The following is a 454,816-nucleotide window of genomic DNA, read 5'->3' as shown; positions in this document are numbered from 1 at the left end:
GCCGGTGGCGACCACCGAGACGCGGATGACGCCTTCGAGTTCCTCGTCGAAGGTAGCGCCCAGGATGATGTTGGCGTCCTGGTCGACTTCCTCGCGGATACGGGTCGCCGCTTCGTCGACTTCGAACAGGGTCAGGTCGCGGCCGCCGGTGATCGAGATCAGCAGGCCCTTGGCGCCCTTCATCGAGGTCTCGTCGAGCAGCGGGTTGGCGATCGCGGCTTCGGCGGCGGCCATCGCACGGCCCTCGCCCGAAGCCTCGCCGGTGCCCATCATCGCCTTGCCCATCTCGCGCATCACCGAGCGCACGTCGGCGAAGTCGAGGTTGATCAGGCCTTCCTTGACCATCAGGTCGGTGATGCAGGCAACGCCGGAATAGAGCACCTGGTCGGCCATGGCGAAGGCATCGGCGAAGGTGGTCTTGTCATTGGCCAGCCGGAACAGGTTCTGGTTGGGGATGACGATCAGCGTATCGACGCATTTCTGCAGTTCCTCGATGCCCATGTCGGCCGTCTTCATGCGGCGCTGGCCCTCGAAGTGGAACGGCTTGGTGACGACGCCGACGGTGAGGATGCCCTTTTCGCGCGCGGCGCGGGCAACCACCGGAGCAGCACCGGTGCCGGTGCCGCCGCCCATGCCGGCGGTGACGAAGCACATATGGGTGTTGGTGAGGTGGTCGAGGATCTCGTCGATGCATTCTTCCGCCGCCGCGCGGCCGACTTCCGGCTGCGAGCCGGCGCCGAGGCCTTCGGTGACATGCGCGCCAAGCTGGATAAGCCGGTCGGCCTTCGACATGGTCAGCGCCTGCGCGTCGGTGTTGGCCACGACGAACTCGACACCGCGCAAGCCCGCGGTGATCATGTTGTTCACGGCATTGCCGCCGCCGCCGCCAACGCCAAACACGGTGATGCGCGGCTTAAGCTCGGTAATGTCCGGCTTCTGCAGATTGATGGTCATTGTCTCCGTCCTTTGCCTTTCACGCCGCTTCGCCGCCGCGGCCGCCTATGGGGCTGTCCCCGTCAATTAGAAACTGTCTCTCAACCACTGACTCATGCGATGCAGTTTTCCACCCGTTCCGGTCATCCTGAGACCGGAAATGCCTTTCGCCGGATGGCTCTCGAAACTCGCCATCTGCGGATAGATCAGAAGCCCGACGGCGGCCGAGAAGGCCGGCCCCTTCGCCGCTTCGGGCAGGCCCGCCACGCCGAGCGGACGGCCGATGCGCACATTGCGCCCCAGGATGCGGCGCGCCGCTTCCGGCAGGCCGGCCAACTGGCTGGCGCCGCCGGTGAGCACGACGCGCTTGCCGACCGCATTGCCGTAGCCGGATTTGTTCAGCCGGTCGCGCAGCAATTCAAGCGTCTCGTCGATGCGGGCGCGCACGATGCGCGTCATCACCGAACGCGGTATCTGCAGAGGCACGTCGCCGTCATCGCCGATCGGCTGGATCGAGACCAGATCGCGGTCGTCGGCGCTGCCCGGCAACGCCGAGCCATGCATCACCTTGAGCCGCTCGGCGGCATCAAGCGAGGTCGAGAGCCCCTTGGCCATGTCGAGCGTGACGTGGTTGCCGCCGATCGCGATGGCGTCGCCATGGACGAACTTGCCTTCCGAAAACACCGAGATCGTGGTCGTGCCGCCACCCATGTCGATGCAGGCAGCACCCAGCTCCAGCTCGTCATCGACGAGCGCCGCCAGCCCGCTGGCATAGGGCGTCGCCACCATGCGCTCGACCGACAGATGCGAGCGGTTGATGGAGAGTTCGAGGTTGCGCATTGGTGCCGCGTCCCCCGTCAGCACATGCATGTCGACGCCGAGCGCGTCGCCGACCATGCCGCGCGGATCGCGCACACCGCGTTCGGCATCCAGCGAGAAGCCGACAGGCAACGAATGGATAACCTCGCGCTCGGCCTTGAGCGCCTGTTTGGCGCCGGCGCCGAGCACCCGCTTGATGTCGGCCTCATCCGCCTCATGACCGCCGAGATTGATGGTCGCGGAGAAAGCTTCGCTCTTCAGCCGGCCGGCGGTCATGTTGACGATGAGCGAATCGACCGTCAGTCCCGCCATGCGTTCGGCGGCATCGACGGACAGCCGGATGGCATGCTCCGCCCGGTCGAGATCGACGACCACGCCCGACTTCACGCCTTGCGACTTCTGGTGGCCGATGCCGATCACCTGGATGCGGTGCGAGCGGCCGCGCAAGAGCTTGCCGTCATCGTTCGGCTTGAGCTTGGCCACCATGCAGCAGACCTTGTTCGAGCCGACGTCCAGCACCGTCAGGGTGCCGGACCGGCGCGACGAGGCATCGCCAGAACCGCCAAGCCAGCTCATATCTTCGTCTCCGGCTTGCGCTTGAGGGTTTTCGGCTTCTCGTTGAGGGCGGCCTCGCGCTGCGTCACCGCCTCGGGCGTCAGCTCCACGACCAGCCGGTCCGTGAGCCGCATGTCGACGGCGGCGATGTCGCGCGACAGCAGCCCCTTGTCATGGTCCATCTTGACCAGCTCGGCGAGCGCCTGGTCCTCGTCATCCTCGGGCAGCTTGACCGTGATGCCATTGTCCAGCTTCAGGTCCCAGCGCCGGTCGCCGACACGGATATAGCCTTTCACGCGGCTCGCGAGGTCGGGATATTTTTCGATCTTGGCCAGGAAATCAGGCGCCTTGGCCGGCGCGCCCTCGCCGATCAGCAGCGGCAGCAGCACCTGCTTGCCGCCGGAGAACGGCGCGATGACGGCACCATCCTTCTCGATGACCGAGAGATCATTGCCCTGCTGCCAGAGCGCGAAGGCCTCGCGTTCCTCGACGCGCACTTCCAGCGTATGCGGGTAGACCTTGCGCACCGCCGCCACCTCGATCCAGGGCAGGCCGGAAATGCGCTCGCGCGCGGCCTCCGCATCGAAGCCGATCAGCGACGTCCAGCCGTCGAGTTCGAGCCTGTCGAGAATGTCGATCTCGGATGTCTGGCGGTTACCAACCACCTTGACCTGATCGACGGCAAAGCCGGTGCGGGCAGTGATGCTCTGGATGATGCCATCGGCATGGCCACCGAGATAGGCACCATAGGCACCACTCGAAGCGAGCAGCACCGCCGACATCATCGCCGCGGAGAAACGCGGCGCCTCGAATTCACCATCGCCCAGGCGCGCCAGGATGCGCACCGGGCGGCGAAGCACGCGCGGCAGCACGAAATGGCCTGATGACAGCGACAAGCCGAACAGCGACGGCCCAGCCGCGCCCTTCTCCTTGCCTTGTCCCCATTTCAACGCAGACACGAAGCGTCCTCCACCATCCAACTCAACAATTCACCAAACGAATGCCCGGCATGGGCTGCGATTTCAGGCACCAAAGACGTCGGCGTCATGCCCGGCTGAGTGTTGACCTCGAGCCATACAACCTCGCCATTTTCGGAGTGACGATCGTCATAACGGAAGTCCGACCGGGAAACGCCCCGACAGCCGACAGCTTGGTGAGCCTTGAGCGCCAGTGTCTGTATTTTTTGGTAAATATTCGGTGAAACTTTTGCGGGGCATTCGTGTTTTGATCCGCCCGCGACATATTTTGAATCGTAATCGTAGAAGGAATGCCCCGTCGGAATGATCTCGCAGACGCCGAGCGCCACATCGCCCATGACGGCGCAGGTAAGTTCCCGCCCGTGGATATAGCGCTCGACCATGACGGTATCGCCATATTTCCACTCGGACGAGCCGACGACCTGCGGCGGATGAGACTGCCCTTCGGAGACGATAACGACACCGAAGCTCGAACCCTCGCTGACCGGCTTGATCACATAGGGCGGCTTCATCGGGTGTTTGTTCTGGATGGCGAAGCGATTGGCGACCTTCGATTCGGCGACGGGAACGCCGAGCGATTTAACAACCCTCTTCGCCTGCTCCTTGTTCATGGCGAGCGCCGAGGCGAGCACGCCGGAATGGGTATAGGGAATGCCGAGATATTCGAGGATGCCCTGGATGGTGCCATCCTCACCGAAGGGGCCATGCAACGCATTGAAGGCGACATCGGGCTTGAGCTCGGCAAGCACGGAGCCGACATCGCGCCCCACATCGACGCGGGTGACCTGATAGCCTTCCTTCTCCAGAGCATCGGCACAGGCCTTTCCGGAAGACAGGGACACGGGCCGCTCGGACGAAAAACCTCCCAGCAGGACGGCCACATGCTTGCTTTTCATTCCCCGTCATCCCCTCTCACGGCGGACCAAAAACCAAGATTTCCGCAACATTGAGTCCGAGTCTCCCGGCAGGATGTCCCCCCAGACGGAAAACGCGGATAACGCGTCGAACGACTCAAATCAGGAAACGCTTTCGAGCAGAGAATCAGAGAGTTGATTCACTGGCAAGTACTTATGATTCCGAGAGATTCACTTTCTGAGAAAATGGATGCGAAAACCGTGTCGCTGAGTCCCCAGAGCAACGGTTTGTGCGTTCTGCGGACGCGTTGAAGTTCATCCATCACGTGAACTTCAGCCGGCACTAAAGCAGCTGGCCCAAAAACTCCTGCACTGCATGTCCGGCACGGAAATTGCCGATGCGCTTGATCTCCCACTGCAACCGGATGCCGGAATGTTCGAGCACCCGCGCACGCACCGTCTCGCCGAGATATTCGAGGTCGTAACCGGTCGCCGTGCCGGTATTGATCATGAAGTTGCAGTGCATCGGCGACATCTGAGCGCCACCGATCATCAGGCCGCGGCAGCCCGCCTTGTCGATCTCCTTCCAGGCCGACGTGCCTTCCGGATTCTTGAAGGTCGAGCCCCCGGTCTTCTCGCGGATCGGCTGCACAGTCTCGCGATGGTTCTGCACCGCATCCATTGCCGCCCTGATCGTGGCCTTGTCTTCGGCGAAGCCCTCAAACAGGGCCGATGTGAAGATCAGCCCGGAAGGCGCCGCCGAATGGCGATAGGCATAGCCCATGTCGGCATTGCTCAGCGTCTGGACATTGCCCTTGCGGTCGAGCGCGCGCACCTCGACGACGCGCTCGCGCGTCTCGACGCCATTGGCGCCGGCATTCATCCTGAGCGCGCCGCCAATGGCGCCCGGAATGCCGTGATAGAAATGGAAGCCGCCAATGCCCGCTTCCAGTGCCAGGGCGGCCACGCGCTTGTCGGGCGTCGCCGCCCCGGCCTTGATCCTGATCGGTGAGACGACCTCTGCCTCGCCAAAGCCCTTGGCCGAAAGCCTGATGACGAAGCCCGGGATGCCGCCATCCCTGACCAGCAGGTTCGAGCCGATGCCAACGACGGTAAGAGGTATCTCTTCAGGAACCGCGCGCAGGAACGCGGCAAGGTCTTCTTCGTCCGCCGGCTGGAACAGCACTTCGGCCAGGCCACCGGCGCGGAACCAGGTGATCTTGTCCATCTCGGCATTCGGCGTGAGACGACCGCGCAGGCCGGCAAGCCGGTCGCCGAGTCTGTCGATCAGGACCTGGCCGTGCATCATGAGGCGGCAAGCTCCTTGGGCAAGGCATAGGCCCATTGGGTGATGTTGCCGGCGCCGAGGAAGACGACGAAGTCGCCGGGCTTGGCCAGGTCGCGAATGATTGGCGCGATCGCCGCCGGCCCCTCGATGTAGCGTGCATCGCGATGGCCAGCGGCACGGATGCGCGACACCAATTCGTCCGACGTGACACCGTCGATCGGGTCTTCGCCGGCAGCGTAGACTGGCGCCACCATCACCGTATCGGCGTCGTTGAAGCAGGCGGAGAACTCGTTGAACAGATCATGCAGCCGGGTGAAGCGGTGCGGCTGGGCAATGGCGATGACGCGGCCCTTGGTGGCGCTGCGCGCCGCCTTCAGCACCGCCGATATCTCGACCGGATGGTGGCCGTAGTCGTCGAACACATCGACGCCGTTCCACGAACCGGTATGGGTGAAGCGGCGCTTGACCCCGGCGAAGGACGACAGGCCCTTCTTGATCGCCTCGGCGGACAGGCCAAGCTCATGCGCGACGGCGATCGCCGCGGTGGCGTTCGAGACATTGTGGCGGCCGGGCATCGGCAGGCGCAGATCCGATATTGTCTTCTGGGCGCCGGTCTTGCGGTCGCGGATCACCACGTCGAACTCGGAGGTCGCGCCGGCCATGCGGTGGTTGGTAAAGCGCACATCGGCCTGCGCGTTTTCGCCATAGGTGATAACGCGGCGGTCCTCGATGCGGCCGACAAGCGCCTGGACTTCAGGGTGGTCGGTACACATCACGCCGAAACCGTAGAAAGGTACGTTCTCGACGAACTGGCGGAACGCCTCCCGCACATTGTCGAAACTGCCATAGTGGTCGAGATGCTCGGGATCGATGTTGGTGACCACGGCGATGTCGGCTGGCAGCTTGAGGAAGGTGCCGTCGCTCTCGTCGGCCTCGACCACCATCCACTCACCGTCGCCCATTCGGGCGTTGGTGCCATAGGCATTGATGATGCCGCCATTGATGACGGTCGGATCAAGCCCGCCGGCTTCGAGCAAGGTCGCCACCATCGAGGTCGTCGTCGTCTTGCCGTGCGTGCCGCCGATCGCCACCGCCTGGCGGAAGCGCATCAGCTCGGCCAGCATCTCGGCGCGGCGCACGATGGGAAGCAATTTTTCCCGCGCGGCCTTCAGCTCCGGATTGGATTTCTTGATCGCCGTCGAGACGACGATGACTTCGGCGTCGCCGAGATTCTCGGCCTTATGGCCGACGAAGCATTCGATGCCCTTGTCACGCAGCCGCTGCACATTGGCGCTGTCGGCCTGGTCGGACCCTTGCACCTTGTAGCCGAGATTGTGCAGCACCTCGGCAATGCCGCTCATGCCGATGCCGCCAATGCCGATGAAATGCACAAGGCCGATGGTCTGCGGCATCTTCATGCGTGCGTCCCCTTCTTGAAATCCGATACGCTTTTGCGGGACGCAATAGCCTCTGTGAGATCGGCGAGCAACCGTGCCGCGTCGGGCCTGCCGACCGATTTCGCGCCAGCGGCCATCGCCGCCAGCCGCTCGGGATTGTCCATCAGCCCGCCAATGAGGGCCGCGATGCGCTCGGGCGACAGCGTCGATTGCGGATGCACCTCGCCACCACCGGCGGCGGCAAGGGCAGCCGCGTTCGCCGCCTGATCGTGGTCGAGCGCATAGGGATAGGGCACCAGCAGCGCCGGCCGGCCGATGACGGCGATCTCCGAGACGGTCGAGGCGCCGGAGCGCGAGATCACCAGATGCGCTGCCGCCAGGCGCGCCGCCATGTCGGTGAAGAAGGGCGAGACCTCGACGGCGACGCCAAGGGCGGCATAGGCCGCCTTGACCCGCGCCACGTCGTCGGCGCGCGCCTGTTGGGTGATGGCAAGCCGCTTGCGCTGGGCATCCGAAAGCAGTGCGATCGCCCCCGGCATGGCATCGGAAAAGAACTGGGCGCCCTGGCTGCCGCCGAACACCAGCAGGCGGAAGGGCTGCTCTCCGGTCGACGCCACATAGGGAGTCTTGGCCGCCTCCAGCACAGCCGGCCTGACGGGATTGCCTGTCGTCACCGTCTTGGCACCAGCGGCGCTTGTGTCCTGCGGCAGGAAGCCGCCGGCGATGGCATCGACACGGCCGGCCAGCGCCCGGTTGGCGCGCCCCATCACCGCGTTCTGCTCGTGGATCAGCGTCGGCACCTTGCGCCGCGTTGCCGCATAGAGCGGCGGCAGGGTCGGGTAGCCGCCGAAGCCGATCACCGCGTCCGGCTTGATCCTGCCGATAATGGCGGAGGCCTGACGCACGCCGCGCCAGATTTTCCAGAAGGCACCGAGCACGGCAATGGGATTCTTCGAACCCATCGTCGCCGACTGGATCGGGTGGATGGCGGTGGCCGGAAAGTGGCCGGCAAACCGCTCGGCGCGTTCGTCGGTCGCCAACTGCACCGTCCAGCCGCGCTCGATCAGCTCATGCGCCAACGCCTCGGCCGGAAACAGATGTCCACCGGTTCCGCCCGCCGCGAGAAGGATGACACCCCTCGCCATGTCACTCCGCCGGCAGGGCGCGTTGCGGCAACGTAAAGCCCATCTGCTTGCGCTTTTCCGGCCGCTTGCGCGTCAGCGCCAGCACCATGCCCATCGAGATGGCGATGGCGATCTGCGAGGAGCCGCCATAGGAGATGAAGGGCAGCGTCATGCCCTTGGCCGGAACCAGCTGCAGGTTGACGCACATGTTGATAACGGCCTGCAGGCCGAACACGGTGACGAGGCCACCGACCGCATAGCGGGTGAAATCGTCATGCTCCTTCAGCGCCGTGTTAAGGCCGCGCAGCACGATGAAGGCAAAGATCGACATGATGAAGAAGCACATGATCAGCCCGAATTCCTCGCCCGCGACCGAGAAGACAAAGTCGGCATGGCTGTCTGGGATGACCCGCTTGACCGTACCCTCGCCCGGCCCGACGCCGAACCAGCCGCCATTGATCAGCGCGTCGCGTCCCATGTCGACCTGGAATGTGTCGCCTTCGCCGGTGAGGAACTTGTCGATGCGCAAGGCAACGTGCGGAAACACCGTGTAGGCGGCGAAGACACCGCCGACGCCGGCGGCACCCAGCACGATGATCCACAGCCAGGGCAGCCCCGCCATGAAGAACATGATGCCCCAGGTGCCGGTCGTCAGCATGGTCTGGCCAAGATCGGGCTGCGCCACCAGCAGTGACACGACCAGCACGAGGAGCAGCATGGCGAACAGATTGCCCGGAATGTCGGGCTGGCGCTTGTGCTCGGCGAACAGCCAGGCGCACATGATGACGAAGGCCGGCTTCAGGAATTCCGACGGCTGGATCGACAGGCCGGCGAGCGAGACCCAGCGCCGCGCCCCCTTCACCTCGACGCCGACATAGAGCACCGCCACCATCAGTACCAGCATCAGGCACAGCATGATCAGCGACATGCGCCGGATCTCCCTGGAATCGAGGAAGGAGACGGCCAGCATCACGCCGAGCGCCGGCACGGTGAAGATGATCTGCCTGGTGGCGAAGTGGAAACTGTCGAGGCCGATGCGTTCGGCCACCGCCGGGCTGGCGGCGAAGGACAAGACGATGCCGAGCCCCATCAGCGACAGGAACGCCGCCAGGAACCAACGATCGATCGTCCACCACCAGGTTGCGACGGGACTTTTATCGAGACGGCTCTGCATTATCGTGCCCCTCCGATGGGTTTGACGCCATCTATAGCGCTCGCAGCTTGCCTGAAGGCTTCGCCGCGAACTTCGAAATTCTTGAACTGGTCGAAACTGGCGCAGGCCGGCGACAGCAGCACCACCACCTCGCCGCTGTCGTCCCTGGCCGCATCATGCGCCGCATGCGCGACCGCGGCGGCCAGCGTGCCCGATATCTCGTAGGGCACAGCCTCGCCCAGCGTCGCCGAAAAGGCGGGCGCCGCCTCGCCGATCAGATAGGCCTTGGCGATGCGCGGGAAGAAGCCGCGCAGCGGCTCGATGCCGCCTTCCTTGGGCAGGCCGCCCGCGATCCAGTAGATACGAGGAAAGCTCGACAGCGCGGGAGCCGCCGCATCGGCGTTGGTCGCCTTGGAGTCGTTGACGAAGAGCACATGGTCCTTGCGGCCGACCTGCTCCATGCGGTGAGCGAGACCCGGGAAGCTTTCGAGCCCCGACTGGATCTCGCCAAGGTCCAGCCCGACTTTCAGACAAGCGGCGACGGCAGCCAGCGCGTTCTGCGCATTGTGCTGGCCGCGCAGCGAGCCGATGCCTTCGAGGAAGGCGACCTTGCTGTAGCGGCCATGCACGGCCTCCATCAGATTGGTGCCGTCGGCGAAATAGCCGTCGGTCAGCGGCAGGCGCTTGGAAATGCGGATAACCTGCCGCCCTGCCCGCTCCAGCCTTTCGGCGATCTGCGCGCACCAGGAATCGTCGATGCCGATGATCGCCGTCTCGCTGCCCGCCACCAGCCGTTCCTTGATCGAGGCGTAGTGCTGCATGGTGCCGTGGCGATCGAGATGGTCGGGCGTCAGGTTGAGCAGGATGCCTGCGGTCGGATTGATCGAGGGCGCAAGGTCGATCTGGTAGGACGAGCACTCGACGACATAGTGGCGGTCGGGCTTCGGCGGATCGAGCGTCATCACCGCGCGACCGATATTGCCGCCCATCTGGGTGTCGCGGCCGGAAGCCTTCAGAATATGCGCCGTAAGCGCCGTCGTCGTCGATTTGCCGTTGGTGCCGGTGATGGCGATGAAAGGCGCCGCTGGCGCGCTGAGCGTCCGCTCCCGGCAGAACAGTTCGATGTCGCCGATCACCTCGACGCCGGCGCCACGCGCGAGCTCCACCGTCCAGTGCGGCTTGGGATGGGTCAGCGGCACACCCGGCGACAGCACGAAGGCGGAGAATTTCGCCCAGTCGGCGCCACGCAGGTCGGCGGTTGCGATGCCGGTGGCTGCCGCCTTGGCGACGCTGTCGGGATTGTCGTCCCAGGCCAGCACCTGCGCGCCGCCCTCGATCAGCGCGCGCGCCGTCGCGATCCCCGAGCCGCCGAGCCCGAAGAGCGAAACCTGCTTGCCTGCGAAGGATGCGGCGGGGATCAAGGGGCGGTCCTATCTGAGCTTCAGGGTCGACAGGCCGACCAGCGCCAGGATCACGGCGATGATCCAGAAACGGATCACCACCTGGCTTTCGGTCCAGCCGAGCTTTTCGAAATGATGGTGGATCGGTGCCATCAGGAACACCCGCTTGCCGGTCATCTTGAAGTAGCCGACCTGGATGATAACCGACAGGATTTCCACGACAAACAATCCGCCGACGATGACCAGCACGATCTCGTGCTTGGTGGCGACCGCCACCGTGCCGATCAGGCCGCCCATGGCCAGCGAACCGGTGTCGCCCATGAAGATCGCCGCCGGCGGCGCGTTGAACCAGAGGAAGCCGAGGCCAGCGCCGATGACGGCGCCCAGCACGACCGCCAGTTCACCGGTGCCCGGAACAAAATGGATCTGCAGATATTCGGCGAACACCGCATTGCCCGAGAGATAGGCGATGACGCCGAAGGATGCCGCAGCGATCATGATCGGCACGATCGCCAGACCGTCGAGGCCATCGGTCAGGTTCACCGCATTGCCCGCGCCGACGATGACGAAGCAGGAGAACGGAATGAAGAACCAGCCGAGGTTGATGATGAATTCCTTGGCGAAGGGGAATGTCAGCGACGACGAGAACGGCGCCTGGCCGTTATGCATGATCACCCAGGCGGCGATGCCGGCGATGACGAATTCGAGCGCCAGCCGTGCCTTGCCGGAGAAGCCGAGATGCGACTGCTTGGTGACCTTCAGATAGTCGTCATAGAAGCCGATCGAGCCGAAACCCAGCGTCACCAGAAGCACCACCCAGACATAGATGCTCGACAGGTTCGCCCATAAAAGCGATGAGCCGATGATGCCCGACAGGATCATCAGGCCGCCCATCGTCGGCGTGCCGGCTTTCTTGAAATGCGTTTGCGGTCCGTCGGCGCGGATCGGCTGCCCCTTGCCCTGGCGCAGCCTCAGCGAATTGATGATCGTCGGCCCAAAGATGAAGACGATCAGCGCCGACGTGATCAGCGCCCCGCCGGTGCGGAAGGTGATGTAGCGGAAGACGTTGAAGACCGAGACCTTGTCCGCGAAATCGACCAGCAGTGTAAACATGCGCTTTCGTCCCCCGACTAGGTCAGTTTGCTGGTTGTCGTTTCAGCCGGGTACTTGCCCAGCAGCGCATCGACCAGTTTTGCAAAACCGATGCCCTTCGACGATTTGATCATCACCACGTCGCCCGGCCTCAGCGCGGCAATCAGCACCGGCTTCAGTTCCTCGACGCCGGCGCGGTATTCCGTCTTGATGTCGCCTGGCAGCGCTTCCGCCAGCGCCCGCATTTCCGGCCCGCCGAGAAAGACGGTCCGTGTGCCGGTGCCGACGATGAGATCGGCCAGTGCGGCGTGCAGCTTGGCCGAATGTTCGCCGAGTTCGAGCATGTCGCCGAGCACGGCGATGCGGCGGCCCTCGCCCGTCACCGGCGTTGCGTTGAGCAGCGCCATGGCAGCCGCCATCGAGGCCGGATTGGCGTTATAGCTCTCGTCGATCAGCGTGATCGGCCCACCGGGGTGACTCGAAGTCGAGCCACCGGGGTGACTCGAAGTCGAGCCACCGGGATGCCGCAGCACATGGCGTTTTCCGCGGCCGCGCTCGGCCGAGAGATCGGCCAGGGCCAGTGCTACCTTGTCGAGGTCGGCGCCCATCAGCTGCGCCGCGCCCAATACCGCCAGCACGTTCTGAACCATGTGCCGGCCGGGCGCACCGATGCGGGCGATCATGTCATGGCCGCCAATCCTGGCGGCGATGTCGGAGTGGTCGGCATGCAATTCGCATTTGGTGAGCTTGAAGGTCGAGCGCGCATTCTCGCCGAAGCCGTAGACATGCTCCACGCCGGCGGCATGCGCCATCTTGTCCAGAAGCTTGAAGCGCGCGTCGTCGCGATTGAGGACCGCGGCACCCTCGGGCTCCAGCCCTTGGAAAATCTCGGCCTTGGCCTTGGCGATCTCATCCAGATTGCGGAAGAAACCCAGATGGGCGGCCGCGATCATGGTGACGATGGCGACATGCGGCCGTACCATCTTCACCAGCGGCCGGATCTCGTCGGGATGGTTCATGCCGATCTCGAACACGGCATAGTCGCAATCGGCGGGCATGCGGGCCAGGGTCAGCGGCACGCCCCAATGGTTGTTGAAGGACTGCGCCGAGGCGTGCACCTTGCCGACCGCCGACAGCACATGGCGCAGCGCTTCCTTGGTGGTGGTCTTCCCGGCCGAACCGGTGACAGCGATGATTTTGGCCTGCGAGCGGTTCCGCGATGCGACGCCGAGCTTTTCCAGTGCGATCAGCACGTCCTCGACGACGATGATCGGCGCCGTCAGCCGGCCGAGCGACGGCAGCTTGCCTTCCGCCACCACCAGCACGCCGGCGCCGGCCTTGATGGCCGCGGTTGCGAAGTCGTGGCCGTCCATGGCCTCGCCCTTGATGGCGAAGAAAGCGTCACCCGGCTCCAGGCTGCGGCTGTCGATCGAAATGCCCGATATGCCTTCGGGCATGGGCCCGAGAGGCCTCCCGTCCATGGCGGCAACCAGCGCCTCGGAGGTCCACAACAAACTCATGCGGCACGCTCCCGCAAAGCGGCGCGGACTTCCTCATGATCTGAAAAATGCAGGGTTTCGGAGCCGATCGTCTGGCCTTCCTCATGGCCCTTGCCGGCCACGATCAGCGTGTCGCCGGCATGAAGCATGCCGACGGCCTCGTGGATCGCCTTGCGCCGGTCGCCAATTTCGATGGCGCCTGGAGCAGCGGCCATGATGGCGGCGCGGATCGTTTCGGGCACTTCGGAGCGCGGATTGTCGTCGGTGACGATGACGACATCGGCAAGCCGGGTCGCGATCTCGCCCATGATCGGTCTTTTTCCCCGGTCGCGGTCGCCGCCGCAGCCGAACACGACCATGACGCGGCCCGTCGTGAACGGGCGTACCGAGGCCAGCACATTTTCCAGCGCATCGGGCTTGTGGGCATAGTCGACATAGACCGGCGCGCCACCGGCGGTGGTCCCGACGAGATCGAGCCGGCCCGGCGCGCCCTTCAGTTTCTCCAGGGACATCAAGGCCTTGGCGACAGGCGTTCCCGTGGAGATGGCAAGCCCCGCTGAAACCAGCGCGTTCGAAATCTGGAAATCGCCGGCCAGCGGCAGGTCGATTTCGTAAAGCACGCCCTCGGCCTCCACTTCGGCGCGCTGGCGATGGCGTTCGTGCTCGACCCGCTTCAGCGTGAGGAAATCGCCATGGCGGCCAACCGTCAGCACGTCGAGCCCGGCGGCCCGCGCCGCCTGGATGGTCGGCGCCGACCATGGGTCGTCGGCGAAGATCACCGCCGGCGCGCCTTTCGGCAACAGCGTGTCGAACAGGCGCAGCTTGGCGCGGTGATAATCCTCGACCGTCGGATGGTAATCCATGTGGTCGCGGCCAAGATTGGTGAAGCCGCCGGCCGCCAGCTTCACGCCGTCAAGCCGGCGCTGGTCGAGCCCGTGGCTGGAAGCCTCCATCGAAGCGTGGGTGACGCCGGCATCGGCCAATTCCTTGAGCAACTGGTGCAGGGCGACCGGATCGGGCGTGGTCAGCGAGCCATATTCGTTGCGACCTGGCGCCACCACGCCGGTCGTGCCGATCGAAGCCGCGGCATAGCCTGCCTGCTCCCAGATCTGCCTGGTGAAGGCGGCGACCGAGGTCTTGCCGCTGGTGCCGGTCACCGCCACCATGGTTTGCGGCTGCCTGCCGAAATAGCGGGAAGCACTCAGCGCCAGCGCCAGGCGCGGATCATCGACCGCCAGCACCGGAACCGGCAGTCCGGTAACGGAACCGCCTTTGCTTGTCACGATCGCAAGCGCGCCACGCTGGGCCGCGTCGGCAGCGTAGGCCGCGCCGTCCGCCTTGGTGCCGGCGAGCGCAAAAAAGACGACGCCGGGCTTTACCTGCCGGGAATCGGACGAAATCCCGGTAACCTCCAGATCGGCGGAAGCTGTTCCTTCGACTGGCAGGACACCGGCTAGATCTCTGAGCTTCATCGAGTTCCGTTCACCGCAATAAAATAGCGCGCAGTCGCCGGCGCGCCCCAAGAATCACTCATAGGAAACCAACGTTGCACCATTTTCATGGCTGAAATCTGGTTTCACGCCAAGCATGGCCGCGGAACGCCTGATGATATTGCCGGCCATAACCCCCGCATTCGCCGCCGCGACGTCCGTCATGCCAGGCTTTTCAGGGTGCGGGGCGTCGGCAATCGTAAAGACGAGGTATTGCGGGTCGTCCATCGGGAAGGCGGCGACGAACGTATTGAAATTCAAGTCCTTCGAATAGCGGCCGTTGACGACCTTCTCGGCCGTTCCGGTCTTGCCGCCAACGCGGTAGCCGGGGACTCTGGCGTTTCTGGCCGAGCCCTTCTCGGCGTTGAGCGAATAGAGGTAGCGCATGCCCTCGACCGTCTTTTCGCTCACGACCCTCTTGGCGGTGGCCATCGCTTCCGCCTGCGTACGCACCAGGAAGGTCGGGTTCATCAGGAAGCCGCCATTCATCAGCGCAGCGCAGCCGACAGCAGCCTGCAGGGGCGTCGTCGATACGCCGTGGCCGAAGGCGATCGTGAACGAATTGACCTGTTTCCAGACCTTTGGTTCGGTCGGGCGGGCAACTTCCGGCAGTTCGGTCTGCATCCTCTCCAGAATGCCAAGGCGATGCAGGAATTCCCGGTGCCCCTCGATGCCCACCAGCTCGGCCTCCCGGGCCGACCCGATGTTGGACGAATAGAGGAACACTTCCGGCAACGACAGCACACGGTTCTTGCCGTGGAAATCGTGAATGGCCTGATGGCCGACCCGGATCGGATGCGAGGCATCGAAACGACTGTTCATCGTCGCCTTGCCGGAATCGAGCGCCATCGCCGAGGTGAAGCTCTTGAACGTCGAGCCCATCTCGTAGAGGCCGGCCGACATACGGTTCAGCCGGTCCTTCTCCTGTGCGTTGTAAGGATTGTTCGGATCAAAATCCGGCACCGAGGCCATGGCCACCACTTCGCCGGTCTTGACGTTGAGCACGACGGCGCCGGCGCCCAGGGCGCGATAGCGCTCCAGGCCGGCGGCGATCTCGTCGCGCACCACATGCTGGACGCGCAGATCGATCGAAAGCTTCACCGGCTTGAGATCCTTGGCCACCGCCAGGCCCGACGCCTGCAGGTCGCTCAGGCCCTGCTCGTCGATATATTTCTCCATGCCGGAGATGCCCTGGTTGTCGATGTTGGTCAGGCCGACAACGTAGGAGGAGGTCTCGCCGCTCGGATAGAAGCGGCGCTTCTCCGTGCGAAAGCCGAAACCGGGAATGCCGAGCTGCATGATATCGGCCTGCTGCTTGGGCGTCAGTTGCCGCTGCAGCCAGACGAATCCGGCGCCGCTCTTCAGCTTGTGGTAGGTCTGCTCGTAATCGATCTCGGGCAGCACGGTCGACAGTTTCTCGATCGCCTCGTCGGCATCGACGATGCGGCGCGGCTCCGCGAACAGCGACGCTGTCTTGATGTCGGTCGCCAGCACTTCGCCGTTGCGATCGACAATGTCGGGCCGCGAGGCGGTGACCCGGCTCTGCGGGCCGCCCGACAGATCTGGCGTCTGGAAGCCGAGATAGACCAGCCGACCTGAAATGGTCGAGAAGATGCCGAAGAACACCGCCATCGTCATGACGATGCGCGCCTTGCCCTTGCCGCCTGTCGCCTTGCGGGCGCCCTCGACGACGATCGATCCGTCCTCACCCGTCCTGGCGCGACGCCTCAGCAGTTTGCCGATCATTGGGCGATGCCTCCGGTCACGACGGGGTCCTTGTCGCCCGCGGGCGCCTTGTCGGAATTGTCGGCCATGCCCCCCTGGCGTCCGTTCAGGATGTCCTGGATATCCAGGGCCTTGGCCGGCAGATCGCCCAGGCCCACGATCTGGCGTGCGCTGACCGGCTCGAGTGCGAGCTGCGACTTGTAGAGTTCGGTGAGCTTCTGCAGCCGCGACGGCTGGGTGAGCAGGCTCCAGTCGGCCTTGAGCAGGTCGATCGTCTCCTCCTCATAGCGGATCTGGGTATGGATTTTCTGCACCGCCGCCAACTGATCCTCGGCCTCGCGCTTGGTCTTGTAGGTCAGGGCCGCCGCCGAAACCATGACGGCGATCAGGACAATGTCGCTGGTACGGAACACGTGCTTACCTCTCCCCCGGCAGGTTGATGCCGGGAAGTTTTGGAAGGCCGAAAATCGAAAAATCGCCGGCTCGCGCCGGCGCCTCGGTGCGGATCGCCGCGCGCAACCTGGCCGAACGGGCACGCGGATTGGCCGCGGTCTCGGCATCACCTGGCGTCACGCCACCGCCAGCCTTGCGGAAGGTCGCGGTACGCGCCTGCGCCTCGGGCAAATGACGTGAGCCGGTGGCGACGTCGGCCCGGTCGGCGATGAAACGCTTGACGATGCGGTCTTCCAGCGAATGGAACGTCACCACCACTAGGCGTCCGCCCGGCTTCAATGCGCGTTCGGCCGCGAACAGAGCCTTGGCCAATTCGCCAAGTTCGTCATTGACGTAGATGCGCAACGCCTGGAACACGCGGGTGGCTGGATGGATCTTGTCCTTCGGCGCGCGGCCGATATGCGTCTCGATGGCATCCGCCAGTTCCAGCGTGCGCTCGAACGGCCGCTTTTCACGGCGCGCCTCGATCATGCGGGCGATGCGGCCGGCGTGACGCTCCTCACCAAGGAAGCCGAAGATGCGGGCAAGGTCGCCCGGCTTGAAGCTGTTGACGACGTCGGCGGCGCTGAGGCCCGCCTGCGCCATGCGCATGTCGAGCGGCCCATCGGTGCGGAAGGAAAAGCCGCGCCCGGCCTGGTCGAGCTGCATGGAGGACACGCCAATGTCGAGCACGACGCCGTCGACACTTTCGACATGTTCGTCCAGCGTCGAGAACGGTGCCTGCACCAGTCTCAGCCTGCCGCCCGATTGCGCCTCGAGATCGCGTCCGGCCGCGATGGCGTCGGGATCGCGATCGATCGCCACGACGGAAGCCCCGGTCGCCAGAATGGCTTTTGTGTAGCCACCGGCGCCGAACGTGCCGTCGACGATGATGTCGCCCGCCGTCGGCGCCAGCGCCTCGAGCACTTCGCCAAGGAGGACCGGAATGTGGCGGACCGATCCGCCAACGGCGTGCCCACCTACAGCGTGAGGAAGGTCATCGCCGTGGCCCACCGTCATTCCGGTCGCTCCCCAGGCTTCGTCCCCTGCCGAAGCTGCAAAAGCCGGGCCCGCGCCTGCGCCCCATAGGCAGCAAGCCGCCCCGGCTCCCAGATCTGAAAGAAATTGCCGCGCCCGACAAAGGCCACCTCCGCCGAGATGCCGGTGTGCTCGCGGATGAAATCGGTCATCGTGATGCGGCCGTCCTGATCGAGTTTCAGGAAGGTCCCGTCGCCATGACAGAAGAAAGACATGTCGTCCGCCGTCTGCAGGAACGGATCTTCCTGCGCGATGCGCTGCTCGTAGCGGTCGAGCAGGTCGAGCCCGCCGACATCCATCGCCGGCAGGTCGAGGCAGCGCAGTGCGTAAAGTTCCGAATAGCCGCGTTTCTGCACGACGGCGCGGAAATGCGCAGGAACGGACACCCGCCCCTTCGCATCGATCCTGCTCACCGTGTTCGACAGAAACCGGTCCATTAAACGCTACAGCCGCTTGCGCCGCCGCACCCCTCTTCATCGTCTTGCACGCGCCGCCGCAGCGCGTTCCCTGCCCCACAGCCAGCTCTTCCACACGGGTAAAGGGCGGCAAACGCGCAGCCGCCGCGGCTGCCCGATTGGCGTACGCTTTACCCTGACGCGGAACGAAGGCTTTGATGTCAAAATGGGATATCATGGGGCACTATGGGCGTCAACGGGAATAGGCTTCACAAACACGCGCATCGCGGCCAATGAGAGCAGCCTTGACGGCACGTCTCGTCTTTATGGTCTATTAAGCCTAACGAACCGTTTAGAGCCCTCTGGCCCAAAAGACTTGGGCTTGCCGCGGATCACCCGCCCGCATAGCGTCGAACCGTCTTCCGCCCAAAAACAAGGATCGAGCTCATGTCCGAGACGGCAAAGTCACGCGCCGCCGAACTGTCCCATTTGCGCAGCCGCGATTTCGCCAACGGCGACCCGATCCCCTTGCCGCTGACCATGGCTTCGATCTTTCACACGCCGGGCGTCGAGACCGGCATCGATCAATATGGCCGCTACGACAACCCGACCTGGCGCGCCGTGGAACATGTGCTCGGCCATCTGGAAGATGCGCAATGCGTGAGTTTTCCCTCCGGAATGGCTGCCATTTCCGCGGTGTTTTTCGCGCTCCTGAAATCGGGCGATCGCGTGCTGCTGCCAGCGGACGGCTATCACGCCACGCGTGCGATGGCCGAACGCTTCCTGAAGCCGCTCGGCATAGTTTGCGACACCAGGCCGACGCCGACCTTCCTCGACGGCGGCTTCGCAGGCTATTCGCTGGTCTTCGTGGAGACACCGTCCAATCCGCGGCTGGACATTTGCGACATCTCGGCCGTCGCCAAGGCTGCCCACGAACAAAGCGGGGTCCTTGTCGTCGACAATACGACGATGACGCCGTTCGGCCAGCGTCCGCTTGACTTGGGTGCCGATATCGTCGTCTCCGCCGACACCAAGGCGGTCAACGGGCACTCGGACGTGCTGTTCGGCCACGTCGCCAGCCGCAACGCCGACATCGTCACCAAGGTGACGGACTGGCGCGCAATGGCCGGAGGCATTCCCGGACCGTTCGAAGCGTGGCTGGTGCATCGCGGCCTCGAAACACTCGAGGTGCGCTTCGACCGCATGTGTTCTTCAGCCGAAACGATCGCGCAACGGCTTAAGGAACACCGCGCGGTGCGTGGCGTGCGTTTTCCCGGTTTGAGCGGCGACCCCTCGCATAACCTTGCCCGCGCCCAGATGGAGCGCTTCGGCTTCCTCATTTCCTTCGAACTCGCCTCGGAGGAGAAGGCCGAGGATTTCATCAACAATTGCCCACTGATAGAGGCCGCGACCTCCTTCGGCGGCGTCCACACCTCGGCCGAGCGGCGTTTGAAGCGAGGCGATGCGGTGCCGCCAGGGTTCGTCCGCCTTTCGGTCGGCTGTGAGCCGGTGGAAGAGCTTTGGAAGGCCATCGAGACGTCACTGGACAGGATCAGCGGCTGACGGGCCGGTCACGCACCGAGGTCGTCGGCCTCGATGTTGCGATAGCCGTGCAGCACGCGGACGATTTCGATCGCCTCGCCGCGGACACGACAGGCGCGCCTGGGGCGCAACCTGCTGATCTCAAGGGATTTCTTTTCGAGGCGAAACTGCCAGCTGGCCTGTAAGCCGGGTTCTGTATGGCCCTCGGCCCTTGCGGGACGAGAACGTGGCGGCCATTCATCTTGGGCGCATGTTGCCATGCGCCTCACGCAACCTACCCGGACGGTGAGCCGGAAACAGCCCTCGAGGGTTTCCCCTCGCACCGCCCCTATTCGGTTTTGCTCCCGGTGGGGTTTACCGTGCCGCTCCTGTTGCCAGTCGCGCGGTGGGCTCTTACCCCACCCTTTCACCCTTACCCCGACAAAGTCGTGGCGGTTTGCTTTCTGTGGCACTTTCCCTGGGGTCACCCCCGCCGGCCATTAACCGGCACCGTGTCTCCATGGAGCCCGGACTTTCCTCACTCGCGGCCTTTCGGCGTTTGCGGGTGCGGCCGCCCAGCCAGCTGGCAAGGCGTATAAAGGGGTTCAGCCGGGAAAACGCAAATGAAAAAGCCGGCTTGTCCGCCGGCTCTCACACAACTTGCAATCAAAGCGCAGCCATCTGAACCTTGACCTTGCTGCAATAGGCGGCCGAGATGGGGTTCATCCGCGTCGCGGCATGGCCGGCATTGTATTTCAGGATCGTGCCGCAGGTCGTGCCGCCGCCAAGGTTCTGCGCCAAGGCGAGGTACTTCATGCCGTATCTGATGTTGGTGTCGGGATCGAACAGGCCTTTGGCCGAACCGTTATAGCCCATCATCCGCGCCGTCGCCGGCTTGATCTGCATCAGGCCGATCTCGCCGGCGCCGCCGACCATGTTCGGCCGGTAGTTGCTCTCGATCTTGATGACGGCGTGCGCCAGCGACACCGGAACGCCGTAGCTTGCCGCATAGCGAGCGACGATCGCGGAATACTGGCCGCCGCTGGCCACCGCCGCCGTCGACGCGGCGACATCCCTGAGGCCGATCGAGGCCGTTGTCGTCATGTCGATGGTCTTGCGGCCACGCTTCGTCTGCCTTTTGGACGTGGATTTCTGCGCTTTGGCCCAGCTGGCCTTTTCCACCTTGGCGGAAGCCTGCTTCGTCGTTGCCTTCGCACTCTTGCTGCTTTTGGCCGAAATGGGCTTGCCCTTGACGGTCGCCGTGACGGGCCCCTGATCGGCCCGTGGGCTCAACGGCGTGGCGTCAGCCGCACTGAAGGCAATAGTCATTACGCCGACAGCAAGAGCTGCCGTTACAACGGTCAATTTCTGCATGTGATCCTGTTCTGTCTGGACCGTTCGAAGATCTTCGCACGGCGCGGCTTGATTACTATCGGAACATCCGGGGGGAAAGACGTCCGACAAACTGTACGAATTGCCCTTTGAAGCCCGAATTGGCGCCAATGAAGGCGGGGCAAGTCACTTTGAGTGACAGTTTGTAACCTGATTCAGGATAAGATTACTTGGGCAGCGCCTTGACCTGAGGTCAGCGGCTTACGGAAGCAAGCAGTTTTTGCAGCGTGCGCATCGTCGAGCCGTCGGCCAGCCCGTCGACCAGGCGGGGTCGGAAATGCCGTTGGAAGGCCTCGACGACAATCCGTGTCTGGTGGTCGAAAACGCCCGATATCTCAACACCATAGCCATAGAGCGCCAGCATCGACTGCAATGCTTCGACATCGGCACCGTTGTCGCCGGGCTTCAGCGCGGCTCCGCGCCTGACGGGTGCGGCCGGTACGAGATGGCCGACACCGGCCTCGAACAGAGCAGCCCACGGGAACTTCTCGCCCGGATCGATCTTGCGACCCGGTGCCACATCGGAATGCGCCAGCACGCGCGTGGCGGGTATCGCATGCCGCCCGGCAATCCCCTTGCACAGGCCGATCACCGCATTGATCTGGCGCCGGCGGAAACCGGGATAGCCCAGCGAATGTCCAGGATTGACGATCTCGATGCCGACCGAGCAGGAATTGATGTCGGAGCGCCCGAACCAGGAGCTCTTGCCGGCGTGCCAGGCGCGATCGCTTTCCCTGACCATCTGCACGATGTGGCCGTTCTCATGGACGAGATAATGCGACGAGACTTCGCTTGCCGGATCGCACAGCCATGCCTCCGCCCCGGCCCCCGTCGCCATGCCGGTATAGTGCAGCACGATCATGTCGGGCTTCAGCATATCGCGCCTTAGCCCGAAATTCGGCGACACCCTGACCTCGGCGCTCGGCTCGTCGGGCAGGAAGCCGCTCATGCGTGCCGCAGGCCCCGCTCGATCATTTCATAGGCGGCGTTGATCGCGGCGACCCTGGTCGTCGCGATCTTGATGAATTCCTGCGGCAGGCCACGCGCGATCAGCCGGTCCGGATGATTGTCGGAAACCAGCTTGCGATACCGCTTCTTGACCTCCTCGAACGGCTTGCCGCGCTCGATGCCGAGCACAACATAGGGATCGCCGGCGCCAAGATTGACGTGGCGGGCCAGGATCGATTCATAATGTGCTTCGTCGATACGGAATATCTCGGCGATACGGTGCAGGAAGATGCCTTCGCGCTCATGCACCAGCCCATCGGCCTTGGCGATATGGAACAGGCCGTCGAGTATGTCTTCCAGCATGACGCAATTGGAATGTCCCGACCCGCACAGCTGTGCCATTCGCTCGGCATAGGTTTCGAAACCGGCCACGTCCTGCTGGGCGAGATCGAACAGACGCGCAACGTTGCGCGTCTCCTTGGGCGGCACTTCGAATATTTCCTGGAAGGCGCGCACCTCGTCCTGGGTAACGATGCCGTCAGCCTTGGCCATCTTGGCCGACAGCGCGATCATCGCCACCGAGAAGGCGACGCGGCGGCGCAGATCCGCATCCCCGGAGAATACTGTGCGCACAGCCTCGACGACGTCGGCAACGCCCGACGTCGCTGAAGACGATACCCGAGTGATAAACTCGCCGAGGCGATCCCAAATCGACATGGCCCGCTTCATAGAGCCAACCGGTCCCCGCTATCAAGCCAATAACGGCCTGTCCGGGTCCGTGACCGAGAGGCACCTTGTCGATCCCGCTGGCCCTTTTGCAAGAAAAGGCCGGCGAAACGCCGGCCCTTCCTCCCAAGACACTCTTGCTGCTTTACAAACTACTGCGCGGGCGCAGGAGCAGGCGTTGCCGGAGCCGGCTCGGCAGGCTTGGTCGAATTGTCAGCCGGGGCCGCGGGCTTCATCGGCTGCTCGGCAGCCGGCGGATTGGTGCTCTGCGTGGTGGTCTTGTCGGTGCCGCTGTCGCTGCAGGCCGCAACGCCCAGCAGGGCAAGGGCGGACACGGAAGCTAGAATGAGCTTTTTCATAATATCTCTCCTTCAATACACGCCCAAATTGCGGTGAGCGCTCGGAGAAACAATGCACCACGCGTCGATGAGTTTCGTAACGTTGCGTTTCTGCATGTAACATCAACGGGATGCGTTGCTGCCGGCGCGTTGGCGCATTAACAACGAAACCTGAAAACGAAAATGCCGGAGACTACAGCCATGGCCGCGAAATGGGATTTCTGGATCGATCGCGGCGGCACCTTCACCGATGTCATCGGCCGTGACCCGCAAGGGCGGCTGCATCCGCGCAAGCTGCTTTCGGAGAATCCTGAAGCGTATGCCGATGCCGCCATCCAGGGCATCCGCGACCTGCTCGGCCTTGAATCGGGCGCCACGATCCCATCCGGCCTGATCGACGATATCAAGATGGGCACCACGGTCGCCACCAACGCGCTTCTGGAGCGCAAGGGCGACCGCGTGCTCCTGCTCATCACCAAGGGGTTTCGCGATGCGCTCAGGATCGCCTACCAGGCGCGGCCCGATATTTTCGCCAAGGAAATCATCCTTCCCGAGCAGCTCTATGAGCGCGTCATCGAGATCAACGAACGCGTGCTGGCCGATGGCTGCGTCGAACGGCTGCTCGACATTGCCGCCTGCCGGCCGGCGATCGAGCAGGCGAAGGCCGACGGCATCGATGCCGTCGCAATCGTCTTCATGCATGCCTGGAAATACCCCGACCACGAGAAGGCGGTGGCAATGGTCTGCCGCAAGCTGGGTTTCAGCCAGGTCTCGGTCAGCCACGAGGTCTCGCCGCTGATCAAGCTGGTCGGCCGCGGCGACACCACCGTGGTCGACAGCTATCTCTCGCCCATCCTGTCGCGCTATGTGCAGAGGGTGGCCGGCGAGCTGGGGGCGGCGCCAGTCTCCCCACCTGAAGAAGGGAGCGACCAGTCCCCTCGCCTCATGTTCATGATGTCCTCGGGCGGCCTCACCGCCGCCGACATGTTCCAGGGCAAGGACGCACTGCTGTCGGGTCCGGCCGGCGGCGTCGTCGGCATGGTCGAGACGGCGAAGCTTGCCGGCTTCGACAAGGTCATCGGCTTCGACATGGGCGGCACCTCAACCGACGTCGCCCACTATGATGGCGAGTACGAGCGCGCTTTCGACACAGAAGTCGCCGGCGTGCGCGTGCGCGCCCCGATGATGCGCATCCACACCGTCGCTGCCGGCGGTGGTTCGATCCTGCATTACGAGGCCGGCCGTTTTCGCGCCGGACCGGACTCCGCGGGCGCCAACCCCGGCCCCGCCGCCTACCGGCGCGGCGGCCCGCTGGCCGTCACCGACGCCAATGTGATGCTCGGCAAGCTGCAACCCGATTTCTTCCCGGCGATCTTCGGTCCCGGCCAGGACCAGCCGCTCGACGTCGAAACCGTGCGCGCGAAATTCGCGGCTCTTGCCGCCGAGATTGGCGACGGTCGCTCACCGGAGGCGGTTGCCGAGGGCTTCGTCACCATCGCCGTCGAGAACATGGCCAACGCCATCAAGAAGATCTCCGTGCAGCGCGGCTACGACGTCACCGAATATCTGCTCAACTGCTTCGGCGGCGCCGGCGGCCAGCACGCATGCCTGGTCGCCGATGCGCTCGGCATGGAGGCTGTGCTGATCCATCCCTTCTCCGGCCTGCTTTCGGCCTATGGCATCGGCCTGGCGTCGGTCTTTGCCTCGCGCCAGCAGGCGTTGCTCAAGCCGCTTGCCGAAGAATCCAGAACGGAGATCGGCAGCCTCATCGCCATCTTGAAAAAGGCCGTCATCACCGAGCTTGCGGCGCAAGGGATCACCGAGGACAGGGTTGCGACCAGGCCCGTGCTGCACATCCGCTATGACGGCACCGACACGACACTGCCGGTGAATTTCGAAAGTGACTCGATTTTCCAGGCGAAGCGCGATTTCGAAATCGCCCACAAGGCGCAATTCGGCTTCGTCTATGACGACAAGCCGATGATCGTCGAGACGGTCGGCGTCGAGGGCAGCGAAATCGGCGAGGGCAGCGCCGAAGCCTATGCGCCCGCCGGACCTGCGAGGATTGAAGCTGGCGCTTCTGGAACGCGGCGCATCTACACCGAAGGCCGCTGGCATGAAGCCGGCATCCATCTTCGCGAAAACCTGCGCCCATCCAATCTGGTCGCAGGCCCCGCTCTCATCATCGAACCGAACCAGACCATCGTTGTCGAACCGGGCTGGCGGGCCGAAATCACCAACCTCAACCACGTCGTGATCCGCCGCACCGAAAGGAAGGCGCGGGCCGCCGCCCTCGGCACATCAGCCGACCCGGTGATGCTCGAAGTCTTCAACAACCTGTTCATGTCGATCGCCGAGCAGATGGGCGTGACACTGCAGAACACCGCCTATTCCGTCAACATCAAGGAAAGGCTGGATTTTTCCTGCGCCGTCTTCGACCACACCGGGGCGCTCGTCGCCAACGCGCCGCATATGCCGGTGCACCTCGGCTCGATGGACCGTTCGGTCGAAACCATCATCCGGCTGAACTCCGGCGACATCCACCCCGGCGACGTCTTTGCCCTGAACGCTCCCTATAATGGCGGCACGCATCTGCCTGACATCACGGTGGTGACACCCGTTTTCGACGATACCCAAAGGAATATCCTGTTCTGGACGGCATCGCGCGGCCATCACGCCGATATAGGCGGCACCGCGCCCGGCTCGATGACGCCGCTCGCCACCACGGTCGACGAGGAAGGCGTGCTGTTCGACAATTTCCGCATCGTCGACCGCGGCCGCTTCCGCGAGACGGAGCTGCAGACGCTGCTGACCGATCACCCCTACCCGGCCCGCAACCCGCACCAGAACATCGCCGACCTCAAGGCACAGATCGCCGCCAACGAGAAAGGCGTCGCCGAGTTGCGCAAGATGGTCGCGCATTTCGGCCTCGATGTCGTCGGGGCCTATATGGGGCACGTCCAGGACAACGCCGCCGAAAGCGTGCGCCGCGTGCTCGAGCGGCTGCCGGACACATCGGCCTATGAATATCCCACGGATACCGGCCAGGTGATCAAGGTGAAGATATCGGTCGACCGGCAAAAGCGCGAAGCGACGGTCGACTTCACGGGTACGTCACCTGTCATGAAGAACAATTTCAACGCGCCGGAGCCCGTCGCCCGCGCGGCGGTCCTCTACGCCTTCCGCGTCATGGTCGAGGACATGATCCCGATGAATGCCGGGTGTCTGCGGCCAATCAACATCGTCATTCCCGATGGCTGCATGCTGAAGCCTGCCTATCCTGCCGCTGTCGTCGCCGGCAATGTCGAGACCTCGCAGCATGTCACCAATGCGCTGTTCGGTGCCATGGGCGCCATGGCCAATGCGCAGGGCACGATGAACAACCTGACCTTCGGCAACAAGAAATACCAGTATTACGAGACGATCTGCTCCGGCTCCCCGGCTGGCCACATGAACTCCGGCCGCGGTTTTGCCGGCACCTCGGGCGTGCACACTCACATGACCAATTCGCGCCTTACCGATCCCGAAGTGCTGGAACTGCGCTTTCCCGTGGTGCTGGAGGATTTCCACATCCGCGAGGGCTCCGGAGGCAAGGGCAAATGGAGCGCCGGCGACGGCACCAAACGCACCATCCGCTTCCTCGAAAAGATGGAATGCGCGATCCTGTCCTCGCACCGCAACCGTCCGCCGCAGGGGCTGGACGGTGGCGGCGACGGCGAGGTCGGCTCGACCAAGGTTCGTCGCAAGGACGGGGCGATCGAGGTATTGAAGGCCTGCGACCAGACCGTGCTCGATGCCGGTGAGGCAGTTATCCTGACGACGCCGACACCGGGTGGATTTGGCCGCGCCTGAGAAGGCTTCGAGAATTCGCTGCGGCGAGTCAGGTGGCGTGGCTTTCGAGAACCGGAGCGGAGCGGACATTGGAGTCCATGAGCACCGGAAGCGAAGAGGGCCGCGTCAGATGGCCACCGCAGTGGAATTATCGACGCCTCCGACTGTCACCGGCCTGTCATGACCCTGCGGTACCCGCTTGCGCCAAAGCAAATGGGGAATCACTTTGTCATGACGGACGTCTCCTCGGATCTGGTTTTTCGCCGCGGCAAGGAAGTTGGAAAGGCCGTCTACCAGAACCGCCCGCTTTCCAAAGCCGGCATCTCGGAGCGGCTGTTTGCCCTTCTGTTTTCCGGCCTCGTCTATCCGCAGATCTGGGAAGACCCCGATGTCGACATGGAGGCCATGCAGCTCGGCCAGGGTCACCGCATCGTCACGATCGCTTCCGGCGGCTGCAACATCCTGGCCTACCTCACCCGCTCGCCGGCACGGATCGACGCCGTCGACCTCAACGCCGCGCACATCGCGCTGAACCGCATGAAGCTGGAGGCGGTGCGCCGCCTGCCCTCGCAGGGTGACCTGTTCCGCTTCTTCGGCGCCGCCGACACCAGCCACAATTCGCAAGCCTATGACCGTTTCATCGCGCCGCATCTCGACCCGGTGAGCCGCCACTATTGGGAGCGCCGCAATTGGCGCGGCGTCAGGCGCATCGGTGTTTTCGACCGCAATTTCTACCAGACCGGCCTGCTTGGCCTGTTCATCGCCATGGGTCACCGCACAGCCAAATTCTTCGGCGTCAACCCGGCCCGCATGATGGAAGCCAGGAACATCGGCGAACAGCGCCGCTTCTTCAACGAGGAGCTTGCGCCGGTCTTCGACAAGAAGCTCCTGAAATGGGCAACATCGCGCAAGGCTTCGCTCTTCGGCCTCGGCATTCCGCCGGCGCAGTATGATTCGCTGATCACCTCCGGCGACGGCACAATGGCCAGTGTGCTGAAGGCCCGGCTGGAAAAGCTCGCCTGCGACTTTCCGTTGGAAAACAATTACTTCGCCTGGCAGGCCTTTGCCCGCCGCTATCCGAATCCCGGCGAGGCCGCCCTGCCCGCCTATCTGGAAAAGCGGAACTACGACACCATCCGCGGCAATGTCGACCGCGTCGCCATCCACCATGCCAATCTGATCGAGTTCCTGGCCGGCAAGGACGCCGGCACCGTGGACCGTTTCATCCTGCTCGACGCGCAGGACTGGATGACCGATGACCAGCTCAATGCGCTGTGGTCGGAAATCAGCCGCACCGCCTCCGCCGGCGCCCGCGTCATCTTCCGCACCGCCGCCGAGCCCAGCCTGCTGCCGGGCCGCGTCTCGACCTCGCTGCTCGACCAGTGGGACTATCAGGACGAGGCGTCGCGCGAATTCTCGGCCCGCGACCGCTCGGCCATCTATGGCGGCTTCCACCTCTATGTGAAGCGCGCGGCATGAGCACGACGGAGCTGCCGGCCAGCCATGCCGAATTGATGGACGGCGTCTACCGCTGGCAGCGCCACATCTACGACCTGACCCGCAAATACTATCTGCTCGGCCGCGACCGGCTGATATCGGAGCTGGACGTGCCGGCAGGCGGCACCGTGCTGGAACTCGGCTGCGGCACCGGCCGCAACATCATCCTTGCCGCCCGTCGCTATCCCGATGCCCGCTTCTTCGGCCTCGATATCTCGGCCGAGATGCTGGAGACCGCCGGCAAGGCGATCGACCGAGAAGGCCTGACCGGCCGCGTCACATTGGCAAGGGGCGACGCCACCGATTTCGATGCGGGCTCCCTTTACGGCATCGAGCGCTTCGACCGCGTCTTCGTCTCCTATTCGCTGTCGATGATCCCGGGATGGGAAAAGACGGTGTCGGCAGCCCTTGCGGCGCTGGCCCCCGATGGCTCGCTGCATGTCGTCGATTTCGGCCAGCAGGAAGGCCTGCCGGGCTGGTTCCGGGCAATGCTGCGCGGCTGGCTGAAAAAATTCCACGTCACGCCGCGCTCAACCCTGCGTGAAGTCCTGGAATCGGAATCTCGGCGAACCGGCGCAACCTTCCGTTTCCGCACGCTTTATCGCGGTTACGCCTGGCTTGGCGTGATCGGGCCGCGCAACCTTGCCTCCCCCTCGATGGGGGAGGTCGCGCCGAAGGCGCGGTTGGGGGTGAAGCGCTAGGCACCCACCCCGGCGCTGCGCGCCGACCCTCCCCATCAAAGGGAGGGTAAAAGGAGCTAATGCAGCGCCTTCACCAGCGCACCCACCATTGCCTGCGGGCGGTAGCCGAGCTTGGCCGGGGTCAGCCCCAGCCGCACGATCACCAATTGCTCGGAGGGAATGATGGTGACCGTCTGGCCGTCATGCCCCTCCATCCAGTAGGTGTCCTTGGGCAGGCCGGCGGCGACACCGGCACCGGGGCTTTCCTCGTCGCCCGGCGCCTCGATCCACAACTGGCCCTTGCCGTAGACTTTCGAGGCCGGCGCCGGCTCGCGCATCCAGTCGACAAAGCCGGCCGGCAGGATTTGGTTGCCGTTCCAGACCCCGCCTTGCAGCAGGAACTGGCCGAAGCGGGCCCAGTCATGCCCCGTGGCGTAGAGATAGGATGAGCCGACGAACGTGCCCTGCTCGTCGGTTTCGAGCACGGCGCTGTGCATGCCGAGCGGCTCGAACAGCGCCGTGCGCGGCCATGTCAGCGCCTTGGCCTTGTCGCCGATCGCATCCTGCCACAGCCGCGACAGCATCACCGCGGTGCCGCTCGAATAGGAAAACACCTTGCCGACCTCGCCCACCAAGGGCTTGGATACGGCAAAGCCCGCCATGTCCGGCTCGAGATAAAGCATGCGCGTGACATCGGCGACGTCGCCATAGTCCTCGTTGAATTCAAGTCCGCTCGACATCGCCATCATGTCGGCAAGGCTGATCGCGGCGCGGCCATCCGCCTTCCACGGTGCGAACAGGCCCTTGTTGTCGACCGCCATCTTGCCGTCCTTGACCAGCGTACCGATGATGGCGGCGTTCACCGTCTTGGTCATCGACCAGCCAAGCAGTGGCGTCTTGGCGGAAAAACCGTCGCCATAGCGTTCGGCGATGACGCGGCCGTTCTTGACCACGACCACCGCGCGCATGCCGGTCCCGGTCAGCGCCGCGTCGTCCAGCAGCTTGCCGATCACCGGATCCTGCGAGGCCTCGACCCGCTCGCCCTCGGGCCACAGCGTGTCCTGGCTGGTCGCCGATGGTTCGACATGGACCGCCGTGCGCCGCGCCTTGCCGACATCGCCGTCGGGCACCGAGGCGCAGCCCAATCCATCACGGGAAACCGCCTCGCTCTTGCCGAGGAAGCCAAGCAGGCCGGCGGAAACCGTGCCCCGGTTCTTGTCGACCGAGACCCGCATCAGCCGCAGCAGCGGGTGTCCGGGCGCCTGCACGTCGACGGCAAGCACCTCGTTGGGATCGCGCCCGGCTATGAAGACATTGGAGCAGACGATCTTGGCCGAATAGCCGGAGCCGACGCGGATCAGTTCGGGTGGCGCGATGTAAAGCCAGGCAAACAGCGCGACGACCGCCAGCACGATCAGGCCAAGCAGCCATCTGACGATCCTGACGACGATCCGCATCCGCATCCTCCAGGGCTCTCGCCCGACCCTTATGTCATCGATTTGCCGCCATTGCTTCCGCAAATCGGGGTACTTGTCGAGCGCCGTCAACGGATTATCAACCATGATCGGCGATCACGGGGGATGCATGCCGCTCAAGACCGCATAGCGGTTTGAGACAACGACATGCATAGAAATGGATATGCTGGGCGATGCTGTGGGGCGATCGCCTGGAGGGGGCTCGACCAGTCGTCGGCCATCGGTTCACAGACCCATCAGCGACCGGCTGATTCCGGCTTGGAAGTTGCGATGCGCCGTCTTGCAGCCCTTTTCATGCTGACACTGCTTGGCGCCTGCTCGACCGTGGACGATCTGTCGCCGCAGTCGCCATCCGCTTCCAGCAGCCCGACGGTGGCCGTGCGCGCGCCGCGCTTCGAGGATTCCAAGCCGCATGAATGGGACAGTGGCGCCCCGTGGAACTATGCTGTTCACGGCACCGACGTCTCCAAATACCAGACCTCGGTCGACTGGCCGATCGCCAAGGCCAGCGGCATTTCCTTCGCCTTCATCAAGGCGACGGAGGGCGGCGACCGCTTCGATGAATATTTCAACGAGCACTGGGCGCGCACGAAGGCCGCCGGCGTTCCACGCGCGGCCTATCATTTCTTCTATTTCTGCACTCCGGCCGCCCAGCAGGCGCGCTGGTTCATCCAGAATGTTCCCGTCGACCGATCCGCCATGCCGCCTGTCCTCGACATGGAATGGAACCCGAAATCGCCGACCTGCAGGTTGCGCCCCGACCCGGCCACGGTGCGCGCGGAAATGACCACCTTCCTCGAAATCGTCGAGCGGCATTACGGCAAGAAGCCGATCATCTACACCTCGGTCGATTTCTTCGACGACAACGAGCTCTCGAGCTTCCGCGGTTACCCCTACTGGCTACGCTCGGTCGCCGGCCACCCGCGCGAGAAGTATGGCAGCCATCCGTTCACCTTCTGGCAGTACACCGGGACCGGCATCGTTCCGGGCATGACCGGCAAATCCGACATCAACGTCTTCAACGGCAGCGAGGCCGCCTGGAACAAGTGGCTGCGGCAGAACACCCGCTGATGTCTGGTTCAACGGCAGCACCCCCTTCGACCAAATCACTCCGGCAGAGTTTCCGTTGAACCGGGTTCAACGGCAGCGAATCTTTCCACCAAATCACTCCAGCAGGGTTCCCGTTGAACCGGATTCAACGCCTGCCGAGCCGCCTTGAACAAGCGACTGTGGCAGAAGAACCGTTGACACCGGGCCTGCCGCCTGCTTTTCGACACAGCCAGCGGCAAAGAGTGCAACCGCTGGTAATTCGGGGCGTTGGGCTTCCAGCCAATCACGACAATGCCCTTTTCGTTTCGGAAGGAAGCTGATGCGACTGCGTTCCCAAGCCCTCGCGGCGCTATTCCTGTGCGCCACGGCCTTGCCGGCGATGGCACAGGAATGCGGCGGCGACTTCGAAACCTGGAAACAGGGCGTGGCGGCGGAAGCCAAGGCGGCCGGTGTCGGCGCCGTCGGCCTCGATGCGCTGGAAGATGCCAATTTTGACGAGAGGGCATTGGCGCGCGACCGCGCCCAGGGCGTCTTCACCCAGACCTTCATCGAATTTTCCAACCGCATGATCTCCGCCTACCGGCTGAAGCAGGGTGCGGCGAACATGAAGAAATACGCCGACATCTTCGCGCGTGCCGACCAGCAGTTCGGCGTCCAGGCACCTGTCATCACCGCCTTCTGGGCGCTCGAAACCGATTTCGGCGCCGTGCAGGGCGATTTCCACACGTTGAGCGCGCTGGTGACGCTTTCGCATGATTGCCGCCGCCCGCAACTGTTCCGGCAACAGTTGGTGCCGCTTCTGGAGCTGATCGACCGCGGCGTGCTGCCGGCCGACGTCAAGGGCGCCTGGGCCGGCGAAATCGGCCAGACGCAGGTCCTGCCTTCGGACTATCTGGCCCGTGGTGTCGACGGCGACGGCGACGGCAAGATCGACCTGCGCGGTAGCGTGCCCGACGTGATCATGACCACCGCCAACAAGGTGCTTTCGCGCGGCTGGAAGCGTGACGAACCATGGATCCAGGAAGTGCGGGTGCCCGACGAGATGCCCTGGGACCAGACCGGGCGCACCAACAAATTGCCCCTGACACAGTGGGCGCAGTGGGGCGTCACCAATCCCGACGGCTCGCCGCTCGTCGACAAGGGCCTGAAGGCCGGCCTGGCCCTGCCCATGGGCCGCAAGGGGCCAGCCTTCCTGACCTATGACAATTTCGATGTCTATCTCGAATGGAACCAGTCCTTCACCTACGCGCTGACCGCGGCCAATCTCGCCGCGCGGCTTGCCGGCGCGCCGCCGCTTGATCCGCGCAACCCCGAACAAGGCCTCAACAACGAGCAGATGAGGGCGCTGCAGACCAAGCTCGAAGCCCGGGGCTACGACGTCGGCACGGTCGACGGCATTCTGGGCACCAACACGCGCGAAGCCATCCGCAAGGAACAGATGCGGCTTGGACTGCCTGTGGACGGCTGGCCGACGCCGGAGCTGTTGGGGAAATTGTAGGCAGTAGGCAGTAGAGCAGTAGGAAAACGAGCCCGAAAGCAGTGACTGCCGCCACCCCTCTCCCTTACCGCCTTACTGCCCTAATCCGCCATCGTCTCCAAACTCGCGAATCCTTGCGGCGCGTCGCCCTCGTCGAAGGGCGTCGTCACCTCGACGAAGGTATCGGGATAAAAGCCGTTGAAGCGTGTGCGCAGCGACAGCGAGTAGGCGCCGATATGGCCGATCTCGATCCAGTCGCCGGTATCGACGGTTTCCGGCAGCCAGAATGGCCTGGACAGGATGTCGACGGAATCGCAGGTCGCGCCGCAGACCTTGAACGGCACGATCTTGCCCTCATCGCCATTGCGGGTCCTGATCGCCGGATCAGGAATGAAGCGCGCCGGCAGCGTGATCTTGCCGGTCCAGGAATCCGACAGCGATGCCCAGATGCCGTCATTGATGTAGAGCCGCTTGCCTTTGCGCAACAGCACCCGCACGATCAGCGAAAGGCAGCGCGCCACGATCACCCTGCCCGGTTCGGCCACCAGCGGCATCTGGTCGAACTGGTACTCTTTCAGGTCGCCGGAAAGCCGCGACATGATCTGGCCGAGCGACGGCATCTCGATCTGCTTGCGGTTGGGATCATGGCCGTATTCGGCGGGAAAACCGCCGCCGACGTCGAGCCCGGCAAGATCGAAGGTCAGCCGGTTGCGCACCCAGTCGGCCGAAGCCAGCGCCCGCTCATAGGTGTCTGGATCCTCGATCTGGCTGCCGACATGGAAACACAGCCCCACCTTGTAGCCCGTACGGTTCAGCCGCTCAGCCAGTTCCACGGCATAGGCCGGGCCGGCGCCGAACTTCTTCGACAGCTCGTAGGCGGCATGCCCCTTGGTCTGCACCCGCACGAACACGCTGACCGAGCCCGGGTCGATGTCGAGTGCCCGCACCACCCGGGTCAGCTTTGTGATCTCGTCCTCGTGGTCGAGCGCGATGACGCGGATGGCGTATTTCTCCAGCGCCAGCTTGATGTCCGACTGCGCCTTGACCGGATGCATGTAGAGCATCTCGGCATCGGGCGAGACGGCGCGCACGGCCGCGAATTCGCCTGGTGAAGCGACGTCGAAGGCGGTCACGCCGGCCTCGACCAGCGTCTTCAGCACGATCTGCTCGCCATTGGTCTTGACCGCATAGGCGGTCTTGCCGGGGAACATGCCCATGAACTGCCTGGCATCGGCCTTCAGCACCTGCGGGCGGAAGCAATAGACGGGATCGTCCGGGCGAAGCGCCAGAGCCGCCTCGCGGGCATTCTCGAATCGCTGCATTGACGAATCCTCGACTTCAGCCTGCGCACAATTAATCCAAGCTAGCGGCTAATGAAAACAATTCTGTGTCTCGTGCACTTGACGCAGCGGCGCTAGTTTTTGGCAGCATCGTTTGCCGGCGATCAGGTTTCGGGTGGCCCTTGTCGCCGGAACGGATATGCCGTGTGTCCGACCGGCTGCATCCGGGCCTTCTGGGGGAGGACGATAGACATGGCAATAGCCGCGACATCAGCGCCGCGCGGACCGATGACGCTTGCCGACTGGGGGCAATTGCTGCTGCTCGGCGCGATCTGGGGTGGCTCGTTCTTCTTCGCCCGCATCGCGGTGGCCGAACTTCATCCGCTGGTGCTGGTGCTGTTTCGCGTCGCCATCGCCGCGATCGCGCTGCAGCTCTATCTCGGCCTGCGCGGTCCCTCGTTCCGCCTTGCCCTTCCGCATGCCGGCCTGTTCTTCCTGCTGGCCTTCACCAACAACGTCGTCCCCTTCTCGCTGATCTTCGCCGGCCAGACCGAGCTTGGCGCCGGCGTCGCCTCGGTGCTCAACGCAACCACGCCGTTCTGGACGCTGATCCTCGCCAACGCGATGACATCGGACGAAAAGCTCTCCTGGAACAAGCTGGCCGGCATCGCGCTCGGCGTTGCCGGCACCGCCGTGATGATCGGTCCCGGCCTGCTCGCCGGGCTTGGCGGCCCGGTCTGGGCGAAATTCGCGCTGATCGGCGCTTCGCTGTCCTATGGCATTGCGCTGATGGTCGCCCGCCGCTTCAAGGGCGTGCCCTCGCCGGTCATCGCCACCGGGCAGCTGACCGCCTCGACCATCATCATGATCCCCATTGTGCTCTTCACCTACGGTCCGGCCGGATTGTTCTCGGCCTCGCCGCCGGTCTGGGCTGCGGTGTTGGCACTGGCTCTCCTGTCCACCGCCTTTGCCTATATTCTCTATTTCAACCTCGTCGCCTCGGCCGGCGCCACCAACGCTTCGCTGGTCACGCTGATCGTTCCGGCCAGCGCCATGCTGCTCGGCTTTCTGTTCCTTGGCGAACGCCTGGAGTTGTTCGAGGTCGGCGGCGTGGTGCTGATCGGACTTGGTCTTCTCACCATCGACGGACGCGTCCTTGGAAGGCGGTAGGTTGAACGGCATTGGCGTGAAAATCGAAGTCGACTTTCGCTGATGTAGCGCTGCCATGACACGCCCGCGACACCATCCCGCCACAATTTATTCACAGGTCTGAAGCGGGTTTTTGCCGAGAAGTTTCAACGGCTAACGGCAAAACCGAGGTCGCAAATCTGGCAATCACGTCGCAATGCAGCACATTTTCCGCTTGCCTGTGGCACAAATGAACCTAGACTCTTAGGCATAGCTCTTTAAGAGGAGGCTATGTCATGGGACTTACGAGGCCAATCAACGCATTGATGATTTGTGCTGCGTTTGCTTTCATCGGCGCCCTCATTATGGGCGTCCTTCCCTGAACCCGCCAAAACGGGGAAGACCAGCACCAGATAGTCTAAGCAATTCGAAAGGCCGGGTTTTACCCGGCCTTTTGCTGTTCAGCCCTGCCTCACGCAGCAGCCGATCCGGCCACCTCCGCCTCGTGCGAGCGGATGCCGATCATGTGGCAGATGGCGAAGACGAGGTCGGCGCGGTTCATCGTGTAAAAGTGGAAATCGCCCACGCCGCGCTCGACCAGGTCCAGCACCTGTTCGGCGGCCACCGCCGATGCCACCAGCGCATGGGTCTGCGGGTCGTTCTGCAGCCCGTCGAAGCGCTCCGCCAGCCATGCCGGCACCAGCGCGCCGCAGCGTGCGGAGAAATTGGCGACCTGGGTGAAATTGTGCACCGGCAGGATGCCGGGCACGATCGGGATGTAGATGCCGGCGCGGCGCGCGCGCTCGACATAGCGCTCGTAGAGATCATTGTCGAAGAAGAACTGGGTGATCGCCCGCGTCGCGCCATTGTCGACCTTGCGCTTCAGCATGTCGATGTCAGTGGCGAAGTCAGGACTTTCCGGATGCTTCTCCGGATAGGCCGAGACCGAAATGTCGAAATCGCCGGCGTCCTTCAGCGCTCCGACCAGCTCTGCACCGTTGGCATAGCCGTCCGGGTGCGGACGGTAGGCGGTGCCCACGCCGGCGGCCGGGTCGCCGCGCAAGGCGACGAAGCGCTTCACGCCCATATCGGCGAATTCCTGGATCACGGCGTCGACCTGATGGCGGGCGGCGTCGACGCAGGTCATGTGCGCGGCCGGCGTGAGGCTCGTCTCGTTCAGGATACGGCTGATGGTGCGCGCCGTGCGCTCGCGCGTCGAGCCGCCGGCGCCATAGGTCACCGAGACGAATTTCGGCTTCAGCGGCTCCAGCCGCGTGACCGTGTCCCAGAGGCGCGCCTCCATCTCGTCGTTCTTGGGCGGGAAGAATTCGAAGGAAACCCGAACCTTGTCGCCAATGTCGGGGCGGCGGGAAAAGCGGAACTGGTTCATCAGGCGATTTCCCCTATCGAATTCACTTTGCTCTGCTGGCTGTCATTGGCGGGATCGGCGATCAGCAGGCGCCGGTCGCGGCCAAGCCACAGCTTGACGGTAAGCCTGGCCTCGTTGCCGCCGCGCGGCTCGAACTCCTGGGCATCCTCGAGATCGAGGCCCGCCTCGGCAAACCACTCGCCGATCTGCCGGTCGGAAAAGCCGAGCCTGACATGCGCATGCTCGTCACGCAGGAATTCCAGCGTGTGCGGCGCGAAATCGACGATGACCAGCCGGCCCGACGGGCGCAACAGCCGCGCGGCCTCGTGGATGGCGCGGGCGGGATCATCGAGATAGTGCAGCACCTGGTGGATGGTGACGAGATCGAAGGCGTCACGCTCCACCGGCGGCGAGAAGATATCGCCCTGCCGCACCTGCGCGTTGGAAACGCCGGCCTTGTCGAGATTGGCGCGCGCCACGGTCAGCATTTCGCGCGACATGTCGATGCCGACGCCGCGCCGGTAGAGCGGCGAGAAGATTTCCAGGAGCCGGCCGGTGCCGGTGCCGAGGTCCAGCATCGACTGGAACGGCCGCTTGCCGACCAGCTTCAGCATCGCGGCCTCGACCGCACGATCCGGCACATGCAGCGAGCGGATATGGTCCCAGCTTGCGGCATTCACGGAAAAATACTCCGCCGCCCGGTCCTGCCGCTTGCGCTTGACCGAGGCCAGGCGCTCGAGATCGCGCTCGACCTGCGGATCGGCACCGCGAATGCTGGAAACCAGCCCCATGACAAAGTCACGCGCGGAATCGGCATCCGACAGGCGGAAGAAAGCCCACGACCCCTCCTGGTAACGGCCGATCAGCCCGGCCTCCAGCAAGAGCTTCAGGTGCCGAGAGACGCGCGGCTGCGACTGGCCGAGAATTTCGGTAAGATCGGAAACGGTGAGGTCGCCGCGCGACAACAGTGCCAATATGCGCAGGCGGCTGGATTCGGCCGCCGCCTTCAGCGTATCCACCATGGTGTCGAGCGAGACATGCATCTGCGTATTCTCTTTTCAGCGCATCAGATTTGAAAAAGATATAAACATATGTTTATGTCGATTTTCAAAACCTTGCAAGCGCTATGTCGCTTCCGGACAAGAAAATGCCGCACGCGTGATTTCCCGGTGCATATCGCCCAAAAACGTGTAGCGGTTTTGGGACAATGACAGGCACCGACACAGAGATGGCAGAATGACCGCACCGCGTGAAATGTTCGAGGCGCGCCAAGGTGAGCAGAGGCTGGAACAGGATCCGGCCGCGATGCCCGCGGATGGCGGCGTCGTCTTCATCGGCCGCATCGCCTCGCCATGGACCACACGCGAGAGCTGCCCGAAGAACATGCGCACGGCCCGCGAGACCGGCCTGCCGGCGGTACTGACCATCGACGCGGCCTATCGCAGCGGCTTGCAGGGCCTGGGGCGCGCCAGCCACGTCGTCATCCTGTCCTGGCTGCATCACGCGCCGCGGAATCTGATTGTTCAGAAACCGCGCCATGCGGCTGAAGCAAAAGGCGTATTCGGCCTGCGCTCCCCTGCCCGGCCGAACCCGGTCGGCCTGCATGTGGCAAAACTTGTCGGGCTCGATATCGCCGCCGGGCGCATCGATATCGACGCCATCGATGCGCTTGACGGCACCCCGGTCATCGACATCAAGCCTTACTTCGCCTCGACCGACGCCGTGCCGGAGGCGACCATCGAAGGGCGCGAGGAGCGATGACGGCGCCGACCGGCCGCCGCCGGGCCATCGCCAAGGCACTGACAGCACTCCTGCCGCTGGCGCCTTACGCCGACATGGAGAAAATTCGTGCCGATGCCGGCTCGGTGCATATGAAAACCTTGCCGCCGACGATCGCGGTGTGGCTGGCGACGATCGCCCACATCCGCCACATGCACACCGATTACGAAAGGCTGCTGGCCGAGGGGTATGACCGCGACTCCGCACGTTTCTTCGTCATCGAGCAGACCAACATGGTGCTCACCCGCTGGCGGGCGACACGCCTGCTCGACGCCGACGACGAGGATGAATGAGACGGCAGGTCCGTTTATTTTCGCTTCAGCACGGCGACCGCATTGTAGGGCTGGCCGTCGGCCTGGCCGACCCAGGTCCAGGACAGGTTCCCCTTGAAAAACCGGACGGTGATGTCGCCGCCATCGATGCATTTGTCCTGGCCGTAAGTGATGCTTTCATGGAATTCGGCGGATGTCCCGTCCCGCGACGTCTGCGACAGCGATCCACCGCAGCCGAGTGACGGATAATCGATCGATGCGCCATCATCCCTGATCGTCATGGCGATCGACCAGTCGGCGCCGGCATCACCCGCCGGGCTCTGGTGACCACTGCCGACCCAGGTGCCGGCCAGCGTCTGCGCCGGCACATTCACCGCGCAAGGCAGGTTCTGGAAGATCGGCGTCAGTTCGCTGCCGGTCTTCTCGCAGCGATAGGTCTGGCCGTTCTGGCAGAGTTCGTCGCCTTGTTTCACGCACTGTGCGCTGGCTTCGCTCGCGGCGGCGAAAATCATCATGGTTGCGATGACGGTCCCAAGCCTGACCATATCCCCCTCCCATTTCCAAGCTGCCGGATCATAAGGCAACTCCAACCCGATGTATCGGCCAGATCGCCATGGAGGACGAACAGCGCCTGATGGCTGGCTCTATCGCTTCTGTCCGGCGCCGATAGCCTGCTGATCCGCCTTGTGCGAGAGGAGGCCGCGATGAACCGGACGAAGGCAACAGAGGATCCAGCGCACCTGCCCCTGGTTGGCGATCGCCATATCGACCCGCATTCCTATCCCGAAGGCATTGCCTTCCTCGATGGTCAGTACCTGCCGATGTCGCAAGCCAAGGTGTCCGTACTGGATTGGGGATTTCTGCACTCCGACGCCACCTACGATACGGTGCATGTCTGGGACGGCCGCTTCTTCCGGCTTGACCTGCATCTCGACCGCTTCTTCGGCGGGCTCGAAAAGCTGCGCATGGCGATCCCTTTCGACCGTGAAAGCGTGGCCGAGATCCTGCACAATTGCGTCGCGCTGTCGGGTCATCGCGCCGCCTATGTCGAGATGCTGTGCACCCGCGGCGCCTCGCCGACCTTCAGCCGCGATCCACGCCAGGCGATCAACCGCTTCATGGCGTTCGCGGTGCAATTCGGCTCGGTCGCCAATGCCGATCAGCTGCGGCGCGGCCTGCACGTCGCCATCAGCGACAAGGTGCGCATCCCGCCGGCTTCGATCGATCCTGCCATCAAGAACTACCACTGGCTCGACCTGGTGCGCGGCCTCTACGATGCCTATGACCGCGACGCCGAGACCGCGCTCATTCTCGACTTCAACGGCAATGTCGCCGAGGGCCCCGGCTTCAACGTCTTCCGCGTCAAGGATGGCAGACTGTCGACGCCGGCCATCGGCGTGCTGCCTGGCATCACCCGCCGCACCGTTTTCGATCTCTGTGGCGAGGAAGGGCTAACCGTGGAGGCCACCGATGTCAGCGTCGCCGCGCTCAAGGCGGCCGACGAGGTCTTCATCACCTCGACCGCCGGCGGCCTCATGCCGGTGACGCGGATCGATGGCGCGGCGATCGCCGATGGCAAGGTCGGGCCCGTCACCAGCCGGCTGATGACGCTCTATTGGCGAAAGCACGATCATCCGGCGTGGTCGAGCCCCGTGAAATATCCCTGATCCCCGGCCGCCCGGTTCAAAAAGATTTCCCCCTCGCCTCTGGAAAATCAGGGGACGGACTGTATATGCGCGAAAGCGGAGAAGCCTCCGCTTTCACCCAAAATCGCGCCCGCAGGGGCAAGGATCCCACATCATGACATCAAAGGTTTGGTTCATCACCGGATCGTCGAAGGGTTTTGGCCGCGTCTGGGCCGAGGCCGCATTGGCGCGTGGCGACCGCGTTGCCGCGACCGCCCGCGACGCCGGCACGCTCACCGATCTGGTCGAGAAGTACGGCGACAACATTGCCGCGATAAAGCTCGACGTCACCGACAAGAAAGCTGTCGACGCCGCCATCGCCGAGGCGCACAAGCGCTTCGGCCGGCTCGACGTGGTCATCAACAATGCCGGCTATGGCCATTTCGGCGCCATCGAGGAAGTCAGCGAGCAGGAAGCCCGCGACCAGATCGAAACCAATGTGTTCGGCGCGCTCTGGGTCACGCAGGCAGCCCTGCCGATCCTGCGGTCGCAGAGGTCCGGCCACATCATCCAGATCTCGTCGATCGGCGGCGTCAATGCCTTTGCCTCGCTCGGCCTCTACCATGCCTCGAAATGGGCGCTGGAAGCCTTCAGCCAGTCACTCAGCATCGAGGTCGCGGAGTTCGGCATCCATGTCACGCTGGTCGAGCCGGGCGGCTTCTCCACCGACTGGTCCGGCGCCTCCGCCAAGGTCTCCAAGCCGATCGAGGCCTATGCGCCTGCCCGCGCCAAGATGGCCGAGCGCCGCGCCAACTCGGTCGCCGGCGATCCCAAGGCGACCGGCCCGGCGATGCTGGCCATCGTCGACGCCGCCGAACCACCGCTGCGCGTGTTCTTCGGCGATGGCGGCCTGCCGATGATCCGCCAGGAATACGCCAACCGCCTCGCCACCTGGGACAAGTGGGACCACGTTTCCGTCATGGCGCAAGGCGCCAACAAGAACCACAAGGGCTGAGGCGCGTCCATGCTGCATCGCCCCCAAGCGGTGCGGTTGCCCCGGTATGATCCCGACAAACGTTTGCTCGCGCCTGTCGGGATCGGGCCGGTTCCGGCCGGAAGCGATCGGTCAGGTGCCGGTCAAGCCAGGAAGAAATACGTTGTACAATATAGCCGCGGGCGCTCGCCACTGATCGGGGGAATTGTAGTTTCCGGTCGTTATGGCGAGTACGAAATCGAGGCCGGGGAAGACAAACAACCTTTGTCCGCCATTTCCAAAGGCGGCGACAAAGCGCTCCCCATACGTCCCAGCTCTATCCGTTATGGCCTCTTCGCCCAGATACCAGAGACAGCCGTAGCGCATTCCCGGCCAGCCCATGTCGACCAATGCGGCGGGCTGGAAACTCTGCTCAAGCCAGGATTTCGGCACGATCGGGCGACCTTCCCACTGACCGTCCTGCAGGATCATCTGCCCGATGCGAGCCAGCGAACGCGGCGCCAGCCGCAGGCCCGACGCGGCCGACGCTTCGCCGTCCTGTCCGCGAATCCAGTCCATGGCGTTGATTCCGAGGGGATCAAACAGCGCGCCGCGAGCGAATTCAGGCAAGCTTTGGCCGGTGCCCCTCTCGATGATCTTTCCGAGCAGCGCAACGGCTCCGCCGCTGTAGGTCCACCTCTTTCCCGGTTCGGCAAGTATCGGGCGATCGAGGATGAAGCGGTAGCGATCCGGCGCCTGCTCCATGGCGATTTCGCTGTTCGCGGGATCGGTGTACGGCACGTTCTCGTTCCACTCCGTGCCAATCGTCATGGTCAAGGCATGGCGAATGGTCAGACGCTTGCGCTGTGGATCGCTGGCAAGATCGGGGTATTCGGGAAACTGCGCGACAACGGGTTCATCAAGTCCCGGCACCTGGCCGCCGGCGAGCGCGATGCCATAGAGCAGACCGACGATGCTTTTGGTGACCGACCTGACATCGTGCAGCGTGTCGGGCCCAAATGCCACGTTCCCGAGCGACTGCCCCCATCTCATGTCGTTCCCGTCCATGTAGCGCTCGAACACGATACGACCGCCCCGAAGGGCAACGACTCCATGGACGCCCGCCAGTTTGCCCATCTTCGCCAGTTCGTCGAAGCTCGCCGCGGGATCGGATTTGAATCCCGCCGTGTTTGGCGCGGCAATCTGCCAGTCGCCGTCCGCCATGGCCGGTGTCGTGCTAACCATTATTGTCGCTCCCACATATTTGAGGATTTCCCTGCGGCTTGTTCGGACAATCATTTGCAACCTGTGAAACTGCTATCCCGGTAGGCCGCCTGCGCCCTCTGAGGTCAAGCGAGGCCCTGCCCTTTTCCGCCGCTCACGCCCGGAAGAAGCTATGACCGATAAATCCACTGCTCCGGCACCCGTGCCGAAATCTCTTCGCCGGCCTTGATCGTTCCCGGCTTCTCGACCCAGGCGACCACGCCCCGCAGCCGCTTCGCCGCTTTCGGGAACAACAATGCGCCGGCTTCGATGTCGGCCATTCCTGCATTTTCGGCGATCGATCGCCCAGCGATGCGGCATGGTCCGTTCTGGGCATCGACCTTGAGGGTGACGCCGTCCTTGAAGAACAGCAGCGTGCCGGCCGGCAGCATCGACAGATGCGGCACGCCTTCGATCACCAGATTGGCGCCGATCCATTCCGGCTTGATCTCGGCTAGCCCCATCCGCTCGGCGACAATGGCCAGTTCATCCCCGGCCACGATCGACAGTTGCCGCTCGTTGCGCATTTCGGTGCCGCGCGGATACCAGGGTTCGCGTCCGCCCGAACGCCGCGTCGCGCCGGCATGGAAATCGCCCGATATGCCGTCGAAGCCCAGCCGCAATTCCGCCACCGGGCGTGTCTGGAAATGATCCGCCGGCGCGACATAAAGCGCGGCCGCACGGGCGGACAGCTTCTTTGCCGGGATGATTTCGACCGGCTTGTTGGCCTCGGGGAAGAGATCCAGCATGGCTTCATTCCTTGGATGATGCACCCTGGTTTTGCCCTTCGTCCGGCAATGCCGCAAGAGCGGTTTGGGCCAAAACGCGCAACTCTTCGACCGATGCGCCGTCGCGCGCCTGGATCGACATGCCGTTCATGACGCCTGCAATAAATTTGGCCAAGCTTTCGGGGCGGACGCCTTCCGGCAGATCACCCATCGCCCTGCCCTTGGCCAACCGCTCCGCGATCGCCGCCTCGCTCGCCTTGCGATAGGCCTTGAGTTCATCCGCAATGGCTTGCGCCTGCGGCGAGGCCGCCAGCGCGCCGCTGACGAAAAGGCATCCGCCCGGCTTGCCGGGCCTGGAATAGGCCTCCGCCGCCCCGATGAGCAACCGCCGGATCGCCTCGCGCGTCGGTACCGGCGCGCTCAGCGCCTCCAGCGCAAACCCTATCTCGGTCTCGTGGTAGCGTGTCAGCGCCTTGCGGAACAAGGTCTCCTTGTCGGTGAAGGCATTGTAGATCTGCGGCGGCGTCAGCCCCATCGCCTCGCGCAGCATGGCAAGCGACGTCGCCTCATAGCCATGCTCCCAGAACAGATGCATCGCCGCGTCCAGTGCCCGGTCGGGGTCAAACGCACGGGGACGACCGCCCCTGGCCTTTTCCAAATTATTCATAGTGATCGATACGAAACCTGTTGACTCAATTGTTTCGCATAACGTAACAATTGATACGAAACATGGCAAGCCGGAAGACGATCCGTCGGGCAAGGCCGTGCAACCCGAGGACAAGGAGAGCCCATATGCCAATCACCGTGACCGCGCCGGAAGGTGTATTGACCCCCGCCGGAGAGCGCGAAATCCTGCCGCGCCTCAGCGCCGCTCTCATCGAAGCCTCAGGTGCTGCCGGCAATTCGTTCTTCACCGCGATCGTCGGCGGCACGGTCCATGTCCTGCCGTCCCGCCACATCTATGCCGGCGGCGCCAACCGGCCCGTCGTCATGGTGGAGTTGAAATTGCCCAATATCGGCCTTGGCTCGGTTGAAGCCCGCAAGGCCTTCATCACCACCGCCGCCGGTATTGTCGCCGATCTCTGCGTCCCGGAGCACAAGCCCGAAAACACCTGGATCAACATTGTCAACGCGCCCGACGGCGGCTGGGGCATCGGCGACAGGCAATATACGGGCGATGCACTTGTCGCCGCCGTCGCCGCCGCAGCACACTGAACTGATGGGGAACGACAGGATGCGGCTCTCCCCTTCGCTGTTCTTCACCGCCAACTGCGAGCCGGCACTGGCCTTCTACGAAGAGTGCGGGCTCGGCCGGGCAACCATCCTGTTGCGCTGGGGCGACAACGGCATGCCGGTACGAACCGAAGCCATGCGCGGAAAGATCCTGCATGCGCGCTTCGAAGGTCCGGGTGTGCTGTTTCACGCTTCCGACAATGACGATGCGGAGCCGATGAAAGGCTCCGCCATGATGCTGGAATTCGACGATCTCGCCGCCATGCGGGAGCTTTTCCCACGCATCGCCGCCGGCGGCCGCATCGCCGTGCCCCTGGCCAGGCAATATTGGGGAAGCAGTTTCGGCATGCTGGTCGATGCCTACGGCGTGCAATGGATGTTCAGCTGTTCCAGCGAGTGAGGATAAGGATCACGATCTTCTTACCGGAAATGGAATTGGCACCGCATTGCCGCCGCGTCGGATCGCTTTCATGGTGCTCGAATGCATGTCGCCCCAAAAGGGGTCCCGGCTTCGGGAGAACGACATGCATAAAAAGCAAGGACCGGAGGTTCGGCATGCGACCGGTGACGGCAATCACGCTGCTCTGGCTGATTTGGGTGCTCACGTGGGTTGCGGCCGCGGCGTGGGCTGATCCGGCTCAAAAACGCGCCACCGTCGGAGCTGAGGTCCGCTATCGTGTCTTCTGGCTGGCCGGCACCGTCCTGCTGTTCGTTCCGGCGCACGGCTATGAAGGCAGGCTGAGATTGTGGACCCCAACCCTCACCGAGGCCTGGGCTTGCATTGCCCTGATCGCCATCGGGCTGATCTTCTCGTGGTGGGCGCGCATTCATCTGGGCAGGTTGTGGTCGGCCTCGGTCACTGCCAAGGCAGACCATCGCATCGTCGACACCGGCCCCTATGGGCTGGTCCGGCATCCGATCTATACGGGGCTGCTGTTGGCCGTGCTCGCCACAATGGCGGCGAAGGGCACGGTGTGGGGTATTGCCGGCGCCGCTCTGCTCATCATCGGCGTCGTCATGAAGGCGAAGCTCGAGGAACGCTTCCTGCGCGGCGAACTAGGCCCCGCCTATGACGATTACGCACGGCGGGTGCCGATGCTGGTGCCCTTCACACCGGCCTGACGGAAGCGCGGAAAAGCCTTCGTTTGCAGGCCGGCATCACCTGAATATCGGCGCGCGTCAAAGCATCCGGATGAGCGCGCCGCCGATCGAATACCCTGCGCCAAAGGCGCAGATCAAGCCGAAATCGCCGGGCTTCATGTCGGCATGGTTCTCCGACAGCGCCACGATGGCGCCGGCGCCCGCGGTGTTGCCCAGCCGCTCCAGCACCATCGGCGCACGGTCATGATCGACATCGTGGCCAAAGGAGAGCTTCAGGATCATGGCATTCATGCGCGCATTGGCCTGGTGCAGCCAGAAGCGCCGGACTGCCTGAGGGGTCAGCCCGTGCTCGGCCAGGAATTCGACAATGAACTTCTGGCCGGCGACGGTGACTTCCTTGAACACCTTGTTCCCGACCTGCTTGATCAGATTGCCTTCCAGGTTGATCATGTAGGGATCGTCCTGGGCGGTGCGCGTGTGATAGCCGAGATTGGTGCGGATGTTGTTCGACATCTGCGTCCAGATGCGTGTGTCCAACACCTCGAAGCGCCCCGGTCGTTTGTCGCCCTTGGCAAGTCCCTCCACCACCAGCGACACCGAGGCGTCGCCGAAGATGAAATGCGTCTGCCGGTCGCGGAAATTGAGATGGCCGGTGATGATTTCCGGCGTGGTCACCAGGATGCGCTTGTGCGCGCCCGAGCGCACCAGATTGACGGCCATGTGAAGAGCGGCGGCGGCGGACGAACAGCCAAGCCCCATGTCGAAGCCCGCGCCCCTTGTCCCCAGCGCTTCCTGCATTTCGATGGCGATCGCCGGATAGGGCCGCTGGTGGTGCGAAGCAGAGCAGATGATCAGGTCGATCTGCGACGGTTCAAGCCCGGCATGGTCGAGCGCCTTCCTGGCCGAGGCGATGCCGAATTCCGCTTCCAGCGACAGCGCATCGTCGGGCCGCGCTGGAATACGCGGCGTCATGCGGGTTGGATCGAGTATGCCTTCGCGCTCGATCACATGACGGGATTTCACACCCGAGGCATGAACGATGAAGTCGCTGTCGGATTTCTGCAGCAGCGCCTCGCCGGTGACCTGGCGGCGTGCGTTCTCGGTGTCGACCCAGCTGTTGAAGCTCTCGACCAGCTCTTCATTGGTGATGACAGCTTCAGGAATTTCAGCGCCGATGCCGCTGATGATGACGCGATGCATGTTCCAGTCCGTCCCATCCGCAGGCGTTGCGGCTTCATGTGGGCGCCGAAACGTCTCGGCGCAACACTTTTCTCATCCGGCCGGTTTACGCCGGCTTAAATCAAGGTTTCAGGCCGGCCTGACCCGCTTTCACCAGGCGCATAGCTTGGTGTCTGTCTGCGGGTTGTTCCAGCAGGCGCCGTCGTCGCGGCTGCGCACATATTGTCCCGGCAACGGCACGTTGCGGCGGCCGAGATTGACGTAGCCATAGGCAAAACCCGGCCCGTCGATCTCCAGCACATAGGTCGGATAGCCCGGCGCCGAGATGCGGAAGCTGCCCGCACCATCGATCGCGCGGTAGCTGCACGGAAAATACCCGTCATCCGTGGTGAAGCAGCGCGCCCGCTTGGCTTCGGCCGAAACCGAAAACGCCAGAAGTGCCGCCGCGCATACGCCACCGCCGTAAAGCAATCTTTTCAAAGTCATCATTCACCCCCTGCCATGCGGGCCATCGTCGTCCGCGCGATGAGTTGGGCACGGCGGTCAAACCGGGTCAAGCGGCCACATCAGGGCCCAAGCAAAGTGGATAATTCTTTCCTAGCCGGCCCTTTTTGCGACAATGAAAATTCGCGGAAAGCGCAGCAGCACCTTGCCGTTGGCCGTTCTGGGATAGGCCTTGGCGATCTTGGCCGTGTAGCTGTCGAGGAACAGCTTTCGCTCGTCCGCCTCCAGCGGATCGAGGAACGGCTTCAGCCCGGTCGCCTTGACCCACTCGACGATCGCCTCGGCATCGGCCAGCGGATGATTGTAGATGGTGTGCCAGATATCGAGCCGGTCGCTGAGCGGCGACAACAGGTCGTAGTAGAACGACACTGGCGGCAGCGGCGCGCGCGCCGCGCCCTTTATCTTTGCCGCAAACGGCATTTCGGCCGCGGTCTCGCGCATCAGCCGGTGCGAATCCTCGGCCATGTTGTCGGGCATCTGGATCGCCAGCGCACCGCCGGGCGCGAGGAAGCCCATCAGCCGCTGAAACACCGCAGGGTGCTCGGGCAGCCACTGGAACACCGCATTGGCAAAGATGACATTGACCGGCTCGGCCGGCTGCCATGTCGAAGCATCGGCGAGGTCGAAGCTGACATTGGGCAGGCGTGCCCTCGCCTTTTCGATCATGTCGGGAGAGGTGTCGAAACCGCTCACCTGAGCATCCGGCCAGCGCTCGACCAGGAGCTCGGTCGAATTGCCCGGTCCGCAGCCGATGTCGACGACCCGGCGCGGGAAATCAACCGGCACCTGTGCTGCGAGGTCGCGCGCGGGTCGCGTGCGCTCATCCTCGAATTTCAGATATTGGGCGGCGGACCAGTCAGCCATTTGAACTCCTCATATGGTTTGAGAATTCGCCGCCCCCCTTGGTCCCCTACCGCGTCAGCCGCTTGTGCGTCATGCGGTGAGGGGCCGCCGCTTCGGCGCCCAGGCGCCGCAGCTTGTCCTTCTCATATTCCTCGAAATTGCCTTCGAACCACTCGACATGCGCATCGCCTTCGAAGGCCAGCATGTGGGTCGCCATGCGGTCGAGGAACATGCGATCGTGGCTGATGATGACGGCGCAGCCGGCATAGGCTTCGAGCGCGTCTTCCAGCGCTCCCAGCGTTTCGGTGTCGAGGTCGTTGGTCGGTTCGTCGAGCAGCAGGACATTGCCGCCATTCTTCAGCATCTTGGCCAGATGCACGCGGTTGCGCTGGCCCCCGGAGAGGTTGCCGACCTTCTGCTGCTGGTCGCCGCCACGGAAATTGAAGGACGAGCAATAGGCGCGACTGTTGATCTCGTGCTTGCCGAGCTTGATGATTTCGGCGCCGCCGGAGATTTCTTCCCACACGGTCTTGTTCCCATCCAGTGCATCGCGGCTCTGGTCGACATAGCCCAGCTTGACCGTCTCGCCGATACGCACGGTGCCCGCATCCGGCTTCTCCTGGCCGGTGAAGATCTTGAACAGCGTCGTCTTGCCGGCGCCGTTCGGGCCGATGACGCCGACGATGCCGCCCGGCGGCAGCCGGAACGACAGGTTCTCGATCAGAAGCTCGTCGCCAAAGCCCTTGTTGAGGCCTTCGACCTCGATGACCACATTGCCGAGACGCTCGCTCGAGGGAATAACGATCTGCGTGTCGGTCGGCTTGCGGTTCTGCGACTGCTCGACCAGTTCCTCATAGGCCTTGATACGCGCCTTCGACTTGGTCTGGCGCGCCTTCGGGCTCGACTGGATCCATTCGCGCTCGCGCCAGATCGACTTCTGACGAGCGTCGTCCTCGCGGCCTTCCTGGATCAGGCGCTTGGCCTTGGCGTCGAGATATCTGGTGTAGTTGCCCTCGTAGGGAATGCCGCGGCCGCGGTCGAGTTCGAGGATCCAGCCGGTGACATTGTCGAGGAAGTATCGGTCGTGGGTGATGATCAGCACCGAGCCGGGATAGTCGCGCAGGTGCTTTTCGAGCCACGCCGTGGTCTCGGCGTCGAGATGGTTGGTCGGTTCGTCGAGCAGCAGCAGGTCGGGCTGTTCAAGAAGCAGCCGGCAGAGCGCCACGCGGCGACGCTCGCCGCCCGACAGGCTGGTGACTTCGGAATCAGGCGGCGGGCATTGCAGCGCGTCCATCGCCATCTCGACCTGCTGGTCGAGATCCCAAAGGTTGAGCCGGTCCATTTCGTCCTGGAGCTTGGCGGACTCGTCCGCCGTCTCGTCGGAATAGTTCATCATCAGCTCGTTGTAGCGCTCGATGATGGCGGTCTTCCTGCCGACGCCGTCCATGACGTTTTCGCGCACGGTCTTGGAGTTGTCGAGATGCGGCTCCTGCGCCAGGTAGCCGACGGTGGCGCCTTCGGCCAGCCATGCCTCGCCCTGGAACTCCTTGTCGAGCCCGGCCATGATGCGCAGGATCGTCGACTTACCCGAGCCGTTCGGCCCGAGAATGCCGATCTTGGCGTCCGGGTAGAAGGAAAGATGAACGTTATCGAGCACCTTCTTGGTGCCATAGGCCTTCGACAGGCCGGACATGTGATAGATGAACTGGCGTGCCACGCGCGCTTCCCTGAACTGACTGAATTGTCGATTTGAATGGAGGTTGGCCGCTATGTAGGCGATGCGGCGGCGAACGGCAATCGCTTTTGCCAGATCAAGCCGACCACACGGACAAGTGTGTGCCGCCTCCCTGAAGTTTTCCATCGGCAACGAAGCCGCTGAAAGCTCAGGTTAACCCTTCCGCGTCAAAACAGGATCGGGGTGGAATCGCTGGCTTACGGCGATTCCTGGAAAGAGAGCGGATCGACGGCATTGTTGAACAGTTTCCTGCTCCTTGCCGAAGCGATCGTCTACTTCAGCGTCATGGTGACGCTTTTTCGCTTCAGGAAGCGCATTGGTCTGGGCGTCTTCGTCTGCGCGCTCGGCGTCATGCACTTCCTTGAAACCTATCTCGCCAGCGTCTTTTATGTCGCCTTGCCATTCGGCATGGTTTCGCCGGGCTCGGCGGTGCTGTTTTCGGGCAAGCTGGTGATGCTCCTCCTGCTCTACATGAAGGAGGACGCGGCCACCGTACGCCAGCCGATCTACGGCCTGCTGCTCGGCAATGCGCTGATGATCGGGCTGGTGCTGCTCTTGCGCCTGCACGCCATTGCGCCGCTGCCTGACGGCCGTCTGCCCGACATCGGCTTCATCGACGAGATGGGCTGGCTGATGGTGTGGGGCACGACGCTGCTGTTCATCGACGCCATCCTGATCATCCTGATCTATGAAAAGCTTGGCCGGTACCTGCGCCAGGCGCAGTTCGCGCGCATCCTGATTTGCGTCGCCTGCGTGCTGACCTTCGACCAGGCGGGTTTCTTCACCGCGCTGCATTTCGTTGCCGGCGCGCCGATCGATGTCTTCTTCGGCGGATGGTTCGCCAAGATGGCCGCCGCCCTGGCGTTCAGCGGCATGCTCGTGGCTTACCTCAGATGGTTCGAGGAGCGCGACATTCCGCTGCCGCGCGGACTGACCGATATTTTCCAAACGCTGACATACCGCGAGCGCTACGAAGCACTGGTCGAGCATGTCGGCCGTGACGGCCTGACCGGCCTGCTGCATCGCGGCCGCTTCGACGCTGACGGGGAAGCCGCGGTCGAGATCAGCCTGCGCACGGCGAGGCCGCTCAGCCTGCTGATCATCGATGTCGACCATTTCAAGTCGATCAACGACCGTTTCGGCCATGCCGAGGGCGACAAGGTGCTGAAGGCGGTTGCGACCCTGCTTCGCGAGGTGGCCAGCGCCGAAGACCAGGTGTTCCGGATCGGCGGCGAGGAATTCGCCGTCCTGAGTTCGCGCCCGCATTCGGTCGCCAGGCTGTTTGGCGAAAGCATCCGCTACGCGGTCAAGGCATCGGCCGTCACCAGCCGCTTCGAGCTGACCGTCAGCGCCGGCGTTTCAACCGTCAGCGAAACGACCCGCTGCCTTGCCGATCTGTTCGCGCTCGCCGACCAACGCCTCTACAAGGCGAAGTCGACCGGGCGTGATCGCGTCGTCGGCGAGCCAGGCGGCCCTGAGGCCGAAATGGCGGTCGCTTGGACCAAGTCAGGGCAATTCTAGCGCCGGTCTGGGACTTTCTCTGGCGCCGAATGCTCGTCAGCGTCGAGACCGCCGTCAACGCGATCGCCAGCCATTTCAGCGCAGTGCTTAACGGGCAGTCGACGCCGTTCGGGCGCGTGCTTACTGGAACCCGATCGCGTCGACAGTGCCGGTTGGGCAACCGGCCTTGTTGGTCGGCACCGAGGCCAGCAGCAGATCCTTGAGCGAAGCGTTCGGGCCGATCGGGCCGGCAAGGCCAAGCGTCAGTTCGCCGATCAGCCGCCGGCCGCTCGTGGGATCGATGACGCAGGACACCCGCACGCGGTCCCCCGCCCCCGCGCCGAACGCGGTGTCGAAGGCGCCACGGATCTGGTCCGCCGTCAGTTTGCCGCCAATGTTCTTGACGAAGAGATCGCGCACCGGCGAGCCGTTGACCTCCCGCATCAGGCCGAGCGCATCCGCAAAATACTCCTGCTGGCTCTTGCCGTAGCAGGTGCCGTGCTTGATCCACTCATGCCGCTCCAGCTGGGAGGCCGTACCCGGCATCACCTGGTCGAGCTCCTTGCGGGTGCCGGCGTCCAGATTGACCGGCGGCAGGTCCTTCCAGTGAGCCGGATTGTCGTTGGCCTTGTCGTTGGCCCCCACCTGGCAATAGAAATTGCCGGCCGGCTGCGGCCACAGGCCGTGCAAGGTGAAATTGGTGGCATCGAATTCGTTCGGGTTCTGCGCCTTGCATTCGGTCTTGTTCGACTTGGTCTCGCAAAAAGCCGGCTGCCAGCTCAGCGCGAAGACATATTCGGGCTTGCCCGAGGCGGCGGACTTGCCTTGTCCGCCAGGTGCGGCCGGCACCGTCGCGGCACTGCTGCCCGACAGATGGCCGCAACTGACCTTCACCCAGCGGCGCTCCGGATCGGCGCCCGGCACCAGGATCAGATAATGTGTCGGCGCGTCCTTGTTGCCGGCCAGCAGCTGGTAGCTCTGTCCGGCATCGGTCGAGACATTGCCGGGATTCTTGCTGTTCTTGATGGCCTGCGTTGCGGGACAGGCAGCGTCGGCGACGAAAGTGCCGCTCATCTTGACGTCGGCATGCGCCGCGCCGGCCAGCGATATCGCCAGCATGGCCAATCCGAAAACAACACCAATGCGCATGAGAATCCCCGGCTGAAGAAAGTGGGCGACAGACTGAAGCTGTCTCCATGTCAGAATTGCGATGTTTTGCTGGCCGAACGCAAGAAACATCGTCGCGCAAAAGCAGTTGCTGTGGATTGACGCGAAACCGGCGCCGGCGCAAACAAAACCAACAACGATAAATGGGGAGAGAGCAGGCGGCCATGCCTTTCAGTCAACAACGCATGGTCCGCTCATCGACCGGCGCCGATCTCAATCTCCTCGTCAGGCATGCCGATGGCCGGGCACGTGCCGTCGTCCAGATCAATCATGGGCTTGCCGAACACGCCGCGCGCTATGCCGGTTTCGCCGACTTCCTGGCCGCGCGCGGCTTCCACGCCTATGTCCATGACCATCGCGGCCATGGCGCGACCAAGGCGCCCGACGCGCCGCTCGGCAAATTCGCCGACAAGGATGGCCCGGCCAAAGTGATCGCCGACGTCGATGCCATCCATGACCTGATCGCCAGCGAATGCCCTGATCTGCCGGTCATCCTTTTCGGTCATTCGATGGGCGCGTCGATAGCGCTGAACTACCTTTTGAGCCACTCGCCGCGTGTCCATGCCGCCGCGATCTGGAACGGCAATTTCTCGCAAGGGCGGCTTGGGCAGGTAGCGCTCGGCATCCTTGCCTGGGAACGGATGCGGCTGGGCTCCGACGTTCCATCGCGCCTGCTGCCGAAACTCACCTTCCAGGCCTGGGGCAAGGCGGTGCCCAACCACCGCACGCCGTTCGACTGGTTGTCACGCGACGAGGCGGAGGTGGCGAAATACATCGCCGATCCGCTGTGCGGCTGGGACGCCTCGGTGTCGATGTGGCACGATGTGGTCTCCATGGCGATGAACGGCGGCAAGGATGCAGGGTTCACGAGCGTGCGGCGCGACCTTCCGGTCGCCATCGTTGGCGGCGAGAAAGACCCCGCTTCGGACTACGGCAAGGGCATCACCCACCTTGCCAACCGCATGCTCAGGATGGGCTTTTCGAATCTCGTTTCAAAGGTTTACGCCGACACCCGCCACGAAAGCCTGAACGAGGTGAACCGCGACATCATCATGGACGATTTCGCCGCTTGGGCCGACGGTACCCTGAAGGCGTGACGGATTGGCCTATTGCAAGGGCCGTGACAGCCCTTGCCGGGCTTGGTAGAGCCTCTGCTTTCGCAGCAATCACGGTGATTGCGGCAATCATGGTGATTTATGGCTGAACCCCCGCTGAAAGGCGTCCGCGTCATCGAACTCGCCCGCATCCTGGCCGGCCCCTGGGCTGGACAGTTGCTTGCCGATCTCGGCGCCGATGTCATCAAGGTTGAAAGCCCTGACGGCGGCGATGACACCCGCAAATGGGGTCCGCCCTTCGTCATGAGCCATGACGGCGAGAACCTGTCGGCCGCCTATTACCATTCCTGCAATCGCGGCAAGCGCTCCATCGCCATCGACTTTTCGACGCCTGAGGGTGCGGAAACCATCCGCCGGCTGGTCGCCACATCGGATGTGCTGATCGAGAATTTCAAGCTCGGCGGGCTCAGGAAATACGGGCTCGACTATGACAGCCTGCGCCAGATCAACCCCCGCCTCGTCTATTGCTCGATCACCGGGTTCGGCCAGGACGGTCCGTATGCGCCACGCGCCGGCTACGACTTCATCATCCAGGCCATGGCCGGCATGATGTCGATCACCGGCGAGCCCGGCCGTGAGCCGCAAAAGGCCGGCGTCGCCATCTCGGACATCTTCACCGGTCTTTATTCGGTCGTCGCCATCCAGGCCGCGCTGCGGCACGCCGACCAGACCGGCCAAGGCCAGCACATCGATATGGCGCTGTTCGACACGCAGATCTCGGCGCTCGGAAATCAGAACCTCAACTATCTCGTCTCCGGCAAGTCGCCGGTGCAGATGGGCAATGCGCATATGAACATCGCGCCTTACGAGGTGGTGCCGGTCCGTGACGGCCACATCATCCTGGCGGTCGGCAATGACGGTCAGTTCCAAAAATTCTGCGCCGCCGTCGGGCTGGACGATCTGCCCGCCAATCCCGACTTCGCTACCAACCCCGCCCGGGTCGCCAACCGGGTCAAGCTGCGCGCGCGCATCATCGAGGCGCTGAGCATCCTTGATCGCGATCCGCTGCTGGCAAAGCTCGAAGCCGCAGGCGTGCCGGCGAGCCCGATCAACACGATCGGCCAGATGTTCGCCGACCCGCAGACGATCGCGCGCGGCATGCGGCTCGACCTCGACGACGGCCATGGCAACCGTCTGCCTTCCGTACGCGCGCCGATGGTGATGTCGGGCACACCGCTGCTCTATGAACGCCCTTCGCCGCGCCTAGGCGAACATACCGACGAAATCCTTGCTGAGCTGGAGAGATCAGGCAAATGAAGACCGGTGGACAACTGATCGTCGAAGCGCTGGAAGCCAACGGCACCGACCGCATCTTCTGCGTGCCGGGCGAATCCTATCTCGCGGTGCTCGACGCGCTGCACGACTCGGCGATCCGCACCATCGTCTGCCGCCAGGAAGGTGGCGCCGCGATGATGGCGGACTGCCAGGGCAGGCTGACCGGCAAGCCCGGCATCTGCTTCGTCACCCGCGGCCCCGGCGCGACCAATGCGTCCGCCGGTATCCACATCGCCATGCAGGATTCGGTTCCGCTCATCCTGTTCATCGGCCAGGTCGCCAGCCACGCCAAGGAGCGCGAGGCTTTCCAGGAGGTGGACTATGTCAGGTTCTTCGGCGACATCGCCAAATGGGTGGTCGAGATCGACGACGCCTCGCGCATCCCGGAATTCGTCACCCGCGCCTTCGCCGTGGCGACATCGGGGCGTCCCGGCCCGGTGGTCATCTCGTTGCCCGAGGACATGCTGACCAGCGTGGTCGAGGCGCCGGACGCACTTCCCCACACGCCGGTCGAGACCTATCCCGGCGAGGCCGAACTCGACGCGCTGGAGATGCTGCTCAACGGCGCCAAGCGCCCGTTCGTCATCCTCGGCGGCACGCGCTGGAATGAGGAATCCGTGGCGCACATGCGCGCCATATCCGAGACATGGTCGCTGCCGGTCGGCTGTTCTTTCCGACGCCAGATGCTGTTCGACCATCTGCACCCGAACTATGCAGGCGACGTCGGCATCGGCATCAATCCGAAACTGGCCAACGCCATCAAGCAGGCCGACCTCGTGCTGCTCATCGGCGGCCGCATGGGCGAAATGCCGTCTTCCGACTATACGCTGCTGAAAAGCCCCTACCCCGACCAGGCGCTGGTCCATGTTCACGCCGATGCCGGCGAACTCGGCCGCGTCTACCGGCCGACGCTGGCGATCAACGCATCGCCCTCGGCTTTCGTCGAGGCTTTCGTCAAGCGCAGACCGGCTGCGACACCAGGCTGGGAGGACGAGCCGGCGAAACTGCATGCCGCCTATCTCGACTGGTCGACACCACCGGAAACCGGCCCCGGCCCGGTCCAGATGGGGCCGATCATGAACTATCTGGAGAAGGTACTTCCCGACGACGCCATCCTAACCAACGGCGCCGGCAACTACGCCACCTGGGTGCATCGCTTCCACCGCTCCCGCCGCTTCGGCACGCAAGCCGCGCCGACATCGGGCTCGATGGGCTATGGCACCCCGGCCGCGGTCGCCGCCAAGGCGCTATTCCCAGAGCGTACCGTGGTCGCCTTTGCCGGCGACGGCTGCTTCCTGATGAACGGCCAGGAGTTCGCCACCGCCGTGCAGTATGACCTGCCGATCGTCGTCATCGTCGTCAACAACGGCATCTACGGCACAATACGCATGCACCAGGAGCGCGAATATCCCGGCCGTGTCGTCGCCACCGGCCTCAAGAACCCCGATTTCGCGTCGCTGGCCCGTGCCTATGGCGGCCATGGCGAGACGGTCGAGAGGACAGCGGATTTCGCGCCCGCCTTCGAGCGAGCCCGCGCCAGCGGCAAGCCGGCGATCGTCGAAATCAGGCTCGATCCGGAAGCAATCACGCCGACTCGCACGCTGACGCAGATCCGCGACAAGGCGTGATTCAAAAAGGGGCGATCGCCCGCCCCTTTTTCCGAAGCGCTTGCGCTACTTCGCTGCCTCGATCTGGCCGCGGATCTCGCCGTCCTTGTTGGCGGCGGTGTGGACGTTGACATAATAGTTGCCGGCCGCCAGGTCGGCGGCCTGTGCGTCCGTCAGCGTTGCGGATCCCTTGATCGGGCTCTTGAGCTTGCCTTTGAACGGGATGACGGGAGCGGCATTCGCACCCATCGCCGCCGGGCCGTGAATATGCGCTGCCGTCGCCGGTCCGCTGAGGCCGGAATATTTCACGTTCCAGCTGAGCTTCTTCTTGGTGGTGTCGAATGTGAGCGTGGCGGTGCCCTTGCCCTTGGTGGTGACGGGCGGGCTCTGTTGGCTGCCATCGAGCGTCGCCTTGTACTTCACCACCTCGGCCATGGCCGGGGACGCGAAGACGAAAGCGGTCGAAATGGCCAACGCCGAAAGTACCGGCAAGATGGAATGTGTGCGCATTAAGGACCTCCGTGGCTGTCGCATGCGTCGCGGCTCCCCGTCGCGCGCATGCCTCAACCGAAACGGCTGGGCGGCCCAATGTTTCCCTGCACACGGTTTTGTGACCGGGAAAGCAGCAAAGGGGCGATCGCTCACCCTTTCCAGCCACGAGAGAGCGCCGTCAGACCGCCGCCAGCGCCTGCGTCAGATCGGCGATCAGATCGTCTGGATGTTCGACGCCGATCGACAGCCTGACCGTGGTCTCGAGCACGCCGATGCGCTGGCGCACGTCGAAGGGAATGCCGGAGTGGGTCATCGCCGCCGGGTGGCTGGCGAGCGACTCCGTGCCGCCGAGGCTTACCGCCAGCTTGAAGATCTGCAGGGCATTGAGGAAGGCGAAAGCCGCCTTCTCACCGCCCTTGATGTCGAAGGAGAAGGTCGAGCCGGCGCCGCTGCATTGCGCCCTGTAAGTGCGGCCAGCCGGCGTATCCTCGCCCAGGAACGGCAGATAATGCACCTTTGCAACCTTGGCATGATCGCGCAGGAATTCGGCGACCAGGCGCGCATTGTCGTTGGCCCGCTCCATGCGGATCGACAGCGTCTCCAGCGAACGGCCGAGCATCCAGCAGGAATGCGGTCGAGCTGTGTGCCGATCGCCCCGCGCAGCGCCTTGATCGGCTTGGTGACCGCCTTGCTGCCCATGGCGGCGCCCGCGATCAGGTCGGAATGGCCGCCGACATATTTGGTCAGCGAATAGACCGAGACGTCGGCGCCGTGCTCGATCGGCCGCTGGAACACCGGGCCAAGCAGCGTGTTGTCGCAGACGATGATCGGCCTTGAGTCCTGCCTGGCGTCGATCTCGTCGGCGATCGTCCTGATCAGCGCAATGTCGATCAGGCTGTTGGTCGGGTTCGATGGCGTCTCGATCAGAATGACCGAAACACGCCCCTTCGCCACCGCGGCATCGGCCGCCGCGCGCACCGCTTTCTCGTCGACACCGTCGGCAAAGCCGACGGCGCCGATGCCAAACCCGGAAAGCGTGCGCGTCAACAGCGTCTCGGTGCCGCCATAGAGCGGCTGTGAATGCAGGATGACATCGCCCGGGCGGGCATAGGCGAGCAGCGTCGTGGCGATCGCCGACATGCCCGATGAAAACAGGATGCACGCATCCGTCCCCTCATAGATCGCCAGCCGATCCTCGACGATCTCGCTGTTGGGATGATTGAAGCGCGAATAGACCAGGCCGGACGCCGTGCCGCTCGGTGGCTCCTTGCGGCCGGACGTGTAATCGAAGAAGTCGCGTCCCTCCTCCGCCGATTTGAACACGAAGGTCGAGGTCAGGAACACCGGCGGCTTGACCGCGCCTTCCGAAAGCTGCGGGTCGAAGCCGTAGCTCAGCATCAGCGTCTCCGGATGGAGCTTGTGGTTGCCGATATGGGTTTTCGACGGGCGCGGCGCGGTCATGGCTTTTCCTGCTTTCGAGGGGTATTCCGTCGCAATTTATGCGATCCCGATCAGCCAGTCCTTGCTATTCTTGGGCTCGCATGACTGCATGTCGGCAACAAATTGCCGCGAGAGAGCGAAAGTGCAGCAGAAGATAGCCGACGACTTCGACCTCAGGATTCTCAGGGAATTGCGGGCGGATGCCCGCATCACCAACAACGAGCTTGCCGAGCGCATCGGCCTGTCGCCGTCGCCTTGCCTCAGGCGCGTGCGGCGGCTGGAGGAGACCGGCGTCATCAAGGGCTATACCACGCTGGTCGACCCCGCCGCCTTCGGCTGGAGCATGGTCGCCATCGCCACCATCCGGCTCAGCCGGCAGAACGAGGACGAGATCGTGATGTTCGAGGACGCGATCCGCGGCTGGGAAGAGGTGCTGGAGTGCCACCTCGTCACCGGTTCGCGCGACTATGTGCTGAAGGTGGTGACCGGCAGCCTCGAACAGTATGAGCGCTTCATCAAGGAAAAGATCGCAAGGCTTAAATGCGTCGCCTCGATCGAGACCAGCTTCGTCATGAACACCATAAAGGAACGGCGCCTCTGAGGCGCCGTTCCATCTTGTCGTTTGAGCATGATCTTTTCGGGATCACGCTCCCGTAGGCTTATTATTTGATCGCCTTATTTGATCGCCTTGTCGGTGATGGCGGTCGTGTAGGCGCCTTTCGGCTCCTTGGTGATGATCTTCTGGTCGAGCAGCGCCTTGGCGGTGCGTTCATAGGTCGCCGGGTCGAGCTTGCCGTCGGCGTTGTCGATCAGCTTGGCGACTTCGCTCATCATCCGCTTCTGGTGGTTCTCGTCCTGGCCGCCGCCGTCCATGACGATGCCGGCGGCTTCGTCATTGTTGTCGACGGCATATTTCCAGCCTTTCATCGAGGCGCGCACGAACCGCACCATCTTGTCCTCGAAGGCCGGGTCCTTGAGCTTGTCTTCCGAGGCATAGAGCCCGTCCTCGAGCAGGTCGTTGCCCATCGCCGAGTAGTTGAAGACAGTCAGCTGTTCCGGCTTGTAGCCGGCGTCGATCAACTGCCAGTACTCATTGTAGGTCATGACCGAGATGCAATCCGCCTGCTTCTGGATCAGCGGCTGCACGTCGAAGCTTTGCTTCAAGACCGTGACGCCATCCGGGCCGCCATCGGTCTTGAGGCCGAGCTTGTTCATCCAGGCGTAGAACGGATATTCGTTGCCGAAGAACCAGACACCGAGCGTGTGGCCCTTGAAGTCGGCTTCGGTCTTGATCGGACCGTCCTTCGGGCAGACCAGCTCCATGCCGGCCTTCTTGAACGGCTGGGCAATGTTGACCAGCGGCACGCCCTTTTCGCGCGCGGCCAGTGCCCCGCCCATCCAGTCGACGATGACGTCGGCACCGCCGCCGGCGATCACCTGCTCGGGCGCAATGTCCGGGCCGCCCGGCTTGATGTCGACGTCGAGACCCTCGGCCTCGTAGAAACCCTTGGCCTTGGCGACATAGTAGCCGGCAAACTGGGCCTGCGTGACCCATTTCAACTGCAACGTCACCTTGTCGGCGGCCATTGCCTGGAACGCGGCCAGCGACATCGCGCCGGCCAAAACGGGAATAATCAGTTTTTTCATTCTTTTACCCTCTGAAGTTAGTGCCCTTAAACCCACCGCCCCTATCCACCACGGACAGAGGGATGCCAAAACGTGACGGCTCTTTCGACAAGAGCGACCACGCCATAAAAGACCGAACCCGCAAGTGCTGCAACTGCGATTTCGGCCCAGACCATGTCGATGTTCATCCGCCCGACCTCGGTCGAGATGCGGAAGCCCATGCCGACCACGGGCGTGCCGAAGAACTCGGCGACGATGGCGCCGATCAGGGCCAGCGTCGAGTTGATCTTCAGCGCGTTGAAGATGAAGGGGGCCGCTGCCGGCAGCCTGAGCTTGACCAGTGTCGGCCAGTAGCCCGACGCATAGGTGCGCATCAGGTCGCGCTCCATATGGCCTGAGGCGGCCAGGCCGGCGACCGTGTTCACCAGCATCGGGAAGAAGGTCATGATGATGACGACAGCCGCCTTGGACTGCCAGTCGAAGCCGAACCACATGACCATGATTGGCGCCACGCCGATGATCGGCAGCGCCGAGACCATGTTGCCGATCGGCAGGAGTCCGCGCCGCAGGAACGGCACGCGATCGGCGAGGATCGCGGTGATGAAACCGGCGCCGCTGCCGACGACATAGCCGAAGAGCACCGCCTTGAAGATGGTCTGCCGGACATCGGCGCCGAGCACCGGCAGCGAGCTGGCGATGCGCGCGCCGATGGCGCTGGGCGGCGGCAACAGGATGAAGGGGATGCCGGCGCCCCGCGTCACCGCTTCCCAGATGATCAGGATCCAGGCGCCGAATATGGCGGGGATTATCAGGCGCAGCGCGTTGCGGGCCAATCCCCTCATCGGACGAAGGCTGGACAGCACCGCCACGCAGCGCCAGCCAAGCAACCAGGCGGCCGCGAGCAGCAGGAAATACGGCGCCAGTGCCGTGCCTTCGAACCCCGCGATGCCCGAGATCAGCAGCCAGGCAACGAGATGGGCGCCGACAAACAGCACGACGGCCTCCGCAAGCGACGGAATCCTGATCATCGAGATCAGTGCCGCCACGATCGCCAGGCCGAGCATCACGCCCTTCGTTCCAAGGTAGGGATAGTTGATGCTCGCTGTCGGGTCCGCAAGCGCTGCCGCTTCCGGCTTCGACATCGCGCCGAGGGCGACCGCGATCAGGCAGAGCAGGATCGCCAGCACCGCTTGCCAGGAGGGTTTCAGCCACTTCATGCCGGCCTCCCGCCCATGGCGCGGTCGACGAGGCGGCCGGCAATGCCGACCACCATGACCAGAAGTGCCGCCACGATGGAACCCGCGACCAGCGCCGACCAGATGTCGATGGACTGGCTGTAATAGGCGCCGGCGAGCAGCTTGGCGCCGATGCCGGCGACCGCACCGGTGGGCAGTTCGCCGACGATGGCGCCGACCAGGCTTGCCGCCACCGCCACCTTCATGGAGGTGAACAGGAACGGCACCGAGGCCGGGACACGCAATTTCCAGAAGGTCTGCGCACGGCTGGCATTGTAGGTATGCATCAGGTCGAGATGCATGATCTCGGGCGAGCGCAGCCCCTTCACCATGCCGACGGTCACCGGGAAGAACGACAGATAGGTCGAGATCATCGCCTTCGGGATCAGGCCGGTGATGCCGATCGCCGCCAGCACGACGATGATCATCGGCGCCACCGCCAGGATCGGAATGGTCTGCGAAGCGATGATCCACGGCATCAGGCTGCGGTCGAGCGTCGCCACATGCACGATGCCCACCGCGATGATGATGCCGAGCGCGGTGCCGAAGGCGAAGCCGAGCAGTGTCGACGACAGCGTCACCCAGGCATTGTAGACGAGGCTGCGGTTCGAATTGATGGGCCGCAGAAAAGTGTTCTCGAAGAAGTTCACCGCCACCTGATGCGGCGCCGGCAGCGTCGGCTTGGGCTGCGACAGCGTCTTGCCGATGAATTCGCTGAAGGTGGAGGTCGCGTTGGCGCGGCGGTCGAGGTCGCGCTGAAACGGCGTGTTGAGGATGACGGCGAAGACGTACCAGAGGATGACGACGCCCAACAGGATCGACGTCACGGGGACGAGCTTGTCGCGGAACGAGTCCATCTAGCGGGCCCCTTCTCCTCTCCCCACCGGGGAGAGCGTGGCCGGAGCGAAGCGAAGGGCGGGTGTCTTTCTCTTCGTCATCCTAGGGTCTACGCAGGCCGCTTCGCGCCTGCTCCGCCCTAGGATGAGGAAGGCGGGGGTGGCTGCTCGCTTGTCAGAGCGCTCAATCATCATAGCTGTGCCCTGCCCGCAGACCATCGCGCACGCGGGCCGCGATCGCCAGAAACTCCGGCGTCTCGCGGATGTCGAGCGGCCGCTCCTTCGGCAGTGTCGATTCGATGATGTCGCTGACACGCCCCGGGCGCGGTGACATGACCACGATGCGCGTCGAGAGGTAGACGGCTTCCGGAATGGAGTGAGTGACGAAGCAGATGGTCTTGTTGGTTCGCGCCCACAGTTGCAGCAATTGCTCATTGAGATGGTCGCGCACAATCTCGTCCAGCGCGCCGAATGGCTCGTCCATCAACAGCAGGTCGGCGTCGAAGGCGAGCGCACGCGCGATCGAGGCGCGCTGCTGCATGCCGCCGGAAAGCTGCCAGGGGTATTTTTTCTCGAAGCCCGAGAGGTTGACGAGGTCGAGCGTGCGCTTGATGCGCTCCGCCTGCTCCGCCCTGGAGAGGCCCATGATCTCCAGCGGCAGCGCGACATTGCGTTCGATCGTGCGCCACGGAAACAGCGCGGCGGCCTGGAAGACATAGCCATAGGCGCGCTTCTCGCGTGCCTGCTCCGCAGTCATGCCGTTGACCGAAATCGTCCCCGATGTCGGTTTCTCCAGGTCGGCGATGACGCGCAGCAGCGTGGTCTTGCCGCAACCCGACGGCCCGATAAAGGAGACGAATTCTCCCTTGCCGATGGTCAGGTCGACATTGGACAGTGCCTGGACCGGTCCGTCATTGGTCTGGAAGGTGAGGCCAAGTTTGCTTGCCGCGACGACGGCTGGCGAAATTCCGGTCATCGGCTGCCGCCTGCCTGTTCCCGCCCCTGCGGCGCCGTCCGGATTCCGATTGCTTTTATAGCGATGTTGTTTTCCACTCGCCCAGTCCCATTGGTCTTGTCCCACTCAAATCGACGCCCGGAGTTCCCCGATGTCGCCCAAACCCACTTGCCATCTTATCCGCCCTGAAAGCACTTATGAAGGCAAGCAGGGTTTGACCTATTTCGCCGGCATTGCCACGGAATCGGTCGGCTCCTCCGGCATCTGCATGCACGTTCTCACCATGCCGCCCGGCGCCCGCGCCAAGGCGCATCTGCACGAGAACCATGAGACGGCGATCTATGTCCTCTCCGGCGAGGTCCATACCTGGTATGGCGACCGGCTCGAGCACCACATCGTCGTCAAGGCCGGTGACCTCTTCTACATTCCTGCCGGCGTGCCGCATTTGCCGGCCAATCTGAGCAACGCCCCGTCTTCGGCCGTCATTGCCCGCACCGATCCCAACGAACAGGAAAGCGTCGTCCTGCTGCCGGAACTGGATGCGCTGGTCGCCTGAGGTCGACGCAAAGGCTCGTGCCGTCATTTGCACCGAGAGACTTCGCCCATGACGTTGCCGTCCTCGTCGGCGATCACCAATCTCTTGGCGTTCTTGGCGCTCTTCCTGATGGTGAACTGGCCGGGCGTCTCGCCCTCCTCGCCTTCCGCCTGGCAACTGGCCTTCACCGCCAGCGACCCGTCGGCCTGGACCTTCTTTTCGGTGAAGGTGCAAGCGCTGGCCACCGTGACGAACGCCTCGCTGGTCAGAAGCAGCATGTCCTCGGCATAGACCTGCTGGCCGTTCTTGTTGATGCAACCGGACTTGTTGCCATAAGGTTTGCTGAGGTCGATGCCGGCCGCTGACGCCTGACTGGCCGCCAGAACCACAAGAGCGCTGAAAAGAAGCCTCCCGCGCCGCACCTCAAACTCCCGTCGCCGGGATGCCTGTGCGTTCCACCTTGCGCGGCGCGGTGATTTCCTTCCACGTCGACAGCGCGCGGTTGACCGCGGCGTTCGGCTCGCGCCCGACGAACTGGCCATGGCCGGGCTTGGCCTTCACCTCGGTCTCCTCGATCGACAGTTCGCCGCGCGAGAAGACGAAGCGTGGCAGGCCGGTCACCTCGACGCCTTCGAAGACGTTATAGTCGATGACAGACTGCTGCTTCTTGGCTGCGATCGTCTTCTTGCGCTTCGGATCCCAGACGATGATGTCGGCGTCAGCACCTTCGACGATGGCGCCCTTCCTGGGATACATGTTGAGGATCTTGGCGATGTTGGTCGAGGTCACCGCGACGAACTCGTTCATCGTCAGCCGCCCGGTGTTGACGCCCTTGGTCCACAACACCGGCAAACGGTCCTCGAGGCCACCGGTGCCGTTCGGTATCTTGGTGAAATCGCCGACGCCGAAGCGCTTCTGCTTGGTGGTGAAGGCGCAATGGTCGGTCGCCACCACCTGCAGCGATCCCGCCTGCAAGCCGGCCCACAACGAATCCTGGTGCAGCCTGTTGCGGAAGGGTGGGCTCATCACGCGCCGCGCGGCATGATCCCAGTCCTTGTCGAAATACTCGCTCTCGTCCAGTGTCAGGTGCTGGATCAGCGGTTCGCCGAAAACGCGCATGCCTTTCTGGCGCGCCCGGCGGATGGCCTCATGGCTCTGCTCGCAGGAGACATGCACGACATAGAGCGGCACGCCGGCCATGTCGGCGATCATGATGGCGCGGTTGGTCGCCTCGCCCTCCACTTCCGGCGGGCGCGAATAGGCATGGCCCTCGGGTCCGTTGTTGCCGGCGGCGAGCAGCTTCTGCGACAGGGCGGCAACCACATCGCCATTCTCGGCATGCACCAGCGGCAGCGCGCCAAGGTCGGCGCAGCGCTGGAACGACGCATACATCTCGTCGTCATCCACCATCAGTGCGCCCTTGTAGGCCATGAAGTGCTTGAACGAGGTGATGCCCTTGTCGACGACGGTGGCCATTTCGTCGAACACCTGCTTGCCCCACCATGTGATCGCCATGTGGAAGGAATAGTCGCACGACGCCTTGGAGGTCTTGTTGTCCCACATCTGCAAGGCCTCCAACAGCGATTGCTGCGGCGCCGGCAGGCAGAAATCGACCACCATCGTGGTGCCGCCGGCAAGGGCCGCACGCGTGCCGGATTCGAAATCGTCGGCCGAATAGGTGCCCATGAACGGCATTTCGAGATGGGTATGAGGGTCGATGCCGCCCGGCATCACATAGCAGCCGGTGGCGTCGTACTCATGATCGCCATGCAGGTCCGAGCCGATGGCGACGATCTTGCCGTGGCTGAACAGCACGTCGGCCTTCCAGCTGCGGTCAGCGGTGACGACGGTGCCGTTCTTGATGACTTTGGTCATTTTCGTGTTCCCTTGTTCTTTTCGCGCTTCTTCGTGAGCAGCGTTTGGAATCTGGATGTCTAAAGCTCACTCCACGATGACAGCCGTCTCCACCACCGCGTGGAACAGCACGTCGGCGCCGGCCGAGGCCCATTCCTTGGTGATCTCCTCGGCCTCGTTGTGGCTCAGCCCATCGACGCAGGGGCACATCACCATTGCGGTCGGCGCGACGCGGTTGATCCAGCAGGCATCATGGCCGGCACCCGAGACGATGTTGCGGTGCGTGTAGCCAAGCCGTTCGGCGGCATCGCGGATGGCCTTCACGCAGCCGGCATCGAAAGTGACCGGATCGAAATGGCCGACCTGCTCGACCTTGTACTGGATATCCAGTGCCTCGCAGATCGTGTCGATGCCTTCGCGGATGCGGCCGTCCATGGCGTCCAGCACTTCCTTCTCCGGCGAGCGTATGTCGATGGTGAAGACGGTGCGGCCGGCGATGATGTTGCGCGAGTTGGGATAGGCCTCCATGTGGCCGACCGCGCCAACGGCGTCGGGCTGGTAGTCCATGGCGATCTCATGCACCAGTTCGATCACGCGAGCCATGCCGAGCCCGGCATTGCGGCGCTTGGGCATCGGCGTCGAGCCGGTATGGGCTTCCTTGCCGGTCAGCGTCACCTGCAGCCATTTCAGGCCCTGGCCATGGGTGACGACACCGATGTCTATGTCTTCGTCCTCGAGGATCGGGCCCTGCTCGATATGCAGTTCGAAGAAGGCGTGGATCTTGCGATCGCCGACCTTCTCGGTGCCCTTCCAGCCTATGCGCTCCAGCTCCTCGCCGAATTTCTTGCCGTTCTTGTCCGTGTGCTCATAGACATCGGCCTGATCGAGCACACCGGCGAACACGCCCGACGCCATCATCGCCGGCGCGAAGCGCGAGCCTTCCTCGTTGGTCCAGTTGGTGACGACGATCGGATGTTTCGTCTTGATGCCGAGATCGTTGAGTGAGCGCACGACTTCCAGCCCGCCAAGAACGCCGAGCACCCCGTCATATTTGCCGCCTGTCGGCTGCGTGTCGAGATGGCTGCCGACATAGACCGGGGCCAGGCTGGGGTCGGTGCCCTCGCGGCGGGCAAACATGGTGCCCATCTCGTCGACGCCCATTTCGAGCCCGGCGGCCTCGCACCAGCGCTTGAACAGATGCCGGCCCTCGCCATCCTCGTCTGTCACGGTCTGGCGATTGTTGCCGCCGGCAATGCCGGGGCCGATCTTCGCCATCTCCATCAGCGAATCCCACAAACGATCTGAATTGATTCGCAGATTCTCGCCGGGTGCGGCCATTCAAAATCCTTCCATTTCATGCTCTGGGCGGGTGGCGGTTCCCATCGCCACCCGCCCAGATAAAAGCAAGTCTAGTCTATCGACCGCAGCACTTCCCGCACATGGTCGATCAGTTCGTTGATCTGGCCCTTGGTGATGATCAGCGGCGGCGACAGCGCGATGATATCACCGGTGGTGCGAATCAGCGCGCCGCGTTCGAACGCCTTGACGAAGGCCGAGAAGGCGCGCTTGGTCGGGCTGCCGGCAATAGGCGCCAGTTCGATCGCGCCGATCAGGCCGATGTTCCTGATGTCGATGACATGCGGCTCGCCCTTCAGCGAGTGCAGCGCGTCTTCCCAATAGGGCGCCAGTTCCTCGCCGCGGGTAAGCAGACCTTCTTCCTTGTAGGTGTCGAGTGTGCCGAGTGCGGCCGCACAGGCGATCGGATTGCCCGAATAGGTGTAGCCGTGGAAGAACTCGATCATGTGCTCGGGACCGGTCATGAAGGCGTCGTGGATTTCCTTCTTCACGAACACCGCGCCCATCGGGATGACGCCGTTGGAGACGCCCTTGGCGGTGGTCATGATATCGGGAACCACGCCGAAATAGTCGGCCGCGAACGGTGCGCCGAGGCGGCCGAAACCGGTGATGACCTCGTCGAAGATCAACAGGATGCCATGCTTGGTGCAGATTTCGCGCAGCTTCTGCAGATAGCCCTTGGGCGGCAGGATGACGCCGGTGGAGCCGGCGACCGGCTCGACGATGACAGCGGCGATGGTCGAGGCGTCATGCAGCGCCACGATGCGTTCCAACTCGTTGGCGAGCTCCGCGCCATGTTCCGGTACGCCCTTGGAGAAGGCGTTCTTCTCCGGCAGATGCGTGTGCGGCATATGGTCGACGCCGCCGAGCAGCGTGCCGAACATCTTGCGGTTGGTGACGATGCCGCCGACCGAGATACCGCCGAAATTAACGCCATGATAGCCGCGCTCGCGGCCAATCAGGCGGGTGCGCGATCCCTCGCCCTTCACCCGGTGATAGGCAATCGCCATCTTCAGCGCGGTCTCGACCGATTCCGAACCGGAATTGGTGAAAAACACGTGGTCCATGCCCTTGGGCGCGATGTCGACCAGGCGGTTGGCCAGTTCGAACACGATGGGATGGCCCATCTGGAAGGCAGGCGCGTAATCGAGTTCGGCGGCCTGGTGCTGGATCGCCTCGGTGATCTTCGGCCGGCAGTGGCCGGCATTGACGCACCACAGGCCGGCGGTGCCGTCCAGCACCTTGCGGCCGTCGCTGGTCGTGTAATGCATGTCCTTGGCGGACACGAACATGCGTGGCGCCTGCTTGAACTGCCGGTTTGCCGTGAACGGCATCCAGAATGCACTGAGATCGTTCGGCGTGACTTTCAGCCGGTTGGACATGACCAAGACTTCCCCTTGTAACCTGTTTCGGTGCGTCCAACGCTTGGTCTTTGCGCCGTTTTCATGCTACGCAAATTTTTGACCGATTGGACAAACGTTAGCACCGCCCTGTCGGCGGTCAAGGGATTACTAGCGGAAATGCGGCTCCTGAAGTGCGTTCCACAGCCCGGGGAAAAACTGGTCCAGAGAATTGGTCCAGATGACCTTGAGCACGAGATTTGGCAATGCGAGGGTCCGCAAAGGTGAACACCAGCACGGAAGCCCCCCGCCGCACCCGCATCCAGCAGGAAAAGCGCGAAATCATCCTGGAGGCCGCACTCGAGGTGTTCTCCACCAACGGCTTCCGCGGCTCGACCATAGACCAGATCGCCGAAGCCGCCGGCATGTCGAAGCCGAACCTGCTCTATTACTTCCGCCGCAAGGAAGACATTCACGAGACTTTGATGCAGCGCCTGCTCGACACCTGGCTGGCGCCGTTGCGTGAGCTCGACGACATCGGCGATCCCATGACCGAGCTCAGGAGCTACATCCGGCGCAAGCTCGAAATGGCGCGCGATTTTCCGCGCGAGAGCCGGCTGTTCGCCAACGAGATCCTGCAAGGCGCGCCGCGCATCATGCCGCTGCTGGCCGGCGAGTTGAAGACGCTGGTCGACGAGAAGGCATCAGTCATCAAGGGCTGGATGCGTGCCGGCAAGATCGCCAAGACCGACCCCTGGCACCTGATCTTCTCGATCTGGGCGACGACGCAGCACTATGCCGATTTCGACGTCCAGGTCCGCGCGGTGCTGGGACCGAACCGAGGCGGCGACGGCCGCTTCGAGGACGCGGCGCGGTTTCTGGAGCAATTGTTTCTTGAGGGGCTGAGACCAAAGGGCTGACCCGGCCGCGATGGTTCAGGCGCTGCGTCGCTCGGCCGGAAGGTCGTCGAGCAGCTTGCGCAGCTTGGCGATCGAGTTCTGCTCGGCAAGCGGCGTGTAGACGATCAGCTTCATGTCCGAGCCGTCGTCGATCGACAGGCTCATATGCTCGAACACCATCGGGCCGGCTGTGGGGTGGCGCAGGTGCTTCAAGCCGGACAGGCGGTGCACGACGTCGCGCTGCGGCCACCATTCCCGGAACTCGGGACTTGAGCGCATCATCAGCGCGATCAGCCGCTCGAAATCCGGATCACCGACATACTTCGCGCTTTCGGCGCGGAACGCGGCGAGAGTGGCGCGGGCCACCTGCTCCCAGTCGACCAGCAGATGCCGCCGGTGCGGATCGGTGAAAACGCCATGGATGATGTTGCGGGCGTCCCCCTCCAACAGGCCGTAATCGCCGAAAATGGCAACAGCCGCGCCATTCCAGGCCAGCACGTCCCAGCGCGGGCCGACGACATAGGCGGGCTGCAGCACCAGGCTCTGCAGCATATGCAGCAAGGGCCCGTCGACCTTCGCCGGCACAATGCGCCGCCGCTCGGGCTGCTGGCGGCCGGCGAGCGTGAACAAATGCCGCTTCTCAGCCGGGTCCAGCCGCAGCGCCTCGCTGAGCGCCGTCAGCACTTCCACCGAAGGGCGCACGTCCCTGCCCTGCTCCAGCCAGGTGTACCAGGTGGTGCCGACACCGGCGATCATTGCCACCTCTTCGCGGCGCAGGCCCGGCGTTCGCCGCCTGAGGCCGGTCGCGATGCCGGTTGCCGAGGGCGTTAGCCTCTCGCGTCGCGAGCGCAGGAAAGCACCGAGTTCGCGCCGGCGGCTGTCTTCAGCGGAATGTGTGGGAGCATCCATGACGTTTATTATAGCAGTACTGATACCAGGATAAAGTTTGAACTGTTTGAGGCCTGCCGGATGCCCCATCTTCGGCTCGGAGCGACGAAATGGAGGCTCCGGACATGGACCTGAAAGACAAGACAATCCTCATCACCGGCTCGACCGATGGCGTCGGCCGCGTCGTGGCGCAAAGGCTGGGTGCCGCCGGCGCCCGCGTGCTGGTGCACGGCCGTGACGCGGCGCGCGGCAAGGCGGTAGTCGCCGAAATCGAGGCAGCCGGCGGCAAAGCCGAGTTCTTCGCCGCCGACCTCGGCTCGCTGGCCGAGGTTCGCCGCCTCGCCGAAACCATCCGCGCCAGGACGGACCGGCTCGACATCCTCATCAACAATGCCGGCATCGGTACGGCAGGCGCCAAGAGACTGGTCAGCGCCGACGGTTACGAACTGCGCTTCGCGGTCAACTATCTCGCCGGTTTCCTGCTGACCTCGGAACTGCTGCCGTTGCTGAAGGCGAGTGCGCCGGCGCGCATCGTCAATGTCGCTTCGGCCGGCCAGCAGGCAATCGACTTCGGCGATGTAATGTTGGCCGACGGCTATAGCGGCGTACGCGCCTACTGCCAGAGCAAGCTGGCGCAGATCCTGTTCACCGTCGATCTGGCGGAACAGCTGAAAGGCACCGGCGTCACCGTCAACGCGCTGCATCCGGCGAGCTACATGAACACCACCATGGTCCGGCAGGCGGGCGTGACGCCATGGAGTTCGGTCGAAACCGGCGCCGACGCGATCGTCAACCTCGCGACCTCGTCCGCGCTCGCAGGACGCAGCGGCCTCTATTTCGACGGCCTGCGCGAATCCCGCGCCGACGCCCAGGCCTACGACGCCAGGACAAGACAGCAATTGCGGAGCCTGAGCCTCGACCTTGTCGGCCCGGCCTACTCAAAATCGAAGGAACAAACTCATGACCAACAGAACCGAACACACAGTCATCATCGGCGGCTCGTCCGGCATCGGCCTGGCAACCGCGCGCAAGCTGATTGGACCCGGCATGAAGGTGACGATCACCGGGCGCAACCAGGACAAGCTCGCCGGCGCCTGGAAAAGCCTTGGCGGCGCTGCCGACAAGGCGGCCTTCGATGCTTCGAAGCCGGATGAAGTGCGTCAGTTCTTCGAGCGCCTCGGCCCGTTCGACCACCTCGTTCTGGCGGCGAGCGGCGGCAAAGGCCTCGGCCCGTTCGAGACCCTCGACCTTGCCGACATCGGCAGCGGCGTCGAGGAGAAGGTACGGCCGCAACTGTCCTGCCTGCAGGCAGCCCTGCCGACGCTCGGCAAGACCGGATCGGTCACCTTCATATCGGCGGTATCGGCTCAGGTCGCCATGCCGGGCATCGCCGGCATCGGCGCCATCAACGGCATGCTGTTGACCGTGGCGCCGATCCTGGCTGTCGAACTGAAGCCCTTGCGCGTCAACGTCGTGGCGCCTGGCGTTATCGACACGCCGTGGTGGGATTTTTTACCGGAAGAGCAGCGGCAGGCGGTCTTTGCCGAATATGCCGGCAAGACGCCCGTGGGGCGGGTTGGCCGTGCCGAGGATGTCGCCTCGGCGATAGCCTTCCTCGTCTCCAACGGTTTCATGACCGGCCAGGTTCTGACCTGCGACGGTGGTCTGCGGTTCGCGGCATGACCTCAGCCTTCAAACGGATTGAGCGATCAGAGTCAGGAAACCGCCCGTCAGCGCGACATTGCCGACGACGCCGTTGATGCGCGCCGCGCGGTCCGGGCCCTGATGGTCCCAGAAATTGTGGAATATCGGTGTCGCGACGACCAGGAACACCACCAGCACCGCACAGGCGATCGCGGTCCATGGCCCAGCTATCACCAGAACACCGGCAACGATCTGCAAGACGATGCCGGCCCATAGCGCCAGCCGCGCCCGCGGCACGCCGCGCGCGGCCATCAGCCCTGTCAGGAAAGCAGCGTTCTGGATGTTGCGCAGGCCGGCGAAGGCAAAAGCGCCGCCGAGCAACAGGCGGCCGAGAAACAACAAGGTCGAAGGCAAATCGACAGGCATCAAACGCTCCCTTTGAAACTGTTGGAGCGCCGCCGCCCCGGCGGCGCTCCCATAGCGCAAGAAAATCAGGCTGCCTTGGCGGCCGGCATCGGATGAATGGCGTGGAACGGGATGCAAAGCCGGTTCCAGGTGTTGATCATGCCGAGAGCAACCGACAGCTTGACCAGTTCCTCGTCCGAGAAATGCTCAAGCGTGCGGGCATAAAGTTCGTCAGAGACGCCATTGTCAGCAATCAGGGTCACCGCCTCGGTCCAGGCAAAGGCGGCGCGCTCGCGTTCGGAAAACAGCGGCGATTCCTTCCAGGCCGAGACGAGATAGAGCCGCTGCTCGGTTTCTCCGTCGCGCCTCGCCTCGCGGCTGTGCATCTCGACGCAGTAGGAGCAGCCATTGATCTGCGACGCCCTGAGCTTGATCAGGTGCAGCAGGCTCACCTCCAGCCCGCATTCGTCGACCGCCTTGTTGAGCGCCGACACCGCCTTCATGATCTCGGGCGCCTTGGCGAAGAATTGCATCCTCTGTTTCATCGTCTTCCTTTCACATATGCTTTGGGGGTTGAGGGATGGAACTGGATTTCTGCGGCCGCTGATGGCGTGCGACAAAGGCACAACTCGCGGCAAACGATCGGGGATCGCCCTCTGCCGCGTAGTCCGCCACGATGTCGGAGAGCTTTGTCTCGGCGAGCGCAGCCCGATAGGCGCGCTCGGCTTTCAGCATCGCGGCATTGATGCCGCAGGGTTTGACATAGGCCGAAGCGTCGAGCTTGACCGGGCCGTTGCGGCGGATCTCGCCGCAGCGAAAGGCCGGTTCACGTCCCTCGATGGCCAGCACGATGTCGAGCAGGGTGATGCTCTCCGCCGGCCGCGCCAGCCGGTAGCCGCCCGCCGGCCCTGATATCGATTCCAGGATGCGCGCCGCGCACAGCATGTTGAGATGCTTCAGCAGATAGCTCGGCGACAGGCCAAAGGATTCGGCAAGAGCGGCACCCGGCATGGTGCTGTTTCCGTCCACGCTGGCCAGCGTGGCCGCACAGTGGATGGCCGCTTCAACGCCCTCGCCAAGTTTCATGATGCCGATCTCCAATTCATGGATATCTTTTATCCTGGATAATCTTTATCCGCAATAGGAAAATGAAAAACGGCGCCGGAAGGCGCCGCTTCTTTGTCGAATGTCTGCCCCTACTCCGCCGCCACCTTGGCCATCGGATTGTTCGGGTGCGTCGTCCAGTTGGCGTAGATTGGCGATACCGGCTTGCCGGTGCGTTCATCCATTGCCCCGGCGGCCAGCGGCTCCATGGTGATGCAATTGTCGACCGGGCAGACATTGACGCACAGATTGCAGCCGACGCACTCCGCCTCGATCACCTCGAAATGCCTGACGCCGTTGACCATGTTGGTAATCGCCTGGTGCGAGGTGTCCTCGCAGGCGATGTGGCAGCGGCCGCATTTGATGCAGGCATCCTGGTCGATATGCGCCTTGGCGACATAGTTGAGGTTGAGATACTGCCAGTCGGTGACGTTGGGCGTGGCGCGACCGATGACGTCGTCGAGCGAGCGGTGGCCCTTCTCGTCCATCCAGTTCTCGAGACCCGCGATCATCTCCTGCACGATTTTGAAGCCATAGGTCATGGCCGCCGTGCACACCTGCACGTTGCCGGCGCCCAGAGCCAGGAATTCGGCGGCGTCGCGCCATGTGGTGATGCCGCCAATGCCCGAGATCGGCAGGCCGCGCGTTTCGGGATCGCGCGCGATTTCGGCCACCATGTTCATGGCGATCGGCTTCACCGCCGGGCCGCAATAGCCGCCATGCGAGCCCTTGCCGTCGATGGTGGGCATCGGCGCGAAGCTGTCGAGATCGACACCGGTGATCGAATTGATGGTGTTGATCAGCGACACCGCGTCGGTGCCGCCGGCATGTGCTGCCCGCGCGGGCTTCCGGATATCCGTGATATTGGGCGTCAGCTTGGTGATGACGGGCATGCGCGTGTACTGCTTGCACCAGCGCACCACCATTTCGATATATTCCGGCACCTGGCCGACGGCCGCACCCATGCCACGTTCCGACATGCCATGCGGGCAGCCGAAATTGAGCTCGATGCCGTCGGCACCGGTCTCTTCGACCAGCGGCAGGATGGATTTCCAACTCTCCTCGACGCAAGGCACCATGATCGAGGCGATCAGCGCGCGGTCGGGCCAATCCATCTTGACCTGCTTCATCTCGCGCAGATTGGTCTGCAGGTCGCGGTCGGTGATCAGTTCGATATTGTTGAGACCGAGCAGGCGCCGGTCCGCACCCCAGATCGCGCCATAGCGCGGGCCGTTGACGTTGACGACAGGCGGGCCTTCCTCGCCCAGCGTCTTCCACACAACGCCGCCCCACCCTGCCTTGAAGGCGCGGATGACGTTGTAGGCCTTGTCGGTCGGCGGCGCGGAGGCCAGCCAGAATGGATTGGGCGATTTGATGCCGACGAAATTGTTGCGGATGTCAGCCATGACAGGTCCCTTTCAACGGAGACGAAGGAGCATTTCCACGGGTGCAAGAATGCCGCCTTCAAGCGCGGCGGTGATATTGGCGATCTTGGTGCGGGCGCTCTCGCCCATGATGAGGCCGACGCCGGGCGGCGGTTTTTTGCCTTCTGCTTGCGCGGCGGCCATCCGGGCACGCACAGTGGCGAAGAATTCGATGGCAAAAGCGCCGCGTGGCCGCTCGGCGGTTACCGAGAACCCCGCGGCTGCAGCGGCCGCGCGATAGTCACCGGGCGTGGCAACGAAGGACATGGTTTCATCCGATGCCCATGGCAGCGGATAGGTCAGCGCGCCGACCTTCAGCCGCATCACATCATAGACGGCGAAGACGCCGCCCGGACGGAGCACGCGCGCGGCCTCGCTCATCAGCTTTTTCTTGTCGGGAAGGTTCATGCCGACATGCAGGATCATGGCCGCGTCGAAGCTGGCGTTTTGGAACGGCATGTCCAAGGCGCTGCCCTGCACGAAGTGCGTCCTGTCGGCCATTCCCGTGCGCTTCGACAGGCTGGTCGCGATGTCGACATAGCTTTGCGTGAGATCGATGCCGGTGACATCCGCGCCGGCTTCGTTGGCGGCAAAGCGGGCCGGACCACCCACCCCCGATCCGATATCGAGCAGCCTGGCTCCAGGCCTCAAACCCATCTGCCCGATGAGTTCCCTTGTGGCGGCGATGCCGCCAATGTGGAATTCGTCGACCGCTTCAAGATCGCCGGCGCGCAGATGCGCAACGTCCACGCCCGTATCGGCGAGCGCGGCAAGGATGCGCTGCTCGAGACCCGCTATGTCGTAGTGACGGGCGACGCCCGGTTCCACCGTGGCCATGATCCTTATCCCTGCGTCAGACTCCTGTGTATGCTCTCCGCCGCATCGCGCCCTTGCGCCACGGCGGAGACGGTCAGGTCGTCGCCACCAAAGATGCAGTCGCCGCCGGCCCAGACTTTAGCCAGCGAGGTACGCCCTTCCGCGTCAACCTTGATGCGGCCGGCTTCGAGCTCGATTGCGGCACCGCTGCCATTGAGGGCGGCCGGGACAAAGCTCTGGCCGATCGCCTTGAACACCTGGTCGGCCACCAGCGTCAGCGTCTCGCCGGTGCCGGCGAGCTTGTCGCCCTTCAATGCCGTGTATTCGAGTTCTATGCCCGACACCTTGCCGGCCTCGGCAATCACCCGCTTCGGCTGCAGCCAGTGGCGGATGGTGACGCCGTTGGCGGCGGCCAGATCCTGCTCGAACTCCGAGGCATTCATATGCTCCTGGCCGCGCCGGTAGCAGATCGTCACCTCCTCGGCGCCGAGCAGCTTCGACTGCACGGCCGCGTCGATCGCCGTCATGCCGCCGCCGATGACGACGACACGGCGACCAACCGGCAGGCCGGAGAGATCGCTGGCCTGGCGCAGGTCGGCGATGAACTCCACCGCATTGATGACGCCGGCGGCATCCTCACCATCGGCGCGCAGCGCATTGACGCCGCCGAGCCCCATGCCGAGGAACACCGCGTCATAATTGCGGATCAGGTCGGAGAGCTGGTAGTCGCGGCCGAGCGCCTTGCCGTTCTGGATGTCGATGCCGCCGATCGCGGTGACATAGTCGACCTCGGCCTGGGCGAAATTGTCGACGCTCTTGTAGGCGGCGATGCCGTACTCGTTGAGGCCGCCGGCCTTCGGACGCGCTTCCAGGATAGTCACGTCATGGCCATGGCGGGCGAGCCGATGCGCGGCGGCAAGGCCGGCCGGGCCGGCGCCGACCACGGCAACGGTCTTCCCCGTCGCCGCGGCGCGCGGATAAAACTGTTTGTTCTCGCTCATCGCGACATCGGTCGCGTAGCGCTGCAGGCGACCTATCTGCACCGGCTTGCCCTCCGCCACCTCGCGCACGCAGACCTCTTCGCACAGCGTCTCGGTGGGGCACACGCGGGCGCACATGCCGCCAAGGATGTTCTGGTCGAAGATGGTCTTGGCCGAGCCGATCGGATTGCCGGTCGAGATCTGGCGGATGAACAGCGGAATGTCGATCGAGGTCGGGCATGCGTTCATGCACGGCGCGTCGTAGCAGAAATAGCAGCGGTCGGATTCGACCAGCGCCTCGTGGTGATCGAGCGGCGGATGCAGGTCGGAAAAATTATCCGCATACTGCTCGGCCGCGAGCCGGCCGCCGGCAATACCTTCCTTGAACTGGCCTTCTGGCATTGTCAGTTCCCCATGTTTTCGTTTTGGGGAAGGCTAGCACGTTTTATTTTTTTATCAATTGGTCAATTTTCGGCGCAAGCCGCTGAAAAGGTTCGATAAAAACATGATTTTTTTACTCATGTTATGCTGTGGACGGCTGCTCTTGCCGGGCTGGGACGCCCTCGTCGACCGGCCGGCCATGGAGTGCCCGGACCTCGTCCGCCACCAGCTCCTGCAGCCGCCACAGATTGCGGTCGTGGATGCCGAACGCTTCGAGATGACTGACCGTATTGTAGAGATATTCAGCCCCGGAGCCGATATGGCCGCAGGCCCTGGCCAATATGCTTGCCACCTTGTCCAGTGGCTGCCCCAGCGACGTTCCCCGCCCCTTCACGCCAACCCAGAACCGAGCGCCCGCAACGGCCCTTGCGCCGTATGAACGGGCAGCCACCGGACTGAGCTGATGCTCTCATGGTCGCTGATCTCACGCCGCAGCAGCCTTTCGATCTGGGCCGGTTTTTCGCCCTCCTGCAAGCGGTAGATCACGCCGTTGCACCGTCCGCCCCGTTCGAGCGCCATCATCAGCCCGGGCTGCTCGGCACTGCCGCGCCAGCGCACCATGTCGAGGCAGAAGGAGCGGTGCCAGCCGAAGGCCGTGGCGAGCCTTTGCTCCAACGATTCGAATTCCGGCTTCCAGATCAGCGATCCGTAGGCGAACACCCAGAGCGGCCCCTCGTCCGCTTCAGCGGCAAGCCGCATGGCAAGGGTCCGGAAATCCTCGTCATTCAGCTCGGTCCAGCTTGGGTCCGGGCCCGGATCGGCCTCTTGCCGATGACACAGTGCGACAAGCTCAGGCGTGAGCGACATCAGGCGCATGAAACGACAACCCCTCTTTTGCCGCAGGGAAATCGAAAAAAGTCGGGCGCGCAACCCGGGAACGCATGTCATGCGTCGACATTATTCGTCCGGGCGAATGTCGGATTTCCGTCGCCAGGATCGTCCTTCGATGGATCGGACAACGATCGATGCTGAACGGTGAGGAGACTGACCATGCCGAAATCCCCGATGCCCTTCTTCTGGTACGAGCCGATGACATCAGACCTCGACGCCGCCGAGGCCTTCTATACCAAGGTTGTCGGCTGGACGGCGCAGCCCTTCGACACGGCTCCCGGCATGCCGCGCTATATCGTCATGAATGTCGGCGAGCGCGGCGTCGGCGGCCTGATGACCATGCCCGAGGATGTCAGAAAGATGGGCGCGCCGCCTGCCTGGCTCGGTTACATCAAGACGAAGGACGCGGACGCCTCGACGAAATCATTGAAAGCGGCCGGCGGCGGCGTTCACCGTGAACCCACCGACATTCCGGGCGTCGGCCGCTTTGCCGTTGTCGCCGATCCGCAAGGCGCGGCCTTCATGTTCCTGCAGCCCAACGGCCCCGACCAGCCCGTCGTTCCGGCCAGCACACCCGGTCATATCGGCTGGCACGAGCTCTACACGAGCGATTGGAAGGCCGCGTTCGATTTCTATTCCGGCCAGTTCGGCTGGGCCAATGCCGGCGATTTCGACATGGGCCCGATGGGCATCTACCAGACTTTCACGGCCGGCCCCGAATCCGGCGGCGGCATCATGAACAAGCCAGCGCAAATCCCCGTCCCGGTTTGGCAGTTCTATTTCAACGTCACCGGCATCGACTCGGCCGCAAAACGCGTCACCGACAATGGCGGCAAGATCCTGATGGGGCCGATGGAGGTGCCCGGCGGCAGCTGGATCGTGCAATGCCAGGACCCGCCAGGCGCGCATTTCGCCTTGATGGCGCCGGTGCGCTGACGACAATAGACACTGCAGGCGCGAAGCGGCGGCCCTTTATCGCACTATCGATGAAGGGGCCGCATGCCTCTACCGGCCGACTTATTCCGGCGTCAACACCGCGACCTTCAGCTCAGCCTTTTTCGCGCCACTGAACTGGATGGTGGCCGGGCCGGCCGCAAGCTTGAAACGCACGCTTTTGCGGATACCCGGGCAGGTTTTCACACCGCTATAGCCGGCCGATTTCACGGCCTTGCCGTCCTGGATGACATCGATCCAGGCCTCGCCCGACAGGCTGATCTGGATGGCGCCTTCGGGTGGCACAGCCACGCTGGCGACAGCGCCAAACGTGCCCTCTCCCGGAGCATGTTCAGGGGGCACCGCGAAGCTGGCCTTGTCGACCGGCACCAGCGCCAGATCAGCGGCCGCGCCGACCGCCAGCGTCGCTCCGGACGGCGTTGCCGGTGCCGCGGCAAACAACGTCTGTTCCCGCGTCACCGGCCATTTGAAGGCCTCGCAGCCGGCGTCCTCCGCCATGGCGAAACCGGTGCCTGCGACGAGTGCGAATAGGCTGATGATGACTTTTTTCATGGCAAGGAAATCCACCTGTTCAGAGCGCCCATGCTAATACAACCATAGCGGTATAAATGCAACCCAGGCGAGAACAATATCAAAGGGCATGCCGGGGAACATTTCCAATCACCGATTGTTGATGACATGCCAAGGGAAGTGAATGGTCCATCGCTGGGCGATAATCTAACGCCGGGCCGGGAGGGGTGAAAAAGGAGTTCGGATGAAACTTTTTGAAGGCCTTGCCAGATACCAGCCGCAGGCACTCGGCGTGCTGCGCATCATGACCGCGCTGCAGTTCATCGAGCATGGCAGCCAGAAACTGTTCAACTTCCCCGCCGGCGCGCAGGCTCACGCCCTCACCGGACTGACGCTGACCGCCGGCATCCTCGAATTCGCGGGCGGCATCCTGCTGGCACTGGGCCTGTTCACTCGCCCGGTGGCGTTCCTTCTGGCCGGCGAAATGGCGATAGCCTATTTCATGGCGCACTACCCGCGCGACTTCTTCCCCGTCAACAACAGCGGCGATGCGGCGATCTCGTTCTGCTTCATCTTCCTCTATCTGGTCTTCGCCGGCGCCGGCGCCTTCGCGCTGGACAATAGCCGCAACGCGTGATGCACCATGCCGGGGGTGAACCTCATCCCCGCATCCGTTCGAAATTCGCATCGAACAGCGGCGCCGCCTGGATGCGCGCCGCGTGACGCTTGCCCAGCAGCTCGATTTCGAAGCCGTCGCTCTCGTCGGCGATCTCCTTCGGCACATAACCGACGGCGACCGATTTTTTCGAATGATGCGCGTAGCCGCCGGATGTCACCCAGCCGCGCACCGTCCCACCGAACCAGATCGGCTCGTCGCCGATGACATCGGCATCGTCAGCATCGACGATGAAGGCGCGCAGCCGCAATTTCCCGCCTTGCTTGCGCTCGGCCAGTGCCGCCGCCTTGCCGATGAAATCGGCGTCCTTGCCATAGGCGACGAAACGGTCGAGCCCGGCTTCCAGCGGCCCATAGATCGGCCGGTATTCGCGTCCCCATGAGCCGTAATTCTTCTCCAGCCGCAGCGCATTGAGCGCGCGCGAACCGAACAGGCCGATGCCGAACTCCTCGCCCGCCGCCATCAAAGCGTTGAACGCCGCGCGCTGGTATTCCGGCGCTACCCAGATCTCGTAGCCGAGATCGCCGGTGTAGCTGACGCGGCCGACCAGGCACGGCGCCATGCCGATATCCATCCTCGCCACCGCCATGAACGCAAACGCCGCGTTGGAGACATCGGCGCGGCTGACCTTGGCCAGCACGTCCCGCGCCTTCGGCCCGGCAATCGCAAGGCCGGTGAGTTTCGCGCCCAGCGCCTCGATCTGGACCGAGCCGTCTCCCGGCAGATGCGCCTCGAACCAGCGCATGTGGTACTGCTCGGCAATGCCGGAGCCGGCGAGGAACCAGCCATCCGCGCCCAGATTGGCCAGCGTGAAATCGCCGATCAGCCTGCCGTCCTCCTTCAGCATCGGCGCCAGCGTCATGCGGCCGGGTTTCGGCATTTTGCAGGCAAGCATCCGGTCGAGCCAGGCAGCGGCCCCCTCGCCCGTCACCTTGTATTTGGCGAAGCTCGAAATCTCCGACAGGCCGAGGCCACCGCGCACCGTTGCGACCTCGCTGGCGACATGCGTGAAATCGCTGGAGCGCCGCCAGGAGAACTCGTCCTTGATGCCCTCCGGCGCGTACCAGAGCGGCACTTCCAGCCCGTAGGCGACACCCCATTGCGCACCCTTGGCCGACAAGAGGTCATAGATAGGGGTCGTTTTCAGCGGCCGTCCGGCCGGCAGTTCCTCATTGGGGAAGCGGATCGAAAAACGCCTGGAATAGTTCTCGCGGACCCTGGCATTGGTGTAGGCCATCGTGGCCCAGTCGCCGTAGCGTGCCACATCCATGGCCCAGATGTCCGCGCCGGGATCACCCTCGATCATCCAGTTGGACAGCGCCAGGCCGACGCCGCCGCCCTGGCTGAAGCCGGCCATGACGCCGCAGGCGACCCAGAAGCCCGGCAGGCCGCGCACCGGCCCGACAAGCGGGTTGCCGTCGGGCGCGAAGGTGAAGGGCCCGTTGATGATCTGCTTGATGCCGGTGTGCTGGAAAGCCGGGAAGTGGCGGAATCCGACTTCGAGAGACGGCGCGATGCGGTCGATGTCGGGCTCGAGCAGTTCATGGCCGAAATTCCATGGCGTCTGGTATTCGGACCATGGCTTGTTGGCCTTCTCGTAGGTGCCCATCAGCATGCCGCCGCGCTCCTGGCGCAGGTAAAGCTCGCCGTCGAAATCGACCGCATGGATGATCTCGGTGCCGGTCTTGGCGTTCCAGGCGGCGACCTCCGGCATGTCCTCGGTGATCAGGTACATGTGCTCCATGGCCAGCACCGGCAGTTCGAGCCCGACCATGCGGCCGACTTCGCGCGCCCACAGGCCGCCGGCGTTGACGACATGCTCGGCCACCACCTCGCCCTTGTTGGTGATGACGCGCCACATCCCGTCGGGCCGCCGCACAATGTCCTCGACCTTGGTGAAGCGCTCGACCTCGGCGCCGAGTTTGCGCGCGGCCTTGGCATAGGCATGCGTGACGCCCGATGGATCGAGATGGCCGTCCTCCTTGTTTCTGACGGCGCCGACGAATTGCTTGGGGTCGATCAGCGGCATCAGTTCGGCCGCCTCGGCAGGCGAGATCACTTCCAGGTCGATGCCGAGATAGCGCCCCTTGGCGACGACACCGCGCAGCCAGTCCAGCCGCGCCTCGGTCGCCGCCAGAAGCACGCCGCCGGTCAGGTGCACGCCGGTCGCCTGTCCCGACAGTTCCTCGATCTCCTTGTAGAGGCTGATCGTGTATTTCTGCAGCTTGGCGACGTTGGGATCGCCATTGATCGTGTGCATGCCGCCGGCCGCGTGCCAGGTCGAACCCGAGGTCAGTTCGTCGCGTTCCAGCAGCACCACGTCGGTCCAGCCGTGGCGGGCGAGATGGAACAGCACGGAGCACCCGACGACACCGCCGCCAATGACCACGACCTTTGCATGCGACTTCATGGATTTTTCTCTGATATCAATGGATTGGACGGGAAAGTGGATTCAGGACGGAAGGCATCACGGCTCGCCGTGCCCGATCGCTTCCTTGCGCCTGGCCACATAGGCCTCCAGCGCCTCGCGCACGGCAATATCCATCGCCGGCTCGACATAGTCCTCCAGCGCCTTCTTCCACAGCCGCGTCGCGCGCGCCGTTGCGTCGAGCCCACCTGCCTCCTGCCAGGCCTCGAAATTCTGCCAGTTGGACAGCATAGGCTGGTAGAAGGCGGTCGCGTAGCGCTCCAGCGTGTGCGGCTCGCCGAAGAAATGGCCGCCGGTCGGCACCGCGCCCAGCGCCTCGACGGCAAGCTCGGCCTCGTTGACTTCGATCGGCCGCAGGAACTCCATCATGTGCTGGATCATCTCGACATCGATGATGAACTTCTCGAAGGACACTGTCAGCCCACCCTCCTGCCAGCCGGCGGCGTGGTAGACGAGGTTGCCATGGCCGAGCACGGCGCCCCACAGCGCCATCAGCGTCTCGTAGGCGCCTTGCGCATCGGCGGCGTTGGAGGCCGAGCCCGGCGTTGTCCGGTACGGCAGCCCGTAGCGCCGGGCCAATTGCCCCGAGGCGATGTTGGCCTTAGTGTTTTCAGGCGTGCCGAAGGCCGGCGCCCCGGACTTCATGTCGACATTGGAGGTGAAGGCGCCATACATCACCGGCGCACCGGGTCGCACCAATTGCGTCAGCACGACGCCGAACAGCGCCTCGGCATTCTGCTGCGCCAAGGCACCCGCCAGCGTCACCGGGCTCATCGCCCCCATCAGGGTGAACGGCGTCACCGCCACCGACTGGCCGAACTCGGCCATCGTCATCAGCCCTTCGGCCATCATCTCGTCGAAACGGCGCGGCGAGTTGACCGAGATGATGGTGGCGATGCCGGGATCCTCGCGCAGCTGTTCCAGCGTCAGCCCGCGCGCGATCGCCATCATCTCTATGCCGTCCAGCGCCCTGCCCCGGCCGATCGCCGAGACATGGAAACTCTTGTCCGTCAGCGTCAGATTGGTGAAGTAGGTGTCGAGATGGCGCGAATTGGCCGGCAGCTCGACCGGCGCGCACACCTGGTTGCCGAGCATGTGAACGCAGTTGAAATGCTGCGCCAGCCGGGTCAGGTCGGCATAGTCGCGCAGATTGCCGGCGCGGCGGCCTCGCTCCATGTCGTGCACATTGGGCGGTCCGGCGACGAGGGTGAAATTGATGGTGTTGCCGCCGAGATGGATTGTGTTGGCCGGATTGCGTGGTGTCAGCGTATAGGTGGGCCGTGTGGTCTTCAGCGCCTCGTCGACCATGCCGCGATCGATGCGGACATTGGCCGTCGCATGATCGACCGCGGCACCGGCATTCTCGAACAGCGACAGCGCCCGCGGGCTCATCACCTCGATGCCGAAATTCTCCAATATATGCATCGACGCCTGGTGGATCGCCTCGATCTGGTCGGACGACAGCAGCGCCATCGGCGGATAAGGATTCCTCACGCGCCTGGGTGGCAGTTGCGGGATGGGCGCTGGGCCTCGGTTGCTGGTGCGCTCGGCGCCGCGCTTGCGTCTTGGTTCGTTCATGCCTGGCATCAAAGCTTCGGCAAACCGGGCAAGCTGTCAGAAATGCGCCGCTTACAGGCGCGATTTTAGTCAAGGCGGCATCTTTACGGCAGCCTTTTATAAAAAGCGACAGGAGGCGTCGGAATGCCTATATGGCATTTTCTCAAGCGCTGATGGCGGCAGAGCATTAACGGAGCCAGCAAGATTCCCTTTATGATTTCGGCCTATTGCTCATCCAATGCGTAGGTCGAGTTTTAGTAAAATTGCAGCGGTTGGCGTGTTGCTGGCATTGTCGGCCTGCGCGACCGCGCCCAGCCACATCAACAATGTCTGTGCCGTCTTCGACCAGAATGACGGCTGGTTCGACAACTGGCAGTCGGCGGCCGAACGGACAGAGCAGAAGTACGGCATTCCCGTCCCTGTGCTGATGGCGACGGTGCGCAAGGAATCCGGCTTCAAGAGCAATGCCCGGCCGCCGCGCACCAAGCTGCTCGGCTTCATTCCCTGGAAGCACGTCTCGTCGGCCACCGGCTTCTCGCAGGCGCTGGACGGCACCTGGTCGCAATATCAGCGCGAGACCGGCAACTGGGCGGCGCGGCGCACCAAATTCGCCGACGCCGTCGACTTCGTCGGCTGGTATCATTCCAAGACATCAGACACCTACGGCGTCGCCCGCAACGACACCTACAATCTCTATCTCGCCTACTATCTCGGCTGGACCGCCTATGGCCGCGGCAACCGCGGCGACGCCGGGGTGCAGGGTTACGCCCGGGCCACCGACAAGATGGCCCGAGACTATGAAGCGCAGCTACGGCAATGCGGCTCCTGATACCTACCTAGGTTAGTGCCGCCTCGTCGTGTCTTTCGGCTTCGAAACACCGGTTTCGGAAACCTCGTCGCGGACTTCGTGGCGACGGGCTCGCATGCCGGCCTCGCCCTGCTCCACAGCGTCCCCGATCTGGTCGGCTTCCGCGCTGCCCGTTTTGCCACGCGGCCGCTTGGGCGCTGTCCCGGCCAAACCCGGCCCGGTGCCCTGCGCATCCTCCGGTACGCCCTCATGCGCGGCGTGTTCCTTGTCGAACTTGATCACCGGCTCCATCTTCGCCAGCACGTCATCGGCCAGCCAGCACAGGCTCATATGGCCGTCACCGAGGTGCTTGACCGGCGGCACCTTGGTCTCGCACAGATTGTCGGGCACCAGCTTCTTGTAGCCGCAGCGTGTCTGGAATGGGCAGCCAGACGGCGGATTCATAGCCGACGGGATGTCGCCCTCCAGCACGATGTGCTTCTTGACCACGCTGGTGTCGGCGATCGGGATCGCCGACAGCAGCGCCTCGGTATACGGATGATAAGGCGGCGCGAAGATCTGGTCGGTCGTGCCTTGCTCGACGATATAGCCGAGATACATGACGACGACGCGGTCGGCGATATAACGCACGACGGACAGATCGTGGCTGATGAACAGCATCGTCGTCTTGTTCTTGCGCTGGATATCCATCAACAGTTCGGTCACTGCCGCCTGCACCGACACGTCGAGTGCCGAGACCGGCTCGTCGGCCACCACCACCTTGGCGTCACCGGCAAAGGCGCGCGCCACGCCGATGCGCTGCTTCTGGCCACCCGACAGCTGGCGCGGCTTGCGCGTCTCGAAGGCACGCGGCAGCTTCACCAGGTCGAGCAGTTCCAGCATGCGCTTGCGGCGGTCGGCGACCGTCTTGCCGACGTTGAATTTCTCCAGCGTGCGGATGATCTGCGAGCCGACCGAATGGCTGGGGTTCAGCGTATCGAACGGATTCTGGAACACCATCTGGATCGATGACACTGTGTCGACGCTGCGCTTCTCGATGCCGGTCGACTGGATCTCCTTGTTGCCCAGCGTCACCGTGCCGGCACTTGCCGTCTCCAGGCCGAGCAGAACCTTGGCCAGCGTCGACTTTCCGCAGCCGGATTCGCCGACGATGGCGACCGTCTCGGATTCGCGCGCCATGAAGGAGATGGTCTCGTTGGCCTTGACGACACGGCCTTCGCTCGACCCGAACACCTCGCTGCCGCCGACCTTGTAGTACTTCCTGAGATCCTCGATCTTGAGCACCGGCGCGCCGGGCACGACACGCTCATTGACCTTCTTGGCGCCGGGCGGCAGCGCTTCCCAATCGATCTCGTTGAAGCGCACGCAACGCGAGAAATGACCTTCGTGGCCGGCGACCTCGACCATGGGGATTTCGGCGGCGTTGCAGACGCCCTCCACGAAATGGTGGCAGCGCGGGCCGAAATTGCAGCCCTTGGGCCGCTCATGCGGCAGCGGCAACTGGCCCGGAATGGCGATCAGCGGCCGCGAGTTCTTGTCGGCGCCCGGCAGCGGGATCGAACGGAACAGCCCTTGCGTGTAGGGATGGCGCATCCGGTCGAAGACGTCCTTGATCTTGCCGGTCTCGACCGCCTCGCCCGAATACATGACCGTGATCCTGTCGCAAGTCTCGAGGATGAGGCCCAGATTGTGCGAGACGAAGATCATCGAGGTGCCGAACTTTTCACCCAGCCCCTTGACCAGTTCGACGATACCCGCCTCCACCGTCACGTCGAGCGCCGTCGTCGGCTCGTCGAGCAGAAGCAGCGCCGGCTTCGACAGCAGCGCCATGGCAATGACGATACGCTGCTGCTGGCCGCCTGAAAGCTGGTGCGGATAGGAGCGCATCATGCGCTCGGGGTCCGGCAGCTTGACCGAGCGCACCATTTCGACCGCGCGTTTATAGGCCTCTTCCTTCGACACCTTGTCGTGGATCAGCGGCACTTCCATCAGTTGCTGGCCGATCTTCATCGCCGGATTGAGGCTGGCCATCGGCTCCTGGTAGATCATGGCGATCTTGTTGCCGCGGATGGCGCGCAGCTCCTCCTCGGAGAGCTCGCCCATATCCTTGCCCTGGAACTTGATCTTGCCGCCGACGATCTTCCCGATGTTGGAGAGGTCGCGCATGATGCCGAGCGACACGGTCGACTTGCCGCAGCCGGATTCACCGACAATGCCCATCGCTTCGCCGGGCATGACCGTGCAGGAAAAATCCATGACGGCCGGTATCTCGCCCTTGCGGGTGAAGAAGGAGATCGACAGGTTCTCGATCTCGATGATCGGCGCAGTGGTCGGCTTACCGGGATTTCGAACTGCCTCGTTCATGGGTCGCTCCAATCCAAATTATACCAGAGGCGGGCCAAGGCCCGTCAATCAGTCTTTCATCGATTGCTCGCGCAGCGAATCGGCCAGCAGGTTGAGCCCCAGCACGAACGACATCAGCGCGATCGTCGGGGGCAGCGCTGGGTGGATGAAGGAGCGCAGGAGCCGGCTGGCATCCTTGATCGCCGTGCCCCAGTCGGGGCTTTCCGGTGCCAGGCCGAGGCCGAAATAGCCGAGCGTCCCGAGCAGGATCGTGGTGTAGCCGATGCGCAGGCAGGCATCGACGATCAGCGGACCCCGCGCATTCGGCAGGATCTCCCACAGCATGATGTACCAGGGTGATTCACCGCGCGTCTGCGCCGCCGCCACATAGTCGCGCGTCTTGATGTCCATCACCAGGCCGCGCACGATGCGGAACACGCCGGGGCTGGAGGCGAACACCACCGCCACGAAGATGTTGAGCTGGTTGGGGTCGATATGCACGATGTGCAGCGGGTCCCTGTCGAAGACAAGGCCGAGATAGATCCAGCCGCCTACGATCAGCGTCAGGCCGAGCAGGATGTAGATCCGGTCCGGCCGGTTCTTGTAGCGTGTCCAGAACAGCACGCTGAAGAAGATGATCGGAAACAGAAAGAAGACACCGGCCAGCGCATAGGGGATCGGCGTGTCCATGATCCCCGGCGTCACCAGCAGGTAGAACAACAGGATGACCGGGAAGGCCAGCACGAGGTTGGCCAGGAACGACAGGATGGAATCGATCTTGCCGCCGTAATAGCCGGCCGGCAGGCCGAGCGTGATGCCGACCATCAGCGCGAAACCGGTTGCCGCCGGGGCGATGATCAGCACGATCTGGCTGCCGTAGACCATGCGCGAAAACACGTCGCGCGCAAGCTTGTCGCCGCCGAAGAGATAGACGAGCCCCGATTGCGGCTCGATGGCGCCAGGCAGCGTGTCCTTCATGATCGGGATCTGGCCCAGCGGGTCGAACGGCGAGATGGTCGAGGCGAAGATCGCCGTGAACAGCCAGAACAGGCAGATGAAGACACCCGCTATGCCGACGCCGCTGTCGAAAAGCTGGCCATAGAGCGCCAGCTTCTTCTTGTAGAGAAAGCTCGCCCCCATGACGATGGCGAGCGCGACCCAGACCGGCCAGAAGCGCCACAGCACTTCGAGGATGATGGTGGAGGCGCCGATATATTGAGCTTGCATGCGCCTTCTCCCTACTGAACCCGGATGCGCGGATTGAGGAACGCGTAGCCGACATCGGAAATGAGCTGTGTGATCAGGACGATGAACACCGAGACCAGCGAACAGCCGAGCAAGAGATCGATGTCGTTGTTGCCGGCGGCCTCGACCAGCGTGTAGCCGAAGCCCTGGTAGCGGAACATGACCTCTACGATGACGACGCCGGTGAGCAGCCAGGGAAACTGCAGCATGATGACGGTGAAGGGCGCTATCAGCGCGTTGCGCAGCGCGTGCTTGACCACCACGCCGCGGAAGGAAAGGCCCTTCAACCGCGCGGTGCGGATATATTGCTGCGTCATCACCTCGACCATCGAGGCGCGCGTCATGCGCGCGATGTAGCCGATGCCGTAGATCGCCAGCGTGATCACCGGCAGCGTGAAATTGTAGAAGGTGATGCCCTGGCTCGCCGAGGCGGCCGAGCCGTTCAGCCAGCCGAGCCAGGAGGCGAAGACGACGGTGAAGATGACGCCCGACACATATTCAGGCGTCGCCGTCGAGGCGATCGAGGCGACGGAAAGCACCCGGTCTGTTCGTGAACCCTCGCGCATGCCGGCGAGAATGCCGATCAGCAGTGAAACCGGCACCATCACCACCAGCACCCAGAACATCAGGATGCCGGTGGCGCCGAGCGCCGGGAACAGCTTGGCCGCGACCGTGGTCTTGAACTTGGTCGAGCAGCCGAAATCGCCCTCGATCACGCCGGAGAATGTCGGCACGGTCGGGTCGTTGCAGAAGGTGAAGCGCTGCGTCGTCTTGCCGGTCGCCGGATCGGTGATCGGCTGTTTGGGCAGGACGCCGAGCCACTGGCCATAGCGCGAGAAGAAGTTCTGGCGGTAGCCATGGTTGACCAGCCAGCTTTCGAGCTGATCGGCCGATGTGTGCATTTCGGTCTGGCTGATCGCCAGCTTCTTCAGATTGGGTTCGAGATTGACGAGGAAGAAGACGACCAGCGTCAGGCACAGCATCGTGAGCAGGATTGTGCCGATGCGTCTGATGATGAATGAGAACATGTGTGCCCCCCTGCCGGCCGGGTTGGGGTCATATGGTCAACCCTGTGACGAAAACCTTGTGACATCACGCCGCCGCTGCATCTCATGCAACGGCGGCGATCCTGCGAATGCGAAGGGACGTGCGCCCTTCGCATTCATCAAGCTGTGAGTCACGCCTGATCGAGCCAGACCTTGCCGAAGTCGTGCTCGTAGGTGGGGTGCATCGAGTGGTTCTTCACCTCGGGCTTGATGTTGATGTAGAGCTTGCGCCAGTAGGGCTGGATGATGATGCCGGAATCCTGCAGCATCTGCTCGATATCCTTCATCACCACCTTGCGCTTCTCCGCATCGGCGATCCCGAGCGCCTCGTTGACCTTCTTGTCGAACTCCGGATTGGCATAGGCCGTCTCGTTCCAGGCTTCACCGCTGCGATAGGCGATGGCGATGACCTGGATGCCCAGCGGACGCATGTTCCAGTTGGTTTCCGAGAACGGATACTTCGTCCAGTCGTTCCAGAAGGTCGAGCTCGGCAGCACGGTGCGCTTCACCTTGATGCCGGCCTCGCGCAGCTGGGCCGCGATCGCGTCCGTGGTGTTCTTGTGGTAATCCTCGTCATTGCTGATCAGTTCGTGCTCGAAATCGATCACGCCGGCTTCCGTCAGCATCTGCTTGGCCTTGGCGATGTCGCGCTTGATCTTCGGCAGTTCGACATATTCCGGATGGATCGGCGCGACATGGTGGTTTTCGGCCGGCGTTCCGGCGTTGCCGTAACCAAGCTGCAGCACCACCGAATTGTCGACGGCCAGGCACATCGCCTGACGCACCTTCTGGTCGCCATAAGGCTTGGCGTTGACGTTGAAACGCGACACCACGGTGGCCGCGGTCACAACTTCCGAGGCCGGCGCGCCGACGCCTTCGATGATCTTGACGTAGTCGGCGGTCGTCTCGTGGTTGGTGTGCACTTCGCCCGATTCGAAGGCTGAAACCGTCGCGGCCGGATCGGTGCCGTAGTCGATGAACTCGACGCCGTCGAGGAAGGCCTCGCCCTGCCACCACTTGCCGGTCGTGCGGCGCTTGTAGACGACCTTCTGACCGACGTCGTAGGATACGAGTTCGAACGGACCGGTGCCGATCGGGCAGTTCTTGAAGTTCGCGCCCTTCTCGTCGAAGGTCTTGTGGACGATGAGGCCGGGATAGTCGCACAGGTTCGGGATGATGGCGATATCCGGCTTGGTCAGCTTGAGCTTGACCGTCATGTCGTCAACCTTGACGATCGAGCCTTCGCGCAGCTTCTTGGTCGTATCATCGACGAGGCTGCCAAGGCGTCCCGGCATCGAGTTGCCTTCGGCGGACTTGTCGGCCCAGCGGGTGAAATTGTAGATCACGTCGTCGGCCGTGAACTTGTCGCCATTGTTCCATTCGACGCCCGGCCGCACATGCAGCGTGTATTCGGTGGCGTCGTCGTTGATGTCCCAGCTCGCCAGCAGGTACGGCGCGAAGGTGTACTCCTTGGTGTATTTCACCAGCGGTTCGAGCGCCTGGCGCTCGGCATTGGAAATCTCTGACCAGTCCGCCGTGCGCGGATCCTTGGGATCCTTGACCGACATGGCGACCTTGATCACGCCGCCCTTCTTGCCTTGCACGTCCTCGGCCCTGGCCGGCGTTGGAGCGGCAAGGCCGAGCAGACCGTAAGCCATGGCCGTCGACGCGCCGAAGACGCTGGCAAGCGCCAGGAATTCGCGGCGGTCCACTGTTCCTGCCTTGGCTTCTTCGGCCATGGCCAGGATGTGATCCGGAACGCTGTCGCCGTTACTTTTATAGATTGTCATGACTAACTCCCATTGTTGGCTTTCCGCCGATTAACATTCCGCATCCAGGCCATGATGTCAAAGATGGCTTGGATTGGGAACATGTTAGCGAATGTGCAACTTTGAAAAGGGAGCGGTACGCGCGATAGCGACAGTCTTGACGCAAAATTGCTAGTGCGCCCAGATTCCTCCCAAGGCGATTAAACTGAGACATTGGCGCTGGTTACGACAGCGCCAGTCGCGGCCATGGTGAGGGCCAGCCTCTCAATATTCCTTTTCGTAGAAGATGCCGCCCTTGGCCTCGCCGGCGTCCGTCGCCTCGCCGCGCAACTTGACGCCACGCCCGACATTGAGGTCGATGGTCGCCTTGCCCGAACCCGGCTTGTCGCCCTTCTGGATGGTCACATAGGTGCGGTCGTTCAGGTATTTGCCGGCCGAGACCGCCGTCCCGCCCTGACTGTCCGTGGTCACATCGAGATCGTCGACCCCTATGGCACTGCGCAGGTTTTCGAGCAGCGAGGTCGAGCCGCCGACGCCGGCCAGTTGCGCGGCGGCTTCGGCAAGCTGCGCGATCTGCAGCGGCGACAGGTTCGACATCGAGCGGCCGAAGATCAGTTGCGCCAGCACCTCGTCCTCGGGCAGCGCCGGCACCGAGGAGAAGGTGAATTTCGGGTTGGTCGCCTCGCCCGACACCACGATGGTGACGGTGGCGCCGGTCGTCGTCGTTGTCGCCGTCAGGTTGAGATAGGGCACCAGCGAGCCGGAGAAGCCAACGGTGCCCTCGGTGAAGGTCAGCCGCTTGCCCAGGATCGACAGCCGGCCGCGCTGCAGGGTGAAGGTGCCGACCGCCTGCGGTGACGAGGCCGGGCCGGTCAGGCGGAGCGAGCCGCCGAGTTCGGCATCGACGCCCCTGCCCTGGATGAAGATCTGGTTCGGCGCGTTGACGGTGACATCGAGCGCGAGACCGCTGCCGCCGCTCTTGCCGCTGGCCGTCGCCGGGCGCAGCGCCTTGTCCTGCGCCTTGACGGCGCTTGGCGCGTTCTTGTGCTTGACGTCGAGCGCCGAGAGCGAGCCCGGCAATTTGTCCGGAACCGTGATGACGGTCTTGGCGAGATTGACGGTACCGGCAATCACCGGTGCCGCTGTCAGCGGCCCCTTGATCGTCAGGTCGCCGCCGAGATTGGCGGTCACAACGCGTCCATCCGTATAGCGGCCGTCGGTCAGCTTGATCGAAAGGTCGGCCGGGAAGCCTTGCGCCGGGTCGATGCCGACCGTGCCGCTCGCCGACAGGCTGCCGCGCGTCGACAGCGTTCCGGTCAGCCGGTTGATCCTGGCGACGCCGCCGCCGATCGAGACGTCGGCCGTGAGATCGTTGACGGCCAGGCCCGAGCGCGCATCGACAAGCCGCGCACCGGAGGTGCTGACGCTGCCGCCGATGACAGGCGACGTCGCGGGGCCACGCACCTGGACGTTGACATTGGCGGTTCCCGTCAGTGCCAGGCCTTGCGCGGCAAGCTTCTGGCTGAGGAGGCCGAATGGCACGGCGCCATTGAAGTCGAGCACGAGCGCCGGCGTGCCCGCCGTCGTCACCGTGCCGCCGCCCTTGAGGCCAAGTCCGGCGCCGTCGCTGACATTGGCGTTGAAGGTCAGCTTGTTGCCGGCAAACGTGCCGGACGAGGAAACGCTTACCGCGCCGACCCCGGCGCCGCGGGTCTGCGACGTCTGCACGCCGGTCGCGTCGATGTTGAAGGCCACGGCCGGACTGGCCGGCGCGCCGGTCACCTTCACCGTGCCTGAAATCGAACCGGCAGCATCGAGGCCCGGCGAGAAACTGTTGGCGAGCGACATCGGCACCCGCGCCAGCGTCGCGTTGATGTCGAGCGTCTGCCCGACCTTGCCGGTCACCGTCGCCGTGCCGCCGCCGAGATTGAGCACCAGCCGGTCGAGCGTCGTCGTGCCGTTGGCGATGCTGACGGTCGACGCCTGGGCGATCGCCGCCTTGATGCCCTGGACGGTCGCCTGGCCCGAGGCGAGCTCGATCGTGGTCGTGCCATTGGCCACCTTCACGCGGCCCGCGGCCTTGGCCGGAATGCCCTTGACCGTGGCGCCGCCGGAAAAGCCGGTCCAGTCGCCATCGCGCTTCAGATCGACATCGATGCCGCTGATCACGGTGCCGCCTGATATGACGCTGTCGGCGCGGATCTTGCCCGAAATGACTGGAGCGGCGAGATAGTTGGCGATCAGCGCATCGATGGAGACGGCCTTCGCCTGCAGGTCGCCGCGCGTGATCGAGGCGGTGGCCACCTTGATGGCAACCTGGGGTGCGGCGCCATTCTTCGTAAAGGCGATCGTGCCACGCACGTCGCCTTCGGCCTTTTCCAGTGCCAGCGCGGCGAGCGGGCCGATATCGGGCAGGTCGAGCGAGATCGTGCCCTCGGGCACGAACTTGTCGTCCAGCGCCAGATCGCCGGAGATCTTATTCTGGCCCAGCGACAGGAGCAGACCGTTGATGGCGCTCTTGCCATCCGCCGTCGCCAGCACCGCGCTGCCCTGCAGGGCCTGTCCCGCGACATTGCCGGTCAACTGCACATTCGCCGCCGGGTTGGCGGCATCGGCCTTGCCGGTGGCGATGAGCTTCAGCCCGGTGATCTCGCGCTCCGCCACCAGCAGCCGATCGCTGTTGATGGTCAGCGACAGGTCGGGGGCGATGGCCGGCCCCTGAGCGTTCAGCGCGAAGGCAATGGCGCCCTTGGCGTCCTTGGATAGCAGTGAGATGTCGCTCAGCGCGCCTTTGATGTCGGCGGCCAGCTTGTTGTCGGCAAGGCTGGCTTGCCCGCCGGCGGTCAGCGCGCCAGAGACCAGCTTCAGCCCATCGACATTGATGCTGCCGTTGGGATCGCGCTTCAGCGTGGCGCTGATCTGCGCCCGTTCACCAAGCAAGCCGCGTGCCGCGGCCGGCAAGGCCGATGACGGAGCATCCGCATTGAGCTTGAGGTCGATGGCGCCGTCGCGCAGCGATACCTGTCCGGCAACCTGGCTGTTGAGCGCATCGCTTTTGAGCGAGCCGCTGTCGATCGCGACGGAATCGGCGCTCAGCCGGGCATTGAGAGCGGCCGTGACCTTGCCGGCGATCAGCGGCGCGATCGCCGCATTGTCGAGGCCGACCTTGTCCACCGACACCGTGCCGGAAACCGCTCCGGCGCGGTTCTTGAGATCGAACGCATCGGAATGCAGCGCCAGGACAAGTCCGTCCACCTTCGCCGGGCTGGTGACGACCGAAGGCAGGATCGCGGAGACATCCAGGCGAGCCTTCGTGCTCTCCCCCGCCACCTTTGCCGACAAGGACTTGACCTCGATCTTCACAGGGCTATCGGCACTGCCGACGGTCAGCGGCAGGCTGGGGCCGGATGAGGTGAGATCCAGGGCAAAATCGCTGGCGCCGTTCGGATTGATGGTGCCGGCGGCCGTGCCGGAAATCTTGTCGCCGGACAGTGTCGCATGATCGAGGACGATGCCGCCAGCCAAGGTGTAGCTGCCGGCCGCATCGACCGCGAGCGGGCCAAGCCCGGCCTGGCGGGTCTGGCTGGTTTCGGCGCCGGCAAGCTGCGCGCTGAACCGAACTTCCGGGGCGGACGGCGTTCCCGTCACTTGCGCCGTGCCGCCAAGTGTACCCAGGGCATCGAGGCCGGGCGCAAAATCATCGGCAAGCGCCGCTGGCAGCGCCGAGAACTGTGCGGCGAGATCGAGCGTCTGGCCGGCGCTGCCCGACAACGTCACCGCGCCGCCACCAATGTCGAGCGCCAGCTTCTCGATGCTGGTGGTGCCATTGGCGATGGTCAGTGTCGAGGGTTGGGCGATCGCCGCCTTGATGCCGCGGACCGTCGCTTCCCCCGAGGCGATCTCGACGCTGGTGGTGCCCTGAGCGATCTTGACCCGGCCGGCCGCTGTCGCTGGAATGCCCGCTATCGTCGCGCCGCCGGTGAAATTGGTCCAGTCGCCGTCGCGCTTCAGGTCGACGCCGATGCCGCTGATCTCGGTGGCGCCCGACGTGACCGAGTCAGCCTTGATGGTGCCCGAGATCGCCGGTGCCTTGAGGTAGTTGGCGATCAGCGCGTTGACGGCGATCGCCTTGGCGGTCACCTCGCCACGCGCGATCGAGGTGCTCTTGGCATCGATGGTGACCGACGGCGACTCGCCGTCCTTGGCGAAATTGATGGTGCCGTTGATATCACCCGTCACCGCCTGGCCGGCAAGCGCCGCCAACTGGTCGATTGCGGGTGCTGCGAGCGTCAGCGTGCCCAGGGGCATGAACTTGTCATCCAGTGCCAGGTCGCCCGAAACCTTGTTGTCGCCCAGCGAGATGAGCAAGCCGTTGATCGACCGCTTGCCCTCGCTCGTCACCAGCACCGCCTTGACGTCGAGCGGCTGATCGTTGACGGCGCCCGTCAACGAAACATCGGCGGAAGGGCTCGCTATGTCGGCCTTGCCGCTTGCCGTCAGCTTGATCGCCTTCACCGTGCGGCCCGAGGCCGTCAGGCTGTCGCTATTGGCGGAGACGGTGAAATCCGGGGCCGTCCTGGAACCGCTGGCCGACAGGGCGAAATCGACGCCGCCGGCAACCGGCACGCCGACCATCGGCGACAGCACCGAAACGTCGCCGAGCGTGCCCTTGATGTCGGCCTGGATGTCGGTACCCTGCGCGCTGGCGGTGCCGCTGGCGCTGAGCGTCCCGGAGGTCAACGAGATCGAATTGGCGGCGAAGGCCCCTTGCGGATCGCGCGTCGCGGCGGCCGAGAATTTCACCCGCTCGCCGAGCACCGAACTGATCTGCGGCGGCAAGGCGGTCGACACCGCATCGGCATTCATCTTGAGCTGCATCGACAGGTCCGCGAGTGCCACCGTCATCGTCAGGGAGGCATTGAGCGCATCGGAACGCAGCGTGCCCTGGTCGATGATGATGGCATCCTTGCTCAGCGATCCGGCGAGATCGACATCGACCTTGCCGGTGACCAGCGGAGCCAGCGTCGCCACGTCGGTCTTCAACCCGCCCGCCGTCAGCTTGACGGCGACCGGCCCGGAGCGATTCTGGATGTCGAAGCCGTCGGAATGGATCTGCGCCGCAAGGTCGTTCAGTTGCGTGCCGCCCGCCACCACCGAAGCCAGCGAGGCACCGATGTCGACGATCGGCGCCTTGCCGTCGCCGAACGCACGCGCGGTCGCGTTCCTGATCGCCAGCGTGATCGGTTGCGCGGCACTTCCCACGGTGATCTGTACAGGCGCGCCCTTGGCGGCAATTTCCACAGACAGGTCGCTGGCACCGGCCGGATCGGCGATGCCGGTCGCTGTGCCATGAATGGCATCGCTTTCGATGCTGGCGCGGTCGACACTGATGCCGCCGGCCGATGTCGCGGTGCCCGCGACATCGAAACTGGTCTTGCCGGCAAACAGCGACTTCAAATTCTCCGGCAGGAAGCGGGCAAAATCGCCGTCACCCTTCGCCTCGACGTGGCTGCCCTTGTCGGTCGACTGGTGGCGGCCCGTCAGCTGAGTGACGATCTCGCCGTCTACCGTGAACGTGGCAATGCCGTTCCAGTTGGCGAGCGGCCCCGTGCCTGAGACGGTTATATCGACCGGCGGCGTATCGGGCAGCTTGAGCAGATTGGCGATAATACCGCCTGCCGGCTCCGAAGCCTTGAGCTTGAGGTCGAGCCTGTTGTCGGCTGGCGCGAAGTGGATGTTCGCATCGACACTGCCTTGCTTGCCGTCATGGCGGGTGACGTTGAGCGTGGTCTCGACCGCCAGCGGCGCCGCATCGGCCTTGAGCATCCCCTTGGCGGCGAGTTCGGCGATGCCGCTGCCGGCCAGTTGCTGGCCAAGCGCGATTTCCGGCAGGTCGATCTGCTTGATGTCGATGGAAACCGGCAATGTCGTCGTGCCGCCGCTCGGCGCCGGCTGTTGCGTGCCGGCCACCGGCAGGCGCGCCAGTTCGACGCGCTCTGCCGCGATGCGGTCGGCACTGAAGCTTTTCGACAGCAGCGCCAGCGGCGACCAGTCGACGGCGACCTTGCGCGCCACCAGCCAGGCACCGTTGCGGTCTTCCAGCACGACATGGTCGACGCTGAGCGCGCCCGACCAGATGCCGTCGATGCCGCTGACCGTGACCTTGCGGTCGTCGCTCGAGGCCAGCCGCGAAATGATACCGGCGAGATTGTCGCGTCCGTGCTCGGTCTTGGTCAGGACGACGAGAGCGCCGATCGCGCCCGCGACCACGATCAGCAGCGTGTAAAAAACAATGCGAAGGATGCGCCAGACCGTCTTCATGTCAAAACGCCTGCCCGATGCCGGCATAGATGCCGAAATGCGGATCGCTGGGATCGCGGTTGAGCGGCACGGCGGCATCGATGCGTAGCGGCCCGAATGGCGTCACATAGCGCAGGCCGACGCCGGCGCCGACCTTGACGTCGGAGAAGTTGGGAACTGACTTGGTCGACACCGTGCCGGCATCGACGAACGGCACGATGCCGATCGTGTCGGTGACGGCGATGCGCATCTCCACCGAGGTCTCGAAGAAGGACAGGCCGCCGATCGGCTGGCCAGTGAAGTCTTTCGGGCCGATGCCCTGATAGGCATAGCCGCGCACCGAGCCGCCGCCGCCGGAGTAGAAGCGCCGGTCGGCTGGAACGTTTTCAAGCCCCGTGCCGACGATCGAGCCGACGGCGACACGCTCGGCCAGTACGAACTTCGAGGCCGTATCCAGCGACTGATAGGCCGACCCCTCCCCCTTCAGCTTGAGGAAGGCGGCCCCGCTCATAATGTCGTAGCTCGGCTCGGCATAGGCCAGAACCCGGAAGCCCCTGGTCGGGTTCAGCCTGCTATCCCTGTTGTCATAGACATATTGCAGCGGAACGCTGGCGATCAGGTAGGTGTGCTTGCCGAACGCATCCGTGATCCTGGAATAGTCGAGCGCCACCTCCGCCGAGACGGTCTGCTTCTTGTCGAGTTCATAGGACAGGCCGGTGCTGCCCTTGACCGAGAAATGGTCGTAGGCGTCGGGATGCTCGAGTACGGTCTTCACGCTGGCAAAGAACTTCGACGCCGGCCCGATCACGCCGGGTTTCTCGAACATGATGCCGGCATTGTAGTTCAGATCGGACAGATTGTTGCTGCCGATACCGCTGATGGCGCCATCGATGCGCAGCTTTTCCGCGTGACCAAACAGGTTGCGGTGCCCCCAATAGCCTTCCAGGCCGAGGCCTTCCGTGTTCGAGAAGGTGCCGCCCAGGCCGAAATAGCGCGGCTTGCGCTCGCTGACCTGGACGCCGATCGGAATGTTGCCGTCGGCATCGAGCTTGTCGGCCTCCTTGAAGGTCACGCTGTTGAAAACCTCGAGCGCCAGCAGCCTGTCACGCGCATCGCTGATCTCCTGCGGCGAGTACTGCCGGCCACGCTTCAGCCCGGTCATGTATTCGGTGAAGTCGCGGTCGACCTTCTCGGTGCCTTCCACCGTTGTCGCGCCGTAGCCGGCGACGGGGCCTGCCGCGACCGTCAGCGTCACGTCGAGCGTCGAGGTGGCATGGTCGGCGACGATCTGCCGGTCGGTCACCTTGGCGAGCGGCCGGCCCTGTTCTTTCAACGTGCGCACGATCAGCGCCTCGGCCTTGAGCACCGCCCCCGATCCCGCGTCGCCGCCCGATATCAGGCCGTAGTCGGCGCTCATCAGCCCTGCCGCGTCCCCTTCCAGCCTGATATCGCCGAGGGTGAACTTGGGGCCGGTCGCGATATTGATCGCCACTGGAATCGGCTGCGGGCCCTTGAATTCGGCGTCCGGCGGCAATTCGTCGAGCGACTTGCCGTCGATGGTGATGGTGACCACGCCTTCGTAGCGGGCATCGGCGTAAAGCGCGGCAACCAGCTGTTCGCGGTCGCTGCGCGCCTTCGCCATCAGCCCGAGCGAGCCGGAGACCGGCCGGTCCTCGTCGCCCTTCAGCGCCGAGGCGTTCTCGAGCTTCTTGACAAGATCCTTGTCCGCATCGGGCGCTGTGATGGTCACGGCATAGCGCAGCGGGTCGACAATGTCGGCGTCCTCGTCGTTGGACGACCCCCACAGCTTGATGCCGAAAAGTTCGAACGCAGCCGCGGACCTTGATTCGGCGACCAGCGCGGTCGAGCAGATCATGGCCAAAAGCAGGGCGCGCGAAAGAACGCGCCCTGGCGCGGTCCCTCCTGACATCTGCTTTTCATGCGCTGGCATTAAGACAACCTAGGTTACAAAACTAAAATTGGAATGAAGTTCTGAAGCGCACGTAAAGGGGCCACAATCCAATTGTCTGAAATAGGACGGGCTTGGAATTCACACCTTCTGCGTTTCCGCAAGAAAGCGTGATCCCCCGCCCTATGGAGGTTACTGTCCGCATACCGGTCCTTGGCCGGAAAATAAACCGTTGGCAGGCGGAACCTGCCGCGTCCGCGCGTTGACAAGCTCGACTGAAGCTTGAACATGCCCGGACGTCTGCAATTGTCTGGAGGGTGTTATGGCAATGCGCACGGCTCGTGGTCTGTCGATTCTGATCCTTCTTTTCTTCGCCTGGGCCAATGCCTTGGCCTGGAACGGCATCGCGCAAGCGGCCGAGGCCCGGCGAATCGCAACGACCGACAATTCCGATTATTTCGGCTTCGATCTGCGATCCGACCAGAATGTCACCCTCGACCAGTGCAAGACAACATGCCTTGGCGACCCGGCCTGCCGCGCCTTCACTTACAACACCAAGGCCAAATGGTGCTTCCTCAAATCCGACTACAACCAGCTGAAGCCCTTCAACGGAGCAGTTGCCGGCAAGATCGTCAACATTGACGGCGATCCGGATATCGGCGCGCCGCCGGAACTCGCCTTCTTCCCCAACTGGATGGCCGATCAGGCGCAGCAATACCGCAACAGGCTGCTTGGCCCGGCCTATGACAAGCCGACCGAAGGCATGGCGGCCCTGATCAACGCGGCCGAGCAGGCCGTGCTGACCGGCGACCATCGTTCCGCCATGCAGAAATACGAGGCCGCGGTCTCGGTAATGCCCGATGATGGCCAGCTCTGGCTCAATCTGGCGCGCGAAACGCTGGCCGTGCAGCCCGCCGCCAACACCTCCGAAGCGTCTACCTTGCCGATGAACGCCACTTCGGCCGCCTTCAACGCCTACAAGCTTTTGCGCACCACCAAGACCCGCGCCGATGTGCTGGCGCTGCTCGGCGCCGGCCTCGACAAGCGCGATCTCTATCGGCCTGCCCTGCAGGCCTATGAGGCAAGCCTTGCGCTCGTAACGTCCCCCGCCGTCCAGGCCGACTATGCCGATCTGAAGGCTCGCAAGGGTTTCCGCGTCATCGACCACAGCGTCGATGCCGACACCAGCGCGCCGCGCATCTGCGCGCAATTCTCCGAGGATCTGGTCAAGACCGGCGTCGACTATGCGCAGTTTGTCACCGTCGACAACGCGCCGCCGAAGGGCGTCGAGGCCAAGGACAAGCAGATCTGCGTCGAAGGGCTCGAACACGGCCAGCATTACGAGGTGACCTTCCGCGCCGGCCTGCCGGCGGCGATCGGCGAAGTGACCGCCGCTCCCGTGGTGCTGTCGATCTATGTGCAGGACCGCGCCCCGTCCGCCCGCTTCACCGGTGACAGTTTCGTGCTGCCGGCCGGCGCGCGCCGCGGCATTCCGGTCGTTACCGTCAACATGAACGCCGCCGAAATGAAGCTCTACCGCATCGGCGACCGTTCGCTGGCGCAGCTTCTGTCGGGCTACCAGTTCCTGCACCAGCTCGACGGCTATGACATCTCCAACATTTCCGAGCAGATGGGCGCGCCGGTCTGGCAGGGCCAGCTCGACATCGTCAACGACCTCAACAAGGAAGTCACCACCTCCTTCCCGGTCGACGAAGCGCTGCCGCAGCGCAAGCCGGGCGTCTATGTGCTGACCGCCCAGGCCGTCAACGACAAGAGCGACAGCTACAATTCGCTGGCCACCCAGTGGTTCGTCGTCTCCGACATCGGCCTGTCGACCTATACCGGCCAGGATGGGCTCAATGTCTTTGCCCGTTCGCTGGGCTCGGCCAAGCCGATCGCCGGCGCCGAACTGACGCTGGTTGCCAGGAACAACGAGGTTCTCGGCACCGCGACGTCGGATGCCGAGGGCTACGCCGTCTTCAACCCCGGCCTGACACGCGGCGACGGCGGCATGGTGCCGGCCGTGCTGATGGCCAAGCAAGGCGACAATGATTTCGTCTTCCTCGACATGTCCAAGGCCGGCTTCGACCTCTCCGACCGTGGCGTCACCGGACGCGCCGCACCCGGCGCGCTCGACGTCTATGCCTGGACCGAACGCGGTATCTACCGCGCCGGCGAGGATGTCCATGTCGCCGCCCTTGCCCGCGATGGCGCCGCCAAAGCGGTTGAGAACCTGCCGCTGACCTTCATCTTCTCGCGCCCCGACGGCGTCGAGGACCGCCGCATCGTCAGCGACGGCGCTTCGGCCGGCGGCCATGCCGTCGACCTGCCGCTTGAACCCAATGCCATGCGCGGCACCTGGTCGGTGTCGATCTACACCGACCCAAAGCAGCCGGCGGTCGCCAGCCAGATGTTCCTGGTCGAGGACTTCGTGCCGGATCGCATCGAATTCGACATGAAGGCCGACAAGCAGGAGATCGAGCGCGGCGAAACCGCCAACATCAACATTGACGGCCGCTTCCTCTATGGCGCGCCGGCGGCGGGCCTGGCGCTTGAAGGCGAACTGACGCTGTCGACCGCGCGCGACTGGGACCGCTTCCCCAACTTTTCCTTCGGTCTCGCCGACGAGCAGTCGGCGGAGCCGACGGTAACGCCGCTCACCAACCTGCCCGTCGTTGGCGATGACGGCAAGGCGACCTTCCCGATCTCCGTTGACCAATTGCCCTCGACCACCAAGCTGGTCGACGGCAAGGTGACGGTGCGCATGCGCGAAACCGGTGGCCGCGCCATCGAACGCTCGCTCAACATCGGCATCCGCCCGCAAGGCCATATGATCGGCATTAGACCGGACTTCGCCGATGGTGAAGTGCCGCAGGGCGGCACGGCCAAGTTCAGCCTGATCGCCGTTGACCCCGATGGCAAGCGCGAGGCACTGAAGGGCGCGCAGTGGACGCTGGTCAAGGTCGAACGCAGTTACCAATGGTACCGCTCCAACAATTCGTGGAACTACGAGCCGGTTACCTTCACCAAGTCGATCGCCAATGGCCAGGTCGACCTCAACGCCGAGGGCGACGCCACCGTCTCCGTGCCGGTCGACTGGGGCCAGTACCGGCTCGAGGTCGAGACCTCGGATCCCGAGGGGCCGGCGACCAGCTATGAATTCGACGCCGGCTGGTATGTCGCCTCGACGACCACCGAAACGCCTGACGGACTGGAGATCGCCCTCGACAAGGACAACTATGCCGCGGGCGAAGTGGCCAAGCTGAAAGTCTCGCCGCATTTTGCCGGCGAACTTCTGGTCAATATCGGTTCCGACAAGCTCTTGAAGACCATCACGGCGACCGTGCCGGCCGGCGGCAGCACCGTCGATATTCCGGTTGGCGACGATTGGGGTGCCGGCGCCTATGTCACGGCCACCCTGTTCCGGCCGGGCGATGCGCAGGAAACGCGCATGCCGGCCCGCGCCATCGGCGTGAAATGGCTGACGGTCGATCCGGGCTCGAAGAAGCTCGCGGTCACCTTGACGCCGCCGGCCAAGACGATGCCGCGCCAGCAGCTGTCTATCCCGGTTTCCGTGGCCGGCGTGCAGCCGGGCACGAACGCCTACGTCATGGTTGCCGCCGTCGATGTCGGCATCCTCAACCTGACCAACTACAAGGCGCCGGACCCTGAGAACTGGTTCTTCGGCCAGCGCATGCTGGGCATGGAGATCCGCGACATCTATGGCCGCCTGATCGATGGGTCGCTCGGCACCACCGGCAAGCTCAGGACCGGCGGTGACGGCGCCAACATGCAGGCGCAAGGCAGCCCGCCGACCGAGAAGCTGGTCGCCTTCTTCTCCGGCCCGGTCGAACTCGACGCCGACGGCAAGGCGCGGATCGACTTCGACATTCCGCAGTTCAACGGCACCGTGCGCGTCATGGCCGTCGCCTGGACCAAGGAAGCGGTCGGCCATGCCCAGTCCGATGTGATCGTGCGCGATCCGGTAGTCATCACCGCCGGTCTGCCGCGCTTCCTGGCGCCTGGCGACAACGCCGTCATGCGGCTTGACGTGGCCGACACCGACGGCCCGGCCGGCGACTATGCCTTCTCGATCGACACGACCGGCGACCTGTCGACGGGCGACAAGCCCCTGCCCCAGAAACTGACGCTCGCCCAGGGCAAGCGCCAGACGCTGACCGTGCCGCTGATCGCGAAGACGGCGGGCAATGCCTCGCTTACCATCAAGCTGGCGCATGCCGACGGCACCAAGGTCGAGCAGACGCTCTATGTGCCGGTACGTCCGGCGCAATTGCCGGTCACCACGCGCCTTGTGGTCGACCTCAAGGGCAATGGCGGCGCGCTGCGCGTCGACAAGGAGCTGCTTGCGGCAAGCCTGCTCGAAGGCGCCTCCGTCAGCGTCGGCGTTTCGCAGGCGGCAGCCTTCGACGTGCCCTCGCTCCTGATGACGCTCGACCGCTATCCCTATGGCTGCGCCGAACAGACCACCAGCCGCGCCATGCCGCTTCTCTATGTCAACGAGATGGCCTCGGGCATCGGCATGGAAAGCGACCCTGACCTGCACGGCCGTATCCAGGATGCCATCTACAAGGTGCTGAGCTATCAATCCTCGAGCGGCAGCTTCGGCCTCTGGGGCCCGGGCTCCGGCGATCTGTGGCTCGACGCCTATGTCAGCGAGTTCCTGACCAGGGCGCGCGAGCAGAAATACGACGTGCCGGCTCTGGCCATGAACCAGGCGCTGAGCAATCTGCAGAACTCGCTCGGCTACGACCAGAGCGTACAGGACCGCGGCAGCGAGATCGCCTACGCCCTTTACGTTCTGGCCCGCAACAAGAAGGCCTCGATCGGCGATCTGCGCTACTACGCGGACACCCAGCTCGAAGCCTTCACGAGCCCGATGGCCGTTGCCCAGCTGGCGGCGAGCCTTGCGCTCTACGGCGACACCCAGCGCTCGGAAGCGACGTTCAAGACCGCGCTGCAGCTCGCCAAGTCGCAGACCGACTATGACTGGTACCGCTCCGACTACGGCTCGGCGCTGCGTGACGGCGCGGCGATGCTGTCGCTGGCGGCGGAATCGAAGCCGGTTTCGACGGTCGTGCCTGAACTGATCAAGCTGGTGACCAGGCAGCGCGCCGAAGTGCGCTGGACCAGCACCCAGGACGATTCCTGGATGCTGCTGGCGGCCCGTGCGCTGAAGGAAGGCAATGATTCGATCACTCTGACCGTCAACGGCGCGCCGCATTCGGGCGGCTATTCCAACCAGGTCAACGGCTCCGAGCTGGTCGATAGCCCGCTCGAAATCGCCAACACCGGCAAGACCCCGCTGCAGGCCGTCGTCACCACCGTGGCGTCGCCGATCCAGCCCCTGCCGGCCGGCGGTGATGGCTTCACCATCAGCCGTACCTACTACAAGCTCGATGGCACCGAAGCCAATGTCACCGAGGCCACCCAGAACGAACGCTATGTCGTCGTGCTCAAGGTCACCGAACAGAACAGCTGGCCGTCGCGCCTGCTGGTCACCGACCTCCTGCCCGCCGGCTTCGAGATCGACAATCCCGGCCTGGTTTCCAGCGCGCAATTGACGAACTTCTCCTGGCTGGCACAGACCGACGCCGCGCATCTCGAATTCCGCGACGACCGTTTCGTCGCGGCGTTCAACCCGGCCGATGGCGAGCACGACCACAATCTGACGCTCGCCTATGTCGTGCGCGCCGTGACGCCGGGCACCTATGCCCATCCGGCGGCAACGGTGGAAGACATGTACCGGCCGCAATTCTCGGCCCGGACCGCCACCGGCATGATGGAGATCAAGGCGCCGTAAGGTGCCTTGGCGAAGATGAACACGCCGATGGAACTGTCCCTCATCCGCCTGCCGGCACCTTCTCCCCGTATAGTGACGGGGAGAAGGGGACTGTGCCGATCGTCGGCACCAATTCTGCAACTTTGGAAATTGGCGAAAGCTTCAGTGAAGGCCCATTTCTCCCCGTCTCTATACGGGGGGAAATGCCCGGCAGGGCAATGAGGGCCAGCGCCATGCTTTCAAGAAAACTTCTTCGCCGCGCCGCCATAACGCTAGCTTCCTGCGCCGGCATTCTCGCGGTCTCCGCCGCTACCCTTTGGGAACTCGACCGCGCCTTCCCTCCCCCCTTGCCGGCGGAGCTCACCGTCTCGACGGAAGTCCAGGACCGCGATGGCCAGCTGTTGCGCGCCTTCGCCACGCCGGACGGCTACTGGCGGCTCGAAACCCATCTCGACCAGGTCGACAAGCAGTTCGTCGACATGCTGGTCACCTATGAGGACAAGCGCTTCTGGGACCATGAGGGTGTCGACGTGCTGGCGCTTTGCCGAGCCGCCGGCCAGTTCGCAACCAGCGGCCACATCGTCTCCGGCGGCTCGACGCTCTCGATGCAGCTTGCGCGCCTGATCGAGCCGCGCGAAAGCCGCACCCTCGGCTCCAAGGTCAAGCAGATGCTGCGCGCCATCCAGATCGAGCGGCGGCTGTCCAAGCGCGAGATCCTCGAACGTTATCTGACACTGGCGCCCTATGGCGGCAACCTGGAAGGCGTGCGCGCCGCTTCGCTCGCCTATTTCGGCAAGGAGCCGAAGCGGCTCACCGTCTCCGAAGCCGCCTTGCTCGTGGCGCTGCCCCAATTGCCGGAAAAGCGCCGGCCCGACCGCAATCTCGAAATCGCCCACGCCGCCCGCGACCGGGTGCTGACCCGCATGGTGTCCTCGGGCCTGATCGGCGAACGCGAGGCGGCACGCGCCGCCCTCGACGACGTGTCTGGCCTGCGCCGCACTCTGCCGGCACTTGCCCCGCACGCCGCCTATGCGATGCTGCCCAGGGCCGTTCCCGGCCAGCCGCTCAAGCTGACGATCCGCAAAAGCGTCCAGCAAGGATTGGAGCAGGTGGCGCGCGACGCCGCCACCAAGCTCGGGCCGCGCCTCTCCGTCGCCATGGTGCTGGCCGATTCCCGAACCGGCGACATCCTTGGCGAAGTCGGCTCGGCCAATTTCTTCGATTCCAGCCGCTCCGGCTGGATCGACATGACCAAGATCGTGCGTTCGCCCGGCTCCACGCTGAAGCCGTTCATCTATGGCCTCGCCTTCGAGCAGGGACTGGTGGCGCAGGAAACGCTGATCGAGGACAGCCCGGTCGATTTCGGCGGCTACAGGCCCAAGAACTTCGACATGGGCTACCAGGGCGATGTCAGCGTCCGCCAGGCGCTGCAACTGTCGCTCAACGTGCCGGCGATCCGCGTGCTCGACGCGGTCGGCCCGGCGCGGCTCACAGCGCGCTTCCGCCAGGCCGGCGTCAATCCGATCCTGCCGGTCAACGAGGCGCCCGGCCTGGCCATCGGCCTTGGCGGCGTTGGCGTCACGCTGCGCGATCTCGTGCAACTCTATACGGGCCTCGCCAATGGCGGCAAGACGCACACGCTGCATGACGGCACCGAGCCCGCCAATGCCGAACGCACCACCGCCACCATCCTCAACGACCAGGCCAACTGGCAGATCATCGACATATTGTCGGGCGTGAAACCGCCGGAAGGCGCCCTGCAGCGCGGCATCGCCTACAAGACCGGCACGTCCTACGGCTACCGCGACGCATGGTCGGTCGGCTTCGACGGCCGCTATGTGCTGGGCGTCTGGGTTGGCCGTCCCGATGCCAGCGCCGTGCCGGGCCTCTCCGGCTATGTCTCGGCGGCCCCGATCCTGTTCGAGGGCTTTGTCCGCTCCGGCCTCGCCACCGTGCCGCTGCCGGGCAAGCCGCCTGGCGCCTTCACCCCCAAGCGCGAGGATCTGCCGGTGACACTCGCCCGCTTCGGCGCCGGTGCCGACGGGCTGGTGCAGGCGACACCGACCGAGCCCGCCCCAACCATCATCTTCCCGCCGGACGGCGCCCGTGTCGATCTCGCCACGAATTCGCCCGATGCCTCGCCGCTGGTGCTGAAACTGCAAGGCGGCCGCGCGCCGTTTCGCTGGCTGGCCAACGGCAAGCCGCTCACTGGCATCGATCGACGCCGCACCGCGACCTGGCTGCCCGATGGCGCGGGCTATTCGACGTTGACGGTGATCGACGCGGCCGGGCGAGCGGCCAGCGTGAAAGTGTTCGTTGAATAGAGTGCACCAGGCGATTCTGCGCGTTGGCTTTTACGCGCTGACGGTCGCTCCCGTTCTGCCGGCACATGCCGACCCCCTCCCAACCGGCTTCGTTCGGCTCGCCGATATCGATCCCTCCATCCGCCAGGACATTCGTTACGCCGGACCGGACGATTTCCTGCACCGCAAGGTGAATGGCTACGACGCACCGATCTGCATTCTCACCCGGCAGGCGGCGCAAGCTCTTGCCGGCGTCCAGCAGGCGATCGCCGCGAAAGGCCTGACGCTGGTCGTGTTCGACTGCTACCGCCCTGCCCGCGCTGTCGCCGACATGGGCGAATGGACGCGAGCGGGCGGTCCACCCGACCCGCAATGGTATCCCAGGGTCCGGCGTGGCGATCTCATCGCCAAGGGGTATGTCGGTGAACTGTCAACCCATTCGCGCGGTTCGACCGTCGATGTCGCGATTGCGCGGGTCGACGGTCCATCCGTCTCCAAACCTGCCTGTGGCGCCATCGATGCCGATACACTCGACTTCGGCACCGGTTTCGACTGTTTCGACCCGATGAGCGAGACAGCGCACAGACCGCTCGGCAGTCAAGTGACAGCAAACCGCAAGCGGCTTGTCGAGGCCATGCTTGCCGGCGGCTTCAAGAACTACGCCCGCGAATGGTGGCATTTTACGCTCGGGCACGAGCCCTTTCCAAAGCAGCGCTTCGATTTCCCGGTGAGCGCCGAGTAATTGCCGGACCAAGCCCAAACGGCCTTGCCGCGGCATGGCGCATCTCTAGATAGGACCCTCTAGTCCGCGTAGTGCGTCGGCGAGGAAGATATTTCCCGATGTGGCGGAAGATCGTCGAAGATTTTCTTCAGGAGGGCAAAAAAGGCAACATTCGATGCATCTAATTTCTATCAATTCGCTAGATTTGGCGCGGTTCAACGGAGGCGGAAATGACCAAACCTCATTTCAGGAAACTGCTCGGCGCACTGGTCGCCACATCTGTCCAGTTCGGCACGCTCGGTTTCGCGTTCGCCGACACCACCATCCTCAACGTGTCCTATGATCCGACACGCGAGCTCTACAAGGCCTATGACGAGGCTTTCGTCGCCCATTGGAAAGCCGAGACCGGCGAGACGGTGACGATCCAGCAGTCGCATGGCGGATCGGGTGCCCAGGCCCGCGCCGTGATCGACGGCCTCGACGCCGACGTGGTCACGCTGGCGCTCGAGGGCGACATCAACGCCATCGTCTCGAAGTCGAAGAAGATCAATCCCGACTGGCGCAAGAAATTCGAAAACAATTCAGCGCCTTACACCTCGACCATCATCTTCCTGGTTCGCAAGGGCAATCCCAAGGGGATTCACGACTGGAATGACCTCGTCAAGGACGGCACCCAGGTGATCACCCCCAACCCCAAGACCTCGGGTGGCGCACGCTGGAACTATCTGGCCGCCTGGGCCTATGCCAATGCCCATGACGGCGGCGACGAGGCCAAGACCAAGGAATTCGTCGGCAAGCTTTACGCCAATGCCCCGGTTCTCGACACCGGTGCGCGCGGCTCGACCGTCACCTTCGCGCAAAAGGGCATCGGCGACGTGCTGATCGGCTGGGAAAACGATGCCTATCTGGCGCTCGACGAATTCGGCGCCGACAATTTCGAGATAGTCTATCCGCCGACGTCGATCCTGGCCGAGCCGCCGGTGGCGATTGTCGACGCCAACGTCGATGCCAAGGGCACGCGCAAGGTGGCCGAGGCCTATCTCGGCTGGCTCTATTCCAAGGAAGGCCAGACGATCATCGCCAAGAACCACTATCGTCCGGCCAAGCCCGAGCTCGTCGCACCAGCGGATCTGCCCAAGACCCCCGACATCAAGCTGATCTCGATCGACGATCCGCTTTTCGGCGGCTGGAAGAAAGCGCAGCCTTATCATTTCGGCGACGGTGGTATATTCGACCAGATCTACAAGCCGGCCCAGTGAGGTTCGGTTGTGCTGAGGAAGCTAGCTTCAAGCAAAGTCCGGTTGAATAAGAAGGGACGATCCAGAATTTCATGACGACAGCTCCCGCGCAGGCGGGGTGGCGGTTCAAGCAGCCGAGTGTCATTCCGGGTTTCGGATTGACGCTCGGCTTCTCGCTTGCCTACCTCACCCTCATCATCCTCATTCCGCTATCCGGGCTGATCTGGCGCTCGGCCTCTCTCGGCTGGGCTGAATTCTGGGCGATCGCCAGCGACCGCCGCACCATCAATGCGCTGGAAATCAGCTTCGGCACCGCCTTTCTCGCGGCTGCCGTCAATGTCGTCTTCGGCACGCTCGTCGCCTGGGTGCTGGTGCGCTACCGCTTTCCCGGCCGCCGCATCGTCGACGCAATGGTCGACCTGCCCTTCGCGCTGCCGACCGCGGTCGCCGGTATCGCGCTGACCACGCTCTACGCGCCGAACGGCTGGATCGGCAAATTGCTGATGCCGCTCGGCATCAAGGTCGCCTACACGCCGCTCGGCATCGTCGTCGCACTGGTCTTCATCGGCCTGCCCTTCGTCGTACGCACCGTGCAGCCGATCATGGAGGAGATCGACAAGGAGGTGGAGGAAGCCGCCGCCACTCTTGGCGCCAGCCGCTTCCAGATCATCACCCGTGTGCTGTTCCCGGGCCTGGCGCCGGCCATCATCACCGGCTTTTCGCTGGCGTTCGCGCGCGGCGTCGGCGAATACGGCTCGGTCATCTTCATCGCGGGCAATTTGCCCTACAAGTCCGAGATCGCGCCGCTTTTGATCGTCATCCGGCTGGAGGAGTACAACTATCCGGCGGCGACCGCGATCGCGGCGATCATGCTCGCTCTGTCGTTCGTCATGCTTCTGGTCGTCAATCTCGTGCAGACATGGAGCCGCAAGCGCTATGGCTGATCCCGAAATCAAATCCTACGAACCGTATCATGAGAGCCGCTCGGCGGCGGTGACCGAAAGCCGTCCGGCACAAGCCGTGCTGATGGCCATCGCCTTCGTCTTCCTCGGCGTCTTTCTGCTCTTGCCGCTGATCATCGTCTTCCACGAAGCGCTGGCGAAAGGCGTCGGCGCCTATACGCAAGCGCTGGGCGAGCCGGACGCACGCTCGGCCATCCGCCTGACGCTGCTCGTCGCGGCAATCTCGGTGCCGCTCAATGTCGTCTTCGGCATCTCCGCCGCCTGGGCCATCGCCAAGTTCGAATTCAAGGGCAAGGCGTTCCTGACCACGCTGATCGACCTGCCCTTCTCAGTCTCGCCGGTCATCTCCGGCCTGGTCTATGTGCTTTTGTTCGGCGCTCAAGGGTTGCTCGGAGATTGGCTGAAGGGACATGGCATCCAAATCCTGTTCGCCGTGCCAGGTATTGTGCTGGCCACCGTCTTCGTCACATTCCCCTTCGTCGCCCGCGAACTGATCCCGCTGATGCAGGAACAGGGCAATGGCGATGAGGAGGCAGCCCTTTCGCTCGGCGCCAATGGCTGGCAGACCTTCTGGTATGTGACGCTGCCCAATGTCAAATGGGGCCTGCTCTATGGCGTGCTCCTGTGCAACGCCCGCGCCATGGGCGAATTCGGCGCGGTGTCGGTGGTGTCGGGCCATATACGCGGCCTGACCAACACCATGCCGCTGCATGTCGAAATTCTTTACAACGAGTACAACGCGGTCGGCGCCTTTGCCGTCGCCTCACTGCTTGCCGGGCTGGCGCTCGTCACGCTGGTCTTGAAAACACTGCTCGAGATGCGCTACGGCGCCGAACTCGCCGCGACGCGCGGACACTGACAGAGGGATTTGTATGGAAGTTCGCGTTGCCAACGTGCGCAAGGAGTTCGAGCGGTTTCCGGCGCTCCACGACGTATCGCTCGACATCAAGTCGGGCGAACTGATCGCATTGCTGGGGCCGTCCGGCTCCGGCAAGACGACGCTGCTCAGGCTGATCGCCGGGCTGGAGCGGCCGACCCGTGGAAAAATCTTCTTCGGCGACGAGGACGCTTCGCAGAAGTCGATCCAGGAGCGCAATGTCGGCTTCGTGTTCCAGCATTATGCACTGTTCCGGCACATGACCGTGGCTGACAATATCGGCTTCGGCCTGAAGGTCCGGCATGGGCCTTCGCGGCCGCCGGCACAGGAAATCCGCCGCCGCGCCTCCGAGCTTCTCGACCTCGTCCAGCTTTCAGGGCTGGAGAAGCGCTATCCGGCGCAGTTGTCTGGCGGCCAGCGCCAGCGTGTCGCGCTGGCCCGCGCCATGGCGATCGAACCCAAGGTGCTGCTGCTCGACGAGCCGTTCGGCGCGCTTGACGCGCAGGTGCGCCGGGAACTGCGCCGCTGGCTGCGAGAGATCCATGACCGCACCGGCCACACCACCGTCTTCGTCACCCACGACCAGGAAGAAGCGCTGGAACTCGCCGACCGCGTCGTGGTGATGAGCCAGGGCCGCATCGAACAGGTCGGCACCGCCGACGACATCTACGACACCCCGAACTCGCCCTTCGTCTATGGCTTCATCGGCGAATCGAGCTCGCTTCCCGTCAAGGTCGAGAACGGCGAGATCTGGCTCACCGACCGTCCGATCGGGCTCTCGGCGCCGCACGCGCCCGAGGGCGAGGCGACGCTCTACTTCCGCCCGCACGATGTCGAATTGCTGGATGGCTGCAGCGGCTGCATCGCCGGCACGGTCGCCGCCAGCCGCCGCGTCGCGGGCACGCGCCGGGTGGAGCTCGAGATCGGCGGCGATCGCCAGCGGGTCGAGATCGAACTGCCCGTCGATCATCCAGCGGCACAGAAAAGCCGGGTGGCGTTCCGTCCCGGGCGTTGGAAGCTATTTCCGGTAGTCTGATCTTCGGGTCAGGCGCTATTCCAGCCAGTTCTCGACCTTCAGCTTCCCTATCCGGGTGAACTCCCCAATATTGGCCGTCACCAGCGTGGTACCCAATACACAGGCGTGAGCGGCAATAAAAAGGTCATTGTGGCCAATGGGTTGGCCAACGGACTCCAACTCGGCGCGAAGTGCGCCGTACTCGGCATCCACGGGCACGTCGAGTGGCAAGACAGGGATCTCGGCCAGCAGGTCCTCGACCTTCTTGAGGAGCTTGGCCGACCCCTTCCTGGCGCAGCCATATCGCAATTCAGAGGCGACGACGATGCTGGTGCAAACAGCCGCGTCTCCTTCGCGCACCATTGCACTGGCGGCCTTGCCGGCCGGGTTGCGGATCATGTCGCTGATAATGTTCGTATCCAGCATGAACCGCATCAAAGAATGTCCTCAGCTTCAACGGGCGCATCCTTGATCTCGGGAAAGTCGTCCTCAGGACCAAGCGGTGGCTCTTTCGCCCATTGGGCGAGCAGCGCGGTAAGGCCGGGTTTGCGGAGCGGCTCGATGACAAGGCGGTCGCCTTCGCGGCTGATCAGAACCTTCTCGCCGGGAAGCTCGAACTCGACAGGAATGCGCACCGCCTGGCTGCGATTGTTGCGGAACAGCTTCGCCTCCTTCGGTGGCGGCGTTGTTGAATGACGGTGTTGGGGCATGGTTGCTTCCGTTTGTATATGCCATATGTATATGCCAAACGACAGCCTTGGACAAGGAACAAAAACGCAGGCCGAAGTGTCATCTGGAACAGAATTCTAAGGACCCATTGTGTTGGCCACATCTTTTCTCGCGGCAAGGTCGCGGAACCGTTATGCATGCCTCGCCCCACCCCTGCGCCAAGGCTATCGTCCAGCAGTTACGCATTGCATCCGGAGCCTTTTTCATGAAGCGATTTTTCCTCGGCGTTGCCACCGTCGCCGGCCTGTTCCTCGCATCCTCCCAAGCCTGGTCGGCCGACAAGCTGCTCAACGCCTCCTATGACGTTGGCCGCGAACTGTTCGTTCAGGTCAACAAGGCCTTCATATCAGGGCATCCGGGCGTGACCGTCGACCAGTCGCATGCCGGCACCTCGGCGCAGGCGCGCGCGATCGCCGAAGGCCTTGGCGCCGATGTCGTCACCTTCAACCAGGTCACCGACATCGATTTCCTGGCCAAGAAAGGGTTCGTATCCGCCGACTGGCAGAAGGACTTTCCCGACAACGCCTCGCCGTTCTATTCGCTGCCCTCGTTCCTTGTCCGAGCGGGCAACCCCAAGCATATCAAGGACTGGAACGATCTGGTGCGCGACGACGTCCAGGTGATCTTCCCCAACCCGAAGACCTCGGGCAATGCGCGCTACACCTATCTGGCGGCCACGGCCTACGCCAAGGAAGCCTTCAAGGGCGACGATGCCAAGGTGAAGGAGTTCATCACCAAGCTGTTCAACAATGTTCCGATCTTCGACACGGGCGGCCGCGCCGCGACCACCACTTTCGTGCAGCGCGAAATCGGCGACGTGCTGATCACCTTCGAATCCGAGACGCGCGGCATCCGCAAGGAGTATGGCGACGACAAGTTCGAGCAGGTCACGCCTTCGGTCAGCCTGCTCGCCGAATTCCCGGTGGCGATCGTCGACAAGGTCGCCGACGAGCACGGCACGCGCGACCTGGCCAAGACCTATCTCGACTTCCTCTACACACCCGAAGGCCAGGACATCCTCGCACAGAACGGCAACCGCGTGCGTGACGCAGCCGTCGCAGCCAAATACAAGGCTGACTTCCCTGAGGTACGCCTGCTGACCGTGGAAGACGTCTTCGGCGGCTGGGACAAGATCCAGAAAGAGCATTTCGCCGCCGGCGGCCTGCTCGATCAGGCCTATGGCAGCCGCTGAAGGCTCACGGCACATATTGAGCAGATAAGCAAAGCCGGCAATGAGCCGGCTTTCTTCGTTTTTGCCTTCAGCCATGGCGAATACAGCGCCATCCCTGCGAAACGTTACAAAGAATCAACGCGTTTGTGCCTAACGTGCCATTTGGCGTCTCGCTTTCGCAAAATACCATTGCGCGGCAAAACCGTCATTATTTGCACACAAACAGCCGCCAGATGCGGGGTGGTTGGGGTTTCAACGGGTTGACTCGGGCATGCTGACAAAAAAAGGCAAATACGGCCTCAAGGCCCTCGTGCATCTTTCCAGTCTCCCGATTGGGCAATTGGCCTTCGTCAACGACATCGCCGTCGCCAACAACATCCCGAAGAAATTCCTGGATGCCATCCTGGGCGAATTGCGCAATGCGGGCTTCGTCCAGAGCCGCAAGGGCAAGGAAGGCGGCTATCGCCTCGCCCGCCCGGCCTCGGAGATCAAGATCGGCCACGTCGTGCGCGTGCTCGACGGGCCGCTGGCGCCCATTCCCTGCGCCAGCCGCACACAGTACCAGCGCTGCGAGGATTGCGACGAAGCGACCTGCCAGGTCCGGCACATGATGCTGGAAGTGCGGCAGGCGATCGCCGAGGTGCTCGACAACAGAAGCCTCGCCGCCATGCGCGATGCCGATAACGACGATTTCCCGGTCGAACTGTCCTCGCAGATCTAGATCGACGGCTGGCGAACACCGTTCATCCCGTGAGATTGCGCGATGGGCGCAGGCGCATTAAAGCGGTCTTGCAACAGGAACAGATGGACGCCCCCTGAATGAGGCTGTCGACGTTCGCGAAATCCCGAAAGGCTGCCCGCGGACCGACGCCCACGGCCAGGTTCCAGACTGAAATCATCGCCGATGTCCTTGTGCCGGAAAGGGCTGAGGACGTGCGCTTCTTCAGCCGCAGGATCGTCCGCCCCGGCAAGGTGCGCCGGTTCTCGAACCAGGACCTGCGCGAAACCCTCCTGGCCGCCTTCTATATCATGGTCGCGGCTTCAGTGCCGGTGCGCTGGTGGGCATCGGTTTGCGATCGGATGTCCAGGCTTCGCCTGAAACGCCATATGCGCAAGCAATTTCCAGGCTATGCCGCCGCGACGCGCGCGGTGCTGGGCGGCGGCGTCGACGCACGCAAGCTGTTCGAGGCATTGCTCGCGGCGCGCCACCGCCGCCGGCTGCAGTTTGCAGCGCACCTCGCCGGTTTCCGGTGGTCCCCGATTGTCCGGCTGGAGGGACAGGAAGGACTGCAGGCGGGACTGCGGCGCGGCCACGGCGCCATCATCTGGTGCGATCAGTTCACCTCCCAGACCATCTTCGGCAAGCGCGCCTTGCACGAGGCGGGCATCGAGGCGCATCAGGTGAGCGTCAATTCACACGGTGTCTCGGAATCGATGTTCGGTCTGCGTTTCCTGAACCCGCCGATGGTCAAGGTCGAGAACCGCTACCTCAAGAGCCGTATCGTCTTTGAGCGCGACGATGCCTATCAGGTCACCATCCGCATCCAGAAGATCCTGAAGCGCAATGGCGTGGTGCTGATGACCAACACCATCCATGCAGGCTCGACCTTCACCGAGGTCGCGATCGGCGAAGGCGGCTGGACACACCTTGCCTCCGCACCGGCGAATTTCGCCGCAAGGGGCAAGGCGGCGCTGTTTGCAATGTCGACCTTCGAGACCATTCCCTTCCGTGAATACCGGGCCGTCATCAGCCCGGAGCTGCTGCCGCCTGAAGCGGAAATGGGACGGGACGGAACCAAGGACATGGTGCGACAGGCACGCTATATCCTGCTCAAGCGCGACCGGCTGCTCGAAGCGCTGAAACAGTTTCCCGAACAGATGCTGATCTGGTCCAGCAGCCGAAGGCTGACGGAAGCCCCGGACGATGCCATGACAACCGACGATACCGGCTCATGATTTGGCCAGCAGCCGGATCGCGTCGGCAATCACATCAGCGACGGGTTTCGTCGCGTCGATCGTCAGTGCCCGCTCATCCCTCCTCGGCGGCTCCAGTATGGCGAACTGGCTGTCGACCAGGCTGGCCGGCATGAAATGCCCCTTCCGGCTGGCGACCCGCTCGCTCGCCGTCGCCGGGTCGATCTCCAGGTAGAGGAAGGTGATATCAAGGCAAAAGCCGCGCAGACGTTCGCGATAGCCGCGCTTCAGCGCCGAGCAGGCCGCGACCACGCCTTGCCCTTTGCCGACCGATGCCGCGATGTGTTCGCCGATCGCATCGAGCCAGCCTTCGCGCAGCTGATCGGTGAGCGGCTCGCCGCTTGCCATGCGGGCGACATTCTCGGGCGGGTGCAGCCTGTCGCCCTCGATGAAGATGGCGCCCAGCGCGGCCGCCAGCGCGGTGCCGACGGCCGACTTGCCGCAGCCGGCGACGCCCATCACCACGATGGCCGGAGGCACTGAGCCGGGGGGGCGCGTCGGCGCCTGCGCTGCTTCTTCGTCCACGGCTAGAGCATGATGCCGAAAAGTGTGAAGCGGCTTTCGGACGACATCATGCTCTATCTCCTTGATTTAGAGGCGGATTCAGATTTCAGGTCGATTCGACCTGAAATCATCCGGCTCTAGCGGCTTGCCGGCGCGCGGCCGTAGAGCAACAGCATGGCGACGATAACGACGCCATAGATGATCTGTCGCCCCGCCTCCGGCATCTGCATGACCGACAGGATGGATTGCAGGAGCGTGATCAGGATGACGCCGGCAACGGTGCCGAGATAGGACCCGCGCCCGCCGAGGATCGAGGTGCCGCCAAGCACGACCGCGGCGATCGACGGCAAGAGATAGGCATCGCCCATCGACTGCGCCGCCTTGGAGGCATAGCCGGCCAGAAGCACGCCGCCGAAGGCGGAGAGCCCGCCGGAGACGGCGAAGGCGATCATCACCACGCGCCTTGTGTCGATGCCCGAGAGATAGGCGGCGCGCTCGCGGTTGCCGATGCCGTAGACGGTGCGGCCGAAACCGGTGCGGGTCAGCACGAACACCATCGCGGCCCCGATCAACGCCCAGATGATGACCGCGTTGGGGACGCCCGGAATGGCGAAGCCGGTGGCGAGGTAACGCATGGCGCCGGTGGCCGAATCCTGCGGCGAGAAGCCCCCGGTGTAGACCACCATCAGCCCTTGCGCGACGGCGTTGGTGGCAAGTGTGATGATCATCGAGGGGATGCGCAGATAGGCAACGCCGATGCCGTTGACGACGCCGATCAGCACGCCGCAGAAGATGCCGAACGGGATGGCCAGCGCGACGCCGACCGGACCGTAGGCCGCCGCCGCGCATGCCATCATAGCGCCCGCCGCCACCGCCCAGGGCACCGACAGGTCGATCTGGCCCAGCAGGATGACCAGCATCATGCCGGTGGCGATGACACCGAGGAATGAGGCCACCTTGAGCTGCTGCAGCAGATATTCAGGCGACAGGAAGCTGCGCGAATAGAGGCTGCCCAGCAACAGCAGCACCACGATGCAGGCAAAAGCCGTCAGCACCGCCGGATCGGCGCGGCGGATGAATTTCGGCATGCGGCCGGCAATGCCGCCAAGCGTCGTTTCGCTCACAGGAACCACTCCAGCCGGTTGCGGACCCGAAACAGGGCGAAGGCGCCGAGGCTGACGGCGACCAGCAGGATAACGCCCTGGAACAAAGGCTGCCAGAGCGGATCGAAATCGAACACGAACAACAGATCGCCAATGGTGCGGAAAGCGAGCGCGCCGAAGATGGCGCCAATGGCGCTGCCCTTGCCGCCGAACAGCGAGACGCCGCCGAGCACCACGGCGGCGATCGAGAACAGCGTGTAGGAGTTGCCGCTGGCATAGGCCGCTTCGCCCGTATAGGTGAAGAAGGTCAGGAACAGACCGCCGATCGATGCCAGCAGGCCGGCCAGCGTGTAGGCGGCGAACTTGCCGCGCCGGATCGGCACGCCCGACATGTAGGCCGCCGTCTCCGACGATCCCGCCGCGTAAGCCGCCCGGCCAAGCACCGAGCGGCTGAACGGCACCCAGACCACCAGCACGATGGCGAGCAGCACGACGAGGCTCGCCGGCACCACGCCGAACACGCGGCCGGTCAGCGCATCGGCAAGATCCTCATTGACCGAGCCGCCCGGGAATGGCCGCAGCAAAAGGCCGATACCGTAATAGACGGCGCCGGTGGCGATGGTGGCGACGATCGGCTGCAGTCGTCCATAGATGACGATGGCGCCGTTGATGGCGCCGCACAGAAGGCCGACCGCCAGCACGGCGATGACGCCGAGCGCCGTCTGCGCCGGCGTGCCCACCACCAGCCAGGAAGCCAGGCAGTTGGTGAGCAGGAAGATCATGCCGACGGACAGGTCGATGCCGGCGGTGATCACCACCAGCGTCTGCGCCATGGCGACGAAGGCGAGCAGCACGCCCTTGTTGGCCGCCGTCTGCACCACATTGGCGGTAAATCCGGCCGGATGGTTCGAGGTGTAGATGACGAACATGACGATGAAGATGCCTAGCGCCAGCAGCGTTCCGCGCTGCTCGGCCAGCCAGTAGCGCCAATCTTTCACACGCTTGCTCCCAGGCCCACCGGGCTCTCCTCGCCATGGATGTTGAGCGCGCTCGATATCAGCGCCCGCTCGGTGATCTCGGCGCCGACCAGTTCGCGCTTGACCGCGCCATCGTAAAGCACCAGCACACGGTCACAGCAGCCGATCAGCTCGTCATAATCGGTCGAATAGAACAGGATCGCCGCACCCGCATCCGCCAGCTTGCGCATCAGCTGGTAGATCTCCTGCTTGGTGCCGACATCGATGCCGCGCGTCGGATCGTTGAGCAGGATGATGCGCGGCTGGCGCATCAGCCATTTGGCGATGACCACCTTCTGCTGGTTGCCACCCGACAGCGCGCCGACCGGAATGTCGAGACCCGCCGTCTTGATGGCGAGCAGGCCAACCATATCGTCGATCAGCCGCTGCTCGGCGGCGCGATCGATGATGCCGCTCCTGGACAGCCGGTCGAGCGCGGCAAAGGACAGGTTCTCGCGCACCGTCATCGGCAGCATCAAGCCTTCCGTCTTGCGGTCCTCCGGAATGAGCGCCATGCCGATGCCGTCCTGGCGGGCCACGGCGGGACTGCTGATGGCCACCGGCTTGCCGTCGATCAGCACCTCGCCGGCAAGGCCGCGCAGCACCCCGAAGAAGGCAAGCAGCAATTCGCGCTGGCCCTGGCCGTCAAGACCGCCGAGGCCGACGACCTCGCCCGCCCTGACGGTCAGCGAGATGTCGTGCAGCCGGTCGGCCCAGGAGAGCTTGCGCGCTTCGAGCCTGGGGGCGGCGCTGGCCGGTGCAGCCGCCGGTTTGGGCGGAAAGATGTGGCTGTATTCGCGGCCGATCATCAGTTCGACCACCTCATTGTCGCTCTTCGAGCCGGCCTTGTAGCTGGCGACGTTGCGGCCGTTGCGGAACACCGTGCACTGATCGGCAAGTTCGGCGATCTCGTTCATGCGGTGCGAGATGTAGAGCAGCGCCAACCCTTCCGAGCGCAGCCGCTTCAAGACGCCGAATATCTTCGAGACATCCGCCGCCGTCAGCGCCGAGGTTGCCTCGTCGAGGATCAGGATTCGCGGTTTTCTGGCCAACGCCTTGGCGATCTCGACCATCTGCCGGCGCGACAGCGGCAGGTCCTTGACCAGCGCCAGCGGATGGATGTCGGCCGCGCCGGCGCGGGCAAGGGCTTCCTCCGCGATGCGGCGCTGCGCCTTGCGGTCGATCATGCCGAAGCGTTTGGGCGGGTCGGAAATGACGATGTTGTCGGCAACGCTGAGCTCGGGGATCAGCGACAGTTCCTGGAAGATGCAGACGATGCCGGCCTTGTTCGCCGCACCGGGCGACGCGAAAGTCACTTCGCGGCCGTCCAGCATCATGCGGCCCTCGTCGGGCGCCACGACACCGGCCATGACCTTGATCAGCGTCGATTTGCCGGCGCCGTTTTCACCGAGAATGGCGTGGATGCTGCCGGCTTCGACCGCAAGCTCGGCCTTTTCCAGCGCCCGCACGCCGCCGTAGCGCTTGGATATGCCTTCCATGCGAAAGAGAGGAGCCGCACCGTCCATCAACCCTCCAGGGCCATTGTGGGATTGCAGGCTGGCGCCACGGAGCAAGCCGCGGCGCCAGGCATTGGCCAGCGATTACTGGTTTTCCTTGGTCTGCCCCATGATTTCCTGGGCACTGAAATTGATGCCGCAGGTCGGGAAGGAATTGCCGACGAAAAAATTGTCGGATTCCTTCGGGAAGTAATCGGTGCCTTCCTTCATGTCCGGATCCGTGGCGACAGCCAGCGGCAGCTTCACTTCCTGCGGCACCACCTCGCCTTCGAGTGCCGCGATCGCGGTCTTGATGGCGACGGCAACCTGGGCCGGACCGGAGCCAGCGGAGGTGCATTTCAGGCCATCGGCGGAATGGGCCGCGCAGAACTTGCGGAAGCCGTTTTCGGTTTCGCCGCCGAACGGCACGAACGGATGCTTGGCATCGATCATCGCCTGGACGATGCCGGTATCGCCACCCTGGCCGGTGATGCCGTCGAACGGACCGTTGGTGGCGATGGCGTCGGCGGTCACCTTCTGCGCCACGCCGTCATCCCATTTGCCGGCGACTTCGGTGACGTCCCATTTCTTGCCGGAGGCGTCGAGCACTTCATGGATGCCATTGTGGCGATCGGTATCGACGGAGGTGCCGGCCACACCACGCACCTCGAGGATCTTGCCGCCATTAGGCACCTTCTCGACCAGCCACTTGGCCCACAATTCGCCAAGCCCCTTCTGGTCGACATTGACGTTGATGGCATCCTTGGTGTCGAGGATGTTGTCGAAGGCGACCAGAACGATGCCGGCTTCCTTGGCGCGCTTGATGACCGGACCGAAAGCGGTCGGATTCTGCGCGTCCGTGACGATGGCGTCATAGCCGGAATCGATGAAATTGTTGATCGCCGAGATCTGCGCCGGGACGTCCTCGCCGGTCGAGACGACCTTGAATTCCTTGATCTTGGCCTTGACCTCGGGCTGGGCCGCATAGGCCTTGGCCGTCTGCACCATCTGGATGCGCCAGGTATTGGCGATATAGCCATTGGCGAAGGCGATGCGGAACGGGCCTTCCTTCTTTGGATATTTGAAGAATTTCGTGTCCGCGCTCCACGGCACGAAGCAGTCGGCCTGGGCGGCGGGACCGGATACGATTTCCGGGCCGGCGGCCATGGCGGCCGAGTTGAGCATGACGAAAGCGCTGGCGGCAACAACGCCACCGACAAGTGACTTGATCATCGATAATCCTCCCGATTGCAGTTCTGAGTGTCGGTTCAGTTTATGGAATTTTCGCGTTTCCGGCTGGCCCCTCCGCCTTGCCCAGTCACGCCTGCCAGGTGCCGAAGACCTCCGCGATCCCTCCCCTTGCCGTCCCCATCGATCAGGGGAAAATCTATCATATTATACATAATAAACAAGCATGAACTGTTGCTTATGTATAATAAACAGGCGCAATACCTTTGCTGGCGGTGCCCGTTCAGTGAAAATGGTAGCGCTACCATGACGTTGTGTAAAGCGCCATTTGCGGTCGTTCCCGAAAGTGTGTTCAGCGGGCCGTGCTCTCGCGGCGCTTGAGCTCGAAGCCGAGGTCAACGATGCGTTGCTCCGGTCGGTCGCCGGCGATCGCCGCCAGCGCCATGGCCACCGCGCGCCGCCCGATTTCGTAGCGATGGGTGCGGATGCTGGTGATCGAGGGAAAGGCCACCTGCATCATATCGAGATCGTTGAAGCCGACGATGCCGATCGTCTTCGGCACATCGATCGCGGCGCGATGGCATTCGAACAGCACACCGAGCGCGATATCGTCATTGTTGCAGAACACGCCGTCGAGCGTCGGCATCTTGGCAAGGGCATCGCGAAACATTTCGCGGCCGAGCGACACGCTGGACAGCACCGGCGTGGTGGTGATCAGGCGCGGGTCGAACAGGCCGGCTTTCTCCATCGCGGCGCGATAACCAGCCAGGCGCCGCTGCGAGCGCGGATCCATGCGCGCACCGATGAAGCCGATGCGGCGATATCCCACCTCGATCAGGTGCTCGGTCGCCGTCCTGCCGCCGTCGAGATGCGAGAAGCCGACCATCATGTCGACGGGATCCGGCCCGGTCTCCATCACTTGCACCACCGGGCAACCGGCATTTTCCAGCAGTTTTCGCGAGGTTGGCGTCTGGTCGATGCCGGCCACGATCAGCGCCGCCGGCCGCTGCGAGCCGAACACCTGCAAGAGCCGCTCTTCCTCCAGTCCCGAATAATGCGTGTTCCCCAGCTGGATGCGGAACGGGCTGTCCGACAGGCTGTCATAGATGCCGCGCACCACCTCGGCGAAGACGTTGTTGGTGAGCGAGGGCACCAGCACGCCGAACACTTCGGCGCGCGCCGAGGCCAGAGCCCGCGCATTGGGGTCCGGCACATAGCCAAGCTCGTCGACGGCGGCCTGGATCTGACGGCGCAAATCCAGGCTCACACGCTCCGGCTCACGCAGCGCGCGCGACACTGTGATGGCGCCGACGCCGGCCTTGCGCGCGACATCCGATATGGTCGGGCGGCCGCCGCCCCGGCGCGAGCGCGGCTTGATCAAGGCCACGGCTCGTGCGCATGGCAGCCGAAGCGCGCCCGCAATATGATCATCCCAGCTGTCGCCATCTCACCGGCCTGTTGCCGCACCCTTCGGCCTCTGGGGTCGCGCAGTGCCTGCCCGTTGTCAAGCCGAGGTGCTCAGAACCGCGCCCCGCCCCTCGCGTCAGGCTGCCATGACGGCTCTGTGCCTTGCCTTCCACATGAACAGCCCGATCGCCACTATGTTCAGCAGATTCCACGCGATGCCGTTGAGGAAGGCGGCGGCGTAGGAACCGGTCAGGTCGTAGATCCAACCCGACATCCAGCCGCCGATCGCCATGCCGAAGATCGTCGCCATCATGACGATGCCGATACGCTGGCCGGCCTCCTTGGCGGGCAGGTACTCGCGCACGATGATCGCGTAGCAAGGCACGATGCCGCCTTGCGACAGGCCGAACACCAGCGACACGACGTAGAGCGAGGCCAGTCCGTCGAACGGAATGTAAAACAGCAGCGACAGGCACTGGAGCACCGAACCGATGAGCAAGGTTTTCGCACCGCCGATGCGATCGGCGATAAAGCCGGAGGCAAGCCGGCTGACGACGCCCGCCGCCATCATGATCGACAACATGTCGGCGCCATGCGCCATGCCGTAGCCAAGATCCATGCAATAGGCGACGATGTGCACCTGTGGCATCGACATCGCCACGCAACAGCCGAGGCCGGCAACGACCAGCAGCATTTGCAGCGCCGCCGGCGACATGGGAATCGGCTGCACCGGCCGGCTCCCGGGCGAGCCAGCAGCGGCCGCGTCAGGAGCACCTCGTCGCAGCAACAGCACCAGGGGCACCATGGTGACCAGGCAGAAGACACCAATCGCCGCGTAGGTGAAGCGCCAGCCTTCCGCCTTGATCAGCGTCGGCATGATGGTGGGCCAGAGCGCGCCGGCGAGATAGTTGCCGGCCGCGGCCGCTGTCACGGCGACGCCGCGCCGCCGGTTGAACCAGTGCGAGATGTCGGCGATCAGCGGCCCGAAGATCACCGAAGTGCCGACACCGATCAGCACCCCTTGGGCAAGGGTGAATTGCAGGATCGAGGTCGAAAGCGCGGCGAGCAGCAGGCCGGCGGAGAGCGCCACGGAAGAGAACAGTGCCGGGATCCAATAGCCCATGCGATCGATGGCGCGGCCGACCAGCACATTGCCGGCGGCAAAGCCAACCATGGTCGCGGTGTAGGGCATCGATGCCGCGGCACGGTCGACGCCGAACTCGGCCTGCACGGCAGGCAGCACCACGACCACCGCCCACATGCCGACCGCACCGATCGTCGCCAGCAGCATTGAGATGGCCAGCCGCATCCACGCGTAGGAACTGTCGATGCCGGGACTGGGCCGGCTCAAGTCGGTTCGGGTCAAAGGCGTTTCCTGTCGGCGGTCTCGAAATCGGCTGCCGTTTCGGCCACTATCGGCACATTCTCAGCCCACAGCAGCGCCACGGCCAGCAAATCCGTGGCTCCAGAGCGTGCACGAAGGCGGGAACCGACGCCAATGTCTGGAGTTTTCCGATCAGCGAACCCGCATAGGAGTCCCAGCCATGACCACAGCCAAGAAGAAATGGTCGGCCGAGGTGACCGAGCACAGCGACGCGATGGATCTTGAGGATCACGTCTTCGAATCCGACGACGCCAAAAAGATCGCCGCCTCGCTCAAGCGGTCGGCCGAGCACAGCCACCGCCGCAAGGCCGAACCCTTCCAGTCAGCGATGTCGATGCTGAATTTCTACATCAACCGCGCCGGCAAGAACCTGCCCGCCGCGCGCAGACAGGTGCTCGAGCACGCCAAGGACGAACTGCGCGTGGCCTTCGGCCGCGAGAAGGAAGAGTAGCTCCGGCCTGGGGTTTGTTGAGATTCAGGACGAGCCGAGAATGGTGGTTCTCGAGAACCGGTGCGGAGCGTAAACTGCCGTTCGCGGGCCGGCATCACCTGGACATCAATTCACCCTAGCGCGACTTGATCACGTGGTCGGTGTTGGCCAGCAGCTTGCGAACCGCGGCTCGCGCCGCGTCCGGGCGTTGCAGCCGGATGTTCTTCTCGATCGCCTCATGCAGCTTTTGCGCATGGTTGAGATCATCGACTTCCCGGGTGGTGAAGGTGAACAGGTGATCGAACGCGGATTCGATCAGCACGCCAAGCGGCACCAGAAGATCGTTGCCGGAGGCGCGCAGGATGGCGAGATGAAAGCGCGTGTCGGCGCGGGTGCGCTCCTGCAGGCTGGCGGCCTCGCCCATCTCGCGGCAGGCCTGGCTGATCTCGGCCATCTGCTCGTCGGTCCGCCGCATCGCCGCGAAAGCGGTCGCTTCCGGCTCGATGATGTGGCGGAACTCCTGCACCGTCTTCAGGAACACCTCGCGGTCCGGCGACGTCGCGTACCAGGCGAGCACATCGCGGTCGAGCAGGTTCCAGCGTTCTTTCGGCTCCACCCAACTGCCGATCTTGGGCCGTGATGCAAGCAGGCTCTTGGCCATCAGCATCTTGATTGCCTCACGCACCGCCGAGCGGCTGACGCTGAAGGTCTCCGACCATTTGGCTTCGTTGGGCAGGATGGTGCCGGGCGGATAGTCGCCGCGCACGATCCGCAGACCGATCTCGCTCGCCAGCGACGTGTGCACGCTGGCGCCGGGAATACGCGCCGCGTCGGGCCGGCGAACACCGGTCGAGCGCTCGGCGGCATCCGCCTTAACAGGCGATTTTTCCTTGTTCGGCTTCGCGTCCCGCATACGCTTCAGAAAGGCTGGTTTGCGGAAGCTGTCAAGCACCACGGAACGGTTGGGCCGCAAAGCGCCCCGCTATGCACAGCCCAGCCTCTCTTGTTCGCTCGGTCAGGCCGTTTTGACGTATTTGCGCCAGCTGTGTTCCGGGCGGAAGCCCAGCATGTCGCGCGCCTTGCGGTTCGACAGCAGCGTCTCATATTCACCAAGTTCGGCCTTGACCGGCACGCCCGGATAGAAGCGCTTCAGGAGTTCCGCCGTCGGCAGGTCGGACGAGGTATCGTCATTGGCCGCGTTGAACACCTGGTAGCCGAGACCGTCCTTCTCGATGGCGCGTAGCGTGATCTGGCCGAGATCGCGCGCGTCGACATAGCTCCAGGCAATGCGCTTGCGAAAACCGGGATCGGCGAACCACTTCGGAAACAGCGAATATTCGTGCGGCTCGATGACATTGCCGATGCGCAAGGCATAGATGTCGGTGCCGTTGCGTTGCGCGAAAGCCCGCGCGGTTTTCTCGTTGACGATCTTGGACAGCGCGTAGCTATCCATCGGATCGACATCATACTCCTCGTCGAGCGGGAAATATTTGGGATCGCGCGGCTCGTTGGCGAACACCAGTCCATAGGTTGTCTCGGAGGAAGCGATGATGATCTTGCGGATGCCGAGCTTCACCGCCGCCTCGATGACGTTATAGGTGCCCATCGCATTGATCCGGAACACCTCGTTGTCGGGCGTGATCATGATGCGCGGGATGGCGGCGAAATGCACCACCGCATCCACCGGCTGCGGGCGCAGCGACGGGTCGAATTCGTGCAGGCCCATATAGCTCGACAGCGCGTTGAACACCTGCCCGCTGTCGGTAATGTCGGTGATCAGCGTGCGCACCTTGGGATTGTCGAGCGGCTTGGTGTCGATGTTGAGCACCTGGCAGCCCTGCTCGACAAGATATTGCACGACATGGCGCCCAGCCTTGCCGCTGCCGCCGGTGAACATGATCCGCTTCGTCATTCTGGTCTCCATGACAGGCTCTGGAATTCCCGTCTATTGTCAGACAATATTGCATTCCGCAACCACATAGGTCTAAAACGGCGGCGCAATTATCGATAATCCGGGATAGGACAGACGACATGAACACCTCCGCCGCGCGCGAGACGATCGGCTTCATCGGCCTTGGCCTGATGGGGCACGGCATTGCCAAGAACATCGTCGACAAGGGCTATCCCCTGACATTCCTTGGCCGCAAGAACCGCAAGCCGGCGGAGGACCTTCTTGGCCGAGGCGCCAGGGAAGCATCGACCTCGCGCGATGTCGCGGCGGCGTCTGATATTGTTTTCATCTGCGTCACCGGGTCGCGCGAAGTGGAAGCCATCATCCGCGGCCCCGGTGGCCTCAAGGAAGGCTTGAAGAAAGGTTCGGTCGTCGTCGACTGTTCAACCTCGGACCCGGTCTCGACCGTCGCGCTCGCGGCCGAACTCAACGCGCTTGGCATCGACTATGTCGATGCGCCGCTGAGCCGCACCCCGAAGGAGGCCTGGGAAGGCACGCTCGATGCCATGGTCGGCGCGCCGGATGCCGTCTTTGCCCGGGTGAAACCGGTGATCGAAACCTGGGCCGGCCGTATCGTCCACATCGGCGACACCGGCGATGGCCACCGCATGAAACTGCTCAACAACTTCATCTCGCTGGGCTATGCCGCCATCTATTCCGAAGCATTGGCCCTGGCTGAAAAGGTCGGCATCTCGCCGCCGCGTTTCGACAGCGTCATCCGCAACGGCCGAATGGATTGCGGCTTCTACCAGACCTTCATGCGCTGGACGCTGGAAGGCGACCGCGACGCCCACAAATTCACCATCGCCAACGCCTTCAAGGACCTGACGTACCTGGAGTCCATGGCGGGTGCGGCCGGTATCGCCAACCCGCTCGGCAACGCCACCAAGAATTCCTTCGCCGGCGCCCATGCCACCGGTCCGGCAGAACAGTTCGTGCCTATGCTGGCGACGCATATCGCCAAGATCAACGGCGTCGACCTGATGCCAACGAAGGATGGCAAGAAGCAGACGATTTGAGGCTCAAACGGCCGGACGGTTCACCGCCGCCTGCTTCCAATCCCTTCATCGGTGTCTGCGAGCAGTTTGTGCACGGCATTGCGGGCCGCCGCCGGCCGTTGCAGTCGGATGTTCTTCTCGATCGCTTCATGCAGTTTCTGCGCTCGCCGCTGGTCGCCGACCTGCCGCGTGGTGAAGACGAAGAGATGGTCGAGCGCGGACTCGATCAGCACGCCGAGCGGCACCAGAAGGTCATTGCCCGAGGCCCGCAGGATGGCGAGGTGAAAGCGTGTGTCGGCGCGGATGCGTTCAGGCAGGTTGGCCGCCTCGCCCATCTCGCGGCAGGCAAGGCTGATCTCGGCCATCTGCTCGTCGCTGCGCCGCATGGCGGCAAAGGCCGACGCTTCCGGTTCGATGATATGGCGGAACTCCTGCACGGTGCGCAGGAAGGCCTCGCGGTCGGGCGCGGTCGCGTACCAGGCGAGCACGTCGCGGTCGAGCAGGTTCCAGCGCTCCTTCGGCTCGACCCAGCTGCCGATCTTGGGGCGTGATGCCAAAAGGCTCTTGGCCATCAGCATCTTGATCGCCTCGCGCACCGCCGAACGGCTGACATTGAAGGTTTCGGCCCATTTGGCCTCGTTGGGCAGGATGCTGCCGGGCGGATAATCGCCGCGCACGATCCGCAGACCGATCTCGCTGGCGAGCGAGGCATGAACACTGGATCCGGGAAAGTGCGCCGCGTCGGCCCTGCGCATGACCGCCGGATCGCGGCTGGCTTGCGCCTTGGCCCGGCTGGCTTTTCTTTCTGCCTTCTCGTGCGGCATCCACGTTCCAATAGGTCGGCTGCCCGTCGCCCGGATGGATCCGAACCTGCGTGGCGCGCCGATCCCGTTGCCGAAAATCCAAACCATGGACGCGACAAGGCCGGAGCCTGTTGCCCCTCGCCACGGCGTCTCGCTCAGGAATTGACGGGGCGCCCGTTTGCCGAGCGCCCCGGATCGAAGACCTACTTCTGGATACAGGTGTCGACCGTATCCTTGGTGCATTCGTCGAGGCCGGTGAAGACCGGATCGTCGACCTTCTTGCCCGTGATCAGGTCGATCATCACCGACGGCGCCTTGTAGCCCATTTCAAAGGGCCGCTGGCCGACCAGCGCGGTGACAAGGCCATCCCTGGCGATCGCCACCTCGTCGCCGATCGTGTCGGCGGCACCGATGACGAAGTCGTTCTTGGCCAGCCGGTCCTTCAACGGTCCAACCAGGTCGCGATAAGGCTGCGGCGCGCCGAACAGCGGCCAGCCACCCATGATGCCGAAAGCATCGAGCTTGGGGTTGGCGGCAAGGATATCGGTCATTGCCTGGACGCCCTTGGCACCGTCGTCATTGGTGAACACCGGGCAGCCGGCGACTTCGGTCCAGCCGCCTTCGCCTGCGAGTGCCGCAAGCCCCTCCTTGCCCGTCAGGGCGTCGCGCATGCCTTGCGCGCGGCGCAGGATGTTATCGGCTGCCGGGTTGCCCTCGATGGTGCAGATCGTGCCGCCATTCGGCTTGGCCTTCTTGATGTATTCGCCGATCTTCTTGCCCATCAGGTAGTTGTCGGTGCCGAGATAGGTCTTGCGAAGGGCTGCGTCCTCCTTGGCGAGGTCGGCGTCGACGGTCATGATCGGGATCGTCGGATTGGCGGTCTTGAGCGTCTGCGCGATCAGTGGCGCGTTGGACGGCGAGATCGCCACCGCCGCCGTGTCAGGCTTGCTCAGTATATCCTGAAGGATCTGGGCCTCGCCGGCCTCGTCGGAAGTCGACGCCGGACCAGTGTAGAAGCATTCATATTCCGAGCTGGCGTTTTCCTTGTTCCATTTCTCGCAGCCCTGGTGGATGGCCTCGAAGAACGGATTGTCGAGACCTTTCACCACGATGACGAGTTGCTTCTTGGCCAAAGCCGGCCCGGCGCCCAACGCCATGGCGGCGACGGCGGCGAGCAAAACTGTTTTCCTCATATCAGTCCTCCCTTGAAAAACAGACGGACACGGCGTGCCCGCCACACAAATCGGCCCCAACGCGAGATGGCAGGGAATGCCCGTGCCGCCTGGCAAGACCGATAAGCATTTCCAGATGCGACCGGACCGGCAGCGCCGGCACGGTCGATGATCTCGCGCCGACCCCGCCGTCGATCATGGCTCGGGACCGGCAAATCTTCCTCCGACCCTCAGCTAATAACGGCAAGCCGCCAACGTCAATTGCTATTTGTCCTACAAAACGGATTTTTCGGAACCGCTATCCCCTATTCGTCCGACAATTGCCCTATTTCCTATTCATCGGACAATTGACGCCCGCACGGGCATTTGCGTAAATGCCTGACATCGCTGTTTCCGGGAGGAGCTGGGAGAGCGACGCGAAAGCCGCCCCTGTCCCGGGCATGCGGCAAGCACAGGGAGGCAAAGGCTGGTGGCGGTTCTCGAACTCACCAACATCTCGAAGCATTTCGGCGCCATCCAGGCGGTCAACGACGTGTCGCTGTCGATCGAGCCAGGCCAGGTCGTCGGCCTGATGGGCGACAACGGCGCCGGCAAGTCGACGCTGGTCAAGATGATCGCAGGCAATTTCCGGCCGAGCCACGGCGCGATGCGGATGGACGACAAGGAACTGATCCTGCACAAGCCGGTCGAGGCGCGCCAGCACGGCATCGAGATCGTCCACCAGGACCTGGCACTCTGCAACAATCTGACCGCGGCGGCGAACGTCTATCTCGGGCGCGAGTTGCGGCGCGGCGTCGGTCCGTTCCGCATTCTCGACTATGCGGCGATGTACAAGCGCGCCGGCCAGATCTTCGCCGAGCTCAAGTCCGAAACCCGGCCGCGCGACCTGGTCAAGCAGATGTCGGGTGGCCAACGCCAGGCGGTGGCCATCGCCCGCACCATGCTGTCGCAGGCCAAGATCGTGCTGATGGACGAACCGACGGCGGCGATCTCGGTCAGGCAGGTCGCCGAAGTGCTCAACCTGATCCGCAATCTGCGCAACCAGGGTATCGCGGTGGTGCTGATCAGCCACCGCATGCCCGACGTCTTCGATGTCGCCGATCGCGTCATCGTCATGCGGCGCGGCAGGAAGGTCGCCGACAAGACGATCGCGTCGAGTTCGCCCGAGGAAGTCACCGGGCTGATCACCGGCGCCATCGAGCAGGCGGCATGAGGGCGCAAAACCCGTATTTCACCACGCTGGCGCGCATCGCCGCCGGCAGGAAAGGTCGATAATGGCAGTCACCCTTGACCAGACGATCGCGCAGAAGCAGCACAGTTTTCTGTCGCGGATGTTCTCCAGCCAGACGTTCTGGGTGGTGATCGCCGTCATCCTCGCCTGCATTTTCCTGTCGTTTGCCACCGATGCCTTCGCCACCTCGAAGAACCTCTACAACATCACCCGCAACGTCACCTTCGTCGCCATCGTCGCGCTCGGCATGACCTTCGTCATCATCACCGGCGGTATCGACCTGTCGGTCGGGTCGGTGCTGTGCCTGTCGTCGATGGTGCTGGCCGTCACCATGCATGCCGGCTATTCGATCGAAATCGGCATCCTGGCCTCCATCGCCACCGCGCTTGCCATCGGCGCCTTCAACGGTGTCATGATCGCCTATCTCGGTTTCCCGCCTTTCGTGGTGACGCTCGGCATGCTGTCGATTGCCCGCAGCCTGGCCATGGTCGCCTCCAACAACACCGTCGTCTTCCAGTTCGGGCCGGACCACAACAAGCTGCTGGCGTTGGGCGGCGGCGCCTGGCTGTTCGGCATCGCCAATCCGGTGCTCTACATGATCCTGCTGGCGCTGATCACCGGCTTCGTCCTGCGCTGGACCAAGTTCGGCCGCCACATCTTCGCCATCGGTGGCAACGAGCACGCTGCAACGCTGACCGGCGTGCCGGTGCGCCAGATCAAGGTCGCCGTCTACATGATCTCGGCGCTGTCGGCGGGCATTGCCGGCATCATCCAGACCGGATGGCTCGGCGCCGTCACCACCAATCTCGGCACCGGCATGGAGCTGCAGGTCATCGCAGCCACCGTCATCGGCGGCGCCAACCTGGCCGGCGGCGTCGGCACCGCCTTTGGTGCCATCGTCGGCGCCGCGCTCATCGAGGTGATCCGCAACAGCCTTGGCCTGCTTGGCATCAACGCCTTCTGGCAGGGCACCTTCATCGGCGGCGCCATCTTGCTGGCGGTGTTGTTCGACCGCATCCGCAACTTCCGCCGCAGCGATTGAGAGGCCTCTGCCGCCGAAGCGCTATTCGTTCCGGTTCCTATCGCTCAGTCTGAAAATCGGCTGAGGCGGCCCGCCATCGGTACCGGCCGCGAGCCGATGCCTTGACGGAAACCGGAAACCGGCCGCACAATCCCAATGCAGGCGAAGGGAGGCCAGTCGCCTGCGGGAGGATATACCCATGACGGAAGCGATCAGGCTCTACTGGGGCCGGTTCGGACATGTTTCTGTCCTGAATGTCGCAAGCGACTTCGTCACCCATGCCCATGTCGAGGCACACCTGATCATCTGGCTGGAAGGCACGGCCGGCGAAATGACGGTCGGCCGCGAGACGGTTCGGCTGGGACCACACACCGCCGCCGGCATCAATTCTCTGCAACCGCACAGCCACGTCCTGTCGCAGGATGGCAGGCCGGGCCTGTTCCTGGCCTTCTACATCGATCCCGACTGGGCGCGGCGCCGCCGCGACCTGCCCTCCTCCGCGCCATTGTTTGCCCAGGCGGCGATCACGCTGGAGCCCTGGCTGCACCAGGCCGCCGCAAGCCTGCTCGACCATCTGACCGACAATGAAAGCGTCGACGACGTCGCCAATTACGAGATCGAGCGCTTCATCGATAGCGTGCTCGATGCCGCCGACGCCTCGGCGCCACAGGACACGCGCATCCGCATCAGCACGATGCAGGATTTCCGTGTCCGCAAGGCGATCCAGCTGATGAAGGCCAATGTCTGCGAGCGCATCTCGTTCGATGACGTGGCGCGCAGCGTCGGGCTGTCGCGGCCGCATTTCTTTGCCTTGTTCAAGGAACAGACCAACCTGACGCCCAACGTCTACTGGAACACGCTGCGCATGGAAGAAGCGGTGCGCCAGTTGCAGTGGTCGCAGGAGCCGCTGATCTCGGTTGCCTGCAATCTGGGCTTCACCACGCAGGGCAATTTCTCGCGCTTCTTCCGCGACCATGTCGGCGTGCCGCCGACACTCTACCGCGAGGCAGCGCGGGCAACGGCCTGAGCTCAAGCCGCCTGTTTTTTCAGACTCCTTGATACGCGCTCAAGACGCATTGATAAGCGTCACCCGGGCCAGCCCCCTACCCTTGTCACAACGATCATTCGCAAGGGAACATCATATGGCCAAGGTCACCATCTCCAGCGTCATCGACGCGCCGGTCGAGAAAGTCTGGGCGCGCATACGCGACTTCAACGGCCTGCCGGGCTGGCACCCGCGCATGGTCGAAAGCCATATCGAGGATGGCAAGGACGCCACCGCGATCGGCTGCGTGCGCAACTTCCAGCTCGCCAGCGGCGCGCGCATCCGTGAAAAACTGCTCGACTTCTCCGACGACAATTTCCTCGTCAGCTATTCCATCCTCGAAACGCCGCAGCCGCTCACCAACCACAAGGCGACGCTGCAGCTTCGGCGCGTCACCGATGGCGACCGTACCTATGCCGAATGGACCGCCAGCTTCGACGCCGCCCCGGAGGATGCGGACAAGCTGGCCGAGGGCATGGGCGCCAATGTCTTCCAGGGCGGCTTCAACGCCCTGAAGAGCCACTTTGCCGGCCAGAGCTGAATCGGGCTGAGAACAGGAGTGTTCCATGGCGCTTGCCCTCCAGACATTCCCGACCGTGAAGGACGCCAATGCCGCGTTGAAGACGGCCGGCACCCGCTATCTCGGTGGCGGCACACTCGTGGTCCGCGCGGCCAATGAAGGCGATGTCTCGGTCTCCGGTCTTGTCAGGTCAACCGACCCGACCCTGTTGGCCATCACGGTCGCCGACGGCAAGATCCGCATCGGCGCCTCGGTGACCATGGCGGCGATCGCGCGCCATCCGGAACTCGGCACGCTCGCCAAGGCCGCGCGCGCCGTCGGCGGCCCGGCGGTGCGCAACATGGCAACCGTCGGCGGCAATCTGTTCGCGCCCGCGCCCTACGGCGATTTCGCCGTTGCCCTGCTGGCGCTCGACGCCACGGTCGGAACCGATGATGGCGAATTGCCGATCGAGACCTTCCTGGCCGGGCGGGACGACAGCCACGCCATTGTCACGTCGGTCGCCTTCACGCTGCCGAAGGCCGACGGCTTCCGCTTCCTGAAAGTATCGCGGATCAAGCCCAAGGGCGTCTCGGTGCTGAGCATCGCCACCGTTCTGGAGCAGGCCGCGGACGGCACCGTCTCTTCGGCACGGATCGCACTTGGCTGCATGGCTGACCGGCCGATACGGGCCAGGGCGGCGGAAAAGGCGCTCAAGGGAAAGTCGCTCGACCAGGGCGGCATCGCGGCAGCACTGGCCGCCTCCACCGAAGGCACCACGCCTATCACCGATCCGATCGCCAGCGCCTGGTATCGCGCCGAAGTGCTGCCGGTCCATCTCGGCCGGCTGCTGCTGAGTTGAAATAACGAGTTGGGGGGCGCGCGTCTGTCCGATCCTTCGGACGGACGCGCAAGGAGGAAACATGGCGAAGGTCCCGGTTCAATTCACGCTCAACGGCTCCGAAAAAGCCGAATTCATCGACAGTGGCACGACGCTGCTCAACGCCTTGCGCGACAAGATCGGCGACACTTCGCCGAAAGGCGGCTGCCACCAGGGCACTTGCGGCGCCTGCTCCGTCATCATCGACGGCGAGCTCCGGCTGTCTTGCCTGACCTTGGCTGAAACTTGCAGCGGAACAGCCATCACCACGACATCGGGCCTCGCCGAGGGCGGCGTCCTGCATCCGCTGCAGCGCGCTTTCCTCGACACGTTCGCCACGCAGTGCGGCTTCTGCACGCCGGGCATGATCATGGCGGCCAAGGTACTGCTCGACCACACGCCCAACCCCACCCGCGGCGACGTGGTCGAGGCGCTGTCGGGCAACATCTGCCGCTGCACCGGCTACGAGCCGATCATCCAGGCGGTGCTCACCGCCGCGCGGTCCAACTCTCAGAACGCGGCTTGAGGGAACAAGAGAATGGAACTGCGCAAGAACTACTTCGCCGATGTTCGCAAGGACGATCTGCACGAGATCGGCCAGCCGAGGCCCCGTTCGGATTCGCCCGGCCATGTCACCGGCAAGACAGCTTTTTTCGCCGACCGCAACTTTCCCGGCATGCTGCACCTGAAGATGGTGCGCAGTCCGCACCATCACGCCCGCATCCGTTCGATCGACACGTCGGAGGCGGAGAAACATCCGGGCGTGGTCAAAGTGCTGACCGCCAAGGACGTGCCGCACAATGTCTACACCATCCTGATCCTGATCCAGGTCGGTCCTGAGGACGAGACGGTGCTGGCCGACGGCAAGGTGCGCTGGAAGGGCGAGGCCGTGGTGGCGGTGCTGGCCGAGACGGAGCGCGCCGCGCAGGAAGCCGCGGCGAAGGTCAAGGTCGACTATGAAGTGCTGCCGGCCGTCTTCGACATGGAGGAAGCGCTGAAGCCCGGCGCGCCTTTGGTCAACGAATATCACGGCCAGAACTACTATCTCTATGACAGCGGCGAGTGCCGCAAGGTGCGCTTCGGCGATGTCGAGGCCGGCTTCGCCGGCGCTGACCACATCCTGGAACAAAGCTATCAGTCCTCGCCGATCGAGCATGCGCCGACCGAGACCACCGGCTGCGTCGTGGCGCCCGAGGGCAACGACCGCTTCACCTGCTACACCAACACGCAGGCGATGTTCTTCACCCTCGACAACACCTCGATCATCCTGCAGATGCCAGGCTCGAAGCTGCATTTCGTCGGCGGCACGGTCGGCGGCGGCTTTGGCGGCAAGGTCGACGTCATCGTCGAGCCGATCGCCATCCTCGGCGCCAAGCTGACCGGGCGACCGGTCTGTTTCATCTACAGCCGCGAGGAGGAGATGCAGATTTCGTCACCCCGTGCGGCCGAAAAGGTGGTCATCAAGGATGGCGTGATGAAGGACGGCCGCATCGTTGCGCGCAAGGTCACCGGCTACACCGATGCCGGCGCCTATTCGCGTCACTCGCCCTATGGCGCGCAGAAGGGTGCGGGGCACTATCCCGGCCCCTACACAATCCCGAATGTGTGGATCGACACCTACTGCGTCTACACCAACCGCACGCCGTCGTCGGCCATGCGCGGCTTCGGCGTCACCATCGGCGACTTCGCGCTGGAGGTGCAGATGGACAAGCTGGCACGGCTGATCGGCATGGACCCGCTCGAATTCCGCTTCATCAACGCCTATCGCGACGGCGACATGAAGGCGCATCGCCAGCCGACGGAAGGGGCAGCACTCATCGAGTGCATGCAGGAAGCCTCGCGCGCCGCCAACTGGCCGGTGGCGGAGAAATACATGGCGATGTCGTCCTACGTGAAGGGAGCTTGAGATGGCGATCAGGCGCGGACGCGGCGTCGCCGCGATCAACTATCCCACCGGCATGAATCTCGGCGGCGACCCGACCCAGGCGCTGGTCCACTCGACACCGACCGGCAATTTCATGGTGACGCTGTCGTCGGTCGATCTCGGCCAGGGCATGAAGCAGATCATGGCGCAGATCTGCGCCGAAACCATCGGCGTGCCGACCGACCGCGTCGTCGTCGACACCGCCGACACCGATACCGGCCCGCATTGCATGGGTACCTTCGCCTCGCGCGGCACGCATCGCGCCGGCAATGCGGTCATCCAGGCCGCGAAAGAGGCGCGCCAGGTGATGCTGGAAGTGGCGGCGGAAGAACTTGAGGTCAACGCCTCCGATCTGGAGACCGACGGTCAGGGCAACATACTGGTCAAGGGCGCGCCGCAGAAATCGATCTCGATCTTCGATGTCGCGCTGTCGGCGCATTTCAAGCGCGGCCGCTCGATCTCGGGGCGCGGCATGTTCCTGATCCCGCGTTCCTATCCCGAGAAGGAAACCGGCGCGATGAAGCCATCGACCTGCTACGCGCATGCCTGCACCGTGGCCGAGGTCGAAGTCGACGACGAGACCGGCGAGGTCACGGTGCTGACGGTCAAGAACGTCTTCGAGATCGGCCGCGCACTGAACCCGAAGATGGTCGAGCAGCAACTGGTCGGCGGCTCCTGGATGGGCATCAGCCACGCGCTCTACGAGACGACCGAGCCCTACTACCCCAACCGCGATCATGGCGGCACCGACTTCAACCAGTATCTGATGCCGGGGCCAGGCGACCTTGCCAAGACTGAGATCATCGTTCTGGAGCGGCCCTCGGCGGATGGTCCCTACGGTGCCAAGGGGCCGGGCGAAATGTGCGCCAATCCGCAGATACCGGCAGTCGCCAACGCCGTCTTCGACGCCGTCGGCGTGCGCATCGACACGCTGCCGATCACACCCGAACGCATCCTGCGCGCGCTCAAGGCGCAAGCGGCGAACTGACATGCCCGAGGTAAACGCCGAGACTGTCGCGACCTCACCGGAGGCGGTGGCGTCGCATCTCGCCGCCTCGCGCTATCTGGCCGACGACAGCCTGGCCACCGCCATATTCCTGGCGATCCGGCTCGGCAAGCCGCTGCTGCTCGAAGGGGCGCCGGGCGTCGGCAAGACCGAGGCCGCGAAGGCTGTCGCCGAGCTGCTCGGCCGCGATCTGGTACGCCTGCAATGCTATGAAGGCATCGACGCCGCGCATGCGCTCTACGAATGGAACTACCAGCGCCAGTTGCTCGCCATCCGCCATGCCGGCGAACACGAAATCGACATTTACGACGACCGCTTCCTGATCGCCCGTCCGCTCCTTCAGGTGTTGCGGGCACCGGAGCAACGCGTGCTGCTGGTCGATGAGATCGACCGTTCCGACCACGAATTCGAAGCGCTGCTGCTCGAATTCCTCTCCGATTTCCAGATCAGCATCCCCGAGCGCGGCACCATCCGCGCCGCCGCGCAGCCGATTGTCATCCTGACCTCCAACCGCACCCGCGAACTTGCCGAAGCCCTGCGCCGGCGTTGCGTCTATCACTGGATCGGTTATCCCGATGCCGAGCGCGAAGCCGCCATCATCATGCTGCGTGCCGGCGATGTCGCTGAAGGCACCGCGCGCGCCGTTGCTGCAGCCGTGCAGACCATCCGCGCCCGCCCGCTGGCCAAGCCGCCCGGCATCGCCGAGGCGGTCGAATGGGCCAATGCCGCCACCATCCTCGAAAGGGGTGGCAGCCCATGGCCCGAAGCCTTCCGCCGCGCCATCGGCGTGCTGATCAAGGACGAGGAAGACCTGTCCTATATCGCGCCGGAACTCGGCCGGATTGTCGAGGAGGCGCTTGCGTGAGCGCCTTGCCCCGCGCCGCAACGCCCTTCCTCGGCTTCGGTCGGCTGCTGCGCCGCTACGGCTTTGCCATCGCCCCCGAGCAAGTCTCCGGCTTCATGCGGGCGGTGACATTGCTCGGTCCCCGGTCGATGGCCGATATCCGTGAGGCGGCCCTTGCCACGCTGGCACCGCCGCCCGATCGCCGCGACGAATTCGAAGCGCATTTCCAGAGCCATTTCTACGGCAACGCTTCAGCCGTGGTCGAAGGCGACGCGGACGAGGAAACCCGCGTCAAGGATGATGGCGGCGCTGATGACGAGCGGATTGAAGCCGAGCACAGCCAGGAAGGCGGCGAACTGTCCTCGGCCCTGGAGCAATTGAGCAGCCGCGACTTCCAGCGCGACGAGGACAGGCTGACCGCCTTTCAACGGAGGCTCCCGTCGGCCCTGCCCGCCCGCCGCTCCTTCCGCACCGTGCGCACCCCTTCGCGCGGCAAGCTCGATCTGCGCCGCTCGCTGCGCGAAATCGTCAGCGCCGATGGCGACGTGCCCTCACCGCTGTTGCGTCGCCGCCAGACCGTGCCCCGCAAGCTGCTGCTGCTGATAGACGTCTCCGGCTCGATGAAGCTGCATACGGCGGACTATCTCAAGCTGGCGCATGCCGCAGTGCAAGGCGCCGACCGCGCCGAGATCTTCACCTTCGGCACAAGGCTGACCCGCATCACCACGGCACTGCGCATCCGCGACCGCGATCAGGCGCTGGCGCGCGCGGCGGCCCAGGTCGACGACTGGGACGGCGGCACCCGCATGGGGCCGACGCTGCTCGCTTTCCTCTCGGTGCCGCGTTTTTCCGCCTTTGCACGCGGCGCAGCCGTGATCATTTTGTCCGATGCGCTGGAGCGCGGCGACCATGCCGAGTTGGAGACGGCCATACGCAGGCTGAGCGCCCGCGCCTTCCGGCTGTCGCTGGCCACACCCTTGGCCGGCGACCCGCGCTTCCGGCCAGCCACTGCGGCGCTACGCGCCATCCTGCCTGATCTCGACGACCTCATCGATGGCTCGTCGTTGACCAGCCTCACCGATTTCATCCTGTCGCTCGCCCGTCCCGCCCCCGAGGCATCGACAATCTGGAAGAGGGTTTCCTGATGCAAAAAGCCATCGACGCGCATTTCCACATCTGGCGCCAGAAGGACCAGCCCTGGCTGGTCGGGCCGATGGTGCCGCGCATCTTCGGCCCCTATGAGCCGATCCGCCGCGATTATCCGATCGGCGAATTCCTCGACGACCAGAAGGGATCAGGCGTCGAAAAGGCCGTCTATGTCCAGACCAACTGGGCGAAGGAGGATTTCGAGAAAGAGGTCGCCTTCCTGCAGAAGACAGCCGATGAAACCGGCTGGCCGCACGCCATCGTCGGCTATGCCGACATGACGGTGGATGATGTCAGGCCCCAGATCGACCGGCTGATGAAATACAAACTGCTGCGCGGCGTGCGCATGCAGCTGCACTGGCATGAAACGCAGGCCTTCCGCTTCGCCGCTTCGGCCGACCAGGTCATCGACCCAAAAGTGCGCGCCAACGTCGCGAGGCTGAAGGACTATGGCCTGTCTTTCGACCTGCAGCTCTTCCCCGCCCAGATGAAGGACGGGCTGACGCTGGTCGGGGAGAATCCCGAGACCAGCTTCATCCTCACCCATGCCGGCATGCTGACCGGCACGGATCAAGAGACCACCGAGGCCTGGAAGGCGGGGTTGCGCACGCTCTCAGCGGCACCCAATCTCTATGCCAAGCTCTCCGGTCTCGGCACCTTCGTCCACCGCAATGACCCGGCGCTCATCGCCTATATCGTCGACAACGCGATCGATATCCTGGGTTCCGATCATCTGATGTTCGGTTCGAACTTCCCGATCGAGAAGCTCTGGACCAGCCACGCCGAGCTGATCAAGGCGCACCGCGAAGCTGTAGCGAAGCACGGCGCGGCCGCCGAGGCCGACATCTTCTGGAACACGGCGGAACGGGTTTACCGGCCGGCCTGATCGCCAGGACGACCGCCGCAAGCGCGGCGGTTGCCCTGGAAAAATCCTTATTGCGTCGGCAGCATGCCTTCGACGTCGCTGGCCGCGTCAGTGAGCGCTTCCTTGGGCGAGGCCGACTGGTCGACGATGCGCGACAGATTGTCGACGATCGTCTGCGTCACCTTCACACCGTTGGTGCCCGGGAAGGCATACCACGGAACCATCAGCGGCATCTGGCTGAGCCCGGCCTGGAAGAGCGGGTTCTTCTTGTAGAAATCGCCGAGATAGTCCGACGATTTCGCCGCCAGCTCATTGTTGGGGACATAGCCGGTGCCCGGCACGACGACGGAAGCGCCATAAGGGCCAGCGGCGAATTTCGCGAACTTCCAGGCGGCTTCCTGCTTGGCCGCATCCTTGGTCAGGATGACCACAGCATTGCCGCCGGTCGGCAGATGGCCGTTGACCGGATCGATCAGCGGGATTTTGGCGGTGCGCAGCGTGAACTTGTCGCCGACATTCTTGATCGTATTGACCAGCGCACCGGTGGTCTGGAATTCGAAGCCGACCTTGCCGGCCGCGAAAGCCTGCTCGCCCGCCGGCTTGGTGAAGACCGGCATGCCGCCCTCCTTCACCATCCGCGCCAGAATCTCCACCGCCTTCTCGCCTTCCGGCCCGTTGAAGGCGACCTTGCTTTCGTCCTCGTTCAGCATCTTGCCGCCAGCGCCGAACAGCAGCGCCGAGAACATCCAGTCATCGCCCTGCCAGCGGAAGTCGATGCCGTCGACGCCGTTGCCAAGCGCCTTGATCTTGCCGCCTAGCGCGATGACCTCGTCCCAGGTCTTGGGCGGATTGTCGGGATCGCCGCCGGCGGCCTTCACCAGATCGGCATTGTAATACATGATCGGATTGGACGTGGCGAAGGCGAGGCCAACCTGCTTGCCGTTGACCTGCGCCAGCTTCAGGATCGTGTCGGAGAAACCGAGCTCCGCCATGTTGCCTTCCTTCTTGACCAGCGGCCCGAGATCGACGGCAACGTCACGCTCGTTGAGCATGCGCAGGCGGTTGAGGCCGATGAAGGTGATGTCGGGCATCTCGTCGGTGCCGGCCTGCCGAAGAATGGTCTGGATGCCTTCCTCATAGGTTGCCGACGGGCTGGCGAACTGGATCTTGATATCGGGATTTTCCTCCATGAACTTCTTCGAGATCGTGTCCATCACGTTCTTGAAGAAGCCGGGCATCGGGTAGTGAACCGTTAGCGTCGTCTCGGCATAGGCCGGGAGGGCCGCCGCCAGCGACACCACTGCTGCGGCAAAAATCCTGGAGAAATGCTTCATCGCTCGTGCTCCTTGTTGGCCCAGTCAGTTATTGGCAAGTTCAGCCTTTGAGACCGGTCATGGTGATGCCCTCGACGAAACGCTTCTGCGCGAGCAGGAAGGCGGCGACGAGAGGCAGGGTGATGATCAGCGTGGCGGCCATCAGCGCGCCGTAGTCGTCGCCAGCCTCGGCGGCGCGGAAATACATCAGGCCGAGCGGCGGCGTGGCATAAGCCTGCTTGCTGACGACGATCAGCGGCCAGTAGAGGTCGTTCCAGTGCGCGACGACGGAAAAGATCGCGAAGGCGGTGACCGCCGGCCACGCATTGGGCACGATGACGCGCGCCACGATGCCGAGTTCGGACATGCCGTCGAGCCTTGCCGCGTGCAGCAGGTCGTCGGGCATGGCGCGGAAGAACTGCAGGAACATGAAGATCGCGAACACCGATATGGTGAAGGGCGCGACCAGCGAGGTGTAGCTGTTCAACAGCGACATCCGGTCGAAGGCGACATAGAGCGGCAGCGCCGTTGCGTGGATCGGCACCAGCAGGCCGAGCATGACCAGCACCATCATCAGCCGCGCGGCGCGGAACTTCAGCTTGGCCATCGCGTAGGCGCAAGGGATCGCGACCACGACCTGGAAAAAGAAGATCAGGCCGCAGACGACGACGCCGTTCCACAGCAGCGTTGCCATCGGCACCTTGGCCAACGCCTTGGCGAAATTCTCGGCGAAGTAGAAATGCTGAGGGATGAGCGACAACGACGAGGTGAAGATCTCGCTCTGCGTCTTGCCCGCCGTCGAGATCATGAAGATGTAGGGCGCAAGGATCATCAGCGCGCCGAGCGAAAGCAGCGCGAAGCGGATGATGCGGCCGGCCGGAATGCTCGTCATGTGTAATGCACCCGCCGGTCGAGCACGCGGTATTGCAGGAGCATCAGCACGACCAGGATCGCCAGGAACACGACCGTCATCGCCGAGGCATAGCCGACGCGCAGATAGACGAAGCCCTCTTGGTAGATGGTGAAAAGCAGCACTTCGGAGGCCTTGTTGGGGCCGCCATCGGTCAGCATCTTCACCGTTTCGAAAACCTTCACCGCATTGGTGATGCTGATGGTGACGACGAACAGCGTCGTCGGTCCGAGCATCGGCCAGGTGACCAGGAAAAACCGGTCGAGCGCAGATTTCGCGCCGTCGACATGGGCGGCGGCATAGAGCTCGCGCGGGATCGCCGTCAGCCCCGCCAGGAACAGCACCATGTTGAAGCCGACCGCCTGCCAGATGCCGATAATCGACAGGCTGTAGAGCACGGTGTTCGAAGCGCCGAGCCAGTTCGGGCCGGGAATGCCGGCCAATGAAAGCAGCGCGTTGAGCGGCCCGATCGTCGGGTGGAAGATGTATTGCCAGACGGTCGCCATGGCGACGATCAGCGAGGCGACGGGCAAGAAATAGACGGTGCGGAAAAAGCCGCGCGCCCGCCCCTCGCCTTCGATCAGCAGGGCAACCCCCAGGCCAAGCACGATCGAGACCGGCGCGACGATCGCCGTGTAGATCGATGTGTTCCACAGCGACCGGCGGAAGGTGCGGTCGTTCAGGAGATGCGCGTAATTCTCGAAGCCGACGAAGCGGAACTTGCCGTAGCCGAGTTCGAAATCGGTGAAGCCGAGAAAGATCACGGCAGCCACGGGCAAGAGCACGAACAGCAGCAACAGCACGATGGCCGGCGCCGCCAGCAGCCAGGCGGTCCGGTCCTCGCTGCGCGCGCGCAGCGCCGCCGCGCTCGGGACGTTGCCCGCCAGCGCGACACTAGACATAGGCCGGCTCCTGCCGCGCGCCCGCCGCGATGCGCAGACGCTTTCCCTCCGGCCCGAAGACCATCGCCTGTTCGGGTGACAGAAGGATGCCCACCGGCATTCCGGCAATCAGGTCCCTCGTCTCGTGCGGCGCCAGCTTGGCGATGATGATGTCGCCGGAGGCGTCGAGGCGGCAATGGGCCATGACTTCCGAGCCGAGAAATTCGAGACGCTCGATCCGTCCGGCAAGGCCGCTCCGGCCGCTGGGGGAAAGTCTTACGAATTCGGGCCGGATGCCGAGGCTGACCGGACCGGTCGCAACCTTCTCCAGCAGGGCCAGCCGGATGCCCTCGAAGCCGACACGGCCGCTTTCGGCCTGTGCCTCGATGATGTTGATCCTCGGTTGGCCGACGAAACGCGCGACCTCGATATGGGCGGGATCGTTGTAGATCACTTCGGGCGATGCGAGTTGCAGCAGATTGCCGCCGATCATCACCGCCACCCGGTCGGCCATCGAAAGCGCCTCGGCCTGGTCGTGCGTCACATAGAGCGTCGGCACGCCGGCGCGGCGGTGCAGTTCGACGATCTCGCCGCGGGCATGGACGCGCAGATTGGCGTCGAGATTGGAGAGCGGCTCGTCCATCAGGAAGATGCTGGGATGGCGCACCATCGCGCGCGCCAAGGCGACGCGCTGCCGCTGGCCGCCCGACATCTGCCCCGGCTTGCGGTCGAGCAGATGGTCGATCTTGAGCAGACCCGCCATCTCACGGACATCGCGCGCAATGCCCGTGCGGATCTCTTTCTGGCCGGGCAGCAGCGAGCCGACGAGCGGCAGGCGCTGCGGCAGGCTCAGCCGCTTCATGGCAAGCGGCACGGCGATGTTCTGGCCGGCCGTCAGATGCGGATAGAGGGCGTAGGACTGGAACACCATGGCGATGTTGCGGTCGGCCGCGGCAACCGGCGACATGTCCCTGTCGCCGACGAAGATCTCGCCGCTGTCGGCATGGTCGAGCCCCGCCAGGATGCGCAGCAAGGTGCTCTTGCCGCATCCGGAGGGACCGACAAGCGCGATGAACTCGCCGGGCTCCACATCAAGGCTGATGCCGTTCAGAATGGCATTGCCGCCAAACGACTTTTTTACGCCGCGAAGCGAAAGCGCGCTCATGACGCGACCTTCTTGCGGACCTTGTGCGCCTCATGCGGATAGACCTCCTCGACGACGTCATCCAGGACATGGACCGTCATGCCGGGGATGGCGACGATCTGGCTGGCGACCGTGTCGCCGAATTGATGGACAACGGCGCCAAGCAAGCGCTCGCCCGGCATATCGCGCTCCATGTCGCCGACCACGAAGGCCGCCGACGGACCCCATACAAGCGACGTGTTTTCATATTCGCCCTGCCATGCCCGGTGCAGGTGACCACTGGCGAACAGCGCAACATCGTGGGCGCCGATCAGGTCATAAAGACGCTGCCGCTGCGCCGGCCTGACGCTCCAGTAACCCGTGTCGCCCTCGCCGGGCTCGTCGATGAAGAGCGGCTTGTGGGCAAAGAGGGCGACGCGCCGGCCGCCGCGGCTTTCCAGCGCGCTCCGCAGCCAGTCGAACTGCGCCTCTTCCTCGGCATCGTCAAACCCCATCAGCAGGCTGTCGAGCCCGATGAGACGCCAGGTGCCGGTGTCCTCCACCCAGTAATCAGGGCCGACCAGCCGGCGCCAGCGCTCAAGGCGTCCGGCATTGACCGGCTGCAGCGAGCCGGGGAGATGGCCGACATCGTGATTGCCGGGCACCAGCAGCATCGGCGTGGCGATTTCCCGCATCAGATCCACGCAGAAGCCGATGTCGTCGTCCTTGTCGGCACCGTCGACGCTGAGGTCGCCCGTGTGAATGACAAGGTCGGCGCCGCTCTGCTCGATCCAGGCGGCCAGCGGCTGCCAATTGCCGTTGAAATGCGGCTTGGTCGGGCTGAAATGGGTGTCTGTGATCTGAACGATTTTCATGTCGGCTCCACCATGCGAGCCGAGGCCCCCGGCGAGCGGCATCGCATGGGGCTTCCTTAGTGCCGTTCCATGTCACTTCCTTAACAGACGCTGGGGTAAACCGCGCAATTGCGGACAGCGGCTGGCGAAGGCTAGCCGGCGGCAACCGGCGCAGCGTGGAAAGCGCCCGGATTTCAGTTGCTTGCCGCTGCTTGCCTATAGAACGGCCGCGCTCACAATCTTGCGACAGCGCGGCGGGAAATCACGCTCACTTCACCTCGAATTGCGGGTCGACCGGGATCTGCATCGCCGTGACCAGATGGTTGGTCTGCCCCGCCAGCCCGATGATCGACACCAGCTCGCCATGCTGCGCATCGGTCATCCCCTTGGCCCGCGCCGCCGCCGTGTGCGAATGGACGCAGTAGGAACAGCCATTGGCGGTCGAGACGGCGATATAGATCATCTCCTTGGTCAGTGGATCGATGGCGCTGTCGGCCACCATCACTGTCTTGAGCTGCTCCCAGACCCGCTTCAGCGACACCGGATCATTGGCCAGCCCGCGCCAGAAATTGTTGACGAAATCGGATTTGCGCGTCGCGCGGATATCGTCGAACACGGCCTTCACCGCCGGGATTTTTTCGACCTCGGCATCGCTGAGGAGTCTTGTGGTGGCCATGTTGTTTTTCCTTCGTTGGATCGGTGGATCAGGTCGTTGAATCAGGTCTCGAGCAAAGATGGCTAATCGGCTCTTCTGATTCAGTTTTCGATGCCGATTGGTGCAGAACGTCGATGGTTAGCCGAGCCCGCCAGCCCCCTAATGCACGGCCGCGTACATGATCTTCTCCTCCGTCGCCTCCGCCGGCGAAAACTCCTCGACGATGCGGCCCTGGCGGCAGACCAAAATCCGGTCGGACAGGTTCATGATCTCCGGCAGGTAGGAGGAGATAACCACGACGGCCAGCCCCTCGTCGGCCAGCCGGTTGATGATCTGATGGATCTCGGCGATGGCGCCGACATCGACGCCGCGCGTCGGCTCGTCGAAGATGACAATGCGCGGCTTTTGCACCAGCCCCTTGCCGATCACCACCTTCTGCTGATTGCCGCCGGAAAGCTCGACCACGCGCGCATTGTCGTTGATCGCCTTGATATTGAGCGTCTTGGTCCATTCCGCCGAGAGCTGCCGCATCTCCTGCTGGTTGATCACCCAGGCCTTTTCGCGGCCTGCCGCCAGCAGTCCGCCGAAGAGGTTCTCGGCAATGCCCATCGTCTCGAAAATGCCCTCGCTCTTGCGGTCCTCGGTGACATAGACGATGCCGTCGGCCACCGCCTCGCTCGGCACGAGATAGCGCACCGGTCTGTCATCGAGCTCGATCGCCCCACCGCGCAGGAAATCGCGCTTGTAGATGCCGGACACGATCTTGAAGGTCTCCGTGCGGCCGGAGCCGATCAGCCCGAACACACCGGTGATCTGGCCCTCGAAGATCGAGAAGGAGTTGTTGCGCACGACATTGCTCATCGAAATGTCCTGCACCGACAACACTTTCTTGCCCGCCTTGCGCAGCTTGGCTTCGTCGCGCTGCCGGTAGATCTGGCCGGACAAGGTGCGCCCGACCATGGCGGCCACGATCTTGTCGCGGTCGAAGGCGGATGTATCGTCGGTGACGACCAGCTCGCCATCGCGCAAAATGGTGATGCGGTCGGCAATGCCAAGCGCCTCCTCCAGCGCATGGCTGATGAAGACGATCGACACGCCGCTCGCTTTCAACCGGCGGATCAGCGCGAAGAAATGCCGCTTCTCCTCCGGCGTCAGCGTCGCCGTCGGCTCGTCGAAAATGATGATTTCGGCATTGTGGTGCACCGCACGCGCAATCTCCACCATCTGCCGCTTCGCCGCGCCCAGCGTCGCCACCATCGCGTTCGGATCGACCGGGAAATTCAGCGACTGCAGGAACTGTTGTGCCGAAATATACGTGCCGCGCAGCCGGTTGAGGAATTTTTCAGTACCGAGATAAAGGTTTTGCGCCACTGTCATCGACGGCACCAGGCTGGTCTCCTGGAACACCATGGCGATCCCGGCCTCGAGTGCCGCATGCGGCGAGGCGTAGGCGATCTCGCGCCCTTTGTGGAACATCTTGCCGGAGGTGGCGTCCACGACACCGGCGATGATCTTGGTCAGCGTCGATTTGCCGGCACCATTCTCGCCAAGCAGCGCGTGGATCTCGCCCCTTCGCAGGTCGAAGCTGACTTGTCTCACCGCAGGCACGCCGCGATAGGTCTTGGTGACGTTCTCCAGGCGAACGATCGGCTCCATCAGAAACCTCCCGAGTCGACGGCCAGCACGCAGTCGCCGCCCTTGGAGGCGATGAACAGCCGGCCGTCCTTTTCCGTCACGCTGCAGATGCCATGGCGCGTGCCGTTGGCGCGGCTATGCAGGCTGAACTGCGGCTGCATGTTCTGATCCAGTTTGACCACCAGCCCGTAGGAGCGGCTCGGCGACCATGGCTTGTGGATGCCCATGGTGCGGATGCCACCGCATTGCAGCGGTTCGAGGAAGCTGCGGTTGGAGGCAAGCGCCGGCGCGATCCAGTAGGCCGGCGGGACTTGGTCGATCATGTCCTGCCGGTAGTGCGTCTCCTGCAGCACGAACTCGATCAGCCGGTTGCGCGGCGCGAACAAGGTCAGCCACGCTCCGCCATCGCGCGCCGGCGCGAGCCGCGCGGGATAGCCGGGCAGATGTGTCAGCACCGTCGAACGGTTGCCTGTCGCGCTGCTGAAACGGATGAGCTGATGGCGCCAGCTTTCGCTCACCAGAACGCCCTCGCCTGCCGGATGGAGACCGTTGGGGAACGCGATGTCGCCGGCAACTTTCTGGAAGCCGATCGCTCCGGGGCCACATCGCCACAGCGAACCGGACGCGCCCTTCTTCATCAGGTCGGCGGCCCATTGCGATGGCGCGTGCTCAGCCGAACCATTGGCCAGCCAGAGCGTGCCATCATCGGCATAGGCAAGTGCCGTGATGCAACGCACGTCCGTCGGCAGCGAAACCTCCTTGTCCGATATCAGCAGCTTGCCGCTTTCGAGCGCCACCGTCAGCTCACCCGACGGCGACAGCGCCAGTGCCGAGACGGGGGACGCAAAGGTCTCGACAACCTTGGGCTCGGCTCCGGAGCCAAGCGAATAGACGGCGTTGCCGCTTGAGGCGAGCAACCCCTCACCGGAGGCCAGCAGATTGTCCGGCTCGGTCAGTTCGGCAAACGCAGGCGCGTCATCGAGGCGCGTGTTGGGCCGGAAAGCGCCGTCGAGCGGCGGGATGGTGACCGCCTTGCCGCGAAACATATCCAGGATCGGATCGAGGATCATGGCTTTGCTCCCCAATAGGAAGCGGGGCTGGTCCAGTTCGGGTCGGCGCCCGAGATCTTGTAGCGGCCGATGCGGTTGTTGAGGATGCCGCCGACGAAAAGATATCCCTTGTGCTCGCGCATCGAGGTGACCATCGGATGTGCATCGCCGGTGAGGTCGCCGAGTGCCTCGACGATGCCGCCCTTCTCGTTGAATTTCACCACGCCGCCGGTGTTGATGTTGGGGAACAGCCACTCGTCCTGAGGCAGCCGGCGCGTCATGCGCTTGCGCATGTCGGGATGTCGCAGCGACAGGTCGAAGCTTGGCGTGCGCATGCCCAGCCACGCCATCCAGTAATTGCCGTCCGACGCCCGGTTGATGTTGTCGGGATAGCCCGGCATGTCGCGGATGACGCATTCGGCGGTGCCGGCCTTCGGCCCTTCCAGCCAATAGCGATGCACGCGGCAGGCCCAGCTTTCGGCGAAGAACAGCGACTTGCCGTCATGGGCCATGCACACACCATTGGTGTAGCGATAGCCGTCGAGCAGCGTTTTCGTCGAACCGTCCTTCGGATCGTAGACCAGCAGGCGGCCGGTGGCGCGGTTCTCGATCGAGTCCAGCGCCCAGTCATGCGCGTCGTAGCGCTTCGTTGAATCCGTGAAATAGATGCGCCCGTCCGGCGCGATGTCGCAATCATTGGGATCGCGCAGCCGTGCATCGTCGACGATCGAGGTCCAGGAGCGCGACGTCTCGGCCGAAAGGCGTTTCACCTCGCGGTCCGGCGAAACGGAATAGAGCCCCATGGCGCCGACGCAGCTGATCAGATTGCCCGATTTGTCGAAGGCGAGCCCCAGCGGAAAGCCGCCAATATGGGCAAACACTTCAGATTTCACGTACTCCGGCGCAAAGAAGCGGATGATTTCGCCATGGCGGGTGCCGCAATATAGATTGTCGTCGCGGTCGAGGATGACATCCTCAGGCCCTTCCAGCTCACCGAGCCCGATATGATCGGCCGCGGACAGACGGTTGTCGAGCTCGTAAGGCGTGCCGGAGCCCGGCACCGCCGACTGTGTCTCGCCCATCTTGAGATAGACCGGCGCGACATAGACTTCGTTGAGCACCTTGTGGCGGTTCTTCAGCCAGCGGATGTCGATGGTTACCGCCACCGCCAGCATGATGCCGAGCACCATCTGGTTGGTGCCGGTGCCGTAGCCCAGCCGGATCAGCCCGTTGGTCATGGTCAAGACGATGATGGCGCCCATCAGCCCCTTGATCACCGAGCCGCGCCCACCGCCGAGGCTGACGCCGCCGACCACCGCGGCCGTCAGCGCCATGATCTCGAGGTTGAGGCCGGTGCCCGGCCCTGCACCGCTCAAGCGGCAGGCAATGAGGAAACCGCCGATCGAGGCGCAGAAGCCCGAGAAGACATAGGTCATGAACACGGTGCGGCGCACGCGGATGCCGGCATTGTGCGCCGAGCGCCGGGAGCCGCCGACCGCCAGCACATGCCAGCCCGGCCGCGAGCGCGTCAGCGCGATATGGGTGACGATGGCGAGGATGATCGCCAGCCAGACCGAGACCGAGAGGCCCCAGAAGGTGCTGTCGCCGATGAAATCCAGCACATCCGATGTGGCGGTCGAAAGCTGCACGTCGGCGGCGTAGGTGGTGACGAGGATGTCGAACAACGCCCGCCCGAAGATGAAGGTGACCAGCGTGGTGAGGAAGGCGCGCAGCCTGAGATATCCGACGAGGTAGCCGTTGATGGCGCCGAAGACGAGACCGGTGGCGAGCGAAGCGGCCAGCGCCAGCCAGATCGACTGTTCGAGGATGAAGAACACATAGACGGCCGAGAAGCAGGACAGCGCGAAGATCGAACCGACCGAGAGATCGATGCCGCCGCCCAGCATCACCACCGTCATGCCGGTGACCACCATGGAGAATTCGCCGAGTTGGCGGGTCGATTCCTGCAGCGACGTCAGTTTGAAGAAACCCGGAATGATCGAGCCGAACACGCCGAGCGTTGCCACAAGCGCCAGGAACGGAATGGCATTGTCGGTCCAGCGTTTGGTCAGGATCTCGCCGACCAGATGGTCGGGCACGAGATTGTAGCGCCAGGACTGAAGGCGTTCGCGAAAGGACATCGGCTCACTGCGGTACGAGAAAGAGGTGGCCGGACAATCCGGCCACCTCATTGATATCTGTCGGCAACGTGCGGTTTATTTCGCCGCCGCTTCGGCCTGCAGCGCCTTCAGGTCCCAGCAGCTGTCGGGCTTGAGATCGGCCTTGGTCGTCGCCTTCTCCAGCGTGTAGATGTAGGTGTGCGAGGTGCCGGCTGGCTGGCCGCTCTGCAGCAGGAACTTGATGATGGCGTTCATGTCGCCCGACTGGCGGGCGAGATCGGTCATCACCACGGCGCCATAGGTGCCATCCTGCAGCTTGTCGCAATCGGCCGCCTTCTCGCCGCCGCCGGTGGTGACGAGAAACACCTTGCCGTCCAGCTTGGCGTCGCGGATCGCGGCGGATGCGCCGGTGGCGTCACCATCCCAGAAATCGATGATCGAGCAGATGTCCGGGTTCTGCTGCAGCATCGTCGTCGTCACGTTGCGCGAGGTCGTCGCATCCCAGTTGGAGTCGGGCTTGGCCACCACCTTGAAGTCAGGATGCTTGTCCAGCACCTTCATGATGCCGGCATACTGATACAGGCTGGAAGAGTTCGCCTGGTCGCCTTGCACCAGTCCGATCTTCTTCGACGAGTTCTCGCCGCAGCCCTTGATCGCCGCTTCGGCCTCGAGTTGGCCGAGCCGGTCCCAGTCGCTGCCGACAAAGGCATCGGCCGGGAAGTTGGCGGGGTTGTCGACCAGAAGCACATAGGTGCCGGCGGCCTGCGCCTTCTTCATCAGCTTGGAATAGGAGTTGAGGTCCGGTGCATGGATGATCAGCACGTCGGGCCTTGTGTCGGACGAGATCGCGTCGGTGATAGCCTGCGCGCCCGCGTCGACCACCCAGTTCGGATCGCGCGTCTCGAACACGCCGCCCCAGGCCTCGACTTCCTTCTTCAGATAGTGCGCCCAGCCCTGCGCCAGGTCGAAGCCCATCGCCAGCGGCACCAGCATGACGCGCTTGCCCTTGAGCGCCTGCGCATAGGCGGCCGGACCCGGATCATCAGCGGCGAAGGTCGGCGCCACGAAGGCGGTAACGGCCAGCGCCGTGGCGGCGACCATCAGTGTTCTGATCAGTTTCATGTCACATCCTCTGTTTCGATTGTCATTGCCGGCCGATCGTCGCGATCGTTCCGGGTACCCCTAAATGTCGCCTTGTTGCGCGGTCTGTTCGTCGCGTGGATTGATGATGCCATCGACGATGATGGCGCCGAGCAGGATCGCTGCCTTGATCAGGTTCTGGTAGAGCAGCGGAATGTCGATGATGGTCATGGCGTTGAGCAGGATGCCGATCAGCGCCGCCCCAACCAGCACGTTGCGCACCCCGCCCCGTCCGCCCGACAGGCCGATCCCGCCGATCACCGCCACCAGCACGATGTCGTAAAGCAGCGTCGAATTGACGACGCGCGTATTGATCGAATGCAGGCTCGCCGCTGTCAGCAGGCCGGCGATCAGGGCAACGAAGGCGGACAGCACATAGCGCAGCACCAGCATCGGCCGCACCGGGATGCCGATGTTGCGGGCCGCGACCGGATTGTCGCCGGCAAAATAGATGTAGCGCCCCCATTTGGTGTAACGCAGGAAGAGGAAGAACAGGAAGGCGAGGCCCGCGAAGACGAACACCTCGATCGGGATATCGAGGAAGCGCAGGCCGCCGAGCAGTTCGACCCAATGTCCTTGCGGCACCGGTACCGCATCCTGCGTGATCAGTTGCGAGCGCACATAGCCGAAGACGAAGGAGCCGGTGGCCAGCGTCACGAAAATCGCCGGGACGTCGGCATAGGCGACGAGAAAGCCGTTGAGCAGCCCGATGGCGAGCACGCCGGCCAGCACATAGGCGAAGGCCAGCCCGTCCGAGGTTCCCGTGTTGAGCAGTTGCAGATACCAGGCGACCGACATCGCCATGATCGCCACGGCGGACAGGTCGATACCGCGGCCGATGATGACGACGGCCATGCCGAGCGCCAATATGCCCAGCACCGACACCGAGCGGACAATGGCGACGAGGTTGTTGGGATCGATGAAGCCCGGCAGCCCTATTGCCGCGGCAACGAACAGCACCACGGCAATGGCAAAGACAATGCCTTCCTGATTCAGGCTCCTCGGATTTAGCCAGCCGATCGTGTTCATGTCTGCATTTGCCCCGATGGCAGCGCTGCCATCCCGAAAGCAAAAGCTAATCGGCTCAGCGCCGGTTCGTCAAATGAATCCGCGCTCGGAACACCGGCTGATGTCGATATTCATCGGGTGGACACATTGATTGCCGAAACTGGCGCAATGCGCGGAAACTCCTGCATTTTTGGCAATTGATTGCGCCATCGCAGCCATTTACGAAAGCGCTGCATCAAGGCGAAAGGATGAGGCGGAATTTATCTCCGCATCAGGCGAAAAATTCGGTTTCAATTCGCCGGTACGTGGCCGGAAACCTCTGCCCCCGCCGCGGGCGGCAGCACGAGAAAACGCAATGCCGCGACCAGGCCGATGACACCGATCGCCAGGAAGGCGATTCGAAAATCGGCGAGGTCGAGCGCCGGCCGGTCCCTGGCGATCTGCGACAGGTTCAGGATCGCCGCCGCCACCGCGACGCCGAACAGCATCGCCACCTGCTGCAGCATGGACGACAGCGTCGCCGCCGAACTGCGTTGCGCCGCATCGATATCGGCGAAGGCCAGCGTGTTGAGCGCGGTGAACTGCATCGACCGCGACAGGCCGGCGATCAGCATCAACACGACAACCAGCGCCCGCGGCGTCTGCGGCGAGATCGCCCCGCAAGCCATGATCGAGGCCGAGGCGATGATGCCGTTGACGACCATCACCGAGCGGAAACCGAAACGCCGCAGCGTTGGCGTCGTTACCGTCTTCATGCCGAGATTGCCGAGGAAATAGGCCAGGATCATCAAGCCGGCATCAACGGGCGAGAGGCCGAAGCCAACCTGGAACAAAAGCGGCAGCAGGAACGGCGTGGCGTTGATCGCCATCCGGAATATGGTGCCCGCGGCGAGTGTCGAGATGGCGAATGTCAGCACCTTGAACGAGGAAAGATCGAGCAGCGGATGAGCCGCGCGGAGGAGATGCCGCACCGCCAGCCAGCCGATGACGATGCCCGCCGCGATCAGCAGCACCGTGGGCAGCAGGCCGTCCTCGGGATGCGCGATGCGCTCGAGGCCGAAGAGCAGGCAGGCGAGCCCGAGCGACGTCAGGAAAAACCCCGGCCAGTCGAGCGGCTTGGGATCGGCTTCCCGGTCGCCCGGAATGAAGCGGGCGACCAGCGCCAGCCCGATCAGCCCAAGCGGTACATTGATGAAGAAATTCCAGTGCCAGGACAGGTAGCTGGTGATGAAACCGCCGAGCACCGGCCCGACCACGGGCGCGAACAGCGCCGGCCAGGTGATCAGCGCGGTGGCGTTCAGCAGCTCGGACTTCGACGCATTGCGCAGGACAAGAATGCGGCCGACCGGCGTCATCAGCGCGCTGCCCAGCCCTTGCACGGCACGAGCAGCGACAAATTGGGTCAGGTTTTCCGAAAAGCCGCAGGCGAGCGAGGCCAGCGTGAACAGCGCTATCGCCACGAGAAAAATGTTGCGCGCGCCGAACCGGTCGGCAAGCCAGCCAGACAGCGGCACGAAAACAGCCATTGTCAGCATGTAGACCGTGATGCCGATGCTCATCGCCACCGCCGGCACGCCGAAGGAGGCACCCATCTGCGGCAACGAGGTTGAGATGATCGTCGAATCCAGCAATTGCATGAAGAAGGCGATGGCGACGATCAGGGCCACGCGCCGCGCACTGGTGGCCGTTGCCGGTAAGGTTTCAGTTTCGGGAATGGCAGTCATGTCGAGACCGGGTTGAACAGCATTTGACCGACTGCGTCCATAGCCAGCGCAACAAACTTTCGTGTCGCCTCGCGGCCTGCTATGGGATGAGCGGGGCGACCGAGGAAAGGGCGCGCATAGAATGAAGCCCATCTACATCGACTATCTCAATGCTCTTGACATCGATGCGCTTGCCATGACCGACGGCGAAATCATTGCCGCCGTCGAGGCCGGCCTGGTCGCTCAGGGCAAGGGCCAGACCGTGATCGAGCCGCGTGTCCACCTGGAACCGGACCCATCCTTCCACGGCCATTTCAACGTCCTGCGCGGCTATGTGGCGCCACTCGACGCGGCGGGCGTGAAGATCGTCGGCGACTATGTCGACAACTATCTGCATGGCCTGCCCTCCGAATTCGGCATTCTCAACCTGTTCGATCCGCGCACCGGCACGCCGCGTGCCATCCTCGATGCCACCGTCATCACCGACATGCGCACCGGCGCCGTCACCGCCATCGGCGCGAAGCATCTGGCACGCAAGAACTCCAAGGTGCTCGCCCATATCGGCGCGCGCGGCACCGCCTACTGGAACGTGCGCCTGCTTGATCATCTCTTCGACTTCGACGAGATCCGCGTCCATTCGCGCCGCCCGGAAAGCCGTGACGGCTTTGCCGCCAAGCTCTCCGCCGACCTCGGCAAGAAAGTGACGGCGGTCGCCGACTGGAAGACCTGCATCGAAGGTGCCGACATCGTTGTCGAGGCCTCGCGGCTGCCGGAGCCTCAGCCGCTGCTCAAGACCGAATGGATCAAGCCCGGCGCCCTTGTCGTGCCCTATGGCACGATGAGCGCGGTGGAGCTGTCGCTGACCGACATCATGCAGAAGATGGTGGTCGACGACTGGGGCCAGTGCAAGGGCGGCAAGTTCGGCTCGCTGCGGGCCCATGTCGAAACCGGACGGCTGAGCGAAAAGACGCTGCATGCCGAGCTCGGCCAGATCGCCGCCGGCCTCAAGCCGGGCCGGCAGAACGACGACGAGACCATCCTGTTCTGGCACCGCGGCCTGTCGTTGTCCGACATTGCGCTCGGCAAGGCGATGCTGGCCAAGGCAGGAGAAAAAGGCGTCGGCCAGAGGCTGCGTTTCGCATGAGCGCGCTCGTCCTCACCGGAGCCGCCGTCAGTGTCGGCGATATCGCCACCGTCGCCCGCGAAGCCCGCAAGGTGGAGATCGGATCCGATGTCCTCGGCAGGCTGGACAAGGCACGAAAAGTGCTCGACCAGGCCGCCGCCTCCGGCCAGCCCATATACGGGCTGAACACCGGGCTCGGCGCCAATCTCGGCACGGCGGTCGAGGGCGACGCCAGTGCCTTCCAGCGCCAATTGCTGGAAGGGCGCAGCGGCGCGGTCGGCGAGGCGCTGCCGGTTGAGGCGGTGCGGGCAACAATGGTCGCCCGCCTGGCGATGCTGTCGGCCGGCGGCTCCGGCCTCTCGCCCGCTGTCTTCGTCGCTCTGGTCGACGTGCTCAATGCCGGTGTCCATCCGGTGATGCCGTCTCTCGGTTCGATCGGCGCCGGCGACCTCGTCCTGATGACGGCGCTTGCCCGTGTCCTGATCGGCGAAGGCGAAGTCGACTATCAGGGCCGTCGCATGCCGGCGGCCAAGGCGCTGATGATGGGCCGCCTCGCACCCATCAGCCTGGCACCCAAGGACGGGCTGTCGCTGATCAACGCTTCGGCGGTCTCTTCCGGCAGCGGCGCGCTTGCGATAACTGACGCGCTGTCGGCGCTGGCCCAGCAGCAGCAGGCCGGCGCGCTGACCATGGAAGGTTTTGGCGCCAACCGCACTATCCTCGATCCGCGCCTGCACATGGCACGCCCGGCGGCCGGTCAACAGGAGGCCGCCAAGGTACTGCACGATCTGCTGGCCCGCGACGAGCCGCCGGCGCCGACCACCCTGCAGGACCCGCTGTCGATCCGCTGCATGCCGTCGATCCACGGCGCGCTGATCGAGGCGATCGGCCAGGCGAAACGTGCCGTCGAGATCGAGCTCAATGCCGCCGCCGACAACCCGCTGGTGCTGGGCGATGACGAACTCGTGCTGTCGACCGGCAATTTCCACACGGCCGCCCTTTCCCTCGCTTTCGAGACGCTCAGCCTTGCGATCGCGCAATGCGCCGCCGCGAGCGTCGCCCGCTTCATTCAGCTCACCGGCTCGGGACGCAACGGCCTGGCGAAATATCTGTCGCCAGTCGGCGGCGCGTCGGCCGGCTTCGTGCCCCTGCAGAAGACGGCGACATCGATCCTGGCCGCCATTCGCCACAAGGCCAATCCTGTGATGCTCGACTTCCTGCCGGTATCGGAAGGCGTCGAGGACCATGCGACCCAGTCACCCCTCGCCGTTGCGAAATGCGCCGGGATGATCGCGCTGTGGCGGCGGCTGATAGCCTTCGAGCTGATGGCTGCCGCCCAGGCCGTCGACCTGCGTGAAGGGTCGACGCTGGGGCCACGGACTGGCTCGATCTATGCGGCGGTGCGCGCGCATGTATCGATGCTGAAAGACGACCGGCCGCTGGGAACCGACGCCGAGCTGCTCCACGCCATGCTCGCCGATGGAGCGTGGCAAGGCGCTGCGATGGTCAGCCAGGAAACCGAATAATCAGCTCTTTGCGTCTACCCTTTTCATGAACAGGCCGAGCTCGGCCGGGTCCATGTGCACGATGTGCCTGTCCTCGGGATAGGCGCCGCTGTTGACGTCGGCGACATATTCGGAGAATGCCGCTACCCGCTCCGCCTGCAGCCGGTCATATTCGGCGGCGAAATTGCGATAGACCTTGGAGTGGCGCGGCATGTGGCCCCGGTTCTGGCCAAGGATATCCTCGGCGAACAGATATTGCGCGTCGCAGCCGGTGCCCGCCCCCATCGACAGCATGATCAGCGAGGTCCGCTCCGAGATCGCCTTGGCCACCTCCACCGGCACGACTTCGATCTCCGCGCCGATGGCACCGGCAGCCTCCAGTTGCTTTACCGCTTCGAAGACCTGGAGAGCGGTATCGGCGGTCTTGCCGACCGCCTTGAAGCCGCCGGTCCAGGTGGCGCGGGATGGAATGAGGCCGACATGGCCGATGACAGGTATGGCGTCATCCGCCATGCGCCTGATCGTGGCATAGCCGGCGCTGCAATAGACCGCGTCGGCACCGGCCTTATAGAGCCGGAACGCCCAGCGCAGGAAATCGTCCGCCGTGCCGATCTCGAAGAAGTTTTCGCCCGGCATGGTGAACAGGCTGGGTGCGGCATCGCGATATTGCGGGTTGAGCACCAGTTCGGGCGGCACCGAGACAATGTCGACCCCTGCCCGTTCGGCGGCCTCCGCCTCGTCAAGCGTCAGCACGCGCAGCATGGTCAGCTGGCGCTTGCCCTTCATGGCGCGCAGATCGGCGACGGTCGGTCTCTTTCGGCTCATTAAAACATCCCCTCTAACGCTTGCCATGTGCTGGGTCGGTTGCCGCGCGTCAAATCTGGATCATCACCTTACCGGCCTCGATCTTCACCGGATAGGTCACGAGATTGACGCAGACCGGCGCGCCCTTGGCCTGGCCGGTCTTGTAGTTGAAACGGCCATTATGCTTGGGGCATTCGATGATGTCGTCCATCACCAGCCCGTCGGCCAGATGCGCCTTCTCATGCGTGCAATAGCCGTCGGTGGCGAAGAACTCATCATCCGGCGACCGGTAGACCGCGAAGGTGCGGCCGCCATGGTCGAAGCGGATGACATCCTCCTCCTCGACATCATCCACCGCGCACGCTTCAACCCAATCGGCCATCTCAGTCTCCTGCCAACACTCGCGATCGCTATTCGGCGGCTGCCGACATATCGACCTCGTGGAACTCGCCGCGATAGGGCCTGGCCGTCGGCGGCAATTCGCGCTTGAGGTAAAAATCCTCGTATTTCAGCTGCCTGAGCAGAACCGGCCAGACCTCGCGATAGGCATGCCACATCGACTGGTTCGGCTCGGGCAGATCGTGCTTGATCAGTTCGTGCAGCCTGGGCAGCGCGTGATAAGGCACCATGGGGAACATGTGGTGCTCGACATGGTAATTCATGTTCCAGTAGATGAACCGGCTGATCGGGTTCATGTAGACGGTGCGCGTGTTGAGCCGGTGGTCGACGACATTGTCGGCAAGGCCGATATGCTGCAGCAGGCCGGTCGTCACCATGTGCCAGGTGCCGTAAAGGCGCGGCAGGCCGATCAGCACCAGCGGTATCCATGACCTCAGCGCGATCGCAAGAGCGATCGTCGCCACATAGATGGCCACGTGCCAGCGAGCAGCGACCACGGCCTTGTGCTGTTCCATTTCGGGGATGTAGCTCTTCTCCTCCGCCGACAGCGTGCCGAAGGCCTGGCGCACCAGCGTCGGCAGCGAATAGCGGAAATCGAGAATGCCGGTGAAGGCGAGCGCCGCCTTCAACAAATCCGGCGGACGCATCACGGCGATCTCGGCGTCGCGGCCGACAATGATGGTGTCGGTGTGGTGGCGGGCATGGCTCCAGCGCCATTGCACGGGATTGCGCATCAGCATGAAGGAGGCGATGTGATAGACCACATCGTTCATCCAGCGCGTGCGGAAGGCCGTGCCGTGGCCGCATTCGTGCCAGCGCGAGTCGCTCGACGAGCCGTAGAGCACGCCATAGACGAACAGGAACGGCACAACCCACCACGAACCCCAGAACCAGACAATGCCGGCGGCCGAGCCCACGATGACAGCGAGCCAGATCACCGTGTCGCGGATCGCCGGGCCGTCCGAGCGCTGCATCAGTTCCTTCATCGCCTTGCGCGGTACCTCGGTGTGGTACCACTCGGCCGAGGCCAGGCCGGTCTCGATCGCGGTCCGCGTGCTTTCGCCGACCAGGCTGTAATCGCGCTTTTTTGCCATCGTCATCATCGTCGCCTCGAGAGCATGATGCCGAAAAGTGTGAAGCGGTTGTTGGACGACATCCTGCTCTATCTCTTTGGACTTAGAGACCGTTGGCGCGGAATTTTCCGTCGAGGAATGTTTTCGCGCGCGGCACGTCATCCTCGGTCAGATGCTCGATGATGACAGGGATGTTCGGGTGCTTTCCGCTGAGCCGCCTCAGATAAAGATCATAGTTGAGCGAGCCGAGGCCAGGCGCCGGCAGCTCGATCTCGCCGACGCCACGGAACGTCAGTCCCTCATGCGCGTCTGCATCGCCGATGTCGGCATGCTTCTCCGTCTTGTCGCTGCCCGAGCGCTTCACATCCTTGGCATGCGCGATCCGGATCTTGTCGCTCAGCGTGTCGAACACCTGGTTCAACACCTGGTCCATGCGATCGATGTTGTGCGCTTCGAAGTAATTGGTCGGGTCCATCAGCAGGCCGAGGCCCGGATGGTCGACCTGCGCGAACATCTTCACCGTCTCCTCGACCGAACCCACGACATTGTTGACATAGGTTTCAAGCAGGAAGACCGCGCCATGGTCATAGGCGGTCTGGGCAAGATCCGAAATCACCTTGCGGCATTCCTCGAAACCCTCCTCGGTCTTGTTCCTGGGATCATGCACCCAGTCGGACTCGGTGTTGTAGGTTCCGGTCTCGGAAATCACGTAGGGCGAACCGAATTCGCGTGCGTTGCGGATGATTTCCTTGAGATAGCCTACGCGTTTCTCGCGCTCGGCCTTGTCGGGATGGATGATGTTGGTGTAGCCGGAAATGCAGCACACCGGCAGATTGTGATCGCGGAACGTGTCGCGCACTTTTCTGGCCTTGTCCCGTGTGATCTGCCCGGCGGTGAGATCGATATCCCGGAAATGCATGTCGAGCTGCACGGTATTGAAGCCGAGCGCGCGGATGCGCCTGGCAGCCTCGTCGATCTCGTAAGGAAAGTAGCCGGTAAATATCCCTGCCTGCATCATGATGTGAACTCCTCCCGGTAAGCGATTCAGCCGCCACGCTTTTTGCGCGGTCCGTATTTCAGTTGGTCGGGATTTCAGAAAGCCGGACGGTGCGGCCTTCCGCCATCGAGCGATAGCCGGCCTCGACCAGCGCCATGGTCTTGACGTTGTCGGCAACCGAAAGGGCCGGCGGCGTGCCGGTTTTCACCGCATATTGCAGCTGCTCCATCACACCGATGAAGGCGTGTGGAAACCACATCGTGTCCCAGCTGGGGCTCACCCATTCGCCGCCCGTCGTCTCCGTCGAGGCATAGGTCAGCGTCGAAGCGACGCCCGTCGGCCAGCCGATCGTGCCCTTGGCGACCCCCCTGGTGCCGTCGACACGCCAGTTGATGTGCTGGTCGTCACGATAGCCCTGCTCACGCGGACCGGACCAGACATCCTCCAGCGAAACGGCAAGCACCCCGGAAGGAAAGCGCAAAGTCGACACGGTGATGCCGTCGGAATGGTCGAAGGCCGTGCGTGGATCCTTGCGTGTCAGCGTCGTGATTTCCTGGGGATCGCCGAACAGGAAGCGTAACACGTCGAGATGATGCACGCTCATATTGGCGAGCGTCAGCCGGTCGTAATCGGCAAGGAAAGCCTGCCAGTGCGGGATGGCATGCATGTCGATCTGGGCGAAGACGATGTCGCCCAGCGCGCCGCTGTCGATGATCTGCTTCAGCACGCGCATCGACTGGTCGTAGCGCATATTCTGGTTGACCGAGAGAATCTTGTCGGACCTGGCCGCCTCGTCGCGCAGCTTGACGGCTTCCTCAACCGACAGCGCGAGCGGCTTCTGCGCCAGGATCGCCTTGATGTGGGGCTGCCTCAGCGCGTGACGGATGAGAGCCGGCTGCTGGTCCGGCGGAAAGGCAAGGTCGACAATCTCGACCTCGGAATCCTCGATCAATTGCTCGGGCGTGTCGTGAACGACGGGGATATCCCAGCGCCTGGCCACCTTCTCGGCGCTGGCCTTCGTCCGCGAGGCGATCGCCACCACCGGGAAACCAGCCTGCGCATAGGCGGCCAGATGGCATTCCGCCATGATCATGCCCGCGCCGACGCAGCCGATCCGGTATTCCCTGCTGCGAACCTTCACATCTGGTTCGAGATCCGTGCCTGCCATCCATTCCTCCCTGGAGGACAGCATATAGCGCCATGGCTTGCCGGTCAGCCAAGGCCAGCACCATCAATTCCCATCACCGCCGCCATCGGCGACAAGATCACCGGGCAGACGAACTGCTGCCGGAAACGACGGTCGCGCCTGGTTGGCGCGACCTCATGAATGTCTGGGTTACAATTATTGGACGGCGGCCAGCTGGGCTTCGGCGGCGTCGACAAAACTCTTGTCGACCCATTTGCCGTAGTCGATCGAACCTTTCAAAAGCCAGAGATCCGGCGAATGAGGCGTCATCTGCTGATCAAGGGTCGGTGCGGGCATCACCTTCCGGATAAAGCGCCTTCGCCAGGTCGCGGATCGCGTCCGATGTGCGCGGGCCGAAGCCGATCATGTAGGCGCCGTCGAGCACGATCAGTGCCTTGTTGGCCGCCGCGGGCGTAGCCGCCAATGTCCGGTTTGAGAAGACCTGCTCCGGCGTCGGCCCGCCCTTGCCGTCGCTCATCATCAGGATCACATCGGGCGCCATCTCCACCAGTTTCTCCTCCGAGGCGGCCTTGTAGCCTTGCACGACATCCATCGGGTTCAGGCCGCCGGCATAGCGGATGATGGCGTCGGCCGAGGTGCCGGCGCCGGCGGCGCTCAACTTCACCAGCCCATGGAAGAACACCACCTTCTTGCGCCGCTCCAGCGGGATTTTCGCGGACAGCTCGGCGGCGGCCTGGAAGGCGGCGAGCACCTCGGCGGAAACCGCTCTGCCCTTGTCCTCGAGCCCAAGCGAGGCGGCGATCAGCGTGATCTTGCGTTCGATGCCGTCTGGCGTGTTGTCCTGCGGGACGAAGACGATCGGGATCGCCAGCGACTTCAGCACCTCCACCGCTTCCGGCGGCCCGCTGTCCTCGGCCGCCAGGATCAGATCGGGACGCAGGCCCGCCAGCCCCTCCACCGAAAGCTGGCGGCGATAACCGACATTGGGCTTCTCAGTCACCTCGGGCGGATATTTGCTGCCCCGGTCGACCGCGATGATGCGTTCGCCGGCGCCGAGCGCATGGACGATCTCGGTGACATCGGAGCCAAGCGTCAGGATTCTCGTTGCCGGCCCCGGCGCGACAGTTCGTCCCTGCGCATCGACAACGCTCTCGGCGGCCAGCGCCTTGAAGCCGCAGGACGGTGCCAGCACCGACAGCGCCAGAAACAGCACAGCCAGAATCCTGCCCGGCTGGAACCACGGACTCCGCCTGCCCTCGCCTACGCTGCCCTGCATCGTTCACTCCTGTCCATTTGCCGTTTCGATGACTGGCTTGGCCTATAAATTTAAAGTTGACTCATGTCATCATGTTTTAATATGTGACCCGTGCCCGACCGCTAGAGTCGAGGGATTCCATTCATGCCAGCCAGGGCCGTTCGGCCACCGCCAGCAGTTTGCATTTGCTTGGGGGCTTGAATGACAACGACAACAAACGCGACCTTGATGGCCAGCACCGCGCTCGCCTTCGTGCTCGGCCTCTGCGCCGCGCCTTTCGCCAACGCGCAGGAACAGGAGAAAAAGGCCGCCACCAAGAGCGACCGCCTGGCGCCGGCCACTGCCAAGCAGAGCCAGCCTGCGACCATGCTCGACGTGATCACCATCTCGGCGACGATGATCAAGACCGCCGTCATCGAATCGATGGCCGCCATCAGCGCCATCGACCAGGATGAGCTCGACCGCATCCAGCCCGACACCGCCGCCGACATTTTCCGCACCACGCCCGGCGTCGCCGCCTCGATGAATGGCGACGACCCGGCGACCGCCATCAACATTCGCGGCCTGGAACAGTATGGCCGCGTTGTCGTCACGCTCGACGGTGCCCGCCAGGATTACTGGCGCGTCGGCCATGGCTCCGGCTCGTTCTATGTCGAGCCGGACCTGATCAAGGAAGCCACCGTCATTCGCGGCCCGGTGTCCAACGCCTATGGCTCGGGCGGCATTGGTGGCGTCGTCTCCTTCGAAACCAAGGACGCCGGCGATTTTCTCAAGAAGGATGAGAGCTGGGCGCTGAGCGAGAAGCTCGGCTATGAAAGCAATGGCGACGGCTTCACCGCCAGCACCACCGGCGCTTACCGATTCAGCGACGATGCCGACATCATCGGCAACCTCATCTATCGCGACCGCGACAGCTACACCGACGGCAATGGCGACACCGTGCCATGGACCGGCGAGCGCGTGACAAGCGGTTATCTGAAGACGACACTGCGTCCGGCCGACGGCCATGAGCTGAAGCTCGGCGCCATCCTGCAGCGCTACAACGACCAGATCACCGGTTCGAGCGGCTCGACCTCGCCGACACTGAGCCGCTACGACACCAACACGACCAACCAGACCTACACCGCCGCCTACACCTGGAAGCCTGACGACAACGACCTGATCGACCTCAGCGCCAGTGCCTATCACAACCGCACCCGCGCCGAGCAGACGCAGGTCTGGCCCACCTCGGCGATCGGCAATTTCCGCTTCTACGATGTCGCGACGACGGGCTTCAACGTGAAGATTCCTCGCGCTTCGACGCCTGGGGCATCGCCCACACGCTGACCTATGGGCTCGACTATTACTATCTTGAGGCCTCCTCGGAAGCCGCGCATTTCGGCGCCGGCGAACAGCAGGGCTATGGCGGCTTCCTGCAATGGCAGGGCGACTACGAGAACTGGCTGCAGGTGATCACGGCCCTGCGCTATGACGGCTACCAGCTCGACGGCGAGACCCGCTCCGTGCCGCCGGAACAGGCGTCGATCTCCGGCGACCGCTGGTCGCCGCGCGTGACCGTCGGTGTCACGCCCTTCGAAGGCTTCCAGCTCTACGGCACCTATTCCGAAGGCTATCGGGCACCGGGCCTGCAGGATGTCTTCCGTGGCGGCGGCGCGCATGGCGGCGCCGACAGCTACCGGCCCAATCTCCTGCTGCAGCCCGAAACGGCGAAGAACTGGGAGGCCGGCATCAACGTGAAGTACGACGATGTGCTGACGGCGGGCGACCGGCTGCGCGCCAAGGTCAACGTCTTCCACACCGATGTCGAGGACTACATCGACGTCGACCTCACCGTCCTGCCGCGCACGGCAATCAACATCGGCGACGCGCGCCTCAGGGGTGTCGAGGCCGAGATGGTCTACGACTATAACTGGGGCTTCCTCAATCTTGCGGGCGCGCTGATCGACGCCAAGGTCGTCAGCGGGGTCTATTCCGGCCAGGCTTTGAACAACACGCCGCTCGACCGCTTCTCGGCCACGATCGGCTTGCGCATGCTGGAGGACCAGCTCACCGTTGGCGCGCAATATCTCAGCGTCGGCAAGATCACCCGCACCAGCCGCACCAATCCCAACGCCGTGCCCGTGGTCAACGACGGTTTCGACCTCGTCAACGTCTTCGCCAACTGGACCATCAACGACAATCTCAAGCTCGATTTCGGCGTCGATAACGTCTTCAACACGGCCTACACCGACCCGCAAAGCGCATGGTCGACCACGGCTGCAACGGAACAGGGCAAGGGCCGCACCTTCAAGCTGGCCCTCACCGGCAGGATCGGAGGATGACAATGAGCGAAGCATCGGTGCATGAACTTGCCTGCGAGGCGCGGCTCAAGCTGCGGCGCCTGCCGGACTACATGGACAGCATCAGCGACAGGCTGCGGAGCTTCGAGGCCGATGCCTCGCATCATGGCGGGCGCATTGATTTCCGCTTCACCTTTGGCGGTGCCTCCATCGACATGGAGCAGTTGGTGATGCGGGCCAACGCGCCCGACCGTGACGGGCTCGCCCGCATCAAGGACCTGCTCGCCACGGCGGTCCAGGTCTACGCCAAAGAGGAAAGCCCGGAGATCGTCTGGACCGGCGATCTCTCTGGCGAAACCAGCCTCGCCCAGTTCCGCGAGATGACGGTAATTGAGGTTCGTGACCTCACCCCGCATATGCGCCGCATCCGCCTTGCCGGCCAGGACCTCGGTCGTTTCGCCAAGTTCGGCGGCATGCATATCCGCATGCTGTTCCCAACCGGGGACGTGCCCGATCCGCTGTGGCCGATGCTCGGTGACAATGGCCTGCCGGTCTGGCCAGCTGACGACCGGCGCCCGGTGGCGCGCGTCTACACCATCCGCGCCCTCGACGTCGCCAGGGGCATCATGGACGTCGATTTCCTCGTCCATCCCGGTGACAGCGTCGGCTCGGCCTGGGCCATGCAGGCGGCAGCCGGGATGAAGGTCGGCATCATGGGACCGGTCGGCCGCCCGGTGCGGCAGGCTGAGTGGTATGTCATGGGATCTGACGAAACCGGTCTTCCCGCGCTGGCGCGGCTGCTGGAAACGCTGCCGGCGCAAACCAGGGGCGTCGCCTTTGTCGAAATCGCCGACGAGGGCGAGAAGCAGCAGATCGACAACGCCACCGGCATCGAACTGCACTGGCTGACAAGGGATGGCGTGCCGGCGGGCGAGGACAAGCTGCTCGCCGAGGCCGTCCGCTCGGTCGCATGGCCGCAGGACGGCTCGACCTTCGGCTGGTTCGCCGCGGAAGCGGGTGCCGCCAGGATCGTACGCGAATATTGGCGCGACACGCTTGGGTTGGGCCGAGACCGGACGCTGGCAGCGGCCTATTGGCGGCGCGGGGCTGCGGGGCTCATGGCAGGATAGACTCTGACGACCGCCCCTCCGTCCTGGCCAACGTCGATTGCGATCCCGTCGCCGGAAACAATCCTCGCAATGTCGCAGACGACCAGCGGCATGTGAATGTCGTAGAGAAACTCCGCCACGATTGCGCCCACTGCCAGGATCGGGTCAGGCCGCTGCAGAAGGATACCAGCCGGCGCAGTGCCGCGGCGGATCGCTTCGGCCAGGACAGACGACGAAGACGACGACCCCCGCCCGCTCGGCATGACCAGGATCCTGCCGGCCACGTTCTGGCCAAGGCCAGGATGCGAATGGTCGATGATGTCGCCGGTCTCGGCGTCGATACCGCCCCAGAAACTGAGCGGCTGCGAAAACACCAAAGCCAGGCCTTCGGCCTCGCCGGCGAGTTGGAAAGCGCCCGGCCATTCGACAGCTCCCGTTGCAACCAATCGCGTCATGAACCACTCCTCACGACATGGCCGGCCGCGGCGGAGCGGATGCAATCCCTCATGTCGGCGAAGGCGACGGTCACGCCGATATTGCCCGGCGCGTAATGCGCCCATTTGCCGGAGTTGGTCATCACCACGCCGTCGAGCCGTTCGAGAATCGCGGTCACATAGGTGCAGGTGTCGGCGACCGGGATCAGGCCGAACGCTTCCATGCCGGCAAGCGCGCCTTCCTCCTGCAGCCGCGTCAGCGTCGCGCGCCCGGTGTTGACGTAGATCGGGATGCCCTTGCCAGGGGATGCCTCGCGCAGCACCGGCAACAGGCGCATCCATTCCTCATGCGAGAAATGCGGCGTGCCGAGCGACACGGCCGCCAGCGGCGCTCCGTCCGGCACCATCGACAGCCTGGCCAGCGCATCATCGATATCGGCGCGGGTGACGATGATCGTCTCTTCCGGTGTGTGGCCGTGCAACGCCTCGTCGAGCGTCCCCGCTTCCGGCGTGATGCCCACCGCATGGAACAGCGCCACGGCACCCGTCGTAGCGGCGGCCGCGCCCAGCGCCTTCAACTGATCCTCGTCGCGTGGCTTCGGTAGACCTGATATGACCGGAACGCGGTCGCCACTGGCTTGCCCGATGATCAGCCCGACGCCGACGAACAGGCTGTCGCTTGGTTCGGCCTCAGCGATGTCCAGTTCGAACAGGATGCGGCCACGCCGGTTTTCGCTGAGATGCAGGCCCCAGGCGGGCGCGCGTCCGGTCATGGCGCAGCACAGATCGATGAAATCGCCATAGCGGTTGGTGCGCGCGCCGATCACCGAATTGGCGAAGACGATGGCGTTGGATTCGCCCCAGGCGATCTGCTGGCCGAATTCAGGCCGAAACCGGGTCTGGTAAGGCGCACAGGTGAAGGTCGCCTGGCAGCCGAGTTCCAGATGCGCCTTCATCAGCCGCCGCGCCGGCACCTCTTGCGCCGCCGGCATCTTCACCATGCCCGGATGGATGAGGTCGAATGAGCCGACATTCAGCGTCGTCGGCACCTGCACGCGCCCGCCGCCCTCGACCAGCCGTTCGACGAAATCGAGCCCGGCCTTGCCGTGATAGAGGCAGCCATCGATATGGGCACCCGAAATGTCGAGCAGGCCACGCGCGCCGACCGCGTTGGAAAACGCGACGAGGATTTTCATGGCCGCCGCCGCGGATGGGCCTTGCTCGCCGTCGAGCATGGATCGGTCCTGCGCGGTCAGTTCCAAGGTCATCGGCATGCTCCAGGCTCTTGCCTGCCTATGCTGTCCCTGATTGGGAACAGTCTGGCAAGACCCCGGCGCATCAACCCGCAGCGATCAACACCGTGCTTTCCGGCGACCAGCGCAGCACCACATCCTGCCCCTCCGCCAGCCTCTCAGCGCCAGTGTTCTGCACGATGACCTTCAACGTCTGGCCGGCGCGCTCGACAAAGTAGGTGCTGTTGTTGCCGGCGAAGATGCGCTTGGAGACCTGGCCCTTCAGCATATTCGCATTGGCCGCATCGGAGACCCCACCATCAGTGGCAATGCGAATTCGCTCGGGCCGCACGGCGCAGCTCGCCTTGGCACCGGCGGCAAGCGTCACGCCCACGCCAGCGGCGATCGCCGTGCCGTCCGGCAGGCGGATGCCGTTGCCGGTCGAGTCCCCGCGAAAGATGTTGGCGTCGCCGAGGAAGGTGGCGGCGAATTCGCTTTTCGGCCGGTCGTAGATTTCCTCCGGCGGCCCTTCCTGCACGAGCCTGCCGTCGCGCAGTATTCCGATGCGGTCGCTCATCGTCAGCGCTTCTTCCTGGTCGTGGGTGACGAAGATGGTGGTGATGCCGATCTCGCGCTGGATGCGTTTCAACTCGATCTGCATGTCGACGCGCAGCGCCTTGTCGAGCGCGCCGAGCGGCTCGTCGAGCAACAGCACGCGCGGCTTGGTGACGATGGCGCGCGCCAATGCAACACGCTGGCGCTGGCCGCCGGAAAGCTGGTGCGGGCGCCGGCCGCCGAGCTTGCCCAATTGCACGAGGTTGAGCGCGCGCTGCACCTCGGTGGCAATCACCGCCTTGGCCTCGCCGCGCACCGACAGGCCGAAGGCGACATTGTCGGCGACGCTCATATTGGGAAACAGCGCATAGTTCTGGAACACCATGCCGATGCGGCGCTTCTCGACCGGCACGCGTTCGACGCTCTCGCCGCCGATGGAGATACGGCCGGAGTCGGGAAAGTCGAAACCGGCGATCTGTCTGAGCAGTGTGGTCTTGCCGCTGCCCGACGGTCCGAGCAGCGCATAGAAGCCGCCATCGACAAAATCGATGGAGACATCGTCCAGCGCCTTGTGCGCGCCGAAGCTGCGGGAGACGTTCGCGACCTGCACGCCAGCCATTATTTCTCTCCGCCGAATTTGAAGAAGCGCGCCGTGAGCAGCATGAGCGCCATGGACACGACAATGATGATGGTCGAGACCGCGTTGATCTCGGGCGTGAAACCCTTGCGGATCGCGGCGTAGATTTCGACCGGCAGCGTCGTCTGGCCGGGTGTCGAGAGGAAGTAGGAAACGACGAACTGGTCGAACGACACGGCAAATGCGAACAGCCCACCGGCGACGACGCCCGGCATGATCCAGGGCAGCGTGACGCGATTGGTCACCTGCCACTGGTTGGCGCCGAGCGAGCGTGCCGCCTCTTCCAGTTCCGGCGCGAAGGTCTGCAGCCGGGCCGAGACGACGACGATGACATAGGGCAGCGCCAGCGCGACATGGCCGAGCAGAATGGCGAACAGACCGCGCCCGATGCCGACGCCGAAGAAGAAGATCAGCATCGCCGTGCCGGTGATCAGCCACGGAATGGCGATAGGCGGAAAGAGCAGTGCCTGCAGCACCTTCTTGCCGCGGAATTCATAGCGAAAAAGCGCCAGCGACGCCGCCGAGCCGAGCACCACGCTGATGAGCGTGGTGATGATTGCGATCTCGAGGCTGTTCCAGGTGGCCGCGATCAGCTGGTCGTTCTGCCACAGCGAGGCGTACCATTCCGTCGTCCACTCGAACGGCAGTTGGTAGAAGGGCGAGACGTTGAACGACATCAGCGCCATGATGATGATCGGCAGATAGAGGAAGGCAAGCAGCAACAAGATATAGATCCGGCCGAACCATTCGAGGATGCGGGTCGTCATCATCACGCGGCCCTCCGCAGCACTGGTGAGGCAATTGCCAGGATGACCAGCACGACGGCCAGCAGGATGAAGGACAGTGCCGCGCCTAGCGGCCAGTTGAACACGGCGACGAACTGGTCCTCGATGACGGTGCCGTAGAAGGTGCCGGTGCGCCCGCCAAGGATGCGCGGCTCCATGAACGAGCCGACGACGGGAACGAAGATGAGCGCGGCCCCCGCCACCAGGCCGGGCATCGACAGCGGGATGATCACCCGCTTGAGCACCTGCAGCCGCGAGGCGCCGAGCGAACGACCGGCCTCGATCAGCGAATCGTCGATCGCCTGCAAGGTGAGATAACAGGTCAGCACCATGTAGGGCACGTAGGAGTGTACCAGGCCGATGATGACGGCGGGATAGGAATACATCAGATCGATATTGATCTTGAACGGCAACACCGCGTTGAGCGCCGTATCAAGGATGCCGCCCTCGCGCAAAACCATCGCCCAGGAGAAGATCCGCACCAGCCCGTTCGACCAGAAGGGCAGGATGACCAGCAGGAAGATCGCTTCGCGGCTGCGGCCCTTCAGCACCTTGGCCAGCACGTAGGCGGCGGGATAGCCGATGACGATGCACCACAGCGTCACTTCCAGGCCGAGCCTGAGCGAAGCGAGCAGCAGCGTCAGATAGAGGCTCTGCGAGAAGAAGGCAGCGTAATTGCCAAGCGTGAAAGCCCAAGGCTTCCCCGTCAGCGGCAGGTCGGTCATGAAGGAGAAGAAGACCATGGCCGAGAGCGGCAGGAAGATCGCCACCGTCAGCCAGAGATAGGCCGGCGCCAGCAGCGGCAGGGCCGATCTTAGCCCGCTGCGCGGTGCACCCTGCGCTGCCATGATAAGCCTCCTCCCCAGGATTTGAAGGACCAGCCGGCGCGAACCGACGACTGGTCCGGACGTAAGCCTACTTCACGTCGACCTTGAGCTGTTGCCAAAGCGCCAGATAGGCCTCGCGCTGCGCGTCGGTGATCGGCGCCTGGAACTGGATGCGCTTGGCAACCTCGGGATCACCCATGACCTTGCGGTTGAAGGCATCCTCGGGCAGCGCTTCCACCGCCTTGGTGTTGGCAGAGACTGGAGCGCCGACCTTGGTGACCCATTCGACATAGAATTTCGGATCGATCATCCAGTTGATGAAGGCCTGCGCGCCTTCGACATTCTTCGAACCTGCCGGGATCGAGAACGCATCGAGCCAGGCGACGGCGCCCTCCTGCGGAATGACCAGCGAAACCGGCAGCTTGAAATGCGTCTTGGCGCGGTCGGCCGAGCCGCTCCAGTAGGTGCCGATGTCGATCTGGTTGGAAGCGACCATCTGGTTCCAGTCGTTCTCCGAGCTCCAGAAGGTCTTGATCTGCGGCATCAACGAGGTGAGCTTCGTCTTGACCGCATCCATATCCTTGATGTCGTTGATGTTCTGGCCGGTGGCGATGGCACCGAACTGCACCGCCTCGACGGCGTCGTCGCGGATGACGACGCGGCCCTTATGCGCGGGGTCCCACATTTCGGCGATCGACGTCGGCGGCTTGTCGAAGGACTTTTCGTTGATGGCGAGCGCGGTCAGCCCCCACACCCACGGCACGCCGTAGACCTTGCCGTCATGGTCGAGCATCGGCGAGCCCGCCTTGTCCTTGCTGATGTCGGCATAGTTCGGCAGCTTGGACACGTCGATCGGCTGGATCAGCTTTTCAGCCATCGCCTGGTCGTTGAAAGCGGCGTTGATCATGACGACGTCGTAGAGGCCCGGATTGGTCCGGATCTTGGTCAGCATTTCCTGTTCGGAATTGAAGAAGTCGTTGACGACCTTGTTGCCGGTCGCCTTCTCGAAGGCCTCGACGGCCCATGGCTCATCGGCGCCGTAGCCTTTCCAGTTGAGGACATGCACTTCGGCGGCACTGGCGGCCAGCGTGAGCGCGGTGGTGAAGACGGCGGTCGCCGTCAAGAGAGCAGTCAGTCTTGGCATGCGCATGTTGGTTCCTCTCTTTGTTTGCCCGCTTGGCGGGGCTTGTCAGGCTATCTGATGGGCCTTCTGGTTCTGGCCCGGCGTGCCGGTCGCGGCGGCCTGGCTCAGGAAAGTCTGGATTTCGGCATCGGTCGGCGCCGATGAGCCGCCATGGCGGGTCACCGAAATGGCCGCCGCCGCATTGGCGTAACGCGCCGCCTCGAAAGGATGTGCCCCCCGTGCCAGCGCGCTGACGAAAGCGCCGATATGGGTGTCGCCGGCGCCATTGGTGTCGACGGCATCGACCTTGAACCCGGCAACGGTTTGCGTCGAACCGTCGGCAAGCCTGATATGGCAGCCCTTGGCGGCGGAGCGGATCACGACACCGGCCGCCCTTGGACAATGATCGGCAAGCAGCCGCGCCGCGAGGGTCTCGACGTCGCCCTGGCCGGCGATCTCGGCGGCTTCCGCCATGTTGCAGCTCAGCCATGCCGAGCGGGCCAGCACCCGCGACAGGATCGGGCGTGGAATGTCTGAAACGACGGGCGTCGGGTCGAAGACAAAGGGAATGTTTTCCGGCAGCGCCTCGATCCAGTCGGCGAGCGCCTCGCGGCTGCCCGGGTAGCTCAGCGTATAGCCCGAGGTGAACACCCAATCCGCCGGAGCCACTGATACCGGCGCCATCATGTCGAGGTCGAGAATGCTCTCCGCACCGGGCCATGACACGAAAGTGCGTTCGGCATCGCTCGAGACCATGGCGACGCAATTGCCGCTGTCCATCAAGGATGATGGCGGTGTCAGCGTCTCGATGCCCTCGGCTGCGAAGGCGGCACGCAGGAAATCGCCGTTCGGCCCGCTGCCGAGCTGGCCACCAAACACTACTGTCATACCGGTGCGGGCGGCGGCGACCATCATGTTGAAGCCGCCACCGGCGACCTGGGCATAGCTCGATGCCGTCTTCTCGGTGCCGGGCGCCGGCAATGCGTCGATGCGGTAGACATAGTCGACCACCGCGCTGCCGATATGAACGAGCCGCCCGCTCATGCCGCCGCGTCCTTGCCGGAGCCGGTTTTTGGCGCAAGGTCTTTGGACGTACGCGCCGCAACAAGGTCGGCGGCAAGCGCACGAACCTCCACGATGTCGATCCCCCTGAGACCGGCGACGCGATCCCTTGGCAATTGCGAAAAGCCGGTGCAGGCGCCGGCCATGCCGGCTGCGATGGCGCCGATCGTGTCGGTGTCGCCGCCGAGATTGGCGCTGATGACCGCCGCTTGCCAGGGGTCACCGCCGGCGACCTCGAGCACCGCGAAGGCCGCCGGAACGGATTCCTGGCTGGCCACGCCGGTACCGACCAGATCGGTGATCAGCCGGATTGCATCCCCCATCACCTTGCCCCGCACCAGATCCCGCGACCAGACGATACGCGCCGCGATGTCGCCGCCGGTCACCCAATGGCCAAGCGTCGCCCCTCGCCTCGCCGCCGCGACGCCACTGTCGGATGCGGCGCGCCAGTCGCCGCCGGACACGCCGCGGCTGACGGCGGCCGCGACGGCGGCGGCTGACGATATGGCTATCGAGGTGTTGTGCGTCGCCCGGCAGGTTTCAGCCACCTTGGCGACGAATGCATCGAGCGGCTCCAGCGGCATCATGATGCCCACCGGCGCGATGCGCATCGCGGCGCCATTGGTGTCGCCGCCGCGCCCCGCCTCTTGTGCCGGCACGCCATTGTTGATGGCGTCGATGGCACGCTTGGTCGATGGGCCCAGCAGATCGTAGCTGCCGCGCGCCTTGACCTCGCGCTCCCAGTCGAGCAGCGCGTTGACCCAGCGCGCATGGTCGAAGCGCTCGCCGGACTCGACCAGGATTCGGCCAAGCAGCAGCGCCTGTTCCGTATCGTCGGTGATGGTGCCGGCCAGCAGTCCCTTCGACACCGGATGATCGGCGAAGGGCGCGATGAAATCCTCGACATGGCCATAGAGCTCGGCAATCCGGGCCGGCGACAGAAGCTGCGTCGGCATGCCGAGCGCGTCTCCCAGCGCTCCGCCGACAAGCGCGCCCATGGCGCGATCAAGCGTGATGTTGTCCGGCATCGCTCAGAACCTCATATGCAGCGCGAAATGCGCGGGATTGAGCAGGCTGGTGACATATTCGATCGGCCGGTCGTCAGCCGCACGCGTCAGCCGGCGGCCGCGCAGGAAGGGCGTGCCCTGCGGGCAGCCCAGAATGGCCGCGTCCTCGGCATTGAGCATCTCGATGCCCACCCATTCCTCGCCATGGTCGGGGATCAGGCCGGCGCCGCGCAGCGTCTGGTGCAGCGACCCCTCGCGCAGGCCGCGCAGCGGCACATCCTCGAGTTCCGGCGACAGCGGCAGGCGGCTGCGCTCGATGGAAATCGCATGGCCATCGCTGGCATTGGTGCGCACCCGGTCGACGGCGATGAAGAACGGGCTTTCGATCTCCAGCAAGGCAGCGAGATCGGCGTCTTCGATGACTTCCAGCCGCAGCGTCCTTGTCTCGGCATTGGCACCCGCATTCGCGAGCGCCCGCGACCAGCCGATGGCGTCGTCCACCGGCTTGCCGTCAAAGGTGACGAAGGAGCCGATGCCGACCTTGGTGGTGATCAGCCCGCGGCTTGACAGTTCCTCGAGGCCCTTGCGGACCGTGTTGCGACTGACGGAGAAGCGCTGGACGAGCTCGTTTTCGCTTTGCAGGCGGTCGCCGAAACCGAGCAGGCCGGAACGGATTTCATGTTCCAGAACGGTCGCGATCTGCTCGGGCTTGCCCGTGCCGGGAGACAGTTGAACCGCGCGCCGCTTCATATGCGTACCTGTTCAGTGAACCTGTATAATCCTGTTCAATATATGGTCACAAAACGCGTGTCAATGCAGCGCCAAGGCAGTTGGAGAAGGCAGCGCGTTCCGGGGAGCCCCGGAAAATGTGGTGGGAGAGCCGGACAACCGACCACTGGTGCCGGCAGTGTGATACGTTCGCGCGGCGAAGGAGCAACATGTCCCATTCAACAGAGCAAAAAAATCCCAGGCTGATCGTCGTGGTCGCGTTCGATCGCGGCGAGGACGGTGACCTGTTTCCAGCCTTCGGCCCCGCTGACCAACAGAGCGAAGACCGCGCCATACGCACGGCCAGGACTTTGGCGGCAAAACATGCCGGCGTGATCGCCTGGAGCCGCGATGCCGACCCGACACTCGGAGATTACGGTCCGCCGACCACGCTGTTTGTCAGCGGCGACGTCCCGGACATGGAATAATTCGGCAGCGCTCAGGCAGACAGGTGGAATAAAATCTGATTTTAATATTAGCTCGCCTGAAGGAACTGTTTTCTCTCAATACCGTTTGTCTTCAGGTCGTTTATTCCAATGACCTCGACAGAGAGGAATTCCGAGATGAACTTCAAGATGCTCACGATGGGCGCGATGGCGCTTGCGATGATGACTGGCTCGGCGTTGGCCGCTTCTGGCGGCAACACCTCCGCGCTCGACAATCCGGAGAAGATGGCCCCCTTCTATACGGACTCCGGCATGAAGACGATGAAATCCGAAAAGGAATTCAAGGCCGCCTGGATGGCCATGAAAGAAGAAGACCGCGCAGGCATGATGAAAGAATGCGGCGACAACGCCATTGCCAAGTCGCATGACAATTTCTGCAAGATGACCAAGCAGCTCGGCGGCGCAAACTGACGCACCACGATTGGGCGCACGCCTAAATCGAACAGCCGGACGAAGGCGGGCCGAGTGCCCGCCTTTTCGCCGATACACGGGACATCACGTCATCGTGGCTGGCGATTCACTTCGCGACAGCGGTCAGGCAAAGGTGTAAAGTCCTTGCTTGGAGAGGCAAAACGCCGCTCGTCTGGCTTGTTGCTCATGTTTCAACCCATTGCGAACATCGAGGACGCGCAGACGCTGGCGCAGGCGATCGTCAACACGATCACCGAGCCATTCCTGGTGCTCGACGAGCAGTTTCGCGTGCTGGCCGCCAGCCGCTCCTTCTACAAGACATTCGAAGTCGACCCCGCACAGACCCAGGGCACGCTGCTCTACGCGCTTGGCGATGGGCAGTGGGACATTCCAGCACTTCGCCTGCTGCTGGAGACGATCATTCCCGAGAAAACCGCCATGGACGGTTTCGAGGTGGAGCACGATTTCCCGCGGATCGGCCGCCGCACCATGCTGCTCAACGCCCGCAAGGTGCTTTACGACCACAGCCCGGCCGTAACCATCCTTCTCGCCTTCAATGACATTACCGCCCGCCGTGTCATCGAACGGGAAAAGGAAGAACTGCTGCGCCGCACCGAGGATCTGCTCCAGCAGAAGGACGTGCTGCTGCGCGAAATGGAGCACCGGGTTGCCAACAGCCTGCAGATCATCGCCAGCATCCTGTTGCTGAAGGCACGCTCGGTCACGTCGGAAGAGACGCGCCAGCATCTCAAGGATGCCCACCAGCGCGTGTTGTCCGTGGCCGAGGTGCAACGCCATCTCCACACCTCGGTCGGCGTCGACGAGATCGATGTCGGCTCCTACCTTTCAAAGCTGTGCGGCAGCCTCGCCTCGTCAATGATCGGCGAGACTCAGCCGATCGAGGTAACCGTTACGGCAGAGGGCGGCAGGATTGACTCGCATCGTGCCGTCAGCCTCGGACTCATCGTCACCGAACTCGCCCTCAACGCCATCAAATATGCCTTCCCCAAGGAAAAGTCCGGCGCCCGTATCCAGGTTACCTTCGAGACCGCCGGCACTGACTGGAAATTGACGGTGTCGGACAACGGCGTCGGCAAAATCGCCAACGACTTGTCGAGTACTGGACTTGGAACAGCGATTGTCGAGGCATTGGTGAAACAGCTGGAGGCCAAGGTGGAAACCATCAGCGACACCAACGGCACAAGCGTCTCGGTCACCCGGGCAACGTTCACCTCACGAGTGCCGCGCGCGGCGTAAGAACCGCTATCACGAGGCCTGCCTTCCCGACATCGCCTCGATCCTGATCTGATAGAAAAGATGGCTGCCCGAGGGCACCAGAGTATCGCCGGGCTTCGGCGCTCCAGGCTCCCACCAATTCGCATGCATGGGGATTGGCCGCATGACCTTGATCGCCTCCGCTTTCCGCTATGCCATCAACCCATCGATCCCCTGGATGTCTCGATATGCTTGCCAGCCGCCAACATCCGCCGCAGGACATGAAGATCATCGCGAATTTCGCAGAATGTGGTTCTAAGTGTTGCAGGCATCGGGCAGCCTTCCGCAAACTCCACAGTCTCGACGCAAGCCGGTTCCCTCGGCTTCAATGCAAAAGCCCGCTCCGGAATGCCGGGGCGGGCCTTGGAGGAGGATGAAGGGGTGGGACCCTCTCCTCTTGTTTCCACGGGGGGTGTGGACCGAATTCACAATACGAGAGTCGCGAAAAATCTGGGATCACAAGCCGGCTTGCTTTCATCACAATCCGGTGCGCTCCGACCTGAACGTGGTCACGAGATCGCGATTATCCGAAGCCTTGCGGGCCTCTAGATCCGCCCTAGCACGACAAGGACGATAATGATCAGCAGCACAAGCCCGAGCCCGCCGCCACCATAGTAGCCAGTTCCATAGAACGGCCCGCCCCCGAGCCCGCTGAAACCGCCAAGCAGCGCGATGACAAGGATGATGATGAGTATGGTGCCTAAGCTCATGGCTTTCCCGCTCCTGTAGGCGCTGCCACGCCGGTTTTAACATCGCTGCATGCGATGTTTCGAAGACGAGAACGTTCGAGCAGCTCTACCGTTCCGCGCGATTGTGGCACGGCATCCGCTCGGAGATAATTTTCGCCGGCGAATGAAATCTCGGGCAATAAAGTGCCGGTGGAAATTGAAAGCGCTCGACACGCAGGAAGCCCGCCTGAGTGGCGGGCTTCCGACCGGCCGGAGGCCAGGAGAGTGCAGTCAAGCCTCACGGCTGGTTTCGCACTTCCCTCCCTGGCGCTCTTTGCCTCAACGACGGGCGATCAGCAGGCAGAGCTGACGCAGATCGCGGTCATAGGTGCCTTCGCTGCTGAGCACATCGACGCAGCGCTTCTTCATGCGCGCGACCTTGCTGCCGGACATCTCGGCCACGACACCCGGGAGGCTCGCGTTCGACGGATTGCTTGGGTTGGACGCAGTTGTCGGATTGGTTCCGCCGATGCCAACGCCGACGCCGCTCGTGCCGCCGACATTGGCGCCGAGCCCGGCAGTAACGCCACCCGTGCCGCCGACACTCGCACTGGCCCCGGCATTGATGCCGTTGCTTCCACCGGCCGAGGCCCCCAATCCGGCGTTGACGCCGTTCGATCCGCCGACATTGGCACCGGCGCCAGCATTGACGCCACCGCTCCCGCCAACCGAAGCTCCGGCGCCGGCGTTGACACCACCACTGCCGCCGACGGACGCGCCGACACCGGCATTGACGCCACCGCTACCGCCCACCGAGGCGCCGACACCCAACCCTGCCGCATTCGCTGGCAAGGAAAGAACGACGACTATTGCACTACCGGCCAACACACTGGCGACTGTCTTGAAGGTAAAAGCCATAACACTCTCCTGTTGTCGTTGCGCTAAGGCAGTCGGCATACAGCCGATTGCAGATTCAACTACGTGACAGGGGAGATCAGGTTTCAAATCATCTCATACTTGCGAGGATGATTAGTTGTTAAATGAAAAAATCATAAATTATAAAATGAATAAAAAATACATGTGTATCGATATAGTGTCTTATCTAGAGATAAAACGATTTTCCATGGAAGCGTCACTCCCGCCATTGCTGATCTCCGCTTGGCGCAAACCGGGAGATCGGACATCACTCAGCGATCAGGACAGAAACGAGGAACCGCTCCGGGCAAGCGCTGCCGGCCATCCCCAAGCCTGACAGGATCGGCCCCTCTTCATCGACAGTCCTGCTCTCAGAATATCCGGTGGAACAGCCTGTAGTGCACCCGTTCCATGTAAGCGCGATATTCCGGCTCGGCCGCAAGCAGGGCCTCCTCGCGCAGGATGCGATACAGTTGCAAATAGGTGATGACCGCATAGACCGCGAGATTGTGGAAGGAAAAGGCCGACAGCAGGTAGAGCACGTGGCCGGCAAGGTAGCCGGCATAGATCGGGTGCCGCACGATACGGTAGGCGCCGCCTGTCATCACGCCACGGTTGCCGGGCAGGATGGCAAAGGAACGGCCCAGCGATATCTTGCCCCAGATGACGAATAGCAGCGCCGCGAACTGCAACGGCGCGGCCATATAGACTGGAATGAGCGCCGTGCCTGGTTCAAGGCTGATCAATGCAACCCCGAAACTGGCGCTGACGGAGACGATGACCGTAAGCGGATTCCAGTCACGCGTCACCGGACGCCGCGACAGAAGCAGCCAGGTGAAGGTGAGTATCTCGGAAATCGCCATCAAGGCGGCGTTGAGCCGGGTCGGATCCTCCACGACCTGATAGAGGCCGCGATAGACGAACAGCCCCGCGCATGCCAGGGCACAGGCGCGAAAGAAGCCTTCGCGCAGGTCGGCAAGGATCTCGCGCTTGCGCACGTCGGACAAGATCCCGTCCCGGCTGGCGCTTGAAAGCGTTTCACTTTTTGACGTGAACAAGGCAAACACCCCGATGATCCCTCGGCGGGACCATTGCATGCAACCATTGCCGTGCGGTTAACCGGCAAGATTGAATCGGGATTGACGGGATAGACCCGAAGGCCGGAGAAAGACGCGCCCCGACGCCAAGCCGACGTAGCGCACCGAGCGCCACCGGCTGACGCGCATCCAGCCTCAACCCAGATATGAATTTGCGAAATACCTGGCGAAATCCGGACGTTGCGTCAGAACCTTGCCATCGGCGTCGCGCAAAATGCCCGCAGTGAAGAGATAGCCCCCGATCGCGTCCATCTTGGCGGGGTCTAACGTGCCGATGGCACCGTTTTCCGCGCGCAGATAGTGTCCGTCGATCAGCGCTTTCAGCGACGCCTCGATCAATGACGGATTGGTCAGGGCATCCTTGTTGGCCGCGATCAGCAGCGCGGAGGCTTCTTCTGGATGATCGACGGTGAACTGATAGCCGCGCCGCGTTGCCTGGACGAAGGCCGATGCCAATGCCGGGTTTGCTCGGAGATACGCTTCGCTCGACGAGATCAGCGTCGTGTGCTCGTCGGGGACGCCGTAGTCGGCATAAACGAAACTGCGCTGCTTGACGCCTTTGAGTTCGGCCTCGACGCCTTCCCAGGTCTCGACCTCCAGCGTGAAGTCGACCGAGCCATTGGCCAGCGCCTCATAGGCGGAGGTGCCGAGCGTCACCGTCTCGAAGTTGCCCTTGCCGCCGTCATGGCGGATGATGGTCGAGATCAGCGCATTTTCCCAGGCGCTACCGAAACCGCCATAGATCAGGCCGTCGAGGTCCCTCGGGCTTTTGATCTCGCCGCGCGTCGCATTGAAGACCACCCGGCCGGTTTCGGCCTGCACCACCGCATAGACCGCTTTCAGGTCGGCACTGGCGGTCCTCTGGGTGAAGAGGCTGATGGTGCCGTTGATGCCGAAATCGGCAACGCGGTTGGCGACCAGCGTGCCGGCGCCGGTGTCGCTGTAGGGCAGGATATCGACCTCGAGACCGGCCTCGCGGTAAAATCCCTTGTCACGGGCGACGAACAGCCCGATGTGGTTGGTGTTGACGGTCCAGTCCAGTGCGACAGAGACTTTTTGCGTTGCCGCGAAGGAGCGGCTCGATCCCGCGACCAGCGGAAGACCACTGGCAAGGGTGAGCAGCAATGCCCGCCGGCGCGTCAAGTCAGTCATGGTCATGTCCTTTGGATGGTTGAGGGTTGAGCAAAATGTCGAGGATCTCGGCCTCGAGTGCGCTGGCCTGTTGCGCGGCAGCGCCGATCGGATCGCGCGGGCGCGGTAGTGGCACCCTGATTTCCCGCAGCACACGGGCCGGGCGCGCCGACAGCACATAGATGCGGTCGGACAGGAACACGGCCTCGCGCACATCGTGCGTGATCAGCAATGCCGTCCAGCGATGATGCCGCCACATCTGCTCGAGCCAGCGCTGCATGGCCGCGCGGGTCAGCGCGTCGAGCGCGCCGAACGGCTCGTCGAGCAAAAGCATGTCGCGCTCCTGCACCACCGTGCGCAAAAGCGCCGCGCGCTGGCGCATGCCGCCCGAAAGCTGTGCCGGAAAATGCCGCTCGAAGCCGGCAAGCCCGAACTCGGCAAACAGCGGCGCGACGCGAGCCCGCGCCACCTTGCGCCTGGTGCCTTGCACTTCCAGCCCGAGCGTCGTGTTGTCGATGATGCGCCGCCACGGCATCAGCGCGTCACGCTGCGGCATGAAAGCAAAATGCCTGCCATGATCGTCGAGCGGCACGCCGTCGAACAACATGTCGCCTTCGCCGTGCTCGGCACCCGTCAGGAGCTGGAACAGCGTCGACTTGCCGGCACCCGAAGGCCCAAGGATGGAAACGAATTCGCCGGCGCCGACGCTGAGCGAAATGTCGGCGAGGACGTCGAGCCCCCCGAATGCCTTGCGCACATGCCGCAATTCGAGCCGGCTCATCTCTGCGCCCCCTTCCCCGCCGGCTGCCGGTCGGCCCGTTCCCAAGACATGGCAAAGCGCTGCACGAGCGCCGTCAGCCCGAACAGGACAAGTGTCAGCGCGGCGCTGACACCGACGGCGGCCAGCACCAGGTCGGGGCGGAAATTGTTCTTGGCGTTGAGCATGTAGATGCCCAGCCCCTTCGCCGCACCCGCATATTCGGCGAAGATGGCGCCGACCACCGCATAGGTGATGGAGATCCGCAGGCCCGCGAAGAAATAGGGCAGCGCCGAAGGCAGCCGCGCCAGCACGAAGACGCGCCAGCGCCCTGCCCCCATGGCGCGCAGCATCTGGCCGATCTCGGCCTCGGTCGCCTCGTAGCCCTGCACCAGAGCCACCAGCATGGGAAAGAAGGTGACCAGCGCGACCAGCATGATCTTCGGGGTCAGCCCAAAGCCGAACCACAGCACCACCAACGGCGCGATCGCCACCAGCGGCAAGGTCTGGCTGATGATGAAGACAGGAAACAGAGCGCGCCGCAGCGGCTGGAAGAAATCGACCAGCATGGACAGCAGAAAGGCGGCACTGAGGGAACAGGCAAAGCCGATCAGCGTGGCGCGGGTGGTGGGGATAGCGTTGTCGACCAGTGCCCCGCGATTGAGCATCGCCTGTTCGAAGACGCGTGACGGCGCGGGCAAGATCGTCGGCTTGATACCGGAATAGGTAGCATAGAGCTCCCACGCCACAAGCAGCAACCCGACCGAGATGACGGCGGGTATCGCCTTGGCAAGGGAATCCGCGAGCGGGCGCGGCACTGATGATGAGACCACGGGCATAACCTTTGACGGGGTCGCGCGGAAGCGCGCCGGCTTAGACAGCCGACGGGCTGTTGGCCGAAACCGTGATGTCGAGGGTTACGTGGCCGGCGCCCGGCCCGAAGCGGCAGAAGGCTTCGTTCAGTGCCGAAAAGATCGCGCCCGTGTCGCCGCGCAGTTTGGTGCAGAAGTTCTTGGAACGATCGTAGACGCCGGACTGCTTGAGGAAATCGATGCAGCCATAGATCTCGTCCATGTGGTCGCCCGTGCCCATCACATAGAGCGAGAATTGCGCCGCCGCCGGCTGGCCGGTGGCAGCAGCATTGCGCACCGCGGTGATGGCGGCTTCCTTGCGTGGGCCGAGCGACCCCACAGGTCCGCCAAACGCGTCGGAGCGGCAGATCGGATCGTCCGGCTCGCCCGGGCAGCCGCGCGAAATGGCCGCCGACAGCACGCAATGCTTGCCGCTCCGCGCCGCCGCCACGAACAGATCCCGCAGCGCCGGGAACAGCACTTCGGGCGGCCCGACCAGCAAGGTCGAGATGTCGTCGGTCTCGATCCTGAGCCTGTCCCGGTAAGGATCGAGCGCGCCGAGCGCACCAAGGATGACGCCAACGAAATCGTCGGCCATGGGATATAAGGAAATCTGTGCGCCTGAAAACATCGCCCGCCTCGCTCCGCTGGTATTACCCAGATCAGCTTCTAGGGTCTGTGGGCTTGCCGCCCCCGTCTCAGCCCCGACCGTACGGAGCACCCCTGTGGATGGACGCGTTAAAGCACCATTCGAGCTGAAGGGGAAGCCGTTTTTTCAGCGCACTGGCCCAAAAACACTGCACCAGATCTGATCACAAGATGGACGCCGGAGGGTCCTCTCCGTGCGAATTTTATCGGGAACCTTCGCCACGCCGCGAGGTTGACCACCAGTCGCAACGCGACGAGTTCACAGAAATGGAGACAGAACCATGTTCATGAAAATCCTCGCAGCTTCGGCGTTCACCGTTGCCCTTGCCACATCAGCGATAGCGCAAAGCAATAGCGCAAACGGCACGGACGGGTCGGGTGGCAGCGGCCAGTCGATCACCGTGGACCCCAGCACGCCGGCGTCACCCAATCCGGTCGATCCGGCGGCGACCAACAGCACCACCACCGCCCCGGGCGACATGAATTCCAATGCGGATAAGAACTGCCCGACCAATCCCCAGGGCGCGCAGAGCGATGCCAACGGCAACGCAACCGCACCTACGGTGAACGACAACAACTGCGGCAAATAATTTCGATCGCAGCCAGGGAGGGTCGCGGAGCGCAAGCGCCGCGACTCTCCGCGTTCAGCGAGCTCAATGGCCGACGCTTCAGCAAGTCCCTGCTCCAGTCGTTTCTCGCTGGAAACGCTATTTCAGAACACGGCTGCTGACTTGAGGCCGCGCGAAAGCGGCGCGCATTTTCAAGAGCCGTTTGACCAGGCGGCCATAGGTGAGATACCGGACCCTGCCATCGGCAAGATCGAACTCCACAGTCCCCCATCGTGCGACCGGCACTTGTCCGGTCGGCGGGCCTAGCCGTCCGATCTGGAACGCCAGCCTGACCTTGCGGCCGGCGACATCCAGATAGATCCCTGGAATATTGCCCAGCACATGCCACAACCGAGCGACATGCTCGATCGACATGGCCGGCGAGATCATCGTGTGGGCCGATTTAAGCCGCGCCCAGATGAAATCGCCGGTCGGCTGCGGTTTTCCCCAAAGGCTGCCTTTGCAGTAGGCTGGCGCCACCTCGCTCACCAGCGTGCGCATCGCGCTTGCCAAGCCGTCGATCAGGGCCCGCCGCGACGTCCAGTCTGTTTCCGAAAACGACACCTGCCCAAGGATGTCGCCGTCGTCGAAGGCGGCGGACATCTTATGCAGCGTCACACCGCCATGAACGGCATGCTGGCCGTCCACCGCCAGGCGATGGAGAGGATGCGGGCCCCGATAGTTGGGCAGCAGCGCCGGGTGAAGATTGAGCCCGCCCTTGGGAAAGATGTTCAGCAATTGCTGTGGGACCAATGTGGGGAAAGCATAGCAGATCAACACAGCGGCCCTGACCGGCGACAATTGCTTGCCGAGCGTGTCCCAATCATAAGGTCGCGCAAATTCGATCAGCCTTACCGGCGTGTCGCCGACATAGCGCCTGAGCAGCAATCTGCGTTTCAGTCTTCGGCGTAAATTGCTGATGCTGAAGTGTTTTGGGCGCCGACGCAACCCCGGCACAACAATCGCACCGATGCGATGGCCTGCTTCAAGCCACCCTGCCAGCAGCGGCCCGGTATAGGGGTTGACGTCGAGTATGAACACGGCCGAAAGCCGGTCTTGCCCGGTCCGCGGGCTCAAAAGCGGCACCCTCTCAAAGCGCCTGTCAAGCCGATCACCTCATTCAAACGGCGGTCGAGCCTGGCCTTTTCGGGGCGGGCGACCGCACCTGCCAATGAAGGCTGTCGATCAGGTGGCCTTGATTTGCGAAGGCGGTATCAAGGCGGTGACGTCTGAAAGCCGGCCCTTTTTCACCAGGACTGGCTTCCGATAGATCTTCTTCATGCTCACCCCCGTCAGATCAGCCCGCGCAATTTCGGTAGATGCCACCTCCCGTCAATCGCCATGCGATGGCTGGTCGCGCGGCAATCGGCAAAGCAATTATAGCCCCATGCCGCGCGAAAGCCTATCCGTAAACCTATGAGACGGCCTTCTCACGAACAGGCAGCTTCCAGCCTGGCCTGACGAAATGGCAGGTATAGCCGTTGGGGTATTTCTCCAGATAATCCTGATGCTCGGGCTCGGCCTCCCAGAAGGCACCGGCCGGCGCGACTTCGGTAACGACCTTGCCGGGCCACAGACCGGAGGCATCGACGTCTTCAATGGTGTCTTCGGCGACGCGCTTTTGCTCGTCGCTGGTATAGTAGATCGCGGAGCGGTAGCTCATCCCGACATCGTTGCCCTGACGGTTGCGCGTCGTCGGATCGTGGATCTGGAAAAAGCGCTCCAACAGTGTGCGATAGCTGATCACGGCTGGATCGAAATTGATCTCGATGGCTTCGGCATGGGTGCCGTGATTGCGGTAAGTGGCGTTGGGTACGTCGCCGCCGCTATAGCCGACACGAGTGGAGATGACGCCAGGATAGCGCCGTATCAGATCCTGCATGCCCCAGAAACAGCCACCGGCAAGCACTGCGCGTTCGGTCGAAGTCGCCATGTCACGTCTCCTCAAGAAAGCAATTCAGAAGAAACGGTAGCCGTTTCCGACCTGAATTGCACAACAACAAATTGGATTTCCCATAAATGGGCATTGTCGGCGGCTTCGTCCAGCCGACTGGAAGTGAACGCGGCGCCTACAAGGGCGTGTGACCATGCACGAACGAAATATCACGATGCGGGAACGGGATCGGGCCGCGCGACAGGCTTCAGCTGTGCGGATGCCGGGTTCGGCTGTCCACGGCAAGCGGCAGATAGCGCGTGCCAGGCGGAATAGCGGCAAAATTGATTGGCACGGGCGGCGCCTTGCGCGACCAGTTGAAAAGAACGGTCTTGACCGGGATGTTACCCAGCCATGCCCGCAGCGACAGCGGCACACCACGCCCCGACCAGACCATCAGCATGCCGTGGTCGCGCAGCCGCTGCCTGGTGATCCACGGCGCGAACCGCATATTGAGGTCGGTGAAGATCGACGGCTTGTCATAGGCATTGAGGCCAGCCAGCATGGCCAGATTGGTGTCGCCGCCGACAACGTCGAGCCGGCCGGGCACCGCCGCGTGCCAGACCGCCTCGGCCTCGTCCGAGATCGGCTGCGCCGGCCAGCAGACGGCATCCATGCGTCCTCGCACATTGCAGTCCGTCCAGCGGATCGCCGCATAGGCGGCCGACATGGTGACGATGCAGGTGAATGCGCAGATCGCCAGCCTTCGCATCTCGAAGGCGCCGAGCCGGTGGCCGAGGAAGGCGAGCACCACGACGCCGACAAGATTGTACATCGGCGCACCCCAGGATTCACCGGTGCCGGTGAACAACGAGGCCAGCATGATCAGGACCGCCGGGCCGAGCCCCATCCATACGAGATAGACCAGAATGCCGCGTTCGACGGACGCTTCGGGGGCAGGCGAGCGCCGCAGCAGCCCTGATATCGACAGCACCAGGAGAAAGCCGGAGAGCCCGGCCATCTGGACACCGATGTAATACAGGCGCGCACGGTGTTCAGTCACCCAGGCGTCGCGGTCGGCGAAATAGGTCAGCGGCAGGAAATCGATGCGGTAGAGTTCAATGGCCAGCGGCGCGGCGACAGCCAGAAAAACGGCGAGGCCGAGCCATGGCCAAGGCGTCGCAAGCCGGCTGCGCGCGCGTGCGTCGGACAACAGCCAGAGAGCGCCGAATGCAAGCAGCAGGCCGGTGGAGAACTTGGCATAGAGTCCGACGCCCGACACCAGTCCAAGCGCCAGCCACCAGCCGGGCCCACCGCCGCGGCCGGCGCGCCAAAGCAGCCAGCATATGGCCGCCCAGAACGGCATCTGCGCATAGTCATGATTGAATTGCGGGGTCGGCCAGCCGAAGAAATAAACCGACGGCATCAAGAGCACGGCGGCCAGCGCGCGGGTTTGGCCGAGCATGTCGCGGGCCAGCAGATAGACCAGGACGAAGGTCGATGAAATCGTCAGTTGGGCGAGCAGATATTGCGGCCAGCGGAACGATCCGGTCAGAAGATGGCTGGTTTCAAGCAGCCAGCCGGGAAGCTGCGGATGCTTGTAGGTCAACAGCATCCATTCGCGGCCCCACATGAAACCTTCCACGACATCGCCAGGCGGCGCGGGGTCGATCAGCGCCGGCACCACCGTCCAGCACACGATCTGCACCAGGCACAAGAGCGCCAGCAAATACCAGGGATGACGAAGCAGGCCGGACCAGACCGACGAACGGTCGATGCCCGCGACAGGCAACCCGGCCGGCAGCCAACCATCTATGGAGTCGTCAATTCCCGTCATGCGGCGCTTAAATCACACCGACCGGTTTGCCGAACAGCCCCAACGTAAAAGCTTACGAAAAAGTATACTTGCAGGCCATTGCAAGACCAAGATTGAGCAGGAATTTCAGCGCTCCGTTGCCCTCCCCGACAGAACAACCCGCATATCTGATCCTGTCTGAACCTTCCGGATACTCGATGCGTCACCAGCATGCCGTCATCCACCACCGCGCGTTCGATTTCTGGCTGGCGCGCGCGGCTGTCCTTGTCATCATCTGCCTGCAGCTTCTGGTCATAAACGATCTTTCATTCGGCCCTCGCTGGCTGGCGCCGGCCCTTGAAGCGGCGCTGCTCGTGCCGCTGTCGGTCGCCACGGCCTGGACGCAGGTCGCCACCCAGAAGGCGGTCGAGGAGGAGCACTGGTATCTGGTCGGCCGGTTCCGCGTCATGATCCGCAGGACGGCCCTGGTGATGACCGGCGTCGTCAGCGTCATGAACTGCGGCTCGCTGGTGTTCCTGGTGCGCGCGCTGCTGGCGGGCCATGCCGGCTCCAGCGGCCAGACGCTGCTGATCGACGCGCTCAACATCTGGGTCACCAATGTCATCATCTTTGCCCTGTGGTTCTGGAGCACGGATCGCGGCGGGCCGCCGACCTGCGGCCTCGTCAACCGCGCCCATTCCGATTTCCTGTTCCCGCAAATGACGTTGAACGACCGCGAGATCCGCGACTGGCTGCCGGGCTTCGTCGACTATGTCTTCCTCGCCTTCACCAACGCGACGGCGTTTTCGCCGACCGACACCTTGCCGCTATCCCAGCGCGCCAAACTTTTGATGATGGCCGAGGCGATGATCTCCCTGCTGACGATCGCGCTTGTCGCTGCCCGCGCCGTCAACATCCTGGCCTGATGCATGGCGCCCAAAAGTGACCTCGGTTTGGGAAGACGCCATGCATAAAAACAAAGACCCAAGGCGCGACGCATGAATCCACTTCGCCGCGACGCGCTTTGGGCCGAAACGCAAAAAAGCCCGCTCCGGCGAACCGGAGCGGGCTGTTGGACTGTCTGCGACTGTCGTGAAGCCGGAGCGCGAGGTGGAGGATCCGCTACCCTCGATCCGTGCCGAGGTCGCGTTCGAAGACCACCTGGTCGCGCAGCGGAATGCCGTTCACAAGCAAGCCTTCGGGGTAGCCAGTCGATGGCCCGAACGCGTCCTGCACGATACGGCACATGCGAAATCCCTGTCGCTGGTAGAAGCGCAGGTTGCCTATATCGGCCGTTGCGGTCGAGACGATCAGGCGCCGGCCGTCGCGCTCGCGGCAGCGGGTGATTGCCGCGGCGACAAGGGCACGCCCCAACCCCTCGCTCTGCCTTGCCGGGCGGACCGCGAGGCTCTTGAGTTCGAACACACCGCCCTCACCTGTCTCGATGACCTGCACATGGCCAACGATCCGACCGCCATCGCGCGCGACAAGCACCTCGCCCCGATCGATATAGCTGGAAATCTGCATGGGGGAATCGTCTGCCAGGGCAAACAGAGGCCGTAAGGCCTCGCGGTTTCCGTCGTATCGTTCAATAAGCATTCACAGGTCCGGACCGGATCAACGCCACCGCGAGTTCGGCAGCCCTGCTCTGGATATAGCAGCGGCCCGTCAGAAGTCACGAATGTAAAAAGCCCGTTCCGGCGCGAGCCGTTCGATGGAGAATTCGGCACCGCAAAGCCTGCGGCTATTCCTCCGGGGCCGGCCTGAACTTGCGCACGATCACCTCGAACAAAATATCCGAAATCCACATGGCGCAGACGCCGATGAGAAAGGCCGCGGCCAGCGTTGTCGTGTCGTCATTGGCCAGCGGCAGGCCCGTGGCGCGGGAATATTGGACCAGGGGTAGCGTCAGATAGGCGGCGGCGAGCGCGCCGCAAATGGGTGACGCCACCATCTCGCGCAGCTTGTAGCGGTGCCGCGACAAAGCGCGCAGGACACCGCCGGCCAGGCCGGCGACGACGACCTGTCCCTTGATGCCGAGCAGATCGAAAAAATCGTGCATCATCTCATCGCCCTTGCGATCAGGAGACCAAAGACCGATCCGGCGCCGAAAATGACCAGCCGGCCGAGCACCATGTCTGCGTCCGGGGTAAATGCCGCGAGTGTCATGGCTTCCACCCGCACAGTTTTTCGCCCTTGCGATTGTGTGCCAGCAACGCCTTGACCTCGGCGTCCGGCAATGCGTCGACCGTGGCCGCCGACACGCGCAGCGGACTCGACACCGCGCAGAAACCGCCCTTGACGGTTGTGCAGCCGGCCATCGCGGCCAGAACCGACACCAGCATCAATCCCTTGCCCATGATTTGAGCTCCTTTCGCGCGGTGGCGGCCGGCAGCGCGCCGATATCGTTCTGGACCTGGTCCGCGATGTCGTGCGCCGCGGCCTCGTCGGCGGCCTGCCTGGCACGTTCGCTGCGTTCGCCGGCAAGCCGCTGGCGAACGCCCCAGCCGAGCGCCGCGAAGATGGCCGCACCGATGCCGAGAAGGGTCGGATTGCCGAGCAGGAAGGACAGCAGCGCGCTCATCGGTTCGGCTCATCCTTGACCAGATAGCCGATGGCAAAGACGGCGATCGGCAGGAGCATCGCCCATGTCTCGGCGTCATACCAGGAGGGCCAGAGGTTGCGCACGAAGACGCCGCAAACCGACAGGAGCGCGGCGGCGATGGTCGCGGCCGTCAGCTTGTTGGTCGGGCGAATGGTCGGTTGGATGACAGTGGCCATGATCAGAATATCCCTTGCAGGGCAACGGCAATGTGGTGCCAGGCGGCATAGGCAAGCAGCAGGCAGGCGGCGATGACCCCGCCAGCCTTGGCGGCAACCGGAATCCCTGAACCTGCTGCCGAGCCAGGCTCGGCAGCAGGCGCCTCTGGGGCGGACGTTTCAGCATCGGGTGGAGGCGGGACAGGCCCAGGGAACAGCGCTGGCGTTGCGGGCGGCGCAGGCACTGTCGCGGGGGTCGACATCAGCAAGGACTGGGCCCGCACGGACTTGACCCGATCGGACCAGCCCCGCCCGAATGCTCCCCATGTCGGCAATCGCTTGAGAAACTCCAGACGGGCATCACAAAGCTGGTCGATGACGATGCCAGCGGGTCTCTCCCTGGCCGCCGCCAGCGTGGCCGGACCGATGCGCCCGTCCTGGGAGACGCCCACGGTTGCCTGCAGGTATTTTGCCGCCCTGCCCGGCCCGCTGTTCACAGCGAAATCGAACACGGCGTAGTCGACACCGTCAGGCAGCTCCGCGCCAAGCACGGCGTCCCAGTAGAACCGCCGATAGACGGTCGCGACCTGGTCGTCGCCGATCTTCTTCAGATCGGCCTTGCTGGCATCGGCCTTCACATAACGGCGAAAATTCGCCAGCGTCACGCCCTTCATCGTGGCGCCGCCGGGATCAGCCAGATTGTCCGACCAGCCGCCCTCGGATTTCAGGACGAGCGCAAGCGCCCGCGCAAAGTTGCGGTCCATGGGGGTTCCTTTCGGGTGATGATTGGCTCCAGTTAACGATCCGGAGCTACACAGTTGATTTCAAGCCCGTCATCGTCGGGCGCCAAGTCGTTTGGATGGTTCGAATAGCCGCCTTCATATGCAAGCACGCGGGCAAGAGATTCCTTCTCACGGGAAACAGCCATGAGTTTTCATTCGAGTGAGTATGTTTTGAGGGTTACGCTTGCTGGCAGGATGCGTCGCGGTACTATCCGCCGGCAGAGTTCTTAACATTTCAGCAAGAGGTGATGTTATGGCCGAGGCAACGGAACGGTTGAGCGATGAAGCGATAAAAGGCCATGCTTGAAGCGCAGACGGCTATTATTGCCACTCTGGTTGCCGAACTAGAGAAGACCGGCGCCTTGCCGAAACGCGATTTCATGTACCGGGTTGCCGGCCTGATCGGCGGGTACGCGGATACAAAGGAGTTACCCGAGAAGTCCAATCCCATCAAACGCCTTCGCAGCATTCTTGAGATGGCGGCACAGCCCTTTATCGGGGTGCGCTAACCTCGCCCCGCCAGAGCCGTCGCTACAGCGCTGTCAATCATCGCCTGCACTTCTGACTGTCGCGCCGCTTCCGCCTCTTGTGCGGCCTGCTCTTCGGCCGCCGCCTGCTCAGCCTGTTGCCGGGCTCGCTCTTCCTCTTCCGCGACTCTCGCCAGGCGCTTGGCCTCCGCTGCGTCGCACCAGGCTCTCGTCTTCGCTGCGATGGTCGGGTCTTCGCGATGGTGCGAGACCGCGGACGCAACGAAGTCCGCAAGCGCGTAGCCGTCCTCCACCTCGAAGCCCATCGCATCGAGAAGCACCCCGTTCTGCCATCGGACGAGACCGGCGACATCATCACAATCGGGCTGGATTGCGAGCCTGTGAGGCTCCATCCCGCCCAGGCTATTCCCATCGTCATCAATGACACCCTTCAGATAGCGAAGGCCGGCCGAGCCGTCGTAACCCAGGGTGATATCTTGAAACAGAGCGATTTTTTTCGTCACGGCATAGTCTCCTTATGACCTTAGCTGGTGAAGTACCCACCGGAAATGCGGACCTGAGCGGCGGAATCCATGCCGATGCCGGCGCTAGCCGCACCGCTTGCCGCCGTCTCCAAAGTGATTTGTGAGCCACCCGCAGTCATCAGCGGTTGCGGGGAACCTGTGAAAGTCAGGTTGTGCAGATGGTAACTGAACGTCGGACTTGTCGTGTTGGCGTTGAACGGGACGCCGATAAAGGCCATTGAGCCGGTGCCTGTGTGGGCCGTCCAAGCGACGTTTTGAGAGATGTAAACGAGATTGCCAATCTTGGTCCCCTTGCCCGTCTGGGCAGCATAGGTGCCCGTTCCGGCTGTGGTCAGGCCGATGAGGACCGGCGTGTATGTGAATTCCTCATAGTCATCCAAGGTGTTGGCGTTAGAGCTTGGCGCATCGGTTGCCGGAAAGGCAATCTGCCCACCGGTCAACGTGATTGTGTCGATCGTAGGCGTTGCCAGTGTGGGCGAGGTGCCGAAGACCAACGAGCCGCTTCCGGTCTCATTGGTCACAGCAGCCGCAAGCTGAGCGCTGGTGCCGCCCGCCAGGAACGCGGCCATGTTGGAGGCAAGGCCGCTGATGCCGGTCGACACCGGCAGTCCGGTTGCGTTCGTCAGCGTCCCCGAAGACGGCGTGCCGAGCGCCCCACCTGACGTCAATAGGCTGGAGAGCAGTACACCGCCGTCTTGAATGATCTTGCCCGTCGTGCCGTTGAACGTGGCGACACGTCCAGCGGCCGACGATGCCGGACCTGTTACAACATCGGCGATCTTGACGCCGCTGTCCTTGCCTACCTTTCCCGTCGTGCCGTTGAATATGACGATGTTGTCAGCCATCGACGAAGCCGGCCCGGTGAAATCCCCCGCTCCCAACCCATCCGCCCCCTTGTCCCCTGCCCGGTTGAACATCAGCCAGACACCGCCCGCCGTCGTCGGCAGGGAGCCGGCGCCACTGACATAGGCCAGTGTCAGCTTGCGGTAGCCGCTGCCGTCCACCACTGTGCCAGTCACATTGTAGACATAGGAGATGGCGGCGGAGGCCTTGGAGCGTACCGTCAGCAGGCCTTTGATCGTGTTGGTGCTGTCATCGAACGTGTCCAGAATGCCGGTCACCGTCGCACCGCCAGCGTCCAGATAGTCGATATACGCTGCGGTCGCCGACGCGGCGGTGGCGTTGTTCAGCCGCAAGGTGCCGTTGCCAGGATCTGCATCGGTGGTTGTCGTCGAGAAGGTGTAGCTCAGCGCCGCCACCGAATTCGCCGCCGCCGTGGCCGATGCCGCGGCGTTGGTGGCGGAGGTTGCGGCATTGGTCGCCGAGGTCGACGCCGCCGTGGCCGAGCCCGAGGCAGCGCTCGCCGAGCCGGCCGCCGCGCTGGCCGAGTTGCCGGCATTGGTGGCGCTGGTCGCCGCCCCCGAAGCGGAGCCGGATGCCGCACTTGCCGAAGTACCGGCGTTGGTGGCCGAGGTCGCGGCCGTGGAGGCGGAGCCGGCCGCCGCCGTGGCTGACCCGGAAGCGGCGGTGGCCGAATTGCCGGCATTGGTGGCGCTGGTCGCGGCCGCGTTCTTGGAGGTCAGGGCCGCCGCCGCGCTGTTGGCCGCGGCCGTCGCGGCCGCCGTGGCATCACCCAGCGTGTCTTCCGAAAGGAAGAAGGCCAGCGTGATGGCATCGGTGCCGATCACCGGGTTCAGCGTTTCGAAGGCATAGACGAAATCGGCGGAGGCCGCCCCCTGCTGCACGTGCACCGTCGTGCCCTTCTGCATCGTGCGCGCGGTGCGCGCGTCGGCGGCGCGGAACCACTGGCCCTCGCTCGCCGTATAAATGCCGTTCTCGCTGGCATCGGCCTGGTTCTTCACCAGCACCCGGTCGCCCACTTCGGTAGCCACGCCATCGATGGTCTGCAGCCCATAAAGGGCAATGCTGGCCGTGGTCGCCAGGCGCACGGGTTCGCGTTCGCCGGTCAACAGGCGAACGGCGGCAGTTGCAGGTCGGGCCATGAGGCTTGCTCCATGAAAAAAAGCCCCGCGAAAGCGAGGCTTGAGGATGTCGGGTCGGTTGACGGGCTGGCAATGGGTGGACGGAACGGTCGCGTCAACCTTGGCCAGCCGTTATCGTCTATTCCTGGATTTGTCTTCCTGAAGCGCTCACGCCTCGCCTGGCGTCTCGCCGGGCTCCATGGGTGATACTGGCGTCTCAGTTGCTACACGGTTCGCAGCAATTACTCATCTTCTGGATAATTGCGCGCCCAAGCTCTTAGTTCGGGGCTGCCTACATTTGGCGAGTCGTGCTCTCGCAGATACTTGCGCAACGCCTTCTTGTCGATCAAAACATGCACCCTGCAGCCTGTTTTCTTTTCCCACGCAAGATTCTCTTGCGTAGACTGAGCCGCCAGCGCTTCGTATTCGGCTGGATCGCATGTCGCCAAGCGCCACTGCCAATTTATCTTCGCCGAGGATTGTTGGCTGACCAATGCCTCATGTTCGGTTTGGGCCGGGTGGTCGGTCAGAAAATAGCTCGCCGATTTCAGACCGGACCCGCGAAACCGCAAACGCCCATTGCGCTCCGGAAGATCTTTCAGAAATTCGCTTGGTGGTTTGATCATGCGTAAGCCTGCCAGACGGCAACGCAGCTAGGCGCTCACCAAGCTTACATCTTAGGGCGACGGGATCTTCGGGGCAACATCTCAACCGGCCACGCCATCGATGGTCTGCAGCCCATGCAGGGCAATGTTGGCCATCGTTGCCGGGCGTACGGGTTCACGCTCGCCAGTCAACGGGCGGACGGCGACGGTTGTAGGTTAGAGTCCGCCAACGAGCGCGCTGCCGGCGTTGAAGATCGACGCCGTCACCGCCTGCTTGCCGGAGAAGCGCGAAAGGGCGGCCTGGCTGTTGAGGTTGTTCTGCCGCAGCTTCGAGCTATACAGGATCGCGTTGAGGGTCGATCTGGCCCTACCTGGCGTTGGCTGCCAGAACCTCGGTCCGCGCCCCCCCGCTATGCCGACGCCCGAGGCGCCGACATAGACTGCAGCAGATTCTGCTTCTGCCCCGAGATGGCATCGAGGCCTAACCGGCTAGAATGCGATTGATCAGATAACTTCGATAGCTGATGCTAATTCAAAGGCGCCAAATGCCTTGTTTTCTTAGCAAAGAGGCACTTAACGACAAGTGTCGACACATCACTCTTGAAGCAGAGGCAGAACCTTTTCATCAAGGAATTCGAGCCGGCTCGCCAGCATCTCGGCGTTGGCGGGATTGGCATCGACATTGACAGGTATCAATTTCGCCACCGACTTCCCTTGCCGAGCAGCTTCAACCCAATCTTCCATTGCACCGATATATCCGTCCAGCACCTCATACGGTGTCTGGACGTCATCGCCGGGCATATAGGCCGGAGGCACATCCCCCACGATCACCCATATCCATTGAGGCACATCTGGCCTTCCAGGTAAAATCTCGAAGAGAAAAATGTATAATATACCCTCGGCGCCATACCCAAAATACTCGGCCTTGATATTTTTTCCCCAGTTATGCGACTGTAGGTATTGACGGGCTTCCAGAAGAGCTGCGTCAATGTCATCCCCCGATTCAGGATCGTCGGCAGCCAGCGGCAAACGACTGACTTTACTGAGGTCTGGCGTAACTGCGTTCACGATTGTTCTCCAATACTCGTTTTTTTCTGGCACCATCGTCTCTTAGCCCAGCGCTGAAAATCACCAGCTTCTTTGTGGTGCCGTATGTGATCTTCCCTCGTACGCGGCGCAACATTTGATACGTGATCCAACCCACCGTCGGCCAGCGGTTTCTCATGGGAAACAACCATATTTCGACCTGTGGCAGGGGCTTACCGTGCAGCAACTCCCATTCCTCGCGAAGAGCTTTGCTCGTCATGGTGCGCTTGGTAGGAACAAGCTTTAGATCATCCTCGTCAGTAATTTTTGCAGCCGGGTTTTCTGCAGCATTCGGAACTTCAGGCGCTTTGACAACTTTGGGCTAGCGTGTCGAGTGCTTTGGCCTCGCTTCGGGTTGCTATGCTCTCTTCCATTGGAGGAATAGTGATCGCCTCTCGAGCCGGTCCACCCTGCGCAAGCTCGCTTTCGCTCCTGGAAAATGCCTCCTCTAGCGGTTTGGCGACCTTCCCTCCGCCCTTGAAAAGCTTGAGCAACGCCGCATCGGGGATAACACCCGCCGCACTTAGCGTCGCTTCCCCATAGTTGCCTTTGTCAAAGGCTCTCTTCGCTTCATCCGCTGAAAACAAGGCCCCTAGCGGCGTGAAATCGACCAATGAACCATCGGCCTCATGAATTCCTGCGCTCCCAAGCGTGCCTTTGACGAGATGTCCAGGTGCTGCTTGCCTTGTGGTCCCCAAGCACCCATGCGGCAAGCTTCTGGCGCATTGTCGGGCCGCTTGGGTCGTTGGCATCGGGGCTTTGCCTCCCCATGGCCAATTCCGCCTCATGCGCTTGCATCTCCGCCGTCATCGGCAATTCGAATGCCGTACCTCGCAGCAGCCGAGACAGACCGGCGCGAGCAAGTTGCTCGGACATGGCCGCAAGAACACTCGGATCGGAAGTTCCCGCGAACAGACGGCTTACAGCTGCATCCTTGTCGCTTTGCGATCCGCTTAGGTCGAGGACAATGTCAACGTAGGTTTTGACAACACTCTGCGGCAGCGGCTCGATGTTCTTGATACCAAGCTGCAGCTGCACCGCGACAGAGCGGGCGATCGCCTTCTGATAGGCAGCCGGATCGTAGCTGTCTTCGCTCGATACTGCGTTCCAGTATGCGTCCGCTGTCGGATCGATTTTGCGAACAAAGTCGGCGGGAGCGGCGGCGCGAGCCTGCAACACCTGCCTGGCAGCGGCCGCTGTTGTGTCAAACTCTGCCTGATCCTGCTCGGGAGTCGCGCTGCCCGGCTTGGGCTTTGCAGCGAGCACTTTTGCCTCGATGGCATCTTTCGGCATTCTGACCATGTCGAATGCCTGATGGCCGACCTTGAACGTCCGTTCGAGATCCAGAGACTGTTTGCCACCCTCCTCGACGCCGTAGACGGCGGCGAAGGCTGCATCGTCCGGTCTCTTGCCAGAGTAAGAGCCGGTGTACATGAGGGTATCAGGCGCATTCTGGTGGGCGAGTTGGACATTGGTGCGCGCATCGAAGAGCTGCGCGGACATCGCGACTTGGGCCTTCTGGCCAAGATCCTGCAGATCGTTCTGCGGCAGATCGGCAATCCATGGAGCTGCCGCCAAGACGGCGGTTCTGTCGGCCACAGCCACTGGTGCTCCTGAGCCGGTATTCAAAGGAGCCATCGCCGTGCTACCCACTGCGCTGGCCGTCTCGTTCTCGCGACCCGCATCGGCCTCCTGCCGACCACCAACCACCTCCGCCGTGTCGTCCTTCATCCGGCCCTGCGCCGCACCCAGCATCTCGGCGGCCCGCTGCGGGTCCTGGGCGATCATTGCCTGGACCAGCGCCTTGGCCGTGTTGGTGCGCCAGGCAGCTTCGGCCGCTTGCCTGATGAGCGGGTTGCCGATCTTGGCGATCAGGTCGGACCCGCTCTGCCGGATCGTCTCGAAGTTCGCGGTATCATTCGGGTCGCTGTTTGCGATGGCGCTGGTGGACATGGTGTCGACCTGGGTCCACTCGGCCAGCTCGTGGTCGTCGCGTTTCGTCTTCTGTCGCAGCGCCGTGCGCCGCGCGCCAACCGCACGAATCGGCTCCTTCTGTCGGGCGAAGTTTGCGCGCTGGCTTTCGGGCATGGTCGGCAGGAACTTGTCGAACAGCTTGTCGAACAGGCCTGTCTTCACCACCCTGCCGTCGCGCGGATCGACCAGGCCATACATGGTTTCATGCATGCCGCTGCCATCGGCTGGCGCGTTCGCCGCCACCTCGTCTTCCGCTTGTGCGATCTGGCCGTTGAACTGGCGGCGCGCGATCTCGGCGTCGAACGCCTCCTGCTGGTCCTTCATCTGCTGGTAGCGCTCGGCGACAGCGGAAAGATGTTCGCCCAAGCCCTGCATGGCGCCGCCGACCGGCGACCCCTGCGGATATTGCGGCGCATTGCCGGTATCGAGCCGGCGCTGGGCGATGGAAAGCGGGATGATGTGGACCATTTTAGTAGAGTCCCGAATAGCCGCCGGCTATGGCCGCGCTCGCCCGAGGGGAAAATGCCGAACCGCCGAAGCTAACAGCCTTGGTCGGGTCGTAGATTTTGGAGAGGCCGCCAACCAGTGCGCTACCGGCGCTGAAGATCGACGCCGTGGCCGCCTGCTTGCCGGAGAAGCGCGAGATGGCCGCCTGGTCGTTGAGGTTGTTCTGGCGCAGCTGCGAGCCATACAGCATGCCATTAAGCTCCATCTGGTCCTGCCTGGCGTTGGCGGCCAGCACCTCGGTCGGCGAACCCGCTATGCCGACGCCGGAGGCGCCGGCCTGGGCGCGCGCCTGAGCCTGCAGCAGGTCCTGCTTGTGGCGCTCCTGGCTCTGTTCGAAGGCGGAACTTTGCGCCTCTGCCCGCGCCTGCTGCTCATAGGCCCTGGCCTGATAGTCGGCCATCTGCTTCTGCTGCTGGCCTTCCATCAGCGCGCCGCCGACCGACAGGGCCGTGCCTGCCAGTCCAAGAAGGGCAAGTGTGCACATGGTTCAGCCTCGTTCGTTCAGAGAGGGAGTTGCGGGAATGAATTTGCTTTTGACGCCGTCCACGGGCGCGCCGAGCGGCGGGCGCGGGTCGAGCGCGCCGCCGGGGGTCAGGAAGGACAAAAGCAGCCTGTCGGCCTGCAGCGCCGGCCGGCTGAGCCGGGCGGGTGCCGCTGCTCGCGCGCCAGCCATGGCGGCGCGGCGGGTGGTGGTCAGGTTCACCTTCAGATCGCGGACGCCGGCGGCATCGAACAGGCCGTTGGCGGTGGTGATGGCGCGGGCGAGCGCATCGGCCTCGAACAGTTCCTGGCGCAACTGCTCGACCAGCCGGCGCACGCCGCGCCAGCGTTCGCCAAGCAGGATTGCCCTGGTCTTGATCTCCTCGCCAAGGGCCGCGATGTCGGCGCGGGCTTCGCTTAGCGCCGCCTCCGCGCGGCGCTTGCCGGCAGCGTCGATGGCTTTTTCGAGAAGCGCGATCTGGTCGTTGCAGTCGTCGAGCGCCGCACGCGCGGCGGCCAGGTCGCCATCGCCGAAGACCGCGCGGTCCTCTGCCTCGGCCAGTTCGCCCTTGCGGGTGATCGCGTCGTTGAGGTCGGTGTCGAGCAAGGCGATGACGGCCGCGAATTCGGCAGCCGTCCGCGCCCTGCCGAGCTGTTCGGCATGGGGGGATGTCATTGGGATGTCCTTTTTGGAGTGTGGGCCGGCGAAGGGGGTATCTCCCCCTCGAGGGGGAGATCGGCAGCTTCGACGGCTCTACCTACGGCTCGGCGTCGAACACCGGCGTGAACGCTCGGATCGTGCAGGGCGTCGGGTTGACGTGGCGGATGCGCACCCGGCCCTGCCCTTCCCAGCTGTCGTCGATCGGCACTTCGACATTGCCGCTGAACAGCGTCGCCTTGCCGTCGGGTGCGACGATCGAAGGCATGCGCACCGGTTCCCAGCGGCCGCGCATGAGGGACTGCACCTCGAGCCCGGTGGTGTCGGTCTCGAGCAGCGACAGGATCGCTTTCGCCACCTTCTTGCGGCGGCCGATGATGGAGCCGTCCTTGCCGCCGACATCGAGCTCGAGCGTGTCGGCCGCCGCCGTATAGGGCAGGCCGAGCTGCCATTTGGCCGCGGTCGAGCCGCCAGGCAGCGTCACCGTGCCGCCGCCGCTGACGGTGAGGCCGCGATAGACCTTGCCGTCGGCCAGCACATCGACGGACTGGCCGGCGAGATGCATGGCGCCGCCGACCGTGGTCACCGCGGCACCAACATAAGTCAGGCCGCAATCGACCTCGAAGGCGTCGGCGACGGCGCCATATTCGAACGGCGCGGTCTTGATCTCGATGTAGCGCTTCGTCACGCCGCCAATGGTGCGCTTGACGACCAGCCAGAGGTCGTCATTGCCATCCTGGCCAGGCGTCACTACGGCACTTTCGACGACCGCCCAGCCAATACCGCTGAAAATACCGCCCAGGCGATGCCGGTGCATTCCACGCACCTCCTGGCTCGGCTGGTGCGTGTAGCCGCCCAGTTCGCCATTATCGAGCGGAAACCACAGCAAGGGGTCGGGATCGGTCTGGAAGGCCAGCTCGACCACGCCTTGCTTGGGAATATGCTCGGAGATCTGGCCGACATCGTCCGAGGTGAAACGGCTCTGCGCGGTCTGCGTCAGCTCGGCGATCGATCTGCGCGAGCGCGTGACATAGAGGAATGACTGGCCGGCATCGACCGGGCGGATGCGGGCGCAGCCGAAGGTGCGCGAGCGCCGGTTCTTGAACGAGGATGGCGTCAGCGCCTCGTCTATGCCCGAGCCCGACAGCGCGCGCACGCCGCCCGAGGTGCCGATCAAAAGCGCGCCGTCGGAATCGGCGATCCAGGCGATGTCGTTGGCCTGGCCGCCGCCGGCCTGGATGAACTCCAGCGCGTCGTCGTCCTTTTCGCCCAGCGCGAAATTGTCGAAGTCGCCGGTGGCCGAGGCATAGACCGAGAATTTCCGGCTGAAGGCCAGGCGCTCCTCGTAAAGGGAACCACTTTCAACATACTTGCCGGGCACGAACGTACCGAGCCGCCAGCGTGTGATCGGAGAGAGGTCGGGCAAGGCGTGGCCGTAGAGCCTGACCTTGACCGCGGTGGTGCTGGTGCGGCTGGTGATCTTGGCCCAGCGCCAAACATTGTCAGCGCCGAGCAGGCGGATTGACCGGCCGACATCGGTTGTTTGAAAGCCCGTGCCGCCATTGATGCCGGCTATGCTGGAGGCGGTAAGGTCGAACGGCGTCATCAGGTCGCCGTTCTCGGCCAGCGCAACTTCCGAGATCGAGGTATTATTGGCATCGTCACCACCACCGCCGGAAAAGTCGAACTTGTAATACTCATAGGTCGTCTGGTTCTGAAAATCGTAGAAGCGCACCTCGGAGCCAGACCAGCCTCGTTCCCCGCTCCGGCTGTCGAGCGAGATATAATCGGTGCCGTTGTTTGAGGCGGACAAGGTCCATTGGGTCGGCGTGTCGCCCCATTTGGCGGCATCTTCCGACGCGGAGATCCAGTAGGCATTCACCGCCTTTCCTTGACCGGTCGGAAACTGGTACTGCAAAAACCCGCTGCTGCCCGTCGACACAGCGACCGCGCCGTTGATCGCCCGGTCAAACGCCCTCCAGCTTGTTGTGCCCGTGCCATTGTCGGTGACGGTGCCGCTGGGGGCCGTGGCGGAGGTCATCTTGGGCGTGGCGTGGCCAGTGTTCGCCGGCGTCAGCGTCGTCGGCGTGGTGTTGATTTCGTCGTAGGGGCCATCGAGAAAGTTGAAGTCCGCCAGCGACCATGTGGTGTGTGCGGTTCGCGTCAGAACCTTCGGCGGATAGTTCCTGTGGCAAATCCACATCTGGTCAGCGGACTGCACATATTGGAGCTCGAACAGGTCCGCCTCCAGATAGGGCGAGGCGACTTCCACCGTACCGACGCGCGCGCCATAGGCGTAGACGCGGATATACTGGTCGCCGAATTCGAGCGCGTAGGCCTGGTCGGCCGAGAAGATGAACGGGATCAGCCGCGTCTTCTTGGCCGAAATCTTGACCTCGCCGGCGAAATAGGTGCCGCCGCGCTTGCGGATGCCGCCATGCGGCAAGGTGACGAAGTTCTCGCATCGGGCAAGCGCGGCCCGATAGAAATCGAGCGACGCGCGGGCGTGCAGGCGCGGACTGATTTCGCCACGGGTGAAAACGTCCTGGACGGGATAAAGCGTGGTCATCAGCGCGAAATCCTGCTGTCGCCGCGCTGGCTGGACCAGGAGGCGGAGTAGAAGCGGCCGCCGCGCTGGATGGCGTTGGCATTGAGCGCCGCGTCCAGCGCCCGGTCATAGGCCGAGCGGGCAATGTCGATCATGCGCGACTTGTGGGTCAGCGGATGCGCGACCTTGATGGCAAGTGCCGCCACCAGCACCTCGGTGAACAGCGCGTCCCAATCATTGGGATCGGTGAGGTTGGCGACATAGCGGATGATCAGCGGCCCCGGCTGGTCGCTGTAGATCAGTCCCGCTTCCTGACGCCACGAGATCGGCACGCCGTCCGGCTCGCCATTGTGGGTCAAGGGCAGCAGCCGCAGGCAGTCGGCGGGAAGCTCATAGGCCCGGTTCAACGTACAATCGCCGGAACCGGTATCGCTACCGATTGCCGACGCGCGCAGGATCGCGAACACCCAGGCATATTTGGTCAGTTCGGCTTCACGCGTCAGGTCGAAATGCAGGTTCAACAGCCGCGCCGCCTTGACGTCCTGATCGAGACTGTCGATCGGCGCCTCGTCGAGCACGGCCAGCGCCATATTGGCGATATCGAGCGGGGTGATGGCCATGGTGTCAGGCCTCCATTGGTTTCGGGTCGGTAAAGTCGCGACCCTTTGCGCGAAGAAATGCAGTCCAGACGAGATTGGGCGGGAGCTCTTCGCCCCCGCCCCTCACCTCGGCCCAATCAGGCTTCCGTGGTCTTCAGCGCGATGAAGGTCATGTTCTTGACGCTCGACGCCGTGCGATCCCAGTTCGCCGCCAGTGCCAGCTCCGCATCGGTGGCGAATTCGCCGGCCGAGGAGGCGTCGAGGAAGCGGGTGCCGGGCACATGCGGCACGAAGTGCCGGCGGCCGACCATTTCGGTGACGCCGCCGCCATGGCCCTGGCGCGGCTTGCGGTCGAACTCCAGCGGCCCGCCCTCGGTGTTGACCGGCAGCTCGTTCCACAGGATCGCCTTGTCCTTGAACATGAAGGCGGTGTAAACGCCCGCCGCCACCGGAATGTCGTCATCGACGACGGCGCGCAGACCCATGTAGTAAGGGATCAGCGGGCCGCCCTGCTCGGATGACGGCACATAGTCGATCAGGTCGGCGAGTTTCAGCGCCTTCATCTGCTTGGAGTGCATCCAGATCGTCTTGAACTTGTCCGCGCGGTCGCCCATCAGATAGGCGGCCTCGATGATGTCGGTGTCGACGATGGAGGCGCCCGTCGTGCGCGCCAGGTCGCCGCCATCATTGGCGATGTTGTCGGCGACGACGCCCTTGAGGATGCCGAGCAAGGTCAGCTTGTTGGCGCGCTGCCAGTACTCGGTCTGCCGCTTGACGATCAGCTTCTGCGGATCGTCGCCGGCCAGGATCGAGGTCAGGTCCGGCACGCCCCACGCCTGGGCGCGGACATTGCGGGCGGCGACCTCGCGGCGCGAGCCGACCTTCTTCATCTCGATGGAATCGGCCGGATCGTCATTGACCGGCTCGGACGGGTCGTTGCCGAGATCCTTCCAGCCGGGCATGTCGACGGAGCGGCCGCCCATCGACAGTTTGGACGAGATCGCCGGGTCGGAAAACAGGATTCCGGCCTGGTAGATTTCGAGCGACTGCACATGTTCCTCGAACGCATATTGCGCATAGACGGACGGAACGATCGCGTCCGCGATACGGGTATAGGCATCTGCCATTTTTGTCTTCCTTCAGGTTTGGTTTGGCGGTGACCGCTCGTCAGAGCGGATTATTGGGCATCCAGAGTTCCGGGTTTTCCCCGGCCTCGCGAGCCAGCCGCCTTGCGCGGGCGGGGTCGCTTTTGACGAGGGCTGAAATCGCCGTCAGGTTGCGTTCGCCGGAGGCGTTGCGCTTGAACGGATTGCCTCCGCTCAGAAAAGCACCGGCGTCGATCGTGTCTTCCCTGAACATCGCCTCGCCGATCGCCTGGAACGCCTTGGCGATCCGCGGATCGGTCAGCGCCCCGTCAGGCAGAAGGATGCCCTTCGCCTTGTAGGCGTCGACCAGGCCGAGCTTCTTCATCGCCCGGTTGGCGACCTCGAGCTTCTGGCGAAAGCCGTCGCTGTCGGTCGGCCCCCAGTCCCTTACAAGGTCGTCATGGGTGGCTTCCACCGAGCGGGCGAGCGCGATCTCCTGAGCTTTTGCCTGCTCGGCCATGTAGCCGACGAACTTGTCGTGATAGGCCTGCGCGGTTCTTGGCGAAGCACCCGCCTCGACCGCCCAGGCCTTGGACGCCTGGGCGAGTTCGTCCGAATAGGCGAAGTTCTCCGGCAGGCCTTCCGGCCTGCGGTACTCGACCTTCTCGGACGAGGTGACCGGACGCATGGTCTCGGGCAGCCGGGCATGAAAACGCTCCCAGTCTTCCCGTGATGCGTCCGGGCCGGGAACGCGCAGGCTCTCACCCTGCTGACGCTCCAGCTCCGCATAGGATGTGAAAACCCTGTCGAGGCTTTCAGGCTTGGTCCAGCCCTTGGTTTCAGCGAGCTTGCGGTTGCCTTCGGAAAGACCGTCAAACCAACTTTTGGCCGAAGGCGGGGCGGACCCGTTTTCCCCGTTGGCCGGTGGCCGTACTGGGTTGCCCGCCGGCAGCGCACGCGCCGCCACGGACCCAGCGTCTGCCAGATCTGTCATGTGATGTTCCTTTGTGGGTTCGAAATGAGCCGGCGACTAAGCTGCCAATTTCCCCCTTGAGGGGGGGAGATGGCCGGCAGGCCAGAGGGGGGAGATTGGCTGTTATCAGCGCTCAGACGTTATCCCCCCAGTTCTCCCACAGCAGGGTCACCGTGCCGGTCACGGCAATCGTTCCGTCCGCATCGATATCCGTGCCGGTGGCAAAGGCCAGGTTGAGATAGAGATCAACCGGCGTCGCGGTCCCATCCAGCGTCGCCGCGGCGGCGATGTCGGCGGCCGAGGCAGTGGAGAGCGCGGCACCGGCGCCATCAAGCGTACGCGCGGTCGAGGCCAGCACATTGACCATGGTGCCGGCCAGCGTCGTGCTCGAAGCGGCGGCCGAGCCCAGCGACCAGGTCAGCGCCGCACTGTCGTTGATGGTCGAGACGCGGGTGGTGAGCACCGCAAACTGCAGCCGCGCCGTACCGCCCTTGATGCGCACCTTGCCGTCGGCGAAATCGAAGATCTTTTGGCTGGCATAGGCCAGCGCGTCGGTGACCGGCACCTGCATGCCGGCGAAAGTGAAGACGGTGCGATAAGCCCCGCCCTGCCCCGTGGTCACGGCCTTCAGGCCGAGTTTTGGCGGGGCAAGGCCGGCCTCGCGGGAAGCGGCACGGGCAAGGGTGCGGGGAAGTCCACGCGTCATTTCATGTCTCCATGGTTGGGTGAGGAATGGTGTGCGCGGCGCACGGAGGCCAATTGGCTGTCTCTCCGAATGACGGACGGTGATGGCTGGGGAGCGATAGCGGAGGGCCTGCTCGAGCCGGGGCGAGCCACCAAAACTGAATCATCTTGACAAGGACTGGCGCTATCGCATTGTTCGAAAGGCTTGTTTTCGAAGCCGAGGTCTATCAACGCCCGAGAAACCATGACTCACTTCGTGAGACAGCGCGCCGCCGTTCCGCCGCAATGCGACCGCACTTGGCTGGGCATCGGGCCCGCGTGGCCTCAAAAGGAGGTTCTTCAGATGATCATCAAGAAAGCGATTTTGGCCGTCCTCATGACCGCGGCACTCGCGGGTTGCGAGACGCAGACCGAAGGCCAGCAGCGTGCCACCACGGGCGCCCTGCTCGGCGGCGCCGGCGGCGCTCTCGTCGGCCAGGCGATCGGCGGCAACACCAAGAGCACGGTCATCGGCGCGGCCAGCGGCGCCCTGCTCGGCGCAGTCGTCGGCTCGGCTACCACGCCGCAGCGCCGCGGCGAACAGATGTGCCGCTACCAGGACCGCTACGGCCGCATCTACACCGCGCCCTGCGACGACCGCTACTACAACGGCAATTATTGAGGCTGCCTATCCCTTCTCCCCGTTCCACGGGGAGAAGGTGCCCGAAGGGCGGATGAGGGGCAGCGCCAAGGCCTGAAAAGCTGGCTCTGCCCTTACCCCCAGAGCATTTCGGCGCTATCGTCTCCTCTCCAAGGGGGTGACGATGCGACTTCCGATAGTCTCGCTGCTGGTTGCTTGTTCAGTCTCCGCACAGGCCAAAGAACCTATTAACATTGAGAAGATCAGCGATTGCCTGGTCCTGCCGGGTGACACCGTCGACAATCACATCAAGGCCACTTTCGAAGTGACCCTGGACAAGGCCGGCAAGGTCAAGTCGATTACCGTCATAGCCTACGAACCGCATTCGGAAGCGGCGGCAAACGCAGCCTTGCAACTTTCGAAATCGGTCGAGAGATGTTGGCCGCCGGGCGTCAAAACCGGCCCGATACGGATCACGGTGGATTTAAGCGAATTCTAGGGTTCGAGGACATTCGCCGATGCCGTCCTCTCATTTCTGGCCGTCTCGCCTGTGCCATGGAACATCGGACGGTGTATTGGCGAGTTCCAGGGGCGGGTCGAGTTCGCCATACTTGTCTTCGAAGCGCTCACGCCATTCCTGCTCGTCCAGTAAACCGGCTGAATTTCGCACATCCGAAGCGCTAACTCGCATCCAAGGAGATGTGGGCTTGAGCTTGGCGTACGCTCTTCCCACACCAATAATTGCCGGGCGATGGGCCATCGACGACCATGAATTCGGCCGGTGCGTCGAACTGGCCCTCGGTCAAACTATATCCCACGGCTATCCTCCTATGTCCTTCGGCAACTGAATCCACCAGCGCGGAATCGAGGTCATAGTCTTCAGTGCCGACAACGGCAGGAGGCAAGCGCGTGACGCTGCAGAAGTCTGGCTTCGCACGCTGTCCATTAATCCAAGCGTTCGAGGGCCCAAAGGCCTGAGTCGTCAGTTCGCAGGCTGGCTTTGCCGGCGGCGCCCACGAACAAAATCCACAATCAGCCAGATCAACTGAGCAACGATGTAGACCGGGCTGCGAGACCAGTCCGGCGCCCCGCTAGTAGAGTAACCGTAGGCGGACGCGGCAACGGCAAGCGCCCCGCAAATGACATGCACCAGCAACAGGCGCGGCACGCCTCCATTCCAGCGCTTCGTGATCCACAACAACAAGCGGCTAAACAAAAATGTCGGAACCAAAGCCCCGAGCAGCATCGCGGCAGAACCTGCTCCCACGCAATCCCCCTTTGTCTGTCTATGAGCGCGTCCGAAATTTCAGATCAGCGCTTCACTCGGCATCTTCAAAGGCGAAAATGACCGCTTCTCGCTCCTCATTTCCCACCTTATACAACCTTTAATTGCATTTTTCTGGGATACAATAACTTTTAGTTGCAAGCAAGCTCACCCTTCAAAAAAGGAGGCGGCCTGGATTTATCGAGGTCACCCGCCTTTGACGTCTAGCCGCGTCCCCGGAGGCAGACCCCTCGCCTTCGCGATGAGCTGAGCCGTAATGTGCCAATAGACTTCAAGATCTGTCAGTTCCAGATTTTCACTATCGTCCTTCCCGCCCAGGAAGAGCGGCACGTTGTAACCGATGCATTGGTCATAGGCAGGTTCGGCGCCGCCATTCCCGCGCCATGTCGCATAAAAATTCGAGGCCAGCGCAGCGTCCTGATACTCATCCAATTCGGTTTCATGAAAAGTCCGGACATTGGCTGGTATCTGAAGCGCCTCACCGGTCCCGGGCTCGAACATCACGACACCAGGCTCCCCATCCACGGTTCGTTTGGTATCAATGGCGAAAGTCCTGCCCAACCAATCGTAGCCAAAACAGGTAATGCGCCCGGCAAATGCAGGAAAGCCCGCGACTATTCTGCTGCTCCATGCGGCCAAGTCCTGGGAACGGACGATACGGTAAAGCCCGTGGTTGAACGACACGCCGCTGAAACTGGAAAGCAGCTCATTCAGGCTTGGCACGCCGGTGTCGATTCTTACAGAATCAGGCTCGCGGTTCGCATCCGGAGAAAAACTGCGCTGAAATTTTGGAAACATTACCGATCTCCGATGGTTACTTTGCCAATTCTCGTCCCGTGAGGCAAATGCTTTATCCGATGATATATTTGAGGGCCTAAGCTACGGTTCACGCTTGAGTCGAGCGGAGCCATGTTGTGCGTCGCCTCAGCCCCTCCCAACTGTAAGTCGTGTACATGATCCACGTCCTGGCCGGTAGGCACTTCATGGCCTTCGGCTTTGTACCTGACACTGGCTGACGTCGGCGCACGAACCGACGGAGTCACAATCTTCTCAACCATGTTTAGGGCGGCGACTTTGAGATCTGCCGCGGCGCGCTGTGCTGCCGTCCAGTGTGGCATATAGAACAGATGTAAACCGGGGTCCTCGGAGCCTCTGCTTGCTGCTTCAAGACCAACTGCTGCCTCGCGGACATTCTCTGAGGTGCCATAATTTTCCTTCGCGTTCGGATCAACCGGACGGGACGGCCTGTCGGCCTTTTCAATATCCGCACCGAACGAGGATTTAGCACCGGATCCGCCGGCAACTTTTGCCACGATCCCTCTGCCGACAGCGCCGAGTCCCTCTGCGAGAGCATTACCGCCAGCACCGAAAAGCGCTCCGCTACCCATCTCGCGGGCGATATCCCGGCCGTTCAGGGCAGCATCGACGCCACCGAACACCGCGCCGTCCGCGGCGGCAGTAGCGCTTCGTGCAAAAAGGCCCTGCAGACCCTTCGCGCTTTCGGCGCCAACCCTTCCTGTGAAGGTAAGGCCCGCGCTCTGAAAGCCTTGGCCGGTGATGAAGGCGCCTAGCAGGTTTGCCCCTATGGTAGCCGAGCCGGCCCGATCCTCTGCGTCTTCGGTTTCGGCTTGTTCGGCTGCCAGCAGTTCGTCGTAGCTCTTGTCTGAGAAGACCGAATTCATTCCAGCGGCGAGCTTGTCGGCCTGACCGAATGTGGCGCCGTTGGCCATGAGCCTGATGGTGTCGTTTGTGGCCGCGAGCGGCTTTTGCCACCACGAGCCGGCATTGAACCGCACCTGGGCGGGATGCGTAGCCATCTCGACCAAATTGGCCTGGAGCGCTTTTCCCTGGGCCTCCAACTCCGCCGGCGTGATCTTGGGATTGTCCGCCGCGTTTTGGCGCAGCCGAGCCAGGGCGGACTGGAACACCTGCCCGGCGAAGGTGAGGCGCGCCTCAGGGTCGCGCAATGCCGTAAGCTTCTCACTCAGTTCGATGACGCGCTGCTGTAACGGCACGTTCTCATCGACATATCCGGCGCCAAAGCGGTCTGCGACTTCGCGCGGCGCAGACAATACCTTGCTGAAGCCCAACTGCTTTTGGGCAGACCTTACCCATGTGACGGCAGCCTGAAAATCTTGCGGCGTCTTGACCTTGCTCCAGTCCGGAGCATCGCCAGAGAACAACTTGCTGACGTAAGCTACGGGATCAGCGTCGCGGGCGGCCATGATAAGTCCGGCGGCGCCGGCCTTGATCTCATAGCGCTCGCGCGCCTCCGGCGATCCGTCGGGTCCAGGTTCAATATCCCGAAGCTCAGCATGTATCGCCTGGTTCGACGCCGGATACATGTCGGAGTAGGCCTTGGCGACATCGGTCGTTACCCGGAATTGTTCGAGGCGTTTCGAGCCCTCGTCCACACCGTAGACGCTGACGAAATCCTGCGCGGTCGGCACATTCTCGGGATATTTGCCCGTAGCGGCGAGGACGGCTGGTGCGTTCTGCTCGGCAAGCATGACCCGCGCATTTGCCCCGATCATCTGGGCTGCGGCGGCGTTGTTGGCCTGATCCTTCAGCGCTGCGAAATCGCTAGGCTTCAGATAGGTTATGGCATCCAGAGGTATGGCAGTTTCGCCACCTGGCGAAGGCTGTTCGCGAAACGCCTGCACCACCATTTCGTCCGGCGTCGCCTGCGCAGACACAACGTTGACGGGAGTATTTGCTTGTTGGCTAGCGTTGTTCGCACTTGCGCCGTGGAGGATATTTGTCGCGGCTTTTGCGAACACACCTGCGCCACCAACGGCAGCGGCGGTATCACCTGCATGGCCTTCCGGCGTCCCAGCCTGCGCAGCACTCAGCAACTCGGTGGCGCGCTTCGGGTCCTTGGCGATGAGCGCCTGGACCCTCGCCTTTGCCGTGGCGCCTAACCAGTCCGTCATGGCCTGTAGCTTGGCTTGCGCATCACCGCCGATCTTGGCGATGAGGTCGAGGCCGTCCTGGCGTTTTGCCTCGAACGCCGCGCTGTCGTTCGGGTCGCCCCGTGCGATGGCGATGGCGCTGGTCTTCAGCGCCGTGTCGACCTCGGCCTGCTCATAATCCTTGCGCCGCTGAAGCTGCCGGGCCGCCATGCGCAGCCCGCCGGTTCGGCGCATCGCCTCCTTCTGCCCGGCGAAAGCGGCGCGCTGGCTCTCGGGCATGTTCGGCAAGGCGGCGGCAAACAGCTTGTCGAACAGGCCGGTCTTCACCACCCGGCCGTCGTACGGATTGACCTGGCCATACATGGCCTCATGCAGGCCCGCGCCGTCGGCCGGCGCGTTGGCGGCCACCTCGTCTTCCGCTTGCGCGATCTGGCCGTTGAACCGGCGGCGCGCGATCTCGGCGTCGAACGCGTCCTGCTGGTCCTTCATCTGCTGGTAGCGCTCGGCGACGGCGGCAAGGTGATCGCCAAGCCCCTGCATGGCGCCGCCGATCGGCGATCCCTGGGGATATTGCGGCGCGTTGCCGGTATCGAGCCGGCGCTTGGCGATGGAAAGCGGGATGACATGGACCATTGGCGGCTTCCTGCTCGAATGGCTTTGAACAAAGGACGGGCGGCGGCGGCGTTCACGGCACGACCGGATCACGCGGACGCTGCTGCGTTCGCGGGGGTTGTCGGATCGATGTGTTGGAAAAATCCGGAGCAGCGCGGGCCGTCGTCCGCCGCATCGCGCCACGCCGAAACAGCCAATCTCCCCCCTCGTGGGGGAGATGTCCGGCAGGACAGAGGGGGCGCCGTGGAGCGCCTACTTCTGTTGTCGCCGACTTTGAACATGCCCATGGCTTTGCCGCCTACGGCCAAGCTTGAGCGACTGCTCATGAGTTGATCGCCGTGCGACGGTCGCGGCAAGGTCGGCGGGACAGCGCCCCCTCTGCCTTGCCGGGCATCTCCCCCCACAAGGGGGGAGATTGGCGGCTTCAGCGCCTCGCTCCCGCCCCCTACCCTTCCGCCCGCGCCGCCTTCTCCAGCGCCGCCAGCTGCGTTTCGTCCAGGGTCAGGAATCCCATAATGTGCTGCACCACTTCGGCGCGCGCATTGCTGAGCGCGCTGTGCAGCTCGAAGCCTTCGGGCGTCCGGGTTCGCGCCATCCATTCGCCATAGGACGGCCGGCGGTAATAGCCGACGGTCGCCGCGAGGTCGGCCAGCACCATCTCGCCGTCCTCACCGGAGAACACGCGCAGATAGGCCTTGGTCAGCGCGTCCCGCGCCCTGGCCGGGCCGCCGGCCTGGCTTGAGCGGGCGAAGCGTTTGCCGCTCATGCGCCGCCACCCGCCGGCGCCTGGCCGCCCGGTGTGCCTTGGCCGGCGCTCTGCCCGCCACCCGCGCCCTGCAGCATGCCTTGCAGGCCGTCGAGCAGGCCGCTGTCGCGCGCCTGCACCGCCGCCGGCACCGCATCCTTGGCGGCCTTGCCGGCGCTGGCGATCGCCGCCATGCCGGCCTGCGCCTGTTGCGCCTTGGCGCGCGCATCACGCATGCCGTCGACCTCTTCCTTGCGCCGAAAAATGCGCTGCGGGCTGCGGCCGGCGCTCTGCACGATCTTGATCGCCTCGTCGCTGTCGATATTGTCCATGACGCCGGGATCGAACTGCGCCATCTGCATGGCCGTCGTCACCACCTGGATGGTGTCGCGCGCCTCGGCCGAGCGCCTGAGCACGTCGAGCGGGCCGGTGAAGGTCGGCCGCACCGTCTTGCCGGCCAGGCTTTCCGGCGGCACGAAGCGGCTGTCCTCGTCGTAGAGCCCCTTGTCGACGAGAATGCCGAGCTCGCGGTCGAGATTGGTGGCGAAGCCGGCCTGGATGATCGAGCCGGAAGGCCCGAGCAGCGCGCCCTTCTCTTCCTGCCGGATCAGCGCTTCGGTCGCCGTCATCTGCGGGTTCTGCACCAGCGTCTGGAACAAGTTGACGAACATCATGTCGCGGATCTCGTCGGCGCGGCTCTGCGCGTAGTTGAAGGCATAGGTCGGGTTCTGCCCGGTGGTGATGGGCACGATCAGCGGCCTGCCATTGTCGTCGATCAGGCCGGGATAATTCTCGCCGGGATTGAGCACCGGCACATAGTCGAGCCTGGCCTTCGACGCGGTCGCCGGATCGGTGATCTGCTGCAGCGCGCGCAGACCAGAGCGGCGCACCGCGTTTTCCTCCCGCACCGTGGTCAGCGCCTCGATGGCGGGCGAGATGCCATAGGGGTCGCCTTCATAGCGGCGCCAGTTGAAGGTCGACACCGGGAAGGTACGGAACCCGCTTTCCCTGACGATCTCCTCCTCGTCCTCGATCACGTGGTAGGAGGCAAACGCCGTGTCGAGATACTGGTACTGATCGCCCAGCCGGTACATCCTGCGCTCGTCGCGCGGCTGGATGCACTGGACCAGCGAGATCTTCTCCTCGCATTTGACCGGATCGTCGACCAGAACCTTGATGCGCGCCGGCAGCTTGTCGTAGCCGAGCAGCTGCGCCGCCTGCCGCGCCGTACGCTCATAACGGCGATGGAAGATATCGACCTGGCCCCAGCGGTTGCGACTGAGATAGCCCTCGACCACGGGGATCGAGGCATAGTGGATCAGCGTGTTGCCGAACCCTTCCTCGGCATAGAGATAGGCCGGGCCATAGCGCACGACATTGCGCAGGCAGGCTTGCGTGGCGGGGACAAAGTTCGAATTGGCGGAGTAGCGCAGCGAGAACAGGAAATCGCGCAAGGCTTCCGCCCATTCCTTCTCCTCGTCGGTCTCCTCGTCGTTCATTTCCGCCGTCGACAGCCCATGCCATTTTTCCGACTGCGGGATGATCAGGCTTTCCAAGCCAGCGGCGAGCCGGTTGGCGGCCGAGTTGATGGTGTTGGCGTAGACGCGGCTACCCCGCCGCTCCTGCCGCTCGGCCTGGGAGTCCGGCCCGCCGGCACGGCGCCCGTTCCAGACATCGGGCGCGTCAGGGTCGCAGAACTCCGCCACCTGCTCCCACACGGCCTCATACTGGCTGCGCTCGCTCTCGAGCTCTGATTGGCGGGACAGGATATCGCGGGCGCGGGAATCGGTCATGGGGGTCTCACTGGGAAGGAAGGGATTGATGGGGCGGCGCCGAAGCTGCCGATCTCCCCACTTGCGGGGGCGATTGACTGTTCCTGTCATCTTTTGCCCACCTGGCGGTGTTAGAGACTCCGGCACGGCGGGCTTTGGAGGAGGTCGATCTGATGACGACAAGCCTTGCTGGCACCCTGAAAAACCGCGGAAAACAGGTGGCCAAACGCCTGCTTGGCTACGATTCCCGCAATTGGCTGCGCATCCGCCAGATCGAGGCGTTCACGCTCTTCCTCGAAGCCGGAAACCGCAAGGCCTCCGACGTCATCGAGATCTCGCCCGGCTGGAACCGCTATTGGCGGGCAATGTGCCCCAACTACCGCGCGGTCGATTTCCCCGCCTTCGACATCTGCAGGGACCGCACCGAGGAACAATATTCCATCGTCATCGCCGACCAGGTGCTTGAACATGTCCAGCGGCCGATGGCGGCGGTGCAAAACATCCACGCCATGACCAGGCCCGGCGGCTGGGCGATGGTGGCCACACCCTTCCTGTTTCGCGTGCATGCCAGGCCGCACGACTACAACAGATGGACGCCCGCCGGCCTGAAGCAGCTGATGGTCGAGGGCGGCTTTGCCGAAGCCAACGTCAAGGTGCATGGCTGGGGCAACAAGGCCTGCGCCCGCGCCCATATTGGCGGCCCCGTGCGCGCTTACGGCCTGTGGCGCGACTTGAGCAATGACGAGGAATACCCGCTGATGGTCTGGGCGTTCGCGAAGAAGGCGTGAGCGCATGCCGTCATCTTCCCTTCTCCCCTTGTGGGAGAAGGAAGAACCCTCACCCGCCCCGCTTCTTCACCAGCCGCGCATGCCGGCGCCAGTACCACCAGTCCAGCACGCGCCGGCGAAAGCTTCGCTTCATCGCGGTCATGGTCAAAGCCCCAGGAGCACGCGGCGCTGGCCGGTGAGGCTCGACGGCGCGAGGTCGGTCTTGACGGTGCTCAGCGTTCCCTGGCGCTGTTCGAGCTCAGCCCGCAATGCCGCCTCGCGCGCCTTGACGTCTTCGTCCTTGATCGTCGGCGTCGGCGGCAGTGGCTTCAGTTCCGGTGGTTTTTGAAACAGACACATGGTTCCAGCCTTCTCTTGTCCAGTCGTAGAGGAAAAAATCTTCGCCGTTCTTGCCATAGCCCGGCAGCAGGCATCGTTGCGTGGCGCCCAGCCGGCCAAGCCAGCGCAGCGCCAGTTGATTGGCGGCCAGCGCTCGCGCCTCGACCCGCCAGGCGCCGCGTGCCGCGACCTGAGGTCCAAGCACGGCATGAAAGAATTCGGTGATCCCGGGCACGCAGCGCCGCATGCGGCGCGTGCCCCAGCTCCAGGCGATCCATAGCCCGCCGCGCTGCTCGGCCGCCCCAAACCCGGCCTCTGGATTGCCGTCGAGCTCCGCAACATAGGCAAACCCCTGCAGCGCCGTCAGCGCCAGCAGCGCCGGCGACCAATGGTCGAGCTGGCAGTCGATCTCGGCGCGGTCTTGCGGACGCAGGTTCGCGGCGATGTAGGAGAGATCGCGCAGCGTGGCGGGGATGATGCGGAGCGTCATGGATGGACTTTCGTCAGTAGCCATCGTCAGCGAAGGAAGCGCCGATGCCCACCTTTCGTCATCCTATGGCCGGGCAAGGAGCGAGCAGCGCGGCGCCGCCCGCCCTGGAACTGCTCAGCAGCCGAAGGGAGCCATGCCGTGGCCGCGATGATGCAGAATTCCGAGGCGCCGAGCTCCGTCGCAATCGTGGCGGCACATACCGCACTGCGCAAAGACAAAACCCGCCTCAAGGGCGGGTCGCCGGCGCAAATCAGCACCATGGACAAAATGTACCATTGCTGCCCTCACGCCGTCAATGAGATGTGAGAAAAAATTCCTATTTGGTACTTTGCCGCGCCCTAACGATCCGCCCGCGCCGCCTTCTCCAGCGCCGCCTTACGCTGAATTTCGATCGTTCGATTCCAGAAGCGCACCACTTCAAAATGCTCTTGTCTGGTCAACCAGATCTCCGACTACTCCTTTTGGAAGCGCTCTCGCCTCGACTGCCGTATACCCCTGGCCAATCGCTGCCTTAGTAGCGGCGGCATATTCTTCCGGTAGGATGGCAGTATCTTTTCCTCCCACGGCACTTCGTCCGACCACTCTTTCGGCGACGAGGGGTCTTCTTTCGGCGTCGTAAAGGAGTCTTCCAGTTTCTGGGTCGGAGAGATGCTCCCCTGTTTTGGGGTCGATGAGGAGGTTTTCATTGTTACCGGCCTTCACTGCACCTGGGTAATCGTCGAAAATCGAACGAGCTGATTTGATTTGAGGATCATAGATATTTGCGCTCCTGCTTGCAAACTCTTCGGTTGGCTTTGCAAGCGACGCATTTGCCGCTTCCGTGTTCAAGAAGGATTTGGTGCCGATAGATCCTTCTGCTCGCGCCGCCCCGCCCGAACCCATCAACTCAATTGCTCGTGGGATCCCTTTTTCAACGGCTCGACCAACCCCGGGCACCGGTATCGCCCAACCCAATGCGTCAGTCCCCTGACGCATCATCAGCTTCTCGACATTGTTGGAGGGCTCGTAGTAGGCATGCTTGTAATCGGGAGGGCTGATCGCCCCTCCGGACATGCCATAGGCAATCCAATCATTTACGTTGGCTACGGCGATCCCGGTATTCGCCGCGACCTTGCCAAGGGCTTTGGCGTCCTCCCGAAACAACTCGCCCACCGAAAGGCCCGGCTTGCCGCCGGGAACAATCCCGCCCAGACCGGCATCGTCCAATTGTCGGATTGCGGTGACAGTGCACTCATTTCCATAGTGCAGTCTGGCCCTTTCACTCAATCACGCGGGTACAGCATCCAAAAGTACACCGTCACCGTAATTCCCTGTCTGGGACTATAAAAGTGCACTGTCACCGTTTTCCGCTATTCAAAATAGTGCGCCGTCACCGCTGCGCACCATAATGCTGCTTCCCACTTACTTGGGGCCGCACCCTGTCCCCAGGCACGTCATTCCGTATTCCTTCATCAGCCGGCGGGTGACCAAGTTTCTGACACGCTCCTTCTGTGCTTCATTGAGGCCTCCGGTCGGACATTCGTCGATTGCATATCCGGCCGCGACGTCGGGATTGCCTTGATTACGAGCCTTCTTCAGTACGCAAGAGAATGCCCTCCACTCTTTGGCGGAAAGGGTGATTGCGACAGCCGGCGTTACATGGAGCCCCACGAGCAAAAAGGCTAACAAGACTAAACGCACGTTCGTGAACCTCTCGACCTGATCCAATCTTATGTGATCACATCTAATTCACTTGCAAACGGACCACAACAACGACGCAAGGCCTTGTTGCGGGGTTTGCTCGATGTTTAATTCGCCAATGGGTAATAATCCTTGGGCAGGTTGATACGGAATTTTCCGGGGCGGTATCGCTGATTTTCATCGGTCGTACCGTGCCAGTGCTGTCCAAGTCTCGGGCCATCAAGCTTATTTATCCAGACGAGATTCGCCGCATCCGACACCTTCGGGTTGGCATAGTTCAAATTGTCGCCAACCTTGGACGGCGTGCCGCTTGCCCGTTGTAACAGATACTCATCGACCATTTTTGACGCCTTGGCAAAGCGAGGATCATCGACCGATAGTTGGTCGATGTCGTTTCGACCAAGAGGAATAGTGTTTTTGCTGTTAACGTCCGAGAATTGTGCCCAGTAATTGACCACGTCTGAGATATTGTGCCCCCAATGCTCTGACGCCAACCGATTTAGAATCGTATCGATGACACCTTTGGCCTCGTCATCGCCGTCCTTGACGAACCATTCGGTCATCAGCGTCTTCTTCAACCGAATAATGTCTGCTGGCGAAAGGTGGATGGATTTCGCGAATTCAGCTGGGCGTTCGGAATCGACGTCATCAATTCGGTCACTATCAAGCGCAGCAGTCGGCTGTGCTCGAGCCGCCTCAATATCATCCAACTGCTTGGCCAACGACTTGCGCCACTTCGGGTCCACTATTCCCTTCAGCGCCTGCTGCCGCGCTTGCTCGGGATCAGGCGAATCGGCCCAGGTCTTGAGCAAACCCTCGGCATCGGACTGGGGCAACGGCTGAGGCTTTGCAATACCCAACTGACGCTGGGAGGCGAATGACAGCGCAAGCGCGGTCCGCAGGCTCTCTGGCGTCGATAAATCCTTGAGGGCAGCGTCGAGAGCGGGCGTGACTTTGCGGGCATAGCCGGCCGGGTCGACTTGCCTTTGCTGTATGACGAATGCGGCAGCATCCGCGTTCAGCTCATAGCGTCTCTGATCTCGTTCAAAGCGCGCCTGGTCCTGCTTGTACATTTCGGGGTCTTGCTTCGGCGAGAAGCGGTTCGGGACCGGCTTTGCCGCGAAGACAGACGCATCTACTTCACTGGTGGGCGTAACACGCATATCGGCAACATATGGGCTGACATCCACCCTCCAGTTGAAATTCCTGGATCGATTGCCGCCCTCTTCCGCGCCAAAAAAATGGGCGAATTCGGAATCGTCATATCTTGAACCGGAATAGGGCTCCATATTGGCTAGGGCCGCCTTTGCCTTCTGCGTGTCAGTGTTGAGGCCGGCATGCATGGATATGAAGCTCGCGGCTTCGGCGCTGCGGGCCTGGCGAACCAGGTCGCCGTATGACTCAGGCGATAGCTGTGCAAGCAGCACGTCGATCGGAAGATTGTCCTGAAACGCCTGTCCAACTCGCTCACTTGGGTCGACCTTGCGAATACGATCTTCCTTCCCGTTTGACGCGCCAAAGCTGTCGGCTTGTGCAACAGAGCCGGTTGTGACCTCGTCAACAGCCTCTGGCGGAAGGTCGCTTCCGCTGCCTGCGCCATTTTTCAGCCCCAGTAGATTGAGGGCTGCTCGCGGATTCCTGGCGATTAGAGTTTCAAATCGGGTCTTTGCCGAGCGGTCGAACCAAGCGGCTTCGGCTTGTGCCTTGCTTTGTGGATCAAGGCCCATCTTGGTGATGAGATCGAGGCCGCGCCGGCGCGCGGCATCGAAGGCAGCGTAGTCGTTCGGATCGCTCCGCACTATATTGTTGAGCTCGGCGGCGTGTACCCGCGATAACTGGTCCTTCTCATAATCCTTGCGCCGCTGAATCTGCCGTGCCGCCATGCGAAGCGAGCCGGTTCGGCGCATCGCCTCCTTCTGGCTGGCGAAAGCGGCGCGCTGGCTCTCGGGCATGCCGGGCAAGGCGGCGGCAAACAGCTTGTCGAACAGCCCGGTCTTCGCCACCCGGCCGTCGTACGGATTGACCTGGCCATACATGGCCTCATGCAGGCCCGCACCGTCGGCCGGCGCGTTCGCTGTCACCTCGTCTTCGGCCTGCGCGATCTGGCCGTTGAACCGGCGGCGCGCGATCTCGGCGTCGAACGCGTCCTGCTGGTCCTTCATCTGCTGGTAGCGCTCGGCGACGGCGGCAAGGTGATCGCCAAGCCCCTGCATGGCGCCGCCGATCGGCGATCCCTGGGGATATTGCGGCGCGTTGCCGGTATCGAGCCGGCGCCCGGCAATGGAAAGCGGGATGACATGGACCATTGGCTGTTTCCTGCCTGGCTGGCTTGAACAAAGGAGGCGGGCGCCGGCGATCACGGCACGGCCGGACCGCGCGGACGCTGCTGCGTTCGCGGGTTTGTCGGATCGAAGTTTTTTTGAGAGGGACCGGCCGATGTCGCGGATTACAGGCGCGGCCAGGCGCCCCGTGCGTTCGTCATCCATGGGCGAAGCAAGGAGGGAGCGACGCGGCGCAGACCATAGGAGCTGCTCCGCAGCCCAAGACATCCATGCCGAGACGCATGAACGCCGCTAGGGTGTGGAATTCTGTTCCGCCGCAATCTTCGGCTGATCTCGCGGCATGGAGTCTCGGGTCAAGCCCGAGAATGACGAAGTGGAAGTTACCGAAACGCCCCCAGCGGGTCGCTCTGTCCCGCCGGCCGTCGCGCAGCCTTGAACTCCGCCGGATCGACCACCGCCTCGCGCAGCATCATCACGCCATAGCGTGTGGCCGCCATCAAATCGTCGCGCAGTTTTACAACCTGGCCGCCCTTGCGATGGTAGAGCCGGAACTCCTCCCACCAGTCGCCGAGCGTGGACTGCCGCGAAACTTCACTGGAAAGGCCGGTCAGCGTTGCGTCGCCACGACAACAAAGACGCGATCCTGTTACTGTTCGTAAGGCTCGACCACAGCAAACGGTATGCCCAACGATTCCAACAAATCGAGAATGCGCCTCGAGATGACGAGGCGGAAAGGCATTGCGACCCCGAAATCGTCGCGGCCGGCCTTGCCGTTCACTTTAAGCCAGACGAAAGGTGGCAGCTGCAGCCCGGGCTGATCCTCTTCACACTCTTCCGAGATAGTCACTTCGGCCTCGGCGAACGTCGCACCTGAAAAGCCCATCTCCTGCAGTGCGTGCTGGGTTTCCTGGGTGACGAGGAAAGAGGGGAATGTCGTAACGATCACATCACCGAACCAGCCCTCTACCACATAGTGAAGCCTGGTCACGATTGGCGGATGGACGCTTCGGTCGAGGACGGTGTTTTCGCCAATCCCGCCAGCGACATTCGGCCATATTTTAAAATATTGCATCACCCACCTATCGGGCGATTGAACAGATGCCCATATTTTTTGTCAATATACGCACATATCGCCTCACAACATGCGTGCCCGACTCTAGGCGCTTCATAACCCGCTGCGCTGCTCGGCTGCGCCAAAGCCGGCCTCCGGATTGCCGTCGCGCTCTGCGACGTAGGCAAACCCATGCAGTGCCGTCAGCGCCAAGAGCGCCAGCGACCAATGGTCGAGCTGGCAGTCGATCTCGGTGCGGTCCTCGGGGCGGAGATTGGCGGTGATGTAGGAGAGGTCGCGCGGGGTTGCGGGGAGGATGCGTACGCTCATAAGGAGGCCATCGGGCTGCACTTCCCGCCTAGGATGGAGTCTCTGCGGCCTTGACCGACCCGGTCGCCAATGACCTACTTAGGAACGCGCACGAACGAGTATCAACCATCCGGGTCGGCGGAGGCAGGAATGGACATTCGATCGACATTGAGCGAGCTATGCGAGGCCTTCAACGCACACGATCTCGATCGCATCATGGCGTTTTTTGCCGACGATTGCGTCCTGGAGATGCCGAGGGGAAGCAACCCCTGGGGGTCTCGTCTCGAAGGCAAGGCAGATGTACGAGCAGCGCTGGCGTCGCGCTTTGAGGGCTTGCCCGACGTCCACTACGGCAACGATGAGCATTTCGTGGATTCAGCCGCCAATACCGGCATGTCGAAATGGCTCCTCACCGGCACCACCCGCGAGGGCGTGAAAAAGCAAGTCCACGGCTGCGACTTCTACACGTTTCGCGACGGCAAGGTGATCCGCAAGGATTCCTATTGGAAGATCGTGGAGTAAATCGGCGCGTGCCCCAACTCCAAGCGATCCACAGCCCGCTCCACTGCTCGGCGGCGCCAAATCCAGCCTCAGGATTGCCGTCGAGCTCGGCGACATAGGCAAACCCCTGCAACGCCGTCAGCGCCAGCAGCGCCGGCGACCAATGGTCAAGCTGGCAGTTGATCTCGGCACTGTCCTCGGGGCGCAGGTTCGCGGCGACGTAGGAGAGACCGCGCAACGTGGCGGGGACGACGCGGAGGGGCATACGGAGGCCCGAGTCATTGCGGTCGGCTTTCCATTAGGGAGCGCGGACCGCTCGAGCTTGACCACTTATGAGCGTGAATGCCAAAGCAGCAGGTTAGAGGACTCTAAATAATGCGAGAATCTAGTCTCTTCCGTCAGTTGGTGGAGGGCGATTCCCATGGTTGTCGGTGTGACGGATGCATTGAGTGCGTTGAAGTCGGCGGGCGAACTGGTGAAGACGTTGATGGACCTTCGAGACGTTTCGGTTGTCCAGTCGAAGGCCATCGAACTGCAACGAGAGATCTTCACCGCCCAGCAAGGCGCACTCGCGTCCCAAGAATCGCAGGCGGCGCTGCTGAAGCGCGTAGGCGATTTGGAAAAGGAACTGATGCGCTTTGAAAATTGGGAAACTGAGAAGCAGCGCTATGAACTGGAGACTCTTCCACCCGGCATTCATGTTTATAGATTGAAGCAAGGCATGGAGAATGGCGAGCCGCCACATAAGATTTGCGCAAATTGCTACAACAAGGGTGTCAAATCGCTTCTGCATGTTACGGGTCAAGGTAGCGGCCTCACAGGGTGGAGATGCTATGCTTGTGGCTTCAAAGAAGATTCCGGGCAGTATGTACGGCCACAGGTGAATAGAAGCCGAGGCGATTGGGGCGCTAGCCAAAGGGGAGGCGATATGTGGACTTCAATAGCTTGCGAAGCGCTGCGCAAGGGTAAATGCCTTGAGCCTCGCTATGACGGGTTCGCTCGGGTGGTCGAAGTTCACGCTGTCGGCGCGACCCAGGAGGGCAATGATATCATGCGTATCTGGCAGGTTCGCGGCGGCAGCAATAGCGGCGAGCGTGCGGGATGGAAGTTGATGCGGCTCGACGAAACATTCTCGGCCCATGTGATCGACGAAGAATCAAAAGCGCCCCGTGCTGGATACAAGCGCGGCGATAAAGCGATGGAATTCATAAGCTGTCAGATCTAGTCCGCCACAATTGCAGACTCTCCTTCGCCGCAAAATCGGAAGCGTGCTTGGCGCTCACCGAAAAGCCCCCAGCGGATCACTCTGCCCCACCGGCCTTCTCGCCGCCCTGAACTCCGCCGGATCGACCACCGCCTCGCGCAGCATCATCACGCCGTAGCGCGTAGCCGCCATCAAATCGTCGCGCAGTTTTACAACCTGACCGTCCTTGCGATGGTAGAGCCGGAACTCCTCCCACCAGTCGGTCAGTGTCGAAAATACCTTGAAGCGGCTGGATTGCATGCGGTCGAGCATTTCCATCAGCCCCGCCTCGACCGAAACCGAGCCGTCCGGAAATTGCGCGTGGCGCGACAGCATGTTCAGCCCGTGCGCCGCATATTGTTTGGCGAGCGCCACCCCGGCGCCTTCCAGCGTTTCACGGCGGCCGTCGCGCGGCCATGCGAAGGGCAGCCATTCGCCCCAGGGTTTGAGCGTCAGCGTTTGCATGGCCGGTGTCTGCTGCGAGGCCCGCGCTGCCTTGGTGACATAGACGACATCGGCCTCCGTATCCCAGGCGAGCTCGACGGCGGCGGAAGGATGGTCCCAGCCGAAATCGAGCGCCCCGATGCGCGGCCAGTAGCGCGGCAGACGGAACGGCTCGCACACAATCAGCGCCTCGGCCACCGGAAAGATGCGGCCCGAGCCCAGAACCGGAATGCCCCGGGCGCGGGCCTCGCGCTCATGCTCGGGATAGGCGGCGATGATCGCCGCGCGTTCCCCAGGCGAATAATGCGCGGCATCGTTGATGGTCATGAAGGTCACGTGACGGGACATGGCGGGCCTGATTCAGCTTGCGAGGTGACCACTGTATGGCGCTGTTCATGCGTGGTTTTTTGGGGTCAGATGCGACAGTTCTTCTCCCTTGTGGAGAAGGAAGAGCGCGCTCTTCGATCTTTTTACCCAGCCACCGCCCGCATCTCGGCATGCTGCCGCACATGCTCCAGCGTCAGCTCCAGCCCGATATGCGACAGCTCGGTCGCAGCCGCATCGGCGGCGTGCGTGGCCGGTTCCACGACGCGCTCGAACATCTCCTGTTCGTAGTGCTTCACCGCTTGCCTCCAGTCATCGGCCTCGACCAGGTGGCGGGCGAGTTCGGCCGCGTCGAGCATGGCGGCGTTGACGCCCTCGCCGCCGAAGGGCGACATGACATGGGCGGCGTCCCCCAGCAGCGTCACCCCGACCCGGTTCGGCCAGTGGTGGCCGATCGGCAGCGCGTGGATGGCGCGGGCCACGATATTGTCGTTGCTGGCCGCGATCAGCGCGACAAGTTCCGGAGCCCAGCCGTCGAATTCGGCGATCAGACGGGCCCGCGCCGCTGCCGGCGAGGCGAAATCGAAGGTTCTCTCCGCCCAGTCCGCCGGCACGCGGAAAATGGCGTAGCCGCGCAGATGCGCGTTGGCGTTGCGCTGCACGATCATGCCGCGGCCGTCGCCCTCGGCGCCGATCTTGCCGCGCCCGACCAGTTTCGACAGCGCCGGATGGCTGGCGTCGACATCGTCGATGCCGAACTCGATGAAGGTGAGCCCGGAATATTGCGGCCGGTAGCGCGAGACCAGCGGTCGCACCCGCGACCAGGCACCGTCGGCGCCGACGACGAGGTCGAACGGGCCGAGCAGGTTGACGCCGAAGGCCAGGTCATAGGCACCGTCGGAGCGCGCATAGACCTCGCGCAGCTCCCTGCCCCATTGCAAGCTGCCTTCCGGCAGCGAGGCAAGCAGGATGTCGCGCAACGCCGAGCGGTCGACTTCCGGCCGGTCGCCGCTGTCGTCGTCATCGGCCAGCACCAGGCGGCCATCCCTGTCGTAGAGCCGGCTGCCCTGGTCCTCGTAGCGGGCAATGCGCAAAAATTCCTTTTCGAGGCCGGCGCGCCGCAAGGCGAGTTGGCCGGAGTCGACATGCAGATCGAGCGTACCGCCTTGCGGCCGGGCCAGCGCATGCGCCTCGCGCTCGAAGACTGTGGCGGCGATACCGTTGAGATGCAGGATGCGTGCAAGCGTCAGGCCCGCGGGGCCGGCGCCGATGATGGCGATGCGCAAAGGGATTCCGGTCATGGACAGGGGTCTCGCATTGATTTATATATGAACCTATATAAATAAACATAGGCACCAATGCAAGTCTGGAAATCATGACCGACTGGAAACTGTTCGAAAACCCCGCCCCGCTGATCAACATGGCCTCGCGCGCCTTCGCCCGCCTCGGCGAGCGCCGGGTGAAAGCGTTCGGCTTCTCGATCGGCCAGATGCCGGTGATCTATCTCTTGCGCGACGGCGCGGCGATGTCGCAGAAGGAACTGGCGCGCTTCGCCAAGATCGAACAGCCGTCCATGGCGCAAATGCTGGCGCGCATGGAACGCGACGGCCTGATCCGCCGCACGCCCGACCCCAACGACGGCCGCAGCAGCCTGATTTCGCTGACCGAAGCCACGCTGAAAAAACTGCCCGCCGCGCGCGAGGCGCTGGACGAAGGCAGGGACGAGGCACTGGCCGGTTTCAGCGAGGACGAGGTGGCGACGCTGCTGGGCATGCTCAGGCGGCTGAACGAGAACCTCGATCGGATGGTGGCGCGGGAGACGGAGTGAGCGACTCCAGGACCCGAGTTCCGAGGCCCACCTAGCTCTTGTACCCCTCGTTCAGGCAATCATTCTTCCAGGCCCAGTCGAAGTCGGCCCGCGACATGGACTGGCCTATGCCAGGCTCGACAAACGGACCGGCGGTGTTGTCGATATAGACGATGAAGCGCGCCTCCTTGGTGAAGGTACCAACCTTGGCGGTGATGACGCCGCAGGTCTGGCCGGACGAACTGTCGCCGGTAAGCTGGACATGTGAGAATGTGGCGGAAGGATCGCTCACCAGCTTGTGCATCTTGCCTTCGGCGGCACTGATTGCATCGGCGCGCCAATCGCCGCTGCCGCTACAGGCTGAAAGCAGGGCGGAAAGGAGGAGCAGTTCTGCAATTTGGCGCATGTCGGACCCCGATCGTCACGCCGGACGCTACTCGGCCACTGGTTGCCGCAAAAGCGGTACTTCGGATCATGGTTTCGCGGCGGTTCACCCCTTCGCCATCCTCTCCACCTCCCCCGCCGACAAAAACAACAGCACCACATCCGACATCCCAAGCAGCGGCGTGAACGTCACGATCGTTATCCCGCCGGTCGCGTTGGTGCGGGTCAGGCCTTCGGAATAGATGTCGAGCGGCGGTTCCTCGTCGAACCAGACGCCGTGCAGGGTCTCGCCCTGCCATTTCTCGCGGCCCTTCTCGAAACTCTTGAACGACAGCACGCTCTCGCCGGCCTGCACATCGCCGCCGCCGCCATGGCGCACCACGACACTGTCGAGCGCGCCGGGCGCGCCGCGCCCCATGATGGTGTCGACAATGGCATCGGCAGGGATCATGCCGGTGCCCCAGGCCGCCTGCTGCTGCGGCGGGCCGACCAGCACGCGCTGCGGGTTGTCGCGCGTGCCCTCGCCGGTCACGCCGGCGGCCCACAACCGCACGGGCGTGTCGAAAACCTTGCCTTGCCACCACGCGGGATAGCGGCCGGTCAGGTGCATGGCCCATTCCGCGCCACCGGCCCTGGTCTTGCCGAGCTGATTGCCGGCCATGAACAGTCTTTCACGGTTCTGGGCACCCGCCGCGTGAAATTCGGCTTGGCGGTCATACGGCTTATAGGCCGCCAGCAGATTTCTGCGGCGCCGGCGGTCAAGCTCCGCCAGCAGCGTCAGATATTCCGTCTTCGCCGCCATCAGCGGGGGCTTCGAGGAACGGCCTGAGGACGGCTTCGAGGCCGCGGATACGGCTGCGGATTTCTTCATCGCTCAATACGTCCAGATGGTTGACGGCGACATCGAAATCTTTGGGCAGGACTGACAACACGATCTTCAGATACTGGTCCGGCTTGTCGGCCCGCACCTCGGCGATGACGCCGGCGCCATGCGCGCGGAAATCGGCCCGCACGGCGGCAAGAAAGTCGTCGCCGAGCGTCTTTTTCGTCCGCTTCGGACGAGGCGTCGGCGCGACCGCCTCGCGAGCCGGCTTGCGCCTTGCCGGCCTTGTCTTGCGGCGCGCCGGTTTGGCGTCGACATCATCAGCCATCGACAGGGTCCATCGCCTTTGCGGCGGTATCGTTGGCCGCCTTGCCCGCCTTCGGCATCGATCCGGCCGGCTTCTTCGAGCGGGTGGCTTTTTTCTTGGCCCGCTTGGCGCGCTTCGACTTGGCCACCGCGGCAGGTTTTGCCGCACCGGCGCGTCTTGCCGCGCTGGCCTGCGCCTTGAGCCGCGCCAGTACGAGGCCGATGGCCTGCCCGCCAATGCCGGACCGCGGAAAACCAAAGCCGCCGGCCGCATCCCGCACCATGCCGATCAGCACGCCTGGCGCGGCCGGCTCGACGCGCCCCAGACGCGCCTGCGGCGCGGCGCCCTCGAACTCGCCAATGGCGCTGACGATCTCGCGGCCGTCATCGTCGGTGATGATGGTGGCGTAGCGTTGGGTCATCGGATTCTCGCAGAGGGGGGCGCTGTCCCGCCGGCATTTCAATGTCGGCACAAAGCCGTTTCGCTTGATGAGAAAAACAAAACCCGCCTCGGCGGCGGGTCGTTGGCGCAAATCAGCACCATGGACAAAATGATAGCTTGGCTGCCCTCACTCGGTCAAGGAAAAAATTCCTAATTGTATACGTGACAAAGCACCGTGGCGGCAAAGCCCGCATGGTTCACGTCCAGCACGCCACCAAGGCCGTTGTGCACGATATCCTGGTCCGCAATGCCGACCGCGCTTCGACGCTCTATACCGACCAGTCTAAGCTCTACACGGTCACTGGCGAGGAATACGCTTCACACAAGACCACCAACCATCCCGCTGGCGAATACGTCCGCTATGAGGACGGCGTGTCGATCCATTCGACACGATTGAGAACGTGTTCTCGGTCTTCAAGCGCGGCATGGTTGGCGTCTATCAGCATTGCGGCGAGGCTCATCTGCACCGCTACCTTGCCGAGTTCGATTTCCGTTACAATCGCCGCACCGCTTTGAAAGTCTCGGATGCAGAACGCGCCGAAGATTTGCTTCGCATGGCTCGCGACAAGCGCCTTACCTATCGGCGGATTGGTGAAGCCGGTCACGCCTAAGCAAAAGGCGAAACGACTCCTACATTTTCGAAAAAAGAAGTAGCATTCCCCGTTTGAAACCGGAGGGAATGCTATGGCGAACGAAAAACTTACAATTGAGCAGTCGATGGGGGAGTCAGCGGTCGCCGCTCTTCGAGAGCTTGTAGTTGAGTTGCGCGGTGTAAAAGCGGAGCTTCAGCACTTGCGCGTTCAGGTGACGACCCTGACTTCTCATCAAATCCAGAAGAGATAAAATCTAGAAAAAGTTCGGCGCGGAAACGGAAACCATCGGATCTTCGCCGATGGCTGCAAACCGCGCCGAAACTTCAAGCGCTTTCAGATAGTCACTTTTGCTTCTGGCCATCGCTATCCTCATTCTTTCTTTCGGGCGGCTTCGGCACATGGGGTTGAGGCGGCGTCTTCAACAGGCGGCGCAATACCTCGTCACCCTTTTCCTGGTCTTTGTCTTTGGGGATTCTGACATGTCTGATCCATTCGAAAGCCCGCTGTTCCTAATCGCGCAGACTAAGGAAAATCTCTCCGAGTTCGACATCGCTTGCAAAGCTCTTTTCAAGAGCGATCGTGGCACCAGTGTCGTTGATATAAACCCGAAAACCGGAAACAAGACGTTCAAAATTAAGTTCACCGGGAGGGTTTCGGGGAGAATCCGGCATATTGCGGCCACAGCCATTAGCGATCTCAGACACGCCCTCGACCAAGCCGCCGTCGCTAGCGTCAAGGCAATCACCAAAGCCGACGCCGGCCTGATTTATTTTCCCTTCGCTACAAATCCGAATGACCTTATGGGGCGTCTCAAACAAAGCTACCCTAATGAAATTCACCCGACGTTTCTTTGGTGTAAGCCGTACCCAACAGGGGAAGGATACAAGGGCGGGAACGACCTCTTGACCCAATTCAGCAAAGCTTCCGGTCCGAACAAACACCAAATCACGTGCAAGATAGGAGGTCACATTTCCAGATTTAGCGTGGACTCCATCAAGTATCAGGGACTTGTGGGGGAGGCACTGATACCCCCCATCTGGGACATAGACCAGAACGAGCTGGTAATCGGCACCACCGCCCCATCTGGGCACATCGACTACAATTTCGAGATGTCCTTCTATGTAGCTTTGGCTGATGCCGGCCAATTGAGCGGCCATCCAGCCTCGCCCACCCTGCACACTCTGCTTGCCACCGTTGAGGACATCGTCCTGTCCATCCGCACCGATACGAAGTGCATCATAAGGTAAATGTTCAACAAATTTCTGCGGTGCAGGCCCGTGGCTGCAAATCATAGGATTTTATCCCATGGTACGTCGAGTATATAGTTGGGAAAAAATTCCTAGGCCTTCAAAATCCGCCTCAAGCCTCCTCCTCGATCATGCTCTGCGCGACCTGCGTGGCGCCGCCATTGATCCGGGCGGCGATGATGTGGCCGAGCGCCACGGCACCCACACACAGCAGCACCGAGAGGCCGATGTTGAGTGCCGCACGGCCGAAGCCGCCGGCCCGCAGCAGGTCGAGCGTCTGCAGGCTGAACGACGAAAAGGTCGTGTAGCCGCCGCACAGGCCGATCATCACGAACAGGCGCAGACCTTCGGAGGCGGGATAGCGCCCGCCGGCCAGCGTCAGCGTGCCGAAGAAGCCGATCAGCAGCGAGCCGCTGATGTTGATGATGATGGTTCCCCAGGGGAGTTCGCTGCTCACCGGCAAGGCCAAGGTGGAAACGAGGTAGCGCGCCAGCGTGCCGATCGCCCCACCGGCCATGACCAGAAGACAGTTTGAAAAAGACATGCTCGATCCTCTCTGAGACGAGCACATCGGCCCGCCATGGCGGCGGAATCGACGGATTCCCACCGCGGTTTTCACGGCAGGAGTCATCAGCCATCACTGGCGGTTTCGGGAGAACCCCATTCCCATCACTGGTAAGATGCCGGACATCTCCCATTACTGGCAAGATGCCAGAGCGCGGCCGCTTCGACAAGCCGCCGGCGCGGGAGCGGGAGCGGGAGGCCGAAAAAACAAAACCCGCCTCGGCGGCGGGTCGGCGGCGCAAATCAGCACCATGGACGAAATGATAGCACAACTGCCCTCACCGGACAATCGGATGGCCGCCCACAGATCGCCGAAATCCGGCATTGGCTAGCCGGCTTTTCTTCGGCCCCCGGCTGTGGGATCATCAGTTGAAGCTCATGGAATGATTCGCGTCACGGCCTTTGTGGGAGAGGGCGATGGACAGACCAGCCATGGCATCCGTTTTCAGGATGCGACATGCTCCAGCCTCGGTTTCCGGGGTGCGAAGTACCGGCCAGGGCCAGGCCGATCCGGTGATCCGCGTGAACTCGCTTGGCGAGGCGATCCGTTTCGTCGCCGGTGCTTACCCCAACTACGACATCGGCGCCGTTGCCATCACTTGCGGCGATCCGTCGATCCCGCGCCTCGGCAGCCTGGAGGTCAAGGCGCTGTGGCGCGAATATGGCGAGCGCCTGACGCAGGAATAGATCGTTTCCCGCGGCAGACGACCTGCCCGCCGTCCGGATTGAAGATGACCGTACCGGCGCCTTCATCGGCTGGCCGGGATAGCGGCGGCGATCCTGCTGGTCCTGCTGTTCGCCAACAGGGTCCGAGGCGGCATGCATTGCCTCCGGATCGGAAACGCCGCTGGCGCGTTTCAGCTACGGTGAATAGAGGGAGCAACCGCCATGAACGTCGCCAACCTGCAACTCGAAGGCCTGCTGATGGCCGTCGCCTCGATCAACCACGTGCTGGTGCGCAAAGGCGTGCTGACATCGGAGGAGATCGATATCGCCTTGCGCAAGGCCGAGGCCGGCGAGACCAGCGAGGAGAGGTCCGGCGGCATGTCGGCGTCGAGCCGTGACGCCGTCAACTTCCCGATCCGGCTCCTGGAACTCGCCAATCAATGCCAGCCGGAGGCGGACATGCCCTCATTTTCGAAACTGGCCCGCATGGTCGGCCAGATGAAGGAGCCATACAACGACCAGATGTAAGGTTCGCCGTTTCACGGAACCGCGAACACGCCTGACCTGGAATTATCCTCGCCTCACGCCCTGCCCGGCCAGCCCAGGTTCAGCGCCAGCGTCTGTCCCGGCCCATGCACCGCCGCGAACAGCAATCCGGCCATGAAGGAAAAATGGTCGACGAAGAAGCCGAACTCGGCCTGGTTGCCGGCCCAGTGGCTGGGGCCGTGGAAGGCGAAGGCCAGGAACAGCACATAGGCCGCGGCGACAAGGGCCGCCTGCGTGAAGAAGGCGCCGCTCAGGAAACACAGCACCAGCGCAACCTCCAGGATCGCCGCGCACCAGGCGAGGAAGAGCGGGAAAGGAAAGCCGGCGGCGGCGATGAAACCCGCGGTGGCGCCCATGCCCATGAACTTGAAGGTCACCGCCATGAGGAAGACGGCGGCAAAGATCAGGCGGGCAATGAGAAGGGCCGTGGTCTGCCACGGCGATTGAGCGATTTGCGACGGCATGATTTTCTCCAGGGGTTGAAAACGTTTCGCTCCCAAGGACGCGCGACGGGAGGCGGTTCCGACACCCCTTCGCGAATTTACCCGAAAACCCATAAGGCATCCGCCGCCACGGTGGCGGCAGTCGATCGCCCTGCTTCAAACGCCCTTCTGCCCGGGCGAGGCTCTCGCCACAATATCGCGAAACTTGTTCGTAACCATGATCGTGATATCGTTAGCTTGGGCTAATGCACAGCTATGTCTGATGCAGTGTTTGGGTGGGTAAGAATTGGGCGCGCGTGTCAGGCTGGGGACGAGATCCTTTCTGGTCGGGTCATCGGTGGAGTGCAATGGCTGCGGCGGCAGCGGGCAGGTTTTCCAATGCCCGCGCTGGACAAGCTCCAACGGCCTTTGCTGTCCCGCCGGCACCCACCATCGTGGCTGCCCCGGCGCCAGCGCGCCCTGCGTCGAATGCGGCGACACCGGTCACCGCGACGCCGGCCCGGTTCATTCGCCGGCCTGAACAACTGCTTGCAAGCGCTTCCTGCCGGTGCGATCCGCCTTCATGGAACCAGCAGCGCCGATCGCTGTTATGTCTGATCGCGGCATCGCGTGGTACAATGTCCGCGCGACCATGCGGCTGACAGAAAGCGAGGCAAGCCATGCCTGACGACAAATCGAAGATCAAACAGGACCGCAAGCTGGTTTCGAGCGAGGAAACCTACGAGGTTGCCGCGTTTGCCCGCAAATACGGCATCCCGCAAAGCGAAGCCCAGACCATCATCAAGCGCTACGGGCCTTCGCGCAAGAAGCTCGACAACCATATGGCCGCGCGCGGATAGAGGTGGCGGCCGCGCGCCGCGGGAACGGAGGGCCGCCGATGTCCGACACCATACGCAGGACCGGCAGTTGCCTGTGCGGCGGCGTGCATTTCGTCGTCACCGGTCAGCCAACGCGGGTCGGCCTCTGTCATTGCAAGGACTGCCGCAAGGCGGGCGGCTCGGTCTATTCGGCCTTTGCCATCTGGCCGCGCGATGCCTTCGAGACATCGGGCGAAGTCGCCACTTACGGAACGCGCAGCTTTTGCCCGACCTGCGGCGGTCGCGTGGCCTGGGTCGGCGACACCGAGGCCGAGGTCATGCTTGGCAGCCTCGACGTCGCGCCGACCGACCTTGCCCCCGAATATGAATTGTGGATCAGCCGCCGCGAGACCTGGCTCCACGCGCTGCCCGGCGCCGAGCAATTCGAGCATGACCGGCCGCAGGCCGAAGACGCCGATCCGCCGGCGCCGAGACCTTTGTCGGACGTCGTCGCCGGCGATTGAAAATTGATCCCTCGGCTCTGGAACCCTCCCCTGCCGGCGGCGTTATCCGGCGCCCCTTACGCATGCCGCGGTCCCTGAAAACCGCAGGGCCATATGCACCCGTCACGGAGACTTCAGTTGAACGATAAGATGTTTCCCCGACCGATCCGCCTGAAATTTGCCCCCGAGCGCGAGCGCGTGGTGCGCAGCGCCTGGGAGGGCCTGGAATGCCTCGGCGACTGGCCGGCCGGCCAGGGCCGGCGATACCGGGCGGCATTGCGCAGCTGCCGCGATGCGCTAGATGGCTGGACGCCGCCGGAAAAGGCGATGCGGGCCATGATCGATGCCGCGCGCGAAGCACACATCCTCCAGTAGCGGGAAAAACAATGGCCGATGCGATGCTGTCGACACCAATGCGCATCAGGCCGCATGGCTCGGACACGATCCGTGAGGTGGCGAGCCTTCAGGACGCCAGTGAGATCCTGATCGATTGGCCGCATGCCAGCCGCGGTCCCTTCTACCAGGCCGCGCGCGAGAAGGTGGAGGCGGCGCTGGAAAACAAGGACGGCGCGGCACAGGCGCAGGAAGCCTTCACCGCACTGTGCGATCACGCCGGCATTCTGGTTCGATAGAACCATTCCCAGGAAAAGTGCGAACGGTTTCGCCCGACAAAAAAGCAGGCGATGCCCTCGCCTACTTTTTTGCGAAGCGGGTCTGTTATTGGGCAGGCAGGTCGCCGTCCACGATAGGATGAGAGGTTTCGAACCCGAAATTCTTTGGCGCCATCAGCATCAGGGCGATCACGATTGCGATCGTGGCAATAAATGTGGCGGTTCCGGCAATATCCCTCAAGTCTCCGTCCTTTCGAATCCAATTCGTGAAAGAAACGTTTCCCGATCTAAGAGGTTCCGCTGCCCGGCGATAATGCGCCGGCCTGGTTTCTACTTGGAAGGCGGCTGCGCCGGCACTTGGCCGGGCTTGATCACCGGCGTCTTGCCTTCGTCGGGCGCTGGCGCGGCCATGCCCTGGTCGCCGGTGGCCGGCGGCTTCAGCACCCCGCCGCAATCATTGAGCTTTTCGGTCAGATTGCCGCCGCTGGACGGCTGCTTGCCTTGCTCCGGCTGGACCTGGCATTTGTCGGCCTGCTGGGCCGGGTTCTGCTGCGGATCCGTCTGTGCCGCCGCCGGCGGCACTGCCAACGCCAGCATCAGGGACGCGATGGCGAGAGGTTTCATCTCGGTCTCCTTCTCCTGCGCGGCCGCCCGCGGCGGCCCTCCATTTCGCAGGACAACGCCTGTCGGCGCGAAAGGTGGCATTCAAGGCGTGACAGGATCAAAGCCAACGACGGCATGTTCGGTTGTTGGCTGCAACGGGATCAGCGAGATTTTTCCGTATCGTCCTCGGACGGGGCAGCGGGCGGGTCTGCCCTTTGCGGGCACTCCTCATAGCGGTGGTCGCGGCCGCCGCAGAAAGAACAGCACATCGCCTCGCGGCCCTCGTCTCCGGGCCACCATCGCGGTGTTTCGTAAGATTTCCTGCTGTCCATTCCCAGCAATGCGCGACACGTGATTTGGTTGCGCTGGCGGCCCCGCCGCGTCTCGCCACGCTCCATGCGTAGCCTGTCGCGGAACCGGCGGGACGGAGGAAGAGTTCCATGGGACAATGAAAGCCGCTCGGACAGCTCCGGCAAAAGTGAAGTGGCTTTCGTCCTAACCCGCGTTAGAAGAGAAACATGATGTCAGCTCGCGTTCGAATCCTATTGATGACCTTGGGCACGGTGCTTGCGGCGACCGGTCTCGCCGAGGCGCGGCCCGACAGCCGCGCCATGAGCTGCGCCGAGATCCGGGCCATGATCCAGAGCCGTCGCGCGGTGGTGCTGACCACCGGCCCCAACACCTATGACCGCTATGTCAGGCAATTCGGCAATGAATGCGACTGGCCGGAGGTGCCGATGTCGGCCTATATACCGGCGCGCGATGGAAACTGCCCGGTTTATCGCTGCGAAGAGCCGGTCAACAACTTCCCGAATTGACGCTTCGCCGTACTGGCGCCATAACCGTTCCAGCTTCTCCCGCTTCGTCTAATGGTAGGACAGCGCCCTTTGAAGGCGTGAATCGTGGTTCGAGCCCATGAGCGGGAACCAGCCCTTCAACAGGCTGGAGCAATTCCAGGAAGCCGTGAAACGGTTATTCCATCGGCAATTGCGTCAAGAGAGCTCCGGTTTGAAACCGGTCCTCCTGAAACCATTTCATGGACCCTGCGTTGACGACCGGGGCATGGCCAGACACAGGAGACATCTCATGACCGTCAACTGCCGCATATCCATCGACAACCGGCCGGACGCCACCGACGCCGTTTTCCAGGCGGTGCCGCGGATCGGAGAAAGCATTTCGCTGTCGGTCGATGGAAGTCCGCAGGACCTGCGGGTCTCTCGCGTCGTGCATGTCCCTAGCGGCACATTGGATGGTGCCGCGATCATCGTCGAGGTGACGACCAACATCCTCTAGCCCCGCGCTCCTGGCGCCGGCCAGGGGGATGATTGCCTTCGCCGCCGGCGGGGGCCACCGAGCCTCACGCGACAGTGATTGGCAGGGATGAAACTTTGCGCCGACGCGGACGTTTAGTGCCGCAACGTCGTCGAGTTTCCAATGCAGACCGCTTGGTTCTCCAAACCCGTGGTGGTTTCCGTCGGTGTCACCGGTGCCACCCGCAACCTGTCCAACACGCAGCAGGCCATCGAATTGCTCACGACCCATTGGCGCGATGCCGGCAGCCTGAAACATCAGTCCGCGCTACGTGCGTGCCGGCGGGCGACGAGCGGCGACGTGTCCCCCGATGCCGCCAGGGAGGCCTTCGTCGACGCCGCGCGCGAAGCGCACATACTGGTCGAGTGATATTGGACCGGCAGGCCGGGGCGGCGGAGAAACCTGCCGCCCACCTGAGCACAACGCCGCTCAGGCAGCGGCCGTTGTCCACGCGCATCGTGCATGTTCCCGAGTTGCCGCGATTTGCCATAGAAGTGGGGATCAACGTCCGGCAGTTGCCCGCCGCCGGATAAGCGCGACACCAGGTTCTTTTGACGGGGCGTCAGAGGCCGAAGCCGAGCGCGGCGTCGTCATCGGACTCGGCGCCGGGTTGCGGCACGATGATCGATGCCAGCGGCGCGGCCAACTGCCATCTGAGATGCCCCGCGGATCGCTCGAGGACGGCGGAGCCGCCAAGCGATTGCGGCGCCACCCGCTGCAAGACGACGGTGCCGAACCCCTTGCGTGTGGCCTGGTCGGGCCTGTCGTCGGGACGGGGCGTGGATGTCTCGTTCCAAAGCAGCTGGAACTCACGCTCGCCCGAGGCGCCGGCATCGTGGGTGCCGGAGCCGATCGTCCAGGTGACTTCGACGCGGCCGTCTTCGCTGCCCAGCGCGCCATATTTGGACGAATTCGTGCCGAGCTCATGGAAAGCCATGCCAAGATTCTGCACCGCATTCGACTGCAGCGTCAGGACCGGGCCGGAGAGCAGGATCTGCTCCTCGCGGCCGAAAGGCTTCAAATGCTCCTGGATCAGGTCGAACAGGCTGGCGCCGGCCCACTCCGAGGTGACAAGCAGATCATGCGAACGCGACAGCGCCATGATGCGGGCACGGATCAGTTCCTCGAACTCGCGCGGGTCGCTCGAGCGCTTGCTCGTCTCCCGGACCATCGACAGGATGACCGCGAACTGGTTCTTGACACGATGGTTGACCTCTCGCATCAGCAGCCTGATCTTGCGCTCGCTCTCCTTGGCGGCGGAAATGTCGCGGGCGATCTTCGAGGCGCCGACGATCTCGCCATTGGCGTTCTTGATCGGTGAAACCGTCAGTGAGACAGAAATAAGCGCCCCATCCTTGCGCTTTCGCGTCGTCTCATAGCTCGCCACCCGCTCGCCGGCGCGAACCCGGCTGATAATCTCGATTTCCTCGCTCTTGAGGTGATCGGGAATGAGCATGACGATCGACCGGCCAATCGCTTCCTCGGCGCTGTAGCCGAACATGCGTTCGGCCGCCCGGTTCCAGCTGGTGACGATACTGTTCAAATCCTTGCTGATGATGGCGTCGAAAGAGGAATCGACGATCGCCGCAAGGCGTGCATCCGCGGTCGCGCTCAGTTTTTGGTTGGTTGTCGCCGCCACGATGTCGCTCATTTGCATGAGGTAGCGCGCAAACGGATCAAGGCAATCTCGCCCCGGACAATTCGCACGGGCGGCGAATCACGGCCGAAACGGAATTCACTCCGAAGGCCGATCGGTTACCTTGCCGTCACTCTCGGGCAGGACCCCGAAGTCTTGCGATTTGACGCCCTGCCCGGCCATCAGGAATCCGTCCGAGGCCAGGCCACGCCGCAACAACTCCCTGACCGCGGCCGAGCGGCTTGGCATGCGCTTCTCGAAGCGCCAGTTTTCCAGGGCCGCCAATTCGTCGGCGGCGAGCATGATTTGCAGCCGTTCGGGGCGTTCCAGTTCAGCCATGCGCGCTTTCCTCGCTCAGGACTAAAAATACGGTGAGTTAGTATGTAACTCATTTATCTTATAACTATGATAGCGCTCATCACGCGTCAAGACCGGCCAGTGAGCACTCCGCGCATCAAGCTCATGATGCGTATCAAACCCCGGATGCACATTCTTGCAACTATACTAACTAATTGATTTTATTTGGATATTTTAAAAATTTCACTTGCCCGCCCGCCTCTTGGAGCGCATGCTTCAGACGGAACAGAAATCCGTTCCCTTTGGGAGGTTTCGATGCGGTACGACTACTCCACGCGCTTGCGCGACGACGTCCATTCAGCGGTCCAAATGGCATTCAAGACGGCAGGCATCGTCAACATCTCGGCGACGGCCGAGCAGATCAGGGTCAGGAACCTGGCCGAGAATGTCGCCCTCGAGGACATTGAATATCTGGTTCTCCAGGCGGCCCAACTGCTTGGCGCGGCAATCGAATTCGACGCCTTGGGCAGTGGTTTGGCACTGTCTGGAGACGATGTTCTCCATGATGACGAGCCGGCGATCAGCACATCCGTTTTCTCCCCGCCGGCCTCGATCCAATAATGTCGCCCTGACGCGACGCCCTCCAGCCGGAATGCCGCTTGCCGATATCTGATTGAACGCCGCGCGGCTGTCCGGCCCGTGGCCGGGAGAATCCCGGTGCCTCGCGCCTTGGATCACAGTCGGTTGAGAGAGCGCCAAACGCCTTTGGGAATAGAGCGCGCGCTCTATATGGTGCTGCTGAATCTCAACCGGAGCACCGCGGCCATGACCCTCGCCACACGAAAACTCGGCAGCCAGGGGCTGCAGGTCTCGGCCATCGGCCTCGGCTGCATGGGCATGAGCCAGTCCTACGGTCCGGCGGACGAGGCCGAATCCATCGCCACGCTGCACCGGGCCATCGAGCTTGGCTGCACCTTCCTGGATACCGCCGAGGTCTATGGTCCGTACACCAACGAGGCACTGCTCGGCCGGGCGCTGAAGGGCAAGCGCGACCATGTCACCATCGCCACCAAATTCGGTTTCCGCATCGAAAGCGGCAAGCAGGTTGGGGTCGACAGCCGGCCCGGCCACATCAGGGAAGCCGTGGAAGCCTCGCTCGGCCGGCTCGCCACCGACCATATCGACCTCCTCTACCAGCACCGCGTGGACCCGGCCGTGCCGATTGAGGATGTCGCCGGCGCGGTCGGCAAACTGGTCGACGAGGGCAAGGTTCGCTTCTTCGGCCTGTCGGAGGCAGGCAGCGCCAACATTCGCCGCGCGCATGCCGTGCATCCCGTCTCGGCCGTGCAGAGCGAATATTCGCTCTGGGAGCGCAATCTGGAGCCGCAGATCATCCCGCTGCTCGGTGAACTCGGCATCGGCCTGGTGCCGTTCTCGCCGCTTGGCCGCGGCTTTCTGACCGGCGACGTCAGGCGCGCCGAGGATTATCCCGAAGGCGACTACCGCCGAAACGACCCGCGCTACCAGGGCGCGAACTACGACGCCAATGTCGAGGCGGCCGCCACCGTGCGCGCCATCGCGGCCGCCAGGGGCACCAAATCAGGCCAGGTCGCACTGGCCTGGTTGCTCGGCAAAGGCTCCGATTTCGGAATCGATATCGCACCGATCCCGGGCACCAAGCGAAGACAATATCTGGAAGAAAACATCGCCGCCGCCTCGCTGAAGCTCGACGCCGCCGAAATGGCAGCACTCGACGAAGCGCTGGCGCCCGGGAAAATCGCCGGCCCCCGCTATAACGAGCGCGGCATGGCGATGGTGGATCGGTAAGGCGACCATAGCCTGATCCGGAAAACCCGAATTCCGTCTCGTCCGAAGGGTCGCGGGATCAAGCAGGGACGTAGGTCAACCTGATCACATCCCCGTCCATCCGATCATGAGCCACAAGGCGCAGCCGCGGCCGGGGTCCGGCGAAATAGGGCTTGCCGCCACCAAGCACGACGGGGTGCAGGTAGATCCGATACTCGTCGATCAGGCCAAGATCCGTGAGGCTTCGCGCCAGGTTCGGGCCGGCCACTTCGACCTCCCCGTCGCGCTCGGCCTTGAGCGCGCGTATGGCGCTCTCCAGATCACCCTGGACAAGCCGCGCGTTAGGGCCGACCGATTTCAAGGTGCGCGAGACGACCCATTTCGGCTGGCGCCGCCACGCCGCCGCGAAGGCGCGTTCATCCGCGTTCCATTCAGCATGATCATCGTCCCAGTAACGCATGATCTCATACATCTGGCGACCGTACACACTGCCCGCCTGCCGCTCCGCCTCCTCGACGAAGTGGCGGAACAGCGCAGGGCCTGGCGCGAATCCCGTATGGTCGACGTAACCGTCCAGCGACTGGTTCATTCCGAAGACAAGCTTGGCCATGCCCACTCCCCTTTCCTTGCGCGTCGTATCCGAGCGAAATCCGATTGCGTTATGCAATCAGATTTAAGCTGTATCGCCTGAGCTTGGCAATTGGTTTTGGCGTGCATGAACGCCTGACGAGCTCAGTTGGCCGTTGCCTTGTCCTGAAGATCGGCCACTCCCGGGTGCACGTCATGGCGACCGCGCGGGGCGACAAGCCAGGCCAGATTGCTCTGATCCGCCGCTCGGCAAGGCAGCGACGTCGACATCGATCCCCGGCAGCGGATTCAAGAGGCTCGAATTTTTTTGCGCAGGGGTCTTGAAGCTGTTTTCGACGCTGCCCAAATCGTCCGCCGTCGAGGCTGTATGGCTCGACGACGGGCGCCGCCGCTGGGTGGCGCACCTTGTACCCATGTTGCTTCAAGGAGAATGTGGCTATGAGAACCTTTGACTCGCTTTATCGAACCACCGTCGGATTCGATCGTCTTTTCGACATGCTCGAAAACAGCGCCAGGACCGACTGGCCGCCTTACAATATCGAGAAGACGGGTGAAAACGACTACCGTATCGCCATGGCTATTGCCGGCTTCAGTTCCGAGGAGGTGGAGTTGACGCAGAATGGCCCGGAACTTGTGGTTGTCGGCCAGAAATCCACCGACACGGAGGGGCGTCAAGTGCTGCACCAGGGCCTTGCCTTGCGCAACTTCAGACACGTGTTCAAGCTGGCCGACCACATGAAGGTGGTGGCTGCGTCCCTTGAGAATGGCTTGCTCAGCGTCGAGATCGTGCGGGAAATCCCCGAGGAGCTGAAGCCTCGCCGCATCAACATCGGCTCGGGCGACGCTGTAGCGGTCAGCAAGCAGATCGTCCAGGATGTCGAGAAACCGCGCAAGGTTGCCTGACGCCGATCTTTCAACACGAACACTGCGGTCGCCTCCCGGCTTCGGTCGGGAGGCCTCGATTGCGGAGATTGGAGATGAATCAGCAGACTGAAACATTCCGCGCGGCGACCCGGCGCACCGGACGTTTCAAGGGTCTTTTTTGTCTTCTCGACAGTCCAAGCGATGTGCTCAAGCATCCACGCATGGCCTTGGACGAAAAGCGCGCCTTGCTCGCATCATGGGCGTCTGATGCGCATGCCGTCGAAAATCGCCCCACCCTACGCAAACTGGACAATGGCAAGATCGTCCCCGTCGACGATATCTTGCGATGCCTGAAGGCGCTGGATCAAGTCGGCCCCGCCGGCAAGGGTCTTTCGCGTCGGGCAATGCCGTGGACCGTGGCGTTCGATCGCCGCGGCCGGCGCATCAATGGATCGCCGCGCAGACGGCGCTTTACCGGCAGGGACGACGATGATGATCCGCCGCCTTGCCCGGCTGCCGTCGCGCCGCGCGTACCGGGTGGGGGGCAAAGTGGCGCGTATGTGATGGCCAATCACCAGCCGGCCTATGCCTGACTGAGCGCTTGTTGGCGAAAGGCACATGGCAACCCGCTGCGCCGGTTCGCAGCGGGTTCGCAAAGGCTGGCCTTCCGCCCTGCTTTTGAAGATGACCCGGCAAACGCCGCCCATTTCCTGAAGTGCCCGGCGTGCTGGGCTGCAATGCACGGCTGTGTCTTCATCATCGTCCGGCATCGCCATCAGGACCGTCCCCAGTCTTTGCAATCCGGTTTTGGTCGAGGCGCTTGCCGTCCATTGAAGCTCGAACATTCGGTGAAGCGTTGTCTGAATGGTCGCCTGCAGTCCGGCCGCTCAAGGGACATCGGCGCGCGACCGGCCGCGTCTGCGTCGTTGACTCTGGCCATGCCGAAAGCGTAAGTCGCGGTGCGCGTCTCACGTCCAAGGCGCAGCGCTTCACCCATAAAGGTATCAAAAATGGACGACAAATATGCCAACGCGCGCGAGCACTTTTTCGCGGCGATCAGGACGCTAGCAGCCTCTTCCGACAGTGTTCAAACGCGCCTGATCGACGCAAATACGAACATTCTGGACGTTACGATCGACGAGTTCGATGGTGACCCGGAACTCAAGTTCAAGTTTGCAAAAATACTGGATCTGCTTGCTGTCGATCAAGACGATATGGAAACGGTCGCTGTCGAGACCGCCGCACACATGACGGATTTCGAGGCCGTCAAGGTCGCGGACCTGATTTGTGATTTCTACTATGAGCTGACGTAATCTGGCGTGACGGGCGGAGCGATTCCGCTTCGTCCGCGGCCAGTTCAACGATTGGCACGCCCAATCTGATGGCAGCGCTCGACGCGATACATGCATGCGCCCGTTTCGCTTTCACATGACGGCATGAGACGCATTGCGGCCCGCAGGCTTCGGGGTCAAAATCTGTCTGCCGCTTCTGGCCTCCGGGACTGACCGTCTTGTCGTCATATCACGTTCCTATGTGAGACAGAGTTAAATTGCATAGCCAGCGGCCCACAATGTGATAGGGTGGGTCATGTTTTTCGGCCGAGTATGAATTTCGGTCGACGTTCCTGCCGTGTGATGGCTCGCTTCGCGCGCTTTCGGCCCTTGAGGGCCACTTTTCATGGCATCCGTTTCAGCATCCACATCCCATCTAGAAGCGGCGAGTACGCTTGCAGTCGTCGTTTCATCGAACGAGCCGCTTCTGTTCCTGACCGATGATCTCAGGATCATTGTTGTCAGTGCCTCGTTTTGCCGGACCTTTCAGGTCGATCCCGCAACGATATCGGGCAAATTGCTTTCGGAGATCGGCGCCGGCGAATGGGACATGCCGAAGCTGAACTCATTGCTCAAGGCGACCGCCGCCGGCAGCGCCAGGATCGAGGCCTACGAGATCGACCTGAAGCGGGCGGGCCAGAAGACCCGCCAGTTGGTCGTGAACGCGCGCGTGCTCGAAGACGGCGATCCTGACCGAATTCGCCTCCTGGTGGCCGTGGCCGACGTCACCGATGCTCGCGCGGACGCCCGCCAAAAGGACGATCTCATTCGCGACAAGGCAATCCTGATGCAGGAAGTGCAGCACCGGGTCGCCAACAGCTTGCAGATCATCGCCAGCGTGCTGATGCAGAGCGCGCGCAGGGTCCAGTCAGAAGAGGCTCGCGGCCATCTGCGTGACGCCCACAACAGGGTGATGTCGATCGCGGCCGTGCAGCGGCACCTTGCCCAGTCCGGCGTGGAGAACGTTTCGCTTCGGACCTATTTTACGCAGTTAAGTGAAAGCCTTGGCGCGTCGATGATCTCCGACAGGGACCGGCTTTCAATCGTCGTTTCCGTGGACGACAGCGTCGTAAAGTCGGACATTTCGATCAGCTTGGGGCTGATAGTCACCGAACTGGTGATCAACGCACTGAAGCATGCGTTTCCGCAGGAGCGGTCCGGCAAGATCTCGGTCGACTACCGTTCGCACGGGCAGGATTGGACCTTGTCAATTCGCGATGACGGGATCGGTATGGGCGACAGTGCCTCAAAGGCTGGGCTTGGCACCGGTATCGTCGAGGCGCTTGCCAGGAACTTGCAAAGCGACTTCAGCGTGACCGACGCAAATCCCGGAACGCTCGTGTCGGTTACCCACCTCGCCGACGCCATCGACAACGTGCCGGCGGCAGCATAGCCAGATGACTCCAGCAAAATCCGCTGACGCGGGGCAACCATCGCCCAATGCGAAACTTGGTCCCGCGCAGGCCGGAGACATCACGGCAAACCGCAAGGCTTTCATTCTGATCGTCGAAGACAACGCCATCATCAGGATGGGAGCGGTCGACCTCGTCGTCCATGCCGGTTACGGGGCGCTCGAGGCCAGCAATGCGGAGGAGGCAATTCGGCTGCTCGAGGCACGAACGGACATCGTGCTGGTGTTCACCGACGTTGGCATGCCCGGCACCATGGACGGCATCAAATTGGCCCACCACATCCGAAATCGATGGCCGCCGGTCAAGCTGATCGTCGCTTCCGGCAGGTCGATCATCGAACAGAGCCGGCTGCCTGAAGGAAGTCACTTTTTTCCCAAGCCCTACAACGACGGCACGATTGTCGAACAGATGCGCCGGATGCTGTCGCCGATCGAAACGCGTCAGAAGCCTTGAGCGCGGACCGTCTGCCCCATTCTTTAAAGACTTAAGGCTGGCCTCACATCCAGTTGAATTATTAGATGGAACTAAATCGGGCTCGAAGCCGTAGTATGAGCCTACCGAGACCGTGGCGTGGACCGCCGAGGGAGCATCCAGATGAGCAACGGCGCGGTTCTGGTCGTGGACGATGAGCAACTCATCCTGCTTGATGTCGAGTCGGCCTTGGAAGAAGCCGGCTTTGAAGTCGTGGCGGCTCACAATGCGGTTCAAGCCATCGCGGCCTTTGACGCCGAGCCGGGCAAGTTCAAGGGCCTCGTCACCGACATACGCCTGGGGGCGGGCAAATCCGGCTGGGATGTTGCAAGGCATCTGCGCCATGCCAACCCGACAATTCCGGTGATCTACATGAGTGGCGACAGTGCCATCCACTGGGGCGCCGAGGGCGTTCCGGAAAGCGTCATGATCACCAAGCCCTTCTTCCTGCCTCAGATCATCACGGCTTTATCGACGCTGCTGAACCAACAGCATCCCGATCACACCTGACGCCCCCGCTTGTGCTTGATCACGCTGCGCTCTACCCCCTTTGGGAAGCGACCTCGAGCCCGACGGCGCACTATCGCCGACAACGAAACACCCCTATCGGGATAGCTATTCCTGGCGCATCAAAGCGGACATGTCAGTCCGCCAGGACGTGAATTCGTCCGAGTGTAACCGAAGCTAGGCTCAGGCTCGAACCAGCGCGCTCGCAGCCATTGGATTTTGCCTTAGCTCGCCACCGCCGCCACCTTCCTTGGCGCTGCCCTTTGCCGTCTCGCGCGCCGTTTGGCGACCAGCTTCAGCGCCACCGGCGGCTCCTTCGACAGCGCGCCCGTCACCGCGCCGACCATGCCATGCGCGACGAAATCCGCGCTGATGTCCTGGGCCAGCTTGGCGGCCGCTTCCTTGTCGTCGTTGCCGGTCTCCGACCAGAACACGATGCCCACCCGAAGTGCTGCCTTCGCCCGCTTCAGCCGGCGAACCAGGAAGCGGGCGTGCTTGACGGAATCGTGAAGCATCGGCTGCAGGACAAGGGCGGCGAGACCGATGTTCTCCCGCGCATGCTTTGACATGCGCGGCGAAGCCCCCCGCAGCGATCAGGCTATGCATCGCGTGCGGCGGGAGGACGCTTCGTCTGGGCAAAGATCATCTCGAACAGCGCCCCGCCCCCGGGCGCGCTGCGGTAGCGAAGATGTCCGCCATGCGCCTCCACGATCGCGCGCACCACCGACAGGCCGAGCCCGTTGCCGCCCAGTTCCCGCGAGCGTATCGGGTCGCCCCGGATGAATGGTTCAAGGACGCGCGTCGCCATCTCCGGCGAGAGCCCCGGTCCGTCGTCGGCGACGCCCAGCCGAATTGCGCCGTCGTCCTGCGCGAGGCAGATCGTTATAGTGCCCCGAACCGCATAGCGACGCGCGTTGGTGACGAGAGCCAGCAGGGCCTGGCGAATGCGTGTCGGATCCGCCTCCACGGTCAAATCGGCCAGGTCGAGTTTCAGGTGGTAGCCGCTGGCACGCAGGTCTTGTTCCATCAACTCGGCCATCTGCTCGATTTCCCACGCGAGGCGAATCGGCTCGATGCGCAGATCCAGATGGCCGCTGTCGGCAAGCGTCACCGTCCGCAGGTCCTCGACCAGCCGCGCCAAGCCGTCCACCTGCAGGATCAGCCCCTGAAGCGAGCGCTCGTCCGGCTCGAAAACGCCGTCGATGATGCCCTGCAGGCGTCCCTTCAGGATGGTCAGCGGGGTGCGTAGCTCGTGCGCGATCGTGGCGTTCCACAGGGCCATGTCGGCGGCCATGTCCTGCAGGCGTTGCGCCATCGTGTTGAAATCGTCGATCAATGCTGCTGTCTCGCCGAGGGCACGGTCGCCGGCCGATGCGCGCGCGGTGAGGCCGCCGGCCGTGATCCGCCGTGCACTCAGGGCAAGCGACTCCAGGGGCTCGAGGATCCGGCGTGCGAGACGCAGGGAAATCAGGGCCGCGATCGGCAGGGTGACGAGGATCAGCACGCCCACGATCACGAAATCAAGCGAGGTAAGCCCACCGTCCTGTTCCGGCATCGGATAAAGGGCGACGATGGCCGTGTAGGCGAAATAGGTTCCGAAGAAGACCAGCAGCCCGGCCGTTACGGTGATGGCCGACATGGCGATGAGGATCTGCCGGCTCAATCCGGTGCGCGAACCCATCGCGTCAGGCCGACAGCCGGTAGCCTATGCCGCGCACGCCCGGCAGCAGGCCGATGGCTCCAGCCTGTTCGAGCTTCCTGCGCAGCTTGCTGACATGGCTGTCCACCGTGCGGTCAAGCGCGTCGGAGCCCGGCAGGCACGCGTCCACCAGCTCGCTTCTCGTGAAGACCTTGGCAGGGTTGCGCGCCATGTGGGCGAGGAGGCGGAACTCGGTCAGCGTCAGCGCAAGCCGTGTCGCCTCGTCGCCGGCGCCGAAGCTTGCCTGGTAGGCATCGAGGTCGATGGCGAGATCGCCGACCCGCAGGATGCCCGCCGCGGTCGCGAGGCCCGAGCGACGCAGGACGGCCTTGGCGCGGGCGACGACCTCGATCGGGTTGAAGGGCTTGACCACATAGTCGTCCGCCCCGATGCGCAGGCCCTGCAGCCGGTCAATGTCCTTGTCGAGCGCGGTGATCATGATGGCGGGGGTATTTCCCCGGCGCCGCAGTTCCGCCAAGACCTCCCATCCGTCGAGCCGGGGCATCGTGACGTCGAGAAGGACGAGGTCCGGCTTCAGCGCGAGGTGCAGGTCGAGAGCCGTGCGGCCATCACGAGCCTGCACCGTCCGAAACCCCTCCCGCACGAGGTAGGCGTCGAGGATCGCGGCGATCTCGTCGTCGTCTTCAGTTATCAGAACGAGGGCTGTCATGGCGTTCTCCTTGGACAAGGAATGCCATCCGGCGCGGCCTGCGTCGAGCGCTCCAGGCCCGTCTCCATCAAATCGCAACATAACGTCCACACGGCAGCAACCCGGCGGATGGATAGAGGCGACGTCGCCCCCAGCGACGGAACCGCTTTCACGGATGACCGTACGATGCGCCTTCGCCCACTCCTGACGCCTGCTGCCTTCGCCAGTATGGCGCTGTTTCTCGCTGCCTGCACGGATAGTGCAGGAGGCCCAACGTCCGATGCCAAGAGGCAGCCGGAGGCAATCGCCGCCCCCGTCCGCATTTCTGTGCTGAAGGTGCAGCCGCACCGAGTGGTTGTCTACGACGAACTGCCCGGCCGCGTATCGGCACTGCGAACAGCCGAGATACGTCCGCAAGTCAACGGCATCGTGCAGAAGGTGATCTTCACCGAAGGAGCGGAGGTTTCGGCGAACCAGCCCCTCTTCCAGATCGATCCCGCGCCTTTCGCCGCCGATGTCGACGCCGCTTCCGCTGTGCTGGCGCGGGCAGAGGCCGATCTCGTCAATGCGACGGTCAAGCATGAACGGGTCGAGGCGCTGGCAGTGGCGCGGACCGCGAGCGCCGCGGCCCTCGGCGATGCGAAGGCTGCATTGGCACAGGCACGTGCGAGTGTCGCCGAAGCCAAGGCGAACCTGGTCCGCCGCGAACTCGAACTGTCGCATGCGACCGTCCGAAGCCCTATCGCCGGGCGCATCGGTCAGGCCCTCACCACCGAAGGCGGCCTCGCTTCCGTCGGCGCCGCGACGCCCCTCGCCGTCGTCCAGCAGATCGACAGCGTCTATCTCGATGTCCGTCAGCCCTCGATGCGCCGGGAGCAATTGGAAGAGGAAGCCGAAAGCGGTCGCGGCGAGGATGCCGCCGCCCTTCCGGTCGACATTCTGACGATCACAGGAAAGCCCTACGCGTACCAGGGCAAGGTCCTCTACTCCGAAAGCACCGTGGAGCCCGGCACCGGCAGCATCGCCATGCGCGTGGAGGTGCCCAACCCATACAGGCAATTGCTGCCGGGCATGTATCTGCGCGCCAGGGTACCCAGCGCCATCTATCCCGATGCCTTGACCGTGCCGCAGGAGGCCGTACGCCGCGATGCTTCGGGGCGGGCCCAACTCACGGTTATCGCGAACGGCAAGACCGCCAGCAGCCACGACGTCGAGTTGGGAGCGCTGGTCGACCGTCAATACGTCATCCTGTCCGGCCTGAGGGCCGGCGAGACCGTGGTCGTGCAGGGCCAGGATCCGACTGAAGGGGGCCAACCGCTGGAGCTCGTCCCCTACCAGCCTGCGTCGCCCAAGAACGACGTCTGAGGAGAACTGTGCGATGCCCAATTTCTTCATTGATCGGCCGGTCTTTGCCTGGGTCATCGCGATCTTCATCGCGCTGGCCGGTCTCGTCTCGATCCCGCAGCTTCCGGTCTCGCGCTTCCCCGTCATCGCGCCGCCGAGCGTCAGCATCAACGCTACCTACACCGGCGCCAGCCCACAGACGATCAACGACAGCATCACCGCACCGATCGAGCGCGAACTGACGGCTGTGAAGAACGTCCTTTATATCGAATCGTCGTCCGACTCGGCCGGCAACGCCAGCATAACCGTCACCTTCAAGCCCGGCACCGATCCGGAGCTCGCCCAGATCGATGTCCAGAACAGGCTGAAGGCCGTCGAGCAGCGCCTGCCCGAGCCCGTCCGGCGCTCAGGCCTTTCCGTGGAGGGCGTCACGTCGGGATTCCTGATGATCGTCTCCCTGCGCTCCGAAGGCGGCAAGGCCGATTCCCTGGCGCTGGAGGACTATCTGGTACGCGGGCTCACCCCGGAGCTCAAGCGCGTGCCGGGCGTCGGCCGCGTCCAGTCCTTCGGCTCCGAGGCGGCCATGCGCGTCTGGATCGATCCGGCCCGGCTCGTTTCCTATTCGGTCTCGATGGCCGAGATCACACAAGCCATCCAGGCCCAAAACGTGCAGGTGGCGCCCGGCCGCCTCGGTGAGGCGCCCACCGTTCCCGGCCAGATGATCAGCGTTCCGCTCAACCTCGACGGACAATTGAAGACTCCCGAGGAGTTCGCCGCCATCGTCCTGCGTTCCAATCCGGACGGTTCGAAGCTGACGCTCGGCGACGTGGCCAAGGTCGAGATCGGCGCACAGACAATGGGTTTTTCGATCTTCGACGGAGGAAAGCCGGCTACCGCCGCGGCCATCCAGCTAGCGCCCGGCGCCAACGCCGTCTCGACCTCGGAAGGTGTCAAGGCACGCCTTGCCGAGCTCGCGCCGTCGATGCCGAAGGGCGTCACCTATGCCGTTTCCTACGACACGGCGCCCTTCGTGAAGTTGTCGATCTCGAAGGTCGTGCGGACGCTCGCCGAGGCCATGGTGCTGGTGTTCCTGATCATGCTCCTCTTCCTCCAGAGCATCCGCTACACGCTGATCCCGGCCATCGTCGCACCGATCGCGCTGCTCGGCACCTTCGCGGTGATGTGGGCAATCGGCTACTCGATCAACGTGCTGACGATGTTCGGCATGGTGCTGGCGATCGGCATCATCGTCGACGACGCGATCGTGGTGGTGGAAAACGTCGAACGGCTGATGGCGACCGAGGGCCTGTCACCGCGCGAGGCGACCCGCCGCGCCATGCGCGAGATTACGGGCGCGGTCGTCGGCATCACGCTGGTTCTGACGGCGGTGTTCCTGCCCATGGGCCTCGCAGGCGGGTCGGTCGGCGCAATCTACCGCCAGTTCACGGTCTCGCTCGCGGTCTCGATCCTGTTCTCCGCGTTCCTGGCCCTCAGCCTGACGCCCGCGCTCTGTGCCACGATCCTGAAGCCGGTGCCGTCTCATCACGAGCGCAAGGGCTTCTTTGCCTGGTTCAACCGCGGCTTCGAAAGGCTGACGGGACGGTACACGTCATGGGTCGGCTGGCTCGTGAGGCGGACCGGTCGCGTCATGCTGGTCTACAGCGTTCTCATCGGCGCGCTGGCGCTGGGCTACGGCACGCTGCCGACCGCCTTCGTGCCGGACGAGGACCAGGGGACATTCATGGCCTCGTTCACGCTGCCTGCCGACGCCACCTCCGAACGCACCCAGGCACTGGTCGAACGCTTCGACCGCCACGCCGCGACGCGCCCCGACATCGCCAACAACCTGTCCATCATGGGCTTCGGCTTTTCCGGCTCCGGCTCGAACGCGGCGATGGCGTTCACGACGTTGCGCGACTGGGATGCACGCAGCGGCAGCACCGATGCGGAGATCGCGGCGGCCGAACGGGCGATGCGGGAGGCGACGGAAGGCGAGGTCATCATCATGAAGCCGCCAGCCATCGAGGAACTTGGCACGACCTCGGGCGTCTCGCTTCGCCTCGTCGACCGCGTCGGGCGCGACGCGGGGGCGCTGCGGGATGCGTCGGAGACGCTGGTCGCACTCGCCGGTCAAAGCAAGCTCCTGCGCAATGTGCGCGTGGACGGCCTGCCCAACGGGCCCAGCGTGAACTTGCGCGTCGACCGCCAGAAGGCCGGCGCGCTCGGGGTCTCCTTCTCGGTCATCAGCGACGTGCTCGGTTCCACCATGGGCTCGACCTATGTCAACGACTTTCCGCGTGCCGGAAGTCTCCAGCAGGTCATCGTGCAGGCGCAGGCCAGGGACCGCATGCAGGTCGAGGACGTCCTGAAGCTCCAGGTGCGCAACGACAAGGGCGGCATGGTTCCCCTGTCCGAAGTGGTGACGCCGCAATGGTCCGTCGGGCCGCTGCAGCTCAACCGCTACAACGGTTACCCCTCGCTCAGCATCTCGGGAGATGCCGCGCCCGGTGTGTCGAGCGGCAATGCGATGAACGAGATCGAGCGGATCGCCGCGCGGCTTCCCGCCGGCTTCGCCGTGGAATGGACAGGCCAGTCCTTCCAGGAACGCCAGTCGGGCGCGCAGGCGCCGCTTCTGGTGGCGTTCTCCGTCGTCGTCGTGTTCCTGGTGCTGGCCGCCCTCTACGAGAGTTGGGCCATTCCGCTCTCGGTCATGCTGGTCGTGCCGCTCGGGATCCTGGGCGCGGTCGTCGCGGTGCATCTGCGTGGCTTCGAGAACGACGTGTTCTTCAAGGTCGGCTTGATCACGCTGATCGGCCTGTCGGCCAAGAACGCCGTGCTGATCGTGGAGTTCGCCCGCAAGCTGTGCGACGAGGGGCGGAGCCTGCGCGAGGCGGCCGTCGAAGCGGCGCGGTTGCGGCTGCGCCCCATCGTCATGACATCGCTGGCCTTCACGCTCGGCATCGTGCCCCTGGTCGTCGCCAAGGGTCCGAGTTCCGAAACGCAGAACGCTTTGGGCACTGGCCTCTTCGGCGGCATGATCTCGGCCACCGTGCTTGCCGTGGTCTTCGTGCCCGTGTTCTTCGTCCTCGTCATGCGATTGCCGGGCCGCAAGGCGCCGGCCGAAGGCACAGCCGGCGCGGCTCCGGTCAAGGCATGAGTATCCGGGCTCGATCGGCCGAACGCGAGCCCCGCTTCTTCCCTCAATCTGGAGACTTCCGATGACAGCCCCGCCGAACCAAAGCCGTATTACGCTCGACATCGCCACAGAAGCCGATCTGCCCCGCTTCCGCTGGGATCTCGGGGAAGCCTTCGCGATCGCCGCCATCGAGGCGTTCGGGTCTACCGAAGACGGATCGGTTCCATCCGACGCAGACGTGACCGCCTCGTTCGAGGCGCCGAACGCCGAGGTGCTCCGCATCCTGGAGGACGGGCGATGGGTCGGCGGCGCCGTCGTGTCCATCGACATCGAGACGCAGCACAATTCGCTCGACTTCTTCTTCGTGCGCGCAGGCGAGATCGGCCGGGGAATCGGCCGCAAGGCGTGGACCGCGATCGAGAAGCGCTATCCCGCCACCAAGGTATGGACGACCCACACGCCGTATTTCGAGAAGCGCAACATCCACTTCTACATCAACGTCTGTGGCTTCAGCATCGTGGAGTACTACAACGCACGCCACCCGGGCCCGGAACATTCCGCCGGACCGGACTTGCCGGAGGACAGCGGGATGTTCCGCTTCGAGAAGCGCATGTGATCCGACGAAATCGAATCGAGCCAGCCGCCTCAGCGGAACCGGAAATCCAGGGCACCCACGGTTACGTCCGCTTTCCGGATAGCGATCGAACGGATCGAAAGACTGACATGCGGCGCAAAGCCGTCATGAGCACCTTCCCGGGAGAGCCCACTCAGACTCAAACTCCCTCGCTGTAACCGGCTTTCGTCTCTAAGCCGTCGCCGCGGCAGCCACCTTCCTTGGGGCAGCGCGCGGCCGGCGCCGTTTGGCGACGAGCTTCAACGCAATCGGCGGCTCCTTCGACAGCGCGCCCGTCACCGCGCCGACCATGCCATGCGCGACGAAATCCGCGCTGATGTCCTGGGCCAGCCTGGCGGCCGCTTCCTTGTCGTCGTTGCCGGTCTCCGACCAGAACACGATGCCCACCCGAAGTGCTGCCTTCGCCCGCTTCAGCCGGCGAACCAGGAAGCGGGCGTGCTTGACGGAATCGCGGTTGAGGAAGCCGACCACGACCGTATCGATGGCTTCAAGTTCGAGGCGGCGGATGCTGGCGGGTTCCATGTCGGCAAAGCCCGCCTTCGACGCGGCCGCGCCTTGGACTTCCAGCACCTGCGCCAGCATCGCGGCGGCGGCATCGTCGAGTTCGCCTCGCCCGCCGGCGCAAAGCACCGAGAGGCCGGTGCCGTCTGGCAGGTCGGCCGCGTCCTCATCGGCCGCGTCGCCGGGCTCGCCCGTCTCCTCGGCCTGCGCATCCTCCTCGCCCGCTTCCTCTTTCGCGTCGTCTTCCAGATTGGCCACCAGCGTCAGGGCACTGGCCGCCACTTGACGTCTTTGCAGGTCACCCATGACGCCGCGCACACGGTCCCGCTCGCCCAGCAGAAGAGCCGGAATGGCGACCTTGTCGTAGAACTCGACCAGATACTTTTCTTCCAGCATCTCCTCGGCATGATCGGTGGCTTCGTCCGGATCGCCGGCCAGAAGCCGCTGGTAGAGCCGCGCATGAGGTTCCAGCACGGGCTCGTTGCCGAACAGCACGTCGAGGAATTCGAACTGCGGCACGTGCCTGCCCAGAACCACCAGGCAGACGGTGAGCGGCGTCGACAGGACCAGTCCGAGCGGCCCCCAGAGCCACGTCCAGAAGATGGCCGCAACGATGATCGCCAGCGGTGACAGCCCCGTTCGCGAACCGTAAAGCCAGGGTTCGACGACGTTGCCGGTGACCAGTTCCATCACCACGAACAGGGCGGCCGTCCACAGGACGAGCGACCAGCCGGGTGCCACGGCCAGCGCCAGGAGCAGCGGCAGCAGCATGCCTATGGCCGGACCGATATAGGGAACGAAACGCAGCGCGAGTGCGAGCAGGCCCCACAGCAGCGCATTTGGAATGCCGAGGATCCACAGCCCGATCGCGATCGGTATGGCGTAGACGATGTTGACGACCAATTGCATGAGCAGGTAGCGGCCCACCCGCTTGCCGGCATCCTGAAGCGCCTCGGTGGTGCGGTGGAGGTCGCCGTAGCCGACAAGCCGGATGAAACGGTCGCGCAAATCCTCCCGCTCGAGCAGCATGAAGATGACGACGACAATGATCAGCCCGGCCGATCCGAGCGGGCTGATCAGCGGACCGACGATGTTCTGCAGGACTTCGAGCGGCCTTTCGCGCGCGACGATTTCGACGGGCACCGGCTCGCGCGGCGGCTTGTCGGGCGTGGCGGCCGGCAGCGTGGCGTCCTGCCTGTCGATCTCCTGGCCGACACGCTCGACCACGCCGCTCAATCTCGAAATGATCCCTCCCCCGACCCCGGTTTCCTTGAGTGAGCGGATCTTGGCCAGGATGTTGGTCTGATAGACAGGGATGTTCTGCGCCAGTTCGCTGACCTGCGTGGCGACGACGAAGCTGAACAGGGCAAGTGCCGCGAAAGCGGCCAGCACGCTGGCGATGACAGCGGCGATCCGGGGAATGCCGATCCGCTTGAGCGCCGAAACCAAGGGCGCGAGCGCGAAGGTCAGCAGCAGTGCAATGGCGATCGGCAGGAAAACCTCGCGCCCGAAATAGAGTGCGGCCACCGTCGTGACGGTGGTCGCCACATTGGGCAGCGAGGTTCGCGGGTGGGGCGCGGCGGCCGCAAGAATGTCGTCCAGCGCTTGAGGCGCCATTCCATTCCGACGATTGTTCGCCACCTCGTACCTCTCCCCTGCCAATGGCCATGGTCTGATATATTGAGCCGGCGTGCAACCTTGGCCGGCGGCAATGCGCTGCTTCCAAACGAACGCCGGTCCGAATGGCTCCACACGCCTGACATTTTGTGCACACCGCAATAAATGAGTGACCACTCGCTCAAACGGGTTGGACATGGCACGCCCCCTCGCCGAAGAAAAACGTCAGGCAATCCTGGCCTCGGCCACCGAACTGGTGGCGACGCTTGGAACCGGCGCGGCCACGGCCAGGATCGCCAGGGAGGCCGGGCCTCTCCGAAGGCACGCTCTTCAACGACTTCGCCAGCAAGGATGAGTTGCTCAACCAGCTCTACCTCGAGATCAAGACCGACCTCGGCAACGCCTTGCCGACTTCATATCCGTCGCAGCGCTCGGGCGATATCGCCAACATCTCCTCGGTCGGCGGGCGGATGGCCACGCCGGCCCCAGCGCCTACCAGGCAGCAAAGTGGCGGTGGGCGGCCTAACCGAAGTGCTGGCGTCGGAACTCGCCCCCTTCGGCGTCAAGGTCATCTCGGTCGAGCCGGGCGCCCGTCCGTTCAGCCTTCCCTGGCAAACAGCGCAATGCCGGCAGTGTCGGCGACCTTCAGGACTTTCCCCAGTTCGAGCGTCGGCTTGCCGTTCTCCAACTCCGACAAGAAGCGCCGGCCGACCCCAGCGAGATCGGCGAACTGCTGCTGGGAGAAATCTCGCCGCTTGCGGGCCGCGCGAACCAGCCGGCCGAGATCCGCCGGCGACGTTATGGTGTTGCCCTGCAAGGCCGATTGCGCCAAGGCGCCCCCGTCATCGTCGCGGACCGACGGAAGCCGCCGCGGCAGCGATGCGCGGACGGGCCTGGAGGCATCGCGGGGGTTCTCAAGGCTCCCATCATGCTTATTCGAAACGCCGCCAGCCGGGACGGCCGGCGCCAGCGACCCGAATAAATCCCCCTGCTCGGCGGGAGCGGATCGTACGGCGCGGCGCGCAATTTCGACAGCGCTTTCAGGCGACGGTGTGGTCTCGGTCATGATTCTGCTCCCGAACGGGAGCATATGCCTTGCCAGGATGAAATCAAAGCCATTTTGCTACCGTGCGGGATCACAAATCATGATACCGTACGGGATCATCTGTACATGCAGCAACTGCCGTCGGCTTCCAGCCGGAAGCGAACGCGATGGGGGCTTGCTCCCGAACGGTATCAGTCGATCACCGCGCCGCATACCTTGCCAGCGCGTGCTCGATGAGCACGTCGATAACCTTGCTGTAGCCGATGCCTATCGCCGCCAGCGCCTTGGCGTACATCGAAATGTCGGTGAAGCCCGGCAGCGTGTTGACCTCGTTGACCAGCAGCGAACCGTCGGCGCGCAGGAAGAAGTCGACGCGCGCCATGGCCTCGCAGCCAAGCGCCCGGAAAGCCTGCGCGGCCATCTCCTTCGCCCTGTCGGCAACGGCGGCCGGCACATTGGCGGGCACCTGGACCACCGCGCCGTCGGCGTCGAGATACTTGGCCTCATAGGTGTAGAAGCCATGCTTGCCGGCCGGAATGATCTCGCCGGGCAGCGACACCGTGAGTGAGCCGTCGGCCCGCTCCAGCACCGAACATTCGATTTCGCGGCCTTCGACGAACTCCTCGATCAGCACCTTGCCGTCATAGCGGAAGGCCGTTTCGACGGCCTGCTCGAAGCCATCCCTGTCATTCACCTTGCTCACGCCGAAGGACGAGCCCTGGCGCGCCGGCTTGGCGAAGAAGGGCAACCCAAGCGCGCCGGCAATTTCCTGGAACGAACCTTTGTCGTTGCGATGCACGGTCACGGAGCGGGCAACGCCAAGCCCCGCCTCGCGCATCAGCCGCTTGGCGACGTCCTTGTCCATGGCGACGGCGGAGGCCAGGACGCCGCAGCCGACATAGGCGACATCGGCGACCTCGGCATAGCCCTGCACCGAGCCGTCCTCGCCGAACGGCCCGTGCAGCACGGGAAAGACGACATCGACCGGCGGCAGGTCGTGCTGCGCGCCACCGTGCGGCACGGCCACCAGCCTTCCCTTGCCGCCTGGCAACAGGGCGACCTCGATACCGTCCTCGGATACCGCGGCCCCTGCCCCGTCGCCGCCAGCCTCGGACAACGGTTGCAGCAGCCATCTGCCGTCCCTGGTAATGGCGATCGGGACCACCTCATAGCGCGTCCGGTCGATCGCCTTCAGCACATTGGCCGCCGACAGGCGCGACACTTCATGCTCAGCCGAGCGCCCGCCATAGAGGATGGCAACTCTTGTCTTCCCGGTCATTGAAACCCCTCAAAAAATCAAATGGCGACGGCAATGCCGCGATTGGCAAAGAAACGGTCGAAATCATATGGCGCCAACACTGCGTTCTCTTGTGTGGCGCTGGTATGGCCGGATGGGTTGTGAAAGCGAAAACCATCGTCCGATGCCGCTGTCACCAGCACCAGATGGCCGCCCTTCGAGGGCGGCTCGCACTCGGGCCAGCGGATCGAGCTGCTGACCGAAGCGATGAAGAAGCGCGACTGCCTGAGGATCGCCGGAATGTCCGATGTCGCGACATTGGTCATCACCTGCGCCTCCAGGCCGAATTCCGCCTTCACGAAGGTCACGAAAGGCGCGTAGATCAGGCCCTTGATCGAGCCTTCCTTGACGACATAGCCGCCATATCCAGTGCACCGCCTGGCCAGCTCGATCGTCGGCACGATCTCGCCCCGCGTCGCCAGGATCATTTTCAGGCATGCCATGCCGCAGATGTTGTCGGCCCAGACCGCGTATTCGTCGAGCGTGTCCGCGCCTGATCCTCGCCACAGCGGATCCCGCCGCAACGCGGCCTGGGCGCCATCGGCGAGCACGGCCAGCGTCATGTCAGGCGTTTCCCACTGGCTGAAAAACGGCACGGCTTCAGGCAACGGGCTCATGCGAATCCTCGGGGCGGCTCATTCCAATCTCGTATACGAGGATACGAGACCAAAGAAAAGCCGACGCTTGGAGACTGTTTCGAATTCGCTCTTGCCGCCAGGGAGGAATGTCCAGACAGTCTCTCAGAAGGTGATCTTCACCGAAGCGGTACTGCGCGTGTGCGGACCATGATGGACGGCCTCGATGTTGTTGCCGTCCGGATCGAGCAGGAAGGCGGCGTAGTACCCGGGATGATAGGGCCGCTCGCCTGGCGCGCCATTGTCCTTGCCGCCGGCCGCCAACCCGGCCTTGTAAAAGGCGTCGACCATCGCGTGGTCCTTTGCCTGGAAGGCCAGATGATGACGGCCGGTGAGCTGTCCCAGCGCGGCGCGGCTGTCGGCACTGGAGACGAACAGCTCGTCGCACCAGAAATAATCCGTTGCCGTCCCGCCGATCGGCACGTCGAGCGCTTGCAGGATCGCCTCGTAGAAACGCCGGCTGGCGGCGAGATCCCTTACCACCAGCTGGATATGGTCGATGAGCCGGCCGCGATGCAATTCCTGGGTTTCCATGCAAATCCTCCTTGCAAGGCTCCGAATGTAGATTCGGACCGGGCGCCGTCAATACGGGCGACGGTGTCAGATGACATGCCTTGCCTGGTTTCGCTGGATTTCCCTTGAGCCGGCCCTGCGCGGCGGCTGGTAAATTCCCGGACACTGTCCGCCGCGCTGGGCCCGCCGCGTCACTTCGTGTTGGTTACCGTGCGTTCCGGCCCCCGCGCCCGGCGAAATGACCGTCAATTGGCCGATACCACCATCAATTGGCCGATACCGCGGCCGGCCCTGACGGGCCTTCCCCTGCTGCATCGTTCGCCGTGCCGCGTTCTTGGGCTGGACCGCATGTGAATTATCCTGAAGTGCGCCGCCGCACTTGGCGCACCGGTGTGACCATTCGGCATCAGCCGAGACGCCGTTCAGAATTTGTAGGCGATGCCGAGCCGGATATCGTGCGTCTTCAGTTCGATCGCATCGGGGTTCACGGCGGCCCCATTGAAGGTCGAGTGCCGTATGGAGGTGTGGCGGCCGAAGTCGGCAAAGCGGTATTCGCCCCGGACCACCCAATTGTCGCTGACGGCATATTCGGCGCCGGCGCCCAGCGCATAGCCCGCGATGGTGTCCTCGACATCGGCATAGGTATCTCCGCTCGGAAGGAAGACGGTGCTGTGCTTGTAGTGCGCCATCGCCACGCCGGCGGTGACGAACGGAAGCCACCGATCCATCGCGTAGCCAGCCCTCAGGCGGGCGGACCCGATCGAGTTCAGTTCCAGCACACCGCCAAAGCCGGGATCGTCGACGCCCAGCGCCTGATAGACGGTCGTGTCCTTGAGATTCGCGAAGTTGTAGTCGCCCTCGACGCCGAGGACCAGGCCGCTGTCGAACTGCTTCATATAGCCGGCATAAAGGCCGCCGAAGCCGCCCGAAAGGCTGCCGTAGCCCCAGCCGTAGCCGCCAAAACTGTCAGCCGCGAAAGTCTGGCCGACCCTTGCGTCCCCCCATCCGTATCCGGCCTGCGCGCCGATATAGCCGCCGGACCAGTTGTAGGAGGCCGAGACCGGCGGGCCGGCGTCGGCGGCTGAAGCCATGCCGGCGAGCCCGAGAAAGAAGGCTGTGGCGAGAAATATCGTTTTCATTGCTTGTCCGCGGTCCCCGAGATGCACGCCACGGCGGAAGTGCTTCGCGGCGATACATCGCGGTCTTGCATTATTCGCTGTCCCGCGTCTTGGTCTGGACCGCACCGGACTTGTCTTCGAACGCGCCGTGCTGCTTTCCCGCCCCGTGTGGCCGTTCCGCACCGGCCGGATGAAACCGGATCGCCGATGCGGTAGAGCGGTTCACCGTCTCACGACGACGGCGAACCGCCCCAACTCCCTGTTTTGGCGCTATTCCCAAGGGAAAGCCGTTTCATGCTCTTCCTGGAGTTGCCCTATCTGGCGCCGCTCGGCGTCGAGCCGAAGCGGCGGCGGAAGCAGCGGTTGAAATAGGAGACGTCGGAAAAACCGCTCAGCAGCGCGATCTCGCTGATGCGCATGCGGTCGTTGCGCCTGTCGCCAAGCATGCGGTGGGCCCTCTGCAGGCGCAATTCGAGAATGCGCTCGGCGAAGCTCGCCCCGGTCTCCTGCAGGAGGTCGTGGACATAGCGCACGGAAAGCCGCAACTGCTGGGCGACCTGCTGGGCCGAAATGGCGGGATCGGCGAAATTGTCGCGGATCTTGTCCAGTATGGCCTGCAGCCTCGCCGCGCGCAGGCCGCGCATGCCGGCGAGTTCGGCGGGATCGCCCTTGGCGCCGGTCACCAGGCCGATCAGGTCGACGATGGTTTCGGTGGCATGGGTAACAAGGTTGGGCGAGACCAGGGCCGGGCCCGCCTCCAGGAAGCTGCAATACCGCCTGAGCATGCCGAGCGCCTCATTGTCGGCCGCGACAGTCAGTGCCAGCCGGTCCTCGACACGGGCAAAGGCATTCTCCAGGATCTCGCGCGGGACGACGATGTTGGCCCACACATTGCTGTCGCCGCCGCTCATTTCCAGCGCTTCGGAGGCAGAGACCAGCGCGGCCTCGTTTTTGCCGACGCTGTAGTCGCGGCCGGCCTGGATGCCGCTCAGCCTTGTGTCGCCGTTGTTTATCAGGAGGAGATAGCCGTCGCGGCCGTCATCGGCGATGTTGCGGGCCTTGCGGCTGGCATGCTGGATCGTTCCGGCCATCTGCCCCAGCACCAACGGCCCGACCGCCGTCGCCTCGATGGCCGCGGCGAACGGCCGGTTGGCCGAGATGGCATATTCGACCGACCAGATCTCGGCGACATGGATATCCTGCCAGAGCGCGAACCGTGCTTGATCATCGAGATGCGACGGCAGATCGATCGACGAGAAGACGTTCTTTTTCAAAAGTAACCGGCCCTTCCCGCACCTTCCAGGAAATGCACCGTATGAAACTTGCTTGCGTCTTGTCCAGAGTTGGCGATATTTGTGCCTTGCACGACAATTTCATTGCCGTCCCGGTCAAGAATTCAGTCGATATTCGTCGAGCCGGCGTTCGAAAATTCAAAACAATCGAAAATATACAGGAGCGCGAGAATCATCTCCGCCGCGCGACCTGCGTACACTCGCGGTGGCCGAGCCCGTATCAAGGACACGCATAACGGCCCTAAGCCCGCCGCACCGGTCGGCGCGCCACTGGGTGGCCAGCCCTTGGCCGAGCCTCAAACAAAAAAGCCCGCCAGGAGGGGGATCCAGCGGGCCTTTGGAAAGCTGATATGAGCTTTCAGATGTCTGACGGGGGATCAGACGCAGTGACAACCTTTAATGAGCACAGAGGTTCCAACAAAACCAAAAGAATGCCGACAGAGGTTGGACCCCGGCGATTCAAACGCGGAAGCGATTTATTTTCACGGGACCGCTCCGAGTTGGAACCTTCCACTGCTGACCGGGTTTTGTGGCGCGGTCAGGAAGGAATGGAATTGGACAGTTTTCAGAGGCTCGAAGCACTCGTCGATAGCGCCGGCGGCGACAGCATCGAAGAAGCGACCGCTTTGCTGCGCCGCTTCAAGGGCAGGTCGCAAGAGATGACAGCGGCGGTGGACGAGTTCATGCTGGACCTCAAGACATTGGTCTTCGTCATTGAAAGCGGCAAGGAAGGGTTCGAAAAATCGATCCGCAAGCTGGCTCGCGCCAGGCTTTCGAAGATCAAGCTCTTGGTCGGCGTTCCGGCGTAACGGGCTGGTGGCCAGGTCCACAAGCCTGCCGAGCGCCGATACGTGGTTTTCCGCGTAGCCCACCCCGCTTCAGTTCCTTCGCTGGTCGCAAAGGTAGGGAGATGACTTTGTTGCCATTGGCGACATCGCTTTATTGCTTATCCCTGGGAACAAAGCTCTCGGGCGCAGATTAAGTCCTCGGCACATCAGTGCATCAACAAGGACCTTCCCCATGAAAACTCGCCTTCTTATGGCCTCACTGGCCACAGCCACAACTATGGCTTTCGCGCTGCCAGCCTTTGCTGCCGACAGCGCGCAAGACTTTGTCGACAAGGCAGCGAACGGTGCAATGTTCGAAGTGGATTCGAGCAAGATCGCCGAAACCAGATCGCAGGATCAGAGCGTCAAGGATTTTGCGCATAAGATGATCGGCGATCACGGCGCGGCCAATGCCAAGCTGGAGACGATCGCCGGCGAGCAGAAGCTGACGGTTCCCAAGGAACTGGACGCCAAGCACAAGAGTGATGTCGACACCCTGCAGAACGGCAAGGATCCGATCGACGGCCCCTACGTCCAGATGCAGCGCGACGCGCACACCGATGCCGTGAAGCTGTTCGAGAGCTACGCCAAGGACGGCGACAACGCCGAGCTGAAGACGTTCGCCGGGCAGACTCTGCCGACACTCAAGATGCACCAGGAGATGATCGAAAAGATCGCGGCGACCCAGGGCACCCAGTCGTCAACTTCGCAGACGCCCAAGGTCACGGTGGGCGACAAGCCTGAGCAGACCCCTCCGCTTTCCGGCGCGAACAGCTTCACCGAAGATCAGGCAAAGGGCCGGATCCAGGATGCCGGTTTCTCGGATGTTTCGAAGCTGACCAAGGACGACCAGGGCATCTGGCGTGGACAGGCGAGCAAGGACGGCAAGAACACCGCCATCGCGCTGGACTACAAGGGCAACGTCGTTGCCGGCACCAACTGAATCCGAAATCCAGGAGATCAAGAACATGAAAACCGTAACCGGACTATTCGACAATTATGACGACGCTTCCGATGCCGTTGGCGAACTGGAAGCCACGGGCATTCCGCATTCCGACATCAGCATCGTCGCCAAGAACGCGGACAACCGGCACGAAAATGACGGCTCCAAGGCCGCGGATGATGCCGCGGGCGGTGCTGGACTGGGAGCTGCGATCGGCGGAGCCGGCGGGCTGCTGGCTGGACTTGGCCTCATGGCCATTCCGGGCGTCGGCCCGGTGGTGGCGGCTGGATGGTTGGCGGCCACCGCGGTCGGCGCAGTGGGAGGTGCCGTGGTTGGTGGCGCCGCGGGTGGCATCGTCGGCGCGCTGACCGACTCCGGCGTGCCTGAAGCCGATGCACACGTTTACGCGGAGGGCGTGCGCCGTGGGGGCACATTGGTCACGGCCAAGGTTGATGACCAGTTGGTGCCCGAGGCTGAAAGGATTCTCGGGCAGGCCAAGTCCGTGAACCTGGAAGAGCGGCGCGGTGAATACCAGGCCGACGGTTGGACCGGCTTTGACGCCGATGCGGAGAATTACCGCTCGAACGAAATCGGACGCGACGGAGCTCGTGACGTGAACCGCGTCTGACTTCGACCAATTCCAGGAAAAGTGTGAAACGGTTCTTTCGGGAAAAGCGCGTAGCGCTTTCCCCGGGGAATTGCGTCAAAACAAAGAGTTAAGGCGGTTCGCCGTTTCCGTGAACCGGTGAACTGCTCCAGAAGCTTCGCTGCCGGATCGTCATTTCGGCGGCGAAGCTCAACCAAGCCTACCCCTTCAGCAGCGCCGCCAGCCTTGGAATGCCCTCGGTCACCGCACGGCGGTCGGCGAGCGTGAAGGACAGCCGCAGCGTGTTGCGTCCGGTGCCGTCGGCATAAAAGGCATTGCCGGGCACGAAGGCGACGCGGGCCTCCTTGACCGACCGCGCCAGCAGTTCGGTTGCATCGCCCCCCTCCGGCAGCGTCACCCAGACGAACATGCCGCCTTCCGGACGACTCCAGGTCACGCCCTTGGGCATATTGGCTTCCAGTGCGCCCAGCAGGCCGTCGCGGCGCTCGCGATAGGCGCCGATGAGTTTTTCAACCTGGCCGTCGAACACGGCCTCGGCGACGCGGTGCATGACGAACTGGTTGATCGACGGGCTGTGCAGGTCGGAGGCCTGCTTCATCAGCACCAGCTTCTCGACCACATGGCGCGGCGCGCACACCCAGCCGACGCGCATGCCAGGCGACAGGATTTTCGAGAACGAACCGCAATAGAGCGTGCGCGCCTTGTCGATGCCGCCGGACCGCGCGCAGTCAAGGGCCAGGATCGGCGGCACGCCCTCGCCGTCATAGCGCAGCGCGCGATAGGCGGCGTCCTCGATGATGGCGATGTCGAGTTCGCCGGCAAGGTCGAGCACCGCCTCGCGCTGCTGCCGGTCCAGCGTGTTGCCGGTCGGGTTGGCGAAATCGGGAACCAGATAGGCGAATTTGACCTTGCCGCCATTTGCCGCCGCCGCCGCGCGATAGGCATCCGGCGTCATGTTGCCGCCTTCGGGCCGCAGCCGGTCATAGCGCGGCTCATAGGCGTTGAAGGCCTGCAGCGCGCCGAGATAGGTCGGCCATGTCACCAGCGCGGTATCGCCCGGCGACAGGAACAGCTTGCCGAGATAGTCCAGCGCCTGCTGCGAGCCGGAGGTGATGAAGATGTTGGCCTCGTCGCAGGCGACGCCCAGCTTGCCCATCTGCCCGGCGATCCAGCGCCGCAGCGGCAGATAGCCTTCCGAGACCTGGTATTGCAGCGCAGCGCCCGCCTCCGCGCCCCCCAGCACCTCGGCATAGGCATCGCGGATGGCGTCGGCCGGAAACAGCGACGGATCGGGAATGCCACCGGCGAACGAGATGATATCAGGCTGGTCGAGCAGCTTCAGCAGTTCGCGGATTTCGGAGGCTTTCATGCGCGACGAGCGAGAAGCCAAGAGGTTCATAAGGGTCAAGTCACGCCTCCCCAGACGTTTCCGATATAGGTCAACTTGGCTGACCTATATCCGCTTTGTCAGGCGATTTGAATAGTGCCTGACAACCTTGCGGTATACGCCAGTCACCGCACGGGCGGAAACGGAATTGCCCTAAAGGCTCTTCTTGTAGCCAATATGGCTGCCTGTGAAGCCGAGGCCCTCATAGAAGCGGTGCGCGTCCGCCCGCCCCTTGTCGGTGGTCAGTTGCACAAGGCTGCAGCCCCGCGCGCGGCATTGATCGATCGCCCATTCGAACATCAGCCGGCCGACGCCACCCGAGCGGCGATGGCCTGCGACACGCACCGCCTCGATCTGCCCGCGCCAGGCGCCCTTGCGCGACAGCCCGGCAAGGAAGGTGATCTGCAGCGTGCCGATCACCTCCGCGCCATCCACGGCCACCGCCAGCAACTGGTTCGGATCGGCGTCGATGGCGTTGAAGGCGTCGAGATAGCCTTGCGCCAGCGGCAACGAGGCATCCTCACGGGCAGCGCCCAGCGGATCGTCGGCCAGCATGGCGACGATGGCGGGAAGATCGGAGGCTTGCGCCTTGTGGAAGGTAATCATGCGCCGGGATAGCGCGAGGCGATGGTTGGCGGCAAGGCGCTAGTTACGCCCACCCTCATACACCCTCTGCGCCTGCGTCAGCGCCCGGTCCAGCCTCTCGCCCTCGGCATAACCAGCCAGATTCTTTGGCCGCTCGATACCAGGCAGGATCCTCGGGCACGGCTCGTCCGCACCGATCACCATCCGCACCGGGATGACGCCCGCCCAGACGGGATGGCCGTAATCCTCCTCGTCATCGCCGACACCCTTGGCGCGCACTTTCGCCGACGCTTCCTCGATGCGCATGCCGATCACCGTCGTCGCCTTGGCCTCCTGCGCCGAGATCGGTCGCAAGGTTTCGCTGCGGCCGGGGTAGAAGCGGTCGACGACGCCGGCCAGCGCCTTCATCTTCTCCTCCGGCTCGTCGACGATCCGTGCCGTGCCGAAGCACATCGCCGAGCGGTAGTTGGCGGAATGGTTGAAGCCGGTGCGCGCCAGCACCAGCCCGTCGAGATGCGACACGGTGAGACAGGCCGGCGTGCCACCGCGCAACTGGCGCAGCATGCGGCTGGCGGAAGAGCCGTGCCAGTAGAGCATGTCGCCCTCGCGCCAGTGAATGGTCGGCGTGCAATAGGGCTGGCCGTCGAACGTATAGGCGACGTGGCAGAGCAGCCCCGCATCCAGCACCGCGAAAACGGCCGCATGGTCGTAGCTGCCGCGCTCGTGCAGGCGCTTGACCCGGTTGCGGCTGGTGGTCGGAAAGCTGGCGGCGACATCGTTCACGGCTTGCATCCTCACTTCTTGTCTGCCAACCATGCGCCATGACATTGGTCGATAAAAGAACCAATCAAGGCAATAAAATTCAGACCAATCCGCCGGATTGGTCGGCGCTGATCCCGGTTCTGCCCGGCGACGGCCCGCGCAGCCGCGAGCTTTACGCGGCGCTCAGGCGGCTGATCGAGACCGGCGCGCTGGCCGCCGGCGCCAAGCTGCCGACCACCCGCGACCTCGCCCGGCGCTTCGGCCTGTCGCGCTCGGCGGCGGTCGCCTGTTTCGAAATGCTGATCTCGGAAGGTTTCGCCGTCGCCAAGGTCGGCGCCGGCACTTTCGTCGCGCGCGATGTACCGTATCTGCCGACAACACTGTCAAAGCCCCGTCCGCCCGAGATCGATGCCGCCACGTCGTTGCCTTGCGGCCTTGGCGTCGCGGTGTCCAACCCGCGCACGCTCAACCTGTTCCGCATCCTGCTGTCGCGCCACCTCGCCCGCCCCGCCCCCGAACATTTCCGCTATGGCGATCCGCGTGGCGGCATCGCGCTGCGCACCGCGATATCAACCTATCTGAGGACCGCGCGCGGCGTGCGCTGCGACGCCGGCCAGATCGTGCTGACCTCGGGCACGCAACAGGGGCTCGACCTCCTGGCGCGCGCGGCACTTCGCCCCGGGGACGCCGTCTGGCTGGAAAATCCCTGCTATCCCATGGCGCACGCCGTGCTGGCCGGCAGCGGCGCCAGGATTGTCGCCGTGCCGGTGGACAGCGAAGGGCTCGATCCCGGGATCGGCGAAAGCCTCTGTCCAAAGGCGCGCGCGGCCTATGTCACGCCCTCGCACCAATATCCGCTCGGCGTGACGATGACGATGCAGCGCCGCCTTGCCCTGCTCGACTGGGCGCGGCGCAACGATGCCTGGATCATCGAGGACGATTACGACAGCGAGTTCCGCTATGCCGGCCCGCCGCTGACCTCGCTGCAAGGCATGGATGGCGCGAACCGCGTCGCCTATCTCGGCACCTTCTCCAAAGTGCTCTTCCCCGGCCTGCGCATCGGCTATGTCGTGGTGCCGGAGCCGCTGCTCGATGCCGTGATGGCGGTCAGGGCGCGCTCCGACCGCTACCCTTCGACACTGGCCGAAGGCGCGCTGACCGACCTGTTGAACGAAGGCCACTTCGCCGCGCATCTCAGGCGCGTGCGCCGCCGGGTGCAAGCCGCGCGCGACGTGCTGGTCGCGGGGCTAGAGTCGCATTGCGGCGATACGCTCGAGGTGTCCGTGCCCGAACAGGGACTGCATCTGATGGCGACGCTGCAGGGCTCAGGCCCGGACACCGCGATCGTCGAAGCCGCAAAAGCGGTGGGCGTCGGCGCGCGGGCGCTGTCCGCGATGTTCATCGACGGGGCGCCGAAGCACGGGCTGGTGCTGGGGTTTTCCGGGTTTTCGGATGAGGAGTTGATGGGAGCGACGATGCGGCTGGGCGGGGTGATGCGGTAGCATCCCCTCCCATCGTCATCAACTCTGAGGAAGGCGCGGGTACCGCCCTTAATCCCCGTCGTCCGCGGGCTTGGCCTTGCCACACTGCGCCAGCACCTTGCCGATAGCCCCGCTCGAGCCCTTCAGGGGAAAGCTGATCGCGCCATATTTGGCTGAGCTGACCGAGACATCACCCTTCGAACGCAACAGGTCGAGCAGCGGATCGGCCTTGGCCAGATTGACCACGAAATAATTGTACATTTCCTCGAGCTGCAGCGTCTTGGTCACCGTCTTGCCGTCGGCCTTGAAGTCGAACGCGCCGCTGATTCCGGGCTCCGTCTGCTGGCCGCTGGCGCCCAGATCGTAGCTCAGCACCGGCGTGTCGAAACAGGTCAGCATCAGATACGCATCGCCCTTCGGTCCGCCGCAGACCGAGGCTGTCAGCACCTTGCCGCCCTCGTCTTCCTCCATCTTCGCGCTCCAGCCGCTGCACGACGCGGCAACGGCCGGCTGCGCGGCCTGCAAGACCGCCACGGCACCGGCGACGACGAGATATCCAGCTTTCATGATTTCCCCCTGACAATTGCAGCACCCGCGGGCAGCATATAGGAAAAGCGATCCCGTGGCATTGCCCGTTGCGGCACGTACGTTCGGGATCGGTTTGGAGAGACATTGTGCTGAGAGTTCGTCTGTGTCTTCTGCTTGCCGCCCTGGTGGCCTTGCCGCCCACCGCCCATGCCGAGTGGAAGCCGGTCGAGAAGGTCGAGACCTACGCCATTTCGGGCCAGTCCGGGCTGGAGCTTTACCGGTCGATCGGCGAGAACGGACCGAATGTCGGCATTACCCGCGCCATCGCCTACACCAACTTCAAGCTGACCTGGGGGATCCGGGACTACAAGCCCAGGGGCAAGGATTGCGTGCTGACGGCGGGCAAGCCGAAACTGATCATCACCTACACCTTGCCAAGTCCCTCCGCGCCACTGCCGCCTTCCGTCCAGAAGAACTGGGAGGTGTTCATCGCCGGCGTCAGCGCCCATGAGAAGGTGCATGGCGCCAGCATGATAAAAATGGTGCATGACATCGAAGCCGCGACAGACGGCCTGACCGTCGCCGATGACCCCAAATGCAGCAAGACCAGGGCCGAGGTGGTCAAGCGGCTCGACGCGATCTCGAAGGCGAGGATACAGGGTAGCCGGGATTTCGACCGTGTCGAGTTCGGTCAGGGCGGCAATCTGCAGAAGCTTGTATTAGCCTTGGTGAGCGGCCCTTGAAACGAACCGCAGCGCCTTGACGACGCGGCGGCGGATTTCTGACCTGCCCTCTGCCCTAGCGGCTGAGATCAAGCGCGGCTGACAAATCGCCCATCGGCGGCTGGTCGTTGTTGCGCAGCGCCTTGTCGCGGGCGACTATGCCTGAAAGCACCGGCAGGTCGTAGCGCGCGGTGATGAAGCGCAGGATCGACGTCGTGTCATATTGCGTGTGGTCGACCGTGCCCATCTTCGCGTAGGGCGAGATGATGAAGGCCGGGACGCGGTTGCCCGGTCCCCAGCGGTCGGCCTTGGGCGGCGCGACATGATCCCAGAAGCCGCCATTCTCGTCATAGGTGACGACCACCAGCATGTGGCTCCATTGCGGGCTCTTCTCCAGATGCGCGACGAGGTCGGCCAGATGCTGGTCGCCCGATGTCACATCGGCATAACCGCTGTGCTCGTTGAGATTGCCTTGCGGCTTGTAGAAGCTGACAGAAGGCAGCTTGCCGTCATCGATCGCCTTGATGAATTCGGAGCCGTCCAGACCGCCATCCCTGAGATGCGCGGTGCGCGCGGCGGTGCCCGGCGCATAGGCGGCGAAATAGTTGAACGGCTGGTGGTGGAACTGGAAGTTCGGCACCGGCGTCGCGTTCTTGCCGTCGAGCGTTGCCTGCCAGGCGCCGGCATACCAGGCCCAGTCGATCCCCCGCAGCGAAAGGAGGTCGCCGATGGTGATGTCGTGCTGCGGCGGCAGCGTCGTCGGCTGCGCCGGATCGGCCAGCGCCTTGTCGCCACCTTCGACGGGCTTGTTGGCACTCGGCTGGTAAGGCGGCTGCATGGTGTTGACGGCATAGAAGTCGGGCGTGATGGCACCGTCATTGACGAATTTCGGCACGCCGCCAAGGGCGGAGGGCGGCGAGTTGTCGGCCACCTTCAGCGTCTTGCCATCGGCCTCGACGACGGCGATCTGTCCCTTCACCGGGCTGGTATCGGCATTGGGATAGACCGGAGCGCAGGCGCAGGCGAGCTGGAAATGGTTGAGGAAGGAGCCGCCAAAGGCGCCCTGGAAGAAATTGTCGGCCAGCACGTATTTCTTCGCCACCGCCCACATCGGCAGGCCGGAACCGTCATAATGGCCCATGACGAGACCGCCGGAATCGGCCCAGGCGGCGAACTTGTCATTCTTGCCGCCGTCGATCTGCATCTGCTCCTGGTAGAAGCGGTGCCAGAGGTCGCGCGTGACGACGGAGGCCTTCTCGTTGAAGCCGTTGGCGTCGTCGATGGCGAAGCTGGCGTTGCTGAGATGCGCCGACTGCGCCTCGGTCACAACAGGCGTCACGCCCTTGGCGGTCAGCCCGCCCCAGGCCGGCGGCAATTCGGCGAGCGGCTTGCCGTCGCGGTCGAGCTGGCGCGCCTGGTCGGCCGAGACATTGGCCAGCCCATTGGCGCCGGGGAAGCCGCCATAGAGATTATCGAAGCTGCGGTTCTCGGCATAGATGACGACGACCGTGTCGATCTTGTCGTAGCCGGGAGGCGCGGCGTTGGCAGCACTAGCAAACGATGCCAGGGCGGTGGAGGCCAGGAAAAGCGAATTGAAGGGCCGCATCAAGGAGTCCTCATGGCTAGGGGGGATGGCTAGAGGCGTCGTGCATGGCCGGTGGCCGCGCACGCAAAGAGCTACGTCGATGCCTTGTCACCTTTGTGACACTTGCCTCGCCCGCGAACACGGTTTCGTGAAGAGCGGGAGCAGTCATCAATCCGTTGCAGTGCGAACCTACTGCGGAATGAAATGGACCTGGAAGCGATGACGACGGGACGAGGCAGACGCCTGATGATCGCGGCCGCTGCCGCATCGTTGTTCGGCTTTGCCATCACTTTGCCGGCAACCCTTGTTCGCGCCGGAACCGGCAGCATCCATCCCGGCCCGCTGTCGCGCGCCGATGCTTTCGCGCGGGCGCGGGCGCTGACCGCGCTTGGCCGAAAAATGTTCTTCGATCCGGCGCTGTCCGCCTCGGGCAGGCAGGCCTGTTCCTCCTGCCATGACCCGCATCACGCCTTCGGCCCGGCCACGGCCGCGCCGGTCGAGATGGGCGGTCCGAACCTCGACCAACCAGGCGTGCGCGCCGTGCCGTCGCTGCGCTATCTGCAGGCGGCGCCCGCCTTCACCGAGCATTTCTACGATTCCGAGGACGAGGGGGACGAGAGCGTCGACAATGGCCCGACCGGCGGCCTGACCTGGGACGGCCGGGCCGACCATGGCAAGGACCAGGCGAAAATCCCCCTGCTCTCGCCCTTCGAGATGGCCAACAAGGACGGGGCCGCCGTCACATCAGCCTTGCGCAAGGCCGCCTATGCCGGCGAGTTCAAGGCCGCCTTCGGCGACGACGTGTTCGACCACCCGGGCGATGCCTTCGACGCCGCCGCCGAAGCGCTCGGCACGTTCGAGCAGAGCGCGCCTGACTTCTATCCCTATTCCAGCCGCTACGACGCCTTCCTCGCCGGCAAGGCGCAACTGACAGCGCGGGAACTACATGGCCGCGCGCTGTTCGAGGACGAGGCCAAGGGCAATTGCGCCAGCTGTCACCTCAGCGAACCCGCCAATGACGGCGAGCCGCCGCAATTCACCGATTTCGGCCTGATCGCCATCGCCGTGCCACGCAATGCGGCGATTCCCGCCAATGCCGATGCGGCCTATGTCGATCTCGGCCTGTGCGGCCCGCTGCGCACCGACTTCAAGGGCCGGACCGAATACTGCGGCCTGTTCAAGACGCCGACCCTGCGCAACGTCGCGCTGCGCAAGAGCTTCTTCCACAACGGCGCCTTCCACACGCTGCGCGACGCGGTCGCCTTCTACGCCAGCCGCGACACCGATCCCGGCCATTGGTACCCCAGAAACGCCGATGGTACGGTCCGGCAATATGATGATCTGCCAAAGGCTTACTGGCCGAACTTGAATCAGGATCCGCCCTTCAACGGCAAAAAGCCCGGCGACAAGCCGGCGCTCAACGACGCCGAGATCGACGACATCGTCGCTTTTCTCGGCACGCTCACCGACGCCGATCAGCAGGCTGGGACAGTGCCAGCGAATTGAACCCTTGCTAGCTCCGCCAGGCCGCCAGATCGGCCAGGATCCGTGCCTTCAGCGCGGGGTCGGCGTAGCTCGCCTGCACCGATGTCGCGGCGAGCTGGCGAATGGTTTCCTCGTCCCAGGCAAAGGCCTCGGCGCAAGCGGCGTAGGATGCTTCAAGCGTGGTATCGAGCAGCGCCGGATCGTCGGTGTTGATCGAGACCGGGACACCGGCCTTGCGCAGGGCGTCGAGCGGATGTTGCGCAAGCGAGGGATAAACGCCGAGCGCCAGATTGGAGACCGGACAGATGCCGAGCGGAATCTGCCTTTGCGCCAGCAAGTCGACAAGGTCCGGTTCCTCGATCGCCCGCACGCCGTGGTCGATGCGGTCGGCACCCAGCAGTTCGATTGCGTCGCGAACACCTTCCGGCCCGCTCGACTCGCCGGCGTGAACCGTCCGCCGCAAACCCGCCGCGCCGGCACGGCGAAACGCCTCGGCGAAGCGTGGACCGGTGCGACCGGCGGCCGCCTCGTTTCCGTCGATCGACAAGGCGACGACGCGGCTGTGCCTGATGTCGCCCAGCAATTCCACCAGCTCGATCGCTTCCGCCGCCGACTGCGTGCGAAGCAGGCTGACGCAAAGCCCGGCCGGCGGGTGCCCATCCTGTTCGGCGGCCGCGAAGCCCGCATCGAACGCGTCGATCATCCCTGGAACGTCTTTGTGCCAATGCGGCCAATGCGTCGGGTTGACGATGACGTCAGCGTAGCGCACGCCGCTTCGGCCCATGCGCTGCGCGAACTTGTAGGCCGTGGTGGCGAGTTGTTCGCGTGTGCGGAATGTCCCGCACAACCAATCGAGCATCTCGAGGAAGCTCTTGAGGTCATGGGCTTCGAAGAGCCTGTCGCGCGGCGCGCGCAGCGGAATGCCGGCTTCCTCGCAGTTCCTGACCACATCGTCGGCCTCGAAGCAGCCCTCGATATGGATGTGCACTTCGGCTTTCGGCAGTCCGATGAAGTCGGTCAATGACGCCTCCCCTCTTGGCCGGCGCCATCAAACCATGAAACGATCGCTGCTGGTTTCAAGAAATGATTGAAAGTACTGCGCATGGGCCGCGAGATTGGCGGCGCCTGGCTCCAGGCCGGCGCCTCACAGCGCCCTGATGACACCGCCATCCACCCGGATGTTCTGGCCGGTGATATAGCCCGCACCCTCCGAAGCCAGGAACGCAATCGTCGCGGCGATCTCCTCCGATGTGCCATAGCGCTGCATCGGCACGTTGTCTCGGCGCTCCTCGGTGGCCGGCAGGCTGTCGATCCAGCCGGGCAGCACATTGTTCATCCGTACATTGTCGGCGGCGTAGGTGTTGGCGAAGATCTTGGTGTAGGCGGCAAGACCGGCGCGGAACACGGCCGAGGTCGGGAACATCGCGTTCGGCTCGGCGACCCAGGCGGTCGAGATGTTGATGATGGCGCCACCCTTCTGCTTGACCATTTGCGGCGCCACGATGCGCACCGGCCTGATCACGTTGAGCAGATAGACATCCATGCCGGTGTGCCATTGCTCGTCCGTGATCTCCAGGATCGGCGCGCGCGGGCCGTGGCCGCCGCTGTTGACCAGCACGTCGATGCGGCCAAAACGCTCCAGCGTCAGGTCGGCGAGGCGCTGCAGATCCTCATTCGACTGGTTCGAGCCGGTGACGCCAAGACCGCCCAATTCCTTGGCCAGCGCCTCGCCCTTGCCCGACGAGGACAGGATGGCGACCTTGAACCCATCCGCCGCCAGCCGCTTGGCCGCCGCCGCCCCCATGCCGCTGCCGCCGGCCACGACCACGGCCACTTTTTCTACACTCATTGGATTTTCCTCTTCGGGTTGGCAGGAGCCGCAAACGGTATTTCCGGGATCCGAGCGCCGATATAGCTGGTTTTTCCGCTCGGTTCGAACCAGAATGGCTGAAATCAACCAGTAGAAAAACTCCTGCATGCCAGAAGCCTTCCTGAGCCTGCCGCCACTGAATGCGCTGCGCGCCTTCGAGGCCTCGGCGCGCCATCTCAACTTCCGCATCGCCGCCGAGGAGCTGAACGTCACGCAAGGGGCGGTGGCCCAGCACATTCGCGGGCTGGAGGCCGATCTCGGCACGAAACTGTTCGAACGGCTGCCGCGCGGCCTGGCGCTGACCGATGAGGGCCGCGCCTATGTGCCCAACATCCGCCGCGCCTTCGACCTGATCTCGGAGGCAACCCTGCTGCTGCGCCCCGAACCGGCGCGGCTGACGATCAGCGTGACCCCGAGCTTCGCCACCAAATGGCTGATCCCCAGGCTGCAGGACTTCATGGCGGACAATCCGCTGGTCGACCTGCGCGTGCTGGCCAGCGAGAGCCTGTCGAGCTTCCAGGCCGACGGCGTCGACATCGCGGTGCGGCAAGGCCGCGCTCCCTTCGGCCCCGGCCTGATCGTCGACCTGTTGTTCCCCCAGCAGATCATCGCGGTCTGCGGTCCGGCCCTGCTGCCGGCCGGCACAACTGAAATGGCGGCGACCGAAATCCAGCATCACGTCCTGCTGCACGACGCGCACAATCTGTGGCCGGAGTTCATGGAAAAGGCGGTCGGCCTGAAGATGACGACCGAGTTGAAACGCATGCGCTTCAACCAGACAGGGCTGGCCATCGACGCGGCCATCGCCGGCCAGGGCATAGCGCTGGCCAGCCGCTTCCTCGTCGCCGCTGACCTCGCCGCCGGCCGTCTGGTCCAGCCGGTGCGTGGCGAAATGCGCGGCACGCAGGATTTTTATGTCGTCATGCCGAGAAAGCAGCGCCATCCCGAACCGACGCAGGCCGTGCGGCAATGGCTGCTGGATGCGGGGGAACGGGCGTTGTCTTGACGATGACGCCGCACCCGTTGGAGACGTCAAGCCGCTTGCCTATGAAGCAACGAAGAACGCACGTTTACCAGAATGTAGGCATGTCTTCGATTTAAGTTGAGACGTCTAACGTCCCATTTTCGGAATACATATATTTGGCAGAACGGACCAGGATCAGGACTGTTTCTGTCAATGGACGAAGACGCTACTGCCAATCACAACTCGCACTCCGTCCAGTTGGACCCGGAGTTGGAGGCGGCCAAAGCCCTCTACCGGTCCGGGGATGAGGCCGACGCTGTACCCCTATTCAAAAAGCTTGCGGAGTCCGGCTCGGCGCCGGCGATGACATGGGTCGGATATGTCTATCTGAAAGGCAAAGGTGTAGCGGTCGACACCGCGGCGGCGCTTGAATGGTTTTTGAAAGCCGCGGAAGCAGACGACGCGGAGGCCATGGGCTGGATCGGCAACATTTATTTCAGAGGCAGCGGTGTCGACGTGGACAAGGCCACGGCATACCAGTGGTATGCGAAGGCGGCGGATGCAGGTGATGCCAGCGCGATGTCCTGGCTCGGTTACATGCTCTCGCAAGGGATCGGAGTGCCCGTCAATCTCGATGCAGCACGCCTTTGGTTCTCCAAGTCGGCAGAATTGGGGGACGCTGACGGCCAATACAACTATGGATCGGTTCTAGCGGCAGCGGGCGAACACGAAGAATCAGATCGGTGGTTGCGAAAAGCAGCGGCACAGGACCATAAGCCTTCGATCAAATGGCAGCACCAACGTGAAGCTCACAACCTCCTGACTGCAAAACGCTATGCGGAGGCTTTACCTGTCTTCGAAAAGCTTGCCGAGGAAGGCGATGCATGGGCTCACGAATGCCTAGGGTATATCTACTTCTGTGCCTGTGGTGTCGCCAAGAATTTTGGCCAGGCGGTCCGGCATTACGAGGCAGCTTACGAAGGTGGCCGGCACGCGGTCGCAAACATCGCGGGGGTCGCAAACTTCCGGGCTGGCCGTCCAGAGGTGGCGCTGAAGTGGTTGCGGACAGAGACAAGCAAGCCGATCTCCTCACTCTACTGGCAGTTCAGGGTCCTGGACACGAACCCGCAGCTGGAACGCCACGCGGGCGAGTGCAATGAGCTTCTGCTGAAGGCGGCCAATGCCGGTCATCTTTTTGCGCAACGCGCGCTTGCAATGCGGATGATCAAGGGCCGAGGGAACTTTGGTACCCGGCTTCAAGGGCTTCGAATGTTCTTCGGGATCTTCCCGCAAGTGGTGCGGATTGCCGGCAGCGATCAGTACGACGAGCGCCTCCATTAGCCAAATGGGGCGGTGAATTCACCGAGCCTTCCCGCCCCCTACCCCTCCACAGTCTCCAGCACGCTCAGCAGCGTGCCTTCCATGTCGGGCTCGTCGCCGGAACACACGCACAGCATCTCTGCGTCGCCTTCGCCCACCGAGAGGTAGGCGTGGCCCATGGTGGAATCGATGTAGACGCTTTCGCCCTCCTTGAGCCGCACCGGCGCGTACTGGTCGGTGTGCAGTTCGATCTCGCCCTTGAGCACGATCAGGAATTCCTCGCCGGCATGCCTGGTCAGCGGGCCGAACTCCTCCGGCGTGCGGGCGCGCGCATAGGCGCGGATCGGCACCATGCGCTTGCGCACCAGGTCGGTGGCCAGATAGCGGTAGTCGTAGTTGCGGGTCAGCTGACGCAGCGTGTTGGCCGGCGAGGTCACCGAGCGGCGCGTGCGCGACGCCGGCTGCTTGCGGTCGCCGCTGAGCAGCTCCGTCACATGGATGCCGAGCCCCTCGCAGATCTGCAGGAGCTTGTCGTAGCTCAGCGACATCTGGTCGTTCTCGACCTTGGACAGCGTCGACACCGCGACGCCGGTGAGCGTGCTGACCTCCTGCAAGGTCCAGCCATGCGTCTTTCTCAGGGCACGCAGACAATCACCGAGGTTCGGTTGCTCCGACATCATCAGCTCCATGGCGCGGCCACCCGTCGCTCGTTTGCTCTAGGTAGTCGAACTCCCCGCCGCCATCAACAATACCAACAATTTTCTTATACGCTAAATATTGACTGGATACGAAAAAATTTTTACGACTGGTGGATGCAGTCGAAGTCTCCCCAAAAAATCGTCGTCATCGGTGGTGGCATTGCCGGCCTGTCGCTGGCCGCGGCCGTGCGGGACTGGGCTGATGTCATCGTCATCGAGCGTGAGCCGCATCTGGGCTACCACGCCAGCGGCCGCTCCGCCGCCCTGTTCACCGAGACCTATGGCAACCGGGTGGTACGCGGGCTGACGCTGGCCAGCCGGCAGGCCATCGTCGAGGGCGGGTTCGTCGCCCACCGGCGTGGCGCCCTGCATGTCGGCTGGCGCGGCGACGACGCGGCGATAGACCGGCTTGCCGGCGAATTGCGGGCGCTGGTGCCGAGCGTGCGCCGCCTCTCCGCGGCCGAACTGCACACGCTGGTTTCGGTCATTGCCACGGAGGCTACCTGCGGCGGCGTCTATGAGCCGGACGCGATGGATGTCGACACGGGCAAGATGCTGGGGTCAAGCGCCTCGGCGCTGAAGGCCAGCGGCGGCATCATCCGCACCGGCGAGGAAGTCCGCGAGATCGCCCATGCTGGAGACGGCTTCCGCATCACCACCAGTGCCGGCGAGCATCGGGCCGACATCGTCGTCAATGCCGCCGGCGCCTGGGTCGATGTCGTCGCCGGCCTTGCCGGACTCTCCGGCCTTGGCTTCCAGCCGAAACGGCGTACCGCCTTCCTGTTCGACCCGCTCGCGGGCATCGACATTTCCGGCTGGCCGCTGGTGGTCGATTTGCACGAACAATTCTACTTCAAGCCCGATGCCGGCAGGCTGATCGGCTCGCTCGCCGACGAAACGGACTCCGAGCCTTGCGACGCCTGGCCCGAAGACATCGACATCGCTATCGCTGTCGACCGCATCGAGCAGGCGACGTCGATGCGCATCGGCCGGCCCTCGACGCCGTGGGCGGGCCTGCGCACCTTCGCGCCCGACCGCACGCCGGTCGCCGGCTTCGACCCGCGCCTGCCCGGCTTCTTCTGGCTCGGCGGCCAGGGCGGCTACGGCTTCCAGGTGTCGCTGACGCTGGCCAGGCTGAGCTCGGCGCTGATGCGCGGCCAGCCCTTGCCGGCGGATGTCACCGCGCTCGGCGTCACCGCCGCGGCGCTGGCGCCGGACCGCTTCCTCGTCCCGGCGGCAACGCCATGAAGTTCATGCCCTTCCCTCAACCCCGAAAGTGTCATCAGGAGCGTTTGCGATGAAATCCACCGTTCTGCGCGCAGTGCTTGCCTCGACCCTTCTGGCCTCGTCCGTCCTTCTCGGCGGGCAGGCCTACGCCAAGACGCTGGTCTATTGTTCGGAAGCCAATCCGGAGACCTTCAACCCGGCGATCGGCATCGCCGATTCCACCATGGACGCCGCCGCCAAGACGATCTTCAACCGGCTGGTCGAATTCAAGCCGGGCACGACGGAGGTCGGGCCGGCGCTGGCCGAGAGCTGGGATGTCTCCCCGGACGGCAAGACCTACACCTTCCACCTGCGCCACGGCGTGAAGTTCCAGTCGAACGAGCATTTCACCCCGACGCGTGATTTCAACGCCGACGACGTGCTCTACACCTTCAACCGCCAGCGCGACGCCAACAATCCCTACCACAAGCTCGGCGGCGGCACTTACGAGTACTTCAACGCGCTGGGCATGGGCACGCTCATCGACAAGATCGACAAGGTCGACGACTACACGGTGCGCTTCACGCTGACATCAGCCAACGTCACCTTCCTGGCCGGGCTGGCGCTTGACTATCTCTCGATCCTGTCGCTGGAGCAGACCGAGAAGATGGTGGCTGCCGGCACGCCGGAACTGATCGACAGCCAGCCGGTGGGCACCGGCCCGTTCATGCTCGAGGCCTATGTGCCCGACAGCCAGGTCCGCTACACCGCCAACAAGGATTACTGGCGCGGCGCGCCGAAGATCGACACGCTGGTCTTCGCCATCACGCCCGAGCCGACCACCCGCGTCGAGCGCATCAAGGCCAATGAATGCCAGATCGCCGCCCCGCCGCCGCCAAGCGCGGTGGCCGACCTGCGCGCCGATCCCGACATCACGGTGCTCGATCTCAAGGGCCAGAACATCGGCATCCTCGGCTTCAATGTCGAACACCAGCCGCTGGGCGATGTGCGCGTGCGCACCGCGCTGGCCAAGGCCATCGACCGCAAGGCGATCGTCGAGGCCGTCTATGCCGGCGCGGGCACGGTCGCCGGCAGCGTCGTGCCGCCGGCGCAGCTCGGTGCCGTCACCGATGCCGGCATCGACTATGATCCCGACGGCGCCAAGAAGCTGCTGAAGGAAGCCGGGCACGAAAGCGGGCTGAAGATCAGCCTCTGGGCGATGCCGGTGTCGCGTCCCTACAATCCCAATGCCAAGCGTATGGCCGAGATGATCCAGGCCGACTGGGCCAAGGTTGGTGTCCAGTCGGAGATCGTCAGCTTCGAATGGGGCGAATACCTCAAGCGTACCGCGGCGGGCGAGCAGGACACCTTCCTGCTCGGCGGCAGCAGCGACAATGGCGATCCCGACAACATGCTGAGCTACCTCTTGTCCTGTGACGGCGTGAAGGGCGGCTCCAACCGCTCGCGCTGGTGCGACAAGGATTTCGAGAAGCTGCTGAACGAAGGCCGCGTCGCCGCCGACCCGAAGGAACGCGCCGCGATCTACGGCAAGGCGCAGGCCATCCTGAAGGCGGAAGTGCCGGTGGCCCCGATCGCTCATTCCATGGTGGCGATCCCGATCCGCAAGAGCGTGCTCAACTACGTGCTCGACCCCTTCGGCCGGCAGAATTTCGCCGCGGTCGATATAGCGGAGTGAGGCTCGGCTCCTCGTGGTCCATCCTTCGGCAGGATGGACCACGACATCCATGAAACCAGCAATTTAGCGGCGAAAGCAGAATCGATGCGTGAAAATTTGAACGCCCTCCTCGACAGTTACCTCGCCGATGGCGCGGTAGGCGCCTCGCTGGCCTATGCGCGAAACGGCGCGACACCGACCGCCCTCGCATCAGGGCTTGCCGACCGGCAAAGCGGGGCCGGCGTCACATCGGACCAACTGTTCAAGATCGGCAGTTGCACCAAGACCTTCGTCGCGGCGGCACTGGTCAAGCTCGCCGAGACCGGCAAGCTCGATCTCGGCGCGCCGATCTCCGCCTGGTTCCCGGACCTGCCAGGCGCCAGGGATGTTTCGGTGCGCCAGCTGATCAACCATCGCAGCGGGCTGCCGGAATTCGAATATTACATTCCGATGGACCCAAGCCGGCGGTGGACGCCGCAGCAGCTGGTCGATATCGCCTTCGCCTCCGACAGGCAGAAGGCCCCGGGCGGTCCGGCCGTCTACAACAACACCGGCTATGTGCTGGCCGGCATGGTGATCGAGGCCGTCACCGGCCAGTCGCTGGGCGCCTATGTCAGAAGCGCGATCCTGCAGCCGCTCGGCCTGAAAAACACCTGGTCGCCGGCGACCGAAGCGTTTCCGGAAAAATCGATGGTGCGCGGTTACTACCACCGGCCGCCGCCGGCGCCGAACGCGCCCACCGACATCGCCTCGGGCGGCGAGATGTGGCGCATGGACGGCGTTCTGCCCTATTCCGACGCCTTGCAGGATTCCTCCGATTCCTTCCCCTTCGGCGCCGCCTATGGCTGCGGCGACATGGTGTCGACCCCGTCCGACATGGTGGGCTTCATGCGCGGCCTGTTTTCCGGCGGGCTGCTGTCGCCGCCCTTCTTCGCGGAGATGTTCGAACACCGCGTGCCGGCGAGCTTTCCCGGCACACGCATGCGCGAAACCGGCGCCGGCATGTTCCAGAGCGCCTATGCCGACCGCGCCTTCTACGGCCACCAGGGCAGCATTCCGGGCTATGTCGCCGTCATGCTGCATGACCCGGAAACGGATCTCACCATCGCCATGACCAGCAATGTCGGCTCCGGCAACCGCCTCTCCTTCCAGGCCAGCGGCCTCCATCCAGTGGTCGATCAAGCGATCCGGATCATTCTCGAGTAAGCTGAGCACGCGATCGCGAAGAAAGACGTGATGCCGCGATCGTTGCGGTTGGTGCGCTCGCAACTGGCATGCCGCGCAGGGATATGAGACGCTGCCTGATTCCCGGACGCGAGATGCCGCCATGAAGCTCACTCTGCCGCTGCTGTTGAGCCTCAATGGCGGTTATGTCGACACGGCGGGCTTCCTGGCGCTGCAGGGCCTGTTCACCGCGCATGTGACGGGGAACTTCGTCACCCTGGGCGCCTCGCTGGTGCTCGGCATTTCGGGTGTGCTGGCAAAGCTCCTGGCGCTGCCGGTGTTCTGCATCGTCGTCATCCTGACCCGGCTGGCCGGCGAACATCTGCGCCGGCATGGCCGGCCGGCGCTCGGGCCGCTATTGGGAACCAAACTGGCGCTGCTTGTCGTCGGGGCCGCCCTGGCGATCCGCTTTGGCCCCTTCGCCAGTGGCGACAGCGCGGCCGCGATCCTCACCGGCATGGTGCTGGTCGCCGCCATGGCGATCCAGAACGCCGTGCATCGGGTCCATCTGGCGGCAGCCCCGCCCTCGACGCTGATGACCGGCACCACCACCCAGATCATGATCGACCTCGCCGACCTCATCGGCGTCCCGGCGCCGGAGACCCGTCCGGCGCTTGTTGCCCGCCTGCGGCGCATGGCGGCGGCGGTCGCCGTGTTCGCCGCCGGCTGCGCGGCAGCCGCCCTCGGCTTCGCCTTCGTCAATGTCTGGTGCTTCGTCGTTCCGCCGGTGATCGCGCTGGCAGCGCTGGTGCTGCGGCTCGCGGCGCCGGACGAGACGAGGCAATAGGATCAGCCCCGCGACGAGAAAATCGCCACCGCCGCCGCAACGATTTCGGCATTGTCCTTCGCCACCGTTCCATCGGCCAGCGTCTTGCCGTCTTCCAGCCCGACCCGCGTCGACCAGCGCTTTTGGCGCGCGAGCTCCACGAACGGCCAGACCGTGGCGTCGACGCCATGCAGCAGGATCGGCCGCCGCATTTCGGCGCGTTCGAGCACGGCGCCGATGCCTCGAGCCTCGTCGAGCGCCGCCGCCAGGTCCTGTATGTCGATCTCGATCAGGACGCGCAGCACCCGGTTGCGGTCGGCAAGCGCCACGAAGCGCTCGGCATCCTCCGTCGTGGCAAGCCCGGCCTCGATGCCGACGCCGCGCTGGCGCAACAGCTCCATCACGGCGGGCGCGTCGGCTTCCGACAGATTGACAGAGGCGTAGTCGGGCAGCTCGCGCCAGCCGGCGATCGCCGCGCGGGTCAGCCCGACATCGTTCTCGATCCAGGCGCCGGTCGACACACCGACAAGCGTGCCCGGGCAAGCCCGGCGCACCGCCAGCACCGTCGCGTCGACGGCGGCCAGGCTTTCGCGCCCCTCGGCGCCGCGCGGATGGATGTGCAGTTCGCCGGCGCCGGCGGCGACGCAGGCCGCGGCATCGCTTGCCATGGCCTGCACGTCGAGCGGCAGCTTCGGGTGGAAATCGCGCGGACGCGCGCCGTTGATGCAGGCCTGGACGATCATGAATGTCACCTCGGGCAAGGAAGTCACAGTCTAGCCGTGCGGCCAGGCAAGGCAAAGAGTTGCGCGGTGTCTCTCCTGACAGCGGGGCAAGGTCCGGCGGCATTTGAATAAAAAACGCCTGTGGATATTTACCCAGCGTTCCGGCGGGCGAGCCAAGATAAATTAGGGCGAGATCATGGAGGGACCATTGACCAGTGATTTTTCAGCCGCCCGCATCCATCTCGAACGCGCCTATCACTATCTGCGCGGCAATGACGAGACGAGCCGCTCGACATGCGAGGCCCTCGACCTCCTCATCGAGACGGTGGCGGAAGCCCAGCACAGGCGGCCCGGGACCGGAGTGCTGGACTTTCCTCAGGCGACGATGCGGCAACCCAGCTGATGTAAGCGACAGGCATCAGGATGCCTTGCGGGCACCGCTTGCCGGCCGGGCCGCACGTGCCACGATCTGCTCCAGCGGTTCGGGCCGGTGCAGCAGGAAGCCCTGGCCGAAATCGACGCCCATTGCCTGCAGGATGCCGAGCGTCTCCACCTGCTCGATCTTCTCGGCCACGACGGCGCAGCCGACGCTGCGGGCAATGCCTGATATGGCGGAGACGATCTCGCGGTCGAAGCGGCTCTCGGCGATGTGCTCGATGAAGGAACCATCGATCTTGATGGCATCGACCGGAAAACGCCTGAGATATTCGAACGAACTCATGCCGGCGCCGAAATCGTCGAGGCTGACCTTGCAGCGCCGCTCGCGCGCCTTGCGCACGAACGCCTCGGCGGCGTCGAAATTGGTGACGGCGGCGGTCTCGGTGATCTCGAATCCGATGCCGGAATGCGGCGCCCCGGTTTGCTCGATGATGCTGTCGACGAAATCCCACAACCCCGGGTCGCTCAGCGTCTGCGCCGAGAGGTTGAAGCCGAGCGTGATCGCGCCGGACCTCATGGCCGCGCCATGCTGCGAGAGCGCGGTGCGGATGATCCAGCGATCGAGCCTGGCGGCAATGCCGAAGCGCTCGGCCGCCGGTATGAATTCGCTGGGCGGGATCAGCTTGCCGCCGCGCCCGGCAAGCCGCGCCAGCACCTCGACATGGCGGCTTTCCTGCCAGGGCCGGCCCAGCCGGTGGATCTCCTGGCCGAACAGTTTCAGCCGGCCGTCCTCCATGGCGTCGACCGTATCGGCGGCGAGCCGTGCCGCGTTGAGGCCGCCCGAAGCGGCCTCGGCCGAAAACACCGCGAAACGGTCGCGCCCGGCGGCCTTGGCCGCGTAGCAAGCATCGTCGGCGCAGGCCAGCGCGTCGGCAACCGTGGTGGCTCGGTCATCGACGATCGCGATGCCGATGCTCGCCGCAAGCCGGCGCGAGGTCACGGCGAGGCCGAGATCGGCGCCGCGCACGGCCGCCAGGATGGCGCCGGCCAGCCGCTCGGCCTGCGCGGTGTCGCAATGGGGCACCAGCAGGGCGAACTCGTCGCCGCCCAGCCGCGCCGCATGCGCCGATGGCGGCAGGCAGCGGCCGATGCCCGCCGCCACGCTCTTCAGCGCGAGATCGCCGGCGGCGTGGCCGGCGAAGTCGTTGAGCGCCTTGAAGTAGTCGAGATCGACGTAGAACACCGCCAGCGGCATGCCCGTGGCGATATGGTCGGCAAGCAGCCTGTCGAAGGCGGCGCGGTTCCACAGGCCTGTCAGCGCGTCGTGACGCGCGGCGAAGGCAAGCTCCTGCTCGCGCAGCTTGTCCTCGGTGATGTCGCGCACCGTGCCGAGGACCTGGCCGGCAGCGCCCGCGGCGGCGACGAAACGCACCAGCGATTCGATATGGCGGATCTCGCCGTCGCGCTTGATGATGCGGTATTGCGAGGCGGTGACGCCGTCCGATCCGGGTATCGGCTGGTGCGCGCGCTCGGTGGCTTCCTTGTCGTCAGGGTGCAGAAAGCTGTGCCAGAGGTCGGCGGGCACCTCGTCGGCATCCGCGGCGACGCCGAATATGGCCCTGGTGCGGGCGTCCCAATAGCTCCTGTGGGTGGCGATGTCGTAGTGCCAGATGCCGGTGCCGCTGGCGGCGAGCGCCAGCCGGAAGCGCATCGTGACTTGTTCGAGCGCGGCTTCGGCAGCCTTCTGCTTCGAGATGTCGGTCTGCACGCCCATCAGCCGCAGCGGCCGCCCGTCCGTGCCGCGCTCGACGATACCACCGCGATCGAGCACCCACACCCAGTGCCCCTGCTTGTGCTTCAGCCTGAGTTCGGTCTCGATGATATCGGTTAGCCCGGCGATGTGGCGGTCGCCACTGGCCAGCGCCCGCTCGCGATCTTCGGGATGGGTGAGTTGCAGCCACAGGTCGCTGGCGTTGGCGAGTTCATCTTCCCCGTAACCCAGCATTCGCGCCCAGGTCGCCGAATAGAAGCAGTCGCCGCTGCGAAGATCCCAGTCCCAGACGCCAAGATGAGCGCGTTCCAGGGCCTTGGCCCAGAACGCTCCATTGCGACTTTTCTTGCCCGGACGCGCCATAGTCTGTTTCGCTTGCCCCACCCAAGGGCAATCTGCGCCAAAACCAGAGAAGAAACAGTTACCGGAGGGGCGGATTGCCATGTCTGGAAGGTCAGCGGCCCGTCAAGGCGTCCACGCTGCTTGCCGCAACGGGCGGCCCGTCAATTTATCTCGACCGTTGACACGCCACTGGCCGCCGTCACGCTGGACAGCTTTTCGCGCCTTTCGAGCCTCGGCTTTTCGTAGTCGCCCCACACACCTGCCTTCCGCCATCGGACGAAGCGATTGTAGCAAGTGGTACAGGGGCCGTATCGCTCTGGCAGATCGCGCCAGGGCGCACCCGATCGCAGCACCCAGAAGATGCCGTTCAGCACCCGGCGGCCGTCTACGCACGGCACTCCTCGCGGCTTGTTAGGCAACAGCGGCTCGATCGCGCGCCATTCGAGGTCAGTGGAAGTGGCGAATGCTCTTTGATTGGGCTATGATTTTGGGGAAAGCTTGGGGCTATCCTTGATGTCGCGAACCGAAGAAAGCCAAATCAATGCTGTGGTTGAGGCCTACGTCCTGGCCATGTCCGCTGCCGACGAACAGAAGCTGCGAGCGGCGTTTCACGCATCAGCATCAATCATCGGCAACTACCAAGGCGCGGTCGAATGGTTGAGCGCCGATGCCTATGTGGGCGAGGTGATGGGCGCCGGCTTGGCACCGAACAGCAGCCCCAACTGGAAAGTCTCGTTGCTCGACATCACGGTCGACGCAGCCACGGTGAAGGTTGAGGACGAGTTCGGGAGCATGAAGTTCACCGACTATCTTTCCCTGCTCAAGATCGCCGGAGAGTGGAAGATCGTCAGCAAGCTCTACCACCTTCACACGTAGGATGGTCCTCATCTGCGATCATTGCTGCGATGAACGCAGGCGGCAACGCGATCTCCATATTGGCTTTGAGATCGAGATCCGAGGAACGCGATGCACCTGACGGCCGAACTCATCGCACTGATTGAGCGGAAGGAACCAGATCCTGGTCCCGAGGCTGGCACCGCCGAACACACTGCTGGCGATTTCGCGTCGATGGCCGATGCAATGCTGGCTCAACACGATCCAGAGCACCTGTGGGTTTTCGCCTATGGTTCCTTGATCTGGAACCCGGAGTTTGAGACGGTCGAACAACGCCGTGCCGTCGCAGCCGGATGGCACCGATCCTTTTGTCTGAAGCTGACAAGATGGCGAGGCACACGCGAGCTTCCTGCCCTCATGCTGGCACTCGACCGCGGCGGCTCCTGCGTGGGAATTGCGTATCGCTTGCCACCCGGCGACAAGCAAGGGCAGATCGTCCGGCTGCTTGAACGTGAGATCGATGCAAATCCTCCAACGAATGTGCCTCGATGGATAGACGTTTCAACAGATGAAGGACGTTTCAAAGCTCTCGCCTTCATAGCTTTGCGCAGTGGCGGCGCTTACGCTGGCAAGAGGCCTCTATCGGAGGTCGCCAGTGTGCTTTCTCAAGCGGCTGGGCACTGGGGGTCCGCGGCGCAGTATGCGTTCAACACCATCAACAAGCTGGAAGAACATGGAATCCGCGACAGAAACCTGTGGCAAATCCAGAAGCTGATGGCCGCCGAAATCCAGGCTCGTCAACGCAGTCGACGCTTTCCCTGAAGTCTGCTTCCACTCCCATGTCGGTTTTTCCGCATTTATGACTTCACGGCCTAGGCGGTGGCCCCTTGGTTGAAGCTGGGAGCCGTCCAGGGCGTTCGGAAGCGGCCCGCGACATCGTCAATACTAACGACGATATCTTCGTCAACGATTCCTTGATAAAAAAGGAAGAATTATAGACGTCTAATATTTCAACTTTTACCTTTGCCAAGTGTAACTGAATAGTAATACACAATATGCGAAATACCCATCAATAATGCTTTGGGCAGATGGCGGGACGTCCCTCAATGACTGCGCACACCGGGCAACAGGGCCGCGATCGCCGATCCCTTGCCGTTTTCGACGTGGACATCGCGGTGACCAGGAGCGGCTGGCTGCTGACCGCCCTTTGCCTTACCCCTATCGCGGCGGCGATTTGCCTGCGGCCGGAGCGTTATCTGCGGCTGTCCATACAGTATTTCGGGACATTCCTCAGCGTGCTGCCGGTGCTCCTGGTGGTTGGCCTCGGGCTGGCGGCCCTTATGTATGGCAGGCCCAGGCCGACAAGGTTCATGGTGCGGGTGCTCAGGGAACGTGGCCTGGCGGCCGCGCGGGTCGTCCTGCTGTTCTTTCTCGGCATCACCGCTTTCACGACGTTCAGGATCACCATACCGGAGGTCGTGCCTTACTATGCCGATCCCAAGCTGGCAGAACTCGACCATTGGCTGCATGGCATCGATCCCTGGGTATGGACGCACCGCATCGTTTCAGAGCCCGCCTCCATGCTGGTTTTCAAGGCCTACATGTCCTGGTGGTTCATGCAATGGTTCGGCGTCATGCTCTTCGTCGCCTTCTGGAACAATCCCGCCCGGCGCATCCGCTATTTTTGGGCGTTCGCGCTCACCATGATGTCGTGCGGAGCCGTTCTTGCGACCGTGCTGTCATCCACCGGGCCGATATTCTACGACCGGTTCTACGGCGGTGACCGATTTGCCGGGGTGCTGGCCGCGTTGCTGGCGGACCCGCATGCCTTGCCGGTGAGGTTCGCCGCCAACTATCTGCTCGATGCACACGACAACGGCAGGTCCCAGTTGGGCACCGGCATCACCGCGATGCCCAGCATGCATGTCGCCATCGCCACGCTCAATGCTCTCTTCCTCACCGGTTTCGGCCGCCGCTGGGCCGTCGCCGGCTGGTCTTTCGCAGCACTCATCCTGTTCGGCTCGGTCTATACCGGCTGGCACTATGCCGTGGACGGCTACCTTTCGATCCTTGTCGTGTCGGCGATCTGGTATCTGACGGGGCGTTTCGTCCTGCCGCAAGCGAGCCGGGAAACCGTCGGGATGGATCTGCCGCTGCCCGAACCGGTGTCGCAATGACCGGGCCCGGCTGAGGCCGGTAAACCGCCCCGCGGCCTTTCGGCCAGGCGGCCTCGGCGCCGCCTGGCCTTGGCTGGCTACTGGCTCGGCGCCATGGTGTGTTCGCAAGACACTTTCGGGTTCATGTCGGCGAAAGTGCCGGTCGGGTTGCCCCTTCCAGGCCCAGACATGCAGCTCGTAGAATTCACCAAGGCCGTAGCGGTTGGGCGCGCTGTTGAAGTTGAACAGCTGTCCGTCCAGCGACGCCGGCCCCTTCGAGGTGATGTATTCGACCGCCACCGACCTGCACACGATGACGGCGATCTGGATGGGGTTGCTGACCGTCGAGAAGGCCGGCGCCAAGGTCTCCCTGACCGGCGACCAGGCCATCGGCAGGAAGATGCAGACCTGGCTCGGGCTCAGCCCGTTCGCGGTGGAGCCCAAACGCGCGGCGTAGGAGGGTCTGGCGGCGGCTTAGGCGCGCTTGCGGCCCCTGTCATTTGCGAGGTGATAGGGTTGCACGAGGACTTCTGCAGGAATGTTCCATTCCTTGTTCAGTTTGAAGACCATATCCAGGGTGAGAGCCCGCTTCCTGTTCAGCACCTCAGTCGCCCGAGGCGATGATCCGATCACCTCGGCCAGAGCCTTTCGCGACAGGCTGAACAGTTGCATGTGCGATTGAATGGCTTCAACGGGATCGGGCGCTTCGATCGGGTAGTGCTTGTCCTCATAAGCCTCGATCAGCGTTGCGAGGACATCGAAGCGGTCACCATCGAGGGAGCCGACCTCCGGCTCATTATCGAAATATTTGGTGATTTCGGCAATCGCCCAATCATAATCGGCTTCGGTCTTAATGGGTCGAATATTCTCCATCACACCTTCTCCGGATCAACCTTGTCATACTCTCGATGCGTCCCGACGAATTTGATCAGAACGCGGTGAAACTTGTAGGCGACGTGGACAATCAAGCGGTACTTGTTGCCGCCAACGTCGAAAATGACGCGATTGTCGCCCACGAAATCGACTGTCGCTCCAAATGCGTTTTTGATGTCTGTCGGAGTCTTCCAGTCAGCATTGCTGACAGCCACATACCAAGCCGTCAAAGGAGCTTCGGCCTGATTGTGTTTGGCCCAAAAATCCTTCAGCGCTTTCTTGGCGATGATCTGCATGTCCCGATATAGCAACTTCCCAAATTGGGAACAAGAGGAATCTTCCCAATCTGGGAAGACCCGTGAGGCATCCTGACAGTTGGCAGGAAACGGGTGGCGAGCCCGGCTTCGCTAGGCTTCAATGCGGCCATGTTCGTCACCTTGGCCAGAGATCTAAAATCCACGCCGCTGCCGGTCACGGATGATCCGCGTTGGGCGCGCATCGTCGCGCGCGACAAATTGGCGGACGGGCAATTTTGGTATTCCGTGGCGACGACCGGCGTCTATTGCCGGCCCTCCTGCCCGTCGCGGCAGGCCAACCCTGCCAATGTGCAACTGCACGACACGCTGGCTCAGGCGAAGGCGACCGGCTTTCGCGCCTGCCGGCGCTGCAACCCGGATGGTCGATCGCTCGAGGCCGGCAATGCCGCGATGGTTGCCGATGCCTGCCGCAGGATCGAACAATGCGAGGAAGAGCCCTCGCTCGCCGAACTCGCCGATGCCGCCGGCCGCAGCGCCGGCTATTTCCACCGCATCTTCAAGGCGACCACCGGGCTGACGCCGAAGGACTATGCCGCCGCGCACCGCGCCGCCCGGGTCCGCCAGGGGTTGGAGGACGGCGCCAGCGTGACGGCCGCGATCTACGACGCCGGCTTCAATTCGAGCGGGCGCTTCTACGAAAAATCGACCGGCATGCTCGGCATGACGCCGACGCGCTACCGCGCCGGCGGCACCAACGAGGATATCCGCTTCGCCGTCGGCGAGACCTCGCTCGGCACCATACTGGTGGCGTCGAGCCGCAAGGGCGTCGCCTCGATCCTGCTCGGCGACGACCCGGACACGCTGGTGCGCGACCTGCAGGACCGTTTCCCCAGGGCCCGGCTGATCGGCGGCGAACGCGACTACGAGGCGCTGGTCGCCCGCGTCGTCGGCTTCGTCGAGGCCCCACAGTTCGGTCTCGACCTGCCGCTCGACGTGCGCGGCACCGCGTTCCAGCAGCGCGTCTGGCGGGCCTTGCGGGATATCCCGGTCGGCAGCACGGTTTCCTACGCCGAGATCGCCGAACGCATCGGCTCGCCCAAGGCAACCCGCGCCGTCGCCGGTGCCTGCGCCGCAAACGCCCACGCGGTCGCGATTCCCTGCCACCGCGTGATCCGCAAGGACGGCGCCCTCTCAGGCTATGCCTGGGGTGCCGAGCGCCGGCGCGCGCTTCTCGACCGCGAGGCGGACGGGACGGCGACCGCCGCCGACAGGGCCGACCGGCCTTCGCGGGCCTGACGAGGATCGGCGATGCGCGCGATGGCAAGGTCCTCCACCACCGGCGCGAACAGCCAGATCGCGGTCAGCCGCCCAGAAGACGCCAAGTCGCTGGTGTTGGCCGCCATCGGCGAACTGGTCGACACCGGCAGGGCGGAATGGAGCCGCACCGCGACAGGTGAGATCGAGCTGCGGCTGTCATCAGGCGAAGTGCTCGTGCTGGGCGAGGTGTCCGTCACGCGTGTGGCATAGGCACACTCAGCGCTCTACGGGGTGCTTACCTTGGCATCGCTAGTCCCTCGAACGCCAAGATCTGAATTTGAAAGCAAGCACCGGAGTGAGCGCCCACCGGCACGCGGCTAGGGTTCAGGCACACAGAAGGAGTAAGGACAATGAACCTGATGCAAACCCACATGCCCGCGACGGCCCGCAACACTGCCACCCTCGACACCATCGCCTATGCCACCGGCCAATCCGCGATCGGCCACATCCTGGCGGCGCGCAGCCCCTTCGGCGTCTGCGCCCTCCTGATCGGCTCCGACGCCGATGCATTGAAACAGGATCTCGCCAGCTGCTTCCCCGGCAAGCCCTTGGCCGAGGACGAGGCCGCCTTGCGCGACGATCTCGCGGCAATAGCGCGCTTCATCGAAACACCTCGCGCCGGCCTCGACCTGCCGCTCGACATGCGTCACGGCACGCCGTTCCAGCAACGGGTCTGGGAGATGCTGCGCACCATACCGTGCGGTGCCACCATCACCTACACCGCGCTTGCCCGGCGCCTTGGCCAGCCGAACGGTGCCCGCGCCGTGGCGATCGCCTGCGCCGCCAACGCGATCGCGCTCGGCATTCCCTGCCATCGTGTTGTCAGAGCCGACGGCACGCAGTCGGGCTACCGCTGGGGCATCGAGCGCAAGCGCGCGCTGCTGGACAAGGAGGCCGCGATATGAACGCCCATGCCAAGGTTGCCACATCCGTGGTCGAAGCCGCGGAGACCCGCATCGCCGGCTATGACTGGCCGGCCCTTGCAGCCGAACTCGACGGCTTCGGCTGCGCGGTGATGCAAAAGCTGCTCTCACCCGAGGAGTGCCGGCGGATCGCCGGCCTCTACCCCCAGGAGCAGCATTTCCGCAGCCATGTCCACATGGCCAGGCACGGTTTCGGCAAGGGCGAATACCGCTATTTCCGCTATCCCTTGCCCGACCTCATCGGCGGCCTGCGCAGCGCGCTCTATCCAAGGCTGGCCGAGGTCGCCAACCGATGGAACGAGCGCATGGGCATCGCCCTGCGCTATCCCGGCACGCATGCCGCGTTTCTCGACCAGTGCCATGCCGCCGGCCAGATCAGGCCGACGCCGCTTCTGCTGCAATATGTGCCCGGCGACTTCAACTGCCTGCACCAGGACCTTTATGGCGACCTCGCCTTCCCCCTTCAGGTGGCGATCCTGCTCTCCGAACCGGGTGAGGATTTCACCGGCGGCGAGTTCGCGCTGACCGAGCAGCGGCCGCGCATGCAGAGCCGCGTCGAAGTGGTGCCGTTGCGCCAGGGCGATGCGGTGGCCTTCGCCGTCCACAACCGGCCGGTGCAGGGAACCAAGGGCAACTACCGCGTCAACCTGCGCCACGGCGTCAGCCGGCTGCGCTCGGGCATGCGCCACACGATCGGCATCATTTTTCACGATGCCAAGTGAGCGCTGCTCAAGCCTCCCAATAGGGCGGATCGCCAAAGGCATCGCGTAGCCATGTGGTGAGCGCGCGCAGTTTGGCGGATCCGCGCCTATCCTCGGGATAGGCGATATAGATGGTGGCTCCTTGCGGCTCGGCGCCGACATCGACGACCGTCAATCGCTTGTCGGCGATTTCGGTCTGGATGAAGTAGGCGGGGAGCAATGCCAGGCCGAGGCCGGCAAGAGCGGCGTCGCGCATCAAGATCCCGTTGTTGACGCGCAGCGCGGTTTGCGGGCGGATCGTCACCAGCCGCCGCGAAATCTTGAACCGCCAGTCGGCGGCGCCCCGGATGGAATAGATGATGCCCTTGTGGCGTTTCAGGTCGTCAGTGGTCGCGGGTCGTCCGAACCGCTCGATATAATCCGGCGAGGCCACCAGGAAGCGCTCGCTGGAAGCCAGCTTCTTGACGATGACAGGTCCGTCATCGACGACCGGCCCGTGACGCACGATGGCATCGTAGCCATCGGCCACCATGCTGACGAAACGATCGTCGAGATCAAGCGTCAGTTCGATCCCCGGGTGCCTGGCCAGGAAGCCATACAGCGCCGGGCCGAGATGGAGGATGCCGAAACTGGTCGGCGCCGATATCCTGAGCGGCCCGGCCAGTTCGCCGCGATGTTCGGCGATTTCGGCGCTGGCATCGGCCACCTCCTGCATGATGCGCTTGGCGCGTTCGTAAAAGCCCCGCCCCGCTTCGGTGATCGAGAGTTTGCGGGTGGTGCGGTCCAGCAGCTTTGTGCCGAGGCTGCGCTCGAGCTCCGACAGCCGCTCGCTGATGACGGACTTGGACAGGCTCATGCGCCTGCCCGCCTCGCTGATCGAACCGGATTCCGCTACGGCGACAAACGCGGCGGCGGCTTCAAGCTTTAGCATTGTTCGGCGTTCCCGAATTCACAATCAGGCGACCGACGCCTAACGAAATCAAGGGCATGGTGCCATAGTTGGAAGGACCGCGATAGGCGGCCACAAAAGCTCGGGGTAATGCATCATGTTTCGTCCTTTGGTTATCGTGCTTGGTCTGCTGTCACTCGCCGCTCCGGCCTCGGCGCGGGTGATCCCGTTTCCGGCGGGCTTCAAGACCCAGTCGATCGAGACCAATGGCACCAGCCTGCATGTGCGCGTCGGCGGACAAGGGCCCGCGGTCATTCTGCTGCACGGCTTCGGCGATACCGGCGACATGTGGGCACCGGCGGCGATAAAGCTGATGAAGGATCACACGGTGATTGTACCGGACCTGCGCGGCATGGGCCTTTCGGCGCATCCGGACAGCGGCTACGCCAAGAAGAACCAGGCGGTCGACATCGCCGGCGTGATGGATGCGCTGAAGATCGACAAGGCCGACCTGGTGACGCACGACATCGGCAACATGGTCGGCTATGCGCTGGCCGCGCAATATCCGAAGCGCATCACGAAATGGGTTGTCATCGACGCACCGCTGCCGGGCATAGGTGACTGGGACAAGATCAAGCAAAGCCCGCTGCTCTGGCACTTCAACTTCCGCGGCCCCGACATGGAGCGGCTGGTCGCGGGCCGCGAGCGCATCTATCTCGACCGCTTCTACAACGAACTGTCGGCCGACCCGAAGAAGATCGACGAGGCGACGCGCGCCCACTACGCAAAACTCTATGCGCGGCCGCATGCCATGCATGACGCCTTCGAGCAGTTCAAGGCATTCGACCAGGACGCCGTCGACAACCAGGCGATGCTTGCCGCCGGCGGCAAGCTGCCCATGCCGGTGCTCGCGGCCGGCGCGGAGAAATCGGCAGGCACGTCACAGGCCGACATCCTGCGGTTCGTCGCGTCCGACGTGACGGGCGCCATCGTGCCCGCGTCCGGCCATTGGATCATGGAAGAGAACCCGGATGCCACGGTCAAGCTCATCACCGATTTCCTCGCCAGGTAACAACCGACCGGCGATCATCTCGGGCCTGCCGAAACCGATCCCGTGAAGCCAATCCGATGGGTTGCCCCCGCAAGGCGGCCCTCACGACAAAAATGGAGCCATCCGATGTCGTTGTCGCATCTTCTCTTGTCGGGAACCGCCGTCCTGATGGCGATGGCCGGGCCGGCTTCGGCCGCCGGCGCGCCGAAGAAAACGGTGGTGCTGGTGCATGGCGCCTTTGCCGACGGCTCGAGCTGGAGCAAGGTCATCCCCTTGCTGGAGGCCAAGGGGCTCAATGTGGTGGCGGTGCAGAATCCGTTGAGCTCGCTGGCCGCCGATGTCGACGCAACCAGGCGGGTCATCGATGCCCAGCCGGGGCCGGTCATCCTGGTCGGCCATTCCTGGGGCGGCGTCGTCATCAGTCAGGCGGGCGTGAACGACAAGGTCAAGGCGCTGGTCTACGTCGCCGCCTTCGCACCGCCAAAGGGCGTGTCGGTGAACGATCTTGGCAAGGGTCAGCCGCCGCTGCCCTGGGCGAGCGCCCTGGAAGCCGATAGCGGCGGCTATGTCAGGCTAAGCGCCGGAGGCGTCGCCAGACATTTCGCGCAGGACCTGCCGCCACAGGAAATCAGCCTGATCGCAGCCACGCAAGGTCCGCCCTTTGCCGGTATCTTCGACGAGAAGCTCACGGCCGCCGCCTATGAGACCAAGCCGAGCTTCTACATCGTCGCCAGCCACGACGGCATGATACCGCCGGCGGCCGAAGCTGCGATGGCCAAGGCGATAGGCGCCGAGGTGACCGAGCTTGCGACCAGCCACGTTCCGATGCTCTCCAAACCGCGCGAGGTGGCCGATGTCATTCTGGCGGCGGCCGACTCGGTGAAATAGGAGGCGGGCCGGATCGGTCCGTCACCCGTCCGCCAAGACCATCTCCAGGATCCAGGGGCAGGCATAATAGTCTGCTATGCGATCGATGACGCCGCCATCGGCATGGATGCGCACCAGATAGGCCGGCCGCCACGCCTCGCCCTGCAGCCTGTCGACGACCAGCACGGCCTCCCCTTCGATCGCATCTTGCCGCATGCGCCAGGGCTCGCCGCGCTCGTATTCGACGAAATAGGGCGAGCGGGAGAGCAGGCCATTGTAGCAGTCCGAAACCCGCAGCCGGGCATCGGCGCTGGTCAGTGCCCGCACACCGTCCCAGTCCCTGGCATTGAAGAGCTCGACATAGCGGCCGAGCAGCCGCGCCAGTTCGGGGTCGTGCGCGGGTGCCGCGACCGGTTGCGCCGGCAAGGCGGCGAGCTTGGCGCGGCCGCGATTGAGCGCCGACTTGACGCCACCCGATGTCGAGCCGACCAGGTCGGCGATCTCCTCCAGCGAATGGTCGAGGACATCCTTGAGCAACACGCAGGCGCGCTCCTTCGGCGGCAGGTGCACCACCAGCCGCTCGATGGCGCGGCCGGCGCCCGCGCCGGCGGGCTCGATGGGCAGCACGATCTCATCGCTGGCATAGGAGGCTTCGGCCTTGAGCCGCGTGCGACGGTTGCGGATGAAGTCGATGCACCTGTTATGGGCGATGCGGAACAGCCATGGCCGCAATGCCTGTGCATCGTCGAGCAGCCCGATCTTGCGGTAGGCCTCGAACAGCGCCTCCTGCATGATGTCCTCGCCGTCGAGAGCCGAGCCGGTCATGCGCGCGCAGTAGCGGTGCAGACGGACGCGCAAATGCGAGACCGTCTCCAGGAATGCCCTGTAGCGCAGGTCGAACAGGCCTTCGGGATCGAGGCGCGGCTCGATCACCTGCCTCGTTTCACGGGATGTGCGGATCTGCTGGTTCATCGCGGCACGTCGCTTAGAGCAATTCCAGGAAAAGTGTGTAGCGGTTTTCTGTTCGGAATTGCGTCAAAACAAAGAGTTAGAGCAGTTCGCCGTTTCCGTGAAACGGTGAACTGCTCTAACGTCACCGCAGCATCGCGCAAGCGCGGCACATCCACAAGCGCGAAGCTCGCCCGGCTCAGCCGGCGCATGGTCACGCGGCCCTTTCGCCGGCCGCCATGTTGACGGCATCCGGCAGGCCCAGCCTCGGCCGCACCCAGGCGGCGAAGCGGCCGATCGCGTCATCGGCCTCCGGCGCCCGGCCGGCCATCATCTGGAAGGAGTGCAGCATGCCGTCGAAGACATCGAGGCGCGTCTCGATGCCCGCCTGCCGCGCGCGCTCGGCGAACATGCGGCTTTCGTCGACCAGCGTCTCGTCGGCACCGGCCTGCAGGAACACAGGCGGAAAGCCGCTCAAGTCGGCGTAGAGCGCGCTGACCTCCGGATCGAGCCGGTCGCGGTCGCCGATGAAGTTGGTCACCAGCCAGTCGACGGCCTCCCTGGCGAAGGCTGGATCCTTCTTCCGGTTGGTCTCGTAGCTGGCGCCGGTCAGCGCCATGTCGAACCAGCCGGAGATGATCAGCGTGGCGGCTGGCAACGGCCGGCCTTGCGAACGCAGCCGCTGCAGCACGCCATAGGTCAGCACCGCGCCGCAAGAATCGCCGGCAAGCGCGACACGCCTGGGGTCGACGCCCTGGTCGATGAGCCAGTTCCAGGCGGCCATCGCCGCCTCGAGTTGGGCCGGATGCTTGGCCTGATGCGCCAGCGGATAATCGTAGGCCAGTGCCCGGCAGCCGACCGCCTTGGCCAGATGGCCGACCAGCTTGCGGTGCGTGTAGATCGAACCGCCGATGAAGCCGCCGCCATGGGCGTAGAACAGCACGCGCTGCGCGTCGGCGCCCTTCGGCACGATCCATAGCGCCGGCACGCCGCCGGCATCCACCTCGCTATAGTCGACACCGCCCGGCTCGCCGGTCAGCGCCGTCCAATGCGTGTCATTGTGGTCGATGATCGCCTGCGGACTGGTCAGCTTGCCCGCATTGGCGGCGATCGCCGCATAGTGGTTCCTGTTTGCCTCGCTCTCAGTGCTCGCCATGATGGTCTCCCGGGTTACGGATCGCCGACTGCGACCTTCGAGAAGCAGAGACGCACGGGCGGGCGAAAAGGATACGCGGCCGCCGATGCTTTTTTCCAAGGCTCGGCTAAGCCTCGCCCCGGAACATGGCCGCGTGGCGTTGGGCGAATTCGACGAATGGCGTTGCCCGCACACCGAACATGTCGTGCGTCGCCAGATGCACCCGCGATTTCGGCCGCCGCAGCCGCTCGGCCAGTTGCTCGTCGAGCGCATCGGCGAAACCGGGCGGAATGCCGGCGGCAAAAAGGTTGCGCCGCCGCTCCGCGGGGCTGACATCGACATAGCGGACCGGCTTGCCGATCGCCTGCGATATACGCGCCGCGATATCGGCCATGGTCAGCGCCTCCGGCCCGGTCATGTCGAGGCTCTCGCCTTCATGGCCGCCATCGCGCAGCAGCCGGAAGGCCACCTTGGCGATATCCTCGACATCGACGGGCGACAGTTCAGTGTCGCCAAGTGCGAGGTAGAAAGCCCCCTCGGCGGCAATGGTCGGCGCGTCGCGCAGGTAGACCTGCATGAACTGGCTGGGGCGCAGATGCGTCCAGGCCATGCCGGCTCCCTCCAGATAGCGTTCGACCTCCTCATGCATGCGCGTGAAGCGGAACCTCGTCGCGTCGTAGCCGATGTTGGATTCGGCACCGGAGAACTTCACCACATGCGCGACACCGGCCTGCCTGCATGCATCGACGAAACGGCACTGCGTTTCCGTCATGTCTTCGGCGGCGGTCGAAATCATCAGCACGCGGTCGACACCTTCGAGCGCCGCGCCCAGCGTTTCCGCCCGCCGCATGTCGCCCTCGACCAGTTCGACGCCGGCAAGGCCGCCGAGTCCCGCCATGGACGCCCGCTTCGGGTCGCGAACCAGCGCCCTCACCTCATGTTTCTGCCGCGCGAACTCGCGCACGATCGCTTTGCCGTTCAGGCCCGTGGCGCCCGTCACCAGGATCATCGTCTTCTCTCCGTCTGGGATTGAGATGGGCGCCACAGCGGCGACCGCACCCTGAAGACGAAGAGACGAGGGCAAAGGATTCTCCCCAAACAGTTTTTTGACTGAAACCTTCGCCGTGCCCCCAATCACCCCGCCGGGGCGTAACGGTTGACCACCATGCCGCAGGCATAAGCCTTCGAGCCGAGCAGAAGCAGGTTCTGGAAACCGCCTTGCTCGAAGATACGACGTCCCGCGCCCAGGACAGCCGGGTTGATGAACAGCTGAAACTCGTCGACCAGCCCGGCCGCGATCAGCGCCGACGCAAAGCCGGCACCACCGAAGACGGCGATGTCGCCGCCCTCGCCCGCCTTCAGTGCCTCGACTTCGCGCGGCAGGTCACCACTGACCACCGTCGTGCGCTCCCAGCGCGAGGTTTTCAGCCTGTCGCTCGGCACCACCTTCCGGGCCTCCACGATGCGCTGGGCGAAGGCGTAGAACGGATCGGCCGGAAACCTCTTCGCCGCATTGCCCCAATGGGTCAGATACCCCTCCTCGGCCATCTTGCGGCTGAGCAGGATTGTGTCGGTGCCGGCGAAGACGGTGTTGAAGTCCCGCTTCAGCTCCTCGTCCCAGGCGCTGTCGTCGCCCCACTCCCAGAGCTGCCAGCCATGATCCTCATAGGCGCCGACGAAACCGTCGACCGACATCTGCATCTGAAGGATGAGCTTCTTCATCGTCGTCTCCCTGCGAGATCAAAGGTAATTGCTTTACTTTTGGAACCATTGACGCAAGCCAAAAATGGTGTCAATAGTAAAGTGATTTAAAAATGGAAGCATAGACATGTCGACGCGTGAAAGATCCGGCTGTCCGATCAGCCTGTCGCTGGAACTCCTCGGCGACCGCTGGACGCTGCTCATCATCCGCGACCTGGTCTTCGCCGGAAAAAAGCATTTTCGCGAGTTCCTGCAGTCCGATGAAGGCATCTCCTCACGCACGCTGGCGGAGCGGCTGCAGACGCTGCAGGACGAAGGCATCCTCACCCGCAGCGTCGACCCGAGCCATGGGCTGAAGGCGATTTACCGGCTGACCGAGGCCGGCATCGACCTTTTGCCGGTGCTGGCCGCGCTCGGCGCCTGGGGCAGCAAGCACCGCAAGGCCGACGATCACCTGGCCCGGATTGCCGACGAACTGGCGGCCGGCGGCGAGCCGGCGCTGGAACGGATGAAGGCCGCGCTGCGGGCGGAGCATGTTGTTTGAGGAGACGGCGCCTGGAGGATGCACTCCACGCCTGGCTTGACAATTATCACCTTTTGTTCTCTATTTGTTCAAATCCATCAGCAACCTCGGATATGCAGCCGGATGGAAACGACCGCCACCATCCTGCATGCCGATCTCGACGCGTTCTATGCCTCGGTCGAGCAGCTGCTCGATCCATCGCTGCGCGGCAAGCCGATCGCCGTCGGCGGCGGTGTGGTGCTCGCCGCCTCCTATGAAGCGCGCGCCTTCGGCGTGCGCGGCGGCATGCCGGGGCGCAAGGCGCGCGAGCTTTGCCCGCAGCTGATCTTCGTCGGCGGCAATTTCAGCCACTACCAGCGGCTGGGCGACGCGGCGATAAAAGTGCTCGACGATTTCACGCCGGTGGTCGAGCGCATTTCCATCGACGAGGCCTTCGCCGACGTCGCCGGTTGCACGCATCTGTTCGGGCAACCGGCGGAGATCGCCACGGCGATCCGCCGCCGCGTGCGCACGGAACTTGGCCTGCCGATCTCGATAGGCGTGGCGCGCACCAAGCATCTGGCCAAGATCGCCTCGCAAGTCGCCAAGCCCGACGGGCTCGTGGTGGTCGAACCCGGCACCGAACTCGCCTTCCTGCACGATTTGCCGGTCTCCCTGATGTGGGGCGTCGGCCCGGCGACCAAAGCGCGGCTGGCCGAGATCGGCGTCGAGACCATCGGCCAGTTGGCCAGGACGCATAGCGGCGCGCTGACAAGGCTGCTCGGCCCCGCCGCCGGCGAAAAGCTCGCCGCCCTGTCGTGGAACCGCGACCCGAGAAAACTGGAAACCAAGCGCCGGGCACACTCGGCCGGTGCGCAATCGGCGCTTGGCCAGAAACCCGCCGTGGCGCGGGTGATCGAGCCGACCTTGCTGCACCTGGCCGACCGCGTCGCCAGCCGCCTGCGCGCCAAGGCGCGGCCCGGCCGCACGGTGACGGTGCGCGTGCGCTTTGCCGACCTCAGTGCCGTCACACGCTCGATCACGCTGGACCAACCGATCTCGGCGACCACCATGCTGGCCGAAATCGCGCAGGACCTGGTGCGTGGCGTACTCGCCGACCATCCCCGGGAAAAGACGATCTCGCTGCTGGCGATCTCCGTTTCGCATCTGGAGGAGAGCGCCGAGCTGCAACTCGACCTGCCGCTTGGCCTCGCCGACGAAAAGCGCCGCCCCGGCAGCCAAAAAGGCCTGGCCCGCTTCGGCGCCGACCGCGCCATCGACAAGATCCGCGAGCGCTTCGGCAAACAGGCGGTCGGCTACGGCACGGTGGCGCTGGAAGCAGCGCGCTCCGTGCCCGACGAATTCAGGAATTGGCGGAAAAGGAGCTGTGAGCGCGGGAGGCGTCAGCCCCCTCGCGCCACGGCTTCCGGATCAACGCCCGGAAGTGGCAGGCGCGGCGGTCACGGCGGACAGCAGCTCGCGCTTCACCAAGACCGGCTTCTGATATGTCTTCTTCACGGCAAAGTCCCCCAGCCCCAAGCAGCTGGCGGCAGTAACATCCGGCAAGCGCGGCTTGTCAAGAATTGCGGACTCCGGCCTGGCGAGTGGCTTCTCGTCTTGAGGGCTCGCCCGGTGATCATCGCGACAATCGACGTCGCCGGACGTATGATTTGTGGCCGCGAATGGTCAGAGTGCACCCGAGCCAGCCCCTCTCGCCGTGAGATGCTTGCCAAATCCGGCCATGCCGCCCATACAACAGCGTGGGCGGATCGCCCCCGAAAGGCGTTGTCCGCGCCACACCTCTTCTTGCCAGAGATACTGTCCGATGTCTGCGACGCCGTACCCTTGGTCGAAGCCTTGATGGCCTCCTCCCCTGCCTCGTCACCCTCGCTTGTCAACCTTGGCTGGTCGGATTTCTTCGCCGATCAGCTCGAATCGGGCGAGGCAAGCCTGATCCCGACCCGCATCGCCATGGTCCATCGTGACCGGCTGAGCGGCCTGTCCCAGGCAGGGCAAACCGACCTGACATTGCCGCCGCAGGCCACCACAGGCGACTATGCCGTTGGCGACTGGGTGCTGGTCGAGCCGCATGATCAGCTTGTGAAGCGCCGCCTGACCCGCAAGACGGTGCTGGAGCGCCGCGCCCAGGGCGGCCGGGTGCCGCAGCTGGCCGCGGCCAATGTCGACACGCTGTTCATCGTCACCTCCTGCAATGCCGACTTCAACATCGCGCGGCTCGAGCGCTATCTGGCGCTGGCCAACGAGGCCGGAACGACACCCGTCATCCTGCTGACCAAGGCCGACACGGCTGAAGACGCCGAGGCGTATCAACGCCAAGCCGCCGCGCTGCAGCGCGGATTGGCCGTGGTGACGCTGAACCCGCGCATAGCGGATGCCGCGACCGCCCTCGCCGCCTGGTGCGGCGCGGGGCAGACGGTGGCGCTGATCGGTTCCTCCGGCGTCGGCAAATCGACGCTGGTCAACACGTTGGCTGGATCGGCGCAGCAATCGCCGCAGCAAACCGGAGCCATTCGCGAACACGACGCCAAGGGACGTCACACCACCACGGCGCGGTCGCTGCATGCCATTGCCGGCGGCGGCTGGGTGATCGACACGCCGGGCATGCGCACGCTGCAGGTCAGCGACGTCGGCTACGGCATCGACACGCTGTTTGCCGAGATCACCGAGCTTGCCCCACTGTGCAAGTTCCGCGACTGCACCCATGTGCACGAACCGGGCTGCGCGGTGCAGGCTGCCATCAAGGCCGGCACGCTCGATCCCGAGCGCCTGGCCCGCTGGCGCAAACTGTCCGAAGAAAACCAGCACAACACACCAGTGCAGAGCGGGCCGCGCGGAGCCAAGTCCCCCGCCGGCCGCGGCAAGCGGCGCTGAACCACTGCCTACTGCCGCCTTAAAGCCGCGCCGTGCCGAAAACCCGATCCCACAACAGCGACGTCACGCCGAAATTGGCGTTGTCGTCGATATGGTGGTGCACCGCGTGGCGGCGCTTGAGCGTGTAGAGATAGCTGGGATGGGCGGGATGCCAGTGGTGGATCATGTGGTGAACACTGATGTACCAGAGATAACCCAGCATCAGCCCGCAGCCGACCGCGCTGGCGGTCGCGAAATCCGAGATCAGCCAGACGGGCAGTGCGATCAACGCATGCACGCCGAGGCTCAGCCAGGTCGGCGTGCCGACCGGACTGCGCTCCTCGACATGATGACGGTCGTGCAGATCCCTGATGTAGGGAACGTGATGCAGGACGAAGCGGTGCAGGACGTATTCGATCAAGGTCCACAGAACGAGACAGATCAGCACCGTGCCGATCCATTCCGGCGCGCTCTCTTCGCCGGCCTCGATCAGCCCTGCCACCCCCAGGAGGGCGATTACCAAGGGATAGACCACGAAGTCGCTGTAGTAGCCGATCAGACTCAGTTGCATTCCGGACGTCCCATCCGATTTTCGACGCCTCCCCAGAAACGATGATATCAGATTGCCTAACTCGCGGGTGAGGTGCAATGCAGAAGCATCTGACATAGCGTCGCAATTTCCCGGTGCAAGTTCGGCACCCATGATCCCTGCGGAATCGGCCGACTCGCACCAGCACGGCAAACGGACATGCTATCATGGCAAAACGCAGTGCGGGCCTGCTGATTTATCGTCGAAGCAATGGCGAACTCAAAGTGCTTCTGGTTCATCCCGGCGGCCCATTCTGGGCAAAGAAGGACGACGGCGCCTGGTCGATCCCGAAAGGCCTCGTCGAGGAGAACGAGGACGGACTGGCGGCGGCGCAGCGCGAGACCGGGGAAGAGCTCGGCATCACGGTCGAAGGCCCCTTCACGCGCCTTGGCGACTACAAGCAACCGGGCGGCAAGATCGTCATCGCCTGGTCGGTCGAAGCGCATACCGAGATCGATGTGACTACCATCAAGAGCAACAGCTTTACGATGGAATGGCCGCCGCGGTCCGGGTCGATGAAAGAGTTTCCGGAGGCCGACAGGGCCGGCTGGTTCGGCCTGCCCGAGGCCGAGGCCAAGATTGTCCAGGGGCAACGCCCGATGTTAAAGGATCTGGCGAGGCAACTGGGAATTGAGTGATCTCCCCGCTTGTCGAGAGATCCGCTGTCATCCTCCAAACCTTGCGGCCGTCCAAGCCCCGCCCGCCGCGTTCGACTCCACCGCCGCCGCGACAAACTTCACACCCCGCGCGCCATCGACAACATCGGGCACCTGCGCCGCGCGCGCCGGATCGACCACGCCGCCGGAGCGATGCGCACGGATAATGTCGGCGGCGTCGCGGTAGAAATTGGCGAAGGCCTCGATATAGCCTTCCGGGTGCGCCGCCGGCATGCGCGACACCCGCCGCGCTTCCGCCGTCGATCCATGGCCGCCGCGCACCAGCGTGCGGGTTTCCTCGCCATAGGGCGAAAAGCGCAGTTCCTCCGGCCGCCCGCCCGACCATTCGAGCCCGGCTTTGTCGCCATAGATGCGCACGGAGAGATCATTGTAGTGGCCAGGCGAGGTCTGGCTGGCCAGGATCGTGCCGCGCGCGCCCTCCGTCCAGCGCACCAGCACATGCGCGTTGTCGTCGAGCCGGCGCCCGGGCACGGCGGTGAACAGGTCGGCCGAGACCGCCTCGGCCTCGCGGCCGGAGATGAAGCTCGCCAGGTTGAAGGCATGCACGCCGATATCGGCCAGCACAGCCGACTGCCCTGCCCTTGCCGGATCGGTGCGCCACTCCGCCTGCTTCTGGCCCTCGGCGTCGATCGGCTTGGTCAGCCAGTCCTGGATATAGGCGCCATGCACCGACACGATCCGGCCGAGCTCGCCCGCCATCACCATCTCGCGCGCCTGCCGCACCATGGCGTAGCCGGTGTTGTTGAGCGTGACGACGAAGCGGCGTTGTCTTGCTCGTGCCAGCGCCACCAGCGCTTCGGCATCGCTGAGCGTCGTCGACAGCGGCTTGTCGCAGATGACGTCGATGCCGGCCTCGAGGAAGGCGGTGGCGATCGGCGCGTGCAGATGGTTGGGCGTGACGATGACCACCGCCTCGATACCGTCAGGCCGCGCGGCTTCGGCCTTGGCCATGGCATGGTAATCGGCATAGCTGCGTTCCGGCGCGATGCCGATCTCGGCGGCCGAAGCGGCGGCGTTCTCCGGGTCGGACGACAGCGCGCCTGCCACCAGCGCGATCTGGTCGTCGAGGCGCATCGCCAACCGGTGCACCGCGCCGATAAAGGCATTGCGGCCGCCGCCGACCATGCCGACCCTCAGGCGCTTGCCCGCCGACCCATCCGATGTTGCGTAGACCATGTTTTCTCCTCCGGGCAGATCATTGGCGACGCGCCAAGCCTCAAGCTCGGCTACCACTTTCGAACACAATTTCCAATTTCCATATTGTAATACGATTGTGCCGCGCTAGCCTGAACATCATGAGTGGGGCGGGCAAATCATCGGGACGGTCTCTCAGCGACGAGGCGGCGACACGTAAGCGCGGGCGCTCGCTGGCGGCACTGGGCTATATCCAGCCGCAGACCTATGAGGAACTGCGCGCCGTGCTGTCATCCGGCACGGTACATTTCCCCAAGCGCCTGCGCCAGGTGGCGATCTTCCTGTGGCAGCATCCGAGCGATGTAGCGCTCGGCACCATCGCCCAGGTGGCGGCACAGGCCGGCGTGCAGCCATCGACACTGGTGCGCTTCGCGCAGATCTTCGGCTATTCCGGTTTTTCCGATTTCCAGGGCCTGTTCAAGGAGCACATCAAGGGGTCATGGCCGGACGGGCGCGGCGAGCAGCGGACCGAGGCCGAACCCAATGCTCTCCTGCATTTCCTGCATGGCATGGTCGGCGCCTCGCAGGCCTCGCTTGGCCGCATCGAGGCGGGCTTCGACGTCGAGAGTTTCGAGAAGATGGTGGAGGTGCTGGCGGCCGCCGACCTGATCTATGTCATCGGCTCCAAGCGCGCCTTCCCGGTCACCACCTATCTGTCGCTGACGCTCTCCCAGCAGGGCGTGCGCAACGTGCTGGTCGACAATGTCGGCTCCACCGCGCTCGACCAGGTCGGCTGCATTGGTGCGCGCGATGCCGTGCTGGCGGTGTCCTTCAGCCCTTACAATTCGATCACACCCGACCTCGTCGCGGTGGCGCATGAGCGCAAGGCCCGCATCGTCACCATCACCGACAGCACCTTCAGCCCGCTGATACGGCTGTCGGACAGCTGGCTGGAGGTGGTGGAATCCGACTTCGCCGGCTTCCGCTCGCTGGCGGCGTCGCTGGCGGTCGGCATGGCACTGGTCCAAGGCGTCGCGGCAAAGCGCGGCACATGAGGTGGTGCTGGCACAATTGACTATCGGGAATTATCATTCCATATTTCAAAAAATAGAAACTTTGTTCCGGGAGGAGGAATGGAGATCAGGCTCGACGGCAAGGTGATATTGGTCACCGGGTCGACGCAAGGCATCGGCCGGGCCATCGCCGAGACGCTGGCGCGCTCCGGCGCGGCCGGGCTGCTGGTCACCGGCCGCGAGAAGACGCGTGGCGATGCGGTGGCGGCGGAGCTCTCGCGGCTGGGCACGCCGACTGTCTTCGTGGCCGCCGACCTCGGAGACCCGGCAGCTCCTGCCCTTTTGACGCAGGCCTGCGTCGAGCGCTTCGGCCGCATCGACGGTCTCGTCAACGCGGCGGGGCTGACCGACCGCGCCTCCTTCCTCGATGCCAGCCTCGACGATTGGGCCTCGCTGTTCGCCGTCAACGCGCGCGCGCCCTTCTTCCTGATGCAGGCGGCCATCGCCGACATGAAGAAGCGCGGCGAGCGCGGCGCCATCGTCAACATCCTGTCGATCAACGCCCATTGCGGCTCGCCCGAGCTTGCCGTCTATTCCGCCACCAAGGGCGCTCTGGCGACGCTGACCAAGAACGCCGCCAACGCCCACCGTTTCGACCGCATCCGCGTCAACGGCATCAATGTCGGCTGGACCGACACGCCGGCCGAACGCATCATGCAGTCCGAAACGCTCGGCCATGGCCCCGGCTGGCTCGACGCCGCCAGCGCCGCGCAGCCTTTCGGCAGGCTGCTCGAGCCAGGCGATATCGCCAGCCTCGCGGTCTTCCTTCTTTCCGACGCGGCCGGGCCGATGACCGGCGCCGTCATCGATCAGGAGCAGTCGGTGATCGGGGCGAACCGGTGAACGCTGCTCCCAAATCGCCGGAAACGCTTGGGCCGACCTTGCTTGACCGGCTTCCGTCGGCTGTCCAGACACCGTCCTATGACCGCGCTGCGTTGGCCCCGGGCATGGCGCATCTCGGCGTCGGTGCCTTTCACCGTTGCCACCAGGCCGAATACACGGATGATCTGCTCTCGCTCCAGTTCGGCCGCTGGGGCATTGTCGGCATCAACATCCGCCCGCCTCACCTTGCCGACACGCTCGGCCGGCAGGGCGGGCTCTATACGAGGCTGATCCGCGAGAACAGCCATGTCGAGGCGCGCGTCATCGGCAGCATCGTCGAAGTGGTCGACAGCCAGGATAGCGCCACGCCGGCGCTCGATGTGCTGGCCTCCCCCGACATCGAACTGGTGACGATGACGGTGACGGAAAAAGGCTATTGCCACATCCCGTCCAGCGGCGCGCTGGATCTCGGCCACCCTGACATTGTTCACGACCTCGCCAACCCGCAAGCACCGCGCAGCGTGCCCGGCATACTGACGCGGGCGCTGGAATTGCGCCGGGCCACGCATGGCCGGAAGCTGACGCTGCTGTCCTGTGACAACATCCCGACCAACGGCGTCATCCTCGAAAATGTCGTGCGCACGTTTGCCGAACGGCGCGGCAATGGCCTGGCCGACTGGATCGCGGCCAATGGCGCCTTCCCTTCGGCCATGGTCGACCGCATCGCACCGGCGGTGACGCAGGACGATATCGACAGCGTCGAGCAATGGTTCGGCTACCGCGATGCCGCCGTTGCCGTCGGCGAACCGTTCCGGCAATGGGTGATCGAGAAGAAATTCGCCGGGCGCATGCCGCGCTGGGATCTCGCCGGCGCGACCTTCGTCGAAGACGTGACGCCGTTCGAGCATCTCAAGATGCGGGTGTTGAACGGCGCCCAGACGACGCTTGCGACCCTCGGCGTGCTGGCCGGACTTGAACACACATTCGATGCCATCGCCGACCCGCTGCTGTCGGTCTTCGTGCACCGCATGCTTGTCGAGGAAACGCTGCCGACGCTGATGCCGGTGCCCGGCATGGAGCCGCTGGCCTACGTCGAGCAAAGCCTTGGCCGGCTGAAGAACACGGCGATCCGCCACCGCAACCACCAGATCGCCACCGACGGCTCGCAGAAGATCGTGCAGCGCCTGCTCAACCCGATCCGCGACCGCCTTGCCATGGGCCAGGGCATCGGCCTTCTGTCGGTGCCGGTCGCCGGCTGGATGGCTTACCTCATCCAGGCCTCGGCCCGCTTCGGCAAACGCTGGCCGGTGTCGGACCCCTATGCCGGCAAGGTCGCCGAGATCGCGGACATGACCGGGCGCGATGTCCCGGCGCTGGCCTCCGCCATTCTCGCGATCGACACGATTTTCGACCCTGGCCTCGCAGCGAGCGCCATGTTCCGCGAGGCCGTGACCTCGGCGCTTGGCGAGCTGCTCTCGGACGATCCGATGGCGGCTGTCAGGCGCAGTCTTGAACAAGATGAGGTCGCGAGGTTGAAGCGATCCAAACAATCGGCATTATAGGCATTGGCTTTAGGGGAGGCATGATGAAACTTGGTGTGCTTACGGCACCGTTCGCGCAGACGCCGCTTGGCGAGGTTGCCGGCTGGGCGAGTTCTGTCGGCTTCGAGGCGCTGGAAATCGCCTGCTGGCCGAAAACATCCGGCGCGACCCGCCGCTATGCCGGCACCAGCCACATCGATGCGGATGGCACCTCCCCCGCGCAGGCCAAGGAAATCGTTGCCTCGCTGGCGCAGAAGAACCTCACTGTCTCGGGCCTCGGCTACTATCCCAACCCGCTGCACCCGGATGCAGCGCACCGCGAGGCGGTCATCGGCCATCTGAAGAAGGTGATCGTGCTGGCCGCCACTATGGGCGTGCCGGTCGTCAACACCTTCTGCGGCGGCGATGCGTCCAAGACGGTCGACGTCAACTGGCAGGACGCGCTGAATATCTGGCCCGAGATCGTCGCCTATGCGCGCGGGCACGGGGTGAAACTCGCCTTCGAGAACTGCCCGATGATCTTCAGCCATGACGAGTGGCCGGGCGGGCATAACATCGCCTATTCGCCGCAGGTCTGGCGCCGCATCCTGGAGACCTGGGGCGGCGATGTCGGCATGAATTTCGACCCCTCGCACCTGGTCTGGCAGATGATCGACCAGGCCCGCTTCATCAGGGAGTTCGGCCCCTACATGCTGCATGTCCACGCCAAGGACCTGATGATTGATCATGATGGTTTGTACGAGCGCGGAATCCTTTCGGCCGGCATAGGCTGGCAGGTGCCGCGCATGCCGGGGCTGGGCGATGTCGACTGGAGCGGCTTCTTCTCCGGCCTTTACCGCGCCGGTTATGATGGATCCATCATCATCGAACACGAGGACAGGCGATTTGAAGGCAGCGACGACAAGGTGAAGCGCGGTTTCCTGCTCGCCCGCGACGTGCTGCGCCCCTTCGTCAAATGAATGAGAGCGCGCCGCATGACTCACTTTGTCAGCGGCGTGTTTCAACAGGTTGAAACTGAAACTGAAAAACAATGTGGAGGAGTACTGAAATGAAGAAAATCCTGACCATGGTTCCGTTGCTTGCGGGCGCGGCCTTGCTGGCCTCGGTGGGCGTCTCGTCGGCCGCCGGCAAATACACGATCGGCATTTCCAACACCGTGCAGGGCAATGGCTGGCGCGAGGAGATGGTCTGCGCCATGAAGGCGCAGGCGCTGGCTTCGGGCGAAGTCGCCAAGCTCAACATCGCGCACCGCAACACCGACGCCGCCGGCCAGTTGGAAGACATCCGCAACCTGATCAGCGCTAAGGTCGACGCCATCGTCGTCAACCCCGCCGATCCGGCCGGCATCAAGGCGGGCCTGGAAGAAGCCACCAAGGCCGGCATCGTCGTCGTCGCCGTCGACCAGGCGGTCACCGAACCGTCGGCCTACATCATCTCCAACAACCAGGAGCAGTATGCCTATCTCGGCGCCAAGTGGCTGTTCCAGCAGATGGGCGGCAAGGGCGAGGTGTTTTACATGCGCGGCGCCGCCGGCGCTTCCGCCGACAGCGATCGTGACAAAGGCTTCAAGAAGGCGCTGGCCGAATTCCCCGACGTGAAGGTCGCGCAGGAAGTCTTCACCGGCTGGCAGCAGGACCAGGCCAAGCAGCAGATGCTGTCGTTCCTCGCCACCGGCACGCCGTTCAACGGCGTCTGGACGTCGGGCATCGACAACGTCATCGTCGACGCGCTGGTTGAATCGCAGGCGCCTTTGGTGCCGGTGGTCGGCGCCGACAATGCCGGCTTCGTCGGCCAGTTGAGCTCGGTCAAGGGCCTCGTCGGCGCTGCCGTCACCAACCCCGGTTCGATCGGCGGCGCGGGCGTGACGCTGGCCCTGCAGATCCTCGACGGCAAGAAGCCGGCACAGCAGACCGTGCTGGTCGACCCGCAGCTGTGGGACAACGCCACCGACGAAGGCAAGGCCAAGCTGAAGGCCGCCGCCGACCCGTCGCTCAGCCCCGAATGGCCGGTCTCGATCTCCATCCCGGACTGGACGACCTACACCAAGGACCAGATCGTGGCCTGCAAGGGCCCGGGCGAGTAAGTCTGGGCTTTGAATTGCATGGCAAGGACGGCGAACTACCATCCTCGCCACTCAGATTGGCGCTCTGCGACGCCCCTCTCTTTCCTGCCGGACAGAGGGGGCGCCGTAGAATGCCAGCAAGAGAATTTCTGATGCGGACAGCGATTTGACCACCAGCCCCCTCCTCGACGCGTCAGGCGTCGCCAAGAATTACGGCGCGGTCGCGGCACTGCGCAACGCGTCGCTCTCCGTGCTGCCGGGCGAGGTGCATGCGCTGATGGGCGCCAATGGCGCCGGCAAGTCGACGCTGGTGAAGATCCTGACCGGCGCCATATCGGCCAATGCCGGGCGCATCCTGATCCGGGGCGAGGCGCGCGACATACGCTCGCCCGCCGCCGCCCGCCGCGCCGGGCTGCTGCCGGTCTACCAGGAGCCGTCGCTGATCCCCGATCTCGACGTTCTGTCCAATCTGCGGCTCACCGGCACGCCGGTCGAGCCGTTCCGCGCCTGGGTGCGCGAGCTCGGCATAGCCGACCTCGACCTGCGCGACACCGCGCGCGACATTCCGCTGGCCGTGCTGCGCGTGCTTGACCTTGCCCGCGCGCTGGCCGTCGAGCCCGATGTGCTGCTGCTCGACGAGATGACGGCCGCACTCCCCGCCAACCTCGCCGAAAAGGTGCTCGAAGTGGTGCGCCGCCAGGGCGACGCCGGCCGCGCCGTGATCTTCATCTCGCACCGCTTCGTCGAGATATCGGCGCTCTGCGACCGCGCCACCGTGCTGCGCGACGGCGAGACCGTCGGCGTCGTCGACATCGTGCCCGGCGTCGAGGAAAAGATCGTCGAGCTGATGCTCGGCACCCGCATCGTCAAGACCCATGTCGCCGCCCGCAGTGCCGCCGAGAAGGCCGCGCCCGCCCCTGCCCGGCCGCGCATTGCCGTGAAAAACCTGCGCGTCGGCACCAAGCTCAACGACGTCTCCTTCGATCTCGGGGATGGCGAGGTCGCCGGCGTGGTGGCTTTGGAAGGCCAGGGCCAGGATGAATTGTTTTCCGCCCTTGCCGGCTCGATCCGGCCTTCCGGCGGCACGATCGAGGTCGATGGCCACCCGGTGAAATTTTCGCATCCGATCGACGCCATCCGATCGGGCATCGCCTATGTGCCGGGCGACCGTTCCGAGGCGCTCGCCATGCAGCGTTCGGTGCGTGAAAACATCGCGCTGCCCTTCAGCGCCGCGCTGCGCAACTGGGGGCCCATTCCCATGCGCCGCGAGCGCGCGAAGGTGCTCAGCGCCATCGAGCGGCTGCAGATCGACACCCGCGCGCAAGGCGAGGTGCAGCGCCTGTCGGGCGGCAACCAGCAGAAGGTGACCATTGCCCGCTGGATCGCGGCGGACGCCCGCACCATCCTGTGCTTCGACCCGACGCGCGGCATCGATGTCGGCACCAAGCAGGAGATCTACAAGCTGCTGCGCGAGCTTGCCGGCCACGGCAAGTCGGTGCTGTTCTACACCTCCGAACTCGAAGAGGTGCAGCGCGTCTGCGACCGCGTCATCGTCATCTTCGGCGGCCGCCTGGTCGACATCTTCCCGGTCGAGGAGGCCGACGAGCCGGCGCTGATGCGCGCCGCCTACGGCCTGCCGCGCGGCGCCAAGGCCGATGTCGGCATCCTGGCGGCCCCCACTGCCAACGCCTCCGATGCGCCGGAGGCAAAGCCATGAACCATTTCCTGCGCCGCCAGGGCTGGGTCATCGGCCTGTTCGCCCTCCTCGTCGTCCTGTTCATTGCCACCAAGATCATCCAGCCCGGCTATGGCAGCGGCGATTTCGGCTCGCTGGCGCGGGCCGTGCTGCCCTACGCTTTCGCCGTCGCCGCGCAGACGGTGGTGGTCATCGCTGGCGGCATCGACCTCTCCGTCGCCGCCATGATGGCGCTGACCAGCGTCACCGCCGCCTCGATGATGGCGGGTGCGTCGGAAGAATACGCGCTGTTCGTCGTGCCTTTCGTGCTGGCCATGGGTTTTGTCCTCGGCGCGCTCAACGGCGTCCTGATCGTCGTCACCCGCGTGCCCGACATCGTCGTCACGCTCGCCATGCTGTTCGTGCTGCAGGGCGCGGCCCTTCTGGTGCTCGACGCGCCGGGCGGTGCCGCGGCCGAATGGCTGAAGGCGCTGATCTCCGGCACCGTGCCGATACCGGGCCTGCCCGACGCCATCGACGCCTGGCTGCCCAAGGCGCTGCTGGTGCTCATCGTCTGCCTCGCCATCATCTGGATACCGCTGCGGCGCTCGCGCCTTGGCCTCTCCATCTACGCCATCGGCTCCAGCGAGCTGGCCGCGTTCCGCTCAGGCGTACCGGTCAAGCGCACCCGCATCATCGCCTATGCGCTGTCGGGCCTGTTCGCCGCCTTTGGCGGGCTGGCGCTGACCATGAGCACCGGCATCGGCGCGCCCATCCCCGGCCCCTATCTCCTGGCCAGCGTCGCCGCCGTGGTGCTGGGCGGCGTGGCGCTCGGCGGCGGCAAGGGCGGCCTGCTCGGCCCGATCATCGCCGTCTTCGTGCTGCGCCTGGTGCGCACGGATCTCACCTTGCTCGCCATCGACCCCAACGTCACCGCCATCATCGAAGGCCTGATCATGGTCGCCGTGGTGATGTTCGGAGCGTTCATCACCATGCGGAGCCGGCAACAATGAGCAACGCCGCGACTGTTCCCCAAACCGTCCCCTTCGGCCGCCGCCTGAAGCGCTTCATGGCCGACCGGCCGCTGGTGCCGCTGATCATCCTGCTCGTCATCCTGGTGGTGATCCTGCAGATCCTGCGCCCCGGCATCGTCAACGAGCGCTGGATCGCCAACACCATCAAGTTCGCCATTCCGCTGGCGATCCTGGCCGGCTGCCAGACCATGACCATGCTGACCGGCGGCATTGATCTCTCGGTCGGCACGGTGGCGACGATGAGCGCCTTCATCATGGCGACGCAAATCGTCAACCAGGACCCGACCATCGCCTTCCTGCTGGCGATGATGCCGGCGGTGCTGATCGGCCTCGTCAACGGCATCGGCGTCGGCGTCTTCCGCGTCCACCCGCTGATCATGACGCTGGGCACCAGCCTGATCGGCACCGGCTGCCTGCAGGTCTACCAGCGCACGGTGATCGCGTCGGGCGCCAAGATCCCCGACTTCCTGGCCTGGCTCGGCACAGGCGTCACCCGCCTGCCGGACGCATGGGTGCCTTCGGAGGCGGCGCGCCAGTGGTTGACCGACGCCGGCATCGGTTTCAGCTTCCCCAACGCGCTTCTGCTCTACGTGCCGCTGGCGACCCTGATCGTCTTCACGCTGGCCCGCACCGGCTTCGGCCGCCTGCTCTACGCCGTCGGCGACAATGAGCGCGCGACCCGCCTGTCGGGCGTGCAATACTGGCAGGTCATCACCGCGCTCTACATCACATCCAGCGTGCTCGCCGGCATCACCGGCCTGCTCTATATCGGCCTGATCAAGGCTCCGTCGCTCTCGCTCGCCGAACCCCTGGTCCTACCCTCGGTCGCCGCCGCCGTCATCGGCGGCACCTCCATCTTCGGCGGCCGCGGCGGCTACACCGGCACCATCATCGGCGCCCTGATCCTGACCGTGCTGACGACGCTGCTGACGATTTTGCAGATGCCGGAGGGGGCAAGGCGAATTCTGTTCGGGCTGATCGTGCTGTTCGTGACGGCGGCTTATTTGCGGATTGTGGAGGAAAGGTAGGGGAACGGCTCACTTTGGGCCGTATCCTGACGGTCTGCTTCTAGGAAGCGCTCGTCGGTAAGCTGCCGTTCGAGCTCACAGTCATCGGGCAAAGTTTGCCTCGTCAGTTGACGACCCCATCCTCGTCGTTCGCGAGCGAACCGCACCATTGTGATACCGGCAGTTCATCAGGCGGACGACGAACTGGGCTCGAGGTCGGTCTGGAACCTGTGCTGCGGTTAAGGCAGACGACGTGTTGATCGCGGTCGACAACTAGGTCGGCGAATTGGAAATGAACCGCAACTCCAGCAAATCTGCGTTAGAGCAAAATTGCACGCCGGCTTACAGGCTGTGCGCGGCAGAGCCAATTCCCTTGCGATGTCGCCCCGCTTACGACAGGATTGCCGCAACTTGAGGTTAACCTATGACGCCAGACACCTTGCGGCCCGACCACCTGCCACTCGACGCTCCGCCCGTGCAATACCTGAACCTGGACCCTTCGCTTTATGTCCGCGATGATATCTGGCAGCAGGAACGGCGCGACATCTTCGCGCGCACCTGGCAGTTCATGGGGCCTGCCGCCTCGGTCGCGACATCAGGTCAATATCTTGCCATCGACATCGCCGGCACGCCGGTCTTCGCCATCCGGGGCCGGGACGGGACCTTGCGCGGATTTAAGAACGTCTGCCGCCACCGGGGGGCGAAACTTCTGGCCGATGGCGCGGGCAAATGTGGGCTGATCGTTTGTCCCTATCACAAATGGTCCTTTGCCGACACCGGACGGCTGGTGCAGGCCCCATGGTATGGCAAGGATCCCGCGATCATCGCCGAAGACTGGCCGCTGGAGACGGTGCAGTTGTCCGAATGGCGCGGGCTGCTCTTCGCGGCACTGGACCCGAAGGAAAGTCTTCTGGATCAACTTGGCTCTCTGCCCGCCGAACTGGCGGATGAGCCGTTGGAAACCTATGCCGCCACCGATCAGGCCACTGTCAGCTTTGCGGCGAACTGGAAGATCTACACCGACAATTTCGTCGAAGGCTACCACATCCCTGGCACGCATCCCTCGTTCTACGCTGCCATCGACTTCGAAGCTTTCCAGACCACCGCCCATCCCGGTTATGTCCGGATGACCGCACCGCCGAAAGACGGTCTGTTCTATCGCGGCAAATGGCTTTGGATGTGGCCGAACTGGACGCTGTCGCTTTTCGACGGCGGCATGAACGTTAGCCGGATCAACCCGACCTCACCGCATCACACGGACCAGCACTACCATTTCTTCTTTGCCGACACCTCTGCAGAAGCATCCGAGAGCAGGGCGAAATCCGTGCAAGGCACCCTGGCCGTGGTACGCGAGGACTATACCATCTGCGCCGATACGCATCGCAACTATGCCGCGGGGGCCTATAGCTCCGGCCCGCTCTCGGGGCGGCATGAGCGGGGAGTGCAGTATTTCCAGGAACGGGTCGCTGCGGCACTGGGGCTGTGACCGCCCCTGGCGTGCGCGGGGTCGGATTACCGTTCGTTAACCAATGGGACACGGTGGCTCACGTGCAGGTGCGGCCTTCACCCCTAGGAAACCGTTGCCGGGCTACCAACTCCATCCATTGGAGATCGCCATGGCCGCTGAGACGACGACTGCGAACGCGCTTGAAATTCGTGGGCTCTACAAAAGCTTCGACAAGCCTGCGGTGGCTGGCCTCGACCTGACCGTCAGGGCGGGAGAGTTTTACGGCCTTCTTGGCCCAAATGGCGCCGGAAAGACAACGACGCTGCGCATGGTAGCGGGGCTGCTGCAACCGGATGCGGGAACGATCACCATTGCAGGTCGCGACGCGCTCCGAAGCCCCATCGAAGCCAAACGCATCATTGCCTGGATATCGGACGAACCGATGATCTACGACAAGCTCACGCCATTCGAATATCTCGAATTCGTCGCCGGTCTGTGGAGCGTCAAGGCAAGCACGGCACAGGAACGGGCAAGGCAGCTGTTCGATCTGCTGGACTTGACGCCGTATGCACACACGCATTGCAGCGGCTTTTCGAAAGGCATGCGACAGAAGGTGGCGTTGGCCGGAGCATTGGTCCATGACCCGGAAATCATCATCCTCGACGAGCCGCTGACCGGCCTTGATGCCGGCTCGGCGCGTCAGGTCAAGCGGGTGTTGCGCGAACGCGTCGATGCCGGCGCAACGGTCATAATGACGACGCACATTCTGGAAGTGGCCGAACGCATGGCTGAGCGCATCGGAGTCATTGCCAAGGGTAGGCTGATCGCCGAGGGCACTTTCGAGCAACTGCGGCGGCAGGCCGGCCATGGGGTGGGAACCCTAGAAGATACCTTCCTGGCTCTGGTGGCCGAAGCGGCATGAGCGCCCATCCCGCAACGATCGGTTGGCTAGCGGCACATGAATTGCGCCTCTCGTGGCGCGACTGGTTTTATCTCTTCACTGCAGGCAAGAAGGGGCGTTCGCGCGGGTTAGGCATACTCTTGATAGTCGGCGTGCTGCTCGCGCATGCCTTTGCTCTATTTGTGATTGGACGTTTCACCGCCGCCGATTTTCCCGTTTCGCGCGCCAACTATCTACTGCTGACCAGCGGTGTTCTGCTCTATTTCTTCCTGATGACCTCGCAGGCGATGGAGGCGGCGACCCGTGTGCTGTATGCCCGCGCCGATCTGGAATTGCTGCATTCATCCCCGGTGGCGCTGCGGCGGGTCTTTGTCGTGCGCCTGACGATGATCGCGATTTCGATCGCCACAATGGCGATGCTGATCGCATCGCCTTTCATCAACGTCTTGGCTTGGCGCCACGGAGCTCAATGGCTGGCCGCCTATGGCGTGGTGTTCGCGACGGGGTGCGTTGCAGCTACTTTGGCCATCACGCTAACGGCGTTTTTATTCAACGTCGTCGGCCCACGGCGCACGCGATTTGCCGCCCAGTTTGTGGCCGCAATCGTCGGCGCGCTGTTCGTCATATCTCTGCAGGTCATCGCTATCTTCACGACCGACACGCTCTCGCAACTGGCGGTCTTGCGGGACGAGTGGGTAATCGCGCTTTCGCCGCCCGAGGACAGCCTGGTGTGGTGGCCGGCGCGGGCCGTGCTTGGCGACGGCGTGAGGCTGGCCTGGGTGCTTGGCTGTGCGGTGGCTTTGGCCGCCGCCGCTATTGCAGTTTTCTCATGGCGTTTCGTGCGCTACACGGCGCTCACCGCCAACATTGGCGAAAGCGGTTTGATCCGCCAAGGCAAGGCAGCGTCGTTTCGTCTGACGTCGCCGGGACACGCCTTGCGTTCAAAGGAATGGACATTGTTGCTTCGCGATCCTTGGCTCATATCGCAAAGCCTGATGCAACTGCTTTACATGCTGCCACCCGCGATATTGCTGTGGAAGAGTTATGGCCACGGCACGGACGCTCTGGTTCTGATCATCCCCGTGCTGGTGATGGCATCCGGGCAGTTGGCCGGCGGCCTGGCCTGGCTTGCCATTTCCGGTGAGGATGCACCCGATCTGGTGGCAACCGCGCCGGTCACCGCGACAAGCATCATACGCGCAAAGGTCGAGGCGGTTTTGCGCGCAATCATAGTCGTCGTCGCCCCATTCGTCCTGGCTTTCGCATTGGTTTCGACGCGACACGCGCTGGTTCTGGCAGCCGGCTCGGCACTGGCCGCGATCTCGGCGACGATGATCCAGCTTTGGTTCCGCGCGCAGGCGCGGCGTGCCCAATTTCATCGTCGCCAGACCTCCTCGCGGATCGCTACATTCGCCGAAGGGTTTTCGTCGGTCGGCTGGGCAGGCACAGCCGCCCTCTACGCTGGTGGCATTACAGCGGCCAGCGTCGTTGCCGGGATTCTGACCGTACTGACGCTGGTGGTAGCTTATTTTGCCGCGCCAAAAGCGACGGGATAGGTAAATCCGAGTTGTCTCCGACAATCATCTTCGTCCAAAGTCCGACTCCAGCAATCGCACTCAATGACCGCTTGCGGAAAATGGAAAAGCTGACTTCAACGGCTTACATGAGGCGCAAAGCGGACCTTGAATTAGCGTGGGCGCGCGACGCCTCGGCCCACAACACCCTTATTTAAGTCCGACCCTGGGCTTGCTTCTTGCTGTTAAGCAAGCATCGGCTGATGGCCAACTTCGCCCCGCCTCTCAACCACCCCGCACCATCCGCCCAATCCAGCCCCCCGCTGCTCCCCCACCCAGAACCAGTGATCCTCCCCCTCCACCTCGACAAACCGCGCCCCTGCTATCCTTGCCGCCAGATACCGCCCGGCCTCAGCCCTCACCGCCCGGTCACCCTTGCGGTGGAGCACCAGCGTCTTGGCCGAGACTTTGACAGCAACGGCCGCACATCGGCGTCGCGCAGCGCTTGCAGCAGGCCGACGACCGCGCCGGGCTGGAGGCGGCTCTAAGCAGGCCGGCCCACCAGGCGCGCGCTGGCGGTAGGAGGCGACGCCTAGAGCAATTCCAGGAAAAGTGTGTAACGGTTTTCCGTCCGGAATTGCGTAAAAACAAATAGTTAGAGCGGTTCTGCGATTCCGTGAACGCTGAACCGCTCTAGCGCGAAGGTTTCGATTTCGGCCGGGGCGCCCCAGTCGGCGAGCAGGAACCCCACAGAACGAGGCCGCTCAGCCGGTCGGAGTGGTCGACGGCAAAGCGGATGCAGTCCGGCCCCTCTAAGGCGCCGACCAGCAGCGCGCCGGCTGCCGGCGGCATCCCTCACGAACCCGCTTCCAGATTCTGCCCCGCTCCACCTCAAAAAGGCAGCAGCAACGGGACCAGGATCACGCTCACGATCAGGACGATGAAGGAGAAGGGAACGCCGATGCGGACGAAATCCCCGAACGAGTAGCGTCCCGGCGCGACCACCAGCGTATTCACGGGCGAGGAAACCGGCGTCATGAAGGCTGTCGAGGCCGCCAGCGCGACGGTCATGGCGAATGGATAGGGGGACACACCCAATTCGTGGGCCACGGCAAGGGCGACCGGAGCCATCAGCACCGCGGTTGCCGTGTTCGAGATAAACATGCCCAGGGCGGCCGTGATGGCGAAGAGCATGGCAAGGACAATGCTGTTTCCCGCCCCGGCGGTGAGCGTCTTCAGGCCTTCCGCCGCCAGGTCGACGCCGCCGGTTCGCTCCAGGGCGACGGAAAACGGCAGCATGCCGACGATCAGGATGATCGTCTTCCAGTCGATCGATCGATAGGCGCTCGCGAAGTCGACGCAGCCGAGCACGCCCATGAGCAGGCAGCCGATGAGCGCCGCCTGCACATTCGGCACGATGCCGCTGACCATCAGGCCGATGACGAAAAGCAGACAAATCACCGCGTGCAATGACTTTCCGGGGACCGGAAGCCGTTCCTCGATCTCGACGGGCAATTTGATGACGACCAGATCCTTCGTATCGGTCCGATACCGCTCGATTTCCTTCCAGGATCCGATCACCAGCAACGTATCACCGGTCCTGAGTCTCTCGGCCAGGAGATTGTCCGTGTGCGGGCCGTCGCCGCGGTTCAGGCCGACGGCCGTCAACCCGAACCGGGTCCGCAGCTCGGCCTCCACCACCGTCTTGCCGATGAGTTCCGACGTCGGCGGCACGATGGTCTCCGCCATGCCGATCTCTTGTGATCGATCCGCGAAATAGCCGCCGCTCAATGGCAGGTCTTCCAGGGCCATCCGCGCCCGGAGCTCGTCGAATTGACCGCCGGGAGCCGTCAGGTCGATCAGGAGAATGTCGCCGGCCTGCAACTCCGTGTTGACGGTGGGCCTGAGAATTTCCTTTCGGAACTTGTGACTGCGCTCGATCGCCAGGATGTTGGCGCCCGATGTGCTTGGCAGGTCCAACTGCTCCAGATTCTGTCCGACCAGGGGAGAGCGGTCTGAAATCTTCACCCGCCGCTCTCGATGAGCGAGCTTGTATTCGTCCACCCAGGCCCCGAACGTCGCCTGTTGGGATGCTTTCGGCTCGTTTTCGCCAGGCAGCCAGCGTCGGGCAAAGATCATGTACACGATCGCAAGACCAAGAACCGGAAGGCCGAACGGCGTGAAACTGAAGAAGCCGAAGCCTGGCACACCGTGCCGCTCGAGCTCGCTGTTGACGACAAGGTTGGGCGCGGTGGCCACGAGGGTCATCATGCCGCTGATGAGGGCAGCGAAGCTGAGCGGCATCATCAGCCGTCCCGGGCCAATGCCGGTGCTTTGCGAAATACGCAGGACGACGGGAATGAAAATCGCGGTTACCGCCGTCGAACTCATCGTCGCCCCGAGCGAGCAGACGACCAGCATGAGGAGCACGGTCAGCCGGAGCTCGCTTGAGCCCGCTGTTGCAATGAGCCAGTCGCCGAGCTGCTGAGCGACACCCGTGCGCACCAATCCGTCGCCGATGACAAAAAGGGCCGCGATGAGGACGATGTTCGGATCGCTGAAGCCCGCCAGCGCCTCTCCCATCGACAGCACGCCGGTAAAAGGCAGCGCCACCAGCATGATAAGCGCGACGGCGTCCAGCCTTGGCTTGTTGACCGCGAACATGACAATCGCGGAGACCAGTAGAGCGAGGACAAGCCCGAGTTCTGCATTCATTTTGCATCCCCGTTCAATGGCAGCCAACCCGCGCGGGCGATTTCCTCAATTGAAGGCATCTTGGCTCGTTGTTGGCGGTCGGCGGCGGAATGGAAGGCGTTCGGTCGGTCGAAGGCTATCCGAGAGTCGGGATTCCCACCAGCAAGGCTTTGCACCGACACCAGGGGAAGACTGCCTTCAAGGACAGATGCTTCAGCGTATCGGAACCGCGGAGACCGATACGTCGACATGCATGCCAGTCGGATCTGCGGCGCTGCCGACAAAGCCTCCCGAGATTGGAAGGGCCTGCGAGGCTTCGCGGGTCACCCCCACGCGGATCAGGTTGGCGCCCGCGACCAGCCCGTTGGTCGGGTCGTACTCGACCCAGCCGGCGCCCGGAAGATAGACACCGCACCAGGCGTGCGTACTGCCGCCTCCGCGCGTCGTGCCGGAGGTGTCGTCGTAGAGGTACCCGGTGACGAAGCGGGTGGCCAGGCCGAAGCTTCGCAGCGCCTCCATCATCAGGACAGCGAAGTCGCGGCAGGTACCGGTGCCGAGCTCGATTGTCTGGGCGGCTGTCTGCGTGCCTTCCTCATGGCGGGCGCCGTAGCGGAACTGCCGCTGGATGGCGCGAGTCATCGCCTCCAACACCTTCAACGTGTCCGTGCCGCCGGCCTCGGCGACCGCGCGTCGCGCCCAGGCCTCGACCTTGCGGTCCGCGTCCGGCATTTGCAGTTCGGCCAGACGCCCCAGATCAGCGGTTTCGCTCTGGTCGTAGGAGAGCGGGAATTTCTCGGCCGCGGGCTCAAGGCTGTATTGCGGCAGCGGCGGGCCTTCGGGATGATGCGTCAAATCCAGCGTCGAGACGATGCTCAGGCGCTTGGTCCTGAGCGTTTCGGGCCATTCGACGAAACAGATGGAATTGTCGAATGTGTCGTGCTTCCAGTGGATGGAGGCTGGCTCCGGCTCAATCCTCAGATCGGCCTGATGCAGTCTCAAATCGTGGCTGTCGTCGGGCCGCACCATCAGCCGGTGACGCAGGAGGCCGACCGGATTGCGGTAGGTGTACTCGGTCGTATGGACAATCTTGATTCGGGCCATTTGGCGTCCGTCCCGGCTTCCGAATGGTTTGTTCGGCTTCTGATCCCTGCGTACAGCTATTTCGCGGCATGGCCAAGGCGACCGACCGGAAGCAAGGGATAAGGGGCGCCTATATCCGGTTCATTCCCTGGCGCAACCGAGGCCGCCTGCCCCCCAGCTCTTGACGAAAACCGGTGCGCCTGTTTGAGACACTAGGGCAAATGGGGCAATCGCTCCATGGGGAGATGAGCAGGGCAAGCTGTGAAGCGCTTTTTTCGATTGCTTGCCGCTGTGGCCATGGTCTCCGGGGTGGCCGGGTGCACCAGCGTTTCCTACTACGCGCAGTCGCTGGAAGGCCATGCGCGGATCATGGCGGCGCGCAAGAATGTCGGAAGGCTCATCCACGACCCCTCGACGCCGGAGGCATTGCGCGCGAAGTTGACGTCGGCGAGCGCCATACGTCGCTTTGCCACGGATGAGCTGGCGCTGCCCGACAACAGCAGCTATCGAAGCTATGTCGACATCGGCCGGGACAATGTGACCTTTGCGGTTTTTGCCGCGCCGCAATTCTCGCTCACACCCATAACATGGTGCTTTCCGGTCTTCGGCTGCGTTCCGTACCGGGGTTACTTTTCCCCGAAATCAGCGGCTGAAAGCGCCGGCGACCTGCAGCGGAAGGGGCTGGACGTCTACGTCTCGGGCATCACCGCCTATTCCACGCTGGGCTGGTTCAGCGACCCGCTGCTCAGCACCATGCTGCGTCAGGACGACACCTATATTGCGGGCCTTATCTTCCATGAGCTGGCGCATCAGAAAATCTATGTGAACAACGACTCCGCGTTCAACGAGGCTTTCGCGGTCGCCGTCGAAACCAGCGGCGTGAGGAAATGGCTGCGGGTCACCGGCAATCGCGCCGGATTGCGCCGCTACGAAGCCGGCCGCAAGCGCAGTGCGGATTTTCTCGGACTCATCGCGCAAACGCGCGACGAGTTGCGGCAGGTCTACGGAAGTCCCCGCGCCCCGCAACAGATGGCTGCCGCCAAGACAGCCGTGATCGACAGGCTGCGGGTGCGCTACCGGCAAATGCGTGACGGGCGCTGGGCCGGATACCGCGGATACGACGCCTGGTTCAACAGCCCCATCAACAACGCAAAGCTCGCCGCGACGTCCGTCTACGGCGAACAGGTCCCGGCGTTCCTTCGCCTGCATGATTTGTGCTCCGGCGACTATCCAAGGTTCTATGCGTCCGTTCGGCGGATCGCGGCCTTGCCCGAGCCTTCCCGTGCGCAGGCACTGAGGACCGCGACGACGTGTAATTGACGTCGCGGCGGCCGGCCTCGCAAGCGCGGCCCCGACCAATGCCTGATATGGCCGACGCGCGCGGAAGCGGGCCTGCCCTCACCGTGCGCCCGCCATCGCCGCGATCGTCTCCAGCAGTTGCCGCTGCTCCCCCACCCAGAACCAGTGATCCTCCCCCTCCACCTCGACAAACCGGGCTCCCGCGATCCGCGCCGCCAGGTATCGCCCGGCCTCGATGCGCACGGCGTGGTCGCCGGTGCGGTGCAGCACCAGCGTCCTGGCCGAGACTTTTGACAGCAGCGGCCGCACATCGGCATCGCGCAGCGCCTGCAGCAGGCCCGCCACCGCGCCGGGGCTGGAGGCGGCCCTGAGCAGGCCGGCCCACCAGGCGCGCGCCTGGCGATCCTGGGCAACACTCGGCGCGAAGGTCTCGATTTCCGCCGGGCCGCCCCAGCCCGCGAGCAGGCGCCCCTGCCACAGATCGTATTGCGCCGATGTCAGCGCGAAGGGGTAGTCGGGCGCGTGGCTGCCCTTGGCGAGCGAGCCCCACAGAACCAGGCCGGTCAGCCGGTCGGGGTGGTCGACGGCGAAGCGGATGCAGCCCGGGCCGCCCTCCGAGGCGCCGACCAGCAAGGCTTTGCGGCTGCCGGCCGCGTTCATCACCGCCAGAATGTCGCGCGCCGTCGCCTCGACGGTCGGGCGGGCGCCGACGCGGTCGGACAGGCCCATGCCGCGCCGGTCGAACAGGATCAGGCGGCCGAGCCGCGACACCGCGCTGAGCCAGGCGCGGCAGCTCCTGTCCTCCCAGATGCGCTCGACATGCGAGATGAAGCCCGGCACCAGCACGATATCGGCCGGGCCGTTGCCGACGGTCTGGTAGGCGATATGGATGCCGTCCACCTCGACATAGCAGGTCCTGGGCATCTCCAGTTCGGGGTCGGGCGTCGGCGCGCGCAGCAGGGCGAGCGTGGCCGGGTCCGGCGCCACGCCGAGTTCGTCGCGCAGCAGCCGCATGCAGGTTTCGCCCTGGCGCTCGGCCGCCGCCCTGTCGCCCGCCGCCAGATGGGCGCGGATCAGGTGGCGGTGCGCGCTTTCGCTCAAGGGGTCGAGGGCGGCAAGCCGCGTCGCGTGGACTACAGCGCCGCGCGGTTCGCCCCCGGCGATCTTGGCTTCGACCAGCCGCTCCAGCGCCTGCACCAGCCGGCTGCGCAAGGCCTCGCGGCGAAAGAAAACCCATTCCTCGAATTCGGGACAATCCGGCAGCGAGAAACCGGCGAGATAGTCGCCGGTGTAGAGGTCGGCGGCATCGTCGAGAAGCCCGGCGTCGCAGGCGTGGTCGAAAGCCCGGGAGTCGGCCTCGACCGACAGCGCCGGGCGCAGGCTCAGCGATGCCGCGCTGGCGGATATGACTTCCTCGCCGAACGCGACGCGGATCTTGTAGAGCGTGCGCCGCAGGCGGGCGCGGGCGGCTTCCGCGTCGGCCTCGGGCCATAGCAGCGTGGCGGCGACGTCGCGCGCCACCGGCCCGCCGGCCTCGGCGAGGTAGATGACCAGCGCCGCCGCCTTGCGCAAGGCAAGCTCTATCGGCCGCCCGTTCAGCCGGAACTCCGGAAAACCCAGAAGTCTGAGTTGTATCAGCTCCATCGATCCGCACGCGGCCGGGCAAGGGTTTTCAGAGGACGTTGAGGGGACGCCGGCCTTCTATCCCCGGTTTCGAGCCGATCCGGCCCGATCAACTCCCTTGGAGCGAGAAATGTCACCGGTCAATACATCAAGCCATCGCAAGTCAGAACCGCTAGCCGGCGCCCCTGCCGCCGGGCATGGAGGCTGAACCATGTGCCAGACCTGCCTTTCCTGGTACGCGCGCTGCGTCGCCCCTTACTTCGTCCACGCCGGCTGTTCGGCCGGCGCCTTTTCGCATATGCGCAAGCGCGTCATCCCGCGGGCGCAAGGCGTCGTCGTCGAGGTTGGCTTCGGGTCCGGCCTCAACCTTCCCTATTACGACCCCGCCAAAGTGGAATGGCTGATCGGCGTCGATCCCGACGGCACGATGCTCGGCCTTGCCGGACCCAGGAGCCGTGGCTTGCCATTCCGGGTCGAGTGCCTGCGGGCGAGCGGCGAAAGCCTGCCACTGGCCGATGGCCTCGCCGACACGGTCGTCGTCACCTATGCTTTCTGCACCATTCCGGACCCAGAGGCGGCGCTCGGCGAAATCCGGCGCATCCTGAAGCCGACGGGGCGACTGATCTTCATCGAGCACGGCCAGGCCGAGGGGCCGCGTTGCCGCCGGTGGCAGGAGCGCCTGAACCGGCTGTGGGGATCGATCGCCGGCGGCTGCCACCTCAACCGCGATCCGTTGCGCCTGATCGGCGCCGCCGGCTTCCGCCTCATCGAAGTGCAGCACGGGCGCTTTCCCCTGCCCCTGTGGCAATTGGGCAGCCATCACGCCGGCATTGCGGCCGCAGGCTGACCAGTATTTGTCGACCACCCTCGCCAAAACCGGATGAGCGACCACGCTGCCTCAGGAGTTGACGCGTCATGGCTTCCCCTATAGCGCCAGGCTCCCCTGCTCCGCCTCCTCGGCATTGGGATCGCCCGGCGCCGTGGCCCAGGCGAGTTCGACCAGTGTCACGGTGCGCTTTCCCGTGCCGTCGATCTGGCAGACGATGAGGCCTTGCTCCTCGATATAGGTCAGGAGGCGCCGGGCGCGGCGCAGCGAGTGCGAGCCATAGGCGCGCGCGATCGCGGCGTCGCTCGGGCACGGCCAGCCCTCCTTGGCGGCACGCGCGATCATCATGAACACACCCTGCATGTCGTCGGGCAGCAGCGAGGCGCGGACGGAAACGTCCCGCCACGCGTCATCCTGCGTCGTCTCGGAGCCGAGGCCGGCGCGCGCGCGCGTCAGCATGCGGCGGAACTCCGGCAGATCCGGCACCACCGAGGCGAGGCCCTCGATACGGCAGCGTACCACGAATTCCTGGTAGAGCACCCCGATGACGCGGAAACCCGCGTCGGGTTGCGCGAGAATGGCGCGCAGCACGCGGTCGACCCGTTCGCGCCGATCGGCCAGATCCTCGGCGCTGATCTGCGGCTCCGGCGGTTCGGGGCGGATTTCGAGCGCCGCCGACTTCGCCGCCATCAGCTGGTCGAGCAGATCCGGCGACGCCACCCGGCGCGGCGCGCGCACCGTCTCGGGCGGCGGCGCCGCCAGGATGATCGCGCGGGCGTCCTCAAGCGCTGCCTCCGGCATCGCCATCAGCCGCGGCGTGCCGTTGCGCGGGCTGGTGTCGGTCGGCCCGATACGCAGGCCGAGCGGACGGCGCGACAGCGCGGGCCCCAGCGCCATGAACTGCCCGCGCTCCAGATCGCGAAAGGCTTCCGCCTGGCGCCGCTCCATGCCGAGCAGATCGGCGGCGCGCGCCATGTCGATGTCGAGGAAAGTCCGGCCCATGAGGAAATTCGACGCCTCGGCGGCGACATTCTTGGCGAGCTTGGCCAGACGCTGCGTGGCGATGATGCCGGCCAGCCCGCGCTTGCGGCCGCGGCACATCAGATTGGTCATGGCGCCGAGCGAAAGCTTGCGCGCCTCGTCGGAAACCTCGCCGGCCACCGCCGGCGCGAACAGTTGCGCCTCGTCCACCACCACCAGCATCGGGTACCAATGGTCACGGGCGACCTCGAACAACCCGCCGAGAAAGGCGGCGGCGCGCCGCATCTGGTTCTCCGCGTCGAGCCCTTCGAGGTTGAGCACGGTCGAGACGCGGTGGATGCGCGCCCGCTCGCCGGCCGCCTGCAGCCCGCGCTCGGTATGCTCCTCGGCATCGATCACCAGATGGCCGTAGCGCTCGCCGAGCGAGACGAAGTCGCCTTCGGGATCGATGATTGTCTGCTGCACCCAGGGCGCGCTCTGCTCCAGGAGGCGGCGCAAGAGATGCGACTTGCCGGAGCCGGAATTGCCCTGCACCAGAAGGCGGGTCGCCAGCAGTTCCTCGAGATCGAGGTTGGCTGGGGCGCCCGCCGTGGTGTGTCCCATCTCGATCGCAACGGTCATGTCTCGACTCAAAAAGGTCTCCTGCGCGGCATGGGGCTTACCAACCCAGGCGCTGCCCGTCGAGCACTGATGGCCGACTGCCCGGCGTTGCACACAGTTGCGAGAGACGGCGAAGGCCGGGCGAAGAGTGCGCCATCGCTTGGCCGGCCCCTGTGGATAGTAACCCCTCATTCACCATGGGCAGGCGTTCCGATTGAAGATGCCGGTCATCCGCCTAGCCTGACCCTGCATCGCGCCCCAACGGGATGCACCCAACGCCCCAAATGGCGGCCGGCGTCTTCAAGTCCCTTCGTGTATACGCCGGTCGCCAGTCTTTTCGCCAGTCGGCGGACCACCATTCGCCATTGAGCCGCCACTTTATGCCGGTTAGCATGGGCTGGGCTGATCGGGGTTGTGCATGGCGGGTTGGTGTCGCTTTGCTCTTTGCGCTGCATTGCTGCTGGCATTGCAGGCCGTTGTGCTGGCCTGGCCGGCACGGGCCGACGACGCCAAGCCGCTGCGCGGCGTGGCACTGGTCATCGGCGAATCCCAATACCGCTCCCTGCCCGCGCTTCCCAACCCGGCCAATGACGCGCGCGCTGTCGCCCAGCTTTTGACCAGCCTCGGCTTCGAGGTCAGCTCCATTCCCGACGGCGACGCGCCTCGCCTGGCGCGCGGCCTCAAGCATTTCGTCGAGGACGCCGCCGGCGCCGACGTCGCGCTGCTCTACTATTCCGGCCACGGCATCGAGGCCGGCGGCGAGAATTACCTGGTGCCGGTCGAAGCGGACGCCACTTCGCTGTCCGATCCGGCGAACCGGCTGGTGCCTGTCTCCGCTCTGCTGGCTGAGCTGAAGGCCAGCGTGCCGGTGGCAATCGTGCTGCTCGACGCCTGCCGCTCGAATCCATTTCCACCGGGTGCCAGGCTGACCGCCCCGTCCGGCCCGGCGACGGTCGCGGCCGCCGGACTAGACCTGGCGCGCGGCGCGGCGCCGCTGGCGGATGCATCCGGCGCGCCGCAGAGCCTCGGCGAGGTCATCGGCTTTGCCGCCGAGCCCGGCCACGCGGCGCTGGACGGCGAGCCCGGCGGCAACAGCCCCTATGCCGCGGCGCTCTTGAAACATCTGGCCGCCGGCGGCTTCGCCTTCGGCGACGTCATGACCATGGTCGCCGAGGAGGTCTATGTGAAGACCGGCGGCCGGCAACTGCCATGGACCAACGCCAGCCTGCGCCGCCTGCTCTATTTCGGCCAGGCACCGGAAGAGACCGGCAGCGACGAGGCCTCGATCCGCTCCGCGCGGCGCAAGCTATTGCTGACCATCGCCGCGACACCGGCTGAACAGCGCTCCATGGTCGAGACGGTGGCGGCGCAGAACGAGGTGCCTCTCGACCAGCTGTACGGCATGCTCGGCGCCTTGCAGGTCGATACGTCGGCCGGTCCCGCCGATTTGCGGGCGCAGCTTGCGGCGGGCGCACAGAAGTTGCGTGAGATCCTCGACCGGCACGACACCGAAACCAGGCAGGACCCGGAATTGATTCGGCTTTCCGGCCTTGCTGATCGCGCGCAGTCGGAAGGCGCGATCCGCCTCGCCTTGACCTTCCGGGCCAAGGCCAGCGCCCGCGCCGAGGAGATCGGCAAGGCGCTTGACGAGGCCGAGGCCGATATCAGGCAGCGCCGGCTGGAACTGGCCGACACCTTCGCCGACCATGCCCGCACCGCGATCCTCAACTTCGACTACCGCACCGCCGCGGCGCGCTACGAGGACGCCTTCCGGCAAGCCGAGCGCTGGGACCCGAAGACCGCCTTCATCTACAAGATCTTCGAAGCCGACGCGCTGACCGACCAGGGCATGATCAAGGGCGAGAACGCCGCGCTGTCGCAAGCCGTCGATGTCTACGAAGCGGCGAAGCTCCTGCCGGGCGTCACGGTCTTCACCGGCGGTCCGGCCGGCGTCGCCATCAATGAGGGCATCACCCTCACCGCGCTGGCCGAGCGCGAGAACGGCACGGCCCGTCTCGAGCAGGCGATCAAGGTCTATGAGGACGCCCTTGATTTCTTCACCCGCAAGCGCAAGCCGCAATTGTGGGCCACCGTGCTGATCAACCTCGGCAACGCCTACCACCTGATGGGCCAGCGCGCCGGCGGCATGGCCTATTATGCCAAGGCCATGGAGGCCTACCGCCAGGCAACCAAGGTCTACACGAGAAAGACCTATCCCGAAAAATGGGCGGGGCTGCAAAACAACATCGGCAACGCGTTCACCGCCCTTGGCGATGCCGCCGACCCCCAAAAGAATTACACTTCGGCGATCGAGGCCTATCATGCCGCGCTCACCGTCTGGACCCGCGACAAGGTGCCGATGCAATGGGCCATGGCACTGGGCAACCTCGCCGTCGCCTTGCAGAGGCTCGGCGACGTCGGCGGCGGCACCGAGAAGCTGGAAGCATCGCGGGCCGCCTTCGAGGACGTGCTCGCCTTCCGTGCTCGCGAAACCCAGCCCATGGACTGGGCCAACACGCAAAACAATCTCGGCTCGGTGCTGCTGTCGCTCGGCCAGCGCGGCAACTGCCCCGACTGTTTCGCGCAGGCGATCGCCGCCTTCGACAAGGCGCATGAGGTGATCACCCGGGAGGTTGACCCCTTCACCTGGGCAACCATCACCCACAATATGGGGAGGGCCTACCGCTTGATCGGCGACGCCGAGGCCAGCGTGCCAAGCTACCGCAAGGCGCTGGAACAGATGGATCTCGCGTTGACCGAGCTGACACGCGGCAAGTCGCCGATCATCTGGGGCAAGACCCATTCGGTGCGCGGCGAGATCCTGCTCGCCATCGGCACAAGGACGCATGACAGGGCCAGCCTGCTCGCCGCCCGTGACGCCTTCATCAGCGCGCGCGACATCTTCCGCGAGCAGCATTATGCCCCCGGTTTCGAGGGCTTCTACGAGAAGGAACTCGGCCTGGTGGAACAGCAGCTCGCCCAGGCGAAATGAGCATATCCGGTCGTGCGAAGCCTTCGTCCTCGCATCAGCTTGGTCGCCATTCCGCGCCGTGCCTCAGCCAGGCTGCACCGGCGGCAGCTGAGGTGCATCCAGACCTCTGAACGGATCGCGCCAGGGCTCGATGCCTTCAAGCCGGCGATACCACCCGGCAAGCACGGGATAATCACCGAGCGGCAGGCCGGCGACATCGTTGAAAGGCAGGAAAGTTGCCATGCGGAAGTCGGCATAGGAGACCCGATCCCCGACCAGCCATTGCTGGCCCGCAAGTGCGGCCTGAAGGATCGCCGCCGTCGAGTGGAACAGACTCAGCCCCTCCTCGACCAGCAGATGATCGATCGGGCCCAGATGATAGCGCTGCTTGGTGCCGCGCTCGAAATGCACCATGTCGCAGGCCCTGGCGAAATTCTCCTTGCCCCAGCTTATCCAGCGGATCATGTCGGGCTCGTCATCGCCGGTGCGCCAGAAATCCGACCCGACATCACGCGACAGACGGCAGGCGATGGCGTCGGTCTCCCACAGGCTGCCGCCCGGCCATGCCAGTATCGGGATGGAAAGATTGGGATTGAGCGGACGATACTTGTCGGCCTGCCCTGGCGCGAACGGTGAGGCGAATTCGAAAGTCACCCGCGCCTTGAGGTGACGCGCCACCGCGACCGCCAGGCGCGGATTGGGATTGCGGCTGAAATACAGTTTCATTTCGCCCGCGGCCGGCACCAGCTCGACCTTGTCACTCATGAATGCCTCTCCTTGTCCTGGCGAACATCGCCAGACCAAGGACGAAAGTGGACGGTGCAATCCGACAAAGTTTGGGTTGACCGGCCCCGATGGCGAGGCGACACTTCCTCTCGCACCAAAGGCAGGAGGAAATGCGATGGACGAGCCCGAACGGTGGCGCCACATGTCGACAGCGCCCAAGGACGGCAGCCGCATCCTGGTCACGGTCCGTCCCTCCGAGCAGGGACCGGCCGAAGTCGACCTCGCCTATTGGTCGCGCGGCGACCAGTTCGCCGGCGAAGGCTGGCGGGCGTCGGATTCCTCGCCCGGCCGCGTCGTCGAATACGCCGACCCCGAGCTGAAGTGCTGGATGCCCCTGCCCTCGGCCAACCTCAGCCGCGGCGGCTCGCTGCCGGCGCCCTGGGAGGGTGAGGATGCCCAGCAGTTGGATGGGTCGGGGATTTGAGGGTTCCCAGCAAGATATGATATCTCCCTGATCAAATCAGATCAGGAGCCCGCCATCACCAAGCCGACCTTCGCCGCTATTGCCCGCCGCGCCGGCGTCGGCACCGCGACGGTCGAGCGCGTTCTCAACGGCCGGGGCGGCGTGCGACCCGAGACGGTGGAGAAGGTGGTCACCGCCGCGCGCTCGCTCGATTATCCGCGCCGGCTTCCCGAGGCGCATCGCGGCATCATCCGCATCGAGGTCATCCTGGTGCGGCCGGACTCGACCTTTTTCTCCCGCCTGTCCCGTGCCTTCGAGCGCATCGCCGCCACACTCGACCGCACGGTCGCCGTGCACCGGACCTTCCTCGACGAAGGCGACGCCACGGCCATCGCCCGGCGCATCCGCGAGCCCGGCATGCGCCGTGGCGGGCTGATCCTGGCGGTGCCGGACGATCCGCTGATCCGTGCGGCGCTGGCCGAAGTCGAAGGGCAAGGCGTGCCGACGGTCCAGGTGGTGACCCGCATCGCGGGCTCGAAGGCCGATTATGTCGGCATCGACAATTACGCCGCCGGCCGCATGGCCGCGCAGTTGATGAGCCGCATGCAGATGGGCAGTGGTAGCATCGTCGCGCTCTGCCACAGCCAGATCTACCAGGTGCACCGCGACCGCATCCGCGGCTTTTCCGATTATCTTGCCGAGCACCCGCGCGCCGACCTCACCTTCGCCGAGGTGCTGTTTGGCCATGACGAAGGGCGCCGCAGCGCCGACCTTCTCGTCGATGTGCTGGGCCAGCGCCCCGATCTCGCCGGCTTCTACAACGCCGGCGGCGGCAACGGCTCGCTGAACGAGGTGCTGGCTCCCCATCCGCGCCGCCACGAGATTTTCTTCGTCGGCCATGAACTCACCGAGCGCAGCGGTGCTGCCCTGCGCGCGGGGACCATGGACGTCGTGCTCGACCAGGCGCCGGAAGCGCAAGCGCGCCGCGCCATCGATCTCATCCTGGCCCGGCTTGGCCTGCACGATCTGCCAATCGACAACCCGCCGATCCGCTTCATCACCTTCACCGCCGAGAACCTTTGATCTGATTTGATCAAGGAACAAGCGGCCTTCCGCCGGCCGCGATGCTACGCCTCTCGCAAATGGGAGGATCACTGGTGACCAGACGGCTGACGGTACACGACCTGCAAGGCGCCAAGGGCAGCAAGAAATGGCTGCAGTTGCATGTCGACACCCCGGCCGAGGCCGGCGCCGCCGTCGCCAGCGACATCGTCATCCTGTCCTGCGAACCCGACCACAATCTCGAAGCCATTCGCCAGGCAGCACCCTTCGCCTTCCTCTCCGTGGGGATGCCGCACGGCGCGGTCGCCTCGCCTGATGAGGCGGTGCGGCTCGGCTTCGCGATGATGAAGCGCGGCGCCGATGCGGTCTATTCATCGCATTCGCCGCGCTTCATCGAAGCCATGGCGGTCGAGGGCATTCCCGTCACCGGCCATGTCGGCCTGGTGCCCAACCGCGCCACCTGGACCAATTTCCGCGCCATCGGCAAATCAGCCGAAGAAGCGATCACGGTGCTGCGCGCCGCCAAGGATTTGGAGAATGCGGGCGCGGCCTGCATCGAGGTCGAGGTGGTGCCGGTCAGGCTTGCCGAGCACGTCACCCGCTCGACGCCGCTGATCACCATGGGCATGGGTTGCGGCAGCGCCTGCGACACGCAGTATCTGTTTTCCTCTGACGTGCTCGGCACTCATACCGGCCACTATCCGCGCCACGCCAGGCGCTACGCCGACTTCGTCACGCTGGAAGCCGAACTGCAGGAAAAGCGCATCGCCGCCTTCCGCGCCTTTGGTCGCGACGTGGCAGATGGCCTTTACCCCGAGGCCAGGCACCAGGTGGACATGGACGATGCCGCCTACGACCGCTTTCTCACCCTCTCCCAATCCTTGTGAACCAGCACCTTGTGAGGCCGCCATGGACGATCTGAAATACGGCACACGCAACAAGCGCGGCGACTGGGCGCCGAACGAGCCTGCCGGCACGGCGCCGCTCTTTACCTTCCCGCCGCAACCGCTGGCGTTCCTGAAATGGCTGCCGCACTATTTCCTGCCCTACAATCTCCTTTTCGCGCTCTCGGCGGTGGCCTGGTGGCACTTCGTGCTGCCCGATGTCGAGGTGATGAAGACGCTTGGCTGGGGCTGGATCCTGCGGCTGTTCCTCGTCAACTGCGCGGCATTGCTTGTGTTCTTCGGTGCCTTCGAACTCCGACTCTACATCTTGAGAAGCCAGGGCAACCGATTCAAATACAACGGCAAATGGCCGTCGGAGCAGAAGAGCAAGGCGTTCTTCTTCCAGAACCAGAACCTCGACAACATGCTGCGCACCTTCGGCACCGGCATGCCGATCTGGACGGCGATAGAGGTCGGCGTTCTCTACGCCTACGCCAATGGCTATGTGCCGTGGCTGACCTTCACTTCGCACCCGATCTACCTCTTCTGCCTGGCGCTGGCGGTGCCGATCATCCACGAGACGCATTTCTTCCTGCTGCACCGCGCGATCCACTGGCCGCCGCTCTACAAATGGGTGCATTCGGTGCACCACAATTCGGTCAACCCGTCGCCGTGGTCGTCGCTGGCGATGCACCCGGTCGAGCAGTTCGGCTACCTCGGCGTGGCGCTCTGGCACCTCGTCATTCCGTCCAACCCGATCCTGGCGCTCTACCAACTGAATTATGCCGGCTTCGGCGCCATTCCCGGCCATGTCGGCTTCGACAAGATCGAGCTGGGCGAGAAGGCCAGCGTCGATAGCCATGCCTATATCCACTACCTCCACCACAAATATTTCGAGGTGAACTACGGCGACGGTCTCATCCCGTTCGACCGATGGTTGGGCACTTTCCACGACGGCGGCAAGGAAGGTGAGGCCCGCATGCAGGCTCGCTACGAGAAGAAGAAGGCGCGCGCCAACGCCGCCAACTGACCCCGGCCCGACCAGGCAGCCAGTAGACGGCGCCAGCCGGCGCGCTCACATCATGCGACAAAGAAGGAAGCAACATGTCCAGTTGGATCAAGGCCTGCGGCCTCGACGACATCGAACAGGAAGGCGCGCGCCGTTTCGATCATGGCGGCCGGACCTACGCCATCTTCCGCTCGCCCGACGACGAAGTGTTCTGCACCGACGGGCTGTGCACCCATGAGGCGGTCCACCTCGCCGACGGGCTGGTGATGGACTACGAGGTCGAATGCCCCAAGCACGGCGGCGCCTTCGACTATCGCACCGGCGCAGCAAAACGCCTCCCGCCCTGCATCAATCTCAAGAGCTACGCAGCGCGCTTGGAAGGCGGCGCCGTGCTGGTCGATCTGCCGGACTAGCTCAAAACAGGAATGCCGCCGTGGCCGGGTTCGGTCCGTCGCGTCCATCGGCCGAATCCATGCCTGCGATCGTCTTCAGGTCCTGCTCGTCCAGCTCGAAATCGAAGACGTCGAAATTGGCCGCGATGCGATCCTGGTGGATCGACTTCGGGATGACGATCAAGCCCTCCTGAAGATGCCAGCGGATGATGGTCTGCGCGGCCGACTTGCCGTGCTTCCCCGCAATCCCGGCAATCGTCGGGTCGGTGAGCAGCCGGCCGCTGCCCAGCGGGCTCCAGCTTTCGGCGTGGATGCCGTAGCGGGCATGGAAATGCCTGAGCTCGCGCTGCTGGAAACGGGGATGCAGTTCGATCTGGTTGACCACGGGAACTACGCTGGTCTCGCCGATAATGCGCTCCAGATGATCCTGGTTGAAATTCGAGACACCGATCGACTTGATCCGCCCCGCCTGCTTCAATTCGACAAGCGTCTTCCAGGCCTCGACATATTTGTCCTGGCTGGGTACCGGCCAGTGGATCAGGAACAGGTCGAGCTGCTCGATGCCGAGCTTCTTCATCGTATCGTCGAAAGCGCGAAGGGCCGCATCGCGCTGATGCGCGCCGTTGCGCAGTTTCGAGGTGATGAAGAGCTCGCTTCTCGGCACGCCGGCGGCGCGGATCGCCTCGCCGACGCCCTCCTCGTTCTGGTAGCCCTCGGCAGTGTCGATCAGCCGGTAGCCGGCCTTGATCGCCCAGCCCACCACATCAGCCGTAATGTCACGATCGACCTGCCAGACGCCAAGGCCAAGCTGGGGAATGGTGGCGCCGTCGTTCAGCGTGATCTGTTCGGGCATGGTCGGTTCCTTTGCGAAGAGATGTCCGGGCGGTCGCCCAACGCAGCCTATCTAGGCGCGCACTGGGGCGACGGCCAGTCACCAGTGGACAAATTCGCAAAGGCGGGCTGCCAGGCCTGATGCCCCTGTCAGGAGAACCGTCTCATTTCGGCCGACGCACCGCCCGCACCACCCCAGAGGATGTGCTGCCGCAGAAGAGGCGGTCGCCGCCATCGGATTCCAGCCCCGAGACGCCGATACCATCAGGCATGTCGAGCCTCTCCAGGACCTTGCCGGTCTGTGGGTCGACGCGGCGCAGATCGCTCTCGTCGCCTTCCCAGGTGGCATGCCACAGCTCGCCGTCCACCCACGTCACCCCGGTGACGAAGCGGTTGGATTCGATCGTGCGCAGGATTTGTCCGGTCTCGGGATCGATCTGGTGGATCTTGCGTTCCCGGTACTGCCCCACCCAAAGCGTGCCTTCGGCCCAGGTCAACCCGGAATCGCGGCCGCCGCCCGGCGCCGGGATCGTGGCGACCACCTTGCCTGTATCGGGATCGATCTTCTGGATGCGATCATTGGCGAGCTGGAAGAAATGCTGCCCGTCATAGGCGGTGCCGGCATGCGCCGCGACGTCGATCGAACGCAGCGCCTGCCCGCTTTCCGGATCGAAGGCGTTCAGCCTGTCGCCCGAGGCGAACCAGACGTTCTCGCCGTCGAAGCTCACCCCATGCACCCGCTCCACCCCGGAAAAGGGTCCGTATTCGCGCAGGATTTCGGCCGCTGAATGTTTCATGTCTTGATCCTCATGGTCGTCATCCAAGGTGTCGAAATCCGGGTCAGGCCGCCATTTGCAGGCCGGCCTCACCTGAATATCGCCACACCTTAGCCGTTCGGCAGCGGCGCCGGGAGTAACAAGGTGGTCGTGAATCCGGCCACTGGCGGCGTCATCCAGCGACGCGCCCGGCCATGGCCGAAGGACTGTACCTTGCCGGCGTCGGCAAGCGGCTCGAGCGCCCGCTGCACGCTGCGCTGGCCAGTGCCGAGCGCCAGCGCCAGCGCCGAGCTCGACCAGGCCTCGCCGTCGGCGAGCAAGGCCAGCACCGCCGCGTGCCGTTCCTCGATCGGCCGCGCCAGCACCATCACCGCGCGCCCCTCGCGCGGCGCCAGCGTGAAGCCGCGCTTGGTGGCGCTGATATCCGTCAGCGCGGCAAGCTCGGCGCGCAGCCGGCCGATCTCGACGCGCAGGCGCGCGCGGTGCGATTCATCGGCGTGCTTGCCGCCGAAGGCCCGCGCCACGAGATCCTCGCGCGATACATCCCCGGGCCACGCCTGGCCAAGCGCACGCGCCAGCGCGAACAGCACCGGCCGGCTCGCCAGCGAGACGGTGCTGGCGCCGGCGCGCACGACATGGCGAATGGCGTCGATGACCAGCGCCGGCGATGCCTGCAGCGCCTCGACCTCTTCGAGCAGCAGCGGCCGCTCCGCACCTTGCGTGATCAGCCGCGCCGCCGGTGTTTCGAGCGCCAGCGATGCGCTGGCGACCTCCGCCATGAGGCCTGGAATACCGGCCTGGCGGGCGGCGTTGCGTGCCCATTCCAGCGCCGCGCGCGCCGGCCGGATCCTGAGGCGCCGCATGGCGATGCCGGCGACAGCGAGCTCATGGGCGGCCCTCGCGGCCGGCGGCAGCGGCGTCGGGTCAAGCCCCGCCAGCACATGTTCGGCCTCGTCGAGGCGGCCGATCAGCAACAGGCGCCGAACCTTGAGTTGGCCGGCATGCGCCGCGTTCAGCCGGTCGCCATGCTTCTCCAGAGCGGTCCGCGCCGCGTCGAGCGCCTTGGCGGGCCAGCCCAGATCGCGCGAGACCAGCGCGATCTCGGCCTCGGCGACGACGCATCTGGCGCGCGCGACGGCTTCTTTCGGGCTGAACGCGCGGGCCGCGCGCCGCAACAAAAGCTTGGCGCGGTCGAAGTCGCCGAGCTGCGCCATGGCGATGCCGCGCAGCGCCAGGGCCGGCGCGTCCTCGCGCAGGGCGACGCGGTCGAGCGCGCCGAGCGGATCGCCCGCCGCCAGCGCAAGTGCCGCCGCCGTGATCAGCGAGTCCATTCAAATCCCGTCACACTTGTAACTCCCACCTTCGCGAAGCACCGCCCTAACTTAAGTCACCACGGCCAAGCAGCAAGCCGCATCGGCAACGGGCGGCGCACCAGGGAGAACGCAATGACTGTCTCAACCGACCTTGCTCTCGACGCATCGAAGGACGGCGCCGGGCATGCCCGACGTCACCCCTGCTGCGCCGGACCGGACGATGCGGATCCGACCGCTTTTGCAACACCCGTCCCTCATCGCCCCACCCTGGCTCAGGATCCCCGGGCGATCACAGGCCACGACGGCCCCATGACTGGCAAAGGAGAAGATCAATGACCAAGCACATGACGATGAAGACCCCGCCGATCGTTTCGAGGCAGGAATGGGACACCGCGCGCGAAAAGATGCTGGTGAAGGAGAAAGCGACGCTGCGCGCCAAGGACGCGCTGGCCGCCGAACGCCGGCGCATGCCGTGGATGGAAGTGGACAAGGCCTATGTGTTCGAGGGCCCCAACGGCAAGGCAAGCCTGCTCGACCTGTTCGAAGGCCGCCGCCAGCTGATCGTCTACCGCGCCTTCTTCGAGCCCGGTGTCTATGGCTGGCCCGATCACGCCTGCCGCGGTTGCTCGCTCGGCGCCGACCAGGTCGGCCACCTCGCCCATCTCAACGCCCGCGACACCACGCTCGCCTACGCCTCGCGCGCCCCGCAGGCCGACATTGCGCGGCTGAAGACGCGGATGGGCTGGGAAATGCCCTGGTACACCATCACCGACAGCTTCGACAAAGACTTCGGGGTCGACGAATGGCATGGCCACAACGTCTTCATCCATGACGGCGACCGCGTCTTCCGCACCTATTTCATCAACAGCCGCGGCGACGAGGCGATGGGCACGGTCTGGAGCTACCTCGACGCCACCCCGCTCGGTCGCCAGGAGGTCTGGGAGGACTCGCCCGAAGGCTATCCCCAGACGCCGCTCTACAGCTGGTGGAACTGGCACGACAATTACGAAGCCGGGGCCGACAAGAAATGGGCCGAAGTGTCCGCCGCAGGCGAAGCCGCCTTCCGCGACAAGGGCGAACAATAGGACCGGTGGATCGACGCCCCATCCAGCCTGGGTTCCTCTTGCCCACACCGTGGGGCGAGGAACCCAAGCCCTGGCCTCGTCACTGGCATGATCATCAGGGAAAAAGGACCATGACCGACATCCATTCCGGCACCGGCGGCGCGACCCCCGAAAATACCACCCCCCTTGGTGTCGCCGACTGGCTGTGTCTCGCGGCGGCACCGACCTTCGCCCTGATGGCCCTGCTCTCGTGTCTTCAAGGTGGCGACGCAGCCATGCTGTGCATGGGCGGCTCGCCGCTGACGGGCATGGCGGCCATGTACCTGCTGATGAGCGCCTTCCATCTCGCACCCTGGCTCAGGGTGATTTCCGGCCGGCAGGTCCGGTAGACCTGGCTCGCTGTCGCCATATCAAGACATCCACACGTCGGAGAAGACAATGAAGCTGGTCAGGCTGAGGGCTCCGGGTGGCCTGGACAGGATCGAACTGGTCGAGGAGGATCCGCCGCGGCCGGGGGGGGCGACGTGCTGGTCAGGATTCGCGCCTGTTCGTTGAACATGCGCGACGATTTCGCGGTGCAGGGCAAGACGCCGCTCGCCGACGGCCGCGTGCCGCTGTCCGACGGCGCGGGTGAAGTGATCGCCGTCGGCGGCGGCAGCCGGGCGGACCAGGAGGACATGATCCGCGCGATAGAGATCAAACAGCTTGAAGCCCGTCATCGACCGCCGCTTCCCGCTGCGCGACATTGCCGCCGCCTTCAGGCACTACGGAGCGCGAAAGCACTTCGGCAAGGTTGTTGGCTGGAGCTTTGAGCCTGCGGCAGATTCATGCCTCGACGTGCCTTCATCCGTCAGCCGCCTGGACCGTCAGTGCCCGCATGACTTCGGCTTCGAAAGCGCCAGGCACGCGCCCCACCTCGGCCAGTTGGCGTGCATCCCAGTCACGCGCAATGCGGCCCTCGGTCAGAAGCAGGACGCGATTGCACAGGCCAGGCACGGAATCCACGACATGGGTGGAGATGATGACGGCATGGCGGCCGCTCGAAGCCAGGGCCTGGATGATGCGCTTCACCTCGAAGGCGGCAAGCGGATCAAGGCCGTTCAGGGACTCGTCGAAGATCAGCAGCGGCGGCGCACCAAGCAGAGCCGCGGCAATGGCGATCTTGGCCCGCGTGCCCAGCGAATATTCGCCGATAGGCCGGTCGATCCAGCGCTTGAGCCCGAGCCGATCGGCGACATTGACGCCAGGCCAGTCGTCTTCGGCGCAGCCGCGGATCGAGGCGACGAGCTGGAGATATTGCCACCCGCTCAGTGCTGCCGGCAGTTCGGATGGATCCACGGCGAGGCCGAAGCCGGACTTGGCGCGCTCCGGTGCGCCGGCAAGGTCGACGCCGTTGATCGTCACGCTGCCCCCGAGCGGCCGGATCTGACCGCTGATTGCTCTCAGCAAAGTGGATTTGCCCGAGCCGTTGGCGCCAAGCAGGCCAAGGATGTCACCACGGCCGAGCGACAGGTCGGCACCGCGGACGACCGGGCGGCCCCCATAGCCGGCGCTGAGACCGCGAACCGCGAGTATCTCGGCAGGGTCGGCGCTGCTATCCATGGCGGTATCTCCGTTGCGCCCGGTGCCACAGGAACAGGACAAGGGCGGCAAAGCCGATCAGTACCGTGCGCCCATATTCGAGCGACTCGTAGCTTGTGTAGGCGATGGCACTGAGAAAGCTCAGCGCGGCGACGAACGGCGCGCTCATGAAATAGGCGGCAAACACCGCATAGGCGCCGTTCAGCGCCAGCAGCCAGAAGCCGCTGGCGATCGGCATCGCCCAGGCCGACGGCTCCGCCGCCAGGGCAGCACCCGCCGGCAGGAGAAAGAAGGCGAGCGACAGTTGCAGCGGCAGCCGCGCCAGGCGCAACCAGGCCCTGACGAAGCCGAGCGGAGCCGTGCGCAGCACCGGCGAGCCGAGCGGGTGGAAGCGCGCGCTCAGCATGAAGACGAGAACGCCGCCGGCCAGCCCGGCCATGGCCGCCGGCACGGCATCATGGCGAACGAAACTGATGGAGGCCGCAACGACCGCCACGAGACCGAGCAGCATGGCCGCGCCCATCAGCCGCCATGAAAGCCTTACGCGGCCGGCCGGCAGGTCCCAGGCCCAGCTCGAGAGCCAGGCCGGCGTCGAACGATCGAAGGCGCCGAGCGAGGGCTTGCGCCCGCCGCGATCGCCCGCCGGCTCGGTGTTGCCGGAGTGGATCAGGTCGCGAGCGCTCCGCAGTCGCAGCCCGGCCGCGGCGCCAAAGCCGGTGCCAAACAGCATCGCGGCACCGACACCCCAGACCGACGCAAGCGGCTTTGCGATGACGAAACAGCCGAGGCCCGCGGCCACCGCGACGATGAAGGCAATGGGAACGCCCAGCGCAGATGCCGCTACCGCGGCCATGCGCCGCCGCTCGAAGAGGGAGAGCGGAAATGCTTTCAGGAACGGCGCGAATGCGCGTGACAGGCAAAGTCTTGCGACCGCACTGCCGGCGAAGCCGCCAAGGCAAAGCAGTACCGCCGGCAGGCCGGCCATCCACAACACCTGCGCTTGCCGCAACGTGGCGGCGGCCGCATGCAATGCGACGACGATGTCGGCAATGGCGTAGGCGAGCAACGCCCCGCCGCCAGCCACGATCCAGGCAAGGTCGCGGCGGCGCATCGAGCGCAGACCAGCCGAGAACTCGCGCCAAAGCAGGGTTAGGACAAGCCTGTCGTGCCGCATTATTCCATTTTCGCGATCGCAAGCCGGTTGGATACCGACATAGGTCGGCGACAATTGTGCCGCCAGTGGGGCCGCCGCGGCTCAGCCTCCCGCGGCGGGCCTGGCGTTGACATTCTTCAGCGCGGTCAGGAGATAGTCCTGCATGGTCGCCTGAAGGTTGGTCGTTGCGCTGCGCACAGCCGCCATCGCGTCCTTCGCCGCCGTTTCGTCAAAGGGTTTGGCTGTTTGTGCCGCCGCCAGGGTGGCGCGCGCGCTACGCAGGTCGCGCAGAGCCTGGAAGGTGCGCGCGCGGTTGTCGCGCAGAATGCCACGGAACTCCTTCCTCACCTCGGGCGGATAGCTGCTGGCAATCTCCGACAACAGCACACGCGTCGCCGCGCCTTGCCGCAGGCCATGCATGGCATAACCGACCAGGAAGAAGTTGACGGCCAGCGAAAGAGCAAGCAGCACCAGGGTCGCCGTCCATATCCAGGAGCGCTTCAAAGCGAGCCCTCCCCTTCTGGATCGGCCACGATACCGCGGCCTTGGGCCAGCGACGAACCGGACGCCAGCGCCAGCAGCTCCGTATCAGACAGATCGTCCTGAAGCCGTGCCAGCTGGTAGCCTGCCAGCGTCGCCGCAACGAGCGCGGCGGCGGCGCAGGCCGCGAACCCGGCCGGACTCAAAAGGAAGCGCGGCAGGAAAGACGAGCGTGCCGGAACACGACCGCTGTCGATACGGGCCAGCACCTTGCGCGCCAGCGCCTGGTCGTCGCCATCGGTCAGCGCCGCCTCGAGCACAAGACGATCGAGCACGGCATCCGGATCGTCCTTCCACTCCGCCGCCAGCAAGGTCAGCGCCTGCTGGCGGAAGGGCGCCGGCCATGCCTCGACCCTGTCGCCGAAGCGGCGCCTGTTTCGTTCGAATTCGTCCCGTGTCATGAGGACTCCCTTTCACGGCCCACGGCCGCCATTGCCAAATGATCCCTGAGCGCGCGCCGTCCGCGCACCAGCAATTGCTCGGCCGAGCCGATGCTGCTGCCCATCACTTCGGCGATCGCGGCGATATCGAGGTCGCCGACCGCCCTCAGCAGCACCGCCATGCGCTGCCGTTCCGGCAGGCGCGAGAGCCCGTCGCGCACGATCGCCAGTTCCTGCCGCGCCGCTGTCGTCGCTTCGGCATCCGCCTCCGGCGACGCGACCTCTTCCTTTATGTCGTCCAGCCCGATGAAACTGCGTAGCGCCCTGCGTCGACGCTGGTCAATGCACCGGTTGGCGGTGATCCGATAGAGCCAGGTCGAAGCCCGCCCCTTGGCCGGATCGAACCGCGTGGCCTGTTTCCAGACGGCCACGAATACCTCCTGCACCACATCCTCGGCGTCGCCGGCATTGCCGAGATACCGCGCCGCGAACATTCGCAGCCCACGGCCATGGCGGGCGATGAGCTCGGACAGCGCGCTTTGGCTGCCCGCGGCGATGCGCGCCAGAAGCTCATCGTCACCGCGGGGTTCCTCATGTCGCACGGCGGCGCGCATCCACGGACGAGACTGCTGGTTCGGCGAATCCGAAATTCGCATCGATCAGGAGGAGCACAGAAACGAATTTCGGGTTCAAATCCATCACACCAGATGTCAGCGCCGCCAGCGGCGGAAGCCGTGGACCGTGTTGCCGTTCGGGCCGGTGAAGCTGCCTGCCGAACGGCCCCGAAACACCCCGCCCGCCGATACACGCTTGCCAGAGAAGGTCTGCCCATTCGGCCCGGTGCCAGAATAGCTTCTGGCGCAGCGGTCAACAACGCCTGCAATGCACTTGGAGCTCGACGTATAGGTGCCGCCATTGGGGCCGGTGCGGGTGGTCGAGCCGGTGTAGACATTGCCGTCCTTGCTGACGCTTCGGCTGATCTCGCCGCCGTGCGCGGTCGGACGCTGCCATTCCTCGGCCGAAGCCGGCGAAGCGGTCGACCAGATAAGCATCGCACCGAGACAGAAAATCGGAATCTTTACCGAAGACAACATGTCGTACTCCTTGTTTTGTAAAGGGAATGATCACTGCCGATCATCAGTTGGCGTGCTCGGCGATCAGCTTGCGGACGGAGGCGATCTCGTCGGCCGAAATCTTGCCGTCACCATCCCGGTCCGCGAGGTCGAACAAAGGCATGCTGCTGGCGAATTCCTGCTCGGAGACCTTGCCGTCGCCATTGGCGTCCATGCGCCGCCAGCGGCTGCCGAGCCGCGCCTGCGCCACCTCGGCGCGATCCTTGATCGCCTGGCGGGCACTCTCCATCTCCTTCTCGTCGATGACGCCATCGCCATTGCGGTCGAGCTTCCTGAACAAGCGCTCGCGGGCGGCCGTCATCTCATCCTTGGAGATGGCGCCGTCGCCATTGGTGTCGATCCGTTGCAGAATGCGCTGGCCGGGCATGTCCTGTGCCTGCGCCGCAAAGAGCGGCGTAAGCCCGATGAGCAGGCCCGCAATGAGTGCAGAGCGTTTCATGATGGTGGTCCTTTCGTGTCTAGTCGGGGGGCGACTGCTGACCGATACGCAGCACGGGGCCAAGCCCTACGCTCGACGCGGAGGATTCTTTGCCGGACCTGCCAATCCCTGTCGCGGCGGGGTAGGCCGTTACGCCTGCACCACCTTGAAAAAAAATCACCTCGCGCCGCGTAGGGGCACGGAAGGCGCCGCGTAGAAGGCTCTGCAAGGACGGTCCGAGGCGGACCATCCGACCCAATGCGGAGACCAGCATGAACAAGATAGTCATGGCCTTTGCCGGCCTGCTGCTTGGCGCGGGAAGCGCCTGTGCGGCGGACGGCAGTGCCAAGGAACTCTTCCGGCGCATAGACACCAACGGCGACCGCAAGCTCGAATTCAGCGAAATCCAGGCCGCGCGGGCGCGGATGTTCGACCGGATGGATGCCAACCACAATGGTTTGCTCGACGCGGGCGAAGTGCGCGCGGCGGTGGAAGCGGTGAAGTCGAAGCTCGACTTCCAGGCCGCCCAATTCGGCGGCTTCCAGGCCCAGGCCGGCCGCATCGACCGCAATGGCGACGGCAGGATTTCGCGCGACGAGTTTGCCGCCTTCATTCCCGACCGGTTGCTGCGGGCGGACACCAACGGCGACGGCGCGCTTTCGATCTCCGAACTGCGGGCGCTCAGACGCCAGTGATCCCCTTAACACCCCTCACAGGAGAGACATGATGAAACGGACACTTACAGCGTTTTGCGGTTTGATGATTGGCGCCTCGGTGCTGGCCTCGCCGGCAGAGGCCTTGCCGGTCGTGCCGGCTTCTGCCCCGGCGTCGGTCACCACCGTGCCGACACCAGTCTGGTTTCGGCGCGGGTTCTACGTCGTCGGCGGCGGATACTACTACAATGGCTATCGCGGCTATGTGCGCATGCGGCCCGGCTACCGTTATTACAACGGTTACTGGTTCCCCGCCGCTGCCTTTGCCGCCGGCGTCGCGGCCGGATCCGCCGCGCCATTGCCGGCGCCTCCTGCCGTCCGGCTGGAAGCGGCGCATGTGCGCTGGTGCTATGACCGGTACGTCTCCTACCGCGCTTGGGACAACAGCTACCAGCCTTATAACGGGCCTCGCCAGCAATGCTGGTCGCCCTATAGTTGAAGCGGAAAATCCGTCCTGGATGCCCCGCGCGGAAGGCCACGGAGAATGACATGATCGCCAATCGCTCCATGCCCGCGAGCGCGGTCATACCCGTGCTGTCCTATCCCGACGTCGAGACGGCCAGCCGCTGGCTCTGCCAGGTTTTCGGGTTCGAACAGAGGCTGATCATCGGCAACCACCGCCACCAGCTCGGCTTCGGCGACGGAGCGGTGGTTGTCACCGGGTCGAAGAACGGCGAACCGATACCGGAACAGGCCGGCGCGCCGTTCGCGGTGATGGTGCGTGTCGAGGATGTCGACGCCCATCACAAGCGAGCTGCGCGCCACGGTGTCGTGATCCTGAGCCCGCCGGCCAGCTACCCCTATGGCGAGCGCCAGTATACTTGCCGCGACCTCGCCGGCCACCACTGGACGTTCTCCCAGTCGATTGCCGACGTCGCGCCTGAGGACTGGGGTGGCGTCGCGGTCGGCACTCGAGCAGTCTGGGAATAGGCGTCAGTCCCGCATGGGTCGCAATATCGTCGACCAGCAGCAATGGCTTCCAATTCATGGCTACAAGCACGGGTAGAATGCACGTCACACCGTTCGCAGCCTTGATCTGTCGGTGACTCCACGTCACGGCCACTCCATCAGCAATGGCTAATTGACAGCCGATGCGAAACGGCGCTCAGTGCCTTGTACAGGTGGATCGCAGCAGGCGGGCGATTTCGACCGCCGGCGTCACCCTGGGGAGGATGCCATGCCAACCGTAATCGGCCATCACAACATCTCGAAAGACAGCAAGCACTGGCTCAGTTCACCCAAGCGCAAGGAGCTTTTCGGCTCGCTGGGGATCACGAACATCCGCACCTTCGTCGACCCGCAGAACCCGAAACGGGTGGCCGTGATGATGGATGTGCCGGATATGGATAAGATGGCCGCGCTGATGCAGAGCAAGGCGGCCACTGATGCCATGGCGCACGATGGCGTGGTGCCGGAGTCCCTGGTGATCCTGGTCGAAGCGAAAGCGTAGCCGCGCCAGGTCCAGCACTTCAGGTCGCGATGTCGTTGACCGGCGGCAATGGCTTGGGGAGGTCAGCCTCGCCAAGCCCGGCGCGCAGCTCGATCTCGATGTCGCGGCATATCTGCGAGATCGGAACGTCGTTGGCGCTGCCCTCGAACGGGTTGGCGCTGCTCTCGCCGACCTGGTCGAGAGACATGTAGGCCCAGCCCAGCAGCGTGCTGAACGGGATCGTCAGCCAGATGCCGAGCGTGCCGAGCACGCCGCCAAGTTTGCCCATGTCGGCAAAGACCGGAACGACGCCGAACGGCAACAGCGTGCAGAAGATCATGACGAACATGGAACTGACGATGGCATACTGCCTCGGATAGGGATTGTTCTTGATGCGGTCGCAGCGCGCCTGCTGATCGTGGAAGTCGCGGATCAGCTTCGTCAGTTCGACATAGATCTGAGGAGGAATCCTGGCGTCCTTGAACAGTGCGTTGACCTGGACCGATTGCATTTCGAGCAGGGCCAGCGCCGGCTGTGGCGATTTCAGCACCGCCTCGGCCTGTTCGGCCAGCAGCGGCCGCAATTCGTCGGCTATCGAGCCCTTGTCCTCCTGGATGCGGTAGCGCCGCCGGTATTCGATATTGGCGGCCTTCCCCATGGATTCCCAGGGCATCGGCCGCCGCAGCGAAAAGCGCAGTGCCGTCATCCAGGCGATATGGCGGTAGATGAGCTGCCTGGCCGTCGGCGCGTCGAGGAAGTCCCGGCAGAAATTGGACCACACCCGGCTGCTGGCGATGATTTGCGTGAACGCCTGCAGCGCCTCACCGCTGCGGGTGAACACCTGCGAATTCTTGAACCCCGCGACAAGCGACACGGTGGTGCCGAGCACCAGCACGACCGACCATGGCACCGAGAAGCCGGCGATACCGGGAAGACGATAGGCCGCGACGGCCAGCCCGCTCACCACCACCATGTAGATGACGCTGCGCCGCGACCAGAGCGCGAAGTCGATCAGCTTGTAGGAACGGCCTACATACATCGGATTCCCCTCAAAGATCGTGGACAGGCATGGTTGTCACGCGGCCGATATCCAGCTCCTCAACGCGGGCTGTTTGCCCCGAACCGCAAGCCGTCCATCAGGAGCTTGACCAGCCGGCGCGAGCGGTCGCGCCACTCCGGCGTATCGGGCGCGGAGTAAATGCCGGACAGCGCATGCAGCACATCGGAGGCATCGACGTCGCCCCGGATCGTGCCCTCGGCCACCGCAGCCTCGACCAATTGCCGCAAGGCCTGGGAGACCCTGCCCGACGTGTCGGAAAACAGCGTCGAGTTGGTGGTGAGCAGGATGCGCAGGCTGGTTGCCAGGCCGCGCTTGGTGGCGATGTAGTCGACGAAGCGCCGCATCCATTCTTCCAACGCGACATCGGACGGATGCTTTGCCGCAAGCTCGCCGGCGGCCGCGCACAGCGCCTCCACCTCGCGGCGGTAGACCACCTCGACCAGATGCTCGCGCGTTGGGAAATGCCGGTAGAGCGTACCGATGCCGACACCGGCGCGGCGCGCAATGTCCTCCAGCGAGGCATCGATGCCGCGTTCGGCGAAGACCGATGCGGCCACCTCGACCAGCCGGTCGCGGTTGCGTTGCGCGTCCGCGCGCAGCGGCTTGGCTTCCGCGGCGGTCTTCGTTTCGGCGATGACGGACGGCTCAACGGCCAATTTTTTCTCCACGGTCGAAATATGGGGGCTTGAACCCGGCCGGGCCAGCCCCCACGTAATAAACGGAGGCGCCTCCGATTTAGTGGAGTGCTTTCATCATATAAGAAGGGGAACGCTTATGTCACGCCTTTCGAACCTGCAAGCTGACATCTCCCCTGCCCGCCTATCTCCCGGGAGATCCGCTGTTATCTCCGCCAACACCTGACCAAAAGGTTACCTTGCCCTTCCCCGGCAAGGCACCAGTTCACCTCCCATCCGCGTCAAGCAAACTGGAGCCAGACGCCCATGACCAGTCTTCCCATCACGCTTACCATCAACGGACACCGACACGAACTGGAAGTCGATCCACGCGTAACCCTGCTCGACCTGCTGCGCGAGCGGCTTGACCTCACCGGTACCAAGAAGGGCTGCGACCGTGGCCAGTGCGGCGCCTGCACGGTGCTGGTCGACGGCAATCGCATCAACTCCTGCCTGGCGCTGGCGGTCAGCCATGACGGCGCCGATGTCTTGACCATTGAAGGCGTCGCCCGTGGTGAGGAACTGCATCCGGTGCAGGCCGCCTTCATCGCCCATGACGGCTTCCAATGCGGTTTCTGCACACCCGGCCAGATCATGAGCACGCTCGGCCTGATCGCCGAAGGACAGGCCGGCGACGATCCCGAACGCATCCGCGAGGGGCTGAGCGGCAACATATGCCGCTGCGCGGCCTATGGCGGCATCGTCGAAGCCGTCCTGGAAGCCCAGCAACAGCTTGCCAAGGCCGACCGGAGGACCGCGGCATGAGAGACTTCGACTATATCAGGCCCGCCACCATCCCCGACGCCATCGCGGCGGCGGCCGAGCCGGGTTCGGCCTATCTCGCCGGCGGCACCAATCTGCTCGACCTCATGAAAGGCGGCGTCACCAGCCCCGAGCGCATCGTCGACATCTCGCGGCTGCCGGAACTCAACCGTGTCGAACGGCTGGACGATGGCAGCCTGCGCATCGGCGCGCTGGTCCGCAACGCCGACCTCGCCCACGACACGGCATTCGCCAAGGCCTATCCGGCGGTGGCCGAGGCGCTGCTGTCGGGCGCCTCCGCGCAGCTTCGAAACGCCGCCACGGTCGGCGGCAATCTCCTGCAGCGCACGCGCTGCAGCTATTTTTACGATACCGCCAGCGCCTGCAACAGGCGCGAGCCCGGCGCCGGCTGCGACGCGCTGGGAGGCGAGAACCGCCTGCACGCCGTGCTTGGCTGGAGCGATGCCTGCATCGCCACCCATCCCTCGGACTTCTGCGTGCCGCTGGTGGCGCTCGACGCCGTGGTCGAGATCGAGGGCAAGCAGGGCCGGCGCCATGTGACGCTGGAGGAATTCCACCGGCTTCCCGGCGAAACGCCGCAGCGGGAGAATGTGCTGGAGCCCGGCGACCTGATCGTGGCGGTGCGCCTGCCGGCCGAGGCAACCTCCTTCGCCGCCAATGCCCGATACCTGAAAGTGCGCGAACGCACCTCCTATGCCTTCGCCGTCGTCTCGGCCGCAGCGGCACTTGTCGTCGACAGCGGCAAGATCCGCGCCGCGAGGCTGGCACTGGGCGGCGTCGCGGCCAAACCGTGGCGTGCCCGCTCGGCGGAAGCCGTGCTGCTTGGCGCGGATGCCAACGAGGCGACCTTCGCCAGCGCGGCGGACGCGGCCTTGGCCGACGCCAGCCCCTCCGGCGACAATGCGTTCAAGATCGAGCTTGCCCGCCGCATCGTGGTCAGGGCGCTGATATCGGCCCTGGCGGGGACGCCCGAGCGGATACCGGCCCTTCCGGCCTCTCCCTTTTCCTCCATTCCCGGAGTGCGCCATGACGCTTGAACTCAACCAGCAACCCGCCCACGCGCGGCAAGGCTCCAGCATCGGCCAGCCGCTGACCCGCCGCGACGGCTTTCTGAAAGTCACCGGAGCCGCGCGCTACGCGGCCGACAACCATCCGCCCGGCATGCTCTATGCCGTGCTCGCCGTCTCCAGCATCGCGCGCGGCCGCGTTGCCGCGCTGGATATCGAAGCGGCCAAGGCGCACAAGGGCGTGGTCGAGGTGATGACGCCCAGCAACCGGCCGGCGCTCGCCATCGATCCGGATGCCAAGGACAATCCCTTCATGTTCCGGCTCGACCTGTTGCAGAACGATCAGGTCCGCTACCCGAACCAGACCATCGCCGTGGTGATCGCCGAGACGCTGGAGGCGGCGACCGAGGGGGCGGCGCTGCTCTCGCCGCGCTATGAGGCGCTGCCGGCGCGCGTCGGTCTCGACGGTGCCGAAAGCTTCGTGCCGCGTGGTGTCGGCGTCGGCAATCCGGCCGTGCATCACAAGGGCGATGTCGAAGCCGGCCTCAAATCGGCAACGACGCGGATCGAAGCCACCTACGAGACGCCGGCCCAGTACCACAACGCCATGGAACCGCATGCGATCGTCGCCGCCTGGGATGGCGGCAGGCTGTCGATCGACACGCCGAGCCAGGGCCTTGCCATGGCCCAGGGCCGCATAGCCGGCCTGTTCGGCATCGCGCCGCAAGACATCCATATCCGCAGCCCTTTCCTCGGCGGCGGCTTCGGTTCGAAAGGCATGGTTTCGGGGCCGCAGGTTCTGGGAATCCTGGCGGCGCGCCTCGTTGGCCGTCCGGTCAAGCTGGTGCTGCGGCGCGAGCAGATGTATGGGCCGGTCGGCCACCGTGCTCCGACGCGCCAGACCTTGCGCATGGGCATGGATGGCGAGGGCCGGCTGACGGCGATCGACCATCACGCCAAGACCGCTTCGAGCACGTTCGACGATTTCTTCGAACCGGCGGCGGATGCCTCCCACACACTCTATGCCAGCCCGGCAATCGCCACCTCGCACGAGGCGGTGCGGCTCGACACCGGTACGCCGCTGTTCATGCGGGCACCCGGTGAAGCCACCGGCTCGATAGCCCTGGAGAGCGCCATCGACGAGGCGGCTCACGCCTGCGGCATCGACCCGCTGGAATTCCGGCTGAGGAACTATGCCGAGGTCGAGCCGATGACCGGCAAACCGTTTTCCTCCAAGGCGCTGCGCGAATGCTACAGCCAAGCCGCTAAGGCATTCGGCTGGGCGAGCCGCCCGCTTCAGCCCCGGTTGATGCGCGACGCCGACGGTTTCCTCACCGGCTGGGGCATGGGTACGGCGACGTTCCCGGCCCTGATGTTCCAGGCCGAGGCGCGTGCGGTGTTGAGGGCCGATGGCAGCGGCCTGATGGAGACCGGCGCGCAGGACATGGGGCAAGGCGCCTGGACCGCCTTCGCCCAGATCGCCGCCGATGGGCTCGGGCTCGACATCGACCAGGTCGATTTCAGGGCCGGCAGCTCCGACCTGCCCAATGCGGGCATTGCCGGCGGCTCCGGCCACACGGCGACGGCCGGCATGGCGATCCACAATGCGGGCGCCGCCGTCATCGCCAGGCTCGCCGATCTCGCCACCGGCAACGAGGCCTCGCCATTGTTCGGTGCCGGCAATGAAGGCGTGCTGGCGCGCGGCGGCTGGCTGTACCGGCGCGACGATGAAAGCCGGGGCGAAAGCTATGCCGAGATCCTCACGCGCGCTGGTCTCACGGAGATCGAAGGCCGCGGCAAGGGCGCCCCGGACCCGGCGTCCCAGGAGACCTATGCCAAGCATGCGCACGGCGCCGTGTTCGCCGAAGTCAAGGTCGATCCGGATTTCGGGCAAATCCGCGTCACCAGGCTGGTCGGCGCTTTCGCCGCCGGACGGGTCATCAATCCCAGGCTGGTGCGCAGCCAGTACTATGGCGGCATGATCTGGGGGGTCTCCTTCGCGCTGCATGAAGAAGCCAGCACCGACCGGCGCTCGGGCCGGATCCAGAACGCCAACCTCGCCGAATACCATGTCCCGGTGAATGCCGACGTGCCGTCGGTCGAGGCGATCCTGGTCCATGAGGACGACCCCTACGTCAACGCGCTCGGCATCAAGGGCGTTGGCGAAATCGGCGTCACCGGCACGGCCGGCGCGGTTGCCAACGCGGTCTGGCATGCAACAGGCGTGCGGCCTCGCCGCTTTCCGATCCGCATCGAGGACCTGCTGGTGTGAGGAGTGGTTCGCATAATGGACGGGAAGCCAATTGCCCGGCTTCCCGAACAACGAACGGTGAATGCCCGGTCCGCCTTCGGGCGGATCAAAAGGTCCAGTGGACTTTTTTAAGGGTCTGAACGCCCGAAGGGCAGGAAGCGGCAGCGAAGGGCCGGACGGCTGGAGCTAGACCCGCCGGCTGCCCCGCCCGCGCAACATGATCAACCGACTTCGCGTCAAGCAACTGGAGCCAGACGCTCATGACGAAAATCCCCGTCCATCTCGATATCAACGGCCATCATCACGAATTGCAGCTCGAGCCGCGCGTGACGCTGCTCGATGCCTTGCGCGAGCGGCTCGGCCTGACCGGCACGAAGAAGGGCTGCGACCACGGCCAGTGCGGCGCCTGCACCGTGCATGTCGACGGCGAGCGCGTGCTGGCTTGTCTCACGCTGGCGGCGCAGGCCGAGGGCCGCGCCATCACCACCATAGAGGGGCTTGCACGGGAGGGCGAACTGCATCCCGTGCAAGCTGCCTTCCTCGAGCAGGACGCCTTCCAGTGCGGCTATTGCACGCCGGGCCAGATCATGTCGGCGGTCGCCTGCATCCGCGAGGGCCACGCCGGATCGGATGAGGAAATCCGCGAATACATGGCCGGAAATCTCTGCCGCTGCGGCGCCTATCCGCACATCGTCGCCGCCGTGCGCCAGGCAGCCCTGGAGGTCGCATCATGAGGGATTTTTCGTATCTGCGCGCCACTTCGGTTGATGCCGCACGACAGGCCGCTGCCCTGCCCGGCGCCATGCTGCTTGCCGGCGGCACCACACTGATCGATCTTGCCAAATGCAGCGTCGCCGAACCCGACACGCTGGTCGACATCACCCACCTCAAGGGGCTCGACCGGATCGAAGTGGGCGAACACCGAGCGACCATCGGCGCGCTCGCCAGAATGGGCCATGTCGCCGACCATGCCGATATCCAGAGCGGCTTCCCGGCCGTGTCGGAAGCGCTGTGGCAGGCGGCGTCGGCGCAGATCCGCAACATGGCGACCATCGGCGGCAATCTGATGCAGCGCACGCGCTGCCCCTATTTCCGCGATCCCTCGAACTTTTCCGCCTGTAACAAGCGTGAGCCAGGCAGCGGCTGTTCGGCGATCGGTGGCGTCACCAAGGGCCACGCCGTGCTCGGCGCCAGCGAGGCCTGCATCGCCATGTATCCCGGCGACCTCGCCACCGCACTGGTCGCCTTCGACGCGATGGTCCATCTCGGCGATCGCCGCATCGCGGTCGACGACTTCTTCCTGCTGCCCGGCACCACGCCCGACAGGGAGCACGCGATCGAGCCGGGCGAAATGATCACGGCGATTGAGATCCCCTCATCCGCCGCTGCGCGCCGTTCGACCTACCTCAAGATCCGGGACCGGCAATCCTACGAATTCGCGGCGGCCAGCGCGGCCGTAGGGCTCGAGCTGGAAGCCGATGGGCGCACCATCCGCGACCTGCGCGTGGCACTCGGCGGCGTCGCGACGAAGCCGTGGCGGGCGCGGGCCGTGGAGGCCGCCTTGATAGGCAAGGTGCTGGAACCGGCCGCTGTCCGCGCGGCCAGCCTGCTTGCCGTCGAAGGCGCCGTCGACCATGGCGCCAACCACTACAAGATCGAACTCGCACCGCGCGTTGTCGCGCGGGCCATCCTCAAATTGGGAGAGACGGCATGACTGTCCACGCAAGACATGGCGACGCCTCGGATGGCGCGCTGGCGGAAGCCATAGGCGGGCGGCTGTCGCGCGTCGACGGCCCGGCCAAGATCACCGGTGCGGCCAAATACGCCGTCGAGCAGCAGCTCGAAGGCCTCGCCCATGCCGTGCTGGTCGAAAGCACGATTGCCTCCGGCAAGGTGCGCGCGATCGACACCGCGCGGGCAGAGGCGGCGCCGGGCGTCCTCAAGGTGCTCACACCGGACACCATCATCAGCCTGAGAACCGCGTCGGACTGGTTCGGCACGCCGCCGCCGGACAGGCCTTACTGCCCGCTGGCACGCGACATCACGTTTTCAGGCCAGCATGTCGCCGCCGTCGTGGCCGAAACCTTCGAGCAGGCGGTCGCCGCGGCGGCGCTGGTCAAGGTCAGCTATGACGAGACGCCTTCCATCGTCGACCTCAGCGACGGCAAGGCCGGCGACGGCATCCTGATCGACGCCATGACCAAGGAATGGGGCGATGCGGCCACCGCCTTCGCCTCGGCGCCGGTGCGTATCTGCGCCGCCTACAACACGCCGCGCGAATACCAGGCGCCGATGGAGCCGCATGGCCTGATCGCGCGCTGGGAAGGCGATCGTCTGACCGTGTGGGAGCCCAGCCAATGGCTGGACGGAATGGCCCGCACCTATGCCGAATGGTTCGAAGTGCCCTTCGAGAATGTGCGGCTGGTCTCGCCCTATATTGGCGGTGGCTTCGGCTCCAAGGCGCTGGCGCTCGGCCACGGCGCGATTGCCGCGAGTGCGGCCAGAATGCTGGGACGGCCGGTGAAACTGGTGATGACGCGGCCGCAGACGTTTACCGGCTATGGCGGCCGCGCCGCGACCCGGCAGACGGTGACGATCGGCGCCGACCATGACGGCGTGATCCAGTCGATCGTGCATCGCGGCGTCAATGAAACATCCATCGACGGCATGTGGGTCGAGCCGCTGGGATCTGTCACCTCGATCATGTACGCGACGCCGAATTTCTCCTCGAAGCAGAATGTCGTGCGGGTGAATTCCGTGGTGCCGGGCGCCATGCGCGCGCCGGGCGAGAACCCCTCGGCCTTCGGCATCGAGAGCGCCATCGACGAGCTCGCCTACGAGGTCGGCATCGATCCGCTGGAGATCCGGCTGCGCAACTACGCCGAACAGGATCCGCACGCCAAAAAAGCCTGGTCGACCAGGCAGTTGCGCGAGGCTTTTGCCGCAGGCGCCGAACGCTTCGGCTGGTCCAAACGGACACCCGAGCCGCGTTCGATGCGTGACGGCAACCAGCTGATCGGCTGGGGTGTCGCCGCCGGCACCTATCCGGTCCGGCGCGCCTATGGCGAGGCGGTCGTGCGCATCCTCGCCGACGGTTCGGTCGAGGTCGAAAGCTCCTCGATCGACATGGGCCAGGGCACCTACACGATCCTGGCGCAGACCGCCGCCGAGACGGTCGGCGTGAGCGCCGACGACGTGGTGGTGAAGCTCGGCGATTCCCGCTTCCCGCGCGCCGGCGTCACCGGCGGCTCGCGCCTGGCAGGCGTGATGACGGGTGCCGTCTACAAGGCGGCCACCTCGGCGCTCGACCAGCTGGTGGGCTTGGCGATCAGCGACCCGCGCTCGCCCTTCCACACGCTGCAGGCAAACACATTGGTGGTCGCCAATGGCCGCATCGGCTCGCCGCGCGGCGACGGCCCCGATGTCTCGATCGCCGACCTGCTCAAGAGCGTGGGGCGCGACCGCATCGAGGCGACCGGCGACACCATGCCGGCCAATTCGACCGCCGAGGACCGCTACAAGAACTACACCACCATCGCCATGGCGCTGCCGCACACCGAGGGCGACTATTCCCGCCACTCCTGGTGCGCGCATTTCATCGAGGTGCGCGTCGACGAGGATTTCGGCACGGTGCGTGTGTCACGCGTCGTGTCGGCGCTGGATTCCGGCCGGCTCTACAACCCGAAGCTCGCCGAGAGCCAGTGGAAGGGCGGCATCATCATGGGCATCGGCCAGGCACTGCTGGAAGAAGGCATCGTCGACCGCCGCCATGGCCGCATCGTCAACAACAACCTCGCCGACTATCTGGTGCCGACCAATGCCGACATCCCGGACATCGAAGTCATCTCGGTCGGCATCCCCGACCTGCACTCCTCGGTGCTCGGCGGCAAGGGCGTCGGTGAGCTGGCGATTGTCGGCGTGGCGCCGGCGATCGCCAACGCGGTGTTCCACGCGACCGGAAAGCGGGTGCGGGATTTGCCGATCACGCTGGAGAAGCTGATTTAGGGCAGGCTTATCTCCCTCCTTCGAAGGAGAGATGTCGCCGAAGGCGACAGAGGGGTCGTCGCGTTAGAGCGCCGACCCCGTCCGCGGCAGCAGGCCGAGCCCCCCGGCCCCTTGGCCCGCCGGCCATCTCCCGAGGGAGATTTGCAGTTCAAGCGTCAGAACTTGTAGCTGAGGCCTACCCGGACATCGTGCGTCTGCAGGTCGACGTTCGTCTCCGTGGGCAGGCCGGCTGCTATCGACAGATCCTGGCTGCCGAAATCGGAGTAGCGGTATTCGGCCCGCGCGATCCATCTGTCGGTGAAGGCATGCTCGATGCCGGCGCCAACCGTCCAGCCGACATGGCTCTCGTCGTGGAACGGTATCTCACCGCCGGGGCCGGCGCTGATCGCGGTCACTTCATATTTGGCCGCGGCCACGCCCGCGGTGATGTAAGGCAAGGTCCGGTCGAACGCATAGCCGGCCCGCAGCCGCGCCGACCCCGACCACTTGAGTTCGCTCTTGAGCAACGTATTGACGCCACCGCCGCCAGCGTCGACGCCTGTCAGCCCATCGGCATTGCTGTAGGCGATGTCGGCCTCGGCGCCGATCACGAAACTGTTCGCCATCTGGTAGTTGGCGCCGATATGGATGCCGCCGATAAAACCGTCCGGATCAAGCGGCACGTTGAGGTCGGATCCGCCGCCGAAGCCGCCGCCAGCGATGAGGAGATTGGATTTTCCGGCTGCGTAGCCGGCGTCGACGCCGGCATAGAGGCCGGACCAGTCGTAGCCGGCAACAGGCGAGACCTCGTTGATGTCGGCCGCGCACGCCATGCCGACAGGCGCCAGAATGAAGGCCGTCGCGAGAAGAATGATTTTCATGTTTGTCTGCCGCCCCATATGTTGTGGTCCTCGCCACGAAAATACTCCGTGGCGATCCAGGTGTGGTCGAGGCCCTCGATGTGGCATTGTCCGTGGGCTGCGTCTTGGGCTGGGTCGCACCGGAATTGTCCAGGAAAGCGACACGCCGCTTTCCCGATCAGTGTGACCATTCAGCCGCAGTCGATCGGCGCGAACGCGGCATTGGCCGTCGTGACACCGAAGGCGCCGACGAGGACGGGGGCGCTGCGGCACCCTACTCCGGCGACGGCACCGGTGGCTTCGAGGTCAGCGCCGTGCCGGCGGCGGCCGCGATGACGGCGGCGATGCCGGCCAGTTGCGCCAGGCTCAGGCTTTCGTGCAGGAACAGGAAGCCGGCGAGCGCGCCGAGCCCCGGCTCCAGGCAGGTCAGCGTGCCGTAGATGCGGGCCGGCATCCGGGTCAGGGCCACCATCTCAAGGAAGAACGGCAGCGCGCTGGAAAACAGGCCTACGAGCAGGGCACCGACCAGGATCGACGGCGCCAGCAGGCCCGTTCCGGCCTCGGCGATGCCGAAGGGCAGCACCAGCACGGCGGCGATCGCCATCCCGTAGGCGGTGGTGCGGGTGCCAAGCTGGGCGCCCGTCTTCTGCGCGAGCACGATGTAGAGCGCCCAGAAGCCGCCGGCCGCCAGCGCCAGCATCACCCCGGTCGGATCGAGCGGCTGCAGCGAATGAATGAAGGGCGACAGCAGGACGATGCCGGCCACCGCCAGCGCGATCCAGGCAAAGTCGCTGGCGCGCCGCGACGTCAGCGTCGCCACCAGCAGCGGCCCGGAAAATTCGAGCGCCACGGCGACGCCGAGCGGGATCCTGGAAAGGGCCGCATAAAACAGGAGGTTGAGCGCGCAGAGCGTCACTCCATAGGCGGCGAGCCAGGGCAAGTTGGCGCGCGTCGGTCGCATCTGCCAGGGACGCAGCACCACGATCAGCATCAGCGCGCCGACGACCAGCCGCAGCGTCGTCGTGCCTTGCGCACCGATCACCGGAAACAGGGTCTTGGCGAAAGTGGCGCCGATCTGGATCGACACCATCGCGCCCATCAGCGCCGCGACGGGCAAGGGCGCCGCTTCGCGACTGGCAACCGGCATCGATGTCACTTGGTGCTATCCTCCGTGCCACCGGGCGGAAGCCCTCTGGCGCATCGGGATAGGCCGGACCGAACCGCCTGTCGTGAGACAGAGCGCAGCGTTTGATGGGACACGGCCAGGCGTGCCGCCGGCCGCGGGCTCTCCCCTCAGTTCAGCGACTGGCGCCGCGGCGGTGGCGCCGGGTGACGCTGCTCGAGCTGCGTCGCCGCCGCCGCGCGACCCGTCCGGCGCAGCCTTTCAAGATAGCCCGGCAATTCGCCACGGCAATGGAAAGGCCCGCCTTCCTTCATCACCGTGACCAGCGGATCGACGTCGCTGTCGCCGCGGACGGCCATGGCGCCGCGCCAGTCCTCGAGCAGGCGGCTGGCGTGATCGACGATGTCGGTCCGGGAGCCGGAAAGATCATGCTGCTCATGCGGGTCCTCGCTGAGGTTGAACAGGCTGACCGGGCCGAAATCCTTGTAGCCGTCATGGTAGGTGCGCAGCATCAGCCAGTCGGCCCCGTCGCGCCGGAACCGCACGCCGCGCTGCACCGCCCATGCGCCCTGGCTCAGCACCAGGAAGTCGCGACCGCCGTCCTGGCCGGCGGCGAGCGCGGGCGCGAAGGAGCGCCCGTCCCACAGCGCCGGCACGCTGCCGCCAAGCCGGTCGATCAGCGTCGCGGCCCAGTCGAAATGATAATGCAGCCCGCGGTTGACGCCGCGCATGTCGTCGGCGCCGGGCCAGCGGATGACCAGCGGCACGTTGCAGGTGAACTCGTCCGCCGTCTGGTGGTCGCCCCAGACATTGAGCTCGCCAAGGTTTTCGCCATGGTCGGCGCCGATGACGATGATGGTCTGGTCAAGCAGGCCCTGCCGCTTCAATTCCTCGACGATGAGCCCGACATGGTGATCGGCGTAGAGCACGCCGGTATCGTAGCCGTCGAACCAGGCCTTGACGGTGTCCATGTCGCTGATCGGCGACGGCATGCGCCGGTATTTCGATCCGCCCGGCTCGACATCGAAGCCCGAAGGCTCCTGCGGGCTGTGCGGGCCATAGCCGGCATGGCTCTTTTCGAACACCGCCTGGGTCATCCAGTCGGGAAGCGGTTGATCGGCGAAGGGATCGCCGAAGGCATCCGGTGCGCGATAGGGCGTGTGCGGGTCCCAGACATTGACATGCAGGAACCACTTCTTGGCCGAGCCGTTGCGCTTCAGCCAGTCGAGCGCCAGGCCTGAGACCTCGTCGGCGTTCTCCATGCCGGCCTTTCCCGGATTGATGATCTCGTTGAACCCAGCATACCAGTGCCAGCAGCCATGCCGTTCGCCGAAACTGCTGATCGTCGTGGTGTGGTAGCCGAGATCGCGCAGCGCCCGCATCCAGCCCTCCTCGTAAAAGGTGCCGGCCCAGGCCCTTTCGGCGCCCTCGCGGAACGGCTCGCAGGCGGTTCCGCCATGGCCGACCACACCGGTCCGCATGCCGTGGCGGCCGCTCCACAGCGCCGTGCGCGAGGGATGGCAGGGCACATCGGAAACATAGATGTTCTCGAAGCGGATGCCGTCGCGAGCAAGGCTGTCGATGACCGGAGAGGTGTTGCGATGGTAGCCGTAGCAACCGAGATGGTCGCGCCTCAGGCTGTCGATGTCGATGTAGAGAACGTTCATGGATGGCTCGCCGCTGGTGATATGGTTTTCAGAAGGCAGGTCCCGGTTCGGATCCGGGACCCGAGATTGCAAGGGATGGTTTTCGGGCCGGCTTCAGGCCGCGATATACTGATCGCCGAGGTAGTAATCCTTGGGATCGAGCGAGGTCTCGAACTTGCCGAAGGTCTTGAACAGCTCGTTCATGGTCGCGAACCAGCCATTGACCGTGCCGTCCTTGGTCAGCTTGATCAGCTCGGCCGACGTCATGAAACGGCCGTAGCCGGCCTCCGTCTTCAGCTGGTCGGCAGGGATGCCCAGTAGCTTCGAGGTGATCTCGATCGCCTTGCCCTGGTTGGCGGCGCGGAAGTCCTGCGCGTCCTTGATGGCGCGGACCACGTTGCGCACGAGATCGGGATTGCCCTCGATAAGGTCATTGCGGGCGATGAAGACGCTCGGGAAAGTGGTCTGCGGATAGAAGTCGTCATTCTTGGCCAGTTCCACCAGATCGGGAACGGTCTTCTGGATGATGCCGACGAACGGATACCAGATGCCGGCCGCGTCGACCTGCTTGGAAGCGAAGGCCGCCACGATGGTGCTGGGGTCCATCTGCACGATGTCGAGGTCGGTCATCGCCATGTTGGCCTTGCGCAATGCCAGCCGCAGCAACATGTCGCCCGACGTGCCGGCGGCGATCGCCACCTTCTTGCCCTTGAGGTCGGTGATCGAGGTGATGCCGGCCTGGGCGATCACCCGGTCGGAGAAGCCGACATCGTTGACGGCGATGATCTTGGCCTTGCCGGTCGCCGGCAGCCAGAGCGCGCCCGGTCCGAGATAGCCGAATTCCAGGCTGTTGGCACCGAGCGCCTGCACCTGGATCGGCCCATTGGTAAAGACCTTGATATCGGCATCGACGCCGTGCTTGGCGTAGAACCCCTGGTCCGCGGCGATGCCGGCCACGCTGGCGCCCCAGAAATCGCCGTTATAGCCGATGCGCGCCGCCATTCCCGCTGCCTTGGCGGGAACGCCGGAAGCGGCGAATGCGGCCAGTGCCGCCGATGATGCGATGAAGTTACGTCTTGTCAGTGTCACCATACTCTCCTCCTGTCACTGTCACTGGTGGTAAACGGCTTGCCAGACGCGATTGCGGATGGCCATGAACGCTGCCGAAAGCCGGATTTCCTCGGTTCTCGGGTAAGGCAAAGGCACGTCGATGATCTCCTTCAGCCGGCCGGGCCGCGCCGCCATGACGATGACGCGGTTGGCGAGGTAGACGGCCTCGTCGACATCGTGGGTGATGAACATCACGGTGCGCCGCTCCCGGCTCCAGGTGTCGAGCAACTGGTCCTGCAACTGCACGCGGGTCAGCGCATCGAGCGCGCCGAACGGCTCGTCCATCAAAAGGATCGACGGGTCCACCGCATAGGCGCGGGCGATCGCGCAGCGCTGCTTCATGCCGCCCGACAGCGTCTTGGGCAGCGCGTCGGCGAAGTCGCCAAGTCCCACTAGGTCGATGAAGCGCGCGGCGATTTCCCTGCGCCGCGAAGCCCCCTCGCCCTTGACGCGCAGCCCGAACTCCACGTTCTGGCGCACGGTTAGCCAGGGGAAAAGCGCGTATTGCTGGAAGATCATGCCGCGCTCCGGCCCAGGTCCATCGACCGCCTTGCCGTCGACCAGCACGGTGCCCTCGCTCGGCGTCAACAGGCCGGCGGCGATGTTGAGCGCCGTCGACTTGCCGCAGCCGGACGGACCGACAAGGGTGACGAACTCGCCGTCGGCGATGTCGAGCGACAGCCGGTCGAGCGCGAGGAAGGCGTTGTCCTTGAGGTCGAAGCGGCGCGTCACCTTGTCGAAGACGATTTTTGGGGCAATCTTTGGCTTTGGGGCGATCTCGGGCGGCATCACACGCGCTCCTGCCAGACGGTGAGCCGGCGTTCGATCACCAGCAGGATGCGGTCCATGGCAAGGCCGAGAACGCCGATGGTGATCAGGCTGACGAAGATGGTAGGCAGGTCGTAGTAGAGCTGCGCCTGCTGCATGCGGAAGCCGAGGCCGGTCTGCGCGGCGATCAGTTCGGCGGCCACCAGCGTCGCCCAGGCCGATCCAAGCCCGATGCGCACGCCGACCAGGATGAACGGCGTCGAGGCGGGAATGATGACGCGCAGGAAGATCGTCATGTCCCGGGCGCCAAGCACGCGGGCGGCGTTGATCATCGTCTTGTCGACGCTGATGACGCCCTGATAGGTGGCGACGACGCTGGCCAGGAAGGACGCCAGGAAGATGAACGAAGATCTTCGGCGTCTCATCGATGCCCATGGTCACGATCGCCAGCGGAATGATGGCAAGCGGCGGGATCATGCGGAAGAACTGCAGGTAGGGCTCGATGAGTGAACGCGCGACCTTGTACCAGCCCATGACAAAGCCGACCGGGATCGCCAGGACGACGCCGAGAAGGAAGCCGGTCAGCACCCGTGCCAGGCTGGAGGCGATGTCGGTGGCGAGCTGGCCGCTGGCGATGACGTCGACAAACCTTGCCGCAACCTGCGGCGGCGGCGGCAGGCCGACCGCCCCGCCTGCCGTCAGCGCCCACCAGATGGCGATGCCGGCGACGAGGCCGCACAGATTGAGCGCGAGGCTGGAGTAATCGACGCCCTGGCCTTCCGGCTGGGCATTGCCTTGGCGGGTCGTCTTCGATGCCTCGCTCATCGCGACACCCCCGAATAGAAGAAATGGTCGAGCGCCGCGGCGGAGGCACCGATGGCGCCGGCACCAGGGCCAAGGCTCGACCGTTCGATCCGCAGCACGTCGCGCATCGGCGGCAGGACGCGTGGCGGAACGCCGGCCCGGATGTGATCGATGAAGCTTTCCGGCGCTTCGGCCAAATGGCCGCCGAAGACGATCAGGTCCGGGTTGAGCAGGTTGGTCGCGGTGGCGATCGCCGTCGTCAGGTGCCTGAGGGCCGCGCTCCACACGTCCGGATGCTTTTCCACCGCGGCCAGCAGGTGCCGGGGATGAGGCGTGTCGACATGCGCGGCGCGGGCCAGTGCGCGTTCGGACAGGAAGGTTTCCAGGCAACCCCTGTTGCCGCAGGCGCAAAGCTCGCCATCCTCGATCACCTGGACATGGCCGAGTTCGACGGCGCCATAGCCGCCGGGGCGGAACGGCATGCCATTGATCACCAGGCCGGCGCCGAGGCCGGTGCGCAGGTAGATGTAGAGCAGCGCGGTGGCGTCGCGCCCGATGCCGTAGCGCGATTCCGCCAGCGCCATCGCGCTGACATTGTGCTCGACCACGACCGGCATGCGCAGCGCCGTTTCCAGCTCGTCGGCGAACGGCACGTCCTTCCAGTCGTAGTTGACGGATTGCAGGTTGCGGCGGCGCTTGGTGTCCACCGGCCCCGGTACGCCGAGACCGAGGCCGATCAGGCGGGACCGCTCGACACCGGTCTTTCGGATCAATTGCTCGACGGTTCGCACCACCTTGCCGATCACATCGGCGGGTTCGCTGGTGGCGGTGTCGAAATGCTGAGAGGCCATGGCTTTCGACGCGGCCCTGAGATCGGTGATGGTGGCGTCGATGGTGCCGGCGCCGATATGCACGCCGACCACCGACAGCGCATCCGGCACCAGCGCGACACCAATGGCCGGCCGCCCGACCGGCGCGTCGCCCGTGGCCGCCTGGTTGAGTTCGACCACCGTGCCTTCCCTCAGCAGATGGGCCGTCAGATGGGTGAGCGCGGTAGGCGAAAGCGAGGTACGCCGCGCCAATTCGGCGCGCGACTGCGGGCCGTCATCACGCAGGATGCGCAGGATGGCTCCATGATGGGCGCCCATGTCCTTCCTCCCTATTATTTTCTAATGTTAAGAAATTAATTAGGCCTGTCAAGCAGACGGACGGCAGCGGCCGGCAGGCACAGCCTCGTTGCATCGGACCAAGGGCGGGGTCAGCCTGGTACGCCGTCGCACGGCGTTGTCACCCGCCGCTGGTTTCAGCCGCCGAACGACACGCCCCTGCGGCGCATTCCCGCCTGCACGCCGCGCACGATCAGCCTGGACAGGACTTCCATGTCCCAGGGCATTCCTGGACGCCAGACATCCAGGAGCAGGGCTATGCGGGCTTCATCGGCATTGTTCATCACCTCGTGAAGATAGGTATCGTCCCACAGCATCCCTTCGCCGTCGGTGATCCGTTTCTCCTGATGGTCGATCATCATGACGGTTGCCGGGCGGCCATCGGCCTGGCGCGGGATGACCAGGCCGAGGTGAAACCGCATGATCCCGCGGAAGGGTCCGCGATGGCTGGGAATGTGCTTGCGCGGCGCGAGGAACGAGACAGCAGCCGATTTGACTTCGGGGCATTCGGCAAGCAACCGGCTGAGAACCGGCATCCGCGCAAGGTTCTCGGGAACCGCCATGTCGTAGGCCTTGAGCACGAACATGCGCCAGTCGAGACCGTCATTGGCCGAGATTTCGGCCTGCTCGGGCATGATGTCGTGAAAACGCGGGACCTTGCCCAGATGCACGCCCAGCGCTTCGTCGCGGATCTCACGCCAGGCGTCGATGAATTTCGCCGCGTTGGGAAATTCGGTATCGGTATCGAGGATCGCCGGCGCCTCTATCCGCTTTTCATAGACACGCCGGATCACATCGGATGCAAGATCGTAGGTACAGGACATCGCATTGCCTCCACGCTATCATAAACGGACGGCCCCGGGTTTGCTTACACATCTTGTTCACTGTGCCGTCATCGTCGACGCCAGTCTTGGCCCGGTCTTGACGTCGATGATCTCGGGCTTCGCGCTGTCGACCGCGCCGTCCCAGCCGCCACCGAGCGCCTTGTTGAGGGCGATATAGTTGGTCGCCAGCAGCACGCGGCTTTGCAGCAGCGAATCTTCCGCCGTGTAGAGGGAGCGCTGGGCGTCGAGCACGTCGAGCAGGCTGGTCTCGCCGGCCTTGTAGAGCGTGCCTTCCAGGCTGGCCGCCTCGCCATAGGATTTGGCCGACGAGGCAAGCTTGCCGATCCGGATGCGCTCCTGCGCCATCAGCACCAGCGCATTCTCGACATCCTCGAGCGCGGTCAGCACCGAGGCGCGATAGGCGATGAAATACTGGTCGCGCTGCGCTCGGGCGACGTCGGCCGCCGCCTGCAACTGGCCGGCGTTGAACAGCGGCACGCTGAGCGAAGGCCCGAACGACCAGCCGATCGACGAATTCTTGCCGAGATCGCCGAGATTGAGGGCCGCCGTGCTGATGTTTCCCGTCAGGCTGACCGAGGGATAACGCGCCGCCTCGGCCTGGCCGACCTTGGCGGTGTATTGCGCGTATTGCCGCTCGGCCATGCGCACGTCCGGGCGCGACAAAAGGATGTCGGCGGGAATGCCGGTCGGCATCGGCAGGCGCGGCGACGGGATCGGCTTGCCGCGCTTCAGCCGCTCGCTGAGTGCGGCCGGCGGCCGGCCGGTGAGCACCGACAGGCGATGCACCGCCTCGGCATAGCTTGCCTCCAGCGTCGGGACCTCGGCCTCGGTGCCGGCCGCCTGCCCCATCGCCTTGGCGACGTCGGCGGCCGTCGCCGACCCCGCCAGCGCCATGGTGCGGGTGAGTTCGGCGGTCTGCCGCTGCGAGGCGGCCGAACGCCGGGCGAGCGCGATGCGGGCCTGATAACCGCGCGCCTGGGTGTAATAGGACGCGACATCGCCGACCAGGGTCAGAAGGGTCGAGCGCAATTCCTCTTGCGCCGCGTCCACGCCGTAGCGCGCGGCCTCGACGCCCCTGCGGTTGGCGCCGAACAGGTCGAGCTCCCAGCTGGCGTCGAAACCGGCCTGGTATTCGCTGTAGATCGAATTGGTCCCCGCCGTGGTCGTGGACGACTTGTTGCGCGTCACCGAGCCGGAGCCATCCACGGACGGCAGCAGCGTGCCGGCGCTCTGGCGATAGCTGGCGCGCGCCTCGCGGATCTTGGCCTTGGCGGTGGCGACGTCGAGATTGCCAGCGACGGCTTCCTCGACAAGCGTGTTGAGCTGCGGATCGCGCAGGCGCTGCCACCATTGCGACAGCTGCGCCGGCTGGACGGATTTCGTCGGCTTCTCACCGCTCCAGTTTGCCGGCATCGGCAGGATTGGCGACTGGTAATCCGGGCCGACAACGCATCCGCTGAGCAAAACAGCCGTAATCATGGGCGCAATGAGCCGCCCCGCGGCCACAGGGCCACGTTCAAAACCTGTCATGGGGAGTTTCCTTATTGCTGGTTGGCTGTCGCTGGCTTCTCGTCCGTGCCTTGCCCGAGATCCGGCCCGGTATCCTGTTTGGCCACCCTGCCCTTGAAGATGCGCCGCACCGTGACGAACAGCAGCGGCACCAGGAACACGCCGATCACCGTCGCCGCGATCATGCCGCCCATCACGCCGATGCCGACCGAGTTCTGCGCGCCCGAGCCGGCGCCGCTGGCGATCGCGAGCGGCGTGACGCCGAGGATGAAGGCCAGCGACGTCATCAGGATCGGCCGCAATCGCTGTCGCGCCGCTTCCAGCGTCGCCTCGACCAATCCCATGCCGGCCGTTTGCCGCTCGATGGCGAACTCGACGATCAGGATGGCGTTCTTGGCGGCCAGGCCGATCGTGGTCAGCAGGCCGACCTTGAAATACACGTCGTTGGTCTGGCCGAAAAGCGTTGCCGCCGCGAGCGCGCCGAAAATGCCGATCGGCACCGACAGCATGACCGCGAACGGGATCGACCAGCTCTCATAAAGTGCCGCCAGGCAGAGGAACACGACCAGCGCCGAAATCGCATAGAGCGACAGCGCCTGGTTGCCGGAAAGCCGTTCCTGATGCGACAGCCCGGTCCATTCGTGGGAATATCCGGGCGGCAGCTGCGCCACCAGCCTGTCGATCTCGTCCATCGCCGCGCCGGAGCTCACGCCGGCCGCCGCCGCGCCCTGGATCTCGACCGCCGCCGAGCCATTGTAGCGTTCCAGCCGCGGCGAACCGAACGTCCAGTGGCTGGAGGCGAAGGCCGAGAACGGCACCATGGCGCCGCTGGCATTGCGCACCTGCCATTTGTCCAGGTCTTCCGGCTGCATGCGGAAATTCGCGTCCGACTGCATATAGACCGGCTTCACCCGCCCGCGGTCGATGAAGTCGTTGACGTAGTCGCTGCCCCAGGCGCTCGACAGCGTGTTGTTGATGTCGGCGAGGCTGACGCCGAGCGCGCTGGCCTTCTCCTGGTCGATATCGATCGAGAATTGCGGCTGGTCCTCCTGGCCGTTGGGCCTGGTGTTGGCGAGCAGCTTGCTCTGCGCGGCAAGACCCAGCAGCTGGTTTCGCGTCTGGATCAGCGCGTCATGGCCGGCGCCGTTGACGTCCTGCAGGTAGAAATCGAAGCCGTTGGTGTTGCCGAAACCCTGGATGGCGGGCGGAGCAAGCGCGAAAACCTGCGCGTCCCTGATCTCTCGGAAGGCGCCCATGGCGCGCCCGGCGACCGCTTGCGCCGACAAGGCCGGCGATTTGCGCAGGCTGAAATCCTTCATCGGCACGAAAGCGATGCCGACATTCTGCCCGGCGCCGCCGAAGCCGAAGCCGGAAGCCGTGAAGACGCCCTGGACAGCGTCCTTTTCCTGCTTGAGATAGTGGTCGGTCACCTCAGCCAGGACACGCTCGGTCCGGTCCTGCGTCGCACCGACCGGCAGCGACACGCTGGTGATCAGGATGCCCTGGTCCTCTTCCGGCAGGAACGAGCTCGGCAGCCGGGCAAACATCCAGCCCATGGCGACGACGATGGCGAGGAACACGGCGAGGAAGCGCCAGGACCGGTTGATGATGCCCTGCGAACCGTCGCGATAGGCTGTCGTGCCGCGATCGAAGACGCGGTTGAACCAGCCGAACGGGCCCGTCTGCGTCGCATGGTCCTTGGGCCGTTTCAGGATCGTGGCGCAGAGCGCCGGCGTCAGCACCAGCGCGACCAGCACCGACAGCACCATGGCCGAGACGATGGTGACCGAGAACTGCCGGTAGATGATGCCGGTCGAGCCGCCGAAGAAGGCCATCGGCACGAACACCGCCGACAGCACGGTGGCGATGCCGACCAGCGCGCCGGTGATCTCGTTCATCGATTTTCGCGTCGCCTCTTTCGGCGACAGATCTTCCTCCGCCATCACGCGTTCGACATTCTCGACCACGACGATGGCGTCGTCGACCAGCAGGCCGATGGCCAGCACCATGGCGAACATGGTCAGCGTGTTGACCGAATAGCCGAACAGCGACAGCACCCCGAACGTGCCGAGCAGCACCACCGGCACGGCGATGGTCGGGATGATGGTCGCCCGCAGATTCTGCAGGAAGATGAACATCACCAGGAACACCAGCACGATCGCCTCGGCCAGCGTCTTGACCACCTCCTCGATCGACAGCCGCACGAAGGGCGAGGTGTCGTAGGGGTAGACGACCTCGACGCCTTGCGGGAAAGTCGAGCTCAGCCGGTTGATCGTCGCGCGCACCGCTTCCGCCGTGCTGATGGCGTTGGCGCCGGTTGCGAGGTTGACGGCAACGCCGGCCGCCGGCTGGCCATTGTATCTGGCTTGCGTCGTATAGCTCTCGGCGCCGAGCTCCACCGTGGCGACGTCGTTGAGGCGAACCAGCGAACCGTCGGTCTGGCTCTTCAGGATGATGTTGCGGAACTGTTCGGCGGTCTGCAGCCGGCTCTTGGCCGTCACCGTGGCGTTGAGCTGCTGGCCCTTGCGTTGCGGCATGCCGCCGAGCTGGCCGGCCGAGACCTGCGTGTTCTGCGCCTCGATCGCCGAAGCCACGTCGCTCGGCATCAGCGTGTATTTGGCGAGCTTGTCGGGATCGAGCCAGATGCGCATGGCATAGCTGGAGCCGAACAGCTGCGTCGAGCCGACGCCTTCGACGCGCTTCAGCGTGTCGTTGATGGTCGAGTCGACATAGTCGGCAAGATCGGTCGAGTTCATCTTGCCGTCGCTGGAGACGAAGCCGATGACCATCAGGAAGCCGGTCGAGGATTTGGAGACGGTGATGCCATTGCTCTGCACCACCTGCGGCAGCTGCGACTGCACCAGCTGCAGCTTGTTCTGCGTCTGCACCTGGGCGGTGTCGGGATCGGCCGCGCTGGTGAAGGTCAGCGTGATGGTGGCCGCACCGGTCGAGGTCGAGGTCGCCGTCATGTAGTCGAGATTGTCGATGCCGGTCATGCCTTGCTCGATGACCTTGGTCACCGAGTTCTCGACCGTCTGCGCGTCGGCGCCCGGATAGTTGGCGCTGATGTTGACCGTGGTCGGCGCGATCTGCGGATATTGCGAGATCGGCAGCGTGGTGAGCGCGAGCAGGCCGCCCAGCATGATCACGATGGCGATCACCCAGGCGAAGATCGGCCGGTTGATGAAGAATGCTGACATCGCCTCAGTTCCCGGTCGACTGGCTGCTATCGGCCATCTTGGACGTGGGAGATGCGGCCGAAGAGGTCTGCGCCCGGTCCTTAACCTCGCCGGTGGTCTCGTCGATCGTCACCTCGACGCCCGTCGCGTCGCCGCCCGCGCGCACCAGCTGCAGGCCCTCGACGATGACACGGTCGCCATCGCCGACACCGGAATCCACCAGCCAGTTGTTGCCGACACTGTTGCGCACGGTGAGCACGCGCGTCTCGACCTTGCCCTGCGCGTTGATGACCATGGCGGTCGCCTCGCCCTTGGTGTTGCGGGTGACGCCGCGCTGCGGCACCAGGAAACTGTTCTGGGCGACGCCCTCTTCGACCAGCGCGCGCACATACATGCCCGGCAGAAGCAGGCGGTCGGGATTGGGGAACTCGGCCCGCAGCGCAAAGGTGCCGGTGGTCTGGTCGACATTGGCGCCGGCGAATTCCAGCTTGCCGGTCTGGTTGTAGATGGTGCCGTTCTCGAGCTTGAGCTTGACGCTGACATTGGGGCCGCTGAACTTCAGCCGGCCCTCATTGATGGCCTGGCGCAGATTGAGCAGGTTGGTGCTCGACTGCGTGACGTCGACATTGATCGGATCGAGCGAACGGATGGTGGTGAGCAAGGTGTCCTGATTGGCGGTGACCAGGGCGCCTGGCGTCAGCGACGACTTGTCGATGCGGCCGGCGATCGGCGCGGTTATCTTGGTGTAGTCGAGATTGATGCGCGCGCTTTCGACACTGGCCTTGGCGGACGCCACATCCGCATTGGCCTGCGCCAGCGTTGCGGCGGCATCGTCATAATCCTGTTTGGAAACAACGTTCTGCTTCAGCAAGCCGGCATAGCGGTCGAACTTGGCCTGCGCCGTCGGCACCGCCGCTTCGGCCTTCTGCTGGGCCGCCTGCGCGCTGTCATAGGCGGCCTGGTAGCTCGCCGGATCGATGAGATAGAGCGGTTGCCCGACCACCACCTCGCTGCCCTCCTTGAACAGGCGCGCCTGGATGATGCCGTTGACCTGCGGGCGCACATCGGCGGTGAGCGAGGCTGACGTGCGTCCCGGCAGTTCGGCTGTTATCGCCACCGACTGCGGATGCAGCGTGACGACGCCTACTTCCGGCTTGCTTGCACCGGCCATGCCGGCGGGAGCTTTGCTCCCCTCCTGCGAACAGGCCGCCAGGAGAACCGTCGCGGCGAGCGCTGCGGCCCATGGCGCGAGCCGGCGGCGGGAAGACGGGCTAGACTGGATGGACATGGCCTGGATGATCTTTCGCTGAAGTTGCGGTCGCCGTCTGGCTGTCGGGGTCGGATCGTTCAACCAGCAGCCGGGCGAGATGCCGGCCGAGGAAGCGCTGGATGTCGTCCATGAAAGTGTAGACAACGGGAACATAGACGAGGCTGAGCACGGTCGAGGAGATGAGCCCGCCGATCACGGCGATCGCCATCGGCGCCCGCGTTTCGGCGTCGGCGCCGATGCCGAGCGCGATCGGCAACATGCCGGCGCCCATGGCGATCGATGTCATGACAATGGGTCGTGCCCGCTTGCGGGCGGCATCGAGCAGTGCGTCGAAGCGGCTCATGCCACGCTCCTTCTGAGCGACCAGGGCGTACTCGACAAGCAGGATCGAGTTCTTGGCCGCAATGCCCATCAGCATCAATATCCCGATCAGCGGCGATATGCCAAGCGACTTGCCGGTAATCAGCATGAAGCCGAGCGCACCGCCGATCGACAGCGGCAGCGCGACCAGGATTGTCACCGGGTGCACGAAACCGCGAAACAACAGCACCAGCGTCAGGTACATCAGCAGAATGCCGGCGGCGATCGCTGTGGCAAAACCCGAAAACAGCTCCTGCATGCGCGCCGCGTCGCCGCGCGCCAGCTCATCCACGCCGGCCGGCAGGTTGCGCATCGCCGGCAAGGCATGGATGGCGGTGGTCGCCTGGCCGAGCGTCAGGCCGGAAAGGTCTGCCTCGACAGTGGCGCTGCGGCTGCGCCCCACCCTTGTGATGCTATTTGGCCCGGCATTGAAGCCGATATCGGCGACGGCGCCGAGCGGCACCGTGCCCTTGCTGCCGATCAGCGGCAGCACGGCCAGTTTCGCCGGATCGTCGATGGCGCCGTCGGGCAAGGTGACGACGATCGCCACCTGGCGGTCGCCGAGATTGAACTTGGCCAGGCTGGTGTCGGTGTCGCCGATGGTGGCGATCTTGACTGTCGACGCGATCTCGGTCGGTGTCACGCCAAGCTCGGCCGCCCTCGCGCTGTCGGGGCGCACGATCAGTTCCGGCTTGGTCGTCGCCGCCGTCGAGGTCGGGTTGATCAGGCCGGGCACCGACTTCATCGCGTCGATCAGCGCGTCACTGGCCTTCTGCAGCGCCTCGCCATCGTCGCCGACCAGCGTAATCGCCACCTTGGCGCCGGCAAAGCCGTCGGCGCCGAACTGGATGCGGGCACCCGGGATATCGTTGAGCTTCGGCGAGGCCTCGGCCTCGAACTGTTGCTGGCTGACGCTGCGCTCGCCGCGCGGCTTCAGGTTGACGGTGACGTTTGCGCTGCGCACCTCGGCCGAGGTCGAGCCGCGGTTCGGCCCGCCGCCGGATGAGGCCGCGGTGCCGATCGTGGCGAAGATGCTGTCGACGGCCGGCTCGTCCTTCAGGCGCCTGGTAATGTCCTGGACGACAGCTGTCGTCTGTTCGATCGTCGACCCCGGCTGCAGCTCGACCGAGATCATCGAGCGGCCGCGATCGGTCGCCGCCATGAATTCGGTCGGCAGTTTGGTTGCCAGCGCGAGCGAACCGGCGAAGAAGGCGATGCCGGCGACAAGTGTGATCCAGCGATGGTCGAGCGCCTTGCGCAGCAGCCACAGATAGGTCGGCACCCAGGCCGGCAGGTCCTCCTCGCTATGGCCGCCGGCACGCACCAGATAGGCGCCCATCAGCGGGGTGAGCATGCGCGCCACCAGCAGCGAGAACAGCACCGACACGCAGACGGCGACGGCAAAGGAGAAGAAGAATTTTCCCGGAATACCCGGCATGAAGGCGACCGGCAGGAACACCGCGACGATGGTCGCCGTGGTCGCCACCACGGCAAGCCCGATCTCGTCGGCGGCCTCGATCGCCGCCTGGTAGGCGCTGGCGCCGGTCTGGCGCATATGGCGCACGATGTTCTCGATCTCGACGATGGCGTCGTCGACCAGGATACCGACGACCAGCGACAGCGCCAGCAAGGTGATGTTGTTGAGCGAGATGTCGAACGCCGCCATGACAGCGAAGGTCGGGATCAGCGACAGCGGCATGGCGACCGCCGAAACCAGCGTCGCCCTGATGTCGCGCAGGAACAGCCAGACGACGCCGATGGCGAGCAGCGCGCCGAGCCATAGCGCCTCGAATGCGGCGTCATAGCTTTCCTGCACGAAACCGGATGACGAAGTGACTTCGGTGAATTTCGCGGTATCGGTCTTCGACGCGATGCCCGCGATCGCGGCGCGCGCGGCCTTGACCACGTCGATCTCGCTCGACCCGACCGACCTGTAGACGTTGAAGGCAACGACCTGCCTGCCGTCGAGATAGGCGGCCTGGCGCGGCTTTTCCCAGCTGTCGACCACTCTGCCGAGATCCGAGAGCTTGACGCCGCCGGCGCCCGACAGCGCGATGCGCGTATCGGCCAGCGCCTCGACGGTGCCGGCGCTGGCCAGCGTGCGCACCGACTGCTCCTGGCCACCGACGCTGGTGCGGCCGCCCGGCTGATTGACATTGTTGGAGGCGAGCGTCTGGCTGACATTGCCGGCGCTGATGCCGAGTGCGGCCAGACGGTCCGGATCGAGCTCGACGCGGATGACGCGGTCGACGCCGCCCGAACGGGTGATCTTGGAGACGCCGTCGACGCCGAGCAACGCCTTGGCGACATCATTGTCGATGTACCAGCTCAGCGCGTCCGGCGACATCGAGGGGGCCTCGACGACATAGGTCAGCACCGAATTGCCGGTCGCGTTCATCTTGGCCACGACAGGCGCCTGCGCGGCCGCCGGCAGGCTCGACTGCACTTCGGACACGGCGTTGCGGACATCGTTGGTCGCGGTCTCGGGATCGGTGCCGAGCGTGAATTCGACCGTGGTGACGGACGCCCCCTCGCTGATCGAGGTCGAGACGTCGTCGACGCCTTCCAGCGTCGCCACGGCGTTCTCGACCACCCGCGCCACCTGCACTTCCATTTCGCTCGGCGCCGCGCCCGGCTGCGAGACGGTGACGGTGACCGTCGGCAGGTCGATGTCGGGCATGTTGTTGGTGCGCAGCTGCATGAAGCCGTAGAGGCCGGCAATGGTCAGCGACAGGAACAAAACGATGGTCGGCACCGGGTTGCGGATCGACCAGGAGGAGATGGCGTTCATCGCGCCGCCTCCGTCAGCTTGCCGGCATCAGTGCCCGCTTGCGCATCGGCGATACGCACCAGATTGCCATCGCTGAGGAAGCCGGCGCCGGCGACAACGACGCTGTCGCCCTCCGACAGCCCGCTTTCGATGGCGACGCGGCCGTTCCGGTGCGCGCCGGTGGTGACCATGCGCGCGGCGGCCTTGCCGGCGGCGTCGACCACGAAAACCCTGGGCTTGCCGTCCTGCCAGACAAGGGCGGCCTCGGCGACATCGAGCCTTTGCGAGGTGGCGCCTGCAATCGAGACGCGGGCGAACATGCCGGGCTTCAGGCCCGAGCCTTCGCCGAGCGCGACATAGACGGTGGCGAGCCGCGTCGTCGAACTGACCGTCTCGGCGATCGAGGACACGCTGCCGGCAAAAGTCCGCCCGGAGGCGTCGACGACGCTTGCCGCCTGCCCGACCTTGACCAAAGGAAGGTCCTTTTCGGGAACAAGCACGCCGACCTCAAGCCTGCCGTCGCGGATGATCTTCATCAGCTCGGTGCCTGCCTGGACGATCGAGCCGGCAACCGCGGGCCGGCTGGAGACGATGCCGTCGAAAGGCGCGCGGATGGTCGCCTGGTCGAGTTCGGCCTGCAGCCTGTCGGCGGCGGCCCTGGCCTGCTCGACCGAGGCCCGGCCGGTCTTGACGGCGGTCGCCTTGTCTTCCGCCGTCTCGGCGCTGATCGCCTTGCTGGCTAGCAGCCTGTCGGCGCGGCCGGCGGCGGAGATGGCCGTATCCAGCGTCGCCTGCGCCTGGTCGACCGCGGCCTTCTGCTCCGCCAGCTGTGCCTTGAGCACCGAGGCGTCGAGCCGCGCGACGACATCGCCGGCCCGCACATGGTCGCCTTCGGAGACAAGCACTTCCGTCAACTTCAGGCTGGACGTCTCGGCGCCGACAGTCGCTTCCTGCCAGGCGGCGACGGTGCCGGTGGCGCTGATCGACGAGGCGATCGCCTCGGAGCGCACCTTTTCGACCGCGACCGTCAAACTGGCCCGCGGCACCGCCACCGCCTGTGCGGCAGGCTCGACTGTCGAGCGGCCATAGGCGTTCAGCGCCGCCATGGCGACCAGGACGATCAGCACGGCGGCCAGGACAAGATAAGTCTTACGCGATCTTGCGGTCATGATGTCCGTGGCCGCGAAACCGGCAGCGACAGGCGCCAGGCGGCAAAGTGCAAGCGCACCGCGCGCTTCAGCGTGTCGGCGGGCAACGCCGCCGGCACGGCGGCGTGATTGGCGCGCTGGCCGAGCGAGAGCCTCGGGCTCAGCGACGCGATCAGCCGCAGCATCATCAAGGCTTCCCACATTGCCGAGCTTCCATTGTGCGTGATTTGAAGGGTGGGATGGCTGGATATGTCAGCCATCCCACGGGACCGGCCGGCCCGAGAACGGGTTGGGCGCGGGCCGGCCGGCGCAGCCGGCTGGAGTTATCAGCCATTCCCGGGCTGGGGTGGCGGAAGCTGCCCGCCCTGGTCGGGCGGACCTCCAGGTGCGGCTGCATCATTCGGCGGGCCGCCCCAGGGACCGGGGGGTGGTCCGTGGGGGCGTTCCGCCGAAGCGAGGATTTCGAGTTGTTCGGGAGTGAGCTTGGCGCGCAGCACGGCGATCGCATCCTTGAGCTTGGCGGCCGAAGCCGCGCGCGCGGTGATGTCGTCGGCCAGCCTTTCCTGGAAGGCGAAGGCATCCGGCTTGCCGCCGGGAGCCGCATCAGGCCCCTTTGCCTCGGGTTCTCCGGGACCGCCAGTGCCGCCGGGGACGCGATCAGGCCGGGGCGGCGAAAGCACCGCCTGGAGCGCGCTGGTGTAGTCGCGCCAGGCGTCGAGCTGCTCGCTGCGGATGCCGACGCGCGTCTCGAGCGCGGCCAGCCGGGCGGCCAGCATGAATTCCGGCGGCGGTCCCATGCGGCGGGGACCAAAGCCTTCCGGGCCAAAGCCCTGCCGACCCCAGCCTTGCGGACCCCAGCCTTGCGGACCATGCCGCATCGGGCCATGCGGGCCAAAACCCTGCGGTCCGGGCATCGGGCCGTCCTGCATGGCCATGGCGGGCGGCGGCTCGCCGGGAGCGGGTCCGGCATCGGGCTGCGCCGCCAGCACGGGATGAATCGCGGCGACGGAAAACAGGCCGAGCGCAAGAAGTCTGCTTCGCATGGATGGTGTTCCTTTCTCTCATGCATCGGACGGCCATGAGGATAGGAAGCCTGTTTTTCCGCTTCGCGTCGGCATGTTGCCGAAGGTTTCCGCAAAGCGGCAATTTGTTTCCGAATGTTTCCCGCCCCCGGCCAGAAACATTGCGTTGCAATTTTCCATGCCGCCGGCGAGCGCTCTCCCTATAATCACCGCCAAGCAAAGGGCACCGCATGATGCAATCACAACCCCATATCCTCGTCGTGGACGACGACCGCGAGATCAGGACGCTTCTGGGCCGCTACCTCGACGGCCAGGGCTTTCGCGTCTCGGTGGCGGCCGACCGGCGCGAATGCGAGCAGAAGCTGGGCGCTGGCCAGTTCGACCTCGTCGTGCTCGACGTCATGCTGCCTGATGGCTCGGGGCTCGACATCTGCCGTGCCTTGCGCGATCGCAAGCCGCACGTCCCCGTCATTCTGCTGACGGCGCTGAAGGAAGATGTCGACCGCATCATCGGGCTGGAACTGGGAGCCGACGACTATCTCGGCAAGCCCTTCAACCCGCGCGAGCTCACCGCCCGCATCCGGGCCGTGCTGCGGCGCGCGGTTCCCGAGGAAGCGCCCGCGCCCCGCGCCCGCATCTACCGCTTCGCCAGCTACCGGCTGGAGCCGGACACCCGCAAGGTGATGAATGCGCGGGGCGAACTCGTCGACCTCACCGGCGCCGAGTTCGACCTGTTGCAGGTGTTCCTCGACCGCCCCGGCCGGCTGCTGTCGCGCGACCAGCTGCTTGACTTGACGCAAGGCCGCGAGCGCGACCCGCTCGAACGCTCGGTCGACGTGCTGATGAGCCGGCTGCGCCGCAAATTCTCCGATACCGGCGACGGCCCGCTGTTCAAGACCGTGCGCAATGGCGGCTACCAGCTGACCGCGCGCGTCGAGGCGGTGGAGGCGCAGGCGTGAATTCGCTGCGCCGCCGCCTCATCCTGCTGCTGGTCCTTTCGATCGTCGGCGTCGTCGGCCTGGCGACGGCCGCCGTCCTCAGCGTGCGCGGCGGCAGGCCGCCGCCGGAGCTGACCGTGCCCTGGATCGCCCAGCAGATGGAACTCGTGGTGCGGCTGCTGCCGGGCCCGATACCGGATGTGCTGCGGGTGCAATTCACGGACCATCCGGCCGCCGGCAAGGTCGCCCGCGCGGAAACGGAGATGCTCAACGATATCCTGCAACGCCGCGGCTTCGACCTCATGGCGATCATCAGCCAGAAGCCGGACGAACCCGGCCAGATCGCCTCGGTGCAAATGCCCGACAGGCGCTGGGCGATCATGGAGGTGCCGCACGTCAACCCGCCCGGGCGCGAATGGCTGGTCCTGGCCGGCTGGATCTCGCTGATCGTGGCCGGCGCCACCGCCGTCTCGGTGTACTTCACCTCGGTGCTGATCCGGCCGCTGGAAATGCTGGAGGCCGCCGTCTCCAAGATCGGCAGCGATGGCGTGCTGGCGGCGGTGCCGGAAGTGGGCTCGGCCGAGGTCAAGGCGACCGCGCATGCGCTGAACCAGCTGTCGTCGCGGCTCAGGACCGCCATGGAAAGCCGCATGCGGTTGGTCGCCGCCGCCGGCCACGATCTGCGCACGCCGATGACGCGCATGCGGCTGCGCGCCGAATTCCTCGACGAGGAGCGTGACAAATGGCTTCACGACCTCGACGAGCTCGACCGCATCGCCGACAGCGCCATCCGCCTGGTGCGCGAGGAGGTGAACCAGGATGCCGTCGAGCCGCTCGACCTGGAAAAGATGGTGCGCGACATATCGGCCGAAATGGCCGCGCTCGGCCATCACGTCTCGATCGGGCATCTGGACAAGGTTTCGGTGCGCGCCGGTGCGCTCGGCCTGCGCCGCGCGCTGCGCAACCTGATCGTCAACGCCGCCACCCACGGCAAGGCCTGCGGCATCGACCTCGCGCTCGCCGACAGGCGCGCCGTGCTGACCATTTCCGACAACGGCCCGGGCATTCCGCCCGATCTCATCAACAAGGCCTTCGAACCGTTCTTCCGCGTCGACCCCGGCCGCCAGCAGTTCATTCCGGGCGCGGGGCTGGGCCTGGCCATCGCCAAGGAGATCATCGAACGCTATGGCGGGACGGTGACGCTGGAGAACCGCGAAGGTGGCGGGCTGGCGCAGACGGTGGTGTTCAAGGCCGTGTGAGGGGTGCGGCGCGGCCCCCCACCCCGATCCGCTTTGCGGATCGACCCTCCCCACAAGGGGGAGGGTAAAAAGCTATCCCGCGATCGCCATCGGCACAGCGCTCTTGTTGGGGATCTGGATATCGATCTCCAGCGTCGACATGGTCTCGCCGCGGTCCATCGAGACCTGCAGGTAATCCTGGTCGATCTGCACGTGCTTGGCGATGACGGCCATGATCTCCTCGCGCAGGATGGAGACCAGGTCGGGCTGGCTGCGGTTGCGGCGCTCATAGGCGAGCAGCACTTGCAGCCGCTCGCGCGCCACCGGCGCGCTGGAGCGCCGCTTGAAGATGTCGAGCAGGTTCATGCCGCCCTCCTTCCCAAAAGACGATCGAGGAAGCCCTTGCGCTCGAAGGGCACGATGACAGGCAATTCCTCGCCCTCAAGCCGCCTCGCGGCTTCGATGTAAGCCTTGGCCGCCGAATTGAGCGGCTCCGACAGCGTCACCGGAGAACCGAGGTTGGAGGCGCGGAGCACATCCTGGCTTTCCGGAATGATGCCGAGCAGCGGCACCGAGAGGATTTCCAGCACGTCGTCGATGCTGAGCATTTCCCCCCGCGCGGCCCGCGCCGCGTCATAGCGGGTGACCAGCACGTGCTTGGCGATCTGCTCGCCCTGTTCGGCGCGCATGGTGCGGGCGTCGAGCAGGCCGATGATGCGGTCGGAATCGCGCACCGACGACACTTCCGGATTGGTGACGATGACCGCCTCGTCGGCAAAGCGCATGGCGAGCTGCGCGCCGCGCTCGATGCCGGCCGGGCTGTCGCAGAACACGTAGTCGAACACCGAGCGCAGCTTGTCGATGACTTCGCCGACGCCCTCTTCCGTCAGCGCGTCCTTGTCGCGCGTCTGCGAGGCCGGCAGCAGGAACAGCGTCTCGACCCGCTTGTCGCGGATCAGCGCCTGCGACAGCTTTGCCGTGCCCTGGATGACGTTGACGAGGTCGAACACCACGCGGCGTTCGGCGCCCATGATCAGGTCGAGATTCCTGAGGCCGACGTCGAAATCGACGAGCGCCACCTTCTTGCCGGTCTTGGCCACGGCGGCACCGAGCGCCGCCGTCGAGGTGGTCTTGCCGACGCCCCCCTTGCCCGAAGTGACCACCACTACCTTGCCCATCAAAAAGCCTCCGTTGTTATTCGTTTTGTTGTCCCGGGCCGGCTTGCCGGCCTTCAGTCGGCCGCACCGGCTTTGTTTCTCAGTCGGCCGCCCTGACGGCCTTCGGTTCAGTCAGTCGCTTCAGCTCCCAAGTCGCTTCAGCTCAAAGTCTCGACGCGCAGGCCGTCGCCGTCGAGGAAGGCCTGCACCGGTTTTCCGCGCGACACCCCTTCCATCTCCTCGGCGGTGATGTACCAGCCGTCGACGGACAGAAGCTCGGCCTCGTTGCGGCGGCAGAAGATGCGCGCGCTCGTGTTGCCCAGCGCACCCGCCGAAGCGCGCCCGCGCAGCGTGCCGTAGACATGGATCGAGCCGGCGGCGACGATCTCCGAACCGGACGCGACCGAACCCAGCACGATGACATCGCCATGCGCATGCATGATCGCCTGGCCGGACCGGATCGGCGCCTTGATCATCAGCGTACCCGAATCATAGTGCGAAACCTGCGGCTCGCTTTCCCCGATCTTGCTTGCGCCAGCCTTGCCCTTCGCAACGATGCCGGCGTCCGCGCGGGCATCCATGCGGTGGTCCGGCGCCCTGCCCTCGGCCTTGCTGTCCGATGTGCCGGAACCCTCTTGCCCACCCTTGCGGCCCGGCAGCAGCCCATCCGTCGTCGCCTCCTTGGCGCCGACCAGCAGCGGCGGCAGGTCGGGGCCGAGCGAGGCCCCTTCAAGCTCGATGGCATAGATGCGAATGCCGCGCGTACCAAGCTCCGCCACCAGCGCCGCGATCTCGCTCGGCTGCGGCTTCAAAACGTTCAGATCCAGCAACACCGGCCGCCCGGCAAAATAGCCCGGCGAGTTGCCGATCCAGTGATCCAGCCCCTGCAGCCACTCCACCATGGGCGCTTCCGGGGTCAATGTGAAAGCGACGAAAGAACGGGCACGAAAGCGAATGGATTTGGCCTCGAGGGGAGCGGCAAAGGTCACGGCTGGCGAATCCTTACTGAGAGGTAAACGCTAGCGAGGGAATGGTTAACGAATGGTTAATGAGGGGTGGTGGATGCCGGAATCGGCGTTGCTGAAAACCTCGCATCACGAGTTTTGCGTCGCAGACATTACCTCGTGTGCGAGGTAAGGGTTGGAGCGGACACTCCCTCGGCCAAGTCAACTCCTGAAAAGTCCAAGGGCATGAAGCGTACCAACGACGCAACATTGCAAGATTTCCGGGAATGGGAATATGGTTGGATTACGATCCAAGCAGCTTGATAGCGGAGGCTATCAGCGACATTGCCCCCTCGGCAGTGAGGTTACCAGCAGCACCAACAAGTGCCTCCCGAGCGTCAGAGAGAAGCCCTTTCAAACGTCCAGTGTTCGGTTTCTCATTCGTGACCTCACCCTCAATCGATTCTATAGCCCTGTTTAAGCGCGGCACGTCAGCACCGGCCCTTTCTAAATCCGGCACCGATTCCCGAATCTTGCGAACGATCTCCAAAATCTGGCTGGTGGAAGAGAGCGTGACACTGATGTCACCAGCCGTGTTTCCGGTGCCCATGTTGCCCGCGAAAGTTCCTATGGAGTTTATGTTGTAAGTCACTGCCGCCTCTCTCGCCAAAGTCCGTTCACTATCGTTGAAGGAAAAGCCCTCGCCAGAAATTCCTGCTTTTTCCAGACCGATTGCCCAATCAAGGATGAGGTTTCTTACCGAGTCCACTACACTTTGAACTTGGCTAATTGAGAGGTGAACAGCCATTCGGCCAAATTTGACACGCATGTCCCTATTTAAAGAGTTTATGATACTCGCAGGAAGCGGCATCTCAACATGCCCTTTCGAACGAGAAATCGTGTCTTCAAGCGAAGAGAGGGACTGTTTAGTGTCACACCTAGAAAGAAGGTCGTTGACCTCTTGATCGTCCAAAATTATCGGTATCCAGCCGTTATAGGGATTGAACGCCTGTGGACGACCATAGAGTATTCTGTAGTCCGGGAGTTCCGTGGTCCCATAGCCGTTTAATTCGTGCTCCACCCAATCTTCGATTTTCGTAAGCTTTAGCTTTGCCGCTGCTAACTTCACTTTGCGGAGAATGGTCGACACTGGGACATTTGGATTGAGCGCATCCCGCTGGATTTCTTCGACCAAACCGCTCATTTTTACCTCCCCAAAACTGTACCACGCTCCCTATGTTGAGAGTGTAGTTATGCGTTTTCCACCCATGATGCTGTCGGTATCCAGCGCATGCGGCTTAAACGATTTGAGGACGGAGGCACAAGCCGCTAGAAGCGACTGACATCAGCTACTGTGTCCGATGCACTTCCCATTACACTGCAAAAGCGATGCATGTCATTGGGGCCGCCGTGATCCAGAAAGCGCATCAAGCCGCTGTTGAAGGTGGCCATTGAGCACGATCATTTCCTTAAGCGCCTTAACGGAATCGCCCTTGTGAAGCGCAATGAACTTGTCGGCGGTCGCTTGCAGTGCCGCCTCTTGACGGCTGTCGAGCCTAACAATGCGGTCCATTTTCAACACTCCTAACGCGTCTATCATTGCAGTGAACAAAAACGGAACAAAATTGTCAAGGTCGAATTGACTCGGCAAGGAATGAATTCCTATTCGCATCTCATGCCTGAACAACCACCCAAACGCCGAACAACGATCTGGTACCTTAGTTCCGCCGTCCAGCATGGGCAGTTGATATGGGTTGATTGCGGGTATTGTCACGATCGCTATGGACGACGCTATTACGATCCAGGCGACCTCATCAAGCTCTTTGGCGATACCGACGTGAACCGCCTCAGCCGCGCGATGAAATGCGAGCGGTGCGGTCGAAAAGACAACATTGAATGCGATGTTATCGTGCCTGTCGCAGCCGAGCGTGCGAGGATGACCGTGCGCCGCCTGGTTAAGATAAAAGTGCGGAAAAGCCCTGTCTGGCAGGACGATTAGCGGCGCATGCGACGAACGATCCCAATGACCAAAATCGCCAGCACAAGAGCAATCGTGAACGACGGCGCAGCGTCGAACAGTATTCGAAGGCCGCCATTCATCTAGAACAGCGAGCCTTGGGCTGGCGCCGGCGGTGCCTGCGTTGGGAACTTGATCTGTGTGGCCGGCTTTTCGACTATCACCAAGGCATCATCCGGGGCAGTCCGTTGCATATGCCGCGCTTCGGACCACGGCGCGGTTAGCCAGGCATCCACTTCGTCAGTTGTAGTCAGGATCACCGGCATTGCCTTTTCATGGATCGGCGCAATGAGCGCGTTCGGCTTAGTGGTCATGAAGCCGTAAAGCTCGAAATCGCCGGGACCGTCTTTGACCCTGCGAACACCGTGCCACGGCGTCCACATGCCGGCGAAGAAGAATGGCGATCTGTCGGGACGGGCAAACCAATAATTGCGCTGAATACCGGTCTCAGGGTCCTTGTCATTCGGCGTTGGGCTAGGCTCTGCAAAACTCGTCACAGGAACGACGCAACGGTTTTCCACGCCAACATATTGCTGCCAATGGGCGTATTGCGGGTTGCGAATGTTGGTCGTGCCGTAGTCGGCTTTACCCTTCACTCGCTCTATCGGCGTTGGCATTCCCCAAAGCAGCTTCGCTAGCTCGCGCTGACCATCAGGCGCGTTCCGCACGACCGGTCCCGGCATATTGGGGTAAATATCAACGGATGGTTCAAGGTTGCCCATGATGTCGCGCAACGCGCGCGTCCACTCGCGAATGGCGTCTTGGCTAGTGGTGATGTTGTAGAGATTGCACATTGGAGGCACGGTGCCCCATTGTGATCAACATGCCAACCCTAATCAAAGTGCACAGGCAACAAAATGGTTCGCGTAATTCCGTCCTGAGCGAATTCTATCAACTTCGGATCTGTCAGTCTATCAGTTGATGAATTAATTCAGATTATTGAAGGTCAACAATTCACAAAGGTTTCGGCGAAAAACAAGAGCATCGCCTTCGATGATTTGGCCGATATAAAAAAGAACAAGGCCCTTTTGGTTGGCAACCCAACCCTAAGGTGCGATGATATCGGAGGTTGCCCAAAGGAAAGACACAAAGATTGTCGCTGGAGACGGACCATTCGAGATAGTGAATGAAGCTGCTCTCTTCGGCTACGTACTGAAATCAAGGGGTCTACGGCTACCTTCTCGCCGTGCTACGGCAAAAAGTTCGACGTGATATCAGCAAGCTTCAGCGAACTAAGCATGACTGCAGCGTGGCCCCACCGCCCGACCAGACCCCGTTCAACGTCAACTGCCAAAACGCCGACGAGAGTTGGGTGGCGTTTGCACCGATGTTGGCTGGCCAAAAAAACGTTCCGCTAGGGTCCACATATGAAGCCGCCGAGAACGAGGTGCAGTTGTCGGATCAGGTCAAAGCTGTGCTTGCCGGGGTGACGCAGATCCGAAATTGCAACCAATCAATCGTCGGTACCGACAAGGACGGCCTAGCTGTGATCCAGATATTTCTCACGCCGGACAAGCTCAACGTGCCCGACAAACGAAGCCCTAGCTAGGGAATCAACGTGGACTTGCGGCGGAGAACCGCTCGGCCTCTTTCGTAGGATTAATGGTGGCAGGGTGACGACTACAGCCCCTCAATGCCGCTTGAAATACTGCACCTCCTTCTCATGCTTCTCCGCTGCTTCCCGCGTCTCGAACGTCCCCAAATTCCGCCGTTTCCCGGTCTTCTCGTCCTTCTTGCGGGAATAAAGCCGGTATTTGCCGTCCTTGAGCTTGCGGATCATCTCGCTCTCCCTTGTCCAGGATCGATCAGGATTTGCGCCTGGCCTTGAGGCTGCGGGCGGCTTGTTCCGTCGCCGCGCGGTCGGCGCCCAGGCGGTCGATCAGGTCCTGCGCCTCGTCGCCCGACAGGCCGGTGCGCACGGCGAGCTGCTCGACCTCCAGCACGTCGGTGCTGGCGATTTCGCGGGTCTGCGGCAGGGCATCATCGGCTGTCAGCGGCAGGGCGGCTTCCCGGTCGATCTCCATTTCGGCCTGGTGCCAGTGGCGCTCGTGGTCGCCATGGGCGCCGCCTTCGCGCTGCCAGATGGCGTAGGCGCGGTCTCGGATCTTGTCGTTGCGGTCGTCGGTCATCGTCGTTCTCCCTTGGTGTTCGGGAAGAACGCCGCGCCTGCGCGAACGATCCAAAAATTTTGCGTGATCGCTGGCCCGGGTCGGATCGCATCAGCGAGGCGCCGGGCCCACCGGCGCGGCCACCGCCGTGCTCGGCCGGATCAGTTGCGACCTCGGCGCCATGAACCGTCGAGGAGATCGCCCGTTCGGTCGCGATCATGCAGGCGGGCTAACCAAAGGTGGGCGATGCGCCATGGAAAGACGTGTTAGAGTCCCAGGCGATGATCACCACTTCCAAAATGCTTCACTTCCTCGTCGGCGCGTGGTTGGCGCTGGCACCCATATCGCCTCGCCATGCGCTTGCAGCACCCCAAACCGCCGTTGCGACGAACGACTTTCTCAACAGCATCGGCGTCGTTTCCACATTCCCGGATCGAGGCCAGCCGCTGGCCAAGACGATCGAGATGGTCCGCTATTGCGGCTTTCGATGGGTAAGAGCCGGAATAGAAGGTCTGAGCGACGACGGCCCCACAACCATCCAGACCTTTCTCGATCTGCATCGCGAAACCGGAGTGCTGCTGAATTGGGGATTGGTCAGTGGGGGAACCGACGTGAAGAAGCTGGTCGAAACGGGCAAGGTGCTTGCCGAAGCCGGCGCGCTGCTCGCATTCGAGGGCAACAACGAGCCGAACAACTGGGGCGTCACCTATCAGGGCGAGAAAGGCGGCGGCAGGGAGCCTTCGTGGATGGCCGTCGCCAAGCTTCAGCGCGATCTTTACCAGGCTGTCAAAAGTGATCCTGTGCTTGCGAAGTATCCTGTCTGGTCGATCTCGGAACCCGGCGCGCAGCGAGACAATGTCGGTCTTCAGTTCCTGACGATCCCGCCCGGCGCGCAAACCCGGATGCCGGACGGCACGAAATATGCCGACTACGCCAATGTGCACAACTACATCTATCACTCGCATTCGCCGTATCCGGCGGACAACAAGACGTGGCGCGCCGCCGATCCAACCGCCGCATCCAGGGTGGACGGGTTGTTCGGCAACTTCGGCGTCACCTGGGCGAGAGGGTTCTTGGGCTACACCCAGGAGCAACTCGATACGCTGCCGCGGGTCACGACCGAGACCGGGGTGGCAATCGGAGGCATGGTCACGGAACAAATGCACGGCTTGAACTTGATGAGCATGTACCTTGCGCAGTTCAAGCGCGGCTACGCCTACACATCGGTCTATCTGTTGCGGGACCGTACCGACGAAGGCGGCAACCAGTCTTTCGGCTTCTACAAGGCTGATTATTCACCCCGCATGGCCGCCATCTACCTTCACAACCTTACGACGATTTTGGCGGATAAAGGCGCCCTCGCCAAACCCGGCCAGCTCGACTTCACCATCGCGGACCAACCCGAAACCGTTCACGACCTGCTCCTGCAGCACAGCGACGGCACGTTCCAACTTGTCGTGTGGAACGAACGTTTGACCGGTCAGGACCGCTTGACGATCCATTTCGGCGAAAAGCAGACGTCGGTAAAAACCTACGATCCAACAATTGGCGTCGACCCCATCCAGACACTGAGCAATTTGCGTTCGCTGGAAATTACGCTCAGCGACCATCCGATCATCATCGCGCTTTCGCCCGGATGAAACGATCCAGGCGGCGGGCAAGCCCGCCGCCTGGCTGTCGGCCGTGCTGGCCGGCCTTGAGGTCAGCGGCCCCAGATGCCCTGGCCATAGCCCGATGCGGGCATGCCGGAGGTCGCATTGGACCCGGCCGCGCTGTCGGTGATGCTCTTGGTGATACCCTGGTCGACCGCGCCGCCGGACATCATCGCATGGGTGGTGGTCGGGTAGCTGCTGACGGCGGGGACGAAGTCCGAGCCGAAATGGTCGCTGCCGGCAAAAGCCATGCCGGACGCAAACAGGAACGCAGCAGTAGCCAAAATGATCTTCTTCATTTCAAGTCTCCATCTTTCAAAAGGTGACATCGACCTCGACGCGCCGCCCGCACGCGTCCTTGAGGCTGTCTGTTCATGGTCTCGGGCGAAACCGGCCAGCCGCGACCCTCACTGGATCCTTGCGGTTGCCGGCTTCAGCGCTCGGTTCGTCGTTGCGCTGTTGGCGGCTTCAATAAGGGGCTGGTGTTTGTGCCAGCGTGGGTGCCGGCGTGGTAAGAACCGCCCGGAGAGTGGGATTTTGCGTGGAATGCGGCAGGAAAGCGCTGCGCGCGCCTCAAACCGGCAGCCTTACATCCACCGTGAAGTCGTTCTCCAGCGCCAGCAATGCCCTGACCATTTCCTTGTCGCGCTGCCGCTTCCGCAGATAGAGACCCAGCAGCCAGTCCAGCGAGATCCGCCCGGCCCCGGCGGCGGCCAGCACGAACATGCCGCCCGATATGGCCAGGTCCTTTTCGAAATGCAGCAGCTCGTTCTGGCTGGCGAAGTTGGTGTGGAACAGCAAGGCTGTGGACAGGCAGAACAGGCCGAGCCCGATGCCGCCCAGCCGCGTCAGCAGGCCTGTTGCCACCGAGAGCCCTGCCCCCAGTTGCAGCGCGATGGTGGCGACGAACAGCGGCAGGCCGACACCTTGAGTTGCCATCGCCTTGGCGGCGGCTTCGAAATGGGTGGCCAGCGTCACGCCCTCATGCAGGAAGATGAGGGACAAAAGCAGCCGGCCCGCGAGCAGGGCCACGTCGCTGACATAGAGCTTGGTGGCGAGGGCGTGCAGCTTCTCGGTGATTTCGGTCGGTATCATGGTCAGGCTCCAATTTTGGTAACAGGCCAATTTTGGTAACAGGCGGGCGCCGCACGCCCGGTCGGGCGCGCCGATGGCGCTGCGATGTCGGTTGTTCGAAAAGGCCGGAGCCGGCTCGAGGGAGAGGCGCCGGCTCCGGCAATGGGCGCCAGCCACGAGCGCCCGAACTGGTGGTGGAGGACTGGAGCGGTCAGGGCCAGTCCCCCACTCCGGCCGCTTCGCGGCCACCTCTCCCCCGCCCCCGCGGAGGGAAAGGAAATGGGTCGCGGTCTTACTGCGTCACCTTGATGTCGATGGCCTTTTGCAGGTCGGAAAGCTCGTCGCAGCCGGCGGGGCAGAGTTTCTGCAGCGAGGCCAGCTGCTCCTTGGCCTTGGCCATGTCGCCGGTCTCGACATAGAGCTCGCCCAGATATTCGCGGGCGGCCTTGTGGTCGGGCTTCAGCTCCAGCGCCTTGTTGTAATAGGTCAGCGCGGTGGTGAAATCGCCGGTCTTGCGCAGCGTGAAGCCGAGCAAATTGTAGACGTCGGCCTGCTGGTTGTCCTGCGCGAGGTCGCGCAGATCGACCAGCGCGCCCTTGTAGTCCTTGGCGGCGATCTTGGCCTGGACGGCGGTCAGGTCGGGCGCATCAGTGCCCTCGATGTCGTCGACCGCATAGGCCGGCATGATCGTCGCGACGGGAACCACGGTCAGCACGGCAATGGCGCCGAGCAGGCCGTAGAGGGCGTGCTTGCCCAGATAGGATTGTTTCATTGTCTTTCTCGCTTGGTTTGGGTTGCCGCGTTCAGATCTGAACCGGCGTGAAGCCATAGGCATTGCCGTCCTTGACGAAGACGCCGGTGCCCGGGAACGGGAAGTGCGAACCGGAAATGCGGATGTTGTCCGCAATCACCCGGTCGATGATCTTGTGGCGCGTGGTGATGGCGGTGGGCCCATCCTGGTCGTAGCTGCCCTGCCATTCCGGATGCGGCGCCAGAAGGGCCGGCACATACATGGTGTCGGCCGAGATCATCAGCTGTTCCTTGCCGGAATTGGCGAGGTAGACAGAATGGCCCGGCGTGTGGCCGGGCGCGGCGATGATCTGGATGCCGGGCGCCACTTCCGCGCCGTCCTGAACCAGCTTCCAGTTCTTCCATTTCGGGAAGTTTTCGGCGATGCGCTTGCCCGCCGGCTTGCGCCCCTCCGGCAGCTTGGCCAGCCGGCTCGGATCGGTCCACCAATTGTATTCGGTGGCGTTGACGATCAGCTCGGCATTGGGGAACACCGGCGTGTTGGTGCCCTTCTCCATCAGGCCCCAGACATGGTCGGGGTGGAAATGCGAGATCATGATGGTGTCGATCGCCTTGTAGTCGATGCCGGCGGCGGCCATGTTGGCCGGCAGGTGCGTGGCGTTGGCCTGCCACTGGCCAACGCCCGAGCCCGCATCCATCATGATCAGCCTGCCGCCCATCTTGAGCACGACGACGGTGAGCGGGATGGGCATGAAGTCGGTGGTCAGCCCCGCCTTGGCGAGGGCCGCCTTGGTCTCGTCGACCGAGACATCCTTGATGAAGGCCGGGTCGTGCGGCTTCTTCCAGATGCCGTCATAGATGGCGGTCACCTCGATATCGCCGACCGTGTATTTGTAGAAGCCGATGGTCGGCTCGACCAGCAGCTCCGCGAAAGCGGGACGCGTGAATTCGAGCTTGCCGGCAAGGCCGAAGGCGGCAGCGGCGGCGGCGGATTGAAGCACTGTGCGGCGTGTCATGCTGAACATGGTGGTCTCCTGTGGGGTTGCGGTGGCGGCAAAAGTCGGAAGGCGAGAAATTCCGGGGGTGACGGAGGGCCACGCCACATGGCCCTCCGTCCTGAGTGCGGACCGGGTCGGGACCTCGAGGAGGGGTCGCGACCCCTGAACTCAGTTGCCCGGCACAGGCGGGCCGACGAATTCGCCCGCATCAGTCTGGGGAGCGGCCTGGCTGGGACCGGTCGTCACCTTGGTGTCGACCTTGTTCTGACGCGCCTTGTGGGGGATCGAGGCGGTGGCGTTGCTCTCGACGGCGGCAAGCGGCTGGTTTGCCGTGTCGGCGTTGAAATGGTCGCTGCCGGCAAAGGCAGCACTCGAGGCAAGCAACATCGCAGCCACGCCGAGAGCGAGCTTGGTCATTTCCAAAAATCCTTGTTTCGTTTTCTTCGGGTCGCGGGTCGTATTGGCCCCGCTGTAGTGAAGACCCGGCGGGGTGGTGCTTTATTCCCGGGGGCGGTGAGATTTTTTTGAAAGAGAGGATTTCACGGCGGCGCGGCCAGCCAGGCGCTTTCCGCCAGGTGCATCGCCTGGACGCACAAAGGCGCCGGCGCAGCGCGCCGACGCCTCCGATAGTGCGCCAGGCCGGCGCCGCTTACGGGCAGGTCTTCTTGCCGCAGACCGCGATGCAGATCGCCTCGTTGGAGCAGGTGTAGGTCTTTTTGGAACTGGTGCCGGATGAAGAGCCGCCGCTGGAGGCGGCGAGTTGTCCGGACGCGCCGAGGTCCAGCGCCTTCATGTCGCGATTGCTGGCGCTGATCTTGCCGCATGTCTCGCTGCCGCAGACGGCCCTGCAGATCGCCGGGTTCATGCATTTGTAGGCCGCGAAGACCTCGGTTGGAAGAAGGGCGCAGAAAACCGAGATGCCGAGAATCCACCTTTTCGCCGCACGCATTGTTGCCTCCTGTGGCCAGGTTTCCTGATGTCGCGGAGGCCCGGCCGCCCAGCCTCCGTTCCCGCGCGTGCCTCCGGCACCGCGTCCGCCGTGCGACTATGCGGATGCCAAGCCATGGGCGTATCGCACGGGCGGCACAGGCGGATGGCACTGACGGAACAGGCGCCTCACTGCGCCAGGCCGGCGCGCACCTCGGAAGGTGTCATCCGATAACGCGACCGGAACTGCCGGTAGAAGGTCGACGGCTCGACCAGCCCGGCCTCGAAGGCGAGATCGGCGATCGGCCTTGCCGCGAAAAGCGGGCTGGCGAGCTGCCGGTGGATCCGCTCCAGCCGCCTTTGCATGACATAGTCGGAAAAGCCCTGCCCTTCCTCGGCGAAAAGACGCCTGATGTAGCGCGGGCTGAGCCCAAGGCCCCGTCCCGCCATCTCCGCCGACAGCCGCGCTCTGTGCAAATTCTCCTCGATATAGCGCTTGATGGCCTCGATGCGCGCGGCGCGGACGCCGCGCCCGGCGATCACCTCGCCCACCTCGCGGCTGGTTCCGACCGCCGCGGCGAACAGATCGGCAATGTGCTGGGCGGCCAGCGGCGCCAGCTTGGCGCTCATCCCGCCGCGCGCCACCGCCGTGACATAGGCCAGGAGAAGCCGCGCCTCCGGCGTGCCGGGGTTGATCGCGTCGGGCCTGAGATCGCCGACATGGCGCACCAGCGGCTCGAGCGTCGACCTGTCGAAGCGGGCGCAGATGGTCCAGTCCCCGCCTGGCGCCCTGGCGCGCCAGCGTTCCTCCATTGGCATGATGCAGGGTGCGCCGGCCGGCGTCTCCACGGTTCCCTGGCCTGGCGTGTCGAAGCCCCAGCCACCCGCGATCCAGGACACGACGAGATCGTCATTGGCGTCCTGCCGCAAGGCTGCCGTGCGTTCCCAGGCCATCGGCGAGACCTTGCCCTCGGCCACGCTCACCCCGGGCAGCAAAAGGGTGGAGGCGCTCAGATGCAGCGCGCCGCGATCGAGCGGAGCAAGGTCCAGCCGCATGCAGATGCGGCCGTAGAATTCGCGCACGGCCGCTTCGCGCTCGCGGTCCGCGATCTCGTCCGTGGACAGGACGATGACATTGTCCTGGCTGGCCACCTGTGTCCGTCCCCCGTTCTTCCGATTGGTTTTCGTGCGGGCGGCGGCGGCAATTCAAGGCCTGTGTGAACGCTCCGCGCAAATGTGGCGGCAGGCGCAAGGAATGTGGCCGTGGGCGCAAAACCGGCACCGGATTGCTGGCCGGCGCGACCCAGGCATGGCCCTAGCGGAGGTCGCGGATCCAGCGCCACAGGGTGCGGTCAGGCCCATGTCCGGCGGGCAGGCCGCGCCCCTGCGCGGCGAGCGCCCGCATCTCGCGTGGCGTCATGTCGAAGCAACGCCGGAAAGCACGGACAAAACTCTTGCGGTGGCCGAAGCCGTAGCGGTCGGCGATCTCGCCGATGGCTTCGTGCCGGCGGGCGGGATCGACGAGCTCGGCGCGGCAGCGGCGCAGCCTTTCCTCCTGGATATATCTGGAAAGGCCGCCATACGGCTCGAACAGGTAATAGAGCTTGCGCGTCGAAATGCCGAACAGCGCGGCTATCGTTGCGGCGGTAAGGTCCCGGCTGCCGACATGCCTGTCGATGTGGCGGCGGATTTCGCCGGCCAGCGCCAGCTGCACCGAAGCGGCGTTTGCCTCCGCCACGGCCGAATTGATGGCCGCGGCGGCAAGGTCCAGCGTCGGCCTGGTCACTGCTTCGGCGTCCTGGCCGCTCATGGCGGGCGCTGCCTCGTAGAGGCCGAGGAGATGGCCGCGCAACAGCGCCGTCAAAGGGGCATTGCCTGGGATGACGCGCAGATTGTGCTCGTCCGGCGCCTTCAGAAGCGGCGCCAGCAGGCGGCGCGGCATGGTCAGGTTGAGGCTGTCGATGCCGGACGTCCCCGTCGACTGGACCTGCGCCAGGTCGGAGACGATCAGGTCTCCCGGGCATGCCTTTTCATCCGGCCCGCCGTCGCGCCGGCCGTGGCTGCCCCGCAGGCAGACCTGCAAGGTGATCTGGTCGAGACCGTCGCGTCCGATGCGGGCGCGCGAGCGGTCGAAGTTCTGCGCGACGCATCGGTACGAACTGAGTGCGATCTCGCCGAAATAAAATGCTTCCGCATGGACATGGAACTGGTCCTCGCCGCCATTGCGCAGCCGAACGTCATAGAAGAAACCCATGTTCTCCTGCCAGAGCGCGACCGCGTCCCTGGGCGCCAGGCCCGCCGTGTCCAGCACGGAACGCGGCACCCCGCGCCCCACGGGAGCCCTCCCCGGCACCACGTCCTGACCGTTGCCTCCCGCTGCCATCCGCCACGTTCCTCCGCGAACCGCGCAGCATAGGCATGCATACCGGGCCGCGACAACACCGGGTCTTACGCCATCGCGGGCCGGTTCCTCCGGCCCCTCCCCGTGTTCGCGATGTCTCGCTCAGACACAATTCAGAAACAAGTTTCAACAGTTCGGAAAAACTGGCGAAAAGATCGGATGCCATAACCATCCCGCGGGGGACTGCGGGGATTTCCTTTTTGGAAGCTTCGGTCCTCACCAACAAGGGTCAAATCGCAGCGGCGGCACAGCCGAAAATGCCTGCTCGAACGGCGGCATGAACAGCCGGGTGATGCGCGGCCAGGACGAGAAAGTTTGGAAATGGATCACGGTGTCGATATCGCCGAACTCGACAGGGACACGGCAAGACTGGACGGAGAGCCCGAAACCAGCGTCGCGAGCTTCGATGCGCTCATAAGAAGTGCCCAGCGGTCCGTGGCCGTGCACGGCCAGGTTCTGACCGGCGCGGATTTCGCCCGGGCAGGCCGGCCCGATGAGCGGCTGGACGCGATCTTCGAAGAGCTTGCCGAGACATTCGCCACGCTGCCGGCGGTGATCTCCGAGGGACGTGTCTGGACGTATCAGGAGCTCGACAAGCGCGCCAACCAGTTCGCCCGCCTGCTGGTCAAGCGCGGCGTGCGGCCGGGCGACCGGGTCGGGCTTATCCTCGACCGGTCGGCGGAGACCTATGTCGCGGTGCTCGCGGTCGTGAAGGCGGGTGCCGCCTTCGTGCCGCTGGCTACCGCCTTTCCGCAAGAGCGCATGGCGCTGATCATCGACGATGCCAGCGTCAGCCTGATCGTCACCATCGCCACCTATGCGTCGCGCGCCGACCAGTTGCCGGTTCCCCACGTGCTGATCGACAGCGCCGCCGCCGAGATCTCCAGACAGTCCGACGCGCCGCTGAAACCGCGGAAGGCGCCGGCCCCCGTCGCGGTCGAGGACATCTGCTACATCCTCTACACGTCGGGCACGACAGGCAGGCCGAAGGGCGTGGCCGTCCGGCACCAGAGCTTCGTCAACTTCATCCGCGTCGCCGCCGCATCCTATGGCTACCGGCCGGGCGACCGCGTCTACCAGGGCATGACCATCGCCTTCGACTTTTCCTCCGAGGAGATCTGGGTGCCGTTCGTCGCCGGTGCGACGGTGGTGCCGGCACCCGGCCAGATGCCGCTCGTCGGCGAGGAACTCGCGGATTTCCTGCGGCATCATGACATCACCTGCATGGCCTGCAGCCCGACCTTGCTGTCGTCCATGGCGAGCGACGTGCCCAGCCTGCGCACGCTCCTGGTCGGCGGCGAGGCCTGCCCGCACAATCTCGTGGTGCGCTGGTCGAAGCCCGGGCGGCAGATCCTCAACACCTACGGCCCGACGGAGGCGACCGTCACCGCGACCATGGGCGCGCTGACGCCGGACAAGCCCGTCACCATCGGCGCGCCGCTGCCCACCTACTCCATCGTCATTCTCGACCCTTCGCTGCCGGAACTCGCCGAGCCTGGCGAACTGGGCGAGATCGGCATCGCCGGCATCGGGCTCGCGGTCGGCTATCTCAACAGGCAAGACCTGACGGATCAGAAGTTCATCCCCGATTTCCTCGGCCTGCCGAACAACCCGTCGAAGCGCATCTATCGCACGGGCGACCTTGGCCGGATCAACGGCGACGGCGAGATCGAGTATGCCGGACGCATCGACACCCAGGTGAAGATCCGCGGCTATCGCATCGAGCTCGGCGAGATCGAGGCGGTTCTGCTCGACCAGCCCGACATCGCGCAGGCCGCCGTCACCACCTGGGAGATCGAGCCCGGCCGCGTCGAGCTTGTCGCCTACTACGCGCCCAAGGCCGGAGCGCCGGCGCTCTCGCGCGCCGATCTCGCCCAGACGATGAAGCGGCGCCTGCCGGACTACATGGTGCCCTCCTATCTGGAGGAACTGCCGGCGATCCCGATGACCGTCTCCAACAAGGTGGATCTTCGCCAGCTTCCCAAGCCGACGAGCATCCGGCTTTCCGCCGACCGCGAGATGGTCGCGCCCGGCAATGACGACGAGCGCTTCCTGGCGGATGCGCTGGCAGCGGTGCTGAAATTCGACGCGGTCTCGGTCGAGGACAATTTCTTCGACGACCTCGGCGCGAACTCGCTGCTGATGGCGCATTTCTGCGCCCGCGTTCGCACCCGCAAGGAATGGGCGACGACGTCGATGCGCGACATCTATCTCTATCCGACCGTTGCGCGCCTGGCCAAGCATCTGAGCGTGGCGGAAGAGATGACGACGGCCACCAACGAACCTGTCCTCACCCGCCAGGCATCGAACCTTGTCTACTGGACCTGCGGAGCGGGCCAGCTTTCGTTCTACCTGCTCTATAGCTATGCCGCGCTGTGGGTCCTCAACCACGGCCTCGACTGGGTCTATGACGCACTCGACGAACCGCTGGAGCTCTACGTCAGGTGCGTGGCGCTGTCGGCCGGCGTGTTCTTCGGCATGTCCGGCTTTGCCGTTGCCGCGAAATGGCTGCTCATCGGCCGTTGGAAGGCCGAGGCGTTCCCCATCTGGGGATGGCGTTACTATCGCTTCTGGATCGTCAAGACACTGATCCGGACGGCACCCGTCGTGCTGTTCCGCGGCAGCCCGCTCTACAGCATCTATCTGCAACTGCTGGGCACCAAGCTCGGGCACAATGCCGTCATCGAATCCAAATCCGTGCCCGTCTGCACGGATCTCATTTCGATCGGCGCCAACACGATCCTGCGCAAGGAATCGATGATCCTCGGCTATCGGGCCCAGGCCGGCTATATCCACACCGGGCCGCTGACCATTGGTCGCGATGCCTTCGTCGGCGTCGGCTCCACGCTCGACATCCACACCTCGATCGGCGACGGCGGCCAGCTCGGCCATTCGTCCTCGCTGCAGAGCGGGCAAAGCATTCCCGACGGCGAGCACTGGCACGGATCGCCGGCCGTGCCGACCACGGCGGACTATTGCAAGGTGCGCAATGCGAACCCTTACGAGGTCCGGCGTTTCCTCTATGAAGCCGTCCAGCTGGTGCTGCTGTTCGCTGTCATCACCCCGCTGCCGCTCCTGTTCCACAGCTACTGGGAATATGTCGGCGACGACTATCAGGAGACGATCGGCCTTGTCGCGATCGGCACCACGGTCACGCTGTTCGGCTATATCGCCGTGGCCTTTTTGGCCGCCACGGTGGTGCCGCGCGTTTTCAGCCTGATCCTGAAGCCGGGCCGCACCTACACGCTCTATGGCTTCCGCTACTGGTTGCAGACCGTCTCCGAATTCTCGAGCAACTCGCGCGTGCTGGGGCTGCTGTTCGGCGACAGCTCGGCCATCGTCCACTATATGAGCGCCATCGGCTGGAACCTGAACAAGGTGGTGCAGACCGGCTCCAATTTCGGCTCCAACCAGCAGCACGAAAACCCGCTTCTGTGCGAGATCGGCACCGAGACCATGGTGTCCGACGGGCTGTTCATGATCAATGTGCACAAATCCGCCTCGGCGTTCCGGCTCGAGCCGACACGCATTGGCGAGCGCAACTATCTCGGCAACAACATCTACTATCCGCCGGATGGGCGCACGGGTGACAACGTCCTGCTCGGCACCAAGGTGATGATCCCCATCGATGGCCCGGTGCGCGAGAATGTCGGGCTCCTGGGTTCGCCTGCCTTTGAAATCCCGCGCATGGTGAACCGCGACAAGGAACTCATCGCCGGCGTCGATGAGGCCGACCGGCGCCAGCGCATCCCGTTCAAGAACCGCCACAACCTGGTGACGATCCTTCTGTTCATGGCAACGCAATGGGTCATGCTGTTCGCCACGCTGGCGATCTGGGACCGCGCGCTGAACTACTACACCGAATGGAACGAGGTCGCCCTCTTCGTCGCCGTGATCCTGACCTCGGCGATCACCATTCCGTTCTACATCTTTGTCGAGCGGGCAAGCCTTGGCTTTGGGCGGCTGAAGCCGCGGATGACGACGATCTACGATGTCGACTTCTGGCGCCACGAACGCCACTGGAAGCTCGCGGATTCGCCAATTGTCAACCTGTTCGCCGGCACGCCGTTTCGGCCGATCATCCTGCGCATGCTGGGCGTCAAGGTCGGCAAGCGGGTCTATGACGGCGGCAGCAACCTGACCGAGCGTTCGCTGGTGGAGATCGGCGATGACGTCACGCTCAACGAGGGCTGCGTCATCCAGGCCCATTCGCTGGAAGAAGGTGCGTTCAAGTCGGACTTCATCCGCATCGGCGACGGTTGCACGCTCGGACCGTCCGCCTTTGTCCATTACGGCGTCGTCATGGGCAAGGGATCGATGGTCGATGCGGACTCCTTCGTGATGAAGGGCGAAGTGCTGGAGCCCAACTCGATCTGGCGCGGCAACCCGGCCAAGCTGCATCGTTTCGTCGAGCCGATCATGGATGACGGCTCCACGGCGTCATCCTGACGCTCGATCCCGAGAGCATCGGAGGTCATGTGACAGAGCGATCCGGAAGCACGCCGGACATCCGGATCGCGCCGGTTACCCCCGCCAATCGCGCGCTGGTGACAGCACTGCGGCTGGCCCCGGGGCAGATGGATTTCGTCGCAAGCAACGCGGCCTCGCTGCGCGAAGCCAGATCCGATCACGACGCGCGGCCGCGCGCGATCATGGCCGGGGATCGTGTTGTCGGGTTCCTGATGTACGAGGCGCCACCCGATGACGACGAGGCGCGCATCTATCGATTCATGATCGACCGCGCCAGCCAGGGCAAAGGCTACGGCAAGGCCGCGCTGCGCGAGGTGCTGCGCGAAATCGGCGGGCTCGGCCACATCAGGCACGTTTCCATCTGCTACGAACCGGAGAATGAAGCGGCACGCCAGCTCTACCGCGCCGCCGGTTTCGTGGAAGAAGGGCTCGACGAGGACAGGGAAATGATCGCCGACCTCGCCCTGCCGGCATCGATGGGCGATCGATGATGCCTGCCGCAAATCCTTCGCCTCCGGATCTGCCCGGGGAAACCTCCCTGGCGCGGGCGCTGGCCGCCATCGCCCCATATGGGGTCCACACCGGATGCCGGTTCATACGCGAAGGCGACGAAACCCATCTTTCGCCCGAAGAGGCGCGCTCCATTCCGGCGCGCCGGCCGGCAATGCGGCGGGCGAGCGGCGCGGCGCGATGGATCGCGCACCGGCTGCTGGCCGATATCGGGATCAAGAACGTCGCCATCCCGCGCGCGCCGTCCGGTGCTCCGGTCTGGCCGGACGGGACAATTGGTTCGCTCGCCCATGACGACGACATGGCCGTGGCGGCGGTCGCGCGCATTGGCCAGATCGTCTCGCTCGGCATCGACGTCGAGCCGGCGCTACCCCTGCCCGACGACATTTTCGCGCTCGTCGCAACCGGCGCGGACCGGATGGGCTCAGCCGGCCAGCGTCTTGCCGGTCGCCTCCTCTTTGCCGCCAAGGAAGCGGTCTACAAGGCCGTCTATCCACTCGACCACCAAGTGCTGGGCTATGAGGACATCGCCGTCGACCTCAAGGCGGACCGCGCGACGACAACGACCGGCCGCCGGGTCAGTCTCGTCTACTGCACTGCTCCGCGCGTCGTGGTCCTGGGGTATGTCGGCGGCGTTGAGGATTAGGGTCGACGGATCGTTTCTTATCCCGGGCAGGCTTCTGCTCGATCTCCGTGTCCGGGCCAGACAAAAATGGCTTGCAATTGGTCAGTGTTTCCGCTGTAGAATAAATACTGCGTACGCCTACTAGGTCTTGAGCTTGCAAGGGTCTAAGTAGAAGATGTCCGAAACCCAGTCGAATTCCCCTGATCGCGCGCGCGGGCCTGGCTCGTTGGCCGATTTGTTTTCTGGCAGCATCGTTGATAAATTTCTGCCGGGCTCTGAAAGTACCCTGGGCCTGGGAAAGACGCGGAGCACGCCGCAGCACATCATGGCCTTGACCGATGATTGCGGCACTTTCCCTGTGGGATGCCTGCCGCCGACCCAGGATTCTTCTTGTCCTACCGCCGACGTTTCTCTTCCGAGTTGCGGTCTTTGCGAAGACACCCAAGAGCCTCCAGCCGGACATTGCCATCAGGGCTTTACCGACCCCTGCGACCCGCCTCCCCTACAACCGGTTGTGATCCGCCACCGCCGCCACCCGACACTACGCCCATATTCTGTCCGCAGCCTACCGAAGATTCCGCCGGCTGTGTTCCGCCGCCACCGCCGTCCGACAACTGTGACACTGACGATTGTGGATCGTTCACCCACCCCTGCCCTAACAGTTCAACTGATTGTCAGACACCGGCGACAGTCGATTCGAACTGCACCAGCCATGAAACGTCAGAGTGTGGCGACTCGGGCATTAGTGACGAAACCATGGGACCTCCCTGCCCTGCCAGCGATCATATTGGCTGCATGCTGACGGCAGAGGACTGACAGGTCTCAATGAACCTGCCGGCCTTGTTAGCGGAACCTGAACTCATTCAGCTATTGATTGGAAAGGGACTTATTTCTCGCAAAGATTTCGTGAGCAAGGACGTCCGGCTGTCTTTGGCGGAGCGCCGAAACCGAAATGTCAAAATCACGATTGGCGGCTCAAGCGGACTTTTCACGAAACAAGCCAAGAGCAACATCGCAGTGGCCACGATTTTTCGCGAATCGACTGTGCTCGACCTGTTGAGCTCAACCCAGGACGACTTGAGCCACTACCTTCCGCGGAAGTTGGCCTATGATGCCAAATTGGGCTTGTTGATCTCAGCCCTGATACCCAACGGCCGCAGTCTGCATGACATACTCATGCAGCAGAGAACTCTGCCACACGGCCACGCCCAAGCCGCTGGCCGAGCGCTCGCATGCCTTCACAATCGAGCTGTACCCGGAAACCTAGCCAATATTTTGCAGTCTGATCCGCCGATCCAATGGAACCGGCCACATTACTCCGTGCTTAGAAACATCAGCCCTGCAAATGTGCGCTTGCTGCTAGCAGTCCAGAATGACGCCGAACTGTCAGAGGGGCTAGACGATCTGCAGTCCAATTGGAGTCGGACTTCGGTGATACACGGTGACGCTAAATTGGATAACATCGTTATCAGTCCTGACGGGCTCGCTCTGGTAGACTGGGAGCTCTCGACCACCGGTGAACCTGGATGGGATGTCGGAACTGTCTTCGCAGGACTGTTGTTTTCGTGGATTGCATCAATGCCCATGGCGCAGGGAACCAACCACGATTTAATGGCCAGAGAAGCGTCCTTGCCGCTGAGCGGAATTCAGAACGCGGCAGCGCAATTTTGGGGTACTTATGCGAGCGCTGCGGGGGTCGATTCAAAGTCGGAATTCCTGCACAATGCAATACGATTTTGCGGGGCTCGCTTGGTGCAGACAGCATACGAATACATGCAGTACTCGTCGAGACTTACTGCAAATGCTATATATTTACTTCAAGTGGCCGCAAATTTGATTAAGTCACCAGATCGAGGTGTCGGATTGCTTCTGGCTCATTCATGATTGCTTTTCGTCAGGCAATCGAGGCGTTTTCGCTAACCGACATGCATGGCTTTGAATGGTTGGGCAAACGGGGCCCGTCATTGTCTCCGCCGACTGCAAGCGAGTTCAACCACGATGTGGTCCGCGCTCACGCCGTCCAACAAATCAAGAATTTTCTCTATACGAACTTTTATATTCGCGGCGCCCCGTCTCATCCACAGGCCAGGCCCCGGCAGAATAGTGTTGAAAATCACCAATTCATCCAGAAAATCCTGTCATCCGACGCTGGGCACAATGAATGGTGGGATGCTGGTTCCGTTGCGGAGATCCGCGACGGACGGGTAGTCGTCGATAGCGGCACACTTAAAGTCTTTGCTCGACCGGAGGAATGCCGTTCTTCCGTCCTTCCCGTGGACAAGGGAGCTAAAGTTCAACTGCGGTTGGGCCGTAGTTCGCTCCGGGCGTCGCCCGGCTTTTGCTTTCTGCTTGGTGATGCGGACTTGCGGGCGCTCGATCCGGTGTTGCGTATCTATTGGAACCTGCACGCTAGTGCGGCAGCGCGCTTCGTGCGGGAAACAACATCCAGTCTTAACGCAGCCGCCCTTCCATTTCGGCTAAAGGTTTTAACAGACCCGTCCGCCTATGATCGATGCGATTCTGGTGTGCTTTACGTAAGCAGGACAAATTCAAAAGAGGTGTTCACGGAAGTACGGAAGATCCATGCTGATTCAGGCTTGGTTCGCAGCGGAACGCCGGCCTTTACCTGTCGTCTGGCACCAGGACTTTCGGCTGCCGATGACCCCGGAAATGGAGAGAGTTTCGGCAGGCATCGATGCGGAATTTTGGCTGAGTCGCTAATGCAAGCATTTGAGCGGGGTCTAAACGATATTGACTCGCGCATGCGCCTCGCAGCCGAAATTTTTGAAGGCGCCGGCATCGACCCCGTCAAGCCACATCTGCGCGCGGGGTTGCCGGAGCTGGACCTTGGACCCTTTGAGAAGCAACAATCATCGCGCGCGAGCAACAATGGAAAAACTCCGTCGCCCAAGACCAACCCGGTTGGCACCATACAGGCGGATTGGCTGGGTGCTGCGGCCGAAATCGGCAGGCGCATTTCGGCCGAGGCTGTGTGGCATGGCGGCCGTTCCCAATGGATAGGGGCCAATCCGCTGCCGGGCCAGGGATTGGGGGCTGTTGACTACCGAACATTGTCGGGCGGCTTGTACGGTGGGACAGCCGGAATCGCCTTATTCCTCGCTGAGTTGTCCACCCGTACCGGCGACTCCGATTTGAAGCGCACGGCACTGGGCGCAATGCGACAAGCATTGAGCAGACCTGGCCTCGATGTCGGACTGTATCCTGGTATGACAGGAATAGCCCTTGCAGCGGCCCGCATCGGGTCGCTCCTGAAAAATGACTGGCTTTTGGACAAGGCCGATCTCCTGGCTCGACGGGTGTTGCGTCACGATGTTGTCGCCGGCCAACATGACCTCATCTATGGATCAGCCGGACGTATCGTCGGAGCGCTCTGCCTGGAAAACATGGTCAAGGCTCCGGCGTTGAAGGCAGCTGAAAAATATGGCCAGGCGTTGCTGACAGCGGCAGAGCATTCCAGCCAAGGACTGTCCTGGCCGGCTCAAGATCCACGTGGGGGGCAAAACCTCACGGGCCTCTCGCATGGAACAGCGGGAATAGCGTATGCGCTGGCTCTCTTATGGCGGCGCACCGAAGAAAAGTCCTTCCGCAATGCCGCTGAAGCGGCGATCGCTTATGAGCAAACTCACTTCAACAGCGCCATTGCCAACTGGGCCGATCTAAGAACGCGGCCGGAAGAACAAAAACCGGCAGGGACCCGATACGCCTGTTATTGGTGTCATGGAGCGCCGGGCATAGCTCTGCAGCGGGTCTGGCTCGCTCGGATATTCAATGATCCGACCTATCTCGAACACGCGCGTATAGGAATGAAAACGACTGCGGAATATGCTTCTCGTTCCTTGAGGCACAAGGAAGAAAACTACAGCCTCTGTCACGGCGTTTTAGGCAACGCGGAAGTTCTGTTGGAATGGAATTCTCACACAGGTGGAACCGACTATTCGGCACTTGCCCTTCAGGCGGCGGCAGAAGGCTTGCGGCTGTATGGAACCAGCGGAAGATGGCCATGCGGCACCATCCAAGGCGATACTCCCGGCCTCATGTTGGGACGTGCTGGGATCGGCTATTTCTATCTGAGACTTGCAGACCCGACAGTGCCATCGGTACTGCTGGTGAATCCCGCCGCCTGGATGGTTGAGCGACCTTAGGTGCGTGCACGTCCCGTCGGCGCGAGACCGGGAGGCGTTCAACGGGTTGCAGGCAAAACTCACAAAGGCCACACGCCTTATGAGCCTCCGGCAAGGCCTCGGTCACGCAGCCAGAACGTAGAAGCCATAAGGGCATCAGGAGCCAGCAGCCGCATCCCTCAAAGACGCCGCATCCCGAACGCCCACGATCTCCCGATAATCCCTCACCTTCCCATCCAGCCCGCGTATCCGCCAGTTCTCCCCGTCGCGGCCCTCGACAGGGCACGGTCCGAGCGGCACCTTGCCGCCGCCTTCCGGCAGATCGAGCACATAGACGGGATTGCAGATGCCCGAGAGCCTAGCCCTGAGCGCTTCCACCAGCGCCTGGCCCTGCGCGATCGTGGTGCGGCGGTGGGCCATGCCGCGCGCGAGATCGCCATGGTGCAAATAGTAGGGTTTTACCCCGAGCCGGTACATCAACTCGCGGCAGAGCTCTTCCAGCACCTCGACGCTGTCATTGACGCCTTTCAGGAGAACACTCTGGTTGAGCAGCACGAAGCCGGCTTGCCGCATCCTCCGGCAGGCCGCCTCGGTGGCGTCTGTGATCTCGCGCGCGTGGTTGAAATGGGTGACGACGGTGACCATCAGCCGGCCCTGCAGCGCTTCGACCAGCCCTGATGTGATGCGCGCCGGCAGCACCACCGGCACGCGCGTGTGGATGCGCAAGAGCCGCACATGCGGGATGGCCTCGATGCGCGCGACGATCTCGGCCAGCGCCTTGTCGGGCAGCGACAGCGGGTCGCCGCCGGTCAGGATCACCTCGCGGATTTCGGAATGGTCCGCGATATAGGCCAGCGCCGGCTCAAGCGCCTCGCGCGTATAGCCGCGGCCGATCGAGGTCAGCGATTCCTTGCGGAAGCAGAACCGGCAATAGACCGCGCACTGATAGGTCGGGAACAACAGCACCCGGTCGGCATGGCGATGCGTCAACCGGGGCACCGGGCTGAAATCATGGTCGGCGATCGGATCGCCAAGCTCGCCCTCCGTTTCCACCAGTTCGCCCGGTGACGGGATGACCTGCGCGCGGATCGGATCGCCTGGGTCGTTCCAGTCGATCAGGTCGAGATAGGCTTTCGGCGCACGCACCTTGTGCCGGCTGGCGGCCTCCAGCGCGGCTTGGCGCTCGGCGGGCGAAAGCGGCAGGGCGGCGAGGTCGCGTACATGGCGCACGCCCTGGCGGACATCGTCCTGCCAGGCGGTATAGGGGGCATCGTTGAGGTCGGTCATTGCAGGTCTCGGGCTGTTCGCGCGGACCTATCGGCCGGATGGGCGGCGCGGTCAACCGCCACGGTGCCGACGACGCCCGCCCCACTCCGCGACCTTTGTGCGATGCCCTCAGAACTTCGCCGTCAGCGACCCATAAAACGTCCGCCCCGGTCCCGGCTCGGTCACCAGCCCAAGCGGATCGACATAGTACCTGTCGAACAGGTTCTCGATCCGCGCTGTCGCCGTCAGGTTCGCCGTCAGCTTGTATTCGGCAAAGACATCGACCAGCGTGTAGGGATCCCATTTGACCAGCGAAATGAACTGGCTAAGCCCCTGGCTGGTCACCTGGCCGTGGCCGATGACGCGCGGCCCGACATAGGAAGCCCTGCCGCCCAGCGTCAGCCTGTCCTCGAGGAATTTCTGCGTCAGCGTCAGGTCGAGCGAATATTTTGGCGGCACCTGGTTGGTGGCGTAGTCGCCATACATCGTCTTTGTGTCGCAGGCGCCGTTCAGCTGACAGAACTCGACATTGAGATAGTAGTTGGCCGCGAAATCCGCCGCGAAGTCGCCGACCTCGTAGCGGCCGGACAATTCCACGCCGGAGAATCTGGCGCGGTCGATGTTGTAGACCTGCATGCCGTACCAGGTGTAGCCGTCGCCCTGGAACGACCGGAACGAGCGCGCGATATAATCCTTCACGTTCCAGTTGAAGTAGCCGAGCTTGAGCATGCCGGTATCGGTATCGGTGAACAGGCCGTTCCTGTGGACATTCATGCCAAGCTCCCAATTGCTGGAGCGCTCCGGACCGAGGTTCGGATTGGGGATGATGGTGAAGGCCGAGACCGACTCGAACAGGCTGGGAAAGCGCAAGGCATTGGAATAGTTGACATAGAACTGCGTGCCGTCGAACGGCTCGACCGTCACGCCGACCGACGGGCTGAAGCCGCCGTCGTGGCGGTCGGGCTTGGCGTTCAACTGATCGGGTGAGTTGGCCTGCGTGCGCCGGTCATGCGACCAGAACTGCGAATAGCGCAGGCCGGCATTCAGCGTCAGCCAGTCCACCGGCTTGTAGGCCAGCTTGGCATAACCCGCCGCCTCCTGCCGCTCGGCGTCGCGCAGGTTGAGCCAGCCTTCGATCGTGTCGGTCAATTCGCTCGGCTTGGTGTCCTCGTTGCGGTAGGTCAGGCCGTAGGTGAAATCGAGCGCGCCATAGTCGGTGACGAATTTGGACTTGTTGGAGACCTCGCCGCCCCACATCACCGTATCGGAGCCCGTGCGGTAGTCCGCCGGCACACCCGGGGGCCGCTGGCCATAGGCGTTGCGCGGCGGGTTGCGCAGCTCGAGATTGGTCACCCACAGATTGGCGGTGAGATCGAGCAGGTCGTTGCCTTCCGGATTGAGGCGGTAGCGCAGCGTGCCGGTGTCGACCTTGGTGCCGGTTGTCTGGGCCTGCTGGACCGCCTGTCCGGTGGCGCTGCCGAGCGCTGAAGCCAGCCGGTCGCCGGCCTCGCTGCGGAAGCCGGTATAGCCAAATTGCAGGCTCTGTCCGTCACCGAAACGCCAAGTGCCCTTGGTGATCCAGGACTGGGATTGAAGCTGCGTGTTGAGCACTTCCTCGCCGGGGCGATAATTGGCGATGCCGGTGTTCACGACATAGTCCCTGTAGAGGAGATAGGATGGGCATTCACCGCTCGCATAGCAGTAAGGCTGGGGACCTGTTCTGACGGGATTGGCGTGGGGGCCGTACTTGCCGGCGTGGTAGTTGCCCTGGTCACGATAGGCATAGCCGACGAGAAAGTCGAAGTCCTCCTGCTTGACCGCCGCGACGATGCTGGCCGAGCCCTGCGTGGGCTTCAGCAAGCCTGGCCGATCCAGTCCGGTTCCGGAGGGTGTGATCACTCCATAACCCGAATTCGGATCATTCGTGGAGCCAAGGGGGTTGCTGATGAGATAGCCGGCCTTGTCGCCAGGCTGGGGCGTGCTCGTGTTGGAGCCAAAGCCGCCCTTCAGCCGCACCCCGAATGTCTTGCCGTCCTCGACGATGTCGGACGGGTTCAACGTCCTCATGGCGACGGTGCCGGCAATGCCGTAGGATGCGACATCCGAGCCCTTGGTGATGTCGACACCGCCCAGAAGGTCCGGATCGACGAAGGTGCGGTTCGAGATGCCCTGGTAGCCCTGATAGACCTGCAGCGAGTTTTCCGCCCCGTCGACGGTGACGTTGACGCGGCCCATGCCTTGCATGCCGCGCACGTTGACGTCGATGGAACCGGCGCCGTTGCGCGCCTCGCCCGACATCACACCCGGCGTGCCGCGAAAAATGTCGGCCGGGCTCGAGCCGCGGAACCGCTCGATGGTTTCGCCTGAAATGTAGGCGGTGGGAGCCGCTGTTCTGTACGGTTCCTCGCCGGGACTGCCGCCGCCGGCGATGACGGTTATCGGGTCGAGCGTCAAACCGTCCACCGCGCCCGCCGCCGGCGCGTGCGCGGCGGCGACCCTGTCGCTGATCGTCACCGTGTTGGCGCCGGTGAAGGCATGGGTCAGGCCCGTGCCCTGCAGGATCCGCGCCAGCGCCGCACCAGGTGCCGCCGCGCCGGAGACGCCGGGCGACCGCTTGCCGGCGGCGATCTCGGGCAGATAGGTGACCTGCAGCCCGGCCTGCCTGCCGAAAGCCGCCAGCGCGCCCGAAAGCGAGCCGGGCGGAATGTTGAAGGTCGCCTGCTGCGCGGATTGCCCATGCGCCTCCCCTTGCACGGCAACCATTGCCGCGCCCACCGTCGATGACAGCAGCGCCGCGATCAGCAGCCTTCGTCCAAATCCTCTTGTCGCACCAGTCTTCTGCCCCAGCCCCATGGCCCAGCCGCTCCATTTTCATTTTGTGGAAGGGAGACCTGTTGGCAGCGGCTGACGGCAACCCCTGTGAGATCAAACGAACGGGGGGTTCGGATTTTCTCCCCTCGGCCCGAATTTTTTCAGATCGATGACCAATCTCTCAGGTCGATGACCAATTCTCAGATCGATGAAATAACGGTCAGCCACGGCGATATCCGCCGTACCTTGCCGTTGTGCGGCTGCACGACCGCTTCCAGCGCGGCGAGTGGATTGCCGAGGTCGAACACGCCGCTGATGCGCCCTGCGCCAAGCCCGGAATCGGCGATCACCACGCGGCCGGCCTGCCAGCGCGCGATCCTGGCCACGACCGAAGCCACCGTCTCGCGCTCGGCGACGATCAGCCCGTCGCGCCACGCCGCGATCTGCCCGGCGTCACGGGTTCCACGCTCGACGGCGAGCGTGCTGTCGTCGAGCGCCAGCCATTCGCCGCCGGAAAGCCTCTGCGTCCGCGCCAGCGGCGAAGCGGGCATCGCCACCTCGACCAGCCCATGCGCCACCGACACCGTCAGCAGCCCGGCATCTCGGCTGACATCGAAAGCGGTGCCGAGCGCGGTCGACGTCAGCGTCTCCATCTGCACTTGGAAGGGTCTGGCGGCATCCGCCGCGACCTCGAAGAAGGCCATGCCGGCCAGCAGCTCGACCCGCCTCAGATCGGGCGTGAGCGCGCTGCGCATGGCGCTGTTGGGGCCGAGCGTGACGACGCTGCCGTCGGACAGGGTGACGCGGCGCAGCTCCGCCGTCGACGTGATCTGGTCGGCCTTGAGGCGGATCAGCAGGTCCGGCCCATAGAGCGCGCCGCTGCCGAGCGCGGCCAGCCCGGCAAGACCCGTCAGTATGACCTTGCGCCGTGACACGCCTTCCACGCTGCTCGCGGCCTTGCGGCGGACCTCGAACACCTTGCCGGCCATGCCGTGGATTTCAGCAACCTCCGCCCAGGCCGCTTCATGCGCTGGGCCGCGGGCACGCCAGTTCTGGATCAGCTCGCGCGCGACCGGATTGGCCGGCTCGTTCTGCAGGCGGATGACGAGGTCGGCCGCCTCCTCGAAAAGCCTGTCGTCGTCGCTGATGTCCTCAATCATGCCACTGCAAACCCGCCAGCGCCCTGCTTCCGAAGGCCAAATCCACCCTCCAGCAATTGAAACGAATGAACGGCGGCAATTTCCTGCCGCGACTTGCGGTGCCGTCGGCAATCATCGCGGCACATCCTCGTTGAGGCGCGCGCGCAGGTGCTGGTAGGCGCGGCGGATCAGCGTCCAGGTCCGCGACGTCGAAAGCCCGAGCTCGACGGCGACTTCGCTCATCGTCTTCTCGCCCAGCCGGTGCATCTCGAAGGCCATGCGCGTGCGCTGCGGCAGTTCCAGCAGCGCCTTCTCGACAATCGCCAGCCGCTGCCGGTCATAGACGACAGTCTCGGCCGAAGGCGCGCTGTCGGCGATGCGCTGGAAGTCGTCATCGGCCAGATGCACGTGCTCGACGACGCGTTCGCGCCGCTTGAGGTCGGTCGAAAGGTTGCGGGCGACGCGCCACAGATACGCGCGCGGGTTTTCGCCCTCGCCGTTCGGCATCGCCGTCATCACCCGCACGAACGTGTCCTGCGTCAGGTCGGCGGCGGTCTCTGGCGTATGGCCACGACGGCGCAGGAACCGGTCGATCTCGCGCGCATGCCTGACGAACAGGCCGTGCGGATCCCACCTCACGCGGCCTCCGCGAACCGGGGCGGCCCCAACTCGTCGGTCAACAATGATCGCTTGCGCCTGCACGAGAGCCGCGAGCGGCTTTGGAAATGACGATCAGTAGCCATTGGACGGATACAACAACTGTGAGTGGCTTGCATCCTGTCATCAGGCAAGCCGTTGATCGCCATCCCTACGGGTTCTGAAATTATCCTGCAATGGCAACAGGTTAGAATGATCTTTCGAATCAGGGAACGGCCACGGCTAAATAGATGAATATTTTTATCATGTTTTTCACGGTGATAGCGCTTTTTGAGCGACGGCGCGGCCTTGCCCTGCCGCGCCATGGCGCGCAGCATTTGCCCGGATGTGTTGCTCAAATGCCGCAGCGATTGCTTACGCTTTTCGCATCGACTGGGCGACATGGCCGCGACAGGCCGGCGTCGACGGCATCGACCCCAAACGCGGCGTGCGCTTCGATTCCGCCACCTTCGCCGTCGAGGCCGCCGTGCATGGCGAAGGCGTGCTGCTCGGCCGCAACGCACTGGTCTCGGCCGATCTCGCGGCAGGGCGGCTGGTGCGGCCCTTCGACCTCGCGCTGAAATCGGTGGCCAGCCACTACCTCGTCTATCCCGACGGCGCGCCGCGGCAGAAAAAAGCCAGGGCATTCCGCGACTGGCTGTTTGCTGAGGTGGCGGCTGACTGGTTTGGGATGCCCAAGGGCGATCGAGGGAGGCCTATGCCTATGCGGCTCTCGACCCCACCAACCCCAGCCGCAGAAGGCTCTCGGCCGTGGCGACGATCGCCTCTTCGGCCGGGCGTGGCGTCCAGCCGAGCAGGCGCGTCGCCTTTTCGCTGGTGGCGTCCATCATCACGCCGAGATGCCTGGCCAGCATCTTCGTCGTCGGATCGCCGCGCATCGCCAGCAGGCGGATCACCCAGTTGGGAATCTCCCGGGTCGGCACCTTGCTGGCCGCCGCGCCCATGCGCCGGCGCAGCACTTTCGCGACCTCGGCCATCCACAGGCTGTGGCCCGAAATGCCGATGAAACGCTCGCCCTTTGCCGCGGGACTGGTCATCGCCAGCAGGTGCAGATCGGCTAGGTCGCGCACGTCGACATAGCCGGAATTAACCCGGGGACAGCCGGGCATGCCGTCCATCAGCCGCTTGATCAGCCCGATCGAATGCGAGTAATCGGCGGCGAGCACAGGGCCGAGCACCGCGACCGGATTGACGACGGATAATTCGAGGCCACCGCCCTCGCGAGCAATGAAGTCCCACGCGGCGCGTTCCGACAGCGTCTTCGATTTCTGATAGGGCGCGATAGCGCCGCTGAGGTCGGACCAGTCCGTCTCGTTGAAGGGGCGCGTCTGCGGCTTGTGGCCCATGGCGACCGCGCCGATGGCCGAGGTCAGCACCACACGCTTCACGCCGGCGTCGCGCGCGGCCTTGAGCACCCGCAGCACGCCGTCGACGGCTGGCCGCACCCATTCCTCCTCGCGCGTCTGGCTGCCGGAGGGCGTCGGCGAGGCGCCATGCATGACATAGGCGCAGCCCGCCACTGCCTCCGCCCAGCCGGCGTCCGCGGTCAGGTCGGCGGCGACGAAGGACAGACGGTCGCCGGGTTCAGCGCCGCCTTCCCTCAGCATCGCGCGCACCTCCGCTTCGCGCTTGAGCGAACGCACCGTCGTGCGCACGCGATAGCCGGCGTCGAGCAGCTTCAGCATGCAATGCGATGCAATGAAGCCCGAGCCGCCGGTCACCAGCACCAGTTCATCTTTCATCTCGATCTCCTGCGATTGATCGACCTCAGCTATGCGCCCGCGCCCGGATTGTGAATGCTTGAAAATCCGCATAAATTGCGTGAGAGTACGGAATGACCGGTGATCCCTTCTCCGACATCCTCAAATTCACCAGCGCGCAAACCATGGTGACGGGCGGCTTCACCGCCGGCGGGCCATGGGCGCTGCGCTTTCCGGCGCCCGAAAAAATCAAGTTCTTCGCCGTGGTGAAGGGCAGTTGCTGGATCCGCCTCGAGGGCGAGGACGAGCCGGTGCAGGCGCAAACCGGCGACGTGCTGCTGCTCGCCTCAAGGCGCTCTTTCATCCTCGCCAGCGACCTGTCGGTTCCGCCGCTGGACGCCATGGCGGTGTTCTCAGGCCGCAAGATCGCACAGCTCGGCAACGGCGAGGATTTCGCGCATATTGGCGGCCATGTCCTGCTCGATCAGGCGAGCGGGCGGCTGCTGGCCGATGTCTTGCCGCCCTGGATCCACATCCAGGCCTCGTCGCCGCAAGCCACGATCCTGCGCTGGATCCTCGACCAGCTGGTGCGCGAGCAAGCGGATGGCCAGCCCGGCGCCAGCCTTGCCTCGGCGCAGCTGGCGCAATTGCTGTTCATCCAGGTGTTGCGGGCGCATCTGCAGACGTCGAGCCTGATGCCCGCCGGCTGGCTGCGCGCGCTCGCCGATCCGCGCCTGGCACCGGCGCTGCGGCTGATGCATGGCGATCCCGGCCGCGACTGGCATCTGGAGGACCTCGCCAAGGCCGCCGCCATGTCGCGCACCAGTTTTGCCTTCCATTTCAGGCGGACCGCCGGCGTCGCGCCGCTGGCCTACCTGACGCAATGGCGCATGCATCTGGCCGAGCGCGCCTTGCGCGAGGAAGACACGCCCGTGGCGGTACTGGCCCGCTCGCTCGGCTACACCTCGGAAAGCGCCTTCAGCAACGCCTTCAAGCGCGCCACCGGCACCGCGCCCAAGCGTTATCGGACCGCGGGGAAAACCGAACGGCTCGACGACGCCGAAGCGCGGCCGCTGAGCCTGGTGTCTTGAGAAGTCAGGAGAGGCGGAGGCCCGAGACAGGTGGACAGCTCGGGGCTGTCCACCTGGCCCCCGCCTGGCCGCATGTCGCCCCAAAGGGGGCATCGGTTTTCAGGGAACCGACATGCAGGCCCCGCGGACAGAGTGGACGTTGGCGTCCTCGGCGACCAGTCGTCATATGACGACTGTCGAGCGCTGCATGGGTCGCTCCCGCCTACTCCCTGGCGCGATAGGCCTCCGGCACGACGAACACTTCGTCAGCCCGGCCATAGCCGCCGTCGGCGACCTCTTCCACCAGCACCATCGTGGTGGGCCTGGCGACTTCGCCGAAAAAGTCGACGAACATGGCCGTGGTTCGGTGAATGAGGTCTTCCTTCTGCGCCCTGGAGAGTGCGGCCTGCGGCACCTTGATGTTTGCGAATGGCATGATCGTTTCCTTGCTTCTTGAGGTTGGATTTCAGGCTTTGGGATGGAGCAGGTCGGCAAGGCCGATCCGTTCCATGAGTTGCGCCCGCACGCGGTCGGCAACACCGTTGACGATGGCGGCGCCATCATCGGAGGGGTCGATATGCACGCGCAGCGGGCGGCTGCCGTGCGGCATCGCCACGAGATCGACGATTGCCATCGCGACCTCGGCCGGGTCGGCGTCCGCCGGCTCCAGTGCCGCCAACCCCTTCAGCACCTTTTGGTCGACATCGGCGTAGGGACCGGACCAATAGAGGCCGGCGCGCTCGGTGTCGGCTGGTGCCGCCGCATGGTGGAAATGCTCCGTGCCCTTGGTGAAGGCGCCGGGCACCACGATCGTCGTTTCGATGCCGAAGCGGGCGAGTTCCAGCGCATAGCTCTGCGCCAGCGCATCCATGCCGGCCTTGGCCGCGAAATAGGGCGCCAGGAACGGCGGCGTGCCGCCGCGCGTGCTGCTCGAGCCAACCCAGATCATCTGGCCCCGGCCGAGAGAGCGCATATGCGGCAGGGCCGCGCGATTGACGCGCTGCGTGCCGACGACATTGACGTCATGGAGCTGCGCCAGCTGTTCGGGCAAGAACGCCTCGGCCGGCCCGAACCCCATATGCCCGGCATTGTGGATCAGCACGTCGAGCCGACCGGCCTCGCCCAGAATCTGCCGGATCGCCGCTTGCGCCGATGCATCCGAGGTGACGTCGAGCGTGATGGTCTTCAGCGCCACGCCCTCGTCACGAGCGAATTTTTCCATCTCGGCGACCGCAGCTACACGCGCCGAGGGGTCGCGCATCGAGGCATAGACCGTGTGGCCGGCCCTTGCGAGCGCCCGAGCCGTCATCGCGCCGAAACCGCTGGAGGCGCCGGTGATCAGGATTGTCTTTTGCATCATTGCCTCCTCAGATCACGCCGCCATTGGCGCGGATGATTTGCCCGTTGATCCAGCCACTGTCCGACCCGGCCAGAAACGAGACCACGCCGGCAATATCGTCGGGCTGGCCGAGCCGGCCGAGCGGGATCATCTTGCCAATGGCCTCGATCTGCGCCGCGCTCTTGCCGTCCGTGAACAGCGCCGTCTCGACCGGTCCGGGCGCCACGGCGTTGACTGTGACGCCGCGCGCGCCAAGCTCCTTGGCGAGGATATGCGTCATCGCCTCGACCGCTGCCTTGGTGGCGGCGTAGACGCCGTAGCCCGGCTGGTACAGGCCGACGACGCTGCTCGAGAAATTGACGATGCGGCCGCCGTCGCGAAGGCGTTTCGCGCCCTCGCGCATGCCACGGAACACACCGCCGAGATTGATCGCGACCTGCGTGTCGAACGACGCATCGTCGGTCGCGGCGATCGGCGACAGCTTCATGATGCCGGCATTGTTGACGAGGATATCGACGCCGCCGAAGGCTTTCTCGCCGGCGTCGAAAAGTGTTGCGATGCCAGCCGGGTCGGCGACGTCGGCCTGCACGGCGATCGCCTTGCCGCCATCGGCCTCGATCGCGCCGACAAGCGCTTCGGCCTCGGCGCGGCCCCGTGCGTAGTTGACGACGACGGCGATGCCGTCACGGGCGAGCCGCCGCGCGATCGCCGCACCGATGCCCTTGGAGGCGCCGGTCACGATCGCTGTTCTGGTTTGCTGGCCCGTTCTTTTTTGCTCAGTTTCCATGGAAGTCTCTCCGTTTGTTGGTGACACGGATATAAGCCAGGCCAACTTCCGGATAATCAACTCACACTTGACATCACTATTCGGGAACTGCGAACAAAGGCGATGGATCGGCTGGACACGATGCGGCTCTTCGTTCGCGTGCTGGAGCGGCGCAGCTTCACCGCTGCCGCCGCCGATCTCGGCCTGCCGCGCTCAACCGCGACGGAAGCGATCCGGCGGCTCGAGGAACATCTCGGCGCTCGCCTGCTGGAACGGACGACACGGCAGGTGAACGCCACGCAGGACGGCGAGGCCTACTATCAACGTTGCCTGTCGATCCTGGCCGAGATCGAGGATGCCGAGGCCGCCTTCCGCAAGGCCGAGCCCTTCGGCCTGCTGCGCATCGATGCCAGCACGCTGCTCACCCGCACCTTCCTGTTGCCGCGCCTGCCGGAATTCCTCGCCCGCTATGCCAGGATCGACCTGCAGATCGGCCAGAGCGACCGGCTGGTCGATCTCGTGCGCGAGGGCGTCGATTGCGTCATCCGCGTCGGCGAGCCTCCCGACAGCGGCATGATCATGCGCCGGCTGGGGATGATCCGCGAGATGACCTGCGCCAGTCCCGCCTATCTCGAACGCCACGGCACACCCGCCTCCCCCGATGCGCTCGACGGCCACCAGGCGGTGGGCTTCGTCTCGTCGCGCACCGGCGAGGTGCTGCCCTTCGAGTTCACCGTCGGCGGCAAGACGCGCGAGGTCCGATTGCCGGGCCGCGTCGCCGCCAACAATTCCGACACCGCCGCCGACCTGGCACGCCTTGGCCTCGGCCTCATCCAGGCGCCGCGCTATCGCTTCGAGAAGGACCTTGCCGACGGCACGCTCATCGAGGTGCTGGCCGACTACCCGCCATCGCCGACGACGCTCTCGGCGCTCTACCCGCAAAACCGGCAACTCTCGCCGCGCCTGCGCGTCTTCCTCGACTGGGCGGCCCCCATCTTCGCCGAGGCGAACTTGTAAGGGCAATTCCAGGAATGTGTGTGGCGTTTTTCCCGGGAAAACGCTTGACGTTTTCCCTTGGGAATTGCGTCAAAACAAAGAGATAGGCTTCCGTCGTTGCCCATCGGCGCCATCTGATGGCATTGTTGTCGCGACAGCGCGCCATGGGGAGATGGGGCGCCGCCAGGGAGGACTGACATGACCAGCACACAAGCCGGCCTGCCGCGCTACGGGGATGCCGTTTCGCGCTTTCGCATCGAGGATGAGATCGCCCGGCTCGACGGCGACCCGGCGACCGGCATCAATGCGTATGTCGAATGCTGCGGCCGCCATACCGGGCAGAACCGGCTGGCGCTGCGCGCGATCTCCGCCGCCGGCGAACTCCGGCTGTTCAGCTTCGATGACCTCGCCGATATGTCGGGCCGCGTCGGCAATATGCTCAAGGGGCTGGGCGTCGGCCCCGGCGATGTCGTCGCCGGCATGCTGCCGCGCATTCCCGAACTGGTGGCGCTCATCCTCGGCACCTGGCGCATCGGCGCCGTCTACCAACCGTTGTTCACCGCTTTCGGGCCGAAGGCGATCGAGCACCGCCTGGGCTACAGCGGCGCCAGGCTGGTGGTGACCAACCCGGCCAATCGCGGCAAGCTCGACGAGATCGAGAACCGCCCGCCGACCGCCACCATTCTTGGCCCCAGTGATGCCTTGCCCCAAGGCGACATCGATTTCCGCGCCGCCCTCGCCGCCGCCTCCCCGGACTGCGAACCCGTCATGCGCAAGGGCGACGACCTGTTCATGATGATGTCGACATCAGGCACGACGGGCCTGCCCAAGGGCGTGCCGGTGCCGCTCAGCGCCCTGCTCGCCTTCGGCGCCTATATGCGCGACGCGATCGGGCTGCGCCCCGACGACGTCTTCTGGAACATCGCCGACCCCGGCTGGGCCTACGGCCTCTATTACGCCATCACGGGCCCGCTGCTGCTTGGCATCGCCACGACCTTCAACGAGGCCGCCTTCACGGCCAGGAGTACCTACGAAATCATCGAGCGGCTTGGCGTGACCAGCCTCGCCGGCTCGCCCACCGCCTTCCGCCTGCTGCTGGCCGAAGGGCCGGAGGCCGCCGCCGGCATCAAGGGCCGCCTGCGTGTCGTGAGCAGCGCCGGCGAGCCGCTCAATCCGGAAGTGATCCGCTGGTTCGACACCCATCTCGCCGCCCCCATCCACGACCATTACGGCCAGACCGAGAACGGCATGATGGTCAACAACCACCACGGGCTTGCGCATACGGTGCGCGCGGGCTCGGCCGGCTTCGCCATGCCGGGCTACCGCATGGTGGTGCTCGACGAGGCCGGCAACGAACTCGGTCCCAACCAGCCCGGCATCCTCGCAGTCGATATCGCCAACTCGCCGCTGCGCTGGTTCGGCGGCTATCACCAGGCCGAGACGCCGGCGGTCGCGGGCGGCTATTACCGCACCGGCGACACGGTGGAATACGAACCGGACGGCTCGGTCTCCTTCATCGGCCGCGCCGACGATGTCATCACCTCGTCGGGCTACCGCATCGGCCCCTTCGACGTCGAAAGCGCGCTCATCGAACACGCCGCGGTCAACGAGGCGGCCGTGGTCGGCGTGCCCGATCCGCAGCGCACCGAAATCGTCAAGGCCTTCGTCATCCTGTCGCCCGCCTACCAGGGCAGCCCCGAGCTTGCCGAGGAGCTGGCCCAGCATGTCCGCAAACGGCTTTCGGCGCACGCCTATCCGCGCGAGATCGATTTCGTCGCCGAACTGCCGAAGACGCCAAGCGGCAAGATCCAGCGGTTCCTGCTGAGGAAGGCGGAGGTGGAGAAGCGGAAGGGCTGAGAACCCGCAATCAGGCCACGAACTCCATGGCCAATCTGATCTTCAGCCGAGGCGCGCACGAAACAAGGTGGAGCCATCCGCCAGGCGCGACCTGGAGATGTCGCGCAATCCAGCCTCGGTCATCCAGGCGCGGTACTGACCTTCCGTGTAGGATTCGCCGTGGCGATAGAGGTTCAGGAAGGTGAGGTTGAGAAAGACACCCTCGGGCGGGCCGAGGCGGTCGTCATCGACGACACCCCACCCCGCGATTGCAATCTCGCCGCCTTGCGTGAGACAACGCGCCGCGTTCAGGATCGCACTGCGCGCCCGGTCCGGCGGAAGGACCTGGACGACGGCCTTCAGGATCGCCAGATCGTGCCGGCCGATCGATGGCGCGACGGTTATGTCCCCCTCTTCGACAGTCACGTCGTCGGCACCGTATTCGGCCAGGATGGAAGGCGCGACCGCCGCGACCGTTGGGAGTTCCATCAGCGTCGCCGTAATCCGTGGCCACCGCTTGCGAAGTCCGACCAGAATGGTCCCGGCGCCACCGCCGATATCGATCACCGAACGGATCGCGGAGAGGTCCATCTCCCGGGCCAGGTTTCTGCCGAAAATCACCCCGCCCGGTGCGAGCATGCGGCTGAAGGCGGCCGCGGCCTCGGGTCCGGCCTCGGAAAAATCGTGCAGCGCGGCCGGCCGGTTCTGCCGCAGCGACTCCGCTGTCAAAAGGTCCGCTCCCCAGAGCTCGCGCAGCAGCGCATGATCGCCGCCGCGATAGGTCGGCTTGGACGCGTCGAGGAAGGCCGACGCTTCGGCTCCGTTGCGAAAGCGACCATCCTCGACCTCGAGGAGACCGATGCTGGCGAGCGCATAGAGGAGCCGCGACAGACGATCGGGCTCGACTTTGAGCGCGGCCCCAAGGCTGTCGGCAGTCGCCACATCGCCACCGAGCCGGGTGAAGATGCCAAGGTCCAGCCCGGCGCGAAGCGCCAGGGCGGCGGGCACCGCCGCGATCAGTCCGTCGATCCGATCATGATCCGCCATGTCACGCCCCCTGCCGCGATCCAGGACCAAGCTTGAAGCAGCTCACATGAGATTGGAACCTCCGTTCTGCGGAAAGTGAAATCATTGTTCGAGCGACCATAAACCAGCGTTCAGCCGCAGGCGTTCAGCCGCAGGCGTTCAGCCTTCGGCAACGGGTCCGCGCGTATCCATGATAATTGCTGACGCCGACAGGACCGCGCCCAGCCGCCCACTGTCCCGGCAACATCGCGCGGAGGCGCCACGAAGCGGCCTGCCCGCATCCAACTCGGTGCCTCCGGGCGACGCCCCAGCCATCGCCGGCATCAGCAGCAGATCGAAATCTCCATGGCCTTCGCCTGTAGCACGCGGGTTCCTTCCTCGGGGACTTTCGTACGCCCGCCGGCGCCCGAAACTCTTCACGAAAGCGGAATGGCAGCTTCTGGCATCTAGAAAGCGCGGCAGACATTCAACCAAGCGGGATTGAAGTCCCTGACTGACCCGAAGGCGACTTTCGGTATTGGATGCCAACTTGTTTCACCACTTGACCCGGAGGCCGAGCGAGCCGGTCAGTACATGACTGTCACCGAAGTCTTCCAGGCCTGTCCGGGCGATGGCTTCGCCAAAGACCGAGAACTTGTCGTCGGCCCAATTGACGGTGCCGCCGATGCCGAGACCGCCCCAGAGCTGCTCGTTCCTGCTCGAGAGGCTGCTGCCGGCCAGGTCGACCGACGAGCCATCCTCAAAATCATAATAAAGGTTGGCGATGCCATAGAGGTTCGTGTGGCCGGCGCGGCCCGTGTGGTCCTGCCATTGCGACTGGTGGTCGAGCGACAGGCCGAGGCGGCCAAGCAGGCTGTCGCTGCTATCCTGGGTAACCCTTGCGCCGAAGGTATCGGTAAAGGCGTCGAAATCGACGGATGACCAGGCAAGCTGCGCTTGCGGCGTCAGCGACCAGCTCGGATCGAGCATGATGCGCTTGCCGGCTTCGACGCCGAGCGCGTAGCCGACGCCGTTGTTGCCGTCGACGAGCCGCTGTCCGGCGGTCGCCGAGTCGAGATTGCTGTCGTACCAGATCACCTGCGCCTGGCCGTCGAGGTAGAAGCCTTCCGCACCGTACCAGGTCAGCGAGCCGGAAACGCCGGTGCCGGTGCTGTCGATCGACCCGTTGCCGAACACCGACGAGACGTCGGCGGACACGGTGCCATACTGGAAGGCGATGCCGCCGATGAGCTGGCCGGCCGCGCTGTCGGACAAAAGCATGTCGGCGCCGGTCTGCAGCCTCCAGGTCGATGTGTCGTATGTCGTTGTGGTGGTGGAGCTTTCCGGATCGTAGGAGCCGCTGGCGCCTTCGATCCTGCCCCACAGCCCGATCCCGGCCTCGGCCTTTACGTCATCGGAGATCCCGTCGGCGCCTTGTGCCTCTACGGTCCAGGACCGGTTGCCGAGCCGCTGCTGCAGCGTGCCCAGCTGGTTGAAGCTCTGCAATACGCCCGCATAGGCCTCGTACACAGGTGCGCCGGCCTGGAAAAGCAGGCTGTTGTCGAGCTCGGAGCGCAGATACCAATCGCCGTCGGTGGGCGTGCTCACGCCGCCCTGATAGAGCCTGTAGGCATAGGCGCCCGCGACGACCGCCGCATCGCCTTCGAAGGTATAATCGCCCTTGAGCGAGAAGGTGCCGTTCGAGACGCCGCCGATGTCGACGATCTTGATGCCTTCGGCCGTTTGATCTCCCGCGCCGCCGAAATTGGCGACCTCGAGCGTGCCCGTCCCCGACGTGCCGCCGGCGATCACCAGCATGTCGGTCGCCGAGCCGTCGCCGCCGAGCGCGGTGTTGAGGACGACGGTGCCGCCATTGCCGACATAATCGCCGCTGATGGTCAGCGTGTTGCCGAGAGCGCCGCCGGCGATGCGCACCGTTCCGGCATTGGTCAGCCCGGCAAGCGTCTGGGAGGTGCCGGCAAGATCGAGCGTGGCGCCCGAGGCGACCGAGAACTGCGAGGAGGAACTGAATGCGTTGGCCGCGCCCGCGGCAAGCGTGCCGCCAACGACCGACGTGGCCCCCGTGAAGCCTGAGTTGTCCGAGGCGAGCACCACCGTGCCCAGCCCGTCCTTGACGAAAGTGCCGGCGCCCGAGAGCACCCCGGCATAGCTCGCATTGGCCTCCCCATCGAAGGTGAAGGAGGCCCCCGCGCCGATCGCGACATCGCCGCCGAAGCGCTCGGCCGCCGAGACGAGGCCACCCTGATCGATGGTCCAGTCGAGCAGCGAGGTACCGGTCAGCGTCAGCGCGCCGGCGCCGTCCTTCACCATCGTGCCGGTGCCGGAGATATCCCCGGCAAAGCTGGCATCCGCCGCCTGGTCGAGCACGACCGTACCGGCATTGCCGATGTCGCCACGGATCGAAGCCGCATTGCCGATCAGCGTGCCGGCGTCCACCAGCGTGTTGCCGCCATAGCTGTTCGCTCCCGTGAGGGTCAGCGTGCCGGAGCCTGTCTTGGCGAGGCTGCCGGCACCCGAGATCGCGCCGGAAAGGGTGAGGTCGGCCACGGTGTCGAAGGTGCCGCCGGCCGCCGAAAGCGTGACACCGCGCGCCGAGGAGAAGGCGGCGGTGTTGCGCAGCGTGCCGCTGGAAAGCGTCAGGCCGCCAGCGGCGTCGCCGAGATTGTTATCGGCCGCAACCGAAAGCACGCCGCCGGAGACGTTGGTACCGCCGGTGTAGGTGTTGGCGCCCGAAAGCACCAGCGTGCCCGCATCGGTCTTGGTGAGGCTGCTCGCCCCGGTCAGCACGGAGGCGATGGTGGCGGTATAGCCTGCTCCGGCGACCGTGCCGTCACCGACCCGGATGATGCTCTCGCCGCCAGCGCCGGCAAGCGTGATGGCGTCGCCTTCGATGCGGTAGCCATCGGCGGCGAACTGCATGCCGGTAACCTCCAGCGCGCCAGCGCCGTCGTCGGCGGTGACGATGCCGCCGAGCGTCTGGAAGATGGCGAAGCCGGGCTGCGGCTTCATCGCTGCGTCGACCAGGCCGGTGCTCGTCGTCCAGTTCAGGCTTGTCGCCGTCCAGGTGCCGTTGCCACCGTCGACCAGATCATTGTTGGCATTGCCGGCCGCGTCGCCGTCCCAGAACAAGAGGTCGTTGCCGACGCTGCTGATCAGATTGACCTGGTTGGCGACGGAGGTCTGCACCGTCAGGTCGGCAGCCGTGACGCCGACCGGCAAATCGCCGAGTTCGAGACCATTGTCGGTAAGCGCGCCGCCATAGTTGATCAGCCGGTAGACGCCGGGGCCGAAGCCGCCGACATCGGTAATGTCGAGGCTGCCGTCCAGCGTCAGGGCGCCGGTCACCACGATCAGATCGTTGACGCCGCCACCGACCACGCCGGCCTGGCCAAGCTCGTAGTCGAGGGTCGAGCCGGAACTCAGGCTAAGCGATCCGATCGTCAGTGTACCGGGGCTGGAGCCCGGCGCCAGCGTGCCGCCGTCGGCGACGATCACCGCGCCGCCGATCGAGCCGGAGCCGCCGAGCGTGCCGCCGCTGTTGACCGTCGTCTCGGTGTTGCCGAGCGATCCCTCGACGACAAGCTTGCCGCTATCGACCGTGGTGCGGCCGGTATAAATGCTGTCGCCGTTCAGAACCATGGTGCCGGCGCCTTCTTTGTAGAGGCCGCCTGCTCCGCTCAACTCGCCGTTAACGGTCAGCGTCGTGCCCGTCGCCGTGCGGAAATAGCCATAGGCGGCAGTGAGGCTGATGTCGCGGCTCATGGCGAAGCTCGCCGTGGTGCCAAGTTCGCCGCCGTCGAGCGTCAGCAGACCTGTCGCCGCGCCCAGATTCTGGTCCGACGCCACGGAGATGCTCTTGCCCACCCCGACCGTGGTGCCGCCACTGTGGGTGTTGGTGCCAGTCAGGGTCAGCGTGCCGATACCTTCGACGTCGAGGCTGCCCGTTCCGGAGATGTTTCCGCTGAAGGTGTTGGGGCCGAGGTCGAGGAACGAGACGGCGCCATTGTTCAGAATGTCGCCGCGGATCGCCACCGTATTGCCGGCGAGCGTACCCGCATTGACGACGGTGCCGCCGGTGTAGTTGTTGGAATAGCTGGTGACATTCAGCGTGCCGGCGCCGTTCTTGACCAGCATGCCTGAGCCGGTCACCTGGCCGGAAAGGTCCAGCTGCGTGCCCGCCGCCGTGTCGAACCCGCCCGTCGAACTGATCAGCACATCGCGGTTAGTGGCAAAGCTCGCTGTCGTCCGCAGTGTGCCACCGTCGAAGGTCAGACTGCCCGAGGCCGCGCCAAGATTGCCGTCCTCGGAGACCTGAAGCGTGCCGCCGTCTATGGCGGTGCCGCCGCTATAGGTGTTGGCGCCGGTAAGGATCGTCGTTCCGCCGCCGATCTGGCGCACCATTCCGCTGCCGCTGATGATGCCGCCATAGGTCAGCTCATTGCTGCGGTTGAAGGCGAACGTGCCATTGTTGTTCACGTCGCCGATGATAGAGCCGCTGGTGCCGCCATTGCCAAGCTGCAGCGTGCCTTGCTGGATGTCCCAGTTGGTGGTGGCGGTGCCCGTGCCGGTCAGCGTCCAAGTGCTGGTGCCGGTTTTCTGGAATGTGTCAAAGTTCCGGTACTGCGCCGTGGCGCCGATGGCCGAGACGTCGAATGCGGCGTTGGTCGTGCCGCCGAGGCGCAACGTATCGGTGAGCGCGTTGGCGTTGGCGACGACATTACCTTCAATCACCGAGCCGGCCTGCAGCTCCAGGGTGAGTGAGCCCGTCGTCGGGGTAACGGAACTGGACCACTGGATCGCATTGGCGCCGGCGCCGGCCTTGATCGTGCCGCTGTTGACGAAGCTGTAAGCCGAGGTGGCTTGATTCAGGACGATTGCCGCCGCTCCGGCGCCGCCCTCGATCGTGCCGGTGCCGGTATTGACGATCGGGTTCGTGGTTGCATTTCGAACAAAGATTCCCGCGCCGCTGGAGCCGACGCCGTTGGCTGGTCCGGTTCCGCCACGGATAGTCCCATTGTTGACGAATGTCTTCGCCCCGCCAGAGGTTCCCACCAGCACGCCGGGGCCACCGCCTCCTGTTTGGCTGTTTCCTCCCTGGATGGTGCCGTTATTGGTCATCGATGAGCCAAACGAGGCTTGAACACCCGCGCTGCTCGACGCGGCCCCATCGCTGCCCTTGAAGTTGCCGACCAGTGTATACATGCTGCCGGTTGTTGGGAGGGTAAGGGCCTGTATGCCCGAGCCGGAGAGCGTAAACCCCTGGGTGTCAATCGTAATCGGCTTGGCGGCCGTATCCGGACTGCCCGAATTGACCATCGTAATATTGGTGGTCAGGATGATCGTTGCGCTCGCATCGCCATCAGCGTTCGCCGCTGTTACAGCGGTACGCAGCTGTCCCTCGGTGCTCACATAGTAGGTCGCGGCCAAAGCCGCGCCCGGAAGCCCGCAGGCCAGCATGAGCACGGCGCAGGAAGCGCCCGCCAGAAGGCGCCTGCGGCCTCCGTCCAGAAGCCTGTCGCCCCCCAGAATTTGCCCCGCCATGCCCCTGATCCCCTTGATTCCCAAGTGCGCCGAAGGCAGCACGAAAATTATTGGCCCGCAAGGCACTTATAGTCTTGAGGACTACCAAAAAGCTAACGTTGATCAGTAAAATGAAGTCCGTGACGTCTGTGCGACAGGAAACCTATTTAATTAGCTCCCCCTTACTAAAGAAAAGACTCAATAATAACGTGGATGACCTCGCCGCATGCGGAAATCTGGAGCCGCTGGCTGTCCAGCCGATTTCCATGGACAAACTCAGAGCTTGCGGGCCCAGGACGACGCAGCACAAAGGCCACTTGCACGTCGGAACTGAACCGGAATTGCACCTCGCGCCCACGCCCTCTCGTCGCCGGCGACCGCCTGCGGAGCACTCAAATGAATGGATTCCTGCCTAGGCTTGTGCCTTCACTGGCGCAGAGCGGAATGGCCGTCGTGGCGCAGCCGCGACCTCAGCGTCGGCGCCAGAAATGTCCGCTCTTGGTAGGCGTCAAGTCGGTCGGAATAACGACATGAGGCGCATTACCGCCATTCGAAGCGCAGCCAATCAAAGCTCGATCGGGTCAGTGCGCCACACCATCCGAAGCGTGCAGCAGCCGCCACGCCGAGCCAACGCGCCCATCGAACTGCGAGGCGAAATGCTTCGCGGCGACATCCTCCAGGCCGTCATCGACGAGCGCCTCGATGCTCCGCCGCATCAGGGCAAGCTGCATCCGCCTGGCGTGATCGAGGTCGGCCTCCCGCATGATAGCCGTGACGTGGTAGGCAATGACGGGCTGGCCGAGGCAGGACAGCAGCGCGCTGGCCTCGGCTGTTACAGCGGTCACCGCGTCTTCGATCTTCATTCTGGCGATCCTCATCAAGATGATGCTGACGCCTCCCCGCAAGGCGACGGTGGTCCGTCGCTCCTTCTTTGATTTCAGCCTGCCGCTTGATTTCAGACTGCCGCGCGACCGAGGCCCCGCGCCAGGCTCACAATTGCTGTCTTCTCCAGGCCCCTCGAGCAGCCTCGTCTGGTCCGGAAACAGTATCCGTCAGATTTGATTCAAAGGCGACCGGATAGTTAATCGATGGTTAATGGCAGCGCTTGCCATCCCACCCCGATCAGGATGTTTCGCCTCGGCGTTTCCTGCCGCGCAATAGCCGCAAAGCTGCCCGATGGCTGCCTGGCCTGTTGATCGCCACGAAGAAAGGTTCTGTCATGCGGTTGGTCTGGACGGTCATGTTTGCACTGGCGAGCAGTGCTGCCTTCGCCGCCTCGCCCGAGGACGATTATATCGCCGCGCGCGACAAGGCGATTGCCGAGATCGCGGCGATGGAGAGCACGAACACAGCCGTGGAAACCCTCGACGCCGCCAATGAAAAGGCCCGCGCCGATCTCGAAACGCGTCTCACCGCCCTCCTTGGCCCCTTCACGGTCAAGGATTTCCCGGCTGCCGGCACGATCAATATCGAAAGCCTCAGCTCCTCCGATGTCGGCTTCGGCATGCTCGACGGGCTGCGCCACGGCACCGAGGACGGCCCCAGCATCGTGGCATCGACACGCGGGCTGGTCGAGCGCTGGCTCAAGTCGCGTGCCGCCGAGACGGACGCCGATCTCAAACTGCCCACCAGCTTCGACGCGGCGCTGAAGCTCGACGCCTTCTACACCCAGGCCATCGGCAGCGACGCCGCCTTCACCGGCACGCTCGACTTCGCACTGAAGAGACCTGATGGCGCCGACATGGCGATCGCGCGGCTCGGCGGCTGGGCACAGGATATCGGGCCGAGCTACGACCAGGAGGTCATCGTCACGGTCGTCAAGGGCAACAGCGTCCTGATCGCCGAAGCCCCCGCGACGCCGCCGGTCCCGAAGATCGCGGCCTGCGACGCCGTCTGGACCGCCGCCGACGCCGCCGCCCAGAAACTGGCCAAGCAGGCCACCGACGACAGCGACGAGAACACATCCGATGCCGCCAACGCCGCCTGGACCAAAGGCGACAACGACTTCCGCGCCTGCATGGGCAAGAACCTGCCTGCGGATGCGGCCTTCCCGGCGCTGCTGGCACAGGCGCAGACTCTGGCGGATCACATGGCGGGGAAGTAGGCGCGACGCCGACGCTACCGATCTCCCCCTCGTGGCGGAGATGGCAGCGTTGCCGCCGGCGCCCGCCCCCCTTGTCACCCTCGCATCCCATCACAATATTGTCGTCGCGCTGGCACCTGCCGAGTTGCCAGCAACGCAAAAAATGGTTGAAAGGAAGTCCTGCACGCGCCCCGGCGCGGCGGGCGGATGAACAGCGTGGGAAAATTGGAATGACGACGGATACGAAAGCGACGGAAACCAGGGCGTTCGAGGCGGATGTTTCGCGGCTGCTGCACATGATGGTGCACTCGGTCTATTCCGATAAGGACGTCTTCCTGCGCGAGCTGATTTCCAACGCCGCCGACGCCTGCGAAAAGCTGCGCTTCGAGGCCGTCAGCCGCCCGGAACTTCTGGCCGACGATCCCAAGCCGCGCATCTCGATCTCGGCCGACGCGGACAACAAGCAGATCACGGTCGAGGACAACGGCATCGGCATGAGCCGCGACGACATGGCCGAGGCGCTGGGCACGATCGCCCGCTCGGGCACCCGCGCCTTCATCGAGCGCGTCGGCTCCGGCACCGAGGACACCCAGCTCATCGGCCAGTTCGGTGTCGGCTTCTACTCCGCCTTCATGGTGGCCGACCGGGTCGATGTCATCAGCCGCCTGGCGGGAAGCGAGGAAGCCTGGCGCTGGTCGTCCGACGGCAAGGGGTCCTACGAGATCGCGCCCGCCCCGCTCGAAGCCGCGCCGAAGCGCGGCACCCGCGTCGTGCTGCATCTCTTGGACGATGCCGTCTCCTACACCGGATCCTACAGGCTCGAGCAGCTGGCCAAGTCGCAGTCGGGCCATGTGCCGGTGCCCATCACGTTCATCGAAAAGCCCGGCGCCGAGGCGCGCGACATCGCCGACGGCACGGCACTCTGGGTCAGGCCGAAGAGCGAGATCAAGTCCGAGGAATACACCGACTTCTACCGCGGCGTCGCCGGCCAGTATGACGAGCCGGCAGCCACCATCCATTTCCGCGCCGAGGGCCGGCAGGAATATTCAGTGCTCGCCTTCGTGCCGGGATCACGTCCGTTCGATCTGTTCGACCAGGACCGCAAGGGCCGCATGAAGCTCTATGTGCGCCGCGTCTTCATCACCGACGATGCCGACCTTCTGCCGCGCTACCTGCGCTTCGTGCGCGGGCTGGTCGATTCCGCCGACCTGCCGCTCAACGTCTCGCGCGAGATGATCCAGGAAAGCCCGCTGCTGGCCTCCATCCGCAAGGGCCTGACCAACCGCGTGCTCGGCGACCTCGCCAAGCTGGCCGAGAACGAGGCCGACGCCTATGCGAAGATCTGGGACAATTTCGGCGTCGTCCTCAAGGAAGGGCTCTACGAGGACTATGAGCGGCGCGAGCAGTTGCTGAAGCTCGCCCGCTTCCGCTCGACCGCCTCTGGCGAAGGCTGGCGCGGCCTTGCCGACTATGTCGCCGCGATGAAGGAAGGCCAGAAGGCGATCTTCTTCATGGCCGGCGACGACCGCGCCCGGCTCGAAGCCTCGCCGCAGCTCGAAGGGTTCAAGGCGCGTGGCATCGAGGTGCTGTTGCTCACCGACCCGGTCGACAGTTTCTGGGTGACGATGGCGCCCGAATTCGACGGCAAGCCGTTCAAATCGGTCACACAGGGCGTGGCCGAGCTGTCCGACATCCCGCTGCTCGACGACGCCAAGAAGCCGGAGACAGCAGCGACGCCGGAGGTCGATGCCTTCCTGGCTTTCGTCAAGTCCGCCCTTGGCGATGCCGTCTCGGACGTGAAGGCATCGGATCGCCTGACCGAAAGCGCAGTCTGCCTTGTCGCCCCCGAACACGGCCCCGACCGTCAGTTCGAGCGGCTGATGAACGCCGCCGGCCGCCTCGACAAGGCGGCCAAGCCCATCCTCGAAATCAACCCGAGGCACGAGCGCGTGCTGGCGCTCGCCGGCCTGGGCGAGGACGAGCAGGCCTTCAAGGACGATGCCGCCCATCTTCTCTACGACGAGGCGCGCGTGCTCGACGGCGACAAGCCGGCCGACGCCAGGGCGTTCTCGGAGCGGCTCGCAAGGCTGATCGCGCGCGGCATCTCGAAGGGCTGAGGCAGCCCCTTCCCGGGCTTTATTGCCCTGCCGCGCCGGCAGGCATCCGGTTGGGGTGCCTGAGATGGGTCGGCGTGATGCCGGTCTGCTGGCGGAACACCCGGCTGAAATGGCCAGCATTGGTGAAGCCGCAGCGATAGGCGATGTCGCCGATCTGCAGGTCGCTGCCTTCGAGCAGTGACTTGGCATGATGCACCCTGAGCGCCAGGTAGGCCGCCATCGGACCGATACCGAGCTCGGTCCCGAAAAGCCGCTCGAGCTGGCGTCGCGAGCAGTTCAGACGGCTCGCGATCTCGGTCACCGAGAGCGTCTCCTGGAGGTTGCTCTCCATCAAGAGAAGAGCGCGCTTCACCGCGCGGCTCGACGCCTCCGGAAACAGGTCGCCGACGGGCTGCACGTCCCGGCTGCTCCTGATCCGGTCGAGCACCAGGATCTTGGCGGCCTTATCCGCTGCCTTCTGGCCGATGAACTGGGACACGAAATGACCGGCCAGGTCGGCGGCGCCCGTGCCGCCGGCGCATGTCGAACGCCCACGGTCGACGGAAAACAGACTGTCGGCATGGGCGTTTACATCAGGGAATTGGCTGCGAAAGTCCTTGATGTGGAACCAACTGACGGCCGCGGCGTAGCCATCAAGCAGGCCGTAGCGCGCCAGCACGAAGCTTCCCGTGCAGAGCGCCGTCAACGGCACCCCCTTCTCGGCGGCGCGCAGCAGGAACGTTTCCTTATCCGAGCTGAGGCTGCGGTTGGTGTCGAGCAGGCCGCCGACCACGACGACATTGTCGAAATCCTCCGGATTGCCGATCCCCTTGGTCGGCAGCAATTCGACGCCGCAACTCGCCCGGATCGGCAGGCCGCGTTCGCCGACGATCTCCCAGTCGAACTCGATCCTGCGGCTGCGGTCGCCCTCGTCGCCCGCCAGCCGCAGCGTGTCGATGAACAGCGACAGCGGCGACAGCGTGAAGTCGCGAACCAACAGAAAAGCAAACCGCCTGGCCATTGTGTCCGGAACCGTCCCCCTCGCCTGTGCTGGAGCCTGTTATCACCGATGCGTATTGTTTGGCACAGGCGTCAAGCCCCGCGATCCCCAGGAGCGGCCGCTGGATGTCGGAGATGAGATCGACGACCCGGGAAGAGGCTGCTGGGCGTGGCAGCAGAGACCGGGTACCAGGCACCCATGCGAACGGCAGGGCTGCCGGCATGGAAGGCGATTGCCGCCGGGTAAAATTCGACCAGATCGAACGGCCATGGCCCCCCTGTTGCCGTGCCGTCCGCCGATCAAGTTTCGGCGTCCATCGCGGCCGGCGGCGTGGCGATATCCACTGGCTCAATCGCCGACTGTAGACATCGGGCCTTTAATCACCCAATCTTGGCGCCGGGAACAAAACACGCGCTTCAAAGAAAGCGCACCGGGTGGTCATGAAACGACGATGGACATTGTATGATCCGCGGCTGGCCTGGATGCTGGTCGCGCCGGTGCTCTTGCTGCTGATCTTCTTCCTGGTGCTGCCGATCGCCGTGATGGGTGCCTACACCTTTTTCACCTTCGTCACCGCCGGTGTGGAGACGAGCGTGCTGACGACCGCCAACTGGCACGAATTCCTTACCGACAGCTACTATCACGGCTTCCTCCTGAAGACGCTGCGTGTCGGCGCGATGACGGCGCTGCTCTGCGGTGTGCTCGGCTATTTCCCGGCCTATTTCATCTGGGCCACGACCTTCAAGCACAAATGGCTGCTCCTGCTTTTGCTCATCGTGCCGTTCTGGATCTCCTTCACCATCCGCACCTTCTCCTGGATCAACATCCTGGGCGAACAGGGGGTCATCAACGTCGCGCTGCTGAGGATGGGGATCATCAGCGATCCGCTGCCGATGCTCTACAATGAGGGCGCGGTGATCCTGGGGCTCCTGCACTTCCTGCTGCCCTACATGATCCTCAACGTCTATGTCAGCCTCGAGGGCATCGACCGCACGCTGATCTCGGCCGCGCGCTCCATGGGCTGCACCAGCGCGCAGGCGTTTCGCGAGGTCACGCTGCCGCTGTCCCTGCCGGGCCTCGCGGCGGGCCTGCTGCTCTGCTTCGTGCTGGCCGCCGGCAGCTATGTGACGCCGCAGCTTCTGGGTTCGGGGCGCGACGCCCTGTTCGGCAATTTGATCTACGACACCATCATGGGCGAGCTGAACTGGCCGATGGGCGCCACGCTTTCGATCGTGCTGTTCCTCGTGCTTGGCTTCTTCGCCGCCATCTACACCCGCTACATGGGCATGTCGCAGATCGTCAAAGGACTTGGTGGATGATGGGACGGGGCGAATGAAGGCGCGGCGCAAGGAGGAAGGCAGATGGGCCTGGCGGCTGACCGGCTTCGTCACGCTCTGCGTCTACATCTTCATGTTCGCGCCGATCGTGGCGACGGTCATCCTGTCGTTCAACGCCTCGATGTTCGGCGGCTTCCCGATGACCGGCTTTTCCCTGCAATGGTACGCCAAGCTGATGACCAACGAGCAGGTGCTGGCCGCCTTCCGCACCTCGCTGTGGATCGCGCTGGTCACCGCCGCCGTTACCACGGCGATAGGCGTGGTCACCGCCTTTGCGCTGGTGCGCTTCGAATTCCCCGGCAAGCAGGCGCTGAGCACGCTGGTAATCCTGCCGGCGCTGGTGCCGGAGACCATCCTCGGCGTCGGCCTTCTGGTGCTGATCAAGGCGGTCGACCAGCCAAGGACCATGCTGCTGCTGGTGCTCGGCCATATCCTGCTCGCCGTGCCCTATGTGGTGCTGATCGCGCAGGCGCGCATGGTCGGCATCCGGCGCGTCTACGAGGAGGCGGCGCTCTCGCTGGGCGCCTCGCGCTTCTCGTCGTTCCGCGAGATCACGCTGCCGCTGCTCATCCCCGCCGTCGTCGGCGGCGCGCTGCTCGCCTTCACCATCTCGTTCGACAACACGTCGGCCAGCCTGTTCTGGCGCCCGGCTGGCGTCGAAACCATGCCCACCCAGATCCTTTCGATGCTCAAGATCTCGATCAGCCCCGAGATCAACGCGCTCGGCACCGTGATGATCCTGGTGACCGTAGGCATCCCGCTGCTCGGCGGCCTGATCCTGCAAAGCCTGACCAGATTGAAAAGACGTGGCGAACCAAAGGAGGAAGCACGATGAAACTGTCCAACGGCAAGCGGCTTGAACGGCTGCAAGATAGATATCGCAACGGTGATCTCAGCCGCCGCACTTTCCTGACGCTGACAGCCGCCGCGGCTGCTGCGGCGGGTCTCGACATGCCCTGGATGCGGCAGGCGCTCGCCGCGGTCCAGGAGGTTCGTTTCGACGGCTGGGGCGGCACGGTGCAGGACGCGATCGACAAATACGCGTTCCAGCCTTACACGACCAAGACCAAGATCAAGGTCGTCCAGGGCACGTTCGGCGACGAGGACGAGATCATCACCAAGATCAAGACCTCGAAGCCCGGCGACTACCAGGTCATCCATTCCTCCGGCGTCAACTACTACATCAAATACGTCAATGGCGGCCTGACCTCGGAGATCAACGAGGCCAACATTCCCAACATGGCGAATGTGCTGCAGCCGATGATCGACCCGTTCCGCAAGCTGACGCCGAAACTCTCGGCCGTGCCTTACGACTACGGCACGACAGGCATCGCCTACAACACCAAGGTGATCTCGCCCGAGGAAGCCAAGGAAAAGGGCGCCGCCCTTTTGCTAGACAAGAAATATGCCGGCAAGGTCGGCGGCTATGACGACATGACGACGCGCGTCTGGTACGCCGCGCTCGCCACCGGACAGGACCCCAACAACATCAAGGACATGGACACGATCTGGGCCAAGGTGCGCGAGACGCGCGACCTCGCCAAGAAGTTCTGGAGCTCGGGCGCCGAGCTGATGGACCTGCTTTCCAAGGGCGAGATCGTGGTGACCGACGCCTGGTCGGGCCGCGTCGCCGCCTTGCAGGACCAGGGCCATCCGATCGGCTATCTCGATCCGGCCGGCTCCTACGCCTGGATGGAGGACATGCTGATCCTGAAGGGCTCGCCGATGGCCGAGTGCGAGGAGCTGATCAACTTCATGCTCGACCCGGCGACTTCCATCGCGGTGGCCGAGGGCCAGAGCTATCCGCCATCGCTCGACCCGACCAAGGTCAAGCTCACCGAGAAGATCGAGAAGCTGCCGGCCTTCGACAAGACGGGCACGATGAAGTCGCTGACCTTCGCCGACCCGGTCTACTGGGCGACCAATGAGGACGCCTGGACCAAGCAGTGGAACAGGATCTCGAAAGGTGCCTGACAGAAACGACCTTTCAGCATTGCCCCGGCCGGAAGCGGCCGGGGCGACGTCGTCCGGGGCGGGCAAGGCCGCACCGGACAGCGCCGAGGCGAGCCAGCCGGCGGTCGAGTTCCGCGACATCGACATCGCCTATGGCAAGTTCGTCGCCGTGCGCGATTTCTCGCTGTCGATCCGCAAGGGCTCCTTCGTCACGCTGCTCGGCCCTTCGGGCTGCGGCAAGACCACGATCCTGCGCTCGATCGCCGGCCTGGTCGACATTTCAGGCGGCCAGATCATGATCGATGGGCGCCGGGTCGACGACGTGCCGATCTACAAGCGCAATATCGGCCTTGTCTTCCAGAGCTACGCGCTGTTCCCGCACAAGACCGTGTTCGACAACGTCGCCTTCGGCCTGAAATACCGCAACGTGCCGAAGCCGGAAATCGTGCGCAGGGTCGGCAAGGCGCTCGAAATGGTGCGGCTGCCGGGCAGCGAGAAGAAACTGCCCTCGCAATTGTCGGGCGGCCAGCAGCAGCGCATCGCGCTTGCCCGCGCCATCGTTTTCGAGCCGCAGGTGCTTTTGCTCGACGAGCCGCTATCGGCCCTGGACGCCAACATGCGCGAGGAGATGCGCGTCGAGATCAAGAAAATCCAGAAGGAAACCGGCATCACCGCCATCTTCGTCACCCACGACCAGGAAGAAGCGCTCTCCATGTCGGACCGCATCGTGGTGATGAACGCGGGATCGGCCGAGCAGATCGGCACGCCCGAGGAAGTCTACGAGCGGCCCGCCACCGCCTTCGTCGCCGACTTCCTCGGCAAGGCCAACATGCTGGCCGGCACCGTGAGCGGATCGGGCAAGGCAACGGCGGTGGTGCTTGCCAGCGGCCAGACGGTCAACGTGGTCTGTCCAAGGCGGCTTGCCGACGGCAGCAAGGTCACCGTCGTGGTGCGGCCGCAGAAACTGACGGTCGGCGCGGCGCCGGGCGCCAACCTTCTGTCGGGCCGCGTCGTCTCGGCGTCATATCTGGGCGGCAGCGCCATCTACGAGATCGACATCGGCGGCAAGACCAGCATCCGGGCCAACGCAACGATCAGTGGCCGGGTCCTTCGCGAAGGCGAGACGATCGACCTCGGATTTGATCCCGAGGGCTGCGTTCTACTCGACGAGGACGGTCAGCGCATTTCGTGATGCGGGCCGCCCTGCCCCAGGCGGGGCTCCGTCCCGACAGCGACGACAGGGTGAAGTCGCGAACCAGGAGAAACGCAAACCGCCTTGCGATTGTACTTCCGCAATCCGTCCGCCCCGCCTTAGCTGATGCTGAAACTTCCTGCCAGCCTGGAAGGGCAAATTTAAGCGTTTGCTACTAGGCTCGATCGATGAGCTATTGTCCAGGAAAGGTATCCGGGTTGAATTGACCACAACAGGATTCAGTGTCGGCCGTGTAAGCCGGGCCGTTTTTTCTTCCGCCAACTTGCCGGCGGCGATCGCTTTTGTCGTGCTTCTGGTCTGCGCCGTCGTTGCCGACCAGCAGAACAGAAGGGTCTCCGATCAACTGGCGCGCGCCGACGTGCTGGCAAAGGTCAACATCATTCGCGCCAAGCTCGAAGGCAATATAAACGGCAATCTTCAGCTTGTTCAGGGACTGGTCTCGGCCATCGATACGGAACCCTATATGGGCCAGCAGCGATTTGCATCGCTTGCCGGCAATCTGTTCGAGCAAAAATCGCAATTGCGCAACATTGCCGGCGCGCCCAATCTTGTCATCTCGTTGATGTACCCTGTGGAAGGCAACGAGAAGGCGATCGGCCTCGACTACCGCAAGAATGAAGCGCAGCGCATGGCAGCGCTGCGGGCGCGCGACCAGCGCGTGCTGGTGTTTGCCGGCCCGGTCGACCTTGCCCAGGGCGGTCGCGGCTTCATCGGCCGCATTCCGGTCTTTGTGCCGACCGCGCGCGGCGGCGAACGCTTCTGGGGCATCGTTTCGGCGGTGGTCGATGTCGACCGGCTCTATGCGGCGAGCGGGCTGACCGACCCGGATCTCGACATCGATGTCGCGCTCACAGGCAAGGATGCGCTGGGTGGCGGCGGCGAACGCTTTTTCGGCGGCGAAAAGGTCATCGCCGGAAATCCCGTATCGGCCGATGTGCAAGTGCCATCAGGCTCCTGGCGGATTTCGGCCATTCCCAAAGGTGGCTGGCTGACAGCTCCGAAGAACGAATGGACCTTGCGGTCGCTGATGTTGCTCGCTGGCGCGCTGGTGGTGCTGCCGATCATGGCGGCCGGCCGGCTATTCGGCGAAAGGCAGAAAAACTACGCAGAGCTCAGGCGCCTGTCCGGGCGCCTGGAGCTGGCGCTTGAAGCCTCCGGTATCGGCGTTTGGGAACACGACCTCACAACCAACGAAATGGTTTGGGATGACCGCGTCAACGAAATCTACGGCAAGTCAGCCGACGGCAAGCCACGCGGTTATGATGACTGGGCGCAGGCGATCCACCCTGAAGATCTCGGACGGGCAAGACAGGATTTCGATTCAGCCGCAGCCCAAAAAGGCCCCTACTCCTCGCAATACCGGCTACTGCACCCCGACGGCACCGTCCGCCATGTGCGCACGCGCGCAACCTACTTCCAGGACATCGGCGGCACGCCCAAGTTGATCGGCGCCGAGTGGGATGTGACCAGCGACGTGCTGCTCAACGAAAACCTCGTTCGAGAGCGCCAGTTGACGGAATCGAAGAACGCCGAGCTCAATCTCGCCAAGGCACATATTGAATATGCGGCGCTGCACGATTCTCTGACCGGCCTTCCCAACCGCCGCTATCTCGATGAGCTGCTGGTCGAGAACGGCGAACCGGACCGGCGCACGGCACTGCTGCATCTGGACCTCGACCGCTTCAAGCAGATCAACGACACGCTCGGCCACGCCGCGGGCGATGCCATGCTGATGCATGCCTCCGAGGTTATCATGGCCAAAGCGGGCCCTGACGATTTCGTTGCGCGCATCGGCGGCGACGAGTTCGTCGTGGTGAGCCGTGGGCTTGACGACGACGAACTCTCGGCACTTGCCGACCGCATCATTGAGGACATGCGCCAGCCTGTCGATTATCGTGGCCATCCGTGCCGTTTTGGAGTGAGCATCGGCATTGCCGCCAACAGCGGCGTCGACGTAAAGCAGTTGCTGGTCAACGCCGATCTCGCGCTTTACCGGGCGAAAAGCCGTGGCCGCAACCGCTACGAATTCTTCAACGAGGAATTGCAGAGCGAGATCGTGCGGACCAAGCAGATCGCCGACGAGATTCTCGGCGGGTTGGAGCGGCACGAATTCGTCGCCTACTATCAACCGCAGTTCGACGCCAGGACGCTTGAGATCGTTGGCGTCGAGGCGTTGTCGCGCTGGAGGCATCCGCAACGGGGCATCCTGGCCCCCGACGCCTACCTCAAGGTGGCCGAAGAACTCAACGTCGTGTCGCTGATCGACCGCATCGTCCTCAAACACGCGCTGGAGAATTTCGAACGTTGGTCGCGCAGTCATCTCAACATCCCGCGCGTGTCGGTCAACGTCTCGGCGAGGCGCCTGGAGGACAAGGACTTGATCGAGGGCCTGCGCAAGCTCGCCATCAAGGCGGGAACCGTGTCGTTCGAACTGGTGGAGTCCATCTTCCTCGACGAAAACGACGATCTGGTCACCTGGAATATCGACCACATCAAGGGACTCGGCATAGACATCGAGATCGACGATTTCGGCACCGGCCATGCCTCGATCGTGTCGCTGCTTAAGCTGCGGCCGCGTCGCCTCAAGATCGACCGCCAACTGATCACACCCATCACCGGCTCTATGGCGCAACGGCACCTGGTGGCGTCGATCATCGAGATCGGCAAATCGCTCGGCATCGAAGTGGTTGCCGAGGGCGTCGAGACGATGGAGCACGCGCGTATACTGAAAGAACTTGGCTGCGATATCTTGCAGGGCTACCTTTTTAGCCGCCCGATGGAGGCCAAGGCCTTCAAGGCCTTCGCCCAGTCGCGCAAATGGCTGGCCGCGGGGTAGTGGCCCTACCCCCGGCGGTTGCCGCTTTGCCACCGCCGTACCTGTTGCATACCAATCGCCACATCGCTATGTAGCCGCTGTCGGAAAAGGCAGGGTTGGTTTGGTAAGCCCAACTCCTCTCGGTAACGGGAGCTCTGGTCTTTGGCTTCGTGCACGAGATCCCCACGACGAACATCGGACGCTGTTGAGCGCCCAATCGTTCGTCCGTGTGGCTCTCAAACGCGAGGAACGCTCCGGTCGAACACATCGACCAAGGAGCAGTTTCATGCACAACCCTATTCCCCGTGATGTCATCATTGCCGGCGCCGGTCCGGTCGGCCTGTTTCTCGCCTGCGAGCTGCGCCTGGCAGGCCTCCGCGTGCTGGTGCTGGAAAAGGCCGGAGATCCGCGCTCGCCGTTGAAGCGGCTGCCCTTCGGCATGCGCGGCCTTAACGTGCCCACGATCGAGGCCTTCTATCGGCGCGGCCTGCTGGACGACATCGCGCCGACTGCGAAGGATGGCCCGGGCGGCCGCACATTGGCCGCGCAGCACTGGATGCACCAGCCGCGCCGCCCGGGCGGCCATTTCGCCGGCATCCAGTTCTACCTCGACGCCGTCGACAGCTCGCAATGGCCCTATCACCTGCCCGGCCCGGCCGGCACCAGCATGGCGGTCGAGATGGAGCATCTCGAAACCGTGCTTGCCGCCCGCGCGAGCGCCATGGGCGCCGAGATCAGGCGCGGCCTTGGCGTCGACGGCTTCAGCCAGTCGGACGAGGACGTGACCGTCAGCGCCTGTGGCGAGACTTTTCACGCCCGCTGGCTCGTCGGTTGCGATGGCGGCCGCGGCACGGTTCGCAAGCTCGGCGGCTTTGCCTTCACCGGCACCGATGCCGAATTCACCGGCTATTCCGTCGAAGTCGAACTGGCCGATCCCGACACACTGAGCCTCGGCCGGAACTACACACCTAGGGGCATGTATACCTACGCACGGCCCGGCATCATCGCCATGGTCGAGTTCGACGGCGCCGCTTTCCACCGGACAGAGCCGATCACGCTGGAGCATGTACAAGCGGTGTTGCGCCGCGTGTCCGGCACGGAGGTCACCTTGACGGCGCTGCGCCTCGCCACGACCTGGACCGATCGCGCCTACCAGGCGAGCACCTACCGAAACAAGCGGGTGGTGCTTGCCGGCGATGCCGCGCATATCCATTCGCCTTTGGGCGGCCAGGGCCTCAACCTTGGGGTCGGCGACGCGATGAACCTCGGCTGGAAGCTCGCCGCCACCATCCGCGGCGACGCGCCGGCCGGCCTGCTCGACAGCTATTTCGATGAGCGGCATCCGGTGGGCGCGCAAATTCTCGACTGGTCGCGCGCCCAGGTCGCGCTGATGCGGCCAAACCGCGGCTCGCGCGCGCTCGAAGCCATCATCCGCGACCTCATCGCCACGCGCGACGGCGCGACCTACTTCGCCGAACGCGTCTGGGGCGTTTCCCTGCGCTACGATCTCGGCGGCGGCCACGGACTGGTGGGCCGCGGCGCGCCCGATTTCGAACTGGCCGACGGGACGAGGCTCGGCGAGCGCCTGAGGAGCGGGCAAGGCCTGCTGCTGGATTTCGATGCCCACCCTGCCCTGCAAGCGCTTGCAAGCCGCTGGGGCGGCCGGATCACCTATGTCGCCGAGGATGCCAGGGAGCGGATGGGCCTGAGCGCCCTGCTCGTGCGCCCCGATGGCTTCGTCGCCTGGGCTGCCGACGGTGAGCCTGACCCCGAGCAGGCTGCCCAGGCCGCGTCGCGATGGTTTGGCCAAGGCGACTAGCCGCCCATGTGCTAGAGGAACCGTTTGAGCATGGTTTCGGTTGTCTTCTGTGCGAACTGTCGTTCCACGAAGGCCCCTGATGAGCGAACATGAAACATGGCAGCCAAGAAGCGCGACTCCCTGCGGAAGATCCTGAGCGGCATCGTCGCCGCGATTGCCGCCACGCCTGATCGCACATCAGAGCAAGGCGCGAGCGCCGCCAAGGCGTCAGTGGTCGCCGAATGGCCGCTGCCGCCATCGGCGACGCTTGGCTCCGCCTTGCGCCTGAAGGGGATCGAGCGCGAAATTCGAGCCCGCCTGCCATGGGCAGTGAGGAAGTTTGCCAGGGCTGATACAGGCCGCATCGTATTGCGCATGTTGAAAACCGACGCGGATGCGTTCCAAGCCGCCTCTGAAACCATTTCCAGGACACTGGAGGGCATCGAAACACTGGCCGTGCTGCCGCGCGAGGCAGAGGACATTCTCACCATCTCCGCCCGCGAGCGCCATAAATGGCTGAAGGACGGTCGCCTGAAGAGCATCGGCACCCGCACCGTCAAGATGCGTGGGCGATCCAAGGCGGTGACCTTCCACGTTTTCGATCCACGCCACATCGAGGACATTCTCGATCGTGACCTGGCCAGCGCCTGGCGGGAGGAAGATGCGCGGGAAGCGTCCGAAAACAGACGGCGCGGTGCCGGCAAGGCCGCTCTGACGCGAGCTGGAAAACGGCAGCGTAAGGCGCGCAGCGCCAGGAGTTCAGGAAAGGATGATACTCCACGGCTGGAAGGTTGGGACACATTCGAGGCGGAAGGCCTGCTGCGCTAGGACCGAGGAGGCACTGCTCCGGTTCGGGCCGCGAAATCCAATGGCCGAAAAACGAGATGGCGTGTCGGGAATGACGTCGGCCGTTCGTCCTCTGGGTGCCACCGCCAAGAACCGGACACCGAACCGACCACCGGAGCCTGCCAATGCCCCCCACCATCACAGCCTTTGAACGATCGCCCGATGGCGGCAAGGGACTGGCGCGTGATACGCGCGTTCGCTGGGCGCTCGAGGAAGTGGGCCAGCCCTACGAGGTTCGTCTCGTTTCCTTCGCCGGAATGAAGGCGCCCGGCCATCTGGCCATCCATCCCTTCGGCCAGATCCCCACCTATGAGGAAGGATCTCTGTGCCTCTTCGAGACCGGCTCGATCGTCTTTCATCTTGCCGAGCAGCATGCGGGCCTTCTGCCTCGGGATCGCGATGCCCGCGCCCGCGCGATCACCTGGATGTTTGCCGCGCTCAACACCGTCGAGCCGCCGGTCCTCGACTTGACGACGGCCAGGATATTCGAAGCCGACAGGTCCTGGGCCAAGGAACGCCTGCCCTTGGTGAAAGACCGTGTTCGGGCAGTGCTGGACAAGCTCTCGGCCTATCTGGGCGCCGCAGAATGGCTCGATGGTGCATTCAGCGCGGGCGATCTGTTGATGGTATCGGTGCTGCTTCGGCTGCGAATGTCAGGCATTCTGGACGAATATCAGACCCTGGCTGCCTATGTCGCGCGCGGCGAAGCCCGGCCTGCTTATGCCAGGGCCTTCGCCGCGCAATTTGCGATAAACGCCCTGTCAAAGAGCTGACGCTATCAAAACCGATCAACGGTCTTGCGACCACGCTCCCAAGCCGGCCATGTCGGTCAGGCGGATCGCTGCCAGCGTATCGATCTCCTTCAAGACCGGCGTCTGCCGGGTGGCCTGCGCTTCGGGTTCGCTCTTGGCGGTGATGAGGCGGGCTTGGCCAATCATGGCTCGAACGGCGATCAGCATGCGTAATGTCCCTTAGCTTGTCTTGGGCTAAGAACTTGGCGAATGCACTTACGTTCCAAAGGCTGCTGACAAAGCCGTTCGGTGCAATCCAATGGCGGCTACGATGAGCCACGCAGCCCTTATCCAACAACAGAAAGTGATGGCCGGGATCAAAACCGTTTTAGGCAAGCTGCGAGTGAAGCGCTACGGTGGTGGTCAACTGGGGCAGGTAAATGAGTGGAATGAAGTGGAACGCAACGACAGCGACTGAGGCCCCCAGCTCAAATAGCCCCGATGAAACTATCGCTGGGACCAAAAATTTTGGAAGCGTAACGCAGGAACCGGTTCGCATTGAACAGTTTTGGGACAGGAACCGATTGGTTCCACCATTGATGGAGAGTTATCTTCCAAGCAATAGAATGTGGGCAGACGGAATATCAACGGTTGTTCAGCTCTTCATCGCATTTTTTATATCTGCAATAGTTTTTCATATTTTTTTAAAGATCGATAAAATATTTGCGGCAGTCACTCTCTTGGCGTTCTCATATATATTTGGTAGCTTTAACGCAAGAATGGCTCGCGCGCAGCGCAGATTTTATCTAGCCAAGAAAATAGAGTGAAGAAATTTGCAGGCCCTATAAATCCAGCTTTTAGGCGGTATATCGATAGGCGCTCGGGGGCAACGCTTCACCCTGAGACCGCCAACTATGTCCTGATCGACGTCGCCAGCGGCATGTTGCTGAGAGCGGCCCGCCGTGCGTGAGCCAGGCAGGCTGCCCCTCTAGCCACGACTACGGATATTTCGCCTGTGCGGCCGCCGGGCTCAGGTCACCCTCCAGCTCCTTCGGCAAGGGCAGGCTCGAGCATTGCAGGTGCACCTCGCGGGCGAACAGCTTTCGCTGCTTCTGCTCGGCCTCCTTGGTGGCCGCGATGATGCCTAGGCCGTACGGGCCAAGCGCCGCGAATTCCCAACCCGGATGCTGTTTCTCGCGAACCGCATAGTCCGCCGCCGCCGCGCGGGCCTGCTGGCATCCCGGCGACGCCCATTTCGGGTCTTGCGGCGAAAGCGACGCGCCATAGTCGACGGGAGAGGTCGCGCATCCAGCCACCGTCGCGGCCAATGCGGACATTGCAATGCGTATCGCAAGTCTCATCCCCGAAGCCTCTGCTGTTTGCCGTTCCGCTTTCCACGGACATTCGGGCCGCGCCATCACGTATACGCGATGTGCCGCTCCAGCGCTTGCCACAGGCCTCGCTTCGTGTCGATCTTCCCGCGGCCAGATTCGGGCCGCGTGCCTGGAACCAAATGACCGGCGAGACTGTTCAGTTGTAACTTTGACACAGCGCTGACGCGCCCGGCTGGTTGGGCAAGCGGCGATTTTAAGGAGCTTTCATCATGAAGATTTCGTCCGGATTTCGGTCCGTCGCGGTTGCCGCCATCGCCACGGCGGCAGTCAGCGTCGCCAGCGCCGCCCATGCCGATAGCGGCACGATCCGCTTTGCCGTCTACAAGGCTGCCTTCTTCGTCGGCGGCTCCGGCGGCGAAGGCACGTTCACCTTCCACGGCAAGACCTATCCGATCTCGATCGGCGGCGTCTCGGGCGGCCTCGCCTTCGGCGTTTCCAAGACCTATTTCCACGGCACCGTGCGCCACATCAGGCGCGCGCGCGACGTGACGGGGGTCTATGGCGCGGCGGGTGGCGGCGGCACGCTCGGCAAGGGTGCCCAGGTGATCGTCATGACCAATGACAAGGGCGCCCAGCTCGAACTCACCGGCAAGCAGGTTGGGCTGCAGGTCAACGCCGATCTCAGCGGCATGGCCATCTCGCTGCGATAAGGGCGGTCATTCCGCCCTTTACACGCAAGCTGGTCACAAGGGCGGCGTCGGCTCGACGACCGCCCTTGATGTCAGCTCCGCAAGCCCGGTGCTTCCTGCCCCGTCCTCTCGACATATTCCGTATAGCCGCCGCCATAGGTGTGGATGCCTTCGGGCGTCAGCTCCAGCACCCGGTTGGAGAGCGCGGCCAGGAAGTGCCGGTCGTGCGAGACGAACAGCATCGTGCCTTCATATTGCGAGAGCGCCTCGATCAGCATCTGCTTGGTGGCGATGTCGAGGTGGTTGGTCGGCTCGTCCAGCACCAGGAGGTTGGGCGGATCGAACAGCATCAGCGCCATCACCAGCCGCGCCTTCTCGCCGCCTGACAGCACCCGGCATTTCTTCTCGATCTCGTCCCCGGAAAAGCCGAAGCAGCCGGCAAGCGCGCGAAGCGGCGCCTGGCCGGCCTGCGGGAAATTGTCTTCCAGCGTCTGGAACACGGTGCGCTCGCCTTCCAGCAGCTCCATGGCGTGCTGGGCGAAATAGCCCATCTTCACGCTCGGTCCCCGCGCCACCGTGCCGGTGTCGGGGTCGGAAGCGCCGGCCACCAGCTTCAGCAGCGTCGACTTGCCGGCTCCGTTGACGCCCATGATGCACCAGCGTTCGCGGCGGCGGACCTGGAAGTCGAGCCCCTCATAGATGGTGCGGCTGCCATAGGCCTTGTGCACGTTCTTCAAGGTGACGACATCCTCGCCGCAGCGCGGCGCCGGCTGGAATTCGAAATTCACCTCATGGCGGCGCTTGGGCGGCTCGACGCGGTCGATCTTGTCGAGTTTCTTCACCCGGCTCTGCACCTGCGCCGCATGCGAGGCGCGCGCCTTGAAGCGCTCAATGAAGGCGATCTCCTTGGCCAGCATCGCCTGCTGGCGCTCGAACTGCGCCTGCTGCTGCTTGTCGGCGATCGCCCGCTGCTGCTGGTAGAATTCGTAGTTGCCCGAGTAAGCGGTCAGCGAACCGGCATCGATCTCGACGATCTTGTTGACGATGCGGTTCATGAACTCGCGGTCGTGCGAGGTCATCAAGAGCGCGCCGTCATAGCCCTTGAGGAACTGCTCCAGCCAGATCAGGCTTTCCAGGTCGAGATGGTTGGACGGCTCGTCAAGCAGCATGACGTCGGGCCGCATCAGAAGGATGCGCGCCAGCGCCACGCGCATCTTCCAGCCGCCGGAGAGCTTGCCGACATCGCCATCCATCATTTCCTGGGAAAAGCCCAGGCCATCGAGCACCTCGCGCGCCCGGCCGTCGAGCGCATAGCCGTCGAGTTCCTCGAAGCGATGCTGCGCCTCGCCATATTTCTCGATGATCTCGTCCATGCGGTCGGCCTGGTCGGGATCGGCCATGGCGGCCTCCAGTTCCGCCATCTCGGCCGCCACCTCGCTCACCGGCCCGGCGCCGTTCATCACTTCGGCGACAGCGCTATGGCCCGCCATGTCGCCGACATCCTGGCTGAAATAGCCGATGGTGACGCCGCGATCGACCTGCACCTGGCCCTCGTCGGGCTGCTCCTGGCTGGTGATCATGCGAAACAATGTCGTCTTGCCGGCGCCGTTCGGCCCGACAAGGCCGACCTTCTCGCCCTTCTGCAAGGAGGCCGATGCCTCGATGAAGACAAGCTGACGGCCGTTCTGCTTGCTGATGCTTTCAAGTCTGATCATGCGGTTTCCGGAGAATTGAAACTTGGGAGGATTTTCCCGGGGCCATACGCGATGGCGCGCATCAAAGGAAGAGGCGCTACCGCCGCAGCGGGCGCGACGCTTCTCCCTTCTCCCCTTGTGGGAGAAGGTGGCCTCGCAAAGCGAGGTCGGATGAGGGGTGCTCCAGCTTGGCACCGACGGTCCTCTGTGGCGCGCCCCTCGTCCGTCTCGGCGCTGCGCGCCGATCCACCTTCTCCCACAAGGGGAGAAGGGAAAAAGGCCCCCAGACACACTTCAGAAACAAGATTCAACATCCGGGAAAAACTGAGGAAAACATCGTCTGCGATAACCATCCTCGCGGCGGTCGAACAGAGACCGCCACATCAACGCAAAGGGATGGTCCCGACAATGCAACGACGTTCGACCGGATGGATGGGTGCCCTGACCGGCATTTCGCTTGCCATGCTCGCGGTCGCGCAGTCGGGTGCGGAGGCGGCGGTTACCCGGAGCGAATATTGCAGCCGGCTCGGACTTCAACTCGACGGAGCCATCCGGACCAAAGCCGAACCCGGTGCCAGTGCGAGCCAGATCGCGCAGGCAACGGCACTCCAGGACAAGGCGAACCGGTTCTGTTCCGAGCGCAAGCAGGCGCAAGGCATCCGGACCTACGCCAACGCCCTGAAACTTCTTGGCGTGACGCCGGTCGACCTCGACCAGTGACAGCAACCATCAACCCCTAGGGAAGCCTACCATGAACAAGCCCCTCCTCTCTGCCCTCGGCCTGGCCATCGCTCTCGGTCTGGCAATGCCGGTTGTCGCCAATGCGGCGGCCACAACAGCCACCACGACGACGACGACAGCTCCGGCCACGACGACCGCCCCCGCGGCCGCTCCGGCGGCTGCCGCTGCCGTGGACGCGGCGAAGACGCCGGTCAAGGCGGCCGCGCACAAGCGTCACCGGCACCACAAGAAGCACCACGGGCATGTGCGCAAGCACGCTCACCGGCACGCGGGCAAGAAGCACGGCCACCGGCACGTCGCCAAGAAGCATCACCACATCCGTACCCACAAGAAGCATGGCCACAAGCACGCCAAGGCTGCTTGAGCTGCCCTGACTTCTCTCTGACTTCCTCCCGGGAAAAAGCCGCCACTCGCATGAAGCGAGGGCGGCTTTTTCTTGCGCGCGCTGCCCTTTGCCGAGCTATTTCTCGCCCAGATACTGGAAAACGGCCTGCTTCCACCAGTCGCTCTCCATCGTCTGCAGCAGGGCGACATCGAGAGGTTTGCGCAGCGGGCTGCCGAGCGGCAGCGCGATGGCGTATTGCTGCTGGTCGAAGCTCGCGTCGAGAACCTGCAGGCTGGTCGCGTAGTTCTGCCCGACCAGCCAGCCAAGCAGCGGCTTGTCGTGGACCAGCGCATCGATCTTGCCGGCGCGCAGCGTGTCGAGGCCTTGCTCGACCGTGGCGAAGTCCTGATGGCGGGTATGGGTCGAATCCAGGTAGGACGCCGTCGACGAATTCCGCACGGCGCCGACCCTGACCTTGGCGAGATCGCTTTCGCCCTGCACCATGCCTTCCATCTGCGTCACCGTCAGCACCGATGTGACGCCGGCGGTGAACACCGCGATCGCGATGATCGAGCCGATCATCCAGATCGCGGCGAGCACGCGTCCCGGCACGGTCCGCGGCCCGAAATCGCCGGTGCTGGCCTGTGTCGCGGCGATGGTCGACCACCACATGCTGGAAAACAGGCCCCTGGCGACGCCGCCGCCGAAATCATCATTGTGGCGGCGCTCGAACATCCAGATCAGCACGCCGACCACCACCGATATGACGATCAGCCCCAGCACCGCCTGCAGGAATCCGAACGAGGTCAGCGCGCGCAGCACCGGCCGCCAGGAGGGCTGGCTGTTGAGCGGCGTGGCGATGCCGAGCCCGGTCGAGAAAAAGGGCTGCGTGAAGTCGACGACCTTTTCGCGGTCGGCGGTGACCGTGATCGCGGCCATCGCCGCATCGAACTTGCCGCCGACGACACCGTCGATCTGGTCCTGCACGCTTGGCACTTCGACATAGCGGAAGCGAAGGTTGAGCCGCCCCGCTATTTTCTGCCAGAGGTCGACGCTCAACCCCGACCAGGTGCCGTCCTGCAGCTTGAAGGCGAAGGGCGGCGCGGCCTTGATCCCGACCGCTATCTCCTTGGCGGGCAGGGACGAGGACTGATCGGTCTGCGCGGTGGCGCCGGTTGCGGCACACGCGACGGCGGCGACGAGGAACAACGTCATCGCCCACGAAGCAACTCTTCTCAACGGCAAGGACTCCCGCGACCAGCTCCGCCGCCCGATCGTCGCGGCGTTCGAAAAGTAGCGGTCACGCCGCCCTTCGTCCACCCGCGATGTTGGCATCGGCCAGCAAGCGGAGCACGATAGGCCGGCGCCGATTCAAGTAAAAACAGGCAGTTAGCGCAATTTCGCGATTCACCTGTTGAACCGCCAATGCCGAGTGCGGCCCGAACCTGTGGGCCGCTCATGCCGCTGTCGAAGACGACAGTGCCGGGATCGAGCGGCGGGCCTGCGACGGCGGTCCGGCCTCGACCCACAACCGTCCGACCGTGCCGCCGGAACCTGTCTGTTTACACCATGGCAGAATAGGGATATTTCATATCCTTAATAGAGTTCGGTCGGCCGGAATCCGTGGATGATCCTGAAAAGCCAAGTCGAATGGGCGCTGCACTGCTGCGCCATTCTCGCCGGTCTGCCCGAGGGGCGCTATCTTTCCACGAAAGCGCTCGCCGAATTCCACGGCCTTCCCAAGGAATATCTTTCCAAGGCTCTGCAAAGCCTGTCGCAGGCGGGTCTGGTCGCTACGACGCTGGGGCCGTCAGGTGGATACCGGTTGGCGCGGCCACCGGCCGAGCTGACTTTCCTCGACATCGTCGAAGCGGTGGAGGGCAAGGCGCGGACGTTTGTGTGCAACAACATCCGCGAGAACAATCCGTGTCGTCCCCAGGGCTATTGCGAAAGCGGGCCTTGCCCGGTGGCGCGCATCATGTGGGAAGCCGACGAGGCCTGGCGTGAAAAATTGCGCGCCGTCAGGCTTTCCGACCTGACCGAAGCGCTGGCCCTCGACATTCCGGCGGACCTTTGGAAAAGCAGCTTCGAATGGGTGCTGGAGCGAGCCGGATGACCGCGACGGGCGACGGGCCTCTCGTCGCGGGTAGAACCCCCGTGATCCGGGTTAACAGGCACGGCCGGACGCCAGGAAGGGGCGCCCGGCCTTTTGCACCTACTTCTTGATCGGATAGGTCAGTTCTTTCTGAGCGGTATCGACCACGAAGACGGCCAGCAGCTTTGCAGGCTTCGTCTTGCTGCCATTCGCGCTCACGCTGTGGCGATCGCCCGGCATCTCCGAAAAGCTTTCGCCGGCCTTGTAGACCTTGATCGGGCCGTCATTGACCTGGCTGCGGATGGAGCCCTCCAGAACCGTCGCGTAGATGAAGGCGGAGCTTGGATGCGTATGCGCCTCCGAAGTACCGCCCGGGCCGTATTCGACCAGAATACCCTTGATGCTCTTGCCCGGGACATTCGGCAGCTCATGCTCATAGACGAGGGTGACCTTGGCCGCCTTCTGGCCGGCGTCATGGGCCTCTGTGGCTCCGGCCGGGCCGGCCAGTGCTGCCGTCATGACGAGGGCGGCGGCTATTGACTTGAACATCTGAGAACTCCTTTTTGTGTTGAGCGACGTGCCGCGACCCGCATCCTGGCGGTCACTTCCGCGCCGAGGTCGGAAACCACTGCTCGAAGGTGATGCGGCCAAGACGGGGATTGTTGTCGGAGACGAGCGAAGTGTCGTTCAGCCGCGCGCCGAAGTAGAGCGCCTCCGGATCGGCCACCACCTCGCGGGGATCGCCGACAGCCTTGAGGTAGCGGGCGACGAGCTCGCTCATGCGCACACGCTCTGGACCTGAAATCTCGATCATGCCGTTGATCGGCGCGGCGAGCGCGACCCCGGCCATGACGTCGGCGACGTCGTCCGATGCGATGGGCTGCACATAGGCCGGCGACAGATGCACGGCCTCGCCAACAGTGCCCGACTTGGCGATGCCGGCCAGGAATTCCATGAACTGCGTGGAATGAACGATGGTGTAGGGAATGCCGGAAGCCTTGATCAGATTCTCCTGGACGAGCTTGGCGCGGAAATAGCCGCAATCCTGCAGGCGTTCGGTGCCGACCACCGAGAGCGCGATATGGTGCCTGACCCCGGCGACCTTGTCCGCGGCGAGCAGGTTGCGGCCCGACGTCTCGAAGAAGTCCATCGCCGCCTTGTCCTCGAAGGAGGGTGAATTGGCGAGGTCGATGACGACCTCCGCGCCTTGGAGCGCCTCTGGCAGGCCTTCGCCGGTGATGGTGTTGACGCCGGTATTGGGTGCGGCGGCAATCACCTCGTGACCTTGCCCGCGCAGGCGTTCGGCGGTCTTGGAACCGATGAGACCGGTGCCCCCGATGATGACGATTTTCATAACAGTCTCCGTTTGCGGCCGCACTGTTGCGCCGCATCGATCGATGGGTTTGTTCGGCGACGGGTTAGTTCAGGCCGGCCTTGTCGAGACCGTAGGCCTTGTCCGCGGAGCCGGGCACGGTCTTGAAGGCGACGTTGACGCGGTTCCAGGCGTTGATGGCCATGATCGAGAAGGTGAGGTCGGAGATTTCCTTTTCAGAGAGCTGCCCGCGCACGCGCTCGTAGAGTTCGTCCGGGATACCGCCTTCGGGGAGTTTGGTGACGGCCTCGGTCCAGGCAAGGGCGGCGCGTTCACGGGGAATGAAAAGGCTCGATTCCCGCCAGACGGCGACGTGGTAAAGCCGCAGCTCGCTCTCGCCATGGATCTTGGCTTCCTTGACATGCATGTCGAGGCAGAAGGCGCAGCCATTGATCTGGGAAGCCCGGATGTGGACCAGATCGCGGATCTTCTCTTCGATGGCGCCATGTGTCTCAGCCATGCTGAGATCGATGAGCTTCTTGAACAATTCAGGCGATTGCTGCGCGGCGTTGAGGCGGTGTGTCATGGCTTTCCCTTATTTGAGGATATTTTATGTCCTTAAGGATATTTAATATCCATAATCTCTGGACAGTAAAGTGCCACCCGCCTAGAATGCGGACATAAGGCTTATGTCGAAAAGTATGAGGGCGAGGATGGACGTCGTATCGGCGTTGCGAACGTTCCTGCGCGTGGCGCAGACAAAATCCTTCTCTGCGGCTGCCATCGACCTCGATCTGACGCAGCCGGCTGTATCCCGGCAGGTCTCCGCTTTGGAGGCGCATCTGAAGACCCGCCTTCTGCACCGCACGACGAGCGCGCTCGCCCTGACGGCGGAGGGTGAACGGGTGCTGCCGATGGCGCTGCGCGTCATTGAAGCGGTCGAAGCGCTCGGCCAGGCCAACGGCGCCGAAGCGGCAGCCGTATCCGGAAAGGTGAGGCTCAGCCTGCCGACGCCGCTTGGTTTCTTCATCAGCGACCGCCTGGCAACGCTGCTGGAGCGCCATCCGGCACTTCAGGTCGAACTGCTCCTTCGCGACGAGCCGTCCGAGCTGGTCGCGAACGCAATCGATCTCGAGGTACGGCTCGGGCCGGTAGGTGACAGCAGCCTGATGTGCCGCCGGATCGGCTGGACAACAGCCTTTCTCGTCGCCTCGCCAGCCTATCTCAAGGGACGCGACGCACCGCGAACCCCGCAAGACATCAAGGATCACGCCTGCATCTGTTACAGCCGTGGCGGCGACGGCCGGTCATGGTCGTTCTCCGGTGGAGCGGATGACGTTGTTCTGCGCATCGAGCCCCGCCTTGTCGCCAACAATTCAATGGCCGTCCATCGCGCGGCATTGGCAGGAGCCGGGCTTGCGGTGCTCTCCCACATCCTGGCCGGGCCGGACATCGAAGCCGGCAGGCTGGTCAGGCTGATGCCGGACTTTCCGCCGACACGCCTGCCGATCAACATCGTCTACCCATCCCGCCGGAATATACCGCCGCGTGTGACGACAGTCCTCGATTTTCTTGTCCAGGCCGTGCGCGACGACATCCTGATGGCGTCGGCGCCGCCCTCGCCGACCATTCCTATAACGTCGACCCACGCTCCAGCGCCGGACGCGCCCTACTTCTTGCCCTGCGGATAGATCGTCTCGCCGCGCTTCAGCATCGCCACGAAGGTCTCGATCTTCTTCTTGCGGCCGGCCTCGGTCTTCATGTTGTGGGTGCGGAAGGCGAGCGAGAAGCGGTTCTGCGCGCTGAGCTTTTCCAGCATCGCCTTCGCCGCTGGTTCGGCGTCGATCGCCGCCTGCAGATCGTCAGGGATTTTCATCTCCTTGCCGCTGCCATAGGCGCGCGCCCAGCGTCCGTCGGCCTTGGCGGCCTCGACTTGGCTCAGCCCATGCCCGGTCATGCGGCCCTCCTCGATGAGCCGCGCGACATTGTCGATGTTGATCTTGCTCCAGATGCTCTTCCTGCCGCGCGGCGTGTAGCGCTGCAGGAAACTGGTCTCGTCGAGCCCCTTGCGCACCGCGTCGATCCAGCCGAAGCACAGCACGACGTCGATGGCCTCCTTCGGCGTGATCGACTTCAGCCCCGAGCCGACCTTGTGCACCTTGATCCACACTTCGGTTTCCGTGGCGTGGTGCTGGCCGAGCCAGGCGTGGAAACTGGCCGCGTCGGGGAATTCCCGGACCTTGGCGGGATCGACCTTGACCGGCGCCATCAGCCAGCCCGCCTGTTCGGCATCATTGTCGCTGGCGTCGCTTTCATCTTGCCTCCGTCATGGTGCGATTGCCCGCATCATGGCACAGTCCACTACCAGTTTTAGGGTAGTGGGTCAGTTTGAAATTCCGCGCTTTTTGTAAGGACCGCGCACAGTCGACTTTTCGGCTTCCTTCGCTTCGATCAGTGCAACGATGTCTGCGACTTCCCAAAGCTTGTCAGTGACGCCAGCAGCCATTGCTGGGGTCACGCGCAGCGAAGCATGGATGCGCACGAAATTGTAATACATGAAGTGGAGCGCCACGGCATTGACGTGCTGCTCAATCTTCTTGGAAAAGCCATTGGTCAACCGCGTGAAGCGGCGCATGTGCATCCGCATGGTGAGGTTCTGGCGTTCGGCAAATGACGTGCTGACGTGCTTGGGATCGGGATTGCCTTCAATGCGCGTCTTCTTTGCACCGGTGCATTCGGCGGGGCTGTAGCGGCCCTTGGCGCTCTCTGGCGCATTGCCATACAGCTTGATCAGCATGGCGTAATCGATGTCACCACCGAATGCACCCTCGATCGTCTCTAGGTATGCCTTGTGGCCGTCGCTAGTAAGCTGGACGCGGTTCGCCAGACGCGAGCGAAGATCGTCCATAAAGCCGATTGCATAGTCACCGTCGCGACCGCCAACCAGCCAAGACATGACCAGCTTTGTGTCGGCGTCGATTGCCGTCCAGGTCCAGGTGTCGCCATAGGCGAGGTCTTGTCGCTTGGCCGTCGCGACATTCTTCTGCTTGGCGTAGGTGAAGCTCCAGATTTCGTCCACCTGCACCCGCTTGCTGGTCAGGTTGCGAAGAGCTTGGTCCTGATATTGTGCGCAAATCTCGCCCGCATCCGAAAGGAGCTTGGCGACTGTATTTTTGCTGGTACCCATGATGCGGGTGATCGAACGGATCGACTGACCTTCGCAGAGCATGTGAAGGATACGAGACCGGGCTTGGGCGTCCAACCTATTCATACTGACCATTATGCATAAGCGCTCTTGCTTTGCAATAATTATTACGCTATCCGGGATAGAGGGTATTGAGAAATTTTCTCCGGCGCTATATAAAAGGGACGTGAGGCATGGAGATCGAATTTGCCGACGATGACCTCGACAAATTGGAGGTGGACCCGCGTTTCAACGCCGGCTTCGGGCCGGACGTTGTTCGCGGGTTTCGCAAGGCTTTGTGGGCATTGCGCGCAGCTGTTGACCAGCGAGACCTCTATCGGGGTGGGCTTAGATTCGAAAAGCTTCAAGGGAGAAGGGGCCACCAACATTCGGTGCGGCTGACTAAGCAGTGGCGGCTCATTATTGAGATCGTCACCGACAACGAAGGCACCCGACTGCGGGTAATTGAGATAGCGGATTATCACTGATGCCAAGGACAATGACCGACAGAATACCAGCCGAAGCTTTCCCGCCGGGCGAGTTCCTTAAGGACGCGCTGGATGATTTGGGCTGGTCACAGACAGAATTTGCAGAGATCATCGGCCGCAAGGCCAATGTGGTCAATGAGATCGTCACCGGTAAGCGCTCTATTACTCCTGACACGGCGCGAGAGATCGCTGCGGCGCTGGATACGACTCCGCAGTACTGGCTGAATTTGGAATCCGCTTATCAGCTGTCGAAAACATCGCCGGCTGACGAACGGATCGCTCGCGAAGCGGAGATGCGGAAGCGCTTCCCCGTGCGGGATTTGGCGAAGCGTGGCTGGCTTCCGCATCGGGCCGGCGAGAGTATGGAAGCATCGGTTTGCCGCTTCTTCGGGATCGCCTCGATTGGTGATCCTATCACCGGCTCGTTCGCCGCATGGAGGAAGAGGAACAACGAAGAGATTTCCACGATCCAGCTGGCTTGGCTTATCCGCGTAAAGCGCCTTGCGGAAGCGATGGTCGTGCCGAAGTTCTCGGAAACGCTACTGCGCGACGCGCTTGTCCAGCTTGAAGCCTTGATGGTTGACCCGGAAGAGGTTCGCCATATCCCACGCATCTTGCATGACTGTGGTGTGCGGTTTTTGGTTGTCGAACCGCTTCCCGGCTCGCGCATTGATGGGGTGTGTTTCTGGCTGGATAAAAACAGGTCGCCGGTCATTGCCCTGTCGCTTAAGGGTGGCGACCAGATCGACCGCTTTTGGTTTAATCTACGGCATGAGATCGAACACATTTTGAGGCTTGAAGGCCGCGATAATCCGGTCATCGACAACTTCGAAGATGATGACCGACTTGCCGACGAATCCGAACGTGCAGCCGATGCGGCGGCGGCGGATTTCTGTGTGCCGAAACTGAAGATGGAAAGCTTCATTCGTCGGCATGACCCGATCTATTCCAAGCCAGGGTTGATCGGTTTTTCGAAACTAGTGAAGCGCCATCCCGGCATCGTGGCCGGGCAAATACAAAAGCACCTCAACAGATGGGACTTATTCAAGCAGTACCAAGCCAAGGTGCGGCATGTCCTCATACGTACGGCTATGACCGATGGGTATGGGGTGACACCGCATCTGAAGGAGATTTGAAGCATGACTTACAGTAAGCAGATGCAGAAAATCGTTGCAGAGTACCGCATGTCCGGCGAGCCATGGCCGGCAGGCACCAGAACAATGGCCGCTTGGGCTATCCGAACCGGACGTTGGGAACTGCCGGAGTCGGCAGCCATCTCCAAATGCGCCGAAGATTTGCAGTCGGCCATGCGCGAAGACTATATCACCGACAAGCGCGGAAGGAAGGTTCGGAAGCTGCATCCCGCCACGATCAAGTCGGGTGGCCAGCAGATGGTTCTTTGGGACGATATTCGAACCGCCCCACGGCACCATATGCAGATGTCATTTCAGCAGCGCCGTCGCGGGATCGTAGGTGACGTTCGCCAGCTGAAGATCGATGTCGATAGCTACAATGATGCGAGGTCAGACGAAGAGCCTATCCAGATGGATTTCGACTTCACGATGGACTTGGCGGAAATCGAGGCGGCAGAAGCCGCTTAGTCGCCGCGCTTTCTCCAACGGGCCGATGCTGCTAACCTTGCTGCATCGGCCCTTTCTTCTGCCGACATACGGTCCGCCCGCACACGGCCACCAATCTTACCGCCGCGCCGACCTAGCTCCACAGCGGCCTTGTTCTTGTGGTCCTCTTCGGCAGTCGCTTCGCCAGTGGCGATGTCGACAATCGACCTCGCCAACTGGTTAGGATCGCGCGGGCGCTTCGGGTGCTTCTCTGTCATCAGCCGTCCCGCCAGTCGCCACGGCCATTGTCGCGCATTGAAGCTTGGGCCTGATCCATAGCGTCTTCTTTCGACAATGCAGGGTTATCAGCCATCAACTTGGCTGCGATTTCCTCTTGTCGCTTTATCGCTTTTTGCGTGCGCTTTCGGAGAGGATGGTTCGTTCCGGGAGCATTTGCAGTCATAACTCCCAATATGGCATCCAAGGCCGGCCATTTGAAGGCTGAATTTCAAACTGACCCACTACCAGTTTTAGGCAGCAGTGGGGCACGCCGCCGCGAAGCAACGGAACGGCCCATCCATCGCCGCGTTGCGGCTTCAGTGCAACCGCCCGATGGAGGTCCCGATGGCGATAGAGACCATTTTCGCCCATGTCAGCTGTTCCGATCTCGAAGCCAGCATCGGCTGGTACGAAAAGCTCTTCGGCAAGCCGCCGCTGCGCCGGCCGATGCCGGGGCTGGCCGAATGGCACTTCACCGAGAGCGCCGAGCTGCAGCTGTTCGAGGACAAGGACAAGGCCGGCACCTCCACGCTGACGCTCGGCGTCCTGCCCCTGGCACCCGAACGGCAGCGGCTGGTGGCGGCCGGCCTCCAACCCGGCCCGATCGAGGAGGCCGACCATTTCTGGATCATGCGCATGCGCGATCCCGACGGGAACCTGGTGGTGTTCGCGAGCGAGGAACGCGAGTAGAAGCGCCAAACTGCGCCCGCACGGCGGGAAGATAGGCCGCCTAGGCCGGTGGCGGGTGGCCGGCGTCAGTCCATGGCGGCGTATGATCCCCATCATCCCGGCTTTGTCAGGCGGGCCGCCCGCGGTGGCGTGGAACATGGCGAAGATCTCGTGGAAATAGTCCGGGCCGATCGCCGCCGGGGACATATTGCGCGACATCGAGGAGGAGTGGCGTACCGAGCTCGGGCCGGAGCGCTTCACCCAGCTGAAGGCGCTGCTGTTCGCGGTGGACAGCCCGCTGGTGCGTTGAACGAGACGGTCCCACTGGGCGGCCAGCACCATCGGCCTCTCCGATAGCACCATCGGTTTCTTCCGTTTTCCCATGGTGCCCTGACCTGCCAATCCCCTGCCCTTGTCCAATCCAGCAAAGGCAGAGCGACATGAGCATTTCAAACCAGAAAATCCTGATCGTCGGCGGCGGCTCCGGCATGGGCCTGGCGCTGGCCAGGCGTTGCGTCGAGGCCGGTGCCGAAATCGTCATCGCCGGGCGCGGCGACCAGAGGCTGCAACAGGCGCGCGAGGCGCTCGGCAATCCCGCCGGCCTGGAGGTAGCCGTCGTCGACATCGCCCGGGAAGACCAGGTTGCGGCGTTGTTCGCGCGCATCGGCGGGCTCGACCACATCGTCAGCACGGCGGCCGATATTGAAGGTGCCTATAGGCTGCTGCCGGAGCTTGATCTCGAGGCGGCGCAACGCGTGGTCGAGAGCAAGTTCTATGGCCCGTTGCTGCTCGCCAAGCACGGCGCGCCACGGCTGGCGGCAACCGGCTCGATAAGCTTCGTTTCAGGCATCGCCGCCTATCGGCCGGCGGCGCGCGGCTCGGTCGTCGCCGCGGTCAATGCCGCGCTCGAAGGGCTGGTGCGGGCGCTTGCCGTCGAGCTCGCGCCGATCCGCGTCAACGCCGTCTCGCCCGGCTGGGTCGATACCGAGATCTGGGCGCAGGTCGCCGGCGACCGCAAGGCCGAGATGCTTGCCGCGATGGCCGAGCGGCTGCCCGTCGGCAGGGTCGGCCGACCGGAAGACATCGCCGACGCCATCGCCTTCCTGATCGGCAATGGTTTTACCACCGGAACGACGCTGCATGTCGAGGGCGGGCACCGGCTGGTTTAGCTGGTGACGCTCGTTTTCAGAGAGTTGTTTGGAAACAGGGCCTTGGACCCTTCGGCCGATTCAAGACCTGAACGAGCCCCGGAGCGTTCCGGCGCCAGTATGTCGCGCGCGGCGGCGAGCAATTGCCTGAGCGCCGGCGGCTGGACGCGCCGGCGCCGCCAGATCATCGCCAGCGGCGCCGCCCGCATCCGGCCGGGCCATGGCAGTTCGACAAGATCGCCACGCTCAAGCGCGTCGCTGGCGGCAAGGCGTGGAACGAGGCCCAGGCCGGCGCCCGCCGCCACCAGCCGGACGATGGCGCCGATGCTGCCGGCTTCGGCGGCAAGCCTCGGTGCCGCCATGCCCGCCTCGGCAAAAGCAGTGTCGACCATATGACGGTAGATGCACCCAGGCTCGGTCGCCACGAAGCGCAGCGCGGCAAGGTCTTCCAACCCGCGTGGCGCGGTGGCCTGCCCTGGAGCCGCGACCAGCACCAGCGGTTCGGCCCCTATCGTGCGGCTGGCCAGGCGTTCATCGGCGGCGCCCCCCACGCGGTCGCGACGTTCGAAGCAGAAGGCGACATCGATATCGCCATCCCTGAGCAGGTGCCGCAGCGTGCCGCTGTCGGCCACCTTCATCCGCACGGTGATCTCTGGATGGCTGGCCTGGAACCCAGGCAGCCAGGGCGCCAGCCGGGCCGAGGCGATCGTTTCCAGCGCGCCGATGCTCAGCGCCCCGCTGGTGCGCCCGGCAGCCGCCAGCACCGCCGCGCGTCCCTCACCGTCGAGCCGCAGCAACTCTTCCGCGATCGGCTTCAGCGCCAGCCCCGCCGGCGTCATCTCCAGGCCCGACTTCGAGCGCGTGAACAAGGCAGCGCCAAGCTCGGCCTCGAGGGTCTGGATCTGGTCGCTGACACTCGATTGCGCGAGGTGAACCGCCTCGGCGGCGCGCGTGATGTTGCGGCTGCGCGCCACCGCGAGAAAGGTCTTGAGCAGTCTTGGATGCATCGCCTGGCCGAAATCGCCCAGCCTACTGCAATTGCGGCTTCTTCAGGAAGCTGCCGCGGTCCGCGGACTTGACGCGCAGCCAGGTCTCGCGGCCGTCGCGCACCACGCGCATCGGGATTTCGGCACCGGCCGAGCCGCTGTCCCATAGCTTGCGGTAGAAATCGGCGAGCCCGTCGACCGCGCCGTCGCGGACCTCGGAGATGACGTCGCCCTGGCGCAGGCCGGCTTTTGCCGCCGGGCCACCCTCGGTCACGCTCATCACCACCACCTTGCCGTCGCTCTCGGCCGACAGGGCGCCAAGCCATGGACGCGGCGGCTTGGCCACCTGGCCGCGCGTCAGGAGATCGTCGAGGATCGGCGGCAGCAGATCGATCGGCACCACCATGTTGATATCGGCGACCTCGCCGGCGCGGCTCATCTGCAGGCGCAGCGAGCCGATGCCGAGCAGTGCGCCATCGGCGCCGAACAGCGGCGCACCGCCCCAGGACGGATGCGCGGGCGCGATGAAGATCGCCTCGTCGAGCAGATACTCCCAATAGCCGGCGAATTCCTGCTTGGTGACGATCTTGGCCTCGACCGCCCGGCCGATGCCGTCGGCAAGCACCACCGCGTCGCCGATCCGGGCCTTGCCGGCATCGCCCAGCGCCACCGCCGGCAGGCCGGTCGGCGCCAGTGCCTGGACCAGACCGAAGCCCGATTCCTGGTCATAGGCCAGCGCGTGCGCCGGGATGACACGGCCATCATGCGCGGTCAGCCAGACTTCCTCGGCCTCGGTGATGAGATAGCCGATGGTCAGCACCAGCCCGTCATCCCTGATGACGACGCCGCTGCCTTCCCTGAGCGTGCCCAGCGCGCCGGCCGTGAAGGCATCGTCGGGAACGGTGGCGCGCACGGCGACGACGGAGCGCGGGTTGGGATTGATGGCCATGATTTTGTCCTGCGATGCAAATGCCCTGGCGGCTTCTTCTATAGGTATGCGCTGGGGGAGATCGCGCAAGGGTAGAAGGTGCAATTGCAAAAGGCAGCGCCGCCCCTCATCCCCCTGCCGGGACCTTCTCCCCGTATAGTGACGGGGAGAAGGGAGCTGCGTTGACCTCGGCGCTCTTCTTGCGACATTGGCGATTGGCGAAAGCGCCGATAACGGCGTCTTTCTCCCCGTCACTATACGGGGAGAAATGTCCGGCAGGACAATGAGGGGCAGCGCCAACATTGACAATAGTTCAACGCAAGTTGAACTTCCGCCTCCGCAGCCCTAGCTGTAGATGGATCTGCCCATCCCGTCCCACGCTATCTTCCCCACGAGGCCCGACATGACAGAGTACACCCCGCCGAAAGTATGGACCTGGAACAAGGCAAATGGCGGCGCCTTTGCCAGCATCAACCGGCCGATCGCCGGGCCGACGCATGACAAGGAATTGCCCGTCGGCAAGCACCCGCTGCAGCTCTACTCGCTGGCGACGCCGAACGGCGTCAAGGTCACCGTCATGTTGGAGGAACTGCTGGCGCGCGGCCACGAGGGCGCCGAATACGATGCGTGGCTGATCAGGATCAACGATGGCGACCAGTTCGGCAGCGGCTTCGTCGAGGTCAACCCGAACTCCAAGATCCCGGCTCTGATGGACCGCAGCGGCGCGACGCCGGTGCGCATCTTCGAATCCGGATCGATCCTGGTCTATCTCGCCGAAAAGTTCGGCGAATTCCTGCCCACCGAGCAGCCGGCGCGCGCGGAAGTCTTGTCCTGGCTGTTCTGGCAGATGGGCTCGGCGCCGTATCTTGGCGGCGGCTTCGGCCATTTCTACGCCTATGCGCCGCAGAAATTCGAATATGCCATCGACCGCTTCTCGATGGAGGTGAAGCGGCAGATGGACGTGCTCGATCGCCGGCTTGCCGAGACGGAATATCTCGGCGGCAAGGACTATTCGATCGCCGACATGGCGGTATGGCCCTGGTATGGCGGGCTGGCGCTTGGCCGCATGTACAATGACGCCGCCGAGTTCCTGTCGGTGCAGGACTACAGCCATGTACAGCGCTGGGCGAAGGCGATCGACGCCCGCCCCGCGGTCAAGCGCGGCCGCATGGTCAACCGCGCCTTCGGCGAACCGGCCCTGCAGTTGCACGAGCGCCACGACGCCGGCGATTTCGACACCAAGACGCAGGACAAGCTGGCCGCCGAATAGACATCGGCAAGGACCAGCTTCACAAGAAAGCCCGCCACGGAGCGTGGCGGGCTTTTCCCAAGGCTAGACTGGTGTCGCACCCACTGTCATGGCCGAGCCATGGATCAGTGCAGCACCTCGACGATCTGACGCGTATCGGGATCGACCAGCACGGTCTGGTCATTGATCACGGCGACGCGGTACTTGACGTTCGGCACCTCACGCAATTCGACCTTGTCCGGCACCGGAGAGCCGAGCTTGAGCTCAAGGCCGAGCAGGTTTACCGACGCCAGCGGCTGCTTCTTGACGTATTCACGAACCACCGTCTCCTGCTCGGGCTGAACGACGATTGTGTCGGCCATCGCCACACCCATGCCGCCCATCAGGACGATCGCGGCTGCTGCACTCGAAAGATAATGTTTCACGGTAACCTCCATTTGTATTTATCCAGTAGCCACCCAGGAGAATAACTCAGCCGATACCACGAGGTTCCATCGCAATTTGTGGAATAAATGCGGCATTCCCAACAAACGCCGACTTTATTAGTTCACGTATGAGTTGTATCACTCAGCCTATGGCGAAATATCAAAGATTAAACCTAATATTTAAGACATAAAGCAAAATACACTTACAACGGAAAGATGCGCATAGGTGCCTCTTCCGTAAACACGATTTACCGATCGCCTTAGCGATAGCTAACGTAAAGAGCGCGATGTCGTTCCGGATGCGTTGCGCGGTGCGACGAAAAAGGCTCGCGCTGCCGGGAGCAGAGCGAGCCTTAGACGATGCCGGCGGAGGTGGCAGCCTCACCGGTCACACCAGGAAAACGCCGGTGCCGGCATCCGGTTCCAGCCAAGGCGACATGGGCTGCCCTCGATGCAACCACGGCGCCCTGACGACGTTGTGCACGCATTCGAGGAAATCCCAAGCAAGGATATCGCGCCATGGCTCCCCGCCCTCCCGTGACCAAGCATCCCTTCACGCTGATGTTTGTCGTCATCGCGCTGATGGCGCCCTTTGCCGGCCTCGCCTGGCGTACCCGGGAATGGATAGGTTGGTAGGCTTCGCGGCTGTCTGTAAGGCGCGACCAGGAAACTACCGCTTGGTCGTCTTTTTCCCGACGGTGACCGATGGAGCCTCGGGAGGCGGCGATGCTTCAGATGGCTTAGGCTTGTCCACCGCCGGATCGGCGACGCCGCCGCTCCCCTCGAAATGCCCGCCGATGCCATGCGTCTGCTCTACGAACTGACGCCGGCGGAGCAGCGCGTTTTCGAACTCGTCGTGGCCGGCGAAAAGACGGCCGTCTACTAGTGTCCACGCAAGCGCCTGCCAGAAAGAACCGGTGGCTATATAGGTCCATGCCGCGACAATGATTGAAGTGGCTGACATCCCAACGAGAAACTGTCCAAAGTACATCGATTCCCAAAGTCGCCGAAACCGCCCCGGTTCGCACGACTCCCTGCCCGAATTCCCATTTCCCGCACACAACGCTCCATTGTTTTAGCAAAATCGCAAGTATGTGGTCGACCGGTTGGGCAACGGCTATTGCGCGTTGGCCCGGTCCGGCGCAATTTGATGCTCACGGACTGAGATAACGCAGAAAATAAGTCTGCGGGGGATGGGGGAAATGACGCTCAAACTGATTGGGGCCGGTTTCGGCCGCACAGGCACGTGGTCTACTTTTGTTGCGCTGAACAGGCTCGGCCTGCCCTGCTATCACATGCAGGAAGTAATCATGAACAAGGCCAACAAGGGCCATCTCGATTTCTGGCGCAAGGTCGCCAACAGCCCGCCCGGCACCCAGCACGACTGGAACCGCGTCTTCGCCAACTATACGGCGACCGTCGACAACCCGGGCTGCTGCGTGTGGAAGGAATTGCTGGCCACCTATCCCGATGCCAAGGTGCTTTTGACCTTGCACCCGCGCGGCGCCGAGGCGTGGTACGAAAGCACCATCGACACGATCTACTTCACCGAGAATGTCTGGCAGTTCAAGATCCTGGAATGGCTGACGCCGTTCGGGCGGAAATTCGGCGACATGTCGCGCAAGTTGATATGGGGCCGCACGCTGGACGGGGTGATGGGCGACCGCGCCAAGGCCGTGGCGCGATACAACGCCTATATCGAGGAGGTGAAGGCGGCGGTGCCGCCGCACAAGCTGCTGGTCTACAAGGTGACCGAGGGCTGGGCGCCGCTCTGCGAGTTCCTCGGCGTGGCGCTGCCCAACGATCCCTTCCCCAATCTCAACGACCGCGAGACGATCAAGAAGATCATCCGCGACATCATCAAGGG

General features: G+C 64.0%; 432 protein-coding genes, 1 tRNA gene, 1 other RNA gene, 10 pseudogenes and 2 riboswitches (2 of these 446 running past the window's edge). Of the genes and pseudogenes, 185 read left to right on the top strand and 259 right to left on the bottom strand.

Annotated features, from left to right (window positions below; translation table 11 throughout):
• From ftsZ to mraZ, 16 genes are all read right to left on the bottom strand, one after another.
• A protein-coding gene (gene ftsZ, locus EB231_RS16985) for a cell division protein FtsZ (protein WP_172349812.1) crosses the window boundary here: on the bottom strand, positions 1-954 show its 5' portion. Its footprint begins 735 nt before the window's first position; the window shows 954 of its 1,689 coding nt (coding positions 1-954); it begins with the start codon at positions 952-954; its stop codon lies off the left edge, out of view.
• Positions 955-1,020: 66 nt separating this feature from the next.
• On the bottom strand, positions 1,021-2,328 hold the full coding sequence (gene ftsA, locus EB231_RS16980; RefSeq protein WP_010910249.1) for a cell division protein FtsA: 1,308 nt from the start codon (positions 2,326-2,328) through the stop codon (positions 1,021-1,023).
• Complete coding sequence (locus tag EB231_RS16975; RefSeq protein WP_172349811.1) at positions 2,325-3,266, bottom strand: cell division protein FtsQ/DivIB; 942 nt, start codon at positions 3,264-3,266, stop codon at positions 2,325-2,327. Before EB231_RS16975 ends, ftsA begins: the two co-directional genes overlap by 4 nt.
• Entirely contained in the window at positions 3,254-4,180 is a 927-nt protein-coding gene (locus tag EB231_RS16970; RefSeq protein WP_056573258.1) for a D-alanine--D-alanine ligase, read from the bottom strand. The genes EB231_RS16975 and EB231_RS16970 overlap by 13 nt, the downstream gene beginning before the upstream one ends.
• A 301-nt stretch (positions 4,181-4,481) precedes the next feature.
• Positions 4,482-5,447, bottom strand: coding sequence for a UDP-N-acetylmuramate dehydrogenase (murB, locus tag EB231_RS16965; RefSeq protein ID WP_172349810.1), 966 nt, complete (start codon positions 5,445-5,447; stop codon positions 4,482-4,484).
• Complete coding sequence (gene murC / locus EB231_RS16960) at positions 5,444-6,844, bottom strand: UDP-N-acetylmuramate--L-alanine ligase (protein WP_172349809.1); 1,401 nt, start codon at positions 6,842-6,844, stop codon at positions 5,444-5,446. Before murC ends, murB begins: the two co-directional genes overlap by 4 nt.
• A complete protein-coding gene (gene murG, locus EB231_RS16955) occupies positions 6,841-7,968 on the bottom strand; it encodes an undecaprenyldiphospho-muramoylpentapeptide beta-N-acetylglucosaminyltransferase (RefSeq protein ID WP_172349808.1) in 1,128 nt (375 codons plus the stop codon). Before murG ends, murC begins: the two co-directional genes overlap by 4 nt.
• A gap of 1 nt (position 7,969) precedes the next feature.
• A complete protein-coding gene (gene ftsW, locus EB231_RS16950; protein ID WP_056573273.1) occupies positions 7,970-9,121 on the bottom strand; it encodes a putative lipid II flippase FtsW in 1,152 nt (383 codons plus the stop codon).
• A complete protein-coding gene (gene murD / locus EB231_RS16945) occupies positions 9,121-10,521 on the bottom strand; it encodes a UDP-N-acetylmuramoyl-L-alanine--D-glutamate ligase (protein ID WP_172349807.1) in 1,401 nt (466 codons plus the stop codon). Before murD ends, ftsW begins: the two co-directional genes overlap by 1 nt.
• 9 nt (positions 10,522-10,530) lie before the next feature.
• The gene (gene mraY, locus EB231_RS16940) at positions 10,531-11,613 is read right to left on the bottom strand and encodes a phospho-N-acetylmuramoyl-pentapeptide-transferase (RefSeq protein ID WP_172349806.1); all 1,083 of its coding nucleotides are present in this window, start codon (positions 11,611-11,613) and stop codon (positions 10,531-10,533) included.
• A 17-nt stretch (positions 11,614-11,630) separates the two neighbouring features.
• Positions 11,631-13,112, bottom strand: a complete 1,482-nt coding sequence (locus EB231_RS16935; RefSeq protein WP_172349805.1) for a UDP-N-acetylmuramoylalanyl-D-glutamyl-2,6-diaminopimelate--D-alanyl-D-alanine ligase — start codon at positions 13,110-13,112, stop codon at positions 11,631-11,633.
• Positions 13,109-14,563 (bottom strand): UDP-N-acetylmuramoyl-L-alanyl-D-glutamate--2,6-diaminopimelate ligase, encoded by a 1,455-nt coding sequence (locus EB231_RS16930; RefSeq protein ID WP_172349804.1) that lies wholly within the window; start codon positions 14,561-14,563, stop codon positions 13,109-13,111. Before EB231_RS16930 ends, EB231_RS16935 begins: the two co-directional genes overlap by 4 nt.
• A 54-nt stretch (positions 14,564-14,617) precedes the next feature.
• The gene (locus EB231_RS16925) at positions 14,618-16,327 is read right to left on the bottom strand and encodes a peptidoglycan D,D-transpeptidase FtsI family protein (RefSeq protein ID WP_172349803.1); all 1,710 of its coding nucleotides are present in this window, start codon (positions 16,325-16,327) and stop codon (positions 14,618-14,620) included.
• Complete coding sequence (gene ftsL, locus EB231_RS16920; RefSeq protein WP_172349802.1) at positions 16,324-16,719, bottom strand: cell division protein FtsL; 396 nt, start codon at positions 16,717-16,719, stop codon at positions 16,324-16,326. Before ftsL ends, EB231_RS16925 begins: the two co-directional genes overlap by 4 nt.
• 4 nt (positions 16,720-16,723) lie before the next feature.
• Positions 16,724-17,758: a 16S rRNA (cytosine(1402)-N(4))-methyltransferase RsmH gene (gene rsmH, locus EB231_RS16915; RefSeq protein ID WP_172349801.1), complete on the bottom strand. Its 1,035-nt coding sequence runs from the start codon at positions 17,756-17,758 to the stop codon at positions 16,724-16,726.
• Positions 17,755-18,213, bottom strand: a complete 459-nt coding sequence (gene mraZ, locus EB231_RS16910) for a division/cell wall cluster transcriptional repressor MraZ (protein WP_056573299.1) — start codon at positions 18,211-18,213, stop codon at positions 17,755-17,757. The genes rsmH and mraZ overlap by 4 nt, the downstream gene beginning before the upstream one ends.
• Positions 18,214-18,618: 405 nt before the next feature.
• Here mraZ and EB231_RS16905 point away from each other — a divergent pair, with 405 nt between their 5' ends.
• The gene (locus EB231_RS16905) at positions 18,619-19,734 is read left to right on the top strand and encodes a cystathionine gamma-lyase (protein ID WP_172349800.1); all 1,116 of its coding nucleotides are present in this window, start codon (positions 18,619-18,621) and stop codon (positions 19,732-19,734) included.
• A 145-nt stretch (positions 19,735-19,879) separates the two neighbouring features.
• Here the strand turns inward: EB231_RS16905 and rnpB are convergent.
• The 5 genes from rnpB to EB231_RS16880 form a co-directional block, all read right to left on the bottom strand.
• Positions 19,880-20,279, bottom strand: an RNA gene (gene rnpB / locus EB231_RS16900) — RNase P RNA component class A.
• 79 nt (positions 20,280-20,358) lie between these two features.
• Entirely contained in the window at positions 20,359-21,066 is a 708-nt protein-coding gene (locus EB231_RS16895; RefSeq protein ID WP_172349799.1) for a lytic transglycosylase domain-containing protein, read from the bottom strand.
• A 211-nt stretch (positions 21,067-21,277) separates the two neighbouring features.
• Positions 21,278-22,033, bottom strand: a complete 756-nt coding sequence (locus EB231_RS16890; RefSeq protein WP_172349798.1) for an N-acetylmuramoyl-L-alanine amidase — start codon at positions 22,031-22,033, stop codon at positions 21,278-21,280.
• Positions 22,030-22,749 (bottom strand): J domain-containing protein, encoded by a 720-nt coding sequence (locus tag EB231_RS16885; protein WP_172349797.1) that lies wholly within the window; start codon positions 22,747-22,749, stop codon positions 22,030-22,032. The genes EB231_RS16890 and EB231_RS16885 overlap by 4 nt, the downstream gene beginning before the upstream one ends.
• A gap of 161 nt (positions 22,750-22,910) precedes the next feature.
• Positions 22,911-23,117: a hypothetical protein gene (locus EB231_RS16880; protein ID WP_027044745.1), complete on the bottom strand. Its 207-nt coding sequence runs from the start codon at positions 23,115-23,117 to the stop codon at positions 22,911-22,913.
• 180 nt (positions 23,118-23,297) lie between these two features.
• Between EB231_RS16880 and EB231_RS16875 the strand changes: the two genes are divergently transcribed.
• The 3 genes from EB231_RS16875 (at position 23,298) to EB231_RS16865 (ending at position 29,125) form a co-directional block, all read left to right on the top strand.
• The gene (locus EB231_RS16875) at positions 23,298-26,948 is read left to right on the top strand and encodes a hydantoinase B/oxoprolinase family protein (RefSeq protein ID WP_172352941.1); all 3,651 of its coding nucleotides are present in this window, start codon (positions 23,298-23,300) and stop codon (positions 26,946-26,948) included.
• Positions 26,949-27,107: 159 nt separating this feature from the next.
• The gene (locus tag EB231_RS16870; protein ID WP_172349796.1) at positions 27,108-28,406 is read left to right on the top strand and encodes a DUF3419 family protein; all 1,299 of its coding nucleotides are present in this window, start codon (positions 27,108-27,110) and stop codon (positions 28,404-28,406) included.
• Complete coding sequence (locus EB231_RS16865; protein WP_172349795.1) at positions 28,403-29,125, top strand: class I SAM-dependent methyltransferase; 723 nt, start codon at positions 28,403-28,405, stop codon at positions 29,123-29,125. Before EB231_RS16870 ends, EB231_RS16865 begins: the two co-directional genes overlap by 4 nt.
• A gap of 56 nt (positions 29,126-29,181) precedes the next feature.
• Here the strand turns inward: EB231_RS16865 and EB231_RS16860 are convergent, their stop codons facing one another.
• Positions 29,182-30,561, bottom strand: a complete 1,380-nt coding sequence (locus EB231_RS16860; protein ID WP_172349794.1) for a serine hydrolase domain-containing protein — start codon at positions 30,559-30,561, stop codon at positions 29,182-29,184.
• 288 nt (positions 30,562-30,849) lie between these two features.
• Between EB231_RS16860 and EB231_RS16855 the strand changes: the two genes are divergently transcribed.
• Both EB231_RS16855 and EB231_RS16850 read left to right on the top strand, forming a co-directional pair.
• Positions 30,850-31,650 carry a glycoside hydrolase family 25 protein gene (locus EB231_RS16855; RefSeq protein ID WP_172349793.1) on the top strand — a complete coding sequence of 267 codons (801 nt, stop codon included), beginning with the start codon at positions 30,850-30,852 and terminating at the stop codon, positions 31,648-31,650.
• Positions 31,651-31,948: 298 nt separating this feature from the next.
• Positions 31,949-33,127, top strand: a complete 1,179-nt coding sequence (locus EB231_RS16850; RefSeq protein WP_172349792.1) for a lytic murein transglycosylase — start codon at positions 31,949-31,951, stop codon at positions 33,125-33,127.
• 80 nt (positions 33,128-33,207) lie between these two features.
• Here EB231_RS16850 and EB231_RS16845 read toward each other — a convergent pair whose 3' ends face one another.
• Positions 33,208-34,428: an alanine racemase gene (locus EB231_RS16845; protein ID WP_172349791.1), complete on the bottom strand. Its 1,221-nt coding sequence runs from the start codon at positions 34,426-34,428 to the stop codon at positions 33,208-33,210.
• A 210-nt stretch (positions 34,429-34,638) separates the two neighbouring features.
• Between EB231_RS16845 and EB231_RS16840 the strand changes: the two genes are divergently transcribed.
• Positions 34,639-35,556, top strand: coding sequence for a DMT family transporter (locus EB231_RS16840; protein WP_172349790.1), 918 nt, complete (start codon positions 34,639-34,641; stop codon positions 35,554-35,556).
• 430 nt (positions 35,557-35,986) lie between these two features.
• On the opposite strand, the gene metF is transcribed toward EB231_RS16840, so the two are convergent.
• Both metF and EB231_RS16830 read right to left on the bottom strand, forming a co-directional pair.
• Complete coding sequence (metF, locus tag EB231_RS16835; RefSeq protein ID WP_140775777.1) at positions 35,987-36,904, bottom strand: methylenetetrahydrofolate reductase [NAD(P)H]; 918 nt, start codon at positions 36,902-36,904, stop codon at positions 35,987-35,989.
• On the bottom strand, positions 36,904-37,926 hold the full coding sequence (locus EB231_RS16830) for an ArsR/SmtB family transcription factor (protein WP_140775776.1): 1,023 nt from the start codon (positions 37,924-37,926) through the stop codon (positions 36,904-36,906). Before EB231_RS16830 ends, metF begins: the two co-directional genes overlap by 1 nt.
• A gap of 193 nt (positions 37,927-38,119) precedes the next feature.
• Here EB231_RS16830 and tsaA point away from each other — a divergent pair, with 193 nt between their 5' ends.
• Together tsaA and EB231_RS16820 are read left to right on the top strand one after the other, a co-directional pair.
• On the top strand, positions 38,120-38,644 hold the full coding sequence (gene tsaA / locus EB231_RS16825) for a tRNA (N6-threonylcarbamoyladenosine(37)-N6)-methyltransferase TrmO (protein WP_246740984.1): 525 nt from the start codon (positions 38,120-38,122) through the stop codon (positions 38,642-38,644).
• A complete protein-coding gene (locus tag EB231_RS16820) occupies positions 38,641-38,955 on the top strand; it encodes a DUF2293 domain-containing protein (protein WP_172349789.1) in 315 nt (104 codons plus the stop codon). Before tsaA ends, EB231_RS16820 begins: the two co-directional genes overlap by 4 nt.
• A gap of 14 nt (positions 38,956-38,969) precedes the next feature.
• Here the strand turns inward: EB231_RS16820 and EB231_RS16815 are convergent, their stop codons facing one another.
• On the bottom strand, positions 38,970-39,479 hold the full coding sequence (locus tag EB231_RS16815) for a hypothetical protein (RefSeq protein WP_172349788.1): 510 nt from the start codon (positions 39,477-39,479) through the stop codon (positions 38,970-38,972).
• Positions 39,480-39,638: 159 nt separating this feature from the next.
• On the opposite strand from EB231_RS16815, the gene EB231_RS16810 reads away from it, so the two are divergent.
• On the top strand, positions 39,639-40,601 hold the full coding sequence (locus EB231_RS16810; RefSeq protein WP_172349787.1) for a D-amino acid aminotransferase: 963 nt from the start codon (positions 39,639-39,641) through the stop codon (positions 40,599-40,601).
• 133 nt (positions 40,602-40,734) lie between these two features.
• Positions 40,735-41,574 carry an SDR family oxidoreductase gene (locus EB231_RS16805; protein ID WP_172349786.1) on the top strand — a complete coding sequence of 280 codons (840 nt, stop codon included), beginning with the start codon at positions 40,735-40,737 and terminating at the stop codon, positions 41,572-41,574.
• A gap of 111 nt (positions 41,575-41,685) precedes the next feature.
• On the opposite strand, the gene EB231_RS16800 is transcribed toward EB231_RS16805, so the two are convergent.
• The 3 genes from EB231_RS16800 to EB231_RS16790 form a co-directional block, all read right to left on the bottom strand.
• Entirely contained in the window at positions 41,686-42,756 is a 1,071-nt protein-coding gene (locus EB231_RS16800; RefSeq protein ID WP_246740983.1) for a serine hydrolase domain-containing protein, read from the bottom strand.
• Between the two features lie 170 nt (positions 42,757-42,926).
• A complete protein-coding gene (locus EB231_RS16795; protein WP_172349785.1) occupies positions 42,927-43,544 on the bottom strand; it encodes an MOSC domain-containing protein in 618 nt (205 codons plus the stop codon).
• Between the two features lie 4 nt (positions 43,545-43,548).
• On the bottom strand, positions 43,549-44,118 hold the full coding sequence (locus tag EB231_RS16790) for a TetR/AcrR family transcriptional regulator (RefSeq protein WP_246740982.1): 570 nt from the start codon (positions 44,116-44,118) through the stop codon (positions 43,549-43,551).
• Positions 44,119-44,315: 197 nt separating this feature from the next.
• Here EB231_RS16790 and EB231_RS16785 point away from each other — a divergent pair, with 197 nt between their 5' ends.
• The 3 genes from EB231_RS16785 to EB231_RS16775 all read left to right on the top strand — a co-directional run bounded on the left by EB231_RS16785 (position 44,316) and on the right by EB231_RS16775 (position 45,878).
• The gene (locus EB231_RS16785) at positions 44,316-44,738 is read left to right on the top strand and encodes a hypothetical protein (protein WP_172349783.1); all 423 of its coding nucleotides are present in this window, start codon (positions 44,316-44,318) and stop codon (positions 44,736-44,738) included.
• Positions 44,739-44,757: 19 nt separating this feature from the next.
• Positions 44,758-45,156: a VOC family protein gene (locus EB231_RS16780; protein ID WP_172349782.1), complete on the top strand. Its 399-nt coding sequence runs from the start codon at positions 44,758-44,760 to the stop codon at positions 45,154-45,156.
• Between the two features lie 155 nt (positions 45,157-45,311).
• The gene (locus EB231_RS16775; protein ID WP_246740981.1) at positions 45,312-45,878 is read left to right on the top strand and encodes a methyltransferase family protein; all 567 of its coding nucleotides are present in this window, start codon (positions 45,312-45,314) and stop codon (positions 45,876-45,878) included.
• A 57-nt stretch (positions 45,879-45,935) separates the two neighbouring features.
• Here EB231_RS16775 and EB231_RS16770 read toward each other — a convergent pair whose 3' ends face one another.
• The 4 genes from EB231_RS16770 to ettA form a co-directional block, all read right to left on the bottom strand.
• Entirely contained in the window at positions 45,936-47,057 is a 1,122-nt protein-coding gene (locus tag EB231_RS16770) for a beta-ketoacyl-ACP synthase III (protein ID WP_172349781.1), read from the bottom strand.
• Positions 47,058-47,186: 129 nt separating this feature from the next.
• Positions 47,187-47,522, bottom strand: coding sequence for a hypothetical protein (locus EB231_RS16765; protein ID WP_172349780.1), 336 nt, complete (start codon positions 47,520-47,522; stop codon positions 47,187-47,189).
• A gap of 111 nt (positions 47,523-47,633) precedes the next feature.
• Entirely contained in the window at positions 47,634-48,404 is a 771-nt protein-coding gene (gene tam / locus EB231_RS16760) for a trans-aconitate 2-methyltransferase (RefSeq protein WP_172349779.1), read from the bottom strand.
• Positions 48,405-48,450: 46 nt separating this feature from the next.
• Positions 48,451-50,100, bottom strand: a complete 1,650-nt coding sequence (gene ettA, locus EB231_RS16755; protein ID WP_172349778.1) for an energy-dependent translational throttle protein EttA — start codon at positions 50,098-50,100, stop codon at positions 48,451-48,453.
• Between the two features lie 252 nt (positions 50,101-50,352).
• Between ettA and EB231_RS16750 the strand changes: the two genes are divergently transcribed.
• Positions 50,353-51,639, top strand: a complete 1,287-nt coding sequence (locus EB231_RS16750) for a GGDEF domain-containing protein (protein ID WP_172349777.1) — start codon at positions 50,353-50,355, stop codon at positions 51,637-51,639.
• 120 nt (positions 51,640-51,759) lie between these two features.
• Here EB231_RS16750 and EB231_RS16745 read toward each other — a convergent pair whose 3' ends face one another.
• Complete coding sequence (locus tag EB231_RS16745; RefSeq protein ID WP_172349776.1) at positions 51,760-52,767, bottom strand: ribonuclease T2 family protein; 1,008 nt, start codon at positions 52,765-52,767, stop codon at positions 51,760-51,762.
• Positions 52,768-52,949: 182 nt separating this feature from the next.
• Between EB231_RS16745 and EB231_RS16740 the strand changes: the two genes are divergently transcribed.
• From EB231_RS16740 to EB231_RS16730, 3 genes are all read left to right on the top strand, one after another.
• Positions 52,950-53,882 (top strand): alpha/beta fold hydrolase, encoded by a 933-nt coding sequence (locus tag EB231_RS16740; protein ID WP_172349775.1) that lies wholly within the window; start codon positions 52,950-52,952, stop codon positions 53,880-53,882.
• A 99-nt stretch (positions 53,883-53,981) separates the two neighbouring features.
• Positions 53,982-55,157 (top strand): CaiB/BaiF CoA transferase family protein, encoded by a 1,176-nt coding sequence (locus EB231_RS16735; RefSeq protein WP_172349774.1) that lies wholly within the window; start codon positions 53,982-53,984, stop codon positions 55,155-55,157.
• Positions 55,154-56,803, top strand: coding sequence for a thiamine pyrophosphate-binding protein (locus EB231_RS16730; RefSeq protein ID WP_172349773.1), 1,650 nt, complete (start codon positions 55,154-55,156; stop codon positions 56,801-56,803). The genes EB231_RS16735 and EB231_RS16730 overlap by 4 nt, the downstream gene beginning before the upstream one ends.
• Positions 56,804-56,848: 45 nt before the next feature.
• On the opposite strand, the gene EB231_RS16725 is transcribed toward EB231_RS16730, so the two are convergent.
• Both EB231_RS16725 and EB231_RS16720 read right to left on the bottom strand, forming a co-directional pair.
• Positions 56,849-57,292, bottom strand: a complete 444-nt coding sequence (locus EB231_RS16725; RefSeq protein ID WP_172349772.1) for a CHRD domain-containing protein — start codon at positions 57,290-57,292, stop codon at positions 56,849-56,851.
• 160 nt (positions 57,293-57,452) lie between these two features.
• Positions 57,453-58,735 (bottom strand): annotated as a pseudogene (locus tag EB231_RS16720) (cystathionine gamma-synthase family protein).
• Positions 58,736-58,856: 121 nt separating this feature from the next.
• Here EB231_RS16720 and EB231_RS16715 point away from each other — a divergent pair.
• Positions 58,857-59,315: an Lrp/AsnC family transcriptional regulator gene (locus tag EB231_RS16715; protein ID WP_096447534.1), complete on the top strand. Its 459-nt coding sequence runs from the start codon at positions 58,857-58,859 to the stop codon at positions 59,313-59,315.
• Positions 59,316-59,389: 74 nt separating this feature from the next.
• Here the strand turns inward: EB231_RS16715 and EB231_RS16710 are convergent, their stop codons facing one another.
• The 4 genes from EB231_RS16710 to EB231_RS16695 form a co-directional block, all read right to left on the bottom strand.
• Entirely contained in the window at positions 59,390-60,361 is a 972-nt protein-coding gene (locus EB231_RS16710; protein ID WP_056571965.1) for an ABC transporter substrate-binding protein, read from the bottom strand.
• Between the two features lie 41 nt (positions 60,362-60,402).
• Complete coding sequence (locus EB231_RS16705; RefSeq protein ID WP_172349771.1) at positions 60,403-61,557, bottom strand: ABC transporter permease; 1,155 nt, start codon at positions 61,555-61,557, stop codon at positions 60,403-60,405.
• Positions 61,554-62,432, bottom strand: a complete 879-nt coding sequence (locus EB231_RS16700; protein WP_172349770.1) for an ABC transporter permease — start codon at positions 62,430-62,432, stop codon at positions 61,554-61,556. The genes EB231_RS16705 and EB231_RS16700 overlap by 4 nt, the downstream gene beginning before the upstream one ends.
• 163 nt (positions 62,433-62,595) lie before the next feature.
• A complete protein-coding gene (locus EB231_RS16695) occupies positions 62,596-63,387 on the bottom strand; it encodes an ABC transporter ATP-binding protein (protein ID WP_056571950.1) in 792 nt (263 codons plus the stop codon).
• A 130-nt stretch (positions 63,388-63,517) separates the two neighbouring features.
• Between EB231_RS16695 and EB231_RS16690 the strand changes: the two genes are divergently transcribed.
• Complete coding sequence (locus EB231_RS16690; protein ID WP_015317160.1) at positions 63,518-63,922, top strand: cupin domain-containing protein; 405 nt, start codon at positions 63,518-63,520, stop codon at positions 63,920-63,922.
• Between the two features lie 23 nt (positions 63,923-63,945).
• On the opposite strand, the gene EB231_RS16685 is transcribed toward EB231_RS16690, so the two are convergent.
• From EB231_RS16685 to EB231_RS16670, 4 genes are all read right to left on the bottom strand, one after another.
• A complete protein-coding gene (locus EB231_RS16685; protein ID WP_172349769.1) occupies positions 63,946-64,323 on the bottom strand; it encodes a hypothetical protein in 378 nt (125 codons plus the stop codon).
• A gap of 1 nt (position 64,324) precedes the next feature.
• A complete protein-coding gene (hydA, locus tag EB231_RS16680) occupies positions 64,325-65,776 on the bottom strand; it encodes a dihydropyrimidinase (RefSeq protein ID WP_172349768.1) in 1,452 nt (483 codons plus the stop codon).
• Positions 65,777-65,842: 66 nt separating this feature from the next.
• A complete protein-coding gene (locus tag EB231_RS16675; RefSeq protein WP_172349767.1) occupies positions 65,843-67,093 on the bottom strand; it encodes a Zn-dependent hydrolase in 1,251 nt (416 codons plus the stop codon).
• Between the two features lie 71 nt (positions 67,094-67,164).
• A complete protein-coding gene (locus EB231_RS16670) occupies positions 67,165-68,493 on the bottom strand; it encodes an aspartate aminotransferase family protein (protein ID WP_140775746.1) in 1,329 nt (442 codons plus the stop codon).
• 242 nt (positions 68,494-68,735) lie between these two features.
• Here EB231_RS16670 and EB231_RS16665 point away from each other — a divergent pair, with 242 nt between their 5' ends.
• The gene (locus EB231_RS16665; RefSeq protein WP_246740980.1) at positions 68,736-69,371 is read left to right on the top strand and encodes a TetR family transcriptional regulator C-terminal domain-containing protein; all 636 of its coding nucleotides are present in this window, start codon (positions 68,736-68,738) and stop codon (positions 69,369-69,371) included.
• 15 nt (positions 69,372-69,386) lie between these two features.
• Here the strand turns inward: EB231_RS16665 and EB231_RS16660 are convergent, their stop codons facing one another.
• Positions 69,387-70,259: a helix-turn-helix transcriptional regulator gene (locus EB231_RS16660; RefSeq protein ID WP_172349765.1), complete on the bottom strand. Its 873-nt coding sequence runs from the start codon at positions 70,257-70,259 to the stop codon at positions 69,387-69,389.
• Positions 70,260-70,363: 104 nt separating this feature from the next.
• Here EB231_RS16660 and EB231_RS16655 point away from each other — a divergent pair.
• Positions 70,364-71,194 (top strand): annotated as a pseudogene (locus EB231_RS16655) (SDR family oxidoreductase); the annotation flags it as partial.
• A gap of 4 nt (positions 71,195-71,198) precedes the next feature.
• Positions 71,199-71,921: an SDR family oxidoreductase gene (locus tag EB231_RS16650; RefSeq protein WP_172349764.1), complete on the top strand. Its 723-nt coding sequence runs from the start codon at positions 71,199-71,201 to the stop codon at positions 71,919-71,921.
• Positions 71,922-71,930: 9 nt separating this feature from the next.
• Here the strand turns inward: EB231_RS16650 and EB231_RS16645 are convergent, their stop codons facing one another.
• From EB231_RS16645 to EB231_RS16615, 7 genes and pseudogenes are all read right to left on the bottom strand, one after another.
• Positions 71,931-72,308, bottom strand: a complete 378-nt coding sequence (locus tag EB231_RS16645; protein ID WP_172349763.1) for a DoxX family protein — start codon at positions 72,306-72,308, stop codon at positions 71,931-71,933.
• Positions 72,309-72,373: 65 nt separating this feature from the next.
• A complete protein-coding gene (locus tag EB231_RS16640; protein ID WP_172349762.1) occupies positions 72,374-72,832 on the bottom strand; it encodes a carboxymuconolactone decarboxylase family protein in 459 nt (152 codons plus the stop codon).
• A 10-nt stretch (positions 72,833-72,842) separates the two neighbouring features.
• Positions 72,843-73,373 (bottom strand): RrF2 family transcriptional regulator, encoded by a 531-nt coding sequence (locus tag EB231_RS16635; RefSeq protein WP_172349761.1) that lies wholly within the window; start codon positions 73,371-73,373, stop codon positions 72,843-72,845.
• 110 nt (positions 73,374-73,483) lie between these two features.
• A complete protein-coding gene (gene preA / locus EB231_RS16630; protein WP_172349760.1) occupies positions 73,484-74,797 on the bottom strand; it encodes an NAD-dependent dihydropyrimidine dehydrogenase subunit PreA in 1,314 nt (437 codons plus the stop codon).
• Between the two features lie 12 nt (positions 74,798-74,809).
• Positions 74,810-75,652: a class I SAM-dependent methyltransferase gene (locus tag EB231_RS16625; protein WP_172349759.1), complete on the bottom strand. Its 843-nt coding sequence runs from the start codon at positions 75,650-75,652 to the stop codon at positions 74,810-74,812.
• A gap of 5 nt (positions 75,653-75,657) precedes the next feature.
• Entirely contained in the window at positions 75,658-77,013 is a 1,356-nt protein-coding gene (locus EB231_RS16620; RefSeq protein WP_172349758.1) for an NAD(P)-dependent oxidoreductase, read from the bottom strand.
• Positions 77,014-77,134: 121 nt separating this feature from the next.
• A pseudogene (locus tag EB231_RS16615) lies at positions 77,135-77,868 on the bottom strand (gamma-glutamylcyclotransferase).
• 174 nt (positions 77,869-78,042) lie between these two features.
• Here EB231_RS16615 and EB231_RS16610 point away from each other — a divergent pair.
• Entirely contained in the window at positions 78,043-78,819 is a 777-nt protein-coding gene (locus EB231_RS16610; RefSeq protein WP_172349757.1) for a VOC family protein, read from the top strand.
• Positions 78,820-78,900: 81 nt separating this feature from the next.
• Here EB231_RS16610 and EB231_RS16605 read toward each other — a convergent pair whose 3' ends face one another.
• Positions 78,901-79,389 carry a hypothetical protein gene (locus EB231_RS16605; protein WP_172349756.1) on the bottom strand — a complete coding sequence of 163 codons (489 nt, stop codon included), beginning with the start codon at positions 79,387-79,389 and terminating at the stop codon, positions 78,901-78,903.
• Between the two features lie 202 nt (positions 79,390-79,591).
• Here EB231_RS16605 and EB231_RS16600 point away from each other — a divergent pair, with 202 nt between their 5' ends.
• Positions 79,592-79,984, top strand: a complete 393-nt coding sequence (locus EB231_RS16600) for a DoxX family protein (RefSeq protein WP_172349755.1) — start codon at positions 79,592-79,594, stop codon at positions 79,982-79,984.
• A gap of 22 nt (positions 79,985-80,006) precedes the next feature.
• Here EB231_RS16600 and EB231_RS16595 read toward each other — a convergent pair whose 3' ends face one another.
• Together EB231_RS16595 and EB231_RS16590 are read right to left on the bottom strand one after the other, a co-directional pair.
• The gene (locus EB231_RS16595; RefSeq protein ID WP_172349754.1) at positions 80,007-82,433 is read right to left on the bottom strand and encodes a GcvT family protein; all 2,427 of its coding nucleotides are present in this window, start codon (positions 82,431-82,433) and stop codon (positions 80,007-80,009) included.
• A gap of 57 nt (positions 82,434-82,490) precedes the next feature.
• The gene (locus EB231_RS16590) at positions 82,491-84,029 is read right to left on the bottom strand and encodes a trimethylamine methyltransferase family protein (RefSeq protein WP_172349753.1); all 1,539 of its coding nucleotides are present in this window, start codon (positions 84,027-84,029) and stop codon (positions 82,491-82,493) included.
• Between the two features lie 217 nt (positions 84,030-84,246).
• Between EB231_RS16590 and EB231_RS16585 the strand changes: the two genes are divergently transcribed.
• Entirely contained in the window at positions 84,247-84,837 is a 591-nt protein-coding gene (locus EB231_RS16585) for a transglycosylase SLT domain-containing protein (protein WP_172349752.1), read from the top strand.
• 12 nt (positions 84,838-84,849) lie between these two features.
• Here the strand turns inward: EB231_RS16585 and EB231_RS16580 are convergent, their stop codons facing one another.
• From EB231_RS16580 to EB231_RS16555, 6 genes are all read right to left on the bottom strand, one after another.
• A complete protein-coding gene (locus EB231_RS16580; protein ID WP_172349751.1) occupies positions 84,850-87,180 on the bottom strand; it encodes a dipeptide ABC transporter ATP-binding protein in 2,331 nt (776 codons plus the stop codon).
• 48 nt (positions 87,181-87,228) lie between these two features.
• On the bottom strand, positions 87,229-88,386 hold the full coding sequence (locus EB231_RS16575) for an ABC transporter permease (RefSeq protein WP_172349750.1): 1,158 nt from the start codon (positions 88,384-88,386) through the stop codon (positions 87,229-87,231).
• A gap of 11 nt (positions 88,387-88,397) precedes the next feature.
• A complete protein-coding gene (locus tag EB231_RS16570) occupies positions 88,398-89,432 on the bottom strand; it encodes an ABC transporter permease (RefSeq protein ID WP_056571884.1) in 1,035 nt (344 codons plus the stop codon).
• Between the two features lie 149 nt (positions 89,433-89,581).
• The gene (locus tag EB231_RS16565; RefSeq protein WP_172349749.1) at positions 89,582-91,240 is read right to left on the bottom strand and encodes an ABC transporter substrate-binding protein; all 1,659 of its coding nucleotides are present in this window, start codon (positions 91,238-91,240) and stop codon (positions 89,582-89,584) included.
• Between the two features lie 243 nt (positions 91,241-91,483).
• Entirely contained in the window at positions 91,484-97,540 is a 6,057-nt protein-coding gene (locus EB231_RS16560; RefSeq protein ID WP_172349748.1) for a translocation/assembly module TamB domain-containing protein, read from the bottom strand.
• 1 nt (position 97,541) lies between these two features.
• Entirely contained in the window at positions 97,542-99,470 is a 1,929-nt protein-coding gene (locus EB231_RS16555) for an autotransporter assembly complex protein TamA (protein WP_172349747.1), read from the bottom strand.
• 280 nt (positions 99,471-99,750) lie between these two features.
• Between EB231_RS16555 and EB231_RS16550 the strand changes: the two genes are divergently transcribed.
• The 7 genes from EB231_RS16550 (at position 99,751) to EB231_RS16520 (ending at position 112,365) form a co-directional block, all read left to right on the top strand.
• A complete protein-coding gene (locus EB231_RS16550) occupies positions 99,751-105,249 on the top strand; it encodes an alpha-2-macroglobulin family protein (protein WP_172349746.1) in 5,499 nt (1,832 codons plus the stop codon).
• 212 nt (positions 105,250-105,461) lie between these two features.
• A complete protein-coding gene (pbpC, locus tag EB231_RS16545) occupies positions 105,462-107,552 on the top strand; it encodes a penicillin-binding protein 1C (protein WP_172349745.1) in 2,091 nt (696 codons plus the stop codon).
• Entirely contained in the window at positions 107,545-108,273 is a 729-nt protein-coding gene (locus EB231_RS16540) for a M15 family metallopeptidase (RefSeq protein ID WP_172349744.1), read from the top strand. Before pbpC ends, EB231_RS16540 begins: the two co-directional genes overlap by 8 nt.
• Before the next feature lie 209 nt (positions 108,274-108,482).
• Positions 108,483-109,511, top strand: a complete 1,029-nt coding sequence (locus EB231_RS16535) for a sulfate ABC transporter substrate-binding protein (protein ID WP_056571863.1) — start codon at positions 108,483-108,485, stop codon at positions 109,509-109,511.
• A 71-nt stretch (positions 109,512-109,582) separates the two neighbouring features.
• Positions 109,583-110,434, top strand: coding sequence for a sulfate ABC transporter permease subunit CysT (gene cysT / locus EB231_RS16530; protein WP_172349743.1), 852 nt, complete (start codon positions 109,583-109,585; stop codon positions 110,432-110,434).
• Complete coding sequence (gene cysW, locus EB231_RS16525) at positions 110,427-111,311, top strand: sulfate ABC transporter permease subunit CysW (protein WP_172349742.1); 885 nt, start codon at positions 110,427-110,429, stop codon at positions 111,309-111,311. Before cysT ends, cysW begins: the two co-directional genes overlap by 8 nt.
• A gap of 13 nt (positions 111,312-111,324) precedes the next feature.
• Positions 111,325-112,365, top strand: a complete 1,041-nt coding sequence (locus EB231_RS16520; RefSeq protein ID WP_172349741.1) for a sulfate/molybdate ABC transporter ATP-binding protein — start codon at positions 111,325-111,327, stop codon at positions 112,363-112,365.
• A gap of 15 nt (positions 112,366-112,380) precedes the next feature.
• Here EB231_RS16520 and EB231_RS16515 read toward each other — a convergent pair whose 3' ends face one another.
• Both EB231_RS16515 and EB231_RS16510 read right to left on the bottom strand, forming a co-directional pair.
• A complete protein-coding gene (locus tag EB231_RS16515; RefSeq protein ID WP_172349740.1) occupies positions 112,381-112,779 on the bottom strand; it encodes a type II toxin-antitoxin system VapC family toxin in 399 nt (132 codons plus the stop codon).
• Positions 112,779-113,054 (bottom strand): antitoxin, encoded by a 276-nt coding sequence (locus EB231_RS16510; protein ID WP_172349739.1) that lies wholly within the window; start codon positions 113,052-113,054, stop codon positions 112,779-112,781. The genes EB231_RS16515 and EB231_RS16510 overlap by 1 nt, the downstream gene beginning before the upstream one ends.
• Positions 113,055-113,278: 224 nt before the next feature.
• On the opposite strand from EB231_RS16510, the gene EB231_RS16505 reads away from it, so the two are divergent.
• The 3 genes from EB231_RS16505 (at position 113,279) to EB231_RS16495 (ending at position 116,200) form a co-directional block, all read left to right on the top strand.
• On the top strand, positions 113,279-114,265 hold the full coding sequence (locus EB231_RS16505) for a sulfate ABC transporter substrate-binding protein (RefSeq protein WP_172349738.1): 987 nt from the start codon (positions 113,279-113,281) through the stop codon (positions 114,263-114,265).
• A gap of 250 nt (positions 114,266-114,515) precedes the next feature.
• Complete coding sequence (locus tag EB231_RS16500) at positions 114,516-114,965, top strand: RrF2 family transcriptional regulator (protein ID WP_027029809.1); 450 nt, start codon at positions 114,516-114,518, stop codon at positions 114,963-114,965.
• A 98-nt stretch (positions 114,966-115,063) separates the two neighbouring features.
• Positions 115,064-116,200: a hypothetical protein gene (locus tag EB231_RS16495; RefSeq protein ID WP_172349737.1), complete on the top strand. Its 1,137-nt coding sequence runs from the start codon at positions 115,064-115,066 to the stop codon at positions 116,198-116,200.
• Here the strand turns inward: EB231_RS16495 and EB231_RS16490 are convergent.
• The 7 genes from EB231_RS16490 to EB231_RS16460 form a co-directional block, all read right to left on the bottom strand.
• The gene (locus tag EB231_RS16490) at positions 116,195-116,743 is read right to left on the bottom strand and encodes a gluconokinase (RefSeq protein WP_172349736.1); all 549 of its coding nucleotides are present in this window, start codon (positions 116,741-116,743) and stop codon (positions 116,195-116,197) included. The two genes, EB231_RS16495 and EB231_RS16490, sit on opposite strands and share 6 nt — an antisense overlap.
• A 116-nt stretch (positions 116,744-116,859) precedes the next feature.
• Entirely contained in the window at positions 116,860-117,846 is a 987-nt protein-coding gene (locus EB231_RS16485; protein WP_172349735.1) for an ABC transporter permease, read from the bottom strand.
• A complete protein-coding gene (locus tag EB231_RS16480) occupies positions 117,843-118,823 on the bottom strand; it encodes an ABC transporter permease (protein ID WP_056571838.1) in 981 nt (326 codons plus the stop codon). The genes EB231_RS16485 and EB231_RS16480 overlap by 4 nt, the downstream gene beginning before the upstream one ends.
• Entirely contained in the window at positions 118,820-120,367 is a 1,548-nt protein-coding gene (locus EB231_RS16475) for a sugar ABC transporter ATP-binding protein (RefSeq protein ID WP_172349734.1), read from the bottom strand. Before EB231_RS16475 ends, EB231_RS16480 begins: the two co-directional genes overlap by 4 nt.
• A gap of 75 nt (positions 120,368-120,442) precedes the next feature.
• Entirely contained in the window at positions 120,443-121,570 is a 1,128-nt protein-coding gene (locus tag EB231_RS16470) for a sugar ABC transporter substrate-binding protein (RefSeq protein WP_172349733.1), read from the bottom strand.
• A gap of 307 nt (positions 121,571-121,877) precedes the next feature.
• Positions 121,878-122,906, bottom strand: a complete 1,029-nt coding sequence (locus EB231_RS16465; RefSeq protein WP_172349732.1) for a LacI family DNA-binding transcriptional regulator — start codon at positions 122,904-122,906, stop codon at positions 121,878-121,880.
• Positions 122,907-123,068: 162 nt separating this feature from the next.
• Positions 123,069-124,298, bottom strand: a complete 1,230-nt coding sequence (locus tag EB231_RS16460; protein ID WP_172349731.1) for an MFS transporter — start codon at positions 124,296-124,298, stop codon at positions 123,069-123,071.
• A gap of 178 nt (positions 124,299-124,476) precedes the next feature.
• On the opposite strand from EB231_RS16460, the gene EB231_RS16455 reads away from it, so the two are divergent.
• The gene (locus EB231_RS16455) at positions 124,477-124,767 is read left to right on the top strand and encodes a DUF3175 domain-containing protein (RefSeq protein WP_172349730.1); all 291 of its coding nucleotides are present in this window, start codon (positions 124,477-124,479) and stop codon (positions 124,765-124,767) included.
• A gap of 115 nt (positions 124,768-124,882) precedes the next feature.
• Here the strand turns inward: EB231_RS16455 and EB231_RS16450 are convergent, their stop codons facing one another.
• A complete protein-coding gene (locus EB231_RS16450; protein WP_172349729.1) occupies positions 124,883-125,659 on the bottom strand; it encodes a FadR/GntR family transcriptional regulator in 777 nt (258 codons plus the stop codon).
• A 102-nt stretch (positions 125,660-125,761) separates the two neighbouring features.
• Positions 125,762-126,658: an NAD-dependent epimerase/dehydratase family protein gene (locus EB231_RS16445; protein WP_172349728.1), complete on the bottom strand. Its 897-nt coding sequence runs from the start codon at positions 126,656-126,658 to the stop codon at positions 125,762-125,764.
• Between the two features lie 119 nt (positions 126,659-126,777).
• Between EB231_RS16445 and EB231_RS16440 the strand changes: the two genes are divergently transcribed.
• Positions 126,778-127,716 carry an NAD(P)-dependent oxidoreductase gene (locus EB231_RS16440; RefSeq protein WP_172349727.1) on the top strand — a complete coding sequence of 313 codons (939 nt, stop codon included), beginning with the start codon at positions 126,778-126,780 and terminating at the stop codon, positions 127,714-127,716.
• Positions 127,717-127,736: 20 nt separating this feature from the next.
• Here EB231_RS16440 and EB231_RS16435 read toward each other — a convergent pair whose 3' ends face one another.
• Together EB231_RS16435 and EB231_RS16430 are read right to left on the bottom strand one after the other, a co-directional pair.
• A complete protein-coding gene (locus tag EB231_RS16435; protein ID WP_140775707.1) occupies positions 127,737-128,519 on the bottom strand; it encodes a FadR/GntR family transcriptional regulator in 783 nt (260 codons plus the stop codon).
• Positions 128,520-128,701: 182 nt separating this feature from the next.
• Positions 128,702-129,691, bottom strand: coding sequence for a sugar-binding protein (locus EB231_RS16430; RefSeq protein WP_140775706.1), 990 nt, complete (start codon positions 129,689-129,691; stop codon positions 128,702-128,704).
• Between the two features lie 448 nt (positions 129,692-130,139).
• Here EB231_RS16430 and EB231_RS16425 point away from each other — a divergent pair, with 448 nt between their 5' ends.
• From EB231_RS16425 to EB231_RS16375, 11 genes are all read left to right on the top strand, one after another.
• Positions 130,140-130,883: an ATP-binding cassette domain-containing protein gene (locus tag EB231_RS16425; RefSeq protein ID WP_056571811.1), complete on the top strand. Its 744-nt coding sequence runs from the start codon at positions 130,140-130,142 to the stop codon at positions 130,881-130,883.
• Positions 130,884-130,944: 61 nt separating this feature from the next.
• Positions 130,945-131,943, top strand: coding sequence for an ABC transporter permease (locus EB231_RS16420; protein ID WP_172349726.1), 999 nt, complete (start codon positions 130,945-130,947; stop codon positions 131,941-131,943).
• 178 nt (positions 131,944-132,121) lie between these two features.
• A complete protein-coding gene (locus EB231_RS16415; RefSeq protein ID WP_172349725.1) occupies positions 132,122-132,949 on the top strand; it encodes an AraC family transcriptional regulator in 828 nt (275 codons plus the stop codon).
• A 115-nt stretch (positions 132,950-133,064) separates the two neighbouring features.
• Entirely contained in the window at positions 133,065-133,508 is a 444-nt protein-coding gene (locus EB231_RS16410; protein ID WP_172349724.1) for an SRPBCC family protein, read from the top strand.
• 25 nt (positions 133,509-133,533) lie between these two features.
• The gene (locus EB231_RS16405) at positions 133,534-134,328 is read left to right on the top strand and encodes an FAD binding domain-containing protein (RefSeq protein WP_172349723.1); all 795 of its coding nucleotides are present in this window, start codon (positions 133,534-133,536) and stop codon (positions 134,326-134,328) included.
• Positions 134,329-134,389: 61 nt separating this feature from the next.
• Positions 134,390-134,872 carry a (2Fe-2S)-binding protein gene (locus EB231_RS16400; RefSeq protein ID WP_172349722.1) on the top strand — a complete coding sequence of 161 codons (483 nt, stop codon included), beginning with the start codon at positions 134,390-134,392 and terminating at the stop codon, positions 134,870-134,872.
• Positions 134,873-134,884: 12 nt separating this feature from the next.
• A complete protein-coding gene (locus tag EB231_RS35530; protein ID WP_172349721.1) occupies positions 134,885-136,252 on the top strand; it encodes a xanthine dehydrogenase family protein molybdopterin-binding subunit in 1,368 nt (455 codons plus the stop codon).
• A 1-nt stretch (position 136,253) separates the two neighbouring features.
• A complete protein-coding gene (locus EB231_RS35525) occupies positions 136,254-137,258 on the top strand; it encodes a xanthine dehydrogenase family protein molybdopterin-binding subunit (protein ID WP_172349720.1) in 1,005 nt (334 codons plus the stop codon).
• 1 nt (position 137,259) lies between these two features.
• Complete coding sequence (locus tag EB231_RS16385; RefSeq protein ID WP_172349719.1) at positions 137,260-138,141, top strand: AAA family ATPase; 882 nt, start codon at positions 137,260-137,262, stop codon at positions 138,139-138,141.
• 5 nt (positions 138,142-138,146) lie between these two features.
• Positions 138,147-139,265 (top strand): vWA domain-containing protein, encoded by a 1,119-nt coding sequence (locus tag EB231_RS16380; protein ID WP_246741024.1) that lies wholly within the window; start codon positions 138,147-138,149, stop codon positions 139,263-139,265.
• Positions 139,265-140,152 (top strand): amidohydrolase family protein, encoded by an 888-nt coding sequence (locus tag EB231_RS16375; protein ID WP_172349718.1) that lies wholly within the window; start codon positions 139,265-139,267, stop codon positions 140,150-140,152. The genes EB231_RS16380 and EB231_RS16375 overlap by 1 nt, the downstream gene beginning before the upstream one ends.
• A gap of 47 nt (positions 140,153-140,199) precedes the next feature.
• On the opposite strand, the gene EB231_RS16370 is transcribed toward EB231_RS16375, so the two are convergent.
• The 12 genes from EB231_RS16370 to EB231_RS16315 form a co-directional block, all read right to left on the bottom strand.
• Positions 140,200-141,465, bottom strand: coding sequence for an ABC transporter substrate-binding protein (locus EB231_RS16370; RefSeq protein WP_172349717.1), 1,266 nt, complete (start codon positions 141,463-141,465; stop codon positions 140,200-140,202).
• Between the two features lie 40 nt (positions 141,466-141,505).
• Positions 141,506-142,336, bottom strand: a complete 831-nt coding sequence (locus tag EB231_RS16365; RefSeq protein WP_172349716.1) for a carbohydrate ABC transporter permease — start codon at positions 142,334-142,336, stop codon at positions 141,506-141,508.
• On the bottom strand, positions 142,333-143,256 hold the full coding sequence (locus EB231_RS16360; protein WP_172349715.1) for a carbohydrate ABC transporter permease: 924 nt from the start codon (positions 143,254-143,256) through the stop codon (positions 142,333-142,335). Before EB231_RS16360 ends, EB231_RS16365 begins: the two co-directional genes overlap by 4 nt.
• Positions 143,249-144,400, bottom strand: a complete 1,152-nt coding sequence (locus EB231_RS16355) for an ABC transporter ATP-binding protein (RefSeq protein WP_172349714.1) — start codon at positions 144,398-144,400, stop codon at positions 143,249-143,251. Before EB231_RS16355 ends, EB231_RS16360 begins: the two co-directional genes overlap by 8 nt.
• Positions 144,397-145,233 (bottom strand): metallophosphoesterase family protein, encoded by an 837-nt coding sequence (locus tag EB231_RS16350; protein ID WP_172349713.1) that lies wholly within the window; start codon positions 145,231-145,233, stop codon positions 144,397-144,399. Before EB231_RS16350 ends, EB231_RS16355 begins: the two co-directional genes overlap by 4 nt.
• Before the next feature lie 247 nt (positions 145,234-145,480).
• The gene (locus tag EB231_RS16345) at positions 145,481-145,888 is read right to left on the bottom strand and encodes a carboxymuconolactone decarboxylase family protein (protein WP_172349712.1); all 408 of its coding nucleotides are present in this window, start codon (positions 145,886-145,888) and stop codon (positions 145,481-145,483) included.
• Positions 145,889-146,026: 138 nt separating this feature from the next.
• A complete protein-coding gene (locus EB231_RS16340; RefSeq protein ID WP_172349711.1) occupies positions 146,027-147,523 on the bottom strand; it encodes a sugar ABC transporter ATP-binding protein in 1,497 nt (498 codons plus the stop codon).
• Positions 147,523-148,572 carry a hypothetical protein gene (locus EB231_RS16335; protein WP_172349710.1) on the bottom strand — a complete coding sequence of 350 codons (1,050 nt, stop codon included), beginning with the start codon at positions 148,570-148,572 and terminating at the stop codon, positions 147,523-147,525. Before EB231_RS16335 ends, EB231_RS16340 begins: the two co-directional genes overlap by 1 nt.
• Positions 148,569-150,692 (bottom strand): ABC transporter permease, encoded by a 2,124-nt coding sequence (locus tag EB231_RS16330; RefSeq protein ID WP_172349709.1) that lies wholly within the window; start codon positions 150,690-150,692, stop codon positions 148,569-148,571. Before EB231_RS16330 ends, EB231_RS16335 begins: the two co-directional genes overlap by 4 nt.
• 75 nt (positions 150,693-150,767) lie before the next feature.
• Positions 150,768-151,793 carry a sugar ABC transporter substrate-binding protein gene (locus tag EB231_RS16325; protein ID WP_172349708.1) on the bottom strand — a complete coding sequence of 342 codons (1,026 nt, stop codon included), beginning with the start codon at positions 151,791-151,793 and terminating at the stop codon, positions 150,768-150,770.
• Between the two features lie 60 nt (positions 151,794-151,853).
• Complete coding sequence (locus EB231_RS16320; RefSeq protein ID WP_172349707.1) at positions 151,854-152,840, bottom strand: ABC transporter permease; 987 nt, start codon at positions 152,838-152,840, stop codon at positions 151,854-151,856.
• A 269-nt stretch (positions 152,841-153,109) separates the two neighbouring features.
• Positions 153,110-154,543, bottom strand: coding sequence for a DHA2 family efflux MFS transporter permease subunit (locus EB231_RS16315; protein WP_172349706.1), 1,434 nt, complete (start codon positions 154,541-154,543; stop codon positions 153,110-153,112).
• Between the two features lie 121 nt (positions 154,544-154,664).
• Here EB231_RS16315 and EB231_RS16310 point away from each other — a divergent pair, with 121 nt between their 5' ends.
• Together EB231_RS16310 and EB231_RS16305 are read left to right on the top strand one after the other, a co-directional pair.
• Positions 154,665-155,666, top strand: a complete 1,002-nt coding sequence (locus EB231_RS16310) for an ornithine cyclodeaminase family protein (RefSeq protein WP_172349705.1) — start codon at positions 154,665-154,667, stop codon at positions 155,664-155,666.
• The gene (locus EB231_RS16305; protein WP_172349704.1) at positions 155,663-157,171 is read left to right on the top strand and encodes an HAL/PAL/TAL family ammonia-lyase; all 1,509 of its coding nucleotides are present in this window, start codon (positions 155,663-155,665) and stop codon (positions 157,169-157,171) included. Before EB231_RS16310 ends, EB231_RS16305 begins: the two co-directional genes overlap by 4 nt.
• Here EB231_RS16305 and EB231_RS16300 read toward each other — a convergent pair whose 3' ends face one another.
• From EB231_RS16300 to EB231_RS16275, 6 genes are all read right to left on the bottom strand, one after another.
• A complete protein-coding gene (locus tag EB231_RS16300) occupies positions 157,172-157,975 on the bottom strand; it encodes a 3-methyl-2-oxobutanoate hydroxymethyltransferase (RefSeq protein ID WP_172349703.1) in 804 nt (267 codons plus the stop codon).
• 49 nt (positions 157,976-158,024) lie between these two features.
• The gene (locus EB231_RS16295) at positions 158,025-158,336 is read right to left on the bottom strand and encodes a MocE family 2Fe-2S type ferredoxin (RefSeq protein WP_172349702.1); all 312 of its coding nucleotides are present in this window, start codon (positions 158,334-158,336) and stop codon (positions 158,025-158,027) included.
• Between the two features lie 28 nt (positions 158,337-158,364).
• Positions 158,365-159,456, bottom strand: a complete 1,092-nt coding sequence (locus EB231_RS16290) for a fatty acid desaturase family protein (protein ID WP_172349701.1) — start codon at positions 159,454-159,456, stop codon at positions 158,365-158,367.
• Between the two features lie 73 nt (positions 159,457-159,529).
• A complete protein-coding gene (locus EB231_RS16285) occupies positions 159,530-160,444 on the bottom strand; it encodes a sugar phosphate isomerase/epimerase family protein (RefSeq protein WP_172349700.1) in 915 nt (304 codons plus the stop codon).
• A gap of 58 nt (positions 160,445-160,502) precedes the next feature.
• Positions 160,503-161,591, bottom strand: coding sequence for a Gfo/Idh/MocA family protein (locus EB231_RS16280; RefSeq protein ID WP_172349699.1), 1,089 nt, complete (start codon positions 161,589-161,591; stop codon positions 160,503-160,505).
• Positions 161,592-161,886: 295 nt separating this feature from the next.
• Positions 161,887-162,846 carry a heme/hemin ABC transporter substrate-binding protein gene (locus EB231_RS16275; protein WP_172349698.1) on the bottom strand — a complete coding sequence of 320 codons (960 nt, stop codon included), beginning with the start codon at positions 162,844-162,846 and terminating at the stop codon, positions 161,887-161,889.
• 180 nt (positions 162,847-163,026) lie between these two features.
• On the opposite strand from EB231_RS16275, the gene EB231_RS35165 reads away from it, so the two are divergent.
• From EB231_RS35165 to EB231_RS16265, 3 genes are read left to right on the top strand one after another with little or no spacing between them, the layout of a single operon-like run.
• Positions 163,027-164,151, top strand: coding sequence for a TonB-dependent receptor plug domain-containing protein (locus EB231_RS35165; protein ID WP_246740979.1), 1,125 nt, complete (start codon positions 163,027-163,029; stop codon positions 164,149-164,151).
• The gene (locus tag EB231_RS35160; protein ID WP_340163214.1) at positions 164,043-165,146 is read left to right on the top strand and encodes a TonB-dependent receptor domain-containing protein; all 1,104 of its coding nucleotides are present in this window, start codon (positions 164,043-164,045) and stop codon (positions 165,144-165,146) included. The genes EB231_RS35165 and EB231_RS35160 overlap by 109 nt, the downstream gene beginning before the upstream one ends.
• A 2-nt stretch (positions 165,147-165,148) precedes the next feature.
• Positions 165,149-166,234, top strand: a complete 1,086-nt coding sequence (locus EB231_RS16265) for a siderophore-interacting protein (RefSeq protein ID WP_172349697.1) — start codon at positions 165,149-165,151, stop codon at positions 166,232-166,234.
• Here EB231_RS16265 and EB231_RS16260 read toward each other — a convergent pair.
• The 9 genes from EB231_RS16260 to EB231_RS16220 all read right to left on the bottom strand — a co-directional run bounded on the left by EB231_RS16260 (position 166,195) and on the right by EB231_RS16220 (position 174,625).
• Entirely contained in the window at positions 166,195-166,668 is a 474-nt protein-coding gene (locus EB231_RS16260) for an aconitase X swivel domain-containing protein (protein WP_172349696.1), read from the bottom strand. The two genes, EB231_RS16265 and EB231_RS16260, sit on opposite strands and share 40 nt — an antisense overlap.
• On the bottom strand, positions 166,665-167,915 hold the full coding sequence (locus tag EB231_RS16255; RefSeq protein ID WP_172349695.1) for an aconitase X: 1,251 nt from the start codon (positions 167,913-167,915) through the stop codon (positions 166,665-166,667). The genes EB231_RS16260 and EB231_RS16255 overlap by 4 nt, the downstream gene beginning before the upstream one ends.
• 70 nt (positions 167,916-167,985) lie before the next feature.
• Positions 167,986-169,053, bottom strand: coding sequence for an ABC transporter ATP-binding protein (locus EB231_RS16250; RefSeq protein ID WP_172349694.1), 1,068 nt, complete (start codon positions 169,051-169,053; stop codon positions 167,986-167,988).
• Positions 169,053-169,841 carry an ABC transporter permease gene (locus EB231_RS16245; protein WP_172352936.1) on the bottom strand — a complete coding sequence of 263 codons (789 nt, stop codon included), beginning with the start codon at positions 169,839-169,841 and terminating at the stop codon, positions 169,053-169,055. The genes EB231_RS16250 and EB231_RS16245 overlap by 1 nt, the downstream gene beginning before the upstream one ends.
• On the bottom strand, positions 169,841-170,704 hold the full coding sequence (locus tag EB231_RS16240; protein WP_140775664.1) for an ABC transporter permease: 864 nt from the start codon (positions 170,702-170,704) through the stop codon (positions 169,841-169,843). The genes EB231_RS16245 and EB231_RS16240 overlap by 1 nt, the downstream gene beginning before the upstream one ends.
• Positions 170,705-170,771: 67 nt before the next feature.
• Positions 170,772-171,833, bottom strand: a complete 1,062-nt coding sequence (locus tag EB231_RS16235) for an ABC transporter substrate-binding protein (RefSeq protein WP_172349693.1) — start codon at positions 171,831-171,833, stop codon at positions 170,772-170,774.
• Between the two features lie 39 nt (positions 171,834-171,872).
• A complete protein-coding gene (locus EB231_RS16230; protein ID WP_172349692.1) occupies positions 171,873-172,850 on the bottom strand; it encodes a PfkB family carbohydrate kinase in 978 nt (325 codons plus the stop codon).
• A complete protein-coding gene (locus EB231_RS16225) occupies positions 172,847-173,896 on the bottom strand; it encodes an ADP-ribosylglycohydrolase family protein (RefSeq protein ID WP_172349691.1) in 1,050 nt (349 codons plus the stop codon). The genes EB231_RS16230 and EB231_RS16225 overlap by 4 nt, the downstream gene beginning before the upstream one ends.
• A gap of 3 nt (positions 173,897-173,899) precedes the next feature.
• On the bottom strand, positions 173,900-174,625 hold the full coding sequence (locus EB231_RS16220; RefSeq protein WP_172349690.1) for a GntR family transcriptional regulator: 726 nt from the start codon (positions 174,623-174,625) through the stop codon (positions 173,900-173,902).
• 188 nt (positions 174,626-174,813) lie between these two features.
• On the opposite strand from EB231_RS16220, the gene EB231_RS16215 reads away from it, so the two are divergent.
• From EB231_RS16215 to EB231_RS16205, 3 genes are all read left to right on the top strand, one after another.
• A complete protein-coding gene (locus EB231_RS16215) occupies positions 174,814-175,071 on the top strand; it encodes a hypothetical protein (RefSeq protein ID WP_172349689.1) in 258 nt (85 codons plus the stop codon).
• Positions 175,072-175,206: 135 nt separating this feature from the next.
• Positions 175,207-175,500, top strand: coding sequence for a hypothetical protein (locus EB231_RS16210; protein WP_172349688.1), 294 nt, complete (start codon positions 175,207-175,209; stop codon positions 175,498-175,500).
• 186 nt (positions 175,501-175,686) lie between these two features.
• On the top strand, positions 175,687-176,757 hold the full coding sequence (locus tag EB231_RS16205; protein ID WP_172349687.1) for a sensor histidine kinase: 1,071 nt from the start codon (positions 175,687-175,689) through the stop codon (positions 176,755-176,757).
• Between the two features lie 563 nt (positions 176,758-177,320).
• On the opposite strand, the gene EB231_RS16200 is transcribed toward EB231_RS16205, so the two are convergent.
• From EB231_RS16200 to EB231_RS16170, 7 genes are all read right to left on the bottom strand, one after another.
• Positions 177,321-177,485 carry a DUF3309 family protein gene (locus EB231_RS16200; protein WP_064988046.1) on the bottom strand — a complete coding sequence of 55 codons (165 nt, stop codon included), beginning with the start codon at positions 177,483-177,485 and terminating at the stop codon, positions 177,321-177,323.
• Between the two features lie 297 nt (positions 177,486-177,782).
• Positions 177,783-178,361: a hypothetical protein gene (locus EB231_RS16195; protein ID WP_172349686.1), complete on the bottom strand. Its 579-nt coding sequence runs from the start codon at positions 178,359-178,361 to the stop codon at positions 177,783-177,785.
• A gap of 368 nt (positions 178,362-178,729) precedes the next feature.
• Positions 178,730-179,356, bottom strand: coding sequence for a methyltransferase family protein (locus tag EB231_RS16190; RefSeq protein WP_246741022.1), 627 nt, complete (start codon positions 179,354-179,356; stop codon positions 178,730-178,732).
• A 234-nt stretch (positions 179,357-179,590) separates the two neighbouring features.
• Positions 179,591-180,607 (bottom strand): ABC transporter substrate-binding protein, encoded by a 1,017-nt coding sequence (locus EB231_RS16185; protein ID WP_172349684.1) that lies wholly within the window; start codon positions 180,605-180,607, stop codon positions 179,591-179,593.
• Positions 180,600-181,367: an ABC transporter ATP-binding protein gene (locus tag EB231_RS16180; RefSeq protein ID WP_172349683.1), complete on the bottom strand. Its 768-nt coding sequence runs from the start codon at positions 181,365-181,367 to the stop codon at positions 180,600-180,602. Before EB231_RS16180 ends, EB231_RS16185 begins: the two co-directional genes overlap by 8 nt.
• Entirely contained in the window at positions 181,364-182,182 is an 819-nt protein-coding gene (locus EB231_RS16175) for an ABC transporter permease (protein ID WP_172349682.1), read from the bottom strand. Before EB231_RS16175 ends, EB231_RS16180 begins: the two co-directional genes overlap by 4 nt.
• A gap of 34 nt (positions 182,183-182,216) precedes the next feature.
• Positions 182,217-182,825, bottom strand: a complete 609-nt coding sequence (locus EB231_RS16170) for a YkoF family thiamine/hydroxymethylpyrimidine-binding protein (protein ID WP_172349681.1) — start codon at positions 182,823-182,825, stop codon at positions 182,217-182,219.
• A riboswitch (TPP riboswitch) is annotated at positions 182,816-182,929 on the bottom strand. It overlaps the preceding gene by 10 nt.
• Positions 182,930-183,123: 194 nt before the next feature.
• Here EB231_RS16170 and EB231_RS16165 point away from each other — a divergent pair.
• Positions 183,124-183,432 (top strand): hypothetical protein, encoded by a 309-nt coding sequence (locus tag EB231_RS16165; protein WP_172349680.1) that lies wholly within the window; start codon positions 183,124-183,126, stop codon positions 183,430-183,432.
• A 117-nt stretch (positions 183,433-183,549) separates the two neighbouring features.
• Here EB231_RS16165 and EB231_RS16160 read toward each other — a convergent pair whose 3' ends face one another.
• From EB231_RS16160 to EB231_RS16150, 3 genes are all read right to left on the bottom strand, one after another.
• Positions 183,550-184,338: a formyltransferase family protein gene (locus tag EB231_RS16160; RefSeq protein ID WP_172349679.1), complete on the bottom strand. Its 789-nt coding sequence runs from the start codon at positions 184,336-184,338 to the stop codon at positions 183,550-183,552.
• Between the two features lie 526 nt (positions 184,339-184,864).
• Positions 184,865-185,383 carry a peptide-methionine (S)-S-oxide reductase MsrA gene (gene msrA / locus EB231_RS16155; protein WP_056571625.1) on the bottom strand — a complete coding sequence of 173 codons (519 nt, stop codon included), beginning with the start codon at positions 185,381-185,383 and terminating at the stop codon, positions 184,865-184,867.
• A gap of 208 nt (positions 185,384-185,591) precedes the next feature.
• Complete coding sequence (locus EB231_RS16150; protein ID WP_172349678.1) at positions 185,592-187,160, bottom strand: glycosyltransferase family 39 protein; 1,569 nt, start codon at positions 187,158-187,160, stop codon at positions 185,592-185,594.
• A 176-nt stretch (positions 187,161-187,336) separates the two neighbouring features.
• Between EB231_RS16150 and EB231_RS16145 the strand changes: the two genes are divergently transcribed.
• Entirely contained in the window at positions 187,337-188,044 is a 708-nt protein-coding gene (locus tag EB231_RS16145; protein ID WP_140775652.1) for a hypothetical protein, read from the top strand.
• 196 nt (positions 188,045-188,240) lie between these two features.
• Here EB231_RS16145 and EB231_RS16140 read toward each other — a convergent pair whose 3' ends face one another.
• The 6 genes from EB231_RS16140 to EB231_RS16115 form a co-directional block, all read right to left on the bottom strand.
• Positions 188,241-188,645, bottom strand: coding sequence for a GNAT family N-acetyltransferase (locus EB231_RS16140; RefSeq protein WP_246740977.1), 405 nt, complete (start codon positions 188,643-188,645; stop codon positions 188,241-188,243).
• Between the two features lie 217 nt (positions 188,646-188,862).
• On the bottom strand, positions 188,863-189,180 hold the full coding sequence (locus EB231_RS16135; protein ID WP_172352935.1) for a hypothetical protein: 318 nt from the start codon (positions 189,178-189,180) through the stop codon (positions 188,863-188,865).
• Between the two features lie 103 nt (positions 189,181-189,283).
• Positions 189,284-189,478: a hypothetical protein gene (locus tag EB231_RS16130; protein WP_172349676.1), complete on the bottom strand. Its 195-nt coding sequence runs from the start codon at positions 189,476-189,478 to the stop codon at positions 189,284-189,286.
• Positions 189,463-189,702: an ABC transporter permease gene (locus EB231_RS16125; RefSeq protein ID WP_172349675.1), complete on the bottom strand. Its 240-nt coding sequence runs from the start codon at positions 189,700-189,702 to the stop codon at positions 189,463-189,465. Before EB231_RS16125 ends, EB231_RS16130 begins: the two co-directional genes overlap by 16 nt.
• Positions 189,699-189,899 carry a hypothetical protein gene (locus tag EB231_RS16120; RefSeq protein WP_172349674.1) on the bottom strand — a complete coding sequence of 67 codons (201 nt, stop codon included), beginning with the start codon at positions 189,897-189,899 and terminating at the stop codon, positions 189,699-189,701. The genes EB231_RS16125 and EB231_RS16120 overlap by 4 nt, the downstream gene beginning before the upstream one ends.
• Before the next feature lie 2 nt (positions 189,900-189,901).
• Positions 189,902-190,642: a glycoside hydrolase family 108 protein gene (locus tag EB231_RS16115; protein ID WP_172349673.1), complete on the bottom strand. Its 741-nt coding sequence runs from the start codon at positions 190,640-190,642 to the stop codon at positions 189,902-189,904.
• A 317-nt stretch (positions 190,643-190,959) separates the two neighbouring features.
• Here EB231_RS16115 and EB231_RS16110 point away from each other — a divergent pair, with 317 nt between their 5' ends.
• The gene (locus EB231_RS16110) at positions 190,960-191,169 is read left to right on the top strand and encodes a hypothetical protein (RefSeq protein ID WP_172349672.1); all 210 of its coding nucleotides are present in this window, start codon (positions 190,960-190,962) and stop codon (positions 191,167-191,169) included.
• Here the strand turns inward: EB231_RS16110 and EB231_RS16105 are convergent.
• The 13 genes from EB231_RS16105 to EB231_RS16045 form a co-directional block, all read right to left on the bottom strand.
• On the bottom strand, positions 191,166-191,651 hold the full coding sequence (locus tag EB231_RS16105; RefSeq protein WP_172349671.1) for a hypothetical protein: 486 nt from the start codon (positions 191,649-191,651) through the stop codon (positions 191,166-191,168). The genes EB231_RS16110 and EB231_RS16105 overlap by 4 nt on opposite strands.
• A gap of 20 nt (positions 191,652-191,671) precedes the next feature.
• Complete coding sequence (locus EB231_RS34960) at positions 191,672-193,675, bottom strand: hypothetical protein (protein ID WP_206681927.1); 2,004 nt, start codon at positions 193,673-193,675, stop codon at positions 191,672-191,674.
• Between the two features lie 221 nt (positions 193,676-193,896).
• On the bottom strand, positions 193,897-194,280 hold the full coding sequence (locus EB231_RS16095; RefSeq protein ID WP_172349670.1) for a hypothetical protein: 384 nt from the start codon (positions 194,278-194,280) through the stop codon (positions 193,897-193,899).
• A 573-nt stretch (positions 194,281-194,853) separates the two neighbouring features.
• Complete coding sequence (locus tag EB231_RS16090; RefSeq protein WP_246740976.1) at positions 194,854-195,327, bottom strand: hypothetical protein; 474 nt, start codon at positions 195,325-195,327, stop codon at positions 194,854-194,856.
• A 317-nt stretch (positions 195,328-195,644) separates the two neighbouring features.
• Entirely contained in the window at positions 195,645-195,959 is a 315-nt protein-coding gene (locus tag EB231_RS16085) for a hypothetical protein (protein WP_172349669.1), read from the bottom strand.
• A 13-nt stretch (positions 195,960-195,972) separates the two neighbouring features.
• The gene (locus EB231_RS34955; RefSeq protein WP_206681926.1) at positions 195,973-197,787 is read right to left on the bottom strand and encodes a hypothetical protein; all 1,815 of its coding nucleotides are present in this window, start codon (positions 197,785-197,787) and stop codon (positions 195,973-195,975) included.
• 1 nt (position 197,788) lies between these two features.
• Positions 197,789-198,310, bottom strand: coding sequence for a hypothetical protein (locus EB231_RS16075; RefSeq protein WP_172349668.1), 522 nt, complete (start codon positions 198,308-198,310; stop codon positions 197,789-197,791).
• 3 nt (positions 198,311-198,313) lie between these two features.
• Positions 198,314-198,982 (bottom strand): hypothetical protein, encoded by a 669-nt coding sequence (locus EB231_RS16070; protein ID WP_172349667.1) that lies wholly within the window; start codon positions 198,980-198,982, stop codon positions 198,314-198,316.
• A gap of 82 nt (positions 198,983-199,064) precedes the next feature.
• The gene (locus tag EB231_RS16065; RefSeq protein WP_172349666.1) at positions 199,065-201,533 is read right to left on the bottom strand and encodes a hypothetical protein; all 2,469 of its coding nucleotides are present in this window, start codon (positions 201,531-201,533) and stop codon (positions 199,065-199,067) included.
• Positions 201,533-202,132 (bottom strand): hypothetical protein, encoded by a 600-nt coding sequence (locus tag EB231_RS16060; protein WP_172349665.1) that lies wholly within the window; start codon positions 202,130-202,132, stop codon positions 201,533-201,535. The genes EB231_RS16065 and EB231_RS16060 overlap by 1 nt, the downstream gene beginning before the upstream one ends.
• A gap of 116 nt (positions 202,133-202,248) precedes the next feature.
• Entirely contained in the window at positions 202,249-203,238 is a 990-nt protein-coding gene (locus tag EB231_RS16055; RefSeq protein ID WP_172349664.1) for a Coat protein, read from the bottom strand.
• 40 nt (positions 203,239-203,278) lie between these two features.
• Complete coding sequence (locus tag EB231_RS16050; RefSeq protein WP_172349663.1) at positions 203,279-204,190, bottom strand: hypothetical protein; 912 nt, start codon at positions 204,188-204,190, stop codon at positions 203,279-203,281.
• Between the two features lie 112 nt (positions 204,191-204,302).
• Complete coding sequence (locus EB231_RS16045; RefSeq protein ID WP_172349662.1) at positions 204,303-204,875, bottom strand: hypothetical protein; 573 nt, start codon at positions 204,873-204,875, stop codon at positions 204,303-204,305.
• 321 nt (positions 204,876-205,196) lie between these two features.
• Here EB231_RS16045 and EB231_RS16040 point away from each other — a divergent pair, with 321 nt between their 5' ends.
• Positions 205,197-205,514: a YMGG-like glycine zipper-containing protein gene (locus EB231_RS16040; protein WP_172349661.1), complete on the top strand. Its 318-nt coding sequence runs from the start codon at positions 205,197-205,199 to the stop codon at positions 205,512-205,514.
• A 142-nt stretch (positions 205,515-205,656) separates the two neighbouring features.
• On the top strand, positions 205,657-205,971 hold the full coding sequence (locus tag EB231_RS16035) for a hypothetical protein (RefSeq protein WP_172349660.1): 315 nt from the start codon (positions 205,657-205,659) through the stop codon (positions 205,969-205,971).
• A gap of 483 nt (positions 205,972-206,454) precedes the next feature.
• Here EB231_RS16035 and EB231_RS16030 read toward each other — a convergent pair whose 3' ends face one another.
• From EB231_RS16030 to EB231_RS16010, 5 genes are all read right to left on the bottom strand, one after another.
• Positions 206,455-206,718, bottom strand: coding sequence for a hypothetical protein (locus EB231_RS16030; RefSeq protein ID WP_172349659.1), 264 nt, complete (start codon positions 206,716-206,718; stop codon positions 206,455-206,457).
• Positions 206,719-206,943: 225 nt separating this feature from the next.
• On the bottom strand, positions 206,944-207,555 hold the full coding sequence (locus EB231_RS16025; protein WP_172349658.1) for a T6SS immunity protein Tdi1 domain-containing protein: 612 nt from the start codon (positions 207,553-207,555) through the stop codon (positions 206,944-206,946).
• Complete coding sequence (locus EB231_RS34950; RefSeq protein ID WP_206681925.1) at positions 207,555-210,302, bottom strand: hypothetical protein; 2,748 nt, start codon at positions 210,300-210,302, stop codon at positions 207,555-207,557. Before EB231_RS34950 ends, EB231_RS16025 begins: the two co-directional genes overlap by 1 nt.
• Before the next feature lie 424 nt (positions 210,303-210,726).
• Positions 210,727-211,047: a Bbp19 family protein gene (locus EB231_RS16015; RefSeq protein WP_172349657.1), complete on the bottom strand. Its 321-nt coding sequence runs from the start codon at positions 211,045-211,047 to the stop codon at positions 210,727-210,729.
• Complete coding sequence (locus EB231_RS16010; protein WP_172349656.1) at positions 211,044-212,819, bottom strand: portal protein; 1,776 nt, start codon at positions 212,817-212,819, stop codon at positions 211,044-211,046. The genes EB231_RS16015 and EB231_RS16010 overlap by 4 nt, the downstream gene beginning before the upstream one ends.
• 152 nt (positions 212,820-212,971) lie before the next feature.
• On the opposite strand from EB231_RS16010, the gene EB231_RS16005 reads away from it, so the two are divergent.
• Positions 212,972-213,586, top strand: coding sequence for a methyltransferase domain-containing protein (locus EB231_RS16005; RefSeq protein WP_172349655.1), 615 nt, complete (start codon positions 212,972-212,974; stop codon positions 213,584-213,586).
• Between the two features lie 238 nt (positions 213,587-213,824).
• Here EB231_RS16005 and EB231_RS16000 read toward each other — a convergent pair whose 3' ends face one another.
• Positions 213,825-214,394, bottom strand: coding sequence for a hypothetical protein (locus EB231_RS16000; RefSeq protein WP_172349654.1), 570 nt, complete (start codon positions 214,392-214,394; stop codon positions 213,825-213,827).
• Positions 214,395-214,532: 138 nt separating this feature from the next.
• Here EB231_RS16000 and EB231_RS15995 point away from each other — a divergent pair, with 138 nt between their 5' ends.
• Complete coding sequence (locus tag EB231_RS15995; RefSeq protein ID WP_172349653.1) at positions 214,533-214,700, top strand: hypothetical protein; 168 nt, start codon at positions 214,533-214,535, stop codon at positions 214,698-214,700.
• A gap of 111 nt (positions 214,701-214,811) precedes the next feature.
• On the opposite strand, the gene EB231_RS15990 is transcribed toward EB231_RS15995, so the two are convergent.
• From EB231_RS15990 to EB231_RS15970, 4 genes are all read right to left on the bottom strand, one after another.
• Entirely contained in the window at positions 214,812-215,600 is a 789-nt protein-coding gene (locus tag EB231_RS15990) for a hypothetical protein (RefSeq protein ID WP_172349652.1), read from the bottom strand.
• A gap of 581 nt (positions 215,601-216,181) precedes the next feature.
• Positions 216,182-218,380 carry a cell wall hydrolase gene (locus tag EB231_RS15985; RefSeq protein WP_172349651.1) on the bottom strand — a complete coding sequence of 733 codons (2,199 nt, stop codon included), beginning with the start codon at positions 218,378-218,380 and terminating at the stop codon, positions 216,182-216,184.
• A gap of 622 nt (positions 218,381-219,002) precedes the next feature.
• Positions 219,003-219,428, bottom strand: a complete 426-nt coding sequence (locus EB231_RS15975; protein ID WP_172349650.1) for a hypothetical protein — start codon at positions 219,426-219,428, stop codon at positions 219,003-219,005.
• Positions 219,429-219,521: 93 nt separating this feature from the next.
• The gene (locus tag EB231_RS15970) at positions 219,522-219,737 is read right to left on the bottom strand and encodes a hypothetical protein (protein WP_246740975.1); all 216 of its coding nucleotides are present in this window, start codon (positions 219,735-219,737) and stop codon (positions 219,522-219,524) included.
• 129 nt (positions 219,738-219,866) lie between these two features.
• On the opposite strand from EB231_RS15970, the gene EB231_RS15965 reads away from it, so the two are divergent.
• Both EB231_RS15965 and EB231_RS35155 read left to right on the top strand, forming a co-directional pair.
• Positions 219,867-220,238 carry a nuclear transport factor 2 family protein gene (locus EB231_RS15965; RefSeq protein WP_172349649.1) on the top strand — a complete coding sequence of 124 codons (372 nt, stop codon included), beginning with the start codon at positions 219,867-219,869 and terminating at the stop codon, positions 220,236-220,238.
• Between the two features lie 400 nt (positions 220,239-220,638).
• On the top strand, positions 220,639-221,442 hold the full coding sequence (locus tag EB231_RS35155; RefSeq protein ID WP_246740974.1) for a hypothetical protein: 804 nt from the start codon (positions 220,639-220,641) through the stop codon (positions 221,440-221,442).
• 54 nt (positions 221,443-221,496) lie between these two features.
• On the opposite strand, the gene EB231_RS15955 is transcribed toward EB231_RS35155, so the two are convergent.
• Positions 221,497-222,252, bottom strand: a complete 756-nt coding sequence (locus EB231_RS15955; protein ID WP_172349648.1) for a phage terminase large subunit family protein — start codon at positions 222,250-222,252, stop codon at positions 221,497-221,499.
• A 122-nt stretch (positions 222,253-222,374) separates the two neighbouring features.
• Positions 222,375-223,529, bottom strand: a complete 1,155-nt coding sequence (locus EB231_RS15950; RefSeq protein WP_172349647.1) for an FAD-dependent oxidoreductase — start codon at positions 223,527-223,529, stop codon at positions 222,375-222,377.
• A 74-nt stretch (positions 223,530-223,603) separates the two neighbouring features.
• Between EB231_RS15950 and EB231_RS15945 the strand changes: the two genes are divergently transcribed.
• Complete coding sequence (locus tag EB231_RS15945; RefSeq protein WP_172349646.1) at positions 223,604-224,056, top strand: MarR family winged helix-turn-helix transcriptional regulator; 453 nt, start codon at positions 223,604-223,606, stop codon at positions 224,054-224,056.
• A 31-nt stretch (positions 224,057-224,087) separates the two neighbouring features.
• On the opposite strand, the gene EB231_RS15940 is transcribed toward EB231_RS15945, so the two are convergent.
• The 4 genes from EB231_RS15940 to EB231_RS15925 all read right to left on the bottom strand — a co-directional run bounded on the left by EB231_RS15940 (position 224,088) and on the right by EB231_RS15925 (position 225,970).
• Entirely contained in the window at positions 224,088-224,441 is a 354-nt protein-coding gene (locus EB231_RS15940) for a hypothetical protein (protein ID WP_172349645.1), read from the bottom strand.
• Positions 224,442-224,525: 84 nt separating this feature from the next.
• Positions 224,526-225,221 (bottom strand): terminase large subunit domain-containing protein, encoded by a 696-nt coding sequence (locus tag EB231_RS15935; RefSeq protein WP_246740973.1) that lies wholly within the window; start codon positions 225,219-225,221, stop codon positions 224,526-224,528.
• Positions 225,178-225,570: a hypothetical protein gene (locus EB231_RS15930; protein ID WP_172349643.1), complete on the bottom strand. Its 393-nt coding sequence runs from the start codon at positions 225,568-225,570 to the stop codon at positions 225,178-225,180. Before EB231_RS15930 ends, EB231_RS15935 begins: the two co-directional genes overlap by 44 nt.
• Positions 225,563-225,970 (bottom strand): hypothetical protein, encoded by a 408-nt coding sequence (locus EB231_RS15925; RefSeq protein WP_172349642.1) that lies wholly within the window; start codon positions 225,968-225,970, stop codon positions 225,563-225,565. The genes EB231_RS15930 and EB231_RS15925 overlap by 8 nt, the downstream gene beginning before the upstream one ends.
• Before the next feature lie 173 nt (positions 225,971-226,143).
• Between EB231_RS15925 and EB231_RS15920 the strand changes: the two are divergent.
• A pseudogene (locus tag EB231_RS15920) lies at positions 226,144-226,601 on the top strand (IS1595 family transposase); the annotation flags it as partial.
• Between the two features lie 491 nt (positions 226,602-227,092).
• Here the strand turns inward: EB231_RS15920 and EB231_RS15915 are convergent.
• Together EB231_RS15915 and crcB are read right to left on the bottom strand one after the other, a co-directional pair.
• Positions 227,093-227,875, bottom strand: coding sequence for a hypothetical protein (locus EB231_RS15915; protein ID WP_172349641.1), 783 nt, complete (start codon positions 227,873-227,875; stop codon positions 227,093-227,095).
• 67 nt (positions 227,876-227,942) lie between these two features.
• On the bottom strand, positions 227,943-228,374 hold the full coding sequence (crcB, locus tag EB231_RS15910) for a fluoride efflux transporter CrcB (RefSeq protein WP_172349640.1): 432 nt from the start codon (positions 228,372-228,374) through the stop codon (positions 227,943-227,945).
• Positions 228,375-228,444: 70 nt separating this feature from the next.
• A riboswitch (Fluoride riboswitch) is annotated at positions 228,445-228,507 on the bottom strand.
• A 304-nt stretch (positions 228,508-228,811) separates the two neighbouring features.
• Here crcB and EB231_RS15905 point away from each other — a divergent pair.
• Both EB231_RS15905 and EB231_RS15900 read left to right on the top strand, forming a co-directional pair.
• Positions 228,812-229,081, top strand: a complete 270-nt coding sequence (locus EB231_RS15905) for a hypothetical protein (protein WP_056571594.1) — start codon at positions 228,812-228,814, stop codon at positions 229,079-229,081.
• A 201-nt stretch (positions 229,082-229,282) separates the two neighbouring features.
• Positions 229,283-229,588: a hypothetical protein gene (locus EB231_RS15900; protein WP_056571591.1), complete on the top strand. Its 306-nt coding sequence runs from the start codon at positions 229,283-229,285 to the stop codon at positions 229,586-229,588.
• 53 nt (positions 229,589-229,641) lie between these two features.
• On the opposite strand, the gene EB231_RS15895 is transcribed toward EB231_RS15900, so the two are convergent.
• A complete protein-coding gene (locus EB231_RS15895; protein ID WP_140771320.1) occupies positions 229,642-230,070 on the bottom strand; it encodes a DoxX family protein in 429 nt (142 codons plus the stop codon).
• Between the two features lie 638 nt (positions 230,071-230,708).
• On the opposite strand from EB231_RS15895, the gene EB231_RS15890 reads away from it, so the two are divergent.
• From EB231_RS15890 to EB231_RS15875, 4 genes are all read left to right on the top strand, one after another.
• Positions 230,709-230,888 carry a DUF3606 domain-containing protein gene (locus tag EB231_RS15890; RefSeq protein WP_027052489.1) on the top strand — a complete coding sequence of 60 codons (180 nt, stop codon included), beginning with the start codon at positions 230,709-230,711 and terminating at the stop codon, positions 230,886-230,888.
• Between the two features lie 38 nt (positions 230,889-230,926).
• Positions 230,927-231,370, top strand: coding sequence for a GFA family protein (locus tag EB231_RS15885; protein WP_172349639.1), 444 nt, complete (start codon positions 230,927-230,929; stop codon positions 231,368-231,370).
• Positions 231,371-231,487: 117 nt separating this feature from the next.
• Positions 231,488-231,724: a DUF982 domain-containing protein gene (locus tag EB231_RS15880; RefSeq protein WP_172349638.1), complete on the top strand. Its 237-nt coding sequence runs from the start codon at positions 231,488-231,490 to the stop codon at positions 231,722-231,724.
• Positions 231,725-231,735: 11 nt separating this feature from the next.
• Positions 231,736-231,981 (top strand): DUF982 domain-containing protein, encoded by a 246-nt coding sequence (locus tag EB231_RS15875; protein WP_172349637.1) that lies wholly within the window; start codon positions 231,736-231,738, stop codon positions 231,979-231,981.
• A gap of 85 nt (positions 231,982-232,066) precedes the next feature.
• Here EB231_RS15875 and EB231_RS35520 read toward each other — a convergent pair whose 3' ends face one another.
• Positions 232,067-232,201 (bottom strand): hypothetical protein, encoded by a 135-nt coding sequence (locus EB231_RS35520; protein WP_281411443.1) that lies wholly within the window; start codon positions 232,199-232,201, stop codon positions 232,067-232,069.
• Between the two features lie 89 nt (positions 232,202-232,290).
• On the bottom strand, positions 232,291-232,584 hold the full coding sequence (locus EB231_RS15870) for a hypothetical protein (RefSeq protein WP_172349636.1): 294 nt from the start codon (positions 232,582-232,584) through the stop codon (positions 232,291-232,293).
• 527 nt (positions 232,585-233,111) lie between these two features.
• Here EB231_RS15870 and EB231_RS15865 point away from each other — a divergent pair.
• From EB231_RS15865 to EB231_RS15850, 4 genes are all read left to right on the top strand, one after another.
• Entirely contained in the window at positions 233,112-233,381 is a 270-nt protein-coding gene (locus EB231_RS15865) for a hypothetical protein (protein ID WP_172349635.1), read from the top strand.
• A gap of 37 nt (positions 233,382-233,418) precedes the next feature.
• Positions 233,419-233,492 (top strand) — tRNA-Gln (locus EB231_RS15860).
• 157 nt (positions 233,493-233,649) lie between these two features.
• The gene (locus EB231_RS15855; RefSeq protein WP_172349634.1) at positions 233,650-233,856 is read left to right on the top strand and encodes a hypothetical protein; all 207 of its coding nucleotides are present in this window, start codon (positions 233,650-233,652) and stop codon (positions 233,854-233,856) included.
• Positions 233,857-233,997: 141 nt separating this feature from the next.
• Positions 233,998-234,243 carry a DUF982 domain-containing protein gene (locus EB231_RS15850; RefSeq protein ID WP_172349633.1) on the top strand — a complete coding sequence of 82 codons (246 nt, stop codon included), beginning with the start codon at positions 233,998-234,000 and terminating at the stop codon, positions 234,241-234,243.
• 193 nt (positions 234,244-234,436) lie between these two features.
• Here EB231_RS15850 and EB231_RS15845 read toward each other — a convergent pair whose 3' ends face one another.
• Complete coding sequence (locus EB231_RS15845; protein WP_172349632.1) at positions 234,437-235,531, bottom strand: sensor histidine kinase; 1,095 nt, start codon at positions 235,529-235,531, stop codon at positions 234,437-234,439.
• 78 nt (positions 235,532-235,609) lie between these two features.
• Positions 235,610-235,849 carry a hypothetical protein gene (locus EB231_RS15840; protein ID WP_172349631.1) on the bottom strand — a complete coding sequence of 80 codons (240 nt, stop codon included), beginning with the start codon at positions 235,847-235,849 and terminating at the stop codon, positions 235,610-235,612.
• A gap of 273 nt (positions 235,850-236,122) precedes the next feature.
• Here EB231_RS15840 and EB231_RS15835 point away from each other — a divergent pair, with 273 nt between their 5' ends.
• Both EB231_RS15835 and EB231_RS15830 read left to right on the top strand, forming a co-directional pair.
• A complete protein-coding gene (locus EB231_RS15835; protein WP_172349630.1) occupies positions 236,123-236,428 on the top strand; it encodes a hypothetical protein in 306 nt (101 codons plus the stop codon).
• Positions 236,429-236,632: 204 nt separating this feature from the next.
• The gene (locus EB231_RS15830) at positions 236,633-237,634 is read left to right on the top strand and encodes an aldo/keto reductase (protein ID WP_172349629.1); all 1,002 of its coding nucleotides are present in this window, start codon (positions 236,633-236,635) and stop codon (positions 237,632-237,634) included.
• 58 nt (positions 237,635-237,692) lie between these two features.
• On the opposite strand, the gene EB231_RS15825 is transcribed toward EB231_RS15830, so the two are convergent.
• Positions 237,693-238,223: a dihydrofolate reductase family protein gene (locus tag EB231_RS15825; protein ID WP_172349628.1), complete on the bottom strand. Its 531-nt coding sequence runs from the start codon at positions 238,221-238,223 to the stop codon at positions 237,693-237,695.
• A gap of 416 nt (positions 238,224-238,639) precedes the next feature.
• Here EB231_RS15825 and EB231_RS15820 point away from each other — a divergent pair, with 416 nt between their 5' ends.
• The 6 genes from EB231_RS15820 to EB231_RS15795 all read left to right on the top strand — a co-directional run bounded on the left by EB231_RS15820 (position 238,640) and on the right by EB231_RS15795 (position 242,789).
• Positions 238,640-239,104 (top strand): Hsp20 family protein, encoded by a 465-nt coding sequence (locus EB231_RS15820; RefSeq protein ID WP_172349627.1) that lies wholly within the window; start codon positions 238,640-238,642, stop codon positions 239,102-239,104.
• Positions 239,105-239,178: 74 nt separating this feature from the next.
• Positions 239,179-239,658 (top strand): hypothetical protein, encoded by a 480-nt coding sequence (locus EB231_RS15815; RefSeq protein ID WP_206681924.1) that lies wholly within the window; start codon positions 239,179-239,181, stop codon positions 239,656-239,658.
• 417 nt (positions 239,659-240,075) lie between these two features.
• Positions 240,076-240,378 carry a hypothetical protein gene (locus tag EB231_RS15810; protein ID WP_172349626.1) on the top strand — a complete coding sequence of 101 codons (303 nt, stop codon included), beginning with the start codon at positions 240,076-240,078 and terminating at the stop codon, positions 240,376-240,378.
• A 364-nt stretch (positions 240,379-240,742) separates the two neighbouring features.
• Positions 240,743-241,789: a sensor histidine kinase gene (locus EB231_RS15805; protein ID WP_172349625.1), complete on the top strand. Its 1,047-nt coding sequence runs from the start codon at positions 240,743-240,745 to the stop codon at positions 241,787-241,789.
• A 136-nt stretch (positions 241,790-241,925) separates the two neighbouring features.
• Positions 241,926-242,261 carry a response regulator gene (locus EB231_RS15800; protein WP_246741021.1) on the top strand — a complete coding sequence of 112 codons (336 nt, stop codon included), beginning with the start codon at positions 241,926-241,928 and terminating at the stop codon, positions 242,259-242,261.
• 141 nt (positions 242,262-242,402) lie between these two features.
• Complete coding sequence (locus EB231_RS15795) at positions 242,403-242,789, top strand: response regulator (RefSeq protein WP_172349624.1); 387 nt, start codon at positions 242,403-242,405, stop codon at positions 242,787-242,789.
• A 221-nt stretch (positions 242,790-243,010) separates the two neighbouring features.
• On the opposite strand, the gene EB231_RS15790 is transcribed toward EB231_RS15795, so the two are convergent.
• Genes EB231_RS15790 through EB231_RS15780 form a run of 3 tightly spaced genes read right to left on the bottom strand, consistent with a single transcriptional unit; the run spans position 243,011 to position 245,155 of the window.
• The gene (locus EB231_RS15790; RefSeq protein WP_246740972.1) at positions 243,011-243,355 is read right to left on the bottom strand and encodes a hypothetical protein; all 345 of its coding nucleotides are present in this window, start codon (positions 243,353-243,355) and stop codon (positions 243,011-243,013) included.
• Positions 243,356-243,384: 29 nt separating this feature from the next.
• A complete protein-coding gene (locus tag EB231_RS15785) occupies positions 243,385-244,467 on the bottom strand; it encodes an ATP-binding protein (protein WP_172349623.1) in 1,083 nt (360 codons plus the stop codon).
• Between the two features lie 4 nt (positions 244,468-244,471).
• Positions 244,472-245,155: a response regulator gene (locus EB231_RS15780; protein WP_172349622.1), complete on the bottom strand. Its 684-nt coding sequence runs from the start codon at positions 245,153-245,155 to the stop codon at positions 244,472-244,474.
• Positions 245,156-245,320: 165 nt separating this feature from the next.
• Between EB231_RS15780 and EB231_RS15775 the strand changes: the two genes are divergently transcribed.
• The 3 genes from EB231_RS15775 (at position 245,321) to EB231_RS15765 (ending at position 250,230) form a co-directional block, all read left to right on the top strand.
• Positions 245,321-246,499 (top strand): efflux RND transporter periplasmic adaptor subunit, encoded by a 1,179-nt coding sequence (locus EB231_RS15775; protein ID WP_246740971.1) that lies wholly within the window; start codon positions 245,321-245,323, stop codon positions 246,497-246,499.
• Between the two features lie 13 nt (positions 246,500-246,512).
• Positions 246,513-249,635 (top strand): multidrug efflux RND transporter permease subunit, encoded by a 3,123-nt coding sequence (locus EB231_RS15770; RefSeq protein ID WP_172349621.1) that lies wholly within the window; start codon positions 246,513-246,515, stop codon positions 249,633-249,635.
• A gap of 61 nt (positions 249,636-249,696) precedes the next feature.
• Positions 249,697-250,230 (top strand): GNAT family N-acetyltransferase, encoded by a 534-nt coding sequence (locus EB231_RS15765; protein ID WP_172349620.1) that lies wholly within the window; start codon positions 249,697-249,699, stop codon positions 250,228-250,230.
• Positions 250,231-250,419: 189 nt separating this feature from the next.
• Here the strand turns inward: EB231_RS15765 and EB231_RS15760 are convergent, their stop codons facing one another.
• From EB231_RS15760 to EB231_RS15730, 7 genes are all read right to left on the bottom strand, one after another.
• Positions 250,420-252,366, bottom strand: coding sequence for an AI-2E family transporter (locus EB231_RS15760; RefSeq protein ID WP_246740970.1), 1,947 nt, complete (start codon positions 252,364-252,366; stop codon positions 250,420-250,422).
• 598 nt (positions 252,367-252,964) lie between these two features.
• Positions 252,965-253,432, bottom strand: a complete 468-nt coding sequence (locus EB231_RS15755) for a helix-turn-helix transcriptional regulator (protein WP_172349618.1) — start codon at positions 253,430-253,432, stop codon at positions 252,965-252,967.
• Between the two features lie 178 nt (positions 253,433-253,610).
• Positions 253,611-254,690, bottom strand: a complete 1,080-nt coding sequence (locus EB231_RS15750) for a D-alanine--D-alanine ligase family protein (protein WP_172349617.1) — start codon at positions 254,688-254,690, stop codon at positions 253,611-253,613.
• Positions 254,691-254,707: 17 nt separating this feature from the next.
• Entirely contained in the window at positions 254,708-255,325 is a 618-nt protein-coding gene (locus EB231_RS15745; protein WP_172349616.1) for a C39 family peptidase, read from the bottom strand.
• Positions 255,326-255,448: 123 nt separating this feature from the next.
• A complete protein-coding gene (locus tag EB231_RS15740; RefSeq protein ID WP_172349615.1) occupies positions 255,449-255,877 on the bottom strand; it encodes a VOC family protein in 429 nt (142 codons plus the stop codon).
• 401 nt (positions 255,878-256,278) lie between these two features.
• Positions 256,279-256,995, bottom strand: a complete 717-nt coding sequence (locus EB231_RS15735) for an outer membrane protein (RefSeq protein WP_172349614.1) — start codon at positions 256,993-256,995, stop codon at positions 256,279-256,281.
• 293 nt (positions 256,996-257,288) lie between these two features.
• Positions 257,289-258,248, bottom strand: coding sequence for an AraC family transcriptional regulator (locus EB231_RS15730; protein ID WP_172349613.1), 960 nt, complete (start codon positions 258,246-258,248; stop codon positions 257,289-257,291).
• Positions 258,249-258,616: 368 nt separating this feature from the next.
• Between EB231_RS15730 and EB231_RS35150 the strand changes: the two genes are divergently transcribed.
• The 3 genes from EB231_RS35150 (at position 258,617) to EB231_RS15715 (ending at position 260,664) form a co-directional block, all read left to right on the top strand.
• Positions 258,617-259,075, top strand: coding sequence for a hypothetical protein (locus EB231_RS35150; RefSeq protein ID WP_246740969.1), 459 nt, complete (start codon positions 258,617-258,619; stop codon positions 259,073-259,075).
• A 211-nt stretch (positions 259,076-259,286) separates the two neighbouring features.
• Entirely contained in the window at positions 259,287-260,036 is a 750-nt protein-coding gene (locus tag EB231_RS15720; RefSeq protein WP_172349612.1) for a DUF4142 domain-containing protein, read from the top strand.
• A gap of 25 nt (positions 260,037-260,061) precedes the next feature.
• Entirely contained in the window at positions 260,062-260,664 is a 603-nt protein-coding gene (locus tag EB231_RS15715) for a general stress protein (protein ID WP_172349611.1), read from the top strand.
• Positions 260,665-260,842: 178 nt separating this feature from the next.
• On the opposite strand, the gene EB231_RS15710 is transcribed toward EB231_RS15715, so the two are convergent.
• The 3 genes from EB231_RS15710 to EB231_RS15700 form a co-directional block, all read right to left on the bottom strand.
• A complete protein-coding gene (locus EB231_RS15710) occupies positions 260,843-262,042 on the bottom strand; it encodes an aminotransferase-like domain-containing protein (protein WP_172352929.1) in 1,200 nt (399 codons plus the stop codon).
• A 141-nt stretch (positions 262,043-262,183) separates the two neighbouring features.
• Entirely contained in the window at positions 262,184-262,636 is a 453-nt protein-coding gene (locus EB231_RS15705) for a GNAT family N-acetyltransferase (RefSeq protein WP_172349610.1), read from the bottom strand.
• A gap of 39 nt (positions 262,637-262,675) precedes the next feature.
• Positions 262,676-263,431: a pyridoxamine 5'-phosphate oxidase family protein gene (locus EB231_RS15700; RefSeq protein WP_172349609.1), complete on the bottom strand. Its 756-nt coding sequence runs from the start codon at positions 263,429-263,431 to the stop codon at positions 262,676-262,678.
• A 5-nt stretch (positions 263,432-263,436) separates the two neighbouring features.
• Here EB231_RS15700 and pdxR point away from each other — a divergent pair, with 5 nt between their 5' ends.
• Positions 263,437-264,879, top strand: coding sequence for a MocR-like pyridoxine biosynthesis transcription factor PdxR (gene pdxR, locus EB231_RS15695; RefSeq protein ID WP_172349608.1), 1,443 nt, complete (start codon positions 263,437-263,439; stop codon positions 264,877-264,879).
• A gap of 48 nt (positions 264,880-264,927) precedes the next feature.
• On the opposite strand, the gene EB231_RS15690 is transcribed toward pdxR, so the two are convergent.
• Positions 264,928-265,425, bottom strand: a complete 498-nt coding sequence (locus tag EB231_RS15690) for a hypothetical protein (protein ID WP_246740968.1) — start codon at positions 265,423-265,425, stop codon at positions 264,928-264,930.
• A 107-nt stretch (positions 265,426-265,532) separates the two neighbouring features.
• Here EB231_RS15690 and EB231_RS15685 point away from each other — a divergent pair, with 107 nt between their 5' ends.
• On the top strand, positions 265,533-266,129 hold the full coding sequence (locus EB231_RS15685) for a DUF922 domain-containing Zn-dependent protease (RefSeq protein ID WP_172349607.1): 597 nt from the start codon (positions 265,533-265,535) through the stop codon (positions 266,127-266,129).
• 55 nt (positions 266,130-266,184) lie between these two features.
• Here EB231_RS15685 and EB231_RS15680 read toward each other — a convergent pair whose 3' ends face one another.
• The gene (locus tag EB231_RS15680; protein WP_172349606.1) at positions 266,185-267,714 is read right to left on the bottom strand and encodes an acid phosphatase; all 1,530 of its coding nucleotides are present in this window, start codon (positions 267,712-267,714) and stop codon (positions 266,185-266,187) included.
• A gap of 198 nt (positions 267,715-267,912) precedes the next feature.
• Here EB231_RS15680 and EB231_RS15675 point away from each other — a divergent pair, with 198 nt between their 5' ends.
• Positions 267,913-269,199, top strand: coding sequence for a cytochrome-c peroxidase (locus EB231_RS15675; RefSeq protein ID WP_172349605.1), 1,287 nt, complete (start codon positions 267,913-267,915; stop codon positions 269,197-269,199).
• Positions 269,200-269,206: 7 nt separating this feature from the next.
• Here the strand turns inward: EB231_RS15675 and add are convergent, their stop codons facing one another.
• Positions 269,207-270,199 (bottom strand): adenosine deaminase, encoded by a 993-nt coding sequence (gene add, locus EB231_RS15670; RefSeq protein WP_172349604.1) that lies wholly within the window; start codon positions 270,197-270,199, stop codon positions 269,207-269,209.
• 123 nt (positions 270,200-270,322) lie between these two features.
• Positions 270,323-271,027, bottom strand: coding sequence for an SDR family oxidoreductase (locus EB231_RS15665; protein WP_172349603.1), 705 nt, complete (start codon positions 271,025-271,027; stop codon positions 270,323-270,325).
• A gap of 127 nt (positions 271,028-271,154) precedes the next feature.
• Here EB231_RS15665 and gcvA point away from each other — a divergent pair, with 127 nt between their 5' ends.
• Both gcvA and EB231_RS15655 read left to right on the top strand, forming a co-directional pair.
• Positions 271,155-272,054, top strand: a complete 900-nt coding sequence (gene gcvA, locus EB231_RS15660) for a transcriptional regulator GcvA (RefSeq protein WP_172349602.1) — start codon at positions 271,155-271,157, stop codon at positions 272,052-272,054.
• 171 nt (positions 272,055-272,225) lie between these two features.
• Positions 272,226-273,353 carry an SEL1-like repeat protein gene (locus EB231_RS15655; protein WP_172349601.1) on the top strand — a complete coding sequence of 376 codons (1,128 nt, stop codon included), beginning with the start codon at positions 272,226-272,228 and terminating at the stop codon, positions 273,351-273,353.
• Positions 273,354-273,391: 38 nt separating this feature from the next.
• Here the strand turns inward: EB231_RS15655 and EB231_RS15650 are convergent, their stop codons facing one another.
• Complete coding sequence (locus tag EB231_RS15650) at positions 273,392-274,009, bottom strand: helix-turn-helix domain-containing protein (RefSeq protein WP_172349600.1); 618 nt, start codon at positions 274,007-274,009, stop codon at positions 273,392-273,394.
• A gap of 135 nt (positions 274,010-274,144) precedes the next feature.
• On the opposite strand from EB231_RS15650, the gene EB231_RS15645 reads away from it, so the two are divergent.
• The 4 genes from EB231_RS15645 to EB231_RS15630 all read left to right on the top strand — a co-directional run bounded on the left by EB231_RS15645 (position 274,145) and on the right by EB231_RS15630 (position 278,922).
• On the top strand, positions 274,145-275,278 hold the full coding sequence (locus EB231_RS15645) for an NAD(P)/FAD-dependent oxidoreductase (protein ID WP_172349599.1): 1,134 nt from the start codon (positions 274,145-274,147) through the stop codon (positions 275,276-275,278).
• Positions 275,279-275,327: 49 nt separating this feature from the next.
• Positions 275,328-276,932, top strand: a complete 1,605-nt coding sequence (locus EB231_RS15640) for an ABC transporter substrate-binding protein (RefSeq protein ID WP_172349598.1) — start codon at positions 275,328-275,330, stop codon at positions 276,930-276,932.
• A gap of 84 nt (positions 276,933-277,016) precedes the next feature.
• Complete coding sequence (locus tag EB231_RS15635; RefSeq protein WP_172349597.1) at positions 277,017-278,117, top strand: serine hydrolase domain-containing protein; 1,101 nt, start codon at positions 277,017-277,019, stop codon at positions 278,115-278,117.
• A gap of 121 nt (positions 278,118-278,238) precedes the next feature.
• The gene (locus tag EB231_RS15630) at positions 278,239-278,922 is read left to right on the top strand and encodes a YoaK family protein (protein ID WP_172349596.1); all 684 of its coding nucleotides are present in this window, start codon (positions 278,239-278,241) and stop codon (positions 278,920-278,922) included.
• A 2-nt stretch (positions 278,923-278,924) separates the two neighbouring features.
• Here the strand turns inward: EB231_RS15630 and EB231_RS15625 are convergent, their stop codons facing one another.
• Complete coding sequence (locus tag EB231_RS15625) at positions 278,925-279,644, bottom strand: 3-keto-5-aminohexanoate cleavage protein (protein WP_172349595.1); 720 nt, start codon at positions 279,642-279,644, stop codon at positions 278,925-278,927.
• 187 nt (positions 279,645-279,831) lie between these two features.
• Between EB231_RS15625 and EB231_RS15620 the strand changes: the two genes are divergently transcribed.
• Positions 279,832-280,026, top strand: a complete 195-nt coding sequence (locus EB231_RS15620) for a hypothetical protein (RefSeq protein WP_172349594.1) — start codon at positions 279,832-279,834, stop codon at positions 280,024-280,026.
• Between the two features lie 15 nt (positions 280,027-280,041).
• Here EB231_RS15620 and EB231_RS15615 read toward each other — a convergent pair whose 3' ends face one another.
• Entirely contained in the window at positions 280,042-282,135 is a 2,094-nt protein-coding gene (locus EB231_RS15615; RefSeq protein WP_172349593.1) for an EAL domain-containing protein, read from the bottom strand.
• A 230-nt stretch (positions 282,136-282,365) separates the two neighbouring features.
• Positions 282,366-282,545: pseudogene (locus tag EB231_RS15610) on the bottom strand (transposase); the annotation flags it as partial.
• An 82-nt stretch (positions 282,546-282,627) separates the two neighbouring features.
• Between EB231_RS15610 and EB231_RS15605 the strand changes: the two are divergent.
• From EB231_RS15605 to EB231_RS15595, 3 genes are all read left to right on the top strand, one after another.
• Positions 282,628-282,990 (top strand): nuclear transport factor 2 family protein, encoded by a 363-nt coding sequence (locus tag EB231_RS15605; RefSeq protein ID WP_172349592.1) that lies wholly within the window; start codon positions 282,628-282,630, stop codon positions 282,988-282,990.
• A 90-nt stretch (positions 282,991-283,080) separates the two neighbouring features.
• Entirely contained in the window at positions 283,081-283,770 is a 690-nt protein-coding gene (locus tag EB231_RS15600; RefSeq protein WP_172349591.1) for a gamma-glutamylcyclotransferase, read from the top strand.
• Between the two features lie 284 nt (positions 283,771-284,054).
• Positions 284,055-285,125, top strand: a complete 1,071-nt coding sequence (locus EB231_RS15595; RefSeq protein ID WP_172349590.1) for a phosphatase PAP2 family protein — start codon at positions 284,055-284,057, stop codon at positions 285,123-285,125.
• A gap of 77 nt (positions 285,126-285,202) precedes the next feature.
• On the opposite strand, the pseudogene EB231_RS35145 reads toward EB231_RS15595, so the two are convergent.
• A pseudogene (locus EB231_RS35145) lies at positions 285,203-285,404 on the bottom strand (hypothetical protein); the annotation flags it as partial.
• On the opposite strand from EB231_RS35145, the gene EB231_RS15590 reads away from it, so the two are divergent.
• Positions 285,340-285,561: a hypothetical protein gene (locus tag EB231_RS15590; protein ID WP_246741060.1), complete on the top strand. Its 222-nt coding sequence runs from the start codon at positions 285,340-285,342 to the stop codon at positions 285,559-285,561. The pseudogene EB231_RS35145 and the gene EB231_RS15590 sit on opposite strands and share 65 nt — an antisense overlap.
• 17 nt (positions 285,562-285,578) lie before the next feature.
• On the opposite strand, the gene EB231_RS15585 is transcribed toward EB231_RS15590, so the two are convergent.
• Both EB231_RS15585 and EB231_RS15580 read right to left on the bottom strand, forming a co-directional pair.
• Entirely contained in the window at positions 285,579-285,977 is a 399-nt protein-coding gene (locus tag EB231_RS15585; protein WP_172349589.1) for a helix-turn-helix domain-containing protein, read from the bottom strand.
• Positions 285,977-286,273, bottom strand: coding sequence for a type II toxin-antitoxin system HigB family toxin (locus tag EB231_RS15580; RefSeq protein ID WP_172349588.1), 297 nt, complete (start codon positions 286,271-286,273; stop codon positions 285,977-285,979). The genes EB231_RS15585 and EB231_RS15580 overlap by 1 nt, the downstream gene beginning before the upstream one ends.
• 129 nt (positions 286,274-286,402) lie before the next feature.
• Here EB231_RS15580 and ada point away from each other — a divergent pair, with 129 nt between their 5' ends.
• The 4 genes from ada to EB231_RS15560 all read left to right on the top strand — a co-directional run bounded on the left by ada (position 286,403) and on the right by EB231_RS15560 (position 289,196).
• Complete coding sequence (gene ada, locus EB231_RS15575) at positions 286,403-287,530, top strand: bifunctional DNA-binding transcriptional regulator/O6-methylguanine-DNA methyltransferase Ada (RefSeq protein ID WP_172349587.1); 1,128 nt, start codon at positions 286,403-286,405, stop codon at positions 287,528-287,530.
• Positions 287,531-287,551: 21 nt separating this feature from the next.
• Positions 287,552-287,761, top strand: coding sequence for a hypothetical protein (locus tag EB231_RS15570; protein WP_246740967.1), 210 nt, complete (start codon positions 287,552-287,554; stop codon positions 287,759-287,761).
• A 140-nt stretch (positions 287,762-287,901) separates the two neighbouring features.
• On the top strand, positions 287,902-288,456 hold the full coding sequence (locus tag EB231_RS15565; protein WP_172349585.1) for a methylated-DNA--[protein]-cysteine S-methyltransferase: 555 nt from the start codon (positions 287,902-287,904) through the stop codon (positions 288,454-288,456).
• The gene (locus tag EB231_RS15560; protein WP_172349584.1) at positions 288,453-289,196 is read left to right on the top strand and encodes a 2OG-Fe(II) oxygenase; all 744 of its coding nucleotides are present in this window, start codon (positions 288,453-288,455) and stop codon (positions 289,194-289,196) included. The genes EB231_RS15565 and EB231_RS15560 overlap by 4 nt, the downstream gene beginning before the upstream one ends.
• Positions 289,197-289,203: 7 nt before the next feature.
• Here EB231_RS15560 and EB231_RS15555 read toward each other — a convergent pair whose 3' ends face one another.
• On the bottom strand, positions 289,204-290,106 hold the full coding sequence (locus EB231_RS15555) for a LysR family transcriptional regulator (protein WP_172349583.1): 903 nt from the start codon (positions 290,104-290,106) through the stop codon (positions 289,204-289,206).
• A 115-nt stretch (positions 290,107-290,221) separates the two neighbouring features.
• On the opposite strand from EB231_RS15555, the gene EB231_RS15550 reads away from it, so the two are divergent.
• Entirely contained in the window at positions 290,222-291,136 is a 915-nt protein-coding gene (locus EB231_RS15550; RefSeq protein ID WP_172349582.1) for an alpha/beta fold hydrolase, read from the top strand.
• Positions 291,137-291,241: 105 nt separating this feature from the next.
• A complete protein-coding gene (locus EB231_RS15545) occupies positions 291,242-292,003 on the top strand; it encodes an alpha/beta fold hydrolase (RefSeq protein ID WP_172349581.1) in 762 nt (253 codons plus the stop codon).
• Between the two features lie 21 nt (positions 292,004-292,024).
• On the opposite strand, the gene EB231_RS15540 is transcribed toward EB231_RS15545, so the two are convergent.
• From EB231_RS15540 to EB231_RS15525, 4 genes are all read right to left on the bottom strand, one after another.
• Positions 292,025-292,954: a sigma-70 family RNA polymerase sigma factor gene (locus EB231_RS15540; RefSeq protein ID WP_172349580.1), complete on the bottom strand. Its 930-nt coding sequence runs from the start codon at positions 292,952-292,954 to the stop codon at positions 292,025-292,027.
• Positions 292,955-293,144: 190 nt separating this feature from the next.
• The gene (locus EB231_RS15535; protein ID WP_172349579.1) at positions 293,145-294,086 is read right to left on the bottom strand and encodes an alpha/beta hydrolase; all 942 of its coding nucleotides are present in this window, start codon (positions 294,084-294,086) and stop codon (positions 293,145-293,147) included.
• 106 nt (positions 294,087-294,192) lie between these two features.
• Positions 294,193-295,074 (bottom strand): SDR family oxidoreductase, encoded by an 882-nt coding sequence (locus EB231_RS15530; RefSeq protein WP_172349578.1) that lies wholly within the window; start codon positions 295,072-295,074, stop codon positions 294,193-294,195.
• Between the two features lie 125 nt (positions 295,075-295,199).
• The gene (locus EB231_RS15525) at positions 295,200-295,787 is read right to left on the bottom strand and encodes a dihydrofolate reductase family protein (RefSeq protein ID WP_172349577.1); all 588 of its coding nucleotides are present in this window, start codon (positions 295,785-295,787) and stop codon (positions 295,200-295,202) included.
• Between the two features lie 106 nt (positions 295,788-295,893).
• Here EB231_RS15525 and EB231_RS15520 point away from each other — a divergent pair, with 106 nt between their 5' ends.
• The 3 genes and pseudogenes from EB231_RS15520 to rsgA all read left to right on the top strand — a co-directional run bounded on the left by EB231_RS15520 (position 295,894) and on the right by rsgA (position 299,160).
• Entirely contained in the window at positions 295,894-296,310 is a 417-nt protein-coding gene (locus tag EB231_RS15520) for a winged helix-turn-helix transcriptional regulator (protein ID WP_172349576.1), read from the top strand.
• An 18-nt stretch (positions 296,311-296,328) separates the two neighbouring features.
• Positions 296,329-297,576 (top strand): annotated as a pseudogene (dinB, locus tag EB231_RS15515) (DNA polymerase IV); the annotation flags it as partial.
• A gap of 552 nt (positions 297,577-298,128) precedes the next feature.
• The gene (gene rsgA, locus EB231_RS15510; RefSeq protein ID WP_172352927.1) at positions 298,129-299,160 is read left to right on the top strand and encodes a ribosome small subunit-dependent GTPase A; all 1,032 of its coding nucleotides are present in this window, start codon (positions 298,129-298,131) and stop codon (positions 299,158-299,160) included.
• A 19-nt stretch (positions 299,161-299,179) separates the two neighbouring features.
• Here the strand turns inward: rsgA and EB231_RS15505 are convergent, their stop codons facing one another.
• Positions 299,180-299,710, bottom strand: coding sequence for a sterol desaturase family protein (locus EB231_RS15505; protein ID WP_172349575.1), 531 nt, complete (start codon positions 299,708-299,710; stop codon positions 299,180-299,182).
• Positions 299,711-299,895: 185 nt separating this feature from the next.
• Between EB231_RS15505 and EB231_RS15500 the strand changes: the two genes are divergently transcribed.
• The gene (locus EB231_RS15500) at positions 299,896-300,366 is read left to right on the top strand and encodes an NUDIX domain-containing protein (protein ID WP_172349574.1); all 471 of its coding nucleotides are present in this window, start codon (positions 299,896-299,898) and stop codon (positions 300,364-300,366) included.
• Between the two features lie 27 nt (positions 300,367-300,393).
• On the opposite strand, the gene EB231_RS15495 is transcribed toward EB231_RS15500, so the two are convergent.
• On the bottom strand, positions 300,394-301,581 hold the full coding sequence (locus EB231_RS15495) for a Gfo/Idh/MocA family protein (RefSeq protein ID WP_172349573.1): 1,188 nt from the start codon (positions 301,579-301,581) through the stop codon (positions 300,394-300,396).
• 119 nt (positions 301,582-301,700) lie between these two features.
• Between EB231_RS15495 and EB231_RS15490 the strand changes: the two genes are divergently transcribed.
• The 11 genes from EB231_RS15490 to EB231_RS15440 all read left to right on the top strand — a co-directional run bounded on the left by EB231_RS15490 (position 301,701) and on the right by EB231_RS15440 (position 314,657).
• Positions 301,701-302,594 carry a MurR/RpiR family transcriptional regulator gene (locus EB231_RS15490; protein WP_172349572.1) on the top strand — a complete coding sequence of 298 codons (894 nt, stop codon included), beginning with the start codon at positions 301,701-301,703 and terminating at the stop codon, positions 302,592-302,594.
• 78 nt (positions 302,595-302,672) lie between these two features.
• The gene (locus EB231_RS15485; protein WP_172349571.1) at positions 302,673-303,455 is read left to right on the top strand and encodes an SDR family oxidoreductase; all 783 of its coding nucleotides are present in this window, start codon (positions 302,673-302,675) and stop codon (positions 303,453-303,455) included.
• Entirely contained in the window at positions 303,452-304,996 is a 1,545-nt protein-coding gene (locus EB231_RS15480; RefSeq protein WP_172349570.1) for a mannitol dehydrogenase family protein, read from the top strand. The genes EB231_RS15485 and EB231_RS15480 overlap by 4 nt, the downstream gene beginning before the upstream one ends.
• Before the next feature lie 23 nt (positions 304,997-305,019).
• On the top strand, positions 305,020-305,934 hold the full coding sequence (locus tag EB231_RS15475) for a sugar phosphate isomerase/epimerase family protein (protein WP_172349569.1): 915 nt from the start codon (positions 305,020-305,022) through the stop codon (positions 305,932-305,934).
• A gap of 89 nt (positions 305,935-306,023) precedes the next feature.
• Positions 306,024-307,058, top strand: coding sequence for an ABC transporter substrate-binding protein (locus EB231_RS15470; RefSeq protein ID WP_172349568.1), 1,035 nt, complete (start codon positions 306,024-306,026; stop codon positions 307,056-307,058).
• Positions 307,059-307,203: 145 nt separating this feature from the next.
• Entirely contained in the window at positions 307,204-308,754 is a 1,551-nt protein-coding gene (locus tag EB231_RS15465) for a sugar ABC transporter ATP-binding protein (RefSeq protein WP_172349567.1), read from the top strand.
• Positions 308,751-309,725, top strand: a complete 975-nt coding sequence (locus EB231_RS15460) for an ABC transporter permease (protein ID WP_172349566.1) — start codon at positions 308,751-308,753, stop codon at positions 309,723-309,725. The genes EB231_RS15465 and EB231_RS15460 overlap by 4 nt, the downstream gene beginning before the upstream one ends.
• On the top strand, positions 309,722-310,774 hold the full coding sequence (locus EB231_RS15455) for an ABC transporter permease (protein WP_172349565.1): 1,053 nt from the start codon (positions 309,722-309,724) through the stop codon (positions 310,772-310,774). Before EB231_RS15460 ends, EB231_RS15455 begins: the two co-directional genes overlap by 4 nt.
• A gap of 418 nt (positions 310,775-311,192) precedes the next feature.
• Positions 311,193-312,239, top strand: a complete 1,047-nt coding sequence (locus EB231_RS15450) for an aromatic ring-hydroxylating oxygenase subunit alpha (protein ID WP_172349564.1) — start codon at positions 311,193-311,195, stop codon at positions 312,237-312,239.
• Between the two features lie 130 nt (positions 312,240-312,369).
• On the top strand, positions 312,370-313,122 hold the full coding sequence (locus tag EB231_RS15445) for an ABC transporter ATP-binding protein (RefSeq protein WP_172349563.1): 753 nt from the start codon (positions 312,370-312,372) through the stop codon (positions 313,120-313,122).
• Positions 313,119-314,657 (top strand): permease, encoded by a 1,539-nt coding sequence (locus EB231_RS15440; protein ID WP_172349562.1) that lies wholly within the window; start codon positions 313,119-313,121, stop codon positions 314,655-314,657. The genes EB231_RS15445 and EB231_RS15440 overlap by 4 nt, the downstream gene beginning before the upstream one ends.
• Positions 314,658-315,308: 651 nt before the next feature.
• On the opposite strand, the gene EB231_RS34945 is transcribed toward EB231_RS15440, so the two are convergent.
• The 3 genes from EB231_RS34945 to EB231_RS15430 form a co-directional block, all read right to left on the bottom strand.
• Positions 315,309-315,467 (bottom strand): hypothetical protein, encoded by a 159-nt coding sequence (locus EB231_RS34945; RefSeq protein ID WP_206681923.1) that lies wholly within the window; start codon positions 315,465-315,467, stop codon positions 315,309-315,311.
• Between the two features lie 39 nt (positions 315,468-315,506).
• Positions 315,507-317,357 carry an SLC13 family permease gene (locus EB231_RS15435; protein ID WP_246740966.1) on the bottom strand — a complete coding sequence of 617 codons (1,851 nt, stop codon included), beginning with the start codon at positions 317,355-317,357 and terminating at the stop codon, positions 315,507-315,509.
• Positions 317,358-317,522: 165 nt separating this feature from the next.
• Positions 317,523-318,410: a transglutaminase family protein gene (locus tag EB231_RS15430; RefSeq protein WP_172349561.1), complete on the bottom strand. Its 888-nt coding sequence runs from the start codon at positions 318,408-318,410 to the stop codon at positions 317,523-317,525.
• Positions 318,411-318,686: 276 nt separating this feature from the next.
• Here EB231_RS15430 and EB231_RS15425 point away from each other — a divergent pair, with 276 nt between their 5' ends.
• Positions 318,687-319,709 (top strand): aminopeptidase, encoded by a 1,023-nt coding sequence (locus EB231_RS15425; protein ID WP_172352925.1) that lies wholly within the window; start codon positions 318,687-318,689, stop codon positions 319,707-319,709.
• Positions 319,710-319,787: 78 nt separating this feature from the next.
• On the opposite strand, the gene EB231_RS15420 is transcribed toward EB231_RS15425, so the two are convergent.
• Positions 319,788-321,332, bottom strand: a complete 1,545-nt coding sequence (locus EB231_RS15420) for an alpha/beta hydrolase (protein ID WP_172349560.1) — start codon at positions 321,330-321,332, stop codon at positions 319,788-319,790.
• A 190-nt stretch (positions 321,333-321,522) separates the two neighbouring features.
• On the opposite strand from EB231_RS15420, the gene EB231_RS15415 reads away from it, so the two are divergent.
• Positions 321,523-322,158, top strand: coding sequence for a class I SAM-dependent methyltransferase (locus EB231_RS15415; protein ID WP_172349559.1), 636 nt, complete (start codon positions 321,523-321,525; stop codon positions 322,156-322,158).
• 78 nt (positions 322,159-322,236) lie between these two features.
• Here EB231_RS15415 and EB231_RS15410 read toward each other — a convergent pair whose 3' ends face one another.
• On the bottom strand, positions 322,237-323,739 hold the full coding sequence (locus EB231_RS15410; protein ID WP_172349558.1) for an ATP-binding protein: 1,503 nt from the start codon (positions 323,737-323,739) through the stop codon (positions 322,237-322,239).
• A gap of 397 nt (positions 323,740-324,136) precedes the next feature.
• On the opposite strand from EB231_RS15410, the gene EB231_RS15405 reads away from it, so the two are divergent.
• Positions 324,137-326,710, top strand: coding sequence for a caspase family protein (locus EB231_RS15405; RefSeq protein WP_172349557.1), 2,574 nt, complete (start codon positions 324,137-324,139; stop codon positions 326,708-326,710).
• Between the two features lie 63 nt (positions 326,711-326,773).
• Here EB231_RS15405 and EB231_RS15400 read toward each other — a convergent pair whose 3' ends face one another.
• Positions 326,774-327,415 (bottom strand): glutathione S-transferase family protein, encoded by a 642-nt coding sequence (locus EB231_RS15400; protein WP_172352924.1) that lies wholly within the window; start codon positions 327,413-327,415, stop codon positions 326,774-326,776.
• A gap of 175 nt (positions 327,416-327,590) precedes the next feature.
• Here EB231_RS15400 and EB231_RS15395 point away from each other — a divergent pair, with 175 nt between their 5' ends.
• The 5 genes from EB231_RS15395 to EB231_RS15375 all read left to right on the top strand — a co-directional run bounded on the left by EB231_RS15395 (position 327,591) and on the right by EB231_RS15375 (position 331,246).
• Positions 327,591-327,899, top strand: coding sequence for a hypothetical protein (locus tag EB231_RS15395; protein WP_172349556.1), 309 nt, complete (start codon positions 327,591-327,593; stop codon positions 327,897-327,899).
• Positions 327,900-327,953: 54 nt separating this feature from the next.
• Positions 327,954-328,961: a LacI family DNA-binding transcriptional regulator gene (locus EB231_RS15390; RefSeq protein WP_172352923.1), complete on the top strand. Its 1,008-nt coding sequence runs from the start codon at positions 327,954-327,956 to the stop codon at positions 328,959-328,961.
• Between the two features lie 74 nt (positions 328,962-329,035).
• Positions 329,036-329,827, top strand: coding sequence for a 3-methyl-2-oxobutanoate hydroxymethyltransferase (locus EB231_RS15385; RefSeq protein ID WP_172349555.1), 792 nt, complete (start codon positions 329,036-329,038; stop codon positions 329,825-329,827).
• A 22-nt stretch (positions 329,828-329,849) separates the two neighbouring features.
• A complete protein-coding gene (locus EB231_RS15380) occupies positions 329,850-330,854 on the top strand; it encodes a sterol desaturase family protein (RefSeq protein WP_172349554.1) in 1,005 nt (334 codons plus the stop codon).
• Between the two features lie 74 nt (positions 330,855-330,928).
• Entirely contained in the window at positions 330,929-331,246 is a 318-nt protein-coding gene (locus tag EB231_RS15375; protein ID WP_172349553.1) for a MocE family 2Fe-2S type ferredoxin, read from the top strand.
• 1 nt (position 331,247) lies between these two features.
• Here the strand turns inward: EB231_RS15375 and EB231_RS15370 are convergent, their stop codons facing one another.
• From EB231_RS15370 to EB231_RS15360, 3 genes are all read right to left on the bottom strand, one after another.
• Positions 331,248-332,078: an aldo/keto reductase gene (locus tag EB231_RS15370; RefSeq protein WP_172349552.1), complete on the bottom strand. Its 831-nt coding sequence runs from the start codon at positions 332,076-332,078 to the stop codon at positions 331,248-331,250.
• Positions 332,079-332,220: 142 nt separating this feature from the next.
• On the bottom strand, positions 332,221-332,853 hold the full coding sequence (locus tag EB231_RS15365) for a Vgb family protein (RefSeq protein WP_172349551.1): 633 nt from the start codon (positions 332,851-332,853) through the stop codon (positions 332,221-332,223).
• 89 nt (positions 332,854-332,942) lie between these two features.
• Positions 332,943-334,163, bottom strand: a complete 1,221-nt coding sequence (locus EB231_RS15360) for a helix-turn-helix domain-containing protein (RefSeq protein WP_172349550.1) — start codon at positions 334,161-334,163, stop codon at positions 332,943-332,945.
• A 314-nt stretch (positions 334,164-334,477) separates the two neighbouring features.
• On the opposite strand from EB231_RS15360, the gene EB231_RS15355 reads away from it, so the two are divergent.
• From EB231_RS15355 to EB231_RS35720, 3 genes and pseudogenes are all read left to right on the top strand, one after another.
• Positions 334,478-335,230, top strand: coding sequence for a DUF899 domain-containing protein (locus EB231_RS15355; protein WP_172349549.1), 753 nt, complete (start codon positions 334,478-334,480; stop codon positions 335,228-335,230).
• A 110-nt stretch (positions 335,231-335,340) separates the two neighbouring features.
• A complete protein-coding gene (locus EB231_RS15350) occupies positions 335,341-335,598 on the top strand; it encodes a hypothetical protein (protein ID WP_172349548.1) in 258 nt (85 codons plus the stop codon).
• Positions 335,599-335,914: 316 nt separating this feature from the next.
• A pseudogene (locus EB231_RS35720) lies at positions 335,915-335,959 on the top strand (hypothetical protein); the annotation flags it as partial.
• A gap of 93 nt (positions 335,960-336,052) precedes the next feature.
• Here EB231_RS35720 and EB231_RS15340 read toward each other — a convergent pair.
• The 7 genes from EB231_RS15340 to EB231_RS15310 all read right to left on the bottom strand — a co-directional run bounded on the left by EB231_RS15340 (position 336,053) and on the right by EB231_RS15310 (position 340,435).
• A complete protein-coding gene (locus EB231_RS15340; protein ID WP_172349546.1) occupies positions 336,053-336,811 on the bottom strand; it encodes an ATP-binding cassette domain-containing protein in 759 nt (252 codons plus the stop codon).
• Positions 336,804-337,964 (bottom strand): hypothetical protein, encoded by a 1,161-nt coding sequence (locus tag EB231_RS15335; protein WP_172349545.1) that lies wholly within the window; start codon positions 337,962-337,964, stop codon positions 336,804-336,806. The genes EB231_RS15340 and EB231_RS15335 overlap by 8 nt, the downstream gene beginning before the upstream one ends.
• Positions 337,965-338,045: 81 nt before the next feature.
• Positions 338,046-338,447, bottom strand: coding sequence for a periplasmic heavy metal sensor (locus EB231_RS15330; protein ID WP_172349544.1), 402 nt, complete (start codon positions 338,445-338,447; stop codon positions 338,046-338,048).
• Positions 338,444-338,884 carry a hypothetical protein gene (locus EB231_RS15325; RefSeq protein WP_172349543.1) on the bottom strand — a complete coding sequence of 147 codons (441 nt, stop codon included), beginning with the start codon at positions 338,882-338,884 and terminating at the stop codon, positions 338,444-338,446. Before EB231_RS15325 ends, EB231_RS15330 begins: the two co-directional genes overlap by 4 nt.
• Positions 338,881-339,477 carry an RNA polymerase sigma factor gene (locus EB231_RS15320; protein WP_172349542.1) on the bottom strand — a complete coding sequence of 199 codons (597 nt, stop codon included), beginning with the start codon at positions 339,475-339,477 and terminating at the stop codon, positions 338,881-338,883. Before EB231_RS15320 ends, EB231_RS15325 begins: the two co-directional genes overlap by 4 nt.
• Before the next feature lie 96 nt (positions 339,478-339,573).
• Positions 339,574-339,957: a hypothetical protein gene (locus tag EB231_RS15315; protein WP_172349541.1), complete on the bottom strand. Its 384-nt coding sequence runs from the start codon at positions 339,955-339,957 to the stop codon at positions 339,574-339,576.
• A gap of 43 nt (positions 339,958-340,000) precedes the next feature.
• Positions 340,001-340,435 carry an EF-hand domain-containing protein gene (locus EB231_RS15310; protein WP_172349540.1) on the bottom strand — a complete coding sequence of 145 codons (435 nt, stop codon included), beginning with the start codon at positions 340,433-340,435 and terminating at the stop codon, positions 340,001-340,003.
• Positions 340,436-340,686: 251 nt separating this feature from the next.
• On the opposite strand from EB231_RS15310, the gene EB231_RS15305 reads away from it, so the two are divergent.
• The 4 genes from EB231_RS15305 to EB231_RS15290 all read left to right on the top strand — a co-directional run bounded on the left by EB231_RS15305 (position 340,687) and on the right by EB231_RS15290 (position 342,577).
• Positions 340,687-341,109, top strand: a complete 423-nt coding sequence (locus EB231_RS15305; RefSeq protein WP_172349539.1) for an EF-hand domain-containing protein — start codon at positions 340,687-340,689, stop codon at positions 341,107-341,109.
• A 28-nt stretch (positions 341,110-341,137) separates the two neighbouring features.
• Complete coding sequence (locus tag EB231_RS15300) at positions 341,138-341,566, top strand: BA14K family protein (RefSeq protein ID WP_172349538.1); 429 nt, start codon at positions 341,138-341,140, stop codon at positions 341,564-341,566.
• Between the two features lie 50 nt (positions 341,567-341,616).
• A complete protein-coding gene (locus tag EB231_RS15295; protein ID WP_172349537.1) occupies positions 341,617-342,057 on the top strand; it encodes a VOC family protein in 441 nt (146 codons plus the stop codon).
• 247 nt (positions 342,058-342,304) lie between these two features.
• Positions 342,305-342,577 (top strand): hypothetical protein, encoded by a 273-nt coding sequence (locus tag EB231_RS15290; protein ID WP_172349536.1) that lies wholly within the window; start codon positions 342,305-342,307, stop codon positions 342,575-342,577.
• Positions 342,578-342,596: 19 nt separating this feature from the next.
• Here EB231_RS15290 and EB231_RS15285 read toward each other — a convergent pair whose 3' ends face one another.
• Positions 342,597-343,595, bottom strand: coding sequence for a bestrophin family protein (locus EB231_RS15285; protein WP_172349535.1), 999 nt, complete (start codon positions 343,593-343,595; stop codon positions 342,597-342,599).
• Between the two features lie 59 nt (positions 343,596-343,654).
• Positions 343,655-344,272 (bottom strand): TetR/AcrR family transcriptional regulator, encoded by a 618-nt coding sequence (locus tag EB231_RS15280; RefSeq protein WP_172349534.1) that lies wholly within the window; start codon positions 344,270-344,272, stop codon positions 343,655-343,657.
• Positions 344,273-344,557: 285 nt separating this feature from the next.
• Here EB231_RS15280 and EB231_RS15275 point away from each other — a divergent pair, with 285 nt between their 5' ends.
• The 6 genes from EB231_RS15275 (at position 344,558) to EB231_RS15250 (ending at position 352,336) form a co-directional block, all read left to right on the top strand.
• A complete protein-coding gene (locus EB231_RS15275; RefSeq protein ID WP_172349533.1) occupies positions 344,558-345,055 on the top strand; it encodes a (2Fe-2S)-binding protein in 498 nt (165 codons plus the stop codon).
• Positions 345,052-346,110 (top strand): FAD binding domain-containing protein, encoded by a 1,059-nt coding sequence (locus EB231_RS15270; protein ID WP_172349532.1) that lies wholly within the window; start codon positions 345,052-345,054, stop codon positions 346,108-346,110. Before EB231_RS15275 ends, EB231_RS15270 begins: the two co-directional genes overlap by 4 nt.
• A complete protein-coding gene (locus EB231_RS15265; RefSeq protein ID WP_172349531.1) occupies positions 346,100-348,352 on the top strand; it encodes a xanthine dehydrogenase family protein molybdopterin-binding subunit in 2,253 nt (750 codons plus the stop codon). Before EB231_RS15270 ends, EB231_RS15265 begins: the two co-directional genes overlap by 11 nt.
• 239 nt (positions 348,353-348,591) lie before the next feature.
• Positions 348,592-349,065 (top strand): (2Fe-2S)-binding protein, encoded by a 474-nt coding sequence (locus tag EB231_RS15260; RefSeq protein ID WP_140771124.1) that lies wholly within the window; start codon positions 348,592-348,594, stop codon positions 349,063-349,065.
• Positions 349,062-350,045, top strand: coding sequence for an FAD binding domain-containing protein (locus EB231_RS15255; protein ID WP_172349530.1), 984 nt, complete (start codon positions 349,062-349,064; stop codon positions 350,043-350,045). The genes EB231_RS15260 and EB231_RS15255 overlap by 4 nt, the downstream gene beginning before the upstream one ends.
• Positions 350,042-352,336, top strand: a complete 2,295-nt coding sequence (locus tag EB231_RS15250; RefSeq protein ID WP_172349529.1) for a xanthine dehydrogenase family protein molybdopterin-binding subunit — start codon at positions 350,042-350,044, stop codon at positions 352,334-352,336. The genes EB231_RS15255 and EB231_RS15250 overlap by 4 nt, the downstream gene beginning before the upstream one ends.
• A 155-nt stretch (positions 352,337-352,491) precedes the next feature.
• Here EB231_RS15250 and EB231_RS15245 read toward each other — a convergent pair whose 3' ends face one another.
• The 15 genes and pseudogenes from EB231_RS15245 to EB231_RS15175 all read right to left on the bottom strand — a co-directional run bounded on the left by EB231_RS15245 (position 352,492) and on the right by EB231_RS15175 (position 371,916).
• A complete protein-coding gene (locus tag EB231_RS15245; RefSeq protein WP_172349528.1) occupies positions 352,492-353,196 on the bottom strand; it encodes an outer membrane protein in 705 nt (234 codons plus the stop codon).
• 253 nt (positions 353,197-353,449) lie between these two features.
• Positions 353,450-354,331 carry an EamA family transporter gene (locus EB231_RS15240; RefSeq protein WP_206681922.1) on the bottom strand — a complete coding sequence of 294 codons (882 nt, stop codon included), beginning with the start codon at positions 354,329-354,331 and terminating at the stop codon, positions 353,450-353,452.
• A 137-nt stretch (positions 354,332-354,468) separates the two neighbouring features.
• Positions 354,469-355,965: a sulfatase gene (locus tag EB231_RS15235; protein WP_172349527.1), complete on the bottom strand. Its 1,497-nt coding sequence runs from the start codon at positions 355,963-355,965 to the stop codon at positions 354,469-354,471.
• 93 nt (positions 355,966-356,058) lie between these two features.
• Positions 356,059-357,027 carry an aliphatic sulfonate ABC transporter substrate-binding protein gene (locus EB231_RS15230; RefSeq protein ID WP_445299320.1) on the bottom strand — a complete coding sequence of 323 codons (969 nt, stop codon included), beginning with the start codon at positions 357,025-357,027 and terminating at the stop codon, positions 356,059-356,061.
• A 27-nt stretch (positions 357,028-357,054) separates the two neighbouring features.
• Complete coding sequence (locus tag EB231_RS15225; protein WP_172352921.1) at positions 357,055-357,813, bottom strand: ABC transporter ATP-binding protein; 759 nt, start codon at positions 357,811-357,813, stop codon at positions 357,055-357,057.
• Positions 357,814-357,842: 29 nt separating this feature from the next.
• Positions 357,843-358,647 (bottom strand): annotated as a pseudogene (locus EB231_RS15220) (ABC transporter permease).
• The gene (locus EB231_RS15215) at positions 358,644-359,774 is read right to left on the bottom strand and encodes an ROK family transcriptional regulator (protein ID WP_172349525.1); all 1,131 of its coding nucleotides are present in this window, start codon (positions 359,772-359,774) and stop codon (positions 358,644-358,646) included. Before EB231_RS15215 ends, EB231_RS15220 begins: the two are co-directional and overlap by 4 nt.
• Before the next feature lie 155 nt (positions 359,775-359,929).
• The gene (locus EB231_RS15210) at positions 359,930-360,616 is read right to left on the bottom strand and encodes an aspartyl/asparaginyl beta-hydroxylase domain-containing protein (RefSeq protein WP_172349524.1); all 687 of its coding nucleotides are present in this window, start codon (positions 360,614-360,616) and stop codon (positions 359,930-359,932) included.
• 57 nt (positions 360,617-360,673) lie between these two features.
• A complete protein-coding gene (locus tag EB231_RS15205) occupies positions 360,674-362,167 on the bottom strand; it encodes an efflux transporter outer membrane subunit (RefSeq protein WP_172349523.1) in 1,494 nt (497 codons plus the stop codon).
• An 11-nt stretch (positions 362,168-362,178) separates the two neighbouring features.
• On the bottom strand, positions 362,179-365,346 hold the full coding sequence (locus EB231_RS15200) for an efflux RND transporter permease subunit (protein ID WP_172349522.1): 3,168 nt from the start codon (positions 365,344-365,346) through the stop codon (positions 362,179-362,181).
• Positions 365,347-365,350: 4 nt separating this feature from the next.
• Positions 365,351-366,613, bottom strand: coding sequence for an efflux RND transporter periplasmic adaptor subunit (locus EB231_RS15195; protein WP_246740965.1), 1,263 nt, complete (start codon positions 366,611-366,613; stop codon positions 365,351-365,353).
• Positions 366,597-369,746: an efflux RND transporter permease subunit gene (locus EB231_RS15190; RefSeq protein ID WP_246740964.1), complete on the bottom strand. Its 3,150-nt coding sequence runs from the start codon at positions 369,744-369,746 to the stop codon at positions 366,597-366,599. Before EB231_RS15190 ends, EB231_RS15195 begins: the two co-directional genes overlap by 17 nt.
• Positions 369,743-370,894 carry an efflux RND transporter periplasmic adaptor subunit gene (locus tag EB231_RS15185; RefSeq protein WP_172349521.1) on the bottom strand — a complete coding sequence of 384 codons (1,152 nt, stop codon included), beginning with the start codon at positions 370,892-370,894 and terminating at the stop codon, positions 369,743-369,745. The genes EB231_RS15190 and EB231_RS15185 overlap by 4 nt, the downstream gene beginning before the upstream one ends.
• Entirely contained in the window at positions 370,891-371,076 is a 186-nt protein-coding gene (locus EB231_RS15180) for a hypothetical protein (RefSeq protein WP_246740963.1), read from the bottom strand. The genes EB231_RS15185 and EB231_RS15180 overlap by 4 nt, the downstream gene beginning before the upstream one ends.
• A 123-nt stretch (positions 371,077-371,199) precedes the next feature.
• Positions 371,200-371,916: a hypothetical protein gene (locus EB231_RS15175; RefSeq protein ID WP_172349520.1), complete on the bottom strand. Its 717-nt coding sequence runs from the start codon at positions 371,914-371,916 to the stop codon at positions 371,200-371,202.
• Between the two features lie 212 nt (positions 371,917-372,128).
• Here EB231_RS15175 and EB231_RS15170 point away from each other — a divergent pair, with 212 nt between their 5' ends.
• A complete protein-coding gene (locus tag EB231_RS15170) occupies positions 372,129-372,854 on the top strand; it encodes a response regulator (protein WP_172349519.1) in 726 nt (241 codons plus the stop codon).
• Positions 372,851-374,092: an ATP-binding protein gene (locus EB231_RS15165; protein WP_172349518.1), complete on the top strand. Its 1,242-nt coding sequence runs from the start codon at positions 372,851-372,853 to the stop codon at positions 374,090-374,092. Before EB231_RS15170 ends, EB231_RS15165 begins: the two co-directional genes overlap by 4 nt.
• Before the next feature lie 72 nt (positions 374,093-374,164).
• Here the strand turns inward: EB231_RS15165 and minE are convergent, their stop codons facing one another.
• The 6 genes from minE to EB231_RS15135 form a co-directional block, all read right to left on the bottom strand.
• Positions 374,165-374,437, bottom strand: a complete 273-nt coding sequence (minE, locus tag EB231_RS15160; RefSeq protein WP_172349517.1) for a cell division topological specificity factor MinE — start codon at positions 374,435-374,437, stop codon at positions 374,165-374,167.
• Positions 374,434-375,249 carry a septum site-determining protein MinD gene (gene minD, locus EB231_RS15155; protein WP_172349516.1) on the bottom strand — a complete coding sequence of 272 codons (816 nt, stop codon included), beginning with the start codon at positions 375,247-375,249 and terminating at the stop codon, positions 374,434-374,436. The genes minE and minD overlap by 4 nt, the downstream gene beginning before the upstream one ends.
• Before the next feature lie 137 nt (positions 375,250-375,386).
• Positions 375,387-376,217: a septum site-determining protein MinC gene (minC, locus tag EB231_RS15150; RefSeq protein WP_172349515.1), complete on the bottom strand. Its 831-nt coding sequence runs from the start codon at positions 376,215-376,217 to the stop codon at positions 375,387-375,389.
• Between the two features lie 259 nt (positions 376,218-376,476).
• Positions 376,477-377,376 (bottom strand): AbiTii domain-containing protein, encoded by a 900-nt coding sequence (locus tag EB231_RS15145; RefSeq protein ID WP_172349514.1) that lies wholly within the window; start codon positions 377,374-377,376, stop codon positions 376,477-376,479.
• Positions 377,377-377,568: 192 nt separating this feature from the next.
• The gene (locus tag EB231_RS15140) at positions 377,569-377,745 is read right to left on the bottom strand and encodes a hypothetical protein (RefSeq protein ID WP_172349513.1); all 177 of its coding nucleotides are present in this window, start codon (positions 377,743-377,745) and stop codon (positions 377,569-377,571) included.
• A 527-nt stretch (positions 377,746-378,272) separates the two neighbouring features.
• Positions 378,273-378,983 carry an SOS response-associated peptidase gene (locus EB231_RS15135; protein ID WP_172349512.1) on the bottom strand — a complete coding sequence of 237 codons (711 nt, stop codon included), beginning with the start codon at positions 378,981-378,983 and terminating at the stop codon, positions 378,273-378,275.
• A 455-nt stretch (positions 378,984-379,438) separates the two neighbouring features.
• Here EB231_RS15135 and EB231_RS15130 point away from each other — a divergent pair, with 455 nt between their 5' ends.
• A complete protein-coding gene (locus tag EB231_RS15130; RefSeq protein ID WP_172349511.1) occupies positions 379,439-379,738 on the top strand; it encodes a hypothetical protein in 300 nt (99 codons plus the stop codon).
• Between the two features lie 81 nt (positions 379,739-379,819).
• On the opposite strand, the gene EB231_RS15125 is transcribed toward EB231_RS15130, so the two are convergent.
• Both EB231_RS15125 and EB231_RS15120 read right to left on the bottom strand, forming a co-directional pair.
• Positions 379,820-379,969 carry a hypothetical protein gene (locus tag EB231_RS15125; protein ID WP_140773983.1) on the bottom strand — a complete coding sequence of 50 codons (150 nt, stop codon included), beginning with the start codon at positions 379,967-379,969 and terminating at the stop codon, positions 379,820-379,822.
• A 25-nt stretch (positions 379,970-379,994) separates the two neighbouring features.
• On the bottom strand, positions 379,995-380,318 hold the full coding sequence (locus EB231_RS15120) for a DUF2934 domain-containing protein (protein ID WP_172349510.1): 324 nt from the start codon (positions 380,316-380,318) through the stop codon (positions 379,995-379,997).
• Between the two features lie 260 nt (positions 380,319-380,578).
• On the opposite strand from EB231_RS15120, the gene EB231_RS15115 reads away from it, so the two are divergent.
• Positions 380,579-381,937 (top strand): glycosyl hydrolase, encoded by a 1,359-nt coding sequence (locus EB231_RS15115; RefSeq protein WP_172349509.1) that lies wholly within the window; start codon positions 380,579-380,581, stop codon positions 381,935-381,937.
• Positions 381,938-381,999: 62 nt separating this feature from the next.
• On the opposite strand, the gene EB231_RS15110 is transcribed toward EB231_RS15115, so the two are convergent.
• From EB231_RS15110 to EB231_RS15075, 8 genes are all read right to left on the bottom strand, one after another.
• Positions 382,000-382,248 carry a DUF680 domain-containing protein gene (locus EB231_RS15110; protein ID WP_172349508.1) on the bottom strand — a complete coding sequence of 83 codons (249 nt, stop codon included), beginning with the start codon at positions 382,246-382,248 and terminating at the stop codon, positions 382,000-382,002.
• A gap of 274 nt (positions 382,249-382,522) precedes the next feature.
• A complete protein-coding gene (locus EB231_RS15105; RefSeq protein ID WP_172349507.1) occupies positions 382,523-383,044 on the bottom strand; it encodes a DoxX family protein in 522 nt (173 codons plus the stop codon).
• 271 nt (positions 383,045-383,315) lie between these two features.
• Complete coding sequence (locus EB231_RS15100; protein WP_172349506.1) at positions 383,316-383,795, bottom strand: tetratricopeptide repeat protein; 480 nt, start codon at positions 383,793-383,795, stop codon at positions 383,316-383,318.
• 31 nt (positions 383,796-383,826) lie between these two features.
• Entirely contained in the window at positions 383,827-384,798 is a 972-nt protein-coding gene (locus tag EB231_RS15095; protein WP_172349505.1) for an MBL fold metallo-hydrolase, read from the bottom strand.
• Between the two features lie 141 nt (positions 384,799-384,939).
• Positions 384,940-385,188: a DUF680 domain-containing protein gene (locus EB231_RS15090; RefSeq protein WP_172349504.1), complete on the bottom strand. Its 249-nt coding sequence runs from the start codon at positions 385,186-385,188 to the stop codon at positions 384,940-384,942.
• 232 nt (positions 385,189-385,420) lie between these two features.
• Entirely contained in the window at positions 385,421-385,720 is a 300-nt protein-coding gene (locus tag EB231_RS15085) for a hypothetical protein (RefSeq protein WP_172349503.1), read from the bottom strand.
• A 167-nt stretch (positions 385,721-385,887) separates the two neighbouring features.
• The gene (locus tag EB231_RS15080) at positions 385,888-386,850 is read right to left on the bottom strand and encodes an AraC family transcriptional regulator (RefSeq protein WP_172349502.1); all 963 of its coding nucleotides are present in this window, start codon (positions 386,848-386,850) and stop codon (positions 385,888-385,890) included.
• A gap of 163 nt (positions 386,851-387,013) precedes the next feature.
• Positions 387,014-388,081 carry a helix-turn-helix domain-containing protein gene (locus tag EB231_RS15075; protein WP_172349501.1) on the bottom strand — a complete coding sequence of 356 codons (1,068 nt, stop codon included), beginning with the start codon at positions 388,079-388,081 and terminating at the stop codon, positions 387,014-387,016.
• Between the two features lie 339 nt (positions 388,082-388,420).
• Between EB231_RS15075 and EB231_RS15070 the strand changes: the two genes are divergently transcribed.
• The 5 genes from EB231_RS15070 (at position 388,421) to EB231_RS15050 (ending at position 397,867) form a co-directional block, all read left to right on the top strand.
• Complete coding sequence (locus EB231_RS15070) at positions 388,421-392,548, top strand: Pls/PosA family non-ribosomal peptide synthetase (RefSeq protein WP_172349500.1); 4,128 nt, start codon at positions 388,421-388,423, stop codon at positions 392,546-392,548.
• Between the two features lie 29 nt (positions 392,549-392,577).
• Entirely contained in the window at positions 392,578-393,060 is a 483-nt protein-coding gene (locus EB231_RS15065; protein WP_172349499.1) for a GNAT family N-acetyltransferase, read from the top strand.
• Positions 393,060-393,725, top strand: a complete 666-nt coding sequence (locus EB231_RS15060) for a 4'-phosphopantetheinyl transferase family protein (protein ID WP_340163211.1) — start codon at positions 393,060-393,062, stop codon at positions 393,723-393,725. The genes EB231_RS15065 and EB231_RS15060 overlap by 1 nt, the downstream gene beginning before the upstream one ends.
• Positions 393,726-394,529: 804 nt before the next feature.
• Complete coding sequence (locus tag EB231_RS15055) at positions 394,530-395,588, top strand: phosphotransferase (RefSeq protein ID WP_172349497.1); 1,059 nt, start codon at positions 394,530-394,532, stop codon at positions 395,586-395,588.
• Positions 395,585-397,867 (top strand): lanthionine synthetase LanC family protein, encoded by a 2,283-nt coding sequence (locus EB231_RS15050; protein ID WP_172349496.1) that lies wholly within the window; start codon positions 395,585-395,587, stop codon positions 397,865-397,867. The genes EB231_RS15055 and EB231_RS15050 overlap by 4 nt, the downstream gene beginning before the upstream one ends.
• Positions 397,868-398,002: 135 nt before the next feature.
• On the opposite strand, the gene EB231_RS15045 is transcribed toward EB231_RS15050, so the two are convergent.
• The 4 genes from EB231_RS15045 to EB231_RS15030 form a co-directional block, all read right to left on the bottom strand.
• A complete protein-coding gene (locus EB231_RS15045) occupies positions 398,003-399,133 on the bottom strand; it encodes a KamA family radical SAM protein (protein WP_172349495.1) in 1,131 nt (376 codons plus the stop codon).
• 108 nt (positions 399,134-399,241) lie between these two features.
• Complete coding sequence (locus EB231_RS15040; protein ID WP_206681921.1) at positions 399,242-401,965, bottom strand: TonB-dependent receptor; 2,724 nt, start codon at positions 401,963-401,965, stop codon at positions 399,242-399,244.
• Positions 401,966-402,123: 158 nt separating this feature from the next.
• Positions 402,124-403,083 (bottom strand): FecR family protein, encoded by a 960-nt coding sequence (locus tag EB231_RS15035; protein WP_172349494.1) that lies wholly within the window; start codon positions 403,081-403,083, stop codon positions 402,124-402,126.
• 111 nt (positions 403,084-403,194) lie between these two features.
• A complete protein-coding gene (locus EB231_RS15030; RefSeq protein ID WP_172349493.1) occupies positions 403,195-403,701 on the bottom strand; it encodes an RNA polymerase sigma factor in 507 nt (168 codons plus the stop codon).
• Between the two features lie 376 nt (positions 403,702-404,077).
• Here EB231_RS15030 and EB231_RS15020 point away from each other — a divergent pair.
• Positions 404,078-404,404 (top strand): annotated as a pseudogene (locus EB231_RS15020) (LysR substrate-binding domain-containing protein); the annotation flags it as partial.
• A 16-nt stretch (positions 404,405-404,420) separates the two neighbouring features.
• Here the strand turns inward: EB231_RS15020 and EB231_RS15015 are convergent.
• On the bottom strand, positions 404,421-405,461 hold the full coding sequence (locus EB231_RS15015) for an SDR family oxidoreductase (protein ID WP_172349491.1): 1,041 nt from the start codon (positions 405,459-405,461) through the stop codon (positions 404,421-404,423).
• 92 nt (positions 405,462-405,553) lie between these two features.
• Here EB231_RS15015 and EB231_RS15010 point away from each other — a divergent pair, with 92 nt between their 5' ends.
• Complete coding sequence (locus EB231_RS15010; protein WP_172349490.1) at positions 405,554-406,510, top strand: AraC family transcriptional regulator; 957 nt, start codon at positions 405,554-405,556, stop codon at positions 406,508-406,510.
• 202 nt (positions 406,511-406,712) lie between these two features.
• Here EB231_RS15010 and EB231_RS15005 read toward each other — a convergent pair whose 3' ends face one another.
• The 3 genes from EB231_RS15005 to EB231_RS14995 are packed head-to-tail and all read right to left on the bottom strand — an operon-like array spanning position 406,713 to position 408,615.
• Positions 406,713-406,925 carry a tautomerase family protein gene (locus EB231_RS15005; protein WP_172349489.1) on the bottom strand — a complete coding sequence of 71 codons (213 nt, stop codon included), beginning with the start codon at positions 406,923-406,925 and terminating at the stop codon, positions 406,713-406,715.
• A 30-nt stretch (positions 406,926-406,955) separates the two neighbouring features.
• Positions 406,956-407,849 (bottom strand): SDR family oxidoreductase, encoded by an 894-nt coding sequence (locus EB231_RS15000; protein ID WP_172349488.1) that lies wholly within the window; start codon positions 407,847-407,849, stop codon positions 406,956-406,958.
• Between the two features lie 7 nt (positions 407,850-407,856).
• Positions 407,857-408,615: an SDR family oxidoreductase gene (locus EB231_RS14995; protein ID WP_172349487.1), complete on the bottom strand. Its 759-nt coding sequence runs from the start codon at positions 408,613-408,615 to the stop codon at positions 407,857-407,859.
• A 102-nt stretch (positions 408,616-408,717) separates the two neighbouring features.
• Here EB231_RS14995 and EB231_RS14990 point away from each other — a divergent pair, with 102 nt between their 5' ends.
• Both EB231_RS14990 and EB231_RS14985 read left to right on the top strand, forming a co-directional pair.
• Complete coding sequence (locus EB231_RS14990; RefSeq protein ID WP_172349486.1) at positions 408,718-409,611, top strand: LysR family transcriptional regulator; 894 nt, start codon at positions 408,718-408,720, stop codon at positions 409,609-409,611.
• Positions 409,612-409,788: 177 nt separating this feature from the next.
• On the top strand, positions 409,789-411,447 hold the full coding sequence (locus EB231_RS14985; protein WP_172349485.1) for an acyl-CoA synthetase: 1,659 nt from the start codon (positions 409,789-409,791) through the stop codon (positions 411,445-411,447).
• A gap of 42 nt (positions 411,448-411,489) precedes the next feature.
• Here EB231_RS14985 and EB231_RS14980 read toward each other — a convergent pair whose 3' ends face one another.
• From EB231_RS14980 to EB231_RS14970, 3 genes are all read right to left on the bottom strand, one after another.
• On the bottom strand, positions 411,490-412,473 hold the full coding sequence (locus EB231_RS14980; RefSeq protein WP_172349484.1) for a methyltransferase: 984 nt from the start codon (positions 412,471-412,473) through the stop codon (positions 411,490-411,492).
• A gap of 513 nt (positions 412,474-412,986) precedes the next feature.
• Complete coding sequence (locus EB231_RS14975; RefSeq protein ID WP_172349483.1) at positions 412,987-417,993, bottom strand: autotransporter outer membrane beta-barrel domain-containing protein; 5,007 nt, start codon at positions 417,991-417,993, stop codon at positions 412,987-412,989.
• A 560-nt stretch (positions 417,994-418,553) separates the two neighbouring features.
• Entirely contained in the window at positions 418,554-418,835 is a 282-nt protein-coding gene (locus EB231_RS14970) for a hypothetical protein (protein ID WP_246740962.1), read from the bottom strand.
• A 356-nt stretch (positions 418,836-419,191) separates the two neighbouring features.
• Here EB231_RS14970 and EB231_RS14965 point away from each other — a divergent pair, with 356 nt between their 5' ends.
• Together EB231_RS14965 and htpG are read left to right on the top strand one after the other, a co-directional pair.
• On the top strand, positions 419,192-420,076 hold the full coding sequence (locus EB231_RS14965) for a hypothetical protein (protein ID WP_172349481.1): 885 nt from the start codon (positions 419,192-419,194) through the stop codon (positions 420,074-420,076).
• A 209-nt stretch (positions 420,077-420,285) separates the two neighbouring features.
• Positions 420,286-422,172, top strand: a complete 1,887-nt coding sequence (htpG, locus tag EB231_RS14960; protein WP_172349480.1) for a molecular chaperone HtpG — start codon at positions 420,286-420,288, stop codon at positions 422,170-422,172.
• 19 nt (positions 422,173-422,191) lie between these two features.
• Here htpG and EB231_RS14955 read toward each other — a convergent pair whose 3' ends face one another.
• Positions 422,192-423,172 carry a GlxA family transcriptional regulator gene (locus EB231_RS14955; RefSeq protein ID WP_172349479.1) on the bottom strand — a complete coding sequence of 327 codons (981 nt, stop codon included), beginning with the start codon at positions 423,170-423,172 and terminating at the stop codon, positions 422,192-422,194.
• A 419-nt stretch (positions 423,173-423,591) separates the two neighbouring features.
• Between EB231_RS14955 and EB231_RS14950 the strand changes: the two genes are divergently transcribed.
• From EB231_RS14950 to EB231_RS14915, 8 genes are all read left to right on the top strand, one after another.
• Entirely contained in the window at positions 423,592-424,470 is an 879-nt protein-coding gene (locus EB231_RS14950) for an ABC transporter permease (protein WP_172349478.1), read from the top strand.
• 13 nt (positions 424,471-424,483) lie between these two features.
• The gene (locus EB231_RS14945) at positions 424,484-425,323 is read left to right on the top strand and encodes an ABC transporter permease (protein WP_172349477.1); all 840 of its coding nucleotides are present in this window, start codon (positions 424,484-424,486) and stop codon (positions 425,321-425,323) included.
• The gene (locus tag EB231_RS14940; protein ID WP_172349476.1) at positions 425,320-426,462 is read left to right on the top strand and encodes an ABC transporter substrate-binding protein; all 1,143 of its coding nucleotides are present in this window, start codon (positions 425,320-425,322) and stop codon (positions 426,460-426,462) included. The genes EB231_RS14945 and EB231_RS14940 overlap by 4 nt, the downstream gene beginning before the upstream one ends.
• Positions 426,455-427,633 carry an ABC transporter ATP-binding protein gene (locus tag EB231_RS14935; protein ID WP_172349475.1) on the top strand — a complete coding sequence of 393 codons (1,179 nt, stop codon included), beginning with the start codon at positions 426,455-426,457 and terminating at the stop codon, positions 427,631-427,633. Before EB231_RS14940 ends, EB231_RS14935 begins: the two co-directional genes overlap by 8 nt.
• Before the next feature lie 223 nt (positions 427,634-427,856).
• Entirely contained in the window at positions 427,857-430,490 is a 2,634-nt protein-coding gene (locus EB231_RS14930) for a bifunctional diguanylate cyclase/phosphodiesterase (protein WP_172349474.1), read from the top strand.
• Between the two features lie 265 nt (positions 430,491-430,755).
• Complete coding sequence (locus tag EB231_RS14925) at positions 430,756-432,288, top strand: FAD-dependent monooxygenase (RefSeq protein WP_172349473.1); 1,533 nt, start codon at positions 430,756-430,758, stop codon at positions 432,286-432,288.
• A 96-nt stretch (positions 432,289-432,384) separates the two neighbouring features.
• Positions 432,385-433,095: a hypothetical protein gene (locus tag EB231_RS14920; RefSeq protein ID WP_172349472.1), complete on the top strand. Its 711-nt coding sequence runs from the start codon at positions 432,385-432,387 to the stop codon at positions 433,093-433,095.
• 143 nt (positions 433,096-433,238) lie between these two features.
• Positions 433,239-433,886 carry a glutathione S-transferase family protein gene (locus EB231_RS14915; protein ID WP_172349471.1) on the top strand — a complete coding sequence of 216 codons (648 nt, stop codon included), beginning with the start codon at positions 433,239-433,241 and terminating at the stop codon, positions 433,884-433,886.
• Between the two features lie 15 nt (positions 433,887-433,901).
• Here the strand turns inward: EB231_RS14915 and EB231_RS14910 are convergent, their stop codons facing one another.
• Positions 433,902-434,072, bottom strand: a complete 171-nt coding sequence (locus tag EB231_RS14910) for a hypothetical protein (protein ID WP_172349470.1) — start codon at positions 434,070-434,072, stop codon at positions 433,902-433,904.
• Positions 434,073-434,175: 103 nt separating this feature from the next.
• Here EB231_RS14910 and EB231_RS14905 point away from each other — a divergent pair, with 103 nt between their 5' ends.
• Positions 434,176-434,322 (top strand): hypothetical protein, encoded by a 147-nt coding sequence (locus tag EB231_RS14905; RefSeq protein WP_172349469.1) that lies wholly within the window; start codon positions 434,176-434,178, stop codon positions 434,320-434,322.
• Positions 434,285-434,671 (top strand): hypothetical protein, encoded by a 387-nt coding sequence (locus tag EB231_RS14900; RefSeq protein WP_172349468.1) that lies wholly within the window; start codon positions 434,285-434,287, stop codon positions 434,669-434,671. The genes EB231_RS14905 and EB231_RS14900 overlap by 38 nt, the downstream gene beginning before the upstream one ends.
• 171 nt (positions 434,672-434,842) lie before the next feature.
• Here EB231_RS14900 and EB231_RS14895 read toward each other — a convergent pair whose 3' ends face one another.
• On the bottom strand, positions 434,843-435,205 hold the full coding sequence (locus tag EB231_RS14895) for a hypothetical protein (RefSeq protein WP_172349467.1): 363 nt from the start codon (positions 435,203-435,205) through the stop codon (positions 434,843-434,845).
• Between the two features lie 242 nt (positions 435,206-435,447).
• On the opposite strand from EB231_RS14895, the gene EB231_RS14890 reads away from it, so the two are divergent.
• Entirely contained in the window at positions 435,448-435,888 is a 441-nt protein-coding gene (locus EB231_RS14890; protein ID WP_172349466.1) for a hypothetical protein, read from the top strand.
• Positions 435,889-435,959: 71 nt separating this feature from the next.
• Here EB231_RS14890 and EB231_RS14885 read toward each other — a convergent pair whose 3' ends face one another.
• A complete protein-coding gene (locus tag EB231_RS14885; protein WP_172349465.1) occupies positions 435,960-437,582 on the bottom strand; it encodes an ABC-F family ATP-binding cassette domain-containing protein in 1,623 nt (540 codons plus the stop codon).
• 387 nt (positions 437,583-437,969) lie between these two features.
• On the opposite strand from EB231_RS14885, the gene EB231_RS14880 reads away from it, so the two are divergent.
• Together EB231_RS14880 and EB231_RS14875 are read left to right on the top strand one after the other, a co-directional pair.
• Complete coding sequence (locus EB231_RS14880) at positions 437,970-438,281, top strand: hypothetical protein (RefSeq protein WP_172349464.1); 312 nt, start codon at positions 437,970-437,972, stop codon at positions 438,279-438,281.
• A gap of 31 nt (positions 438,282-438,312) precedes the next feature.
• Entirely contained in the window at positions 438,313-438,666 is a 354-nt protein-coding gene (locus EB231_RS14875; RefSeq protein WP_172349463.1) for a hypothetical protein, read from the top strand.
• Between the two features lie 96 nt (positions 438,667-438,762).
• Here EB231_RS14875 and EB231_RS14870 read toward each other — a convergent pair whose 3' ends face one another.
• On the bottom strand, positions 438,763-439,866 hold the full coding sequence (locus EB231_RS14870) for a transporter substrate-binding domain-containing protein (protein ID WP_246740959.1): 1,104 nt from the start codon (positions 439,864-439,866) through the stop codon (positions 438,763-438,765).
• Between the two features lie 388 nt (positions 439,867-440,254).
• Between EB231_RS14870 and EB231_RS14865 the strand changes: the two genes are divergently transcribed.
• The gene (locus tag EB231_RS14865) at positions 440,255-440,743 is read left to right on the top strand and encodes an RrF2 family transcriptional regulator (RefSeq protein ID WP_172349462.1); all 489 of its coding nucleotides are present in this window, start codon (positions 440,255-440,257) and stop codon (positions 440,741-440,743) included.
• A gap of 99 nt (positions 440,744-440,842) precedes the next feature.
• Here the strand turns inward: EB231_RS14865 and EB231_RS14860 are convergent, their stop codons facing one another.
• The 3 genes from EB231_RS14860 to EB231_RS14850 form a co-directional block, all read right to left on the bottom strand.
• Complete coding sequence (locus EB231_RS14860) at positions 440,843-441,271, bottom strand: cupin domain-containing protein (RefSeq protein ID WP_172349461.1); 429 nt, start codon at positions 441,269-441,271, stop codon at positions 440,843-440,845.
• Positions 441,272-441,323: 52 nt separating this feature from the next.
• Positions 441,324-442,076: an SDR family oxidoreductase gene (locus EB231_RS14855; protein WP_172349460.1), complete on the bottom strand. Its 753-nt coding sequence runs from the start codon at positions 442,074-442,076 to the stop codon at positions 441,324-441,326.
• A 64-nt stretch (positions 442,077-442,140) separates the two neighbouring features.
• Positions 442,141-442,620 carry a carboxymuconolactone decarboxylase family protein gene (locus tag EB231_RS14850; RefSeq protein ID WP_172349459.1) on the bottom strand — a complete coding sequence of 160 codons (480 nt, stop codon included), beginning with the start codon at positions 442,618-442,620 and terminating at the stop codon, positions 442,141-442,143.
• A gap of 127 nt (positions 442,621-442,747) precedes the next feature.
• On the opposite strand from EB231_RS14850, the gene EB231_RS14845 reads away from it, so the two are divergent.
• Positions 442,748-443,725 carry a LysR family transcriptional regulator gene (locus EB231_RS14845; protein ID WP_172349458.1) on the top strand — a complete coding sequence of 326 codons (978 nt, stop codon included), beginning with the start codon at positions 442,748-442,750 and terminating at the stop codon, positions 443,723-443,725.
• Here the strand turns inward: EB231_RS14845 and EB231_RS14840 are convergent.
• Both EB231_RS14840 and EB231_RS14835 read right to left on the bottom strand, forming a co-directional pair.
• Positions 443,704-444,303 carry a YdeI/OmpD-associated family protein gene (locus EB231_RS14840; protein ID WP_172349457.1) on the bottom strand — a complete coding sequence of 200 codons (600 nt, stop codon included), beginning with the start codon at positions 444,301-444,303 and terminating at the stop codon, positions 443,704-443,706. The genes EB231_RS14845 and EB231_RS14840 overlap by 22 nt on opposite strands.
• Before the next feature lie 114 nt (positions 444,304-444,417).
• Positions 444,418-445,305, bottom strand: coding sequence for an IS1 family transposase (locus EB231_RS14835; RefSeq protein ID WP_172352917.1), 888 nt, complete (start codon positions 445,303-445,305; stop codon positions 444,418-444,420).
• Positions 445,306-445,412: 107 nt separating this feature from the next.
• Between EB231_RS14835 and EB231_RS14830 the strand changes: the two genes are divergently transcribed.
• The 5 genes from EB231_RS14830 (at position 445,413) to EB231_RS14805 (ending at position 449,382) form a co-directional block, all read left to right on the top strand.
• Entirely contained in the window at positions 445,413-445,706 is a 294-nt protein-coding gene (locus EB231_RS14830) for a type II toxin-antitoxin system RelE/ParE family toxin (RefSeq protein WP_172349456.1), read from the top strand.
• A gap of 11 nt (positions 445,707-445,717) precedes the next feature.
• Complete coding sequence (locus tag EB231_RS14825; RefSeq protein WP_246740958.1) at positions 445,718-446,842, top strand: HigA family addiction module antitoxin; 1,125 nt, start codon at positions 445,718-445,720, stop codon at positions 446,840-446,842.
• A 3-nt stretch (positions 446,843-446,845) separates the two neighbouring features.
• A complete protein-coding gene (locus EB231_RS14820) occupies positions 446,846-447,307 on the top strand; it encodes a hypothetical protein (RefSeq protein ID WP_172349454.1) in 462 nt (153 codons plus the stop codon).
• Between the two features lie 582 nt (positions 447,308-447,889).
• Positions 447,890-448,234, top strand: a complete 345-nt coding sequence (locus EB231_RS14815; RefSeq protein ID WP_172349453.1) for a VOC family protein — start codon at positions 447,890-447,892, stop codon at positions 448,232-448,234.
• 419 nt (positions 448,235-448,653) lie between these two features.
• Complete coding sequence (locus EB231_RS14805) at positions 448,654-449,382, top strand: SDR family oxidoreductase (RefSeq protein WP_172349452.1); 729 nt, start codon at positions 448,654-448,656, stop codon at positions 449,380-449,382.
• On the opposite strand, the gene EB231_RS14800 is transcribed toward EB231_RS14805, so the two are convergent.
• Together EB231_RS14800 and EB231_RS14795 are read right to left on the bottom strand one after the other, a co-directional pair.
• The gene (locus EB231_RS14800; RefSeq protein WP_172349451.1) at positions 449,379-450,368 is read right to left on the bottom strand and encodes a LysR family transcriptional regulator; all 990 of its coding nucleotides are present in this window, start codon (positions 450,366-450,368) and stop codon (positions 449,379-449,381) included. The genes EB231_RS14805 and EB231_RS14800 overlap by 4 nt on opposite strands.
• Positions 450,369-450,390: 22 nt before the next feature.
• On the bottom strand, positions 450,391-451,296 hold the full coding sequence (locus EB231_RS14795) for a S1C family serine protease (RefSeq protein ID WP_172349450.1): 906 nt from the start codon (positions 451,294-451,296) through the stop codon (positions 450,391-450,393).
• 382 nt (positions 451,297-451,678) lie between these two features.
• On the opposite strand from EB231_RS14795, the gene yghU reads away from it, so the two are divergent.
• The gene (yghU, locus tag EB231_RS14790; protein ID WP_172349449.1) at positions 451,679-452,545 is read left to right on the top strand and encodes a glutathione-dependent disulfide-bond oxidoreductase; all 867 of its coding nucleotides are present in this window, start codon (positions 451,679-451,681) and stop codon (positions 452,543-452,545) included.
• 104 nt (positions 452,546-452,649) lie between these two features.
• Here yghU and EB231_RS14785 read toward each other — a convergent pair whose 3' ends face one another.
• On the bottom strand, positions 452,650-452,949 hold the full coding sequence (locus tag EB231_RS14785; RefSeq protein ID WP_172349448.1) for a DUF1236 domain-containing protein: 300 nt from the start codon (positions 452,947-452,949) through the stop codon (positions 452,650-452,652).
• A gap of 670 nt (positions 452,950-453,619) precedes the next feature.
• A complete protein-coding gene (locus EB231_RS14780; RefSeq protein WP_172347037.1) occupies positions 453,620-453,940 on the bottom strand; it encodes a hypothetical protein in 321 nt (106 codons plus the stop codon).
• Between the two features lie 202 nt (positions 453,941-454,142).
• On the opposite strand from EB231_RS14780, the gene EB231_RS14775 reads away from it, so the two are divergent.
• Positions 454,143-454,816, top strand: partial view of a sulfotransferase family protein gene (locus EB231_RS14775; RefSeq protein WP_340163210.1) — the 5' portion only. 76 nt of this gene lie beyond the right edge of the window; 674 of the gene's 750 nt are visible here — the first part of the coding sequence; its start codon is at positions 454,143-454,145; its stop codon lies beyond the right edge, outside the window.

This window comes from Mesorhizobium sp. NZP2298 (assembly GCF_013170825.1).
Taxonomy (GTDB): Bacteria; Pseudomonadota; Alphaproteobacteria; order Rhizobiales; family Rhizobiaceae; genus Mesorhizobium.
The sequence above is the reverse complement of the archived record's forward strand: the minus strand, read 5'-3'. Positions and strand labels throughout refer to the sequence as shown.

Bases quoted from the DNA above. Each gene is read 5' to 3' on its own strand.
- ftsA (WP_010910249.1), bottom strand. From the start codon at position 2,328: ATGAGCTGGCTTGGCGGTTCTGGCGATGCCTCGTCGCGCCGGTCCGGC.
- EB231_RS16970 (WP_056573258.1), bottom strand. From the start codon at position 4,180: ATGAAAAGCAAGCATGTGGCCGTCCTGCTGGGAGGTTTTTCGTCCGAG.
- murB (WP_172349810.1), bottom strand. From the start codon at position 5,447: ATGATGCACGGCCAGGTCCTGATCGACAGACTCGGCGACCGGCTTGCC.
- murC (WP_172349809.1), bottom strand. From the start codon at position 6,844: ATGAAGATGCCGCAGACCATCGGCCTTGTGCATTTCATCGGCATTGGC.
- murG (WP_172349808.1), bottom strand. From the start codon at position 7,968: ATGGCGAGGGGTGTCATCCTTCTCGCGGCGGGCGGAACCGGTGGACAT.
- ftsW (WP_056573273.1), bottom strand. From the start codon at position 9,121: ATGCAGAGCCGTCTCGATAAAAGTCCCGTCGCAACCTGGTGGTGGACG.
- mraY (WP_172349806.1), bottom strand. From the start codon at position 11,613: ATGTTTACACTGCTGGTCGATTTCGCGGACAAGGTCTCGGTCTTCAAC.
- EB231_RS16935 (WP_172349805.1), bottom strand. From the start codon at position 13,112: ATGAGTTTGTTGTGGACCTCCGAGGCGCTGGTTGCCGCCATGGACGGG.
- EB231_RS16930 (WP_172349804.1), bottom strand. From the start codon at position 14,563: ATGAAGCTCAGAGATCTAGCCGGTGTCCTGCCAGTCGAAGGAACAGCT.
- EB231_RS16925 (WP_172349803.1), bottom strand. From the start codon at position 16,327: ATGATCGGCAAACTGCTGAGGCGTCGCGCCAGGACGGGTGAGGACGGA.
- rsmH (WP_172349801.1), bottom strand. From the start codon at position 17,758: ATGACGGTGGGCCACGGCGATGACCTTCCTCACGCTGTAGGTGGGCAC.
- mraZ (WP_056573299.1), bottom strand. From the start codon at position 18,213: ATGGACCGGTTTCTGTCGAACACGGTGAGCAGGATCGATGCGAAGGGG.
- EB231_RS16905 (WP_172349800.1), top strand. From the start codon at position 18,619: ATGTCCGAGACGGCAAAGTCACGCGCCGCCGAACTGTCCCATTTGCGC.
- EB231_RS16895 (WP_172349799.1), bottom strand. From the start codon at position 21,066: ATGCAGAAATTGACCGTTGTAACGGCAGCTCTTGCTGTCGGCGTAATG.
- EB231_RS16890 (WP_172349798.1), bottom strand. From the start codon at position 22,033: ATGAGCGGCTTCCTGCCCGACGAGCCGAGCGCCGAGGTCAGGGTGTCG.
- EB231_RS16885 (WP_172349797.1), bottom strand. From the start codon at position 22,749: ATGTCGATTTGGGATCGCCTCGGCGAGTTTATCACTCGGGTATCGTCT.
- EB231_RS16880 (WP_027044745.1), bottom strand. From the start codon at position 23,117: ATGAAAAAGCTCATTCTAGCTTCCGTGTCCGCCCTTGCCCTGCTGGGC.
- EB231_RS16875 (WP_172352941.1), top strand. From the start codon at position 23,298: ATGGCCGCGAAATGGGATTTCTGGATCGATCGCGGCGGCACCTTCACC.
- EB231_RS16870 (WP_172349796.1), top strand. From the start codon at position 27,108: ATGACCCTGCGGTACCCGCTTGCGCCAAAGCAAATGGGGAATCACTTT.
- EB231_RS16865 (WP_172349795.1), top strand. From the start codon at position 28,403: ATGAGCACGACGGAGCTGCCGGCCAGCCATGCCGAATTGATGGACGGC.
- EB231_RS16860 (WP_172349794.1), bottom strand. From the start codon at position 30,561: ATGCGGATCGTCGTCAGGATCGTCAGATGGCTGCTTGGCCTGATCGTG.
- EB231_RS16855 (WP_172349793.1), top strand. From the start codon at position 30,850: ATGCGCCGTCTTGCAGCCCTTTTCATGCTGACACTGCTTGGCGCCTGC.
- EB231_RS16850 (WP_172349792.1), top strand. From the start codon at position 31,949: ATGCGACTGCGTTCCCAAGCCCTCGCGGCGCTATTCCTGTGCGCCACG.
- EB231_RS16845 (WP_172349791.1), bottom strand. From the start codon at position 34,428: ATGCAGCGATTCGAGAATGCCCGCGAGGCGGCTCTGGCGCTTCGCCCG.
- EB231_RS16840 (WP_172349790.1), top strand. From the start codon at position 34,639: ATGGCAATAGCCGCGACATCAGCGCCGCGCGGACCGATGACGCTTGCC.
- metF (WP_140775777.1), bottom strand. From the start codon at position 36,904: ATGAACCAGTTCCGCTTTTCCCGCCGCCCCGACATTGGCGACAAGGTT.
- EB231_RS16830 (WP_140775776.1), bottom strand. From the start codon at position 37,926: ATGCATGTCTCGCTCGACACCATGGTGGATACGCTGAAGGCGGCGGCC.
- tsaA (WP_246740984.1), top strand. From the start codon at position 38,120: ATGACCGCACCGCGTGAAATGTTCGAGGCGCGCCAAGGTGAGCAGAGG.
- EB231_RS16820 (WP_172349789.1), top strand. From the start codon at position 38,641: ATGACGGCGCCGACCGGCCGCCGCCGGGCCATCGCCAAGGCACTGACA.
- EB231_RS16815 (WP_172349788.1), bottom strand. From the start codon at position 39,479: ATGGTCAGGCTTGGGACCGTCATCGCAACCATGATGATTTTCGCCGCC.
- EB231_RS16810 (WP_172349787.1), top strand. From the start codon at position 39,639: ATGAACCGGACGAAGGCAACAGAGGATCCAGCGCACCTGCCCCTGGTT.
- EB231_RS16805 (WP_172349786.1), top strand. From the start codon at position 40,735: ATGACATCAAAGGTTTGGTTCATCACCGGATCGTCGAAGGGTTTTGGC.
- EB231_RS16800 (WP_246740983.1), bottom strand. From the start codon at position 42,756: ATGGCGGACGGCGACTGGCAGATTGCCGCGCCAAACACGGCGGGATTC.
- EB231_RS16795 (WP_172349785.1), bottom strand. From the start codon at position 43,544: ATGCTGGATCTCTTCCCCGAGGCCAACAAGCCGGTCGAAATCATCCCG.
- EB231_RS16790 (WP_246740982.1), bottom strand. From the start codon at position 44,118: ATGCATCTGTTCTGGGAGCATGGCTATGAGGCGACGTCGCTTGCCATG.
- EB231_RS16785 (WP_172349783.1), top strand. From the start codon at position 44,316: ATGCCAATCACCGTGACCGCGCCGGAAGGTGTATTGACCCCCGCCGGA.
- EB231_RS16780 (WP_172349782.1), top strand. From the start codon at position 44,758: ATGCGGCTCTCCCCTTCGCTGTTCTTCACCGCCAACTGCGAGCCGGCA.
- EB231_RS16775 (WP_246740981.1), top strand. From the start codon at position 45,312: ATGCGACCGGTGACGGCAATCACGCTGCTCTGGCTGATTTGGGTGCTC.
- EB231_RS16770 (WP_172349781.1), bottom strand. From the start codon at position 47,057: ATGCATCGCGTCATCATCAGCGGCATCGGCGCTGAAATTCCTGAAGCT.
- EB231_RS16765 (WP_172349780.1), bottom strand. From the start codon at position 47,522: ATGACTTTGAAAAGATTGCTTTACGGCGGTGGCGTATGCGCGGCGGCA.
- tam (WP_172349779.1), bottom strand. From the start codon at position 48,404: ATGGCTGACTGGTCCGCCGCCCAATATCTGAAATTCGAGGATGAGCGC.
- EB231_RS16745 (WP_172349776.1), bottom strand. From the start codon at position 52,767: ATGCGCATTGGTGTTGTTTTCGGATTGGCCATGCTGGCGATATCGCTG.
- EB231_RS16740 (WP_172349775.1), top strand. From the start codon at position 52,950: ATGCCTTTCAGTCAACAACGCATGGTCCGCTCATCGACCGGCGCCGAT.
- EB231_RS16735 (WP_172349774.1), top strand. From the start codon at position 53,982: ATGGCTGAACCCCCGCTGAAAGGCGTCCGCGTCATCGAACTCGCCCGC.
- EB231_RS16730 (WP_172349773.1), top strand. From the start codon at position 55,154: ATGAAGACCGGTGGACAACTGATCGTCGAAGCGCTGGAAGCCAACGGC.
- EB231_RS16725 (WP_172349772.1), bottom strand. From the start codon at position 57,292: ATGCGCACACATTCCATCTTGCCGGTACTTTCGGCGTTGGCCATTTCG.
- EB231_RS16710 (WP_056571965.1), bottom strand. From the start codon at position 60,361: ATGAAAAAACTGATTATTCCCGTTTTGGCCGGCGCGATGTCGCTGGCC.
- EB231_RS16705 (WP_172349771.1), bottom strand. From the start codon at position 61,557: ATGAAGTGGCTGAAACCCTCCTGGCAAGCGGTGCTGGCGATCCTGCTC.
- EB231_RS16700 (WP_172349770.1), bottom strand. From the start codon at position 62,432: ATGGACTCGTTCCGCGACAAGCTCGTCCCCGTGACGTCGATCCTGTTG.
- EB231_RS16695 (WP_056571950.1), bottom strand. From the start codon at position 63,387: ATGACCGGAATTTCGCCAGCCGTCGTCGCGGCAAGCAAACTTGGCCTC.
- EB231_RS16690 (WP_015317160.1), top strand. From the start codon at position 63,518: ATGTCGCCCAAACCCACTTGCCATCTTATCCGCCCTGAAAGCACTTAT.
- hydA (WP_172349768.1), bottom strand. From the start codon at position 65,776: ATGACCAAAGTCATCAAGAACGGCACCGTCGTCACCGCTGACCGCAGC.
- EB231_RS16675 (WP_172349767.1), bottom strand. From the start codon at position 67,093: ATGGCCGCACCCGGCGAGAATCTGCGAATCAATTCAGATCGTTTGTGG.
- EB231_RS16670 (WP_140775746.1), bottom strand. From the start codon at position 68,493: ATGTCCAACCGGCTGAAAGTCACGCCGAACGATCTCAGTGCATTCTGG.
- EB231_RS16660 (WP_172349765.1), bottom strand. From the start codon at position 70,259: ATGGATGCTCCCACACATTCCGCTGAAGACAGCCGCCGGCGCGAACTC.
- EB231_RS16650 (WP_172349764.1), top strand. From the start codon at position 71,199: ATGACCAACAGAACCGAACACACAGTCATCATCGGCGGCTCGTCCGGC.
- EB231_RS16645 (WP_172349763.1), bottom strand. From the start codon at position 72,308: ATGCCTGTCGATTTGCCTTCGACCTTGTTGTTTCTCGGCCGCCTGTTG.
- EB231_RS16640 (WP_172349762.1), bottom strand. From the start codon at position 72,832: ATGAAACAGAGGATGCAATTCTTCGCCAAGGCGCCCGAGATCATGAAG.
- EB231_RS16635 (WP_172349761.1), bottom strand. From the start codon at position 73,373: ATGAAACTTGGCGAGGGCGTTGAAGCGGCCATCCACTGTGCGGCCACG.
- preA (WP_172349760.1), bottom strand. From the start codon at position 74,797: ATGGCTGACATCCGCAACAATTTCGTCGGCATCAAATCGCCCAATCCA.
- EB231_RS16625 (WP_172349759.1), bottom strand. From the start codon at position 75,652: ATGGCCACGGTGGAACCGGGCGTCGCCCGTCACTACGACATAGCGGGT.
- EB231_RS16620 (WP_172349758.1), bottom strand. From the start codon at position 77,013: ATGCCAGAAGGCCAGTTCAAGGAAGGTATTGCCGGCGGCCGGCTCGCG.
- EB231_RS16610 (WP_172349757.1), top strand. From the start codon at position 78,043: ATGCCGAAATCCCCGATGCCCTTCTTCTGGTACGAGCCGATGACATCA.
- EB231_RS16605 (WP_172349756.1), bottom strand. From the start codon at position 79,389: ATGAAAAAAGTCATCATCAGCCTATTCGCACTCGTCGCAGGCACCGGT.
- EB231_RS16600 (WP_172349755.1), top strand. From the start codon at position 79,592: ATGAAACTTTTTGAAGGCCTTGCCAGATACCAGCCGCAGGCACTCGGC.
- EB231_RS16595 (WP_172349754.1), bottom strand. From the start codon at position 82,433: ATGAAGTCGCATGCAAAGGTCGTGGTCATTGGCGGCGGTGTCGTCGGG.
- EB231_RS16590 (WP_172349753.1), bottom strand. From the start codon at position 84,029: ATGAACGAACCAAGACGCAAGCGCGGCGCCGAGCGCACCAGCAACCGA.
- EB231_RS16585 (WP_172349752.1), top strand. From the start codon at position 84,247: ATGCGTAGGTCGAGTTTTAGTAAAATTGCAGCGGTTGGCGTGTTGCTG.
- EB231_RS16580 (WP_172349751.1), bottom strand. From the start codon at position 87,180: ATGAACGAGGCAGTTCGAAATCCCGGTAAGCCGACCACTGCGCCGATC.
- EB231_RS16575 (WP_172349750.1), bottom strand. From the start codon at position 88,386: ATGCAAGCTCAATATATCGGCGCCTCCACCATCATCCTCGAAGTGCTG.
- EB231_RS16570 (WP_056571884.1), bottom strand. From the start codon at position 89,432: ATGTTCTCATTCATCATCAGACGCATCGGCACAATCCTGCTCACGATG.
- EB231_RS16565 (WP_172349749.1), bottom strand. From the start codon at position 91,240: ATGACAATCTATAAAAGTAACGGCGACAGCGTTCCGGATCACATCCTG.
- EB231_RS16560 (WP_172349748.1), bottom strand. From the start codon at position 97,540: ATGAAGACGGTCTGGCGCATCCTTCGCATTGTTTTTTACACGCTGCTG.
- EB231_RS16555 (WP_172349747.1), bottom strand. From the start codon at position 99,470: ATGCCAGCGCATGAAAAGCAGATGTCAGGAGGGACCGCGCCAGGGCGC.
- EB231_RS16550 (WP_172349746.1), top strand. From the start codon at position 99,751: ATGGCAATGCGCACGGCTCGTGGTCTGTCGATTCTGATCCTTCTTTTC.
- pbpC (WP_172349745.1), top strand. From the start codon at position 105,462: ATGCTTTCAAGAAAACTTCTTCGCCGCGCCGCCATAACGCTAGCTTCC.
- EB231_RS16535 (WP_056571863.1), top strand. From the start codon at position 108,483: ATGACCAAACCTCATTTCAGGAAACTGCTCGGCGCACTGGTCGCCACA.
- cysT (WP_172349743.1), top strand. From the start codon at position 109,583: ATGACGACAGCTCCCGCGCAGGCGGGGTGGCGGTTCAAGCAGCCGAGT.
- cysW (WP_172349742.1), top strand. From the start codon at position 110,427: ATGGCTGATCCCGAAATCAAATCCTACGAACCGTATCATGAGAGCCGC.
- EB231_RS16520 (WP_172349741.1), top strand. From the start codon at position 111,325: ATGGAAGTTCGCGTTGCCAACGTGCGCAAGGAGTTCGAGCGGTTTCCG.
- EB231_RS16515 (WP_172349740.1), bottom strand. From the start codon at position 112,779: ATGCGGTTCATGCTGGATACGAACATTATCAGCGACATGATCCGCAAC.
- EB231_RS16510 (WP_172349739.1), bottom strand. From the start codon at position 113,054: ATGCCCCAACACCGTCATTCAACAACGCCGCCACCGAAGGAGGCGAAG.
- EB231_RS16505 (WP_172349738.1), top strand. From the start codon at position 113,279: ATGAAGCGATTTTTCCTCGGCGTTGCCACCGTCGCCGGCCTGTTCCTC.
- EB231_RS16500 (WP_027029809.1), top strand. From the start codon at position 114,516: ATGCTGACAAAAAAAGGCAAATACGGCCTCAAGGCCCTCGTGCATCTT.
- EB231_RS16495 (WP_172349737.1), top strand. From the start codon at position 115,064: ATGAGGCTGTCGACGTTCGCGAAATCCCGAAAGGCTGCCCGCGGACCG.
- EB231_RS16475 (WP_172349734.1), bottom strand. From the start codon at position 120,367: ATGGACGGTGCGGCTCCTCTCTTTCGCATGGAAGGCATATCCAAGCGC.
- EB231_RS16470 (WP_172349733.1), bottom strand. From the start codon at position 121,570: ATGATCAAGTCACTTGTCGGTGGCGTTGTTGCCGCCAGCGCTTTCGTC.
- EB231_RS16455 (WP_172349730.1), top strand. From the start codon at position 124,477: ATGACCACAGCCAAGAAGAAATGGTCGGCCGAGGTGACCGAGCACAGC.
- EB231_RS16450 (WP_172349729.1), bottom strand. From the start codon at position 125,659: ATGCGGGACGCGAAGCCGAACAAGGAAAAATCGCCTGTTAAGGCGGAT.
- EB231_RS16445 (WP_172349728.1), bottom strand. From the start codon at position 126,658: ATGACGAAGCGGATCATGTTCACCGGCGGCAGCGGCAAGGCTGGGCGC.
- EB231_RS16440 (WP_172349727.1), top strand. From the start codon at position 126,778: ATGAACACCTCCGCCGCGCGCGAGACGATCGGCTTCATCGGCCTTGGC.
- EB231_RS16435 (WP_140775707.1), bottom strand. From the start codon at position 128,519: ATGCCGCACGAGAAGGCAGAAAGAAAAGCCAGCCGGGCCAAGGCGCAA.
- EB231_RS16430 (WP_140775706.1), bottom strand. From the start codon at position 129,691: ATGAGGAAAACAGTTTTGCTCGCCGCCGTCGCCGCCATGGCGTTGGGC.
- EB231_RS16420 (WP_172349726.1), top strand. From the start codon at position 130,945: ATGGCAGTCACCCTTGACCAGACGATCGCGCAGAAGCAGCACAGTTTT.
- EB231_RS16415 (WP_172349725.1), top strand. From the start codon at position 132,122: ATGACGGAAGCGATCAGGCTCTACTGGGGCCGGTTCGGACATGTTTCT.
- EB231_RS16410 (WP_172349724.1), top strand. From the start codon at position 133,065: ATGGCCAAGGTCACCATCTCCAGCGTCATCGACGCGCCGGTCGAGAAA.
- EB231_RS16405 (WP_172349723.1), top strand. From the start codon at position 133,534: ATGGCGCTTGCCCTCCAGACATTCCCGACCGTGAAGGACGCCAATGCC.
- EB231_RS16400 (WP_172349722.1), top strand. From the start codon at position 134,390: ATGGCGAAGGTCCCGGTTCAATTCACGCTCAACGGCTCCGAAAAAGCC.
- EB231_RS35530 (WP_172349721.1), top strand. From the start codon at position 134,885: ATGGAACTGCGCAAGAACTACTTCGCCGATGTTCGCAAGGACGATCTG.
- EB231_RS35525 (WP_172349720.1), top strand. From the start codon at position 136,254: ATGGCGATCAGGCGCGGACGCGGCGTCGCCGCGATCAACTATCCCACC.
- EB231_RS16385 (WP_172349719.1), top strand. From the start codon at position 137,260: ATGCCCGAGGTAAACGCCGAGACTGTCGCGACCTCACCGGAGGCGGTG.
- EB231_RS16375 (WP_172349718.1), top strand. From the start codon at position 139,265: ATGCAAAAAGCCATCGACGCGCATTTCCACATCTGGCGCCAGAAGGAC.
- EB231_RS16370 (WP_172349717.1), bottom strand. From the start codon at position 141,465: ATGAAGCATTTCTCCAGGATTTTTGCCGCAGCAGTGGTGTCGCTGGCG.
- EB231_RS16365 (WP_172349716.1), bottom strand. From the start codon at position 142,336: ATGACGAGCATTCCGGCCGGCCGCATCATCCGCTTCGCGCTGCTTTCG.
- EB231_RS16360 (WP_172349715.1), bottom strand. From the start codon at position 143,256: ATGTCTAGTGTCGCGCTGGCGGGCAACGTCCCGAGCGCGGCGGCGCTG.
- EB231_RS16355 (WP_172349714.1), bottom strand. From the start codon at position 144,400: ATGAGCGCGCTTTCGCTTCGCGGCGTAAAAAAGTCGTTTGGCGGCAAT.
- EB231_RS16350 (WP_172349713.1), bottom strand. From the start codon at position 145,233: ATGAAAATCGTTCAGATCACAGACACCCATTTCAGCCCGACCAAGCCG.
- EB231_RS16345 (WP_172349712.1), bottom strand. From the start codon at position 145,888: ATGGCCACCACAAGACTCCTCAGCGATGCCGAGGTCGAAAAAATCCCG.
- EB231_RS16340 (WP_172349711.1), bottom strand. From the start codon at position 147,523: ATGGAGCCGATCGTTCGCCTGGAGAACGTCACCAAGACCTATCGCGGC.
- EB231_RS16335 (WP_172349710.1), bottom strand. From the start codon at position 148,572: ATGATCCTCGATCCGATCCTGGATATGTTTCGCGGCAAGGCGGTCACC.
- EB231_RS16330 (WP_172349709.1), bottom strand. From the start codon at position 150,692: ATGTCCTTTCGCGAACGCCTTCAGTCCTGGCGCTACAATCTCGTGCCC.
- EB231_RS16325 (WP_172349708.1), bottom strand. From the start codon at position 151,793: ATGAAACTGATCAGAACACTGATGGTCGCCGCCACGGCGCTGGCCGTT.
- EB231_RS16320 (WP_172349707.1), bottom strand. From the start codon at position 152,840: ATGAACACGATCGGCTGGCTAAATCCGAGGAGCCTGAATCAGGAAGGC.
- EB231_RS16315 (WP_172349706.1), bottom strand. From the start codon at position 154,543: ATGACTGCCATTCCCGAAACTGAAACCTTACCGGCAACGGCCACCAGT.
- EB231_RS16310 (WP_172349705.1), top strand. From the start codon at position 154,665: ATGAAGCCCATCTACATCGACTATCTCAATGCTCTTGACATCGATGCG.
- EB231_RS16305 (WP_172349704.1), top strand. From the start codon at position 155,663: ATGAGCGCGCTCGTCCTCACCGGAGCCGCCGTCAGTGTCGGCGATATC.
- EB231_RS16300 (WP_172349703.1), bottom strand. From the start codon at position 157,975: ATGAGCCGAAAGAGACCGACCGTCGCCGATCTGCGCGCCATGAAGGGC.
- EB231_RS16295 (WP_172349702.1), bottom strand. From the start codon at position 158,336: ATGGCCGATTGGGTTGAAGCGTGCGCGGTGGATGATGTCGAGGAGGAG.
- EB231_RS16290 (WP_172349701.1), bottom strand. From the start codon at position 159,456: ATGATGACGATGGCAAAAAAGCGCGATTACAGCCTGGTCGGCGAAAGC.
- EB231_RS16285 (WP_172349700.1), bottom strand. From the start codon at position 160,444: ATGATGCAGGCAGGGATATTTACCGGCTACTTTCCTTACGAGATCGAC.
- EB231_RS16280 (WP_172349699.1), bottom strand. From the start codon at position 161,591: ATGGCAGGCACGGATCTCGAACCAGATGTGAAGGTTCGCAGCAGGGAA.
- EB231_RS16275 (WP_172349698.1), bottom strand. From the start codon at position 162,846: ATGCAGGGCAGCGTAGGCGAGGGCAGGCGGAGTCCGTGGTTCCAGCCG.
- EB231_RS35165 (WP_246740979.1), top strand. From the start codon at position 163,027: ATGACAACGACAACAAACGCGACCTTGATGGCCAGCACCGCGCTCGCC.
- EB231_RS16265 (WP_172349697.1), top strand. From the start codon at position 165,149: ATGAGCGAAGCATCGGTGCATGAACTTGCCTGCGAGGCGCGGCTCAAG.
- EB231_RS16260 (WP_172349696.1), bottom strand. From the start codon at position 166,668: ATGACGCGATTGGTTGCAACGGGAGCTGTCGAATGGCCGGGCGCTTTC.
- EB231_RS16255 (WP_172349695.1), bottom strand. From the start codon at position 167,915: ATGACCTTGGAACTGACCGCGCAGGACCGATCCATGCTCGACGGCGAG.
- EB231_RS16250 (WP_172349694.1), bottom strand. From the start codon at position 169,053: ATGGCTGGCGTGCAGGTCGCGAACGTCTCCCGCAGCTTCGGCGCGCAC.
- EB231_RS16245 (WP_172352936.1), bottom strand. From the start codon at position 169,841: ATGATGACGACCCGCATCCTCGAATGGTTCGGCCGGATCTATATCTTG.
- EB231_RS16240 (WP_140775664.1), bottom strand. From the start codon at position 170,704: ATGGCAGCGCAGGGTGCACCGCGCAGCGGGCTAAGATCGGCCCTGCCG.
- EB231_RS16235 (WP_172349693.1), bottom strand. From the start codon at position 171,833: ATGCGCATGCCAAGACTGACTGCTCTCTTGACGGCGACCGCCGTCTTC.
- EB231_RS16230 (WP_172349692.1), bottom strand. From the start codon at position 172,850: ATGAGCGGGCGGCTCGTTCATATCGGCAGCGCGGTGGTCGACTATGTC.
- EB231_RS16225 (WP_172349691.1), bottom strand. From the start codon at position 173,896: ATGCCGGACAACATCACGCTTGATCGCGCCATGGGCGCGCTTGTCGGC.
- EB231_RS16220 (WP_172349690.1), bottom strand. From the start codon at position 174,625: ATGAAGCGGCGCGCGGTTCAACTGTCTCCCGGCACGGGCAAGCCCGAG.
- EB231_RS16215 (WP_172349689.1), top strand. From the start codon at position 174,814: ATGTCCCATTCAACAGAGCAAAAAAATCCCAGGCTGATCGTCGTGGTC.
- EB231_RS16210 (WP_172349688.1), top strand. From the start codon at position 175,207: ATGAACTTCAAGATGCTCACGATGGGCGCGATGGCGCTTGCGATGATG.
- EB231_RS16205 (WP_172349687.1), top strand. From the start codon at position 175,687: ATGTTTCAACCCATTGCGAACATCGAGGACGCGCAGACGCTGGCGCAG.
- EB231_RS16200 (WP_064988046.1), bottom strand. From the start codon at position 177,485: ATGAGCTTAGGCACCATACTCATCATCATCCTTGTCATCGCGCTGCTT.
- EB231_RS16195 (WP_172349686.1), bottom strand. From the start codon at position 178,361: ATGGCTTTTACCTTCAAGACAGTCGCCAGTGTGTTGGCCGGTAGTGCA.
- EB231_RS16185 (WP_172349684.1), bottom strand. From the start codon at position 180,607: ATGACTGACTTGACGCGCCGGCGGGCATTGCTGCTCACCCTTGCCAGT.
- EB231_RS16180 (WP_172349683.1), bottom strand. From the start codon at position 181,367: ATGAGCCGGCTCGAATTGCGGCATGTGCGCAAGGCATTCGGGGGGCTC.
- EB231_RS16175 (WP_172349682.1), bottom strand. From the start codon at position 182,182: ATGCCCGTGGTCTCATCATCAGTGCCGCGCCCGCTCGCGGATTCCCTT.
- EB231_RS16170 (WP_172349681.1), bottom strand. From the start codon at position 182,825: ATGTTTTCAGGCGCACAGATTTCCTTATATCCCATGGCCGACGATTTC.
- EB231_RS16165 (WP_172349680.1), top strand. From the start codon at position 183,124: ATGTTCATGAAAATCCTCGCAGCTTCGGCGTTCACCGTTGCCCTTGCC.
- msrA (WP_056571625.1), bottom strand. From the start codon at position 185,383: ATGGCGACTTCGACCGAACGCGCAGTGCTTGCCGGTGGCTGTTTCTGG.
- EB231_RS16150 (WP_172349678.1), bottom strand. From the start codon at position 187,160: ATGACGGGAATTGACGACTCCATAGATGGTTGGCTGCCGGCCGGGTTG.
- EB231_RS16145 (WP_140775652.1), top strand. From the start codon at position 187,337: ATGCGTCACCAGCATGCCGTCATCCACCACCGCGCGTTCGATTTCTGG.
- EB231_RS16140 (WP_246740977.1), bottom strand. From the start codon at position 188,645: ATGCAGATTTCCAGCTATATCGATCGGGGCGAGGTGCTTGTCGCGCGC.
- EB231_RS16135 (WP_172352935.1), bottom strand. From the start codon at position 189,180: ATGCACGATTTTTTCGATCTGCTCGGCATCAAGGGACAGGTCGTCGTC.
- EB231_RS16130 (WP_172349676.1), bottom strand. From the start codon at position 189,478: ATGGGCAAGGGATTGATGCTGGTGTCGGTTCTGGCCGCGATGGCCGGC.
- EB231_RS16125 (WP_172349675.1), bottom strand. From the start codon at position 189,702: ATGAGCGCGCTGCTGTCCTTCCTGCTCGGCAATCCGACCCTTCTCGGC.
- EB231_RS16120 (WP_172349674.1), bottom strand. From the start codon at position 189,899: ATGGCCACTGTCATCCAACCGACCATTCGCCCGACCAACAAGCTGACG.
- EB231_RS16115 (WP_172349673.1), bottom strand. From the start codon at position 190,642: ATGGACCGCAACTTTGCGCGGGCGCTTGCGCTCGTCCTGAAATCCGAG.
- EB231_RS16110 (WP_172349672.1), top strand. From the start codon at position 190,960: ATGCTTGAAGCGCAGACGGCTATTATTGCCACTCTGGTTGCCGAACTA.
- EB231_RS34960 (WP_206681927.1), bottom strand. From the start codon at position 193,675: ATGGCCCGACCTGCAACTGCCGCCGTTCGCCTGTTGACCGGCGAACGC.
- EB231_RS16095 (WP_172349670.1), bottom strand. From the start codon at position 194,280: ATGATCAAACCACCAAGCGAATTTCTGAAAGATCTTCCGGAGCGCAAT.
- EB231_RS34955 (WP_206681926.1), bottom strand. From the start codon at position 197,787: ATGGTCCACATCATCCCGCTTTCCATCGCCCAGCGCCGGCTCGATACC.
- EB231_RS16075 (WP_172349668.1), bottom strand. From the start codon at position 198,310: ATGTGCACACTTGCCCTTCTTGGACTGGCAGGCACGGCCCTGTCGGTC.
- EB231_RS16070 (WP_172349667.1), bottom strand. From the start codon at position 198,982: ATGACATCCCCCCATGCCGAACAGCTCGGCAGGGCGCGGACGGCTGCC.
- EB231_RS16065 (WP_172349666.1), bottom strand. From the start codon at position 201,533: ATGACCACGCTTTATCCCGTCCAGGACGTTTTCACCCGTGGCGAAATC.
- EB231_RS16060 (WP_172349665.1), bottom strand. From the start codon at position 202,132: ATGGCCATCACCCCGCTCGATATCGCCAATATGGCGCTGGCCGTGCTC.
- EB231_RS16055 (WP_172349664.1), bottom strand. From the start codon at position 203,238: ATGGCAGATGCCTATACCCGTATCGCGGACGCGATCGTTCCGTCCGTC.
- EB231_RS16050 (WP_172349663.1), bottom strand. From the start codon at position 204,190: ATGACAGATCTGGCAGACGCTGGGTCCGTGGCGGCGCGTGCGCTGCCG.
- EB231_RS16045 (WP_172349662.1), bottom strand. From the start codon at position 204,875: ATGACGCGTGGACTTCCCCGCACCCTTGCCCGTGCCGCTTCCCGCGAG.
- EB231_RS16040 (WP_172349661.1), top strand. From the start codon at position 205,197: ATGATCATCAAGAAAGCGATTTTGGCCGTCCTCATGACCGCGGCACTC.
- EB231_RS16035 (WP_172349660.1), top strand. From the start codon at position 205,657: ATGCGACTTCCGATAGTCTCGCTGCTGGTTGCTTGTTCAGTCTCCGCA.
- EB231_RS16030 (WP_172349659.1), bottom strand. From the start codon at position 206,718: ATGCTGCTCGGGGCTTTGGTTCCGACATTTTTGTTTAGCCGCTTGTTG.
- EB231_RS16025 (WP_172349658.1), bottom strand. From the start codon at position 207,555: ATGTTTCCAAAATTTCAGCGCAGTTTTTCTCCGGATGCGAACCGCGAG.
- EB231_RS34950 (WP_206681925.1), bottom strand. From the start codon at position 210,302: ATGGTCCATGTCATCCCGCTTTCCATCGCCAAGCGCCGGCTCGATACC.
- EB231_RS16015 (WP_172349657.1), bottom strand. From the start codon at position 211,047: ATGAGCGGCAAACGCTTCGCCCGCTCAAGCCAGGCCGGCGGCCCGGCC.
- EB231_RS16010 (WP_172349656.1), bottom strand. From the start codon at position 212,819: ATGACCGATTCCCGCGCCCGCGATATCCTGTCCCGCCAATCAGAGCTC.
- EB231_RS16005 (WP_172349655.1), top strand. From the start codon at position 212,972: ATGACGACAAGCCTTGCTGGCACCCTGAAAAACCGCGGAAAACAGGTG.
- EB231_RS16000 (WP_172349654.1), bottom strand. From the start codon at position 214,394: ATGACGCTCCGCATCATCCCCGCCACGCTGCGCGATCTCTCCTACATC.
- EB231_RS15985 (WP_172349651.1), bottom strand. From the start codon at position 218,380: ATGGTCCATGTCATCCCGCTTTCCATTGCCGGGCGCCGGCTCGATACC.
- EB231_RS15975 (WP_172349650.1), bottom strand. From the start codon at position 219,428: ATGCAATATTTTAAAATATGGCCGAATGTCGCTGGCGGGATTGGCGAA.
- EB231_RS15970 (WP_246740975.1), bottom strand. From the start codon at position 219,737: ATGAGCGTACGCATCCTCCCCGCAACCCCGCGCGACCTCTCCTACATC.
- EB231_RS15965 (WP_172349649.1), top strand. From the start codon at position 219,867: ATGGACATTCGATCGACATTGAGCGAGCTATGCGAGGCCTTCAACGCA.
- EB231_RS35155 (WP_246740974.1), top strand. From the start codon at position 220,639: ATGGTTGTCGGTGTGACGGATGCATTGAGTGCGTTGAAGTCGGCGGGC.
- EB231_RS15955 (WP_172349648.1), bottom strand. From the start codon at position 222,252: ATGTCCCGTCACGTGACCTTCATGACCATCAACGATGCCGCGCATTAT.
- EB231_RS15950 (WP_172349647.1), bottom strand. From the start codon at position 223,529: ATGACCGGAATCCCTTTGCGCATCGCCATCATCGGCGCCGGCCCCGCG.
- EB231_RS15945 (WP_172349646.1), top strand. From the start codon at position 223,604: ATGACCGACTGGAAACTGTTCGAAAACCCCGCCCCGCTGATCAACATG.
- EB231_RS15940 (WP_172349645.1), bottom strand. From the start codon at position 224,441: ATGCGCCAAATTGCAGAACTGCTCCTCCTTTCCGCCCTGCTTTCAGCC.
- EB231_RS15935 (WP_246740973.1), bottom strand. From the start codon at position 225,221: ATGGCGGCGAAGACGGAATATCTGACGCTGCTGGCGGAGCTTGACCGC.
- EB231_RS15930 (WP_172349643.1), bottom strand. From the start codon at position 225,570: ATGGCTGATGATGTCGACGCCAAACCGGCGCGCCGCAAGACAAGGCCG.
- EB231_RS15925 (WP_172349642.1), bottom strand. From the start codon at position 225,970: ATGACCCAACGCTACGCCACCATCATCACCGACGATGACGGCCGCGAG.
- EB231_RS15915 (WP_172349641.1), bottom strand. From the start codon at position 227,875: ATGATTTGCAGCCACGGGCCTGCACCGCAGAAATTTGTTGAACATTTA.
- crcB (WP_172349640.1), bottom strand. From the start codon at position 228,374: ATGTCTTTTTCAAACTGTCTTCTGGTCATGGCCGGTGGGGCGATCGGC.
- EB231_RS15905 (WP_056571594.1), top strand. From the start codon at position 228,812: ATGGACAGACCAGCCATGGCATCCGTTTTCAGGATGCGACATGCTCCA.
- EB231_RS15900 (WP_056571591.1), top strand. From the start codon at position 229,283: ATGAACGTCGCCAACCTGCAACTCGAAGGCCTGCTGATGGCCGTCGCC.
- EB231_RS15895 (WP_140771320.1), bottom strand. From the start codon at position 230,070: ATGCCGTCGCAAATCGCTCAATCGCCGTGGCAGACCACGGCCCTTCTC.
- EB231_RS15890 (WP_027052489.1), top strand. From the start codon at position 230,709: ATGCCTGACGACAAATCGAAGATCAAACAGGACCGCAAGCTGGTTTCG.
- EB231_RS15885 (WP_172349639.1), top strand. From the start codon at position 230,927: ATGTCCGACACCATACGCAGGACCGGCAGTTGCCTGTGCGGCGGCGTG.
- EB231_RS15875 (WP_172349637.1), top strand. From the start codon at position 231,736: ATGGCCGATGCGATGCTGTCGACACCAATGCGCATCAGGCCGCATGGC.
- EB231_RS15870 (WP_172349636.1), bottom strand. From the start codon at position 232,584: ATGAAACCTCTCGCCATCGCGTCCCTGATGCTGGCGTTGGCAGTGCCG.
- EB231_RS15865 (WP_172349635.1), top strand. From the start codon at position 233,112: ATGACCTTGGGCACGGTGCTTGCGGCGACCGGTCTCGCCGAGGCGCGG.
- EB231_RS15855 (WP_172349634.1), top strand. From the start codon at position 233,650: ATGACCGTCAACTGCCGCATATCCATCGACAACCGGCCGGACGCCACC.
- EB231_RS15850 (WP_172349633.1), top strand. From the start codon at position 233,998: ATGCAGACCGCTTGGTTCTCCAAACCCGTGGTGGTTTCCGTCGGTGTC.
- EB231_RS15845 (WP_172349632.1), bottom strand. From the start codon at position 235,531: ATGCAAATGAGCGACATCGTGGCGGCGACAACCAACCAAAAACTGAGC.
- EB231_RS15840 (WP_172349631.1), bottom strand. From the start codon at position 235,849: ATGGCTGAACTGGAACGCCCCGAACGGCTGCAAATCATGCTCGCCGCC.
- EB231_RS15835 (WP_172349630.1), top strand. From the start codon at position 236,123: ATGCGGTACGACTACTCCACGCGCTTGCGCGACGACGTCCATTCAGCG.
- EB231_RS15830 (WP_172349629.1), top strand. From the start codon at position 236,633: ATGACCCTCGCCACACGAAAACTCGGCAGCCAGGGGCTGCAGGTCTCG.
- EB231_RS15825 (WP_172349628.1), bottom strand. From the start codon at position 238,223: ATGGCCAAGCTTGTCTTCGGAATGAACCAGTCGCTGGACGGTTACGTC.
- EB231_RS15820 (WP_172349627.1), top strand. From the start codon at position 238,640: ATGAGAACCTTTGACTCGCTTTATCGAACCACCGTCGGATTCGATCGT.
- EB231_RS15815 (WP_206681924.1), top strand. From the start codon at position 239,179: ATGAATCAGCAGACTGAAACATTCCGCGCGGCGACCCGGCGCACCGGA.
- EB231_RS15810 (WP_172349626.1), top strand. From the start codon at position 240,076: ATGGACGACAAATATGCCAACGCGCGCGAGCACTTTTTCGCGGCGATC.
- EB231_RS15805 (WP_172349625.1), top strand. From the start codon at position 240,743: ATGGCATCCGTTTCAGCATCCACATCCCATCTAGAAGCGGCGAGTACG.
- EB231_RS15800 (WP_246741021.1), top strand. From the start codon at position 241,926: ATGGGAGCGGTCGACCTCGTCGTCCATGCCGGTTACGGGGCGCTCGAG.
- EB231_RS15795 (WP_172349624.1), top strand. From the start codon at position 242,403: ATGAGCAACGGCGCGGTTCTGGTCGTGGACGATGAGCAACTCATCCTG.
- EB231_RS15790 (WP_246740972.1), bottom strand. From the start codon at position 243,355: ATGTCAAAGCATGCGCGGGAGAACATCGGTCTCGCCGCCCTTGTCCTG.
- EB231_RS15785 (WP_172349623.1), bottom strand. From the start codon at position 244,467: ATGGGTTCGCGCACCGGATTGAGCCGGCAGATCCTCATCGCCATGTCG.
- EB231_RS15780 (WP_172349622.1), bottom strand. From the start codon at position 245,155: ATGACAGCCCTCGTTCTGATAACTGAAGACGACGACGAGATCGCCGCG.
- EB231_RS15775 (WP_246740971.1), top strand. From the start codon at position 245,321: ATGCGCCTTCGCCCACTCCTGACGCCTGCTGCCTTCGCCAGTATGGCG.
- EB231_RS15770 (WP_172349621.1), top strand. From the start codon at position 246,513: ATGCCCAATTTCTTCATTGATCGGCCGGTCTTTGCCTGGGTCATCGCG.
- EB231_RS15765 (WP_172349620.1), top strand. From the start codon at position 249,697: ATGACAGCCCCGCCGAACCAAAGCCGTATTACGCTCGACATCGCCACA.
- EB231_RS15760 (WP_246740970.1), bottom strand. From the start codon at position 252,366: ATGGCGCCTCAAGCGCTGGACGACATTCTTGCGGCCGCCGCGCCCCAC.
- EB231_RS15755 (WP_172349618.1), bottom strand. From the start codon at position 253,432: ATGACCGAGACCACACCGTCGCCTGAAAGCGCTGTCGAAATTGCGCGC.
- EB231_RS15750 (WP_172349617.1), bottom strand. From the start codon at position 254,690: ATGACCGGGAAGACAAGAGTTGCCATCCTCTATGGCGGGCGCTCGGCT.
- EB231_RS15745 (WP_172349616.1), bottom strand. From the start codon at position 255,325: ATGAGCCCGTTGCCTGAAGCCGTGCCGTTTTTCAGCCAGTGGGAAACG.
- EB231_RS15740 (WP_172349615.1), bottom strand. From the start codon at position 255,877: ATGGAAACCCAGGAATTGCATCGCGGCCGGCTCATCGACCATATCCAG.
- EB231_RS15735 (WP_172349614.1), bottom strand. From the start codon at position 256,995: ATGAAAACGATATTTCTCGCCACAGCCTTCTTTCTCGGGCTCGCCGGC.
- EB231_RS35150 (WP_246740969.1), top strand. From the start codon at position 258,617: ATGAGCTTTCAGATGTCTGACGGGGGATCAGACGCAGTGACAACCTTT.
- EB231_RS15720 (WP_172349612.1), top strand. From the start codon at position 259,287: ATGAAAACTCGCCTTCTTATGGCCTCACTGGCCACAGCCACAACTATG.
- EB231_RS15715 (WP_172349611.1), top strand. From the start codon at position 260,062: ATGAAAACCGTAACCGGACTATTCGACAATTATGACGACGCTTCCGAT.
- EB231_RS15710 (WP_172352929.1), bottom strand. From the start codon at position 262,042: ATGAACCTCTTGGCTTCTCGCTCGTCGCGCATGAAAGCCTCCGAAATC.
- EB231_RS15705 (WP_172349610.1), bottom strand. From the start codon at position 262,636: ATGATTACCTTCCACAAGGCGCAAGCCTCCGATCTTCCCGCCATCGTC.
- EB231_RS15700 (WP_172349609.1), bottom strand. From the start codon at position 263,431: ATGGTTGGCAGACAAGAAGTGAGGATGCAAGCCGTGAACGATGTCGCC.
- pdxR (WP_172349608.1), top strand. From the start codon at position 263,437: ATGACATTGGTCGATAAAAGAACCAATCAAGGCAATAAAATTCAGACC.
- EB231_RS15690 (WP_246740968.1), bottom strand. From the start codon at position 265,425: ATGAAAGCTGGATATCTCGTCGTCGCCGGTGCCGTGGCGGTCTTGCAG.
- EB231_RS15680 (WP_172349606.1), bottom strand. From the start codon at position 267,714: ATGCGGCCCTTCAATTCGCTTTTCCTGGCCTCCACCGCCCTGGCATCG.
- EB231_RS15675 (WP_172349605.1), top strand. From the start codon at position 267,913: ATGACGACGGGACGAGGCAGACGCCTGATGATCGCGGCCGCTGCCGCA.
- EB231_RS15665 (WP_172349603.1), bottom strand. From the start codon at position 271,027: ATGAGTGTAGAAAAAGTGGCCGTGGTCGTGGCCGGCGGCAGCGGCATG.
- gcvA (WP_172349602.1), top strand. From the start codon at position 271,155: ATGCCAGAAGCCTTCCTGAGCCTGCCGCCACTGAATGCGCTGCGCGCC.
- EB231_RS15655 (WP_172349601.1), top strand. From the start codon at position 272,226: ATGGACGAAGACGCTACTGCCAATCACAACTCGCACTCCGTCCAGTTG.
- EB231_RS15650 (WP_172349600.1), bottom strand. From the start codon at position 274,009: ATGTCGGAGCAACCGAACCTCGGTGATTGTCTGCGTGCCCTGAGAAAG.
- EB231_RS15645 (WP_172349599.1), top strand. From the start codon at position 274,145: ATGCAGTCGAAGTCTCCCCAAAAAATCGTCGTCATCGGTGGTGGCATT.
- EB231_RS15640 (WP_172349598.1), top strand. From the start codon at position 275,328: ATGAAATCCACCGTTCTGCGCGCAGTGCTTGCCTCGACCCTTCTGGCC.
- EB231_RS15635 (WP_172349597.1), top strand. From the start codon at position 277,017: ATGCGTGAAAATTTGAACGCCCTCCTCGACAGTTACCTCGCCGATGGC.
- EB231_RS15630 (WP_172349596.1), top strand. From the start codon at position 278,239: ATGAAGCTCACTCTGCCGCTGCTGTTGAGCCTCAATGGCGGTTATGTC.
- EB231_RS15625 (WP_172349595.1), bottom strand. From the start codon at position 279,644: ATGATCGTCCAGGCCTGCATCAACGGCGCGCGTCCGCGCGATTTCCAC.
- EB231_RS15615 (WP_172349593.1), bottom strand. From the start codon at position 282,135: ATGGCGCGTCCGGGCAAGAAAAGTCGCAATGGAGCGTTCTGGGCCAAG.
- EB231_RS15605 (WP_172349592.1), top strand. From the start codon at position 282,628: ATGTCGCGAACCGAAGAAAGCCAAATCAATGCTGTGGTTGAGGCCTAC.
- EB231_RS15600 (WP_172349591.1), top strand. From the start codon at position 283,081: ATGCACCTGACGGCCGAACTCATCGCACTGATTGAGCGGAAGGAACCA.
- EB231_RS15595 (WP_172349590.1), top strand. From the start codon at position 284,055: ATGACTGCGCACACCGGGCAACAGGGCCGCGATCGCCGATCCCTTGCC.
- EB231_RS15585 (WP_172349589.1), bottom strand. From the start codon at position 285,977: ATGGAGAATATTCGACCCATTAAGACCGAAGCCGATTATGATTGGGCG.
- EB231_RS15580 (WP_172349588.1), bottom strand. From the start codon at position 286,273: ATGCAGATCATCGCCAAGAAAGCGCTGAAGGATTTTTGGGCCAAACAC.
- ada (WP_172349587.1), top strand. From the start codon at position 286,403: ATGTTCGTCACCTTGGCCAGAGATCTAAAATCCACGCCGCTGCCGGTC.
- EB231_RS15570 (WP_246740967.1), top strand. From the start codon at position 287,552: ATGGCAAGGTCCTCCACCACCGGCGCGAACAGCCAGATCGCGGTCAGC.
- EB231_RS15565 (WP_172349585.1), top strand. From the start codon at position 287,902: ATGAACCTGATGCAAACCCACATGCCCGCGACGGCCCGCAACACTGCC.
- EB231_RS15560 (WP_172349584.1), top strand. From the start codon at position 288,453: ATGAACGCCCATGCCAAGGTTGCCACATCCGTGGTCGAAGCCGCGGAG.
- EB231_RS15555 (WP_172349583.1), bottom strand. From the start codon at position 290,106: ATGCTAAAGCTTGAAGCCGCCGCCGCGTTTGTCGCCGTAGCGGAATCC.
- EB231_RS15550 (WP_172349582.1), top strand. From the start codon at position 290,222: ATGTTTCGTCCTTTGGTTATCGTGCTTGGTCTGCTGTCACTCGCCGCT.
- EB231_RS15545 (WP_172349581.1), top strand. From the start codon at position 291,242: ATGTCGTTGTCGCATCTTCTCTTGTCGGGAACCGCCGTCCTGATGGCG.
- EB231_RS15540 (WP_172349580.1), bottom strand. From the start codon at position 292,954: ATGAACCAGCAGATCCGCACATCCCGTGAAACGAGGCAGGTGATCGAG.
- EB231_RS15535 (WP_172349579.1), bottom strand. From the start codon at position 294,086: ATGGCGAGCACTGAGAGCGAGGCAAACAGGAACCACTATGCGGCGATC.
- EB231_RS15530 (WP_172349578.1), bottom strand. From the start codon at position 295,074: ATGATCCTGGTGACGGGCGCCACGGGCCTGAACGGCAAAGCGATCGTG.
- EB231_RS15525 (WP_172349577.1), bottom strand. From the start codon at position 295,787: ATGAAGAAGCTCATCCTTCAGATGCAGATGTCGGTCGACGGTTTCGTC.
- EB231_RS15520 (WP_172349576.1), top strand. From the start codon at position 295,894: ATGTCGACGCGTGAAAGATCCGGCTGTCCGATCAGCCTGTCGCTGGAA.
- rsgA (WP_172352927.1), top strand. From the start codon at position 298,129: ATGGCCTCCTCCCCTGCCTCGTCACCCTCGCTTGTCAACCTTGGCTGG.
- EB231_RS15505 (WP_172349575.1), bottom strand. From the start codon at position 299,710: ATGCAACTGAGTCTGATCGGCTACTACAGCGACTTCGTGGTCTATCCC.
- EB231_RS15500 (WP_172349574.1), top strand. From the start codon at position 299,896: ATGGCAAAACGCAGTGCGGGCCTGCTGATTTATCGTCGAAGCAATGGC.
- EB231_RS15495 (WP_172349573.1), bottom strand. From the start codon at position 301,581: ATGGTCTACGCAACATCGGATGGGTCGGCGGGCAAGCGCCTGAGGGTC.
- EB231_RS15490 (WP_172349572.1), top strand. From the start codon at position 301,701: ATGAGTGGGGCGGGCAAATCATCGGGACGGTCTCTCAGCGACGAGGCG.
- EB231_RS15485 (WP_172349571.1), top strand. From the start codon at position 302,673: ATGGAGATCAGGCTCGACGGCAAGGTGATATTGGTCACCGGGTCGACG.
- EB231_RS15475 (WP_172349569.1), top strand. From the start codon at position 305,020: ATGAAACTTGGTGTGCTTACGGCACCGTTCGCGCAGACGCCGCTTGGC.
- EB231_RS15470 (WP_172349568.1), top strand. From the start codon at position 306,024: ATGAAGAAAATCCTGACCATGGTTCCGTTGCTTGCGGGCGCGGCCTTG.
- EB231_RS15460 (WP_172349566.1), top strand. From the start codon at position 308,751: ATGAACCATTTCCTGCGCCGCCAGGGCTGGGTCATCGGCCTGTTCGCC.
- EB231_RS15455 (WP_172349565.1), top strand. From the start codon at position 309,722: ATGAGCAACGCCGCGACTGTTCCCCAAACCGTCCCCTTCGGCCGCCGC.
- EB231_RS15445 (WP_172349563.1), top strand. From the start codon at position 312,370: ATGGCCGCTGAGACGACGACTGCGAACGCGCTTGAAATTCGTGGGCTC.
- EB231_RS15440 (WP_172349562.1), top strand. From the start codon at position 313,119: ATGAGCGCCCATCCCGCAACGATCGGTTGGCTAGCGGCACATGAATTG.
- EB231_RS34945 (WP_206681923.1), bottom strand. From the start codon at position 315,467: ATGCCGCCGGCAGCCGGCGCGCTGCTGGTCGGCGCCTTAGAGGGGCCG.
- EB231_RS15430 (WP_172349561.1), bottom strand. From the start codon at position 318,410: ATGGCCCGAATCAAGATTGTCCATACGACCGAGTACACCTACCGCAAT.
- EB231_RS15425 (WP_172352925.1), top strand. From the start codon at position 318,687: ATGGTCTCCGGGGTGGCCGGGTGCACCAGCGTTTCCTACTACGCGCAG.
- EB231_RS15420 (WP_172349560.1), bottom strand. From the start codon at position 321,332: ATGGAGCTGATACAACTCAGACTTCTGGGTTTTCCGGAGTTCCGGCTG.
- EB231_RS15415 (WP_172349559.1), top strand. From the start codon at position 321,523: ATGTGCCAGACCTGCCTTTCCTGGTACGCGCGCTGCGTCGCCCCTTAC.
- EB231_RS15410 (WP_172349558.1), bottom strand. From the start codon at position 323,739: ATGACCGTTGCGATCGAGATGGGACACACCACGGCGGGCGCCCCAGCC.
- EB231_RS15405 (WP_172349557.1), top strand. From the start codon at position 324,137: ATGGCGGGTTGGTGTCGCTTTGCTCTTTGCGCTGCATTGCTGCTGGCA.
- EB231_RS15400 (WP_172352924.1), bottom strand. From the start codon at position 327,415: ATGAAACTGTATTTCAGCCGCAATCCCAATCCGCGCCTGGCGGTCGCG.
- EB231_RS15395 (WP_172349556.1), top strand. From the start codon at position 327,591: ATGGACGAGCCCGAACGGTGGCGCCACATGTCGACAGCGCCCAAGGAC.
- EB231_RS15380 (WP_172349554.1), top strand. From the start codon at position 329,850: ATGGACGATCTGAAATACGGCACACGCAACAAGCGCGGCGACTGGGCG.
- EB231_RS15375 (WP_172349553.1), top strand. From the start codon at position 330,929: ATGTCCAGTTGGATCAAGGCCTGCGGCCTCGACGACATCGAACAGGAA.
- EB231_RS15370 (WP_172349552.1), bottom strand. From the start codon at position 332,078: ATGCCCGAACAGATCACGCTGAACGACGGCGCCACCATTCCCCAGCTT.
- EB231_RS15365 (WP_172349551.1), bottom strand. From the start codon at position 332,853: ATGAAACATTCAGCGGCCGAAATCCTGCGCGAATACGGACCCTTTTCC.
- EB231_RS15360 (WP_172349550.1), bottom strand. From the start codon at position 334,163: ATGGACTCGCTGATCACGGCGGCGGCACTTGCGCTGGCGGCGGGCGAT.
- EB231_RS15355 (WP_172349549.1), top strand. From the start codon at position 334,478: ATGACCAAGCACATGACGATGAAGACCCCGCCGATCGTTTCGAGGCAG.
- EB231_RS15350 (WP_172349548.1), top strand. From the start codon at position 335,341: ATGACCGACATCCATTCCGGCACCGGCGGCGCGACCCCCGAAAATACC.
- EB231_RS15340 (WP_172349546.1), bottom strand. From the start codon at position 336,811: ATGGATAGCAGCGCCGACCCTGCCGAGATACTCGCGGTTCGCGGTCTC.
- EB231_RS15335 (WP_172349545.1), bottom strand. From the start codon at position 337,964: ATGCGGCACGACAGGCTTGTCCTAACCCTGCTTTGGCGCGAGTTCTCG.
- EB231_RS15325 (WP_172349543.1), bottom strand. From the start codon at position 338,884: ATGACACGGGACGAATTCGAACGAAACAGGCGCCGCTTCGGCGACAGG.
- EB231_RS15320 (WP_172349542.1), bottom strand. From the start codon at position 339,477: ATGCGCGCCGCCGTGCGACATGAGGAACCCCGCGGTGACGATGAGCTT.
- EB231_RS15315 (WP_172349541.1), bottom strand. From the start codon at position 339,957: ATGTTGTCTTCGGTAAAGATTCCGATTTTCTGTCTCGGTGCGATGCTT.
- EB231_RS15310 (WP_172349540.1), bottom strand. From the start codon at position 340,435: ATGAAACGCTCTGCACTCATTGCGGGCCTGCTCATCGGGCTTACGCCG.
- EB231_RS15305 (WP_172349539.1), top strand. From the start codon at position 340,687: ATGAACAAGATAGTCATGGCCTTTGCCGGCCTGCTGCTTGGCGCGGGA.
- EB231_RS15300 (WP_172349538.1), top strand. From the start codon at position 341,138: ATGATGAAACGGACACTTACAGCGTTTTGCGGTTTGATGATTGGCGCC.
- EB231_RS15295 (WP_172349537.1), top strand. From the start codon at position 341,617: ATGATCGCCAATCGCTCCATGCCCGCGAGCGCGGTCATACCCGTGCTG.
- EB231_RS15290 (WP_172349536.1), top strand. From the start codon at position 342,305: ATGCCAACCGTAATCGGCCATCACAACATCTCGAAAGACAGCAAGCAC.
- EB231_RS15285 (WP_172349535.1), bottom strand. From the start codon at position 343,595: ATGTATGTAGGCCGTTCCTACAAGCTGATCGACTTCGCGCTCTGGTCG.
- EB231_RS15275 (WP_172349533.1), top strand. From the start codon at position 344,558: ATGACCAGTCTTCCCATCACGCTTACCATCAACGGACACCGACACGAA.
- EB231_RS15270 (WP_172349532.1), top strand. From the start codon at position 345,052: ATGAGAGACTTCGACTATATCAGGCCCGCCACCATCCCCGACGCCATC.
- EB231_RS15265 (WP_172349531.1), top strand. From the start codon at position 346,100: ATGACGCTTGAACTCAACCAGCAACCCGCCCACGCGCGGCAAGGCTCC.
- EB231_RS15260 (WP_140771124.1), top strand. From the start codon at position 348,592: ATGACGAAAATCCCCGTCCATCTCGATATCAACGGCCATCATCACGAA.
- EB231_RS15255 (WP_172349530.1), top strand. From the start codon at position 349,062: ATGAGGGATTTTTCGTATCTGCGCGCCACTTCGGTTGATGCCGCACGA.
- EB231_RS15250 (WP_172349529.1), top strand. From the start codon at position 350,042: ATGACTGTCCACGCAAGACATGGCGACGCCTCGGATGGCGCGCTGGCG.
- EB231_RS15245 (WP_172349528.1), bottom strand. From the start codon at position 353,196: ATGAAAATCATTCTTCTCGCGACGGCCTTCATTCTGGCGCCTGTCGGC.
- EB231_RS15235 (WP_172349527.1), bottom strand. From the start codon at position 355,965: ATGAACGTTCTCTACATCGACATCGACAGCCTGAGGCGCGACCATCTC.
- EB231_RS15215 (WP_172349525.1), bottom strand. From the start codon at position 359,774: ATGGGCGCCCATCATGGAGCCATCCTGCGCATCCTGCGTGATGACGGC.
- EB231_RS15210 (WP_172349524.1), bottom strand. From the start codon at position 360,616: ATGTCCTGTACCTACGATCTTGCATCCGATGTGATCCGGCGTGTCTAT.
- EB231_RS15205 (WP_172349523.1), bottom strand. From the start codon at position 362,167: ATGACAGGTTTTGAACGTGGCCCTGTGGCCGCGGGGCGGCTCATTGCG.
- EB231_RS15200 (WP_172349522.1), bottom strand. From the start codon at position 365,346: ATGTCAGCATTCTTCATCAACCGGCCGATCTTCGCCTGGGTGATCGCC.
- EB231_RS15195 (WP_246740965.1), bottom strand. From the start codon at position 366,613: ATGTCCATCCAGTCTAGCCCGTCTTCCCGCCGCCGGCTCGCGCCATGG.
- EB231_RS15190 (WP_246740964.1), bottom strand. From the start codon at position 369,746: ATGAACGCCATCTCCTCCTGGTCGATCCGCAACCCGGTGCCGACCATC.
- EB231_RS15185 (WP_172349521.1), bottom strand. From the start codon at position 370,894: ATGACCGCAAGATCGCGTAAGACTTATCTTGTCCTGGCCGCCGTGCTG.
- EB231_RS15180 (WP_246740963.1), bottom strand. From the start codon at position 371,076: ATGTGGGAAGCCTTGATGATGCTGCGGCTGATCGCGTCGCTGAGCCCG.
- EB231_RS15175 (WP_172349520.1), bottom strand. From the start codon at position 371,916: ATGCGAAGCAGACTTCTTGCGCTCGGCCTGTTTTCCGTCGCCGCGATT.
- EB231_RS15170 (WP_172349519.1), top strand. From the start codon at position 372,129: ATGCAATCACAACCCCATATCCTCGTCGTGGACGACGACCGCGAGATC.
- minE (WP_172349517.1), bottom strand. From the start codon at position 374,437: ATGAACCTGCTCGACATCTTCAAGCGGCGCTCCAGCGCGCCGGTGGCG.
- minD (WP_172349516.1), bottom strand. From the start codon at position 375,249: ATGGGCAAGGTAGTGGTGGTCACTTCGGGCAAGGGGGGCGTCGGCAAG.
- EB231_RS15145 (WP_172349514.1), bottom strand. From the start codon at position 377,376: ATGAGCGGTTTGGTCGAAGAAATCCAGCGGGATGCGCTCAATCCAAAT.
- EB231_RS15140 (WP_172349513.1), bottom strand. From the start codon at position 377,745: ATGGACCGCATTGTTAGGCTCGACAGCCGTCAAGAGGCGGCACTGCAA.
- EB231_RS15135 (WP_172349512.1), bottom strand. From the start codon at position 378,983: ATGTGCAATCTCTACAACATCACCACTAGCCAAGACGCCATTCGCGAG.
- EB231_RS15125 (WP_140773983.1), bottom strand. From the start codon at position 379,969: ATGATCCGCAAGCTCAAGGACGGCAAATACCGGCTTTATTCCCGCAAG.
- EB231_RS15120 (WP_172349510.1), bottom strand. From the start codon at position 380,318: ATGACCGACGACCGCAACGACAAGATCCGAGACCGCGCCTACGCCATC.
- EB231_RS15115 (WP_172349509.1), top strand. From the start codon at position 380,579: ATGATCACCACTTCCAAAATGCTTCACTTCCTCGTCGGCGCGTGGTTG.
- EB231_RS15110 (WP_172349508.1), bottom strand. From the start codon at position 382,248: ATGAAGAAGATCATTTTGGCTACTGCTGCGTTCCTGTTTGCGTCCGGC.
- EB231_RS15105 (WP_172349507.1), bottom strand. From the start codon at position 383,044: ATGATACCGACCGAAATCACCGAGAAGCTGCACGCCCTCGCCACCAAG.
- EB231_RS15100 (WP_172349506.1), bottom strand. From the start codon at position 383,795: ATGAAACAATCCTATCTGGGCAAGCACGCCCTCTACGGCCTGCTCGGC.
- EB231_RS15095 (WP_172349505.1), bottom strand. From the start codon at position 384,798: ATGTTCAGCATGACACGCCGCACAGTGCTTCAATCCGCCGCCGCCGCT.
- EB231_RS15090 (WP_172349504.1), bottom strand. From the start codon at position 385,188: ATGACCAAGCTCGCTCTCGGCGTGGCTGCGATGTTGCTTGCCTCGAGT.
- EB231_RS15085 (WP_172349503.1), bottom strand. From the start codon at position 385,720: ATGCGTGCGGCGAAAAGGTGGATTCTCGGCATCTCGGTTTTCTGCGCC.
- EB231_RS15075 (WP_172349501.1), bottom strand. From the start codon at position 388,081: ATGGCAGCGGGAGGCAACGGTCAGGACGTGGTGCCGGGGAGGGCTCCC.
- EB231_RS15070 (WP_172349500.1), top strand. From the start codon at position 388,421: ATGGATCACGGTGTCGATATCGCCGAACTCGACAGGGACACGGCAAGA.
- EB231_RS15060 (WP_340163211.1), top strand. From the start codon at position 393,060: ATGCCTGCCGCAAATCCTTCGCCTCCGGATCTGCCCGGGGAAACCTCC.
- EB231_RS15055 (WP_172349497.1), top strand. From the start codon at position 394,530: ATGAACCTGCCGGCCTTGTTAGCGGAACCTGAACTCATTCAGCTATTG.
- EB231_RS15050 (WP_172349496.1), top strand. From the start codon at position 395,585: ATGATTGCTTTTCGTCAGGCAATCGAGGCGTTTTCGCTAACCGACATG.
- EB231_RS15045 (WP_172349495.1), bottom strand. From the start codon at position 399,133: ATGACCGACCTCAACGATGCCCCCTATACCGCCTGGCAGGACGATGTC.
- EB231_RS15040 (WP_206681921.1), bottom strand. From the start codon at position 401,965: ATGGGGCTGGGGCAGAAGACTGGTGCGACAAGAGGATTTGGACGAAGG.
- EB231_RS15035 (WP_172349494.1), bottom strand. From the start codon at position 403,083: ATGATTGAGGACATCAGCGACGACGACAGGCTTTTCGAGGAGGCGGCC.
- EB231_RS15015 (WP_172349491.1), bottom strand. From the start codon at position 405,461: ATGAAAGATGAACTGGTGCTGGTGACCGGCGGCTCGGGCTTCATTGCA.
- EB231_RS15010 (WP_172349490.1), top strand. From the start codon at position 405,554: ATGACCGGTGATCCCTTCTCCGACATCCTCAAATTCACCAGCGCGCAA.
- EB231_RS15005 (WP_172349489.1), bottom strand. From the start codon at position 406,925: ATGCCATTCGCAAACATCAAGGTGCCGCAGGCCGCACTCTCCAGGGCG.
- EB231_RS15000 (WP_172349488.1), bottom strand. From the start codon at position 407,849: ATGATGCAAAAGACAATCCTGATCACCGGCGCCTCCAGCGGTTTCGGC.
- EB231_RS14995 (WP_172349487.1), bottom strand. From the start codon at position 408,615: ATGGAAACTGAGCAAAAAAGAACGGGCCAGCAAACCAGAACAGCGATC.
- EB231_RS14990 (WP_172349486.1), top strand. From the start codon at position 408,718: ATGGATCGGCTGGACACGATGCGGCTCTTCGTTCGCGTGCTGGAGCGG.
- EB231_RS14985 (WP_172349485.1), top strand. From the start codon at position 409,789: ATGACCAGCACACAAGCCGGCCTGCCGCGCTACGGGGATGCCGTTTCG.
- EB231_RS14980 (WP_172349484.1), bottom strand. From the start codon at position 412,473: ATGGCGGATCATGATCGGATCGACGGACTGATCGCGGCGGTGCCCGCC.
- EB231_RS14975 (WP_172349483.1), bottom strand. From the start codon at position 417,993: ATGGCGGGGCAAATTCTGGGGGGCGACAGGCTTCTGGACGGAGGCCGC.
- EB231_RS14970 (WP_246740962.1), bottom strand. From the start codon at position 418,835: ATGAAGATCGAAGACGCGGTGACCGCTGTAACAGCCGAGGCCAGCGCG.
- EB231_RS14965 (WP_172349481.1), top strand. From the start codon at position 419,192: ATGCGGTTGGTCTGGACGGTCATGTTTGCACTGGCGAGCAGTGCTGCC.
- htpG (WP_172349480.1), top strand. From the start codon at position 420,286: ATGACGACGGATACGAAAGCGACGGAAACCAGGGCGTTCGAGGCGGAT.
- EB231_RS14955 (WP_172349479.1), bottom strand. From the start codon at position 423,172: ATGGCCAGGCGGTTTGCTTTTCTGTTGGTTCGCGACTTCACGCTGTCG.
- EB231_RS14950 (WP_172349478.1), top strand. From the start codon at position 423,592: ATGAAACGACGATGGACATTGTATGATCCGCGGCTGGCCTGGATGCTG.
- EB231_RS14945 (WP_172349477.1), top strand. From the start codon at position 424,484: ATGAAGGCGCGGCGCAAGGAGGAAGGCAGATGGGCCTGGCGGCTGACC.
- EB231_RS14940 (WP_172349476.1), top strand. From the start codon at position 425,320: ATGAAACTGTCCAACGGCAAGCGGCTTGAACGGCTGCAAGATAGATAT.
- EB231_RS14925 (WP_172349473.1), top strand. From the start codon at position 430,756: ATGCACAACCCTATTCCCCGTGATGTCATCATTGCCGGCGCCGGTCCG.
- EB231_RS14920 (WP_172349472.1), top strand. From the start codon at position 432,385: ATGGCAGCCAAGAAGCGCGACTCCCTGCGGAAGATCCTGAGCGGCATC.
- EB231_RS14915 (WP_172349471.1), top strand. From the start codon at position 433,239: ATGCCCCCCACCATCACAGCCTTTGAACGATCGCCCGATGGCGGCAAG.
- EB231_RS14910 (WP_172349470.1), bottom strand. From the start codon at position 434,072: ATGCTGATCGCCGTTCGAGCCATGATTGGCCAAGCCCGCCTCATCACC.
- EB231_RS14905 (WP_172349469.1), top strand. From the start codon at position 434,176: ATGAGCCACGCAGCCCTTATCCAACAACAGAAAGTGATGGCCGGGATC.
- EB231_RS14900 (WP_172349468.1), top strand. From the start codon at position 434,285: ATGAGTGGAATGAAGTGGAACGCAACGACAGCGACTGAGGCCCCCAGC.
- EB231_RS14895 (WP_172349467.1), bottom strand. From the start codon at position 435,205: ATGAGACTTGCGATACGCATTGCAATGTCCGCATTGGCCGCGACGGTG.
- EB231_RS14890 (WP_172349466.1), top strand. From the start codon at position 435,448: ATGAAGATTTCGTCCGGATTTCGGTCCGTCGCGGTTGCCGCCATCGCC.
- EB231_RS14885 (WP_172349465.1), bottom strand. From the start codon at position 437,582: ATGATCAGACTTGAAAGCATCAGCAAGCAGAACGGCCGTCAGCTTGTC.
- EB231_RS14880 (WP_172349464.1), top strand. From the start codon at position 437,970: ATGCAACGACGTTCGACCGGATGGATGGGTGCCCTGACCGGCATTTCG.
- EB231_RS14875 (WP_172349463.1), top strand. From the start codon at position 438,313: ATGAACAAGCCCCTCCTCTCTGCCCTCGGCCTGGCCATCGCTCTCGGT.
- EB231_RS14865 (WP_172349462.1), top strand. From the start codon at position 440,255: ATGATCCTGAAAAGCCAAGTCGAATGGGCGCTGCACTGCTGCGCCATT.
- EB231_RS14860 (WP_172349461.1), bottom strand. From the start codon at position 441,271: ATGTTCAAGTCAATAGCCGCCGCCCTCGTCATGACGGCAGCACTGGCC.
- EB231_RS14855 (WP_172349460.1), bottom strand. From the start codon at position 442,076: ATGAAAATCGTCATCATCGGGGGCACCGGTCTCATCGGTTCCAAGACC.
- EB231_RS14850 (WP_172349459.1), bottom strand. From the start codon at position 442,620: ATGACACACCGCCTCAACGCCGCGCAGCAATCGCCTGAATTGTTCAAG.
- EB231_RS14845 (WP_172349458.1), top strand. From the start codon at position 442,748: ATGGACGTCGTATCGGCGTTGCGAACGTTCCTGCGCGTGGCGCAGACA.
- EB231_RS14840 (WP_172349457.1), bottom strand. From the start codon at position 444,303: ATGGCGCCGGTCAAGGTCGATCCCGCCAAGGTCCGGGAATTCCCCGAC.
- EB231_RS14835 (WP_172352917.1), bottom strand. From the start codon at position 445,305: ATGAATAGGTTGGACGCCCAAGCCCGGTCTCGTATCCTTCACATGCTC.
- EB231_RS14830 (WP_172349456.1), top strand. From the start codon at position 445,413: ATGGAGATCGAATTTGCCGACGATGACCTCGACAAATTGGAGGTGGAC.
- EB231_RS14825 (WP_246740958.1), top strand. From the start codon at position 445,718: ATGACCGACAGAATACCAGCCGAAGCTTTCCCGCCGGGCGAGTTCCTT.
- EB231_RS14820 (WP_172349454.1), top strand. From the start codon at position 446,846: ATGACTTACAGTAAGCAGATGCAGAAAATCGTTGCAGAGTACCGCATG.
- EB231_RS14815 (WP_172349453.1), top strand. From the start codon at position 447,890: ATGGCGATAGAGACCATTTTCGCCCATGTCAGCTGTTCCGATCTCGAA.
- EB231_RS14805 (WP_172349452.1), top strand. From the start codon at position 448,654: ATGAGCATTTCAAACCAGAAAATCCTGATCGTCGGCGGCGGCTCCGGC.
- EB231_RS14800 (WP_172349451.1), bottom strand. From the start codon at position 450,368: ATGCATCCAAGACTGCTCAAGACCTTTCTCGCGGTGGCGCGCAGCCGC.
- EB231_RS14795 (WP_172349450.1), bottom strand. From the start codon at position 451,296: ATGGCCATCAATCCCAACCCGCGCTCCGTCGTCGCCGTGCGCGCCACC.
- yghU (WP_172349449.1), top strand. From the start codon at position 451,679: ATGACAGAGTACACCCCGCCGAAAGTATGGACCTGGAACAAGGCAAAT.
- EB231_RS14780 (WP_172347037.1), bottom strand. From the start codon at position 453,940: ATGTACTTTGGACAGTTTCTCGTTGGGATGTCAGCCACTTCAATCATT.